The sequence below is a fragment of the Enterobacter sp. ECC-019 genome (genome assembly GCF_043974075.1).
In the GTDB taxonomy this organism is placed as follows: Bacteria; Pseudomonadota; Gammaproteobacteria; order Enterobacterales; family Enterobacteriaceae; genus Enterobacter; species Enterobacter asburiae_D.
This window is the reverse complement of the sequence record NZ_CP143759.1, coordinates 3,838,828-4,300,200: the sequence shown is the minus strand read 5'-3', so window position 1 is coordinate 4,300,200 and position 461,373 is coordinate 3,838,828. Positions and strand designations below refer to the sequence as shown.

Below are 461,373 nucleotides of genomic sequence, written 5' to 3'. Positions count from 1 at the left end.
CCCAGGCATGAATAAACCCTTCTTCGCAGACTTTCTTCTGACCATCGGCATAGCCGCGAAGATATTCGCTACGATCAACGTGTGTGTCGTTAAAACTATCGGCCAGGGCCTGGTTATCTTTAACCGGCAGGCCATTCATGGCGTCTTCTTTACCGGCATCAAACCAGGATGGGCTGGTCCAGTCGGGCTGAAAGGTGTAGGGATTGATCTGACAGCCCGTTAAAAACAGCGACAACAGCACAAGAGCAATTGAACGCATACCATTCTCCTTTTTTCTTCAGCATAGCCTGGCTAAAGAAAATCTGTCTGTAATTTAAAGTTTACGTTTTTATCGGCTGTTTTTTGCAATAAATTGGCTTGTGTAAACTAATGTGTACGTATTTTGGATTGAAATGTTTACTTTTTATGGTATCGTGGTTTCACCTCATTGAGGAAAACAACTATCGCAAACGAGCTTTACAGGATCGCCATCATGCAAAAAGACGCGCTGAACAACGTACATATCACTGACGAACAGATTTTAATCACTCCGGATCAGCTGAAAGCGGAATTTCCGCTGAGCGTCGCGCAGGAGGCTCAGATCGAGCACTCCCGCCAGACCATTTCTGACATTATCGCCGGCCGCGATCCGCGCCTGCTGGTGGTATGCGGTCCGTGCTCCATTCACGATCCTGAAACCGCCATTGAGTACGCTCGTCGATTTAAAGCATTAGCGGAGGAGGTCAGCGATAGCCTCTATCTGGTGATGCGCGTCTATTTTGAGAAGCCACGTACTACCGTCGGCTGGAAAGGGTTGATTAACGATCCGCACATGGATGGCTCGTTTGATGTGGAAGCAGGCCTGAAGATTGCGCGTCGCTTGCTGGTGGAGCTTGTTAGCATGGGGCTGCCGCTGGCAACCGAAGCGCTGGATCCAAACAGCCCGCAGTACCTGGGCGATCTGTTCAGCTGGTCCGCGATTGGTGCGCGTACAACGGAATCGCAAACCCACCGCGAGATGGCGTCTGGCCTGTCGATGCCTGTTGGTTTTAAAAACGGTACCGATGGCAGCCTGGCGACGGCGATCAACGCCATGCGCGCTGCCGCCATGCCGCACCGTTTCGTCGGTATTAACCAGGCGGGCCAGGTTTGCCTCCTGCAAACGCAGGGCAACCCGGACGGTCATGTGATCCTGCGCGGCGGGAAAGCACCTAACTACAGCCCGGCGGACGTGGCGCAGTGTGAAAAAGAGATGGAGCAGGCGGGACTGCGCCCCGCACTGATGGTAGATTGCAGTCATGGTAATTCAAATAAAGATTACCGTCGCCAGCCTGCGGTTGCGGAATCCGTGATCGCACAGATCAAAGATGGCAACCGTTCGATTATCGGTCTGATGATTGAGAGCAACATTCATGAAGGCAATCAGTCATCGGAACAACCGCGTAGCGCAATGAAGCACGGCGTCTCCGTGACGGATGCCTGCATCAGCTGGGAGACGACCGATGCGCTGCTGCGTGAGATCCACAAAGATTTGAACGGCCAGCTGGCGACGCGTCTGGCTTAAGAGGTTTTTTATGGTTGCTGAATTGACCGCACTGCGCGATCAAATTGATGAAGTGGATAAGGCGCTGCTGGACCTGCTGGCGCGCCGCATGGCGCTGGTTGCCGAAGTCGGTGAGGTGAAAAGCAAATACGGCCTGCCGATTTACGTCCCGGAGCGCGAAGCCTCAATGCTGGCCTCCCGTCGTAAAGAGGCCCAGGCGCTGGGCGTTTCGCCGGATTTGATTGAAGATGTTCTGCGTCGCGTGATGCGGGAATCCTACTCCAGCGAAAACGACAAGGGCTTTAAAACCCTCTGTCCGTCCCTGCGTCCGGTAGTGATTGTCGGCGGTGCAGGGCAGATGGGGCGTCTGTTTGAAAAAATGCTGACGCTTTCTGGCTATCAGGTGCGCATTCTGGAAAAAGAGGACTGGGGGCATGCCCCGGAACTCATGAAAGATGCCGGGATGGTTATCGTCAGCGTGCCGATCCACGTGACGGAGCAGATCATCGAAAAGCTGCCTCCTTTACCGAAGGATTGCATCCTGGTGGATCTGGCCTCCATCAAAAATGGTCCGCTGCAGGCCATGCTGGCTGCACATACTGGCCCGGTGCTGGGTCTGCACCCGATGTTTGGCCCGGACAGCGGCAGCCTGGCTAAGCAGGTGGTGGTTTACTGCGACGGTCGTCAGCCGGAAGCCTATCAGTGGTTCCTGGAGCAGATTCAGGTATGGGGTGCGCGACTGCACCGCATCAGCGCGGTCGAGCACGATCAGAACATGGCGTTCATTCAGGCGCTGCGCCACTTTGCGACGTTTGCCTACGGCCTGCATCTGGCGGAAGAGAACGTCCAGCTTGAACAGCTGCTGGCACTCTCTTCACCTATCTATCGTCTTGAGCTGGCGATGGTCGGGCGCCTGTTCGCTCAGGATCCGCAGCTTTACGCGGACATTATTATGTCCTCAGAGAATAACCTGGCGCTCATCAAGCGCTACTATCAGCGATTTGGTGAAGCCATTACGCTGCTGGAGCACGGAGACAAGCAGGCGTTTATTGACAGCTTCCGCAAGGTCGAACACTGGTTTGGCGATTACGCGCAGCGCTTCCAGAGTGAGAGCCGGACGCTGTTGCGCCAGGCAAATGACAGTCGCCAGTAATGCGATGATGTATATACTGAAAGCCAGCAATGCTGGCTTTTTTTATTTTGGGGAACTGTCATGGCCGAACCGCAGCTGCTGTTGAATTACACCGGGCATCTGCCTGAATGCCCGACATGGAGCGCAGAAGAACACGCGCTCTACTGGGCCGATATTCTGGAAGGAGAGATCCACCGCTACCATCTGCCGACGGCAGAACACACCGTGCTCTCTTTCCATGAGGAGGTGGGCTGTTTTGCTCTGCGCGAGCAGGGTGGTTTTATCGTTGCGTTGCGAACGGGTATCTGGCTGACCGATAAACACGGCCTGCTGCGCCGCAAGGTGTGTGATAACCCCTCTAACCCGCAGCTCGCACGTTTTAACGATGGCGGCACCGATTCTCTGGGGCGGTTCTACGCGGGCACGTTTTGGGGGCCGGGAGATTACAACGGCGCGTTGCTGATGCGCATCGACAACGACCTGACGCCGAAAGTGATCCAGTGCGATATTCACGGGCACAACGGTTTAGCGTTTACCCCGGATAAGCAGTGGATGTTTACCTCAGACACGCCAAACGGCGTAATTTACCGCACGCCGCTTGACGAGCAGGGCGAACCCGGCAGGCGTGAGGTGTTTCGTCAGTTTAAAGAGGGCGAAGGGATACCGGACGGCGCGGCCATGGATGTGGAAGGCTGCTACTGGAGCGCGCTGTTTGACGGCTGGCGTATTGCGCGTTTTTCTCCGCAAGGGGAGCAACTGGAAGAATACCGCCTGCCGGTACGTTGCCCGACGATGGTCTGTTTTGGCGGCGATGACATGAAAACGCTGTTTATTACCACCACGCGGGAAAATATGGATGCGGAGGAGGTGGTGAAGTATCCGCTCTCCGGCGCCATCTTCACCCTGCCGGTGAGCGTGGCAGGGATGAAGAAAAGCCGCTTTATCGAACGTTAAGCCGGGTCAACCGGGACCACGTTCTCGCTCGGATAGCAGCCCAGCACCTTCATGGAGCGCGTGATCTCGCCCAGTTCGCGCAGGGCTTTCTGCATGGACGCAGATTCCAGGTTGGCCTGGATATCAAGGTAAAACATCTCTTCCCACGGATTTCCGTGGATCGGACGTGATTCCAGCTTCGTCATGATCAGGTTGTGGTTACGCAGTACCAGCAGGGCTTCAACCAGCGCACCGGCCTGTTGGCCGGTGGCCATGAGCAGAGTGGTTTTAGCCGGAACCTGATCCGAGACATCAATAGCTTTACGCGCCAGCACCACGAAACGGGTGATGTTTTGCGTCTGGTTTGCCAGATTGCGTTCCAGTACCTGTAAACCATACAGCGCGCCGCCCGCTTCGCTGCCGAGCGCGGCGACGGTTGGGGAGTTAGCCTGCGCCACTTTTTCCATCGCCGCCGAGGTGCTTTCGGTGTACTCAATTTTCCAGTTCGGATAGCGGTTCAGGAACTGGCTGCACTGCTGGAACGGCTGTGGATGACTGTAGACCGTTTCGATCTTGCTCAGGTCGGTTGAGCCGGAGACCAGCACGCAGTGATCGATAGGGATCGTCAGCTCGCCAACCAGCGACAGGCTGGTGTGCTGCAGCAGATCGTAAACGTCGTTGATAGCGCCGGAGCTGGTGTTCTCAATCGGCACCACGGCGTAATCCGCCTGGCCGGTCTCAACCTGATTAAATATGTCGGCAAACTTCGCACAGCCGCTCTCGATAAACTCTTCGAAATGGCGTGCGGCATACTGACGCGCGGCCAGGTGAGAATAAGAGCCCTTTGGCCCGAGGAAGGCGATACGCGCAGAGTGCGGATTGGTTTTATTCAGATGCTGCTGGAGTAACGCTTGCTGGGTGAGAACGGAGTCTTCGATGATGAGCTGGAACAGCCGGGTGATGTAGTGGGCATCGAGGTGATGCGCTTTACCGAGCTGGATCAGACGCTCCAGCAGATCGCGCTCGCGGTCGATATCACGTACCGGGCGATGGGAGTCCAGCTTGGCTTTGCCCACTTCGACGGCGAGCGCGCGGCGTTCGGCCAGCAGCGCCAGTAATTTCTCGTCCAGCGCGCTGATTTTTACGCGCAGATCCAGTAACGGGTTTTCCGGTGTCATAGTGTTGCCTGTCTCATTTTATCGTTATCAATAAAAAAGGCCTCCCGCTGTGGGAGGCCTTGTTGTTCGTCTTCGCATTCTTTATCACACGACGAAACGCCTCCCAGTCAGGGGAAGGTAAAAAAGAATGCGAAGAAGAACGGCGTAAGTTTCATAAAGTCATCCTGTGATTGATACCGTTAAAGTACCCGTACTGTTTTCACCCTGTCAATAAAAAACAAAAAACGCGCCCGAAGGCGCGTTGGCGGTACACTCAATTTAAAGGATTACTCTTCTTCAACTTCTTCCGCGAAGCTGGCGTCTTTCACCGATGTTGCGGCGCGACGGGCTTCACCTTTGTGTTGCACTTTATTGAGCTGCCGTTCCAGCTTGTTGATCAAATCGTTAATAGCGGTGTACATATCCTCGTGTTTTGCGCTGGCGACCAGATGGCCGTTTGGAGTATTGATAGTTGCGTCAGCGATGAAACCCTGCGGCTCCTTGGACAGGATGATATGTGGATTAATCAAATGAGTTTGCCATTTATCCAGTTTGGCGAGACGGTCTGCGACGTGCTGGCGGATTGCCGGAGTAATTTCCATTTGTTTACTGGTAATGTTCATTGTCATAAATTTTACCTCTTGTCTTTCCGTCTTGGTGATTCCAGCATACCCGACCTAATGTCAAAATGTGTGATTTAGATCACGTTATTTTGTCGGTTTTTGTCAGGGAATCTTTTTTGTGAGGAAGGGCAGGAAGAGGTGAGATTTACCTTGTCGAAGGCAAAAATTGGGGCCATAGTTGACTGGATGTGTTGAGGCTAACGCGCTTCGGCGACGCTCTAAAATGAATAAAAAAACGGCAGCCTTCGGGCTGCCGTTTTGCATTGAGGCAAGATCAGGTGTTGCTGCTGTTCGCGGCGATGATTTTCGCCACTTTTTCAGCCTGAGCGGTCATCTGCATCTGACGGTAAGCGTTTTCCATCAGCTTCAGGCCGTCGCGCGTTGCCTGAGTATCCGGATAATCACGCAGCATACCTTCTACGCGGTTAACCACGGCAACCCATGCGCCACGGCGGGTATAGTATTCCGCCACGGAGTATTCATATTTCGCCAGACGATCTTTCAGGAACACCAGACGCTTGGTGGCATCGGTCACGTACTGACTGTTCGGATAGCCGCGCACCAGCTTGGAGAAGTCATTGAAGGCATCACGCGCATGCTGCGGGTCACGGTCGGAACGATCCACGCCGAAGAAGCCCTGCAGCGCACTGTCGTCCAGCGCCATGTTGGTGAGGCCGCGCATGTACATCACATAGTCGATGTTAGGATGAGTCGGGTTCAGACGCATGAAACGATCGATGGTTGCCTGAGCCAGCGGCAGATCGGCATTTTTATAGTATGCATAGATGAGATCTAACTGTACCTGCTGCGAATACGGACCAAATGGATAGCGATTATCCAACGCTTCCAGTTGCGTTATCGCCTGTTTCCAGTTACCGTCCTGCAACTTTTGTTGTGCAGTCGCATAGATTTCATTCGGCGGATTGTCAGGGACCTGTTCATTTGAACCGGAGCAGCCCACCAAAGCCAGGCTCAACGTGGCCGCTGCCACCAGATATTTCATGCGCGTCATGACGTTTTGACTTTCCTCAAATGTTTGTCCGGGAGAAACTCTGTTCCTGCTCCCGATTAAGACCAGCTACAATAGCACACTATATTAAACGGCAAAGCCGTAAAACCCAACGTTAAACGAAGAAGCAGTTTATGGCACAACGAGTAGAACTCACCGCAACAGTCTCCGAAAATCAGCTCGGTCAACGCTTAGATCAGGCTTTGGCCGAATTGTTCCCTGATTATTCGCGTTCACGCATAAAAGAATGGATCCTTGACCAGCGCGTGCTGGTAAACGGCAAGATCTGGGACAAACCAAAAGAGAAAGTGTTAGGTGGGGAAGCTGTCGCCATCAATGCTGAAATCGAAGAGGAAATCCGCTTCGAGCCGCAGGATATCCCACTGGACATCGTCTATGAAGATGATGACATTCTGGTGATCAACAAGCCGCGCGACCTGGTTGTTCATCCGGGCGCGGGGAATCCTGACGGTACGGTACTTAACGCACTTCTCCATTACTATCCGCCGATCGTGGATGTCCCGCGCGCGGGCATCGTGCACCGTCTGGATAAAGACACCACCGGTTTGATGGTGGTGGCGAAGACCGTTCCTGCTCAGACCCGTCTGGTGGAATCGCTGCAGCTGCGTGAAATCACCCGCGAGTATGAAGCGGTAGCCATTGGGCATATGACCTCTGGCGGAACGGTGGAAGAGCCAATCAGCCGTCACCCAACCAAACGTACCCATATGTCGGTGCATCCGATGGGTAAACCGGCGGTGACACACTATCGCATTATGGAACACTTCCGTATTCATACGCGCCTGCGTCTGCGTCTGGAAACCGGGCGTACTCACCAGATCCGCGTGCATATGGCCCACATTACCCATCCGCTGGTGGGGGATCAGGTCTACGGCGGTCGTCCGCGTCCGCCTAAAGGCGCGTCGGATGAGTTCATCAGCGTATTGCGTAAATTCGATCGTCAGGCGCTGCACGCGACCATGCTGCGTCTTTATCACCCTATCACCGGTATTCAGATGGAGTGGCACGCGCCTATCCCGCAGGATATGGTGGACCTTATTGACGCCATGCGTGCTGATTTCGAAGAACATAAGGATCAAGTGGACTGGTTATGACCAAACTGATTGTCCCGGAGTGGCCATTGCCTGCAGGCGTGGCTGCCTGTAGTTCAACCCGTATTGGCGGTGTTAGCCAGGGCGCGTGGGAGTCTTTGAACCTCGGTGCGCACTGTGGCGACAACCTGGAACACGTTGAAGAGAACCGCAGGCGTCTGTTTGCTGCGGGGAACTTGCCGTCGAAACCGATCTGGCTGGAACAGGTTCATGGTAACGCGGTGCTGAAGTTGACGGGGGAACCCTATGCTTCTAAACGCGCTGATGCCTCTTACAGTAATACTCCGGGAACCGTTTGTGCCGTGATGACCGCCGATTGTCTGCCGGTTTTGTTCTGTAACCGTGCAGGTACCGAGGTGGCAGCAGCACACGCGGGCTGGCGTGGTCTGTGTGAAGGCGTGCTCGAAGAAACAGTCGCCTGCTTTAAAGATGAGCCTGCCAATATTATGGCCTGGCTTGGCCCGGCCATTGGTCCTCGCGCTTTTGAAGTGGGGCCAGAGGTTCGCGAAGCCTTTATGGAAAAAGATCCGCAAGCGGTGGAAGCCTTCCTGCCTTCGGGGGATAAATATCTGGCCGATATCTACCAGCTCGCCCGCCAGCGACTGAACAACGTTGGCGTGTCGCAGATCTTCGGCGGCGATCGCTGCACATTCACCGAAAAGGGTGATTTTTTCTCCTATCGCCGCGACAAGACCACGGGACGTATGGCAAGTTTCATTTGGCTGATATAACCTAAAGAATCAAGACGATCCGGTACGTGCCGTTTTCTTTTCACATAATTCAGGTCATTAACCTTGAATAATTGAGGGATGACCTCATTTAATCTCCAGTAGCAAATTTGATCTGTTATGGGAGGAGTTATGCGTCTGGATCGTCTTACTAATAAATTCCAGCTTGCTCTCGCCGATGCCCAGTCCCTCGCACTGGGGCACGACAACCAATTTATCGAACCTCTTCATTTAATGAGCGCCTTGCTGAATCAGGAAGGGGGATCGGTACGTCCTTTATTAACGTCCGCTGGCATTAATGCTGGCCAGTTACGCACTGCCATCGATCAGGCGCTGAGCCGTTTGCCGCAGGTAGAAGGTACCGGCGGAGACGTTCAGCCGTCGCAGGATCTGGTACGCGTGCTGAATCTTTGCGACAAGCTGGCGCAAAAACGTGGGGACAACTTTATTTCGTCAGAGCTGTTTGTTCTGGCGGCGCTTGAATCACGCGGCACCTTGACCGACCTGCTGAAATCTGCCGGCGCGACCACCGCCAATGTGACTCAGGCGATTGAGAAAATGCGCGGAGGTGAAAGCGTGAACGATCAGGGAGCCGAAGACCAACGTCAGGCTTTGAAGAAATTTACGGTCGATCTGACCGAGCGTGCTGAGCAGGGCAAACTTGACCCGGTTATCGGCCGTGACGAAGAAATCCGCCGTACGATTCAGGTACTGCAGCGTCGTACCAAGAACAACCCGGTGTTGATTGGTGAACCGGGTGTCGGTAAAACCGCCATTGTTGAAGGGTTGGCGCAGCGTATCGTCAACGGTGAAGTGCCGGAAGGCCTGAAAGGCCGCCGCGTACTGGCGCTGGACATGGGCGCGCTGGTGGCCGGTGCGAAATACCGCGGCGAGTTCGAAGAGCGTCTCAAAGGCGTGCTTAACGACCTGGCGAAACAGGAAGGCAACGTTATCCTGTTTATCGACGAACTGCACACCATGGTCGGTGCGGGTAAAGCGGACGGCGCGATGGATGCCGGGAACATGCTGAAACCTGCGCTGGCGCGCGGTGAACTTCACTGCGTCGGCGCCACTACGCTTGATGAATATCGTCAGTACATTGAGAAAGATGCTGCGCTGGAACGTCGCTTCCAGAAAGTGTTTGTTGCTGAGCCAAGCGTTGAAGATACCATCGCGATCCTGCGTGGTCTGAAAGAGCGCTATGAACTGCACCACCACGTGCAGATCACAGACCCGGCCATCGTTGCGGCGGCGACGCTTTCTCATCGTTATATCGCTGACCGTCAGCTGCCGGATAAAGCGATCGACCTGATTGATGAAGCGGCTTCAAGCATTCGTATGCAGATTGACTCGAAACCAGAAGAACTGGACCGACTCGACCGACGCATCATTCAGCTCAAGCTGGAACAGCAGGCGCTGAAGAAAGAGTCTGATGAAGCCAGTAAGAAACGCCTGGATATGCTCAATGAAGAACTGGACGATAAAGAGCGTCAGTATTCTGAGCTGGAAGAAGAGTGGAAAGCCGAGAAAGCATCCCTTTCCGGCACTCAGACCATCAAAGCTGAACTCGAACAGGCCAAAATTGCCATTGAGCAGGCACGTCGCGTCGGCGATTTGGCGCGGATGTCTGAACTGCAGTACGGCAAAATTCCTGAACTGGAAAAACAGCTTGAGATAGCGACACAGTCAGAAGGAAAAACGATGCGTCTGTTACGTAATAAAGTGACGGATGCAGAAATCGCGGAAGTGCTTGCTCGCTGGACCGGTATTCCGGTGGCGCGCATGCTGGAAGGCGAGCGTGAAAAACTGCTGCGCATGGAGCAAGATCTCCACAATCGGGTGATTGGTCAGAACGAAGCGGTTGAGGCGGTATCGAACGCTATTCGCCGTAGCCGAGCGGGGCTGTCCGATCCAAACCGCCCGATTGGTTCGTTCCTGTTCCTGGGGCCGACGGGGGTCGGTAAAACCGAGCTGTGTAAAGCGCTGGCTAACTTTATGTTCGACAGCGACGATGCGATGGTGCGTATCGATATGTCCGAGTTTATGGAGAAACACTCCGTCTCACGTCTGGTCGGTGCGCCTCCGGGATATGTGGGTTATGAAGAAGGTGGCTATCTAACAGAAGCGGTTCGCCGTCGTCCTTATTCCGTCATCCTGCTGGATGAGGTGGAAAAAGCGCACCCGGATGTGTTCAACATCCTGCTTCAGGTGCTGGACGATGGTCGTCTGACCGACGGGCAGGGGAGAACGGTCGACTTCCGTAATACGGTTGTCATTATGACCTCGAACCTGGGTTCTGATTTGATTCAGGAACGTTTCGGTGAACTGGACTACAGCCATATGAAGGATTTGGTGCTCGGTGTCGTGAGCCATAACTTCCGTCCTGAGTTCATCAACCGTATTGATGAAGTAGTGGTATTCCATCCTCTGGGTGAGAAACACATTGCGTCGATTGCGCAGATCCAGCTGCAGCGTCTGTACAAACGTCTGGAAGAGCGTGGGTATGAAATTCACATCTCCGACGAGGCGTTAAAGCTGCTGAGCGAGAATGGTTACGATCCGGTTTACGGTGCGCGTCCATTGAAACGTGCTATCCAGCAGCAGATCGAAAACCCGCTGGCGCAGCAGATCCTCTCCGGAGAGTTAATTCCAGGCAAAGTTATTCGTCTGGAAGCCAACGACGATCGTATTGTGGCAGTGCAGTAAGTCACAAAACGCAAAAACGAGCCGCTTGCGGCTCGTTTTTGTTTAAAAACCAGGCGAAAATTGAGGTCTGGAGTTAGTTTTGCCTGGAAAGTGAGCAGTCAGTAAATAAATTTCACTTTATCCTTGCAGGTTCGGAATTACTCCCTATAATGCGCCTCCACTGACACGGAACAACGGCACACACGCCGCCGGGTCAGCAGAGAAAAGCGAAAATAAACGCTTGACTCTGAAGCGGGAAAGCGTAATATGCACACCCCGCGCCGCTGCGAAAAGCGAAGCGGCACTGCTCTTTAACAATTTATCAGACAATCTGTGTGGGCACTCAAAGTGACATGGATTCTTAACGTCGCAAGACGAAAAATGAATACCAAGTCTCTGAGTGAACATACGTAATTCATTACGAAGTTTAATTCACGAGCATCAAACTTAAATTGAAGAGTTTGATCATGGCTCAGATTGAACGCTGGCGGCAGGCCTAACACATGCAAGTCGAGCGGTAGCACAGAGAGCTTGCTCTCGGGTGACGAGCGGCGGACGGGTGAGTAATGTCTGGGAAACTGCCTGATGGAGGGGGATAACTACTGGAAACGGTAGCTAATACCGCATAACGTCGCAAGACCAAAGAGGGGGACCTTCGGGCCTCTTGCCATCAGATGTGCCCAGATGGGATTAGCTAGTAGGTGGGGTAACGGCTCACCTAGGCGACGATCCCTAGCTGGTCTGAGAGGATGACCAGCCACACTGGAACTGAGACACGGTCCAGACTCCTACGGGAGGCAGCAGTGGGGAATATTGCACAATGGGCGCAAGCCTGATGCAGCCATGCCGCGTGTATGAAGAAGGCCTTCGGGTTGTAAAGTACTTTCAGCGGGGAGGAAGGCGATAAGGTTAATAACCTTGTCGATTGACGTTACCCGCAGAAGAAGCACCGGCTAACTCCGTGCCAGCAGCCGCGGTAATACGGAGGGTGCAAGCGTTAATCGGAATTACTGGGCGTAAAGCGCACGCAGGCGGTCTGTCAAGTCGGATGTGAAATCCCCGGGCTCAACCTGGGAACTGCATTCGAAACTGGCAGGCTAGAGTCTTGTAGAGGGGGGTAGAATTCCAGGTGTAGCGGTGAAATGCGTAGAGATCTGGAGGAATACCGGTGGCGAAGGCGGCCCCCTGGACAAAGACTGACGCTCAGGTGCGAAAGCGTGGGGAGCAAACAGGATTAGATACCCTGGTAGTCCACGCCGTAAACGATGTCGACTTGGAGGTTGTGCCCTTGAGGCGTGGCTTCCGGAGCTAACGCGTTAAGTCGACCGCCTGGGGAGTACGGCCGCAAGGTTAAAACTCAAATGAATTGACGGGGGCCCGCACAAGCGGTGGAGCATGTGGTTTAATTCGATGCAACGCGAAGAACCTTACCTACTCTTGACATCCAGAGAACTTAGCAGAGATGCTTTGGTGCCTTCGGGAACTCTGAGACAGGTGCTGCATGGCTGTCGTCAGCTCGTGTTGTGAAATGTTGGGTTAAGTCCCGCAACGAGCGCAACCCTTATCCTTTGTTGCCAGCGGTTAGGCCGGGAACTCAAAGGAGACTGCCAGTGATAAACTGGAGGAAGGTGGGGATGACGTCAAGTCATCATGGCCCTTACGAGTAGGGCTACACACGTGCTACAATGGCGCATACAAAGAGAAGCGACCTCGCGAGAGCAAGCGGACCTCATAAAGTGCGTCGTAGTCCGGATTGGAGTCTGCAACTCGACTCCATGAAGTCGGAATCGCTAGTAATCGTAGATCAGAATGCTACGGTGAATACGTTCCCGGGCCTTGTACACACCGCCCGTCACACCATGGGAGTGGGTTGCAAAAGAAGTAGGTAGCTTAACCTTCGGGAGGGCGCTTACCACTTTGTGATTCATGACTGGGGTGAAGTCGTAACAAGGTAACCGTAGGGGAACCTGCGGTTGGATCACCTCCTTACCTTAAAGAACCTGCCTTTGTAGTGCTCACACAGATTGTCTGATGAAAAGTAAATAGCAAGGCGTCTTGCGATTGAGACTTCAGTGTCCCCTTCGTCTAGAGGCCCAGGACACCGCCCTTTCACGGCGGTAACAGGGGTTCGAATCCCCTAGGGGACGCCACTTGCTGGTTCGTGAGTGAAAGTCACCTGCCTTAATATCTCAAAACTCATCTTCGGGTGACGTTTGAGATATTTGCTCTTTAAAAATCTGGATCAAGCTGAAAATTGAAACGACACATCTTTAAGGTGTGTTCGAGTCTCTCAAATTTTCGCAAGTCGGTGATGAATCGAAAGAAACATCTTCGGGTTGTGAGGTTAAGCGACTAAGCGTACACGGTGGATGCCCTGGCAGTCAGAGGCGATGAAGGACGTGCTAATCTGCGAAAAGCGCCGGCGAGGTGATATGAACCTTTGACCCGGCGATGTCCGAATGGGGAAACCCAGTGTGTTCCGACACACTATCGTTAACTGAATACATAGGTTAACGAGGCGAACCGGGGGAACTGAAACATCTAAGTACCCCGAGGAAAAGAAATCAACCGAGATTCCCCCAGTAGCGGCGAGCGAACGGGGAGCAGCCCAGAGTCTGAATCAGCTTGTGTGTTAGTGGAACGGTCTGGAAAGTCCGGCGATACAGGGTGACAGCCCCGTACACGAAAGCACACAGGTTGTGAACTCGAAGAGTAGGGCGGGACACGTGGTATCCTGTCTGAATATGGGGGGACCATCCTCCAAGGCTAAATACTCCTGACTGACCGATAGTGAACCAGTACCGTGAGGGAAAGGCGAAAAGAACCCCGGCGAGGGGAGTGAAAAAGAACCTGAAACCGTGTACGTACAAGCAGTGGGAGCACCTTCGTGGTGTGACTGCGTACCTTTTGTATAATGGGTCAGCGACTTATATTCTGTAGCAAGGTTAACCGTATAGGGGAGCCGAAGGGAAACCGAGTCTTAACTGGGCGTTAAGTTGCAGGGTATAGACCCGAAACCCGGTGATCTAGCCATGGGCAGGTTGAAGGTTGGGTAACACTAACTGGAGGACCGAACCGACTAATGTTGAAAAATTAGCGGATGACTTGTGGCTGGGGGTGAAAGGCCAATCAAACCGGGAGATAGCTGGTTCTCCCCGAAAGCTATTTAGGTAGCGCCTCGTGAACTCATCTTCGGGGGTAGAGCACTGTTTCGGCTAGGGGGCCATCCCGGCTTACCAACCCGATGCAAACTACGAATACCGAAGAATGTTATCACGGGAGACACACGGCGGGTGCTAACGTCCGTCGTGAAGAGGGAAACAACCCAGACCGCCAGCTAAGGTCCCAAAGTCATGGTTAAGTGGGAAACGATGTGGGAAGGCACAGACAGCCAGGATGTTGGCTTAGAAGCAGCCATCATTTAAAGAAAGCGTAATAGCTCACTGGTCGAGTCGGCCTGCGCGGAAGATGTAACGGGGCTAAACCATGCACCGAAGCTGCGGCAGCGACGCGTATGCGTTGTTGGGTAGGGGAGCGTTCTGTAAGCCGTTGAAGGTGTCCTGTGAGGGGTGCTGGAGGTATCAGAAGTGCGAATGCTGACATAAGTAACGATAATGCGGGTGAAAAGCCCGCACGCCGGAAGACCAAGGGTTCCTGTCCAACGTTAATCGGGGCAGGGTGAGTCGACCCCTAAGGCGAGGCCGAAAGGCGTAGTCGATGGGAAACAGGTTAATATTCCTGTACTTGGTGTTACTGCGAAGGGGGGACGGAGAAGGCTATGTTAGCCGGGCGACGGTTGTCCCGGTTTAAGCATGTAGGCGGAGGTTCCAGGTAAATCCGGTACCTTATTAACGCTGAGGTGTGATGACGAGGCACTACGGTGCTGAAGTAACAAATGCCCTGCTTCCAGGAAAAGCCTCTAAGCATCAGGTAACATCAAATCGTACCCCAAACCGACACAGGTGGTCAGGTAGAGAATACCAAGGCGCTTGAGAGAACTCGGGTGAAGGAACTAGGCAAAATGGTGCCGTAACTTCGGGAGAAGGCACGCTGATATGTAGGTGAAGCCCCTGCGGGTGGAGCTGAAATCAGTCGAAGATACCAGCTGGCTGCAACTGTTTATTAAAAACACAGCACTGTGCAAACACGAAAGTGGACGTATACGGTGTGACGCCTGCCCGGTGCCGGAAGGTTAATTGATGGGGTTAGCGGCAACGCGAAGCTCTTGATCGAAGCCCCGGTAAACGGCGGCCGTAACTATAACGGTCCTAAGGTAGCGAAATTCCTTGTCGGGTAAGTTCCGACCTGCACGAATGGCGTAATGATGGCCAGGCTGTCTCCACCCGAGACTCAGTGAAATTGAACTCGCTGTGAAGATGCAGTGTACCCGCGGCAAGACGGAAAGACCCCGTGAACCTTTACTATAGCTTGACACTGAACACTGGTCCTTGATGTGTAGGATAGGTGGGAGGCTTTGAAGCGTGGACGCCAGTCTGCGTGGAGCCGCCCTTGAAATACCACCCTTTAATGGCTGGTGTTCTAACGTAGACCCGTAATCCGGGTTGCGGACAGTGTCTGGTGGGTAGTTTGACTGGGGCGGTCTCCTCCCAAAGAGTAACGGAGGAGCACGAAGGTTAGCTAATCCTGGTCGGACATCAGGAGGTTAGTGCAATGGCATAAGCTAGCTTGACTGCGAGAGTGACGGCTCGAGCAGGTGCGAAAGCAGGTCATAGTGATCCGGTGGTTCTGAATGGAAGGGCCATCGCTCAACGGATAAAAGGTACTCCGGGGATAACAGGCTGATACCGCCCAAGAGTTCATATCGACGGCGGTGTTTGGCACCTCGATGTCGGCTCATCACATCCTGGGGCTGAAGTAGGTCCCAAGGGTATGGCTGTTCGCCATTTAAAGTGGTACGCGAGCTGGGTTTAGAACGTCGTGAGACAGTTCGGTCCCTATCTGCCGTGGGCGCTGGAGAATTGAGGGGGGCTGCTCCTAGTACGAGAGGACCGGAGTGGACGCATCACTGGTGTTCGGGTTGTCATGCCAATGGCATTGCCCGGTAGCTAAATGCGGAAAAGATAAGTGCTGAAAGCATCTAAGCACGAAACTTGCCCCGAGATGAGTTCTCCCTGACCCTTTAAGGGTCCTGAAGGAACGTTGAAGACTACGACGTTGATAGGTCGGGTGTGTAAGCGCAGCGATGCGTTGAGCTAACCGATACTAATGAACCGTGAGGCTTAACCTTACAACGCCGAAGCTGTTTCGGCGACGAGAGACAGACAATCAAATTTCAGCTTTGATACAGATTAACAGAATTTGCCTGGCGGCTTTAGCGCGGTGGTCCCACCTGACCCCATGCCGAACTCAGAAGTGAAACGCCGTAGCGCCGATGGTAGTGTGGGGTCTCCCCATGTGAGAGTAGGGAACTGCCAGGCATCAATTAGAAGAACCCCGTACCGTAAGGTGCGGGGTTTTTTGCTTTGTGCTTTCGCTCTCTGGCCTTTCTCTTAATCCCTTATCCTGCTAATGGAATGTGTGATCGCTGTCTCAATGTTATTTATAACAAAATTATAACATTTCATTTACGAGGTAATTGAGTCTCCTGGCTCAATACGCCGCTGTTTATGGCAGGAGCATAATCACAATGACAGAAAGCATTACATCAAACGGGACGCTGGCCAACAGTGATACCCGAAGAAGGGTATGGGCAATCGTCAGCGCCTCTTCAGGGAATCTGGTTGAATGGTTCGACTTTTACGTCTACTCATTCTGTTCACTTTACTTCGCACATATCTTCTTCCCCTCCGGCAACACCACAACGCAGCTGCTTCAAACTGCAGGGGTATTTGCCGCAGGATTCTTGATGCGACCCATCGGGGGCTGGCTGTTTGGCCGTATTGCGGATCGCCGCGGGCGTAAGGCTTCTATGCTGATCTCGGTGTGTATGATGTGCTTTGGCTCTCTGGTGATTGCCTGCTTACCGGGATATGAATCGATTGGTACCTGGGCACCGGCGCTACTTTTACTGGCCCGCTTATTCCAGGGATTATCAGTGGGCGGTGAGTACGGTACCAGTGCGACCTACATGAGTGAGATTGCACTGGAAGGCCGTAAAGGTTTTTACGCCTCATTCCAGTACGTCACGCTGATTGGTGGTCAACTGCTGGCCATTCTTGTGGTGGTGATCCTGCAGCAGATTCTGACGGACGAACAACTTCATGCCTGGGGATGGCGAATTCCTTTCGCGATGGGCGCTGTACTGGCAGTTGTCGCACTTTGGCTACGCCGTCAGTTAGATGAAACCTCTCAGAAGGAAGTCAGAACGCTGAAGGAGGCGGGAACATTCAAAGGATTATGGCGTAACCGCAAAGCTTTCCTTATGGTGCTGGGCTTTACTGCGGGCGGCTCTCTCAGTTTCTACACGTTCACCACCTATATGCAGAAGTACCTGGTGAACACTACCGGCATGCACGCAAACGTCGCCAGCGTAGTCATGACCGTGGCGCTGTTTGTCTTTATGCTCATACAACCCATTATCGGTGCACTCTCGGATAAAATCGGTCGACGTACGTCGATGCTGATTTTTGGCGGGCTGTCGGCGTTATGTACCGTACCTATTCTGTCTGCCCTTCAGCATGTGACTTCTCCGTATGCCGCGTTTGCGCTGGTGATGCTGGCGATGGTGATTGTCAGTTTCTATACCTCTATCAGCGGGATACTGAAAGCTGAAATGTTCCCGGCGCAGGTCCGTGCTTTAGGGGTAGGGCTCTCTTATGCGGTTGCTAATGCGCTATTTGGCGGATCGGCGGAGTACGTTGCGTTGTCGCTTAAATCATGGGGAAGTGAAACGACATTCTTCTGGTACGTAACGATAATGGGCGCACTGGCCTTTATTGTTTCCCTGATGCTGCATCGCAAAGGGAAAGGCATTCGACTTTAATAGCGCGCCATCTGCCACACGGCATAGCCGGTCGTTGCGCCGGCGACATCCCAGGCGAAATCTTTCCAGCTCCAGCCGCTCCCTGCGGGGCGGCTATCCCACAGTTCTTTTGATGCCCCAAGGCCGACTGAGAACATCAACCCTATCGCCGCGCTACGATCCCGGCTGTATCCCTGATGCTGCGCATATTCATTACCGGCTGCGGACAACATCGCAGAAGCGAGGAAATGCTGTGCTTTATCCTGTCCGGACCAGTTATCGTTGGCCATATGGCTACAGCCACTCAGAAAGAAGACGCTCAATAACAGAGGAATACGCATCAACGGGCCCTATAAAAAAGCCCTGCGAGTGGCAGGGCCTGGACATTACAGAATACGGCTGATAAGTCGGTCGATACGGATACGACGTAAGCGGCGGATAAGCTTGCGGACTTTCACCGGATAATCGGCAATGCTCTGCAGTTCGCGGTAATGATTAACCACAGTGGTATGTGTGCGAATCAGCTCCAGCTCACGTTCACGTTTTGCGGCTAACTCATGCTGCGGGTCATGGATCAGAATAGCGTTTTCCAGATCCAGTCGCCATGCGCGTGGGTTCAGGTTGTTACCGGTCAGCAGCATCCACTCATCGTCGACCCACATTCCTTTCAGATGGTATGTGTTGTCTTCATCTTTCCAGAGACGCACAACCAGCTGGTCAGTGTTGACGTAATACTGTAAACGGCTCAGGAAACGGCGCAGGTTAATCTCATAGAGATAAGGCAGCGCACCGATGATTTTGAACGGCTGATCTTCAGGAATGAAGAAGTCGTTTGCGGTTTTATCACCAACGATGATTTCCACTTTTTTACCGTCGCGCAACAGCTGAATGATATTACGCACCAGCACAGCAGGAAGGTTGAAGTACGGCGTACAGATGGTGAGTTTCTGCTCCGCGCACGGCATCAGATGGAAGATCGTTTTGTTGAGCAGGCTTGATTTGCCGAGCCCTACCAGCGGGGTAACGGATAACTCTTCGTTGTTCGCATCGCCCTGGAAATGATAGACCGCATCACGCAACTCCTGGCGGAAGGCGCGAACATCGTTTTTGATTTCCGGGCTTTTAGGACGTTCGGGATCGTCAAGGCGATTAACACCGCGTCCATGGACCAGGTTTTTATCAACCCAGTTAAACATGATATCGGCCATCTGCGGATTACGGATCAGATGGTAGCGGTCGTAGCGGTATTTATCGAGCTGATGAAGGTAAACATCATTCAGACTTGCGCCGCTGTAAAGCACGCTGTCATCAATGATGAAGCCCTTGAAATGGAGAACGCCGAGCGCTTCACGGGTATTAACCGGGACGCCATAAACAGGCACATCAACGCCAGGATTTTCCTGCGCCGTGCGGCAATACCAGTCGGCATTGGTGTTTGACGCGGCAGCGCCAATACGGCCACGCTGAGCGCGATGCCAGTCTACCAGCACGCGAACATCGAGTTCCGGGCGCTGACGTTTGGCTTCATAGAGCGCGTTCAGGATCGCGCGCCCGCCTTCATCCTGTTCAAGATACAGCGCCACAATGCAAATGCGTCGCGTGGCGCTGGCAATCTTTTCCAGAAGCGTCTCCCGAAAATGAGCGGGAGCGTAAAAGAACTCTACATCATCAACTGACTGAGAAATCTTCGGTAGTTGAGCAAGGTGTTGTTGATGTTTATTACGCTTAAATTTTGACAACATCACAGTGCGTTTCTTCTCTGTTCATTGAAGGGTTGTCTGTACCATGCAAACAACATAAGCGGACAATGATACCACCAGTCCCGTCCAAAGTGGGTAACATTTCCAGTAGCTTACTCGCGTTTCTCTGCTGATGTCAGGCTGAGGGACAAGGCCACAATACCTTCGTCCAGCTGAATATCAACGTCGAACCCAAGTTTTCGCGCCAGGGTCACCATACCGCGATTGTTAGGCATAGTAATGCCATTGAGGCGTAACAATCCGTGATCTCGCGTATAACTGATGAGTTTTTCCAGCAGCCGTCTTCCCAGACCCAGGCCTTTAAGATCGGAGCGCACCAGCACCGCAAACTCCGCATCAACGTTATCCGGGTCAGAAATAGCACGCGTGACGCCGAGGATCTCATCCCCCTTATCGGAGCGACGAACGGCAACAAATGCCATTTCTCGATCGTAGTCGATCTGGGTCATATTGGCTAAATCATCGTGGGTAAATTCGTTGATTTCACTAAAATAGCGATAATAAAGATCCTCTTTCGTGACCTGAGAGATAAAGGTCCGCAGCTGGGGCTCATCTTCCGGCAGAATGGGGCGGAACAAGGCGCGTTCCCCATTCTTCATCTCAACCCACTCCTCCAGTTGCAGGGGATACGGGCGGATTGCCAGACGGCTTTCTCTGTCTCCTTCGAAGGGTGCGATATCCAGGGTCACGTCCAGCGCCGTAAACTCATTACCGGAGGCGAGCAGGGGATGAATGTCCAGCCGTTGGATCTCGGCACAATCCACAATCAGGTTAGACACCTGCACCAGGAACTGGCTTAACCCGGCAATATCAAGCGGACGCAGCGCGCTCCGGCCATGGATCTTTTTACTTTTAATCGCCTGGATGATCAGATAGCGCGCCAGGTTCATGTTCAGCGGCGGTAAAGCGACCACCGCCTGCTCCTCCGGGCGCCACTCAACGCCACCTTCCCCCAGCATGATGAGCGGGCCGAAGACGGGATCGTGTTCGACCACCACCCGTAATTCCTGAGCCCCAGCGCGGTTGGCCATGCTTTGCACCAGCAATCCGTGGATCCTTGCCTGCGGCCAGGCCATTTTGACCCGGTCGAAGATGGCATCAGCTGCCTGCTGCACCTCAGTCGCGGTACGCAGATATAACATAACCCCCTGAACATCAGACTTATGCGGGATATCCGGGGAGCGGAGCTTCAGAGCCACCGGATAGCCAATTTGCTCGGCAATATGCACGGCCTCAGCGCTGTCGCTGGCGATCCAGGTCGGCAGGGTTTGCATCCCGTAGCTACCCAGAATGGGCTGGACCTCATGTGTATCAAGCGACGTCGCGCCTTCATCGATGGCCTGCTGCAACAACCGGTGAACGTCGACGGTGTTCGCCGTCAGATTCCCGGGCAAAGCCGGCGTCTCACGCAGCTGTTTCTGGTTGCGGCGATATTCCACCATATGCATGAACGCGGTAATGGTGCCTTCCGGCGTACGGTAGGTTGGCAGCCCGGCCTCGCTGAACAAGCGCCGCGCCTCCTGAGAGGAAAATTCACCGCACCAGTTGGTGAGCAGGGTGACATATTTGCCTCGCGGATGGTTGCGCACGGCGTCAATGAGCGCGCGCGCGCTTTCGCTGCCCGGCGCGACCGCGCTGGGGGAGTGGATAATCATCAGCGCATCAAAATCCTGGCTATCCAGCAAAATGGAGATCGCCCTGATATAACGGTCGCTGCTGGCGTCATCGCGCAAATCAAGCGGATTGCCGGGCGTCACGCTGGTCGGAAGCGCTTCTTTCAGGCGTTGCAGCGTCTCTTCACTCAGCGTTGCCAGCTTGCCGAAGCGCCGCCACAGCTCATCCAGCGCGAGCGCGGCAGGGGCTGCACCGTTACTGACAATCATTAATTTCTCACCGCGCAACGGGCGCATATGGCTTAACGTCTCAACGGCGGAAAAAAGCTCGTGCGTATCCTGCACCCGCAGCAACCCCGCGCGCTGGATGGCGGCGTCCCAGGCGGGATCCATGCCGGAATGCGAATGCAGCAGACGCTGTGCCGCAGGGCTTCGTCCGCTTTTAATCACCAGGATCGGCTTATTGCGCGAAGCGCTTCGTGAAGCCGAGACAAAACGACGCGCGTCGCTGAGGTGCTCAAGATAAAGCAGGATCGCACTTGTTTTGCTGTCACGCGCCAGAAAATCCAGCAGTTCATCAACATCGATATCCAGGCTGTCGCCCAGGGCAATGAAGTAGGAGAATCCCATTTCACGCTGCTGCGCCCAGTCGAGGATGGTGTTCGATACCGCAGCCGACTGCGAGATAAACGCGAGTTTGCCTTTGCGGATTGGAACCGGGGAGAAACTGGCATTCAGCCCCTGCCAGGGGGCGAGCAGGCCCAGACTGTTTGGCCCAAGAATGCGCATTTGATAGCGGCTGGCGCAGGCCAGGAGCTCGGCTTTCTGTTCAGGGGGGGACGAGAGAATAATGCAGGTTTTACACCCCTTCTTGCCGAGTGATTCCAGCAGTTCCGGGTTACGCTTCGCGTTTGTACAGAGTACGGCAAGATCCGGCACGAAAGGCAGGCTTTGTACGTCAGGCCATGCAAGCACCCCCTGAACGGCCTTATAAGCCGGCGTGACGGGCATGACGGGGCCATTAAACCCACCGGCCAGCAGGTTGCGCATCATCAGATAGCCAGCACGATCCGGTTTCATTGATGCGCCGATGACGGCAATGGATTTAGGACGAAGTAGCGCTTCTAACCCTCGCTGGCTCATGCAGGCCTCCTGTGAATGCAAGCGACCTGATGATTTTAAACGCTTTCTGGCTCGAGTGCTGTGACGCTGCCCTTATGAACGGTTTTTCCCGCCAGATAGCGCTCCCGGAAGCATGAGAAATGGTTGCCAAGAGCCCCAGCCGCAGCGGTGTCTCCCGCTAAATCCAGAAGCGCAATGGCCACTTCGGCGGTGCAGTATTGCCCTTCAGCATGCGCTTCACGCAGGCGGTAGGCGGAGACGCGGGAAAGATCGACAGAAATCACCGGCAGCGCGTCGAGATAGGGGCTTTTGCGAAACATTTTCCGCGCTTCGGTCCAGGTACCGTCCAGCATAATAAACAGCGGTGGTTTACCGGATGGCGGCACCGAAAGCACCTGGCGATCCACGCCTGCATATGAAGCAGGGAAAACGACCATCGGCTGATAGTCCTTGCTTGCCACTAAATCGAGCAGGGCCTGAGGTGGCTCCGTACGGGACCACTGAAACGCGGCCGTATCCGGCAGAATATCGGCGATAAGACGCCCTGTATTGCTGGGTTTCATCGGCTCGGTATCGAACATGACCAGACAAAAACGGCTCTCCGCCGTATTTGGAGCCAGCGTCTCGCACAGACAAACCTTCAGCGGCAGCAGGCAGCGCTGACAGCGGCGAATACGGTTGCCTCGGGCGAGGAACGGTCGGGTGGCGCGCGCAAGGCGTTCGGCGCGTAATTTAAGGACAGCGTTATCAGTCATGGGCGAAATGCAGGAAAAACATTATTTTCGCAGAGGCGGGAGCGGGGCACAAGATGTGCCCCGTGAATGTTACAGCGACTCGTTTAACCAGCTTTCAAAAGGCGCTTTTGGAACCGCACCGTTGAGCATATCGATCACTTCGCCATTTTTGAAAATCATAATGGTCGGGATGCTGCGAATACGAAAACGCGCGCTCAGTTCGGGTTCGGCTTCGGTATTGACCTTAACGAACCGCATTTTTCCGCTGCGTTCTTCGGCCACATCTTCGAAGATCGGCGCGAAGCTACGGCATGGGCCGCACCAGGGCGCCCAGAAATCGATCACGACAGGAAGATCGTCCTTGAGGAGTTTGTCCAGCGTAGCACCCGTCGCGTTAATGACATCGCCATCAAATAATTCATGGCCACAACGTCCGCATTTCGCACCATCTTCCATCCGATCGTCCGGAATGCGATTAAGAGCCTGACAGTTGGCACATACGGTATTCATAACTAACCTCTGATAGAGCCGTGGGACAGCGGCAGAACGCCGATAATGTTTCTAATATGTTACATATTATCAATGAGCCTGTTTGAAACAACAATGCGTTTTATTCAATGAGAACAATAGTCACAGGCTTTTGTACGAAATTATGGCTATGCGCTGGCACATCGGGTAATCTGCGCGCTTCGCGCAGCGCTGGTGGAGAAAAGCATGAACGACGAAATGAAAAACAAAAGCGGCAAGGTCAAAGTGATGTATGTCCGCAGTGATGATGACTCTGATAAACGCACCCAAAATCCGCGTACCGGAAAAGGTGGCGGGCGTCCGGCGTCTTCTCGTGCAGACGGTGGCCGTCGCCCCGCCCGCGATGACAAAAATACCCGCGGTGATGACCGCAAACGTGACGATCGCAAACGCGATGACCGTCCGCGTTCCGACCGCCCACGCAGTGACCGTCCACGCGACGATCGTCCGCGTGATGACTTCTCACGCGATAACGCCTCCCCGTGGCGCACCGTTTCTCGCGCCCCTGGCGATGAGACGCCGGAAAAAGCCGATCACGGCGGTATCAGCGGTAAAAGCTTTATCGACCCGGAAGTGCTGCGCCGTCAGCGTGCGGAAGAGACCCGCGTGTATGGCGAAAACGCCTGCCAGGCGCTGTTCCAGAGCCGTCCTGAGTGTATCGTCCGCGCCTGGTTTATCCAGAGCGTGACCCCGCGATTTAAAGAAGCGCTGCGCTGGATGGCCGCGAACCGTAAAGCCTACCACGTCGTGGATGATGCCGAGCTGACCAAAGCGTCCGGTACTGAACACCACGGCGGCGTCTGCTTCCTGATCAAAAAACGTAATGGCACGACCGTGCAGCAGTGGGTCAGCCAGGCGGATGCCGATGACTGCGTGCTGGCGCTGGAAGATGTGGGTAACCCGCACAACCTGGGCGCAATGATGCGCAGCTGCGCGCACTTTGGCGTGAAAGGCGTGCTGTTGCAGGATGCCGCGCTGCTGGAATCCGGTGCCGCGATCCGTACTGCGGAAGGCGGAGCCGAGCACGTACAGCCGATCACCGGCGACAGCGTTCTGGATGCCCTTGAGCAGTTCCGTAAAGCGGGCTATTCCATCGTGACTACCTCGAGCCATTCCGGTACGCCGCTGTTTAAAGCGACGCTGCCGCGTAAAATGGTGCTGGTATTAGGTCAGGAACGCGATGGTCTGTCTGACGCGGCGCTCTCCAGTGCGGATCTGAGCGTCTCTATCGACGGAACAGGCAATGTGGAAAGTCTGAACGTATCCGTTGCGACCGGCGTACTGCTGGCCGAGTGGTGGCGTCAGAACAAGGCATAAGCCTCTTAATGTGCCGGGCCTGACCCGGCACATTCAAATCCTACTCGCTCTCTGCCGGTAATACAGGCATCCAGTCAATTGGCGTTTCGCCACGTTTTTCCAGCCATTCATTCGCCAGAACAAAATGATTACTGCCAAAGAAACCGCGATGAGCAGACAGCGGTGACGGATGCGGTGCTTTCAACACGTGATGACGCTGACGATCGATAATCGCCCCTTTCTTCTGCGCGTGAGAACCCCAGAGTAAAAACACGACCCCTTCACGATGCTCGTTGATAAGGCTGATGACTTTATCGGTAAAGGTCTCCCACCCAAGGCTGGCGTGCGAGTGCGCCTGGCCCGCTCGTACGGTAAGCACCGTATTCAGTAACAGCACGCCCTGGCGCGCCCAGCTTTCCAGGTAGCCGTGGTTTGGCCGGGTAAAATCGGGCACGGTTCCCTCAAGCTCTTTATACATGTTGAGCAGAGAAGGGGGGATAGCCACGCCCGGACGGACGGAAAACGCCAGCCCATGCGCCTGCCCAGGGCCGTGATAGGGATCCTGGCCCAGAATGACCACTTTCACATCGCTCAGTTCGGTGTAGCGAAAGGCGTTGAACACATCTTTCTGCGGCGGGTAAATCGTCTGTCCGGACTGACGCTCAGCGGCAACGGTGCTGAGCGTATTGATAAAATAAGGCTGCTGCTTTTCTTCTGCCAGCACGTCATGCCAGGTTAAAGGTGTTGTCATCTCGCTCTCCTGCGAATCTCAATCTGTGACTAGCTTACCTGTTTAACCCCGGTGAGCAAAATTACACGCTGAAAAGTGCGCTAAGTGGCTAAATTTATTTTGAAAAGATGCAGGGAAAGTTGAGTTGGTAAGGTTGCGAAATTGATCTAAAACAATAAATTCAAACCACACTCTTTATGTGGTTGGTGTTTTTGTTGATTTAAATCAATAAATCACCGGGGTGTGAATGATATATATACACACAAGAAACAATGGTTTTACCAATTGGCCGCGAGAGGCCGACATCAGTTAATGTAGCCTAGGGAGGCAACACATGATTACAGGTATCCAGATTACTAAAGCTGCAAATGACGATCTGCTCAATTCTTTCTGGCTGCTGGACAGCGAGAAAAACGAAGCGCGCTGTGTCGTTGCGAAAGCGGGTTTTGCTGAAGATGAAATCGTGCCGGTGAGCAAACTGGGCGAAATCGAGTACCGTGAAATTCCAATGGAAGTGAAGCCGGAAGTGCGCGTGGAAGGTGGTCAGCACCTGAACGTAAACGTACTGCGCCGCGAAACGCTGATGGACGCGGTTGAGCACCCTGAAAAATACCCACAGCTAACTATCCGCGTGTCCGGCTATGCGGTTCGCTTTAACTCACTGACTCCAGAACAGCAGCGCGACGTTATCGCCCGTACCTTTACTGAAAGCCTGTAACGGCTTCAGCAGGGGGGAATAAAAAAGCCGGGGAAATCCCCGGCTTTTTTTTACTCTTCAGTTTTCGTCTCTGGTGCGGCAGAGCTTGGCTTACGGCGCTTACCAATATTTTTGGTATCGCGGTGGCGCTGCTTCACGCGCGGTTTCTCTTTTTCTTTCTCTTTTCTCTCAGCACGTTTCGCGAGCGCTTTCTTGGACGGTTTACCCGTCATCTTTTCACTCGGCGCGCGTGTGGTCGGGCGGAGTTCGTCAATGACGCGCGCTTTCAGCGGCTCATCAACATAGCGGCCAATCTTCTGCAGCAGCAGGTAGTCATGCGCTTCGACCAGTGAAATCGCAATCCCTTTGCGGCCCGCGCGGCCGGTACGGCCAATACGGTGCAGGTAGGTATCTCCGCTGCGCGGCATATCGAAGTTAATGACGTGGCTGACGTCCGGGATGTCGATCCCACGCGCGGCAACGTCAGTCGCAACCAGCACGTTAACGCGACCGTCGGTCAGGCGCTTGATGCCTTCGGTACGCTTGATCTGCGCCATCTCGCCTTCAAGATAGCAGTTGTTGATCCCGGCGTTACGCAGCATTTCAGCCAGCTCGTGCACGCGCTCGCGCTTACGCACAAACACGATTGTGCGCAGAGCATCTTCCTGCTTCAGCAGGTGTTTCAGCAATTCGACCTTGTGTTCGAGGTTGTCCGCGCGGTAGTACCACTGGTGGATCTTCTTACGCTCACGGGTGGACGGCGTCGCCGAGACTTCAACCGGATCTTCCAGCAGACGCTCTGCGAAGTCTTTGATCGCTTCCCCTTCGAGGGTGGCAGAGAACAGCATCGTCTGGTTACGCCAGCGCGTTTCCCCGGCAATATGCTCGATATCCTGTGCGAAGCCCATGTCCAGCATGCGGTCGGCTTCGTCGAGGATCAGCGTTTCAACCGCGCGGCAGTCGAAGTTCTCTTCTTTAATGTACTGCAGCAGGCGTCCCGTCGTCGCAACGACGATGTCCTGGTTTTCGCTGAACACTTCGGCGTGGTTCATATACGCAACGCCGCCGGTGATGGTGGCGATATCCAGATGAGTATTTGCCGCGAGTTCACGCGCGTGATCGGCAACCTGCATTGCCAGTTCGCGCGTTGGCGTCAGGATTAAAATACGCGGCGGGCCAGATTTTTTACGTGGAAAATCGAGCAGATGCTGCAACACAGGCAGCAAATAGGCTGCTGTCTTCCCCGTGCCGGTTGGCGCAGAACCGAGCACATCGCGGCCCTCAAGCGCAGGCGGAATGGCCGCTGCCTGAATGGCGGTCGGGCGTGTAAAGCCTTTGCTCTCAAGTGCATTGAGCAGGCTTTCATCGAGTTCAAGTTCGGAAAAAGTCGTTACAGTCATGTTCTACCTCTGTGTGGGGCGCTGATTATAGACGTTACGGCTGTAATCTTCATCTGTTTGTATGGATATCGCTTTTCGGCCACTTCGCTTTCCCCTATGCTACTCCAGTTTCACTTAGAAGGTTGCCCTGACATGTCTCAACTCAAAGCGCAGCTGCGCCGCGATGGTTTTACGTTCAAACAATTTTTTGTCGCCCACGATCGCTGTGCCATGAAAGTCGGTACAGACGGTATTTTACTGGGAGCGTGGGCGCCTGTCGCAGGTGTTAAGCGTATTCTTGATATTGGTACTGGCAGCGGGCTGGTGGCGTTGATGCTGGCGCAGCGTACGGAAGAACATGTCACCATTGATGCCGTCGAACTGGATGCGCAGGCTGCAGAGCAGGCGAGTGACAATGTGGCCGAATCTCCCTGGGCAGCCCGAATGATGGTGGAATGCGCAGATGTGCTCGCCTGGGCGTCTGAACAAACCGCGCGTTACGATCTGATCGTCAGCAACCCTCCCTACTACGAGCCCGGCGTTGAGTGCGGGACACCCGAGCGTGAACAGGCGCGTTATACCGGCTCCCTCGATCATAAAGCGCTGCTCACCAGTGCGGCAGAACTCATCTCCGAAGACGGTTTTTTCTGCGTGGTCCTGCCTGAGAGTACCGGCAACACGTTCATCGGTATCGCGCAGGAGATCGGCTGGACATTACGTCTGCGTACCGATATTTCGGATACGGAAGGACGACTGCCGCACCGCGTGCTGCTGGCGCTCTCGCCAAAAGAGGGTGAATGCTTTAATGACCGAATGGTGATCCGTGGGCCAGACCAGCGTTATTCCGAAGATTACACTGCTCTGACCCAGGCGTTTTATCTGTTTATGTAAACCTGCGGGGCGAGTATCGACGGGCCGGACTCAGCAAGCTGATCCGGGTAGTCCAGGGTATAGTGCAGCCCGCGGCTCTCTTTACGCATCATCGCGCAGCGAACGATCAGCTCGGCAACCTGCACCAGATTGCGCAGCTCCAGCAGGTTATTGGATACGCGGAAATTGGCATAGTACTCATCAATTTCCTGTTGCAGCATGGTGATGCGGCGCAAGGCGCGTTCCAGGCGTTTCGTGGTGCGCACAATCCCCACGTAGTCCCACATAAACAACCGTAGCTCATGCCAGTTGTGCTGGATCACGACCAGCTCGTCCGGGTTATCCACCCGGCTTTCATCCCAGGCTGGCAGGTGCTCTGTCTCGCGGGCGTAAGGCATGCGCCTGGTGATGTCTTCCGCTGCTGACCAGCCGTACACCAGACATTCAAGCAGCGAGTTAGAGGCCATACGGTTCGCGCCGTGAAGTCCGGTATAGCTGACCTCACCGATAGCATACAGACCGTCCACATCGGTACGTCCATGATCGTCAACCATCACGCCACCGCAGGTATAGTGGGCCGCTGGCACAATGGGCACCGGATCGCGCGTTAAATCAATGCCAAGATTGAGCAGCTTTTCGTAAATCATCGGGAAATGCTGGCGAATGAACTCAGCTGGCTTATGGCTGATATCAAGATACATGCAGTCCACGCCAAGACGTTTCATTTCATGATCGATGGCGCGGGCAACGATATCGCGCGGGGCCAGTTCACCCCGGGCGTCAAAGTCGGGCATAAAGCGGGAGCCGTCAGGACGCTTCAGATAAGCACCTTCACCGCGCAGGGCTTCCGTCAGCAGGAAGTTGCGCGCCTGGGGGTGAAACAGGGCGGTTGGGTGAAACTGATTAAACTCGAGGTTAGCCACCCGGCAGCCTGCGCGCCAGGCCATAGCGATACCGTCTCCGGAGGCAATGTCCGGGTTCGTGGTGTACTGATACACCTTGGAGGCGCCGCCCGTAGCCAGTACCACAGCCTTCGCCTGGCAGGTCTCCACCTTCTCTTTATTACGGTTCCAGACCCAGGCGCCCACCACGCGACGCGTGCCGGGCAGGCCAATCTTGTCGGAAATGATCAGGTCAACGGCATTACTTCGCTCGAGAACGCGAATATTAGGATGGCTCAGCGCTTTACTGACCAGCGTAGTTTCCACTTCTTTTCCGGTGGCATCCGCTGCGTGCAGGATGCGGCGGTGGCTATGGCCGCCTTCGCGTGTCAGGTGGTAGCTCTCTTCACCGTTGGGTTGAATCTGAGTATCGAATAAGACGCCCTGGTCGATGAGCCACTGAACGCAGTGACGGGCGTTGCTGGCGACAAACTCTGCGGCGTGCGCATCCACGATCCCGGCCCCGGCAATCAGCGTATCATCGACGTGGGACGCAATGCTGTCTGTCTCATCAAACACGGCGGCAATGCCGCCCTGGGCATAAAACGTGGAACCTTCACTTATCGGTCCTTTACTCAGAACGATAACGTTTTGATGCTCGGCCAGGCGCAGCGCCAGAGAGAGACCGGCAGCGCCGCTGCCGATGATCAGTACATCACAATGGAGTTCAGGTGTTGTGTTCATGATTGTTGTTTAATTTACTAAACAGTGTTGGGTCAGAATAGCACTCGAATGCGATTTATCGCACGTTTTTTTTAGAGGCTGTTGCAATGGCTAAACGCGTAAGCGGAGGTAAACGGAGGGTAAATGAGTGAAATTATTTTGCGAAGCAGATCGTTAGCGTCAGATTTTGTGGTGAAATAAAGCCTGTGTTGCGTTACTCTTCTGGCGGGAAAAAGATGTTTCTTGTCAGAAAGTGGTGTGGATCGTGAACAGACTTATAATGAGAGAAAATGAACAGTCTGCGACGCGATGAACAAAAACAAAGGCGTTACGGAACTTATTGAAGATCAGACACTCTAATTCGGTGCTTGCTCAAAGTGCGGTATTTTAGAGTGGCGTTTCGATAACGCGTGGAATTTAGGTTTGGGGAGACATTACCTCGGATGAGCGAGCAGTTAACGGACCAGGTCCTGGTTGAACGGGTCCAGAAGGGAGATCAGAAAGCCTTTAACCTACTGGTGGTGCGCTACCAGCATAAGGTGGCGAGCCTGGTTTCCCGCTATGTACCGTCAGGCGATGTGCCTGATGTTGTGCAAGAGTCTTTTATTAAGGCCTATCGCGCGCTGGATTCTTTCCGGGGAGATAGTGCTTTTTATACCTGGCTGTACCGTATTGCGGTCAATACGGCAAAGAATTATCTGGTCGCTCAGGGCCGTCGTCCGCCTTCAAGTGATGTGGACGCAATCGACGCCGAAAACTTCGAAAGTGGCGGCGCATTGAAAGAAATTTCGAACCCTGAGAACTTAATGTTGTCAGAAGAACTGAGACAAATCGTTTTTCGCACGATCGAGTCGCTCCCGGAAGATTTACGCATGGCAATTACGTTACGGGAGCTGGATGGTCTGAGCTATGAAGAGATAGCCGCTATCATGGATTGTCCGGTCGGCACGGTACGTTCACGAATTTTCCGTGCGCGAGAAGCTATTGATAATAAAGTTCAACCGCTTATCAGGCGTTGACGATAGCGGGATACTGGAAAAGGTATTAGGCATGCAGAAAGAAAAACTTTCCGCTTTAATGGATGGTGAAACGGTGGATAGCGAGCTGCTCAACGAGCTGTCTCATTCACCCGAAATGCAAGAGACCTGGGAGAGTTACCATCTCATCCGTGACACCCTTCGCGGTGACACCGGCGAGGTTCTCCATTTCGATATCTCAGCCCGCGTCATGGCGGCGATTGAGAATGAGCCTGTTCATCAGACCACTCCGCTGATTCCTGAAGCTCAACCTGCGCCTCACCAGTGGCAGAAAATGCCGTTCTGGCAAAAGGTGCGTCCGTGGGCCAGCCAGCTTACCCAAATGGGTGTGGCTGCATGCGTATCGCTTGCAGTTATTGTTGGCGTCCAGCACTATAATACTCAGTCTGAAACTAATCAGCAGCCAGAAGCGCCAGTGTTTAACACACTGCCGATGATGGGCAAAGCCAGCCCGGTAAGCCTGGGCGTACCGGCTGATGCTTCCGCCAGCGGCGGTCAGCAACAGCAGGTTCAGGAGCAGCGCCGTCGCATTAATGCGATGTTGCAGGATTACGAGTTGCAGCGTCGTCTGCACTCTGAACAGCTTCAGTTTGAGCAGGCCCAGACCCAGCAAGCTGCTGTGCAGGTGCCCGGAAACCAAACTTTAGGAACGCAATCGCAGTAATGAAGCAACTTTGGTTCGCCATGTCTCTGATGGCGGGTAGCCTGTTCTTCTCTGCCAACGCCTCGGCTGATGTTTCATCCGGGGCGTTGTTGCAGCAAATGAATCTGGCTAGCCAGTCACTCAATTACGAGTTGGCATTTATCAGCATCAATAAGCAGGGCGTCGAGTCGTTACGCTATCGTCATGCCCGTCTTGATAACCAGCCACTCGCTCAGCTTCTGCAGATGGATGGCCCGCGTCGGGAAGTTGTCCAGCGTGGCAACGAAATCAGCTATTTCGAGCCAGGCCTGGAACCTTTCACGCTGAATGGCGATTATATCGTTGATTCTCTACCGTCACTCATTTACACCGACTTCAAACGGCTTGCTCCTTACTACGATTTTATTTCGGTAGGGCGTACCCGCATCGCGGACAGACTGTGCGAGGTGATTCGCGTTGTTGCCCGGGACGGAACGCGCTACAGCTATATCGTCTGGATTGACGCCGAAACCAAACTCCCCATGCGTGTTGACCTCCTCGACCGTGACGGCGAAACGCTTGAACAGTTCCGGGTTATCTCCTTCAGCGTGAATAATCAGGTTGGTAACAGCATGCAGAACCTGTCTAAGGCCAGCCTGCCGCCGCTGCTTTCTGTTCCTGCCGGGGATTCCGTTAAGTTCAACTGGGTACCTGCCTGGATCCCGCAAGGGTTTAGCGAAGTGTCCAGCAGCCGTCGTCAGCTGCCAACGATTGAAACGCCGGTGGAATCGCGCCTCTATTCTGACGGATTGTTCAGCTTCTCGGTGAATATTAATCGCGCAACGGCAAACAGCGCCGAACAAATGCTGCGTACCGGGCGCCGTACGGTGAGTACAACGGTCCGCGATAACGCAGAGATCACCATTGTGGGAGAACTTCCTCCGCAAACGGCGAAGCGCATCTCCGACAGCATTAAATTCAGGGCCGCACAATGATCAAAGAGTGGGCGACGGTTGTCTCGTGGCAGAACGGCATCGCGCTGGTGAGCTGCGATGTAAAAGCCTCATGTAATAGCTGCGCATCCCGCGCCGGCTGCGGCAGCCGCGTGCTGAATAAGCTCGGGCCGCAAACATCGCACACGATTTCTGTGCCAAGCGAACAGCCGCTGATGGCGGGGCAAAAGGTAGAGCTGGGCATCGCGGAAGGCAGTCTGCTTAGCTCCGCTATGCTGGTGTATCTCTCTCCGCTGGTCGGGCTGTTTATCATGGGCGGCCTGTTTCAGATGCTTTTTGGTACCGATGTGGCCGCCATGTGCGGTGCCGCATTGGGTGGCGTAGGGGGATTCTGGCTTGCCAAAGGTCTCTCTCCGACGCTCGCCGCGCGCGAGGAGTGGCAGCCTGTCATTCTCAGCGTTGGGCTGGCGCCAGACCAGCTTCGTGTTGAAACGCTCTCTTCTGAGGCCCGGTGATCCATCGGGCTTTATCATTTTTTACACCCTAAAACAGAAAACGTCCTTTCTTCACGCAATACCTGTCTCTAAGTGCATTTCCAGGTAGCGAGGATGTAGTGTAGAATGCTGCGTTTTCGCACTGAAAAACGTCAGGCTAAGAACAGCGGCCTCCAGGAATTCGTAAGGCATAATTATTTAACTATATGAAGAACATACGTAACTTTTCGATCATTGCTCACATTGACCACGGTAAGTCGACGCTGTCTGACCGTATTATCCAGATTTGCGGTGGCCTGTCTGATCGTGAAATGGAAGCCCAGGTTCTGGACTCCATGGACCTGGAACGCGAACGCGGTATCACCATTAAAGCGCAGAGCGTTACGCTTGATTACAAAGCGGCTGATGGTGAAACCTATCAACTGAACTTTATCGACACCCCAGGCCACGTTGACTTCTCCTATGAGGTTTCACGCTCGCTCGCGGCCTGTGAAGGTGCGCTGCTGGTGGTGGATGCCGGGCAGGGCGTTGAAGCCCAGACCCTGGCAAACTGCTACACCGCGATGGAAATGGATCTTGAAGTTGTGCCGGTTTTGAACAAGATCGACCTGCCAGCCGCCGATCCTGAGCGCGTAGCGGAAGAGATTGAAGATATTGTCGGCATTGACGCGACCGATGCCGTGCGCTGCTCCGCGAAAACCGGTGTGGGCGTGACCGACGTACTGGAACGCCTGGTACGTGACATTCCGGCCCCGGAAGGCGATCCTGATGCGCCACTGCAGGCGCTGATTATCGACTCCTGGTTCGATAACTATCTGGGTGTTGTCTCACTGGTGCGTATTAAAAACGGCACCATGCGTAAAGGCGACAAAATCAAGGTAATGAGTACCGGACAGGTCTACAACGCCGACCGTCTGGGCATCTTCACGCCAAAACAGGTTGACCGTACCGAGCTGACGTGCGGCGAGGTAGGCTGGCTGGTCTGCGCCATTAAAGACATCCTCGGCGCGCCGGTGGGCGATACCCTGACCGGTGCGCGTAACCCGGCAGATAAAGCGCTGCCAGGCTTTAAAAAGGTGAAACCGCAGGTTTATGCGGGCCTGTTCCCTGTCAGCTCTGACGACTATGAAAACTTCCGCGACGCGCTCGGTAAACTGAGCCTGAACGATGCTTCCCTGTTCTACGAGCCAGAAAGCTCAACGGCGCTGGGCTTCGGCTTCCGCTGTGGCTTCCTCGGTCTGCTGCATATGGAGATCATTCAGGAGCGTCTGGAGCGTGAATACGATCTGGATCTGATCACCACGGCACCGACCGTAGTCTATGAAGTTGAAACCACCTCGAAAGAAGTGATCTACGTCGACAGCCCGTCCAAGCTGCCGCCGCTGAACAACATTCATGAACTGCGTGAGCCTATTGCAGAGTGTCACATGCTGCTGCCGCAGGAATTCCTGGGTAACGTCATTACGCTGTGTATTGAGAAGCGTGGCGTGCAGACCAACATGGTTTACCACGGTAACCAGGTGGCGCTGACCTATGAAATCCCAATGGCGGAAGTGGTTCTCGACTTCTTTGACCGTCTGAAGTCCACCTCCCGTGGCTATGCGTCTCTGGATTACAACTTCAAACGCTTCCAGGCCTCCAACATGGTGCGTGTGGATGTGCTGATCAACGGCGAGCGTGTGGATGCGCTGGCGCTGATCACCCACAACGACAATGCGCCATACCGTGGCCGCGAGCTGGTTGAGAAGATGAAAGAGCTGATCCCGCGTCAGCAGTTCGATATCGCGATTCAGGCGGCCATTGGCAACCACATTATCGCGCGTTCAACCGTGAAACAGCTGCGTAAAAACGTTCTTGCCAAGTGCTATGGCGGTGACGTCAGCCGTAAGAAAAAGCTGCTGCAGAAGCAGAAAGAAGGTAAGAAGCGTATGAAGCAGGTCGGTAACGTCGAGCTGCCGCAGGAAGCATTCCTTGCCATCCTTCATGTTGGTAAAGACGGCAAATAACCCTAAGGAGTTGGCATGGCGAACATGTTTGCCCTGATCCTGGTCATTGCTACCCTGGTGACAGGTCTGCTGTGGTGTCTGGATAAGTTTATCTTCGCCCCAAAACGTCGTGAGCGTCAGGCTGCCGCACAGGCAGCAACTGGCGATGGGATTGACGCGAAAACCCTGAAGAAAGTCGGCCCGAAACCGGGCTGGCTGGAAACGGGCGCCTCGGTATTTCCGGTGCTGGCGATTGTGCTGGTGGTACGTTCGTTTATTTACGAGCCGTTCCAAATCCCATCAGGTTCAATGATGCCAACGCTGCTGATTGGTGATTTTATTCTGGTAGAGAAGTTTGCCTACGGCATTAAAGATCCTATCTACCAGAAAACGCTGATCGAAACCGGTCATCCGAAACGCGGCGACATCGTGGTGTTCAAATATCCGGAAGATCCGCGCCTGGACTACATCAAGCGTGCGGTAGGTCTGCCGGGTGATAAAGTCACTTACGATCCGGTTGCGAAAGAAGTCACCGTTCAGCCGGGCTGCAGCTCCGGTACCGCATGTGAAAACGCGCTGCCAATCACCTACTCAAACGTTGAGCCAAGTGATTTTGTGCAGACCTTCGCCCGTCGTAACGGCGGCGAAGCGACCAGCGGATTCTTCCAGGTACCGAAAGGTGAAACCAAAGAGGACGGCATCCGTCTGGTTGAGCGCAAAGAGACGCTGGGCGATGTGACGCACCGAATCCTCACCGTGCCAATCGCGCAGGATCAGCTGGGAATGTACTATCGCCAGCCGGGCCAGCAGCTGGCGAGCTGGATTGTACCGCCAGGACATTACTTCATGATGGGTGACAACCGCGATAACTCTGCGGACAGCCGTTACTGGGGCTTTGTGCCGGAAGCGAATCTGGTCGGTAAAGCCACCGCCATCTGGATGAGTTTTGAGAAGCAGGAAGGCGAATGGCCGACCGGAGTACGCCTGAATCGTATCGGCGGAATCCATTAATTCTCAATAAATGAACGCGTAGCCGCTTTAATTAGCGGCTACGTGAATTATTTCCACGATAAATCTCTTCGAACTAACGACATCCCCTGTCGTTGTGTATAGAATATTCCCCCGAAGTTTAAGGTTGGCCCTGCAAGGGTGCCACGGCACACGAAACCGCGTTGGTCTTCTCAGGTCGGTTTCGTGTGCTGCATTTTTGACGCATTCATTTATTGGTATCGCATGAACCCCATCGTAATTAATCGGCTTCAACGGAAGCTGGGCTACACTTTTCATCATCAGGAGTTGTTGCAACAGGCATTAACCCACCGCAGTGCCAGCAGCAAACATAATGAGCGTCTCGAGTTTTTAGGCGACTCTATTTTAAGTTTCGTGATTGCGAATGCGCTTTATCACCGTTTCCCGCGGGTGGATGAAGGTGATATGAGCCGCATGCGTGCCACGCTGGTTCGGGGTAATACCCTTGCGGAAATCGCGCGCGAATTTGAGCTGGGCGAATGTCTGCGTCTTGGTCCGGGTGAACTGAAAAGCGGCGGCTTCCGTCGTGAATCTATTCTTGCCGATACGGTCGAAGCATTAATTGGTGGTGTGTTCCTGGACAGCGATATCCAGACCGTAGAAAAGCTGATCCTGAACTGGTATCAGACCCGTCTGGACGAAATCAGTCCGGGCGATAAACAAAAAGATCCGAAAACGCGTCTGCAGGAATATTTGCAGGGTCGTCATCTGCCGCTGCCATCTTATCTGGTGGTACAGGTACGTGGCGAAGCGCACGATCAGGAATTTACCATCCATTGCCAGGTCAGTGGCCTGAGTGAACCGGTGGTGGGCACAGGTTCAAGCCGTCGTAAGGCTGAACAGGCTGCCGCCGAACAGGCGTTAAAAATGCTGGAGCTGGAATGAGCATCGACAAAACCTATTGCGGATTTATTGCCATCGTCGGACGTCCGAACGTTGGCAAATCCACCCTGCTGAATAATCTGCTCGGGCAGAAGATTTCTATCACCTCGCGTAAGGCGCAGACCACGCGTCACCGCATCGTCGGCATCCATACTGAAGGCGCGTATCAGGCGATCTACGTCGATACCCCAGGCCTGCACATGGAAGAGAAGCGTGCCATCAACCGTCTGATGAACAAGGCGGCGAGCAGCTCGATTGGCGACGTAGAGCTGGTGATTTTCGTTGTTGAAGGCACCCGCTGGACGCCGGATGACGAGATGGTGCTGAACAAGCTGCGTGACGGCAAAACGCCGGTCATCCTCGCGGTCAACAAAGTGGATAACGTGCAGGAAAAGGCCGACCTGCTGCCGCATCTGCAGTGGCTCGGTAGCCAGATGAACTTTCTCGACATCGTGCCGCTGTCTGCTGAGACCGGCCTGAACGTTGATACCATCGCGGGCATCGTGCGTAAGCATCTGCCGGAAGCGATTCATCACTTCCCGGAAGACTACATCACCGATCGCTCTCAGCGCTTTATGGCGTCTGAAATCATCCGTGAAAAGCTGATGCGTTTCCTGGGCGCTGAATTGCCGTACTCTGTGACGGTGGAGATCGAGCGTTTCCAGACCAACGAGCGTGGCGGCTACGACATCAACGGCCTGATCCTCGTTGAGCGCGAAGGGCAGAAGAAGATGGTGATCGGCAACAAAGGGGCCAAGATCAAAACCATCGGTATCGAAGCCCGTAAGGACATGATGGAGATGTTCGAAGCGCCGGTTCACCTCGAACTGTGGGTGAAAGTGAAATCTGGCTGGGCCGATGATGAGCGTGCTCTGCGCAGCCTCGGTTACGGCGAAGATCAGTAACTCAAGACGACGAGTATAATGGAAGGTTGGCAGCGTGCCTTCGTTCTCCATAGTCGTCCCTGGAGCGAAACCAGCCTCATGCTGGACGTCTTCACGGAAGAGTCGGGCCGCGTGCGCCTTGTTGCGAAAGGTGCACGTTCCAAACGTTCTAATTTGAAAGGTGCCCTACAGCCTTTCACGCCGCTGCTGGTTCGCTTTGGCGGGCGAGGGGAAGTCAAAACCCTGCGCAGTGCAGAAGCCGTCTCCCTGGCGCTTCCTCTTTCTGGCATCACGCTCTACAGCGGTCTGTATGTCAACGAACTCATCTCACGGGTTCTTGAGCATGAGACTCGCTTCTCTGAACTTTTCTTCGATTATCTGCACTGTATCCAGGCGCTGGCTGGCGCAACCAGCACGCCCGAACCCGCCTTGCGTCGTTTCGAACTGGCGCTGCTGGGCCACCTCGGGTACGGCGTAGACTTTCTGCACTGTGCGGGCAGTGGGGACGAGGTTGAAGACACCATGACCTACCGCTACCGCGAAGAAAAGGGCTTCATTGCCAGTATCGTGATAGACAATAGCACCTTTACCGGGCGCCAGCTCCGGGCGCTGTATGAGCGCGAGTTTCCCGATCAGGACACCCTGCGCGCAGCAAAACGCTTTACCCGGATTGCCCTCAAGCCGTATCTTGGCGGTAAGCCCTTAAAGAGCCGCGAATTATTCAGGCAGTTTGTGCCGAAACGTTAGACCACAGAATCGAAAAGAAAACCGAGGATTGTCATGGCTGAATTACTGTTAGGCGTCAACATCGATCATATCGCCACGCTGCGTAATGCGCGCGGCACGGCGTATCCCGATCCGGTTCAGGCAGCGTTTATCGCTGAACAGGCTGGCGCTGATGGCATTACCGTTCACCTGCGTGAAGACCGTCGCCACATTACCGACCGCGACGTGCGCATTCTGCGTCAGACGCTGGACACCCGTATGAATCTGGAGATGGCGGTCACCGAAGAGATGCTGACCATTGCCTGCGAGACCCAACCGCATTTCTGCTGCCTGGTGCCGGAAAAACGCCAGGAAGTGACCACCGAAGGCGGTCTGGATGTGGCCGGGCAGCTCGACAAAATGCGCGATGCCTGCAAACGTCTGGCGGATGCCGGTATCCTGGTTTCTCTGTTTATCGACGCCGATTTCGCCCAGATTAAAGCGGCGGCCGACGTGGGCGCACCGTATATCGAAATTCACACCGGCTGCTATGCCGATGCCAAAAATGACGCCGAACAGGCCAAAGAGCTGGAGCGTATCGCCAAAGCGGCCACGTATGCCTCAAGCCTGGGCCTGAAGGTTAATGCCGGTCACGGCCTGACTTACCACAACGTGAAGGCCATTGCCGCCCTGCCGGAAATGCACGAGCTGAACATCGGCCACGCCATCATTGGCCGTGCGGTGATGAGTGGTCTGAAAGAGGCGGTCTCAGAGATGAAACGCCTGATGCAGGAAGCGCGTCAGTAATGGCCATTCTGGGCTTAGGCACTGATATCGTTGAAATAGCCCGCATAGAAGCGGTGATCGCCCGTAGCGGCGATCGCCTCGCAAGACGCGTGCTGAGCGATAACGAGTGGGCCATCTGGGAAGCGCATCAGCAACCGGTGCGCTTTCTGGCAAAGCGCTTTGCGGTAAAAGAGGCGGCGGCCAAAGCCTTCGGGACCGGCATTCGTAACGGCCTGGCGTTTAACCAGTTTGAAGTGTTTAACGATGAGCTGGGCAAACCGAGCCTGCGTCTGTGGGGAGAAGCGCAGAAGCTGGCGGAAAAGCTGGGGGTGAATCACATGCACGTGACGATCGCGGATGAACGCCACTATGCCAGCGCGACGGTGATCATCGAAAGTTAAAGCTTGTCCGCGTGGTGCATCAGGACAAACTTATCCCATAGCTGCTCTTCGCTCTCGACGTGGGCCGGATCCTTCAGGATGGTATTCGGGATCGGGCACACTTTCTGACAGGTCGGCGTTTCATAGTGGCCGATGCATTCCGTGCAGCGGTCGCTGTTAATCTCATAAATGCTGTCGCCCATCGAAATCGCCTGGTTTGGGCATTCGGGCTCGCACATATCGCAATTAATGCATTTTTTGGTAATTAACAGCGCCATCAGGAAATTCTCAGAAACAACACAAACTGGGCGGGCATTATACGCGTCAAACCAGTTTCTTTACCAGTTCTTCGCTGTGACGAATGCGTTCGGGCGCGCGCTCGAGATCCTGCTGCACCAGCGCCATAAACAGCAGGTCCGTCAGCATCATTTGCGCGCTGGTGGACGAGATAGCCGCGCTGCGCGTGGCCTGCTCTTCGGCAATGGTATATAAACAGCGCGTGGCCCGCTGCTGCAGGGCATTCGGGGTAAAACCGGTGATCGCCAGAATTTTACCGCCGACGCGCAGGGCTTCATCGGTGGCCATATTGATTTCACGGCGCTCGCCGGAGTAGGAGATAGCCAGCAGCAGATCGTCAGGATCCATCGCCTGTACGGTCGCCAGCAGGGCGTGCATATCCTGCTCGACGATGGCGTTAAGCCCAATTTTCGTCAGCTTCCAGCCAAAGTTACGCGCCACAAGTCCGGACGCGCCGATACCGGTCAGTATGATGCGCCGCGCGCCGCGCAGCATCGCCACGCTCTCCAGCAGCTTCTCTTCCGTATTCACGTCGAGCGTCGCATGCATGGCCGCCACGTTCTCTTTGATCAGCTTTTCGCCGACCAGCCGCATCGGGTCATCGCCGCGGATCTGATTATGCACCGGCATGGACTGCGGATTGGGGTTGCTCACCAGCGCTTCACTGATCGCCAGCTTGAGGGCGGGGAATCCCTTAAAGCCAATCTTCTGCGCAAATTTCACCACGCTGGACTGGCTCACGCCGGCTTCACTCGCCAGTTGCTGCGAGCTGAGATGGCGCGCGCGATCGGGTTGAGAAAGCAGAAAATCCGCCAGCTTCTTGTCGCTTTGGGCAAAGCCTGCGTAGCGCTGGCGAATGCGAATTAAACAGTTCATACGGTCTCCTGGCGAAAATGTGATTATCTGCGCAAATACGAATTTTGCTCGCCTGAATGAATTTTATATTCCATTATAGTGTGATTATTATGAATTAAAAATTCTTGAGGTACAAAAATGAATCTTGGCTCACTTGTTTCTGAAACGCGTAACCCGCAAACCATGGATCTGGATGCGCTCTCCACCCTGGAGCTGGTTAACCGCTTTAATCAACAGGATACGCTGGTCGCGCAGGCTGTGAAAGAGACATTACCTGAGGTGGCGAAAGCTGTCGATGCGGCGGCGGAAGCCCTCAAGGCTGGCGGCCGTATTATTTACATGGGCGCGGGCACCAGCGGGCGTCTTGGGGTGCTGGATGCGTCAGAATGTCCGCCAACCTTTGGGGTCCCGCATGGTCTGGTGGTCGGGCTGATTGCCGGTGGACCCGGTGCGCTGCTGAAAGCCGTTGAAGGGGCGGAAGATAATAAACAGCTGGGTGAGGATGACCTGAAGGCGCTGAATCTGACCGCGAAGGATCTGGTGGTCGGGCTGGCGGCATCCGGGCGCACGCCGTACGTCATTGGTGGCCTGGAATACGCCAACCAGACCGGCTGCACAACGGTGGCCATCTCCTGTAATCCGGGCTCCCCGATTGCGCAGGTGGCCGCTATCGCTATCTCTCCGGTTGTCGGGCCGGAAGCGCTCACCGGCTCCACGCGCCTGAAATCCGGGACCGCGCAAAAGCTGGTGCTCAATATGATCTCCACCGGCGCGATGGTGAAGTTTGGCAAGGTTTATCAGAACCTGATGGTGGATATGCAGGCCACCAACGTCAAGCTGGTGGACAGAGCTTGCCGCATGGTGATGGAGGCGACTGGCGCAGACCGGGAAGAGGCAGAAGCGGTACTCAAGCAGACCGATCACGATGTGAAACCGGCCATTTTGATGATCTTAAGCGGGCTGGATGCGGCGACCGCGAGAGCCAAACTCGCTGCGCATAACGGCTTCTTACGGGCGGCATTAGAAAACTAACAGAGGCGTCTATGGACAAAACAGCAGCGCTCGCCAGCGATATCCTGCAGGGAATTGGTGGGGAAAAAAATATTCAGCGTCTCGAAAACTGCATGACGCGCGTGCGCGTCGAGGTGCATAACGACGACCAGCTTGATGTGCAGCGCCTGAAGCAACTGTCCGGCGTCAGCGGCTACGTGAAGCAGGGGCAGCAGCATCAGCTGATCGTCGGGCCGGGAAAAGCGGCGCAGGTTGTCGAAGCCATGCGCGCGTTGATGGGCGTTAGCGCGAGCGCGTCGATGGACGATGCGGAGCGCACCAAAGCGCAGGCAAAGGCCAAATACAAAGCCCCCATGAGCGATGCGCTGCGTCAGCTGGCAAACGTCTTTATTCCGCTGATCCCTGCGTTTATTGCCTCAGGTCTGATCACCGGGAGCATCAACATCCTCAAGCGGCCGGATATTGTGGGGGATTTCGCCACGCAGTATCCGAACCTGCTGGGGATTCTGGGGATCTTCGGCAGCGCTGTTTTCGCCATCATGAACATTCTGGTTGGGGTGAATACCGCGAAGGTGTTTGGCGGATCGCTGGCGATGGGCGGGGTAATGGCGGGCATCTTGTCCAGCCCGCAGCTGGCGCAGATAACGCTGTTTGGCGAGGCGCTCCAGCCCGGGCGCGGCGGGGTGATCGCCGTGCTGCTGGTGGTCATCCTGATGAGCTGGATCGAGAAAAGGCTGCGCGCGATCCTGCCTGGCTCGATCGAGCTGATCCTCAACCCGCTGCTGACCACGTTAATTACCGGTAGCGTAGCGATTGTGGCCCTCCAGCCGCTAGGCGGGTGGATCTCTGAAGCCATCGCTCACGGTGCGTCTCTGGCTATTGACCGAGGCGGGCTGCTGGTGGGCGCTGTGCTTTCCGGTACCTTCCTGCCGCTGGTGCTGACCGGCCTGCACCAGGGGCTGGTGCCGATCCACGTCGAGCTGGTGCAGTCGCACGGCTATAACGCGCTGCTGCCTATCCTGTCGATGGCGGGCGTGGGGCAGGTCGGCGCGGCGATTGCCGTACTGATGAAAACCCGCAACGCGCGTCTGAAAAAAATGATTAAAGGCGCACTCCCGGTCGGACTGCTCGGCATCGGTGAGCCGCTGATTTTCGGCGTTACGCTGCCGCTGGGTAAACCGTTCCTCGCCGCCTGTCTGGGCGGCGCGGTGGGCGGGGCGCTCATTAGCTACTGGAAAGTCGCTACCGTTATCACCTTTGGGCTTTCCGGTTTACCGCTGGCATTAACCATCGTGACCGGAAAAGTGATGCTCTATCTGTTAGGCTATTTAGTAGCGGTGATCGCCGGGTTCCTGTTTACCTGGCTGTTAGGTTTCAACGACCCAGAGGAGTAAGGTTTGGCAAATCACGGGCGTCGCGTTGTCTTTTTCGACCTGGATGGAACGCTGCATCAGCAGGATATGTTTGGTACGTTTATGCGTTACCTGCTGCGGCGTCAGCCTTTGAATGCGCTGCTCGTGCTACCGCTCTTACCGGTTATCGGTATCGCGCTGCTGGTGAAAGGCCGGGCGGCGCGATGGCCGATGAGCCTGCTGCTGTGGGGATGTACCTTTGGGCACAGTGAAGCGCGGCTCAAGCAGCTCGAAAAGGATTTTGCGCACTGGTTCCGCGGCCACGTCGCCGCCTTTCCGGTGGTGCAGGCGCGCCTCACCAGCTACCTCGACGCGAACGATGCCGACATCTGGCTGATTACCGGCTCCCCGCAGACGCTGGTGGAGCAGGTCTATTTCGATACTCCCTGGCTTCCGCGCGTGAACCTTATCGCCACGCAAATTGCCCGCGGCTACGGCGGCTGGGTGCTGACCCTGCGCTGCCTGGGGCATGAAAAAGTGGTCCAGCTTGAGAAACGCATCGGTACGCCGCTGCGCCTGTACAGCGGCTACAGCGACAGCAAGCAGGACAACCCGCTGCTCTATTTTTGCCAGCACCGCTGGCGCGTCACGCCATCAGGTGAACTCCAGCAACTCGAATAGTTTTATCCATAACGGGCGTGTATAATGCCGCCCGCTTTTCGACTGGAGTATCAGCCTTTGTCCAACCCTGAATACAATCATGAATACTGGATGCGCCATGCGCTGACGCTGGCTCAACGCGCCTGGGAAGAGGGCGAAGTGCCCGTGGGCGCGGTGCTGGTTCATAACAACCAGGTGATTGGCGAAGGGTGGAACCGTCCTATTGGACGCCACGATCCTACTGCGCATGCCGAAATCATGGCGCTTCGCCAGGGTGGTCTGGTGCTGCAAAACTATCGCCTGCTTGATACCACGCTGTATGTGACGCTGGAGCCGTGCGTGATGTGTTCCGGCGCGATGGTGCACGGCCGGATCGGGACTCTGGTCTTCGGTGCGCGGGATGAAAAAACCGGTGCGGCCGGTTCGCTGATGGACGTGCTGGGTCACCCGGGGATGAACCACCAGGTGAAGACTATCGGTGGGGTACTTGCACCAGAGTGTTCGGGGCTATTAAGCGATTTCTTTCGAATGCGCCGTCAGCAGAAAAAGCAGCAAAAGGCAGAATTGAAGCTGTCGGACGATTAAGCTCGTCCGGCGCTACGACCGGGTAACTTTGAGCCAGCTGTTTGGCCTCCGTCGCCTCTTTCTCTTTCTCCAGCAGATACCCGACCAGGCTAATCTGATATTTACGGATATTTTCCACGTAGGCGTAGGCTTCATGTCCGCGCGCGTAGCCGTACGTCAGCTTGTTATACCATGGCTTCTGGCTCAGCAGCGGCAGCCGCTGTTTTACGTCTGACCAGCTGTCCGGGTTGCCTTTCGTTTTGACCGTCAGCGCTCGCGCATCCAGCATATGCGCATAGCCCATATTGTAGGCCGCCAGCGCAAACCAGATCCGCTCCTCTTCCGGCACCGTTTCCGGTACTTTGGCCATCATATCCTGCAGATAGCGCGCACCGCCGCTGATGCTTTGTTCGGCATCGGTACGGTCATTGACGCCCAGGCTCAGCGCAGTATTTTTGGTTAACATCATCAAACCACGTACGCCAGTCGGAGACGTGGCCTGGGTATCCCAGTGGGATTCCTGATACGAAATAGCCGCCAGCAGCTTCCAGTCAATCTCCTGGGCGTATTTTTCGAACAGCGGCTGCAGATCTGGCAGGACGCTGTCTACCGCGCGCAGGAAGCTGCGGGTGTCAACGTAGTCAAAGTCGTCACCGTGACCGAGGTACTTCTCCTCCAGACGCGCCAGGGTACCGTCTTCATTGATGGTGTTGAAGAAATCAAGCATCGCGGCAGAAAAGGTCTGATCGTCATCAAGCTGGCTAAACCAGGTCACGGGCTGCTCGTCGGTGACGTCCAGCGCCACGGCGATTTCAGGATGAACGCGCTGGAACAGGCTGATCGCGACCGAATCGGCGATGGTGTAGGGCACTTTCTGGTCTTTTACCTGCTCCAGCAGCTCCGTAGTGCCGAGTTTCGGATCCACCGTCCAGCTCAGGTCGGGATATTTCTTCTCCTTGAGCTCCCGCAGATCGTCAATCACCACGTGGCCGGGCGCAATCGTCAGTTGCCGATCGTTAATTGAGGCCAGCGAGCGCGGGCGCAGGCTCCCGACGCGGTAAACCAGCTGCTGCGAAACGGAGTAGTAGGTCGGGCCCGGCTGGTAGTTCTTGCTGCGCTCGCTGTTATACACCAGCCCGGCGGCAAGCATATCGGCATCGTCGTTATCGAGGTCGTCAAACAGCTGGTTGATATTCTGGCGGACGGTGATTTTGAGCTTCACGCCAAGATAATCGGCGAACTGTTGTGCCAGCTCGTAATCCAGGCCAATGATTTTGCCGTTGATGTCGCTGTAAATCAGCGGAGAGTTGAGGGTACTGACGCGCAATTCCCCCCGCTCCTGAATGGCGGCGATACGGTTTTCGGCTTTGCCGAACCAGGGGATGGAAGGCCAGAGGGCCACTGCCAGCAGCAACGTTACAATGCCGATGAGCAGATAATTAATCTTTAATTTTTTCAATTAGTTAATTCTCTGCGACGCCGGTTGCCTCAGTCTGCTGTAGCCATGTTAATCATAAGGTTTGCCATTGAATGAGCGGCATTTTGCGTAAACTTGCGCCACTTGGCAACCAATTAGAGAGACAGGTCACATCTATTGTTAAATCTCTGTGCAAATTTTATTTCGACGCAAACGGTTTCGTCGGCGCTCAGGATTCTCTATAATGACGCCCGTTTTCCCCCCTTGCGCACACTGTAAGCGCCCCGGCGCTTCGAAGACGAGAGACTTATGATGGAAATTCTGCGTGGTTCGCCTGCACTGTCTGCCTTCCGTATCACTAAACTGCTGGCACGTTTTCAGGCGGCCGACCTTCCGGTAAGTAATATTTACGCTGAGTATGTCCATTTTGCTGACCTGAATGCCCCCCTCAATGCAGAGGAGCGCGTACAGCTGGAACGCCTGCTCAAGTATGGTCCAAGCCTGAGCAGCCATACGCCAATCGGCAAACTGATCCTTGCGACGCCTCGTCCGGGCACCATCTCCCCCTGGTCTTCCAAAGCCACCGACATCGCCCACAACTGTGGCCTGAGCCAGATTAACCGTCTGGAACGCGGCGTGGCGTACTACGTGGAAGCCTCAACCCTGAGCGACGCGCAGTGGCAGGCGGTTGCGGCTGAACTGCACGATCGCATGATGGAGAGCGTATTTGCCTCTCTCGATGACGCGCAGAAGCTTTTCTCTCACCATCAGCCTGCGCCGGTACAGAGCGTAGACCTGCTGGGGCAGGGCCGTCAGGCGCTAATTGACGCCAACCTGCGTCTCGGCCTGGCGCTGGCAGAAGACGAAATCGACTACCTGCAGGATGCGTTTGTTAAGCTCAACCGTAACCCGAACGATATCGAACTCTACATGTTCGCGCAGGCTAACTCTGAGCACTGCCGCCACAAGATTTTCAACGCCGACTGGATTATTGACGGCGAACAGCAGCCGAAGTCGCTGTTCAAAATGATCAAAAACACCATGGAGCAAACCCCTGACCACGTGCTGTCTGCCTATAAAGACAACGCCGCGGTAATGGAAGGTTCCGAGGTGGGCCGCTTCTTCGCCGATCGCGAAGCAGGGCGCTATGACTTCCATCAGGAGCCCGCGCATATTCTGATGAAAGTGGAAACCCACAACCACCCGACGGCGATCTCCCCGTGGCCGGGTGCGGCGACCGGCTCCGGCGGTGAAATCCGTGACGAAGGGGCGACCGGTCGTGGTGCAAAACCAAAAGCGGGTCTGGTCGGTTTCTCCGTCTCCAACCTGCGTATTCCGGGCTTTGAACAGCCGTGGGAAGAAGATTTCGGCAAGCCGGAGCGCATTGTAACCGCTCTGGATATCATGACCGAAGGCCCGCTGGGCGGCGCGGCGTTTAACAACGAATTTGGTCGTCCGGCGCTGAACGGTTACTTCCGTACCTATGAAGAGAAAGTGGACAGCCACAACGGCGAAGAGCTGCGCGGCTACCACAAGCCGATCATGCTGGCGGGCGGGATCGGCAATATCCGTGCCGATCACGTGCAGAAAGGCGAGATCGTCGTCGGCGCGAAGCTGATCGTGCTCGGCGGCCCGGCGATGAACATCGGTCTGGGCGGCGGAGCGGCCTCTTCTATGGCCTCCGGCCAGTCTGACGCGGATCTCGACTTCGCCTCCGTGCAGCGTGACAACCCAGAAATGGAGCGCCGCTGCCAGGAAGTGATCGACCGCTGCTGGCAGCTGGGCGATGCCAACCCGATCCTCTTCATCCACGACGTGGGCGCGGGCGGTCTGTCCAACGCCATGCCGGAGCTGGTGAGCGACGGTGGTCGCGGTGGCCGTTTCAACCTGCGCGATATCCTGAGCGATGAGCCGGGCATGAGCCCGCTGGAAATCTGGTGTAACGAATCCCAGGAGCGCTACGTGCTGGCGGTTGCTGCGGATCAGCTGCCGCTGTTTGACGAGCTGTGCCGCCGCGAGCGTGCGCCGTATGCCGTCATCGGTGAAGCGACCGAAGAGCAGCACCTTTCCTTAAGTGACACCCACTTTGACAACCAGCCGATCGATCTGCCGCTCGACGTTCTGCTCGGTAAAACGCCGAAGATGACCCGCGATGTAACAACCCGTAAAGCGGCGGGCAAAGCGCTGGATCGCCAGGGCACCACTGTGGCAGAAGCGGTCAACCGCGTTCTGCACCTGCCTGCTGTGGCAGAGAAAACCTTCCTGGTGACCATCGGCGACCGCACCGTGACCGGTATGGTATCTCGTGACCAGATGGTTGGCCCGTGGCAGATCCCGGTCGCTAACTGCGCCGTGACCACCGCGAGCCTCGACAGCTACTACGGCGAAGCGATGTCCCTGGGCGAACGCACCCCGGTGGCGCTGCTGGACTTCGCTGCCTCTGCCCGTCTGGCGGTCGGTGAAGCGCTGACCAACATCGCCGCGACGCAGATTGGCGATATCAAACGTATCAAGCTTTCCGCAAACTGGATGGCCGCTGCCGGTCACCCGGGCGAAGATGCTGGCCTGTATGAAGCCGTGAAAGCGGTGGGCGAGGAGCTGTGTCCTGCTCTCGGCCTGACCATTCCGGTGGGCAAAGACTCCATGTCGATGAAAACCCGCTGGCAGGAAGGCAGCGAGCAGCGCGAGATGACCTCTCCGCTGTCGCTGGTGATCACCGCGTTTGCCCGCGTGGAAGACGTGCGTCATACCGTTACGCCGCAGCTTGCGACCGAAGACAACGCCCTGCTGCTGATTGACCTGGGTAAAGGCCACAACGCGCTGGGTGCCACCGCGCTGGCGCAGGTTTACCGTCAGCTGGGTGATAAGCCAGCCGACGTGCGCGACGTTGCCCAGTTGAAAGGCTTCTACGACGCGATTCAGGCGCTGGTAGCGCAGCGTAAGCTGCTGGCCTACCACGACCGTTCCGACGGGGGCCTGCTGGTGACGCTGGCAGAGATGGCCTTCACCGGCCATTGCGGTGTGGAAGCGAACATTGCAACGCTTGGTGAAGACCGTCTGGCGGCGCTGTTCAACGAAGAGCTGGGCGCCGTGATTCAGGTACGTGCGGCGGATCGCGACGCGGTTGAAGCGATTCTGGCGCAGCACGGTCTGGTAGACTGCGTGCACTATCTGGGTAAAGCCGTTCAGGGCGACCGCTTCGTCATTGAAGCAGACGGTCACGCCGTGTTCAGCGAAAGCCGCACCACGCTGCGCATGTGGTGGGCGGAAACCACCTGGCAGATGCAGCGCCTGCGTGATAACCCGGAATGTGCTGACCAGGAACACAACGCCAAGGCTAACGACAACGATCCAGGCCTGAACGTGAAGCTCTCCTTCGACATCAACGAAGACATTGCCGCGCCTTACATTGCGACCGGCGCGCGTCCTAAAGTGGCGGTGCTGCGCGAGCAGGGCGTTAACTCCCACGTTGAGATGGCGGCTGCCTTCCACCGTGCGGGCTTTGACGCTATCGACGTCCACATGAGCGACCTGCTGGCGGGCCGTACCGGTCTGGAAGATTTCCAGGCGCTGGTGGCGTGCGGCGGCTTCTCCTATGGCGACGTGCTGGGCGCGGGCGAAGGCTGGGCGAAGTCCATCCTGTTCAACAGCCGCGTGCGTGACGAGTTCGAAACCTTCTTCCACCGTCCGCAGACTCTGGCGCTGGGCGTGTGTAACGGCTGTCAGATGATGTCTAACCTGCGCGAACTGATCCCGGGCAGCGAAGCCTGGCCGCGCTTTGTGCGTAACCAGTCTGACCGCTTCGAAGCGCGCTTCAGCCTGGTGGAAGTGACCCAAAGCCCGTCTCTGCTGCTGCAGGGGATGGTCGGTTCACAGATGCCAATTGCCGTTTCCCACGGTGAAGGTCAGGTAGAAGTGCGTGATGCTGCGCATCTGGCTCAGCTGGAGAGCAAAGGGCTGGTGGCGCTGCGCTTTGTCGATAACTTCGGCAAGGTGACAGAAACCTATCCGGCTAACCCGAACGGCTCAGCCAACGGTATTACGGCGGTGACCAGCGAAAGCGGTCGCGCGACCATCATGATGCCGCACCCGGAACGCGTGTTCCGTACCGTGAGCAACTCCTGGCACCCGGAAAACTGGGGCGAGGACAGCCCGTGGATGCGTATCTTCCGCAACGCGCGTAAGCAGCTGGGTTAAGTTTCAGGCAGTACCTGTAGGCCCGGTAAGCGCGAGCGCTACCGGGCTTTTTTATGCGTGTCGCAAAATTGCGACAAAGAAGGGTTGCGACTGTCTCTAAATGGAGACACTTAACTCATTGATTTATATATGGCAGTAAAGGTTCCCGTTAAGGTGTTGCTTAATGGCGACACTTAGCCTGGAAATCATTCAACCGATAATTAACAGGTTAAACGAGTAAAGATCATATATTTCAATGTGTTAATATTTTGTTTTGTATTCTGGCACGGGCGTTGCATAATATTAACCAGTGGCTCATTCACCTTCTTATGTCAGCCCCTTCGGGACGCGCTACATAAACTTCGAATGACGCACAAAAAGGTGCCTGCCGTCCAACTACTGATCATAGCGATGCTTTATCAGGCCAGGGCGAAACGTCGAGTTAGGCACCGCCTCATTCCATGACAAAGCCGGGTTTTTACCCGGCTTTGTTGTATCTGAAGGGCAGACTCAGTTACGCTCTGCGTAAACCCCCATTAAGAGAGTAATGCGTTGAAACGCTGGCCCGTTTTCCCCCGCTCCCTGCGGCAGCTCGTCATGATGGCCTTCCTGCTGATCCTGCTGCCGCTGCTGATCCTTGCCTGGCAGGCGTGGCAAAGTCTGAACGCGCTGAGCGCGCAGGCGGCTTTGACCAACCGCACGACGCTCATCGACGCCAGACGCAGTGAAGCGATGACCAACGCCGCGCTGGAGATGGAGCGTAGCTATCGTCAGTATTGCGTGCTTGACGATCGGACGCTGGAAAAGGTTTATCAGAGTCAGCGTAAACGCTACAGCGAAATGCTGGACGCTCACGCGGGGGTTTTGCCTGACGACAAGCTCTATCAGGCGTTACGTCAGGATTTGAACGATCTGGCGCAGCTGCAGTGCAGCAACAGCGGCCCGGATGCCGCCGCCGCCGCGCGTCTTGAAGCTTTTGCCAGCGCCAACACCGAGATGGTGCAGTCAACGCGCACGGTAATTTTCTCTCGCGGCCAGCAGCTCCAGCAGGAGATTGCCGAGCGCGGCCAGTTCTTCGGCTGGCAGGCGCTGGTGCTGTTCCTGGTGAGTCTTGGGCTGGTGCTGCTCTTTACCCGCATGATCATCGGCCCGGTGAAGGGCATTCAGCGTATGATCAACCGTCTGGGGGAGGGGAAATCGCTCGGGGATACGGTCGCTTTTAAAGGTCCGCGCGAGCTGCGATCCGTCGGCCAGCGCATTATCTGGCTGTCCGAGCGCCTGGCGTGGCTCGAATCTCAGCGTCATCAGTTTCTGCGCCATATCTCTCATGAGCTTAAAACGCCGCTGGCCAGCATGCGTGAAGGAACGGAGCTGCTGGCGGACAAAGTGGCCGGGCCCCTTACGCCAGAACAGAAAGAAATTGTCGAGATCCTGGATAACAGCAGTCGCAATCTGCAAAAGCTGATTGAGCAACTGCTGGACTACAACCGCAAGCTGGCTGACGGGGCGGTCGTACTGGAAAACGTTGAGATTGAGCCGCTGGTGGATATGGTGATCTCCGCCCATAGCTTGCCAGCAAGAGCTAAAATGATGCATACCGGTGTCGAGCTCAATGCACCTGCATGCCTGGCTGAACCCATGCTGCTGATGAGCGTTCTGGATAATCTTTACTCCAATGCGGTGCACTATGGTACTGAATCCGGTAACATTTATATCCGAAGTAATACGAATGGTTCACGGGTGTTTATTGACGTCGCAAACACCGGCACCCCGATCCCCGATGACGAAAAAACCATGATCTTCGAACCCTTTTTCCAGGGGAGTCATCAGCGGAAAGGCGCGGTTAAAGGAAGCGGACTGGGCTTGAGCATCGCCCGGGACTGCATACGACGCATGCAGGGTGAGTTAAACATTGCCGCGGACGAACGTTCAGATGTTTGCTTCCGTATCGAACTGCCCCTGAGCCGGAAAAATCAATAAAATGAATCTATGTCTGGTGAGTATGTCACACGTCTTTTTCCGCGCCGTACGCGCGGTGTTTTCCTGCAACACGCTTCGCCTGAGCCTGCCCTGTTTATTTCTGGCAGGATGTGTTTCCCATGCGCCACAAAGTGCCATTAGCGATAAACAAGAAGATAAATGGCCCGATAACCAGCTGGCAGATTTCCTCTCCACCCGCTGTGAAGACATCTGGAACCTGTCAGGACATGACGTTGAAAGCAACCCGCTGTTCTGGCTGCGTGGAATAGATTGCGCCCAGCGTCTGGCGCCGGTAGACGCCCGTTCGAAGGCGGCGATGCTGGATGACGACACCTGGCAGGACGCGTTCAAGCGTGGGATTTTACTCGCAGATGCGAAAATCACCCCCGTTGAACGCCGCGTCAATGTGACCCGACTGGACACGTTTGTGGTCAATCTTCCGGTACAGGTACGCCCGGTATACCAGCTCTGGCGAGATGGGCAGACATTACAGCTTCAGCTGTCTGAAGAGCGCTCCCGCTACAGCAAGCTGCAACAGTCAACCGACAGCGAGCTTGATACGCTGCGTCAACAGCAGCAACATTTACGCACGCAGCTGGATACCACGACGCGCAAGCTGGAAAATCTGACCGATATCGAAAGACAGCTCTCGTCGCGTAAATATCAGCCGGGGAGTTCATCCGCGGCACCGGATAGCGATACGCCGAAACAAGAGGATGTGAAGCATGACGAGCCGTAAACCTGCCCATCTGTTACTGGTGGATGACGATCCCGGGCTGTTAAAGCTGCTGGGCATGCGTCTGGTGAGTGAAGGCTACAGCGTCGTGACCGCTGAAAGCGGGCTGGAGGGGCTGAAGATCCTCAGTCGCGAGAAAATCGATCTGGTAATAAGCGACCTGCGGATGGACGAAATGGATGGCCTACAGCTGTTTGCGGAGATCCAGAAGCAGCAGCCGGGTATGCCCGTGATTATCCTGACGGCGCACGGGTCGATCCCGGATGCGGTTGCCGCGACCCAGCAGGGGGTATTCAGCTTCCTGACCAAGCCGGTAGACAAAGACGCGCTCTATAAGGCCATCGACAGCGCGCTGGAACACGCCGCCCCGGCGGGGGATGAAGCGTGGCGGGAGTCTATCGTCACCCGCAGCCCCATTATGCTGCGTCTGCTTGAACAGGCTCGGATGGTGGCGCAGTCTGACGTCAGCGTGCTCATCAACGGCCAGAGCGGAACCGGGAAAGAGATCCTGGCGCAGGCGATCCATAACGCCAGCCCGCGCAGTAAAAACGCCTTTATCGCCATTAACTGCGGCGCGCTTCCGGAACAGCTGCTCGAATCTGAACTGTTTGGTCATGCCCGCGGCGCATTCACCGGCGCGGTGAGCAGCCGGGAAGGGCTGTTCCAGGCCGCAGAAGGTGGCACGCTGTTCCTGGACGAAATTGGCGATATGCCCGCACCGCTGCAGGTCAAACTGCTGCGCGTGCTGCAGGAGCGAAAAGTTCGCCCGCTGGGCAGCAACCGCGATATTGATATTAATGTGCGAATTATTTCCGCCACCCACCGCGATCTGCCAAAAGTGATGGCCCGCAACGAGTTTCGCGAAGATCTCTACTACCGTCTGAACGTGGTGAACCTGAAGATCCCGGCGCTGGCGGAACGTGCGGAAGACATTCCGCTGCTGGCGAACCACCTTTTGCGCCAGGCGGCCGATCGCCATAAACCGTTCGTGCGCGCGTTTTCCACCGATGCGATGAAGCGGCTGATGGCCGCAGGCTGGCCGGGTAACGTGCGTCAGTTGGTGAACGTGATTGAGCAGTGCGTGGCGCTGACCTCCTCACCGGTGATCAGCGACGCGCTGGTAGAGCAGGCGCTGGAAGGGGAAAACACGGCCCTGCCGACGTTTGCCGAAGCGCGGAATCAGTTTGAGCTTAACTATCTGCGCAAGCTATTGCAGATCACCAAAGGCAACGTGACCCACGCGGCGCGCATGGCCGGACGCAACCGCACCGAGTTCTACAAGCTGCTGTCGCGCCACGAGCTGGAAGCAAACGATTTTAAAGAGTAATGCCGTATGGTACTGTGAGCAATCGATTACGAGGCAGCTTACAGGCAAGAGTTTAAGGACCCACCATGAAAAAGATTGATGCGATTATTAAACCTTTCAAACTGGATGATGTGCGTGAAGCGCTGGCGGAAGTCGGCATCACCGGGATGACCGTGACGGAAGTGAAAGGTTTTGGTCGTCAGAAGGGCCACACCGAGCTTTACCGTGGCGCAGAGTACATGGTCGACTTTCTGCCGAAAGTAAAAATTGAAATCGTGGTCAGCGACGATATCGTCGATACCTGCGTGGATACCATTATCCGCACCGCGCAGACGGGCAAAATCGGCGACGGTAAAATCTTCGTCTTTGACGTGGCACGCGTGATCCGTATCCGTACCGGCGAAGAAGACGACGCCGCGATTTAACTATGCCAACGGTTTTGTTGGTCGGGTAAGGTGCAGCCGTCACCCGGCGAAAAAAAGCCCCTCGAACGAGGGGCTTTTTCATTACAGCACTTTATGTGGCCCGAAACATTCGTAATGAATGTTGTCTTTATTCACACCCAGCTCGACCAACTGCTGCGCGGCATACTGCATAAACGCCACCGGCCCACAGACGTAGAACTGCATGTCCGGCGCGCTAAACGCCCCTTCCATCTGGCTTAAATTCATCAGACCTTCGCTGTCAAACCGTGCGGCTGCGCGGTCTGCATCCGTCGGCAGGCGATACCAGGTGCGCGCGGTGAAGCGCGGCAGGGACGCCCCGAGCGTTTTCACTTCATCCGCAAAGGCGTGTACGTCACCGTTTTCCGCAGCGTGGAACCAGTTGACCTGCGCACCGTGGTTTGCTTTCGCCAGCGTATCGAGCATCGCCAGCATTGGCGTTTGGCCGACGCCCGCAGAGATCAGCGTAACCGGGGTATTCGCTTCAACGGCCATAAAGAAATCGCCCGCCGGCGCGGCCAGATGGACCACGTCGCCCACGTTAGCTTCGTTGTGTAGCCAGTTGGATACCTGACCGCCGTCCTCACGCTTAACGGCAATACGGTAGCCTTTGCCGTTTGGCTTGCGGGTAAGAGAATACTGGCGGATTTCCTGATGCGGGAAGCCTTCAGGCTTCAGCCACACTGCCAGATACTGTCCCGGTTGATATTCGGCCACGGGTTGACCGTCCACCGGCTCAAATTCAACGCTGGTAATTAATGCGCTGCGCGGGGTTTTCTCGACGATGCGGAACGCCCGCGTGCCTTCCCAGCCACCGTTCTTGCTGGCGTTTTCGCTGTAGATCTGTGCTTCACGGTTGATAAACACGTTTGCCAGCACGCCGTAGGCTTTACCCCACGCATCCAGCACCTCCTGGCCCGGGCTGAACATCTCGTCCAGCGTCGCCAGCAGGTGGCCACCCACAATGTTGTACTGCTCGGGTTGGATCTGGAAGCTGGTGTGTTTCTGCGCGATTTTTTCCACCGCGGGCAGCAGCGCGGCCAGGTTTTCAATATTGCTGGCGTAGGCCGCGATGGCGTTGAAAAGCGCTTCGCGCTGATCGCCGTTACGCTGGTTGCTCATGTTGAAAATCTCTTTGAGCTCCGGGTTGTGCGTGAACATGCGATCGTAGAAATGGGCGGTGAGTTTAGGTCCGGTTTCCACCAGCAGGGGAATAGTGGCTTTAACGGTAGCGATGGTTTTAGCGTCGAGCATGAGCGCATCCTTCTGATGTGATTTTAATGATGTATTTTAAATGCATCTTATAAAAAATACCCCTGCGTTGTAAATGGTTCTTTGCAAGATGAAAAATATGCATCACAAACCTGAAAAGAAATCCGCTGGAAATGGCGAGAGCTTTATTCCTCAAACCCTTGCGTGGCGCGTAGGAAAACGTTTGCGTAAAATCGTTTGTCAAGACCTGTTATCACAGAACTAATCAGTTATACTGTTGCCCGTCGTCCAACAGGACTGCCTTTTCAGGCCAAAATTTACTTGTTAGCTGAGTCAGGAGATGCGGATGTTAAAGCGTGAAATGAACATTGCCGATTATGATGCCGAACTGTGGCAGGCTATGGAGCAGGAAAAAGTACGTCAGGAAGAGCACATCGAACTGATCGCCTCCGAAAACTACACCAGCCCGCGCGTCATGCAGGCGCAGGGTTCTCAGCTGACTAACAAATATGCTGAAGGTTACCCGGGCAAACGCTATTACGGCGGTTGCGAGTACGTTGATATCGTTGAGCAGCTGGCTATCGACCGTGCGAAAGAACTCTTTGGCGCTGACTACGCGAACGTGCAGCCGCACTCTGGCTCTCAGGCTAACTTCGCGGTCTACACCGCGCTGCTGCATCCGGGCGATACCGTTCTGGGTATGAACCTGGCGCAGGGCGGCCACCTGACTCACGGCTCCCCGGTTAACTTCTCCGGCAAACTGTACAACATCATCCCTTACGGTATTGATGAGTCCGGCAAAATTGACTACGAAGACATGGCGAAGCAGGCTAAAGAGCACAAACCGAAGATGATCATCGGTGGCTTCTCTGCTTACTCCGGTATCGTTGACTGGGCAAAAATGCGTGAAATCGCGGACAGCATCGGTGCTTACCTGTTCGTCGACATGGCGCACGTTGCGGGCCTGATTGCCGCTGGCGTTTACCCGAACCCGGTTCCACACGCTCACGTTGTGACCACCACCACCCACAAAACCCTGGCGGGTCCACGCGGTGGCCTGATCCTGGCGAAAGGCGGTGACGAAGAGCTGTACAAAAAACTGAACTCCGCCGTATTCCCAAGCGCGCAGGGCGGCCCGCTGATGCACGTTATCGCGGCAAAAGCGGTAGCACTGAAAGAAGCGATGGAGCCTGAGTTCAAGGTTTATCAGCAGCAGGTTGCTAAGAACGCCAAAGCAATGGTGGAAGTATTCCTGAACCGTGGCTACAAAGTGGTATCTGGCGGTACTGAAAACCACCTGTTCCTGCTGGATCTGGTTGATAAGAACCTGACCGGTAAAGAAGCTGACGCTGCCCTGGGCCGCGCCAACATCACCGTGAACAAAAACAGCGTGCCAAACGATCCGAAGAGCCCGTTCGTGACCTCCGGTATCCGTATCGGTTCTCCGGCCGTGACTCGCCGCGGCTTTAAAGAAGCGGAAGTGAAAGAGCTGGCTGGCTGGATGTGTGACGTTCTGGACAACATCAATGACGACGCGGTAATCGAGCGCGTCAAAGGTAAAGTTCTGGATATCTGCGCACGCTTCCCGGTATACGCATAATTCCTCTGCTTTGCAGAAATAAAAAAGGCCGCGCATGCGGCCTTTTTTTATGGCTTAACGCCGGTCGAGGGAAATAGCTCCCGGTCCGACAATCGCCAGCAAAATAAAGGCACCAGCAATACTGATATTCTTGTAGAAGTTAATCATATTCGGCACGACCGCATCACCGGTCATATCCCAGTAGTGGTGTCCAATCACCGCGGTTCCGAGGGTATAGAATACAAACAGTACCGCGAGAGGACGGGTGAAAAAGCCCAGGACGATCAGAATAGCGGCAGGCACTTCCATCACCACCGCAATAATGGCCGCCAGCATGGGCATCGGCGTACCCAGCGAGGTCATATATTGTACGGTGCCGCTAAACCCCGTCAGTTTTGGATAGCCAAAGATAATAAACAGCACGACAAGCGCGATGCGGCCAATCAGCAGCAGCAGGTGACGTGACTGACCGAAATCGAAATAACGTAGTGAGTTCATGGCAGAAAAACCTCTGCAAGTGGAGTAATTTAAACGTAATACATATTTTCATTCCCTGCCATAAGCCAGGCGACTGCACAAGATGTTAATTTTTCGTTAATTTATAGCAGGCTATCGACTTGCTTAATTTTTATATTCTCGCCAGACTATGGCCTCCATTTCGGGAGGGATTCATGGTCTTGCATTCCACGCGCTGGCTGGCGCTCAGTTATTTCACCTATTTCTTTAGCTACGGTATTTTTCTGCCTTTCTGGAGCGTCTGGCTCAAGGGTATCGGCCTGACTCCCGAGACCATCGGTGTCCTGCTGGGGGCCGGGCTGGTGGCGCGTTTCCTCGGCAGCCTGCTGATTGCTCCGCGCGTTAGCGATCCCTCCTTACTGATCAAGGCGGTACGCATTCTTGCTCTGCTGACGCTGGTCTTTGTTGCCTGCTTCTGGGTCAGCCACCAGTTTGCCTGGCTGATGGTGGTGATGGTCGGCTTTAACCTGTTTTTCTCACCGCTGGTACCGCTGACGGATGCCCTGGCGAACACCTGGCAAAAGCAGATCACCATGGACTATGGGCGCGTGCGCCTGTGGGGTTCTATTGCCTTTGTGATTGGCTCCGCGCTGGTGGGTAAACTGGTCAGCCTTTACGATTACCGCGCCATTCTCGCCCTGCTGAGTATTGGTATTGCCTCAATGCTGCTGGGCATGCTGCTGCGGCCATCGATAATGCCGCAAGGGGAAAGCCGCCATCAGGAGAGCGCCGGCTGGCCCGCCTGGCGGAGCCTGGTAGCACAAAGCTGGCGTTTTCTGGCGTGTGTCTGTCTGCTTCAGGGGGCGCATGCGGCGTACTATGGGTTCAGCGCCATCTACTGGCAGGGGGCGGGATACTCAGCTTCCGCAGTGGGCTATCTGTGGTCGCTGGGCGTGGTTGCGGAAGTGATCATCTTTGCGCTCAGTAAAAAGCTGTTCCGCCGCTTCGGCGCGCGCGATCTGCTGCTGCTTTCCGCCGTCTGCGGCGTGGCGCGCTGGGGCATTATGGGCTGGACGACCGATCTGCCGTGGCTGATAGTGGCGCAAATTCTTCACTGCGGCACCTTTACCGTGTGTCATCTGGCGGCGATGCGCTATATCGCTGCGCGCGAGGGTGGGGACGTTATTCGCCTGCAGGCCGTCTATTCGGCGGTTGCAATGGGGGGCAGTATCGCGATCATGACGGTCTTTGCGGGGTTCCTCTACCAGCATCTGGGGCATGGCGTCTTCTGGGTGATGGCGCTGGTCGCCTTACCCGCAATCGTTGTTCGCCCTAAAGTGGCCGCTCGCGCGTCGTTATGATTCCAGCATGGCGCGAATATGTTCTTGCTGCTGCGCGTTCAATGTCTCAACGGCATGAATCAGCGGCGGCGAGAACAGCGGCAGGACTGTAGGGTAGGGGGTAATAACCAGCGCGGCCTCGCGCGGTGCCCCCTCTTTCTGGAAAGCCAGCAGCGTCAGATAGCGAATATTGAGCGGCAGCAGCGTCAGCTCGCGAAGCTGCTGTTCAATCAGATCCTCGCTGGCTTTATCGTCCCCCGTCAGCAGGATCACCTGTTTTTCGTGCAGGTCGGTCTCCTGCATCAGCCAGGCACCGAAAATCACCGCGACAAGGCTCATCTCTTCATCAGAAAAACGCAGCCCGAACTCCGCCTCCAGCTCAAACAGCGCTTCCTTCGTGGTGCGTAATAGCCGGGGATAGAGACGATGGATCTCCTCCGGCAGGCTAGTGTCGATGCCAATCTCAAACAGCGAGCGGTCCAGCGCCTGAGCAAGATGGATATACAGCTGATCGGTCAGCCCTTGCTCGTCGCTGAAGTTCATCCCGGTCTGCGAGCGAAAACGGGCGACCATGCGAACGATGGCGCGGCGCAAGCGCTGATCCTGCTGGTGTTTATCGAGCACCGGATCGGGCGTGCGGAGCATCATAAACAGCAGCGCCAGAAACAGCTGTTCATCCCCGTGCGCACCCTGCGGCACGCGCCGTTTCCAGTGACGCACAATCTCCTGGGCCGTAAAATACTCCCCTCTCGACTGGGTCCAACTGCGCTGAACGTGAGAAAACTGCGGCGTATTCCCGAGCTGGTGCTGAATAAGACAGTATTGTAAATAGAGCTGTAAAAACTGGACGTCGCGGCATTCAAACTGGCGCTGCAGCTTGCGTGAGCAGAAGCCGATCAGCGCCCGCAGGTTCGCATCGTCGTAAAGCGGCCGCGCAATGCCGTGTTGTTTAAGCGCGGTTTTTAAAGCGGGGGTAAACTGGTGCGAGACAAATTGCGGGCAAAGCCGCAGCGCCCGACGCAGCCAGTGCAGCAGGCATAAACGCTGATTCAGGGCTGTGCCTTCGATCCGGTAGCTTCCGTCGTGGTGCGTGACGATGTCCAGCCGGTGATAGCGCTGGATTTCATCGCGCGTCTCGGCTATATCTTGCCGTGCCATCGCGTCGTCAACCCCGTTGGCAGCAATTATGCTCTGTGCGGTGACGGCAGCATCGGGCAGGTAAAGCATCAAAAGCACCTGGCAGCGGCGCTGCGAACTGGAAAGCACAGATGGAATTTCAAGCGTCGTCATCATCTGTCGGGTATCCAGTGTGAATGTTTGATAAGAATAGCTAAAGGATGAGCGCTGAAAAGCGCGCCGGCAGGCCTTTCACTCAGGATTGCTGGGGAACATCACAGAATTTTTGACGTGAGGAATTGATGCAAACAGTTAAACAAAGTGCGATGGCGTTATTTTTGACGACTATCAGCTTCACCGCCAGCGCACACCCTCACAGTTTTATTGACCTCCAGACCGAGCTGGTCACCGACGGCACGCAGCTGAGCGGCCTGAAGATGCGCTGGACGATGGATGAAATCACCTCGGCCGATCTGCTCTACGATGCGGGAAACGCGAAGCCTGGCGACGAAATCTGGAAAAAGCTGGCGGCGGAAGTGATGGCCAACGTGCTCGGCCAGCACTATTTCACGGAATTCTGGCACAACGGGCAAAAGGTCAAATTTCTGAACCGGCCAACGGAATACGGTATGACGCGTGACGGGCATCAGGCGGTGCTGACGTTCGTGCTTCCTCTGGCGCATCCGCAGCCGCTGGCGGGGCAAACGTACCGCTTTTCCACCTTTGATCCTACCTACTATGTCGACATGCGCTATGACAAAGACAGCGACGTACGGCTGCCGGATGCTCTGCAAAAAAGCTGCAAAATTGGCGTGCACACCCCGAAACCCAGCGAAGAGACGCTGAATTTTGCCGTTTCTCTCGATAAAGAGGATGCGCCACCAGAGGACATGGAATTGGGTAAGCAGTTCGCGCAGGAGGTGACGTTACAATGTCAGTGATCTCCTCTCCGGTTCGGAAACCGCGCCGCTGGCTTCACCTCTGGCCGCTGGCGATCTTTTTGCTGTTCGCCGTTTGCGGTTCGCTGTGGCTGTGGCAGGCCTGGCCGCAGGTGATGATGAAAAGCATTGTCTGGCAGCGTGAGGTCAACCAGCGGATGAGCGGTCTGCTGAAGGCGGTGGCGGAGAACCCGAGCAAAGCGGGTGGGTCCCTGCTGGCGTTCAGCTTTATCTATGGTGTTCTGCACGCGCTGGGGCCGGGGCACGGCAAAATCGTGATAACGACCTGGCTCGCCACACATCCGTCGAAGCTGAAATCGAGTATCGGCCTGACGCTAGCCTCCTCGCTGCTTCAGGGCAGCGTGGCGATTGCGCTCGTCGTGGTCGTCCTTTCGCTGTTACAGCTTCCCGCACGCCAGCTGCACTTGAGCAGCTTCTGGCTGGAGAAGGGGAGCTACGCGCTGGTTGGCGTGCTGGGGCTGATCCTCTGCTGGCGGGCCCTGAAAAAGCTGCGCGTGCTGCTGCAAAAACCGAAATTCAAAACCTTTACGCCGCACCACGTTCATGATGAAAGCTGCGGCTGCGGACATCAGCATTTGCCCACGCAGGAACAGTTGCAGAACGGTGACGACTGGCGCGCGCGGCTGATGATTGTTCTCTCGATGGGCATGCGCCCGTGTTCGGGGGCAATCATGGTGCTGCTGTTCAGTAAGGTGATAGGCGTGTTTGGCTGGGGAATGCTCTCGGCGCTGGCGATGGCGGCAGGAACGTCTCTCACCATTTCGTCGTTAGCGCTGCTGGTACACAGCTTCCGTCAGCTGGCGGTCAAACTCAGCGGCAATAAAACGCCGGTATTGTGGCGACAGGTCGGGTGGACAACGCTCGCGCTGGCGGGCGGGGTGATTCTGCTGGTGGCGGCGGTGACGATGTGGATGAGCGCGGTGCCGGTGGGTAGGGGGTTGCGGCCTTTCTAGCGTACTGAGGGATTTTGTAGGCCCGGTAAGCGTAGCGCCACCGGGCTTAACAAACTGGATTAACGCTTCAGCGCATCGCTCAGTTCATCACGCATGTTTGCCAGCATGGCTTTAACAACGCGTGGGTTACCCGCAACGATGTTGCCGGTAGACATATAGTTATGGCCGCCGGTGAAATCACACACGATGGCACCTGCTTCACGTGCGATCAGCTCGCCCGCAGCAAAGTCCCAAGGCTTCAGTGACAGCTCGAAGTAACCGTCAACGCGGCCGGTCGCAACGTAGGCCAGATCCAGCGCAGCAGAACCGGTGCGGCGGAAGTCCGCGCATTCGGTGAACAGTTTGCCCAGAATATTCATATAGGTGGTCGCGTGCTGTTTCGCCTTGAACGGGAAACCGGTCGCCAGGATGGTGCCGTCAAGATCGCGTGCGTTGCTGCAGCGCAGACGGTAGCCGTTCAGCTGTGCGCCCTGACCGCGGGTAGCGGTGAACAGTTCGTTACGCATTGGATCGTAAACAACGGCGACTTCAGTACGGCCTTTAATGCGTACTGCGATAGACACAGAGAAGTGTGGCAGGCGTTTAACGAAGTTGGTGGTGCCATCCAGTGGATCGATAACCCATTGAACATCCTGATCGGTACCTTCATGTTCACCGCTTTCTTCGGTGATGATGGTGTGCTGTGGGTAAGATTTGCGGATCGTTTCGATAATAATCGCTTCTGCGGCTTTATCGACGTTAGTCACGAAATCATTGCTGCCTTTCTGGCTGGTTTCTACGGAGTCTGGCGTTTCGTAGTGTTTGGCAATTACATTACCCGCCTTGCGCGCTGCGCGCACGGCGATGGTCAGCATCGGATGCATCGGTCTCTCTCACTGGATGTTAAAGAACAGGAAAATCGGCGCAGAGTATAGCAGTGGGATCGGATTATGTCTCCCGTTTATGATAATATGCCCGAATATTCTTCAGACGCTGAATTCAGACATTAAAAATTATGCTGCAAAACATTCGAATCGTGCTGGTTGAAACATCGCACACCGGCAACATGGGCTCCGTTGCCCGCGCTATGAAAACCATGGGCTTAACAAACCTGTGGCTGGTTAACCCGCTGGTGAAACCCGACTCGCAGGCCATCGCCCTGGCCGCCGGTGCCAGCGACGTGATCGGCAACGCCCAGATCGTCGACACCCTTGACGAAGCGCTGGCCGGCTGCAGCCTCGTTGTCGGCACGAGCGCGCGTTCACGCACGCTGCCGTGGCCGATGCTGGATCCGCGCGAATGCGGCCTGAAAAGCGTCTCAGAAGCGGAGCAGGCCCCGGTTGCGCTGGTGTTTGGCCGCGAGCGCGTTGGCCTGACCAACGACGAGCTGCAGAAGTGTCACTACCACGTCGCCATCGCGGCGAACCCGGAATACAGCTCGCTGAACCTGGCGATGGCGGTGCAGGTTATCGCCTATGAAGTGCGTATGGCGTGGCTGGCGACGCAGGAGAAACAGGTCGAACCGAAAGAAGAGACGGCCTATCCGCTGGTGGACGACCTTGAGCGCTTCTACGGTCACCTGGAGCAGACGCTGCTCTCAACCGGCTTTATCCGTGAAGGCCACCCGGGCCAGGTAATGAACAAGCTGCGCCGTATGTTTACCCGCGCGCGCCCGGAAAGCCAGGAGCTGAACATCCTGCGCGGAATTCTGGCGTCGATTGAGCAGAAGAATAAGGAATAGTGTCGTCCGTTCGCCGGGTGGCGCTTCGCTTACCCGGCCTACAAAACCGTAGGTCGGGTAAGCGAAGCGCCACCCGACAAAAAACGGCACGGAAGGTTAAATACCTGACTAAAACAGTCAAGTAAATAGTTGACCATTTTAGTCAGGAATGTCAGACTTGGCCCTGCTATGCAATACCCCATTTTACTATAAAAAACCCCGGGCAGGGGCGAGTTTGAGGTTAAGTAAGACATGAGACTGACATCTAAAGGGCGTTATGCCGTGACCGCGATGCTGGACGTTGCGCTCAACTCCGAAGCGGGCCCGGTTCCGTTGGCTGATATTTCTGAACGACAAGGGATCTCCCTCTCTTATCTGGAACAGCTGTTCTCCAGACTGCGTAAAAATGGACTGGTTTCCAGCGTTCGTGGCCCAGGCGGCGGTTATCTGCTGGGTAAAGACGCGGGCAGTATTGCAGTTGGTGAAGTGATTAGCGCAGTTGACGAATCCGTTGACGCGACCCGTTGCCAGGGTAAAGGCGGCTGCCAGGGCGGCGACAAATGCCTGACCCACGCGCTGTGGCGCGATCTTAGCGACCGTCTCACCGGCTTCCTGAACAACATCACCCTGGGTGAACTGGTCAATAACCAGGAAGTTCTGGATGTCTCTGGTCGTCAGCACGGTCAGGATTCTCAACGCAGCACCCGCGCGCAGGACGCTATCGACGTCAAACTGCGCGCGTAATAAAACGATAAAGATTTCAGAATCAGGCCGGGGCGGTCACGCCCCGTGTACTCGGTCGTACATCCAGCCGGTTGCCTGATTCCTTGCATTGAAGCGATGTACGGAGTTTAAAGAGCAATGAAATTACCGATTTATCTCGATTACTCCGCAACCACGCCGGTGGACCCGCGTGTTGCCGAGAAAATGATGCAGTGTCTGACCCTGGACGGAAACTTTGGTAACCCAGCTTCCCGTTCACACCGTTTTGGCTGGCATGCTGAAGAGGCGGTTGATATCGCCCGTAATCAGATTGCTGACCTGGTGGGTGCCGACCCGCGTGAGATTGTTTTCACCTCCGGTGCGACCGAATCCGACAACCTGGCGATCAAAGGTGCAGCCAACTTTTATCAGAAAAAAGGCAAGCACATCATCACCAGCAAAACCGAACACAAAGCCGTGCTGGATACCTGCCGCCAGCTGGAGCGTGAAGGGTACGAAGTCACCTATCTCGCCCCACAGAGCAACGGTATTATTGACCTCAAAGAGCTCGAAGCGGCCATGCGTGATGACACCATTCTGGTTTCCATTATGCACGTCAACAACGAAATCGGCGTGGTACAGGACATCGCGACCATCGGTGAAATGTGCCGCGCGCGCGGTATCATCTACCACGTGGACGCGACCCAGAGCGTGGGCAAACTGCCTATCGACCTGAGCCAGCTGAAAGTGGACCTGATGTCCTTCTCCGGCCACAAAATCTATGGCCCGAAAGGGATCGGCGCGCTGTACGTTCGTCGTAAGCCACGTATCCGCATCGAAGCACAGATGCACGGCGGCGGTCACGAGCGCGGCATGCGTTCCGGTACACTGCCTGTTCACCAGATCGTGGGCATGGGCGAAGCGTACCGCATTGCAAAAGAAGAGATGGAAACCGAGATGGCGCGCCTGCGCACGCTGCGTAACCGTCTGTGGGACGGCGTGAAAGATATGGAAGAAGTATATCTGAACGGCGATCTCGAGCAGGGCGCACCCAACATCCTCAACGTCAGCTTCAACTATGTTGAAGGCGAATCGCTGATCATGGCGCTGAAAGACCTGGCCGTTTCTTCCGGTTCTGCCTGTACGTCTGCAAGCCTTGAGCCATCCTACGTGCTGCGCGCGCTGGGTATGACCGACGAGCTGGCACACAGCTCTATCCGTTTCTCTTTAGGTCGTTTCACTACCGAAGAAGAGATTGACTACACCATCAAGCTGGTTCGTAACTCCATCGGCCGTCTACGCGACCTTTCTCCACTGTGGGAAATGTTCAAGCAGGGCGTGGATCTGAACAGCATTGAATGGTCACATCACTAATCGGTACATAAGGAGAATTCAATCATGGCATACAGCGAAAAAGTCATCGATCATTACGAGAACCCGCGCAACGTTGGCTCTTTTGACAACAGCGACGAATCTGTCGGTAGCGGCATGGTTGGCGCACCGGCGTGTGGCGACGTGATGAAGTTGCAGATTAAAGTCAACAATGAAGGTATCATTGAAGACGCGCGCTTCAAGACCTACGGCTGCGGTTCTGCTATCGCGTCCAGCTCCTTGGTTACCGAATGGGTGAAGGGCAAGTCTCTGGACGAAGCACAGGCAATCAAGAACACGGATATTGCTGAAGAACTCGAACTGCCACCGGTGAAAATTCACTGTTCAATTCTGGCAGAAGACGCGATCAAAGCCGCCATTGCGGATTACAAAAGCAAACGTGAAGCAAAATAATTGAGGTTTGAGTATGTCGATTACCCTTAGCGACAGCGCTGCCGCGCGAGTAAGCTCTTTTCTGGCGAACCGTGGTAAAGGCTTTGGCCTGCGACTGGGCGTACGTACCTCCGGCTGTTCTGGTATGGCTTACGTACTGGAGTTTGTTGACGAGCCGGCGTCTGACGACACCGTGTTTGAAGACAAGGGCGTGAAGGTGGTGGTCGATGGCAAAAGCCTGCAATTCCTCAACGGCACTCAGCTGGACTTCGTTAAAGAAGGCCTGAACGAAGGGTTCAAATTCACGAACCCGAACGTCAAAGACGAGTGTGGTTGCGGCGAAAGCTTCCACGTTTAACCGCGCGTCATCCGAAACCCCACCGTGGCGTACCCGCTACGCGTGGGGTTTGTTCTAACAGGCTACCCCTGAGATTGTTATGGATTACTTCACTCTCTTCGGACTACCCGCTCAATACCCGATTGATCTGCAGGCGCTGACGATCCGCTTTCAGGATCTGCAGCGTCAGTATCACCCGGATAAATTCGCCAGTGGTACTCAGTCAGAGCAACTGGCTGCGGTTTCCCAATCTGCGACCATCAACCAGGCCTGGCAGACGCTACGCCATCCGCTGAGCCGTGCCGAGTACCTGCTTTCACTGCACGGTTTCGACCTGGCGAGCGAACAGCATACCGTGCGCGACACCGCGTTTCTGATGGAACAGCTGGAGCTTCGCGAAGAGCTGGATGAGATTGAACAGGCCAAAGACGAAGCGCGTCTGGAAAGCTTCATCACGCGCGTGAAGGGCATGTTCGATACCCGCCATCAGCAGATGGTGGAGCAACTGAACAACGAGACCTGGGACGTGGCGGCAGATACTGTGCGCAAACTCCGTTTTCTCGATAAACTGCGAAGCAGTGCTGAACAACTCGAAGAAAAGCTGCTCGATTTTTAATTTCGGAAGCAATTATGGCCTTATTACAAATTAGTGAGCCTGGCTTAAGTGCCGCACCGCACCAGCGTCGTCTGGCGGTGGGTATTGATCTGGGCACCACCAATTCTCTCGTGGCGACCGTGCGCAGCGGCCAGGCGGAAACGCTGGCCGACGAGCAGGGTCGCCATCTGCTGCCTTCCGTGGTCCACTACCAGCAGCAGGGTCACGCGGTCGGCTATGACGCCCGCGCCAACGCCGCGCGCGATCCGGCCAACACCATCAGCTCCGTAAAACGCATGATGGGCCGCTCGCTGACCGATATTCAGACCCGCTATCCGCATCTGCCGTATCAGCTGCAGGCCAGCGAAAACGGCCTGCCGATGATCGCGACCGCGGCTGGTTTGCTGAACCCGATCCGCGTGTCCTCCGACATCCTCAAAGCGCTGGCGGCGCGCGCGACGGCGACGCTTGGCGGCGATCTGGACGGCGTAGTCATTACCGTTCCGGCCTATTTTGACGATGCACAGCGTCAGGGCACCAAAGACGCCGCGCGTCTGGCGGGCCTGCACGTGCTGCGCCTGCTGAACGAACCGACGGCGGCGGCGATTGCCTACGGCCTCGACTCCGGTCAGGAAGGGGTCATTGCGGTTTACGATCTCGGCGGCGGCACCTTTGATATCTCGATCCTGCGCTTAAGCCGCGGGGTGTTTGAAGTGCTGGCGACCGGCGGGGATTCCGCGCTGGGTGGCGATGACTTCGACCATCTGCTGGCGGATTACATTCGCGAGCAGGCGGGCATCAGCGATCGCAGCGATGCGCGCGTGCAGCGTGAGCTGCTGGATGCGGCTATCGATGCCAAAATCGCCCTGAGCGATGCGCAGACGGTTACCGTAAACGTTGCGGGCTGGCAGGGTGACATCACCCGCGACAAGTTCGACGACCTGATTGCCCCGCTGGTGAAACGCACCCTGCTGGCCTGCCGTCGCGCATTGAAAGATGCGGGCGTTGAGGCGAGCGAGGTGCTGGAAGTGGTCATGGTGGGTGGATCGACCCGCGTGCCGCTGGTGCGCGAGCGCGTGGGCGAATTCTTTGGCCGCACGCCGCTGACCTCCATCGACCCGGATAAAGTGGTTGCCGTGGGCGCTGCAATCCAGGCCGATATCCTGGTCGGCAACAAGCCGGACAGCGAAATGCTGCTGCTGGACGTCATCCCGCTGTCGCTGGGGTTAGAAACCATGGGCGGCCTGGTAGAGAAAGTGATCCCGCGTAATACCACCATTCCGGTGGCGCGCGCGCAGGAGTTCACCACCTTCAAAGACGGCCAGACCGCGATGTCCATCCACGTGATGCAGGGCGAACGCGAGCTGGTGCAGGACTGCCGCTCTCTGGCGCGCTTTGCGCTGCGCGGTATCCCGGCGCTGCCTGCGGGCGGGGCGCATATTCGCGTTACCTTCCAGGTGGATGCGGACGGCCTGCTGAGCGTCACCGCGATGGAAAAATCCACCGGCGTGGAATCGTCCATCCAGGTGAAGCCGTCCTACGGCCTGACCGATGGCGAAATCGCCTCCATGATTCAGGACTCAATGAGCTACGCCGAGCAGGATGTGAAGGCGCGTATGCTTGCTGAACAAAAGGTTGAAGCCGCCCGCGTGCTGGAAAGCCTGAACGGCGCGCTTGCTGCCGATGCCGCGCTGTTAAGCGCCGCTGAGCGCCAGGTGATTGACGAAGCTGCCGCGCACTTAAGCGCTGTCGCTGAAGGCAATGACGCTGACGCAATAGAAGAAGCCATTAAAAACGTTGATAAACAAACCCAGGACTTTGCTGCTCGCCGCATGGACAAATCTGTCCGCGTCGCGCTGAAAGGCCAGTCCGTGGACGAGGTTTAATATGCCAAAGATTGTAATTTTGCCTCATGCGGACCTCTGTCCGGATGGCGCTGTTCTGGAAGCGAAGACCGGTGAAACCATTCTCGATGTTGCCCTGCGTGCAGGTATCGAAGTGGAACACGCCTGTGAAAAATCCTGTGCCTGCACTACCTGCCACTGCATCGTGCGTGAAGGTTTCGACTCTCTCGCCGATAGCACCGAAGACGAAGACGACATGCTGGATAAAGCATGGGGTCTGGAGCCAGACAGCCGCCTGAGCTGCCAGGCTGCGGTGACCGATGAAGATCTGGTCGTGGAATTCCCACGCTACACCATCAACCACGCACGCGAGCATTGATATGGGACTGAAGTGGACAGACAGCCGTGAAATCGGCGAAGCGCTCTACGACGCGAACCCGGATCTCGATCCAAAGACCGTACGATTCACCGACATGCATCAGTGGATCTGCGATTTAGAGGATTTCGACGACGATCCAAACGCATCCAATGAAAAAATTCTGGAGGCGATTCTGTTAGTCTGGTTAGATGAAGCAGAGTAAATCACTTAACGGGCTGCCTTCTGGCGGCCCGTTTGCTAATAAGGATAAATAAAATGACCGAAGCGATGAAGATTACGCTCTCTACGCAGCCAGCCGATGCACGCTGGGGCGAAAAAGCCACCTGGAGCATTAATAACGACGGCATTACCTTGCACCTGACGGGCAACGATGATTTGGGCCTGATCCAGCGCGCCGCGCGTAAAATTGACGGCCTGGGGATTAAACACGTCTCTCTGGAAGGCGAAGGCTGGGACACCGACCGCAGCTGGGCATTCTGGGCAGGCTACAAAGGCCCGAAAGGCACCCGCAAAATCGAGTGGGCAAACCTTGATGAAGCCGGTCAGAAAGAGCTGGAAAGCCGCCTGAACATTATCGACTGGGTGCGCGACACCATCAACGCTCCGGCGGAAGATCTGGGGCCGGAGCAGCTGGCGCAGCGCGCGGTTGACCTGCTGTGCGGCGTGGCGGGGGACAAAATATCCTACCGCATCACCAAAGGTGAAGACCTGCGCGAGCAGAACTACATGGGTATCCACACCGTGGGCCGTGGTTCTGAACGCCCTCCTGTATTGCTGGCGCTGGATTACAACCCAACCGGCGATAAAGCAGCGCCGGTTTTTGCCTGCCTGGTGGGGAAAGGCATTACCTTCGACACCGGCGGCTACAGCCTCAAGCAGAGCGCGTTCATGGACTCCATGAAGTCCGACATGGGCGGCGCGGCAACCATCACCGGCGCGCTGGCGTTTGCGATTACCCGCGGTCTGAACAAGCGCGTGAAGCTCTACCTGTGCTGCGCGGACAACATGGTCAGCGGTAACGCCTTCAAGCTGGGCGACATCATTCGCTACCGCAACGGCAAAAACGTTGAGGTGATGAACACCGACGCCGAAGGCCGCCTGGTGCTGGCTGATGGCCTGATCGACGCCTCTGCGCAGAAGCCAGAGCTGATTATCGACATGGCAACCCTGACCGGTGCGGCAAAAACCGCCCTGGGCAACGACTACCACGCGCTGTTCAGCTTTGACGACAAGCTGGCTGCTCGCCTGCTGGCAAGCGCCGCTGCGGAAAACGAGCCGTTCTGGCGTCTGCCGCTGGCCGAGTTCCACCGCAGCCAGCTGCCGTCCAACTTTGCCGAGCTGAACAACACCGCGAGCGCGGCGTACCCGGCGGGTGCAAGCACGGCGGCAGGCTTCCTGTCCCACTTCGTTGAGAACTACCACGAAGGCTGGCTGCACATCGACTGCTCCGCAACCTACCGTAAAGCGGCGGTTGAGCAGTGGTCCGCGGGCGCGACCGGTCTGGGCGTGCGTACCGTGGCGAACCTGCTGACGGCTGAGTAATCTTTTTTGCCGGGTGGCGCTGCGCTTACCCGGCCTACAAAACCCGTAGGCCCGTGCAAGCGAAGCGCCGCCGGGCAATTGTGAAGTAGCCAAACTATGTCCGAAACCAAAAACGAATTAGAAACTCTGCTGGAGCAGGCGGCGACCGAGCCCGCCCACCGTCCGGCATTTTTCCGCACGCTGCTGGAATCCACCGTCTGGGTGCCGGGCACCGCGGCGGAAGGTGAGCAGGTTGTCGAAGACAGCGCGCTGGATCTGCTGCACTGGGAGAAAGACGACGGCACGTCGGTGATCCCGTTCTTCACCTCACTGGAAGCCCTGCAGGAAGCGGTAGAAGACGAACAGGCGTTCGTGGTGATGCCGGTGCGCACGCTGTTCGAGATGACGCTGGGGCAGACGCTGTTCCTCAACGCTAAATTGCCGACCGGGAAAGAGTTCACGCCGCGTGAAATCAGCCACTTGATTGGCGAAGAGGGCAACCCGCTCAGCACCCAGGAGGTGCTGGAAGGGGGCGAAACGCTGCTGCTGTCAGAAGTGGCGGAGCCGCCCGCGCAGATGATCGATTCCCTGACCACGCTGTTCAAAACGCTCAAGCCCGTCAGGCGCGCGTTTCTCTGCTCCATTAAAGAGCGCGCGGACGAACAGCCGGTGCTGTTGATCGGTATTGAAGCCGATGGAGATTTCGACGAGATCGTTCAGGCCGCGGGAAGCGTGGCGACCGACACGCTGCCGGGGGATGAGCCGATCGATATCTGCCAGGTGAAGAACGGTGAGAAGGGCATCAGCCACTTTATTACCGAGCACATCACCCCGTTCTACGAGCGTCGCTGGGGCGGCTTCCTGCGCGATCTCAAAACTAACCGCATCATCTGATTACGGCGGGGTGAATATCACCCCGTTGCTTCCAGCAGCAGTAAATCCATCAGCAACACCAGATTCGACTCAAACGACGTCACCCCCGCGGCTTCGGCAGCGAAGTGCACCGCTTCGTCATAGAGGGCAAAGTGCACGTCCGCCATCCCTGCCAGCGTATTGGCCGAGGCGCGGGTAAACGCGACGATCGTCATGCCGACGTTTTTGGCAATCCGCGCTTTATCCAGCACCTGTTCCGTTTCGCCGCTGCGCGAGACGGCAATAAACACCTGATAGCGGGCGGCGTTGCTGAGGAAAATATTCCTGCTGTCCCCCGGCCCGGAGATAAACGCCGTTTTGCCCAGCACCTGCAGCTTCTTGGTCAGGTACTCCGCAAACAGATAGGAAAACCCGGCGCCGTAGAGAAAGAAGCTCTCTTTCTGGCGCAGCAGGTCGGCAAACTGCTGGCGCTTCTCCTGCGTGACCCACTGGAAGGTGTGCTGATAGTTGGCGATAAACTGATTAAACAGCGCCGGGAGTTCAGGAAGCGACTGCCCCTGGGCAGCTATGTGCGGCGTGTCGGAGAGCAGCTGCTTGCAGTGCCAGATAAACTCGCTAAAGCCGCTGAACCCCAGCTTCTGACACAGCCGCATGATGGTGGCGGTAGAAACAAATGTCGCCTGAGCCAGCTCTCGCACCGTGATGTTGCCCACCAGCAGCGGATGCTCCGTGAGGTGGGCGAGGACGCGATACTCCGCACGGGTCAGCGATGCCCCGCGCGTTAACAGCGTGGCCAGGCGGTTATCCATTATTTCGCGGGTTCGACAGGCAGATCGTCTCGCGCACCCCATTCGCTCCATGCGCCGTCGTAAAGCGTGACGTCGTTTACGCCGAGCGTGGCGAGCGCCAGGATCGCCACGCAGGCCGTGACGCCGGAGCCGCAGCTGGCAATAATCGGACGATGTAAATCCACGCCTGCACGGTCAAAAATAGCGCGCAGCTCGTCGGTGGTTTTCAGCTCGCCTTCAAACACGAGGTCGCCCCACGGCACGTTCAGCGCGCCCGGAATATGTCCGCGCTTCAGCCCCGGACGCGGTTCATCCGCTTCGGCATTGAAGCGCGGAGCAGGACGGGCATCGACGATTTGCGCTGTTTTTTCATGGCTCACGACCAGTACGTCGGTCAGGCGTTTCACCACGTGCGCGTCGAACGTGGCATCGAATTCGCCTTCCGGCAGCGTCACGTCGCCCTGTTGAAGGGGCTGCTCGTCACGCTTCCAGCCCGCCAGCCCACCCGCCAGAATCGACACTTTTTCCACGCCGAAGTTTTTCAGCATCCACCACGCACGCGGCGCGGAGAAGAGATTACCTTCATCATAGACAACGAGGTGTTTGTCTTTGCTGACGCCCAGCTCGCGCATCGCCACGGAAAATGCTTCCGGGCGCGGCAGCATGTGCGGCAGGGGAGAGTTGTGATCGGAGAGGGCTTCGATATCAAAAAATACCGCGCCAGGCAGATGTCCGGCACGGTATTCCGCGACCATATCGCGAAGGTGTTCCTGCCCGGCCGGGGCCATACGCGCGTCAATTATCTGAACTTCCGGATCGTCACCGTGCTCAATCAGCCAGTCGGCGGCGACAAAATATGAGGTGGACATGGGTTGCCTCCATTCTTTTCCGTAAAAAAGGATTGTCGGTGTTTTTTCTGACACCGACAAGCAAACCACGTTCAACTCGCGAGCAAGCCCCTATTTTTTCACCGTTTCGCCGTCCTGCCAGGCTTTTTGCAGCGCAGGCCAGTAGTCGCGGTTGGCCTCGATCATCTCATCCAGAATCGCTTTCGCATGCTCCATGGTCGGCACGGTTCGGTTGAGGGTGAAAGCCTGCAGGGCTTTCTCATAGCTGCCCTCGATGGTCGCTTCCACCAGCAGCTGTTCAGAGGCGAGCTGCTGTTGCAAAAGGGTCTGATGGAACAGCGGCACCTGACCGACGCGGATCGGTTCCGGGCCTTCGGAGGTGATATACGCGGGCACTTCCACCACGGCATCGTAAGGCAGGTTGGCGATCGCCCCGCGGTTTTCCACCATCACCAGATGGCGGCTCCGCAGGTTAAAGGCCAGCGAGCAGGCAACATCGACAATAAACTCGCCGTGCACGCCAACGTGGAAGGCATCCGGCAGGATCCCGGTGCGCTTGTATTCTTCAGCTGCGGCGAACAGCTTTTTCTCGCGCCCGTCCATTACTTCATTGGCGCGGGTATAGTCCGGGTTCTGATGCTCCACAATCTGGTTCGGCATCAGGTAGTACTGCAGATACGGGTTCGGCAGATACTCCGGGAAGTTGTCCATGATTGGCTTAATATTGCGCCAGGTTTTGACCCACGAAGGATCGGAGTGCTGTGGGTCGGTTTTGGCCGCATCTTCTGTCAGCAGGCCAAACTTCGCGATATGCTTGCGCAGCTCGGGCAGCTTGTCCTCGCCGTCCACCAGCACGCGGGTAAACCAGCCGAAGTGGTTCAGACCGAAGTAGTCCACCTCCAGTTTGCGGCGATCGACGCCCAGAATCGCGCCCATATTGCGCATCGCGGCTACCGGCATATCGCAAATGTTCAGCACCCGCGCATTTGGCCGCAGGCGGCGCACGCCCTCCGCGACGATGGCCGCCGGGTTGGAGTAGTTCACGATCCAGGCTTTTTCATGGGCGTAGCGATCGACCAGATCGATAAGCTCGACCATCGGCAGGATCGTGCGCAGTCCGTAGGCCAGACCGCCGGGTCCGCAGGTTTCCTGGCCGACAACGCCGTGACGCAGCGGGATCTTCTCGTCCTGCTCGCGCATCCTGTACTGGCCGACGCGCATCTGGGCGAAGACGAAATGCGCGCCGCTGAAGGCCACTTCCGGGTCACTGGTGACGGTAAATTTGATGCTCTGACTGTGGTCGCGAATGACCTTCTCTACGACGGGCGCAATGGTGTTCTGACGCGCCTCGTCGATGTCATAAAGGCGGATTTCGGCCAGCGGGAAATCCTGCAGGCGCACCATCAGGCTTTTCACAATACCCGGCGTGTAGGTGCTACCGCCGCCGGCGATCGACAGAATGAATGGGGGTGTAAACATCTTTAGCTCCTTTCAGAGAAACGTCTCAACGGCTTCTCGCATTTTTTTGACGTGCAGCCCGTAGACCACCTGAACGTTGTTACCTTGTTTGATAATCCCTTTCGCGCCGGTCGCCTTCAGCCGCGGCTCGTCGATGATGGCGACGTCCTTCACCGTGACGCGTAAGCGGGTGTAGCAGTTATCCACCACTTCAATGTTTTCTCGACCGCCCAGACCCACCACGATGGACTCGCCCAGCCCGTCGTTATTGCCTTTGGCCTGGTACTCCTGCTTGCTGTACAGGCGCGTCTCCTGGTCCTCATCTTCACGGCCCGGCGTTTTCATGTTGAAGCGCAGGATCAGGAAGCGGAACACCACGAAGTAGAGAGCAAACATGATCAGCCCGACCACGATGTACATCGGCCAGTTGGACTTCTCCGTGCCGAGCGGCAGGTTGTAGAGGATGAAGTCGATAATCCCGTTGGCACCGATGGCGTGAACGCCCAGCAGCGAGAACAGCATCATGCCGATGCCGGTCAGCACCGCGTGCACCACGAACAGCAGCGGGGCGACGAACAGGAAGGAGAACTCAATCGGCTCGGTCACGCCGACCAGCAGCGAGGTCAGCGCCGCCGGGATCAGAATGGCTTGCGCAACGGCTTTACGCTCCGGCCTGGCGGTCATATACATCGCCAGCGCGGCGGCAGGCAGGCCGAACATCTTGCTGATGCCGCGCGCGTCCCACACCACGGTGCTGCTGAGCTGCTTCACGTCCGGGCAGGCCATCTCGGCGAAGTAGATATTGCGCGCGCCCTGATAGGTTGCGCCGCATACCTCCTGCGTGCCGCCCAGCTCGGTATAGAGGAACGGCGTATAAACCAGATGGTGCAGGCCGGTGGGGACCAGAATGCGTTCCAGGAAACCGTAGATTGCCACGCCAAACGGCCCGGAGCCTTTGATGGCCAGCGCCAGGGCGCTAATGCCGTGCTGGGCAAACGGCCACAATTCACTCATCACCACGCCGAGCAGCATGGAGACAGGGAGCATGACGATGGCGACAAAACAGTGGCCGGAGTAAATCGCCATCGCGCCGTTAAACTGTACGCCGGAGTATTTGTTGTACAGATAGCCGGAGAGCGCCCCGGTGAGGATCCCGGCAAAGACCCCCATCTCCAGCACCTGCACGCCCAGCACCATGGTCTGTCCGGCCGCTTTCATCTGGGCTGCTGGCGCCAGCGCGCCCTGCAGCTGCAGCGTGACGTTCATGGCGTTGATGAACACAACAAAGGTCACCAGACCAATCAGCGCGGCATAGCCTTTATCACGCGTCGCCAGACCAATCGGGATCCCGACGGCAAACACCAGCGCCAGGTTCACCAGCACCGACACGGCAGATTTCGCGATAAGCTGACCAGTATGCTGAATCAGAGGGTGGCCCAGAAACGGCAGGTATTCAGCGAGATTACCGTTACCCAGCACGTTACCAAAGGCGATAAACAGACCGACGATCGGTAAGATAAGTACCGGTCCGTACAATGATTTTCCGAAATTTTGTAGGGCGTTCACGGCTCGTTTCATGGCTTTCTCTCTTTTTGAACCGCGCACTCGGGGTGCGTCATGGTCATAAAACTAGCAGTCTTCAGGCGTGCTTATCCAGCTATCTTCTTGTTTTAAAAACAAATGACTTGAAAGGTAACATGTGACGTTATGTGCTGTGATCGCGGTTCCATCACGGCGTAGCGGCGTGATGCCATTCTGCGAGGCGCTTTCCAGATTCTAAAATTGGACTTTTTGAATTAATGAAACTTGCGGATAATACTTATCCGGACGACGACCAACAGGCTCCATGGGCCAGGGACAAAGGATGAAACCGTTTCGCTTAGCCGCGCTCTCTCTTGCGCTGCTTACCACGTTTACGCTTGTCGGCTGTGATAACAGCGACGACAAATCTCAGGCTGCGGCTCCCGCGGCATCCACCGCATCAACACCGAAAGCCGCGGAAAAGCCCAATGCTGAAACGCTGGCTAAGCTGGCCGCCCAAAGTCAGGGAAAAGCGCTGACGCTGCTGGATACCTCAGAAGTCCAGCTCGACGGTGCCGCCACGCTGGTGCTGACCTTTTCTGTTCCGCTGAATCCCGATCAGGATTTCGCGAAAACAGTGCATGTCGTGGATAAGAAAAGCGGCAAGATTGACGGGGCGTGGGAACTTGCACCTAACCTGAAAGAGCTTCGCCTGCGCCATCTGGAGCCCAATCGCAACCTGGTCGTCACCGTTGAACGTGGCCTGCAGGCGCTGAACAAGTCGACGTTTGGCATTGATTATGAAAAAGCCCTGACCACCCGGGATATTGAACCCACCGTTGGTTTTGCCAGCCGCGGCTCGCTGCTGCCGGGCAAAGTGGTGGAAGGTCTGCCGGTGATGGCACTCAACGTCAACAATGTTGATGTCAACTTTTACCGCGTGAAGCCTGAATCGCTAGCCTCCCTTGTCAGCCAGTGGGAGTACCGCAACTCGCTGACCAACTGGGAGTCCGATAACCTGCTGAAGATGGCGGAGCTGGTTTACACCGGTCGCTTCGATCTTAATCCAGCGCGCAATACGCGCGAAAAATTGCTGTTGCCCCTGAAGGATATTAAACCGCTCCAGCAGCCTGGCGTTTATATCGCGGTCATGAACCAGGCAGGGCACTACAACTACAGTAACGCCGCGACGCTCTTTACCTTAAGCGATATTGGGCTGTCCGCTCACCGTTATCACAACCGCCTGGACATCTTCACCCAGAGCCTGGAAAACGGTGCGGCGCAGTCCGGCGTGACCGTTACGCTGCTGAATGACAAAGGCCAGACGCTTGCCGAGGCGAACAGCGATGCCGACGGTCATGCGAAGCTTGAAACCGACAAAGAAGCCGCGCTGATCCTGGCCAGCAAAGACGGCCAGACCACGCTGCTTGACCTCAAGCTGCCTGCGCTCGACCTGGCGGAGTTCGACATCGCGGGGAGCCCTGGCTACAGCAAGCAATTCTTTATGTTTGGCCCACGCGATCTTTATCGCCCGGGCGAAACGGTGATCCTTAACGGTCTGCTGCGCGACAGCGACGGAAAACCGCTTCCCGATCAGCCTGTGAAGCTTGACGTACTGCGTCCGGATGGACAGGTTGCGCGTACGATTGTCGTCAAGCCAGAGAACGGACTCTATCGCTTTAACTATCCGCTGGACAGCGGGGCGCAGACCGGTATGTGGCATATCCGCGCCAACACGGGCGATAACCTGCAGCGCCTGTGGGACTTCCACGTCGAAGACTTCATGCCAGAGCGTATGGCGCTCAACCTGAGTGGACAAAAAACGCCGGTTTCACCGCAGGATAACGTGGACTTTAACGTGGTGGGTTATTACCTGTATGGCGCCCCGGCCAACGGTAATTCTCTGCAGGGCCAGCTTTTCCTGCGTCCGCTGCGTGACGCGGTGGCTGCGCTGCCGGGCTTCCAGTTTGGCGATATCGCCGAGGAGAACCTGAGCCGCAGTCTGGATGAAGTTCAGCTTACGCTTGATGAGCAGGGGCGTGGACAGGTTTCTACCGAAAGCCAGTGGAAAGAGGTGCACTCTCCGCTGCAGTTGATCCTGCAGGCCAGCCTGCTGGAGTCCGGCGGCCGTCCTGTGACACGTCGTGCTGAGCAGGCCATCTGGCCGGCGGCTGAGCTGCCGGGTATTCGCCCTCAGTTCTCCAGTAAAGCCGTTTACGACTACCGCACCGATACCACCGTCAACCAGCCGATTGTTGACGAGAACGGCAACGCCAGCTTCGATATCGTTTACGCTGATGCCAGCGGCGCGAAAAAAGCGGTGTCCGGTTTACAGGTTCGCCTGATCCGCGAGCGCCGTGACTACTTCTGGAACTGGTCTGAGAGCGAAGGCTGGCAGTCTCAGTTCGATCAGAAAGACCTGGTCGAAGGCGAGCAGGAGCTGACCCTCAAGGCCGACGAGACGGGTAAAGTCACCTTCCCGGTGGAGTGGGGTTCATACCGTCTGGAGGTTAAAGCGCCTGATGAGATGGTCAGCAGCGTGCGCTTCTGGGCGGGGTATAGCTGGCAGGATAACAGCGACGGCACCGGGGCTGCGCGCCCTGACCGCGTGACGCTGAAACTGGATAAGCCAGCCTATCAGCCTGGCGATACCATCAACCTGCACATTGCAGCGCCGGCAGCAGGTAAGGGCTATGCGATGATCGAGTCCAGCGAAGGGCCGCTGTGGTGGAAAGAGATCGACGTACCGGCAAACGGGCTTGATCTCGCTATCCCGGTCGACAAAGCCTGGAAACGTCACGATCTCTACCTGAGTACGCTGGTGGTTCGTCCTGGAGATAAATCCAAGTCCGCCACGCCGAAGCGCGCGGTCGGCCTGCTGCATCTGCCGATGGGCGACGAAAATCGCCGCCTGAATATTGCGCTCGATAACCCGCAGAAGATGCGTCCAAACCAGACGCTCTCGGTGAAGGTTAAAGCCAGCGTGAAAGAGGGGGCCGTGCCGCAGAAAGTGAACGTGCTGGTCTCGGCAGTGGATAGCGGCGTGCTGAACATTACCGATTACGTTACGCCCGATCCGTGGCAGGCTTTCTTCGGACAGAAGCGCTACGGCGCGGATATCTACGATATCTACGGCCAGGTCATTGAAGGGCAGGGCCGCCTGGCCGCGCTGCGCTTTGGTGGTGACGGTGATGAGCTGAAGCGCGGCGGCAAACCGCCGGTAAACCACGTCACCATTATTGCCCAGCAGGCACAGCCGGTGACGCTGGATGCCAACGGAGAAGGCACGATTACGTTACCGATTGGTGATTTCAACGGCGAGCTGCGTCTAATGGCGCAGGCCTGGACGGAAGACGATTTCGGCAGCAGTGAAAGCAAGGTTGTGGTGGCCGCACCGGTCATTACCGAGCTTAATACGCCGCGCTTCCTGGCAAGCGGAGACACTTCTCGGTTGACGCTGGATCTCACCAACCTGACCGACAAGCCGCAAACGCTGAACGTTGCCCTGACCGCAACAGGCAAACTGTCGCTGGAAGGCGGGCAGCCGCAGCCGGTTCAGCTGTCTCCTGGCGCGCGCAGCACCCTGTTTATTCCGGTGCGTGCGCTGGAAGGTTATGGTGACGGTGAGGTGACCGCGCAGGTGACCGGTCTGCAGCTTCCGGGCGAGACTTTCGCACCGCAGCAGAAGAGCTGGAAAATCGGCGTGCGTCCGGCGTTCCCGGCGCAGACGGTGAATACCGGTGCCATGCTGAACCCCGGCGAGTCCTGGACCGCATCGGCGCAGCACAGCAACGGTTTCTCTCCTGCCACCCTGCAGGGGCAACTGCTGCTGAGCGGTAAACCACCGCTCAACCTGGCGCGCTATATTCGCGAACTGCAGGCGTATCCATATGGCTGTCTGGAGCAGACCACCAGTGGCCTGTTCCCGTCGCTTTACACCAATGCGGCGCAGCTGTCGGCGCTTGGCATTAAAGGTGACACAGACGATAAACGCCGTGCAGCGATTGATATTGGTATCTCCCGTCTGCTGCAGATGCAGCGCGAAGACGGTGGTTTTGCGCTGTGGGATAAAAACGGTCCGGAAGAGTACTGGCTAACGGCCTACGTGACCGACTTCCTGGTGCGCGCGGGCGAGCAGGGTTACAGCGTACCTGCCGATGCAGTGATTAACGCCAATAACCGCCTGCTGCGCTATCTGCAGGATCCGGGCATGATGTCCATTCGCTATAGCGACGATACTCAGGCCAGCAAGTTTGCCGTGCAGGCCTATGCCGCGCTGGTGCTGGCGCGTCAGCAAAAAGCACCGCTGGGCGCGCTGCGTGAAATCTGGGATCGTCACGGGCAGGCGGCTTCCGGGCTGCCGCTGATGCAGTTGGGCATGGCGCTCAAACTGATGGGCGATGCGCCTCGCAGCCAGCAGGCGCTGGATCTGGCGCTCAAAACGCCGCGTAACGACAGCAAAACCTGGATGGCCGATTACGGCAGCACGCTTCGCGATAACGCGCTGATGCTCTCCCTTCTGGAGGAGTACAAGCTGCTGCCGGATGCGCAGAATAGGCTGCTGAATGCTCTGTCTGAAGAGGCCTTCAGCCAGCGCTGGCTGTCAACGCAGGAGAGCAATGCGCTGTTCCTGGCGGGACGTTCGCTGCAAACCTTGTCCGGTACGTGGCAGGCGAAAACGTCTCTGTCTGAGACCGCATCAGGCGGCGATAAGTCACTGGTACAAAACGTGAGCGGCGACCAGCTCGGCGCGCTGCAGGTCACCAATACCGGAACGACACCGCTGTGGGTGCGCCTGGACAGCACCGGCTATCCGGAATATGCCCCTCAGCCGAGCTCGAACGTGTTGCAGATTGAACGTCATATCCTGGCAACCGACGGCAGCAGTAAATCGCTCTCTTCCCTGAAGAGCGGCGAACTGGTGCTGGTGTGGCTGGACGTTAAAGCCAGCCAGAACGTGCCGGATGCGCTGGTGGTGGATCTCCTCCCTGCGGGTCTGGAGCTGGAAAACCAGAACCTGGCGAGCAGCAGCGCCAGCCTGCAGGACAGCGGCAGTGAGGTACAGAACCTGCTCAGCCAGATGCAGCAGGCGGATATTCAGCACATGGAGTTCCGCGACGACCGCTTTGTGGCTGCCGTGCCGGTAAATGAAGGTCAGCCGGTCACGCTGGTTTATCTGGCCCGTGCCGTGACGCCGGGAACCTACCAGGTGCCGGTGCCGATGGTGGAGTCTATGTACGTTCCGCAGTGGCGGGCAACGGGGGCGGCCAGCGGCCCGCTGATTGTTGTTCCATAATATGCAAATGGCACGTCTGACACGCTCCCGCTGGCTATGGCTGGCGGGAGCGCTTCTCATTTTATGGGGGTTGATTGTCGTCGCCGACCGTCTGTGGCCGTTGCCTCTGAAAGAGGTTAACCCCGCCCGGGTGGTGGTGGATGAGAAGGGCACGCCGCTCTGGCGCTTTGCGGACAGCGACGGGATCTGGCGCTACCCGGTTACGATTGAAGAGGTCTCTCCCCGTTATCTTGAGGCGCTGATCCAGTACGAAGATCGCTGGTTCTGGGACCATCCTGGCGTAAACCCGCTCTCTGTCCTGCGCGCCGCCTGGCAGGATCTCAGTTCCGGCAAAGTCATCTCTGGCGGCAGCACGCTGACCATGCAGGTGGCACGCCTGCTGGACCCGCATCCGCGCACCTTTGGCGGCAAAGTTCGTCAGCTCTGGCGGGCGATGCAGCTGGAGTGGCACCTCTCTAAGCGCGACATCCTGACGCTCTATCTCAACCGTGCCCCCTTTGGCGGCACGCTGCAGGGCGTCGGAGCTGCAAGCTGGACCTATCTCGGCAAACCGCCGTCGCAGCTCAGCTATTCCGAAGCGGCGCTGCTGGCGGTACTGCCGCAGGCACCCAGCCGCTTACGTCCGGACCGCTGGCCTGAACGGGCCGAAGCGGCACGCAATAAAGTGCTCGACCGCATGGTCACGCAGGGCGTCTGGTCCGCAAAGCAGGTCAAGGAATCGCGGGAAGAATCGGTATGGCTGGCGCCCCGACAGATGCCGCAGCTGGCACCGCTCTTTGCGCGCATGATGCTCGGCAAAAGCCGCGACACCAAAATAGTCACCACGCTGGATGCCGGGCTACAGCGGCAGCTGGAAGAGCTGGCGATGAACTGGAAATCTCGCCTGCCGGCACGCAGCTCGCTGGCGATGATCGTCGTGGATCACACCGATATGAAAGTGCGCGGATGGGTCGGATCGGTGGATATTAACGATGAAAGTCGTTTCAGCCACGTGGATATGGTCAATGCGATCCGATCCCCGGGATCGGTGTTAAAGCCCTTTATCTACGGTATGGCGCTGGATGATGGCCTGATCCATCCCGGCTCGCTGCTTCAGGACGTTCCCAGAAAAACCGGTGATTATCGCCCAGGGAATTTTGACAGTGGGTTCCACGGACCGGTCAGTATGAGTGAAGCGCTGGTGCGCTCCCTCAACCTGCCCGCGGTACAGGTACTGGAAGCCTACGGGCCAAAACGGTTTGCCGGGATGCTGAGTAACGCGGGCTTGCCGCTGATCCTGCCCGCGGGGGCGCAGCCGAATCTCTCCCTGATCCTCGGCGGGGCTGGTGCGCGGCTGGCCGATATCGCCGCTGCCTACAGCGCCTTTGCCCGACAGGGTAAGGCGGGAAGGCTGCGGTTACAGCCGGGCGATCCGCTGATTGAACGTCCACTGGTATCGCAAGGCTCAGCGTGGATTATTCGCCGTATTCTGGCGAACGAGGCGCAGCCGCTGCCGGATAATGCGCTGCCGCAAATCGCGCCGCTGGCGTGGAAAACCGGCACCAGCTACGGCTACCGTGATGCCTGGGCCATCGGTCTGAATGCCCGCTACGTGATTGGCATCTGGACCGGACGACCGGACGGCACGCCGGTGGCGGGGCAGTTTGGTTTCGCCAGCGCGGTTCCACTATTAAACCAGGTCAATAACCTGCTTCAGTCGCGCTCAACGGTAGACGAAGCCCGCCTGCCTCGCGACCCGCGTCCGGAGAGCGTCGGGCGGGGCGTGATCTGCTGGCCGGGTGGCCAGTCGCTGCCTGAAGGGAGTGAAAACTGTCGGCGTCGCCTGTCGACCTGGCTGCTGGAAGGGAGTGAGCCGCCCACGCTGCTATTGCCCGAACAGGAAGGCATACGCGGCATTCGTTTCCCGGTCTGGCTGGATAAAACGGGTAAACGTGTGGCAGCAGATTGCCCTGATGCAACGGAAAAAATCCTGGATGTCTGGCCGCTGCCGCTGGAGCCGTGGCTACCTGCAACCGAGCGTCGCGCGGTACGGGTCCCGCCTTCATCTACAACCTGTCCTCCGCTGTCGCAGGACGCACCTGCGCCACTCATCCTGACCGGCGTGCGCGAAGGGGCCGTTATCAAACGTCTCCCGGGTGAATCCCACGTTTCGCTGCCGCTTCAGGCGACCGGCAACAGCGGTGAGCGCTGGTGGTTTTTGAACGGTGAACCGCTGAGTGTGAAGGGAAGGGTTTACACATTACAGCTTGATAAATCGGGCGATTATCAGTTACTCGTTATGGATGAGACCGGGCAGGTCGCGACGGTGAATTTTACGCTGCAGTGATCTGAAAACAGCTTTCGGATGTGAGCTGTTGCTAAAACTCGTCTTATTTTAAAAAAATGTTACCTGAATCCATAGGCAATGGCGCTATTGCTCATTATAATCCGCGCCACACCATACTCAGGTATGCAAAACAACAGAACATTGACAGAGGTTATCATGGCTATTGAACGTACTTTTTCCATCATCAAACCAAACGCGGTGGCAAAAAACGTTATTGGCAGCATCTTCGCTCGCTTTGAATCTGCAGGGTTCAAAATTGTTGGCACCAAAATGCTGCACCTGACCGTTGAGCAGGCTCGCGGCTTCTATGCTGAGCACGAAGGTCGCCCATTCTTTGACGGCCTGGTTGAGTTCATGACCTCCGGTCCAATCGTGGTATCCGTGCTGGAAGGCGAAAACGCAGTTCAGCGTCACCGCGATCTGCTGGGCGCAACCAACCCGGACAACGCGCTGGCAGGTACTCTGCGCGCTGACTATGCGGACAGCTTCACCGAGAACGGCACCCACGGTTCTGACTCTGTTGAATCTGCTGCACGCGAAATCGCCTTCTTCTTCGCAGAAGGCGAAGTGTGTCCACGTACCCGTTAATTTAACGGTTTCGTTTACACATTATTTTCGTAAATGCCGCGTCCAGACGTGGCATCCCTGCGCCAGACTTTGTACAATGCAACGCCCCGGACGAGCAGACTGCTTTCCGGGGCGTTTCTATTCAACCCTCCACGGGCCATAACGTGTAACAACGAGGCCGGAAAATATTATGTCTGAACTAGTGAATACCTCCGAAGTCGCCATTCCTGCGGTTCCCAATAAAAATGGAAAAATCAACCTGCTGGATCTGAACCGTCAGCAGATGCGCGAGTTCTTTAAAGAGATGGGCGAAAAGCCGTTTCGTGCCGATCAGGTCATGAAGTGGATGTACCATTACTGCAGCGATAATTTTGATGACATGACTGACATCAACAAGGTCCTGCGCAACAAGCTCAAGGAAGTGGCTGAAATCCGCGCACCGGAAGTGGTGGAAGAGCAGCGCTCTGCGGATGGCACCATCAAATGGGCGATTGCGGTCGGCGATCAGCGCGTTGAAACCGTCTACATCCCGGAAGAAGACCGCGCCACGCTGTGCGTCTCCTCTCAGGTAGGCTGTGCGCTGGAGTGCAAATTCTGCTCAACCGCACAGCAAGGCTTTAACCGTAACCTGCGCGTGTCAGAAATTATCGGCCAGGTCTGGCGTGCCGCGAAAATCGTGGGTGCGGCAAAAGTAACCGGTACGCGTCCTATCACCAACGTGGTGATGATGGGGATGGGTGAGCCGCTGCTGAACCTGACCAACGTGGTTCCGGCGATGGAAATCATGCTGGATGACTTCGGTTTTGGCCTGTCCAAGCGTCGCGTCACGCTGTCTACCTCAGGCGTCGTGCCTGCGCTGGACAAGCTTGGCGACATGATTGACGTTGCGCTGGCGATCTCCCTGCATGCACCAAACGACGAAATTCGTGACGAAATTGTGCCGATCAACAAAAAGTACAATATCGAAACCTTCCTCGCTGCGGTACGCCGCTATCTGGAGAAATCCAACGCCAACCAGGGCCGCGTGACCATCGAGTACGTGATGCTTGACCACGTCAACGACGGTACCGAACATGCGCATCAGCTGGCTGAACTGCTGAAAGATACGCCATGCAAAATCAACCTGATCCCATGGAACCCGTTCCCGGGCGCGCCGTATGGCCGTAGCTCGAACAGCCGTATCGACCGTTTCTCTAAGGTGCTGATGGAGTATGGTTTCACCACCATCGTGCGTAAAACCCGTGGTGATGACATTGATGCAGCATGCGGACAGCTGGCAGGGGATGTTATTGACCGTACCAAACGTACTCTGCGTAAACGCATGCAGGGCGAGACGATCGCGGTTAAAGCTGTTTGATTATTATGCACTCGCGGCGCATTATCTGCGCCGTGAAGCATAACCTTACTGAATAATCAGTCAGATTCGTGATGACTGATCAATAATTACGGTGCGTTTCATTCGACTTTCGGGCAGTATGTAACGACGTAACAACAGTTTAGCCGTACGGGCAGGGCTGTACTGTCATCTCCGGGCTGACAGTCTTATACTCTCTGTTCAAGGTTAACTGACCAGAAGTTTCGCGGTGCGGGTGGCATTGTGACTCACCGGCACCTGAACCCTTATTTTTCACGTACCAGTAGTTGTAGCGAATGAATACTGAAGCCACTCACGACCAACATGAAGCACTCTCCACTGGCGTTCGTCTTCGCAACGCCCGTGAACAACTCGGACTCAGCCAGCAAGCCGTTGCGGAACGCTTGTGCCTGAAGGTTTCCACGGTTCGCGATATTGAAGAAGATAAGGCTCCCGCCGATCTGGCTTCAACGTTCTTGCGCGGTTATATCCGCTCTTACGCAAAACTGGTGCATATCCCCGAAAACGAATTACTGCCAATGATGGAGAAGCAGGCCCCGGTCCGTGCAGCAAAAGTTGCGCCGATGCAGACCTTCTCCCTGGGGAAACGTCGTAAAAAACGTGATGGCTGGCTGATGAGCTTCACCTGGCTGGTGCTGTTTGTGGTCGTCGGTCTGACCGGTGCATGGTGGTGGCAAAACCACAAGGCGCAGCAGGAAGAGATCACCACCATGGCCGATCAATCCTCCGCTGAACTCAACCAGGCCGGAAATGAGAATGGCCAGAACGTGCCGCTGAATACCGACGGTGCAGCTTCCTCCAGCGAGCCACAGACCGCAGCGCCAGACGCGTCGGCGACCGGTGCAGCACAGGCCCCGGCAGTAACGGCTAACACCGCTGCGCCGCAGGCTCAGGATCAAAACGCGGTTGTTGCCCCTTCTCAGGCGAATGTTGATACTGCGGCGAACGCGCCTGCGGCTACTCAGCCTGCAGACAATAGCGCAGCGACTCTGCCAACCAGCCCGGCGGGTACGGCCACAGCAGCCGATCCCAACGCGCTGGTGATGAACTTCAGCGCCGACTGCTGGCTGGAAGTGACTGACGCGACAGGTAAAAAACTGTTCAGCGGCCTGCAGCGTAAAGATGGCACGTTAAACCTAACGGGTCAGGCTCCCTATAAACTTAAAATCGGCGCTCCGGCAGCGGTACAGATCCAGTATCAAGGAAAACCTGTCGACCTGAGCCGCTTTATCAGAACTAACCAGGTTGCACGTCTTACCGTTAATGCCGAACAATCAGCAGCACAGTAACAGACGGGCAACGCGGGAGATTTTTCATGCATAACCAGGCTCCGATTCAACGTAGAAAATCGAAACGGATTTACGTTGGGAATGTGCCAATCGGCGATGGGGCACCTATCGCCGTTCAGTCGATGACCAACACGCGCACCACCGATGTGGAAGCGACGGTCAATCAAATCAAAGCATTAGAGCGTGTAGGCGCGGACATTGTTCGCGTCTCCGTCCCAACCATGGATGCCGCTGAGGCGTTCAAGCTGATCAAACAGCAGGTCAGCGTTCCGCTGGTGGCTGATATCCACTTCGACTACCGCATCGCACTGAAAGTGGCCGAATACGGCGTCGATTGCCTGCGTATTAACCCGGGCAACATCGGTAACGAAGAGCGTATCCGCATGGTAGTGGACTGCGCCCGCGATAAAAATATTCCTATCCGTATCGGTGTTAACGCCGGTTCTCTGGAAAAAGACCTGCAGGAAAAATACGGCGAGCCGACACCTCAGGCGCTGCTCGAATCCGCGATGCGCCATGTCGATCATCTCGATCGTCTTAACTTCGATCAGTTCAAAGTCAGCGTAAAAGCGTCCGACGTATTTCTCGCGGTTGAATCTTATCGCCTGCTGGCAAAGCAGATCGACCAGCCTCTGCACCTCGGGATCACCGAAGCGGGCGGCCTTCGCAGCGGCTCTGTAAAATCCGCGATCGGTTTGGGGCTGCTGCTCTCTGAAGGGATCGGTGACACCCTGCGCGTCTCGCTGGCGGCCGATCCGGTGGAAGAGATCAAGGTTGGTTTCGATATCCTGAAATCACTGCGTATTCGCGCGCGTGGGATCAACTTCATTGCCTGCCCAACCTGTTCACGTCAGGAGTTTGATGTGATCGGGACGGTGAATGCCCTGGAGCAACGTCTGGAAGACATTATCACCCCGATGGACGTCTCCATCATCGGCTGCGTGGTAAATGGTCCGGGTGAAGCACTGGTGTCAACCCTGGGCGTAACCGGCGGTAACAAGAAAAGTGGTCTCTATGAAGATGGCGTTCGTAAAGATCGTCTGGATAATAGCGACATGATCGACCAGCTTGAAGCCCGCATCCGCGCCAAAGCCGCCATGATGGACGAAACACAGCGTATCAGCGTTCAGCAGGTTGAAAAATAACGTGATGGGAAGCGTGCTGCTTCCCATGTATGATTGAACCCATTCTTTGGGTTTTTTTTGTATATAGAAAGAGAATAAACGTGGCAAAAAACATTCAAGCCATCCGCGGCATGAACGATTATCTGCCTGGCGAAACCGCCATCTGGCAGCGCATTGAAGGCACACTGAAGCAGGTGCTCGGCAGCTACGGTTACAGCGAAATCCGTTTGCCGATTGTAGAGCAGACCCCGTTATTCAAACGCGCGATTGGTGAAGTCACCGACGTGGTTGAAAAAGAGATGTATACCTTTGAGGACCGCAACGGCGACAGCCTTACCCTGCGTCCGGAAGGTACGGCGGGCTGCGTACGCGCCGGCATCGAACATGGTCTTCTGTACAATCAGGAGCAGCGCCTGTGGTATATCGGCCCGATGTTCCGCCACGAACGTCCTCAGAAAGGTCGTTATCGTCAGTTCAATCAGCTGGGTGTGGAAGTCTTTGGCCTGCAGGGCCCGGACATCGACGCTGAACTGATTATGCTGACCGCCCGCTGGTGGCGCGCCCTCGGTATCGCCGATCACGTTTCCCTTGAGCTGAATTCTATTGGTTCTCTGGAAGCTCGCGCTAACTACCGCGATGCGCTGGTTGCGTTCCTGGAACAGCATAAAGAGAAGCTGGACGAAGACTGCAAACGCCGCATGTATAGCAACCCGCTGCGCGTTCTGGATTCCAAAAACGCGGATGTTCAGGCACTGCTGAACGATGCGCCTGCGCTGGGTGACTACCTGGATGAAGAATCTCGCGAACACTTCGCGGGCCTGTGCAAGCTGCTGGAAGCGGCAGGCATCGCCTATACCGTGAACCAGCGCCTGGTGCGCGGTCTGGACTACTACAACCGTACCGTGTTTGAGTGGGTGACCTCCAGCCTCGGCTCTCAGGGCACCGTTTGTGCGGGCGGCCGTTATGACGGTCTGGTTGAGCAGCTTGGCGGTCGCGCAGCGCCTGCTGTTGGCTTCGCGATGGGCCTTGAGCGACTTGTTTTGCTGGTTCAGGCAGTTAATCCGGAATTTAAAGCAGATTCCGTTGTCGATATATACCTGGTGGCCTCAGGCGCGGAAACGCAGTCTGCGGCGATGCAGCTTGCCGAACGCGTGCGCGATGCGCTGCCGGGCGTTAAGCTGATGACCAACCATGGCGGCGGCAACTTCAAAAAACAGTTTGCTCGTGCCGATAAGTGGGGCGCAAGTATTGCACTGGTGCTGGGCGAGTCCGAAGTGGCTAACGGCGAAGTGGTGGTGAAGGACCTGCGCTCTGGTGAGCAGACAACGGTAACGCAGGACGGCGTTGCGGCGCACTTGCGCACTCTATTGGGCTAAGGAGAAGGACTGCGTGGAAATTTACGAGAACGAACACGATCAGGTCGACGCGATTAAACGCTTCTTTGTTGAAAACGGCAAAGCGCTGGTTGTCGGGGTTATTTTAGGTGTCGGTGCGCTGGTGGGCTGGCGTTACTGGAACAGTCATCAGGCGGATTCCGCGCGCGGCGCGTCACTGTCTTATGAAACTACCGTTAGCGCAATTCGTGCCGATCAGCCGCAAACGCTGGCTGCGGCAGAAAAATTTGCGGCTGACAACAAAAACACCTACGGTGCACTGGCTGCGCTGGAAGTGGCTCAGCAGTACGTTGATAAGAACGAACTGGATAAAGCCGCCGCTCAGCTTTCTCAGAGCCTTGCTGCGGCCAGCGATGAGAACCTGAAAGCGGTGATCAATCTGCGCCTGGCACGTATTCAGGTTCAGCAGAAGAAAGTTGACGATGCACTGAAAACGCTCGATACCATCAAAGGCGAAGGTTTTGCTGCCATCGTTGCCGATCTGCGCGGTGAAGCACTGCTGAGCAAAGGTGACAAAGCGGGCGCGCGTAAAGCGTGGCAAGCTGGCGTAGAGAGCAATGCTTCACCTGCGCTGAGCGAAATGATGCAGATGAAAATAAATAATTTGTCCGTCTGAGAGGGACCCGATGCAATTGCGTAAATTACTTCTGCCAGGACTGCTTTCTGTTACGTTATTGAGTGGTTGTTCACTGTTCAGTGGCGAAGAAGACGTTGTGAAAATGTCCCCACTGCCGACGGTTGAAAACCAGTTTACCCCATCCACCGCGTGGGATGTCTCCGTGGGCAATGGGATTGGTGATTTCTATTCCAACCTTCATCCGGCGTATGCAGACAGCGTTGTCTATGCTGCTGACCGCAAAGGTACCGTGAAAGCGGTGAACGCCGATGACGGGAAAGAAGTCTGGTCCGTCAACCTGGCGGAAAAAGACGGCTGGTTCTCTCGTAAACCTGCACTCCTGTCTGGCGGTCTGACCGTTGCGGGTGGTCATGTCTACGTGGGCAGCGAAAAAGCGCAGGTTTATGCGCTGAACAGCAGCGACGGCTCCATTGCCTGGCAAACAACCGTGGCGGGTGAATCCCTGTCTCGTCCGGTGGTGAGCGACGGCCTGGTGCTGATTCATACCAGCAACGGCCAACTGCAGGCGCTGAACGAAGCGGACGGTCTGGTGAAATGGACCGTTAACCTGGATATGCCAGCGCTCTCCCTGCGCGGCGAATCCGCGCCTGCTACCGCATTTGGTGCTGCCATTGTGGGCGGTGACAACGGTCGCGTGAGCGCAGTGCTGATGCAGCAGGGCCAGATGATCTGGCAGCAGCGTATCTCTCAGGCCACTGGTTCAACGGAAATTGACCGTCTGAGCGACGTAGACACAACGCCGGTCATCGTTAACGGTGTGGTTTACGCGCTGGCCTATAACGGCAACCTGACCGCGATGGATCTGCGCAGCGGCCAGATCATGTGGAAACGTGAGCTGGGCTCTGTGAACGATTTCATCGTTGAGGGTAACCGCATCTATATGGTCGATCAGAACGACCGTCTGCTGGCGCTGAGCACCGAAGGCGGCGTGACGCTGTGGACGCAAAGCGACCTGCTGCACCGTCTGCTGACCGCGCCTGCGCTGTACAACGGTAGCCTGGTTGTGGGCGACAGCGAAGGGTATATGCACTGGATCGATCCGGATAACGGCCGCTTTGTTGCACAGCAGAAAGTCGACAGCTCTGGTTTCCTGACCGATCCGGTTGTGGCCGACGGCAAACTGCTGATTCAGGCAAAAGACGGCACGCTGTACGCGATCACGCGTTAATTACCCGGCGGTTGTAGTATACTAAACGGCTCCTGTTCACTCAGGAGCCGTTTTGACATTTTTAAAAACGCCGCGAAAGCGACGTTATTTTGAATTTTATGAGGCTTCAAACATGGTACCTGTGGTCGCGCTTGTCGGGCGCCCTAACGTTGGAAAATCCACTCTTTTTAACCGTTTAACACGCACCCGTGATGCGCTGGTTGCGGATTTCCCGGGGCTGACGCGTGACCGTAAGTACGGTCGTGCAGAGGTGGAAGGACGCGAGTTCATCTGTATTGATACCGGTGGTATTGACGGCACAGAAGACGGCGTTGAAACCCGCATGGCGGAACAGTCGCTGCTGGCGATTGAAGAAGCGGATGTGGTGCTGTTTATGGTGGATGCGCGCGCTGGCCTGATGCCGGCGGACTCCGCTATTGCCAAACACCTGCGTTCACGCGAAAAGCCGACCTTCCTGGTGGCGAACAAAACTGACGGTATTGATGCCGATCAGGCCGTCGCGGATTTCTGGTCTCTGGGCCTGGGTGAAATCTATCCGATTGCGGCATCGCATGGCCGCGGCGTGACCAGCCTTCTGGAAACCGTGCTTCTGCCGTGGGTTGACGAAGTGAACCCGCCGGAAGAGGTGGACGAAGACGCTGAATACTGGGCGCAGTTTGAAGACGGAGAAGAGGGCGAAGAAGAAGAGCCTGAAGACGACTTCAACCCGCAGGATCTGCCGATCAAGCTGGCAATCGTGGGCCGTCCAAACGTAGGTAAGTCTACGCTTACTAACCGTATTCTGGGTGAAGAGCGCGTGGTCGTTTACGACATGCCGGGCACCACCCGTGACAGTATCTACATTCCTATGCAGCGCGATGAGCGCGAGTATGTTCTCATCGACACCGCCGGGGTGCGTAAGCGCGGGAAAATCACCGATGTGGTGGAAAAATTCTCCGTTATCAAAACCCTGCAGGCGATCGAAGATGCCAACGTCGTGCTGCTGGTCATCGACGCGCGTGAAGGTATCTCCGATCAGGACCTCTCTCTGCTCGGCTTTATCCTCAATAGTGGGCGCTCACTGGTTATCGTGGTCAACAAATGGGATGGCCTGAGCAATGAAGTGCGCGAGCAGGTGAAAGAGACCCTCGACTTCCGTCTGGGCTTTATCGACTTTGCCCGCGTGCACTTTATCTCTGCGCTGCACGGCAGCGGCGTGGGTAACCTGTTCGAATCCGTACGTGAAGCGTATGACAGCTCCACCCGTCGTCAGAGCACCGCGATGCTGACGCGCATCATGAATATGGCTGCAGAAGACCATCAGCCGCCGCTGGTGCGCGGCCGTCGCGTGAAGCTGAAATATGCCCACGCCGGTGGTTATAACCCGCCAATCGTAGTAATTCACGGCAACCAGGTGAAAGACCTGCCGGATTCCTACAAGCGCTATCTGATGAACTACTTCCGTAAATCGCTGGACGTAATGGGCACGCCTATCCGTATCCAGTTTAAGGAAGGGGAAAACCCGTTTGCTAACAAGCGTAATACCCTGACGCCAAACCAGATGCGTAAGCGTAAGCGTTTGATTAAGCACATTAAGAAAAGCAAATAAGCTTTGCCTGCTTCACGAAGGCCCGCGTTTATCGCGGGCTTTTTTTTGCCCAAATCATACCGCCAGTTTTCTCTGTGTGATGTCAATCACTATTCACTTTTAACCAAGTTTAAATCTAAGAAAGTAGACAATCGTCGAATTTTCATCTTAAAGTCCAGGTGCCGGTACTAGACAAAACTAGCGCCTGGTTATCAAATGGTTAACTAACTTTTCGCCGCATGTAAAAAATCGGCCAGATACGTAACTGGCCGGCGTACCTGCTGGTGTTTACAAGCACGACGACATACCTTTCGGGAGAATTATGCAATCCACTGTTAATCAAAAAGAGAGCCGAACGTTCTTCGGCCATCCGTATCCGCTAGGTTCCCTGTTCTTCACCGAGATGTGGGAGCGCTTCTCGTTTTACGGCATTCGTCCGTTACTGATCCTGTTTATGGCCGCCACCGTCTATGACGGCGGGATGGGCCTGGCGCGTGAAAACGCCTCGGCGATTGTCGGTATCTTTGCCGGTACCATGTACCTGGCCGCGCTACCGGGCGGCTGGCTGGCGGATAACTGGCTCGGCCAGCAGAGAGCCGTCTGGTACGGTTCAATCCTGATTGCGCTCGGGCACCTGTCGATCGCGCTCTCAGCGGTGATGGGAAACAACCTGTTCTTTATCGGCCTGATGTTCATCGTGCTTGGCTCTGGGCTGTTTAAGACCTGTATCTCGGTGATGGTCGGCACCCTGTATAAAAAAGGCGACGCGCGTCGTGACGGCGGTTTCTCGCTGTTCTATATGGGTATCAACATGGGCTCGTTCATCGCGCCGTTGATTTCCGGCTGGCTGATCAAAACCCACGGCTGGCACTGGGGCTTTGGTATTGGCGGCATCGGGATGCTGGTTGCGCTGATTATCTTCCGCGTGTTTGCCGTTCCGGCGATGAAACGCTATGACGGCGAAGTCGGCCTCGACTCCACCTGGAACAGCCCGGTGGTGAAGCGCAACGGCGTGGGCGTTTGGCTGCTGGCGCTGGCGGCAGGTGTGGCAACGATCGTGACGCTGATTGCGCAGGGCGTGATTGTGATTAACCCGGTCGCGGTAGCCAGCGTGCTGGTGTACGTGATTGCGGCGTCCGTTGCCCTCTACTTCATTTATCTGTTTGTTTTTGCGGGGCTGAACCGTAAAGAGCGCGCCAGGCTGCTGGTCTGCTTTATTCTGCTGATCTCCGCGGCGTTCTTCTGGTCCGCGTTCGAGCAAAAGCCAACCTCGTTCAACCTGTTTGCCAACGACTACACTAACCGCATGATTGGTGATTTTGAAATCCCGGCGGTGTGGTTCCAGTCGATCAACGCCCTGTTCATCATCCTGCTGGCACCGGTGTTTAGCTGGGCATGGCCGAAGCTCGCGAGCAAAAACATTCGTCCGAGCAGCATCACCAAGTTTGTTATTGGTATTCTGTGCGCGGCGGCGGGCTTTGGCCTGATGATGCTGGCGGCTCAGAACGTGCTGAGCAGCGGTGGGGCGGGCGTGTCGCCGTTCTGGCTGGTGGGCAGCATCCTGATGCTGACGCTCGGCGAACTGTGCCTGAGTCCGATTGGCCTGGCGACCATGACGCTGCTTGCGCCGGAAAGAATGCGCGGCCAGATGATGGGGCTGTGGTTCTGCGCCAGCGCGCTGGGTAACCTGGCGGCGGGCCTGATTGGCGGTCACGTGAAGGCCGACCAGCTGGATATGCTGCCGGATCTCTTTGCTCGCTGCTCCGTCGCGCTGCTGATTTGTGCCGCGGTACTGATTGTTCTCATTGTTCCGGTGCGCCGCATGCTGGAAAATGCGCAGACTAAACCGGCAGCTAACGCCTCATAAACCTCGATCTTGCCGGGGCGGCGTTATGCCCCGGCAATTTACTCAACGAGGTAAGAACATGCTGTTAGGGTTTGTTGGTCTTGGCGCAGTCGTTGAAACAGCTTACCTGCCCGCAATACGAAAACGCTTTGATAATCTCCCTCACTGTCTGGGTTTTGATATCCAGCCCGTAAAACAGCCGGAGGGGGTAACGCGCTGTGCCACACTGGCTGAACTCCTCTCCCAGCCGCTTGATACCCTGTTTATTACCACGGCGTCGCTGCACCATCTTGAGGTGCTTGAACACGCTCTCGCCTCATCGGTTTCCCGCATCGTGGTTGAAAAACCGATTGTCGCCACGCTTCCCCAAACAGAAAAGCTCAACACGTTGCTGGTGGACCCCGACGTCGCCTCCCGCGTGCTGGCGCTCGATCACTGGATGGCGCGTATCGAAACGGTGAAGCGGTCGCTGGTTGGCAATATCGCTGACATCGTCAAAATCGACGGTTTTTTGCAGGAGCCGAGCGGATATAACGCTGCTGGGGAACCCATCGCGCTTAATTTTGCCACTGGCGAGCCGGACGCGCGTACGCTTCGCCACCCTGATGGCGTGATTCTGGATATCGGCACGCACGTGCTGGCGATGCTGCGCGAAACGGTGCGCTATCTGGGAGGAAATGATGAGATGACGCTGCGGGTCGTCACGGCTAAAGACCGCCTGGGTCGCGATATTGCAAAAGGCGACCTGACCACGGCGGAAGGCGAGGCGCATCTTCAGGGAAGCATCAGCGGCGTACCGGTGGATATCTGGCTTAACAAATACGCGGGACCCGCGGGCGGGCAAAAAGGCTTACGGCTCTGGTTGCGCGACGGGCGGACCATCAGCTACGACCGGCACGGTGCTGAAGATGTGTTGCTGCTGATAAATGGCGACACGCGTCAACGCTGGAACATTCCCGGCACGATCTACGAACACTGTCTTGCAGAGCATATCCTGGGCGCCAACAGCCTGTTTGAACGGGATCCGCACGAGGTGAGCCGCACGACGCGCCGCAGGATAGAGGAAGTGACGCTACTTCTAACGTTACAGCAGCAGCTGCGTGGCCCGCACTGAACGCAACGTGGTAAAATTATTGCAGACCTGTACGCTTTAAAGGAGTCACCATGACGATTACCTGCCCGGATTGCCAGGCACCGCTTGAGCCTCAGAACGGGGTGGCGCACTGCAAGAGCTGTAACAAGGATATTGCGTTTGAAGCCCGCTGCCCGGAGTGCCATCAGCCACTCCAGGTATTAAAAGCCTGCGGGGCGGTGGACTATTTCTGCCAGAACGGCCACGGTCTTATCTCTAAAAAACGCGTGGAGTTTGTTCGGGCCGAAGGTTAATCGCAGACGCAGCCTTCGCCTTTCTTCCACAGCTCGACCAGCGACTCGGGCGCTTCCTGCTCGGGCACCAGCACGATGATATCGGCGTAGTGCGCCTGATTTTGCCCGGTCCAGATAATCTGGATGCGGAAATAGCGCTGGTCGCCGCTGCCGGCTGAAGAGGCTTGCCCGGGCGGCTGGCCGCGTGGAAAAGCCTGCTCCAGGATGCTCACCAGGCGCTGGCGCTGGGCCTCATTGAGCGAGGAGAGTGCAATGGTGCGCTGTCCGCTCAGCTTGGGAATAAAAGCGACGCCGCCTTCCCGGGCCAGCTCAACCACGGCGTCATCCGTCAGTTCCGGAACCTGCATTTACAACACTCCCACCTGTTCCCAGGCTTGTTTAATGGCTGCACCAGCGTCGCTGCCGGAGCGTTTCTCTCCGTGCGCGATCGTCAGTTTTGCGAAGGCCTCAAAATCCGCATCCTGCGCCAGATTGCGATCGCAAACCGTGTCGTACCAGGCATAACCCGCTTTTTCCCAGGCGTAGCCGCCGATCGCCGTCGCGGCCAGATAAAATGCCCGGTTGGGGATGCCGGAGTTCAGATGCACGCCGCCGTTATCCTCGCGCGTTTTAATGAAATCTTTCATGTGCGCAGGCTGCGGGTCTTTTCCGAGCAGAGGATCGTCATAGGCGGTGCCGGGTTCAGACATCGAGCGCAGCCCTTTGCCGTTGATCCCTTTCGCCAGCAGCCCTTCACCAATGAGCCAGTCAGCTTTATCGGCGGTTTGCTTCAGATGGTACTGTTTAACCAGCGAGCCAAACACGTCAGACAGAGACTCGTTCAGCGCGCCCGACTGTTCAAAATAGATAAGCCCGGCTTCGGTCTCGGTCACGCCGTGGCTCAGCTCGTGCGCCACCACGTCGATGGCGATGGTAAAGCGGTTAAATATTTCTCCGTCGCCGTCGCCGAATACCATTTGCTGACCGTTCCAGAAGGCGTTCTGATATTCCCGACCGTAATGCACGGTGCCGGTCAAAATAAGCCCTTTATTATCGAGCGAATCTCGCTGATATTCTTTCCAGAAGAAATCATGGGTAACACCCAAATAATCGTAGGCTTCATCCACCGCCACATCGCCGTTCGAAGGCTGGCCTTCGTAACGCACCTGCGTACCCGGCAGCTCCTGGGTTTGCTTCGCGTCATAAATATCGCGCTCCAGCTGTCCGGCTTTATTCACGTGCGGCGCGGCGGGTTTGCCGGGCATGTGAGCCATCAGCGTCTGGACATGGGTTAAGGTCTGACGGGCACAGCGCTGCTGCGGCTCGGAACCGCTTTCGATAATACGACGAAGAATATAAGGGGGAATAACGCTATGAAGATGGGGCATGCTGCTCTCCTTATTAAAAAAGGGAATAGCAGCAGTATAGTAAGTAACCGGCGAAGAATTATCCGGTTTTACGCTGACGCGTCTTTTTCACTGGTTTAATTGATTTCACTTCGCTTTCTACCCAGCCGTCTGAAAGTCGCGTCGTCAGCACATCGCCGGTATTTACCTGTTTGGTCTGCTTCAGCACTTTGCCGTCCGTCGCCGTCGTCACGCTATAGCCGCGCGCCAGCGTGGAGAGGGGGCTGACTGCTTCAAGATGGGTCACCGCATTGCCAAAACGTTCGCGGGTGGTGCTCAGTCGGGCGCGGACAGTCTCCGCAAGACGATACTCCAGCTGTTGGATCCGCGTTTGTGCGCGATAAATTTTCGGCTGCGGGTTCTGCTGGTTCAGGCGCTGCGTAGCGCGCTGCTGGCGTGATACCGCGCGCTTAAGCTGCGCATCCACCGCAAAACTCATGCGCTGGCGCAGGCGCTCCAGCACGGTCTGCTGACGCGCCAGACGCAGCTGCGGGTGCTGCTGCTGAAGTCGATGATGAAGCTGGGTAAAGCGGCGGGTACGGTTGGCAAGGAAGTAGTCCATCGCCATCTCAAGACGCTGCTGTCCGTTCTGAATCTGACGCAGCAGCTCCAGCTGGTTGCGGCTGACCACTTCCGCCGCCGCCGATGGCGTAGGCGCGCGCAGATCTGCGACAAAATCGGCTATCGTTACGTCCGTTTCGTGGCCGACGGCGCTCACCACGGGGATAAGGCTTGCAAAGATTGCCCGCGCCACGCGCTCGTCGTTAAAGCTCCATAAATCTTCCAGCGAGCCGCCGCCGCGCCCGACGATGAGCACGTCGCACTCCTGACGGGCGTTTGCCAGCTCAATGGCGCGAACTATCTGCCCTGGCGCATCGTCACCCTGAACGGCGGTCGGGTAGATGATGACGGGCAGGGAAGGGTCGCGACGTTTCAGCACGTGCAAAATATCGTGCAGTGCCGCACCGGTTTTCGAGGTGATGACCCCAACGCAGTGGGCAGGAGAGGGCAGAGGTTTTTTGTACTGCTGGTCGAACAGCCCCTCGGCGGAGAGCCTGGCTTTTAACTGTTCATACTTCTGCTGCAGCAGGCCTTCGCCCGCAGGCTGCATGCTCTCGACGATAATCTGATAGTCGCCGCGCGGCTCATACAGGGTGATATTGGCGCGAACCAGAACCTGCTGGCCGTGCTGAGGGCGGAACGTCACGCGGCGGTTGCTGTTACGGAACATCGCGCAGCGCACCTGGGCGGTGTCGTCTTTTAAGGTAAAATACCAGTGACCGGAGGACGGCTGCGTGAAGTTTGAGATCTCACCGCTGATCCAGACCTGCCCCATTTCCTGCTCAAGCAGCAAACGCACCGTCTGATTAAGGCGGCTGACAGTATAAATTGAGGGGGATTGAGAGGATAACATGTGAGCGGGATCAAATTCTAAATCAGCAAGTTATTCAGTCGATAGTAACCTGCTGAGAGGTGAGCGCAAGCATTTTTTTTAAAAAAGTGTGGATGCAATCGGTTACGCTCTGTATAATGCCACGGCAATATTTAACCACCCAGGTCAGAGATATTGCCCATGCTACGTATCGCTAAAGAAGCACTGACGTTTGACGACGTCCTCCTCGTTCCCGCTCACTCCACCGTTCTGCCGAATACTGCCGATCTCAGCACGCAGTTGACGAAAACCATTCGCCTGAACATTCCTATGCTCTCTGCGGCAATGGACACCGTGACTGAAGCGCGCCTGGCTATCGCCCTGGCACAGGAAGGTGGCATTGGCTTTATTCACAAAAACATGTCTATCGAACGTCAGGCGGAAGAAGTTCGCCTGGTGAAGAAACATGAATCCGGCATCGTGTCTGACCCACAGACCGTTCTGCCAACCACCACGCTGCACGAAGTGAAGGCCCTGACCGAACGTAACGGCTTCGCCGGTTACCCGGTTGTGACCGAAGAGAACGAACTGGTTGGTATCATCACCGGTCGTGACGTGCGTTTCGTGACTGACCTGAACCAGCCTGTCAGCGTGTACATGACGCCAAAAGAGCGTCTGGTTACCGTTCGTGAAGGTGAAACCCGCGACGTGGTGCTGGCAAAAATGCACGAAAAACGCGTTGAAAAAGCGCTGGTTGTCGACAGCAGCTTCCACCTGCGCGGCATGATCACCGTTAAAGATTTCCAGAAAGCAGAACGTAAGCCTAACGCCTGTAAAGACGAGCATGGCCGTCTGCGCGTTGGCGCTGCGGTTGGCGCAGGTGCCGGTAACGAAGAGCGCGTTGACGCGCTGGTTGCTGCGGGCGTTGACGTCCTGCTGATTGACTCCTCTCACGGCCACTCCGAAGGCGTTCTGCAACGTATTCGTGATACCCGTGCTAAATACCCTGACCTGCAGATCATCGGCGGGAACGTGGCCACTGGCGCAGGCGCTCGCGCGCTGGCGGACGCTGGCTGCAGCGCGGTGAAAGTGGGTATCGGTCCTGGCTCTATCTGTACCACGCGTATCGTAACCGGCGTGGGCGTTCCACAGATCACCGCCGTGTCTGACGCGGTTGAAGCGCTGGAAGGCACCGGTATTCCGGTTATCGCCGACGGCGGTATCCGCTTCTCTGGCGACATCGCTAAAGCCATCGCCGCGGGCGCAGCTGCCGTGATGGTAGGCTCCATGCTGGCCGGTACTGAAGAATCCCCGGGTGAAATCGAACTCTACCAGGGCCGTTCTTACAAATCGTACCGCGGTATGGGCTCCCTGGGCGCGATGTCCAAAGGTTCCTCTGACCGTTACTTCCAGACCGATAACGCCGCTGACAAACTGGTACCGGAAGGTATCGAAGGTCGCGTTGCCTATAAAGGCCGTCTGAAGGAGATCATTCACCAGCAGATGGGCGGCCTGCGCTCCTGTATGGGTCTGACCGGCTGTGGTACCATTGACCTGCTGCGTACTAAAGCGGAATTCGTACGCATCAGCGGTGCGGGTATCCAGGAGAGCCACGTTCACGACGTGACGATCACCAAAGAGTCCCCGAACTACCGTCTGGGCTCCTGATAAGTTTCCGCGCCCGGCTTCTGCCGGGCGCTCTGTTTTTGTTTCACTTGCCTCGGAATTAGCGTCAATGACGGAAAACATTCATAAACATCGCATTCTCATCCTGGACTTCGGTTCTCAGTACACTCAGTTGGTGGCGCGTCGCGTACGTGAACTGGGCGTTTACTGTGAGCTGTGGGCGTGGGATGTCACGGAAGCACAGATTCGCGAATTCAATCCAAGCGGCATCATCCTGTCCGGCGGCCCGGAAAGCACCACCGAAGAGAACAGCCCTCGTGCGCCGCAGTACGTGTTCGAAGCTGGCGTGCCGGTATTCGGCGTCTGCTACGGTATGCAGACCATGGCAATGCAGCTGGGCGGCCACGTAGAAGGCTCCAACGAGCGCGAGTTTGGCTACGCACAGGTAGAAGTCGTCACCGACAGCGCGCTGGTGCGCGGTATCGAAGACTCCCTGACCGCAGACGGCAAACCGCTGCTGGACGTGTGGATGAGCCACGGTGACAAAGTTACCGCCATCCCGTCTGACTTCGTGACCGTTGCCAGCACCGAAAGCTGCCCGTTCGCCATCATGGCGAACGAAGAAAAACGCTTCTACGGCGTGCAATTCCACCCGGAAGTGACCCACACCCGTCAGGGTATGCGCATGCTGGAGCGCTTCGTGCGTGACATCTGCCAGTGTGAAGCCCTGTGGACCCCGGCAAAAATCATCGACGATGCCGTTGAGCGTATTCGCCAGCAGGTTGGCAATGACAAAGTGATCCTCGGGCTTTCCGGCGGCGTGGACTCCTCCGTAACCGCGATGCTGCTGCACCGCGCCATCGGCAAAAACCTGACCTGCGTGTTCGTGGACAACGGTCTGCTGCGTCTGAACGAAGCCCAGCAGGTTATGGACATGTTCGGCGACCACTTCGGTCTGAACATCGTTCACGTGGAAGGCGAAAAACGCTTCCTGGACGCGCTGAAAGGCGAGAACGATCCGGAAGCCAAACGTAAGATCATCGGCCGCGTGTTCGTGGAAGTGTTCGACGAAGAAGCGCTGAAGCTGGAAGACGTGAAGTGGCTGGCGCAGGGCACCATCTACCCTGACGTGATCGAGTCTGCGGCTTCCGCAACCGGTAAAGCACACGTCATCAAATCTCACCACAACGTGGGCGGCCTGCCGAAAGAGATGAAGATGGGTCTGGTAGAACCGCTGCGCGAACTGTTCAAAGACGAAGTGCGTAAGATCGGTCTTGAACTGGGTCTGCCGTACGACATGCTCTACCGTCACCCGTTCCCGGGGCCGGGTCTGGGCGTGCGCGTGCTGGGCGAAGTGAAGAAAGAGTACTGCGACCTGCTGCGTCGTGCGGACGCTATCTTCATTGAAGAGCTGCACAAAGCTGACCTGTACAACAAAGTGAGCCAGGCGTTCACCGTGTTCCTGCCGGTTCGCTCCGTCGGCGTCATGGGCGATGGCCGTAAGTACGACTGGGTTGTCTCCCTGCGTGCGGTGGAAACCATCGACTTCATGACCGCGCACTGGGCGCATCTGCCGTATGACTTCCTGGGCCGTGTGTCTAACCGCATCATCAACGAAGTGAACGGTATTTCCCGCGTGGTGTATGACATCAGCGGTAAGCCACCGGCTACGATTGAGTGGGAGTAATCCCGCGTCCGGTACAGACCGACACTAAAAAGCAGTAAAACACCTCCAAGCCCGCGTAACTGCGGGCTTTTTGTTTTTGTTGACTCGTCCTGAATAGCGTTGCCATATTTCATTCATGCACAGAGGAAAATGTATGGAATGACGTGTCAGGTCCTCTCTTGTACCAGGAGATAAGACGTTATCATTCTCGTCGCCTCTCTCTTCACGACAGGCGACATGAGTTCGTTCCGGCGAGAGGCGGAATGAACGATACCCTCCAACGCATCCGCAAGGATGCGGGCCATGATTAAGTGGTCCGAACTCATGTCGTCTGACGGGGCTGCAGCGCGGATGAGGGCTTCGTATCGACCATGATACTCACGCTCAAAAGCGTCATAGAATTCCCTCGGAGCGAGCGGCACCTCATTGATCAGGATGCGATGCAGATTTTGGTTAGTTGCGTGAAGCGCTATAACGCCATCAATCAACCGGCCAATATGGTATTCGAGCGGAACCACTTCCCTCTGCTTCTCGATATCGGGGAGCACTTGCAGGATTTCATCGAGATGGCGTTTCCGAATAGCCTCTGCAATCGCCAGATTGTTTGGGAAATACTGATACAGTGATCCGATGCTGACGCCAGCAGTGCGCGCCACCTCGTTAGTCGTGAAGTTCGCCCAGCCTCTTTGTGCCAAAACGCGAGCACCAGCCTCGACGATGCTCTCTACGGTGCTCTGGGAACGCTGCTGTTTAGGGGCTTTCCGCATCGTATGGCGCCCTGGGGGAATGCGAGTAGCCATATGAGACCTCGGTTAGTAATATGAGTGTATGCTCACATTTTGTGATTTTATCATAAAAGAGCTCAATTAATCTCATGGAGCGCCCGTCATGCCTGTTGGTTCATTACACAACCGCGAAGTCAAACTCATCCGCCATGTACGAGGAGAAATTAACCCTGAGGATTTCGCCATCATGGAAACAGCCATTCCTGTACCTGGACCGTATGAAGTCGTCGTCCGCAATCGTTGGTTCCGCGTCTCCATCTCGACGCGGTTGATGGCGCAGGAGGATGCAAAGGCCGCTGAGGGAATTCCGTTCCCACCTCTCAACCCCGGAGACACTCTGGCGGACGGCGCGATTGGGGAGGTGATCCAGACCGGATCGGCCTGCTGTTTTCCTGTCGGTAGTCTTGTTATGCATCCGTTCGGTTGGCGGGAATATGCCGTGGTCCGCGAACACGACTGCAAGCTTATCGATTGCAGCGAACCTGACCCTGTTGCTTATCTCGGTCATGGCTGGACAGCTTATGCCGCGCTGACCCGAGGCGTTCAGATGAAGGAAGGTGACACCGTGTTCGTTTCAAGCGGAGCGGGGGCCATAGGCTCGATGGCGGGACAGATTGCCCGACTCCTCGGCGCGTCGCGCGTGGTCGGTAGCACGAGCAGTTTCAACAAGGCCCGCTGGATGCAAGACGAACTGGGTTATGACGCTGTCGTCACCCGCGACGGTGGCCCGATGATTGAGCAACTGGCGAAAGCCGCACCCGAAGGCATCGATGTCATTGTAGACATGGTGGGCGGTGAACAGCTCGCGGCGGCCGTCATGATGGCAAGGGAAGGTGCCCGTGGCGTTCTGCTCGGCGCGCTCACCGCAGAGCTGAATGCAGAAAAGGCCTCTTTGCAGGCTCCGGTTATATTGGACACCTTTCATATCATCTTCAAAGGTATGACATTACGGGGCTTCAGCGCGGATCATTCGCCCGATGCGTTTGAGTTCTGGTTGCGTGATCTGAAGACATGGAAGCGTGACGGGCGTATTCATCTTCCGTCCGTGACCTTCAAAGGTATTGAAAACGCGACGTTTGCTTTGCAGGAAGCGTGTGCCGGTCGTCTCAAAGGCGTGGTCCTGGTCGAGCTATAAGATGGTAGTCGTCACATAGCATGGTCGCTTGGATGACTTACCGCCATTTCGAAACGTTATCGGTTAAATAGTCGTGTGATGGCGCAATGGCGTCTACGGAAAGTTCACGTCACACCGGCTGCAAACCACATCTCGCTCATATCGGAGTTAATATGACTAATACATATCATCGCGTGGGGAACGGACCCCACCCCGTCCTCGTTCTTCACGGCTGGTTCGGTGACGCACACTCGTTCGAACCGATTGAACCCTGGCTGAATGGTCACGCGTTTAGTTACGTGTTTATGGATTATCGCGGCTACGGGGGCATGCAGGAGACGCGCGGCGCATATACGATCGATGAGATCGCCTCCGATGCGCTGGCGCTTGCTGACGCTCTCGGATTTCACACCTTCAGCCTGATTGGTCATTCAATGGGGGGCATGGCGATCGAGCGGATTGCAACGCGCGCGCCTGATCGAGTACGGGCTCTCGCTGCTGTTGCGCCAGTTCCTTGTGGCGGTATTTCGTACGATGCAACGACGCGCCGTCTGCTCGAAGGTGCTGCTGAGCACCCGGAAAATCGACGAGCCATCATCAACCGCAGTACCGGTGGACGGTTGCCCTCATCGTGGGTCGAATGGAAAGCAACGTATTCGGCATTGTATTCCTCTCAGGAAGCGTTTGCTGCATATTTCCATGCGTGGGCCGATACCGATTTCAGCGACGAGATTGTCGGATTGCATCCGGTAAAGGTGCTCGTGGGTGAGCACGATCCAACATTCAATGCCGAGTTGATGGCCAAAACCTACCTTCGACGCTATCCCCATGCAACAGTTGAGATCCTGGAGAACGCCGGCCACTATCCGATGAATGAGACACCGCTCGCGCTTGTTAGGGCTATCGAACCTTTCCTTGCCGAAACAGCCACTGTCGGAAATATCCCCTCGTCTGCCCGGTGACGATGGTAGTTCATAGCACATCATATCTATTCAAAATCAACTCTAACCCTCTGTATATACAGAGGGTTTTTTATGCCCATTCATATCGTTCGCTTTACACCTCATTTTTGGACGGTACGGATGAGCATTTTGAAAGAATAGTTATTTAATCCTGAGAGCTGCGGTCAGCATTCAAGTTGTCAGAAAGGGAATTTGAACGTCACCATGGAAGAGGGACATCTTCACTGTTCGCGTTTTCACCATAATACAGCGATGGCAAAAAGCGGGAAAGGAAAGTGAACTCTGTATAGCAATGCCGCATTAGCGCCAGTCCCATGGCTTCACTCGGTGCATTATCCGCATGTTCTTCATCCAGCCCAAGGACAAACCGGCTGCGAAGCACACAACCAAAAGGTGTATCTCTTGCGACATGCAACATTTGTCCGCTCATTGGATCACCATTCTTATCCAGCTTCACCAGATCGCCAAAACCGATCCGGGCTGCAATGATGGCTGACACCTGGTTGCTGGCGAAGGCTTCCTCCACTGTTTTGGGGGTAAAGATATGGCGGGGATTATGGAATTTGAGCTTAGCGGCGACAGGAGGGATTTCCGCCAGGGATTCTACGGCAGAGATGCTGGCGCCATAGTAGCTTCTGCCCTTCTTCCAGTTTGAATCCCATCCCAAATGTTCAACGTGATCTACTGGGTGCCACCATTTGATGTGTTGTGTTGTTTCGAAAAATGTGAACCACCAATCGACCATCTTCCCCTTACAGCCATGGAGATCTGTACGTACTGCTACTAGCAGATTGCCGTTTTCCAGATGTTTCACTCCCATCTCCAGTGCCATGGGAGCGGGATCAAGAAGAGGTGTGTGGTCGAGCCACGGCTTGGCAAATTGAGACATCATTCGGTTCCTTTTGTGAGTAAAGAAGGAAATACAATATAGGAAACGATGAGCGTTTCCTATATAATGTGCTTGATATTTACAACATCGGCGAAAATACCCATGACCCAAACAACAAAAAGACAACGAGGACGACCGCCCCGGGCAGAAGAAGAAACGAGACGAGGGCTTTTGCTAAGTGCAATGAACGTGTTGCTGGAAAGCGGCTATGAAGGTGCAACGATGGAGGCGATAGCTAAACGTGCTGGCGTCGCCAAGAAAACGGCGTACCGCTATGCAGCGAATCGAGAAGAACTGATTGGCCTGGCGGTTCGCCAGTGGACAGATGAATATGCGCCGTCCATGCAGACAGATCCGAAGGACGCTGGCGACGTTGTGCAAGCACTTAGAGCGATCCTGGAAAGTATCTGTACACATGTTTTGTCAGAAACTGCGGTTGCTTTCTTCCGTCTGCTGACAACAGAGTTCCCCGGTAAACGAGAGCTCCTCGAGAGGTATGAACACAACGGTATTGAACGGGGGCGAGTGATGCTATCGGGTTGGCTTGAAAAGCAGTCCCGTAAGGGACTTTTGCATGCCCCGGAGCCAGCTTTGCTGGCCAATGCCATTTTGGCAGTGGCTGTAGCCGAGCCCCTACGCCAGATAGCGATCGGTGTGAGGTGCCCGCAGCCAGAAGGATCCGTCGCCTCTCACCTTGACGATTGCATGAAGGTGTTTTCGCTTCTCGTTGTTGAACCGAGTCGTCCGGCGCTGCAATCGGGTTTGCCCGGAGCCTGAGCAGGTAAATCTTTCTGCGTCCGCCGCGTGGACTGCGCCGATCCGGGAAGTGTATTTTATTATGACTTCCCTTCCCCCAACCGATATGCCAGCGCCACCACCAGCGACTGCACCAGGCACAGCGTCGCCGACTGAGACCGGAACGCATCCACCTGCGCCTCTTTCACCACAAAGCAGAGATCGCTGAACGTCGCCAGCGGGCTTATCTGGCTGTCCGTAATCACGATCTGGCGCGCGCCGACGCTGGCGGCGGTTTCGCTGACCATCACCGTCTCTTCCGCGTACGGCGAGAAGCTGATCGACACCACGATGTCGCGCGCCTTAATGCGGCTAATCTGCTCGCGCAGCATGCCGCCCATGCCGTCGAGCAGGATAGGGCGACACTCCAGGTGGCTCAGGGCATAGGTCAGATACGCGGCGACGCTAAAGGAGCGGCGCAGTCCGGCGATATAGATGGTGTCGGCGTCGGCCAAAAGCTGCACCGCGCGCTCCAGCATCTCTGGTTCGGCGCGGGCGGCCAGCTGCTGCAGCGCCTGGGCGTTCGAGCGGGCGAACTCCTGCAGGATATCGAGCGGCGTTTCCGGCACGGCCTCGCTCTCCATCTCGCGGAACAGCCGGGCGCGGTCGCTGTAGCTGGCGGTCTCCTCCACCAGGTTCATGCGAAACAGCTGTTTCATTTCGTTGAAGCCGGTAAAGTCAAAGGCGTTGGCAAAGCGGATCAGCGTCGAGGGCGGCACGTCGGCGCGCTCGGCAATGACGGCAACCGTATCAAAGGCCACGCTGTTGGTGTTATCCAGCACGTAGCGGGAGACCTGCTGCAGCCTCTTGCTCAGGCTATCGTAGCGATCGCGGATTTGCTGCTGCAGTTCGTTCAGGCTGGTTGCTGTCGTCATCTTATCCCCCAAATACAGTCTTATGATTCTAAACGCAAAACCGCGTCTTTTAAATGTCGGCCATCCATCTGGCAGCAAAAATGAAACAGAAACTTCAGTCATTTCCTCGCCCGAAATTCCTTAATAGCGCACGCTGCGTCAGTGTTGTTGGCTGTTAACATAAAAATCCATCCTTGATCACAATAATCATCATTTGTTTTATTTCAACTTAAAATGGAATATTTGTTTCATATATAGTGTCCAGTACACAGTGTTCAGGTAACAGTCACGTATCAACAGCGAGAGGTTAAGGATGGAGACGGTAGCGAATTTTATTCACGGCGAATGTGTCACCGGTTCAGGCCAGCGCGTTCAGGCGATCTTCAACCCGGCCACCGGCGAGCAGATCCGCCAGGTGGTGATGAGTACGGCGCGGGAAACCGAACAGGCGATTGCCGCCGCGCAGCAGGCGTTTCCGGCCTGGGCGCGCCATGCTCCGTTGAAGCGCGCGCGCGTGATGTTCCGCTTCAAGGCGCTGCTGGAAGAGAACATGGATCGCCTGGCCCGCATCATCAGCGAAGAGCACGGCAAGGTCTTCTCCGACGCGGTGGGCGAGCTGACACGAGGCCTGGAAGTGGTGGAGTTTGCCTGCGGCATCCCGCATCTGCAAAAGGGCGAACACTCGGCGAACGTCGGTACCGGCGTTGACAGCCACTCGCTGATGCAGCCGCTCGGGGTCTGCGTCGGGATCACGCCGTTTAACTTCCCGGCGATGGTGCCGATGTGGATGTTCCCGATTGCGCTGGCGACCGGCAACACCTTCGTGCTGAAACCGTCGGAAAAAGATCCTTCCCTGGCGCTGGCGCTGGCGCAGCTGCTGAAAGAGGCTGGCCTGCCCGACGGCGTCTTCAACGTGGTGCAGGGCGATAAAGAGTCCGTTGACGTGCTCCTGACCGACCCGCGCGTGCAGGCGGTGAGCTTTGTCGGCTCCACGCCGATTGCGGAATACATTTACCAGACCGCGTCCGCCCACGGCAAGCGCTGTCAGGCGCTGGGTGGCGCGAAAAACCACTGCATTCTGATGCCGGATGCCGACATGGAGATGGCGACCAACGCCATCATGGGCGCAGCCTACGGCGCGGCGGGGGAACGCTGCATGGCGCTCTCGGTGGTGCTGGCGGTGGGGGATAAAACCGCCGATGACCTCTGCGCCCGGCTGGAGAAACAGATTGCCGCGCTGCGCGTCGGGCCGGGCCTGGACCAGTCGCCGGAAAACGAAATGGGGCCGCTCATCTCCTCCGCGCACCGCAGCAAGGTGCTGGGCTATATCGATAGCGGGGAAGCGCAGGGAGCGAAACTTCGCGTGGACGGTCGCGGCTTCAGCGTGAAGGGGCACGAGCAGGGCTACTTCGTCGGGCCGACGCTGTTCGATAACGTCACCCCGGAGATGACCATCTATAAAGAAGAGATCTTCGGCCCGGTGCTTTCTGTGGTGCGCGTAGCAGATTACGCCAGCGCGGTGGATCTGATTAACCGCCATGAATATGGTAATGGCTCGGCGATCTTCACCCGCGACGGCGGCTGCGCGCGCCGCTTCTGCGAAGAGGTGCAGGCGGGCATGGTGGGCGTTAACGTGCCGATCCCGGTGCCGATGGCATTCCACAGCTTCGGCGGCTGGAAGCGTTCCATCTTTGGCGCGCTCAACGTCCACGGCAGCGACGGCGTGCGCTTCTACACCCGAATGAAAACCATCACCGCGCGCTGGCCGGAAATGCAGCAGGAGACAGGCGCTGCGTTCTCCATGCCGACGCTGGGCTGACAGGAGGTTTTATGCAAACCGAACGTATGACCATGGCCCAGGCGCTGGTCCGGTTCCTCAATCAACAGTACGTCAGCGTGGACGGCAACGAAACGCCCTTCGTGGAGGGCGTGGCCACCATCTTTGGGCACGGCAACGTGCTGGGTATCGGTCAGGCGCTGGAGCAGGATCCGGGCCATCTGCAGGTGATGCAGGGCTGCAACGAGCAGGGCATCGCCCATATGGCGACGGGATTCGCCAAACAGCATCGCCGTCAGCGTATTTTTGCCGTCACCTCCTCCGTCGGGCCGGGTGCCGCCAATATGGTGACCGCCGCGGCCACCGCCACGGCAAACCGCATCCCGCTGCTGCTGCTGCCGGGCGATATCTACGCCAGCCGCCAGCCGGACCCGGTGCTGCAGCAGATCGAGCAGTATCACGATCTCAGCATCAGCACTAACGACTGCTTCCGTCCGGTCTCCCGCTACTGGGACCGCATCAATCGGCCGGAGCAGCTGATGAGCGCCATGCTAAGCGCGATGCGAACGCTTACTGACCCCGCCAATACCGGCGCGGTGACCATTTGCCTGCCGCAGGACGTGCAGGGAGAGGCCTGGGACTACCCGCTAAGCTTCTTCGCGCGTCGCGTGCACCATATTGAGCGCCGTCCGCCTGACCCGCAGCGTCTGGCGCAGGCGCGGGCGCTGATCGCCCGCAAGCGTCGTCCGCTGGTGGTGTGCGGCGGCGGCGTGCGCTATTCCGGCGCGCATGAGGCGTTTCGCGAATTTGTCGAGACGCTGCGGCTGCCGTTTGCCGAAACCCAGGCCGGAAAGGGGGCGCTGGTAAGTGACCACCCACTTAACCTGGGCGGCGTAGGGGTAACGGGGGGAATGGCCGCCAACCAGCTCGCGCCGCAGGCAGATTTAGTGATCGGCATCGGCACGCGCCTGACCGACTTTACCACCGGCTCCAAGGCGCTCTTTTCCCACCCGGACGTCGAATTCCTGCTGCTGAACGTGGCCGAGTTTGACGCCCTGAAGCTGGACGCGACCGCGCTGATTGCCGATGCCCAAACCGGGCTGACGGCCTTAACCCACGCGCTCGGGGATTATCACAGCGGCTGGGGAGAGGCGATAGCTGATGCGAAGTCCGCCTGGCGCGACGAGTGCCGCCGCCTGTGGGATCGCCAGTGGCGTCCTGACGACGCGCCCGAAGTGGCGGGGCACCTGGACGCGCAGCTGGCGGAATACGGCGAGGCGCTCAACACCCGGCTGACCCAGACGCGGGTGCTGGGGCTGATCAACCAGCATGTGGAGGATAACGCCATCGTGGTGGGCGCGGCCGGTTCGCTGCCAGGGGATTTACAGCGCCTCTGGCAGGTCAAAACGCCGGACAGCTATCACCTGGAGTACGGCTACTCCTGCATGGGCTACGAGATAGCTGCAGCCATTGGCGCGAAGCTCGCCCGACCCGGGCTGCCTGTTTACGCCATGGTGGGGGATGGCTCCTACATGATGCTGCACTCCGAGCTGCAAACCGCGGTGCAGGAGGGCATAAAGATCACCGTTCTGCTGTTTGATAACGCCAGCTTCGGCTGCATTAACAACCTGCAGATGGGGCACGGGATGGGCAGCTTTGGCACGGAAAACCGCCGGCGCAACCCGGAAACCGGGCGGCTTGACGGGCCGCTGGTGAAGGTCGACTTTGCGCAAAACGCGGAAAGCTACGGCTGCCGCGCGTGGCGGGTGAACGACGAGCAAACCCTGCTGGCGGCGCTAGAGGCATCACGGGCGCATCCGGGCCCGACGCTGCTGGACATCAAGGTGCTGCCGAAGACCATGACCCACGATTACGCCTCGTGGTGGCGAACCGGTGATGCGCAGGTGGCAGAGTCTTCTGCCGTGCGTGAGGCTGCGGAGCAAACGCAGGCGCAGGTGAAAAAAGCCCGCCAGTATTAAGTTTTCTCTTCGTAACGAAATTTTCATTTCATTTTTGTTTTCCCCTCACCCTGACCCTCTCCCGGTGGGAGAGGGGACGGATCGGTGCGGTTTTTTCTCCCTCGCCCCTTTGTAATGGCGGGGGCATCTCTCCCGCCATGTTGTGAGATTGATAACAAAATTTATCTCATTCATCTCAAAAGTGTTAACCCACACTCAAAAACATAATTTTCACTATTTATAAAAATGAAATAAATGTTTTATTTATAGGGTCGTTAGTTCACAGCATTCACCAACACCGGGAGCCGTTATGTTTAACATTGCTTTACTGGGCGCTGGCCGAATTGGCCAGGTACATGCAGCTAACATCGCCAGCCACGCCGCGACCACGCTCTGGTCCGTGGTTGACCCGAATCAGGAATTTGCCACCCGTCTCGCCGCGCAGTATCAGGCCCGCCAGCAGAGCCTTATTGATGCGATGACCGACCCTAACGTTCACGCCGTGCTGATCGCCTCCGCCACCGACACCCACGCGGATCTGATTGAAATGGCCGCCCGCCACGGCAAGGCCATCTTCTGCGAAAAGCCGGTACACCTTGACCTCGCCCGCGTGCGCGACTGCCTGAAGGTAGTCAAAGAGTACGACGTGCCGCTGTTTATCGGCTTTAACCGCCGCTTTGACCCGCAGTTCCGCCGCGTGAAAACCGACGTGCAGGCCGGGCGCATCGGCAAACCGGAATCGCTGCTCATCATCTCCCGCGATCCGTCTCCGCCGCCTGCGGAGTACGTGCGCGTCTCCGGCGGCATGTTCCGCGATATGACCATTCATGACTTTGACATGGCCCGGTTCATCATGGGCGAAGAGCCGGTGTCGGTGTATGCCCAGGGCAGCAACCTGGTGGATCCGGCGATTGGCGAGGCGGGGGATATCGATACCGCGTTTATCGTTCTGAAATATGCCTCCGGCGCGATGGCGACCATCGTTAACAGCCGCCGTTCATCTTACGGCTACGACCAGCGCCTGGAGCTGCACGGCTCCGAAGGGCTGCTGTGCGCGGGCAACATCCTTGAAAACCAGGTGCAGCACTACGGCAAACAGGGCTGCACCAGCGCGCTGCCGGAACACTTCTTCCTGCAGCGCTACAAATCCGCTTACGCCGCGGAATGGGAACACTTTGTTGCGATCCTGCGCGGCGAAGCGGTGCCTGACTGCAGCGGCGATGATGGTGAACGTGCGCTGTACCTTGCGGATAAAGCGCTGGAGTCACTGCGCAGCCAGCGCGAGATCGTCCTCTAAACACAACAACCCTACACAGAGAGACATAATAATGAAAAAACTGATCGTAGCCGCCCTCATCGCCATGACGTCCGGGGCCGCCCTCGCCGAAAACGAGCAAATTGTTTTCAGTACGCCAAACCTGGCCATGCCGTTTGAAGTTCACATGCAGCGCACGGCGGTGAAAGCCGCAAAAGAGATGGGCGTGAAGCTTCAGGTGCTGGACGGACAGGGCAGCTCGCCGAAGCAGGTGGCTGACCTGGAAAACGCCATCACCCGCGGGGCGCAGGGCTTTATCGTCTCCCCGAACGACGTGAACGCGGTCTCCAGCGCGGTGGATGAAATTCAGGATGCGAAGCTGCCGATCGTCACCCTTGACCGCTCCGTCGACAGCCAGAAGAAAGTGCCGCACTTCGGCGCCAACAACTACAAGGGTGGCCAGGCGATTGGCGACTTCGTCAAAACCAAATTCCCCAACGGCGCGGACATCATTCTCCTCACCGGCCAGCCGGGCTCTTCCTCCAATATTGAACGCACCAAAGGGATCCGCGACAGCCTGAAGGCGGGCGGGGATAAGTACAAGATCGTCGCCGATCAGACCGGCAACTGGATGCGTTCGGAAGGGATGCGCATTGTTGAAAGCGTTCTGCCTTCGCTGCCGAAACGCCCGCAGGTGATCCTCTCCGCCAACGACGATATGGCGCTGGGCGCGATTGAAGCGCTGCAGAGCCAGGGCGTGAAGCCGGGCGAAATCCTGGTGACCGGGTTTGATGCGGTGCCGGAAGCGCTGGCCCGCGTGCGCGACGGCTGGCTGGCGGTAACGGCGGATCAGCGTCCTGGCTTTGCGGTGCAGACGGCGATGAGCCAGCTGGTAGCCAACGTGCGCGAGAAGAAAGCCATCACCGGGGCCGACTACCCGCCGACGCTGATCACCAAAGAGAACCTGCAGCAGGCTGAGCGTATCGGTGAGGCCGGTAACTAATATGTCCCGAGCCGCCTCTGGCGGCTCATCATGAGGAGGAGCAGACTGATGTCGCAACCCTTACTGAAAGTGACCGACCTGGCAAAAAGCTTTTCCGGCGTCTGGGCGCTGAGCAGCGCTCAATTGACCGTCGGCAGCGGAGAAATTCACGCCCTGCTGGGGGAAAACGGGGCGGGGAAATCCACGCTGCTGAAGGCGCTCGCGGGTGCGCAGCCGCAAACCCGCGGGGACATCTGGTTCAACGGCGAAACGCTGCCGGTGGACGACTCCCCGGTGGAACGCCAGAACAAGGGCATTATCACCATCTATCAGGAATTCAACCTGCTGCCCAACATGACCGTTGCGGAAAACATGTTTCTCGGGCGCGAGCCGCGCAGGCGTAACCTGATCGTCGACGAAAGGGCGGTTAACCAGGAGGCGCAGGTCATTCTCGATTACCTGCAGCTGAACGTTGCGCCGACCACGCCGGTCGCCCGTCTGAGCGTGGCCCAGCAGCAGATGGTGGAGATCGCCCGGGCGCTGACCCTCAACGCCCGGTTAATCATCATGGACGAACCTTCCGCCGCGCTGAGCGACAGCGAGGTGGAAAGCCTGCACCGCGTGGTGCGCGAGCTTAAAAACCGCGGCGTGAGCATTATTTATGTTACCCACCGTCTGCACGAAGTTTTCCAGCTCTGCGATCGCTTCACCGTTTTCCAGGACGGCCGCTTCACCGGCACCGGCGCGGTGGCGGAGACCAACGTCGAACAGCTGATCCGCCTGATGGTCGGGCGCGACGTGGCCTTTAATCGCCGTCCCGCCAGCGAAACCCATCATCAAGACAAACCCGTCCGCCTGGCGGTGAAGGGGCTGAGTCGCGAAAAGCCGCCGCTGGATCCGCACGGCATTGCCCTGCACGACATCAGCTTCCATGTCCACGCCGGGGAAGTATTAGGCATTGCCGGGCTGGTGGGGGCGGGACGTACCGAAGTGGCCCGCTGCCTGTTTGGCGCAGACGCGTTTACCTCCGGGAGCTTTGAGCTGGACGGCGTGCCGTATCAGCCGCGCGACCCGCTGTATGCCCTCGATCAGGGCGTGGCGCTGGTGCCGGAAGATCGCAAAAAAGAGGGGGCGGTGCTGGGGCTGTCGATTCGCGACAACCTGTCGCTCTCCTGCCTCTCCTCGCTGCTGCAGTGGCGCTGGTTCGTGAACACCCGCAAAGAGGACGACCTGATTGAGTCCTACCGCAAGGCGCTGCAGATCAAAATGGTCAACAGCGCGCAGGAGGTGCGCAAGCTCTCCGGCGGCAACCAGCAAAAAGTGATCCTCGCGCGCTGCATGGCGCTCAACCCGCGGGTGCTGATCGTCGATGAGCCGACGCGCGGTATCGACGTGGGGACTAAATCGGAAGTGCACCAGGTGCTGTTTGACATGGCGAAAAAGGGCGTGGCGGTGATCGTGATCTCCTCCGATCTGCCTGAAGTGATGGCGGTGTCTGACCGGATCATCACCCTAAGCGAAGGCCGGGTGACCGGCGAGATCCACGGCGACGACGCTAACGAAGAACGGCTGATGACGATGATGGCCATCAACCACAACGCCCTGAACGCGGCATAACGGAGTTTCTCATGACGCAGATGATTTCTAAAACGCAGGCCCCGGTCAAACGCGCCGGACGCATCGATCCCATCGCCTTCTTCGAGCGCTTCGGGGTGCTGATTTTCATGATCCTGCTGCTGATCTTCTTCCAGTCGCAGAACAGCAACTTTTTCTCTGAACGCAATATTTTCAACATCCTGACCGAAGTCTCCATCTACGGGATCATGGCCGTGGGGATGACCTTCGTCATTCTGACCGCCGGGATCGACCTCTCCGTGGGCTCCATTCTGGCGGTGTGCGCCATGACCGCGGCGTACGTGATCAAAGGCGACAACTTCACCACCGTCGACCCGAACGCCTGGGGCGGCATGAGCTGGCTGATTGGGCTGGGGATTTGTCTGGCCATGGGCACGGCGATTGGCTTCCTGCACGGCCTGGGCGTCACCCGCCTGCGTCTGCCGCCGTTCATCGTCACCCTCGGCGGGATGACCATCTGGCGCGGCCTGACGCTGGTGATTAACGACGGCGCGCCGATTGCCGGTTTCGATCCTGGCTACCGCTGGTGGGGGCGCGGGGAGCTGCTCGGCATCTCTATTCCTATCTGGATCTTCGCCATCGTCGCCGTCGGCGGCTATCTGGCGCTGCATAAAACCCGCTGGGGCCGCTTCGTCTACGCCATCGGCGGCAACCCGGAGGCGGCACGCCTGGCGGGGGTGAACGTCAAGCGCGTGCTGGTCAGCGTCTACGTGCTGATCGGCTGTCTCGCCGGGCTGGCGGGCTTCATCCTGAGCGCGCGTCTGGGGAGCGCCGAGGCGGTCGCCGGGATCTCCTTTGAGCTGCGCGTCATCGCCTCGGTGGTGATCGGCGGCACCTCGCTGATGGGCGGCTACGGGCGCATCGGCGGCACCATTATCGGCTCCATCATTATGGGCATTCTGATTAACGGCCTGGTGCTGATGAACGTCTCGGCCTACTACCAGCAAATTATCACCGGATTAATTATCGTTCTGGCGGTGGCATTTGATACCTATGCCAAAAGCCGTCGCGGCGCACTGTGAGGATCACGATGAAAGAGGTTCGTATTGGATTAATTGGCACCGGGTATATCGGCAAGGCGCACGCTATCGCCTATGCCCAGGCCCCGACGGTGTTCAACCTGCGCGGCAGGCTGGTGCGCGAGATGGTGGCGGAAGTCACGCCGGAGCTGGCGGCAGAGCGCGCACAGGCGTTTGGCTTCAACCGCTCCACCGGGGATTGGCGGGCGCTGGTGGCCGACCCGGCCATTGACGTGGTGGATATTTGTTCACCCAACCACCTGCATAAGGAGATGGCGCTGGAGGCGATCCGCCACGGCAAGCACGTCTACTCGGAGAAGCCGCTGGCGCTGAACGCCCACGACGCGCGCGAGATGGTCGACGCCGCGAAGCGGGCCGGGGTGAAAACGCTGGTGGGGTTCAACTACATGAAGAACCCGACGGCGCAGCTGGCGAAGGAAATTATCGCCCGCGGCGAGATTGGCGAGGTGATCCACTTCTACGGCACCCACAACGAAGACTATATGGCCGACCCGCTGTCGCCCATTCACTGGCACTGCTTTAAAGAGACCGCCGGGCTGGGGGCGCTGGGCGACCTCGCGGCGCACATCGTCAATATGGCCCAGTACCTGGTGGGGGATATCGAGCAGGTCTGCGGCGACCTGAAGATCGTGGTCCCGGCGCGCCCGGCGAAAGCCGGTTCGTCGGAGATGATTGCCGTCGAAAACGAGGATCAGGCCCACGCGATGGTGCGTTTTGCGGGCGGGGCGCAGGGCGTGATTGAAACCTCCCGCGTTGCCTGCGGCCGCAAGATGGGGCTGTCGTACGTCATCACCGGGACGAAAGGCGCCATCAGCTTCACCCAGGAGCGTATGGCGGAGCTGAAGCTCTATCTGCATGACGATCCGGTGAACCGTCAGGGATTCCGCACGCTGCTCGTCGGCCCGGCGCACCCGGACTACGCCGCGTTCTGCATGGGCGCGGGCCACGGGATTGGCTTTAACGATCAAAAAACGGTGGAGGTGCGCGACCTGGTGGACGGGATTGCCGCCGACGCGCCGATGTGGCCGGACTTCGAAGAGGGCTGGAAGGTGTCGCGCGTGCTGGACGCGATTGCGCTCTCGCACCGGGAAGGCCGCTGGCTGAACGTGAACGACATTGTCTGATGAGGTATCAACGTGGAAAAGCAGTTTGATGTGATATGCATGGGCCGCGTGGCGGTAGACCTCTACAGCCAGCAGATTGGTGCCCGTCTGGAAGACGCGTCGAGCTTCGCCAAATATCTCGGCGGGTCGTCCGGCAACGTGGCGTACGGTACCGCGCGTCAGGGTTTACGCTCGTCGATGCTGGCGCGCGTCGGCGATGAACATATGGGCCGCTTCCTGCGGGAAGAGCTCAACCAGGTGGGCTGCGATACCCGCCATCTGATTACCGATAAAGAACGCCTCACGGCGCTGGTGCTACTCGGCATTAAAGACCGGGACACCTTTCCTCTGATTTTTTATCGCGATAACTGCGCGGACATGGCGATTACCGCCAGCGATGTGGACGAAAGCTACATTGCCTCCGCACGTTGTCTTGCCATCACCGGGACCCACCTTTCTCATCCGCAGACCCGCGAGGCGGTGCTGACGGCGCTGGGCTATGCCCGCCGTCACGGCGTGCGCACGGTGCTGGACATAGACTACCGTCCGGTGCTGTGGGGGCTGACCGCCTTAGGCGACGGGGAAACGCGCTTTATCGCCGCTGATAAGGTCACCCGCGAGCTGCAGGAAGTGCTGCACCTCTTCGACGTCATTGTCGGCACCGAAGAGGAGTTTCACATTGCGGGCGGCAGCACGGATACCCTCCAGGCGCTGGGGCAGGTGCGCGCCGTCAGTGACGCTGCGCTGGTCTGCAAACGCGGCGCGCTCGGCTGCTCGGTCTACACCGACGCCATTCCGCCCCGGCTGGACGACGGCCTGACGGTGACCGGCGTGCGCGTGGAGGTGCTGAACGTCCTTGGGGCGGGGGATGCGTTTATGTCCGGCCTGCTGCGCGGCTACCTGAACGACGAGGGCTGGGAGCAGGCGTGCCGCTACGCCAACGCCTGCGGCGCGCTGGTGGTGTCGCGCCACGGCTGCGCCCCGGCGATGCCGAGCAAAATCGAGCTGGATGATTATCTCTCGCGCGCCGCAATGGTGCCGCGCCCGGATCTCGACCCGCGTCTTAACCATCTCCACCGGGTCACCACCCGCCGCCGCGAGTGGCCGGAACTGTGCGTGATGGCCTTCGACCACCGCAGCCAGCTTGAGGATATGGCGATGCAGTGCGGCGCGTCGCTTAAGCGCATTCCGGCGCTGAAGCAGCTGATCCTGCAGGCCAGCCGCGAGGCGGCGAGCCGCGCCGGGCTGGAGGGCAAAGCCGGTCTGCTGTGCGACGGCACCTTTGGTCAGGACGCGCTGAACGCGATCACCGGCGAAGGGTGGTGGATTGGGCGTCCCATCGAGCTGCCGGGTTCGCGGCCGCTGGAGATGGAGCACGGCAACATCGGCACCCAGCTTATCAGCTGGCCGCAGGAGCACGTGGTGAAGTGCCTGGTCTTCTTCCACCCGGAAGATGCCCACGGCCTGCGCCTGGAGCAGGAGCAGAAAATCGCCGAGGTGTACCACGCCTGCTGCCGGTCCGGGCACGAGCTGCTGCTGGAGGTGATCCTGCCCGCCAGCATGCCGCGCAGCGACGAGCTCTACCTGCGCGCCATCTCCCGCTTCTACAACCTGGGCATTTACCCGGACTGGTGGAAGCTGCCGCCGCTCTCGGCCGACGGCTGGACGGCGCTGAGCGAGATTATCGAACGCCGGGACCCGCACTGCCGCGGGGTGGTTATCCTCGGCCTGGACGCTCCGGCGGAACAGCTGCGCGCCGACTTCAGAGCCGCAGCGGGGCAGACGCTGGTGAAAGGCTTCGCCGTGGGGCGCACGCTGTTTGGCGATGCGTCCCGCGCGTGGCTGAAGCACGATATTGACGATGCGCAGCTGGTGGCGCGCATTCGGGACAACTACCTGCAGCTTATCGCCTGGTGGCGCGAGCGCGGACACGCATAATGGAGACGACAATGAGTGTGCAATTAGGCATTAACCCGCTGACGTGGACGAACGACGACCTGCCTTCTCTCGGCGCGGAGACGTCGCTGGAGACCTGTCTGAGTGAAGGGAAAGAGGCCGGTTTTGCCGGCTTCGAGTTGGGCAATAAATTCCCGCGCGAAGCGCGCCTGCTAGGCCCCATCCTGCAGCGCCACGACCTGCAGCTGGTCTCCGGCTGGTACTCCGGTCGCCTGCTGGAGCGCAGCGTGGAGGAAGAGATCGCCGCCGTGCAGTCGCACCTGACGCTGCTGCGCGAGCTGGGGGCGAAGGTGCTGGTCTTTGCGGAAGTGAGCGGCTGCATTCACGGCGAGCAGCAGACCCCGGTGCATCTGCGCCCGCGCTTCCCGCAGGCGCGCTGGAAGGAGTACGGCGAGAAGCTCACCGAATTTGCCCGCTACACCCAGCAGCAGGGCGTGCAGATTGCCTACCATCACCATATGGGCACGGTGATTGAATCTGCCGACGACGTGGACAACCTGATGATCCACACCGGGGAGGCGGTTGGATTGCTGCTGGATACCGGCCATCTGACCTTTGCCGGGGCCGATCCGCTGGCGGTGGCGCAGCGCTGGGCGTCACGCATCAACCACGTTCACTGCAAAGACGTGCGCGCCGACGTGCTGGCGGACGTGAAAAACCGCAAAACCAGCTTCCTCGATGCGGTGCTGAGCGGCGTATTTACCGTGCCGGGCGACGGCTGCGTCGATTACCCGCCGATTATGCGGCTGCTGAAGGCGCAGGATTATCACGGCTGGCTGGTGGTCGAGGCGGAGCAGGATCCGGCGATTGCCCATCCGCTGACCTACGCCCGTCTGGGCTATAACAACCTGAGCCGCCTGGCGCGCGACGCCGGACTGATTTGAGGAGGGGACATGTCACGTCTGTTATCACGCTGGCAACAGCCGAACGCGGAGGGGCGCACCCAGTCCGTCACGCCGGAAAGCGCAGGGTGGGGATACGTCGGCTTTGAGACGTATGAGCTGCAGGAGGGGCAGACGCTGACGCTGCCCGCCGTCAGCGAAGAGCGCTGCCTGGTGCTGGTCGCCGGGCGGGCCTCCATCAGCACGCCTTCCGCGCAGTTTAACGACATCGGCGAACGGATGAGCCCCTTCGAGCGCATCAAGCCGTGGTCGGTGTACGTCACCCCGCAGGAGACGGTGCAGGTGAAGGCGCTGACGAAGCTGGAGCTGGCGGTCTGCGCCGCGCCGGGCAAGGGCACGTATCCGACGCGGCTGATTGCGCCGCAGGATATCGACGGCGAGGCGCGCGGCAAGGGCAACAACCAGCGCTACGTGCATAATATTTTGCCGGAAGACAAGCCTGCCGACAGCCTGCTGGTGGTGGAGGTGTGGACCCGTGAGGGCTGCACCAGCTCGTACCCGAGCCACAAGCACGACGCGGATAACCCGCCCCAGGAAACGTATCTGGAGGAGACCTACTACCATCGCCTCAACCCGGAGCAGGGGTTCTGCATGCAGCGCGTCTACACCGACGACAGAACGCTGGATGAGTGTATGGCGGTCTACAACCGTGACGTGGTGATGGTGCCGAAGGGCTACCACCCTGTGGCGACGATGGCCGGGTATGACAGCTACTACCTCAACGTGATGGCCGGGCCGGTGCGTAAATGGATGTTCACCTGGGAAGAAGACCACGCGTGGATTAATCGGGATTATCCCGCGGATGGCGGTGGCTGAAGCGGGTTAGCCACCAGAACACCAGCGCCAGCAGGCTGACCGAGGCGCCAAGCAGGCAGACGCCCGGCCAGCCGGCAAAGGCATACGTCATCGTCGTGCTGAGTGCCCCCAGCCCGCTGCCGACGGCATAAAACAACATGTAAAGTCCTACCAGTCGGCTGTGCGCCTCGGGACGGGTGCGAAAAATCATACTCTGGTTGGTGACGTGCAGCGCCTGACCGCCCAAATCGAGCAGTATGATGCCGATAAGCATGATCCCGAGTGAACGGTCTATCAGCGACAAAGGCCACCATGCCAACAGCAGAATCACCAGCGCCGCCGCGGTGGTGCGTTGGGCATATCCCCGATCGGCCCAGCGTCCTGCCCGGCCAGCCGCCAGCGCCCCCACCGCGCCTGCCAGCCCAAACGCGCCAATTGCGGTGTGCGAAAAGTTAAAGGGCGGAGCGCTCAGCGGCAGCACCAGCGCGCTCCAGAAAATGTTGAACGACGCAAACATCAGCAGCGCCAGCACGCCGCGTATCTGCAGCACCTTTTCCTGCCGCAGCAGCGTGAGCATTGAGCCAATCAGCCGCGGATAGCTCATCGTGGCTGTGACGGCTGGCAGGGCGGGGAGTCGCCACCACAGAGGTAACGCAATGATGAGCATCAGCGCGGCAGCACAAAGATAGACCCCGCGCCAGCCAGCGATATCGCTGATGCCACCGGCAAAGACGCGAGCGAGCAGCAGACCTATGAACACGCCGCCCTGTGCCGCGCCGACAACGCGCCCCTGTTCATGGGGCGACGCGGCGCTGGCGGCGTAGGCGATTAGCCCCTGCGTCATAGCCGTACCCAGCATTCCGGTCGCTAGCATGCCGGTAAGCAGAGTGGAGGAGGACTGTGCCATGCTGACGAATACCAGCGCGGTGACCAGAGCAACCAGCTGGATGGCCATCAGTCGTCGACGATCCACTTTGTCACCCAGAGGAACCACAAGCAAAAGGGCCAGCGCGCAGCCAATTTGTGTCGCGGTCACCACGCCACCCACGGCCGCATGGCTGATGCCGAAATCGTTCGCCAGCGCGTCAAGCAAAGGCTGGGCGTAATAGACGTTTGCCACGCTTAAGCCGCTGGCAGTGGCGAACAGCCAGACCATGCTGCGCGGCATGTCGGCTGAAGGAAGGGCTGACGTCAGTGACATGTTCAAAATCCTCGCCTGTGATAACCTGGTTTTAAAATAAAACTGGTTGAATGCTAGGTTATGCGGTTTTAAAATGCAACTGGTTTGATCTGGCCTTTGCGAGGAAAATGAGTGATGTCCCAGAAGACGGTAAAAGAGGAATATTGTCCCGTTGCCCGCAGCGTTGATCTGATCGGAGATCGCTGGTCGCTTCTTATTGTGCGTAATGCGTTTGACGGCATGACGCGCTTCGGCGATTTCCAGCGCAGCCTGGGCGTGGCGCGCAACATCCTTTCTGACCGGCTTCGTAAGCTGGTTGAGGCGGACATCCTGACGTTACAGGGGGCATCAGACGGCACGGCTTATCAGGAATATGTCTTGACCGACAAGGGTGAACGTCTTTTCCCGGTGATCGTGGCGCTGCGTCAGTGGGGGGAGCAAAATCTGTTTGCGCAGGGCGAGCGCCACTCGCTGCTGGTCGACAGGCGGACGGGAAGGCCGGTTCCCTTTATGGCGCCAGCAGCGCATGACGGTACTGCGCTGCTGCCGGTAGATACGAAAGTGCAGAAGATAGAATAAGCTGCCGCGGGGGTTACTTGTCCCCGACTGCCTGCTCAATCGTCCGGGCGATAGCCTCCGGCTGGCTCACCATCGACACGTGGCTTGCCGCCACCTCGGCGGTTTTCGCATGGATCGTCTTCGCCATCGCTCGTTCAAGATCGGGGTTGATCATTCGATCATTCTTGCTGACCACATACCAGCTCGGTTTGTCATGCCACGCCGCGTGGGCGACCTTTTCACCAAACGCCTCGGCCTTAATTGGCCCCTGCGTGGCTGCAATCGTGTTTTGAGTGTCTGGCTTCACGTCAGGCGCGAAGTCCTTTCTGACGGCTTCCGTCGGCAGGTATAAATAGCCGTCCGCCGTTTTAGCGATGCCCGCGCTGCCCGGGGGGGCAGGGTAGCTTCCTGCCAGGTCCGCCGTCGACTGGCCGGAGTCCGGCGCGAACGCCGCCACATACACCAGCGATTTTACCCGCGCATCGTTACCCGCCTCGCTAATTACGGTGCCGCCCCAGGAGTGGCCCACCAGAACCACGTCACCCTGCGCACGGGCGATGGCCCGTTTTGTGGCCGCAACGTCATCCTTAAGCGAGGTGAGCGGGAGCTGGACGGCAATGACCTCTGCGTGCTGTTTCTGCAGCAGGGTAATCACCTTATTCCAGCTGCTGCCGTCGGCAAACGCGCCGTGGACCAGCACCACGCTGGTTTTACTCTGTGCAAAGGCGCTGGCGGAAAGCGCCAGCAGGCCTGCCGTCACTACAGACAGTGCTTTCATCTTCAGACTCCTTAAAAGTGATGGACTGCCGCGTGGGGCGGGACGGTGAATTCAACGGTTTTGTGGTCGAGCGGCTTATGCGTCGGGTCGGCCAGAATAAGGGTCACCTTGTGTTTACCGGCGGGCAGCCCCACCAGGATCACCGGCTCTCCGCTGGCGTCAGCCCAGTGCCACGGCGCGTCATCCACCACCACGTGAATGTGCCCGATGCGCGGGGTGACCCTGAGCGCTTCGGGGCCGAATACCGGCTCGATGCGCAGGTTTTCGGCACGGTACTGAATAAACACCGCGCCTTTGCTCAGCGGCCCGGCAAGCGGCGGATCGACGATCAGCTTTGCGGGCGGCTGCGGCTGCGCCAGCGGCGCAACGGCGGCGGGGCCGTTAACGTCCTCGGCGCTCAGGTTGTCCAGCGGTGTGGCCTGGGCATGGGCTACAGATGCCAGGACAAGCAGGGGGAAAAGTGCATAACGACGGATCATTGGTCTCTCTCCTCATCGGTTCTGAATGGCGACAGGGAAAGAAAACCATTTTTATGTATCGGAGATATTTGCCGGAGGCGGCGTTTTGTACCCGTTTGTCAGCGCAGGGTTCTGGATACAGTGCGATACACTTTTCCTGCCGGGACGGCGCACAATCGCTATCGCCAGCCCGGCAATCACCAGCGTCAGCCCCGTTGAAACCCACATTGCACCCGCGATCCCCAGCGTTTTATTCAGCCACGCATAGGCAAACGGTGAGGCTGCCGCCATCAGCTGGCCGGGGATCAGCAGCATGCCGGTGCGGCGGGCATAGCTTTCGGTGCTAAACAGCTCCAGCGGCAGGGTGGCTTTCACGATGGTGACCAGCCCGTTGATGGCGCCATAGCCCAGCACAAACCCGGCCGCAAACCAGACAAACAGGGCGCTGCTTATCCCCAGAAGAAAGCAGAGCGGCATGGCGAGCGCGGTAAAAAGCGTGAGTTTGAAGGGAGTTAAGCGGGCACCCGCCAGCACTTCCAGCGAGCGGGCGCCCGTCTGGCCGATCCCCCACAGCATGCCGATGGCGACTGGCAGGCCGAAGTGGGCAATAAACTCCGGCAGATGGGTGGACGTGCCGTTAGAGACAAAGGTGATGAGGGCAATGAAGGCGGCATAAAGCCAGCCGTTACGCCGCTCGTTGTTCAGCGGCGGCGCGGTGACCTTTGTCGTCACCGTCAGCCGCTGCCGGGGAAGCGTTCTTATCAGCGCCGCGCTCAGCAGGCCGAAGAGAGCATAGACGCGTAGCGCCTCCTGCCAGCCCATCACCTGAAGCAGAGCATCGCCCAGCGGCCAGAAGACGGCGGAGGCCAGCCCGCCCGCCAGCGTGACGCGTGAGATTGTTCTTCGCGCCTGCTGCCCGTAAAGGTTCACCAGCGCGGCGAACAACGCATCGTACAGCGACAGACGCATCCCTGTACCGGTGACCAGCCAGGCGCAGTACCAGCCAAGAAGCGTCTGGGTATACGCCATCCCTGCACAGCTTGCGGCGATCAGCAACGTTCCGCTCATCACCACCGTCTGACCGCCAAAGCGTGCCAGCAGGCGGGCGACAAACGGGGAAACCGCCGCCATCACCAGCATCGCCAGCGTCAGGCCGAGGTAAATCTGCGGAGATGACCATCCCCGGTCAGCTGCAATGGCCAGCGCAAAGGTGCCGGGCATATAAAACGAGATCCCCCAGTTGATGAGTTGATTACATCCCGCCATGAGGGCGAGGCGGCGAGGCAGGGCAGGTGTTTCCATTATTTTTCATTCCGCTATGCAGTTGTCCTGAGCATAACGCGCGCGGTATTGTGCTGGCAGGGCAGCAACCTTATGCGCGGTATAAGAGAAACTTTGAATGACGACGCTTAATCTGGGCTATCTCGCCACGTTCCGTCTGGTCATCCAGCGCGGCAGCTTTTCAGCGGCAGCGGATGTGCTGGGCATTTCCCAGCCCGCCGTCAGCCTGCAAATACGCCAGCTGGAGCAGTTTCTGCAAACGCGGCTGGTGGAGCGGACCGGGCGGGGGATTAAGGCAACGGCTGCCGGGCAGGCTTTGCTGGTGCACGGGGAGCGTATTCAGCAGGCGGTGGATGACGCTATCCGGTCCGTGAGCGCCTTCAGCCACGATGTGAGCGGCACCATTACGCTGGGTACGGGTGCAACGGCCTGCATCCATCTTCTGCCACCGCTGCTGGAGAAGCTGCGCCGCGACTATCCGCTCCTGAGCGTGGGGGTGACGACGGGCAACACCCTCGACATCGTCAGGGCCATCGAAGAGAACCGTCTCGATATGGGGCTGGTGACGCTGCCGGTGAGCGGCAGAGCGCTGGACGTCATGCCGGTGATGGACGAAGAGTTTGTCTTTATCGCGTCGCGGGAGCAGCAGGAGGCTTTCAGGGCGTTCACCCCGGAGGCGCTGCACGCTCAGCCGCTGATTGCCTTTGAATCAGGCAGCGGTACCCGGGCGCTGATCGACGGCTGGTTTGCAGCCAGTGGATTAGCGATCGCGCCGGCGATGCAGCTTGGCAGCATCGAGGCGATCAAACGCATGGTTCGCGCGGGGCTGGGCTACAGTATTGTGCCGCGAATGGCGGTCAAACAGGATGTCGATCGCGAAGGGCTATGCGTGATGTCGCTTACGCCTATGCTGCAGCGGCAGCTGGCGGTGGTGATGCGGCAGGATAAAATCCTCAGCAAAGGGATAGCAGGCATTATTCGGATAGTGCAAAACCATCCGGCGGCCTAGCGGTCAGCGGTATCGATGGTCAGGCTGGACTGCTGCGACTGGGTTTTGTCCTGATGGTGATACCAGGCGCCAATCGAAGAGTAAACGAAGCGGCCAAAGAAAAACAGGAAGCTGATGAGCAGTATGATGCGGGTCATTCGGGTGTTAAATTGATGTCGTTTGCGCATACGCGTGACCTGACTCACTCTGTTTATCCTGGGTAAGCCCTTTTGGACGATAAGGACATTAAGGCACAGCGGGAAGGTGGGGTCAATTCTGCAGTGTGTAAATAACCGTCAATGTTTACATTAAATAATGTTATTAAAATTAATTAATGCATTTACCATATTGATAGTATGAAGAAAATGATTTCAAAAAAACGCCGCCAAAAAGATATTTGCGTAAATTAGTTTGATTTAAGTCAACGGGTTCCCGGCCCTGATATTTAAAATCCTTCCTCCACACTGTTCGCCCCGCACGCCGCCGGGCGGCGCGTACGTCAGGTTGGATGCCTGTCTTTATTTTCCCTCTGGAACGAAAGGGGTTTAACCGGGCATCTATGAACATTCTCGCTTTCCTGAAAAACAATGAAAACCGCTGGTGGGCACTGCCGCTTATTTTGCCTGTGGTTTTACTTCCCGTGCTGAGCATTGCGAATACGTTCACGCAACTGGGCGACGGCATTGTGGCACTCTATTATTTACCCCTCTCATTTTTGCTTTCGCTGATGATGTTCTTTGGGCTGGAAGCGCTGCCCGGGATCGTATTGTCGCTGTTTATCCGCTACTACCCCTCGGTCGGGATGTTTGAAACGGTCGCCGGCGTGCTCCATTTTATCGTCCCTTTAGTGCTCAGCTGGGGCGGCTACCGGGTGTTTGCGCCCAGACGGAATATGACCGCGTACGGCGACATCCGGCTAATGGCGCAGCGCATCTTCTGGCAAGCCTTCTGCCCCGCGACGCTGTTTCTGGTGCTGTTTCAGTTTGCGGTGTATTTAGGCGTGTATGAGAGCCGGCAGAGCCTTGCGGGATTAAACCCCCTCAATATTCGCACGCTCATCAACTATCAAACGCTGCTGGTGAGCGGGCTGACGGGCGTGCCGCTGAGCTATCTGCTGATCCGCCTGATTCGTCATCCGCGCTATCTCAAAAGCCTTATCTCGCAGATCCGTTCCCAGATAGACAAAAAGGTGACGATCGCTGAGTTTCTGATGTGGGCTATCGCGCTTGGCGGGCTGCTTTCGCTGCTGCTGCTCCCGATGAATGAAAACAGCTCCATTTTCACCACCAACTACACCCTGTCGCTGCTGATGCCGGTGATGCTCTGGGGCGCGATGCGCTTTGGCTATAAGCTGGTGTCGCTGATCTGGATACCGGTACTGCTGGTGTCTATTCACTATTTTTACCGCTATATCCCGGTGAACCCGGGGTATGACATTCAGCTGGCGATCACCTCTTCCAGTTACCTGGTCTTCTCGTTTGTGGTGATTTATATGTCGATGCTGGCGACCCGGCAGCGCGCGGTGAACAAACGCTCCCGCAGGCTGGCGCTGCTCGACCCGGTCGTCCATATGCCTAACCTGCGGGCGCTGTCGCGCGAACTGGCGAAAAACCCGTGGTCGGCGCTCTGCCTGCTGCGCATTCCTGAGCTGGAAATTCTGGGCCGAAATTACGGCGTGTTGCTGCGCATTCAGTACAAACAGCAGCTGGCGCAGTGGGTGAATGGCACGCTCCAGCCCAATGAGCAGGTCTATCACCTGACCGGGTACGATATGGCGGTACGGCTCAACGCGGAATCGCACCAGCAGCGGATTGAGGCCCTGGACGAGCACATCAAACAGTTCCGCTTTGTCTGGGACGGCATGCCGCTACAGCCGCAGGTGGGCGTAAGCTATTGCTATGTCCGCTCCCCGGTTAACCATCTTTATCTGGTGCTGGGTGAACTGGGGGTAGTTGCCGATCTGTCGCTCTCCTCCAATCATCCGGAAAATCTTCAGCAGCGTGGGGCGGTCCATTTGCAGCGCAGCCTGAAGGATAAAGTTGTGATGATGAGCCGCCTGCAAAAGGCGCTCGATAACGACGAATTCGCCCTGCTGGTTCAACCCGTTCGCGGCCTGCGTGGCGATCGCTATCACGAAGTTCTGCTGCGGATGCCGGATATCAACGGGCTATTGATCTCTCCCGACCAGTTCCTGCCCGTCGCGCAGGAGTTTGGTCTTTCCTCGCGGGTAGATTTGTGGGTGCTGGAGCATACCCTGCGCTTCCTTGCCGCGCATCGCGAAAGACTGCCCGGCCAGCGCTTTGCCATTAATCTGGCCCCGTCGACCGTGTGTCGGGTGCAGTTCCCGCTTGAAGTCAGTCGCCTGCTGGCGAGATACGCCGTTGAGCCGTGGCAGCTGATTTTTGAGGTGACGGAGTGCAGCACCTTTTGCAATGCGGAGCAGGCGCTACACATCCTCCAGCAGTTGCAGAAGATGGGGGTACGCATCGCGATTGATGATTTTGGTACCGGGTATGCGAGCTATGCGCGGCTGAAAAGCGTGGATGCCGACATTCTCAAGATTGACGGCAGCTTTATCCGCAATATCGTCAACAACAGCCTGGATTATCAGATCGTGGCATCTATCTGCCATCTGGCGCGCATGAAGAAGATGCTGGTGGTGGCTGAGTACGTCGAGACGGAAGAGATACGTAGCGCGGTTCACGCGCTAGGCATCGATTATGTGCAGGGCTATCTGATTGGCAGGCCGGAACCGCTTGAGTCACTGCTGGAAGCTGAGGCGTCCATCGCGGACGCCTGAGCCGTTACGCGGCGACGTCGGCGCTCTCTTCTTCGATTTTGAGCAGCCAGCCGGTGACCGCTTCCCAGTACTGCTGCTCTTTTTCCAGGTCCAGCAGGACCAGCGCGTTCTGGCTGAACCAGTCGTGCGGGAAGCTCAGCGTCCAGTGATGGTCGTCGGTTTTCAGCTTCAGCGTAGGCGGCGTGGTGGTAGCCTGGCGCTGGTTATTGAGCAGCACGCCCAGGCGCAGCAGCTGAATCAGCGGCAGGAACTGCTTTTTCTTAAACAGCGTGAAGCGCGGCAGGTCGTCGAGCTTGATGGCTTTGCGGTGATAGCGCACCAGGGTCGCCATCATGGTTTGCTGTTCCTGGTTGAAGCCGGGCAGATCGCTGTTTTGCAGAATGTAGGCCGAATGGCGATGCATCCCGCTGTGGTTGATGTTCAGCCCCACCTCGTGCAGCATCGCGGCCCATTTCAACAGCGCGGCAAGCTGCGGGTGCGCGAGCTTCGGATTTTGCTCCTCCCACTGTTCGTACATTTGCACCGTGGTTTCCAGCACGCGCTTCGCCTGTTCGCGGTCGATGTTGTACTGGTTGGCCAGGCTTTGCGCGGTGCGGCTGCGGATATCCTGATGGCGGAAGCGGCCTTCCATCTCATACAGCACGCCTTCACGCAGCGCGCCGTCGGAGAGACGCAGCTCCTTAATCGCCAGCGCATCAAACACGCCGCACAGGATCGCAAGCCCCGGTACGAAGACTGATTTTCGCTCATCGGACAGGCCCGGCAGGCTCAGGGCGTCGAAGCTTTTATGCTTCAGCACCTCTTCGGTGAGCAGAGCCAGGCGTTCAGGGGTAATAATCCCGTCTTTTTCACCCATCGCCAGCAGCACTTCATGCGCGGCTTTAATCGAGCCAGATGCGCCCAGCGCCACGTTCCAGCCCTGGATACGGTACTGCCAGGCCAGGTTTTCCAGCTTCTGGACAGCCGCCATACGCGCACGCTGGAAGTTCTCGCGGGTGATGCTGCCGCCCGGGAAATACATCTGCGCGAAGCTGACGCAGCCCATACGGCGGCTTTCCACCAGACGCGGCTCAAAATCTTCGCCGATCACCAGCTCCGTTGAGCCGCCGCCGATATCGATAACCAGCTTGCGTCCTTTTTCCGGCTGGGTGTGCTCAACGCCCATGAAAATCAGACGCGCTTCCTCGTTGCCGGAAATGATCTCAATCGGGTAGGGGATCACTTTTTCGGCCCGCTTGAGGAACTCCGGGGCGTTCAGGGCCTGGCGCAGGGTGTGGGTGCCCACGATGCACACGCTGGAGGGCGAGAAGCCCTGCAGGCGTTCAGCAAACAGCGACAGGCAGTTTAACCCACGCTCCATCGCCTCTTCGCTAAGCATGCTGCGTTCATCAAGACCATCCGCCAGGTGTACGCGTTGCTTCAGACGACCGATGATCTGCAGCGCGCCATCCACCTCACGGGCGATGACCATGTGGAAACTGTTAGAGCCAAGATCGACCGCGGCGAATTCCTGCGGGCGTGGGGTCTTATCATTTATCGGCATAGGTTAATCGGGTTGCTCGAGTGATTTGATATAGTCGTAAATCGCCAGTTGCGACCGCACTTTACGGCGGTTGCCGCGCGGTACGTAGCGGTTACTGAGTTCTTTGTCGATATAGCGTGCTTTCACGGTATCGCTGAACAGAATCTCGATGATGTCGAGGATCTGCTGCTTCAGGCGCGGATCCAGCAGCGGTGCCGCGACTTCAATTCGGTAGTCAATATTGCGCGTCATCCAGTCTGCCGAAGAGAGATAGACCTGTTTATCACCCGCATTATCAAAAATATAGATCCGATCGTGTTCCAGGTAACGGTCAACAATGCTGATCACGCGAATATTGTCGCTGATGCCTTCCAGTTCCGGGATCAGCGAGCACATGCCGCGAATCAGCAGATTAACCGGTACGCCGGAGCTGGAGGCCGCGTACAGCCTGTCCACCAGCCCTTTGTCGACAAGGTTGTTGAGCTTCAGCGTGATGCCGGACGACAGCCCTTTCTGGGCATTGGCGATCTCTTTGTCGATCATATCGTACAGCAGACGGCGCGAGTTCTGCGGCGACACCAGCAGATAATCGAAGCTCACCGGACGGTACGGGTTCTCAATAAAGTTAAACACCCGGCGCACCTCGTTCGTGATGCGGGCATCGGCGGTCAGCAGCGAGTAGTCGGTATAAATTCGCGCCGTTTTCTCGTTAAAGTTTCCGGTACCGATGTGGGCATAACGCACCACCTCATCGCCCTCTTTACGCGAGATCAGGAACAGCTTGGCGTGAATTTTCAGTCCCGGCGCGGAGAAGATGACGTGTACGCCCGCTTCCGTCAGACGGCGCGCCCAGTGAATGTTCGCCTCTTCGTCGAAGCGCGCCTGCAGCTCAACCACCACGGTGACTTTTTTGGCGTTGTGCGCCGCATGGATCATCGCGTCGATGATGCGGGAATCTTTTGCCACGCGGTAGATGTTGATTTTGATCGCCAGAACGTTCGGGTCGAAAGAGGCCTGACGCAGCAGTTCCAGCACGTGCTCGAACGTGTGGTACGGATAGTAGAGCAGGACATCGCGTTCGCGAATGGCGTCGAACCCGTTGCGGAATTTATCGAACCACAGATGGCGCAGGCGCGGCAGCGGCTTGTTCACCAGATTGGCTTTGCCGACGTTCGGGAAGCCAATAAAGTCTTTAAAGTTGTGGTAACGACCACCCGGTACGATGGAGTCATAGCGCGAAATCGTCAGTTTCTCGCGCAGCATCTCCACCATGGCGTCCGGCATATCGCGCTGATAAACAAAGCGCACCGGCTCGGCTGTCAGGCGCTGTTTCAGGCTGGATGACATCAGCTCCATCAGGCTGGCTTCCATCTCATGCACCAGGTCATATTCGGCGTCACGGGTCATCTTCATCGAGTAGGCGTTTAACGCATCGTAATCGAAGAAGCCTTTGAAGATGTCGTCCAGACAGTAGCGCAGGATGTTGTCCAGCAGGATCATCGGCTTGCGTCTGCGCGGGGTTTCCGGCGGCAGGTTCACAAAGCGCGGCACCTTGTCGGACGGGATCTCCAGCAGCGCGTAACGGATGGATTCACCGCGAATAATTTCCACCGCCAGGTAGGTGTAATCATCCTTCAGGAACTGTACCAGATCGGTTTCGCGGTTGATCAGAATCGGGGTAATGTGCTGGCGCAGATAGTGTTTGAAGTAGTGGCGCAGCCAGTTTTGTTGGTTAACGGAAAGCTGGCGTTCGTTAATCAGGAAGATTTGATTGCGCGCCATCTCCAGCAGCAGTTCGTTATACAGGCCGTCAAATTCCTGATCGGCTTTCAGCACGCGGGACTGGATTTTGCCCAGCAGATGCCGCGAGTGCGAGTTTAAGCCCTGTTCTTCGCTGATGATGATGCGTCTTTTCAGCTCGGCAAAGCGAACCTTGTAGAACTCATCCAGGTTGTTGGAATAAATGCCCAAAAAACGCATGCGCTCGATCAGCGGGTTACTTTTGTCTGCCGCTTCCTGGAGTACACGTTCGTTGAATGCTAACCAGCTTAGCTCTTTCTCGATATATAACTTTTCCTGACCCATTACAGCTCACACTCCAGTTCAATCACGGGACGTGGTAAATCCGTCTCGTCCTTATTATGGCGAGCATTTCCACGATATGTCCAACAGTGCCAGAAAAGTATGACAGTTATTTTTTTTGTTGGGGATTTTAGAGGGTTGGAGGAGGGGGGGTCGGGTGGCGCTGCGCTTACCACGACCTACGGGACCGTAGGCCCGTGCAAGCGAAGCGCCGCCGGGCAATTCAAACAGACTACTCTTCGGCAGCATGCCCCTGCGGGGGTAACTTCACGCCGTCCAGCCAGGCTGCGCCGTCGCGCATCTCAAGACGCCCGTCGACAAACCAGCTGACCACCAGTGGGTAAATGGCGTGTTCCTGGGTCTGCACACGTTCGGTCACGTCTTCTTCGCTATCGCCGTCAAAGACCGGGACTTTGGCCTGCAGGATCACCGGACCGCCGTCCAGCTCGTCGGTAACGAAATGCACGGAGGTGCCGTGCTCCTCATCGCCGTTTTCCAGAACCTGACGGTGGGTGTGCAGGCCGGGATATTTCGGCAGAAGAGAAGGGTGAATATTCAGCAGACGTCCGGCGAAGTGTTCGACGAAGGCCGGGCTCAGAATACGCATATAGCCCGCCAGCACGACCACGTCCGGAGCGTAGGCATCAATCTCATGCACCAGCTCGCGGTCAAAGGCTTCACGCCCGGCGAACTGGCTGGCTTCCAGCGCGTGCACAGGAATGTTCGCTTCCCGCGCGCGCTCAAGGCCGAACGCGTCGGCCTTGTTGCTGAAAACTGCCCGAATGGTGCCATTGATTTTCTTCTGTTTGCAGGCGTCTATGATGGCCTGCAAATTGCTTCCGTTGCCGGAAATGAGCACCACGATGTTTTTCATTCAATGACCACACGCTGTTCGGAATCGGAGGCTTTAATCGTACCGATTTTCCACGCGTTTTCACCTTTCTCTGTCAGCAGCTTAACCGCTTTATCCGCTTCGCTTGCCGGCAGGGCGATAACCATGCCCACGCCGCAGTTAAAGGTGCGGTACATTTCGTGAGAGCTCACGTTGCCTGCGGTCTGCAGCCAGTTAAAGACGGCCGGCCACTGCCATGAGGATTCGTCGATCACCGCCTGGGTGTTGTCCGGCAGGACGCGCGGGATGTTTTCCCAGAAGCCGCCGCCGGTCAGGTGAGCGATAGCGTGAACGTCGACGTTCTCGATAAGCTCAAGCACGTTTTTCACGTAGATGCGGGTCGGCGCCAGCAGATGGTCAGCCAGCGGTTTACCGTCGAGTTCGGTCGTCAGCGGGTCACAGCCGCTCACTTCGAGGATTTTACGCACCAGGGAGTAGCCGTTGGAGTGCGGGCCGCTGGAGGCCAGCGCGATCAGCACATCGCCATCGGCCACTTTGCTGCCGTCGATAATTTCTGATTTTTCTACTACGCCGACGCAGAAGCCCGCGACGTCATAATCTTCGCCGTGATACATGCCCGGCATTTCCGCGGTTTCACCACCGACCAGCGCACAGCCGGACTGCAGACACCCTTCGGCGATACCGTTAATCACGCTGGCTGCGGTATCCACGTCCAGTTTGCCGGTTGCGTAGTAATCGAGGAAGAACAGCGGCTCTGCGCCCTGTACCACCAGGTCATTCACGCACATCGCGACCAGATCGATACCGATCGTGTCGTGACGTTTTAAATCCATCGCCAGGCGCAGTTTAGTGCCTACACCGTCAGTTCCCGAGACCAGAACAGGTTCACGATATTTTTGCGGCAGTGCGCACAGTGCGCCGAATCCACCCAGACCACCCATCACTTCCGGGCGGCGGGTTTTTTTCACCACACCTTTGATTCGGTCAACCAGCGCATTACCTGCGTCAATATCAACACCGGCATCTTTGTAGCTGAGAGAAGTTTTGTTGGTCACGGCTTAAATCCCCACGCGATTGCATAGCTAGTAAGAAAAATCGGCGCAATTCTAACAGTCCAGGCAAACGTTTGCGAGCCTATTCTGGACGTGGGGATCTTTTTTTCTGTGTGCCTCGTGAATGCAGCCAAACTTGACTCTGTTCACGAAAATGAAACCGGTTTCTGAGAACTGCTTGCAACGGTTATTCCCTTTGCACATCATCGAACTGAAACCGGTTTCTGTAATTGTTTTTGCAGAAAATAACGCAGAATGAGGGAAAGCGAATGTCAGGATTTAAAGCAGATTTTCTGTGGGGGGGGGCCGTTGCGGCGCATCAGCTGGAAGGCGGCTGGAAAGAGGGCGGCAAGGGCGTGAGCGTGGCCGATGTGATGACCGCAGGCGCCCACGGCGTGCCGCGTGAAATCACCAACGGCGTGCTGGACGGGAAAAATTACCCTAACCACGAAGCCATCGATTTCTACCACCGCTATAAAGAAGACATCAAACTCTTTGCCGAGATGGGGTTCAAATGCTTCCGCACCTCTATTGCCTGGACGCGGATCTTCCCGAAAGGGGACGAGCTTGAGCCTAACGAGGCTGGCCTGAAATTCTATGACGATCTGTTCGACGAGTGCCTGAAGCACGGCATCGAACCGGTTATCACCCTGTCGCACTTCGAAATGCCTTTCCATCTGGTCACGGAATACGGCGGCTGGCGCAACCGTAAGCTGATCGACTTCTTCGTTCGCTTCGCAAAAGTGGTTTTCCAGCGCTACCAGCATAAGGTGAAGTACTGGATGACCTTCAATGAGATCAACAACCAGGCCAACTTCCACGAAGACTTTGCGCCGTTCACGAACTCCGGGCTGAAGTACGCGCCGGGTGAAGACCGTGAGCCGGTGATGTTCCAGGCCGCGCACTATGAGCTGGTAGCCAGCGCCCTGGCGGTGAAAGCGGGGCGCGAGATTAACCCGTCGCTGCAGATTGGCTGCATGATTGCCATGTGTCCTATCTATCCGCTGACCTGCGCGCCGGACGATATGATGATGGCGATGAACGCCATGCACCGCCGCTACTGGTTCACCGACGTGCACGTGCGCGGCAGATACCCGCAGCATCTGCTCAACTACTTCGAGCGTCGCGGCTTCGCGCTGGATATTACCGAAGAAGATAAAGCGGCGCTGACGCAGGGCTGCGTGGACTACATCGGGTTCAGCTACTATATGTCCTTCGCTACCAAAGCGACTGCGGACAACCCGCAGCTGGACTACGACGAAAGTAAGAGCCTGGTCTCTAACCCGTACGTGCAGAAATCCGACTGGGGCTGGCAGATTGACCCGGTGGGGCTTCGCTACTCCCTCAACTGGTTCTGGGATCACTACCAGCTGCCGCTGTTTATCGTTGAGAACGGCTTTGGCGCGATCGACGTGCAGGAGAGCGACGGCACGGTGAACGACCAGTACCGCATTGACTACCTGGCCGCCCACATCCGCGAGATGAAAAAAGCGGTGGTGGAGGACGGCGTTGACCTGATGGGCTATACCCCATGGGGCTGTATCGACCTGGTGTCTGCCGGTACGGGTGAAATGAAAAAACGCTACGGCTTTATCTTTGTGGATAAAGACAATGAAGGGAACGGCACGCTGAACCGCAGTAAGAAGAAATCGTTCGACTGGTATAAGCAGGTCATTGCGAGCAACGGAGAGCAGCTATAATTGCCCGGTGGCGCTGCGCTTACCGGGCCTACGGGACGTATAGGCCGGGTAAGCGTTAGCGCCACCCGGCAGAACCCCGCACCCAAGCCGGAGCCAAGCCTCCGGCTTTTTTGTTTTAGCTTGATGTACATCAAGCAACATGGGTATGGCCTAATCCGAAAAAAGCGGTATAATCCCGCGATTTTTTTTGCGGACGCCACCTCAGAGGAGAAAGAGAATGAAGATTGTGGAAGTGAAACACCCACTCGTTAAACACAAGTTGGGCCTGATGCGTGAGCATGACATCAGCACGAAGCGTTTTCGCGAACTGGCATCTGAAGTCGGCAGCCTGCTGACCTACGAAGCGACCTCTGATCTGGAAACAGAAAAAGTCACCATCGAAGGCTGGAACGGCCCGGTGCAGGTTGAGCAGATCAAAGGTAAGAAAATTACCGTGGTGCCAATCCTGCGTGCCGGTCTCGGCATGATGGAAGGCGTGCTGGAGCACGTGCCAAGCGCGCGTATCAGCGTGGTCGGGATCTACCGTAACGAAGAAACCCTTGAGCCGGTTCCTTACTTCCAGAAGCTGGTGTCTAACATCGACGAGCGCATGGCGCTGGTGGTTGACCCAATGCTCGCGACCGGCGGCTCTATGATCGCTACCATCGACCTGCTGAAAAACGCGGGCTGTAACAGCATTAAGGTGCTGGTACTGGTTGCGGCTCCGGAAGGGATCGCCGCGCTGGAAAAAGCGCACCCGGACGTTGAGCTGTATACCGCCTCTATCGACCAGGGCCTGAACGAGCACGGGTACATCATCCCGGGGCTCGGCGATGCCGGCGATAAGATCTTTGGTACGAAATAATCGAATAACGATAAATAAGCCGACTTTGATAGTCGGCTTTTTTTTGAATAAAACGCCAACAATACTACACAGAGGAAAACACTATGACGCGCCGTGCTATCGGGGTGAGTGAAAGACCGCCGCTTTTACAGACTATCCCGCTTAGTTTGCAGCACCTGTTCGCCATGTTTGGCGCAACCGTGCTGGTGCCAATCTTGTTCCACATTAACCCGGCTACCGTGCTGCTGTTCAACGGCATTGGTACGCTGCTATACCTCTTTATCTGTAAAGGCAAAATCCCGGCGTATCTCGGGTCGAGCTTCGCCTTTATCTCGCCGGTGTTACTGCTGCTGCCGCTGGGTTATGAAGTCGCGCTGGGCGGCTTTATCATGTGTGGCGTCCTGTTCTGCGTGGTGTCCTTCATTGTGAAGAAAGCCGGTACCGGCTGGCTGGACGTGATGTTCCCCCCTGCGGCGATGGGCGCAATTGTTGCCGTCATCGGTCTTGAGCTGGCGGGCGTCGCGGCGAATATGGCCGGCCTGCTGCCTGCTGACGGCCAGTCACCGGATTCCAAAACCATTATCATCTCGCTGGTAACGCTGGGCGTGACGGTATTTGGCTCCGTGCTGTTCCGCGGCTTCATGGCGATTATCCCGATCCTGATCGGCGTGCTGGCGGGCTATGCGCTCTCCTTCGCGATGGGCGTGGTGGACACCACCCCGATCGCTCAGGCGCACTGGTTCGCTCTGCCAACCTTCTATACGCCACGCTTCGAATGGTTTGCTATCTTCACCATTCTGCCTGCGGCGCTGGTAGTGATTGCAGAACACGTCGGCCACCTGGTGGTGACGGCGAACATCGTTAAGCGCGATTTAATCCGCGACCCGGGTCTGCACCGCTCTATGTTTGCGAACGGTTTCTCCACCATCATCTCCGGTTTCTTTGGCTCCACGCCAAACACCACCTACGGCGAGAACATCGGCGTGATGGCGATTACCCGCGTCTACAGCACCTGGGTTATCGGCGGCGCGGCGATCATCGCCATTCTGCTCTCCTGCGTCGGTAAGCTGGCGGCAGCGATTCAGATCATTCCGGTGCCGGTGATGGGCGGTGTTTCTCTGCTGCTGTACGGCGTGATCGGTGCCTCCGGTATTCGCGTGCTGATTGAATCCAAAGTGGATTACAGCAAGGCGCAAAACCTGATCCTGACCTCCGTTATCCTGATCATCGGCGTGAGCGGTGCTAAGGTGCACATTGGTGCGGCCGAGCTGAAGGGCATGGCGCTGGCGACCATCGTCGGCGTGGGCCTGAGCCTGATCTTCAAGCTGATCTCGGTCATCCGCCCGGAAGAAGAAATTCTGGACGCGGACGAAAGCGAAAAAACGTCACATTGATCGTATTAACGGGCGAGGGATCGCCCGGTTCTCTCCTTGCAGGTTCCGTGTTAAACTCCATTCCGATTTTACGTAGGATCTCTGGTTGAGGTATTTCTGAACGGACCGGCACAGCTCTCTCTGCCACTCTATCTCCCTGACGACGAAACTTTCGCGAGTTTCTGGCCGGGTGATAACCCCTCTTTACTGGCTGCACTGCAAAACGTGCTGCGCCAGGATCACAGCGGATACATCTATATCTGGTCACGCGAAGGCGCGGGGCGTAGCCACCTGCTGCATGCCGCCTGCGCGGAGCTTTCGGCGCGCGGTGACGCGGTAGGCTATGTGCCGCTGGATAAACGTACCTGGTTCGTGCCTGAGGTGCTTGAGGGAATGGAACATCTCTCGCTGGTCTGCATCGATAATATCGAATGCGTGGCGGGGGATGAGCCGTGGGAAATGGCGATCTTTAACCTCTATAACCGCATTCTGGAATCGGGTAAAACCCGGCTGCTGATCACCGGCGATCGTCCGCCTCGCCAGCTCAATCTGGGGCTGCCGGATCTGGCGTCTCGTCTGGACTGGGGACAAATCTACAAGCTCCAGCCGCTGTCGGATGAAGATAAGCTTCAGGCGTTACAGCTGCGCGCAAAGCAGCGCGGGTTTGAGCTGCCGGAGGACGTGGGGCGCTTCCTGCTCAAGCGTCTGGACAGGGAAATGCGCACGCTGTTTGACACCCTCGATCAGCTCGATCGCGCCTCTATTACCGCCCAGCGCAAGCTGACCATTCCGTTTGTGAAAGATATTCTCAAGCTTTGAGCTTTTTGCCCGGTGGCGGCTACGCCTTACCGGGCCTACGAAAACCTGCCGCACTTTGTAGGCCGGGTAAGGCGTAGCCGCCACCCGGCTAAAGATCCCCCATTAGATGCTCAACCAGCAGTGGAATCGGTCTTCCCGACGCCACGCTCCTTCCGCTCTCTCGCCACAGCGCCGTACCGCTAATGTCCAGATGCGCCCACGGAATGGCTGGCGGGCAGAAGTGATGCAGCAGCCACGCCGCCGAGGCGCTGATCGCCGCATTGTTGGTCGGTGTGTTGCACAGATCGGCAATGGCGCTGTCGGTCTGCTTTTTCAGCCGGGCGTCCAGCGGGAGGGACCACACTTCATCGCCGCTCTGCTTACCCGCCAGCGTCAGCGCCGCGCGCAGCGGTTCATCCTGCGTCATCAGCCCGCTCAGCTCATACCCCAGCGCCTTTACGACCGCACCGGTTAAGGTCGCCATATCAATAATATATCGCGCCTGCGGATGGCGCTGGCTGGCCCAGGCGATGGCGTCCGCCAGCACCAGTCGGCCTTCGGCATCGGTGTTGTTGATTTCCACCGTGGTGCCGTTGCAGGCCGTTGCCACCGTGCCGGGCTGCATGGCGTCCGGACCGATGGCGTTTTCCGCCAGCGCCAGCACGCCCATGATGCGAACGGGAAGCCCCAGCTCTGCGACGGTCAGCATCAGGCCCAGCACGTTAGCCGCACCGCACATGTCGTATTTCATGGTGTACATGCCCGCGCCTTCCTTCAGCCACAGGCCGCCGGTATCAAAGGTAATGCCTTTACCCACATAGCAGCGCACCGGGCCGTCGTTGACACCGTCATAATGAATCGCCAGCAGGCGCGGCGGACAGGTCGCCCCTTTGCCGACGGCGTGCAGTAGCCCCAGCCCCTGCTCAGCAATAGCCTTTTCATTCAGTACTTCGCAGTGCAGGGCGGGGAAGGCGGTACAGAGCCTTTGCGCCTCTTCCACCACAAACTGCGGCGTGCAGCGGTCGGACGGGATATCCGCCAGACGTCGCACCGCGACCATGCCGTGGGCGATGGCCTGCTGCTGGCGGAAAATAACCGCCAGTCGGTCCTGCTGTTCGGGTAAACAGAGCGCGGTGATGCGCTGAAGACGGACCTCGTCACTGGTTTTCTTCAACTGCAAATCGCTTAGCCTGTGCGCCTGATTAAAGAGAAAACGCAGCACCTGCGCCAGCACCACATCGTCGATATCAGTAACATCAAGTATCACCTCGGGGCTGACGGGCGAGGCCAGCAGCGGACGCAGCGCCGCCAGTAATCCTTCGGTCAGGCTATCCTGCCAGAGCGCATCGGGCAGCAGGGTGATCCGGGCAAAAGGCGCGCAGCCAAAGCGGGTGTCAGCGATGCTGGTAGACTCGCGCATTTCCGCGACAAGCGACGTTTCGGGCAAATGCCTACAGGAGGCGGGGGCAATCAAATGGCTCTGCGGCTTCGCGTCAGAAAGTGCGGTGATAAACTGATACGTAATCATCATTGCTCCTCAATCGGCGCGCGGATCCGCGCGGCATAGGCCTGCATCCATTCCTCATCCACGGCGTGAAAGTGCGTTTTCTCCCGCAGGCGTTCGGTACGAAAAACGGTGAGGGGCTGGCGAGCCGTCGCCACCACGAACGAGAAGGTTTTGATGTTGGTGGCGGCACCAAATTCGCCCCTGTTGTTCATGCACACCACGGAGAGATCGCCCACGCGGCCAAAGCGCGACATCAGCTTGTCCTCCAGTTCGAACACTACCGAATCTGCAGCTTGCTGCGGCGTCATACCCTGCGCCATGCGGCGGACGATTTCGTAGCTGGTGCAGCCTTTCATTAGATCTTCACCGACGCCCGTGGCGGTGGCGGCGCCGGTTTGGCTGTCACAGTAAAAGCCGGAGCCAATAATGGGTGAATCCCCGAGTCGACCGCGCTTTTTCATGAACAGGCCGCTGGTGGAGGTGGCGACGCTCATCGAGCCCTGCTTGTCGAGGCCGATAATGCCGACGGTGTCATGCCCGTCGTAAGGGCTTAAGCCCTTATCCAGCGTTTCGCGGCAGCGTTTGCGGTAGTGCTGCATGGCGCGGTCGGTGAGCATGGTTTTGTCGGCAAAGCCCTGGCTCAGCGCCCATTCCCGCGCGCCCTGGCCGACCAGCAGGCTGTTGTAGCGCTGGCGGCTTAACGCATGCGCCACGCGCACCGGGTTGGCGATATCCACCAGGTTGCCCACGGCGCCAAATGCCAGCGTGTCGCCGTCCATGTAGGCGGCGTCCAGCTCCACCTCGCCATTTTCGGTGGGCAGCCCCCCGTAGCCGACGGATTTATAAAACGGAAAGTCCTCGACGGCGGCGACGGCATCAACTACTGCCGCGGAGACCGGTTTCCCCGCAGCCAGCGCAGACGCAGACTCCGTAACGCCTTCAAGCGCCATTCTCCAGGTCGCGATAATTCCCCACATGCTTTACTCCTGTTTTGCAAGGGTGGTGTCGGTTTGCGTAACGGTGGCCATTTCCGCCGCGCGGTACTGTTTGTCCACGATACGCATAAAAGGCAGATACAGCATGGCGCCAATCAGCAGGTTGATAAGCTGCATCACGCTGCCGCTCAGGTGGCCGGTGACGATAAAACCGCTGATGACCGGCGGCAGCGTCCAGGGAATAAACACCCCGGTGGTGACGGCAACCGCGCCAATCTTCATCGCTACATACTGCACGGTGACCAGCACCAGCGGGACAAGATTGAAGGGGATAAGCATGATCGGGTTCATGATCACCGGCAGGCCAAACAGAATCGGTTCGTTGATGTTAAACACCGACGCCCCGGCGCCGAGGCGCGCCACTTCACGCATGTTTTTGCTGCGGGCGAAAATCAGCATTGCAATGACCAGCGACAGCGTGGCCCCCGCGCCGCCCATCCAGATCATGTCAAAAAACTGCTCGGTGATAATGTGCGGCGGCGTCGTGCCTGCCTGAATCGCGGCGATGTTGTCGGTCTGGTTCTCCATCCACAGCGGGCGAATGATGCCGTTGATCATCGAGCCGGAGTTAATGCCCACTGACCACAGAATGGTGATGCTGAACACCGTCATCAGCGCGCCAAAGTAAGAGGTGCCGTAGTGGCGCACCGGCGTGGCAACCACTTCGTAAATAAACTGGTGGATGGTGTTGTAGTGGGTGTTTTCAAACACGATGCGGATACCCAGCACCAGAATCATCACCAGCAGGGCCGGGATCAGCGCGGCGAACGACTCCTGCACCGCCGGAGGCACGCCGTCCGGCATTTTGATCACCAGTTTTTTGCGCTTGAGCCAGCAGAACAGCTCCGTCCACAGCAGGGAACCAATCATCGCCACGAACAGCCCTTTGCTGCCAATCCACTCCACCGGAATGACGGTGATACCGCCGTTTTCCGCCACTTTGATAAAGGGCGTCAGGATGAGAAAGGCGACCAGCGCCAGGATACCGCAGGAGATGCGATCCTCACCGTAGTGTTCCGCCAGGCGGAAGGCGACCAGGAAGCTGATGAACAGCGACATGGTGGAGAACACCGCGTTGAACGGGATTTCGATAATGGCGCTCCAGCTCTCACCAAAGGCCTGAGACATAAACTGCTGATAGGCTTGATTCGGGAACGACGAGATCACCAGCAGAATAGAGCCGACGATGATAAACGGCATGAAGGAGACATAGGCGCCGCGAATGGCCCCGAGATGACGCTGCTGGGCCGTTTTGGCCGCCAGCGGCATCAGTTTTGCTTCAAGAAATCCCAGAACATTGTTCATTGTGAACTCCGTACAAGATTGAGGGGTGTTGTTTGTGTTATATCTGGGGATTATCAGTGAAGCGTGGCGAGCGAAAGGTGAAATCGGTCACAAAGCAATCGCTTGTGTAGTATAAATCTCATAAGGTTGGTTCTGAGGATCCTGCGATGGAAATTAAACTGCATGCTAATGCCACCACGACGCCGCGCATCCGTCGCTATCTTCAGCAGTCAGATAAAAGCGACAGGGAGTTGGCCACTGAGCTGGGTATTTCGGTCACTACCGTCAGGCGCTGGCGCAACCGCGAGCAGGTTTCAGATAACCATACGACGCCAAAAGTGATACACAAAGCATTGAGACAGGAACAGGTCGCGCTGGTCAATGCCCTGCGGGATATCACGGGCGCCCCGCTGGATGAACTGCTGCAGATGGTCAATAACGGACTCGGGATTGCCGTATCCCGCGCGACCCTGAACCGCTACCTTAAACCGGCTTCGGTAAAGCAGAAGGGCGCGACGTTGCTGGGGAAAAAGGCGCTGAAAGCCGGCATCGTGCCGCAAAAACTCCTGTTACATCATCAGCCTCTGTCTCTGCATATGGACGATGGCGGGGAACAGCATCTGCTCTGGGCGCGTGAACCCGTGAGCGGCTGGTGCTACGCCCGGCTGTACGCGGGCATTTCTCCGCAGCTGCTGGCCCACTGGGCGAACGACGCGCTGGAAGCCTGTCCGGCTGATATTCAATCTGTTGAGACTTTTGGTTTCGAGGTGAAGCTAAAGGAGCGCAATACCACCGTAACAGCGCATCCATGGCAATACCGCGCCGTTCAGGTTGCTCTGCCGCTATGCGAAATCATCCCACGTCTGAACAGTGAACCGGCAGGCGAGCTGTTGATCCAGCTGTGCGAATTCTACAACCGGGGAAAAACGCAGAAAAAGCTGGGAGAGAGTACGCCGCAGGCCTTTCTGGAAGCGCTGCGGCATAAGGACTAGAGGATCTCGAGCACGTCTTCCGGCGGGCGTCCAATGCGCGCCTGGCCGTTCGCCACCACAATCGGGCGCTCAATCAGCTTTGGATTTTCAACCATCGCCTGGATCAGCTCAGCCTCGGTGAGGCGGCTGTCATCAAGGTTAAGCGACTTATACAGATCTTCTTTCTGACGCATCAGCTCTCTTGCACTGCCCATTCCCAGCATGTGCAGCAGCTGGCGGAGGGTTTGCGCGTCAGGTGGGGTGTCAAGGTACAGCACCACCTCCGGCTCAACGCCGTTAGACTTTAGCAGGCTCAGGGTATCGCGGCTCTTGGAGCAGCGAGGGTTATGATAGATTTTTACGGCGTCGGTCATGACGTGAATTCTCCTTTATTACATCTTCTCGTATGGCTTAAAGCGCTGCTGCAGGCCGCGCAGCTGGTCGATACGCGCGTCGTAACGGGCCTGCTGGAGGCTGCCGAGTTTGACCTGCGCGCTGGCGCTGCTGAGCGTGGAAATCGCCTGATCGAGGCGGCCCACCAGGGCAAAACCTTCGGCACGCGCCGCCAGCTCCTGATCGCGGTTGCCGAGCTGGGCTTCCGCCTGAGCGAGCAGATCCCAGCCGTTTTGATCGTCTTTATTATTGAAGGTGTAGCGGTTCAGAATGGTCGCCGCTTCGCCAGGCTGGCCGCCCTGTAAGTAAGCATTGGCCAGGTTAAGCTGCAGCACCGGGTTGGTTCGGACGTCTTTCGCCCCCTTCAGACGGTTAATCGCATCGGCAGGCTTCTTCTGTCCCAGATCGATATCCGTCGACAGATCGAGGTACCACGGGTTATTCGGGTCGGCCGCCAGAAGCGGTTGCAGCGCTTTACGCGCTTCGTCGTATTTGCTGGCTTCCATCGCCTGGAGCGCCTGACCATACTGTGCGGCGTTTTTCTCACGCACGTTGCCCTTCGCCAGGGTGTCCAGCAGGTCGCTGGTGAGCTGGTTACGTCCGGAATTGTACATCCCCAGGGTTCTTACTTTCGCCATGTAGAAATCCTGCGAAGACTGGACCACGACCGGACGCATCTGGTTGGCACGGTTACGCGCGTCCGACAGTCGGCTTTCAGGTAATGGGTGCGTCAGCAGGATTTCCGGCGGCCGGGAAGAGTAACGTGCCTGATCGAGCAGTTTTTCCAGGAAACTCGGCATGGCCTGCGGGTCAAAGCCCGAGCGCTGCAGCACCTGAATCCCGATGCGGTCCGCTTCCTGTTCGTTTTGCTGGGTAAAGCTGATCATCCCCTGGCGCGTTCCCGCCAGCGTACCGGTCAGGGCTGCCATCCCGGCCTGCGGGCTGGCCATCGCCAGCAGAATAGAGCCCAGCGCGCCCACCCAGGTGAGGGGGGCATTACGTTTTTGGTCTTCCATGGCACGCGCCAGGTGGCGCTGCGTGACGTGCGAAATTTCGTGCGCCATCACCGAGGCCAGCTGGCTTTCGTTGTCAGAGTAACGGAATAACGCCGAATGCAGCACCACGTTACCGCCAAAGAAGGCGAAGGCGTTGATTTCGTCATTATTGATTAAATAGAAATGGAAGGGCGTTTTTACCGAGTCGGCGTGCGAAACCAGACGCATTCCCAGCCCGTTAATGTACTGTACCAGCAAAGGGTCGTTAATCAGCGGGGCGCTGCCGCGCAGCTGGCGAACATAGTAATCCCCCATTTGCATCTCTTGCCCAATAGAGAGCGTGCTTCCTGCTGTGGTGCCCATGTCCGGCAATGAATCGGACGAGTCAGCAAAAGCGGGCAACACCTGACCGACCGTCACCACGGCAATCAGCGTTGCAACCAGTGTTTTTCTCAACTGCCTGAACATAACCACTGTCCTGTATGTTGGATGTGCTAATTTGACCGATGAACCGGCATATCGTTCATCTCTGCTGCTCTGCGAGTGTAGCCGTGTTATAGCATGAAGAAAATCCCATTCATCAGGCTTTTGCGGATTGCGTTAGGGATACAAAAAGCGAAAGTCTTTTTTGTGACAGTTAGATACAATTCACCGTCTCACTCCCGCCATTCGATTCAGGGAAGGGTTGTATGCTCGAAATGTTAATGCAGTGGTACCGGCGTCGGTTCAGCGACCCGGAAGCCATTGCTTTGTTGGTTATTCTGGTTGCCGGGTTCGGTATCCTGTTCTTCTTTAGCGGCCTGCTCGCGCCCCTGCTGGTGGCAATCGTGCTGGCGTACCTGCTGGAGTGGCCAACGGTGCGTCTGGAGCACATCGGCTGTTCCCGTCGCTGGGCGACCAGCATCGTCCTGGTGCTGTTTGTCGGCATCCTGCTGTTAATGGCCTTTGTGGTGATGCCGGTGGCCTGGCAGCAGGGGATCTACCTTATCCGCGATATGCCCGGCATGCTGAACAAGCTTTCTGATTTTGCCGCCACGCTGCCGCGCCGTTACCCGGCCCTGATGGACGCCGGGATTATCGACGCGATGGCCGAAAATATGCGCGCTCGCATCATGACGATGGGCGATTCGGTGGTGAAGTACTCTCTGGCCTCGCTGGTCGGACTGCTGACGCTCGCGGTTTACCTTGTGCTCGTGCCGCTGATGGTCTTCTTCCTGGTGAAAGATAAAGACCAGATGCTCAACGCCGTGCGCCGTATTCTGCCGCGCAACCGCGGGCTGGCAGGGCAGGTCTGGGAAGAGATGAACCAGCAGATCACCAACTACATTCGCGGCAAGGTGCTGGAGATGATTGTCGTGGGGGTCGCCACCTGGATTGGCTTCCTGATTTTCGGCCTGAACTACTCGCTGCTGCTGGCGGTGCTGGTGGGGCTGTCGGTCCTGATTCCGTACATCGGCGCGTTTGTGGTGACCATTCCGGTTGTTGGGGTCGCGCTGTTCCAGTTTGGGCTGGGGACCGAGTTCTGGAGTTGCTTCGCGGTGTACCTGATTATTCAGGGGCTGGACGGTAACCTGCTGGTACCGGTGCTGTTCTCCGAAGCGGTGAACCTGCATCCGCTGGTGATTATCTTGTCCGTCGTGATTTTCGGCGGGCTGTGGGGATTCTGGGGCGTGTTCTTTGCGATTCCGCTGGCGACGCTGATTAAAGCCGTGGTCCACGCGTGGCCGGATGTTCCGGCGGTGGAAGAGAAGTAGTTTTGCCGGGTGGCGCAGCGCCACCCGACACTCACTTTCAGGCACTTTCTTTCAGCCAGTTCAACACCACGTCGTGGTGGTTGCTGGTTTTGAAGTCGTCAAACACATGTTCAACTTTACCGTCAGCGTCAACCAGGAAGCTAATGCGGTGAATGCCGTCGTAGGTTTTACCCATAAACGTCTTCTCGCCCCAGACGCCGAACTGCTCGCACACCTGATGATCTTCATCAGAAAGCAGCGTGAAGTTCAGCAGCTCTTTTTCAGCAAATCGTGACAGCTTTTCTGGTTTATCCGTGCTGATACCCAGCACTTCCACGCCAACTTTTTTCAACTCGTCCATGTTGTCGCGTAAGCCGCAGGCCTGTACGGTGCAGCCGGGGGTCATGGCTTTCGGGTAGAAATAGACCAGAACACGCTGTCCCTGGAAGTCGGTCAAATTTACTTGCTCGCCGTCTTGATCCGGTAAGCTAAATTTCGGTGCGATGTCACCGGCTTTCAGTGGGTTCATTACTCAACTCCATCCTGTTCGTGCTGCGAATAATTGACGACGCTTATACTGCCCTGCGCGTTTAATTCTGTACAGAGGGCTTTGAACGCTTGCTCGATATTTGACGCATCCTGTGAGGCAGGGCTGTGCGCCGTGATTTGGATAAACAGCACCGGAAGACCCTGTTCATCGCTTGTCTGAGTACGGGAAACCAGTTCGGCAATATTCATTTGATGACTGTCAAACAGCGCCGTGAAACGCTCAATCAGATGCGGAGAATCAGGGACTTCAACCTGCACCCAGACGGTAGAAGGCAGTGCCGGACGCGGACGCGCGGTGGTGCGCTTCATGACAATCAGCAAATCCAGTTCGGCCCCCTTCAGCGGCAGGGTCGATTCAATCAACGTAATGGCGTTCCATGTCCCGGAAAGCAACATAATAAATGTGAACTCTTCGCCAAGCATAGCCAGACGGCTGTCTTCAATATTACAGCCGCAGCTGCTTACGTGGCGGGTGATGGTGTTCACGATACCCGGCCTGTCGGCACCCAGCGCAGTGATAACCAGGTAATGTTGTGATGAGGTTGTCAAACCTGTTCTTCCTTTGCATGGTTAAGTCTTCCTAAGGAAAGCATAAAAAAAACATGCATACAACCGCCTGAGAGCCTCAGGTCGCTTGCTTTTATTACAGTTCCAAACGTAACATTGAGGCTCTTGTTCGCACAGAGGATGGCTCATGTTCACGGGAAGTATTGTCGCGCTTGTTACACCGATGGATGAAAAAGGTAATGTCTGCCGGTCAAGCATGAAGAAGCTCATTGATTACCATGTCGCCAACGGAACCTCGGCGATCGTTTCGGTAGGGACTACCGGTGAATCCGCAACGCTGAGCCACGACGAGCACGGCGATGTGGTGATGCTGACCCTGGAACTGGCTGACGGACGTATTCCGGTCATCGCGGGGACAGGGGCTAATGCAACCGCAGAAGCTATCAGCCTGACCAAACGTTTTAACGACAGCGGCATCGTTGGCTGTCTGACGGTGACCCCTTATTACAACCGTCCTACTCAGGAAGGTTTGTTCCAGCACTTCAAAGCCATCGCTGAACATACTGACTTGCCACAAATTCTGTATAATGTGCCGTCCCGTACCGGTTGCGATATGCTGCCGGAAACCGTTGGTCGTCTCTCGGAAGTAAAAAATATTATCGGTATTAAAGAGGCGACAGGGAACTTAAGCCGCGTTCATCAGATCAAAGAGCTGGTTTCAGACGACTTTATCCTGTTGAGTGGCGATGATGCGACCGCGCTGGACTTTATGCAGCTCGGTGGTCATGGCGTGATCTCCGTAACGGCAAACGTTGCGGCGCGCGATATGGCAGAAATGTGCAAACTGGCCGCAGCCGGTCACTTTGATGAAGCGCGTGTCATTAATCAGCGTCTGATGCCGCTGCACAATAAATTATTTGTCGAACCCAATCCGATCCCAGTGAAATGGGCATGTAAGGAGTTGGGACTTGTAGCATCCGACACGCTGCGTCTGCCAATGACACCGATTACCGACCACGGTCGTGACATCGTCAGGGCGGCGCTGAAGCATGCCGGTTTGCTGTAGAGTTTAGGGAGATTTGATGGCTTATTCAGTACAGAAGTCGCGCCTGGTGAAGGTTGCGAGTGTTTCGCTTGTTATGCTGCTCGCTGCCTGTAGTTCAGATTCGCGCTACAAGCGCCAGGTGAGCGGTGATGAATCCTATCTGGATGCGACCCCGCTTGCTGAACTTCACGCACCGGCTGGTATGATCCTGCCGATTCAGAACGGCGATTATAATATTCCCGTGACCAACGGCAGCGGCCTGGTCGGTAAAGCGCTTGATATTCGTCCGCCAGCACAGCCTCTGGCGCTGGTCAACGGGGCGCGTACCCAGTTCACCGGTGATACGGCGTCTCTGATGGTTGAGAGCGCGCGCGGTAGCACCCTGTGGCCGCAGGTTGTCAGCGTCATTCAGTCGAAGAACTACACCATCGATAAACGCGATGACGCCAGCCAGACCTTAACCACCGACTGGGTCGAATGGAACCGTCTGGATGAAGACCAGCAGTACCGCGGTCGTTATCAAGTCTCCGTAAAACCACAGGGTTATCAGCAGGCGGTTAACGTTAAGCTGTTGAACCTGGAGCAGGCGGGTAAACCGGTTGCGGATGCCGCGTCCCTGCAGCGTTACAGCACCGAAATGCTGAACGTGATTGCCGCGGGGCTGGATAAAACCGCTACCGATGCCGCCAACGCCGCGCAGAGCCGCAACGGCGCGACCTTCGATGTGCAAAGCGGTGCGGATGATACTGGCCTGCCAATGCTGGTGGTGCGTGCACCGTTTAACCAGACCTGGCAGCGTCTGCCAGCGACGCTGGAAAAAGTGGGCATGAAAGTGACCGACAGCACGCGTTCGACCGGCAGCATGACGGCAACGTATAAGCCGCTCTCCGACAGCGCGTGGCAGGAACTTGGCGCGAAAGATCCTCAGCTTGCCTCCGGTGACTACAAGATTCAGGTAGGCGACCTTGATAACCGCAGTAGTCTGCAGTTTATCGATCCTAAAGGTCACACGCTGACCCAGTCGCAGAACGATGCGCTGGTCGCTGTCTTCCAGGCAGCATTCAGCAAATAAATACGAGGGCTGGTGAATCCAGCCCTTTTTATTTTAGTGCCACGCAAACGTGTGCGTGGCATAATATCCCCAGTTTTGAACACAAATCATCACACCAGGAGTAATGAAGATGCAGAAGCAAGCTGAGTTGTATCGTGGCAAAGCGAAGACCGTATACAGCACGGAAAACCCGGATCTGTTGGTGCTCGAGTTCCGCAATGATACGTCAGCAGGGGATGGCGCACGCATTGAGCAGTTCGATCGTAAAGGCATGGTGAACAACAAGTTCAACCACTTCATTATGACCAAACTGGCCGAAGCGGGTATCCCGACCCAGATGGAAGCGTTGCTGTCCGATACGGAATGTCTGGTGAAAAAACTGGATATGGTTCCGGTTGAGTGCGTTATTCGTAACCGTGCGGCGGGCTCCCTGGTGAAGCGTCTCGGCATTGAAGAAGGTATCGAACTGAATCCACCGCTGTTTGACCTGTTTCTGAAAAACGATGCCATGCACGACCCGATGGTCAACGAATCCTACTGCGAAACCTTCGGCTGGGTGAGCAAAGAGAACCTGGCGCGTATGCAGGAGCTGACCTACAAAGCCAACGACGTGCTGAAAAAACTGTTTGATGACGCGGGCCTGATCCTCGTCGACTTCAAGCTGGAGTTTGGTCTGTTCAAAGGCGAAGTGGTGCTGGGCGATGAGTTCTCACCGGACGGTAGCCGCCTGTGGGATAAAGAAACCCTGGATAAAATGGACAAAGACCGTTTCCGTCAGAGCCTGGGTGGCCTGATTGAAGCGTACGAAGCGGTTGCTCACCGTTTAGGCGTTAAGCTCGACTAACTCCCTCACTTGCCAAAGGATGTTTGCATCCTTTGGCGTCTTACCTTTGTTTCCTATGGTAATCTTGCCGTTAACCGCCTACGATCATAGCTATTATAAATGGAATAGTTCGAGGTGGTTATGCGCTGGCAAGGGCGTCGTGAAAGTGACAATGTAGAAGACAGACGCAGTGATGGTGGCGGCGGTCCTTCAATGGGCGGGCCCGGCTTCCGGTTACCGAGCGGCAAAGGCGGGATAATCCTGCTGATTGTGGTGCTCGTTGCGGGGTATTACGGCGTCGATCTCACCGGTTTAATGACCAGTCAGCCGCTGCAACAGCAGCAATCTCAGCACTCCATCAGTCCAAATGAAGATGAAGCGGCTAAATTTACCTCCGTTATTCTCGCCACAACAGAAGACACCTGGAGTCAGCTGTTCGAGAAGATGGGCCGTACCTACCAGCAACCGAAGCTGGTGATGTACCGGGGGGCAACCCGCACCGGATGCGGTACCGGGCAATCTGTGATGGGCCCGTTCTACTGCCCGGCAGACGGCACCGTCTATATCGATCTCTCTTTTTACGATGACATGAAACGCAAGCTTGGCGCTGACGGTGATTTTGCTCAGGGCTATGTGATCGCGCATGAAGTTGGCCATCACGTGCAAAAGCTGCTGGGGATTGAACCAAAAGTGCGCCAGCTCCAGCAAAATGCGTCTCAGGCGGAAGTGAACCGCCTTTCCGTTAAGATGGAGCTGCAGGCAGACTGCTTCGCGGGCGTCTGGGGCCACAGCATGCGGCAGCAGGGCGTGCTGGAATCCGGCGATCTTGAGGAGGCATTAAATGCCGCACAGGCTATCGGTGACGACCGTCTTCAGCAGCAGAGCCAGGGGCGCGTCGTGCCGGACAGCTTCACTCACGGAACCTCACAGCAGCGCTACAGCTGGTTTAAACGCGGCTTCGACAGCGGCGATCCGGCGCAGTGTAATACCTTCGGCAAAGCGATGTAATGCTTGAGTTTGAACAGCTGATAAGCGAGCTTGAGCGCACCGGCCATCGTCGGCTGGTGGTGCTCAGCGGTGAGTTTCAGTGGACGTTAAGCCAGGCGGTCGCCCTGCGTGACGCCTTGCCCGGAAACTGGGTAAGGCTTGACGAACATCCTTCAAAATCCATCAGCAGCCTGCTGGGACGCGAGTTCCGGCATGCCGTTTTTGACGCCAGCGCCGGGTTTGATGTCGCCGCGTTTGCCGCCCTGAGCGGAACGCTGAGCGCCGGAAGCCTTCTGGTGCTGCGGGTTCCGCCGCTTGACGCGTGGGCCGAGTTGCCAGACAGCGATTCACTGCGCTGGAGCGACGGTGCCGAAGCGATAGCCACACCGCATTTTGTACACCATTTCTGCCGGACGATTGACGCCGATCCCGACGCGATTGTCTGGCATCAGGGTCGCGCGTTATCCCTTCCGCCTTTACCCGACGCGCCAGACTGGGCGCCTGCCAGCGGCGCACCGCAGCGCGAGCAGGCTGAGATCCTGGATGTGCTGCAGAGGATGCCGGAGGGCATCGTGGCCGTCACCGCCGCGCGCGGGCGCGGAAAATCAGCCCTGGCGGGAATGCTGCTGAACCGCATTGCGGGCAGCGCCGTGGTCACCGCCCCGTCGAAGGGGGCGACGGATATCATCGCCCGCTTTGCCGGAGAGCGTTTTCATTTTATGGCCCCGGACGCGCTGCTTGCCTCTTCACACCGGGCTGACTGGCTGATTGTCGATGAAGCCGCTGCGATCCCCGGTCCGCTGCTGGAAAAGTTAGTTGTCCGTTTCCCTCGCGTGCTGTTGACCACCACGGTGCAGGGATATGAAGGGACGGGCCGGGGATTCTTGCTTAAATTCTGCGGTCGGTTTGCCGGGCTGCAGCGTTACAGCTTATCAGCGCCGGTACGCTGGGCGGCGGGCTGCCCGCTTGAGCGGGTTGTCGCCAGCGCGCTGCTGTTTGACGATACGCTGATCGACCGCCGCCCGGAAGGAGAGGTGCGTTTAACTTCCCTCACCCCGGAGGCCTGGGAACGCCGTCCGGTGCTTGCAGCGAGCGTATACGAGCTCCTCTGTGCGGCGCATTATCGCACCTCGCCGCTCGATTTACGCCGCATGATGGACGCGCCCGGGCAGCAGTTTGCCGTTGCCGAGACGAACCCGGATATCGCCGGGGCGCTCTGGCTGGTGGAGGAGGGCGGGCTGTCCCCTGAGCTTAGCCGCGCCGTGTGGGCAGGGTACCGGCGTCCGCGCGGTAACCTGGTGGCGCAGTCTCTGGCGGCGCACGGCGGCTCTCCGCTGGCGGCGACGCTCAGAGGACGACGGGTGACCCGCATTGCCGTACATCCTCACCGTCAGCGGGAAGGGATTGGCCAGGCGCTTGTTCGCAGCGCCAGCGGCGAAGATTATCTGTCGGTGAGCTTTGGTTATACCGATGAGCTTTGGCGTTTCTGGCAGCAATGTGGGTTTGTGCTGGTACGGATGGGCAGCCATCGTGAAGCCAGCAGCGGCTGCTACACCGCGATGGCCTTGCTGCCGCAGAGTCAGGCAGGGCGTCAGCTGTGCGAGCAGGCGCAGCAGCGTCTGAAGCGCGATGCGCGGGTGCTATCGGCCTGGAACGGTGAAAAGATCCCCGTGGAGGATGGCTGGGAAGCTACCCTTAATAATGACGACTGGCTGGAGCTGGCGGGGTTTGCTTTTGCACATCGGGCGTTTTCAACCTCGGTTGCCGCACTGACGCGACTGTTGTTAACCGTGGACATGCCGCTTCCGGCCCTGCGTGGGAAAATGGCAGGAAAAACGGAAGACGTCGGGCGAAAAGCGTTGCTGGCAACGTTGCGGAGTGAAACCGCACAAGCGATTGAAAGTCTTGACTATCTTCGCTGCCAGCAGCTGAAAGAAGATATTTTGCAATGGCAATTTTTTCAATGACTTCTTCAGTAAAGTGGCATGGTCATTCACGTCGGGAGGCGTAGAATCCAGGTCATCTATTAAGGAGACCACCATGAAACACGACCATTTTGTTGTTCAAAGCCCAGACAAACCGGCTAAACAGTTACTGCTTCTGTTTCATGGCGTTGGCGATAATGCCGTCAATATGGGTCAGATTGGCAGCTGGTTTGCGCCTGTATTTCCGGAGGCCTTGATTGTCAGCATCGGTGGCGTCGAGCCATGTGGTCCAAACGGTCGGCAATGGTTCTCTGTTCAGGGCGTGACGGAAGAGAATCGTCAGGCTCGCATCGACGCCATCATGCCCACCTTTATCGATATCGTCCGCTACTGGCAGCAGCAGAGCGGCGTGGGTGCCGACGCAACCGCATTGATTGGCTTCTCGCAGGGGTCAATCATGTCGCTGGAAAGCGTTAAAGCGCAGCCGGGTCTGGTTTCACGCGTCATCGCGTTTAACGGCCGTTTTGCGACGTTACCGACAAGCGCGACCACGCAGACCACGATCCACCTGATCCACGGTGGTGAAGACCGGGTGATTGAGCTCTCGCATGCGGTTGCCGCCCAGGAAGCGCTGATTCGCGAAGGTGGAGACGTGACGCTGGATATCGTTGACGGGCTGGGCCACGCGATTGACGACCGTAGCATGCAGTTCGCGCTCGATCGTTTGCGCTATACCGTACCGAAGCACTACTTTGATGAAGCGCTCAGCGGCGGTAAGCCAGATAACGATGATATTGTAGAGTTTATGTGAGGATTCCCCCTCTCCCGGGGAGAGGGGAAACTAAACGATTACTTCTTCTGGTCCTTATTCGGCCAGTCGTCGTCATCGTCCCACTTGTCGTTAAAATCACGGTGCGGGGGAAGATCCGGTTTGTTAGCGAGAAATTTTTTATGGTCAACGCGCTTAAGATCTTTAATCACGTTAAGCAATACGCCAACCAGAAAAACTAACACCAGAATCCACCAGTACTTTGAAAGCCAGTCCATTCGCTATTCCTCTCAGAGCGTTCGTCAGGCGACGAGTTGCTCCATAATACGTTGATACATACGGGCCAGCAGTTGCAAATCTGCCGCATTGACACACTCATTGATTTTATGAATGGTTGCGTTCACTGGACCCAGTTCGACAACCTGGGCACCCATACGGGCGATAAAGCGTCCGTCTGAGGTGCCACCCGTTGTCAGCAGCTGTGGCTTAATTTCATTATAGTGCTCGATGGCGTTCACCACCGCATCCACCAGTTTACCGCGCTGCGTCAGGAACGGCTGGCCGGAAAGCCACCACTCCACGGTGTAGCGCAGCTGATATTTTTCCAGCAGGGCGACAATGCGCGCCTTGATCATCTCATCGGTCAGTTCAGTGCTGAAGCGGAAGTTAAACTGGACGAAGTAATCGCCCGGGATGACGTTGTTGCTGCCGGTCCCGGCCTTGACGTTCGCAATCTGCATACTGGTTGGCGGGAAGAATTCGTTGCCTTTATCCCATTCGATCCCCACCAGCTCGCTCAGCATTGGCGCAGCGCGATGGACCGGGTTATCGGCCAGATGCGGGTAAGCAACGTGCCCCTGAACGCCGTGAATGGTCAGGTTACAGGTCAGCGAGCCGCGGCGCCCGTTTTTGACGACATCGCCCACCACTTCGGTACTGGATGGCTCCCCGACCAGGCAGTAGTCGAGACGCTCGTTACGCGCCATCAGCGCTTCAACGACCTTCACGGTACCGTTATGGGCGCTGGCTTCTTCGTCGGAGGTTACCAAAAACGCCAGACGGTTTTTGTGGTTCGGATGTTGAGCCACAAAGCGCTCTGCCGCCACGACCATCGCCGCCAGAGAGCCTTTCATGTCTGCCGCGCCGCGACCAAACAGCATGCCATCGCGAATGGTCGGTTCAAACGGCGGGTTAATCCAGCGATCCGCGTCACCAGCGGGAACGACGTCAGTATGCCCGGCAAAGGCCAGCGTTTCACCCTGGCCGCGCCACGCCCAGAAGTTCTGGGTATCGCCAAAATCCATGCGTTCCACGGTAAAACCCATGGCGCGCAGGCGCTCAATCATTAATGCCTGACAACCTGCGTCGTCCGGGCTAAGGGAAGGACGGCGAATAAGCTGCTGAGTCAGCTCAATGACCGGGCATGACATAAACTACACCTCAACGAAAAAAGTCGGAATAAAGGGTTTCACTGAAACCCAGCAGCATAGGCTGCCCAGGCGCGCAGAGCAATGGGCGTTTGATAATTGCCGGCATATCGAGCATCAGTTTTGCCGCGCTGTCGGCGTTGTTGATGCTGGCACGCAGAGATTCGTCGAGTTTACGCCAGGTGGTGCCGCGGGTGTTCAGCAGGGCTTCCCACCCCAGTTCGCCGAACGCGTTATGCAGAAAGTCTGCATCAAGCCCGTCGGCACGGTAATCGTGGAAGCGATACTCCACGCCGTTTGCTTCCAGCCAGCGGCGGGCTTTTTTGATGGTGTCGCAATTTTTAATGCCGTACATCACAACCATGGTGAATCCTTTTGTTCTTATGGTGATTAAATGTTCAGTAAATTCGAAGATATATCCTTAAGTGGAATATAACACATTCAGGAATCGTCTGGATTTACACTTCCTCTTAATTCAACTCACATCTGTACGCTGAATATTCTTTCACCCTTTAAGCATAGATGTCCATAAGGTTTAAATTTCGAATAAACTCAGCGGGTAAAATAAAACTCACCCGTCCGTAGGGTTATTTCAAAATATTGCTAGCCGTCACAAAAAATTGAGGCCTCTCCGTTCATATTTATCATAAATCCCCAGAGGACGTGGGGTACAATCACAGCAATTGGTTAAATAGTCTTCACAATGATCGTCCGTTTTTGTAGAATGCGCATAATAATAAGAGAGGTTGTTATGATTGAACGTGAACTGGGGAACTGGAAAGATTTTATCGAAGGCATGCTTCGTAAATGACATTCAGTAAGAATTGCAAGAGCACTAAAATAAGTAAAATAACCATAGTGTGAATTAATCACACAATAAAAAGGCGGCCGATAAAGCCGCCTTTTTTTATTTCAATCACTTACTCAGCGCGTTCCTTTAACGGGAAGCGGCGACGCACCAGCACAAAGAACAGCGGCACGAAGTAAATGGCCAGAATGGTGGCCGAAATCATGCCGCCCATAACCCCTGTCCCGACGGCATGCTGGCTGCTGGAGCCTGCACCCGTACTGGTTGCCATCGGCAGTACGCCAAAGACAAACGCCAGCGACGTCATCAGGATGGGACGTAAACGCTGACGGCAGGCGTGCAGCGTGGCGGCCATCAGCTCATGGCCTTTAGCATTCATCTCGTTGGCAAATTCAACGATCAGAATGGCGTTTTTCGCCGACAGGCCAATCACGGTGAGCAGACCCACCTGGAAGTAAACATCGTTCTCCAGGCCGCGCATCCAGGTCGCCAGCAGCGCGCCGATCACGCCCAGCGGAACCACCAGCATCACCGAGAACGGCACCGACCAGCTTTCATACAGCGCGGCGAGACACAGGAACACCACCAGCAACGACAGCGCGTACAGGGCAGGCGCCTGCGCGCCGGAGAGGCGCTCCTGGTAAGACATCGCCGTCCACTCCAGGCCAAAACCGGTCGGTAGCTCCTGCACCAGTTTTTCCATGATATCCATTGCCGTACCGGTACTGACGCCCGGTGCGGCTTCACCCACAATTTCCAGCGCGGAATAGCCGTTATAGCGTTCCAGGCGCGGCGATCCGCTTTCCCAGCGCGAGGTGGCAAAGGCGGAGAACGGCACCATGCCGCCCGCGTTGTTACGTACGTACCAGCGGTTGATATCGTCCGGCAGCATGCGGTATTTGGCGGCGGACTGAACGTACACTTTCTTAACGCGGCCGCGATCCATAAAGTCGTTCACGTAGCTGGAGCCCCACGCGGTTTGCAGCGTGTCGTTAATATCATCGATGGAGACGCCAAGCGCCTGCGCCTTACGCTGATCGATATCCACCTGCAGCTGCGGGCTGTCGTCCAGGCCGTTGTGGCGAACGCGGGTCAGCTGGGGATCTTTACCTGCCAGATCGAGCAGCTTGTCTCGGGCGGCCATGAGCGCGTCGTGGCCCGCGCCCGCGTGATCCTGCAGCTCCATATCAAACCCTGCCGAACTGCCGAGGCCGCTGATGGCCGGAGGGCTGCTGGCAAACACCCGAGCCTCTTTAATGTGGCTGAAGGCTTTAGTCGCGCGCTCGATAATGGCAAACGAGGAGCCTGTCTCGCTGTCGCGCTGGTCCCAGTCCTTCAGGCGCACGAACATACGCGCCACGTTCTGCCCGTTACCGCCCGGGCCAGAGCCGACGGTGGAGAAGACCGATACAACGTTATCTTTCTCTTTAGTATGGAAATAGTCCTCAACCTTTTGCACCACCTTCAGCGTCTGCTGCTGCGTTGAGCCGCTCGGCAGCTGAACGGAGGTAATAAACATGCCGCGATCCTCCAGCGGCAGGAAGGAGGTCGGCAGACGCAGGAACAGGAACACCATGCCGCCCAGCAGCAGAACGTAGACCACCATCCAGCGCACGCTGCGGTGCAGGATCTTGCCCACGCCCGCCTCGTAGCGCGCGGCGTTGCGGTTGAACATGCGGTTGAACCAGCCAAAAAAGCCTTTCTGACCGTGATGCTCGCCCTTGTGTAAGGGTTTAAGAAGAGTGGCGCAAAGAGCCGGCGTCAGGATCAGCGCCACCAGCACCGAAAGCACCATCGCAGAGACGATGGTAATCGAAAACTGACGGTAAATCGCGCCGGTGGTGCCGCCAAAGAAGGCCATCGGAATAAACACCGCCGAGAGCACCATCGCGATGCCGACCAGCGCGCCCTGAATTTGCCCCATCGATTTTCGCGTGGCCTCGCGCGGTGATAGCCCTTCCTCGCTCATGATGCGCTCGACGTTTTCAACCACCACGATGGCATCATCCACCAGCAGGCCAATCGCCAGCACCATCGCGAACATCGTCAGGGTGTTGATGCTGTACCCGAACGCGTAAAGCACCGCAAAGGTCCCCAGCAGCACCACCGGAACGGCAATGGTGGGGATCAGCGTCGCGCGGAAGTTTTGCAGGAACAGGTACATAACCAGGAACACCAGTGCGATGGCTTCCAGCAGGGTCTTCACCACGTCCTCAATCGACGCTTTAACGAAGGAGGTGGTTTCGTAGGCGACTTTGTACTCCAGCCCGTGCGGGAAATACTGTGAAAGCTCGTCCAGACGGTCCAGCACCAGTTTGGCCGTGGCCATTTCGTTCGCGCCGGAGGCAAGCTTAATCCCCAGGCCGGAGGCCTGATTACCGTTGAAGCGGCTCAGGTAGTCGTATTTCTCCGCACCCATTTCCACCGTGGCGACGTCGCCCAGACGCACTTCCGACCCGTCCTGATTTACCCTCAGGGTAATATTTCTGAACTGCTCGGGCGTCTGAAGCAGGGACTGCGAGTTGATGGTGGCGTTCAGGGCCTGATTATCAACGGACGGGGTACCGCCGAGCTGGCCCACGGCAATCTGGGCGTTCTGTGATTCGATAGCGTCGGTGACGTCTTTGGCCGTCATCTGCACGCTGTTCAGCTTGTTAGGGTCGAGCCAGATGCGCATGGAATACTGTGAACCGTAGGCGTCGATATCCCCCACGCCGTTAATACGGCTGAGTGGATCCTGAATATTACTCGCCACGTAGTCTGCAATGTCCTGCTTATCCATCGAGCCATCTGTCGAGACAAACGCGATGGTCAAAATGTTGGTATCACCGGTTTTACGCACGGTCACGCCCTGATTCTGCACCGCCTGGGGCAGCTTGCGCATGGCCGACTGCAGCTGGTTTTGTACCTGCTGCACTGCTTCGTTCGGGTCGGTGCCCGCCTTAAAGCTCAGGGTCACCGTCGCCTGACCCGTGGCGCTACTTTGCGAGGACATGTACATCAGGTTATCGAGACCCGTCATGTTCTGCTCAATAACCTGCGTCACGGTGTTTTCCAGCGTTTGCGCGGAAGCGCCGGGGTAGTTTGCGGTGACGCGCACGTTAGGCGGTGCCAGATCGGGGTATTGCTCAACAGGAAGTGAAGTAATCGCCAGGACACCCGTCAGACACAACAGGATGGCAAGCACCCAGGCAAAAATGGGGCGATCGATGAAAAAATTCGCCATGAAAGTGTGACCTCGTTTTGCTGCACGTCATTATTGTTTATTGCCCGCATAACTTTAGCGGTAAGGGCCAGGTCAAACGTGGAGAAATAAAGGAGATAATGTAAATTATCATGCGCTTTTCAATGCGCTTCCCTCTTTACCGTTATTTACCCGTTAACGGCGCGGGTACCGGGAACGTTACGCTGACCAGCGTGCCGCCATTTTGCGGCTGCGAGAAGTGCAGCATTCCTCCGAGCCGTTGCGCGCGTTCGCGCATAATGTTCAGGCCGTAATGTCCCGGCGGCTCGCTGGCTTCGCCGATCCCGATGCCGTTGTCACGAATGCTGACGCTGTGCGTACCGTCCGCTGCGGTCACGCAGCTTACGGTGATCTCGCTGGCCTGCGCGTGCTTAATGGCGTTCAACACGGCCTCACGCACGATCTGCAACAGATGCACCTGCTTTTGCGCGTCCAGCGCCAGCGAGGAGAGGCGGCAATCTAGATGCAGCTTCGCCTGCGTCTGGCTCTGCAGGCCGTCGAGCGACTCCTGCAGCGCCGCGGGTAAATTCGCGTGGTTCAGCGTCAGGCGGAAGGTGGTGAGCAGCTCGCGAAGCTGCTGCCAGGCATTGTTCAGCTCGCGGGAGAAGTCGGAGATGATGGTCTGCGCCGGAGTATTGTCCTGGGGCACGGCGCGTTTGAGCAGCGCCAGCTGAATGCGCAGATAGGACAGCACCTGCGCCAGAGAATCATGCAGCTCGCGAGCGATGGTGGCGCGCTCTTCCATCAGCAGCAACTGCTGGTAATGTTTTTGCGCCTGGTTAAAGTACAGCCCGCGCCCGAGCATGGTCGCCACGCTTCTCATCAGCGGAAGGGGGACGCTGTCCGTCTCGCTTTGCCAGCGCAGCTCGCCGTAAAGGGTGTCCTGCATCAGTACCGGCAGGTTTTGCAGAGGAGCGCCATGTGTCTCTGTCCCTTCACACAGCCGCCAGCCGTCGCTGGTGCGCAGTTCGAGATAATTCATCTGCGTATAGTCATGAACAATCTGCAGGATATGCCGGAAGCAGTGGCTGTCTATCTGGCCGGTATTCAGCGCCTGAGAGCACTTGAACAGCATGTCGAGCTGCTGGTGGGCTTCATGCAAATGCCGCGTCTTTTCCGAGACCGAAGCTTCGAGCGAACGGTAGAGCGTAGCGAGCTCGGCGGACATGTGGTTGAAGGCGCGGGAGAGTTGGCCCAGCTCGTTCGGCAGGGCGGTATCCGGCGCCGGGGTTGCAAATTCCCCGCGCTCAACCCGTTCGCTGGCCGCCACCAGATTGTTCAGCGGCAGCACCACCTGGCGATGGATGCGTCGCAGGGTAAACAGCGTCAGCAGCAGGATCCCGAGAGCGCCCGCCAGAGAGAGCAGGGTCACCGTCTGAATTTTATGTTCGGTGTAGTGCTGAAGGGCGAGCACAAAGGCATCAATGCGGCCAACAAAATCCTCAATGTGGGTTTGATACCACGCGCTGTCGCCGCGGGCGATGTGTGCATCCATCTCCAGCCAGGCCACGTGCAGCTGCTGGTAGCGCGCTTTTACATTGTCCGGGACGTACCAGCGGTTCAGCTTCTGCAGTGCAGGCGCGCTCAGCGTCTGTTGCCAGCTGTCGCGATGCGCCGCAAGGGAAGGGCTGTTGCGCTGCATCTCGTAGCCCAGGCGATAGCTCTGCATGCGCAGTGAGCCCGCGATATTAATAGCTTCGGCGTCACGCTGGCTGCTGGCAAGCGTCAGCAGCGCGACGGTGCTGGTCAGCACGGATAAGACAATGATCGAAAAGAAAGCCCAGGCAAGGCTTCCGGAAACGGGTCGTTTAACGGTCACAGAACGGCTCTCTGAATAAAATTGATCTGCCACAGGTTCACTGTAAATAATTCGGCATTCCGGGCATTTGAACATTGCCCGATCGCGCCGTGATGCGTAAATACCATATTCATACAAAGAATAAGGTTATTGAACCAAAAACAGGTGTGGTTATGAATCGTTTTATTATGGCTAACAGCCAGCAGTGCATCGGGTGTCGCGCCTGCGAAGTGGCCTGCGTGATGGCGCACAACGATGAGCAGCACGTCCTGAGCGAGCGCCATTTTCATCCCCGTATTACGGTCCTGAAATCCGGTGACAAGCGACGCCTCGTCACCTGTCATCACTGTGAAAATGCGCCCTGTGCGCAAAGCTGCCCGAACGGCGCCATCAGTAAATGCGATGACAGCGTACAGGTGAATCAACAAAAATGCATTGGCTGTAAGGCCTGCGTGGTGGCCTGCCCGTTTGGTACGATGGAGATTATCGTCACCCCGCTCGACAGTGGCGGCGTGAAGGCCTCGGCGAACAAATGCGATCTCTGTCTGACGCGGCCACACGGCCCGGCCTGTATCGAAAATTGCCCGGCAGATGTCCTCTCACTGGCGACGCCTGCTGTCCTTGATACTCTGGCGAAATCGCGCCGACAGCGCACGGCCTGCCTGGAGGCGCAGCCCAGGCATGCTGAGGTCGTTAGAGAAGATGCTCCGCGCACCAAACTGCAGCAGATGCAGGCGACGGTGCCGCGCGGCGAGCCCGATAAACTCGCTGCCGCAGAGCGCGTGAGCCATTTTAACGAAATTTACCTGCCGTTTCGGGCCGAGCAGGCCGTCCGCGAGGCGTCGCGCTGCCTGAAATGCGGCGAGCACAGCATTTGCGAATGGACCTGCCCGCTGCATAACCACATCCCACAGTGGATTGAGCGCCTCAACGCGGGGGATATTACCGGCGCGGTCGAGCTTTCACATCAGACCAACTGTTTACCTGAAATTACCGGCCGCGTCTGTCCGCAGGACCGATTATGCGAAGGTGCCTGCACAATACGTGAAGAGGCGGGATCCGTGACCATCGGTAACATCGAGCGCTATATCTCCGATCGGGCGCTGGCGATGGGCTGGCGGCCGGATATGTCCGCCGTCACGCCGTCAGGTAAACGTGTCGCGATCGTCGGTGCGGGGCCCGCCGGGCTGGCGTGCGCCGACGTGCTGGTGCGCAGCGGCGTGAGCGTGACGGTCTATGACCGGCATCCGGAAATTGGCGGATTGCTGACCTTTGGCATCCCGGCATTCAAGCTGGACAAATCGCTGCTCGCACGGCGCAGAGAGATATTTACTGCGATGGGGATCCGCTTCGAGCTGAACTGCGAGGTGGGCCAGGACGTGTCGATGTCGCAGTTACAGAATGATTACGACGCCCTGTTTATTGGCGTGGGAACCTACCGTTCGATGAAGGCAGGCATACCGCATGAAGACGCGCCGGGGGTCTATGACGCGCTGCCTTTCCTGGTGGGCAACACCCGGCATGTTATGGGACTGGAGGCGACGGCCAGCGAACCGTTCATCGACACCCAGGGTTTAAACGTGGTGGTGCTGGGCGGGGGCGATACCGCGATGGACTGCGTCCGCACTGCGTTACGCCACGGCGCGACGAACGTCACCTGCGCCTATCGTCGGGATGAGGCCAATATGCCGGGCTCGAAGAAAGAGGTGAAGAACGCCAGAGAAGAGGGGGCGGCGTTTGAATTTAACGTCCAGCCGGTTGAGCTGACGCTGGATCCGAACGGAAAGGTCAACGGTATCCGGATGCTGCGTACCGAGCTCGGTGAGCCGGATGCGCAGGGGCGGCGTCGGCCCGTTCCGGTGGCGGGCAGCGAGTTTGTGATGGCCGCGGATGCGGTCATCATGGCGTTTGGTTTTAACCCGCACGCGATGCCGTGGCTGCAGGCGCAGGGTGTCGAAACGGATGACTGGGGGCGGATCGTTGCCTCCGTCGAGAGCCGTTACCGTTACCAGACGACCAACCCCCAGATCTTCGCCGGGGGCGATGCGGTACGCGGCGCGGATCTGGTGGTGACCGCAATGGCGGAAGGGCGGCATGCGGCGCAAGGGATACTCGACTGGCTTGGGGTTAATGCACCAAAACATCATTGAACCGGCGGGCGACAAAGCGGGATTCACGGCGTAATATAGGACGACTCATTATGTTGTGGAGCCCGTATGACCCTGAAAATTGACGTTATCAAAGACAAAATTCTCTCTGAAAACTACTTTGTCCTGCGTAACATCACCTATGATCTTACACGTAATAACGGTGAAGTGATCCGCCACAAACGCGAGGTTTACGACCGCGGCAACGGAGCAACTATTCTGCTCTATAACCGTGAAAAGCAGAGCGTGGTGCTGATCCGTCAGTTCAGGGTGGCGACATGGGTCAATGGCAACCTCGACGGACGTCTGATTGAAACCTGCGCGGGCCTGCTCGATGATGATGAGCCGGAAGTTTGTATCCGCAAAGAGGCCGTCGAGGAAACCGGCTTCGAAGTGGGCGAGGTCAAAAAGGTCTTCGAGCTGTTTATGTCGCCCGGCGGCGTGACGGAAATCGTCCATTTCTTCATTGCGGAATATAGCGACGCGCAGCGCACTCACCGGGGCGGTGGCGTAGAGGATGAAGATATCGAAGTGCTGGAGCTTCCTTTTCCCCGGGCGCTGGAGATGGTGCGTTCAGGCGAAATCAGGGATGGTAAAGCGGTGATATTACTGCAGTATTTACAGACTACCGGGCTGATGAATACCACTTTCGAACGGATATAGCCTGTTTTTCGGGTATATCTGACAAATCCGATTGAGCAACCCCGGCGGGAACACGAAGATACTGCCCAGTTAAGCGTTTTCGTTCCGGGATTGTGTCATTCATGCGCTACAGCGTCTTTTTGTTTTACCTGTTTTGTGTGCTCCTCGCGCCGCAGGTGCGGGCTGCACCTGCCCAGCAAGCCTTCTCTGACTGGCAGGTGACCTGCAATAACCAGAACTTTTGCCTGGCGCGCAACACGGGTGAACACCATGGCCTGGTCATGACGCTCACCCGAAGCGCCGGGGCGAAAACGGATGCCACGCTGCGTATCGATCTCGGCGGTTTTGATACGCCCTCGGTCAAAGAGCCAGAGATTGCCCCCCGATTGCTGCTGGATAACGTTCCTCTGACGCTGGACAAACAGCGCTGGCAGTTCACGCCCTGGCATCTGAAAACGGACGATGCGGCCACCATCACCGCCTTTCTGAAAAACATCCAGGAAGGGAAGGCCCTGACCCTGCGCGGCGGTAAGCAGGTTATTTCACTGAGCGGTCTGAAAGCCGCGCTGCTGTTCATTGATGCGCAGCAAAAGCGCGTCGGCAACGAAACCGCGTGGATCAAGAAAGGTGACGATCCGCCGTTAAGCGTTCCGCCTGCACCCGCTTTAAAAAAGGTGACGGTCGTCAATCCGACCCCGACACCACTCTCCCACGCCGAACTGAACGACCTGCTGGACTATGGTACCGGGCGGATGAACAGCAGCCAGTGCTCACTGGATCTTAACCGCCGGGAAGTGCGCGTCACCGCGTTAACCGATGACAAAGCGCTGCTGATCGTCAGCTGCGAGGCGGGGGCCTATAACACGGTCGATCTGGCGTGGCTGGTATCACGAAAGAAACCCTTCTCCGCACGCAGCGTCAGGCTGCGTCTGCCGTTTACGCCGTCAAGCGACGGCAGTGAAATGGAGTTGATGAACGCCAGCTTCGATGAGAAGACGCGCGAGCTGACCACGCTCGCGCTGGGCCGCGGTATGGGCGATTGCGGGATCCAGACGCGCTGGCGTTTTGACGGCCAGCGTTTCCGCCTGGTGCGCTACGCCGAGGAGCCCAGCTGCGATAACTGGAACGGGCCAGATGCCTGGCCCACGCTGTGGATCACGCGGTAGTTTTGCCGGGTGGCGCTGTCGCTTACCCGGCCTACGGTTTGGCGGTTTTGTAGGCCGGGTAAGGCGTAGCCGCCACCCGGCAAAAGCACTACAGCACGCTCAGCGCCTTCTCCACCACGTTCTCAACGGTAAAGCCGAAATACGGGAACAGCTTATCGGCAGGGGCGGACTCACCGTAGCCCCGCATGCCGACAATCGCCCCTTTGAGCCCGACATACTTGTACCAGTAGTCGGCAATACCGGCTTCCACCGCTACGCGCGCCGCGACGCTCGATGGCAGGACCGATTCCCGGTACGCCTCGTCCTGGGCGTCAAAAATATCCGTTGAGGGCAGGGACACCACGCGCACGGCGTGACCTTCGGCGGTCAGTTTCTCCGCTGCTTTCACCGTGATTTCCACCTCGGAGCCGGTCGCAATGAGGATCACGTCCGGCTTGCCGCCGCTGTCTTTCAGGATGTAGCCGCCGCGGGCGATGTTTTTCACCTGCTCCGGGGTACGCTCAATCTGCGCCAGGTTCTGGCGGGACAGAATTAATGCCGTTGGGCCATTGTGGCGTTCCACCGCCAGCTTCCAGCCCACCGCCGCTTCGACCTGATCGCATGGACGCCAGGTGCTGAAGTTGGGCGTCAGGCGCAGGCTCGCCAGCTGTTCAACCGCCTGGTGCGTAGGCCCGTCTTCCCCCAGCCCGATGGAGTCGTGGGTATAGACCATAATCTGCCGCGCCTTCATTAAGGCCGCCATGCGCGCCGCGTTACGGGCGTACTCGACGAACATCAGGAAGGTGGCGGTGTACGGCACAAACCCGCCGTGATGGGCGATACCGTTGGCAATGGCGGTCATCCCGAACTCGCGCACGCCGTAGTGGATATAGTTCCCGGCAATGTCCTCTTTGAGCGATTTCGAGCCGGACCAGATCGTCAGGTTGCTTGGCGCCAGGTCCGCCGAGCCGCCGAGCAGTTCGGGCAGAAGAGGGCCGATTGCGTTCAGGGTATTTTGCGACGCCTTACGGGTGGCGATTTTCGCCGGGTTGGACTGCAGGTTTTCAATCAGCGCCTGGGTTTTATCGTCCCAGTCTTCCGGCAGACCGCCGCTCATGCGGCGGGAAAACTCGGCCGCCAGCTCCGGATGCGCTTTTTTGTAGGCGGCAAATTTATCGTTCCAGGCGTGCTGGGCTTTCTCACCGTCTTCACGGGCATCCCAGGCTCTGTAGATCTCTTTCGGGATCTCAAACGGCGGGTATTTCCAGCCCAGCTTCTGCCGGGTCAGCGCCACTTCCTCGTCACCCAGCGCCGCGCCGTGCGCCTCTTCTTTGCCCGCCTTGTTCGGCGAGCCGAAGCCGATCACCGTGCGGCAGATAATCAGGGACGGTTTGTCCTTCACGCTCTGCGCTTCCTGAATCGCTTTTTTCACCGCCTCAGGGTCGTGACCGTCGATCTCATGCACCACGTGCCAGTGGTAGGCTTCGAAGCGTTTTGCCGTGTCGTCGGTAAACCAGCCTTCGGTCTCCCCGTCGATGGAGATGCCGTTGTGATCGTAGAAGCCGATCAGCTTGCCAAGCCCCAGCGTGCCCGCCAGGGAGCAGACCTCGTGGGAGATCCCCTCCATCAGGCAGCCGTCGCCCATAAACACGTAGGTGTAGTGGTCGACAATCTCGTGGTCCGGCTGGTTAAACTGCGCCGCCAGCGTGCGTTCGGCAATCGCCAGCCCAACCGCATTGGCCAGCCCCTGACCGAGCGGCCCGGTGGTGGTTTCCACCCCGGGCGTATAGCCAATCTCCGGGTGACCCGGCGTTTTGGAGTGCAGCTGGCGGAAGTTTTTCAGCTCCTCGAGCGGCAGATCGTAGCCGGAAAGATGCAGCAGGCTGTAGAGCAGCATTGAGGCGTGACCGTTGGAGAGAATAAAGCGGTCGCGATCGTACCAGGTGGGGTCATTCGGGTTGTGCTTCAGAAAATCGTTCCACAGCACTTCGGCAATATCAGCCATGCCCATCGGCGCGCCGGGGTGGCCGGAATTGGCTTTCTGCACGGCATCCATGCTGAGGGCGCGAATGGCATTGGCTAGCTCTTTACGGGACATAGTTCACTCCGTGGCAAGGTTAAAGTTTGGCGGCGAGAAGGTCTTCAAGTTTGCGCTGGTCGACGGCGAACAGGCGGATACCTTCCGCCAGTTTTTCCACGGCCATGGCGTCCTGGTTGTGCTCCCAGCGGAACTCCGCTTCGGTCATGGTTTTCGGTTTTGGCAGAACGGTGGAGGTCGGCACCAGCTTGCGGATCACCGTTTCTTCTTTGTCCTGTAGTTCCTGGAGCAGGTTAGGGGAGATGGTCAGACGGTCGCAGCCTGCCAGGGCGAGGATCTGCTCGGTACGGCGGAAGCTGGCCCCCATCACGATGGTTTCGTAGCGGTGCTGTTTGTAGTAGTCGTAGATATTACGGACCGATTTCACGCCCGGATCCTCATCCACCACGTACGGATCCATCGGCTGTTTCGCCTGATACCAGTCGTAGATGCGCCCGACAAACGGCGAGACGAGGAACACGCCCGCTTCAGCGCAGGCGCGCGCCTGGGCAAACGAGAACAGCAGCGTCAGGTTGCAGTGGATGCCCTCTTTTTCCAGTACCTCTGCCGCGCGGATGCCTTCCCAGGTAGAGGCGAGCTTGATCAGAATGCGTGATTTATCGATCCCCTGCTCCTGGTAGAGCTCTACCAGGCGGCGAGCTTTATTAATGCTCTTTTCTTTATCGAACGAGAGACGGGCGTCGACTTCGGTCGAGACGCGTCCCGGGATGCTTTTAAGAATTTCCGCACCAAAATTCACCGCCAGCTTGTCGCTGGCTTCGGCGACCTGCTGCTCCTGCGTTTTCCCGCGCTGTTTACCATAGGCAATGGCGTCATCAATCAGATGATTAAAATGGGCAAGCCCGGCCGCTTTGAGCAGCAGCGACGGGTTGGTGGTCGCATCCTCCGGCTGATAGTGGCGAATCGACTCGATATCGCCGCTGTCTGCAACCACGGTGGTGAATTTTTTGATGCCGTCTAGCTGGTTCATAAATGATTACTCCTTGGAAATAAAAGAGTTAGATGAGTGCGTTAGTTCACACTTCTGGAAAAATCATGATGGACTTAACAAAAAAGCATAGCAGACGGGGGAGGCATTGCTTTTGAGACGGGTAACATGGCTGTTATAAATTGATAACAATTTTTAATGTGTGATGGTGAGAGTTTGGCAGCCTTCAAAGTTTATGCGCTATCCTGCGGCGATACTATCTGACCGATACGTAAAAGGAATAACAAGATGGACGATCAGTTAAAACAGAGTGCCCTCGATTTTCACGAGTTTCCGGTTCCGGGGAAAATCCAGGTCTCCCCAACCAAGCCGCTGGCAACCCAGCGCGATCTGGCGCTGGCCTATTCGCCGGGCGTCGCTGCCCCGTGTCTGGAAATCGAAAAAGACCCGCTGGCAGCCTACAAATACACCGCGCGCGGCAACCTTGTCGCCGTGATCTCTAACGGCACGGCGGTGCTGGGGCTGGGCAACATCGGTGCGCTGGCCGGCAAGCCGGTGATGGAAGGGAAGGGGGTACTGTTCAAGAAATTCGCCGGTATCGACGTGTTCGATATCGAGGTGGACGAACTCGATCCTGACAAATTCATCAACGTGGTGGCCGCGCTTGAGCCGACCTTCGGCGGGATTAACCTCGAAGACATCAAAGCGCCGGAATGTTTCTATATCGAGCAGAAGCTGCGCGAGCGTATGAACATTCCCGTGTTCCACGATGACCAGCACGGCACCGCGATTATCAGCACCGCCGCGATTCTGAACGGCCTGCGCGTGGTCGAGAAAAATCTCTCCGACGTGCGCATGGTGGTTTCTGGCGCAGGCGCCGCGGCCATCGCCTGTATGAACCTGCTGGTGGCGCTGGGTATGCAGAAACACAACATTGTGGTCTGCGACTCCAAAGGCGTTATCTATAAAGACCGCGAGCCGAACATGGCGGAAACCAAAGCGGCGTATGCGGTGGACGACGACGGCAAACGCACCCTGGACGACGTGATCGACGGCGCGGATATCTTCCTCGGTTGCTCGGGTCCGAAAGTGTTGACCCAGGAGATGGTGAAGAAGATGGCGCGTGCGCCAATGATCCTGGCCCTGGCGAACCCTGAGCCGGAAATCCTGCCGCCGCTGGCGAAAGCGGTGCGTGAAGATGCCATTATCTGTACCGGCCGTTCGGACTACCCGAACCAGGTCAACAACGTGCTCTGCTTCCCGTTCATCTTCCGCGGCGCGCTGGACGTTGGCGCAACGGCGATCAACGAAGAGATGAAGCTTGCCGCCGTTCACGCCATCGCGGAGCTGGCCCACGCCGAGCAGAGTGAAGTGGTCGCGTCTGCGTACGGCGATCAGGATCTGAGCTTCGGACCGGACTACATCATTCCAAAACCGTTCGACCCGCGTCTGATTGTCAAAATTGCTCCAGCGGTGGCCAAAGCGGCGATGGACTCCGGCGTGGCGACGCGTCCGATTCACGATTTCGACGCTTACGTCGATAAGCTCACCGAGTTTGTCTATAAAACCAACCTGTTCATGAAGCCGATCTTCTCCCAGGCGCGCGCCGACGCGAAGCGCGTCGTGCTGGCGGAAGGGGAAGAGGCGCGCGTGTTGCACGCCACCCAGGAGCTGATCACCTTAGGCCTGGCGAAACCGATCCTGATTGGTCGTCCGAGCGTGATTGAGATGCGTATCCAGAAGCTGGGCCTGCAGATTAAGCCGGGCGTCGACTTCGAGATCGTTAACAACGAATCCGATCCTCGCTTCAAAGAGTACTGGAGCGAATACTACGCGATCATGAAGCGCCGGGGGATCACCCAGGAGCAGGCGCAGAAAGCGGTGATCAGCAACACCACGGTGATCGGCGCGATCATGGTGCATCGAGGCGAGGCTGATGCGCTGATCTGCGGCACCATCGGCGATTACCACGAGCACTTTAGCGTGGTGCAGGAGATCTTCGGCTATCGCGACGGCGTCCATACCGCCGGGGCGATGAACGCGCTGCTGCTGCCGAGCGGCAACACCTTTATTGCTGACACCTACGTTAACGACGATCCGACCCCGGACGAGCTGGCGGAGATCACCGTAATGGCCGCCGAGACCGTGCGTCGCTTTGGTATCGAGCCGAAGGTGGCGCTGCTGTCGCACTCTAACTTTGGTTCGTCTAAATCAGCGGCGGCCTGCAAAATGCGCCAGACGCTGGAGCTGGTGCGCGAGCGTGCGCCGGAGCTGATGATTGACGGGGAGATGCACGGCGACGCCGCGCTGGTGGAGAGCATCCGTAACGAACGTATGCCGGACAGCCCGCTGAAGGGATCGGCGAACATACTGATTATGCCGAACGTGGAAGCGGCGCGTATCAGCTATAACCTGCTGCGCGTTTCCAGCTCTGAAGGGGTAACCGTAGGACCGGTACTGATGGGCGTGGCGAAACCGGTGCATGTGTTAACGCCGATTGCCTCCGTGCGTCGTATCGTGAACATGGTGGCGCTGGCGGTGGTTGAGGCGCAGACGCAGCCGCTGTAAGCGCGTGGTGTCGGGTGGCGCGCTCGCTTACCCGACCTACGGGTTGTGTAGGCCGGATAAGCGCAGCGCCATCCGGCAGTTACACCCAGTCCCGAACCTGAATAAATTCACGCAAGGCAGCCTCCGGGCTGCCTTCTTTTGGTTCGTAGCAGTACTCCCAGCGCACCAGCGGCGGCATCGACATCAGAATCGACTCCGTGCGCCCGCCGGTCTGCAGGCCGAACAGCGTCCCGCGATCCCACACCAGGTTGAACTCCACGTAGCGCCCGCGGCGGTAAAGCTGGAACTCACGCTCGCGCACGCCGTAGTCGGTGTTTTTACGGCGCTCGACGATGGGCAGATACGCGTCGGTATAGCCTTCTCCTACCGTGCGCATAAAGCTGAACGCGGTATCAAAATCTGGCGTGTTGAGATCGTCAAAGAACAGCCCGCCGATGCCGCGCTGCTCGTCGCGGTGCTTCAGATAAAAGTAGTCATCGCACCACTTTTTGAATTTCGGGTAGACCTCTTCGCCAAACGGCAGGCAAAGATCCCGCGCGGTGGTATGCCAGTGCACGGCATCCTCTTCGAAACCGTAGTAGGGCGTTAAATCGAAACCGCCGCCGAACCACCAGACCGGGTCGGCGCCCGGTTTTTCCGCAATGAAAAAGCGCACGTTGGCGTGGCTGGTGGGCACAAACGGGTTGTGCGGATGCACCACCAGCGAGACGCCCATCGCCTCGAAGCTGCGGCCCGCCAGCTCAGGACGATGTGCCGTCGCAGACGCGGGCATGGCGTCGCCGTGAACGTGGGAAAAATTGACGCCCGCCTGTTCGAAGATGCCGCCGTTTCGCAGCACGCGGCTGCGCCCGCCGCCCCCGGCCTCGCGCTGCCAGTTATCTTCCTGAAATTCACCGCCGTCTGCGGCGGTCAGTTTCTGGCAGATCTCATCCTGCAGCTGCAGCAGGAAGGTTTTTACCAGTTGAGCATCGGGTTTCATCAACGTTTCCTGGAGTGCGCTTTTTGGTTATCGAACCAGTTGAAGTAACTGATAATGCCGGAGGCGATGGCGTTGGCGATCTTCTGACGAAACGCCGTGGTGCCGAGGAGTCGCTCTTCTTCCGGGTTAGTAATGAAGGAGGTTTCCACCAGCACGGACGGGATGGACGGTGATTTCAGGACCACGAACGCCGCCTGCTCGGTGCCTTTGCTGTGCAGACGATGCACCGGCTTAATCTTCTTCAGAATATGCGAGCCGAGCGTCAGGCTGTTTTTGATCGTATCCGTCTGCACGAGGTCGAACAGCACCTGCTGTAGCAGATGATCTTTGTCAGTGGCTTTCTTCCCGGCGACTTCATCCGCCCGGTTTTCGCGGTCGGAGAGGTATTTTGCCATGGCGCTACTGGCGCCACGGTTGGAAAGCGCAAACACCGAGGCACCGGCCGCAGAAGGGTTGGTAAAGCCGTCGGCGTGAATCGACATAAACAGATCCGCCCCGTGCTGGTGGGCGATCTCAACGCGGTCATACAGCGGAATGAAGGTATCGCCAGAGCGCGTCAGACGGGCGTCAATGCCGTTACTGCGTAAAATTGCGCGCACATTTTTTGCAATTGCCAGCACGACGTGTTTTTCTTTCGACCCGTTTTTGCCGATGGCGCCGGTATCAATACCGCCGTGGCCCGGGTCGAGCATCACCAGACGCTTCGCGCCCGGCTTTTTGGTTTTCGGTTTGCTGTGTCCGTTACTGGTTTTGAGCGTGCTCTCGTCTTTCGCCTGAGCCTGCTTTGCGATGCCCGTTAACGTTAAGGCCGCCAGCCCCGCTTTGAGAACCTGACGACGCGATGTGAGTGCTTTTAATGGTTTGAATGTGCTCATGCGGCCTGAATACTAAAAAAAGGGGTCCTGGTGTTATATCGTATCGTGTTTCCCGTTACGACAGTCCATATTGAGAATTGTTTTACTTTTCATTTCAATACGTGACAAAGTGACATTATGCCAAATTTTGGCGAGATTTTCCCCGGTTATTGGCTAAAGGCGTGCTTCGCGCCATAATCACTGTTTTTAAACCCGAAAAGGCGGTTAAGACCATGGAGATACGCGTTTTTCGCCAGGAAGATTTCGAAGAGGTGATCACCCTTTGGGAGCGCTGCGATCTGCTGCGTCCGTGGAACGATCCGGAAATGGATATCGAACGTAAGGTGAATCACGACGTCAGTCTGTTTCTGGTCGCGGAAGTCAACGGTGAGGTTGTGGGGACGGTAATGGGCGGTTACGACGGCCACCGCGGCTCGGCCTATTATCTGGGCGTCCACCCGGAATACCGTGGCCGCGGCATTGCCAATGCGCTGCTGAACCGACTCGAGAAGAAGCTGATCGCCCGCGGCTGCCCAAAAATCCAGATCATGGTGCGGGAAGATAACGACGTGGTGCTGGGCATGTATGAGCGTCTGGGCTATGAACACGCTGACGTGCTGAGTTTAGGAAAGCGTCTGATCGAAGATGAAGAGTACTGAGATCCACCCGGCAGACTATGACGCGCAGGGCCGCGTCAGGCTGCCCTTTTTATTCTGGTGCGTTCTGCTGCTGCAGGCCCGGACCTGGGTGCTGTTTGTGATGGCCGCCGCGTCGCGCGGGCAGGGCGACACGCTGCTGACTCTCTTTTATCCCGATCACGACGCCTTCTGGCTCGGCTTGCTGCCGGGCGTACCGGCGGTGGTCGCTTTTTTATGCAGCGGAAGACGGCATGCGATCCCACGTTTTTGGCGCGCGCTTCGCTGGCTGCTGATCCTCGCCCAGGTTGCGCTGCTCTTCTGGCAGCCGGTACTCTGGTGGTACGGTGAATCGCTGACGGGCACCGGCGTTGCGCTGGTGGTTGCCGATATTGTGGCCCTGCTGTGGCTGCTGACCAACCCGCGTCTTCGCGCCTGTTTTGCGCATCAGGATGATTAATCCGGCACTTTTTGCCGATGTCGCACTCCAACAAGCGTTGATTTAACAAGAAAGGACGTTTCAATGAAATCGCTGCGTTTACTTTTATGCGCTCTCCCGCTGGCGTTGACCGGCTGTTCGACGCTCTCCTCCATTAACTGGTCCGCCGCGTATCCGTGGAACTGGTTTGGCTCATCAACGGAAGTGACCGAGCAGGGCGTGGGGAAAATTACCGCCGCGACGGCGCTGGATCAGAATGCTATTCAGGATGCGCTCAGCAGCGATTACCGTCTGCGCAGCGGCATGAAAACGGAGAATGGCAATATCGTTCGCTATTACGAAGCGCTGAAGGGCGACAAGCTGGCGCTGGTGATCAACGGTGACAAAGGCACGGTAAACCGAATTGCCGTGATGGATGAAGATATTCCGACGGCGAGCGGTGTAAAAGTGGGCACGCCGTTTAGCGAACTTTATAAGCAGGCCTTTGGCAACTGCACCAGCGTGCCGTCTGACGACAAGGTCGCGGTGGAATGTAAGGCTGAAGGCAGCCAGCACATCAGCTATATCTTCACCGGAACCTGGAGCGGACCGGAAGGACTGATGCCGTCTGACGACACGCTTAAGAGCTGGAAAGTGAGCAAAATACTCTGGAAGCAGTAATTTGCGCCTGAACAAACCGCCTCGCTGAAATCCGGGTATAATACCCGCCATCAATGCCACGCTGACGTGGCATCTTTATTTCAGGAGGAGCGATGTCTCAGGTTCAGAGTGGCATTTTGCCAGAACATTGCCGCGCGGCGATTTGGATTGAAGCCAATGTTAAAGGGGACGTGGATGCCCTGCGTGCGGCCAGTAAAGCGTTTGTTGATAAGCTGGCCACCTTCCAGGCCAAATTCCCGGAAGCCCACCTCGGCGCCGTTGTTGCCTTTGGCAATAACGTCTGGCGTCAGCTGAGCGGTGGCGAAGGGGCGGAAGAGCTCAAAGACTTCGTCCCTTACGGCAAAGGTCTGGCTCCGGCGACCCAATACGACGTGCTGATCCACATTCTCTCCCTGCGTCACGACGTGAACTTTTCCGTTGCCCAGGCGGCGGTAGCGGCCTTTGGCGACTGCATTGAGGTACAGGAAGAGGTTCACGGCTTCCGCTGGGTGGAAGAGCGCGATCTGAGCGGCTTCGTCGACGGGACGGAAAACCCGGCAGGCGAAGAGACGCGTCGCGACGTGGCGGTGATCAAAGACGGTGTGGACGCGGGCGGCAGCTACGTGTTCGTGCAGCGCTGGGAGCACAACCTCAAGCAGCTTAACCGCATGAGCGTGCACGACCAGGAGATGATGATTGGCCGAACCAAAGAAGCCAACGAAGAGATCGACGGCGACGACCGTCCCGTTACCTCTCACCTGACCCGCGTTGACCTCAAAGAAGACGGCAAAGGGCTGAAGATTGTTCGCCAGAGCCTGCCGTACGGTACCGCCAGCGGCACGCACGGCCTTTACTTCTGCGCCTACTGCGCGCGCCTCTATAACATTGAGCAGCAGCTGCTGAGCATGTTCGGCGATACCGACGGCAAGCGCGACGCCATGCTGCGCTTCACCAAACCGGTGACCGGCGGCTACTACTTTGCGCCGTCCGTTGAGCGTCTGCTGGCGCTTTAATGGCCTTTCTCCCTCTCCCTGTGGGAGAGGGCCGGGGTGAGGGCATCAGGCCGCACCCCTTATTCCCTTTTCTGCTTCTAAATCACCAAACGGTATATAAAACCGTTACTCCTTTCATCCCCGTTATAAATATTATGACTATAAGATAGTCATCACATTTATAAGGGTGCGCAATGGCCGTTACTGTACTGAAAAAAGGAACTCTGGCGCTGGCAGGTTTACTGCTGGTGGCACAGGCGCAGGCGACTGAACTGTTAAACAGTTCGTATGACGTCTCCCGCGAGCTGTTTGCCGCCCTTAACCCACCGTTCGAACAGCAGTGGGCGAAAGACAATAACGGCGACAAGCTGACCATCAAGCAGTCCCACGCCGGGTCGTCCAAGCAGGCGCTGGCGATTTTGCAGGGCCTGAAAGCGGATGTGGTGACCTACAACCAGGTGACTGACGTGCAGATCCTGCACGACAAAGGCAAGCTGCTTCCGGCCGACTGGCAGAGCCGACTGCCAAACAACAGCTCGCCGTTCTATTCCACCATGGGCTTCCTGGTGCGTAAGGGCAACCCGAAGAATATCCACGACTGGAGCGACCTGGTGCGTTCCGACGTGAAGCTGATTTTCCCGAACCCAAAAACCTCCGGTAACGCGCGTTATACCTATTTAGCGGCGTGGGGCGCTGCGGATAAGGCTGACGGTAATGATAAGGCCAAGACCGAGCAGTTCATGACCCAGTTCCTGAAAAACGTCGAAGTGTTTGATACCGGCGGCCGTGGGGCGACCACCACCTTCGCAGAACGCGGTCTCGGCGATGTGCTCATCAGCTTTGAATCGGAAGTGAATAACATCCGTAAACAGTACGAAGCGCAGGGCTTTGAGGTCGTTATCCCGAAAACCAACATCCTGGCCGAGTTCCCGGTGGCGTGGGTGGATAAAAACGTGCAGGCAAACGGTACCGAGAAAGCGGCAAAAGCCTATCTCAACTACCTGTACAGCCCGCAGGCGCAGACCATCATTACTGATTACTACTACCGCGTGAATAACCCGGACGTGATGAACAAACTGAAAGACAAATTCCCGCAGACTGCACTGTTCCGCGTGGAAGATCATTTCGGCTCCTGGCCTGATGTGATGAAAACGCATTTTGCCAGCGGCGGTGAGTTAGACAAATTGCTGGCGGCGGGGCATAAGTAATGTTTGCAGTTTCGACAAAACGCGTGCTGCCGGGCTTTACCTTAAGCCTCGGGACCAGCCTGCTGTTCGTCTGCCTGATCCTGCTGTTGCCGCTCAGCGCGCTGGTGATGCAACTTGCGCAGATGAGCTGGGCGCAGTACTGGGACGTGGTCACCAACCCACAGGTGGTGGCGGCCTATAAGGTGACGCTGTTGTCGGCGTTTGTCGCCTCCATTTTTAACGGCGTGTTTGGCCTGCTGATGGCGTGGATCTTAACTCGCTATCGCTTCCCGGGCCGCACGCTGCTTGACGCCCTGATGGATCTGCCGTTTGCGCTGCCGACGGCGGTGGCGGGCTTAACCCTCGCATCGCTCTTCTCCGTCAACGGGCTGTACGGTGAGTGGCTGGCGAAATTTGACATCAAAGTGACCTACACCTGGCTCGGTATCGCGGTGGCGATGGCCTTTACCAGCATCCCGTTTGTGGTCCGTACCGTGCAGCCGGTGCTGGAAGAGTTGGGTCCGGAATACGAAGAAGCGGCGGAAACGCTGGGCGCTACGCGCTGGCAGAGCTTCCGCAAGGTGGTTCTGCCGGAGCTCTCTCCGGCGCTGATGGCGGGTGTTGCGCTGTCGTTTACCCGCAGCCTCGGTGAGTTCGGCGCGGTGATTTTTATCGCCGGGAACATCGCCTGGAAAACTGAAGTCACCTCGCTGATGATTTTCATCCGTTTGCAGGAGTTTGATTATCCGGCGGCGAGCGCAATTGCCTCGGTGATCCTTGCAGCCTCGCTGCTGCTGCTGTACTCGATTAACACTCTGCAAAGTCGCTTTGGTCGACGTGTGGTAGGTCACTGATGGCGGAAGTTACGCAATTGAAGCGATACGATACACCCCGCATCAACTGGGGTAAGTGGTTTCTGATTGGCGTGGGTGTGCTGGTTTCCGGCCTCATCCTCGTCGTGCCGACGATTTATATCTTCGTTCAGGCGTTCAGCAAGGGCCTGATGCCCGCGCTGGAGAACCTGGCAGATCCGGATATGCTGCATGCCATCTGGCTGACCGTACTGATTGCGTTGATCACCGTGCCGGTGAACCTCGTGTTCGGGACCCTGTTGGCCTGGCTGGTGACCCGCTTCAACTTCCCGGGACGTCAGCTGCTGCTGACCCTGCTGGATATTCCTTTCGCCGTATCGCCGGTGGTGGCGGGTCTGGTGTACCTGCTCTTTTACGGCTCCAACGGCCCATTGGGCGGCTGGCTGGACGAGCATAACCTGCAGATCATGTTCGCCTGGCCGGGCATGGTGCTGGTCACCATTTTCGTGACCTGTCCGTTTGTGGTGCGTGAGCTGGTGCCGGTGATGTTAAGCCAGGGGAGCAACGAAGACGAAGCGGCGGTGCTGCTGGGCGCGTCAGGCTGGCAGATGTTCCGTCGCGTGACGCTGCCAAATATCCGCTGGGCGCTGCTTTACGGCGTGGTGCTGACCAACGCCCGCGCGATTGGCGAGTTCGGTGCCGTTTCCGTCGTCTCCGGCTCCATCCGGGGTGAAACCCTGTCGCTGCCGCTACAGATTGAGCTGCTGCAGCAGGACTACAACACCATCGGCTCGTTTACTGCCGCAGCGTTGCTGACGCTGATGGCCATTTTGACCCTGTTTTTGAAGAGTGTGGTGCAGTGGCGTTTAGAAAATCAGGAAAAACGTCAGCATCAGGAGGGAAATCATGAGCATTGAGATTGCCAATATTAAGAAGTCTTTTGGTCGCACCCAGGTGCTGAATGATATCTCGCTGGATATCCCTTCCGGACAAATGGTGGCGCTACTGGGGCCGTCTGGCTCGGGTAAAACCACGCTGCTGCGTATTATCGCCGGGCTTGAGCATCAGACCAGCGGGCACATCCGCTTTCACGGCACCGACGTTAGCCGCCTGCATGCCCGCGATCGTAAAGTAGGTTTTGTGTTCCAGCATTACGCGCTGTTCCGCCACATGACCGTGTTCGACAACATCGCGTTTGGCCTGACCGTGCTGCCGCGTCGCGAGCGCCCGGATGCGGCAACCATTAAGGCGAAAGTGACCAAACTGCTGGAGATGGTGCAGCTGGCTCACCTGGCGGACCGTTTCCCGGCCCAACTGTCCGGCGGGCAGAAACAGCGTGTGGCGCTGGCGCGCGCGCTGGCCGTTGAGCCGCAAATTCTGCTGCTGGATGAACCCTTCGGCGCGCTGGATGCGCAGGTGCGTAAAGAACTTCGTCGCTGGCTGCGTCAGCTCCATGAAGAGCTGAAATTCACCAGCGTCTTCGTGACCCACGATCAGGAAGAGGCGATGGAAGTCGCGGACCGTGTCGTGGTCATGAGCCAGGGCAACATTGAGCAGGTTGACGAGCCGGAGCAGCTCTGGCGTGAACCGGCGACCCGCTTCGTGCTGGAGTTTATGGGTGAGGTGAACCGTCTGCAGGGCACCATTCGCGGCGGACAATTCCACGTGGGGGCGCACCGCTGGCCGCTGGGCTATACCTCCGCGCACCAGGGGCCGGTCGATCTGTTCCTGCGTCCGTGGGAAGTGGACGTGAGCCGCCGAACCAGCCTGGATTCACCGCTGCCGGTACAGGTGCTGGAAGCTAGCCCTAAAGGTCACTACACCCAATTGGTGGTACAGCCGCTGGGCTGGTATACCGAGCCGCTGACCGTGGTGATGCGTGACGAAGAGCCGCCGCACCGGGGTGAGCGCCTGTTTGTTGGGCTTCAGCATGCCCGCATTTATCACGGGAAGGAGCGCATCGAGACGCGCGAGGATATTGCTCTGGCGGAGTCAGCCTGATAGGTTATTAGGATGTTTATCGCCCGGTGGCGCTGCGCTGACCGGGCCTACAATTATCACTGCGTCTTGTAGGCCGGGATCGCTGCGCGCCACCCGGCTTTTTTATTGAGTAAAAATCGTGAATACACTCGAACATACCATCGGCAACACTCCTCTGGTCAAGCTTCAGCGCATGGGGCCGGACAACGGCAGCGAAATCTGGGTCAAACTCGAAGGCAATAACCCGGCGGGGTCGGTGAAAGACCGCGCGGCGCTGTCGATGATTGTCCAGGCCGAAAAACGCGGAGAAATCAAGCCAGGCGATGTGCTGATTGAGGCCACCAGCGGCAACACCGGTATCGCTCTGGCGATGATCGCCGCGCTGAAAGGCTACCGCATGAAGCTGCTGATGCCGGACAACATGAGCCAGGAGCGGCGCGCCGCGATGCGTGCCTACGGGGCAGAGCTGATTCTGGTGACCAAAGAGCAGGGAATGGAAGGCGCGCGCGACTTAGCGTTAGAAATGGCCGAGCGCGGCGAAGGTAAACTGCTCGATCAGTTCAACAATCCGGACAACCCTTACGCGCACTACACCACCACTGGCCCGGAAATCTGGCAGCAAACCGACGGGCGTATCACCCATTTTGTCTCCAGCATGGGTACCACTGGCACCATTACCGGGGTATCGCGTTTTCTGCGCGAGCAGGAAAAAACCGTCACCATTGTTGGTCTGCAACCGGAAGAGGGGAGCAGCATCCCGGGCATTCGCCGCTGGCCTGCGGAGTATATGCCCGGCATCTTTAATGCACAGCTTGTGGACCAGGTGCTGGATCTTCACCAGCGCGAGGCGGAAAATACCATGCGTGAGCTGGCCGTGCGCGAGGGTATCTTCTGCGGCGTCAGCTCGGGCGGCGCGGTAGCGGGTGCGATTCGGGTGGCGCAGGCAAACCCGGGAGCCGTAGTGGTGGCGATTATTTGCGATCGCGGCGATCGCTATTTGTCTACCGGCGTCTTTGGTGAAGAGAGTTATTCGCAGGGGGCGGGGATTTAAGCGTCATGGAGATGATTCTATTCCGGGATAATACACGGGCGCAGCAAACCGACATTGTCGCCGTGCAGTCGCAGGTGGTTTACGGCAGCGTGGGGAACAGCATTGCGGTACCGAATATTCGTACCCACAGGCTAAACGTTACCGCCGTGCCGACGGTACTGTTTAGCAACACGCCGCACTACGACACGTTTTATGGTGGAGTGATCCCCGACGAGTGGTTCACCGGCTACCTTAAGGCGCTGGAAGAGCGTGAGATCTTGCGCGAGCTTAAGGCGGTCACTACCGGCTATATGGGCAGCGCCAGCCAGATCGTACTGCTGGCGCAGTGGCTGAAGGCGGTCAAAGCGCAGCATCCTGACCTGCTGGTGCTGGTCGACCCGGTTATCGGCGATATCGACAGCGGTATGTACGTGAAGCCCGAGATCCCGCAAGCGTATCGGGAGCACCTGCTGCCGCTGGCGCAGGGGATTACGCCAAACGTCTATGAGCTGGAAGTGTTGAGCGGCAAACCGTGTCGCACGCCGGAAAGCGCCATTGTGGCGGCACAGGGATTGCTCTCCGACACCCTGAAATGGGTGGCAATCACCAGCGCGCCGGTCGCTGACGACCCGGAAAACATCCACGTGGTGCTGGTGACGAATGAGGGCGTGACCGTCAGCGCGCACCCGCGCGTTGAAACCGATCTGAAAGGGACGGGCGACCTGTTCTGTTCAGAGCTGGTGAGCGGAATTGTAGAGGGGAAAACCGTTGCTGATGCCATTCGCATGGCCGGCGATCGGGTGACTGACGTGATGCTTTATACCCAGTCGAAAGGTTACGACGAGCTTATCCTCCCCGCATAAACAAAAATGGCGCCCGAAGGCGCCATTTTTCTGTGCGGCAAGAATTACTTCTTGATGCGGATAACCGGGGTTTCACCCACGGTGACGCTGCCAGACAGTTTGATCAGTTCTTTGATTTCGTCCATGTTGGAGATAACAACCGGTGTCAGGGTAGACTTGGCTTTTTCTTCCAGCAGTGGCAGATCGAATTCAATCACCGGGTCGCCAACTTTAACACGCTGGCCTTCTTCCGCGATACGTTTGAAGCCTTCGCCTTTCAGTTCAACGGTGTCGATACCGAAGTGAACGAACAGTTCGATACCGCTATCAGATTCGATAGAGAACGCATGGTTGGTTTCAAAAATTTTACCGATGGTGCCGTCAACTGGAGCAACCATTTTGTTGCCAGTTGGTTTGATAGCAATGCCATCACCAACGATTTTCTCAGCAAACACTACATCCGGCACGTCTTCGATGTTGACGATCTCGCCGGAGAGCGGAGCAACAATCTCAATAGTTCCGGAGTCTTTTTTATCATCAGAAACCAGAGATTTCAGTTTATCGAACAAACCCATGATCTTCTCCTAAGCAGTAAATTGGGCCGCATCTCGTGGATTAGCAGATTGTTTTTTCTTCAATGAACTTGTTAACCAGCGTCATTAACTCGTCCGTTGTCGGTTGAGCAAGAGCCTGCTCTGCTAATACCTTCGCATCTTCGAAGTTCGTGTTACGGATAATCTTCTTAATGCGCGGGATGGAAATGGCGCTCATAGAGAATTCGTCCAGACCCATACCCAGCAACAGAAGTGTAGCACGTTCGTCGCCTGCAAGCTCACCACACATGCCAGTCCATTTACCTTCTGCATGAGAAGCATCAATAACTTGCTTGATCAAGTTCAGTACGGACGGTGACATTGGCTGGTAGAGATGTGAAATCATATCATTACCACGGTCAACTGCCAGGGTGTACTGCGTTAAATCATTGGTGCCGATACTAAAGAAATCAACTTCTTTGGCTAAATGACGCGCAATGGTCGCCGCCGCAGGTGTTTCCACCATCACGCCGATCTCGATTGACTCGTCAAACGCTTTACCTTCGTCGCGCAGTTCCTGTTTGTAGATTTCAATCTCTTTCTTCAGTGCACGCACTTCTTCAACAGAGATGATCATCGGGAACATGATGCGCAGTTTACCGAAAGCAGAGGCACGCAGGATAGCGCGAACCTGGTCACGCAGGATCTCTTTACGATCCATCGCGATGCGGATTGCACGCCAGCCCAGGAACGGGTTCTCTTCTTTCGGGAAGTTCATGTACGGCAGCTCTTTGTCGCCACCGATGTCCATGGTACGGACGATAACCGCCTGAGAGCCACACGCTTCAGCCACGGCTTTATAAGCAGCAAACTGCTCTTCTTCCGTTGGCAGCGCGTCGCGGTCCATGAACAGGAATTCTGTACGATAGAGACCTACGCCTTCCGCACCGTTGCGCTCAGCGCCATCAACGTCGCGGACGGTACCGATGTTTGCGCACACTTCTACCTGATGGCCGTCCAGGGTGATGGCTGGCAGGTCTTTCAGCTTAGCGAGTTCGGCTTTTTCAGTCGCAACCTGCTCCTGAACCGCGCGCAGTTTGTCGATCTCTTCATTGGTTGGGTTGACGTAAACCAGATTGTTTACGGCATCCAGAATCAGATAGTCGCCGTTTTTCACCTGAGAGGTGACGCTACCGGTACCCACGATGGCAGGCAGTTCCAGAGAGCGCGCCATGATAGAGGTGTGGGAGGTACGGCCACCCGCGTCGGTGATGAAACCGAGGACCTTTTTCAGGTTCAGCTGTGCGGTTTCAGACGGGGTGAGGTCAGCGGCAACCAGGATCACTTCATCCTGAATCGCGCTCAGGTCGATGATGGCCAGACCCAGGATGTTGCGCAGCAGGCGCTTACCGATGTCACGTACGTCAGCCGCACGCTCTTTCAGGTATTCATCATCCAGTTCTTCCAGGGCAGTTGCCTGACCTTCGATAACTTCATGCGCAGCCGCGTCGGCCGTCATGCCTTTATCTTTAATCAGGGCTATGATTTCCTGCTCCAGCTCCTCATCTTCGAGCAGCATGATGTGCCCTTCGAAGATGGCTTCTTTTTCTTCACCGAAAGTTTCGCCAGCTTTAGTTTTGATTGCTTCCAGTTGCGCAGATGCCTTGGCACGACCGCTCAGAAAACGTTCAACTTCCTGATCAACCTTGTCGGCAGAAATTTTTTTCCGGTCGATGACGATCTCGTCTTCTTTCAGCAGCAGTGCTTTGCCGAAAGCGATACCCGGGGATGCTAAAATGCCTGAAATCATAACCCTACCTTACTTGTGACTGATATTTAAAAGAACCCGGAAACTTACTCGAGCTCAGCCATCAGTTTTACCAGATGCTCAACTGCTTTCTGCTCGTCTTCACCTTCTGCAGAGATGGTGACAACGGTGCCCTGAGTCAGGCCCAGAGTCTGCAGTTTGAACAGGCTTTTTGCGCTCGCGCTTTTGCCGTTGGAAGTCACAGTGATTTCAGAAGTGAAGCCTTTTGCTTCTTTAACAAACTGAGCAGCAGGGCGGGTGTGCAGACCGTTCGGAGCGGTAATGGTAACTTCTTGCTGGAACATTGTATTTCCCCAACTTATAGGTTTAGTGTTGTGGAACTAAAGTCTAGCCTGGCGACTGAACTTTAGCCTGTATTGTTAGCGCTGACGTTTCGATCGTCATTAAACATTATGCAGCGAAAGCAAGACTTGAACCAAATCATAAAATCGATTCAGCAAGGCTATTTCGTTTGCCGATTAATTTCACGCATCAAAATAATTGCTGGTTTAAATACCAGACCCTTCGGGGTGAAGCAATGCCAGGAGGGGTAAAAGTTTGAAGCAGGCCACAAAAAAGCACCTAAAAAGGTGCTTTTTTACGCGTTATTAACATGCTGGCACTACTGTTGCAGCTCTTTTTCGGTAAACAGATCGGCAAACAGTGCGGTGCTCAAGTAACGCTCACCCGAGGAAGGAAGGATAACCACAATGTTCTTGTTGGTAAAGGACTCATCTTCCTGAAGTTTGAGCGCTGCCGCAACGGCCGCACCGGAAGAGATACCCGCCAGAATGCCTTCTTCATCCATCAGGCGACGCGCGGTAGAGATGGCTTCTTCGTTAGTGATGGTGACCACTTTATCAATAAGCTTCAGATCCAGGTTGCCTGGAATGAAGCCTGCGCCAATACCCTGGATTTTATGCGGGCCTGGTTTCAGCTCTTCACCCGCCAGTGCCTGGGTGATAACCGGTGAGTCAGTCGGCTCAACGGCAACGGTGATCAGGTCTTTTTTACCCTTTGTGCCTTTAATATAGCGTGACACGCCGGTCAGCGTACCGCCGGTACCCACGCCGGAGATAAAGACGTCAACCTGGCCGTCGGTATCTTCCCAGATTTCCGGACCGGTAGTCTTCTCGTGAATTTCCGGGTTAGCCGGGTTGCTGAACTGCTGCAGCAGCAGATATTTCGCCGGATCGCTGGCCACAATCTCTTCGGCTTTCTGAATGGCACCTTTCATGCCCTTCGCGCCTTCGGTCAGCACCAGGTTCGCGCCCAGCGCTTTGAGCAGTTTACGACGCTCGATACTCATGGTCTCTGGCATGGTCAGCGTCAGCTTGTAGCCACGCGCGGCCGCCACATAGGCCAGAGCGATACCGGTATTGCCGCTGGTCGGTTCCACCAGCTCAACGCCTGGCTTCAGTACGCCACGTTTTTCAGCATCCCAAATCATGTTTGCACCGATACGGCATTTTACGCTGAAGCTCGGGTTACGTGATTCGACCTTCGCCAGAATGCGTCCATTACCGATACGGTTCAGTCGAACCAGGGGCGTATGACCGATAGTCAGCGAGTTGTCTTCATAAATCTTACTCATGGCCTGTCCTTAACTGTATGAAATTGGGATACCGACCCAGCATACCTGCTAAGCAGGTAGGGGGAAGTAAGGAATTCGCATATCTATATACTGCAAGGAAATAATGGGGATCAGTATGGAATAAGGGGCGGCATAAGCCACCCCTGCTTTACACATTTTTGCATTATTTCCATAACGCGTGCTTAGCACGGTAGCAGTCGACCCACATCGCCGTTGCGCCGCAGACGGCGACGGGCATGATGAATAGATTCAGGAAGGGAATCATGGTGAACAGGCTGGTCAGCGCGCCAAACTGCATATTGGCGACCTTCTGGCTGCGCAGGGCGGTGCGCATCGCTTTAAACGGCACCTTGTGGTTATCGAACGGATAGTCGCAGTACTGAATGGCCAGCATCCAGGCGCTGAACAGGAACCACAGCACCGGTGCCACCGTCTGGCCAATGCCTGGCACAAAGTAGAGGATAAGCAGCACGATCGCGCGGGGCAGGTACCAGGCAAACTTTTGCCACTCGCGCTTCATGATGCGTGGCAGGTCTTTCATGATCCCCAGCACGCCCGTGTCCGGCGGCGTTGCCCCGGTAAGCCGCGCTTCCAGCTGTTCCGCCAGTAGGCCGTTAAACGGTGCGGCTATCCAGTTGGCAATCGTCGAAAAGAAGTACCCAAACACCAGCAGCACGGAGATCACCGCCACCGGCCAGAGCAGGTAGTTAAGCCACTGTAGCCAGTCCGGCACATAGCTCATCAGCGACGGGATCCAGCTTTCCAGCTTTGTGAACAGCCACCAGAACGCGCCGCCCATCAGAATAATGTTGATCAACAGCGGGAGAATGACGAAGCGTCGAATCCCCGGCAGGGAGACCAGTTTCCAGCCCTGAGAAAAATACCAGACGCCGCTGCGCGGGGGAGAAGAAGATGTTGAAACCATAGCCAGGCTGTACTCCTTTTTACACAACCAGTGGAATTGCCCGCCTATATTATCCACTTACGGAGCAATGACCAGTTCGGAAATGTTCGAAAAACCAGCAAAAAGCACGATTTCCTTCATCTTTATGCTGTGAATGCTCTGCACACACTTGCACTTGACGTAAACGGCAAATACTCTTAGTGAGTAAATGTTTGCCGTGGTGGCAAGGTGTTAGAACAACAGAGAATATAATGATGCAGGATTTGCGTCTGATATTAATCATTGTTGGCGCGATCGCCATAATCGCTTTACTGGTACATGGTTTCTGGACCAGCCGTAAAGAGCGTTCCTCGATGTTTCGCGATCGCCCACTAAAGCGCATGAAGTCCAGTCGTGACGACGATGACAGCGAAGATGACATCGACGGCAGCGATGACGACGGCGTGGGTGAAGTTCGTGTTCATCGGGTCAATACTGCGCCCGGCGCAGGCCATGGGGAGCATGAAGCGCCTCGTCCTTCGCAGCACCAGTATCAACCGCCGTATGCTTCTGCACAGCCGCGCCAGCCAGCGCCGCAGCCTGTGGAAGAGCCGGTGCGCCAGCCGCCGCAACAGCCTGTCTATCAGCAGCCTGCCCAGCCGGTTCAACAGCAACCGGTACAGCAGCCCGTGCAACAACAGCCTGCTCAGCCGGTACAACAGCCGCAGCAGCCTGTTCACGTACAGCCTGCGCCTCAGCCCGCTCCGGCCCCGCACGTTGAGCCTGAGCCCGTTGTAGAGCCAGAGCCGGTTGTTGAAAAACCGCAGCGTAAAGAAGCGGTGATCATCATGAACGTGGCCGCGCATCACGGTAGCCATCTCAACGGTGACGTGCTGCTTAACAGTATTCAACAGGCAGGCTTCAAGTTTGGCGATATGAACATTTTCCATCGCCACCTGAGCCCTGACGGTAGCGGCCCGGCGCTGTTCAGCCTGGCCAATATGGTTAACCCTGGCACCTTTGATCCGGAAATGACCGGTGATTTCGTGACCCCGGGCGTGACTATCTTTATGCAGGTGCCGTCCTACGGCGACGAACTGCAAAACTTTAAGCTGATGCTGCAGTCTGCCCAGCATATCGCTGACGAAGTCGGTGGCGTGGTGCTCGACGATCAGCGTCGAATGATGACCCCGCAGAAGCTGCGTGAGTATCAGGACCGCATCCGCGAAGTTAAGGAAGCTAACGCGTAATCGTCGCGTTTACTTCAACTCCTCCTCAACCCCCGCCTGTCGGGGGTTTTTTCTCATTGATGGTGCGATATGGACTCAATCGAACAACAACTCACTGAACTGCGAACCACGCTTCGCCATCATGAATATCTCTATCATGTTATGGACGCGCCGGAAGTCCCGGATGCGGAATATGACCGCCTGATGCGCGAGCTGCGCGAATTAGAGTCGCAGCACCCGGAGCTTATCACGCCGGATTCCCCCACCCAGCGCGTCGGCGCTGAGCCGCTGGGGGCTTTCAGCCAGGTGCGCCATGAGGTGCCGATGCTGTCGCTGGATAACGTCTTCGATGAAGAGAGCTTTCTGGCGTTTAACAAGCGCGTGCAGGATCGCCTGAAAAGCAGCGACTCCCTCACCTGGTGCTGCGAGCTCAAGCTGGATGGCCTGGCGGTCAGTCTTCTCTACGAAAACGGCGTGCTGGTGCGCGCCGCGACGCGTGGCGACGGCACGACGGGCGAAGACATCACCACCAACGTGCGTACCATCCGCGCGATCCCGCTGAGACTGCAGGGTGATAACATTCCCGCGCGTCTGGAAGTGCGCGGCGAGGTGTTCCTGCCCCAGGCGGGCTTCGAGAAAATTAACGAAGAGGCGCGTCGCACCGGCGGGAAGGTGTTTGCTAACCCGCGTAATGCGGCGGCTGGCTCTCTGCGCCAGCTTGACCCGCGTATCACCGCGAAGCGACCGCTTACTTTCTTCTGCTACGGTGTGGGTATTCTGGAGGGGGGCGAGCTGCCGGATACGCACCTCGGGCGTCTGTTGCAGTTTAAAGCGTGGGGCCTGCCGGTGAGCAACCGCGTTCAGCTCTGTGACTCGCCGGAAGCGGTACTGGCGTTCTACCATAAAGTGGAAGAGGATCGTCCGACGCTCGGGTTTGATATTGATGGCGTCGTCATCAAGGTGAACTCACTGGCGCTGCAGGAGCAGCTTGGCTTTGTGGCGCGCGCGCCGCGCTGGGCGGTGGCGTTTAAGTTCCCTGCTCAGGAGCAGATGACCTTCGTTCGTGACGTCGAGTTCCAGGTCGGCCGTACGGGCGCCATTACCCCGGTTGCCCGTCTGGAGCCCGTGCAGGTGGCGGGCGTGCTGGTGAGTAATGCCACGCTGCATAACGCTGATGAAATCGAACGCCTGGGCCTGCGCATTGGTGACAAAGTGGTGATTCGCCGCGCGGGCGACGTGATCCCGCAGGTGGTTAACGTCGTGGAGTCAGAACGCCCTGCCGAAACGCGCGAGATCGTCTTCCCGACCCATTGCCCGGTGTGCGGCTCGGACGTTGAGCGTGTTGAAGGTGAAGCGGTGACGCGCTGTACGGGGGGGTTAATCTGTGGCGCGCAGCGTAAAGAGTCGCTAAAGCACTTCGTCTCTCGCCGGGCGATGGACGTCGACGGCATGGGCGATAAAATTATCGATCAGCTGGTTGAGAAAGAGTATGTCCACACGCCAGCAGATCTGTTCAAACTGACGGCAGGTAAACTGACCGGCCTGGATCGCATGGGGCCAAAGTCAGCCCAGAACGTGGTTAACGCGCTGGAAGCCGCCAAAGAGACCACCTTCGCTCGCTTCCTGTACGCGCTGGGCATTCGTGAAGTGGGTGAGGCGACGGCCGCGGGCCTGGCGGCGTACTTTGGTACGCTGGAGGCGCTGGAAAAGGCAAGCATTGACGAACTGCAAAAAGTGCCGGATGTCGGCATCGTGGTCGCCACGCACGTCTTTAACTTCTTCGCCGAAGAGAGCAACCGTGAAGTCATCGGCAAGCTACTGGAAGAAGGCATCAGGTGGCCCGCGCCGGTGGTGGTTAACGCCGAAGAGATTGACAGCCCGTTCGCCGGTAAAACGGTAGTGCTGACCGGTAGCCTGAGCCAGCTTTCACGCGACGATGCGAAAGCGCGTCTGGTGGCGCTGGGGGCCAAAGTAGCGGGCAGCGTGTCGAAGAAAACCGACCTGGTGATCGCCGGGGAAGCGGCGGGTTCGAAGCTGGCAAAAGCCCAGGAACTCGGTATTGCGGTTATCGACGAAGCGGAAATGATGCGTCTGTTAGGAGAGTAACGTGGAGAAAGAACAGCTCGTTGAGATTGCCAATACGGAGATGCCGTTCGGAAAATACAAGGGCCGCAGGCTGATTGATTTGCCGGAAGAGTATCTGCTGTGGTTTGCCCGCAAGGATGAATTCCCGGCAGGGCGGCTGGGCGAGCTGATGGCTATCACGTTACTCATCAAAAGCGAGGGGCTGACCCAGCTGGTTCAGCCCCTGAAACGTCCTTAAGCCTTCGCGGCGCGGGTCTCTTCCTGCGCCAGCTTCTCGGTCTGGCGCTTGTAGCGACGCGCCAGCACTGCGCAGACCATCAGCTGGATCTGATGGAAAATCATCAGCGGCAGCACCATCATCCCAATCACCGAGGTCGGGAACAGAATGTTGGCCATCGGGATACCGTTCGCCAGGCTCTTTTTCGAACCGCAGAACACAATCGTAATTTCATCCGCTTTGTTGAAGCCGCACCTGCGTGCCACAAAAACGTTTACCGCAATCACAATCGCCAGCAGGACGATGCTGACCACCACGATAAACAGCAGCGAGCCTGCACCCACCTTGTGCCAGATCCCGTTCACGACCGCTTCGCTGAAGGCGGAGTAAACCACCAGCAGAATCGAGGTCTGGTCGGTTTTTGAAATCCATTTTTTATGCTTCGCCACAAACGCGCCGGTCCACGGTCGGGAAAGATGCCCCAGCACAAACGGCAGCAGCAGCTGCAGACAGATTTTGCCGACCTGCTCCAGGTTACCTTCCGCACCGTGCATGTTCATAAGCAGGCCCACCAGTAGCGGAGAGACGAAAATCCCTAACAGGCTGGAGGCGGATGCTGAACAAACGGCTGCCGCTACGTTGCCGCCTGCCAGCGAGGTAAAGGCGATGGCAGACTGCACGGTAGCGGGGAGAATGCAGAGATACAGGAACCCGGTATACAGGGCTGGGTCGACATTGACCGGTGCCCACCAGGCAAACAGCACGCCGAGTATCGGGAACAGAATGAATGTGCTGCACATCACCCACAGATGCAGCCGCCAGTGTCCGCCGCCTGCGATAATGGCCTCGCGGGAAAGTTTTGCGCCATGCATAAAGAACAGCAGGGCGATGGCCGCCGTGGTCAGCCCTTCAAAGAATGGGACGAAACCGCCGCGAGCCGGGAAAAACGAGGCCAGTAATACGGTAACTACCAGGGTAAGTGTGAACGGATCAAGAATACGAAATAGTTTCATAATGACTCCTGAAATCAGATATCGCTATTGTGCTTTTTTCCATTTGAGAAATAAAATTGATTTATTGCATCCATTCATGAATGAAACAGATGAATTATTCCTTACGTCAGCTTCGTATTTTCGTCACCGTTGCGCATGCCCGCAGCTTTAGCCGGGCAGGGGAGATGATTGGTCTGAGCCAGTCGGCGGTCAGCCACAGCGTGAAAGAGCTGGAGAATCAGACCGGGGTGAAGTTGCTTGACCGCACCACGCGCGAAGTGGTGTTGACCGAAGCAGGGCAGCAGCTGGCCCTGCGCCTCGAACGGCTGCTGGATGAGCTAAACAGCACGCTCAGAGACGTGGGGAGGCTGGGGCAGCAGCTTTCGGGGACCGTGCGCGTCGCGGCCAGTCAGACGATCTCTGCACACCTTATCCCGCAGTGTATTGCCGAGGGCAGTCATCGCTACCCGGACATTGATTTTGTCCTGCATGACAGGCCGCAGCAGTGGGTGCTGGAGAGCATCCGCCAGGGAGATGTGGATTTTGGTATTGTTATCGATCCCGGTCAGGTGAGCGATCTGGCGTGCGAAAGCATACTTTCTGAGCCCTTTTTGCTGCTCTGCCGTGACGACGATCCGCTGGCCACGTTGCCGGAGGTCAGCTGGCAGTCCCTGCAGGGCGCGAACCTGGTGTTACAGGACTATGCCTCGGGCAGCCGTCCGCTGATTGATTCCGCGCTGGTGAATCAGGGGGTAAAGGCAACTATCGTGCAGGAGATTGGTCACCCGGCGACGCTGTTTCCGATGGTGGAAGCCGGTATTGGCATCAGCGTCTTGCCCGCCCTGGCGCTTCCCCTGCCGCAGGGAAGCCGGCTGGCCGTCAGGCGATTAACGCCCGTTGTCGAGCGAAAGCTGATGCTGGTGCGGCGAAAAAATCGTTCACTCTCGGGGGCGGCGCAGGCTATCTGGGAAGTGGTGCGTATCCAGGCACAACGATTAACCGAAGCCCGCATACGCGACCCACTGTTTAACGCATCAGAAGATTAGATGTAGATATCAATCTGATTAGTGTCTGACGGGCTGTTTACCCCTTCCACTTTGCCCAGCTTTTGATCCTGCTTCTTCTGAGCCTCTTCGGCCTGCTGGCGCTGCAGCGCGGCGAGCTGCGCCTGCAGCACCTTGATCTGGGTCTGAATAAGTTCCTGCTGCTTCTTCTTCTCATCGGTGCTGACGGGACTGTTTGCCAGTTCTTTTAACTGCTGAGTCAGCTTTTTGATCTTGTCGAGAATGCGGGTGATTTGCGCAGAGATATCGTTACTGCTCGAAGTTCCACTCGCGCCGCTGGTTTGAATCTGTTGGGTTGAAGCCTGAATGGTCGTCATACTTTTTCCTCGCGTTATAAAACAGAAGTATCGGCACCGACGGGATTAGCTTGAGCAAAACTGCCATATCTGGCAGGGAGTTGCATCGATACACAATCAGTATTGATGGTGCGGTGAAAGTGTATTGGAGGTCACCGGCAGGCTGCGGATATAAGACGTAAGTCATGCGATCCCCGCTATCGCGATCTTAATCCTTAAGGAGCCTCTATGACCCTCTCGAATAACCCGTGGTACTGCGCCGACATCATTCGCGCCGCTAAGCCGAACTTCACGCCTCGCGTGGCGTTTATTCTCGGCTCTGGCCTGGGCGCGCTCGCCGACCAGATTGATGACGCCGTTTCCCTGAGCTACGAAAAGCTGCCGGGCTTCCCGGTGAGCACCGTGCATGGTCATGCCGGCGAGCTGGTGCTCGGGCATCTGGCCGGGGTGCCTGTGGCCTGTATGAAGGGGCGCGGCCATTTCTATGAAGGGCGCGGGATGACCATCATGACCGATGCGATCCGCACCTTTGCGCTGCTGGGGTGCGAGCTGCTGTTTAGCACCAATGCGGCGGGCTCGCTGCGCCCGGAGGTTCAGCCAGGAAGCCTGGTTGCCCTGAGCGACCATATCAACACCATGCCGGGCACGCCGATGGTGGGGCTGAACGATGAGCGCTTTGGCGATCGTTTCTTCTCTCTGGCCAATGCTTACGACGCGGATTACCGTGCCGTTCTGCAAACCGTGGCAACGAAAGAAGGCTTCCCGCTGCATGAAGGGGTGTTTGTCTCTTATCCCGGCCCGAACTTCGAGACGGTGGCCGAGATCCGCATGATGCAGATTATCGGCGGCGATGTAGTGGGGATGTCCGTAGTGCCTGAAGTGATTTCCGCACGCCACTGCGGCCTGAAGGTCGTGGCCGTTTCTGCAATTACCAATCTCGCCGAAGGTCTGGGTGAGGTCAAACTCTCGCATGAACAAACCCTTGCCGCCGCCGAGCTCTCCCGCCAGAACTTTATCAATCTTATCTGCGGTTTTCTTCGCCATATTGCCTGAATAAAACAATAAAGTGGCCCGCCAGGGCCACACTGCTATAAGGAATGGGTTATGAACATCACGACTCGCTTAAAGATGATGTCCTTTATGCAATATTTTATCTGGGGGAGCTGGCTGGTTACCCTGGGCGCTTACATGATCAACACCCTACACTTTACCGGCTCCGACGTGGGCATGGTTTACAGCTCCAAAGGACTTGCCGCGATCGTTATGCCTTCGCTGGTGGGGATTATTGCCGACAAGTGGCTGCGGGCCGACCGTGCCTACGTGATTTGCCACCTCGTCTGCGCCGTCGCGCTCTGCTATGCCGCGCAGGTCAATGAGCCAGGGCTGATGTTCTGGGTCATGCTGGTGAATGCGATGGCCTTCATGCCCACGATTGCGCTGTCGAACACCATTTCCTACTCCTGTCTTGAACAGGCAGGGCTGGATACGGTGAGCCATTTTCCGCGAGTGCGGGTGTATGGCACCGTGGGCTTTATTGCCGCGATGTGGGTTATTAGCCTGATGGGAGCGGAACTGAGCAACGTGCAGCTCTATATTGCGGCTGCCGCGTCCCTGCTGCTGGCGTTTTATTCTCTGACGCTACCGGCTATTCCGGTTGCGAAGACAAAAACGTCTCCGTCTCTGGCAAGCAAGCTGGGCCTCAATGCGTTTATCCTGTTTAAACAGCCCCGCATGGCGGTGTTCTTTTTATTCGCGATGTTGCTGGGCGCCGTGCTGCAGATAACCAACACGTTTGGCAGCCCCTTCCTGCATGATTTTGCGCGTAATCCGGCGTATGCAGATAGCTTTATCGTCAAATATCCGTCCATCCTGCTCTCCGTTTCGCAAATGTCCGAGGTGTTCTTCATTCTGACCATTCCGTATTTCCTCGGACGATTTGGCATTAAAGCCGTTATGCTGATGAGCATGGTGGCCTGGATGCTGCGGTTCGGGCTATTTGCCTTTGGAGATCCGTCCGCGACGGGCTTTGTGCTGCTCATGCTCTCAATGATTGTCTACGGCTGCGCGTTCGACTTCTTCAATATTTCAGGCTCGGTATTTGTTGAACAGGAGGTCAGCGCCGATATCCGCGCCAGCGCGCAAGGGTTGTTTATGACGACCGTTAACGGTATCGGGGCGTATTTTGGTTCGGTATTGAGCGGTATGGCAGTGGATTATTTCTCGGTGGACGGGGTGAAGGACTGGCAGACGATCTGGCTGGTATTTGCGGCCTATGCCCTGGCGCTCGCGGTGGTCTTTTACTTCAGCTTTAACTACCACCACACCTGTAAAAACAGCGGGATGCGCACAGTTGCGCACTAAATTTTCCCTACGGACGCGGAAAGGCTTTAAGGTAGGCGCATAAGTGTTATCGCCAGGATATGTTTTGATGGAACGCGTCTATCGGACCGATCTCAAGCTGCTGCGCTATTTTCTGGCCGTGGCGGAGGAACTGCATTTTGGACGGGCTGCGGCCCGTCTCAATATGTCTCAGCCGCCATTAAGCCTGCATATTAAAGAACTGGAAAGTCAGTTGGGCACGTTACTGTTTATTCGCCACTCGCGGAGCGTCGCGTTGACGCATGCCGGTAAGGTGTTGATGGAAGAGTCCCGCCGGCTGCTCGCCAGCGCAAACCAGGCTCTGGCTCGCGTCGAGCAAATTGGCCGGGGGGAGGCAGGGCGCATTGAGCTGGGGATTGTCGGCACCGCCATGTGGAGCGAGGTGCGCACGGTGATGCGCGCTTTTTTGAAAGAGCATCCAAATGTTGATGTCGTTTTTCGCGAAAAATCGCCGGTAATGCAGATGGCGCTGCTTGAGCGCCGGGAGCTGGATGTCGGGATCTGGCGAATGGCAACGGAACCTACCGCGGGGTTTACCAGCCTGCGGCTGCGTGAAGCGGCTTTTCTGGTGGCGATGCCGGAAGATCACCGGCTGGTCAGGGAACCTTCCATTGCGCTCGCAGAATTGCAGGACGAGTATTTTGTTACGATGCCGTCGGCCCATTCTGACTGGGCATTTTTACATCGCGTCTGCCAGCAGGCCGGTTTTTCGCCGATGATTGTGCGCGAAGCCGTTGAACCGCAAACGGTACTGGCGATGATCAGCATGGGCATGGGGATTACGCTTGCGGCAGACAGCTACGCGCAAATGCAGTGGCCGGGCGTGGTGTTCCGCCCGCTGAAAGAGCGTATACCGGCAGATTTGTATGTGGTGTATGACGAGAAGCAGGCGACACCTGCGGTGAAGACGTTGATTGCGACGTTGACGGCTGGAAAGTAGACAAAGCGCAGATAGCAAAAAAGCGCCTTTAGGGCGCTTTTTTACATTGGTGGGTCGTGCAGGATGACTCGCTTCGCTCGCCCTTCGGGCCGTCGCCGTAAACGGCTCCGGTGCCTCACTGCGTTCGGCTCGAACCTGCTGCAGGTTCGAATCATCCAGATCGCAGATAGCAAAAAAGCGCCTTTAGGGCGCTTTTTTACATTGGTGGGTCGTGCAGGATTCGAACCTGCGACCAATTGATTAAAAGTCAACTGCTCTACCAACTGAGCTAACGACCCGAAATGGTGGGCGATGACGGGCTCGAACCGCCGACCCCCTCCGTGTAAAGGAGATGCTCTACCAACTGAGCTAATCGCCCATTTCGGAACTACTGCGATAAGGTGAGAATGGTGGGCGATGACGGGCTCGAACCGCCGACCCCCTCCGTGTAAAGGAGATGCTCTACCAACTGAGCTAATCGCCCAATCTCAATTCTTATCTACACTGCGAGTCTACCGAAGTAGATGGTGGGTGATGACGGGCTCGAACCGCCGACCCCCTCCGTGTAAAGGAGATGCTCTACCAACTGAGCTAATCACCCCCGCTGTGTGGAGTCGCATTATAGGGAGAGTTGAAAATGAGTCAACGCATTTTCTAAAGTTTTTATTCGTTCGTCGTAAAATTAAACAAAACGATCGCGAAACGGACTATGGCGCATGATTTCTAAACAAAAATCGCAAACTCGGTCACGATAAAGGGATCAACATTGAGGATTCCCCCCACAGTGATAGAATATTGCCCATTGTTTTTTCCCCAGGATTTGCCGATTGCCGGCATCTTTATAACGTAAGGCCATTTCATGAAAATCAAAACTCGCTTCGCGCCGAGCCCGACAGGCTATCTGCACGTCGGTGGTGCACGTACCGCTCTCTATTCCTGGCTTTTCGCACGCCACAACAAAGGTGAGTTCGTGCTGCGTATTGAAGACACCGATCTTGAGCGCTCCACGCCGGAAGCAATTGAAGCCATTATGGATGGGATGAACTGGCTGAATCTGGAATGGGACGAAGGCCCGTATTTCCAGACCAAACGCTTTGACCGCTATAACGCCGTCATTGATGAGATGCTGGTCGCGGGCACGGCGTATAAATGCTACTGCTCGAAAGAGCGTCTGGATGCGCTGCGTGAAGAGCAGATGGCAAACGGTGAAAAGCCGCGCTATGACGGCCGTTGCCGCCACGACCACAGCGAGCATGCTGCGGATGAACCTTGCGTGGTGCGTTTTGCTAACCCGCAGGATGGCTCGGTGATCTTTGACGACCAGATCCGTGGCCCAATTGAATTCAGTAACCAGGAGCTGGACGATCTGATCATCCGTCGCACCGACGGTTCCCCAACGTATAACTTCTGCGTAGTGGTTGATGACTGGGATATGGAAATTACCCACGTTGTCCGTGGTGAAGACCATATCAACAACACGCCACGTCAGATCAACATCCTGAAGGCGCTGAACGCCCCTGTGCCAGTTTATGCGCACGTCTCCATGATCAACGGCGACGATGGCAAGAAACTGTCTAAACGTCACGGTGCGGTAAGCGTTATGCAGTATCGCGACGACGGTTATCTGCCAGAAGCGCTGCTGAACTATCTGGTGCGCCTGGGCTGGGCCCACGGTGACCAGGAGATCTTCAGCCGTGAAGAGATGATCGAACTGTTCTCTCTGAGCTCTGTGAGCAAATCAGCGAGCGCATTTAATACCGACAAGCTCTTGTGGCTGAACCATCACTACATCAATACCATGCAGCCAGAATATGTGGCGACATATCTGCAGTGGCACATTGAGCAGGCAAATATTGATACCCGCACTGGCCCTGAACTGGCGGATCTGGTGAAACTGCTCGGCGAGCGCTGCAAAACGCTGAAAGAGATTGCCGAAAGCTGCCGCTACTTCTATGAAGAGTTTGATGCGTTCGACGCGGACGCCGCGAAGAAACACCTCCGTCCGGTTGCGCGTCAGCCGCTGGAAGTGGTGCGTGACAAGCTGGCTGCACTCGCCGAGTGGACCGCTGAGAATGTGCATCACGCCATTCAGGCGACGGCAGACGAGCTGGAAGTCGGTATGGGTAAAGTCGGTATGCCACTGCGCGTTGCGGTGACCGGTGCGGGTCAGTCTCCGGCGCTGGATGTGACGGTTCATGCCATCGGCAAGTCACGCAGCGTGGCGCGCATTAACAAGGCGCTGGATTTTATCGCTGAACGTGAAAATCAGCAGTAATTACGCCTCAGATAAAAAACGGCAGGGTAACCTGCCGTTTTTTTATGCCTTTTATTCCGTGATTCCCAGCCGCGTAAGAAAGCCGCGTATGCCTTCGCGTTTCAATAAAGCGTCCAGACGCTTCTGCTCCGGCTGAGTCATACTCTCCAGCGTCTCAATAATACCCGGAGACAGGTTTGAAGAGGGGGCACTGTAGGAAGCGGTGACCTCCGCGAGATGGTAAACCGCCTGACGGTTACGGATTGCCGGAAGGCTCATAATATGTTCCTTCACGCGCGCATCAACATGAATGAGCCGCGCCCGACCGCCCTTCACGCCGTTGAGTCCTTCCGTTTTCCACCCCTGCTGGCGTATCCAGCGATTAACAGTTTGTCTGGCAACGCCCAAACTCTCCGCCAGCTCTTCCGTGGTCATTTTGCTACGTAATTTTTTCATATCAGTTCTGATCGCGAATCCCTAAACGTTGCAACAATCCGGTAATCCCTTCCCGCATTAACAGCGATGTCATCTGCTTCTGCTCTTCCGGCGTCATTTCATTGGCCAGCGTCAGGAGTAGGGTGTGAAGCGAACCGTCATGGCTGGTGCCTTCTGGCAGTTCGGACGTTTCACTTGCCCGACGTGCGCTGCGGATAAAGTCGCGGACTTTTTCATTCACATGTACCAGGCGCGCTTTCCCGCCCTGGACGCCTGGCTTTGGTGACGTAATCCAACCCTCTTTGCGTACCCATTTATTGATGGTCTGGCGGCTATAGCCAGTGAGGAGGGCTAACTCTTCTGGCGTCATTCGTTCCTTGATCATGCAATTTCCTGAATATCTGTGGGGTTAATTAACGGCTCATTTTATAGCACCGTTTTACGTGAAAACGTGACAGGCTTAACTCCTGACTGCGAGCAGGCTCGCAAAGTGATTCATTTGCATGATTTTTCGGCGATCGAATAGCTGGAATTGATTTTGCCGTTGACACTCCGCAGCGGAATTCATATTATGCCGCCCGTCAACATGACAGCTTTACGATGGGGCTATAGCTCAGCTGGGAGAGCGCTTGCATGGCATGCAAGAGGTCAGCGGTTCGATCCCGCTTAGCTCCACCAAACTCTGAACCCAACAGAGTGCGGTTAGTAAAGTAACATGTGGGGCTATAGCTCAGCTGGGAGAGCGCTTGCATGGCATGCAAGAGGTCAGCGGTTCGATCCCGCTTAGCTCCACCAAAATTGTAAACCCTCGTCAAAAGACGAGGGTTTTTTTTATGTGTTTGTAACACCCTCTCCCGTATTTTGTTATCAAAAAGAAGGTATTCTCGTACCTCACCTCAATCGACATCAATAAACCAGTCTATAAATAGACTTGAACTTGATTCGTGCAATTAATAAACCTATTATCCATCCGGTCAATGATTCGAACGGATAATATACTCATCAGCTTAATGAATAGAAAAACGTACAATAATGTAAAGATATTTATAATTGCACTGACACTTTGTCTGATTGCGGTACCTGTCTCCCGTTATCTCTCTCCTCGCGCAATTGTTAATGGTCACGACGTTTATTTAGCATGGTTACCGCTAAGCGTTATGCTGGCGGTGGTTCTGCTATTTGGGCGCAGGGCAATTCTTCCCATTGTGTTGGGTTTTACTGTCACTAATTTATTTTATGTTAATTTAGCACCGCTACAATATTCAGTATTGCTGTTTTGTCAGACCTTTGCGCTGTTCACCGCGTGCGGCCTTCTGCGCATTATGCTGGGTAAGCGTTGGCGCTACGGCATCCCCAACAAGCACATCGGTTTACGTATATTCTGGCTCGGTTTTATCGTGCCAATTGGTATTAAGCTGTCGATGTATATGGCGGGCTATTTGTTTGATTTTCCGGTGACTATTTCGACCTTTTTCGGTGAAGGAACGGTAATTTATAACGTTGTGGATATACTGAGCCTGATATGTGCGGCGTTGATTTTTACCATGATGTTCTATTACCCATTAAGAATGATAATTAATCCTCGCTTTGCGAGGAACTTCTGGCGGCAAAGCGTGAAGCCCGTGTTTTTTCACAAGAATTCATTATATATTTTTGTCTGGCTGATGCTTTTAATTTTCATTCTCGTCATTTTATGTGGTCCTTTTGAATCCCCCGTCATTGCCGGCTATTTGATGCCGCTGATTTTTATTCTTTTTACCTTAGCGATAAGCCGCCTGACCTATGCGCTTATCTCTCTGCTGTGGGCTGCATCTGCACTCCTGCTGTTGACCTACAACTACAACTTCCTTAACGGGGTGGAATCGGGCCATTCGCTCTCTTTTATTCTGTCCGTGCTTATCTCTTTCGCTATCTGTCTGCTTTACATGTCGCGAATTTACCAGCGTAGCGAATGGCTCAAGCGGGGCTGGCAGGACAGGGCACTGACCGATCCGTTGACCGGTTTACCCAATATTCGTGCGCTGGAGGAGTATCTTGAGACTCACCCGGATGCAAAAGTGAGCATTCTGCGTATGGATAACCTGGAGTTTTTGAGCCGCCACTATGGGATCCTCATGCGGGTCCATTGTAAACGTACTGTCGCCACGTCGCTTCAGCCGCTTTTGCAAAAAGATGAGATGCTCTTCCAGTTGCCCGGAAGCGAGCTGGTGCTGGTATTGCTCGGGCCGGAAATTGCTGAACGTCTCCAGCATATGGTTGATCGACTCAACAGCAGTAAGATTTTCTGGAACAACGCCGGGCTCGATATTGAGTTTGGCGCGTCCTGGGGAATGGTTGAAAACGGCGAAATACTGCATCACACGCTGGGGCAACTGAGCTGGCTGGCAGAGCAGGCCAGCGGAGCGCAAAACGTTCTCGCACTCACGAATAGCCTCGAGGCGGCATCAGGGCAAACAACGGAGCGCGTCCTGATGCTGGCGCGGATTAAGCATGCTCTGGAGACGGATCAATTCCATTTATACGCGCAGCCGATCCAGAAGGCGGACGGGAGCGGATATTACGAAATCCTGGCGCGTATGGAGAGCGAGGGCGAGATCTTCACTCCTGACCGCTTTATCCCGTTGATTGCCCAGTTCAACCTCAGCCACCGGTTTGATATGTGCATTATGGAGAAATTACTGCTGTGGCTGCGCGATAACCCTGCCACGCACGCTGGCGCCCGTTTCTCTGTCAATCTGATGCCGCTCACGCTGATGCAAAAAGAGGTGGCGACCGAGATTTGCGCGCTCTTTGAACGCTACGGCGTTGCGCCTCAGGCCGTCGTGATTGAGATCACCGAAGAGCAGGCCTTCTCAAATTCAGGCTGCAGCATGCACAATATTCAGCAGCTGCGGGACTACGGCTTCCGGATTGCCATTGATGATTTTGGTACCGGCTACGCCAACTACGAGCGTCTCAGACGCCTGCAGGCAGATATCATTAAAATTGACGGCTGCTTTGTTAAAGACATTTGTACCGATGATATGGATGCGATGATCGTCCAGTCGATGTGTAATCTGGCGAAGACGAAATCGCTGTGCGTTGTGGCGGAATACGTAGAAACACCGGCCCAGCGCGAGATGCTGCTTCGCTTTGGCGTGGATTATCTGCAGGGCTACCTGATAGGTAAACCCAAGCCGCTGGAAGAGTTGAGGGCATAAAAAAACCGGGAGCCAGGCTCCCGGTTTTTGTTTAACGATAAAGGTTACAGGACCAGTGCCGCGATGGAAGCAGACAGGACGCTCACCAGCGTAGAGCCGTAAACCAGCTTCAGGCCAAAGCGAGAAACCACGTTACCCTGTTCTTCGTTCAGACCTTTAATCGCACCTGCGATAATCCCGATGGACGAGAAGTTCGCGAAGGAGACCAGGAACACGGACAGAATGCCTTCCGCGCGCGGAGAAAGCGTGCTGGCAATTTTCTGCAGATCCATCATCGCAACGAATTCGTTAGAAACCAGTTTGGTTGCCATGATACTCCCTACCTGCAGCGCTTCGTGAGCTGGCACACCCATCACCCATGCAACCGGGTAGAAGATATAGCCCAGAATACCCTGGAAGGAAATACCCAGCACCGCGGCGAACAAGGCGTTCAGCGCAGAAATCAGCGCAATGAAGCCGATCAGCATGGCGGCAACGATGATCGCCACTTTGAAACCGGCCAGAATGTATTCACCCAGCATTTCGAAGAAGCTCTGGCCTTCGTGCAGGTTTGACATCTGGATGTTCTCTTCGCTGGCGTCAACGCGGTACGGGTTGATCAGCGACAGCACGATAAAGGTGCTGAACATGTTCAGAACCAGCGCCGCAACAACATACTTCGGCTCCAGCATGGTCATATATGCGCCCACGATAGACATGGAAACGGTAGACATTGCGGTTGCTGCCATGGTGTACATGCGGTTGCGGGACATTTTGCCAAGAATATCTTTATACGCGATGAAGTTCTCAGACTGACCGAGGATCAGGGAACTCACGGCGTTAAAGGATTCCAGCTTGCCCATACCGTTCACCTTGGATAACAGGAAGCCAATTCCACGAATCACGAACGGCAGAACGCGGATGTGCTGCAGAATACCAATCAGCGCGGAGATAAAGACGATTGGGCAGAGAACTTTCAGGAAGAAGAACGCCAGACCTTCGTCGTTCATTTTACCGAAGACAAAGTTGGTCCCTTCGTTGGCGAATCCGAGCAGTTTTTCGAACATTTCGGAGAAGCCTTTCACGAAGCCGAGGCCTACGTTGGAGTTCAGGAAGAACCACGCAAGTAAAACTTCAATGACCAGCAGTTGGACAACATAACGGATACGGATTTTTTTGCGGTCTGTGCTGACCAGCAATGCAAGTGCAGTAACGACAACAAGTGCCAGGACAAAATGAAGGACGCGGTCCATATTTGCTCCAAATATGAGGCAGGTTTAATTTTCTTGCACATTCTATGTAACAAGTGAAAAGAAAACGAGATCGAGGGCACACTATAGTTACATCCTGTGACGAGTTTCAAAAATAGTGATCCACAATACATTTTTGTTATGTTAGGTAAATTAGTGAAAAGTTAAGTTTGTGTGCTAGTCTTCACGAAAGCGCGCGCGATTTCAGTTTCTGTTAGATCGCCCCACTTACCCGCCCGTCTATCGTTCAAAGCTATCAGAGAAATCACTGTAAACTTCACAAATGATCTTGATAATCATTCTCATTTTGATAGCATTAAACATAGCAAAGGCTATATTTCAGAGGCAGAAATGACAAACAGTCGCGTAGAGGGTAGCAGTGGCAGAGCCGCACGCAAGTTGCGGTTCGCATTAATGGGACCTGCGTTCATCGCTGCCATTGGCTATATCGATCCAGGTAACTTTGCGACCAATATTCAGGCCGGGGCCAGCTTTGGCTATAAGCTGCTGTGGGTGGTTGTCTGGGCTAACCTGATGGCAATGCTGATTCAGATGCTCTCCGCAAAGCTGGGGATTGCCACGGGTAAAAACCTGGCGGAGCAAATTCGCGACCATTATCCGCGTCCGGCCGTCTGGCTCTACTGGGTCCAGGCTGAAATCATCGCCATGGCCACTGACCTCGCTGAATTTATCGGCGCAGCGATCGGCTTTAAGCTGATTCTGGGGGTGTCGCTGTTGCAGGGGGCGGTGCTGACCGGGATTGCCACTTTCCTGATCCTGATGCTGCAGCGTCGGGGCCAAAAACCGCTGGAGAAGGTCATCGGTGGTCTGCTGCTGTTTGTCGCGGCGGCCTATATCGTCGAGCTGATTTTCTCACAGCCGAATCTGGCGCAGCTCGGTAGAGGTATGGTGATCCCAAGCCTGCCAACCTCGGAAGCGGTATTCCTTGCCGCCGGGGTATTGGGGGCGACCATCATGCCGCATGTGATTTACCTCCACTCCTCGCTGACTCAGCATCTCCACGGTGGGACGCGCAAAGAGCGTTACTCCGCTACCAAATGGGACGTGGCGATCGCCATGACCATCGCGGGGTTTGTAAATCTGGCGATGATGGCTACCGCAGCCGCGGCTTTCCACTTCAACGGTCATACCGGTATTGCCGATCTCGACCAGGCCTATCTCACGCTGGAGCCGTTGCTCAGCCATGCTGCCGCCACGATATTTGGTCTCAGCCTGGTGGCTGCCGGTCTTTCTTCTACGGTGGTAGGCACGCTGGCAGGCCAGGTGGTGATGCAGGGGTTTGTTCGGTTCCATATTCCGCTGTGGGTTCGTCGCTCTGTTACCATGCTTCCGTCATTTATCGTGATTCTGATGGGGCTCGACCCAACGCGAATTCTGGTCATGAGCCAGGTGCTGCTGAGTTTTGGTATCGCGCTGGCGCTGGTGCCGCTGCTGATCTTTACCAGCAACAAAACCCTGATGGGCGAACTGGTCAACTCAACGCTGGTGAAACGGACCGGGTGGGCCATCGTGGTGGTGGTGGTGGCGCTGAACCTGTGGTTGTTGATTGGCACAGCGTTGGGGCTATAAAAGAAAAAGGAGCCGGGAGGCTCCTTTTTGCATTAATGATGACCGTGGCCATGGCCGTGACCGCCTCGTCCTCTCCCGCCGTGATCCCAGCCGCCGCGACGGTCGTCACGATCGTTCCAGCCTTCACGGTAGCCGCGTTCATACGCTTTGTCTTTATACCAGCCACGGTGTCTGCCGTTATCATGTTTCCACCAGCGGTCTCCGCGCCACTCATAGTGACGGTTCCAGTAGTCACGGTCGCGCCAGTAGCCACCGTCCCAGTATCTGCCGTAGTCGTCACGATCGCCAATTTGTAATTTTACTGATGGCAACAGGGTGATTTCGCCCGCTGTGGCGATCAGCGGGGCCGAAGCCAGTAATACCGCTGCAAGAATCAGTGACCTGAACATACTCTTTCTCCTTCACGATCGGGGCCTTTGTTGGGCCTGTTAACGCAATATTACGAGTTGGTAAAGCCTCGTTTCATCGCCTCAACTCCGAATTCCTGGATTAGAGCACTTTTTGCTAAAAGTGATTTTATTTTGAGCTGCTCAAAATCTCTTCTATATGAGCCAGTTCTTCCGCAGAGAAATGGCGGTTTTCCAGCATGGCCACGGCGTCATCAATCTGCGCCGCTTTACTTGCCCCAATCAGCACTGACGTCACAATCTCATGGCGTAATACCCAGGCCAGCGCCATCTGGGACAGCTTCTGGCCGCGCTCTTCCGCTATGGCGTTCAGCTTTCTTACCTTATCCAGCTTCTCTTCGGTGATCTGGTCAGGGTTAAGGAACTGACTGCCGCTTGCCGCACGTGAATCTGCCGGAATGCCGTTCAGATAGCGGTTGGTCAGCTGCCCGCCGGCCAGCGGCGAGAAGGGAATACAGCCAACCCCTTTTTCCTGCAGCACGTCCAGCAGTCCCGCTTCAGGCGCACGCTCAAACAGAGAGTATTTCGGCTGGTGGATCAGGCAGGGTGTACCGAGATCGTCAAGAATATCAATCGCCTTGCGGGCCAGAACCGCCGGGTAGTTGGATAACCCGACATACAGGGCTTTTCCCTGGCGGACCACATGGTCAAGCGCTTTCATAGTTTCCAGCAGCGGCGTTTGCGGGTCAGGGCGGTGATGATAGAAAATATCCACATACTCCAGCCCCATGCGCTTCAGGCTTTGATCCAGGCTCGCCAGCAGATATTTGCGTGACCCCCAGTCGCCGTACGGACCTTCCCACATGGTATAGCCCGCTTTGGTGGAGATGATTAGCTCATCGCGCCAGGGCAGGAAGTCCTCCTGCAAAATACGGCCAAAATTACGCTCGGCAGAGCCGGGAGGAGGACCATAGTTGTTGGCAAGGTCGAAATGCGTAATGCCCAGGTCGAATGCGCGCTGTAAAAGTTGACGGCTGTTTTCGATAAGCGTGGTGTCGCCAAAATTATGCCACAGCCCAAGCGAGATGGCGGGCAACCTGAGCCCGCTTTGGCCGCAGCGGCGATACTCCATTGTTCGATAACGATTTTTGTCCGGCTGATACCCCATTCTTGTGACCTCTGGCGATGAAGAAAAAAGTCAGTGTATGCGTTTACATTAACGTGAAAAAAAGCAGCATAGTGCAGCATTTTTTGTAAAGCATTCTTTCCATGCTCTTCTTACCGCCAATTCTGGACAGTCATCACGCTTATTTAATACTCAAGGTGAGGTCAACATTAGAAGGATACCTGTTTATGCGTACCCCATACTGCGTCGCCGATTACCTGCTGGACCGTCTTACAGATTGTGGAGCCGATCATCTGTTTGGCGTGCCGGGCGACTATAACCTGCAGTTTCTCGACCATGTAATAGACAGCCCGGATATCTGTTGGGTGGGCTGTGCCAACGAGTTAAACGCCTCTTATGCCGCGGACGGATATGCCCGGTGCAAGGGCTTCGCCGCGCTGCTGACGACATTTGGCGTAGGGGAGTTAAGTGCGATGAACGGCATTGCAGGCAGCTATGCCGAGCACGTTCCGGTGCTGCATATTGTGGGCGCGCCGGGGACGGCGTCACAGCAAAGAGGGGAACTGCTGCACCATACGCTGGGCGATGGTGAGTTTCGTCATTTTTACCATATGAGCGAACCCATCACCGCTGCACAGGCGATCCTGACCGAACAAAACGCCTGCTATGAGATTGACCGGGTGTTAACTACCATGCTCCGGGAACGTCGCCCCGGCTATCTGATGTTGCCCGCCGACGTGGCTAAAAAGGCCGCCACGCCGCCTGTAAACGCTCTCACTCTCCGGCACGCGCACGCCGATAGCGCCTGTCTGAAAGCCTTCCGGGATGCCGCAGAGAACAGGCTGGCCATGAGCAAGCGTACGGCGCTGCTGGCCGATTTCCTGGTCCTGCGCCATGGCCTGAAGCATGCCCTACAGAAATGGGTCAAGGACGTGCCGATGGCGCACGCCACCATGCTGATGGGGAAAGGCATATTTGACGAACGTCACGCCGGTTTTTACGGCACCTACAGCGGTTCGGCGAGCGCCGGCGCGGTAAAGGAGGCGATTGAAGGGGCTGATACGGTGCTGTGCATCGGCACGCGATTTACCGATACCCTGACCGCCGGCTTCACGCATCAGTTAACCCCCTCACAAACAATTGAAGTTCAGCCTCATGCCTCACGCGTCGGTGATATCTGGTTTACCGGCATCCCCATGCTCCAGGCAATCGAAACGCTGGTGGAGCTGTGTAAACAGCACGTGCGCGATACGCCGGTACCGGCCTCTCAAAGCGCGATGGCCTATCCGCAGCCGGATGGCTCGCTGACGCAGGAGAATTTCTGGAAAACGTTGCAGACGTTTATCCGCCCGGGAGACATCATTCTTGCGGATCAGGGAACCTCTGCCTTCGGCGCGATTGACCTTCGTCTTCCGGCTGACGTGAATTTTATCGTCCAGCCGCTGTGGGGATCGATTGGCTACACGCTGGCGGCGGCATTTGGCGCGCAAACCGCCTGTCCGAACCGGCGTGTGATTGTGCTGACGGGGGATGGCGCGGCGCAGCTCACCATCCAGGAGCTTGGCTCGATGCTGCGGGATAAACAACACCCCATCATTCTGGTCCTTAACAACGAAGGATACACGGTGGAAAGGGCCATCCACGGGCCGGAGCAGCGGTATAACGACATCGCGCTATGGAACTGGACGCAAATTCCGCAGGCCCTGAGCCTTGATCCTCAGGCCCAGAGCTGGCGGGTCAGTGAAGCGGAGGAGCTGGCGGACGTACTGGAAAAAGTCGCGCACCACGAGCGGCTCTCGCTGATTGAAGTGATGCTGCCGAAAGCTGATATTCCACCGCTGCTGGGGGCGCTTACCAAAGCGCTGGAAGCGCGCAATAACGCCTGATCACTTGTCGTTTCGCCAGGCCATCATCATCGGTTTGCCCGCCAGCAGGAGCCAGGCGGGCAACATTACGATACAGAGCAGGGGGAAAAGCGTTGAATCGGGTACCACCACTGCCGCCATAAACAGGCTGAGCCACGCGTCGCGCGTGACCACCAGAACCAGCCCCAGAATAGAGCAGGAGACGGTAATGGCCGCCGGCACCGCATCGACATGTTCGTGCAGCATCAGCCCCAGCGCTACGCCAACAAAGACCGCCGGGAAGATGCGTCCACCGCGGAAACCGCAGGCTGCAGCCACCACCAGCGCGGCCAGCTTAATCACGGCAAACAGCAGATAGTCGGAGACGCTGAACACCTGGCTGAAGGCCAGCTGCTGCATCTCGTCCAGACCTTTGAACAATGTCACCGTCCCGCCGATTGCCCCTAAAATACCAAGAATCAAACCGCCGGCCCCCAGGATTAACACCGGGTGTTTCAGCTTATGCACCAGCCGGTGCAAGCGAGGAAGACACCATACCGCGACCATCCCCAGCGCGATGGCGATGGCGACAACGATGGCGCCGCTGAAAATATCGGCTATCTGCATCTGGCCGTAGTGGGGAAGGGAGAGTGAAAAATGGGGATGGAAAAACAGGCTGGTCGTCAACGCCCCGGCGGCTGCGGCCATCAGCGGCGCAAACAGCTTATCCCACAGCGGGACGTCGTTATTGCTACTGAGCGTCTGCGAAAAGATCAGTGCGGCAGCGACGGGCGTGCCGAAAAGCGCTCCAATGGTGCCTGCGGAGGCGAGAATGGTCCAGTCCAGCGCGCCGACGCGGGGCAAAATGCGTGAACCGAGGAAAACCGCCAGGCCAATATTCACCGCCATAATCGGATGCTCAGGTCCCAGGCTAACGCCGCCCGCCAGACCGATAATCAATGCGATAATCAGACCCGGCAGTGCCGAAGGGGAAACCGGGGCGCCAATCAGAGGTTCCTGTGCCGGGTCTGGTCCAGCATGGCCGGGACTGAAACGGATCACCAGGCCCACCGCAATACCGGTCAACGTCAGCATCATGATGATCCAGGCAGGAGAATCAGCGGTTGCCCCCAGTTTTGCCGGAAGCGCTGTCCATAATATTGTTTGCAGCACCGACGCGACTTTCATCACGACAATGAGCACCAGGCTTGAGGCTACGCCAATGATTAACGCCGGAATGGCCAGCAACAGCATGGTTCTGGCTCGCGGGTGGAGCATGATGATTTCCTTGTACAAAACGGTATTACGTTACTTTGCACATTAAGCTTTATGGCAATAGTGCAAAAGGTGCTGAAACGGTAAAGTTATTCTGTGACGAAGATCGATAATCCATGGGCATTCACCTTACGGCCGTTGTTGTTATCACGCCTTGAATTTACAGTGTCCCAAAGATTTATTCTGACTTTAGCGGAGCAGTAGAAGAATGACAAAGTATGCTTTGGTAGGTGATGTGGGCGGCACGAACGCGCGCCTCGCATTATGCGATGTAAGTAGCGGTGAGATTTCCCGGGCGAAAACCTACTCAGGGCTGGATTATCCCAGCCTTGAGGCCGTTGTCCGCGTCTATCTGGACGAGCATCAGGTAAGCGTTGAAGACGGCTGCATCGCGATTGCCTGCCCGATAACCGGCGACTGGGTCGCAATGACCAACCATACCTGGGCATTCTCCATCGCAGAGATGAAAAAAAACCTCGGGTTTTCGCATCTTGAAATCATCAATGACTTCACCGCGGTGTCCATGGCGATCCCGATGCTGAAGCCTGAGCATCTGATCCAGTTTGGCGGATCTGAACCGGTCGAAGGCAAGCCGATCGCGGTTTACGGGGCCGGTACCGGCCTGGGCGTTTCGCATCTGGTGCATGTTGCCCAGCGCTGGGTGAGCCTGCCGGGTGAAGGCGGCCACGTAGACTTTGCGCCAAACAGCGAAGAAGAGGGCATTATCCTCGAAGAATTACGCGCAGAGATCGGCCACGTCTCAGCCGAGCGCGTTCTTTCAGGTCCGGGGCTGGTGAACCTGTACCGGGCGATTGTGAAATCTGACGGTCGTCTGCCGGAAAACCTGCAGCCGAAAGACGTCACCGAACGCGCGCTGGCGGACAGCTGCATTGACTGCCGTCGTGCCCTGTCGCTGTTCTGCGTGATCATGGGACGTTTTGGCGGCAACCTGGCGCTGACGCTGGGCACCTTCGGTGGGGTCTATATTGCGGGCGGGATCGTACCGCGCTTCCTCGACTTCTTTAAAGCCTCGGGCTTCCGCGGCGGGTTTGAAGATAAAGGGCGTTTCAGAAGCTACGTGCAGGACATTCCGGTTTATCTGATCGTGCATGATAACCCTGGCCTGCTGGGTTCGGGTGCCCATCTGCGTCAGGTTCTGGGCCAAATCCTCTGACGCATAGCCCTCTCCCGCGGGAGAGGGCGCTTTCTTTACAGGTGCATCAGCTGGCGGAACTCTTTCACCTTGCTGCGGCTCACCGGCACCTGAAAATCCAGATCCTTCAGACGCAAAATGTAGGTGTTGTTAAACCAGGGTTCGATCTCGCGGATCTTGTTTAAATTCACGCAGAACGAACGGTGGCAGCGGAAAAAGTGTGCCGTCGGCAGCTTGCTGCAAAACTCGGTGATGTTCATTGCCATCACGTACGATTCCCGCCGCGTGTAGACAAACGTCATCTTTTCATGGGCTTCGGCATAGTAGATATCATTGACCGGCGTCACGATGATGCGCTCGTCTTTGACGAGATTAATGGTGTCGTTTTCCCGTACCGTTGGGGTGGCGCTAGCGGGGGCGGTCTGCTGCTGCCAGGCGGCCTCCAGCTTTTGCAGCATGCTGACAATCCGCGACTCCTGATAAGGCTTAAGAATATAGTCAAACGCCTCCAGCTCGAAGGCCTCTACGGCGTGCTCTTTCCAGGCGGTAACGAAAACGATAAACGGCTTATGGACAAACTGATTGATGTTTTGCGCCAGCAATACGCCATCCAGCGACGGAATATTGATATCCAGAAAAATGGCGTCGACCCGGTTATGCTGCAAAAACTTCAGCACGTCCAGACCATCATCAAACGTACCCACAATCTCCATCTGGCTGTGGGTTTTGATAAGCCAGGTGAGCTCCTGCTGAGCCAGGAATTCATCTTCTACGATGATAACTTTCATAGGCTACTCCACCTGGGGCAACAGTGATGTCGTCGTATGTGCGAGAGAGCGCTCATTCGGGACGTAAAAAGAAATTTCGGTGCCCGGCTCAAGACGGTGAATATGCAGTCCGTCGCCGTAAAGCAGCTTGACCCGGTGATGCACGTTCAGCAGGCCGATTTTATTTCCGGGCATTTCGTTAGACTCCACGCGCTCAATGACTTTTGGATCAATCCCGTGGCCGGTATCGCGCACGGCAATACGCACGCGGTTGCCGCTTTCGGTGACGCTGATGGTGACGACACCTTTGCCTTTACAGGGTTGAATACCGTGAACAATCGCGTTTTCGACCAGCGGCTGGATAAGCAGGCTCGGGATCACGCAGTTGACCTCTTCATCAATATCGTAAATGACCGTGAGCTTGTCGCCAAAGCGCGCCTGCTCAATCGCGATGTAGTCTTTGATCTGATACAGCTCTTTTTTGATGTCGATCTGCTCGTCATCTTTCAGCTCGATGTTGTAGCGAAGATAGCGCGACAGGTTGAAAATCAGCTGGCGCGCGGTGTCCGGATTAAGACGAATGGACGAGGAGATAGCGTTCAGCGCGTTAAACAGGAAATGGGGATTGATTTTACTCTGCAGCGCGCGCAGCTCTGCCTTATTTGCCATCTCACGCAGCTGTTCCGCCCGCGAAACCTCAAGCTGGGTGGAGATAATCTGCGACAGGCCAATCGCCATCTCCTGCAGGGAGGAGGTGATCTGATGCGCGTGACAGTAATAAATTTTCAGGGTGCCCGTCACGACGCCTTTCTCCCACAGCGGGATCACCAGCATCGAGTGAATTTCCGGCGTTCGGTGGGCTTCATCATTGTTTTTAATTATGATTTTACCGTAGTTAATCGCCTGTCTGGTGGTCGGGCTAATGGTGTCATCGTTGTCGCGATAGTTGTGTTCCCCGACGCCAACGTAGGCCAGCACGTGGTCAATATTGGTGATGGCGACGGCGTCAGCATGGATATCGTGGCGGATAATTTCGCAGACCTGACGCAACGATTCCGCGTTAACGTGGCGGAAAAGCGGCAGCGTTTTGTTGGCGATATCCAGCGCCAGCTTAGCCTGACGGGCGGCACTGGCCTCTTTTTCTCCTTCAACGCTTTGCACCAGCAGCACGATAAAACCGATGCACACGCTGCCCAGAATCATTGGGATACCGATTTTCGAGACAATATCCAGCCCCAGCGCGGTGGTGGGGGCCCAGACGACGACCAGGATCATGGTCAGCGTTTCGCACACCATGCCTGCGACGATCCCGGCGCGCCAGCGCTGTTTTTTCGGGATTTTGCGGCTGATCCAGCCGGAAAGCACCCCGGCGATAATGCTGGTGATAAAGCACGGAACCGCCGTTACACCCCCGATATCAATCAGGTAGCGGTGCGTCCCGGCAATCAGACCGGTGATGACGCCTACCCACGGACCAAACAAAATCCCGCCGGACATGACGGCGATTATGCGCACGTTTACCAGCGAACCCTCTACCGGCACGCCGGACCAGGTGCTGAACAGGGCGAACAGCGAAAAGATGGCGGTAACGGCCAGCAGTTCTTTTGGCGAGTGGGCTGATTTGTGCAACAGCTCGCGGAACAGGCGAATGCGAATGAGGAAGAACAGGCAAATCAGCATTAATGCCGCACGGTCAAAAACCGCCAGCAGCATAGTGAATATTTCGTGCACGAGTAGACCTGGGATAACGGGAAAGAACCATGATAAAAAACCTGGCACGTATTGACCAGCTATCCGTCAGGTTTATCAAATGAGGAAAAACCATAATTTGCAAAGGGGATTATCTGGCGGTGACCGATGCGTCCTGTGTTTTCCTTGCCCGCGCATCGTCAGGTAACTGGTTTGATATCATCCTGTTAAATAACAGCTATCAGAAAGCCGATCCCGAAACAGAGGCTTCCGCTTTTAGACGCAGCCGGGTTCCTGTTTTCAGAAGATTGTTTTTTTTTCATTTCCCTCTCGACAGCATGTTTTTTTTCAGGTTATTTTCTAGACATGCCACATCGGTGGCAGCGTCGCTCGGACGGTCCGGGCGCTAACGTTAATCTGAGGAATCTATGGCTGAATTCAGTCCTGAACGCCGTTTTACGCGTATCGATCGTCTCCCCCCTTATGTTTTCAACATCACTGCTGAGCTGAAAATGGCTGCGCGTCGGCGCGGCGAAGATATCATTGACTTCAGCATGGGTAACCCTGACGGCCCAACGCCACCGCATATTGTTGAGAAACTCTGCACGGTTGCCCAGCGCCCGGATACGCACGGCTACTCAACCTCTCGCGGTATTCCCAGATTGCGTCGCGCGATCTCGCGCTGGTATCAGGATCGCTATCAGGTTGATATCGATCCTGAAAGCGAAGCGATTGTCACCATCGGCTCAAAAGAGGGGCTGGCACACCTGATGCTGGCCACGCTGGATCATGGCGATACGGTGCTGGTGCCGAATCCAAGCTACCCGATCCATATCTACGGGGCGGTGATTGCCGGGGCGCAGGTCCGCTCCGTGCCGCTGGTGGAAGGTGTCGATTTCTTTAACGAACTAGAACGTGCGATTCGCGAAAGCTATCCGAAACCCAAGATGATGATCCTCGGTTTTCCGTCGAACCCAACGGCCCAGTGTGTGGAGCTCGATTTCTTCGAGAAAGTTGTCGCGCTGGCCAAGCGTTATGACGTGCTGGTGGTTCACGATTTAGCCTACGCTGACATCGTCTATGACGGCTGGAAAGCCCCGTCGATTATGCAGGTTCCGGGTGCTCGTGACGTGGCGGTAGAGTTCTTTACCCTGTCGAAAAGCTACAACATGGCGGGCTGGCGTATTGGCTTTATGGTGGGTAACAAAACGTTGGTGAGTGCACTGGCGCGCATTAAGAGTTATCACGACTACGGTACCTTCACGCCGCTGCAGGTCGCGGCTATCGCTGCCCTGGAAGGCGATCAGCAGTGCGTTCACGACATTGCCGCCCAATATAAGCGCCGTCGAGACGTGCTGGTCAAAGGGTTGCATGAAGCGGGCTGGATGGTAGAAATGCCGAAAGCGTCCATGTACGTCTGGGCGAAAATTCCGGAACCATACGCGGCGATGGGATCGCTGGAGTTTGCCAAAAAACTGCTGCAGGATGCGAAGGTGTGTGTGTCCCCGGGCATTGGCTTTGGTGATTACGGCGACACCCATGTGCGATTTGCCCTGATTGAAAACAGTGACCGTATTCGTCAGGCGGTGAGGGGCATCAAGAGTATGTTCCGGGCTGACGGTCTTCTCACCTCAAAGAGCGCCGCTGAACACCCCGCGTCGTCATGACATAAAAAAACAGGAGCCGATGGCTCCTGTTTTTTTGACTGCATGTTCTTCACTAGATCATCAGGGCAAAGGTTCCGGCCCAGACTAAAACAATCACCGAAATGCCCATAAAGAAATATTTCACGTTTCATCGCTCCGCGTATCTTGTGGTACGCATTTAAAAACAGAGTCCACCTGATTATAGAGAACTGAAATCCGGTCAAAACGGAAATGAGAATTTTCCCGTTACGCCGTTAACTCCAGCTCAGAATTCTGTGCTTTCCTGTTGCCAGACGGCGCTAATGTACGCCTAAAAATGAGGGGTGACAAGAGGCATTTTTTTAAATAATTTCCGTTACTTACGAGTGTCGTGGAACGGCGACAGTTTGATTTCGCATCGCAATAAATTCACTTTGGGCGACGCAATGAAAGACGGTTTCTCAACGGGATGACAGGTGATTGAAAAGGTTAGTTTCTTAGCGAAACTAACCTTCCTGAAAGACTTAAATATAGAGCGAGGCTTCGCCAAGAGGGCGGGTTTTGAAACGACGATGCATCCACAGATACTGCTCTGGCGCACGCATAATTTCAGTTTCGATAACTTTATTGATAAACGCTGCCGCTTCGCACTCGTTTTCCGGATAGTTAGCCATTTCAGGGGAGATGTGCAGACGATAGCCTGACTTATCTGCTTTTCTCACCATCGTCACGGTCAGCATGGAGGCGCCAGACAGACGCGAAATAACAAAGGTGCCGTTAGTCGTCGCAACGTCTTTCACCGCAAAGAAGGGCGCAAAGCTGCTGCCTTTCCGTCCATAATCCTGATCGGGTGCAAACCAGACGGCTTCACCTTTCTTCAGCGCTCCAACCATGCCGCGCAGGTTGTTACGGCTGATCATCGCCTTATTGGAACGCATGCGGCCTCGCGTCTGCACCCACTCCATCAGCGCACTGTTGTGCGGTCTGTAGGTCGCCATCATTGGCTGACAAAGCCCCATCACGCGGCCACCCAGCTCCAGCGACATAAAGTGAACGCCAACGACCATCACGCCGCGTTTTTGCATCTGCGCGCGTTTAAGGTTATCCAGACCTTCCACGTCAAACCACTTGCGGACACGCTCATCCGGCCAGAACCAGGCCATGCCGGTTTCAAGCAGCGCCATGCCGATAGACTTGAAGTTTTCAGCGATGAGTTTCTCGCGCTCTTCAGCATTGTACTGAGGAAAGCAAAGCTCAAGATTTTTACGCGCGATTGATTCGCGACGTTTCAGGAAAACGCGGGAAGCGCTGCCCAGTTTCGATCCCAGCAAACGCAGAACAGGGTACGGAAGTTGAACCAGCAGCCAGAGTACGCCAAGACCAAACCATGTAAACCAGTAACGCGGGTGTAAAAATGCGCGTTTGAAATTGGATTGAGACAAAATAGAGAAACCTATGTAGAGCCGGTGAAAGTAACGCATAGTGCGATACCACGTGCCTATTAGACCGTAGTACAAGGTCATGGTTGCAGGCTTTACCGATCTTTACGGCGTTACCTGGCCATAGCTGACATTGGGTGGGCGGCATAATGTAACACCGTTATACGATATGTGCTATTACTCGTTTTTGATTAAAAAAGCGGCACATCAGGAGGCGCTTGATTTTACAGATTTTATAGGTAATCGCATGGAAGCGCCTTTCCTGCCTGAGCGGAAGGCAGAAGGGTTAGCGCTCAGAGGGAAGGCGTAACGAAAAATACGGCATTGTTGATTCGCGCCAAATTAAACATTTACGCCTTTATTTATTCCTTCACATAATAAATAAGAAATTTCTTCGTGAAAATTCTTAAGCGTTATTCATACCATCAATGGAATAGTCATCTGCTTTCATCCATTCCTTTCTTCTTTTAATCGTGCGCAATAATATATTGCCGTTCTTTTGCGCTTTTTGACGTAGTGCTGTGATGCAAATCAAAACAAGATGTTTTTATAAACATCTCTCTGGCTGCAACCCCTTCTGCGATACAAATATTCGATTTGTGAGAAAAGAGCAGTTTCTTTTCCTGAGTTAATTAGGCAATTTGCGATAATGTCTTAGTGGAAAATTCTTAAGAAAATTCTTGCATCGGATAAATGATCTGTGTATTTGATTTTGTTCCGATCATTATTCTATTATTGCGCATCAAGAACGATACCGTGAAGTTGGCATAGCAAAACAAAGAGGGATGATTAGATGGCTGAAAGTTTTCAGAATGAGGTGCCTAAGGCACGTATTAACCTGAAGCTTGACCTGCATACTGGCGGAGCAAGCAAGAAAATGGAATTACCCTTGAAATTGCTTGTTACGGGTGATTTCAGCAATGGGCAGGAAACTGCGACAATATCTGAGCGAGAAAAGATTAACATCACCAAAAATAATTTTGACAGCGTTCTTTCCGAATATTCCCCAAAAGTTAACCTGGCCGTTAAAAATACGCTGTCTGACGATGGTGGTGAGGATAACATTCAGCTGACTTTCCAGAGCATGAAAGACTTCACGCCAGAGCAGGTGGCTGCTCAAATTCCACAGCTGAAGGCGATGCTGGCGATGCGCAACTTGCTCCGCGATCTGAAAGCCAACCTGCTGGATAACCAGACTTTCCGAAAAGAGCTGGAGAAAATCGTTCTTGACCAGTCACTTAGTGCTGATCTGCGAAATGAACTATCTGCACTGGCAGCAAAAAAACCTTAACCATCGCGCTGTTTTAACGGATTAATCAAGGAATGCTCATGTCTGTACAAAATAATACTGCTGGTGGTGAAAGCGTTGTGCTGGAACGTCCCGCTGCGGGAGGGGTTTACGCCTCTCTGTTTGAGAAAATCAATCTGAGTCCTGTCTCCGAGTTGAGCGCGCTAGACATCTGGCAGGATGCGCAGGCGATGTCAGATGCGACCGCTGATGAACGTCTGACTGCCGGTATGCAGGTCTTTCTGGAGTGTCTGACCAAAGCGGGCGCGAAGGTCGAAAAACTGGATAAAAGCCTGATTGATCACCATATCGCTGAGCTCGATTATCAAATCAGCCGCCAGTTGGACGCGGTTATGCACCATGACGAGTTTCAGGCGGTTGAAAGCCTGTGGCGCGGTGTGAAGTCGCTGGTTGATAAAACAGATTTTCGCCAGAACGTCAAAATTGAGCTGCTGAGCATGTCCAAAGAAGACCTGCGCCAGGACTTTGAAGACAGCCCGGAAATCATCCAGAGTGGTCTGTATAAACACGCCTACATCGATGAATATGATACTCCTGGCGGCGAGCCAATTGCGGCGCTGATTTCCGCTTACGAGTTTGATGCTTCAGCGCAGGATGTCGCCCTGCTGCGTAACATCTCTAAAGTCTCCGCTGCTGCGCATATGCCGTTTATCGGCTCTGCAGGCCCGAAATTCTTCCTTAAAGAGTCCATGGAAGACGTCGCGGCGATTAAAGATATTGGTAACTACTTTGACCGCGCAGAGTACATCAAGTGGAAATCGTTCCGCGATACCGATGACGCTCGCTATATTGGCCTGGTCATGCCGCGCGTGCTGGGACGTCTACCGTATGGCCCGGATACCGTTCCGGTTCGCAGCTTCAACTATGTCGAAGAAGTCAAAGGTCCGGATCACGACAAATACCTGTGGACCAATGCCTCGTTTGCCTTCGCGTCTAACATGGTGCGCAGCTTTATCAACAATGGCTGGTGTGTACAAATCCGTGGTCCACAGGCAGGTGGTGCGGTTCAGGATCTGCCTATCCATCTGTACGATCTCGGTACCGGCAATCAGGTAAAAATCCCAAGCGAAGTGATGATCCCTGAAACCCGCGAATTCGAATTCGCGAATCTGGGCTTCATTCCTTTGTCCTACTACAAAAATCGCGACTACGCGTGCTTCTTCTCGGCTAACTCCACCCAGAAACCGGCGCTGTATGACACCGCAGATGCGACGGCAAATAGCCGCATCAACGCCCGTCTTCCGTACATCTTCCTGCTGTCGCGTATCGCCCATTACCTGAAGCTGATTCAGCGCGAGAACATCGGTACCACCAAGGATCGCCGACTGCTCGAGCTGGAGCTCAACACATGGGTCCGCAGTCTGGTGACCGAAATGACCGATCCGGGCGACGAACTGCAGGCGTCTCATCCACTGCGTGATGCGAAAGTAGTGGTGGAAGACATTGAGGATAACCCGGGCTTCTTCCGCGTGAAACTGTTCGCCGTGCCGCACTTCCAGGTGGAAGGGATGGACGTCAACCTGTCGCTGGTTTCCCAGATGCCGAAAGCCAAATCGTAAGGCGAGGGGAAATCAGGGATGAAAATTTACCGCCCGCTTTGGGAGGATGGGGCCGCTCTGGCCCCGCAACAGTTCCAGCAGCAGGCCCGCTGGAATGAGCACGTTGCCGACATGATCGCCCGGATGGGGTTTTCTCATCCCTGGGGCGTGGTTGCGGCAGAATTTGATGATGCTGCACTGGCGCTCGCGCGCCTGAATGTTATCCGTCTGGTCGTACGTTTCCAGGATGGCACGATTGTTGATACGGATCTGGCGGATAATATTCCGCCGGTCTGTGATTTGTCTGCCGCAAACGGCTCTGAGGCTGTTGAGGTGGTTGCCGCACTGCCGCTGCTGAGCGCCAGTGGTGGCAACCTCGATAACGGCCAGGACAGTGAGCGCCCGCGTCGCTGGAAAGCGGAGCGTGTGGTGGTGCAGGAACTGGCCGGCCAAGAAAGCGGGGAGCTTGCGATCCTGCGTCATGCGCTGACCCTGCGCCTGTCCAGCCAGGAAAACGCAGCATACCTGACCTGTCCGGTGGCCCGTCTGGTGCGTAATGCACAGGGGCAGTGGAGCCGGGACCCGTCCTTTATCCCGCCAATGCTGTCTGCTGCTGCCAGTCCGTGGCTTGCCACTGAACTGGGTGACCTGCTGGTCCGTCTGCAGGCCCGTCGCCGTCGCCTGATGGCCATGCGCCGGGAAAGCAATGAGCGGATGGCCGACTTTGCGGTCGCGGATGTCTCCCTGTTCTGGTTGCTCAACGCCCTGAACAGCACCGAGCCGGTGCTGACTGAACTGCTTCAGACGCCTGAGCGTCACCCGGAACTACTGTACCGCGAACTGACCCGCCTGGCCGGCAGTCTGCTGACGTTCTCACTGGAGCATGACGCCGGCGATATTCCTGCTTATCAGCATGCTGCACCGGAGCGGGTATTCCCGCCGCTGCTGGCACTGCTCGATAAGCTGCTGGAAGCGAGCCTGCCGTCGCGGGTGGTGAGTATTCATCTGGAGCATCAGGATCAGATCTGGAAAGGTGCCCTGCACGATGCGCGCCTGCGCGAAGGGGCAGACTTCTACCTTTCCGTACGCTCCGCCATGCCGAACCATGAACTTCAGACGAAATTCCCGCAACTGTGTAAAGCGGGCAGCTTTGAAGATGTTTCGGATGTGGTGAATGTGGCCCTGAGCGGGATGGTTATCAAGCCGCTGACCCATGTGCCGGCCGCTATCCCGTTACGCCTTGAGAACCAGTATTTCTCGCTGGATCTGAGTAGTGAGGCAGCGCGGGCGATGCTGGAAGCGGGAAGCTGCACCTTCTATACCCCGCGCTCACTGGGGGATGTGAAACTTGAACTCTTTGCGGTGCTGCGCACATGAATAAATCCGAACTCAGCCAGATAGAACGCATTTTCTACCCGGGCTGGCTGATGGCCAGCCAGCTGCGCGGTGGCCAGGAAGTCCGGGACGGGGAAGGACTCTATCGCCGGGCCTGCCGTCTGGTGCAGGAGGTGAAAGCTGCCCTCACGGAGGCAGGTTACAGCGACATCAGCCGTGACCATATGGTGTATACCCTGTGTGCACTGCTCGATGAGAGCGTGATGAATCGGGGAACCACCGATGACGGCTACCTGACCTGGCGCCGTGACCCGCTGCAGGCACACTTCTTTGGCACCCTCAATGCCGGTGAGGAACTGTGGGAAAGGATCCGAAGCCTGCTGAAAGAAACTGTGCCTGATACCGCTGTCCTGACCTGTATGTATCGGACTTTGCAACTGGGGTTTGTGGGGCAATATCGCGCTCAGGATGATGAGCGTCGGGAAGATATTGTTCGCGCGCTTGCGGAACGGGTACCGGCTTTTACGTTGGCACAGGACGCTCCCATTGTTGCCCGGGCATCACGCCTGCGTAGCGGCCGTCGCGGGTACTGGCTGAGCTGGGTTGTGGCCGCTGTTGCCCTGGTGGCGCTCTGGTTCTTCCTTTCGTCTTCGCTTACCGAACTGGTAAACCAGACCGTCAGGCCGGGGTAAGCGATGCGGGATGCGTACAGAAGTCTGTTAACTGCCCTTGGCGCTGTACTGGCGCTGTGGCTCATTCTGGGATTCTGGCCACTGTCCACGGGCAGCCGTGTGGCACTCAGCCTACTGGTTGTTTTGGTGTCCGGGGTGATGTTCTGGCGTCAGCGTCGGGCCTCGCAGGCGCGGGCGACCGCTGTCCGGGAAATTGTGGATGAAAACCTGCCGCCGGAAGATTTTCAGGGCGCGGTGATCCTCGTCTGTGGCGACAACGCCCCGCTGTTTGTGTCTGGTTCCCGCCACCGGGAAACCCGGCAGGGATGGTATCTGTGGGTGAAGGATGCAGAGCAGCTGTCACTCCTGGCACAGCACATGAGCCTGGTGCGTCCCGCTCTGGTGTCGCAAATCTCCGTCATGCTGGCGGTGATACCTGAACAGCACACATCCGGTGATGACTTTACCCAGAATCTTCGGGGCTGGCAGCGGGCTGTCGTCCGGTGCCGCGCAGCATTTGGCACGATCCCCCCGCTGTGGACCGTGACTTGGGTATCGCCACCTGTGGCCTGCGCGGAGGCAGAGCCCGTCTGGTTTACGACAGTTAGTCAGCGAAGCGGCATTCAGGTGTATCAGCCTGGTCAGGGCAATGTGTCACTGACGGAGTGGACCCGGGAGAGTGGATCTGACGGACGTCTTTCGCGTCTGAGTCAGGGGCTGTGGCTGGACAGCCTGCTTACCTGGCAGAACAGCGCGGTAAATGACCTGCTGTCGGTACGACAGGGCGAACTGCCTGTGATGAAGCCCTGCGTGCAGGGCATGTGCATGGTGCCGGTGAGTGGTATTGCAGGCAATCTCTGGCAACAGCACATCACTGCAGTGACGGCGCTTTCACCGGATACCGTTGTGGCCACCGGGCCACTGCCGCTGCCTGAACTGCTGCTTCCGGCATTACCCCGACGACGTGGCGTCAGTCGCAGAATGGTTTTCTGGCGTTACGCCGGATTACTGGGTGGGGTATTCCTTGCGCTGGCGATGCTGGCGTCCTGGATGAACAACCAGCGCCTCATCCGGAATGTTGGCGATCACCTTGCGCTATATCACCAGCTGACGGGTAAACCTGTTGCCCCGAAACTGCGTGCGCAGCAGCGCCTGCGGGCCGATGGCGCATTGCTGGACGACTGGCAGCGCCGCGGGGAGCCACTGCGTTATCGTCTGGGGTTGTATCAGGGTCTGCGCCTGATTCCGCTCGTTGAGGCTGCTATCAGCGACTGGGCACCTCCGCCACCGCCTCCACCGGTCATTAAGAAAATCATTCAGGGTCCGAAAACACTTCGCCTCGACAGCATGTCGCTGTTCGATTCAGGCAAATATGTACTCAAAGCGGGCTCTACCAGAATGCTGGTGAATTCACTGGTTGGCATCAAAGCGAAACCGGGCTGGTTGATTGTCGTGTCCGGCCATACCGATAACACCGGCAATCCGCAACTGAACCAGACGCTATCTCTGAAACGTGCTGAAGCGGTACGCAACTGGATGCGTGACACCGGCGACGTGCCGGAAAGCTGTTTTGCGGTGCAGGGCTATGGCGAAAGCCGCCCTGTCGCAACTAACGACACTCCGGAAGGGCGTGCGCTTAACCGACGTGTCGAAATCAGTCTGGTACCGCAGGCCAGTGCCTGCCAGATACCGGGCAATCCCAAAGCGTCATCGCAGGATGATGGCGTCACAGAAAATAAAACGGAGTAATTTACATGGCAATTCCTGTTTATCTTTGGCTGAAAGACGACGGCGGCGCGGACATTAAAGGGTCTGTGGACGTTCAGGATCGTGAAGGCAGCATCGAAGTTGTTGCACAGCAGCACAACCTGTACATCCCGACCGACAACAACACCGGCAAGCTGACCGGAACCCGTATCCACACGCCGTTCCTGTTCACTAAGGAAATTGATTCCTCCAGCCCGTACCTGTACAAGGCTGTTACCACCGGTCAGACCCTCAAGTCTGCGGAATTCAAGTGGTACAAAATCAACGACGCGGGCCAGGAAGTGGAGTACTTCAACACCAAACTGGAAAACGTGAAGGTGGTGAAAGTGAATCCTGAAATGTATGACATCAAGGATCCTTCTAAAGAGAAGCATAACCACCTTGAACGCGTTGAACTGCGTTACGAAAAAATTACCTGGACCTACAAAGACGGCAACATCATTCATTCCGATTCCTGGAACGAACGCGCCACCGCGTAATCCTGATGCGGGCAGGTTTTTCCTGTCCGCAGTTTTTTGCTGAGTGCCTGTCTGAAACGGGCGTTGAGCAAAGAAACCCACAATCTGCCAGCCCGACCTCATGCGCTTTGGTCCCCGTCACGGGAAACAGCGATGGGCGGTAGCATGCCCAGGAACCGACAAAGAGAGAGACTCATGGAAAATCCAGCCATCCTGTTGCGACGTCTGAACCCTTACTGCGCCCGTGCGATGGAAGGCGCGGCTTCGCTCTGCCAGACCCGCGCTCACGCGAAAATCCTGCCTGAGCACTGGCTGCTGAAGCTGCTGGAGCAGGGAGAGGGTGACCTGACGGTGCTGGCTCGTCGCTATGAGTGGGATATGGACGCCATCTGGCAGGATTTGCTGGGCTGGCTGGATACACTTCCTCGCTCTGTTCGCAGTCGCCCGCAGCTATCAGACAGTATTGAGACGCTAATGCAGGAAGCCTGGCTGTTCGCCTCCCTTAACGGCGAAGAGCATATCCGCAGTGTGCATCTGCTGATGGCGCTGGTCGATAAACCTAAACTGGCGGGCTGCGATGGTCTGTGGCCGCTGCTGACTCTCGGGCAGAGCCAGCTTGAGCGTCTTCGCCCGTTGCTGGACGCCCAGTCTGATGAGCGCCCGGATGTTCAACAGGAAGCCGAACTGGCACAAAATCACGGTGGTGAAGTGGAGTTTGTTGGCCGTTCGGTCGGCGCTGAGATAAAAGAAGGCGAACTGATTCCGGCGCTGCAGAACGCGCTGGATAAATTTACCCTTGATGTCACCGCTAAAGCGAAAGAGGGCAAGATTGATCCGGTCTTTGGTCGCGATACGGAAATCCGCCAGATGGTGGACATTCTTTCGCGCCGTCGCAAGAACAACCCGATTCTGGTGGGTGAACCAGGCGTCGGCAAAACGGCGCTGGTGGAAGGTCTGGCTTTACGTATCGCAGAAGGTAATGTTCCGGAAAGCCTGAAGCCGGTTATTCTGCGCACCCTCGACCTCGGCCTGTTGCAGGCGGGTGCAGGAGTGAAAGGTGAGTTCGAACAGCGCCTGAAAAACGTCATTGATGCTGTACAACAGTCGCCTACCCCAATTTTGCTGTTTATTGACGAAGCCCACACCATCATCGGCGCGGGTAACCAGGCGGGAGGCGCAGATGCGGCCAACCTGTTGAAACCAGCGCTGGCGCGTGGCGAACTTCGCACCATCGCCGCCACCACATGGTCTGAATACAAACAATATTTTGAGCGCGATGCTGCCCTGGAGCGTCGCTTCCAGATGGTGAAGGTGGACGAGCCGGACGATGAGACGGCGTGCCTGATGCTCAGAGGCCTGAAATCCCGCTATGCCGAACACCACGGCGTGCATATCACCGATGAGGCGGTCAGGGCGGCGGTCACCCTATCCAGACGTTACCTGACAGGTCGCCAGTTGCCGGACAAGGCGGTGGACCTGCTGGACACGGCTTCCGCCCGCGTGCGCATGAGCCTTGACACCGTGCCGGAGCCGCTGACCCGGATGAAGGCGCAGCTCACGGCCCTGGCGATGGAAAAGCAGGCGCTGATGGAGGATATCGCGGTGGGCAACACCGCTCCCGGTGAACGTCTGGCGGCCATTGAGCAGGACGAAGTCCGCATCATCGTGGAACTCGACGCACTGGAAACGCAGTACGGCCAGGAGCTGAAACTCACGGAAGCACTGCTGGCCTGCCGCGCGGACATCTCCCGTCAGGCGGAAATTGCCGTCCTGCAGACAGAGCTTACCGCCGTGCAGCAGAATAACCCGCTGCTGGGGCTGGACGCGGACGTGCGCACCGTCGCCACGGTGATTGCCGACTGGACGGGCGTGCCGCTCTCGTCATTAATGAAAAACGAGCAGACGGAGCTGCTGAGCCTGGAGAATAACCTCGGTAAACGCGTGGTGGGCCAGGATGCGGCGCTGAATGCCATCGCGCAGCACCTGCGCGCGTCAAAAACCGGCCTCGCGCCGGAGAACGGCCCGCAGGGCGTGTTCCTGCTGACTGGTCCGAGCGGCACCGGCAAGACCGAAACCGCGCTGGCTCTGGCGGACGAATTGTTCGGCGGCGAGAAATCCCTGATTACCATCAACCTCTCCGAGTACCAGGAGCCGCACACCGTGTCGCAGCTGAAAGGCTCGCCGCCGGGGTATGTCGGCTACGGCCAGGGCGGCATCCTCACCGAGGCGGTGCGCAAACGTCCGTACAGCGTGGTGCTGTTGGATGAAGTGGAAAAGGCGCACCGGGACGTGATGAACCTGTTTTACCAGGTTTTCGACCGGGGCTTTATGCGCGACGGCGAAGGGCGTGAAATCGACTTCCGTAACACCGTTATCCTGATGACTTCCAACCTCGGCAGCGACCACATCATGCAGATGCTGGATGAACAGTCGGAAGCCATCGAACCGGAACTGCACGAACTGCTGCGCCCGTTGCTGCGTGACCATTTCCAGCCTGCGCTGCTGGCCCGCTTCCAGACCGTGATTTATCGCCCGCTGACGGAAGCGGCTATGCGCACCATCGTGAAAATGAAGTTGTCACAGGTCAGCAGGCGTCTGAACCGCCACTACGGTCTGACCACGCAGATTGATGAGAGCCTGTACGACGCCCTGACCGCCGCCTGCCTGCTGCCGGATACCGGTGCGCGCAACATCGACAGCCTGCTGAACCAGCAAATACTGCCGGTACTGAGTCAGCAACTGCTCAGCCATATGGCAGCGGGGCAGAAGCCACAGCACCTGCGGCTTGCCTGGGATGACGAGGAGAGAATTGGACTTGAGTTTTCAGACGCGGCTGAACGCTAATCCGGAGGCAGGGAATGACCATTCATGATGCCAGTGCAAAGAAAAAGAAGAACGCCAAAAAACAGGACGATGATTCAGTCAGAAAACTGACCTCCGGAGAAATCGCCTTAGCCAGAATGGTATTTGGTAACCGAATCAATTACGAGAAGGTGAAAATCCATCGCGGAAGCTATCTGCCATTTGGGTTGCAGGATGAACATACAGCAATGACGCCTAATGGTGAAATATATTTCCGGTATTGGTATCGCGATGACTTCTCAACAAGCTTACCATTTTTACGGCATTTATTTATTCACGAAATGAGTCATGTTTGGCAGAGAGAGCGGGGAATGAACGTCATGGCCAGAGGACTGATAAGCTGGCTGGTGAGTTATCGGTATACGCTCGATGGACGACTGTTAAGCGAATATCCAATGGAGCAGCAGGCACAAATCATTGCAGATAATTTTGCTTTGCAAAGTGAAGGGTATTATGGCTGGTTAAAATTGAGGATTGACCATAGTATAACTATGGATGGTGATATTTCTGAATCTGTCATTAAACAAGGATATAAAAACGCGTTAAGAGGTTTTCCATGGTAATTCCGAATGTTTTTCGGGTTCTGCGTGCAAGCCTGCTTGCTGTTATATGTTTGCAAACTTTAACAGGATGTCCGGGGCCTGGCGACAGACTGCACCCAGATGAAGAGGGACATATCATTATTAAAGATGGGAGCGTTTGTTTCCCTGTCAATGGTGGCGATGGTTATGTATTGAAGTACATATCTATTAACCCACGGGGAATAAATCCAAAAGATGAAAAAATCGTATTCAGTCCACAGTTACGGATAAGTAATGAATTACTTTGTATTCCACCGTCTTTTTATCAATTCAATAAAGATGGCCAGTATTTCATTCAGGCAAGCTTTGCCTCTTTAAGGCATGCGGACCGTCCTCGACGTATTGTTTCAGCACTTGAGGTGAGTAAAGGCACGGTTCATAACATACGACCAAACGATATGGAGATCTTAAGGCCGTATGATGAAATGATTAAGAATTGATGAGTGGCATTGTCGGGAGTTAAGTAGTTTTCTTTAGCATGAACAATTTTGAAATGACCGAAAAAATGATTAGAGCCCTTGTTGCGCTATCGGGGCTGGAATTGTAATAACTTTTTCGTACTCGCTGAGTACCCCTGATTAAATCTGCTACTTGCCTTTCGGCAAGAGAGTCATGGACAGCAGATTATCCCATGGAGTCGATATCATGAGTCTGACAGATACGCTCAAGAACACCCTGTCAGCCCTAACTGAAGATGGGCTGAATCGTTACCGTCTGGATATACCATCCTGTACTGCCTCACTGGATGTGGAAGAGTTTAACGGTAATGAGTGCATGAGCGAGCTTTATACTTATACCATCATATTTACCAGCAGCGATCAGAATATCAGCTCAGCACAACTGTTGACTAAGCCTGCCACGCTGACCATGGGGACAGGGCCGCTGATGGGGCTGACCGGGCAGAAAGTGGTGCATGGCGTGGTGACGCATTTTAAGCGTATCAGTGGTTCACGTGACCAGGCGACGTACCAGATTATTATTGAGCCGTTCCTGTCTCTGTTGCACAAACAATTCCGTACCCACCGTTTTTTCGTCAATAAGTCGGTACCGGAAGTTGTCGCTGAGGTGCTGCAGGAACATGGCCTGAAAGGCTGGGAGTATGAGTTCACCCTCAAAGCCGACTATCCGAAGCGTGAGCAGATAAACCAGTACAAGGAAAGTGACCTCGCTTTCATAGAGCGTCTGCTGGCCGAAGTGGGGATTTTCTACTTCTTCACCCTGCAGCCCGACACGCAAACCGAAGTGGTGCACTTCGCGGACAAGCAGAGTGCATGGACCTTCGGTAAAACGCTGCCTCTGAACAGCCCGTCAGGGATGAATGACAATAAAGCCGATTCTGTATGGGGCGTAAACGTCCGGCAAAACGTGGTGGAGCGCTCTGTTACCGCCAGTGATTATAATCACCGTGAAGCTCAGAATATCCTGACTTCTGTACCGGCAGACATGACGCGAGGTGATGGTGATGGTGTGACCTACGGTGATGTGTATCACTACCTGCCACGTCATCTTGAACGTGGCGACAAAATCACACCGTCAGCGGAAACCGGCAACTTCTGGGCCCGCCTTGAGCATGAACGTTTTCTGTCCGGGCAGACGATTATCAGCGGCTGCAGTAATGATGCCCTGCTTTCTCCGGCTCAGGTGCTGACCGTTAGTGAAAGGGCGGTACCGCCGACTTTACCCTCTGAAACGGACAACGGCATTATCATTACCCGCACGGGTTATATTGCCAGCCGTAAGAATGCCCTGATCGTGATGTGGGAAGGGATGCCCTACTACGAGAACCGCTGCTGGCGTCCTGCTGCTAAAAAGCGCCCGGTGGTCAGCGGCACGCTGATGGCGCGCGTAACCAGCGCCAAGGATAACGACATCTACGCCTGGCAGGATGCATCCGGCATGTACCGGGTGAAGTTTGATGCCGACCGTGATGACAAAAAACAGGGCATGGAAAGCATGCCAGTGCGCTTTGCCAAGCCTTACGGTGGTGACAAGTACGGCTTCCACTTTCCTCTGATCCAGGGCACTGAAGTCGCCATTGCTTTCCACGAAGGTGATCCAGATCGCCCGTATATCGCCCATGCCCTTCACGACTCCCGCCACGTTGACCATGTCACTGAAGCCAACAGCACCCGAAATGTGGTCAGGACTGCAGGCCTGAACAAACTGCGGATGGAGGATAAGCGCGGCGAAGAGCACATTAAGCTCAGTACCGAATACGGGGGCAAAACCCAACTGAATTTAGGGCACAACGTCAATGCTTCCAGGGTTCTTCGCGGCGAGGGAGCGGAGCTGCGCACTAACGACTGGGTCAGCGTTCGTGGTGGTAGGGGGATTCTACTCACCGCAGATGCTCAGCCTGACGTCGGCAGTAAAATGCTTGAAATGGACAGGGCTGTAGAACAACTGGAACAGGCACTCACGCTGGCAAGAAGCCTCCAGGCTGCTGCGAAAGGGGCTCAGGCAACGGTGTCTGACATCGACAGCCAAAAGACGCTAAACAGCGCACTGAAATATCTGAAAATGCCAGGAATGCTGGCCAGTGCACCTGCTGGTATAGGCATTCTCAGTCCTGAGGCTGTCCGGCTTGCTTCAGGTGGGGCAAGTATTGGCCTCATGTCAGGTAAAAACACAGATATCAGCACCGGGCAATCGTTCACTGTAGCGGCAAGCGAGGCTGTAAGTTTGTTTGCACAGGCTGCAGGAATGAAAATGTATGCCGGGGCAGGGAAGGTTGATATTCAGGCACAAGCTGACGCCATGAATGTCTCAGCATTACAGGACATCACTGTCGCCAGTGGTCAGGGGAGCGTGAAGGTAAATGCCAGCAAGGAACTGATTTTAAGTTGCGGTGGCGCTTATATAAAGCTTAGCGGCGGGAATATTGAACTGGGATGTCCGGGGAATATTTTGCTGAAAGCGGCCAATGTTAATCAGACAGGTCCTGCCAGTTTAGATACACCGCCGGTGACTTTTCCAAAAGGGTACAGTGAAGGGTTTATCACAACATCATCCGCCAGCGGAGCAGTCAAGCCTTTCACCACATATAAAATTACAACGGCTGAAGGGGAGGTTTATGAGGGCATTTCCGGTGCAGAAGGAGAGACTTCTCCAATATTTACGTCTATGCCATCGCAGTTAAAAATCGAATATCCGCGAAATATTGCTGATAGCCAGGAGGGCGAATAACATGACTACCGCTGTATCCTCACTCTGCCGTAAAAACCCCCATGCTCCATGTGAAGAGCAAATGCCCTACTGGGTCGAATTTCAATTGGTAGATGAGCAGGGAGATCCCGTGGTGAATATGCCATGGACTGTGGAAAGCGCTCATCCTGTTTCCGGGCCGGTGGAGGGATTCACTTATTCTGGTCAGAGCGATGCTGACGGGCTAATCAGCGTTGATATGCCGCATGGACTTGAATTGGCTCTGAAATTAGAATCGAATGCTTTAATAAATGAAATGGAGAAGAGAGCGCTTCGCCCAGGTAGAGATGCAGAAACCGATTCTTTAGTTAGACAGCCTGCAGTAGATGCCGATCATATCTGGCATTACGCCGTAGTCGGTGAACTTAGTTCAGGTTATCCTAATATCGAATTGCATAAAGGTGAAACCTTACCATCCTTCCATTTTCCACCTAACAAGTCTTTCAAAGGACTTACCGTCCGGACAAATGAACTTGAAAAGCGGCATGTTATTGAAATTTGCCCTTTTAGAGCATGGGAGTTGGTATTGCATCACCAGGATGAATATTCAATGGCAAACGCTATCAACCTCGGAGCAAGTGCCTCTCTAGCTTATGCCGATGATAAAGCACTCCGGCCGGAATCAATAACACGATTTTATATAAACCAGTGCCAAGATTTATCGCGTTTACCTCAGCTCCATAAAAGCGGTTTTAGTTACAATACACTAGTGCAGGATGTACCATTTAGCGAGCGATATAATCCTCCTGTTTTCATGGATACCTCTAGAGACACCTCGAAGACTGATAATAAAAGTGGCAGCACCTCTGGAGGGGGGAATTTAGCAAAACCAGAAGGCGATACTCAACTGTATTATGTTTACAATACAGATAAAGTCATTGTCGCATGGAGAGGGACAGCAGGGTTGTATGATGTCGGAACGGATCTGTCATTTAGTCCTATTAGCACTGAGGTATGTGATGTAAATAAAAATATGTGCACAAACTTGAGTCCTGCTGGAAAAGTGCATGATGGATTCCTAAGTGGATATAGTAGATCTGAACGGCTTTTTTCTTCTGAGTTTGATGAGCTCTTAACTTTAATTAGAGCACGAAATTTATTTGTTTGCGGCCATAGTTTGGGGGGAGCGCTTGCATTAATTTACTCTGCTGCACTAAAGTCTGAAAAACCTTTGCTCTACACATATGGTATGCCCCGTACCTTTACCAAGGAGGCAGTTCAGCAGTTATCCGAAATCACCCATTTCCGTCATGTAAACGATAATGATCCCGTTCCAGCAGTTCCACCCGAAGCGAGTCTAGATAATGCGTTATATAACCTCTGGGGACCACTTGGGAAAACTTTAGGGATGCTGTGGTCTGTTGGAGAACTTCTGGCTTACCAAGCTATATCTTGGGGGGATTGCTTTTGGCACCATGGTAATCCAGTTGTATTTCTAACTGCGACACAAAGTCGTGAGTGGCAAGAATGTAAAACAAGTTTGCCCGAACCTGCTGGTTGCATAAATTTAAAAAGGCTTCTTCCGATAAAAGCTAAATTATATCTTGTTCCTTCTTTGTCGGACCAAAAGATGCAAACTGCAGGCCGTAAACAAAAGGAGTTCAGAAGGTCACTAACGGCTAGCAAGCTGGAAGAGATTTTTCCTGACGGACAAAACCCCGACCGTGGAGTAGATTTAACATTTGGCGATCATTTCATGACTTCGTATATGCCTTACATGAATAATAAATTATTGGAACTAATAGATAACGAAGGATTGGTTTATAACCGGAATTTTACTGAGCATCTATATAATGTAGATCGTTTTAAAGAGCAAATGTCGGAACATAAAGATGAAACTCCTGAAAAGGAATATGAAAGAAATGAGATATTCCTTGACATAGAAGGGTTGTTGAAGGCATCACTATCTCCCACTCTGTCTGAATCTTATGGGAATGATGCGCTAGTTCGATTCGCCATTTATGGTGACGAGGTGATTGAAAATGCTTGATAAAAATAAATTCATTTTTTTACCGCTTGTCTTTTTTATAGTCGGAGGTTGTAGTCATGCTACAAGCAATGCAATTTCCCCTCCAGCGGATACCAAATGGGTGACTGTTGAGGTTAGTAATCCTTCAAAATACACAAGACCATTTCCTCTTGAAGTTAGATATATTTCACGTGAATGCCAGAAAAAAAGAGTGAACGGATTTGATGGTTCTGTGGAAGCGGAATCAAGCTATAACGTTATTAAAGTACCTTTGCAGCAGCAGAATGGTGATAAATGGAAAGGTACAGTCGCTATGACTGGCAGGGGGGAGTGTGTATGGAGCTTAAGTTCAATCAATGTGGGGGTTGAATATATAGATGCTACACATCTTGGGAATGATTTAGTACCTGGGACTGCGGTTGGTGTAACTATTGCTTTTGATGCTGATGCTGTGCGGAATGGACAATTTGATACAGTGGCGGGGAATGATTTTAATTACACTCCAAAATACTATCCTTTTATAAAAAAATGGAATGATAGCCCACAGTCTACTATGCGGGATAAATTATATCTCTTCGGTAAGGAAGATGCGTTTTGGAAAGTGAAGTTGGACTATAAACCTAACGAAAATGTTTTAATAAATTACACCCCCTCTATAGACGAAAGTAAAAAAGTATTGATGATATTCCCTAATAAGAAGGGGAAAGATGCTATGTACTCTTTTGTCTATCCAGATGGGAGCGTCATTTCATCAAAAAACACAACACCTGATTTTAGTAAAGTCGACAGGACGAGGGGGGAATAATCAGCTAACCAAATTCGGGCATAACGTCAACGCGAGCAGGGGGCTTCGTGGTGAAGGCGCAGAACTGCGGACTAACGACTGGGTCAGCGTTCGTGGTGGTAGGGGGATTCTACTCACCGCAGATGCTCAGCCTGACGTCGGCAGTAAAATGCTTGAAATGGACAGGGCTGTAGAACAACTGGAACAGGCACTCACGCTGGCAAGAAGCCTCCAGGCTGCTGCGAAAGGGGCTCAGGCAACGGTGTCTGACATCGACAGCCAAAAGACGCTAAACAGCGCACTGAAATATCTGAAAATGCCAGGAATGCTGGCCAGTGCACCTGCTGGTATAGGCATTCTCAGTCCTGAGGCTGTCCGGCTTGCTTCAGGTGGGGCAAGTATTGGCCTCATGTCAGGTAAAAACACAGATATCAGCACCGGGCAATCGTTCACTGTAGCGGCAAGCGAGGCTGTAAGTTTGTTTGCACAGGCTGCAGGAATGAAAATGTATGCCGGGGCAGGGAAGGTTGATATTCAGGCACAAGCTGACGCCATGAATGTCTCAGCATTACAGGACATCACTGTCGCCAGTGGTCAGGGGAGCGTGAAGGTAAATGCCAGCAAGGAACTGATTTTAAGTTGCGGTGGCGCTTATATAAAGCTTAGCGGCGGGAATATTGAACTGGGATGTCCGGGGAATATTTTGCTGAAAGCGGCCAATGTTAATCAGACAGGTCCTGCCAGTTTAGATACACCGCCGGTGACTTTTCCAAAAGGGTACAGTGAAGGGTTTATCACAACATCATCCGCCAGCGGAGCAGTCAAGCCTTTCACCACATATAAAATTACAACGGCTGAAGGGGAGGTTTATGAGGGCATTTCCGGTGCAGAAGGAGAGACTTCTCCAATATTTACGTCTATGCCATCGCAGTTAAAAATCGAATATCCGCGAAATATTGCTGATAACCAGGAGGGCGAATAACATGACTACCGCTGTATCCTCACTCTGCCGTAAAAACCCCCATGCTCCATGTGACGAGCAAATGCCCTACTGGGTCGAATTTCAATTGGTAGATGAGCAGGGTGATCCTGTGGCGAATATGCCATGGACTGCTGAAAGCTCTCATCCTGTATCAGGCCAGGTTGAAGATTTCACACATTCAGGCCAAAGCGATGCTAATGGACTTATCCATATTGATATGCCGCATGGTCTTGAGTTGAAACTGACACTTGACAGTAATCAACTGATAAAGGAAATGGAAAATCGCGTTCTTCATGTTGGTAGGGATCCTATAAAAGATTCGATTGTTCGTCCAAAAACCGAGGATACTGGTTATGTATGGCACTATGCCGTCGTGGGCGAATTATGTCATGAAAAGCCTGATTTACAGCTAAGGGATGAGGAAGAGTTACCCTTATTTCATTTTCCAATTAGTAGTTCATTTAAGGGCGTTAAGGTTAGAACAAATGAACTTGAAAAGCGCCATGTGATCGAAATTTGTCCATTCAGAGCCTGGGATCTAGTGCTCCATCACCAGAATGATTACTCTATGGCCAATGCCATCAATTTAGGGTTGGCCTCTGATTTGGCATATGATGATATAGAAATTATTACTAAGTATTTTATTAGTAAATGTCAGGACCTGTCGACGATACCATCCAGAAAGATTGGTCAATCGACTATTAATGCTTTAGTTGTTGATGTGCCGTATTCTGATAGGTATTTTCTTCCAATAGATATTGATTCGACCAAAGCTGATGATCCTGAAGGAGATACGCAGCTTTATTATGTCTACAACAACAATAAAATAGTCATAGCATGGCGTGGGACTGCCAGTCTGACTGATGGGATAACGGATGCTTCTTTCAGACCAGTAGCGCCCGATAGTTGCAATATCAAATCGGAATGTACTTCATTAGTTCCTGTTGGGAAGGTGCATACTGGTTTTTGGGCAGGCTATACCTTAATAGAACGAAAATTTGAAAAGGAACTTACTGAACTAACGAGAATAATACCGGGTAAAGAGTTATTCATTTGTGGGCATAGCTTAGGAGGAGCGCTGGCATTAATTCATTCTGCTAGGTTAAAAAATAGGAACCCACTTCTTTACACATACGGTATGCCAAGGACGTTCACTAAAAATGCTGTAGATGCATTATCAAGTATTATCCACTATCGGCATGTAAATGATCAAGACCCAGTACCATCAGTTCCACCTGAAGCTGATCTGGATAATCAGTTATATAAACTATGGGGGCCATTGGGAACAACGCTTGGTTTTTTATGGTCGGTCGTTGAGCTAACTGCCTGGCAAGTCGTAGAGTGGGGGGACTGCTTTTGGCACCATGGGAATACGGTCGCATTTTTAACCACAACTCAAAGTAGAAAGTGGCAACAATGTAGTATTGAACTTCCTTACCCAAGAAATTGCATGACCATTCAGGCGAGGCTTCCTGAAAAGGTTAAACTTTATCTTGTTCCTTCGCTGGCGCTTCAGGAAGCCAGGCAATCAGGGCAAGATCAAAAGGCATTTAAAGCTTCACTTACTAAGGAAGATCTTCAAGAATTTTTCCCCGAAGGCATGAATCCAAATAGAGGGATGCCTGCGAATGTTGGAAATCATCTTCTGACATCATATATACCCTATATAAATAATAAATTGTTAGGGTTAGCTTATGAAAAAGGGCTAAGCGATGGAAAGATCTTCACTGAGCATGCCGATAAAGTAGCATCCTTTAATTTACAAATGGACCACTATTCAGGTGAAATCCCTAAGAATGAGTTTGACAGGAATAAAAAGTTTCTTTCGCTCGAGGATTTGCTAAAAAATTCGCTTAGCTCAACCATCTCTGCCGCATCCGGTTCCGATGCTCTTAAAAGATTTGGCCATTATGGTGAAGAGGACATAGAAAATGTATAAGAGATTAAATTCATTCGTCTTGATCCAGTTTGCTTTATTGCTAAATGGATGCGCTCAAGCAACTGACAGAACATTATCACCACCACTAAATACTGGCTGGGTTAGTATTGAGATTAAAAATCCTTCTGCGTATACAAAGCCTTTTCCTCTTGAAGTGTTGTATGTATCAACAACGTGCAAGCGTGAGTTGATGAGTATGCGAGATGGTCAACATTATGAGAAAGTGGGACTCAATCCAATAAAAATACCGCTTCAGGAAAAGGACTCATCCGGTGTATGGATTGCAAAAATTGCAAAAGATGGCGGCGGTAAGTGTAACTGGAAACTGAGTGAATTCAATTTGGGTATTGAATATATTGATGCTACTCACCTCGGGAAGGGGTTAGTTCCGGGAACTGCAGTTGGTGCAACAATTGCGTTTGATGACAATGCAACAAAAAATGGTCGATTTAAGGTGTTTACAGGTTCCGAGCTTTTTTTATCTCCCATGTACTACCCTTTGATAGATAGTAATAAAGATATAAGTGTGAATGATACGTTGAATTTATTTGGTCAGGATGATTTTTTACTGAAAAAGATAGTATCTTCAGAAAAAAATGTTCAAATTAAATTCGAACCGACAATTGATGAGTCTAAAGTCGTCAGGATGATTGCTCCAACAGAACAAAAAGTTGGGGTAAACTATAAAATTATCTACCCTGATGGCACGGTTGTGTCTGATGGATCAACTCACCCTGATGTAAACAGGTTGAAGGATTAATCTCAGCAGCATCCGGTTCTGATGCTATTAAAAGATTTGGTCATTATGGTGAAGAGGACATGGAAAATGTATAAGAGATTAAATTCATTCGTCTTGCTCCAGTTTGTTTTATTGCTAAATGGATGCGCTCAGGCAACTGACAGAACATTGTCACCACCATCGAATACTGATTGGGTTAATATTGAAATAAAAAACCCGTCTTCGTATACAAAGCCTTTTCCTCTTGAAGTGTTATACGTATCAACGACGTGCAAGCGTGAGTTGATGAATATGCGAGATGGAAAGCATTATGAGAAGGTAGGGCTTAATCCAATAAAAATACCTCTTCAGGAAAAGAACTCATCCGATGTATGGATTGCAAAAATAGCTAAAGATGGCGGCGGTAAGTGTAACTGGAAACTGAGTGAGTTCAATTTTGGTATTGAATATACTGATGCTACTCATCTCGGGAATGGTTTAGTACCGGGAACTGCTGTTGGTGCAACAATCGCGTTTGATGACAATGCAACAAAAAATGGCCTATTTAAGGTGATTCAAGATTCTGAGCTCGTTTTATCACCTTCGTATTACCCCTTGATACAAAGTAATAAGCGCATCAGCACAAATGATATGTTGAATTTATTTGGTGAGAAAGACTTTATGCAAATAAAGATGATTTCCTCTGCCAAAAGCATTCAGATAAAATTCATGCCAACTCTTGATGAATCTAAGTTGGTTAAAATGATTGCACCAAAAGAGCATAAAGTCGGAGAGTTTTACAAAATTGTCTACCCTGATGGCTCAGTTGTATCTGATGGATCAACTCACCCTGACGTAAGCAGACTGAAGGATTAAACATGACAAAAGGCTTAGTTTTGCTTGGTGACAAAACCTCTCACGGCGGAAAAGTGATCTCCGCCTCTTCCAATATTACTGTCGACGGAAAAAAAGCCGCATTAGTTGGTGATATGGTTAGTTGCCCGGTAGAAGGGCATGGAACTAATCCTATCGTGGAAGGATCACCGCACCGGACATTTAACGATCGCGCTGTTGTCGTCGATGGCTGCAAATGTCAGTGCGGTTGTACTGTAATTTCAAGTGCTCAGAACAGCACAGTAGGATAATCAATGGGCTGGGAAAGGACGAAAGCAACAACAATGGAGTTGCCTCCTGAGCCATCTTTTATGGGATGGCTCTTGGCTGGTGTTGTTGCCGCGGTTGTGGGTATTTTGCTGTTTATCCTGCATGCGTCAGGCATGGTTAAGGCTCTGGCTGAATTCAATATCTGGTGGCTGGCATCCAGCCCTGTTCATGGCTGGTTTTTCCTGTTTTGTTTACGGGGGTGGCTGTGGGGCAGAACAGTCAATGAACATCAGTTTTTGCAGAAGGAAGCTGAATACGGACAGCAACAGTGGGAAGCCTGGGCTGGACGTTATCTGGCCGTACTCGGAAGCAGCATACTGCTACCTTCCGGAGTGACTTCTGACGCCATTGCTAAATCAGATGCTGCTGGTGCGCCGCAATTTCTTTCACTGACCAGCCATTTTGATCCGAAATCGACGACGTCCACCTCCTTGCTTGAACTGGGGCTGGCCGGTGTACAAGACGCAATCGCGATGTTGCCTGCGACGGTACCATTCAACGTCACCATTATAACCGACATGAATTCGCCAGACTTTGAGACCCGGTTTCGCGAATCATGGGGAAGAACTTACCCGGGGCGTGCGCTAACAGGTTCGGTTTCGTTTTGTAAAACCCTCTCTTTTACCTGGATCGAAGATCGCCTTAAAAACCCCGTTCTCGATATCGATCTTATCCTGATTTTGCAGAGTCAGGCTGCTGAACAATATTCCGATGCACTAGCGTCGCTGATACTGACCAGCGATGATGTTGCTGAAAAATATCAGCTTCCTCACTCTGCCCGCATATTGCGACCGATGCCGCTGGACATGGCAAATTTCAGGGTTGATATGGGTTTGTTCCTCGAAACACAAACGATCGCCTGTCAGACGTCAAAGGTGTTTTGTGACTGCGGGCACTGGAATGACGGGTTTGCTGAGTTAATGACCGCGTCTCAATCACATCTGACACCGTGGGTGCCACAGGAAATTGATGTACTGGAAAAATATAACGGTATTCCAGGGGCTGGCAGTGCATGGCTTTTAGCCACATTACTGGCCGACATCGTGTCTGTCAGCAACAAACCTGTTTTAGGGCTGTTTACCTCAGGTACTGATCGTTTTGTCAGTACTGTTACCTCAGGGAGTGGAAATAATGATGCCGGGTAGTACATGGAGCAGAGGGGGGCTTGCCGGCATAATAGCCTGCATCTCAGCGATTATAGTGGCCGTGATCCTTCATTTCGGCCCCTCGCATGGCCTTGATACCCGGCTGAAGCAAGTGCTTGCATTTGTTGCTGTATGGATAGTCTTGCTGATTGTTTTCTATACGCCGTTTATGTTCCGGTTCATGCGGGAAAAGTATCACCGCTGGCGGGAACAAAAGAACAATGCTTTGCCTTCTGATGAATCAAGAGTTGCCCGGACTCCGCCACGCAATGTCACCGTTGATACTATCCGTGACGCCATGCGTAACCTCTACGGTCGGCGTTGGGGCCGCAAAACACGCATTCTGCTGGTCACTGGCATCGCCTCTGAAGTGGAGCAACTGACTCCGGGTCTTACGGTTCAGCTCTGGCAGGAAGACCGAGGCACGCTGTTGCTGTGGGGGGGTGACCTCAATACACCTGCAGACAGCGCCTGGCTGACCGCGCTGCGCAAACTTCGCCGTCGTCCGGTGGATGGCACGGTATGGGTCACCTCGGCCTTTGACCAGCTCTCAGCACCAGGGCTGGAGCAGCCGCTGCCGGTGCCGTCTGAAAGCACCATGGATTCCCTGTCTCACGCCATCAGCGCACGTATGGAAGCGCTTGGCTGGCAGATCCCGCTGTATGTCTGGTCCCTGCACCCGCGAGCTGGTAAGCCGGAAGGACGGGTTGTACAGGCGACCGGCTGTCTGTTGCCTGCCGGTTGTCGTACCAAAGGGCTGGCAGAGCAACTCTCCGCCCTGACGCCAGATCTGACCTCACTGGGCCTGCAGCAGACCTGCGGCGAGGTGAAACACAACTTCCTGCTGACGCTTGCTGACCAGTTGATTCGTGAGCCGGAAAGCGTGACCGCACCGCTGTCGGTGATGCTCAATCCGTATCGCCCGCTGCCGCTGGCCGGTGTGGTGTTCAGTCAGCCTTCAGCCGGTGCAGAACGTGCCGTGCCGCACCACTGGGGCTTGGATAAGCGCTGGGATGTTCTGCCTGAATCAGTCCGGACACTTCCTGCCGGGCTGCGTCCGCGCAAGCCGGGCATTCCATGGCGTAAAGTGTTTGTGTCAGTCGCTGCCCTGGCGATGGTGGGCTGGGCTATGTGGATGAGCATCGCATATGTCACCAACCGCAGCCAGATTGCTGGTGCGAATGCCCAGGCCGCACTTGCCGCCAAACAGAATCAGCCGCTGGAGCAGCGCCTGCACGCGCTGTCTGAACTCCAGAAAACGCTGGCCCGTCTGCAGTACCGCTCTGAGCATGGCGTACCGTGGTACGAAAAGGCCGGGCTGAGTCAGAATAACGCCCTGCTGGCCGCACTCTGGCCACGCTATCAGGACAGCGCGTTACCGCTATTGCGGGATGCGGCTGCAGACCATCTGCAGAAGCAGGTCAGTGCCTTTAACGCGCTGCCTCCGGACAGCCCACTGCGTGAGCAGATGGCAAAAACCACCTGGGAGCAGCTCAAGCTCTACCTGATGCTGGCGCGTCCGGAACACATGGACGCCGCCTGGTTCAGTTCTGCGCTGCTGCACGACTGGCCAAAGCGTGATGGTGTGAAAGACGCCGTCTGGCAGGGTGTGGCTCCGTCACTGCTGACGTTCTATGGCGCGCAGCTGGTCACGCATCCGGAGTGGAAGCTCCGTCCTGATGAGGGCATGGTCAGCCAGGCGCGTTCGCTTCTGGTTCGCCTGATGGGCGTGCGTAACAGTGAATCTACCCTGTACCAGAAGATGCTCTCTCAGGTGGCGCACCTGTATGTCGATATGCGTCTTGAAGATATGACTGGTGATACCGATGCTGCCCGCCTGTTCAGCACCACCGAAATTGTACCAGGCATGTTTACCCGCCAGGCCTGGGAGCAGGCCGTTCAGCCCGCCATCGAGAAGGTGGTGAAGGCCCGCCGGGACGAACTCGACTGGGTGCTCACAGACAGCAAGCGTCGGGTGAATAAACAGGACGAGACCTCGCCGGAAGCGCTGGAAAAGCGTCTGACGGAGCGTTACTTCGCTGACTTTGGAGGATCCTGGCTGGAGTTTCTGAACAGCCTGCGCTGGAACCGGGCGACCACTCTGTCGGATTCCATTGACCAGTTGACCCTGATGGCCGACGTGCGTCAGTCACCTCTGGTGGCGCTGATGAATACCCTGAACGTACAAGGGCGTACCGGACAAACCGGGGAGGCGATTTCGGATTCACTGGTGAAATCAGCGAAAAATCTGCTGGGCGGTGATAACAAGGATGCCATTGACCAGAGTGCCGGCGTTCATGGTCCGCTGGATGCGACCTTTGGCCCGGTGCTGGCGCTGATGGATAAAAGCAACACCGGTGTGCGGGCGCTGAGTCTGCAGTCCTATCTGACCCGCGTGACGCAGGTGCGTCTGCGCCTGCAGCAGGTGACCAATGCTGCTGACCCGCAGGCAATGACTCAGACCATTGCCCAGACCGTATTTCAGGGGAAAGCCGTGGACCTGACCGAAACCCGCGACTACGGCAGCCTGATTGCCGCCGGTTTGGGTCAGGAGTGGAGCGGTTTTGGGCGTACGGTGTTTGTGAATCCGATGGAGCAGGCCTGGCAGCAGGTGCTGACCCCGGCGGCCGACAGCCTCAATGCCCAGTGGCAGCAGGCAGTGGTGGCTGAGTGGAACAGTGCCTTTGGTGGCCGTTATCCGTTCAATAGCTCCAGCAGTGATGTTTCCCTGCCGCTGCTGGCTAAATACCTCAACGCCGATTCCGGGCGTATCGCCCAGTTCCTGCAGACCCGTCTCAAAGGTGTGCTGCACAAAGAGGGTAACCACTGGGTACCGGACAGTATCAACTCGCAGGGGCTTGCGTTTAACCCGGCGTTCCTTAACGCCATCAACACCCTGAGTCATATCTCAGATGTGGCCTTCACCGAAGGCAATGCGGGTATGAACTTCGAACTGCGCCCGGGCACCGCCGATGGCGTGATGCAGACCGACATGATTATCGACAGCCAGAAGCTGACTTATGTGAACCAGTTGCCAGCGTGGAAGCGGTTCACCTGGCCTGCGGATACTGAGGCCCCTGGTGCCAATCTGAGCTGGATTAGCACGCAGGCGGGCACCCGCCAGTACGCCGATATTCCGGGTGCCTGGGGCTGGATACGCCTGCTCGATAAGGCTGCGGTCAGGGCTTATCAGGGCGTGGGCAGCAGCTACAGCCTGAACTGGAAGGCACAGGATGGTCGTTCGCTCAATTATACCCTGCGTACCGAAGCCGGCGAGGGTCCGCTGGCGCTGCTGAAACTGCGTAACTTCCGCCTGCCAGAAACTATCTTCAGCACCACCGGAGTTGCAGCGTCAGACCAGGTCGCCAGTGCGAACAGTGATGCAGAGGAGGTTTACTGATGAGCACGCTCAATGCCTTACTCAGTGCCTGCCAGACAGAGCAGAAACCTCTGCTTGCAGCCACCCGTGAACGTGTGGCGCAGTGGGAAAGTTGGCTGCAGCCGCTGTCCGGGCAATCGTCCGCGGGCGAAGACCCGGGCTATGACGATGACTTCCAGCAGATGCGTGAAGAGGTCAACAAACTCACCGGTGCGGATACAGAACTTATCTGCCGGCTGGCAGAGAAGCTGCTGACCACCACCGCCAAAGATATCCGTGTGGCGACGTACTACTGCTGGGCGAAGCTACACCGCGAAGGTGAGCAGGGGCTGGCCGAAGGACTCGAGTTGCTGGCTGGTCTGCTGGAGCGCTTTGGACCACAGCTGCACCCGCAGCGTGACCGCAGCCGTAAAGCGGCACTGGAATGGCTGGCCGGGTCGCGCATGACTGATTCACTTTCACTGTACCCGGAAGTGGTCAGGATCGATGCGATGCGAACCACTGGTGCGCTGCTGCTGATATCACAGCTTATTGAGAATGAGCTGGATGAAACCCGTCCCGAACTCAATGCGCTGTACAGCGCGCTGGAAAGCCGTTTGCAGAAAGCGGGAGGCGTGGATGCGGTGGTGCCGCAGAACGCCAGTACCAGCGAAACCCCTTCGGCTGCCAGCCACAGTGATGCCCCGTCAATCGGACGCATCACGTCCGGTCAGGATTTGCTGGCCCAGGCCCGCACCCTTACCGAATACCTGCGTGAGCAGCCAAATGGCTGGCTGTCAGCACACCATCTGATGAAGAGTCTGCGTCACGACACCCTGCGGGCTATCCCGGCCCCGGATGCGCAGGGGAAAACCCGTATCGAACCCCCAAGGGCGGATCAACGCGCGTTACTCAAACGCCTCTACCTGCAGCAGAACTGGGCTGAAATGCTGGAAACGGCCGACAGCACATTTTCCCGCGGAGCCAATCACCTGTGGCTGGATTTGCAGTGGTACATCCACCAGGCGTTGACGAAATCCGGCCAGCAGACGCTGGCCGATATTGTCGCGGCTGACCTGAAAGGGCTGCTGTCGCGACTGTCCGGGCTGGAGACACTGGCGTTCAGTGACGGTACCCCGTTTGCGGATGAAGTGACGCTGAACTGGATCCAGCAGAGCGTGCTGGACACCGTCGGTGGGTGGGGGGATGACACACCATCAGCCCCGGTCACCTCTGGTAACAACGATATTCTGGCGCTGGAGCCCGAAGCTGTGGCACTGGCCGACAGTGAAGGGCCGGATGTCGCGCTGGGCTGGTTGCAGACCCGGCCGGGTATGACCACCGATCGTCAGAAGTGGCTGTTGCGTCTGATGATGGGCCGCATTGCCGAGCAGTACGGTAAAAATGACCTGGCGGTACACCTGTTTGCCGAGTTGGGTGAGCGAGCCCGTGAAGTGACCCTCAGTGACTGGGAGCCTGAGCTGTTGTTTGAGGTTCAGGCCCGCCATCTGAAACTCCTGCGCCTGAAAGCCGGTCGCAGTGAGGCTGATAAGGCCCGCCTTACGCCGGTAATGGACCAGTTACTTGCCGGACTGATTGCCGTCGATCCTGCCCGTGCCGCCGTGCTTTGCGGTTAAATCCACAGGAACAGAAATAAATGGAAGATTTGACCCTGCGTTATTACGACGCGGAAATGCGCTACCTCCGTGAAGCCGCAAAAGAGTTCGCGCAGACCCATCCCGATCGTGCAGCGATGCTCGACCTGGATAAAGCCGGGACTCCCGATCCGTATGTTGAACGGCTGTTCGAAGGCTTTGCTTTCTCAATGGGACGGCTACGGGAGAAGATCGACGACGACCTGCCGGAACTCACCGAAGGGCTGGTCAGTATGCTCTGGCCACACTACCTGCGAACCATTCCGTCACTCTCGGTGGTTGCGTTCACGCCTGCGCTTCAGACTGTTAAGATGGCGGAAGTGATGCCCGCGGGTCTGGAAGTATACTCCCGCCCGGTGGGGCCGAAAAACACGACCTGTCGCTACCGCACCACCCGTGATGTAATGCTCAACCCGCTGAATATCTCTGGGGTGACCATGACCACTGAGCCGGACGGGCGCTCGCTGCTGCGGATGCGTTTTGCCTGCAGCACGCAGGCGGACTGGTCCCATGCTGATCTCAGCCACCTCAGTTTGTATCTCGGGGCGGATGCCCCGGTCAGCAGCCAGCTGCATCTGATGCTGACCAAACGACAGGCTGCCCTGTATATGCGTCTGCCCGGGCAGACCGACCGTATTCGCCTCGACGGGTATTTCTCGCCGGGTGGTTTTGCGGAGGAAGACAGCCTGTGGCCTAAGGGCGATACCGCCTTCAGTGGTTACCAGCTGTTGCTGGAGTATTTCACCTTCCGTGACAAGTTTATGTTTGTCCACCTCAACGGCCTGGATGACATTACACCGCCTGCCGGAGCGGAGTATTTCGACATCGAAGTCGTGTTCAGCACACCGTGGCCATCAGAGCTGCCGGTCACCGATGACGCGGTTCGTCTGCACTGTGTGCCGGTGATTAACCTGTTCACACTGGAAGCTGACCCGCTCACCATCACCGGACTGGAAAGTGAGTACCTGCTTCGGCCTAAGCGACTGCAGGACGGGCACACGGAGATTTACTCGGTGGATTCTGTTACCGGCTCCAACCGTACCAGCGATGCGGAGTACGTGCCGTTCAGCAGCTTCCGCCACAAGGGGGGAATGATGCGCCGTCATGCGCCGCCCCGCTATTACCACACCCGCGTTAAGCGCGGTGTCACCGGGCTATATGACACCTGGCTTATCCTCGGCGGGCACCAGTGGGAAGATGACCGCCTGTTTGAGCGCGAAGCCGTGTCACTGCAAATCACCGGTACCAACGGTCAGTTACCGCGCCGGGCATTACAGAGTACGCTGCTGGATCGCTGTGAGCAGGTGGTACAGACGCCGCTGTCGGTAAGAAACCTCTGTAAGCCGACGCTGCCGGTTTACCCGCCTGCGGAAGACCGTTTCCACTGGCGGGTATTAAGCCACCTCGGCTCCGGATTCCTGAACATGATGAGCACCGCCGAAGTGCTGCGCGGGACGCTGGCACTCTATAACTGGCAGGAAGATGAACTGAACACCCGGCGCCTTGAGGCGATTCAGCATGTGGAGCATCATCGTCTTCAGCGCTTTGAGCAGGGCTACCTGCTACGGGGCCTGGATATCGAAGTGACCCTCGACAGCAATGGTTTTACCGGTGAGGGCGATATTCATCTGTTCGGTGAAATGCTTAACCGGTTTTTTGCGTTGTATGCCGATATGAACCAGTTCAACCAGCTTACCCTCATCGTTCAGCCAGAAGGAAAATGCATCCGGTGGAAAGAGAATCACAGTCCGCGCCTGCCTGGCTGATGGAGCGGCTGGGTGACCGGCTGCCATTTATCAACTTTTACCGCTTCTGTCAGTTGCTGGAGCAGAGCCAGCCGGACAAACCGGTTACGGGCAGCACCTGGCAGGTACGTCATGAGCCGGTACGTTTTCGACCGCACCCGGGGATGGGCTTCCCGGCTTCAGAAATCAGGTCATTCGAAGCTGCTGAGTACTCGCATCTTTCGCCGACGGTACGTATCACCTTTATGGGGCTCTACGGCGTGGAGTCCCCGCTGCCGACGCACTATATCGATGACATTACCCAGCGACGGGAAGGGTATGAGGCCACTGCGGATTTCCTCGATATCTTCAACCACCGGCTGATAGCACAGTACTACCGCATCTGGCGTAAATATTCCTACCCGGCAACCTTTGAGGAAGGCGGTAAGGACAACACCTCGCAGTATCTTCTGGGGCTGGCCGGGCTCGGGATTAACGGCTGCACGGACAATATCGCGACCCCGGCTTCGCGCTTTCTGGCACTACTGCCGGTCATGTTGCTGCCGGGGCGTACCGCGGAAGGCATGGCCTCGCTGGTGCGCCTGCTGGCACCCAACACGCAGGCGAAAGTCTGGCACCACGACAAACGCCGTGTGCCGCTGAAGAAGCTCCTGACCATGAGCGTCAGTCAGCCCGTCACCCTGACAAACCGTCCGGTGATGGGCAGCTATGCCACCGACGTAAACAGTCAGGTGCTGATGCATCTCACCACCACTGACCCGGCAGAAGTGCAGGGCTGGTTACCGGGTGGGGAGCTTCGCACGGACCTGATGGCGCTGCTGCATGTGTATCTTGGGGCACGACTCGATGTCCGCCTGCAGCTGTGCGTCGACCGAACTCTGCTGCCTGACGCGACCATGAGCAGTAAACCTAACGCCGGTGCGGTGCAGCTGGGCCGCACTGCCATGATGCGACCGCTGAATGCGGCTAAGACCGCATCAAACCCCAAAACGATCACCATTAATCTGGGCCGCTATGAGCGGGTACAGGAAAATATTCACCGCAGGGAGACCGATGAAGATGGCGATTACCGCTGGTAAATTTCCTCTGATTGCGCTGGCCGCCGGTATCACACTGATGCTGGCTGGCTGTGGGCTGACTCAAAAAGTGACAGACGACACCGTTGCCGTGACTAAATCGATTTTTTACAAACAGGTAAAAACCCTCCACCTTGATATCCGCGCCCGTGAGGCCGTCAACAGCAATGCTGGTGGTGTGGCACTGTCGACGGTGGTACGTATTTACCAGCTTAAAGACCGCAAAACCTTCGACAGCACGGACTATCCGTCACTGTTTAAGGCTGACAGTCAGGCCATTAAAGCAGACCTGGTAGCGGAGAAAGATATCCGCCTGCAGCCGGGCGGGGCGGTACCGGTTGATATGCCGATGGAGGAAAGTGCGCAGTACGTGGCGGTGGCCGGGATGTTTATGTCACCAGATCAGGAAAACAACACCTGGCGTGTCGTACTGAGCCGCGATGACCTTGATCCGGATAGGGCGCGCGTCATCGAAGCGGGCAATAACCGCCTGACCCTGAAGGCGCTGAAAAATGAGTGAGTCATCTCGTCCTTCATTGTATGAAACACTTTATGGCAACTTCACCGGCGGCCTCGACCTGCATCAGGTGAGCGATCAGAATCAGGTCATCCTCTCGGTACTCGATAACATGCAGCGCGTTCTCAACTGTCGCGCCGGCACGCTGGCGCATCTGCCTGACTACGGGCTACCCGATACGACCAAAATTCTGCAGGGCATGCCGGGAACGGCCCATGAGCTTATGGGCACATTGTCTGCCGCCCTGCTCAAATATGAGCCGCGCCTGAAAAAGATAGACGTTGTTCTGCTGGAGCAGAACGTACCCGGCGAGTTGCGCTATGCGATTGACGCCGAACTTAAAGGGATTGGTCTGGTGCGCTACGGCACTGAGTTTATGCCCGAAGGACGGGTTCTGTTGCGGCATCTCAGGCAACAGCAGTATCTCGACACAACAACCCGTATATAAGGTCTGATAACACCATGTCCGTAAAATCACAGTTCCTGAAGAAGCTTCAGGACAGACAACCCGTTCCGGCTTCTCCTGGCAGTAAGAGTCAGGCTGATATTGCAGAGTTTCGCCTGAGAGTGGAGCAACTTCAGACACAGATGGATGAGTGGCTGACAGGTACCGGATTGAATGTAAAGCCACTGACGGTATCCGTTCTGGATCTTCTGGTTGAGGGCGGGGCTTTCGAGATCTCCGGTATCGTTTTGCACTATGACAGCCGGGCGGTCAAATTTATGCCAATCTTTCTGTATGGACAGGGCGTCGCAGGTTGTGTCGAGGTAACTTTCTGCTCCGGAGACAAGGTGATTTCTCAAGGACGCCTGTTCATGCGGGTGGGGAACGTAAATGGCTGGTTCTTTACTCCCCCTGATACCTCATCCCGGTCAGGACAACTATTTGATGAAGGTATTTTTTACGGTCTAATTTTAGCGCTGCTGCCATAGCGATAACATTTATTCCTTTTATGAGTCATTGCATTTTTAATCGCCAAATAGCCTTACAGATCAACTGACGAAATTCACCACACCGATATGCAGGCCCTCCAGGATGACCACACATATAACGCTAAAAACCGGCGGCGACCCGCGCACGCTGCCAGATTACGCCGCCCTCCGCGATGAACTCAGCAAGCTGACGCACCCTGCTCGCCCGGATGTGAACTGGCAATATGTCGAAAGACTCAGTCTCTCTCTATTTGAACAAAACGGTGTGGAGTTGCAGACTGCGGCCTGGTACACCCTTGCCCGTTCGCAGCGGTCTGGATTAGCTGGCATGAATGAAGGGCTGGCGATCCTGGAGGCCTTGATTAGCCGCCAGTGGGATGTTCTCTGGCCGCAGTCGTTACAGGTTCGTATGGAAATCCTGAGCAGCCTGAGCCAGCGTCTGCAGCAGCACATGCGTATGCTTCCATTTAACGACGGTAATCTTAGCGAGCTTTATAGCGCTGAAGAATTGCTAACCGGTCTGGGGGCGGCGCTCCAGCGCCTTGAGCTCAAACACCTCAGCCAGTTCGATACCTTACGAACGTTGATACATTCAAGTGCTGCAAGGCTGGAAAAAAGTAATAGCGCATCAGGTTTGAATGTGGCCATGAAGCCCGTTATCGAATCTTCTCTTGAGAGGGCTGAACCGATCGAAGAGGTGAAATGGGTATATGTTGTGCAGCAGGAAAATGAGCCGAATGTAGAGGAGCGTAGCACCACTGCCGCACTTGTCAGTTACTGGAAACCCTTTGTCGCCGGGATGGGTTCTACGCTGGTGGTATGCGTCGCCGTAGCATGGGGAGGGGGCTTTCTCTCCAGGCCCGATCCCTTAACGACTCAGGCTTTTGCCTCGCTGGCGCCGTTACCTGAAGTGCTTACGCCTGTTCAGCAAGACGCGTTAATACAGCGAGGTGCTTTACCGGCAACGTTTATCTCAGACACACAGCAGCAGCTTGCCCGACTGGATAAACTGCCTCCTGACTGGAATATCTCCTACAGTCTTCAGCTGTTAGCACAACTCCAGACATTGCGGCCGGATGAGGCGAAAACGCTCACCATGCAGTGGCAGCAGAAATTTAACGCGGCTGCGTTGCCTGTCGACGCAATGAACAGCTGGTATCAGGGAATGATGAAGCTGCAGCAACTGAGTAATCGGCTAAGTAGTCTGGATGAGCCAAAAGGAAAATATATAACGGTGAGCGAGCTTAAATCCGTGGTTTTTTCAACTATACAGTCATTTAACCAGGCGATACCGGCTGAAGAGCAGCTCAGACGCCTGTCGCAGTATCCTGCCGGAACTGCGCTTCCTGAAGCTGAGAAGACCCAACTGGAACTGCATCTTAAACAACTGGCAGCACGGTATGTTTTAATAAAACAGGGTTCTTCAATTCTGGCAGTTGACAGGTGAATATGCTGGAAAAAGCTTGGAGGTCGAAGTGTCCCCTGCAGGAATCGAACCTGCAACTAGCCCTTAGGAGGGGCTCGTTATATCCATTTAACTAAGGGGACGAGGCGGCACGAGTATAGCTCTATTTACACTTTGGGTTAAGCGCATTGCCGCCTGACTGCTCAAAGAGTCACCATTCAGGTCGATTTTTTTGTCGATTTATCATCATTTTCCCGAGCCTTAAGCTCAGCTTTGCGTTTGTTCGACATGTCGTTGCGGATTTGGGCATGGCTTAACAGCGCGAAGATAAACGTTCCACCGCAGATGTTTCCCGCCAGCGTCGGAAGGGCGAACGGCCAGAAAAAATCGCTCCAGTGAAGCGTACCGTTAAAGACCAGATAGAGGATTTCCACGCTACCGACCACAATATGCGTGGTGTCCGCCAGCGCAATCAGCCAGGTCATCAATATAATTACCACAATTTTGGCGCTCCCCGCTGAAGGAAACATCCACACCATCGTGGCGATAATCCAGCCGGAGATGATGGCATTTGAGAACATTTCTATCGGCGTGTTTTTCATCACGTCCATGCCAATTTTCACAAACGCATCCCGGGTGGGTTCATCAAAGATCGGCATATATTCAAACGCCCATGCCGCGATGCCCGTGCCGATAATATTACCCAGCAGGACCACGCTCCACAGACGCATCAATAAACCAAAATTACCGAGGGTGGGGTTTTGCATCACCGGCAGCACGGCGGTCACCGTGTTTTCGGTAAACAGCTGCTGGCGGGCCATGATGACAATAATAAAGCCGAAGGTATAGCCGAGGTTCTCCAGTAAAAATCCGCCGGGTACGCCTTCCAGCTGCACATGAAATATCCCTTTTGCGAGTAGTGAAGCGCCCATTGATAGCCCGGCAGCGATGGCTGACCAGAAGAGAGCCATCGCATCGCGCTCCATCTCCTTTTCGCCATCCTGGCGGATATGCTCGTGGATGGCCATCGCGCGGGAGGGGAGGCGATCTTCATCAATTTCTATCTTCTCGCCGCGTGCTTTCTCCTCGCTTTCAATTTCAATATCCTCACTGTTCTCGCCAATTTTTTCTTCGCCCACGTCTTTCATATTTGCTCCCGGAGGTTGAACTTTCTGTTAAGCGTAGCGGCTTTTATCGGGATGCCTGTGGGGATGCTCTTAAATTGGCGGGAATGACAACAAAGGTGATACATCTCTTTCAAAGTCATTATAAAATTGGCAGCGAAACGAATTCCAAAAGCCAGGCTATGCTGAGATCAGAGTCACGGTGGTTACTGCCCGTAATTGTGCTCATAGACATCGGTAAACGTGCTGTTACAATCGCTTGCACGTTTACAGACGGAGCGTCAACGGCTCCGTTACGGATGGCAATCAACGATAGCCATACTGAACAGGGAGATATTTATGAAACTTCGGCTGTCGGCGCTTGCGCTTGGCGCGACGATGCTTGTGGGCTGCGCCAGCTCCGGTGAGCAAACGGGACGCTCCGATCCTCTCGAAGGATTTAACCGCTCAATGTATAGCTTCAACTACAACGTACTGGACCCGTATGTGGTTCGTCCGGTGGCAGTAGCATGGCGCGATTATGTTCCACAACCCGCGCGTAACGGATTAAGCAACTTTACCAGCAACCTTGAAGAACCTGCGGTAATGGTGAACTACTTCCTGCAGGGCGACCCGTATCAGGGGATGGTCCACTTTACCCGCTTCTTCCTGAACTCCATTCTGGGGATGGGGGGCTTTATTGATGTTGCAGGTATGGCTAACCCGAAACTGCAGCGTGAACAGCCGCACCGTTTCGGTAGTACGCTGGGGCATTATGGCGTTGGTTACGGCCCTTACGTTCATCTGCCGTTCTATGGCAGCTTCACCGTGCGTGATGACGGCGGTGATATGGTCGATACGCTGTATCCGGTTCTGTCGTGGCTGACCTGGCCGCTGTCGGTGGGTAAATGGACGGTGGAAGGGATTGAAACCCGCGCGCAACTGCTCGACTCTGATGGTCTGCTGCGCCAGTCTTCTGACCCGTACATTATGGTACGTGAAGCGTACTTCCAGAACCATGACTTTATTGCCAACGGCGGTAAGCTGAAGCCGGAAGATAATCCAAACGCGAAGGCGATCGAAAACGAACTAAAAGACATCGATTCGGAATAAATAAAAAAGGTGAGCAATGCTCACCTTTTTTGATTCTAATGCGATTAGAACGCGTAGTTGAAGTTCGTACCGAACAGCCAGGCTTTACCTTCAGAGGTAAACTCGTACGGACCTTCCTTGAACGTCACTTTCTGACCGTGCATATAAGATACGCCCGCATCGATGGAGGCATTTTCGTTGAGCGCATAGGTCGCACCAGCACTTAACCAGAAGCGGTCCTGATCCGGAATGGAAATGGAACGTTTGTCTGCCGGAACCGGGCTGTCGTCAAATGCGATACCGGAGCGGAAAGTCCAGTTTTTATCGTAGTAGTAGGTGGTACCCAACGCAATACGATAGGCGTCGTGGAAGCTCTCATCCTTATAGAACAGCGTTTGACCATTATTGCCGGTCGCTTTCAGCTCCTGGAACTGGCTCCAGCTGGTATAGGCCAGACTGTAGTGAATAGCCCATTGTGGTGCAACGCGGTTGTAACCGGATACTTCCCACATTTCAGGTAAATGCAGTGACAGTGAACCTGGAACGGTCTGGTTGGACGTTCCCCAAGGAATGGTGGTGCCCGCACCTGGAACCAGATTGTTCACAGGCTTCAGGATGCCGCTCTTGTAATCGCCGTCGAAGTCAATTTTCACTTCGGAACGATAGGTCAGACCCCAGCGGTTGTTTTTGTCCAGCTCGTACAGGATACCGGCGTTCCAGCCATAGCCCCACTCATCGCCTTCAAGACTGGCAATTTTATTGCTGTTTTTTGGCAGGCGAGCAGTCTGTTCCCCGGAATAACGTTCGATTTTGGCATCGGCATAGACGGCATCAAAGCCCAGACCAAAACTCCAGTTATCGTTCAGGCGATACGCACCGCTAAGGTTGAGGTTCAGCGTAGTAAGGTCTGTTTTACCGCCGTATTCGCCTGCCGGGTAGTTGTTATTGAACTCGGTAGCAAGGCCGTAGTTAGACGTTACGGAAGCACCCCAGCCAAACTGTTCATTGATAGGCGCAACGAAGTGCAGGTTCGGGATCCACGCTGTTGGGGCAATATTGTCCGCTTTAAGGCTAGCACCTGAAGGCGACTTGCCGGAAATATTGACATCAGGATCGATATACACCGCACCAGCAGAGAAGGTCGGACGATCAAACATCATGATCAATGCAGGGTTACGACTCGCGTTACCTGCATCATCAGCAATAGCGCCTTCCCCGGAATACGCACGGCCAAGGCCAGAGGAAGAAAATTCGTTTAACTGAAAGCCCGCTGACCATGCGGAAGTGGAGACGAGTGCCACTGCGACTGCCAGCGCAGTCTTGTTGAACAGGGTTTTCTGGCTCATGACCATAACCTCATTGAGTTATTTTTATTCAATAATTGTTACATACCGTAACAGGAGCGCGAAGTGTAGGGTCTGAGGTATGACAGACAAATCAGACCAGTGGCCAGAGTATAGGTCTGACCAGCTGGAATGTTGCAAGTTTGTTTATTAATATTTTCAAACATGTTTCGTGAAACGAGATCTGGTTGGCAAAATTGTGACCATCGCGACTCACCCAAAAGGGCGGTTTTTGTTTTAGATCATTTTTTAGTGTGATATTGGTCACTTATCCGATTTTGCGCCATTAACGGCTGGAGAGAGCCCGCGCCGGGGCGTAAAATAGCAGCATCGTGTTTATCTCGCGCGCTGCGCGAATACAGAGGAAATTGAGCTATGAGTAAATGCAGTGCTGATGAAACCCCGGTTTGCTGCTGTATGGATGTTGGGACCATCATGGACAACACCGATTGCACCGCCTCTTACAGCCGCGTATTCACCAACCGCGCCGAAGCGGAAGAGACCCTGACCGCGCTGAGCAAGCGTGCGCGTGATGTTGAATCCGATCCGTGTGAAATCAAGTCTACCTTTACCGAAGTGGAAGGCGGCGTGAAACTGGACATCGACTTTGTCTTCGCCTGCGAAGCAGAGACGCTGATTTTCCAGTTAGGCCTGCGTTAATCCTTAATTGCCCGGCGGCGCTTCGCTTGCACGGGCCTACGATCGCGTAGGCCGGGTAAGGCAACGCCGCCACTCGGCAAGAAACCGCATAAATGCCTCTGCCATGCAGGGGCATTTTCTTTTTCTTCTCTGTGCCTTAGCTCGCACTTTTTCGTTTCCCCAATTGGCTGAATGTAAAAAAATGGTTAAGACTATTATCAGGTCAGACCACTTTATGTTTGAGAAAATTTTTTACAGGGGAGTGTTATGAGTCAGGCATTACCGCTTATTACCCGTCAGGGCGATCGCATTGCCATAGTCAGTGGATTGCGCACGCCATTTGCGCGTCAGGCAACGGCGTTTCATGGCATACCGGCCGTCGACCTGGGGAAAATGGTAGTGGGGGAGATGCTGGCTCGCAGCGAAATTCCGCCTGAGGTCATCGAACAGCTGGTATTCGGTCAGGTCGTGCAGATGCCTGAAGCGCCCAATATTGCGCGGGAAATCGTCCTCGGTACCGGAATGAACGTGCATACCGATGCCTACAGCGTTAGCCGCGCCTGCGCAACCAGTTTCCAGGCCGTGGCTAACGTCGCCGAAAGCCTGATGGCGGGCACGATTCGCGCCGGGATTGCGGGTGGGGCGGACTCCTCTTCAGTGCTGCCGATTGGGGTCAGTAAAAAGCTGGCGCGCATCCTGGTGGATGCCAATAAAGCCCGCACGATGGGGCAGAAACTCAAACTCTTCTCACGTTTACGCCTGCGCGACCTGATGCCTGTACCACCTGCCGTCGCGGAATACTCCACCGGCCTGCGCATGGGCGATACCGCCGAGCAGATGGCTAAAACGTATGGCATTACACGTGAACAGCAGGATGCCCTGGCGCATCGTTCACACCAGCTCGCTGCGAAGGCCTGGTCGGAAGGCAAACTTGCCGACGAGGTGATGACGGCTTACATCCCGCCTTACCGTGAACCGCTCGCGGAAGATAACAATATTCGCGGCACCTCGACGCTGGCGGATTACGCAAAGCTGCGCCCGGCGTTTGACCGCAAGCACGGCACGGTGACGGCGGCGAACAGCACGCCGCTGACGGATGGCGCAGCCGCCGTGATCCTGATGACCGAATCCCGCGCGAAGGAGCTGGGCATCACTCCCCTGGGGTATTTACGCAGCTATGCCTTCACCGCCATTGATGTCTGGCAGGACATGCTGTTAGGTCCTGCGTGGTCTACGCCGCTGGCGCTGGAGCGCGCGGGGCTAACGCTGGCTGATTTAACCCTGATTGATATGCATGAAGCATTTGCCGCGCAAACCCTGGCAAACGTTCAGCTGCTGGCAAGCGAGCGTTTCGCGCGCGATGTGCTGGGCCGCGCCCACGCCACAGGCGAAGTGGATCAGAGTAAATTCAACGTGCTGGGCGGCTCTATCGCCTACGGTCATCCGTTTGCCGCCACAGGGGCAAGGATGATCACGCAAACATTACATGAACTCCGTCGCCGTGGCGGCGGGTTTGGCCTTGTTACCGCCTGCGCGGCGGGTGGCCTTGGCGCAGCAATGGTTCTGGAGGCTGAATAATGGATATGCCATCTGCATTTAATCTGACGGTTCGCCTCGATAACGTTGCCGTTATCACTATTGATGTGCCTGATGAAAAGATGAATACCCTGAAGGCCGAATTTGGTGGTCAGGTGCGCGCGATGCTAAAGCAGATCCGCGACAACAAAGCCATTCGTGGTCTGGTGTTTATCTCTGCCAAGCCGGATAACTTTATCGCCGGGGCCGATATCAACATGATCGCCCGGGCGCAAAGCGCTCTGGAAGCCGAAGAGCTGGCGCGTCAGGGCCAGCAGGTGATGACGGAGATCAACGGCCTGCCGATCCCGGTCATTGCCGCGATCCACGGCGCCTGTCTGGGCGGCGGGCTTGAGCTGGCGCTGGCATGCCACAGCCGGATTTGTACTGACGATGCGAAAACCATTCTGGGTCTGCCGGAAGTGCAGCTGGGCCTGCTGCCAGGCTCCGGCGGAACGCAACGCCTGCCGCGCCTGGTGGGCGTCAGCACGGCGCTGGAGATGATCTTAACCGGTAAACAGCTGCGCGCCCGCCAGGCGCTGAAGGCCGGTCTGGTCGATGACGTCGTGCCTCACTCCATTTTGCTGGAGGCCGCGGTTGAGCTTGCGCTGAAAGGGCGTCAGGCAAGACGGCCTCTGCCGGTACGTGAGCGCGTGCTGGCCGGTCCGCTGGGGAGAACGCTCCTGTTCAACATGGTGGGCAAAAAGACCGAACAAAAAACCAAAGGCAATTACCCGGCGGCAAAGCGGATCCTGGAAGTGATCGAAACCGGGCTTTCGCAGGGCAGCAGCAGCGGCTATGCCGCGGAGGCCAAAGCCTTTGGCGAACTGGCGATGACGCCGCAGTCACTGGCGCTGCGCAGCATCTTCTTCGCCAGCACGGACGTGAAAAAAGATCCCGGTAGCGAGGCTGAGCCTGCGCCGCTGCGTGCCATTGGCGTACTGGGCGGGGGGCTCATGGGCGGCGGTATCGCTTTTGTTACCGCCAGCAAAGGCAAATTGCCTGTACGAATCAAAGACATTAATCCTAAGGGGATCAACCACGCGCTGCAGTACAGCTGGCAGAACCTTGATCAAAAGGTCAAACGCCGCCATATCAAGGCAAGCGAGCGTGATAAAACCCTGGCGATGATTTCCGGTACGACAGATTACAGCGGTTTTGCACACCGCGATCTGGTGATTGAAGCCGTGTTTGAGGATCTGGCGCTTAAGCAGCAGATGGTGGCAGACGTTGAGCAACATTGCGCCCCGCATACCATTTTTGCCTCCAATACGTCGTCATTACCCATTGGCGATATCGCGGCGAAAGCCGAGCGTCCGGAGCAGGTGATCGGACTGCACTTCTTTAGCCCGGTCGAAAAAATGCCGCTGGTGGAGGTGATTCCGCATGCGACCACCAGTCCGCAAACCATCGCCACGGTAGTCAAGCTTGCGAAGAAGCAGGGGAAAACGCCGATCGTGGTAGCAGATAAAGCCGGCTTCTACGTTAACCGCATTCTGGCTCCCTACATTAATGAAGCAATGCGGTTGCTGACGGAAGGCGAGAAAATCGAGCACGTCGACGAGGCATTGGTAAAGTTTGGTTTCCCCGTTGGCCCAATCCAACTTTTGGATGAGGTGGGAATAGATACCGGCACTAAAATTATACCAGTGCTGGAAGCCGCCTATGGCGATCGTTTTAGCCCACCTGCAAACATTGTTTCTGCGATTTTGAAGGACGATCGCAAAGGCAGAAAAAATGAACGCGGTTTCTATCTTTACGGCGCGAAAGGGCGTAAAAGCAAGAAACAGGTCGACCCTTCGATTTATGGGCTTATTTCGACCACCGGTCAGGGAAAACTGTCCGCCGTTCAGTGCGCTGAGCGCTGCGTGATGATGATGCTCAATGAAGCAGCGCGCTGCTTTGGTGAACAGGTGATCAAGAGCGCTCGCGATGGTGACATCGGCGCGGTATTTGGCATTGGCTTCCCGCCGTTCCTTGGCGGCCCGTTCCGTTACATGGATACGCTCGGCGAGGGTGAAGTGGTTGCTATCCTGCAACGTCTGGCTTCGCAATATGGTCCACGCTTTACACCGTGTGACGAATTATTGCGGATGGCGGAACGCGGCCATACATTTTGGCCTGCAAGGGAAACTGTCCTCGTAAGCTGAGGTCAAAGAAGGGTAAATCCTGAAGTAAATGAACCTGTTCTGGCGATTTTGTAAACAGAGATTGACTATACTTACGCCATTGAGGTAAAAAACAGCGTTTCATTCACCGAATGGATCAGGCACAATGCCCGACCATCGGGTTTTCTACCACGCAGCATTTATCGCGGGTAGTTAACGCCGGTGATTCTGGTTAACAAAAGCGGTGCAATATGCAAGTTTTTATCATGCGTCACGGCGACGCGGCACTCGATGCCGCCAGTGACTCAGTACGTCCTTTGACCGTCTGTGGCTGCGACGAATCTCGTCTGATGGCGACCTGGCTTAACGGTCAAAAAGTGGACATCGAACGCGTTCTGGTGAGTCCGTTCCTGCGTGCAGAACAGACGCTGGATGTGGTAGGGGAGTGTATGAACCTGCCATCCAGTGTGGATGTTCTCCCTGAACTCACCCCATGTGGCGATGTAGGCCTTGTCAGCGCTTATCTTCAGGCGCTGTGCAATGAAGGTGTCGCTTCCGCGCTGGTCATTTCCCACCTGCCACTGGTTGGCTATCTGGTATCTGAGCTGTGCCCTGGCGAGACCCCGCCGATGTTCACGACATCCGCCATTGCCAATGTTTCTCTCGACGAAACGGGCAAAGGTGTCTTCAACTGGCAAATGAGTCCGTGCAACCTGAAGATGGCAAAAGCGATCTGACGTGACGTGCGATATGGCGGGGTGCAATGTGCTTCCCGCCATTCTGTCAGGGCAACTCTGGCGGCTGCCACTCTTCCACTTCAATCAACACCAGCAATGCGGCATCTCCGCCGTACTCTTTGGGTGCCTGATGAAAAGCCATCACGTGTGGATGCTGAGCCAGCCACAGCGGCGTCTGTTGCTTAAGGATATGTTTACCGTGGCCATGCATCACGCAGGCGCAGAAAACATGTTCACGGCGACAGGCAGCGATCAACGCCCCCAGCTCCTGTTTCGCCTGCATCTGCGTTAAACCGTGCAGATCGAGAAACAGCTCCGGCGAATAATCTCCGCGACGTAACTTTTTCAGCTCAAAATGGCTGACGTCTTCGCGTACGTATTTTACAGCCCCCTGCGTATTGAGCAGCGGCTGAAATTCATCTGAAAAATAGTGGCTGTTATCCGCCTGCTCCTGGAGCAGGCGCTTGACCGGTACTTCGCTGATTTTTTTACGCTGCGGGCGATGGACGATGGTGTCCTGCGTGATTTTACGCGTCCCGGTCATTAGCTGTTGGAAGAGCGCCTGATCCTCCTCGCTGAGCGATGTTTTCTTTTTCATTCGTCATTCTCATCTCGTATTTCCGACAGTGTACCCGACTAAACGCATTTTTTAACCTCAAGCGAGACGCGTCATTGCTGATTTATCGCCGTCTTCATGGCAAACTAGCCGCCGAAAATTATGCGAGCATGCCCTGGAGGAAAGAGTGGATAAAATATTTGTCGATGAAGCAGTAAACGAGCTGCATACCATACAGGACATGTTGCGCTGGTCGGTTAGCCGCTTCAGCGCCGCCAATATCTGGTACGGTCACGGTACCGATAACCCGTGGGATGAAGCCGTGCAGCTGGTGCTTCCGTCCCTCTACCTGCCGCTGGATATCCCGGAAGACATGCGCACCGCGCGCCTGACCTCCAGCGAAAAACACCGCATCGTTGAGCGCGTGATCCGCCGCGTGAACGAGCGCATTCCGGTCGCCTATCTGACCAACAAAGCCTGGTTCTGCGGCCACGAGTTCTATGTCGATGAACGCGTGCTGGTACCGCGCTCGCCGATTGGCGAGCTGATTAACAACCACTTTGAAGGCCTGATTGGCCATCAGCCGCAGCACATTCTGGATATGTGTACCGGCAGCGGCTGTATTGCGATTGCCTGCGCGTACGCCTTCCCGGAAGCGGAAGTGGACGCCGTCGATATCTCCACCGACGCGCTGGCCGTGACCGAGCACAACATTGAAGAGCACGGCCTGATCCATCACGTTACGCCAATTCGCTCTGACCTGTTCCGCGATCTGCCGACGCTGCAGTACGATCTGATCGTCACCAACCCGCCGTACGTTGATGCGGAAGACATGTCCGATTTGCCGAACGAATACCGTCACGAGCCGGAGCTGGGTCTGGCGTCGGGTTCTGACGGCCTGAAGCTGACCCGCCGCATTCTGGCCTGCGCGCCGGATTATCTGACCGACGACGGCGTTCTGATTTGTGAAGTGGGGAACAGCATGGTACATCTGATAGAGCAGTACCCGGATGTGCCGTTCACCTGGCTTGAGTTCGACAACGGCGGTGACGGCGTCTTTATGCTGACCAAAGCGCAGCTGCTCGACGCGCGCGAACATTTCAGCATCTATAAAGATTAATCCAGCGGGCTTCGGCCCGTTTCACAACGCTCAAACACAAACAACAACATCGGAGCCGTGATGGCAGGAAACAGTATTGGACAGTTATTCCGTGTGACCACCTTTGGCGAGTCGCACGGGCTGGCGCTGGGCTGTATCGTTGATGGCGTACCGCCAGGCATCGAACTGACCGAAGCCGATTTACAGCACGACCTCGACCGTCGTCGTCCGGGCACTTCTCGCTACACCACGCAGCGTCGCGAGCCGGACCAGGTCAAAATTCTCTCCGGCGTCTTTGAAGGCCGCACCACCGGGACCAGCATTGGTCTGCTGATCGAAAACACCGATCAGCGCTCCCAGGACTACGGCGCCATCAAAGACGTCTTCCGTCCGGGCCACGCCGACTACACCTACGAACAAAAGTACGGCTTCCGCGACTATCGCGGCGGCGGGCGTTCTTCCGCGCGTGAAACCGCGATGCGCGTGGCGGCAGGGGCGATTGCGAAGAAATACCTGCAGCAGAAATTTGGCATCGTCATTCGCGGCTGTCTGACCCAGATGGGCGACATTCCGCTGGCGATCAAAGACTGGGATCAGGTTGAACAAAACCCGTTCTTCTGCGCCGATGCCGACAAGCTTGAAGCGCTGGACGAACTGATGCGCGGCCTGAAAAAAGAGGGCGACTCCATTGGTGCGAAAGTCACCGTGGTGGCGGACGGCGTCCCGGCTGGCTGGGGCGAGCCGGTATTTGACCGTCTCGACGCCGACATTGCCCACGCGCTGATGAGCATCAATGCGGTGAAGGGCGTAGAGATTGGCGACGGCTTTGACGTGGTTCAGCTTCGCGGCAGTCAGAACCGCGACGAAATCACGAAGGCGGGCTTCCAGAGCAACCATGCGGGCGGCATCCTGGGCGGTATCAGCAGCGGGCAGCAGATTGTTGCCAACATCGCGCTGAAGCCGACCTCCAGTATCACCGTGCCGGGCCACACGATTAACCGCGATGGCGAAGAAGTTGAGATGATCACCAAAGGACGTCACGATCCGTGCGTGGGGATCCGCGCGGTGCCGATCGCTGAAGCGATGCTGGCGATCGTGCTGATGGATCACTTCCTGCGCCAGCGCGCGCAGAATGCGGATGTGACGACCACCATTCCACGCTGGTAAACATGAAAAAAACCGCAATTGCTCTGCTGGCGCTGCTCGCCAGTGGAGCCAGTCAGGCCGCGACGCCATGGCAAAAAATCACCCACCCGGTGGCGGGGAGCGCGCAGTCCATTGGCTCCTTTTCCAACGGCTGTATCGTCGGTGCCCAGGAGCTTCCTCTCCAGTCTGATACCTGGCAGGTGATGCGCACCGATCAGCGACGTTATTTCGGCCATCCGGATCTGGTTCTGTTCATCCAGCGTCTGGGAAATCAGGTGCATAACCTGGGGCTGGGCACGATGCTGATTGGCGATATGGGGATGCCTGCCGGCGGTCGCTTTAACGGTGGACACGCCAGTCACCAGACCGGACTGGATGTCGATATCTTCCTGCAGCTGCCGAAAACGCGCTGGACCTCCGCCCAACTGCTGAAACCGCAGGCGCTGGATCTGGTGGCGAGCGACGGTAAGCGCGTTGTGCCGTCCCTGTGGACGCGTGAGGTTTCCAGCATGATCAAGCTGGCAGCAGAAGATAACGACGTCACGCGGATTTTCGTTAACCCGGCCATCAAGCAGCAGCTTTGTCTTGATGCCGGAACCGACCGCGACTGGCTGCGCAAAGTGCGCCCGTGGTTCCAGCATCGTGCGCATATGCACGTTCGTCTGCGCTGCCCGGCAAACAGCCTGGAGTGTGAAGATCAGCCGCTACCGCCGCCAGGCGATGGCTGCGGTGCGGAACTGCAAAGCTGGTTTGAACCGGCAAAACCTGGAACCTCTAAGCCTGAGAAGAAGACACCGCCTCCGTTGCCGCCTTCCTGCCAGGCGCTACTGGATGAGCATGCACTTTAATGGATAATTTCGTCGATTTGTTTATGGTGTCACCGTGGATGCTGGCGGCACTGTTTTTTGTTGCGATGTTAGCCGGTTTTATCGATGCCCTGGCGGGTGGGGGCGGTTTGCTGACCGTTCCGGCACTGCTGGCGGTGGGGATGAGCCCTGCCCAGGCGCTCGCCACGAATAAACTTCAGGCCTGCGGCGGATCGCTCTCCGCGTCGCTCTACTTTATTCGGCGAAAAGTGGTAAACCTTGCCGATCAGAAGCTGAATATTCTGATGACCTTTATCGGCTCGACTTCAGGTGCGCTGCTGGTTCAGCACGTGCAGTCTGATATTTTGCGTCAGATCCTGCCGATTCTGGTTATCTGCATTGGCCTCTACTTTTTGCTGATGCCAAAGCTCGGTGAAGAGGACCGCCAGCGTCGTCTGCACGGCCTGCCGTTTGCCCTGATTGCCGGGGGCTGTGTGGGTTTTTATGACGGATTCTTCGGGCCGGGAGCTGGTTCATTTTATGCGCTGGCGTTTGTGACGCTGGCCGGGTTTAACCTCGCCAAATCCACCGCCCATGCCAAAGTGCTCAACGCGACCTCAAACGTCGGCGGCCTGCTGCTGTTTATCATCGGCGGTAAGGTCATCTGGGCAACCGGATTTGTGATGATGGCAGGGCAGTTCCTGGGCGCGCGCGCGGGATCGCGTCTGGTGTTAAGCAAAGGACAAAAACTGATTCGCCCGATGATTGTCATCGTCTCGGCCGTAATGAGCGCCAAACTTCTTTACGACAGCCATGGACAGGAGATCCTCACCTGGTTGGGGATGCACTAATGAACAGTACGCATAAATACGAACAGCTGATTGAGATTTTCGACGGCTGTTTTGCTGACGATTTTAATACCCGTCTGATTAAAGGCGACGACGAACCGATCTATCTTCCTGCTGATGCAGAGGTTCCGTATAACCGCATCGTCTTTGCCCACGGCTTTTACGCCAGCGGCTTGCACGAGATTTCACACTGGTGCATCGCGGGGAAAGCGCGGCGCGAGCTGGTGGACTTCGGCTACTGGTACTGCCCGGACGGACGTGACGCCGCTACCCAGGGGCAGTTTGAGGATGTGGAAGTGAAGCCGCAGGCGCTGGAATGGCTATTCTGCGTCGCGGCGGGTTTCCCGTTCAACGTGAGCTGTGACAACCTCGAAGGCGACTTCGAGCCAGACCGTATCGTCTTCCAGCGCCGTGTGCATGCGCAGGTGATGGAATATCTTGAGAAAGGCATCCCGGAACGTCCGGCACGCCTGATCGAGGCCTTACAGAATTATTACCACACGCCGGTTATCACGGCGGAATGCTTCCCTTGGCCGGAAGATCTTTAACAGAGGAAAGAAGATGATCGCAGAATTTGAATCACGCATTCTGGCGTTAATTGATGACATGGTGGAACACGCCAGTGATGATGAGCTGTTCGCCAGCGGTTATCTGCGTGGTCACCTGACGCTCGCGGTAGCCGAGCTGGAAGCGGGTGACGATCACTCTGCCGACGCCGTTCACGAAGAAGTGACCCGAAGCCTGGAGAAAGCCATTCTGGCCGGGGAGCTCTCTCCGCGCGACCAGTCGCTGGTGCTGGGCATGTGGGACACTTTGTTCCAGCAGGCTAAACGCTAAGTCATCGTATTTCGCCCGGTGGCGCTGCGCTTACCGGGCCTACGAATATCCCCTCAGCCCTATTGGTGAGGGCACCCTACTTAACCTTCTTCCCCTTCAGCAGTTTCCGTACCCACAAGCGATTCGGATTAAGTCCCGCAAGCGTAACCCTGTCCAGCGGAATCGGCTCGTCGCTCATTTGTGCGGCTAACACTTCTGCCAGCAGCGGTGCGGAACACAGCCCGCGAGAACCCAGCCCGCCCAGCATATACAGCTCCGGATAAACCGGCGCGCTTACCGCGTTATCCCGGTTATCAGCAAGGTCCTGATAGGCCTCAAGCGTCGCTTCGTAGTCCGGCACATTTCCCGCCATTGGCAGATGATCGCGGGTGGCACAGCGCACGCCGCAGCGCGCTTCCCCCTCGCTGACGTCAACCTCTTGCGCCCACGCCGCATCCGGGAAACAGTCAATCAGGCGCTGGCGGTTCTGCGCCTGATCCGCGTCGCTGTAGCGCATATCCGTTTCGCCACGATGGTAGCTGGCACCGATGCAGTGATGGCCGTTAGACGGATTTTGCGGCGTCAGATAGCCGTCATAGCACAGCACCTGACGCAGTTTGCTCAGTTCGGGCGCGGAAGGAATATGGCTTACCTGGCCGCCGACCGGATAAACCGGCAGCGTTTCTGTCTGGATAAACTGGCTGATGTTATGCCCGTTTGCCAGCACAACGCTGGCATGGCTCGCCGCTTTGCCATCGGCAAAACGCAGATTCCAGCGTTCTGTCCGGCTCAGCGATTCAACGGTGTGAGCATAATGCGCCGTCAGCCCGCGCGTCTGCGCCAGGGCAATGATCGCCGCAGTCAGTTCAGCCGGGCATAGCCAGCCGCCGAGCGGATACTGAATGCCTCCACACCCGGTTTCTACGCCAGCGGTGTCTGCCACCTCTTGCGCACTTACCGCCCGGGCAAGCTCGTCAGGCAGGCCCAGCGACAGCATCTGCGTGATTTTTTGCTGGCTCTTTTCATCCCAGCCGAGCTGAGTCACGCCGCACCAGTTATGGTCGAACGCCACCGGCAGGGCGTCGTACAGGCGACGGGCGAAGGTAAACGCCGCCGGGAAAAACCGGAACAGGGCCGGGTCGTGCGCGCTTAAAAGCGGATAGAGCGCCCCCTGGCGGTTGCCGGACGCGCCGTTTGCTGGCGCATCGTCAGCACAGTAGAGCGTGACCTGCCAGCCACGGTGGAGAAGCGCGAGGGACAGCAGGGCGCTGGCAATCCCCCCGCCGACTATCGCCACCTCACGTGATGCGCTGGCGCGGCGTGCAAACCAGGGCGCCTGAGCGGGAACGTCCAGCGTCTGTTCCATCCTGCCGACCAGCATGTCGCGCTTGCGGCCAAAGCCTTTGGTCTTCTGCATGGTAAAGCCCGCCTCCTGCAGCCCGCGGCGGACAAAGCCCGCCGAGGTGAAGGTGGCAAGCGTTGCGCCAGGACGCGCCAGCCGCGCCATCGCGCTAAACAGATGCTGGCTCCACATGTCCGGGTTTTTGGCGGGGGCAAAGCCGTCCAGGAACCACGCGTCCACCGTCTGATTCATCGAATCATCGAGCGTATCGGTCAGGTCATTGATGTCGCCAAGCCATAAATCCAGCGTCACGCGTCCGCCGTCCAGAATCAGACGGTGGCAGCCGCCGATGTGAGGCGGCCACTGCGCCTGAAGCTGCTCCGCCAGAGTGGCAAGCTCTGGCCAGCGCTGATGAGCGAGCCGCAGATCGTGCGCAGTGAGCGGGAATTTTTCGAAACTGATGAAATGTAATCTTTGTAGCGTAGCCTCAGGGTGGGCAGCGTGAAACTGGTCAAACGCCTGCCAGAGGGTCAGAAAATTAAGCCCGGTGCCGAATCCGCTTTCCGCGACCACAAACAGGCTCCGCGGATGCTCCGGGAAGCGGGTGCTGAGCCGGTTTCCGTCGAGGAAAACATAGCGAGTTTCTTCGAGTCCGTTATCATTAGAAAAATAGACGTCATCAAAATCTCGGGAAACAGGTGTACCCTCAGCGTTGAATTCGAGGTTGGCGGGTTGTATAGCGTTTTGTTTCACGTAAGTTACTCGTCTGACAGGCAGTGGCACGATCTTAACGATGTGAGTCCATCGGTGCAAATTTCCGCAGAAAATGTCTGATCGGACTTGTTCGGCGTACAAGTGTACGCTATTGTGCGACTCGAAACTTACTATAGTGCGACTTACAGAGGTATTGAATGAAACGTGCAGTGATTACTGGCCTGGGCATTGTTTCCAGCATCGGTAATAACCAGCAGGAAGTCCTGGCATCTCTGCGTGAAGGACGCTCCGGGATCACTTTCTCTGAAGAGTTTAAAGATTCAGGTATGCGTAGCCACGTATGGGGTAACGTCAAACTGGACACCACCGGTTTGATTGACCGCAAAGTGGTTCGTTTCATGAACGATGCCTCTATTTATGCTTATCTCTCCATGCAGGAAGCGATCAAAGATTCCGGCCTGAGTGAAGAGGTTTATCAGAACAACCCGCGCGTGGGTCTGATCGCCGGTTCCGGCGGCTCATCAAAAGCGCAGGTATTCGGCGCTGACGCAATGCGTAGCCCGCGTGGTCTGAAAGCGGTAGGTCCGTACGTGGTCACCAAAGCCATGGGTTCTGCGGTTTCCGCGTGCCTGGCAACCCCATTCAAAATCCACGGTGTGAACTACTCCATCAGCTCCGCGTGTGCGACTTCCGCGCACTGCATCGGTAATGCTGTTGAGCAGATCCAACTGGGTAAACAGGACATCGTCTTTGCTGGCGGCGGCGAAGAGCTGGGCTGGGAAATGGCCTGTGAATTCGACGCGATGGGCGCACTGTCCACCAAGTACAATGAAACCCCTGATAAAGCCTCCCGTACCTATGATGCGCACCGTGACGGTTTCGTTATCGCTGGCGGCGGCGGTATGGTTGTGGTTGAAGAGCTGGAGCATGCTCTGGCACGTGGCGCACACATCTACGCTGAAATCGTGGGCTACGGTGCAACGTCTGACGGTGCCGACATGGTTGCGCCATCCGGCGAAGGCGCGGTACGCTGCATGAAGATGGCGATGCACGGCGTTGACACCCCAATCGACTACCTGAACTCCCACGGTACCTCTACTCCGGTAGGCGACGTGAAAGAGCTGGGTGCGATCCGTGAAGTCTTCGGCGACAACAGCCCGGCGATCTCCGCGACCAAAGCTATGACCGGTCACTCTCTGGGTGCGGCTGGCGTGCAGGAAGCTATCTACTCCCTGCTGATGCTGGAAAACGGTTTTATCGCTCCAAGCATCAACATTGATGAAATGGACGAGCAGGCTGCTGGCCTGAACATTGTGACCAAACCAATGGACGCAACGCTGACCACCGTCATGTCAAACAGCTTCGGCTTCGGTGGCACCAACGCCACGCTGGTAATGCGTAAGCTGAAAGCATAAGTTTTACGTTTGATTCCGGAAGGGAGCCATAAGGCTCCCTTTTTTTTATGCATTGACAAGCGGCTGATCTCACAGGCAAACTTCACCACTCAACATTATCCTCACGATAATGCGTAAGCGTTTAACGTCAACCAACGCACCTTAATCCTGGTAATCAGGAAGAGGGGGCGTGGCATTTCCTCGCCTTACTCTTCATTTCGGAGTAAAGCATGACTGCAGTAACTCAAACAGAAACAACCCCTTCAGCGAACATCTCGCTGTTCCGTATCGCTTTTGCGGTATTTCTGACCTATATGACCGTTGGCCTGCCGCTGCCGGTGATCCCGCTGTTCGTTCATCAGGAGCTGGGCTATGGCAACACCATGGTCGGCATTGCCGTGGGCATTCAGTTTTTAGCCACGGTATTGACCCGCGGTTACGCCGGACGGCTGGCGGATCAGCACGGTGCAAAACGTTCGGCGTTACAGGGGATGTTTGCCTGTGGGCTGGCGAGCGGCGCATGGCTGCTGGCTGCTCTCCTGCCGGTAGACGCCGCGTATAAATTTGCGCTGCTGGTGCTGGGCCGTTTAATCCTTGGCTTCGGTGAAAGCCAGCTGCTGACCGGCACCCTGACCTGGGGAATGGGTCTGGTGGGGCCTGCACGCTCCGGCAAAGTGATGTCCTGGAACGGTATGGCCATCTATGGTGCGCTGGCCACAGGCGCACCGCTTGGGCTGGTTATCAATAGCCATTTTGGATTTGCGGCGCTGGCCGCTACCACGATGGTTTTACCCCTGCTGGCGTGGGCGTTTAACGGTTCGGTGCGTAAGGTGCCCGCGCACAAAGGCGAGCGGCCTTCCCTGTGGAGCGTGGTTGGTCAGATCTGGCAGCCGGGTCTTGGCCTGGCGCTGCAGGGCGTGGGTTTTGCAGTGATCGGTACCTTCGTCTCGCTCTATTTTATGAGCCGCGGCTGGGCGATGGCCGGTTTTACGCTTACCGCGTTTGGCGGCGCGTTTGTGCTGATGCGCGTGCTTTTTGGCTGGATGCCGGATCGCTTCGGCGGCGTGAAGGTCGCGGTAGCATCGCTGATGATAGAGACCGTGGGTCTGCTGCTATTGTGGAATGCACCCGTGGCATCCGTTGCGCTGCTTGGCGCGGCGCTAACCGGCTGCGGCTGTTCACTGATCTTCCCGGCGCTGGGCGTTGAAGTGGTGAAGCGCGTAGCCCCGCAGGTGCGCGGTACGGCGCTGGGCGGCTATGCGGCGTTTCAGGATATCTCATACGGGGTAACCGGGCCGCTGGCCGGGGTGTTAGCCACCTCGTTTGGCTATCCGTCCGTCTTCCTGGCCGGTGCGGTTTCTGCGGTGGTGGGGATCGTGGTGACGCTGGTGGCGTTTCGCAGGAGTTGAGCCGTTGTTGCCGGGTGGCGGCTGTGCCTTACCCGGCCTACGGTTCGAGCCGTTGTAGACCCGGTAAGCGTCGCGCCACCGGGCAAAACCTCAGGCAACCAGCCAGAAAATCGCCAGCGCAATCAGTAGCGCAATAAACATCAACCCCGGACGCGCAGAGAGCGTTCTGAACGTCTCGACGACTGGCGCAAACAGCGGGCTGTAGATTGGCTGAATGTTTCTCACCTCCGGCACGCCGCCTTCACGCTCGGCGCGACGAACGAAGATTTGATTGAGCAGATCCTGCACCTGCGCGGTGGTCAGTACCGTTTGCGGCGTGGCCTGCCAGTTTTGCTGGGCGTAATCCCGAATCACGTCGAACTCATGCGGCTCAAGCGGCTGTTTGAGTGCCGCCTGGACGGTATGCAGGGTAGGGGCATTCTGGGTGCTGAGCGTCTGGCGCGCCTGGAGCCAGGTCACCAGATGAGTAAACTGTTTGGCCGGGATCAGCTCACCCGCCTTCACGCCGGACAGTTCCAGCATGGATTGCCAGATAAGCTTCGTCGGTTCGCCGGTGGCTGCAGCCAGTTTTGTCACCATCTGCTTGAGCGTGTTGTGCTCGGCGGGCAGCAGCGGACGCTCGGTCGCCGGGCGCACCTGAGGCTGCGGAATCGACAGCTCGTTGTTCTGCAGCAGGGTCAGCACGGTTTTGAGCTGGTCGGGCGTCAGCTGGCCCAGCGCGGTCTGACCATACTGCTGGCGAATAAAATCACTCACCGCCTGGCGGTTATTGCCCTGACCCAGCAGCTCCGTCAGCTGAGCGACAATCTGGCGCGTGGTGTGGTTCTGCTGCGCGGTATTGATACGCTGGTTCAGGTTTTGCTCGGCAGCAGGGAAATGGCGCGACTGCAGCGGTGCGTCATTCCTCACGCCTAGATCATGCTTAACCCCGGCCCAGACTTCCGCGTTTTGCTGTGAAGTCAGCGCAATCAGGCGCGTGATCAGTCGCTCCAGCACGGTGCGCTGTTGCGTGGATAGCGGTTGTTCACCGGCAACGTTTGGCGTGACGGGGCCTTCACCCGGAGGGCGTGGCGGCGTACCTGAAATGGGCTGCATCGTCAAAAATCCTTAAAGTCAAAACTCAGCGTAAACCAGGGATACGTATATGCCTGGCGGCCAGATTATGGCACACTTGGCAGGTTTTCTTCCTCTCAAACAGGTACTCAGACGTGAAAATCCTCGTTGATGAAAATATGCCTTATGCCCGTGAGCTGTTTAGCCGCCTGGGTAACGTTAAGGCTGTCCCTGGTCGCCCGATCCCGGTCAACGAACTGGATGATGCAGACGCGCTGATGGTGCGCTCGGTGACCAAAGTAAATGAGGCATTGCTCGCCGGTAAAGCGATTAAGTTTGTCGGAACCGCAACGGCAGGGACCGATCATGTGGATGATAAATGGCTGAAGCAGGCTGGAATCGGTTTTTCCGCCGCGCCGGGCTGTAACGCCATAGCCGTCGTGGAATACGTTTTCTCCTCGCTGCTGATGCTGGCTGAGCGCGACGGTTTTGCGCTGAAAGACCGCACCGTGGGGATTGTCGGCGTGGGTAACGTCGGCGGACGCCTGCAAAAGCGCTTTGAAGCGTTAGGGATCCGCACGCTGCTGTGCGATCCGCCGCGCAAAGATAACGGTGATGACGGCGATTTCCACCCGCTGGATGAGCTGGTAGAACAGTGTGACGTGCTGACGTTCCACACGCCGCTGTTTAAAGAGGGGCCGTATAAGTCGCTGCATCTTGCTGACGAGGCGCTGATCCGTCGTCTGAAGGCTGGCACTATTCTGATAAATGCCTGCCGTGGTCCGGTCGTAGATAACGCCGCGCTGCTGACATGTCTGAATGAAGGACAAGACCTCAGCGTGGTGCTGGACGTCTGGGAACCGGAGCCGGATCTCAACGTTGAGCTGCTTAACAAGGTGGACGTGGGCACGGCGCATATCGCCGGTTATACCCTCGAGGGGAAAGCGCGCGGCACGACGCAGGTCTTCGAGGCCTACAGCGCTTTTATCGGCCATCCGCAGCAGGTGGCGCTGGATACCTTACTCCCCGCGCCTGAATTTGGCCGCATTACCCTGCACGGCCCGCTCGATCAGGCAACGCTGAAAAGGCTGGTGCATTTGGTGTATGATGTGCGCCGCGATGATGCGCTGCTGCGTAAAGTGGCGGGGATCCCGGGTGAGTTTGATAAGCTGCGCAAGAACTACGTCGAGCGCCGCGAGTGGTCTTCCCTGTATGTGATTTGCGACGACGCGGCGGCGGCGACGCTGCTGCATAAGCTGGGATTTAACGCCGTTCATCACCCGGCACGTTAATGTCTTCTTAATGCTCCCTGTCGGATACTCCGACAGGGACGCTTTTTTATTTCTGGAGTAAACCACCATGTCTGAAGGCTGGAACATTGCCATTTTAGGTGCCACGGGTGCCGTGGGCGAAGCCCTGCTCGAAACTCTTGCTGAGCGTCAGTTCCCGGTGGGCGACATCTATGCGCTAGCGCGTACGGATAGCGCGGGTGAACATCTGCGTTTTAACGGTAAATCCGTGATGGTCCAGGATGCGGCAGCGTTCGACTGGACGCAGACGCAGCTGGCATTTTTCGCCGCGGGCGCTGAAGCCACTGCTGCATACATTGAAGAGGCGACCAACGCAGGCTGTCTGGTGATCGACCTGAGCGGCCTATTCTCAATGGAGCCGGATGTGCCGCTGGTGGTGCCGGACGTGAACCCATTTGTGCTGGCTGACTACCGCAACCGTAACGTCATTGCGGTTCCGAACAGCCTGACCAGCCAGCTGCTGACCGCCCTGAAGCCGCTGATCGACGACGGCGGCCTGTCGCGCATTACTGTCACCAGCCTGCTCTCCGCGTCCGCGAACGGCAAAAAGGCCGTTGACGCGCTGGCCGGGCAGAGCGCTAAGCTGCTGAACGGTATCCCGATTGATGAAGATGATTTCTTTGGCCGCCAGCTGGCGTTCAACATGCTGCCGCTGCTGCCGGACCGCGAGGGCTCCGTGCGCGAAGAGCGCCGTATTGTCGATGAAGTGCGTAAAATTCTGCAGGACGATGGCCTGATGATCTCCGCGAACGTCGTGCAGTCCCCGGTCTTCTACGGCCACGCGCAGATGGTCGGTTTTGAAGCGCTGCGTCCGCTGGCGGCAGAAGAGGCGCGCGATGCGTTTGGCCGCGGTGAAGACATCGTGCTCTCTGAAGAGAGCGAGTTCCCGACCCAGGTTGGCGATGCCACCGGTAGCGCGCATCTTTCCGTTGGCTGCGTGCGTAACGATTACGGCATGCCGGAACAGGTTCAGTTCTGGTCCGTTGCCGACAACGTTCGCTTTGGCGGCGCGCTGATGGCGGTGAAGATCGCTGAAAAACTGGTGCAGGAGTACCTGTACTGATGTCAGACGTGGAACAAAAGCCGGTCCATAGAATTGCCCTCGGCATTGAGTACGATGGCAGTAAATATTATGGCTGGCAGCGTCAGAATGAAGTGCGCAGCGTCCAGGAGAAGCTGGAAAAAGCGCTCTCTCAGGTGGCAAACGAGCCGATTAACGTCCTGTGCGCAGGACGTACGGACGCGGGTGTTCACGGTACGGGGCAGGTGGTTCACTTTGAAACCACCGCCGTGCGTAAGGATGCTGCCTGGACCCTGGGTGTAAATGCGAATTTGCCTGGTGACATTGCGGTGCGTTGGGTAAAAGCTGTGCCGGATGATTTTCACGCGCGCTTTAGCGCCACGGCGCGTCGCTACCGTTATGTCATCTACAACCAGCGCCTGCGTCCGGCGGTGTTAAGCCAGGGCGTGACGCATTTTTATGAACCGCTTGATGCCGAACGTATGCATCGCGCGGCGCAGTGTCTGATTGGTGAAAATGACTTTACGTCGTTTCGTGCGGTGCAGTGTCAGTCCCGCACGCCGTGGCGAAACGTCATGCACATAAACGTCAGCCGTTTTGGCGCGTATGTGGTGGTGGATATCAAAGCCAATGCCTTTGTACATCATATGGTTCGGAATATTGTGGGCAGCCTGATGGAAGTGGGTGCCGGACACCAGCCGGAGAGCTGGATTGCAGACCTGCTGGCAGCGAAGGACAGAACGCTTGCGGCAGCCACGGCGAAAGCGGAAGGATTGTATCTGGTCTCGGTAGACTATCCGGATCGGTTTGACCTGCCGAAACCGCCAATGGGCCCGCTGTTTTTAGCGGACTAAACAAAGGTGCAATTAGGGCTTAGACAATATGGACGTAATACGTTTTCTGATTGATTTCATTCTGCATATTGATGTTCACCTGGCGGAGCTGGTCGCGCAGTATGGCGTCTGGGTTTACGCCATTCTGTTCCTCATTCTGTTTTGTGAAACCGGTCTGGTCGTTACCCCATTCCTGCCGGGGGATTCACTGCTGTTCGTTGCCGGGGCGCTATCGGCGTTACCCACTAACGATCTGAACGTTCATCTTATGGTTGTGCTGATGGTGATTGCCGCCATTGTCGGTGATGCGGTCAACTATACGATTGGACGGGTGTTCGGTGAGCGGCTTTTCAGCAATCCTGATTCGAAAATTTTCCGTCGCAGCTATTTAGATAAAACCCATGCGTTCTATGAACGCCATGGCGGAAAAACCATTATCCTTGCACGCTTTGTGCCTATTGTACGCACATTTGCACCGTTTGTGGCGGGAATGGGGCATATGTCCTATCGTCATTTTGCGGCATACAACGTGGTTGGCGCGCTGCTGTGGGTACTGCTGTTCACCTATGCAGGCTACCTGTTTGGCGATCTTCCGATCGTTCAGGAAAACCTTAAGTTGCTGATTGTAGCGATTATTGTGCTTTCCGTACTGCCGGGCGTTATCGAAATCATTCGTCACAAACGTGCGGCGGCAAAACAAGCGAAGTAAATGCACGCTGGCGGTTCGACCACTTTTTTATCCAAAGTTTCGGGCTGTTATGTTTTAATGTGCAACATTCATGGTCTGTTGGAGGCAAAAATGGCATTATTCGCCTCTTATAGCAAAACTGGCATACGACCAGGTTCAGGCAGAAAGGTTATCAATGAGCTGGATTGAACGAATTAAAAGCAACATTACCCCAACGCGCAAAGCGAGCATTCCTGAAGGGGTATGGACGAAGTGTGATAGCTGCGGTCAGGTTCTGTACCGCGCAGAGCTGGAGCGCAACCTTGAGGTGTGTCCTAAGTGTGACCACCATATGCGTATGTCGGCGCGCAACCGCCTGCATAGCCTGCTGGACGAAGGCTCTCTGGTAGAGCTGGGTAGCGAACTCGAGCCAAAAGACGTGCTGAAGTTCCGCGATTCCAAAAAATACAAAGATCGTCTGGCCTCTGCACAGAAAGAGACCGGCGAGAAAGACGCGCTGATCGTCATGAAAGGCACCCTGCATGAGATGCCGGTTGTTGCCGCTGCGTTTGAGTTCGCTTTTATGGGCGGCTCAATGGGTTCCGTGGTCGGTGCGCGCTTCGTGCGTGCCGTAGAGCAGGCGCTGGAAGACAACTGTCCGCTGATCTGCTTCTCTGCCTCCGGCGGTGCGCGTATGCAGGAAGCGCTGATGTCGCTGATGCAGATGGCGAAAACCTCTGCTGCGCTGGCGAAAATGCAGGAGCGCGGTCTGCCGTACATCTCCGTGCTGACCGACCCAACCATGGGCGGCGTCTCCGCGAGCTTCGCAATGCTGGGCGACCTGAACATCGCTGAGCCAAAAGCGCTGATCGGCTTTGCGGGTCCTCGTGTTATCGAGCAGACCGTTCGTGAAAAACTGCCGCCTGGCTTCCAGCGCAGTGAGTTCCTCATTGAAAAAGGCGCCATCGACATGATTGTCCGCCGTCCGGAAATGCGCCTGAAGCTGGCGAGTGTCCTGGCGAAGCTGATGAATCTGCCAGCGCCGAACCCGGATGAACCGCGCGAAGGCGTGGTGGTACCGGATCAGGAACCCGAGGCCTGATAACTGAAAAGGGCAGGGCCGGTTGGCGCTGCCCTTTTGCTTTCTAATCTGTTAATGACAACCGGGCATTATGGAAAATAAAAGCATTCCCCAAGCCACGTCGCCCCTGGCCGCGTGGCTTTCTTATCTGGAAAACCTGCACAGTAAAACCATCGATATGGGGCTTGAGCGCGTAAGCCAGGTCGCCGCGCGTCTTGATGTGCTCAAACCGGCACCTTTCGTGTTCACCGTCGCGGGCACCAACGGTAAAGGTACGACCTGCCGTACGCTGGAATCTGTCCTGATGGCCGCGGGTTACAAAGTTGGCGTGTACAGCTCTCCACACCTGGTCCGCTACACCGAGCGCGTTCGCGTGCAGAACAGCGAGCTGCCGGAATCGGCGCATACGGCCTCGTTCGCGGAAATTGAAGCCGCACGCGGTGAGATCTCATTAACCTATTTTGAATACGGCACCCTGTCGGCACTGTGGCTGTTCAAACAGGCGCAGCTGGATGTGGTGATCCTTGAGGTCGGCCTCGGCGGACGTCTTGATGCGACCAATATGGTGGATGCGGACGTGGCAGTAGTCACCAGCATCGCGCTGGACCATATCGACTGGCTGGGACCAGATCGTGAAAGCATTGGCCGCGAGAAGGCCGGTATTTTCCGCGCAAATAAGCCCGCCGTGGTCGGCGAGCCGGATATGCCGCATACCATTGCTGATGTGGCAAACGAGAAGGGCGCGCGTCTGCTGCGCCGCGGCGTTGACTGGCAGTATGAGGTTCAGGAAAACGTCTGGCGCTTTAGCGATGCCCAGGGCGCGCTGGACAACCTGCCGCTGCCGCAGGTACCACAGCCGAACGCGGCAACCGCGCTCGCGGCACTGCGCGCCAGCGGCCTCGTGGTCAGCGAGCAGGCGATCCGCGACGGCATTCAGAACGCAATTCTGCCCGGGCGTTTCCAGATTGTCAGCGAGTCGCCGCGCCTGATTCTGGACGTGGCGCATAACCCGCATGCGGCGGCGTATCTCGCGGGACGTCTCAAATCGTTACCAAAAACCGGGCACGTGCTGGCGGTTATCGGTATGCTTCATGATAAAGATATCGGCGGGACGCTGGCCTGCATGGAGAGTGTGGTCGATAGCTGGTATTGTGCTCCTCTGGAGGGGCCGCGCGGCGCGACGGCTGAGCAGCTGATGGAACATCTCGGCAAAGGCGCAATCTACAGTAGCGTGGCTCAGGCCTGGCATGCCGCGATGGCGGATGCTAAACCAGAAGATACCGTGCTGGTGTGTGGGTCATTCCACACGGTGGCACATGTCATGGAAGTGATGGACGCGGGGAGAACCGGTGGCGAGTAAGTTTCAGAACCGTTTAACAGGAACCATTGTGCTGGTCGCGCTCGGGGTGATTATTCTCCCGGGTCTGCTCGACGGGCAGAAAAAGCATTATCAGGATGAGTTTGCCGCTATTCCGCTGGTGCCGAAACCGGGTGACCGCGATGAGCCGGATATGCTGCCCGCGGCGACGCAGGCGCTGCCTGCTCAGCCTCCGGAAGGGGCGGCGGAAGAGGTGCGTGCAGGCGATGCCGCCGCACCGTCGCTCGATCCGTCACGCCTGGCGGCAGCGAGCAACAGCGATATCGATCCGGTGCCGGTAGAGCAGCCTAAACCTGTTGAAAAACCGAAGCCGGTTGAGAAGCCGCAGCCGAAACCGCAGCGGGATAAAGCCGCAGAGCAGCTGGCTGCCGCGTCAGAAACCCCACCGCCGGCAAAACAAGACGCGGCACCGACCGGAAAAGCGTACGTTGTTCAGCTCGGTGCGCTGAAAAACGCCGATAAGGTCAACGAGGTCGTGAGCAAACTGCGCAGTGCGGGATATCGTGTTTACACTTCACCTTCCACGCCGGTGCAGGGTAAAATTACCCGTATCCTCGTGGGGCCTGAAGCGTCCAAAGACAAGCTTAAAGGTTCGCTCGGTGAGCTGAAGCAGATCTCCGGCCTGAGCGGTGTGGTGATGGGCTACAGCGCGAACTAAGTACGACCTGCTCCTTAAAGAGAGAGGCGATAAGCCACGGCGTTGAACATTTTTTCAGCGCCTTTTTTATTTACGCGCGGGAAGGAAATCCCTACGCAAACGTTTTCTTTTTCTGTTAGAATTCGCCCCGAACTGGATGACAGGGCGTTAAATCGTGGGACACATATGGTCTGGATTGATTACGCCATCATTGCGGTGATTGGTTTTTCCTGTCTGGTTAGCCTGATCCGTGGCTTTGTTCGTGAAGCGTTATCGCTGGTGACATGGGGTTGTGCTTTCTTTGTCGCCAGTCATTACTACACTTACCTGTCTGTCTGGTTCACGGGCTTTGAAGATGAACTGGTCCGAAATGGAATCGCTATCGCGGTGCTGTTTATCGCAACGCTGATTGTCGGCGCTATCGTGAATTACGTGATAGGTCAGCTGGTCGAGAAAACCGGTCTGTCAGGAACGGACAGGGTGCTCGGGATCTGTTTCGGGGCGTTACGAGGCGTGCTGATTGTGGCCGCGATCCTGTTCTTCCTGGATACCTTTACCGGGTTCTCCAAAAGCGAAGACTGGCAGAAATCGCAGCTCATTCCAGAGTTCAGCTTCATCATCAGATGGTTCTTTGACTATCTGCAAAGCTCGTCGAGTTTTTTGCCCAGGGCATAAACCCTGAGATGTGGCTTAACGAGGAAAAGACGAATGTGCGGTATTGTCGGTATCGCCGGTTTCATGCCGGTAAACCAGTCGATTTATGACGCGTTAACGGTGCTTCAGCACCGTGGGCAGGATGCTGCGGGTATCATCACCATTGATGCAAACAACTGCTTCCGTTTACGCAAGGCGAATGGCCTGGTAAACGATGTGTTTGAAGCCCGCCATATGCAGCGTCTGCAAGGTAATATGGGGATCGGTCACGTTCGTTATCCTACTGCTGGTAGTTCCAGCGCCTCTGAGGCACAGCCTTTCTACGTCAACTCACCGTATGGCATCACCCTTGCTCATAACGGCAACCTGACCAACGCGCATGAGCTGCGTAAAAAGCTGTTCGAAGAGAAACGTCGCCACATTAACACCACCTCTGATTCTGAAATCCTGCTCAATGTGTTCGCCAGCGAGCTGGATAACTTCCGTCACTACCCGCTGGAAGCAGACAACATCTTTGCTGCGATTGCCGCGACAAACCGCCAGATCCGCGGCGCGTACGCCTGCGTGGCGATGATCATCGGCCACGGCATGGTGGCCTTCCGCGATCCAAACGGCATTCGTCCCCTGGTGCTCGGCAAACGCGACCTCGGCGATGGCCGTACCGAATATATGGTTGCCTCTGAGAGCGTGGCGCTGGATACCCTGGGCTTTGAGTTCCTGCGTGACGTTGCGCCGGGCGAAGCGGTCTATATCACCGAGAAGGGCCAGCTGTTTACCCGCCAGTGTGCCGATAACCCGGTCAGCAACCCGTGCCTGTTTGAATACGTTTACTTCGCCCGTCCGGATTCCTTCATCGACAAGATTTCCGTCTACAGCGCGCGCGTCAACATGGGCACGAAGCTGGGCGAGAAGATTGCCCGCGAGTGGGACGATCTCGACATCGACGTGGTTATTCCTATCCCGGAAACCTCCTGCGATATCGCGCTGGAGATCGCCCGTATTCTGGACAAGCCATACCGTCAGGGCTTCGTGAAGAACCGCTACGTTGGCCGCACCTTTATCATGCCGGGCCAGCACCTGCGCCGTAAGTCCGTGCGCCGCAAGCTGAACGCCAACCGCGCGGAATTCCGCGACAAGAACGTTCTGCTGGTGGATGACTCCATCGTTCGCGGCACCACCTCTGAGCAGATTATTGAGATGGCGCGCGAAGCGGGTGCGAAGAAAGTCTACCTGGCCTCTGCTGCGCCGGAGATTCGCTTCCCGAACGTGTACGGCATCGATATGCCAACCGCCAACGAGCTGATCGCTCACGGCCGTGAAGTGGATGAAATTCGCCAGATCATCGGTGCCGACGGCCTGATTTTCCAGGATCTGAACGATCTCATCGACGCGGTGCGTGCCGAGAACCCGGAAATTCAGCAGTTTGAATGCTCCGTGTTCAACGGTATTTACGTGACCAAAGACGTTGACCAGCAGTACCTCGACTATCTTGATTCTCTGCGCAACGACGATGCGAAAGCCGTTCAGATGCAGAACGATCTTGAAAGCTTAGAGATGCACAACGAAGGTTGATGCTCCGGCAAGTGAGGGCGAATGCCCTCACTTGCAACTCCCCGCAAAATCCTGCACAGTCTGCCCTGAAATCAGTAAGGGCGAAAATCATGAAACGACTCATTGTTGGGCTTAGCGGCGCCAGCGGCGCGATTTACGGCGTACGTCTGTTACAGGTTCTGCGTAACGTGGCGGAAGTTGAGACCCATCTGGTGATGAGCCAGGCGGCACGGCAGACCCTCTCTCTGGAAACCGATCTCTCCCTGCGCGATGTTCAGGCACTGGCGGACGTGGTTCACGATGCCCGTGATATCGCCGCCAGCATCTCCTCAGGCTCGTTTAAAACGGCCGGCATGGTTATCCTGCCCTGTTCAATTAAAACGCTCTCCGGCATTGTGAACAGCTATACCGACACTCTGGTAACGCGCGCGGCGGATGTGGTGCTGAAGGAGCGTCGTCCTCTGGTGCTCTGCGTGCGGGAAACGCCGCTGCACCTTGGCCACCTGCGTTTGATGACCCAGGCCGCTGAGCTTGGCGCCATCATCATGCCGCCGGTACCGGCGTTTTATCATCGCCCGACCTCGCTGGATGACGTGATTAATCAGACCGTTAACCGCGTGCTGGATCAGTTTGACATCGACCTGCCTGAAGATCTCTTCACCCGCTGGCAAGGGGCCTGATTCTGTGCACAAACAGAGTGCATGAAAAGAGACGTTGCCCTGTTTCAGGGCAATTATGCAACGGCGATCATATCCTCGACATTTAATTCGTTTTTTCCCTTTTTCTCTTTCCGGTTCGTTCGGCAGACCTGCTATCTTTCACCATTAAGGCAATATCGCAACGTTTTATTAACATATTTAACGTCGAAGTTTTGACCAGACGGCAATGTGGCATAAGACCTGCAAGATGAAGCCTGCAACACAACACACAACACAATACATAATAAAATCACGGTACTTGAGGGTAAATGTATGAAGAAGACGGTTCTGGCTCTGTCTTTGCTCGTGGGGTTAAGTGCGGCAGCAGGTAGCTACGCAGCGCTTCCACAGACGGTTCGTATCGGTACAGACGCAACCTACGCGCCATTCTCTTCCAAGGATGCGAAAGGCGATTTCGTGGGGTTTGATATCGATCTGGGAAATGAAATGTGCAAACGCATTGCGGTGAAATGCACATGGGTGGGCAGCGACTTTGACGCGTTAATCCCGTCGCTGAAAGCCAAGAAAATCGACGCCATTATCTCTTCTCTCTCCATCACCGAAAAACGCCAGCAGGAGATTGCCTTCTCTGACAAGCTCTACGCCGCGGATTCTCGCCTGATTGCGCCGAAAGGTTCCCCGATTAAGCCAACCATCGACTCGCTGAAAGGCAAGCATGTTGGCGTGCTTCAGGGATCGACTCAGGAAGGTTATGCCAATGCGACCTGGCGTGAGAAGGGTGTAGACGTGGTGGCTTACCAGAACCAGGATCTGATTTACTCTGACCTGGCCGCAGGCCGTCTGGATGCCGCATTCCAGGATGAAGTCGCCGCGAGCGAAGGCTTCCTGAAACAGCCTGCGGGTAAAGACTACGCGTTTGCGGGCCCGTCGGTAAAAGACAAAAAATACTTTGGTGACGGCACCGGTATTGGCCTGCGTAAGGATGATACCGAGCTGAAAGCCGCCTTCGACAAAGCTTTTGCAGAGCTGCGTAAAGACGGTACTTACGACAAACTGGCGAAGAAATACTTCGACTTCAATGTATACGGTGAATAATACCTGGCGCTAACGCACCGCAAAGGTGCGTTACGGGAGTGGTTGACCCAATACGGTGCATTTGTTGCACCGTATTGGATCGCTTTGTGCATACTTACGCATTTATAATGCAAAAATTCCCGCCTTAAGGGCATTAGTCTTTGCCTGACAGAGGGGATTGATGGCACATTAGCACCACCCCGTCGTCGTAAAAATCCCGTATGAAGACAGTTTGTTGAGGACAAATATGAAAAAACTCGTGTTGTCACTATCTCTGGTACTGGCCTTTTCCAGCGCCACCGCGGCATTCGCAGCCATTCCGCAGAAAATTCGGATTGGTACCGATCCAACCTATGCGCCGTTCGAATCGAAGAATTCAAAGGGTGAACTGGTCGGTTTTGACATCGATCTGGCTAACGAGCTGTGCAAACGCATCAAAGCACAGTGTACCTACGTTGAGAACCCGCTGGATGCGCTGATCCCATCCCTGAAAGCGAAAAAAATCGACGTGATTATGTCCTCGCTCTCCATCACCGAAAAACGCCAGCAGGAGATTGCCTTCACCGACAAACTCTACGCGGCCGATTCTCGTCTGGTAGTGGCTAAATCTTCTGACGTTCAGCCAACGCTGGAGTCCCTGAAAGGCAAACGCGTCGGTGTGCTGCAGGGCACCACGCAGGAAACCTACGGCAACGAACACTGGGCGCCGAAGGGGATTGAAATTGTCTCCTACCAGGGCCAGGAAAATATCTACGCTGACCTGACGGCAGGCCGAATTGATGCGGCATTCCAGGATGAAGTCGCGGCAAGCGAAGGCTTCCTGAAAACGCCGGTGGGTAAAGATTACAAGTTTGGCGGCCCATCCATTAAGGACGTGAAGTTGTTTGGTGTGGGCACCGGTATGGGCCTGCGCAAAGAAGACAACGAACTGCGTGAGGCGCTGAACAAAGCGTTTGCTGAAATGCGCGCTGACGGAACTTACGACAAGCTGGCGAAAAAGTACTTTGATTTTAATGTTTACGGCGGCTAATCGCCCCGTCAAATAACGTGCGGCCCCTCCCGCAGTGGGAGGGGAAAAGACACGGTTCCACCACTCACGATACGACAGGGCTCGCGGTATGCTGTACGGATTTTCTGGCGTTATTTTACAGGGCGCGCTTGTCACCCTTGAGCTGGCTATCAGCTCCGTGGTGCTGGCGGTGCTGATAGGTCTGGCAGGCGCAGGGGCGAAGCTTTCGGCTAACAAACCGCTGGCGCTAATTTTTGAAGGCTACACCACGCTTATTCGCGGCGTTCCCGATCTGGTGCTGATGCTGCTTATCTTTTACGGTCTGCAGATTGCGCTGAACAGCGTAACGGACGCGATGGGCATGGGACAAATTGATATCGACCCGATGGTGGCCGGTATTATTACCCTCGGTTTTATCTACGGTGCTTACTTCACCGAAACCTTCCGCGGTGCCTACATGGCCGTGCCGAAGGGCCACATTGAGGCGGCAACCGCATTTGGTTTTACCTCTTCACAAACGTTTCGTCGGATTATGTTCCCGGCCATGATGCGCTACGCGCTCCCGGGCATCGGCAACAACTGGCAGGTTATCCTCAAAGCGACAGCGCTGGTCTCGCTGCTCGGTCTGGAAGACGTTGTGAAAGCGACTCAGCTGGCGGGCAAGAGCACCTGGGAGCCGTTCTACTTTGCGGTGGTCTGCGGCGTGATTTATCTGGTCTTTACTACCGTCTCCAATGGTGTGCTGCTTCTGCTTGAGCGTCGCTACTCCGTGGGTGTGAAGAGGGCTGACCTGTGATTGAGATTATTCAGGAATACTGGAAATCCCTGCTGTGGACGGATGGCTACCGCTTTACCGGCGTGGCGATCACGCTCTGGCTACTGATCTCCTCCGTGGTGATGGGCGGCGTTCTGGCGGTATTTCTTGCCATTGGCCGCGTGTCGAACAATAAATTTATCCAGTTCCCGATCTGGCTGTTTACCTACGTGTTTCGCGGTACGCCGCTGTACGTGCAGCTGCTGGTGTTCTATTCGGGGATGTATACGCTTGAGATCGTAAAAGGCACTGAGATGCTGAATGCGTTCTTCCGCAGCGGTCTGAACTGTACGGTGCTGGCGTTGACGCTCAACACCTGCGCCTACACCACCGAGATTTTCGCGGGGGCAATTCGCTCTGTCCCTTACGGTGAGATTGAAGCGGCGCGCGCCTACGGCTTTTCCTCAGTGAAACTTTATCGCTGCATTATTCTGCCGTCGGCACTGCGTATTGCGTTACCGGCGTACAGCAACGAAGTGATTTTGATGCTGCACTCCACCGCGCTGGCCTTTACCGCGACGGTGCCGGACCTGCTCAAAATCGCGCGCGATATTAACTCCGCAACCTATCAGCCGTTTACCGCGTTTGGCATTGCGGCGGTGCTCTATTTAATTATCTCTTATGTTTTGATTAGCCTGTTCCGTAAGGCTGAAAAACGCTGGTTGCAGCATATAAAACCTTCTTCGACGCACTGAGAAAGATGATGGCTGAGAACAAATTAAACGTTATTGATTTGCACAAACGCTACGGCGAACATGAAGTGCTGAAAGGGGTGTCGCTGCAGGCAAATGCGGGCGACGTGATCAGTATCATCGGCTCATCCGGCTCGGGTAAAAGTACCTTCCTGCGCTGCATTAACTTCCTCGAAAAGCCGAGCGAAGGCTCGATTGTGGTGAGCGGGCAGAATATTAACCTGGTCCGTGACAAAGACGGCCAGTTGAAGGTCGCGGATAAACATCAGCTGCGCCTGCTGCGCACGCGCCTGACGATGGTGTTCCAGCACTTCAACCTCTGGAGCCACATGACGGTGCTGGAGAACGTGATGGAAGCGCCGATTCAGGTGCTGGGCCTGAGCAAGCAGGAAGCCCGCGAGCGTGCGGTGAAATACCTGGCGAAAGTGGGTATCGACGAGCGCCAGCAGATGAAATACCCGGTGCATCTCTCCGGTGGTCAGCAGCAGCGTGTCTCCATCGCGCGCGCGCTGGCGATGGAACCGGAGGTGCTGCTGTTCGACGAACCGACCTCCGCGCTGGACCCGGAACTCGTTGGCGAAGTGCTGCGCATCATGCAGAAGTTGGCCGAAGAGGGCAAAACGATGGTGGTGGTGACGCACGAGATGGGCTTTGCCCGTAACGTCTCGAACCACGTGATTTTCCTGCATCAGGGGAAAATTGAAGAGCAGGGCCACCCGGACGAGGTGCTGGCGAACCCGCAAAGTCCGCGTTTGCAGCAGTTCCTCAAAGGATCTCTGAAGTAAAGAGGGCATCAGCCCGCAGTGCAGCCCAATCGCCCGGTGGCGCTTCGCTTACCGGGCCTACAAAAACCGTAGGCCGGGCAAACGCAGTGCCGCCCGGCATTCAGGCCGCACCGCATTCCAGTCGAAACACCCAGTCGTCATAGCGCACGCCGTCAATTTCATACGCCTTTTCCAGCACCTGCGTACGCACAAACCCGGCTTTCTCCAGCACCCGCACCGAACCGCCGTTATCCGCCAGCACGTACGCGTTAATCGCTTTCACGCTGGTCTGGTTAAACGCGTACTCACACACCGCGCGCAGCGCCTCGCTGGCAATCCCTTTTCCCTGCGCGGCAGGCACGACCGTGTAGCCGATGTCGGCCTCTTCACGATTCTCAGGGCTGATTTGCAGGCCAATATCGCCCAGCGGCGCATCGTCCTCCAGAGAGCGGATCACGAAGACATGCTCCGCCATCAGGCGTGCGGCAAACACGCGTCGGGTCTCTTTTTCCGGCGTGATGGCGGCCATGTAGCGCATGATGCTGCGATCTTCACGCAGCGAGCGGAAGAAGGCCCAGTCAGTGGGTTCGAAAGGAGTGAGGTGAAGCCGGGGAGTGGTGATCGTTGCCATTGTTACGCCATTTCTTCGGAACATGGCCTGTCACTGTAACATATTCACCGCACCACATCCCCCAGCGCCTCTTCTAATTCATACCAGCGGAACGCAAAGCCGGCCGCTTCCAGCCGTTTTGGCAGCGCCCGCTGCCCGCCTAATACCAGCACGGACGCTTCACCCATCATCAGACGAATGACCGTGGCAGGTACGCGTAAAATCGCCGGGCGGTGCAGGGCATGTCCCAGCGCGTGGGCAAACTGTTCATTACGCACCGGATACGGCGCAACCATGTTAAACGGCCCGCGCAGATCGTTATCCAGCAGCCAGAGAATACCGTTGACCATATCGTCGATATGGATCCACGCCAGGTACTGACGACCATTGCCGATGGGGCCGCCGAGTCCGAGCCGGAAAGAGGGAAGCATCTTCGCCAGAATACCGCCTTTCGGCGCAAGCACGACGCCGGTCCGCAGCAGGCAGACACGGGTACGATCGCTCTGCGCCGCACAGGCGATACGCTCCCACTGGGCGCAAAGTTTATGGGTAAACTCGTTATGGGGCGGCTCTTCCTCGGTTACCACCACCTCGCCGAGATCGCCGTAATAGCCCACCGCTGAACCCGAAATCAACACCGAAGGCGGCGTGTGGCTATTGCGGATCAGCTCGACCAGCTTTTCGGTGATGTTCCACCGACTGCTGCATAACAGCTGTTTTTGCTCTTCCGTCCAGCGCTTATCGGCGATGGGTTCACCCGCGAGGTTAATAACGGCGTCGAAGCCGTCCAGATTTTGCTGCTCAGCCAGATTTTTCCAGATATCGATACCCGCCCCCAGCACCTGGCGCGCTTTCTCCGGGCTGCGCGTGACCACGGTAATGTCGTGATGCAAGGCCTGCAGACGCGCAATGAGGTGACGACCAATCAGGCCTGTACCGCCGGTCAGCAAAATCTTCATACAACCTCCAGGTTTACGCCTGGCGTCGCCAGCTTAACGTCATGGAGACGGAATCGGCGTAGCGCAGGGCGTGAAGTTTATCGATCTCAACTTCAGCATAAGTGACCCAGTGATGTTCGCGTGCGATATCGAGCACATCCTGAGTTAATTTTTCCAGCAGAGAGAAGCGGTTATTCTCGACAAACTGGATAATGTTCTTGGTTATTGTGCGGTAGTTCAGCGCGTCGTTGATGTCTTCGCTGGCGCGCGCTTTGTCTGCGGGGTAGTGAATCACCACATTAATGACAATATCCTGACGGTTGGCGATCTCTTCCTCTTTGATACCGATGAAGGTACGCAAGCGTAAATTTTTTATACGAATAACAGCATCTGGCTGTGACATTGCAGGTCTTCTCCGTGTCAGTATTTCCTGCCCATAATACATGAGAGCCTCACAGGCACCCAGCCTCATACGGGGTTAAATTTGCTGGATTTTTTGCATCGCCCGCTCGGTGGCTGGGCGGGTTCGAATGCGCTCAAACCAGTTGTTCACCGCCGGGTAAGAGGCCAGGTCAATGCGGTGCTTTTCATGCGTATTCACCCACGGCCAGCAGGCGATGTCAGCAATACTGTAATGATCGCCCCCGAGCCACGGCGTTTTCTCCAGCCGACGGTTCAGAACGTCATACAGCCGTTGAGTCTCTACCTGATAGCGCTCTATCGCATAAGGAATGGGCCGCGGGGCGTAAGCGGTAAAGTGATGGTTTTGACCCAGCATGGGCCCCAGCCCGCTCGCCTGCCAGAAGAGCCATTGCAGGGTATGGTGACGCTCGCGCAGTTCGCCGCTCAGCAGTTTGCCGGTTTTCTCCGCCAGGTAGAGCAAAATTTCACCGGATTCAAACAGGCTCAGCGGTCTGCCCCCGTCCGCCGGCTGGTTATCAATAATGGCCGGGATTTTATTATTCGGCGAGATAGCCAGAAAGAGAGGGCTGAACTGATCGCCTTTGCTGATATCCACGCGAATGATCCTGTAATCCAGCTCGGCTTCTTCAAGAAAGAGGGTGATCTTATGGCCGTTTGGGGTAGGGGCGTAATAAAGGTCGATCATTCTCAACTCCTGTCCATGCGAAGAGTGGTGCCATGACAAATGAGTATAGGTGGTTGTTGTAAATCGTGAGTTTTCATCAAGTGACAGCGAGGCAAAGAGATTATATGTTGAGTAAAAACCGATCAGCCTATGAGGATGTTATGAACCAGCCCGTAATCACGTTGTGGTCCGATGCGAATTTCTTTTCTCCCTATGTTATGAGCGTATACGTTGCGCTGGCCGAAAAAGGGCTCACTTTTACGCTGAAGACCGTCGATCTCGACGGCGGTGAACACCTCAAACCGCAGTGGCAAGGTTACGACCTGACCCGGCGCGTGCCGGTGCTGGAGATTGACGGTTTTGCCCTGAGCGAATCGTCGGCGATTGATGAATATCTGGAAGATCGGTTTGCGCCGCCTGAGTGGGAGCGCATCTATCCGCACGATCTGCAAAAACGCGCGCGGGCGCGACAGATTCAGGCGTGGCTGCGAAGCGATCTGGTGCCGATTCGCGTGGAACGTTCGACGGACGTCGTGTTTGCCGGAGTGAAAAAGCCAGCGCTCAGCGCAGAAGGCAGCGAAAGCGCACAGAAACTGATTGAAACCGCCACCGCGCTGCTATCCCACGGCAACCCGAACCTGTTCGGCGAGTGGTGCATTGCTGACACCGATCTGGCGTTGATGCTTAACCGCCTGATCCTCAACGGCGATGAGGTGCCCCAGCTGCTGGTGGATTATGCCGCGTTTCAGTGGCAGCGCGCCTCCGTGCAGCGCTATGTGGCACTCTCGGCTAAGCGCGCGGGCTGATAAGCCCTGACGCTTCAGGTATGATGGGGGCAGTCTGTTTTCCCGAGGAGTGACTGATGAAACTGATGTTTGCGTCGGATATCCATGGATCGCTGCCCGCTACCGAGCGTGTCCTCACCCTGTTTGCACAAAGCGGCGCGCAGTGGCTGATTATTCTGGGGGATGTGCTCAATCACGGCCCGCGAAACGCGCTGCCGGAGGGCTACTCCCCTGCACAGGTCGCGGAAAAGCTCAACCCGTTTGCCTCGCGCATTATCGCCGTTCGCGGCAACTGCGACAGCGAAGTGGACCAGATGCTGCTGCATTTTCCCCTTACTGCGCCGTGGCAACAGGTGCTGCTGGAACAAAGCCGACTATTCCTGACCCATGGGCATCTTTTTAGTCCGGATAATCTCCCGGCGCTCGCGGCTGGCGATGTCCTGGTTTACGGTCATACTCATATTCCGGTTGCTGAAAAGCGCGGTGAGATTTATCACTTCAATCCGGGGTCGGTCAGCATACCGAAAGGCGGCTATCCTGCGAGCTATGGCATGCTGGATGAAAATACCCTGAGCGTTATCGCACTTAATGATCAGCAAGTTATTGCGCAGATAGCGATTAATCCGTAAGTTACACCTCAACTGCAAACGCGCCGAAAGAGCGCTTAGAAGAGAAGGTTTCCCGATGGTGGAGCAGAGTCATTTGGCAAGTACAGAGTGGGTTGACATTGTCAGCGAAGAGAATGAAGTGATCGCGCAGGCCAGCCGCGAACAAATGCGTGCGGAGCGTCTGCGCCACCGCGCAACGTACATTGTTGTGCATGACGGGATGGGCAAAATTCTGGTCCAGCGCCGTACGGACACCAAAGATTTTCTCCCGGGTATGCTGGATGCCACCGCAGGTGGGGTTGTGCAGGCAGATGAAGTGCTGCTGGATTCCGCGCGTCGTGAAGCGGAAGAAGAGTTAGGTATTGCCGGCGTGCCGTTTGCCGAGCACGGTCAGTTCTATTTCGAAGACGAAAACTGCCGCGTCTGGGGCGGGCTGTTTAGCTGCGTTTCTCACGGCCCGTTCGCCCTGCAGGAAGAAGAGGTGAGTGAAGTCAGCTGGATGACGCCGGAAGAGATCACCGCGCGCTGCGACGAGTTTACGCCGGATTCGTTAAAAGCGCTGGCGCTGTGGATGACCCGCAACGCCAAAAACGAATCGACCAAATCAGAAAAAGAGGAAGAGGCTGAGTAAGATTCAGCAACTCTCTCTCAGACACAGACTGGACGCGATGGGCTTTTGATCGCGCCAGTCACCGTCATTCAGACGCTCCAGCAGCGCTTTCCCGGCTTCAATTCCAATCTTACGATGCGGCACCGCCATCGTCGTCAGCGGCGGCTGACAGACGCGGCTCACGTCGCTATCGCCAAAGCCTACCACCGCCAGATCGTCCGGCACCTTGATTCGCCTGCGCTGGCACTCGTACAGCGCGCCGCATGCCAGCTCGTCAGAGACGCACACCAGCGCATCCAGCTCCGGCCACGCCAGCAGGAATTCTGGCAGCTGTGCCGCGCCGGTCGAGAAGCTCGGCGGCATCGCCGCGTTAATGACCCGGGTCGGCGACATATGGTGGCGAAGCATGGCTTTGTACCAGCCCTGCAAATGCTGCTGGAAAATCCACTGCTCCTGGTTGGCGCACAGCAGGCCAATATTTTGATAGCCGCGCTTAATCACCATTTCCGTGAGTTCATACATGGCCGCTACGTTATCAATCCCGATATTCATATCAATCGGGTCGGCGCGCATGGCGCCCATCTCCATCACCGGAATAGAGGCGTTTTTCAGCCAGTGGCGAACGGTGTCGGTATGTTCAACGCTGAGCAGGATAGCGGCGGCAATATTCGACGCCAGCAGTGTCTCCAGCAACTTCTCCTCCTGCTCAAGACGATGCTGGGATTCAGCCAGCATGATCTGATACCCGGCAGGTTGTAGCACCTGCTGTAGCCCGGCGAACATCTCCGAGCAGCCGGCTTCTGAGAGATTAGGCACCACCATGGCTATCGTCCATGACGACGCCGAGGCCAGCGCGCTGGCGGCAAGATTAGGCATATAGCCCAGCGCCTGCACGGCAGCTTCAATTTTTTCTCGTAGTTTATCGGAAACTTGTTCGGGCGTGCGGAGTGCACGGGACACGGTCATCGTGCCCACACCGGCAAGCTGTGCGACATCGGCGAGTGTCACTTTACCAGTACTGCGCCGTTTTCGGGTTAGAGACATACACCTTCCTGCTGACCAGACGCGTTCTTCATTTCCTTCGCTTCACGTGACAGGCAGTATACGCCTTAAATCCCTTTTTTTGCTGTGATTTAGCAGCGTGATTGCAATTTGATAGCGCTATCACATTTCTGCATGTTAACCATTGGTAGCGCTATCTTTGTGATCGTGATCGCAGTCATTCAGCGATGTGTTGAATAAAGTTTGCTCATCTTAAGCGTGTCGTGGGAGTGAAAAGTGCTCAAAAAATGGATATATGATACAACCATCACGCTGCAGGATAGCGTGGAAAACTGGCCACAGGCGCTGGAGCTGTGCGCGAAGCCGCTGCTGGATTTGCAGGTGATTGAGCCTGAATATGTCACCGCCATCATCCAGCAGCATCACACGTTAGGACCTTATTATGTGCTGGCACCAGGGCTGGCTATGCCGCATGCGCGGCCGGAGGAAGGCGCCAAAGGACTGGGGTTGTCTTTATTAAAACTAAAACAGGGCGTCTCGTTTGGTGCCGGTGAGTTTGACCCTGTCGATGTCATTATTATGCTCGCGGCACCCGACAAAAATAGCCATATCGAGATGATCTCAGCGCTGGCTGAATTATTTTCCAGCGATGCAGATATGGCTGAACTGCATCAGGCGAATACCCTGGAGGAAATTAAAACGATTATTGACCGCTTCTGATTTAATTCTTTAATCCGATTATTCACAACATTACGCGCCAGCGTGATGGGGCGTGCTCTACTCAAAACAAGGGGACAACAATGAAAATTATGGCTATTTGCGGTTCCGGCCTGGGCAGCAGTTTTATGGTTGAAATGAATATTAAAAAGGTGCTTAAAAAGCTGGAGATTGAGGCTGAGGTTGAACATTCCGATCTCTCCTCGGCTACGGCGGGTGCAGCCGATCTTTTCGTGATGGCAAAAGACATTGCGGCCAGCGCCAGCGTGCCGGAAAGCCAGCTGGTAGTGATTAACAACATCATCGACATCAACGAACTTGAAGCGCAGCTGCGCGCCTGGTTCGACAGACAATAACCCTGATAAGGCGAGGTGGATATGTTTATCCTTGAAACGCTGAATTTCGTTGTTGATATTTTAAAAGTCCCTTCGGTGCTGGTTGGTTTAATTGCGCTAATTGGTCTGGTTGCGCAGAAAAAAGCGTTTTCGGACGTGGTGAAAGGGACAATTAAAACTATCCTGGGTTTCATCGTGCTGGGTGGCGGCGCCACGGTACTGGTGGGGTCGTTAAATCCTTTGGGCGGTATGTTTGAACACGCCTTTACGATCCAGGGCATTATTCCAAACAATGAAGCGATTGTGTCAATCGCGCTGGAAAAATACGGTGCAGCGACCGCGCTGATTATGGCCTTCGGCATGGTGGCGAATATTATCGTCGCGCGCTTTACTCGCCTGAAGTACATCTTCCTGACCGGACACCACACGTTTTATATGGCGTGCATGATTGGCGTGATCCTGACGGTCGCGGGCTTTGAGGGCGTGGGTCTGGTCTTTACCGGCTCGCTAATCCTCGGCCTGATCATGGCCTTCTTCCCGGCGATTGCGCAGCGCTACATGAAGCGCATTACCGGCAATGATGAAATTGCCTTCGGCCACTTCGGCACGCTGGGCTACGTGCTGTCCGGCTGGATTGGCAGCAAGGTCGGCAAAGGCTCCCGCTCAACCGAAGAGATGAACCTGCCGAAGAACCTGAGCTTCCTGCGCGACAGCTCGATCTCCATCTCCCTGACCATGATGATTATCTACCTCATCCTCGCGGTGAGCGCCGGGCGCGAGTACGTGGAGGCCACCTTCAGCGGCGGCCAGAACTACCTGGTCTACGCCATCATCATGGCGATCACCTTTGCGGCGGGCGTGTTCATCATCCTGCAGGGCGTGCGCCTGATTCTGGCGGAGATCGTTCCGGCCTTTACCGGCTTCTCGGAGAAACTGGTCCCTAACGCGCGTCCTGCGCTGGACTGCCCGGTGGTCTATCCGTATGCGCCAAACGCGGTGCTGATTGGCTTCCTGTTCAGCTTCCTTGGCGGAATTGTGGGGTTGTTCATCTGCGGTCAGTTTAGCTGGGTGCTGATCCTCCCGGGCGTGGTGCCGCACTTCTTCACCGGCGCCACGGCGGGCGTGTTCGGTAATGCCACCGGTGGACGTCGCGGGGCAATGATTGGCGCCTTTGCTAACGGCCTGCTGATCACCTTCCTGCCGGTCCTGCTGCTGCCGGTGCTGGGCGCCATTGGCTTTGCCAATACCACCTTCTCGGACGCCGACTTCGGCGCGGTCGGGATTGTCCTCGGCAACCTGGCGCGCTTCCTGTCGCCGCTTGCCATCACCGGACTGGTCGTGGCGTTGTTCGCGCTGCTGGTGGCGTACAACGTCTTCGCGAAAAACAAACCTGCGGGCGGTAACGCGCAGGAAAACACCGGAGCCAAATCATGAATGAGAAAGAGATAACCGAACTCGCGCGTCAGATCCGTCTTGAGACGCTGAAATCCCTGACGCAGCTGGGTTTTGGACACTATGGCGGCAGTATGTCGGTGGTTGAAACCCTGGCCGTGCTGTACGGCGCGGTGATGAAAATCGACCCGGCGGATCCGGACTGGCCGGAGCGAGACTATTTTGTCCTGTCGAAAGGTCATGCGGGTCCGGCGCTCTACAGCACGCTGGCGATCAAGGGCTACTTCCCGGTGGAAGAGCTGAGCACCCTGAACCAGAACGGCACGCGCCTGCCAAGCCACCCGGACCGTCTGAAAACGCGCGGCGTAGACGCCACCACCGGTTCGCTGGGGCAGGGGATCTCCATTGCTGGCGGTATGGCGCTCTCGCACAGGCTGGCGGGGCGACCGAATCGGGTCTTCTGCATCGTCGGTGACGGCGAGCTGAACGAGGGGCAGTGCTGGGAGGCGTTCCAGTTTATCGCCCACCATCGGCTGAACAACCTGACGGTGTTCGTAGACTGGAACAAACAGCAGCTCGACGGCGAGCTGGACGAGATCATCAGCGCGTTCGACCTGGAGGGGAAATTCCGCGCCTTTGGCTTTGACGTAGCGACGGTGAAGGGCGACGACATTCCGGGTCTGCTGGCGGTAACGTCGCGGGTCCCGGCTGCCGATGCACGTCCGTTAGTCGTCATCCTCGACAGCGTCAAAGGGCAGGGGGTGCCGTACCTGGAGCAGCTCAGCAACTCGCACCACCTGCGATTGACCGCGGAGAGCAAAGCGGCCCTCAACGAGACGATTCGCCAACTGGAGGCTTCACATGATTAAGGTTGCACCGGCAGGACAGAAAGACGCCGTTGAGATGCGTAAGGTCTACGCGGGCTTCGTGGCAAAGCAGATTGAGGCAGGAAGCGAGATTATCGCCCTGGAAGCGGATCTGATGAGCTCGATGGCGATGGACGGCGTGGCGCGAGATTATCCGCAGCACGTGATTAACTGCGGCATTATGGAGGCCAACGTCATTGGCACCGCGGCGGGGCTGTCGCTTACCGGGCGTAAACCGTTCGTGCACACCTTCACCGCGTTTGCCAGCCGTCGCTGCTTTGACCAGCTGTTTATGTCCCTGGACTACCAGCGCAACAACGTGAAGGTGATTGCCTCGGATGCGGGCGTGACGGCCTGCCACAACGGCGGGACGCATATGTCATTTGAGGATATGGGCATCGTGCGCGGCCTGGCGCATTCGGTGGTGCTGGAGGTTACCGACGCGGTGATGTTCGGGGACGTGCTGCGCCAGCTTATCGACCTCGAAGGCTTCTACTGGGTGCGGACCATTCGTAAGCAGGCACCGAGCGTGTATGCCCCGGGCTCAACCTTCACCATCGGCAAAGGCAACGTGCTGCGCGAAGGAACCGATATTACCCTGATTGCCAACGGCATCATGGTGGCGGAAGCGCTGGAAGCGGCGCGCCAGCTTGAGCAGGAGGGGGTAAGCGCGGCGGTCATCGACATGTTTACCCTGAAGCCCATCGACCGGATGCTGGTGAAAAACTACGCCGAGAAAACCGGACGCATCGTCACCTGTGAAAACCACAGCATTCACAACGGCCTGGGGTCGGCGGTGGCGGAAGTGCTGGTGGAAACCTGCCCGGTACCGATGCGGCGGGTGGGCGTCAAGGAGCGCTACGGCCAGGTGGGTACGCAGGATTTCCTGCAGAAGGAGTATGGCCTGACGGCACATGACATTGTGTCGGCGGCGAGAGAGTTGCTGTAAATAAAAAAGGCGACCGGTTAGGTGGTCGCCTTTCTTGCCGGATGGCGCTTCGCTTATCCGGCCTACAAAACCGTAGGCCCGGTAAGCGCTAGCGCCACCGGGCTTTTTAACATTACTGCTGCTGCGAAGACTGAATCGCGGTCAGAGCGATGGTGTAGACGATATCGTCAACCAGCGCGCCACGGGACAGGTCGTTCACAGGTTTGCGCATACCCTGCAGCATTGGCCCGATGGAGATCAGGTCTGCAGAACGCTGTACCGCTTTGTAGGTGGTGTTACCGGTGTTCAGATCCGGGAAGATGAACACGGTAGCGCGACCTGCAACCGGCGAGTTCGGCGCTTTGGATTTCGCAACGTCAGCCATTACCGCAGCATCGTACTGCAGCGGGCCGTCGATCATCAGGTCAGGACGTTTTTCCTGCGCCAGACGGGTCGCTTCACGCACTTTCTCTACGTCGCTACCTGCACCAGAAGTACCGGTAGAGTAAGAGAGCATCGCTACGCGCGGTTCGATACCGAAGGCAATCGCAGAGTCCGCGGACTGGATAGCGATTTCGGCCAGCTGTTCTGCGGTTGGATCCGGGTTGATCGCGCAGTCGCCGTAAACGTAAACCTGTTCAGGCAGCAGCATGAAGAACACGGAAGAAACCAGAGAGCTGCCCGGTGCAGTTTTGATCAGCTGCAGCGGTGGACGGATGGTGTTCGCCGTGGTGTGAACCGCACCGGAAACCAGACCGTCAACTTCGTCCTGCTCCAGCATCAGCGTACCCAGCACTACGTTGTCTTCCAGCTGTTCGCGCGCAACGGCTTCGGTCATGCCCTTGCTCTTACGCAGCTCAACCAGACGGGCAACGTAGCTTTCGCGAACCACTTCAGGGTCAACGATTTCGATGCCAGCGCCCAGCTCAACGCCCTGAGACGCCGCAACGCGGGTGATCTCATCCGGGTTACCCAGCAGCACGCAGGTCGCGATGCCGCGCTCTGCACAGATAGCAGCCGCTTTAACGGTACGTGGTTCGTCGCCTTCTGGCAGAACAACGCGTTTGCCCGCTTTACGCGCCAGCTCGGTCAGCTGGTAACGGAATGCTGGAGGAGACAGGCGGCGGCTGCGCTCGGAGGTCGCCGTCAGGGATTCGATCCAGTCTGCGTTGATGTAGCCCGCAACGTATTCCTGAACTTTCTCGATACGCTCGTGGTCATCAACCGGTACTTCCAGGTTGAAGCTCTGCAGGCTCAGGGAGGTCTGCCAGGTGTTGGTGTTCACCATGAAGACCGGCAGGCCCGTCGCAAATGCGCGTTCGCACAGCTTGCTGACGCGTGGATCCATCTCGTAGGCACCGGTCAGCAGGATCGCACCGATTTCCACACCGTTCATCGCGGCCAGGCAGGCTGCTACCAGCACGTCAGGACGGTCTGCTGAGGTCACCAGCAGGGAACCTGCGCGGAAGTGTTCCAGCATGTGCGGAATGCTGCGCGCACAGAAGGTCACGGACTTCACGCGGCGGGTGTTGATGTCGCCTTCGTTAACCACGGTAGCGTTCAGGTGACGCGCCATATCGATTGCACGGGTGGCAATCAGATCGAAGCTCCATGGCACCGCGCCCAGTACTGGCAGCGGGCTGGATTCCTGCAGCTTAGCCGGGTCAACTTTGACAACTTTTGCTTTGGAAGAGTCGTCGAAGATCTCGGACAGGTCAGGGCGAGTACGGCCCTGCTCATCCACCGGTGCGTTCAGTTTGTTCACGATCACGCCGGTGATGCTGGTGTTTTTAGCGCCGCCGAAGCTGCTGCGCGTCAGTTCGATACGCTCGTTCAGCTGCTCTGGGGTGTCGGTGCCCTGAGACATCACGAAAACGATCTCTGCGTTCAGGGTTTTCGCGATTTCAAAGTTCAGAGACTGGGCAAACTGGTGTTTGCGCGTTGGGACCAGGCCTTCAACCAGCACCACTTCCGCGTCTTGCGCGTTAGCATGGTAGTTAGCGATGATCTCTTCCATCAGCACGTCTTTCTGGTTGCTGGACAGCAGAGATTCAACGTGGCTCATCTTCAGCGGTTCAGCCGCTGGCAGATTGGAATTCTTGCGAACGATGGTGGTGGTCTGGTCTGGTGCATCGCCACCGGCACGTGGCTGGGCGATTGGCTTAAAGACGCTCAGACGAACGCCTTTGCGTTCCATAGCACGGATAACGCCAAGGCTGACGCTGGTCAGGCCGACGCTGGTTCCGGTAGGGATCAGCATAATAGTACGGGACACGGTTTATCCTCTTTCGTTACCGCCGCGATTGGGCGGGTTACAAAACAGCACCGCCAGCATTGCTGGCGGTGTGGAATCAGGCAGTCAGGCGGTGCGCGTCTTGCGCAATGACCAGTTCTTCGTTAGTTGGGATAACGAGAGCAGGGCGGGTGCCTTCTTTGTTGATGAAGCCAGACTTGCCGAAGCGGGCAGCCAGGTTACGCTCGTGATCAACGTCGAAGCCCAGAACGCCCAGTTTGCCCAGGGACAGTTCACGAACCATTGCCGCGTTCTCACCGATACCACCGGTGAAGATAACCGCGTCCAGACGGCCTTCCATCAGCGCAGTGTAAGAGCCGATGTACTTCGCCAGACGGTGGCAGTAAACGTCCATTGCACGTTTAGCGTCTTCTTTGTCTGCGTAGTTGTCTTCAACGTAACGGCAGTCGCTGGTGACTTCGGTCAGACCCAGCAGGCCAGACTCTTTGGTCAGCATTTTGTTGATCTGGTCAACGCTCATGCCCAGGGTGTCGTGCAGGTGGAAGATAATCGCCGGGTCGATGTCACCGGAACGGGTCCCCATCACCAGACCTTCCAGCGGGGTCAGACCCATGGAAGTATCAACACATTTACCGTTGCGGATAGCGGAAACAGAACCACCGTTGCCCAGGTGGCAGGTGATGATGTTCAGTTCTTCAACCGGCTTGTTCAGGACTTTTGCGGCTTCCTGAGTCACATAGAAGTGGCTGGTGCCGTGTGCGCCGTAACGACGTACGCCGTGTTCTTTGTACAGGCTGTATGGCAGGGCATAGAGGTAAGACTCTTCCGGCATGGTCTGATGGAACGCGGTGTCGAATACGGCCACGTTTTTGTCTTTCAGATTCGGGAAGGATTTCAGCGCTTCAGCGATACCGATCAGGTGAGCCGGGTTGTGCAGCGGTGCGAAGGACGCAGAGTCTTTGATACCCTGAATCACAGATTCGTCGATGACGACGGAGCTGGTGTATTTTTCGCCGCCGTGGACGATACGGTGACCAATCGCAGTCAGCTGAGCAGACAGTTCTGGTTTTTGTGCCAGAATAGTGTTAACGATAAAGTTCAGCGCTTCACTGTGAGCGGCGCCTGCACCTAAAGCCGCTTCTTGTTTGCTGCCGTCCATCTTCCACTTGATACGTGCTTCAGGCAGATGGAAACATTCGGCCAAACCAGAGAGGTATTCGTCACCGTTGAGCGCATCGATGATGGCGAATTTCAGTGAGGAGCTACCGCAGTTCAGAACCAGTACTAACTTACTCGACATGGAAGTACCTATTATTGATACGTGGCTAAAAAAACGTCAGTGAGTCTAACAGCGTAACGCATGATGACTCAGACATTTATGATTAACATCATGCCAAACGAACATTGTGGCATGATGGAAGAAATAACTATGATTTTATGCCATTTTGCACAATTTTCAGCCAATGGCATAATATGCAATAATTTGACGAGTTAATGATTCTCGTCTATGGCCCTATCAGGCTGGCACAGGATACCCGATACGGGGTAGATATGACAAAATATTTTGAACGTTGTCATAGCTTGTTGTGGTTTTGCACGAAAATTTTAATTTTTATATGTGAAGTTGAGGTACAGCCATGTCGACACCAGAGAACCCGTCCGTAAATTTCTTTAGTCTGTTTCGTCGGGGACAGCATTACGCAAAGACGTGGCCGATGGAAAAGCGCCTTGCGCCTATGTTCATTGAGAATCGCACCATTCGCGCCACGCGCTATGCGATTCGTTTTATGCCGCCTGTCGCTGTCTTTACGCTGTGCTGGCAGATTGCGTTGGGCGGGCAGCTTGGTCCTGCGGTCGCGACGGCGCTCTTCGCGTTAAGCCTGCCGATGCAGGGCCTGTGGTGGTTAGGTAAACGGTCCATCACCCCGCTTCCCCCTTCTATTTTACACTGGTTTTATGAAGTGCGCGGAAAACTGGAGGAGGCCGGACAGGCGCTCGCCCCGGTTGAAGGCAAGCCGGATTACCAGGCGCTGGCGGATACGTTAAAGCGTGCTTTTAAGCAACTGGATAAAACATTCCTCGATGACTTGTGATTGATCATCGAAACGACGACGAAAAGAAGGCACAGTAACAATCAGTTACCGTGTCTTTTTTTTTAAAGTGCAATGCGCTACAGGAGTCGAAAGATGGAAATGACCCATGCTCAACGTCTGATTTTGTCTAACCAGTACAAGATGATGACTATGCTTGATCCCGATAACGCTGCGCGCTACAGCCGCCTGCAAACCATCGTCGAACGCGGTTTTGGTTTGCAAATGCGCGAACTGGACCGTGAGTTTGGCGAGCTGAAAGAAGAAACCTGTCGCATCGTGATCGACATTATGGAGATGTATCACGCCCTGCACGTGTCCTGGACGAATCTCAAAGATCAGCAGTCCATTGACGAGCGCCGCGTGACCTTCTTAGGCTTTGATGCCGCAACGGAAGCGCGTTATCTGAGCTATGTTCGCTTTATGGTGAATACAGAAGGGCGTTATACCCACTTTGATGCGGGCACCCACGGCTTCAACGCGCAGACCCCAATGTGGGAGAAATATCAGCGTATGCTGAGCGCGTGGCACGCCTGTCCGCGTCAGTACCATTTAAGCAGCAACGAAATTCAACAAATCATTAATGCCTGACGGAGGTGCGTGTGCAGTGTAGAGGTTTTCTGTTTGATCTGGACGGTACGCTGGTGGATTCGCTGCCGGTTGTGGAGCGTTCATGGTGCCATTGGGCTGACCGACATGGCATCGACCATCAGGACGTGCTGAATTTTATCCATGGCAAACAGGCCATCACTTCGCTACGGCACTTCCTGGCCGGACGCTCTGAGGACGAAATTCAGGCGGAGTTCAAATACCTGGAACACATTGAAGCCACGGATACGGACGGCATTACAGCGTTACCGGGCGCGCGCGAGCTGCTTGAGCATCTGAACGAAGCGCAGATCCCGTGGGCTATCGTCACCTCAGGCTCCATTCCCGTCGCCCACGCCCGTCATAAGGCGGCAGGTTTACCGAAGCCAGAAGTGTTTATCACTGCGGAGCGCGTTAAGCGTGGCAAACCCGAACCCGATGCATTTTTACTGGGTGCTGAACTGCTGGGCCTCGCCCCCGCTGAGTGTGTGGTAGTAGAAGATGCTGCGGCTGGCGTACTGGCCGGGCTGAACGCCGGAAGCCACGTTATCGCGGTGAATGTTCCGGCGGGATCTCCCCGCCTGGAAGAGGCAGACTTTGTGCTGGATTCACTGACGGCGCTGGCTGTTTCGAAAGCCTCTGACAAGGTTGTAACCGTCTCGCTAAAAATGTAATCACATGATATAGCCCCACATTGCTGGGGCTTTTTTATGGCACAATTCCTCATCTCCCACTGACAAGGACATGTTGTGAACGGTGAACTGATTTGGGTCCTGAGCCTGCTTTTAATCGCCATCCTTCTTTTTGCAACGGGCAAGGTACGCATGGACGCCGTCGCCTTGTTTGTCATCGTCGCATTTGTGCTGAGCGGTACGCTCACGCTGCCGGAAGCCTTCTCCGGATTTAGCGATCCCAACGTTATCCTCATTGCCGCCCTGTTTATTATCGGGGATGGGCTGGTGCGCACCGGCGTGGCAACCATCATGGGATCGTGGCTGGTGAAGGTGGCGGGCAGCAGCGAAACCAAAATGCTGATCTACCTGATGGTGACCGTCGCCGGGCTGGGGGCGTTTATGAGCTCAACGGGCGTGGTCGCCATCTTTATCCCGGTGGTGCTGAGCGTCTCCATGCGGATGCAGATCTCGCCGTCGCGCCTGATGATGCCCCTGAGTTTTGCCGGTTTGATCAGCGGAATGATGACGCTGGTAGCGACGCCGCCGAACCTGGTCGTCAACAGCGAGCTGATCCGGGAAGGATTCCAGGGCTTCAGTTTTTTCAGCGTCACTCCGCTTGGGCTGGTCATTCTGGTGCTGGGTGTGGTCTACATGCTGCTGACCCGGTTTGCCCTGAAAGGTGAAAAACAGGATAAAAATAAAGAAGGGTGGAAGCGACGCACCTTCCGCGATCTGATTAAAGAGTACCGTCTCACCGGGCGGGCGCGCCGTCTGGCTATTCGCCCCGGCTCGCCGATGGTGGGACAGCGCCTTGACGACCTGAAGCTGCGCGAGCGCTATGGCGCAAACGTGATTGGCGTTGAGCGCTGGCGTCGTTTTCGCCGGGTGATCGTCAACGTCAACGGGGTGTCGGAATTCCGCGCGCGGGACGTCCTGCTGATTGATATGTCCACCGCGGACGTGGATCTGCGCGAGTTTTGCAGCGAGCAGTTGCTGGAACCGATGGTGCTGCGCGGGGAGTATTTCTCCGATCAGGCGCTGGATGTCGGCATGGCTGAAGTATCGCTGATCCCGGAATCGGAACTGTTGGGTAAAACCGTGCGGGAAATGGGGTTCCGAACCCGCTATGGCCTGAATGTCGTGGGGCTGAAGCGCGATGGCGTAGCGATGGAAGGGGCGGTGGTGGATGAGCCGATCCTGCTGGGCGATATCTTCCTGGTTGTCGGTAACTGGAAGCTGATTAGCCAGCTCGGGCAAAAAGGGCGCGATTTTGTGGTGCTCAACATGCCTGTCGAGGAGAGCGACGCCTCCCCGGCGCACAGCCAGGCGCCCCACGCGATTTTTTGTCTGGTGCTGATGGTGGCGCTGATGCTGACCGACGAAATCCCCAATCCGGTCGCGGCAATTATCGCCTGCCTGTTGATGGGCAAATTCCGCTGCATTGACGCCGAAAGCGCGTATAAAGCGATTCACTGGCCAAGCATTATTCTCATCGTCGGGATGATGCCCTTCGCGCTGGCGCTGCAAAAGACCGGCGGGGTGGATCTGATCGTTAAAGGCTTAATGGACGTTGGCGGCGGGTATGGGCCGTACATGATGCTGGTCTGTCTGTTTATCATGTGCGCCACCATCGGTCTGTTTATCTCCAACACCGCGACGGCGGTACTGATGGCGCCGATTGCGCTGGCGATGGCCAAATCCATGGGCGTGTCGCCGTATCCCTTTGCGATGATGGTCGCAATGGCGGCCTCCGCGGCGTTTATGACGCCAGTTTCTTCACCGGTGAATACGCTGGTGCTGGGGCCCGGGAATTACAGGTTCAGTGATTTCGTGAAGCTGGGCGTGCCGTTCACCGTGCTGGTGATGCTGGTATGCGTGGTGTTGATACCGGTCCTGTTCCCGTTCTGAGCATTTTGCCGGGTGGCGGCTGCGCCTTACCCGGCCTACAAACTAAAAATTACAACGGTGAATCCTGGCTAATCTCATCCAGCGAAAGATGGAAGCTCGGCACAAACACCTGCATAAAGTAATCCATCTCGTCACTGCGGCGGGAGTCCAGCGTTTTTTCCAGACGCGTTTTCGCCAGTAAAAATTCGTTATTCCCCGCAGACAGCTCTTCCAGGCACTTCAAGTAGGCGCAGAGCGCGTCGGCCTGTTTGACCAGCGACTTTTCATCTTCCGTGTACTGATGCTCATCGATGAGCGGCTCAAAGATGTCGCGCAACTCTTCCGGCACCATGTCAATCAGCTTCTGCTGGGCAATCTTCTCGATGGCCTTGTATTCCTGCGCAATCTGCGAGTTGAAGTATTTCACCGGCGTAGGCAGGTCGCCGGTCAGCACTTCTGACGCATCGTGGTACATCGCCAGCAGAGCAATGCGCTCTGGATTGACCTGACCGTTGAATTTGCGGTTTTTAATGGCGGCCAGCGCGTGAGCGACCATCGCAACCTGCAGGCTGTGCTCTGAGACATTTTCCGTGCGGACATTGCGCATCAGCGGCCAGCGGTTGATGAGTTTCAGGCGGGAGAGGTGGGCAAAGAAATGACTCTGACTCATAGGTTACCTTTTGTCTTTACTGCGACAGGCGTTCATTGTGCGGGGAGGGGAGGGAAGATGCAAATCTGAAGGTGTTGTAGATACTGTTATGCCACGCAAGCATTTTCCTGATGTAATGTGGCATCGAACGGGCGTCCTGATTTCAGGACGCCATACGCCACCTGCGCCAGCTTGCGCATCATCGCTCCGATTATCAGCTTCGCTCCCTTGCCGTTCTTTTCCAGACGCGTCCTGAACGCTTTTCCCCACTCCGTTTTGTACAGCGCCACCATCGCGGGCATATACAGCGCCCTGCGAAGCGAGACATGGCCAGCCTTACTCATCCTGCTTGCCCTGTGTACGCTGCTGCCGGATTCATGCTGCCGCGGTGTCAGTCCTGCGAAAGCCGCGAACTGCCGCGCCTGACCGAACCTGTCCTTCAGCCCCACATACGCCAGCAGCACCGCGGATGTCTTTTCACCGATACCCGGTATGCTGTCCAGCAGTTTTCGCCGGTGCTTCAGGTCCGGGTCGTCATCCGTCAGGTCCTTTATCTGTTTCTCCAGCCGCTTCAGCTCCGCTTCCAGCCACAGAAGGTGCGCATCGATGCTCGGCATCTGCACCTCCCGCGCCGTCTCACGACGGTTCAGCTCCTGCGTGTGCATGTCTGTCAGGGACTGGTGACGCAGCACCAGCGCCCGCAACGCGCGCTCCAGCGGATGAGGTGCCTCCCAGGCTACCGGACGCTTCTGCCGGCAGAACTCTGCCAGCATACGGGCATCAACGGCATCGGTTTTACTGCGCAGGCCTTCACTCTGCGCAAAGGCTTTACCAAGAGCCGGGTTGATGATGGATACGGTGAAACCGGCATCGCTGAGGGATGCTGCTGCGTCTTCCATATAGGTGCTGGTCGCTTCCATGCAGATATGTGCCTGAGCCACATTATGGCTGCGGAGCCAGCTGAGCAGCTCCTCGTGACCTTTAGGTGTGTTAGTAAATTTTTTGCTGCGGTGACGGCCATCAGGTCGCAACACATCGACATCCAGCTTAGCTTTGGAGACATCGATACCAATAAAGTGAAGTTCCTGTTCCATAGTGAAACCAACCTTGTGAATGCGGATTACCGGGAAAACCGGTCCATGATACTGTCCGGTTTGTCACTTGTGGAGAAGGTGCAGTCCACTGCAGGGATCTACAACACAGGCTCGTGGCCTAAGGCCGGGTACGGCATGTGGACTGCATGGCAGAAAGAACAGGCCGGTTCTTTCTGCACGGAAGGATAATACAAGGCCGGGTAAGCGCAGCGCCACCCGGCAGAAAGCCAGCGTTACTGATGATAACCGGACAGGAAGCGCCCGAAGCGGCTGATGGCCATTTCGAGGTCATCTTCGCGCGGTAGCGTCACGATACGCACGTGATCCGGCCACGGCCAGTTAAACGCCGTACCCTGAACCAGCAGCACTTTTTCCTGCAGCAGGAAATCGAGCACCATTTTCTGGTCGTCGTGAATATTAAAGCGCTTCGCGTCAATTTTCGGGAACATATAGAGCGCGCCATTCGGCTTCACGCAGGAGACGCCCGGAATATCGTTGATCAGCTCCCATGCGCGGTTGCGCTGTTCGTACAGGCGACCACCGGGAACGATGAACTCGCTAATGCTCTGATAGCCACCCAGCGCCGTCTGGATCGCGTGCTGCGCCGGAACGTTGGCACACAAACGCATTGAGGCCAGCATCTCCAGCCCTTCAATATAGCCTTTGGCGTGCTTTTTCGGACCGTTTAATACCATCCAGCCCTGGCGGAAACCGGCGACGCGGTAGGTTTTAGACAGGCCGTTAAAGGTGACGGTCAGCAGATCCGGGGCCAGCGCAGCGATTGAGTGGTGCTGTGCCGCGTCGTACAGGATCTTGTCGTAGATTTCGTCGGCAAAGATGATCAGGTTGTGCTGGCGGGCGAGCTCGACGATCTCCATCAGCAGCTCTTTTGAGTATACCGCGCCCGTTGGGTTGTTCGGGTTAATGATCACGATGCCGCGCGTGCGAGGCGTAATTTTCGCGCGAATATCATCGAGGTCCGGGAACCAGTCAGAGGACTCGTCGCACAGATAGTGCACGGCCTTACCGCTGGAAAGAGATACGGCAGCCGTCCACAGCGGATAATCCGGCGCGGGTACCAGCATTTCGTCCCCGCTGTTCAGCAGCGCCTGCATCGCCTGCACAATCAGTTCGGAGACACCGTTGCCGATATAAATATCTTCAACGGTAACATCACGCATACCGCGTGCCTGGTAGTGCTGCATGATGGCTTTACGTGCGGAGTAAAGTCCTTTTGAATCACAATAGCCTTGTGCAGTAGGAAGGTTGCGGATCACATCAACCAGAATTTCATCCGGCGCTTCAAAACCAAATGGCGCAGGGTTACCAATGTTGAGTTTCAGAACCTTGTTGCCTTCTTCTTCAAGGCGTTTTGCCTCTTTCAGAACCGGGCCGCGGATGTCATAACAGACGTTATCTAGCTTGCTGGATTTTTCGATAGGGGACATGAACCTTTAACCTTTTCGCTATTATTGCCACTCCCTGCCGTGGAAGTCAGCACGGAATAATGTACTCCCCCCGCGCTTCGTTTTGAAGGGTGTGCAGTAGAAGATTTTGTGCCGGGAGCAAAATTTTGATAAATCTTTTTCGCTATGTGTGTGCTTTCATACTGACTTAAAGTTGTGCGCACAGTGTCATATTAGGTTAAATGTGCTATTCATTTGTCAAAATTGTGTATATTGTGCTGGTAAAAATAGGTGGGAAGCAGGACAAAGGTGGCAATCACCCAGAGTGACATTTCGTTAAACCTGAATGCTTGATACATGTTCCTGTAATAGCATGCTGTGGCTAAAAGTTACTCATGTGAAATTAATGTTAAGTGCCATTAATGAATGGTCTTAATCTAAATTAAAATTTATTTATTATTAACCTAAAAAATGCAACTTTAGTTAATTCTAATAAAATTAGTTTAGAAGCTTAACATTCTTCTTTAATCCTCAATATTGCAATAAGACTTATAAATAAAGTGGATTTGGGTTAAGATGTCTTTCAGGAAAGCAGAGGGCAGATGCAGGCATTTTGTATATCTGACACTGCTTTTCCGAATTAATTGATTGTTATTGTTGGAGTTATCTCTGGCTGGAATGTGTCGAACATCTCCTGCTACGTTGACAGCGCTGCGATAAAGATGGCAGAAAAGGTGTTACACCTTTAATGTAATTTACATAAACCTGCGAACATCTAAATATCCTGAACGTTTAAGAGAATAAAAATAACGTCATGAAACGTGCTTTCTGACTGTTGATAAAAAGCAGCACAATAACTATCTGTCAGGCAGTCTGCCGGGCCGGGATGCGAGGGAAAATCTTCAGAGGGAATTGCTTAACTGTACACACACAGCTTCAACCCGGGCAGCTCCGCACGAGCAACCTGAAAGTGAATAGATATGATAAATGCAAATCGTCCGATAATGAATCTCGACCTCGATCTGCTGAGAACGTTTGTTGCGGTCGCCGATCTCAACACTTTTGCAGCTGCTGCTGCCGCCGTTTGCCGAACTCAGTCTGCCGTCAGCCAGCAAATGCAGCGGCTGGAGCAACTGGTTGGTAAAGAGCTTTTTGCGCGTCATGGGCGTAATAAGCTCTTAACGGAACACGGTATTCAGCTTCTGGGTTATGCCAGGAAAATTCTTCGCTTTAATGATGAAGCATGTATGTCATTAATGTTTAGCAACCTTCAAGGGGTGCTAACGTTAGGCGCATCTGATGAGTCAGCGGATACTATATTACCGTTTCTTCTCAATCGAATTAGTTCGGTTTATCCGAAGCTTGCGCTGGACGTTAGCGTAAAGCGTAATGCCTTTATGGTTGAGATGTTAAATGAGAATAAAGTCGATCTGGTGGTGACGACGCATCGTCCCGGGCAGTTTGATTGCCTGACGCTGCGCACATCGCCTACGCACTGGTATTGTGCAGCCGAATACGTGCTGCAAAAAGGCGAGCCGGTTCCACTGGTCTTACTGGATGATCCGAGCCCGTTCCGCGACATGGTGCTCACGGCGCTGAATGAGGCCAACATTCCGTGGCGTCTGGCGTATGTGGCTTCCACGCTGCCAGCGGTCCGTGCCGCCGTGAAGGCCGGTCTGGGTGTAACGGCCCGTCCGGTAGAGATGATGAGCCCCGATCTGCGCGTTCTGGGGAAATCCGATGGTCTTCCTGCGCTGCCGGATACGGAGTATCTGCTCTGCCACAATTCGTCAAGCCATAACGAGTTGGCCAAAGTGGTGTTCGAGGCAATGGAAAACTACCATAACCCATGGCAGTTCGAACGCATTACCTCCGAAGGGGGGGACGACTCCCTGATCGTTGAAGGGGATTTTGAGTGACCGATAGCTCAAAATTCTGGTAACAAAATGTAAGTGTAAAAAAAAGCCACTCGTGTGATTTTCACATGCAGTGGCTTTTTTTTAGCAATAATACCCGCTTATGGCGTATGGATTTCCAGGGTATTTTATATTTATCAGTGGGTTATATTGAGTTGCTTAAAACTTGTCCGTTTTCCGTTCTACCTTCATCCACATCCCTCTCATGTTAAAAAAACAGGAAATATGTTGCCGTTTTCCAGGTTGAATTAACAAAAGCGTGTCTCAGATCAAGAAAATACTCCTATTTGGGGGGAGGAATCGTTGGCAAATCCTGTCAAAATAGGAGGGTTATTTTTTTTACTTCCGAAACGGACACGATTCAACAACATACATTTGACGGAAAGTCATGCACCCACCAGGGTTAAAGGGCACCAAATGTTAATGAGAATCGCTCGATGTAATTTAATGTGAAGAAACCTTTGTTAAAGTTGACAATAGGTTATAGAAAGGAGTAAAAAACCCCATCATTTTGCTGTCTACGTCTCATTTCAGACAGTTAGTGTAAGGTTATTTGTTCCTCCCCATGAATCGATGTGATGCCCATCTGCCAGCAAGAGCAGTGTCGTTGGTATCACTTTTGATGAGTAAGCAATGAGTATGTCAACATCCACAGAAGTCATCGCTCATCACTGGGCATTCGCAATCTTTCTTATTGTAGCCATTGGCCTGTGCTGCCTGATGTTAGTCGGCGGCTGGTTCCTGGGCGGTCGCGCCCGTGCAAGGCACAAAAACACACCTTTCGAATCCGGTATTGATTCAGTAGGTTCCGCTCGCTTACGCCTGTCTGCCAAGTTCTATCTGGTAGCCATGTTCTTCGTCATCTTCGACGTGGAAGCGCTTTACCTTTTCGCATGGTCAACGTCCATCCGCGAAAGTGGTTGGGTGGGCTTTGTCGAGGCCGCAATTTTCATTTTAGTGCTACTGGCCGGTCTGGTTTATCTGGTGCGTATTGGCGCGCTTGACTGGACGCCTGCGCGTTCACGTCGTGAACACATCAACCCGGAAAACAGTATCTCTAATCGTCAGCAGTAACAGCGAGGCAATAAGATGGATTATACGCTCACCCGCATAGATCCTAACGGTGAGAATGACCGTTACCCCCTGCAAAAACAGGAGATCGTAACCGACCCCCTGGAGCAAGAAGTCAATAAAAGCGTGTACATGGGCAAGCTCGAGCATGCCATGCACGATATGGTCAACTGGGGTCGTAAGAACTCCATCTGGCCGTACAACTTTGGCCTTTCTTGCTGCTACGTTGAAATGGTGACGTCATTCACTGCGGTGCATGACGTTGCGCGTTTTGGGGCAGAGGTATTGCGTGCTTCCCCACGTCAGGCTGACCTGATGGTGGTAGCCGGTACGTGCTTTACCAAGATGGCACCTGTTATTCAGCGTCTTTATGACCAGATGCTGGAGCCTAAATGGGTTATCTCCATGGGCGCATGTGCAAACTCTGGCGGTATGTACGACATTTATTCCGTCGTGCAGGGCGTAGATAAGTTTATTCCAGTGGATGTGTACATCCCGGGTTGTCCGCCACGTCCGGAAGCTTACATGCAGGCGCTGATGCTGCTGCAGGAGTCTATCGGTAAAGAACGTCGCCCACTGTCGTGGGTTGTTGGCGATCAGGGTGTGTATCGCGCGAACATGCAGTCTGAGCGCGAGCGTAAACGTGGTGAACGTATTGCTGTCACCAATCTGCGTACGCCTGACGAAATTTAATTTGCGCCTGTAGGCCTGGAGAACACCTTCGCATATCACTACTCAAATAGCGCGAAGCCAGGCTCAACAGTCACCACGGACCATTTGCAATGGTGAACAATATGACCGACTTAACCGCGCAAGAAGCCGCCTGGCAGACAAGGGATCATCTGGATGACCCCGTCATTGGCGAACTGCGCAACCGTTTTGGGCCGGATGCCTTTACTGTTCAGGCTACCCGCACCGGGGTACCCGTTGTTTGGGTGAAGCGTGAGCAATTGCTGGAAGTTGTCGATTTCCTCAAGAAATTGCCAAAACCGTACGTCATGCTGTTTGACTTACACGGCATGGATGAACGTCTTCGTACCCACCGCCAGGGTCTCCCTGCTGCGGATTTTTCCGTTTTCTACCACCTGATCTCAATAGACCGTAATACGGATATCATGCTCAAGGTGGCATTGTCTGAAAACGACATGCATCTGCCGACGATCACCAAACTTTTCCCGAACGCCAACTGGTACGAGCGTGAAACCTGGGAAATGTTCGGCATGACCTTCGACGGCCACCCGCACCTGACGCGCATCATGATGCCGCAGACGTGGACCGGCCACCCGCTGCGTAAAGACTACCCGGCACGTGCAACCGAATTCGATCCGTTTGAGCTGACCAAAGCCAAGCAGGATCTGGAGATGGAAGCGCTGACCTTCAAGCCGGAAGACTGGGGCATGAAGCGCGGTACCGAAAACGAGGACTTCATGTTCCTCAACCTCGGTCCAAACCACCCGTCTGCGCACGGTGCATTCCGTATTATTCTTCAGCTTGACGGCGAAGAGATTGTCGACTGCGTGCCTGACATCGGCTACCACCACCGTGGTGCTGAGAAGATGGGTGAGCGTCAGTCCTGGCACAGCTACATTCCGTATACCGACCGTATCGAGTACCTCGGCGGCTGCGTCAACGAGATGCCATACGTGCTGGCCGTTGAGAAACTGGCGGGAATCGTTACGCCGGATCGCGTTAACGTGATTCGCGTCATGCTGTCAGAACTGTTCCGTATCAACAGCCACCTGCTGTACATCTCCACGTTCATTCAGGACGTCGGCGCGATGACCCCGGTCTTCTTCGCCTTTACCGACCGTCAGAAAATCTACGATCTGGTGGAAGCGATTACCGGTTTCCGTATGCACCCGGCCTGGTTCCGTATCGGCGGTGTGGCACACGATCTGCCGCGCGGCTGGGACCGTCTGCTGCGTGAATTCCTCGACTGGATGCCAAAACGTCTGGCGTCTTACGAGAAAGCCGCGCTGCGTAACACCATTCTGAAAGGCCGTTCCCAGGGCGTTGCTGCCTACGGCGCGAAAGAAGCGCTGGAGTGGGGGACGACCGGTGCAGGTCTGCGTGCGACCGGTATTGATTTCGACGTGCGTAAAGCCCGTCCTTACTCTGGCTACGAGAATTTCGACTTTGAAATCCCGGTGGGCGGCGGTGTCTCCGACTGCTACACCCGTGTGATGCTGAAAGTAGAAGAGCTGCGCCAGAGTCTGCGCATCCTTGAGCAGTGCCTCAACAACATGCCGGAAGGCCCGTTCAAGGCGGATCACCCGCTGACGACGCCGCCACCGAAAGAGCGCACGCTGCAACATATCGAAACCCTGATCACCCACTTCCTGCAGGTTTCCTGGGGTCCGGTCATGCCGGCGCAAGAATCCTTCCAGATGATTGAAGCGACCAAGGGTATTAACAGTTACTACCTGACCAGTGACGGCAGCACCATGAGCTACCGTACCCGCGTGCGTACGCCGAGCTTTGCGCACCTGCAGCAGATCCCGTCCGCCATCCGCGGCAGTCTGGTCTCCGACCTGATTGTGTATCTGGGTAGTATCGATTTTGTTATGTCAGATGTGGACCGCTAATTATGCACGAGAATCAACAACCACAAACCGAGGCTTTTGAGCTGAGTGAAGCAGAACGTGCCGCCATTGAGCATGAGATGCACCACTACGAAGACCCGCGTGCGGCGTCCATTGAAGCGCTGAAAATCGTACAGAAACAGCGTGGTTGGGTGCCGGATGGGGCGATCTATGAGATCGCGAAAGTGCTGGGTATTCCGGCAAGCGACGTAGAAGGCGTAGCCACGTTCTACAGCCAGATCTTCCGTCAGCCGGTTGGCCGCCATGTGATCCGCTACTGTGACAGCGTTGTCTGCCACATCACCGGTTATCAGGGCATTCAGGCTGCGATTGAGAAGAAGCTCAATATCAAGCCGGGCCAGACCACGTTCGATGGACGCTTTACTCTGCTGCCAACCTGCTGCCTGGGTAACTGCGACAAGGGGCCGACCATGATGATTGATGAGGACACTCACAGCCATCTGACGCCGGAAGCGATTCCTGACCTGCTGGAGCAGTACAAATGAAAACTGTAATTCGTACTGCTGAGACGCATCCGCTGACCTGGCGTCTGCGCGATGACAAACAGCCGGTATGGCTCGACGAATACCAGAGCAAAAACGGCTATGCCGGTGCGCGTAAAGCTCTCGGCGGCATGGCGCCGGATGACATCGTTAATGCGGTGAAAGAATCCGGCCTGAAAGGGCGCGGCGGTGCGGGCTTCTCCACCGGTCTGAAGTGGAGCCTGATGCCGAAAGACGAATCCATGAACATCCGTTACCTGCTGTGTAACGCCGATGAAATGGAGCCGGGCACCTATAAAGACCGCCTGCTGATGGAACAGCTGCCGCACCTGCTGGTGGAAGGCATGCTGATCTCCGCGTTTGCGCTGAAAGCGTACCGTGGCTACATCTTCCTGCGCGGTGAGTACATCGAAGCGGCGGAAAACCTGCGTCGCGCGATTGCCGAAGCTACCGAAGCGGGACTGCTGGGCAAAAACATCCTGGGTACCGGGTTTGACTTCGAACTGTTCGTGCACACCGGTGCAGGGCGTTATATCTGCGGTGAAGAAACCGCGCTGATTAACTCCCTGGAAGGCCGCCGCGCGAACCCGCGTTCCAAGCCACCGTTCCCGGCAAGCTCCGGCGTATGGGGTAAACCGACCTGCGTAAACAACGTTGAAACCCTGTGTAACGTTCCGGCTATCCTCGCCAACGGCGTGGAGTGGTATCAGGGCATCTCCTCGAGCAAAGATGCCGGTACCAAGCTGATGGGCTTCTCTGGTCGCGTTAAAAATCCTGGCGTCTGGGAACTGCCGTTCGGTACCACCGCACGTGAAATTCTTGAAGACTACGCGGGCGGCATGCGCGATGGCCTGAAATTCAAAGCCTGGCAGCCGGGTGGGGCAGGGACAGACTTCCTGACCGAAGCCCACCTTGACCTGCCGATGGAATTCGAAAGCATTGGTAAAGCAGGCAGCCGTCTGGGTACGGCGCTGGCTATGGCCGTCGACCACGAGATCGGCATGGTCTCGCTGGTGCGTAACCTGGAAGAGTTCTTCGCCCGCGAGTCCTGCGGCTGGTGTACACCGTGCCGTGATGGTCTGCCGTGGAGCGTGAAGATCCTGCGTGCAATCGAACGTGGCGAAGGCCAGCCTGGGGATATCGAGACGCTTGAGCAACTGTGTCGATTCTTAGGCCCGGGTAAAACCTTCTGTGCCCACGCACCGGGTGCCGTCGAACCTCTGCAGAGCGCGATCAAATATTTCCGCGACGAGTTCGAAGCAGGCATCAAGCAGCCGTTCAGCAATACCCATGCGATTAATGGGATTCAGCCGAACCTGCTTAAAGCGCGCTGGTAACGACAAGAATTTTGATTAACGCTCGGTTTCGACCGAGCCAACTGGAAGCATGCTAATGGCTACGATTCATGTAGACGGCAAAGAATACGAAGTCAACGGGGCGGACAACCTGCTGGAAGCTTGTCTGTCTCTTGGCCTCGATATTCCGTACTTTTGCTGGCATCCGGCGCTGGGCAGCGTCGGTGCTTGCCGCCAGTGTGCGGTGAAGCAATATCAAAACGCGGAAGACACGCGTGGTCGCCTGGTGATGTCCTGTATGACGCCAGCCACCGAAGGCACCTTTATTTCGATTGATGACGAAGAAGCGAAACAGTTCCGCGAAAGCGTTGTGGAATGGTTGATGACCAACCACCCGCACGACTGTCCGGTCTGTGAAGAGGGCGGTAACTGCCACCTTCAGGATATGACCGTGATGACCGGCCACAGCTTCCGTCGCTATCGCTTTACCAAGCGTACCCACCGTAACCAGGACCTGGGGCCGTTCATCTCTCACGAAATGAACCGCTGCATCGCCTGCTACCGCTGCGTGCGTTACTACAAAGACTATGCAGACGGTCAGGATCTGGGCGTATATGGCGCGCACGATAACGTCTACTTCGGTCGTCCGGAAGACGGCGTGCTGGAAAGCGAGTTCTCCGGTAACCTGGTAGAAATCTGCCCGACCGGCGTCTTCACCGACAAAACCCACTCCGAGCGTTACAACCGTAAATGGGACATGCAGTTTGCGCCAAGCATCTGCCAGCAGTGTTCCCTCGGCTGTAACACCAGCCCGGGTGAGCGCTACGGCGAACTGCGTCGTATCGAAAACCGTTACAACGGGACCGTTAACCACTACTTCCTGTGCGACCGCGGTCGTTTCGGCTATGGCTATGTGAACCTGAAAGACCGCCCGCGTCAGCCGGTTCAGCGCCGTGGCGACGATTTCATTACCCTGAACGCTGAACAGGCGATGCAGGGCGCGGCAGATATTCTGCGCCAGTCGAAGAAAGTGATCGGTATTGGCTCCCCGCGCGCCAGCATCGAAAGCAACTTCGCGCTGCGCGAGCTGGTTGGAGCGGAAAACTTCTATACCGGTATCGCCCAGGGCGAGCAGGAACGTCTGCAACTGGTACTGAAAGTGCTGCGTGAAGGCGGTGTCCACACCCCTGCGCTGCGCGAAATTGAATCTTATGATGCGGTCCTGGTGCTGGGTGAAGACCTGACGCAGACGGGCGCACGCGCGGCTCTGGCGGTTCGTCAGGCGGTGAAGGGGAAAGCACGTGAAATGGCAGCGGCGCAGAAAGTGGCTGACTGGCAGATTGCGGCGATCCTGAACATCGGCCAGCGCGCGAAGCATCCTCTGTTTGTAACCAACGTCGACAACACCCGTCTGGACGACATCGCCGCGTGGACCTACTGCGCGCCGGTTGAAGATCAGGCGCGCCTTGGCTTTGCGATTGCCCACGCGCTGGACAGCAACTCTCCGGCCGTTGAACTGGATCGCGACCTGCAGAACAAGGTTGACGTGATTGTTCAGGCGCTGGCGGGTGCGAAGAAACCGCTGATTATTTCCGGTACCAACGCCGGCAGCGCGGAGATCATTCAGGCGGCAGCCAACGTTGCCAAAGCCCTGAAAGGCCGCGGTGCGGACGTCGGTGTGACCATGATTGCCCGTGCGGTGAACAGCATCGGTCTGGGTATGATCGGCGGCGGCTCGCTGGAAGCTGCGTTAAGCGAACTGGAATCCGGTGCCGCTGACGCCGTTGTGGTGCTGGAAAACGACCTGCACCGCCACGCCTCTGCCGCTCGCGTTGACGCCGCGCTCTCCAAAGCGCCGCTGGTGATGGTGATTGACCATCAGCGCACCGCGATCATGGACAAAGCGCACCTGGTGCTCTCTGCGGCAAGCTTCGCAGAAAGCGACGGTACCGTTATCAACAACGAAGGCCGCGCACAGCGTTTCTTCCAGGTTTACGACCCGGCGTACTACGACAGCAACACCGTGATGCTGGAAAGCTGGCGCTGGCTGCACTCCCTGCACAGCACCGTGCAGAGCCGTGAAGTGGACTGGACGCAGCTCGACCACGTTATCGACGCGGTAGTCGAAAAACTGCCTCAGCTGGCAGGCATTAAAGATGCCGCACCTGAAGCAAGCTTCCGCATCCGCGGCCAGAAACTGGCGCGTGAACCGCACCGCTATAGCGGCCGTACCGCGATGCGCGCCAATATCAGCGTACACGAACCGCGCCAGCCGCAGGATAAAGACACCATGTTTGCCTTCTCCATGGAAGGGAACAACCAGCCGTCTGCGCCGCGTTCGCAAATCCCATTCGCATGGGCGCCAGGCTGGAACTCCCCTCAGGCATGGAACAAGTTCCAGGCTGAAGTGGGTGGCTCCCTGCGCCACGGGGATCCGGGCGTGCGTCTGATTGAAGCCTCCGAAACCGGTCTGGACTTCTTTACCACCGTACCGGCGATCTTCCAGGCGCAGGATGGCAACTGGCGTATCGCGCCGTACTACCATCTGTTCGGTAGCGACGAGCTGTCCCAGCGTTCACCGGTCTTCCAGACCCGTATGCCGCAGCCGTACATCAAGCTCAACCCGGCGGATGCCGCGAAGCTTGGCGTTAACGCGGGCGCGAACATTGCCTTTAGCTATGACGGCCAGACAATCAGCCTGCCGCTGATTATCTCCGAAGGTCTGACAGCAGGGCAGGTGGGTCTGCCGATGGGTATGCCTGGCATCGCGCCGGTTCTGGCGGGTGCGCGTCTTGATAACCTGCAGGAGGCAAAAGCATGAGTTGGTTAACGCCGGATCTTATCGACATCCTGCTGAGCATTTTGAAAGCGGTTGTTATCCTGCTGGTAGTGGTCACCTGCGGTGCGTTCATGAGCTTTGGTGAACGTCGTCTGCTCGGTCTGTTCCAGAACCGTTACGGACCGAACCGCGTGGGCTGGGGTGGTTCACTCCAGCTGGTCGCGGACATGATCAAGATGTTCTTTAAAGAGGACTGGATCCCGCGCTTCTCTGACCGCGTGATCTTTACTCTGGCACCGATGATCGCTTTCACCTCGCTGCTGCTGGCGTTTGCTATCGTTCCGGTCAGCCCGACCTGGGTGGTCGCAGACCTGAACATCGGCATTCTGTTCTTCCTGATGATGGCAGGCCTCGCGGTTTACGCGGTGCTGTTCGCAGGCTGGTCCAGTAACAACAAATACTCGCTGCTGGGTGCGATGCGTGCTTCCGCGCAGACGCTGAGCTACGAAGTGTTCCTGGGGCTCTCCCTGATGGGCGTGGTGGCGCAGGCCGGTTCATTCAACATGACCGACATCGTCAACAACCAGGCCGACATCTGGAACGTTATTCCGCAGTTCTTTGGGTTTATTACCTTTGCAATCGCGGGCGTGGCCGTGTGTCACCGTCACCCGTTTGACCAGCCAGAAGCCGAACAGGAACTGGCCGATGGTTACCACATCGAATATTCCGGTATGAAATTCGGTTTGTTCTTCGTGGGCGAGTACATCGGTATCGTCACCATTTCCGCGTTGATGGTAACGCTGTTCTTCGGTGGCTGGCATGGCCCGTTCTTACCGCCGTTCATCTGGTTCGCGCTGAAAACCGCGTTCTTCATGATGATGTTCATTTTGATTCGCGCAGCGTTACCGCGTCCGCGTTATGACCAGGTAATGTCCTTCGGCTGGAAAGTGTGCCTGCCGCTGACGCTCGTCAACTTGTTGGTAACGGCGGCTGTCATTCTCTGGCAGCAGCCATAAGGGGCTATAGACCATGACCTTAAAAGAATTACTGGTAGGCTTCGGTACCCAGGTACGCAGTATCTGGATGATCGGCCTGCACGCGTTTGCCAAACGCGAAACCCGGATGTACCCGGAGGAGCCGGTATACCTGCCGCCGCGCTACCGTGGCCGTATCGTGCTGACGCGCGACCCGGACGGTTCCGAGCGCTGCGTTGCCTGTAACCTGTGTGCGGTAGCGTGTCCGGTAGGCTGTATCTCTCTGCAGAAAGCAGAGACGGTAGACGGCCGCTGGTACCCTGAGTTCTTCCGCATCAACTTCTCACGCTGCATCTTCTGCGGTCTGTGTGAAGAAGCGTGCCCAACCACGGCGATTCAGCTGACTCCAGACTTCGAGCTGGGTGAGTACAAGCGTCAGGATCTGGTGTACGAGAAAGAGGATCTGCTGATTTCCGGTCCGGGCAAATACCCGGAATATAACTTCTACCGGATGGCGGGTATGGCAATCGACGGCAAAGATAAGGGCGAAGCAGAGAACGAAGCTAAGCCTATCGACGTCAAGAGCCTGTTACCGTAAGGAGAGGGCAATGGAATTCGCTTTTTATATCTGTGGCCTTATCGCCATCCTGGCTACGCTGCGAGTGATCACGCACACCAATCCGGTGCATGCGCTGCTGTACTTAATCATCTCGCTGCTGGCCATTTCCGGGGTGTTCTTCGCACTGGGCGCGCACTTTGCCGGTGCGCTGGAAATCATCGTCTACGCCGGGGCCATCATGGTGCTGTTCGTGTTCGTGGTGATGATGCTGAACCTGGGCGGCTCTGAAATTGAGCAGGAACGTCAGTGGTTAAAACCGCAGGTGTGGATTGGCCCGGCAATTCTGTCGGCCATCATGCTGGTGGTGATCGTTTACGCCATTCTGGGTGTAAACGATCAGGGCATTGACGGCACGCCGATTGGCGCGAAAGAGGTCGGTATTACGCTCTTTGGCCCATACGTTCTGGCGGTTGAACTGGCCTCAATGCTGCTGCTGGCGGGTCTGGTTGTTGCTTTCCACGTTGGCCGCGAAGAGCGTGCTGGCGAGGTGCTAAGCAACCGCACTGACGACCGCGCGAAAAGAAAAATGGAGGAGCGCGCATGATCCCCTTAACACATGGACTGATCCTCGCTGCGATTTTATTCGTCCTGGGTTTGACCGGTCTGGTTATCCGCCGCAATCTGCTGTTTATGCTGATCGGTCTGGAAATCATGATTAACGCCTCCGCGCTGGCCTTCGTGGTCGCCGGAAGCTACTGGGGCCAGACCGATGGTCAGGTGATGTACATTCTTGCCATCAGCCTTGCGGCTGCCGAAGCGAGTATTGGCCTGGCGCTGTTACTGCAGCTCCATCGTCGCCGCCAGAACCTGAACATCGATTCAGTAAGTGAGTTGCGTGGATGAACATGCTTGCCTTAACCATTATTTTTCCGCTGATTGGCTTCGTGCTGCTGGCGTTTTCTCGCGGCCGCTGGTCTGAGAATCTGTCTGCGACCGTGGGCATTGGCTCCATCGGCCTGGCTGCGCTGGTCACAGCGTATGCGGGTATCGACTTCTTTAACAACGGACGTCAGCCTTTCAGCGTACCGCTGTGGACGTGGATGTCGGTTGGTGATTTCAACATCGGCTTCAACCTGGTGCTGGACGGCCTCTCGCTGACCATGCTCTCCGTGGTCACCGGCGTTGGCTTCCTGATCCACATGTTCGCCTCCTGGTATATGCGCGGTGAAGAGGGTTACTCCCGCTTCTTCGCCTACACCAACCTGTTTATCGCCAGCATGGTGGTATTGGTTCTGGCCGATAACCTGCTGCTGATGTATCTGGGCTGGGAAGGCGTAGGTCTGTGTTCTTACCTGCTGATCGGTTTCTACTATACCGATCCGAAGAATGGCGCAGCGGCCATGAAAGCGTTCATCGTGACCCGCGTGGGTGACGTCTTCCTCGCTTTCGCGCTGTTCATTCTTTACAACGAACTGGGCACGCTGAACTTCCGCGAAATGGTGGAACTGGCGCCAGCGCACTTCGCCGCAGGCAACAACATGCTGTGGTGGGCAACGCTGATGCTGCTGGGTGGTGCCGTGGGTAAATCCGCGCAGCTGCCGTTGCAGACATGGCTGGCCGACGCGATGGCGGGTCCAACCCCTGTCTCCGCGCTGATCCACGCCGCGACCATGGTGACCGCCGGTGTTTACCTGATTGCGCGTACTCATGGCCTGTTCCTGATGACCCCGGAAATTCTGCATCTGGTGGGTATCGTCGGCGCGGTCACGCTGGTGCTGGCAGGCTTTGCCGCGCTGGTGCAGACCGACATCAAACGCGTTCTCGCGTACTCCACCATGAGCCAGATTGGTTACATGTTCCTGGCGCTGGGCGTTCAGGCGTGGGACGCAGCCATTTTCCACCTGATGACGCACGCGTTCTTTAAAGCGCTGCTGTTCCTCTCATCCGGTTCGGTGATCCTGGCCTGCCATCACGAGCAGAACATCTTCAAGATGGGCGGACTGCGTAAGTCCATCCCGCTGGTTTATATCTGCTTCCTGGTAGGCGGCGCGGCGCTGGCGGCACTGCCGCTGATCACCGCGGGCTTCTTCAGTAAGGACGAAATCCTTGCGGGTGCCATGGCGAATGGTCATATCAATCTGATGGTTGCGGGTCTGGTCGGTGCGTTCATGACCTCCCTGTATACCTTCCGTATGATTTTCATCGTATTCCACGGTAAAGAACAAATTCACGCTCACGCAGGGAAGGGGATCACCCACCACCTGCCGCTGATTGTGCTGCTGGTACTGTCCACCTTCGTTGGCGCGATGATTGTGCCGCCGCTGCAGGGCGTACTGCCAGACACCACCGAGCTTGAGCACGGTCGCGTTCTGACGCTTGAAATCACCTCCGGCGTGGTCGCTATTGCGGGCATCCTGATTGCAGCATGGCTGTGGCTGGGTAAACGTACGCTGGTGACTGCCGTTGCCAACAGCGCCCCGGGCCGTCTGCTGGGCACCTGGTGGTACAACGCGTGGGGCTTCGACTGGCTGTACGACATGATCTTTGTTAAGCCGTTCCTGGGCATTGCGTGGCTGGTGAAGCGCGACCCTCTGAACAGCCTGATGAATATCCCGGCGATCCTCTCCCGCTTTGCAGGTAAAGGCCTGCTGTACAGCGAGAACGGTTACCTGCGCTGGTATGTGGCGTCCATGAGCATCGGTGCGGTTGTCGTACTGGCGCTGCTGATGGTGTTGCGATAGTGGTTTTGCCCGGTGGCGCTGCGCTTACCGGGCCTACGAGACCGTAGGTCGGGTAAGCGTGAGCGCCACCCGACACCACAAACCGCACTAACGCGTGAATTTTGTCGAATTTGTTGAAAATCGGTCCCTTAGGGACTTTAACAAGGAATAAAAATCGCCATGTTACTACCCTGGCTAATATTAATTCCCTTCATCGGCGGCTTCCTGTGCTGGCAGACTGAACGCTTTGGCGTGAAGATGCCGCGCTGGATCGCGCTGATCACCATGGGATTGACGCTCGCGCTTGGCCTGCAACTGTGGTTGCAGGGCGGTTACTCACTGACCCAGTCTGCGGGCATTCCGCAGTGGCAGTCTGAGTTCATCCTGCCGTGGATCCCGCGTTTCGGCATTACGATCCACCTGGCGATTGACGGTCTGTCGCTGCTGATGGTGGTGCTGACCGGTCTGCTCGGCGTTCTGGCGGTACTTTGCTCCTGGCGAGAAATCGAAAAATACCAGGGCTTCTTTCACCTGAACCTGATGTGGATCCTGGGCGGCGTGATCGGCGTGTTCCTTGCCATCGACATGTTCCTGTTCTTCTTCTTCTGGGAGATGATGCTGGTGCCGATGTACTTCCTGATCGCGCTGTGGGGCCACAAGGCGTCCGACGGTAAAACGCGTATCACGGCGGCAACCAAGTTCTTCATCTATACCCAGGCGAGTGGTCTGGTGATGTTGATTGCCATTCTGGCGCTGGTGTTTGTTCACCACAACGCGACCGGCACCTGGACCTTCAACTACGAAGATCTGCTGAAGACGCCAATGTCCCACGGCGTCGAATACCTGCTGATGCTGGGCTTCTTCATCGCGTTCGCGGTGAAAATGCCGGTCGTTCCGCTGCACGGCTGGCTGCCAGACGCGCACTCTCAGGCACCAACGGCGGGTTCCGTTGACCTGGCGGGCATCTTGCTGAAAACGGCGGCCTATGGTCTGCTGCGTTTCGCACTGCCGCTGTTCCCGAATGCTTCCGCAGAGTTCGCACCGATTGCCATGTGGCTGGGTGTGATCGGCATCTTCTACGGTGCCTGGATGGCCTTCACGCAGTACGACATCAAGCGTCTGATTGCCTACACCTCCGTTTCCCACATGGGCTTCGTGCTGATTGCTATTTACACCGGCAGCCAGCTGGCGTACCAGGGCGCGGTGATCCAGATGATTGCGCACGGTCTGTCCGCAGCCGGCCTCTTCATCCTGTGTGGCCAGCTGTACGAACGTCTGCATACCCGCGACATGCGCATGATGGGCGGTCTGTGGAGCAAAATTAAGTGGCTGCCAGCGCTGTCCATGTTCTTCGCGGTTGCTACCCTGGGGATGCCAGGTACCGGTAACTTCGTCGGCGAATTTATGATTCTGTTCGGCAGCTTCAAAGTGGTACCGGTGATTACCGTGATCTCCACCTTTGGTCTGGTGTTCGCTTCCGTGTACTCGCTGGCGATGCTGCACCGCGCTTACTTCGGTAAAGCGAAGAGCGAAATTGCTGCACAAGAACTGCCGGGGATGTCGCTGCGTGAGCTGTTCATCATCCTGCTGCTGGTCGTACTGCTGGTGCTGCTGGGCTTCTTCCCGCAGCCGATTCTGGATACCTCGCATAGCGCGATGGGTAACATCCAGCAGTGGTTTGTTAATTCTGCTTCTACTACAAGGCCGTAATTCGCCATGACAATAACTCCACAACAACTGATCGCGCTGCTACCGCTGCTGATCGTCGGATTGACGGTGGTGGTTGTGATGCTCTCCATTGCGTGGCGACGCAATCACTTCCTGAATGCCACGCTGTCGGTCATCGGCCTGAACGCCGCGTTAGTCTCTCTCTGGTTTGTTGGCCAGGGTGGGGCGATGGACGTCACCCCGCTGATGCGCGTTGACGGTTACGCCATGCTGTATACCGGTCTGGTGCTGCTGGCGAGCCTGGCAACCTGTACCTTTGCGTATCCGTGGCTCGAAGGCTACAACGACAATAAAGAAGAGTTTTACCTGCTGGTTCTGATTGCCGCGCTGGGCGGCATTCTGCTGGCGAATGCGAACCATCTGGCCGCGCTGTTCCTCGGCATTGAGCTGATCTCACTGCCGCTGTTCGGTCTGATTGGTTACGCCTTCCGTCAGAAGCGCTCGCTGGAAGCAAGCATCAAGTACACCATTCTGTCTGCTGCTGCGTCCTCGTTCCTGCTGTTTGGCATTGCGCTGCTGTACGCACAGTCCGGTAACCTCTCTTTCATGGCGCTCGGCAAGAGCCTCGGTGACGGCATGCTGCATGAGCCGCTGCTGCTGGCGGGTCTGGGCATGATGATCGTGGGTCTCGGCTTTAAACTCTCTCTGGTGCCGTTCCACCTGTGGACGCCAGACGTCTACCAGGGCGCTCCGGCTCCGGTGTCGACCTTCCTGGCGACGGCGAGCAAAATCGCTATCTTCGGTGTGGTCATGCGTCTGTTCCTGTACGCACCGGTAGGTGACAGCGAGGCGGTTCGCGTGGTGCTGGGCATTATCGCGTTCGTCTCCATCATCTTCGGTAACCTGATGGCGCTGAGCCAGACCAACATCAAGCGTCTGCTGGGCTACTCGTCTATCTCTCATCTGGGCTACCTGATGGTGGCGCTGATTGCGCTGCAGAGCGGTGAGATGTCGATGGAAGCCGTGGGCGTGTATCTGGCCGGTTACCTGTTCAGCAGTCTCGGCGCCTTCGGCGTGGTGAGCCTGATGTCCAGCCCGTACCGTGGTCCGGATGCCGATTCACTGTTCTCCTACCGTGGTCTGTTCTGGCACCGTCCGATCCTGTCCGCAGTGATGACCGTGATGATGCTCTCTCTGGCGGGTATCCCGATGACGCTCGGCTTTATCGGTAAATTCTACGTGCTGGCCGTCGGTGTGCAGGCGCACCTGTGGTGGCTGACTGCGGGCGTGGTTATCGGCTCCGCGATTGGTCTCTACTACTACCTGCGCGTGGCCGTGAGCCTGTACCTGAGCGCGCCTCAGCAGCTCAACCGTGATGCTCCAACCAACTGGCAGTACAGCGCCGGGGGTATCGTCGTGCTTATCTCCGCGCTGCTGGTGCTGATCTTCGGTATCTATCCGCAACCGCTGATTGATATCGTGCAGCGAGCGATGCCGCTGATGTAAAACAAAAACCCGCCTCGGCGGGTTTTTTTATGGTTTGCCCAGCGGCGCTACGCTTGCAGGGCCTACGGGTTTTGTAGGTCGGGTAAGCGTAGCGCCACCCGACTAAGCCAGCTGCTTGCGACTAATCAACGGCCCGTCAATCTTCTTCATCGAGCGGTCCAGCACTTCCTCAATCACCGACGACAGCTCGTTCAGCTCAAACTTCGCCACGTACCCGTCCGCCTTCACCTTGCGAATATGGTCTTCGTTAGCGTTGCCGGAAAGGGAAGAGTGGATCACCACCGGAATATCTTTCAGTACCGGGTCGGTTTTGATTTTGCGCGTCAGCGTAAAACCGTCCATCTCCGGCATTTCGAGGTCGGTCAGCACCAGAGCGATCTTATCGGTGATGGGAACCCCTTCAGCCTGGGCCTGTGCCGCCAGCGCGCCAATTTTTTCCCACGCTTCTTTGCCGGTGATATGCAGCTGTGCCGGGATCTCCATTGCCTGCAGACCTTTCTCCAGCATCGAGCGCGCCACTTTGGAGTCTTCCGCGACGATGGCGACAGCGCCTGGCTTGATATGGAATTTGGTGGTCTTCAGATTCGTGGCGTGCAGATCGTGATTGGCCGGGGTGATGTCATACAGGATCTGCTCAACGTCCAGCACCATCGCCAGATCGTTGGTATCGGTCTTCTCGTCAAGACACGCAATGCTGGTGATGTAGCGACCGCTGACGGCGGTTTCGGCCGTGTGCACCTGCTTCCAGTCCAGACGCATGATGTTCTCAACCGATTCCACGGCAAACGCCTGCACGCTGCGCGCATATTCGGTGATCAGCAGAATGTTCAGCCCGGTGGTGGGCTTACAGCCCGCCACGGCGGCCAGGTCAATCACCGGGATCACCTGATCGCGAATATTCACCATTCCCATCAGCGGTGACTTCATCCCGGCGGGTTTTGTGAACTCCGGCATCGGCACAATTTCACGCAGCTTAAAGACGTTAATGCCAAACAGCTCGGACTTATTTTCGTTCAGAGAGGTGCCAAGACGGAACAGCAACAGTTCAAAACGGTTTGACAGGGTCAGATTCGCCCTGTCATCAATATCTTTCTGGAAATTATCCATTCTACCCTCGAGAGAAATGCTGACCTTTTAATCGTTATCGGCATCCTGAGGGAAAAATGAAGGACTAAACGCTGACCTGAGCGAAATCTTCGGCCAGCTCACATTCCGGGAACAGCGTACGGCACTCTGCCAGCAGGCCTGCGCATCCCCGCGCGTCGTAGCGCGAGCTGACATGGGTGACGATCAGTCTCCCTACACCCGCATCACGGGCAAGCTGCGCCGCCTGACGCGTGGAGCTGTGGCCCCGGCTGTTGGCTTTCTCTTCCATCGCCGTTTCAAGCGTCGCTTCATGCACCATCACGTCCACGCCCTGTGCCAGCGTGAGCGCCGCCGGGCACGGGGCCGTATCGCCAAAAATGGCCAGTTTTTTGCCCGGCTGCGGTGCGGCGAGATAATCCTGCCCGTTGATAACGCGTCCGTCCTCCAGCGTGATGGTCTCTCCGTGCTTCAGACGCTGGAACAGCGGCCCGGGTTTAACGCCGTCTGCCATCAGCGCGGCGGCATCCAGCGCGCCGGGTTTGTCATGCGCCTCAATACGGTAGCCATAGCATTCCACAGGATGATTGAGCGGTTGAGCAGTAACCCGATAATCTCCGTCATCGAATACCAGGCCTTCGGTAATCTCAACGACCTCCAGCGGATAATCGGTCCATGACCCGCTCAGGCGCAGCGTAGCTTCAACAAATTCACGAATACCCGCTGGCCCGTAAATCGTCAGCGGGTTGGCGTTACCGGCCATCGAGCGGCTGCACAGCAGGCCGGGAAGGCCAAACAGATGGTCGCCATGCAGGTGGGTGATAAAGATTTTATCCAGCTTGCCGGGGTGATAAACGGTGTGTAACAGCTGATGCTGCGTCCCTTCACCGCAGTCAAACAGCCACAGCCCGCCACGGGTGGGGTGCTTAAGATCCAGCAGGATCGCCGTCACGTTCCGTGAGCGGGTTGGCACGCCAGCGGACGTACCCAGAAAAATCAGTTCCATAACGCAATCAGCCCTTTGCCGAACGGGGAGGGGTTTAGTATAACGTGATGAACCCCAGGAAGGAGACTGACATGATCCAGTGGCAAGATTTACATCATAGTGACCTCGCCGTAAATGAACTTTACGCCCTGCTGAAGCTGCGCTGCGAAGTGTTTGTTGTGGAACAGACCTGCCCGTATCAGGACATCGATGGCGATGACCTCGTTGGCGAGAACCGCCATATCCTCGGCTGGCGGGATAACGAGCTGGTGGCGTATGCGAGGATTCTGAAAAGCGAAGACGATTTTGAGCCTGTCGTCATTGGCCGCGTCATCATCAGCGGCAAGGCGCGCGGTGAAAAACTGGGCTATCAGCTGATGGAAAAAACGCTGGAAGCGTGCCGGAAACAGTGGCCGGACAAGGCGTTATATCTGGGCGCGCAGGCGCACCTGCAGTCGTTCTATGCCCACTTTGGCTTCACGCCGGTAACGGAAGTGTATGACGAAGATGGCATTCCGCACATCGGCATGGCGCGAGAAGTGAAACAGGCGTAATGGCATCTCGTTGGCTATAGTTAGCGGACTGGTGTACTAACATGGAGAAAAATATGTCATTTCAATCCTGGGATACCCGTATCGACGACGACCTGGCCTTACTGAGCGAAACGCTGGAAGAGGTGTTACGTTCCTCGGGCGACCCTGCCGATCAGAAATATATTGAGCTAAAAGCCCGTGCCGAACAGGCGCTGCATGAAGTGAAAAACCGCGTCAGCCATGCGTCTGATACCTACTACTACCGCGCCAAAAAAGCGGTGTATCGTGCCGATGATTACGTGCATGAAAAACCGTGGCAGGGCATTGGAGTAGGTGCTGCCGTAGGCCTGGTGCTGGGGCTGCTGTTGGCCCGTCGTTAAGCCGCTTAACCACTCCCTATACGTGGGTACTGCTATTTATTGCCAGTACCCCGTATAATACGAGGTTTTAACAGGGAGAGGTTCGCGTGAATTCGATTTTCCTCGCGCTGGAGCAACTGCGTACCCAGCTATCGCAAGCGTTACCTGTAGCACCCGGCATACGTCATTTCGACGTCTCTTTCCCGTTAAACGACGCCTTCGATCCCCTCGCCTGGCTGGGCGAGCAGCAGTGTTATCCGCAGTTTTACTGGCAGCAGCGTAACGGCGATGAAGAGCTGGCCGCGCTGGGGGCAGTCACCCAATTTTCCTCGCTGGCGTTAGCCTCGCAGTTTTTGCGCGAGCAAAACGCGGCAGGTGATACCCGCATCTGCGGCCTGAACGCCTTTAATCCGGAGCAGGGCAGCCTCTTTTTACCGCGGCTGCTCTGGCGACGCACCGCCGGCAACGCCATGCTGCGCCTGCAGCTGTGGAGCGACCGTTCGCTTGAGGAGGATGCCCGCGCCGCGCTGAATTTTTTACAGCAGCTCCGTCCTGCGAGATCTATTCGTCCGCTCTCCGTTCAGGTTGAACACGAAACCCATCAGCCGCAGCAGGCCGAATGGCTGAAGCTTATCCGCTCGGCGACAGAGACCATCGCGCGCGGTGATTTTGAAAAAGTGGTTCTCGCCCGGGCAACCGATCTGCAGTTCACGCAGCGCGTTAACCCCGTCGCGCTGATGGCGGCCAGCCGCGCCCTGAATTTACACTGCTACCATTTCTGCATGGTGTTCGACGCCAGCAACGCGTTTCTTGGCTCTACGCCGGAACGTCTGTGGCGGCGGCGCGGCAGGCTGCTGCGTACCGAAGCGCTGGCGGGCACCGTTGCCAGCCATACCGATGATAGCCAGGCGCAGCGTCTCGGCGAGTGGTTGCTGAACGATGATAAAAACCAGCGCGAGAATATGCTGGTCGTGGAAGATATCTGCCAGCGTCTTCAGCACCATACGCAGACGCTTGAGGTACTGCCCGCCCAGGTGGTGCGCCTGCGTAAGGTGCAGCATTTGCGCCGCTGTATCTGGACCGAGCTTAAACTGGCCGATGACGAGCAGTGTCTGCTCATGTTACAGCCGACCGCGGCCGTTGCCGGATTACCCCGACAGCCCGCGCGCGAGTTTATCCAGAAGGTTGAGCCCTTTAACCGCGAGTGGTACGCCGGTTCGGCCGGGTACTTATCCCCCGAACAGAGTGAGTTCTGCGTGGCATTGCGCTCCGCGCGCGTGCTGGAGGATTCCCTGCGGCTCTACGCCGGCGCCGGTATTGTCAGCGGATCTGACCCGGAGCAGGAGTGGCAGGAGATTGAAAATAAAGCCGCCGGATTGCGCTCTCTGCTCCTAAGGGATTAATACTGAATCGCGCAATCCCGATTCATATCAAAATTCCAATTTTTTCTATTATTTATACTGTGTCGCATTCTTGATACCGGACAATCTCATGTCAGTAAGTTCTTTTAACCGACGCTGGGCGGCGGTGATCCTTGAAGCCCTGACGCGCCATGGCGTCAGGCACGTGTGTATTGCACCGGGTTCTCGCTCAACGCCGCTGACGCTGGCGGCCGCTGAAAACCGGGCGTTGATCCACCACACCCACTTTGATGAACGCGGTCTCGGCCATCTTGCGCTGGGTCTGGCGAAAGTCAGCAAAGAACCTGTGGCGGTGATCGTCACCTCCGGTACCGCCGTGGCGAACCTCTATCCGGCCCTGATTGAAGCCGGGTTAACCGGTGAAAAACTGATCTTACTGACGGCCGATCGCCCCCCTGAGCTTATCGACTGCGGCGCTAATCAGGCCATTCGCCAGCCGGGGCTCTTTTCTTCACATCCTTCGCAGACGATTTCGTTACCGCGTCCCACCCAGGATATTCCGGCAAGCTGGCTGGTCTCCACCGTCGATCACGCCATGGAGACGTTGCGTAGCGGGGCGTTACATATCAACTGCCCGTTTGCCGAGCCGCTGTACGGTGAGCTGGACGATACGGGTCTTGACTGGCAGCAGTCGCTTGGCGACTGGTGGGAGAGTGAAAAACCGTGGCTGCGCGAGCAGACGCATCTTGAGAGCGCGAAACAGCGCGACTGGTTCTTCTGGCGGCAGAAGCGCGGCGTGGTGATTGCCGGGCGCATGAGCGCCGCCGAAGGCAAACTGGTTGCCGAATGGGCGCAAACCCTTGGCTGGCCGCTGATAGGCGACGTGCTTTCCCAGACCGGTCAGCCGCTGCCGTGCGCCGACCTCTGGCTGGGGAATGCCAAAGCGGTCACCGAGCTTGCGCAGGCGCAGATTGTGGTCCAGCTTGGATCGAGTTTGACCGGCAAACGCTTACTGCAGTGGCAGGCCACCTGCACGCCGGAAGAGTACTGGCTGGTGGATTCGCTGGAAGGACGGCTTGACCCGGCGCACCACCGCGGGCGTCGTCTGGTCAGCAGCATCGATACCTGGCTGACGCTTCATCCGGCTGAGAAACGCAAGCCCTGGGCGGTGGCCATTCCGGACCTTTCGCGCCAGGCGTGGGAACTGACCAAAGCGCACTGTGAAGCGTTTAGCGAGGCCGGGCTGGCGCACCGTATTCGCCAGTGCCTGCCTGAACAGGGGCAATTGTTTGTCGGCAACAGCCTGGTCGTGCGGCTGATTGACGCGTTTTCGAAGCTGCCCGCGGGCTACCCGGTGTACAGCAACCGCGGCGCCAGCGGCATCGACGGGCTGATCTCCACGGCGGCGGGCGTGCAGCGCGCCAGCGCGAAATCAACGCTGGCGATCGTGGGCGATCTCTCCGCGCTCTACGATCTCAACGCGCTGGCGCTGCTGCGTCAGGCATCTGCCCCATTTGTGCTGATTGTGGTCAACAACAACGGCGGGCAGATTTTCTCCCTGCTGCCAACGCCGCAGAGCGAGCGCGAGCGCTTCTATTTGATGCCGCAGAACGTGCAGTTCGAACACGCCGCGGCGATGTTTAGCCTGAAATACCATCGCCCGGAAAGCTGGGAACAGCTGGACGCGGCGTTAAGCAGCGCCTGGAAGCAGCCGGGTGCGACGCTGATTGAGCTGGTGGTGAACGATGCTGACGGTGCGCAGGCCCTGCAAAGCCTGCTGGCACAGGTGAGCCAGCTGTGATCCTCTCTGGCGTACAGCAGGCCGGAAAACCCGGCTATCCCTGGCTGGTCTTTTTGCACGGTTTTTCGGGCGACTGCCGCGAGTGGCAGAGGGTCGGTGAAGGGCTCAGCGATTACCCCCGGCTGTACCTGGATTTGCCGGGTCACGGTGGATCCCAGGATCTGGGCGTGACGGGGTTTGACGAGATGAGCAGGTTGCTCACCCGAACCCTTCTTAGTTACAACATACTGAAATTCTGGCTCATCGGGTACTCCCTCGGCGGCCGCATTGCGATGTTCCACGCCTGCCAGCAGGCAAACGGGCTGCTGGGCGTGATGGTGGAGGGCGGTCATCCAGGCCTGCAGGATGCCGATGCGCGAAATGCGCGGCTGGCATCCGACCGCCGCTGGGCAACGCGTTTTCGCACTGAACCGCTGGAGAAGGTGTTCACTGACTGGTATCAACAGCCCGTGTTCGCCTCTCTTACGGACGATCGGCGCGAGGCGCTGATTACCCTGCGCAGCCAGAACAACGGCGCTACGCTGGCGATGATGCTCGAGGCGACTTCGCTGGCCGTGCAGCCGGATTTGCGTGCCGCGCTTAGCGCACGCGATTTCTCTTTTGACTATCTCTATGGCGAACGGGATGAGAAGTTCGCGGCCCTTGCCGCGGAAGTGAACGCCGTTCGCCATGCCATTCCCAATGCCGGACACAACGCCCACCGGGAAAACCCCGATGCGGTTATCGCGAGTCTGGCTCAGATACTGCGTTATCGAATAAAGGACACTCTATGATCTATCCTGATGAAAACATGCTCTACGCCCCGGTTGAATGGCAGGACTGCTCCGAAGGCTACACCGACATTCGTTACCACAAATCCACCGACGGCATTGCCAAAATCACCATCAACCGCCCGCAGGTGCGTAACGCCTTCCGTCCGCTGACCGTGAAAGAGATGATTCAGGCCCTGGCGGATGCGCGCTACGACGATAACGTCGGCGTGATTGTCCTGACCGGCGAAGGCGATAAGGCGTTCTGCTCCGGTGGCGATCAGAAAGTGCGCGGCGACTACGGCGGATACCAGGACGATGCGGGTACGCACCACCTGAACGTCCTCGATTTCCAGCGTCAGATCCGCACCTGTCCAAAACCGGTGGTGGCGATGGTGGCGGGCTACTCCATCGGCGGCGGTCACGTGCTGCACATGATGTGCGATCTGACCATTGCCGCCGAGAACGCCATCTTCGGCCAGACCGGCCCGAAAGTCGGGTCCTTCGACGGCGGCTGGGGCGCCTCGTACATGGCGCGCATCGTCGGGCAGAAAAAAGCCCGCGAAATCTGGTTCCTGTGCCGTCAGTACAACGCTCAGGAAGCGCTGGATATGGGCCTGGTGAATACCGTGGTACCGATTGCCGATCTCGAAAAAGAGACCGTGCGCTGGTGCCGTGAAATGCTGCAAAACAGCCCGATGGCGCTGCGCTGCCTGAAGGCCGCGCTCAACGCCGACTGTGACGGTCAGGCGGGTCTGCAGGAGCTGGCGGGTAACGCCACCATGCTGTTCTACATGACCGAAGAGGGTCAGGAAGGGCGCAACGCGTTTAACGAAAAACGCCAGCCGGACTTCAGCAAATACAAACGGAACCCGTAATGCGTCGCGCGCAGGTTTACCGCTGGCAGATACCGATGGACGCGGGCGTGGTGCTGCGTGAACGGCGGTTAAAAAACCGTGACGGCTTCTTCGTACATCTGCAGCAGGACGAGCGGGAAGGCTGGGGTGAGATTTCGCCTCTGCCTGGCTTTAGCCTGGAGTCGCTGGATGACGCGCAGTCAGCATTGCTGGCGTGGGCTGACGCGTGGCGCGAGGGCGCGGATCCGGCGTTGCCGGACGTGCCTTCCGCGGCTTTTGGTATCAGCTGCGCGCTGGCGGAGCTCGACGGCAGCCTGCCTGAAGAGGCTAACTACCGCGCGGCACCGCTCTGTACGGGCGATCCTGACGAGCTGTTCGCGCTGCTCTCCGCCATGCCTGGCGAGAAAGTGGCGAAAATTAAAGTTGGTCTCTACGAAGCGGTGCGCGACGGCATGGTCGCCAACCTGCTGCTGGAGGCGATCCCCGACCTTCATCTGCGTCTGGACGCTAACCGCGCCTGGACGCCGCTCAAGGCGCAGCAGTTTGCAAAGTACGTCAACCCGGCGTACCGCAGCCGCATTGCCTTCCTCGAAGAACCGTGCAAAACCCGCGACGATTCGCGCGCGTTTGCCCGCGAAACGGGGATAGCCATCGCCTGGGATGAAAGCCTGCGCGAGGACGATTTTGAATTTGTCGCCGAGCCCGGCGTCAGCGCGGTGGTGATTAAACCAACGCTGACCGGCAGCCTGGCGAAAGTGCGCGAGCAGGTCTCGGCGGCGCACGCGCTGGGGCTGACGGCGGTCATCAGCTCGTCGATTGAGTCCAGCCTTGGGCTGACCCAGCTGGCGCGCATTGCCGCCTGGCTAACGCCGGACACGATCCCCGGCCTCGACACGCTGAACCTGATGCAGGCCCAGCTTATCCGCACGTGGCCGGACAGCGCGCTGCCGTGCCTCGACGTCTCGGCGCTGGAGCCGCTGCGATGAGTTTTACCGACTGGCCGTGGCGGCACTGGCGTGCGCAGGTTGCTGATAAACCGGCCCTCAGGCTGAACGACGAGGTGCTCAGCTGGCAGCAGCTGTGCACCCGCATCGACCGCCTGGCGGCAGAGTTTCATCTGCAGGGCGTGGAGGCGGGCGACGGCGTGCTGCTGCTGGCCCATAACCACCCGCAAACCCTTCTGGCGTGGCTGGCGCTGCTCCAGTGCGGAGCGCGTATTCTGCCCGTTAATCCGCAGCTGCCTCGCCCGCTGCTGGACGTGTTGCTCCCGCAGATGACGCTGCGCTTTGCGCTGGCGCTGGACGGTACCTGTGAGTGTCTTCCTGCCCTGCGCATGCGCGAGCGTACGGGTGAATATCGCGTTGCGTGGCAACCGTCGCGGCTGGCGTCCATGACGCTGACCTCCGGCTCCACCGGGCTGCCGAAAGCGGCGGTGCATACCTGTGCCGCCCATCTCGCCAGCGCGCGCGGCGTGCTGGCGCTGATGCCCTACGGTGAAGACGACGACTGGCTGCTTTCGCTGCCGCTGTTTCACGTTTCCGGCCAGGGGATTTTATGGCGCTGGCTGCAGGCCGGGGCGCGGTTAACCGTGCGCGAGAAACAGCCGCTGGCGCAGGCGCTGCTCGGCTGTACGCATGCCTCGCTGGTGCCGACCCAGCTCTGGCGTCTGCTTAATACCCACCAGCCTGTCGCACTGAAAGCGGTGCTTCTGGGCGGGGCCGCCATCCCTGTTGAATTGACGCAGCAGGCGCGCGAGCAGGGGATTCGCACCTTCTGCGGCTACGGCCTGACCGAGTTTGCCTCTACCGTCTGCGCGAAAGCGGCGGACGGCGAGCCGGACGTAGGCTATGCGCTGCCGGGCAGAGAGGTGCAGGTGGTTAACGGTGAGGTCTGGATCCGGGCAGAGAGCATGGCTTCAGGCTACTGGCGGGACGGCGAATTAGTTCCGCTGACCAACGCGCAGGGATGGTTCGCCACCCGGGATCGCGGTGAATGGCATGACGGCCGTCTGACGATCCTGGGCCGCATGGACAACCTCTTTTTTAGCGGCGGAGAAGGGATCCAGCCGGAGAGCCTTGAGCGTGTTATCGCCCGCCATCCGCAGATTAACCAGGTGTTTATCGTCCCGCTGGACGACGCCGAGTTTGGGCAACGTCCGGTGGCGGTAGTGGAGTGCGAGCCGGGAACGGATATCACCTGTTTGCCTGACTGGGTCAGGGATAAGGTGGCGCGTTTTGAGCAACCCGTCCGCTGGCTGCTGTTGCCGAACGAACTCAAAAATGGCGGCATTAAAATCTCGCGCCGCGCGTTGCAGCAGTGGGTGAACGCATCGCTGAAGGGATAATAGCCGTTTCAAATAGTTACAATCTACCGTTCTGCCGCACGCAGAGTGCTTGATCCCCGTGAGACTCCGGTTAAAATCTCGCGGTTTTGGGACTTCTTTATAATAATTGTGCGGGATCACGACAATGAAAAAAGTGGCATTACTGGGCTTCGGCCTGATGGTTGTATCTGCGGCGGCTAACGCCATCAGCATTAACGGCTCGGCGGGTCAGGATTACACCCACCTGGGCTTTGGCATGGGTACCGAGACTTCCGGTCTGGCGATGACCGGCGGCTGGACGCATAACGATGACGACGGCGACGCGGCCAGCCTCGGCCTGGGTCTGAACATTCCTCTTGGCCCGTTCCTGGCCACCGTCGGCGGTAAAGGTATCTATACCAACCCAAATGACGGTGACGAAGGGTACGCGGCGGCAGTGGGCGGCGGCCTGCAGTGGAAAATTGGCGACAGCTTCGGCCTGTTTGGTGAGTACTACTATTCGCCGGACTCCCTCTCAAGCGGTATCGAAAGCTATGAAGAGGCCAACGCCGGCGCGCGCTGGACCATCATGCGTCCAATTACCCTCGAAGCGGGCTATCGCTATCTGAACCTGGCCGGTAAAGACGGCAACCGCGACAACGCGCTGGCCGACGGCCCGTACGTGGGCGTCAGCGCAGGCTTCTAATCACTCCGGCGCGGCATTCTGTCGCGCCAGTTTCTCTCTTCTCCACCCCGCGTTTGCGCTATAGTGTTTTGACCAAATAAGCGGGAGAACATAATGATTAACGTGGAGATGTTATCCACCGGCGACGAAGTGCTGCATGGACAAATTATCGATACCAATGCTGCCTGGCTTGCCGATCTTTTCTTTGAGCAAGGATTACCGTTAACGCGCCGCAATACCGTAGGCGACAATCTTGAGTCGCTGGTCGCTATTCTGCGCGAGCGCAGCGAGCACTGCGACGTGCTGATTGTGAATGGCGGGCTCGGCCCCACTAGCGACGATCTCAGCGCGCTGGCCGCCGCAACCGCAAAAGGCGAAGGGCTGGTGCTGCACGAGGCGTGGCTTTCGCAGATGGAGCGCTTTTTCTCCGAACGTGGCCGCGTCATGGCCCCCAGCAACCGCAAACAGGCGGAAATTCCCGCCAGCGCCGAGCTGGTCGATAACCCGGTGGGTACCGCGTGCGGGTTTGCCATGCAGCTGAACCGCTGCCTGATGTTCTTTACGCCTGGCGTGCCCTCAGAATTTAAAGTGATGGTCGAGCAGCAGATCCTGCCGCGCCTTCGCGATCGTTTTACTCTGCCTGAACCGCCGCTTTGCCTGCGTCTGACCACCTTTGGTCGCTCGGAAAGCGATCTGGCCCAGAGCCTTGACCCCCTCCCGCTGCCGCCGGGCGTGTCCATGGGCTATCGCTCCTCTATGCCAATCATTGAACTGAAGCTGACAGGCCCGGCCGAGCAGAAAGAGGCGATGCTGGCCCTGTGGCCCGAGGTGCAGCGCGTGGCGGGCGAAAGCCTGATCTTTGAAGGGACGGAAGGGTTGCCCGCGCAGATTGCGACGCATCTGCAGTCGCGTCAGCTGAGCGTGACCTTAAGCGAGCAGTTCACCGGTGGCCTGCTGGCGCTGCAGCTGTCGCGCGTCAACGCGCCGCTGCTGGCCAGCGAAGTGGTGCCGTTCCAGCAGGAGACCCTGGCGCAGACCGCACGCTGGGCTTCCGAGAGAAGGGTGAAGCATTTTGCCGGTCTGGCGCTGTTTGTCGGGGGGCTGGATGAGGAATACCTTAACTTCGCGCTGGCGACGCCGGAAGGCACCTGGGCCCTGCGGGTAAAAATGAGCATCACCCGCCATAGCCTGGCGGTGCGTCAGGAGGTTTGCGCCATGATGGCGCTGAACATGCTGCGCCGCTGGCTGAATGGTAAAGAGGTTGCCAGCGAGCACGGCTGGATTAACGTTGTCGAGTCGCTGTTCATCGAGTAAAACCTGTGCCGGGGCCTTTCGCCCCGGCCATGTTCAGCCCAGCGCCTTCGCCAGCAGGGTGATTGGATGTTCGCAGCGCTTGCTGGTGGACATCTCAATCTGCCACTTGCAGGTTTCGCAGTCCGTTACCACGATATCCGCGCCGCTCTCTTCAATCTGACGGAACAGCGGGGCGCCAATCGCCTGTGACGTTTCGTAGTTTTCACGCTTAAAGCCGTAGGTCCCCGCAATCCCGCAGCAGCGCGAATCCAGTACCGTCAGCTCCAGGCCTGGAATAAGCCGCAGCAGCTCAAGCGTATAGAGCGACCAGCCCATTTTCTCCATATGACACGGCGTGTGATAGACCACCTTCAGCGGTAATGTCCCCAGCGGCAACGTCTGCCCGCTATCCAGTTTGCGCCACAGGAAGCGTGTCGCCAGCTCAATGTGCTCGCGCAGGCCGGTATTGTCCACGTCGAGCAGATGCGGGTACTCGTCGCGCAGGGTAAAGGTACAGGTGGACGAGGTCGCCAGCACCGGAATACCTTTATCGACAATCGCTTCGCGCAGGGAGGTGACATTGCTTTGAGCCTGCCTGCGCGCTTTATCGGTAAACCCGTTGGCAATCAGCGGTACGCCGCAGCACTTCTCTTTATTCAGTAGCTGAACGCCCGTTCCCATGGCGTTTAGCACCTTCAGCAGATCTTTACCCAGCTGCGGATGGTTGTAATTCACATAGCAGCCGTGGAAAAAGGCCACCTGGTCGGCATACTTCGCCTGTTCCGCCGCGACGGATTTGTACCAGCGGCGGAAGGTGCCGTGAGAATATTTTGGCAGGCTGCGGTGATGGTCTATCTTCAGCGTCGCATCCAGCAGCTGGCGCACCGGTTTGAGCGAGGTCGCGGCATTCACCAGCGGGGCAAAGGGCGTCGAGACGCTGCCCATCAGATCGGTATGGCTCAGGATCGCGTCCCGCAGCGTCGGCTTTTGCGTGCTGTAGCGCGCCCGGGCGCGCTGGATGATATCGCCGATTTTAACATCCGACGGGCAGGCGACTTCGCAGCGTTTGCAGTTAATGCAGTATTTCAGCGCCTCGTCATACAGCTTGCCGTCCTTCAGACGCAGACGCTCGCCGTCTGGTCCGGCCTGCTTTGGCCCGGGATAGCGTGGGTTCACGCCGCTGACCGGGCAGACGGTGGTACACACCGTGCATTTAATGCAGCTTTCAAAACGGGTGTCGTTCATTGTTCAGCCTCCGTGCGCTGGCTAATCTGCTCTGCCACATACAGCGCCGTGATGGCGCAGACCCCGCCACCGCATCCCTGAGCAATGGGATCGTACCCGCCCAGCAGCGAGCCGATGGCAAAGAGATTACTGACGGGCTTACCGGAAAGTTGCGGATGCAGCTGGTCATCGACAATCACGCCGAACTGCTGCCAGGGCTGCGGCGAGAAGAAATCACTCTGATACCAGTCAGAGCGGGAGGTTCGCTGGCGAACATCCAGCCCCATAATGGCTTCCCGGATGCCCTCCCGGCTGCTCAGCAGCCCGTTGCTGAAGAAGCTGCCGCTTGCCAGCACCGTATAGCGGGCACGAAGCGGAATATCGTCGTGGTTGCGCGTCCAGATTTCGCTCACCGCGCCGTCGATCAGGGTGATTTTTTTCACCTCATCGCCCGCCATCCACACGCCGCCCTGCGCGACAAACTGGCGCTGGAGCTGGGTATGCAGGCGAATGCCGGGTACGGAAGGGGGCAGCGTGGGCAGCAGGCCGAGCGAGCAGGGCAGCCGATCCGAGAGCCAGCGCCAGAGCCGGTTGTCGCGTAAACCAAAGCAGGCGGGCATCAGCAGGGCGTCGCAGCCGTCGCTGAGCGGCCTGAGCGCGTCATACAGCAGCGGCCATTTGTCCTCGTTATCCAGAAAACGGGCGATATTCACCGCGCGAAACTCGCTCGGGTTATCGCGCAGGACATCAAGCTCGGGCAGTTCTATCTCTGCCGTTTCGGCGTTAACGCCCTGGCGACAGAGCGACGCCGCCGCGAGATGGGGCTGAAAATCCAGAAAGCCGCTAATACCCACGACCCGCACGCGCGCGGCATTGAAGGGTGCAACGGGTACCTCCTCCGGGCTGAGCCAGGCAGAGCGCAGGGTGCCGAGCGGCGTGACGCGCTGGTGATTGAGCCGGGCGCTTCCCTTCAGACGCGCGCCGCAGTCCGCCAGCAGCGCTTCGGTTTCCAGTGCAAAGCGGTCAATATGGTGCGCGCCAATCAGGTGATACGGGTGCTCCGGCGGTAGCTTATCGCGGTACGCTTCGTCCACCAGATCCAGCGAGCCCGACGAGAAGTGCAGGGCGCTCTGGCCCCGGGTGATTATGGCGCAGCGAAGCCCCTGCTTCGTGAGTTTGATGCCGCAAAGCAGGCCTGCCAGCCCGCCGCCGACGATGACGGTATCAAATTTCATCGCGTTGCTCCTTCTCAAGACCGCAAAGCCCCTGGTAGACCCAGCGGGTAAATTCGCTTTCGCGCAGGGCATCGCCCCAGGCGACAGGCTGAATGCCTTTCCAGCGCTCGTTTAAAAACGCGCTGAGCTGATCGAGCGACTGTGTGGCGGTGGTGGTGTGAAAACGCTGCAATAACCCGGCGGCACGACAGGCGCACAGCTCGCCCTGACAGGTGCCCATTCCAACGCGGGTGCGGCGGCGAAGATCGAGCAGGCTGTTGACCGTCAGGCTCTCCACCGCGTACTGCACCTCACCGGCGGTGACGGCTTCGCACTCGCACACCAGGCTACGGCTCAACCTTCCTTCACCGAGCCACTGTGGCGTTCTGTCGCCGTGGCGGTAAATAGCGGACCCGCGCAGCGGCGCGGGCAGAGATATAATTTTTTGCAGCGTTTTTTCGGTGGACTGACGCGAGCCGGGCAGGGCTTGTTCTGCCGTCACGCACCGTTCGGTATTGCCCAGCTTGCGGCAGACGGCATCGGTCGCCCACTCGGCCATCAGGCGGTAGGTCATCAGCTTGCCGCCGGTGATGGTGATAAACCCGTCCATGCCGTCGCGCTCGGCGTGATCGAGCAGCACGATGCCCCGGCTGACGTTACGCCCGCTCGGGTCGTTGTCGCTGGCGACCAGCGGGCGCACGCCGGCGTAAGCGCGCAGAATACGCGTCTGGGCCATCACCGGGGCCAGTTTTTCCCCTTCGCGCAGCAGGATGTCGACCTCTTCGGCGGTCACGCGGTTGTAGTCAATCTCGCTGTAGTCCACGTGGGTTGAGGTGGTACCGATTAACGAAATGGTATCGCCCGGGACGAGGATATCGGCATCGGACGGTTTGCGGCAGCGGTTGATCACGTGGTTATTGATGCGGTGGTCGAGGATCAGCAGCGAGCCTTTCGCCGGGAACATGCGCACCGACAGGTCCGCGTATTCCGCGATGCGCTGCCCCCAGATCCCCGCCGCGTTGACCACAACGGCGGCATACAGCTCGCTGTGTTCGTTATATTGCGTATCAAGGATCCGCACGCCGCAGATGCGATGACCTTCGCGGATAAGCCCGGTTACTTCGTGCCCGGTCAGGATGTGCGCGCCATGCTCGCGGGCGTCCAGCATATTGGCGGCGGTCAGGCGGAAGGGATCAACGGTGCCGTCAGGCACTTTCACCGCGCCGATAAGCGCCGGGTTAACCGACGGTTCCAGCCGCCGCGCCAGCGCCGGGTCCATGGCCTCAGCCTGAATGCCTGCTGCAGTGCAGGCGGTAATAAAGATGTCCTGAAAAGCGAGGTCATCTTCGGGAAGGGTAATAAAGAGGCCGTCGGTCGGCTCAATGCAGTGGCGGGCGATACGCTTGAGGATCTGGTTTTCAGCAATACATTCGCGCGCGGATTCAGCGTCGGTGACCGCATACCGGGCGCCGCTGTGCAGCAGGCCGTGGTTACGCCCGGTTGCGCCCGTAGCGATATCATGGCGTTCCAGAAGCGTGACGCTTAAGCCGCGAAGGGCGCAATCGCGTGCGATCCCGGCGCCGGTTGCGCCACCGCCAATGATTATCACATCGCTGTAGCGAGGATCGTGAATGGTCATTGTTTACCCTCTATGTTCGTTTTTTATCATTTAGCCATATCGATCGTGTGGTTTGTTTGATTTCGAACATAAACGCGCGAAATTCGAAAGTGAAACGTGATTTCATGCGCTTTTTTGCGCATTCCGTCATATTTCTGTAACAATCTGTGCGTTGATTCACAGTAACAATCACCGTGATTTCTTAACATCCCCGCCTCTGGAATTCGGGTGCGAGCCACCTGCTCATTCAATTCAAGGCCACGGAGGCTGTTATGCTCAGTATCTTCAAACCTGCGCCGCATCGGGCGCGTCTGCCAGAGGCAGAAATTGATCCGCTATACCGCCGTCTGCGCTGGCAAATTTTCCTGGGGATCTTCTTCGGGTACGCGGCGTACTACCTTGTACGTAAAAACTTTGCGCTCGCCATGCCGTATCTGGTGGAGCAGGGCTTCTCCCGCGGCGATCTGGGGTTCGCGCTGTCGGGGATCTCAATCGCCTACGGTTTTTCCAAATTCATCATGGGTTCCGTGTCGGATCGCTCGAATCCGCGCGTGTTCCTGCCCGCCGGCCTGATCCTGGCGGCCGCGGTCATGCTGTTCATGGGCTTTGTGCCGTGGGCGACGTCCAGTATTGCGATTATGTTCGTGCTGCTGTTCCTCTGCGGCTGGTTCCAGGGGATGGGGTGGCCGCCGTGCGGACGCACCATGGTGCACTGGTGGTCGCAGAAGGAGCGCGGCGGCATCGTGTCGGTGTGGAACTGTGCGCATAACGTGGGTGGCGGTATTCCGCCGCTGCTGTTCCTGCTGGGGATGGCCTGGTTCAACGACTGGCACGCTGCGCTGTATATGCCTGCCTTTGGTGCCATCGTCGTGGCGATTATCGCCTTCGCGCTCATGCGCGACACGCCTCAGTCCTGCGGCCTGCCGCCGATTGAAGAGTACAAAAACGACTATCCGGACGATTACAGCAAGGAGCACGAAGAAGAGCTTACCGCAAAACAGATCTTCATGAAGTACGTCCTGCCGAACAAGCTGCTGTGGTACATCGCGGTGGCGAACGTGTTCGTTTACCTGCTGCGCTACGGCATCCTCGACTGGTCGCCAACCTACCTGAAAGAGGTGAAGCACTTCGCGCTGGATAAATCCTCGTGGGCCTATTTCCTGTATGAATATGCCGGGATCCCGGGCACGCTGCTTTGCGGCTGGATGTCGGACAAGGTGTTTAAAGGTAACCGCGGCGCGACGGGCGTGTTCTTTATGACCCTGGTCACTATCGCGACCGTCGTGTACTGGCTCAACCCGCCGGGTAATCCGGGTGTAGACATGGCCTGCATGATCGTCATCGGCTTCCTGATCTACGGTCCGGTAATGCTGATCGGTCTGCACGCGCTGGAGCTGGCACCGAAAAAAGCGGCAGGCACGGCGGCAGGCTTTACCGGTCTGTTCGGCTATCTGGGTGGTTCGGTCGCGGCGAGCGCCATCGTGGGCTATACCGTTGACTTCTTTGGCTGGGACGGCGGCTTTATGGTGATGATCGGCGGTAGCGTGTTGGCGGTACTGCTGCTGATTGTTGTGATGATCGGTGAGAAACGCCACCACGCGGAAGTGCAGGCGCGTCGTCAATAAGGAGCAATGCCATGAAATTATCTTACGTAACAACCGGCCTGCTGCTGGCGGGCCTGATGACAGGCTCCGCGCTGGCGGCGGATAAAATCGTTATCGCCCACCGCGGCGCCAGCGGCTATCTGCCGGAGCATACGCTGCCGGCAAAAGCGATGGCCTATGCCCAGGGCGCGGATTATCTGGAGCAGGATCTGGTGATGACCAAGGACGACCAGTTGGTCGTCCTGCATGACCACTATCTGGACCGCGTGACGGACGTGGCGGAGCGTTTCCCGGACCGCGCGCGCAAAGATGGCCGCTACTACGCCATTGATTTCACCCTGGCGGAGATCCGTTCCCTGAAGTTTACCGAAGGCTTTGAGATTGAAAACGGCAAGAAGGTGCAGGTCTATCCGGGACGTTTCCCGATGGGCAAATCTGACTTCCGCATTCATACCTTCCAGGAAGAGATTGAGTTTGTTCAGGGGCTGAACCACTCCACCGGTAAGAACATCGGTATCTACCCGGAGATCAAAGCGCCGTGGTTCCACCATCAGGAAGGAAAAGACATTGCCGCGAAGACGCTGGAGGTGCTGAAACAGTACGGCTACACCAGCAAGAAGGACAAAGTCTACCTGCAGTGTTTTGACGCCGCCGAGCTGAAGCGCATCAAAACCGAGCTGGAGCCGAAGATGGGCATGAACCTCAATCTGGTGCAGCTGATCGCCTATACCGACTGGAATGAAACTCAGGAGAAGCAGCCGGACGGGAAGTGGGTTAACTATAACTACGACTGGATGTTTAAGCCGGGCGCGATGAAGCAGATTGCGCAGTACGCCGACGGCATCGGGCCGGATTACCACATGCTGGTGGCGGAAGGCTCAGCGCCGGGCCACGTGAAGCTGACGGCGATGGTGAAAGAGGCGCACGCCAGCAAGATGCAGGTGCATCCATATACCGTGCGTGCGGACCAGCTGCCGCCGTATGCCACGGATGTGAATCAGCTTTATGAGGTGTTGTATAACCAGGCGGGCGTGGACGGGTTGTTTACGGATTTCCCGGATAAAGCGGTGAGCTTTTTGAAGGATTAACGCTGAAATTGCCGGGCGGCGGCTGCGCCTTACCCGGCCTACGAACTGCGGTTTTGTAGGTCGGGTAAGCGAAGCGCCACCCGACACAATCACATCTCGATCTCTATATCGCCTTTTGCCCGGCAGCAGCAGGGCAAAATTTCCCCTTCGTTGATAAAGGCCAGCGGCTCGGTCAGCCAGTCTACCTGGCCGGCGACCAGACGGCAGCGGCAGGAGCCGCAGTAGCCGGAACGACACTGGTACTCTACTTCTACCTGATGCGCCTCAAGCGCCACCAGCAGAGAAGGGTGCTCCTCCCGACACAGTACCTCTGTGCCGGAAAGACTTAACGTGACGCGTGACATCAGAGCTGGAAGTTGCTCAGGTCGTCGGTGTTGACTTCAGAATCAATCTGACCGACCAGATAAGAGCTCACTTCCACTTCCTGCGGCGCAACCTGCACGTTATCGGACACCAGCCAGGTGTTGATCCACGGGATTGGGTTAGAGCGCGTCTGGAACGGCAGGTCGAGACCGACGGCCTGCATGCGGATGTTGGTGATGTACTCAACGTACTGGCACAGGATGTCTTTGTTCAGGCCAATCATGGAGCCGTCGCGGAACAGGTAGTCTGCCCACTCTTTCTCCTGCTGAGCCGCCAGCACGAACAGGTCGTAGCACTCCTGCTTGCACTCTTCGGCAATTTCCGCCATCTCCGGATCGTCCGTACCGCTGCGCAGCAGGTTCAGCATGTGCTGGGTGCCTGTCAGGTGCAGGGCTTCATCGCGGGCAATCAGACGGATGATTTTGGCGTTGCCTTCCATCAGCTTGCGCTCGGCAAAGGCGAAGGAGCAGGCGAAGCTCACGTAGAAGCGGATCGCTTCCAGCGCGTTGACGCTCATCAGGCACAGGTACAGCTGTCTTTTCAGCGCGCGCAGGTTAACGGTAATGGTTTTACCGTTCACGTTGTGGGTGCCTTCGCCCAGCAGATGCCAGTAGCTGGTCATCTGGATCAGCTCGTCGTAGTAGTGCGCAATACCTTCCGCGCGCTTCTGGATCTGCTCGTTGGTAACGATATCGTCAAACACCACCGCCGGATCGTTCACGATGTTGCGGATGATGTGGGTGTAAGAGCGGGAGTGGATCGTCTCGGAGAACGCCCATGTTTCCACCCAGGTTTCCAGCTCAGGAATGGAGATCAGCGGCAACAGCGCCACGTTCGGGCTACGGCCCTGAATGGAGTCCAGCAGCGTCTGGTATTTCAGGTTGCTGATGAAGATATGTTTTTCATGATCCGGCAGCGACTGGTAGTCAATACGGTCGCGGGAGACGTCCACTTCTTCCGGGCGCCAGAAGAAGGAGAGTTGCTTTTCGATCAGCTTTTCGAAGATGTCATATTTTTGCTGATCGTAGCGTGCCACGTTGACCGGCTGGCCGAAGAACATCGGCTCTTTGAGCTGGTCGTTTTTCGTCTGTGAAAAGGTGGTGTATGCCATGAGTGTGTCCTGTGAGAGATTTTGTCAGTCGGGCAAACAAAATCGTAGGCCGGGTAAGCGTAGCGCCACCCGGCATTTACATTAGATCTTACATGCGCCGCTTTCGCAGCCATCGTCCTGAATTGACGGTACCATGTCGTCCTGCGCGTCTTCCGCACCGTCACGGGTGTTGTGATAGTACAGTGTTTTCACGCCAAATTTGTAGGCGGTGAGCAGGTCTTTCAGCAACTGCTGCATCGGAACCTTGCCGGACGGGAAGCGCGTCGGGTCATAGTTGGTATTGGCAGAGATCGACTGGTCGATAAACTTCTGCATGATACCCACCAGCTGCAGGTAGCCGTCGTTGTTTGGCATTTCCCACAGCAGCTCGTAGTTGTTGCCCAGGGTTTCGTAATCCGGTACGACCTGACGCAGCACGCCGTCTTTCGACGCCTTGATGCTGACGTGGCCGCGCGGCGGTTCAATACCGTTGGTGGCGTTAGAGATCTGCGAAGAGGTCTCGGACGGCATCAGAGCAGAGAGCGTGGAGTTACGCAGGCCGTGGGTCTTGATGGACTCACGCAGGCCTTCCCAGTCGAGATGCAGCGGCTCGCTGACAATCGCATCCAGGTCTTTCTTGTAGGTGTCGATTGGCAGAATGCCTTTCGCGTAGGTGGTTTCGTTGAACCACGGGCACGCGCCTTGCTCTTTCGCCAGCTCGTTAGAGGCTTTCATCAGGTAGTACTGAATGGCTTCAAACGTCTGGTGCGTCAGGTTGTTAGCGCTGCCGTCAGAGTAACGCTTGCCGTTTTTCGCCAGCCAGTAGGCGAAGTTGATCACGCCGATACCCAGGGTACGGCGGCCCATTGCACCGCGTTTTGCGGCCGGGATTGGGTAATCCTGGTAGTCCAGCAGGGCGTCGAGCGCGCGAACCGCCAGCACGGCCAGCTCTTCCAGCTCGTCCAGGCTCTTAATCGCACCCAGGTTGAACGCGGAGAGCGTACACAGAGCAATTTCACCGTTTTCGTCGTTCACGTCTTCCAGCGGTTTGGTCGGCAGGGCGATCTCCAGGCACAGGTTGGACTGGCGCACTGGCGCAACCACCGGGTCAAACGGGCTGTGGGTGTTGCAGTGGTCAACGTTCTGGATGTAGATACGACCGGTAGAGGCACGTTCCTGCATCATCAGGGAGAACAGGTCTACCGCCTTCACGCGCTGCTTACGAATGCTGTCGTCTTTTTCGTATTTGGTGTACAGACGCTCGAACTCGTCCTGATCGGCAAAGAACGCGTCATACAGGCCCGGAACGTCGGACGGGCTGAACAGCGTGATGTCTTCGCCTTTCAGCAGACGGGTGTACATCAGCTTGTTAATCTGCACGCCGTAGTCCATGTGACGCACGCGGTTGCCTTCAACGCCGCGGTTGTTTTTCAGGACCAGCAGGCTTTCCACTTCCAGGTGCCACATCGGGTAGAACAGGGTCGCAGCACCGCCGCGCACGCCGCCCTGAGAGCAGGATTTTACTGCCGTCTGGAAGTGTTTATAGAACGGGATACAGCCGGTGTGGAACGCTTCACCGCCGCGAATCGGGCTGCCCAGCGCACGGATGCGACCGGCGTTGATGCCGATACCGGCACGCTGGGAAACGTATTTCACGATGGCGCTGGAGGTGGCGTTGATGGAATCCAGGCTGTCACCACATTCGATCAGTACGCAGGAGCTGAACTGACGGGTTGGGGTACGCACGCCAGACATGATTGGCGTCGGCAGAGAAATCTTGAACGTGGATACCGCATCGTAGAAACGCTTCACGTATTCCAGACGGGTGTCACGCGGGTAGTTAGAGAACAGGCAGGCGGCCACCAGAATATAGAGGAACTGGGCGCTTTCGTAGATCTCACCGGTTACACGGTTCTGAACCAGGTATTTGCCTTCGAGCTGCTTCACCGCCGCGTAGGAGAAGTTCATGTCGCGCCAGTGATCGATAAACTCGTTCATCTGCTCGAACTCTTCTTCCGTATAGTCTTCCAGCAGATGCGTGTCGTATTTGCCCAGCTCAACCATTTTCACCACGTGATCGTAAAGCTTCGGCGGCTCAAACTGGCCGTAGGCTTTTTTACGCAGGTGGAAAATCGCCAGACGTGCAGCGAGGTACTGATAATCAGGTGCTTCGCGGGAGATGAGGTCTGCCGCTGCTTTAATGATCGTTTCGTGGATATCAGACGTTTTGATGCCGTCGTAGAACTGGATGTGGGAACGCAGTTCAACCTGGGAGATAGATACGTTGTTCAGTCCTTCTGCTGCCCAGTCGAGAACTCGATGGATTTTGTCCAGATTGATACGCTCGGTGGTACCGTCGCGCTTTGTCACCAGCAGACTCTGATTCATGTGGGTTTTACCTGTCCGTGAAATAAAAAATATCCCCCGCTTATCCACAGATCCGTCTTGTGACTAACTCTGTGGATAAATACTACATATAGGGGGTTTGCGATAAGAAAAACGCTATATGGTGAGTATTCTAGTATCGAATCTTTTCAGCACAAGGGTTGATTTTGACGTTAAATTGAGGTTGTGAAAGGGTAAAAAAGGCTAAGTCCTCGTACCGTAAGGCCTGGAAGACATGTCAATAATTAAGAAAAAAAATTCAAAATTTGATCGAGTGCTGATTTCTTCAACGGGAGGTCAGAATTGCGCAACATGATGTCGCGCAATCTTTATAAGAATAACGAATGACGTTAGTCGTTTTTGGCGGTTGTGTGCAACATATAGTTAACATCAACGCCCGGTGCGAGTTTGAATTTATCGGTCAGCGGATTGTAGTGCAGGCCGGTGATGTGCTGCTCTTTGAGCCACGTCTGGTCAACCCAGCTTAACAACTCCGCAGGCTTGATGAATTTCTTCACGTCGTGTGTGCCTTTCGGCACCATGCGCAGCACATATTCTGCGCCAACAACGGCCATCAGCCAGGCTTTGCCGTTGCGGTTGATGGTTGAGAAGAAGACCTGGCCGCCCGGCTTCACCAGTTTTGCACAGGCATGCACCACGGACTGCGGATCGGGAACGTGCTCCAGCATCTCCATGCAGGTCACCACATCGTACTGATGGGCGTGTTTCGCCGCGTGCTCTTCCACGGTTTCCTGCACGTATTCCACCTGTATGCCGGACTCCAGCGCATGAAGGCGGGCCACCTGCAGCGGTTCAAAGCCCATATCCAGGCCAGTGACGTTCGCCCCTTCGCGCGCCATGCTCTCAGCCAGGATGCCGCCGCCGCAGCCGACGTCGAGCACTTTCTTACCGAACAGACCGCCGGAACGCTCCGCGATATAGCCCAGACGCAGCGGGTTAATGCGATGCAGCGGTTTGAACTCACCTTCGAGATCCCACCAGCGGGACGCCACCGCTTCAAATTTGGCAATCTCTTCGTGGTCAACGTTGTGAACCACCGGGGATTTTTCGGCATTCATGGGCGCTTTTACTCCTTATTTAGCAAGACAAAGGAGTATATCAGGCAATCCCCGTGAATAAAGCGTATAGGTTTACCTCAATCACCTCGGCTGTGTTATAATTTGCGACCTTTGAATCCGGGATACAGTAGAGGGATAGCGGTTAGATGAGCGACCTTGCGAGAGAAATTACACCGGTTAACATCGAGGAAGAGCTGAAGAGCTCCTATCTGGACTATGCGATGTCGGTCATTGTTGGCCGTGCGCTGCCGGACGTCCGCGATGGCCTTAAGCCGGTACACCGTCGCGTACTATACGCCATGAACGTATTGGGCAATGACTGGAATAAAGCCTATAAAAAATCTGCCCGCGTCGTCGGTGACGTCATCGGTAAATATCACCCGCATGGTGATACCGCCGTTTATGACACCATCGTTCGTATGGCGCAGCCATTCTCCTTGCGTTACATGCTGGTAGATGGTCAGGGTAACTTTGGTTCAGTCGACGGCGACTCCGCTGCGGCGATGCGTTATACGGAAATCCGTATGTCGAAAATCGCTCATGAGCTGATGGCCGACCTGGAAAAAGAGACCGTTGATTTCGTCGATAACTACGACGGCACCGAGCGCATCCCAGATGTGATGCCAACCAAGATCCCGAACCTGCTGGTTAACGGTTCGTCCGGTATCGCGGTCGGTATGGCAACCAACATTCCGCCGCACAATATCACCGAGGTGATCAACGGCTGCCTGGCCTATATCGACGATGAAGACATCAGCATTGAAGGGCTGATGGAACACATCCCGGGTCCGGATTTCCCGACGGCGGCGATCATCAACGGTCGTCGCGGTATTGAAGAAGCGTACCGCACCGGTCGCGGCAAGATTTACATCCGTGCCCGCGCCGAAGTGGAAGCGGACGCCAAAACCGGCCGTGAGACCATCATTGTTCACGAGATCCCGTATCAGGTGAACAAAGCGCGTCTGATTGAAAAAATCGCCGAGCTGGTAAAAGAAAAACGTGTTGAAGGTATCAGCGCGCTGCGTGACGAGTCTGACAAAGACGGTATGCGCATCGTGATTGAGATCAAACGCGACGCGGTGGGTGAGGTTGTGCTGAACAACCTGTACTCCCAGACTCAGCTTCAGGTCTCCTTCGGTATCAACATGGTTGCACTGCACCATGGTCAGCCGAAGATCATGAACCTGAAAGAGATCCTGAGCGCGTTCGTGCGTCACCGCCGTGAAGTGGTGACCCGTCGTACCATCTTCGAACTGCGCAAAGCGCGCGACCGTGCGCACATCCTCGAAGCGCTGGCGGTTGCGCTGGCCAACATCGACCCGATCATTGAACTGATCCGTCGTGCGCCAACCCCGGCGGAAGCGAAAGCCGCCCTGATTTCCCGTCCGTGGGATCTGGGTAATGTCGCCGCGATGCTGGAACGTGCGGGCGATGACGCAGCGCGTCCTGAGTGGCTGGAACCTGAATTCGGCGTGCGTGACGGTCAGTATTACCTGACTGAACAGCAGGCCCAGGCGATTCTGGATCTGCGTCTGCAGAAACTGACCGGCCTTGAGCACGAAAAACTGCTCGACGAATACAAAGAGCTGCTGGAACAGATTGCTGAGCTGTTGCACATTCTGGGCAGCGCAGAGCGTCTGATGGAAGTGATCCGTGAAGAGCTGGAACTGGTCCGCGATCAGTTCGGCGATGCGCGCCGTACCGAAATCACCGCGAACAGCTCTGATATCAACATTGAAGATCTGATCAACCGCGAAGACGTGGTGGTCACCCTGTCTCACCAGGGCTATGTGAAGTATCAGCCGCTGACCGACTACGAAGCACAGCGTCGTGGCGGTAAAGGCAAGTCTGCAGCACGTATTAAAGAAGAAGACTTTATTGACCGCCTGCTGGTGGCCAACACCCATGACACGATCCTCTGCTTCTCCAGCCGCGGTCGTCTGTACTGGATGAAAGTCTATCAGCTGCCGGAAGCAAGCCGTGGCGCGCGTGGTCGTCCAATCGTTAACCTGCTGCCGCTGGAAGCGAACGAACGTATCACCGCCATCCTGCCGGTACGCGAGTACGAAGAGGGCGTGAACGTCTTTATGGCGACCGCCAGCGGTACCGTGAAGAAAACCGCGCTGACCGAGTTCAGCCGCCCACGTTCCGCCGGTATTATCGCGGTGAACCTGAACGAAGGCGACGAGCTGATCGGCGTGGATCTGACCTCCGGTTCCGATGAAGTGATGCTGTTCTCTGCCGCCGGTAAAGTGGTGCGCTTTAAAGAGAATGCCGTCCGCGCGATGGGTCGTACCGCTACGGGCGTTCGTGGTATCAAACTGGCTGGCGAAGACAGCGTTGTTTCTCTGATTATTCCGCGCGGTGAAGGGGCTATCCTGACCGTCACGCAGAACGGTTACGGTAAACGTACGGCGGAAGGGGAATACCCAACCAAGTCTCGCGGCACGCAGGGCGTTATCTCTATCAAAGTGACCGAGCGCAACGGTTCCGTTGTGGGCGCGGTGCAGGTGGACGATGCCGACCAGATCATGATGATCACCGATGCCGGTACGCTGGTGCGTACCCGCGTGTCTGAGATCAGCGTGGTAGGGCGTAACACCCAGGGCGTAATCCTCATCCGTACAGCGGAAGATGAAAACGTGGTGGGCCTGCAACGCGTTGCTGAGCCGGTGGATGACGAAGAACTCGACTCTATCGACGGTAGCGTTGCGGAAGGCGATGATGAGATCGCGCCGGAAGCCGACACTGACGATGACGCAGCGGATGACGCTGACGAGTAATGTCTCCTGATACAAAAAAGGGCCGGATTCCGGCCCTTTTCTTTTGCACAAGCAGATAAGTCAACGTTGCGACCTGGCGCGTTTACCGCTACCTTAACCACATTCTTTTGACCCCGACGGCGGAGCCTCGCCCCCTTGAAATACCTCGTCTCCTTTCGTACTACGCTGAAAGTTTCTCGCTATCTGTTTCGGGCGCTGGCGCTCCTGCTTTGGCTGCTGGTGGCCTTGTTCTCGGTGTTTTACATCGTTAACGCGCTGCACCAGAAAGAAGCGGAGATCCGCCAGGAGTTTAACTTAAGCTCCGACCAGGCCCAGCGCTACATTCAGCGAACGTCTGACGTGATGAAGGAGCTGAAGTATATTGCCGAGAATCGTCTGACGGCGGAAAACGGCATCCTTGCGCTTCGCGGGCGTAATGACAAAACCGAAGTCCCGGACTTCCAGCCGCTTTTCCCTGACTCCGATTGCTCCACCATGAGCAATTCCTGGCGCGGGTCGCTGGAATCCCTTGCCTGGTTTATGCGCTACTGGCGCGACAATTTCTCCGCCGCCTATGACCTGAACCGCGTATTCCTGATTGGCAGTGAAAATCTCTGCATGGCTGACTTTGGCCTGCGCGATGTGCCCGTTGAGCGTGACGATGCGCTGAAAAGCCTGCATGAACGTATTGTGAAATATCGCAATGCGCCGCAGGACGAGCGCGGGAATAACATCTTCTGGGTTAGCCAGGGCCCGCGCCCGGGCGTGGGCTATTTCTACGCCCTGACGCCGGTGTATCTCGGCAATCGCCTGCAGGCGCTGCTGGGGATTGAGCAGACCATCCGCATGGAAAACTTCTTCACCCCGGGCAGCCTGCCCATGGGGGTGACCATTCTGGATGAAAACGGCCATCAGCTGATCTCACTCGCAGGCCCGGATAACCGGTTAAACGTCGAACCGCACTGGATGCAGGAGCGGTCGTGGTTTGGCTATACCTCGGGTTTCCGCGAACTGGTGCTGAAGAAGAGCCTGCCGCCTTCGTCGCTGAGTATTGTCTATTCGCTGCCGGTGGACATGGTGCTTGAGCGGATACGCATTCTCATCATGAATGCCATTCTGCTGAACCTGATCGCGGGTGGGGCGCTGTTCACCCTGGCGCGCATGTATGAGCGGAAAATCTTTATTCCCGCCGAGAGCGACGCCCAGCGGCTGGAGGAACATGAGCAGTTTAACCGCAAGATTGTCGCTTCGGCGCCTGTGGGGATCTGTATTCTGCGTACCCAGGATGGGACCAATATCCTGAGTAACGAACTGGCGCATAACTACCTGAACATGCTGACGCATGAGGACCGGCAGAGGCTGACGCAGATTATCTGCGGCCAGCAGGTAAACTTTGTCGACGTGCTCACCAGTACGCACACCAACCTGCAGATCAGCTTTGTGCATTCCCGCTATCGTAATGAAAACGTGGCGATTTGCGTGCTGGTGGATGTCTCCGCGCGCGTGAAAATGGAAGAGTCGCTGCAGGAGATGGCGCAGGCCGCGGAGCAGGCCAGCCAGTCGAAATCGATGTTCCTTGCCACCGTCAGCCACGAGCTGCGAACGCCGCTGTATGGGATCATCGGTAACCTCGACCTGCTGCAGACGAAAGAGCTGCCGAAAGGGGTCGACAGGCTGGTGACGGCGATGAACAACTCCTCCAGCCTGCTGCTAAAAATCATCAGCGATATTCTCGACTTCTCTAAAATCGAGTCTGAGCAGCTGAAAATCGAACCGCGGGAGTTCTCGCCGCGCGAGGTGATGAACCATATCAGCGCCAACTATCTGCCGCTGGTAGTACGTAAGCAGCTGGGGCTCTACTGCTTTATCGAACCGGACGTGCCGCTGACGCTGCACGGCGATCCGATGCGCCTGCAGCAGGTCATCTCTAACCTGCTCAGCAACGCCATCAAATTCACCGACGTTGGCTGTATCGTGTTGCACGTCTGCCGGGCGGGGGATTACCTGAGCATTCGCGTGCGCGACACGGGCGTCGGCATCCCGGCGAAGGAAGTGGTTCGCCTGTTCGACCCGTTTTTCCAGGTCGGGACCGGCGTGCAGCGTAACTTCCAGGGCACCGGACTGGGGCTGGCGATTTGTGAGAAGCTCGTCAGCATGATGGACGGTGATATCTCGGTGGATACCGAGCCCGGCATGGGCAGCCAGTTCACCATCCGTATTCCGCTCTATTCGGCGCAGTATCCGGCTAAAGCGACGGTTGACGGGCTGAGCGACAAGCGCTGCTGGCTGGCGGTGCATAACGCCTCGCTGAATGACTACCTGACGGCGCTGCTTGCCCACAGCGGCGTGCGGGTGTGCCGCTATGAAGGGCAAACGCCGGATGTGGACGATGTGCTGATCGCCGACGAGATGCCGGAACAGCCGTGGCAGGGGAGAGGGTCAGTGCTCTTCTGTCGTCGCCACATCGGTATTCCTGTCGAGCGTGCGCCTGGAGAATGGGTACACAGCGTCGCAACGCCGCACGAGCTGTTGAGCCTGCTGGCGCGCATCTACAAAGTGGAGCTGGAAGAGCGCGACGGCGAGGGCGGATTGCCGTCGCCGGAGTCTCTGGCGTCGGTGAATGACGATATGATGATTCTGGTGGTGGATGACCATCCGATTAACCGCCGCCTGCTGGCTGACCAGCTTGGCTCGCTGGGCTACCAGTGCAAAACGGCCAATGACGGCGTGGATGCGCTGAATGTGCTGAGTAAAAATCATATTGATATCGTGCTCAGCGACGTCAACATGCCTAACATGGACGGCTACCGTCTGACGCAGCGCATCCGACAGCTTGGCCTGACGCTGCCGGTGGTGGGCGTAACGGCGAACGCGCTGGCGGAAGAGAAGCAGCGCTGTCTGGAGTCAGGCATGGACAGCTGTCTGTCGAAACCGGTGACGCTGGACGTGCTGAAACAGACATTGTCGATTTACGCGGAGCGCGTGAGAAAAACGCGGATATAAAAAAGGCCCGCAAGGGCCTTTTTCATTTGCCCGGCGGCGCTGCGCTTGCGCGGGCCTACGGGTTCTGTAGGCCGGGTAAGCGCGAGCGCCACCCGGCATAAACAGCGGAGATCAATCCTTGTCGGTTGCGCTCAGTGTGACGGAGGAGAGATAGTTCAACAGTGCAATATCGTTGTCCACGCCCAGCTTCATCATCGCTGATTTCTTCTGGCTGCTGATGGTTTTAATACTGCGGTTCAGCTTCTTGGCAATCTCGGTCACCAGGAAACCTTCTGCGAACAGGCGCAGAACTTCACTCTCTTTCGGGGACAGGCGTTTGTCACCGTAGCCACCCGCGCTGATTTTTTCCAGCAGACGAGAGACGCTCTCAGGCGTGAACTTCTTGCCTTTCTGCAGCGCAGCGAGCGCTTTTGGTAGATCGGTCGGTGCGCCCTGTTTCAGCACAATCCCTTCAATGTCGAGATCCAACACCGCGCTCAGGATCGCCGGGTTGTTGTTCATGGTCAGAACAATGATCGAGATATCCGGAAAGTGACGTTTAATGTATTTGATGAGCGTGATCCCATCACCGTACTTGTCCCCAGGCATGGAGAGATCGGTAATGAGCACGTGTGCATCAAGCTTTGGGAGGTTATTGATCAGTGCTGTAGAGTCTTCAAATTCACCGACTACATTCACCCACTCGATCTGTTCAAGTGATTTGCGAATACCGAACAGTACAATCGGATGGTCATCGGCAATAATTACGTTCATATTGTTCATGTATAAGGCTACCTTGCTACAGCAAGCTTTTGACGTAGGCGTCAATGTCGCTGATGTATTTTTCAATGCCAGAGGCATCTTTCTCACGAATTAGATGTTCCAGCGTTTCACATAACTGCTTGCCGGGAACCAGATTAAGCATGGCAAACACCCCTTTAAGCCGGTGTGCTGTCTGTGCCAGCGCTGCAAAATCATTCGCAGCGGACTCAGTATACAACCGCTTAACATCATCTGGTACTGTCTCAACAAAGAGTGAATAGTATCCGCTGGCGTGAAGCTCGGCATTTTCATTGCCGCCTAACGGGGATTCCGCTATCTCTTCCTGCGCCAGCTGCTCTTCTATTAGTTGTAGTACAGCTTCCTGCATCGCATTGCTTATATTAAAGTTGACGCGCAGCTGGCCAGGGCCGATTTTCCGCACGCCTGACTCATCATCGCTTAAAAGCAAGCCGGAGGCAGTAAGATTAGACGGATTATCAGTTAAAAACAGATCAAATTCTTGACTTGCAAGTCTTTCATCCGGCGTGATGCAGGCCGCACCCCAGTTTTCTAACTGACGAACGACAATATTGCGGATCTCATTCGAGGTCACATCGACCATCACCACGACATCATCCAGCAGACGTTCTTCATCTTCTTCCTGCGGATTGGCCGCCATTTTCACGTGCAGAGAATAGCGAGTACCGAGGGATTCACGGGCTTTGATATTCAGATGGCCGCCGAGCTTACGCGCCAGCTGATCGCACAGCCAGAAGGTCAGGGCATTGGCCTTGCCGTAGCGATCGCTTTGTGTGTCATTCAGGAACGGGAAGTGCAGATTATCAATTTCACTCGTTGTGACGCCTTCTCCGGTATCCAGGATGCGGAATGTCAGGCGGTCTTCTGCCGACTCCTCAGTACTGACTTCAAGGGTGATCTTGCCAATCTGCGTGGTGGTCACGGCGTACTGAATGATCATCAGCAGAATGCGGCGCAACGCTTCACGATCGCCGTGGCGTTCGTCATTTGCCGGGAGATTGTTATTGATCAACAGCTGCAACCCTTTGCGCTTAATGACGGGCAGTACGTCCGGCACCACTTCATCGATCAGATCCTGAATGGAGAAGAGGGTTGGCGTTCCCTTCCAGAAATCATTCTCCAGCATGTTCGCCAGCTGGATCTCGTCAACCATTCTGACCAGCGAATCGGCCTGGCAGGCAAGCTGGTGGCTTTCAGAGGTGTTTAACGCCGCCGCCTGGGTCGCCAGCGTTTTTAACGGCTGCTTGAAGGCGTCGCCAATGTTCTGCATGAATGCGGCGCGCCCCTGCTGGTTTTTCTCATACAGCCTTTGCGCTTGCTTGAGCTTTTTATTGACCAGCACTTCGCGATCCTGGTCGCGAATAATGAAGATTTGCGTGCGGGGAGCCACCTGGCTGCGGGACTGACGGATCTCGTACAGTTCATTGTTGATGGTGGCCTGAATCACCCCCTGGTGTTGATCCGCCATGGTGGTGATGTTCTGCAGGTTAAGATGCGGCAGCAGATGGTCGGCAATTTTGTTGCTCATGACCGTACGATTCGCTTCCTGATCGTGAACCAGGACCCCAAGCGGCAGCACGGAAACAATCTCTTCATTCAGTGCACGCAATACGCGCAGCTCATTGCTGGTGCCGGCTGGAACCGCAGAGGCGTCGCTCTGACGACCCTGCTGGAAACGGAAGGTGCTGTAACCAAACAGCGCCAGCGCCAGCAGACCGATATTCAGCAGCAGAGGCAGCAGGATATTTTGCAGGGTGTCGAGCAACAGCGTGCCAAACGGTACCTGCCACACCAGACGCATCCCGGTCGAGTTCAGCGACGAGGCGATTTCGATTTTTGAGCCGTTAAAGGAGATCGATACGCTCTCTGCAGCCTCTTTGTCTGACGCCGCACGCATATTCTGGGTGCTGCTGTCTGGCTCCAGACGGAAGCTGTCGAGCGGCATGTCCGGCGGGATTAAATCATTAATTGGTAAATCGAAGGCCACTACCGTCGCCAGATGTCCTGGCTGGTTGAACGTGGTGCGCAGGGTAAAATAATGACCGTTTTGCCAGGCCAGACGACGCAGGGAAGAGAAGCTCTCACGTTCATCAAGGGCATTCGCCTGCTGCAGCATCTCTGCCCGGCGGGAATCGACGATGCTGCCCACGGTTGTCTCTTTAAACCCGGAAGAGAGATCTTTTAACGGCAGCGTTGAGATCAGGATCATGCTGTTGTCCTGACCGTTCAGATAGTACATCGACCACGGTACCGTTTCAGCGCCCCAGAGGGTATCCAGATAGGTCGAAATACGCTGCGTCATCTCAAGCGTCGCGCTGTCGTGAGAGCCAAAGATGAGGGCCTCGGTTTTACGCTGCGGTTTTTCGAGATAATAGACATCCTGCTTAAGCCGCGTCTCCTGAAGTCCATCCCCGGACGAGGAGGTCGGGGCAGCCGCGATATTGTCGTAAATCTGCCAGGTGGCGTAGCGCCAGGTATCAATACGCTTGTGCACGGCATGGGTGATATCAACGACCTGATAGCTCTTATCCTTCAGCCAGGCGTTAACCGCGCTTTGCACCATCACCCCCATGGTGACTAACAGCACAACGATCAAAAGAAGAAAGAAACGGGTGATGCTCCCGGGAAGGAGGGAAAATTTGCTCGGGGCGGTAGTTTCAGTCTGACTCATTGATATCTTTAACCCGTTATGGTCGTGCTCTGTGGCGATAGGGCAGTATAAAGGGTAATAACTGAATTTCCAGCGCCTCTGTCCGGGAAGAAGCGACTTTTTCACCGGACAATATCGGCGATGAGGCGTGCAGTAAACCTGTACAAACTCGCCATATGCGTACAAATTACAGGCACACGCACCCAAAAATAGCACGAATTAACAAGAAATTAAGTTTGTCCTTAATTTTCTTCCCTCGCAGGATACCCAATGAGAATTTAGTTAATAGTCGTTACAATTACGGTGCGGTAGCACAAAAAAAGGGAGTTAACGTAAAGAAAGGTAAAAAAAAACCGAATGCGAAGCATTCGGTTCAATTAGGGATAAACAGACATTCAAAACTGAATGACGGTAATAAATAAAGTTAATGATGATAGCGAGAGTTATTCTAGAGATTAGGTGCGATCTTGTTTTGTCATTCAGTGCTGTAACGGATTTTATTGTAACTTATTGATATTTATGTGGTGATTTTTCTGTTTGATTATAAGTGCTAATTTTCTAAGCTATTTGTGCTTTGTAAAAGTTCCTTGATATTTACATTTTGAAACATGTTGATAGATAAATGAAACATCTTCAAAGTTTTCGTATCATATTCGCATTGGATTATTCTGTAATTTTGCGGAGAATGAAATTGCCGACTGGTTAATGAGGGTTAACCAGTAAGCAGTGGCAATTATAAGGCATATAACAGAGGGTTAATAAAATGAAAGTTAAAGTACTGTCCCTCCTGGTACCAGCACTCCTGGTAGCAGGCGCAGCAAATGCGGCCGAAATTTATAACAAAGATGGCAACAAATTAGATCTGTACGGTAAAGTCGATGGTCTGCACTATTTCTCTGACGACAAGGGCAACGACGGCGACAAGACCTACATGCGTCTTGGCTTCAAAGGCGAAACTCAGGTTAACGATCAACTGACCGGTTACGGCCAGTGGGAATACCAGATCCAGGGCAACACCACTGAAGGTGACAACCAGTCCTGGACGCGTGTGGCGTTCGCGGGTCTGAAATTCGCTGAGGCGGGTTCTTTCGATTACGGTCGTAACTACGGCGTAATCTACGACGTGACCTCCTGGACTGACGTTCTGCCAGAATTCGGCGGCGATACCTACGGCGCAGACAACTTCCTCCAGCAGCGTGCTAACGGCGTTGCGACCTACCGTAACCAGGACTTCTTTGGTCTGGTTGACGGCCTGAACTTTGCTCTGCAGTATCAGGGCAAAAACGGCAGCGTAAGCGGTGAAAACACCAGCGGTCGCAGCCTGCTGAACCAGAACGGCGACGGCTACGGTGCATCCGTGACCTATAACCTGGGCGAAGGTTTCAGCGTGGGTGGCGCAATGTCCTCCTCCAAACGTACCGCCGATCAGAACGCACCAGGCGTATACGGTAATGGCGATCACGCAGAAGTCTATTCTGGCGGCCTGAAATACGATGCCAACAACATCTATCTGGCAGCGCAGTACTCTCAGACCTACAACGCAACCCGTTTCGGTACCTCTAACGGCAGCAACCCGACTACCGCTTACGGCTTCGCTAACAAAGCGCAGAACTTCGAAGTGGTTGCGCAGTACCAGTTCGACTTCGGCCTGCGTCCATCCGTGGCTTACCTGCAGTCTAAAGGGAAAGACATCGAAGGTTACGGCGATCAGGATCTGCTGAAATATGTTGATGTTGGTGCGACTTACTACTTCAACAAAAACATGTCCACCTACGTGGATTACAAAATCAACCTGGTTGATGAAAATGAATTCACCCGTCAGGCGGGTATCGGTACTGACGATATCGTCGCGCTGGGCCTGGTTTACCAGTTCTAATCGCTTCACCGTGTGACGTAAGGGGCCTGAAGGCCCCTTTTTTGTGCCTCGCAGATTCTCACAACTCACCCGTTTTGGTGTACTCTTGCCGCCCTGGCATGAGGATAATAATGAATGGACATGACTTTTTTACGCGCCAGCTTTCTGGCTATGCTTTTTTTCCTGACCGCGTGTAACGATCCCACTCCCGTGGCGAAAGCCGACGCACCCGCCGCGATGGTGCTTGAAGGCAAAACGATGGGGACCTTCTGGCGCGTCAGCGTGATGAACCTCGATAAAACACGCACTGATGAACTTCGCGGCAAAATACAGTCGCAGCTGGACGCCGACGATCAGCTGCTGTCGACCTATAAAAATGACTCTGCGCTGATGCGCTTTAACCTCTCCACCAGCACCTCCCTGTGGCCGGTGAGCGAGGCGATGGCCGATATCGTGACCGAGGCGATGCGCGTGGGTTATAAAACCAACGGCGCGATGGATGTGACCGTCGGACCGCTGGTAAACCTCTGGGGATTTGGCCCGAACAAACAGCCGTTGACCACGCCCGAACAGGCGGCCATTGATGACGCCCGCGCCAGGACAGGGCTGCAGCATCTGACGGTGATCAATCAGTACGGGCAACAGTACCTGCAAAAGGATATCCCCGATCTGTTTGTCGATCTGTCGACGGTCGGGGAAGGCTATGCGGCGGATCATCTTGCTGCGCTGATGGCCCAGGAAGGTATTTCCCGTTATCTGGTCTCCGTGGGCGGCGCGCTAGTCAGCCGGGGCATGAACGCCAGTGATAAGCCGTGGCGCGTAGCGATTCAAAAGCCGACCGATCGGCAAAATGCCGTGCAGGCGATAGTGGATATCAACGGACATGGGATCAGTACCTCCGGAAGCTACCGTAATTATTACGAGCTTGAGGGGAAGCGTATTTCGCATGTTATCGATCCCCAGACCGGGCGTCCCATTGTGCATAACCTGGTCTCGGTGACGGTCATTGCCCCCACCGCGCTGGAGGCGGATGCCTGGGATACCGGATTAATGGTTCTCGGCCCGGAAAAAGCCAAAGAGGTGGTTCGTCAGGAAGGGCTGGCGGTTTATATGATCACCAAAGAGGGCGACGGTTTCAAAACCTGGCATTCACCGCAGTTCGACAGCTTCCTGGTGCGCGACAAAAATTAAAAAGCAAGGTTACGGGTTTTTTATCAGTGGCACTCAGGCAGGCTCTATGTATGCTTACAAGAGGAGCCGATAATGAGAAACTCAACCTTTATTACCGATGAGGATCGCTGGCAGGCCGTGCTGGCCCGCGATCCGCTCGCTGACGAACAGTTTGTCTTCGCCGTGCAGACCACGGGTATTTTCTGCCGCCCATCATGCCGCGCCCGCCACGCGCTGCGTAAAAATGTCCGCTTTTATCCCGATGCCCACCACGCCGTACAGGCAGGGTTTCGTCCGTGCAAGCGCTGCCTGCCGGACAAACGCGATCCGCAGGCGCAGAAGCTGGCGAAAGTGGAACACGCCTGCCGTCTTCTGGAGCAGGAACCTACGCTAACCCTGGAGGGGCTGGCGCAGCAGGTCGCCATGAGTCCTTTCCATTTCCACCGTCTGTTTAAGTCCGTGACCGGCATGACGCCAAAAGCCTGGCAGCAGGCGGCGCGAGGCCAGCGCCTGCGCACCGCGCTTGCACAGGGAGACAAAGTTACCGACGCCGTGCTGGCTGCGGGGTTTCCCGACAGCAGCAGCTATTATCGTAAAGCCAACGATGCGCTGGGCATGACGGCGAAGCAGTACCGCAAAGGGGATGTGGCAGTGCGTTATGCCATCAGCGACTGTTCGTTAGGACGCTGTCTGGTTGCAGAAAGCGAGCGGGGGATCTGCGCGATCCTGCTGGGTGACAGCGATGCAGAATTAGCCGAAGAGCTTGCCGCGCAATTTCCAAAAGCAGCGCATGCGCCGCTGGAAGAGGATTTTGCACAGCGGATCCAGCAGGTGATTGCCAGTATTGATAACCGCGACGCACCGCTTGCGCTGCCGCTGGATATTCGCGGAACCGCGTTCCAGCAGCGCGTCTGGCAGGCTCTTCGCAACATTCCCTGCGGCGAAACGGCAAGTTACCAGCAGGTGGCGCAGGCGATTGGTCAACCCAATGCGGTACGCGCCGTTGCCGGAGCCTGTGCGGCAAACACGCTGGCGATTGTGATCCCCTGCCATCGCGTGGTTCGTAACGACGGCGCGCTGTCGGGTTACCGTTGGGGGACGGCGCGAAAAGCGCTATTACTGAAACGTGAGGCGAAACGCCAGGAGGGATAATGCTCGATCTTTTTGCGGATGCTGAACCCTGGCAGGAGCCGCTTGCGCCGGGGGCGGTGATCCTGCGCCGTTTTGCACTCTCCCGTGCGGCGGCGCTGCTTGCCGGTATCGACGAGGTGACGGCGGTTTCGCCGTTTCGCCATATGGTGACGCCGGGCGGCTACACCATGTCGGTGGCCATGGCCAACTGCGGCGAACTGGGATGGGCGACGAACGAACGGGGCTATCTGTATGCCCCGAACGATCCCGCCACCGGCCAGCCGTGGCCCCCGATGCCTGCAGTTTTTCAGTCTCTCTGCCACGAGGCCGCTGTGGCAGCGGAGTATCCTGACTTCCGGCCGGATGCCTGCCTGATCAACCGCTACGCCGTTGGCGCGAAACTCTCGCTACATCAGGACAAGGATGAACCCGATCTGCGCGCGCCTATCGTCTCGGTATCGTTAGGTCTGCCCGCCGTCTTTCAGTTTGGCGGATTACGCCGCAACGATCCGCTCAAACGCATCATGCTGGAACATGGCGATGTGGTGGTATGGGGCAGGGCGTCGCGGCTTTATTACCACGGCATTCAGCCGCTGAAACCCGGGGTCCACCCGCTCACGGGCGAATACCGTTATAACCTGACCTTCCGTCAGGCGGGGTACAGTAAACTAAAATAAGAATTATTCTTGATGTACACGCAGGGCAGTTTACACTGCTGGCTGATTTTTATTGTCCGGATTGCCTGCATGCAACTACTTCTCCTTGTCTGGCGTCAGTATCGCTGGCCCTTCGTCGCCGTAATGGCATTAAGCCTTGCCAGCGCCGCGCTGGGTATTGGCCTGATCGCGTTTATTAACGTGCGGTTGATTGAAATGGTCGACACCTCGCTCTCCGTATTGCCGGAGTTTCTCGGCCTGCTGCTTCTGTTGATGGCGGTTACGCTCGGTTCCCAGCTTGCGCTGACCGCGCTCGGGCACCATTTCGTTTTTCGTTTGCGCAGTGAGTTTATCAAGCGGATCCTGGACACCCAGATAGAGCGCGTTGAGCAGCTCGGCAGCGCTTCCCTGCTGGCGGGGCTGACCAGCGACGTGCGCGCCATTACCATCGCGTTCGTTCGTCTGCCGGAGCTGGTTCAGGGGATCATACTTACCTTTGGATCGGCGGCTTATCTCGCCTGGCTCTCCAGCAAAATGCTGGCGGTGACCGCGCTGTGGATTGCCATTACCATCTGGGGCGGCTTTATGCTGGTGTCGCGCGTCTACAAACACATGGCGGTGCTGCGCGAAACCGAAGATAAGCTCTATAACGATTACCAGACGGTACTGGAAGGACGCAAAGAGCTCACCCTGAACCGCGAGCGCGCCGAGCATATCTTTAATAACCTCTATATTCCGGACGCGCGCGAATACCGTCACCATATTATTCGCGCCGATACCTTCCACCTGAGCGCGGTGAACTGGTCAAACATTATGATGCTGGGTGCCATTGGGCTGGTATTCTGGATGGCGAACAGCCTGGGCTGGGCGGATACCAACGTAGCGGCAACCTACTCGCTGACGCTGCTGTTTTTGCGCACGCCGCTGCTCTCGGCGGTCGGTGCGTTGCCCACCCTGCTGAGTGCGCAGGTGGCATTTAATAAGCTCAAAAAATTCGATCTCGCGCCGTTTAAAGCCGAATTCCCGCGCCCGCAGGCCTTCCCGAACTGGCAGACGCTGGAGCTGCGTAACGTCACGTTCCGCTATCAGGACAGCGCCTTCTCCGTGGGGCCGGTCAACCTGACGATCCGCCGCGGTGAACTGCTGTTCCTCATCGGCGGCAACGGCAGCGGTAAATCTACGCTGGCGATGTTGCTGACCGGACTCTATCAGCCTCAGTCGGGCGAGATTTTGCTGGACGGCACGGCGCTGAGCGTGGAGAAGCCTGAGGATTACCGCAAGCTTTTCTCGGCGGTGTTCACCGACGTCTGGCTGTTCGATCGGCTGCTGGGGCCGGAAGGGCAACAGGCCAATCCTGCGCTGGTGGAAAAATGGCTGGCGCAGCTGCAGATGTCGCACAAGCTGGAGTTACAGGACGGGAAGATCCTCAATCTGAAGCTTTCCAAAGGGCAGAAAAAGCGCGTGGCGCTGCTGCTGGCGCTGGCGGAAGAGCGTGACATCATCCTGCTGGATGAGTGGGCAGCGGATCAGGACCCGCATTTCCGCCGCGAGTTTTATCAGGTGCTGCTGCCGCTGATGCAGGAGATGGGCAAAACCATTTTCGCCATCAGCCACGACGATCACTACTTCATACATGCCGACCGCCTGCTGGAGATGCGCGACGGCAAGCTGAGCGAGCTGACCGGTGAAGAGCGCGATGCGGCCTCGCGTGACGCGGTGGCGCGCACGGCCTGATGCCAATGTGCCGGGTGGCGGCTTCGCCTTACCCGGCCTACGATTTTGTAGGCCCGTGTAAGTGTAGCGCCGCCGGGCATGCCGCTTTTTTCTCCACCTCGCCCCGTTGTTTATTCTTATTTACATATCCCCGCGCTATGCTTAACCCCAACTCATTTAATGGATTTATGATTGATGTCGGTATTAAAGAAAAACAGCGCCAGGCAGCGTGATCAGGAGCGCGCGCGACTCATCTGGCTTCTCACGACCGATAAAGCGGTCACTTCTACGCTATTAGGCAAACTCACCCTGGCTGAGCAATATGATGTCGGCACCCTGGCCGACGATATTGCTGAGGTAGGTGCGCTGGTTGCTCACTTACCGCCACCTGACCTGGCGGATACCCTTGAGGCGCTTCCCTCGGAGGAACGCCACGCCCTGTGGCGTCTGGTGCAGGATCACGAGCGCGGGCAGGTGCTGCTTGAGGCCTCTGAAAACGTCTGGGACGACCTGATCGACGAGATGAGCGACAGGGACATTCTCGACGCTCTGCAAACCCTGGATATCGACGAGCAGATTTACCTCGTTCAGCACCTGCCGCGAAACCTGACCGGTCGCCTGCTGGCGTCACTGCCTGCGGAGGAGCGGGCGCGCGTGCGTCAGGTGATGCACTACGAGAAAAACAGCGTCGGCGCGATCATGGAGTTCGGCGTTATCACGGTGCGACCGGACGTGACGCTCGGCACCGTCCAGCGCTATCTGCGTCGCCTGGGCAAGATGCCGGACAACACCGATAAACTGTTCGTCACCTCCCGGGATAAAACCCTGCTTGGCGAACTGGAGCTGAAAACCATCCTGCTCAACAGCACCCAGCGGAAGGTGAGCGAGGTGATGGAAAACGAGCCGATGGTCTTCTCCCCGGAAGACGATGCGGAGAAAGCGGCGCGTACCTTCGAGCGTGATGACCTGGTGAGTGCCGCCGTCGTGGATTCCGTCGGCAAACTGATGGGGCGTCTGACCATCGATGAGATCGTTGATGTGGTCTACGAAGAAACCGACAACGACCTGCGTGCGCTCGGGGGGATCAGCGCCGAAGATGACGTCCATGCCTCCGTCGGCAAGGCGGTGAAAACGCGCTGGGCGTGGCTGGCCATTAACCTGTGTACCGCGTTTATCGCCTCCCGGGTGATTGACGGGTTTGAACACACCATTTCTCAGCTGGTGGCACTGGCCTCGCTGATGCCGATTGTGGCCGGAATCGGCGGCAACACCGGAAACCAGACCATCACCATGATCGTCCGCGCGCTGGCGCTGGAAAACATTCAGCCCGGTAACTTCGCCTTTCTGATCTTCAGGGAGATGGGCGTGGCGCTGATCAACGGCCTGGTGTGGGGCGGCATTATGGGCGGCATCACCTGGTGGCTGTATGACGATATGGCGCTGGGTGGGGTGATGATGCTGGCGATGGTGCTAAATCTGCTGGTGGCATCGATGATGGGGGTCATTATCCCGCTGACGATGACCAAACTGGGGCGCGACCCCGCGGTGGGGTCGAGCGTGATGATCACCGCCATCACCGATACCGGCGGTTTCTTTATTTTTCTTGGGCTGGCGACGATTTTTCTTCTTTAAGCCGACCCTTAATGCGGGCGGGGAGGAGTGCCATAACGATAATCCCGCCCAGCACGCCAATCGCCAGATTACCGGTTGATACCGTGGCGGCTACGGTGACCAGCATGACGACCGTTTCTGCTATCGGGGCCGTTTTCACCGTGGCTGGCTGAAGGCTGTGCCAGCTGAAGGTTTTGACGGCGACAATCGCCATAATACCCGCCAGCACCGCCATCGGGATGTTGGCCATCACGTCGCTGAGCGCCGTCACCAGGATCAGCAGTACAATGCCCGCCGCAATCGTTGAAATGCGGCTTCGACCTTTCCCCATCTCCACGTTGACGATGGTTTGCCCAATCATCGCGCAGCCTGCAATACCGCCATAAAATCCGGCCAGAATATTGCCGACGCCTAATCCAATGCTTTCGCGGCGTTTACCTGACGGTGTCGCGGTCAGCTCATCCACCAGCTTTGCCGTCAGCAGGGATTCCAGCAGGCCGACAAAGGCGATGCTCAACGCGCACGGCCAGATAATGCTCAGTGTCTGTGCATTGAGGGGAACCAGAAGTTCGGTAAGACCCGGCAAACCGCCGCTCATGGAACCTTCATCGCCCACGGTCGGCAGGATTTGACCGGTTGAAACGGTGAACACGGTAAGCACAACAATCGCAATCAGCGGGGAAGGGATGCTTTTGATATAGCGCGGCACCCAAAGCACAATCAGCAGCGTCAGCACGAACAGGCCCACAATCAGCGGGCTTCGGCTCCAGAAATGCGGCACCTGAGCGAAGAAGATCAAAATGCCCAGGGCGTTAACAAACCCGGTCATGACCGACTGGGGAATAAAGCGCATCAGCCTTGCCATGCCCAGCACGCCAAACAGAATCTGAATCACGCCAGCCATCAGCACGGCGGGAAAAATGTACTGTACGCCGTGCTGATGCACCATCGGGCCAATGACCAGCGCCACGGAACCGGCCGCTGCCGTGACCATCGCCGGGCGACCACCGAGTACAGACAGGGCAAGACACAGCACCACGGAGGCGATCAGGCTGACCTTCGGGTCAACGCCCGCCACCACTGAAAATGAGATGACTTCGGGGATCAGCGCCAGGGCGGTAATCACGCCTGCCAGCGTTTCACGCGTCAGCTGCTTAGGGGAACGCAGCACGTTGGCTACGCGGTCTTCGGGGGATACAGCAGAATGGGGTAAGGACATAACAGTTCGCTGGTTAGGGCAGGCTTCCGTGCGCGCGATCACAAAACGCAACATACTAGCCAGTAAAACCGCGCTTTACCAGACGCATCGATAATTCCTCACAAACAATCCATCATTAAATTTCACAATTACAATAATTTCGTAACCTTTAAACAATATTTAAAAGTTGTTACCGTGCCCCCGCAGCTTTTTTCACCTGCAATTTCCACGCATCAAGCACTTTTACACTAAGGCATAAATTATGAAAAAAATGACTGCCATGCTCTTTTCTCTGACCGTGGGGCTTAACACCGTCTCCATGGCGGCGAAAGCTGACGCACCAAAAGAGCAGGAAACGGACGTCCTTTTAATTGGTGGCGGTATCATGAGCGCCACGCTGGGAACCTATCTGCAAGAACTGCAGCCGGACTGGTCTATGACCATGGTCGAGCGCCTTGATGGCGTGGCGCAGGAGAGTTCGAACGGATGGAATAACGCCGGTACCGGACATTCGGCACTCATGGAACTGAACTATACGCCGCAGAAAAAGGACGGTTCCATTAGTATCGAGAAGGCGGTAGAGATTAACGAAGCATTCCAGGTTTCTCGCCAGTTCTGGTCTCATCAGGTTAACAGCGGCGTGATGCACGACCCGCACTCCTTCATCAACACCGTGCCGCACATGAGCTTTGTGTGGGGTGAGCAGAACGTTAACTTCCTGCGCGCGCGCTACGCCGCTCTGCAGCAGAGCACGCTTTTCCGCGGGATGAAATACTCTGAAGACCACGCGCAGATTAAAGAGTGGGCTCCGCTGGTCATGGAAGGTCGTGACCCGAACCAGAAAGTGGCGGCGACCCGTACCGAAATTGGTACCGACGTTAACTACGGTGAAATTACCCGTCAGCTGGTGACGTCTCTGAAGAAAAAAGAGAACTTCAACCTGCAGCTCAGCACCGAAGTGCGCGGTTTCAAGCGCAACGCGGATAACAGCTGGAGCGTGACTGTTGCCGATCTGAAAAACAACGAAGCCGAGCACGTTATCAAGGCGAAGTTTGTCTTTATCGGTGCGGGCGGCGCGGCGCTGAAGCTGCTGCAGGAGTCCGGTATTCCGGAAGCTGACGACTACGCGGGCTTCCCGGTGGGTGGCCAGTTCCTGGTGTCCGATAACCCGGAAGTGGTGAACCGTCATCTGGCAAAAGTGTACGGCCAGGCTTCTGTTGGCGCGCCGCCGATGTCTGTTCCGCACATCGACACTCGTATGCTTGATGGCAAACGCGTGGTGCTGTTTGGGCCGTTCGCGACCTTCTCCACGAAGTTCCTGAAAAATGGCTCCCTGTGGGATCTGCTCAGCGCCACGACCACCTCTAACGTCAAGCCGATGATGGACGTGGGTCTGGATAACTTCGACCTGGTGAAATACCTGATTAGCCAGGTGATGCTCTCTGACGATGACCGTTTCGAGGCGTTGAAAGAGTACTATCCGCAGGCGAAGAAAGAAGACTGGCGTCTGTGGCAGGCGGGTCAGCGCGTACAAATCATCAAGCGCGATCCGAAAGAGGGCGGCGTGCTGCGTCTGGGTACCGAAGTGGTGAGTGATAAGGATGGCACCATCGCCGCGCTGCTGGGTGCATCACCGGGCGCGTCTACCGCTGCGCCAATCATGCTGCACCTGATGGAAAAAGTGTTTAAAGATAAAGTCGCCAGCCCGGAATGGCAGGCGAAGCTGAAAACCATTATTCCATCCTACGGCACGAAGCTGAACGGCAACGTGAGCGCGACGGAGCAGGAGCTGGAATACACCAGCCGCGTACTGCAGCTGCAATACATCAAGCCACAGGCTGCGGATGCTGCGCCAAAAGCGGAGCTGAAGCCTCAGCCGGAAAACAAACCGGTTGCGGATATCGCGCTGTAGTGTAAAAAAGCCGGGTGGCGCTGACGCTTACCCGGCCTACGTTCGGTGTTGTTTTGTAGGTCGGGTAAGGCGAATCCGCCACCCGACTTATTTTTAACGTACTACGGCTTGTCCAATGTTCTCATCAGCCTTCCACACGCGATACTTCACTTCCACGTTTTCAGGCGTATAGACCACGATCGGCAGCTTGCTGTTGTAGCGCAGAAGACTGTTGTCGCCCAGATAAGCCGTCACAAATTTCTTCTCTTTCTTGCCATCCGGGCAGGCCATCATGGTGGAGACCGGAGAGGTCACTTTATCAAAGACGTAATAGTCGTAACCCCAGCCTTCCAGGGTTTTACTTTCCAGCTGACCGCCCAGACGGTGCTGGTTGCAGTCCACTTCCAGCGTCTTGCCAATTAACAGTTCCACTTTGAAGTTCGCTTCATCCTGCTGAACCGGCAGCTGAATCACCTGACGCTTCATCCCTTTGTCCGCTTGCGGGTACGGAGCCACTTTTTCCAGTGGCTGCTCTTTTGGGGTTTCGCTGGCGAAAGCACTGCTGCTGAAGCACGCGGCGGCGATGAGGGCGATGGCAAATTTAGGTGCGTTTTTCATTGTCATTCCTTTATGTCAAAACGATCCTGAGCAGGTTAACATAACAACTATGAATGATTGGTGTTATTTACTTACATTTTCACTATGGATAGCGTTATACGCTTTTAAACATCCTGTTTAGTGGTTGTTTATGCTGGTGTGGAGTCGGGTGCCAGTTCGTGTTATTTTAGACTGTATATAATGTTATTCATCTGTAAAAGGGAAGAGAGATGGTTCGTGCAAAACTGAAAACACCTGAAGGCCGCAAATTCCTCCTGGCGCTGCTGGTCGTGTTTATGATTGCTGCCGCGTGCGTGGGGCGGGCAACCATTGTTGGCGTGATCGAACAGTACAATATCCCCCTCTCTGCCTGGACAACCAGCATGTATGTCCTGCAATCGGCGATGATCTTCGTCTACAGCCTGGTATTCACCGTACTGCTGGCTATCCCGCTGGGCATTTTCTTCCTGGGTGGACGTGAGAAGCACTAAGCATTCACCTCAGAAATGAAGCCAGCCTGCGGGCTGGCTTTTTTTATATCAGATGATTTTTATTCGCATTTCCAGGATATTCTGTTTCGAACGAGGCTGTTCGATATAAAACAGGAGATGCGCAATGTTATCCCGGTTTGCAACGCTCAGCCGGATCCCGAAAGGAGTCTGGGTTGTGGGTGGCGTCAGTATGTTGATGGATATCTCCTCGGAGATCATTCACAGCCTGCTGCCGTTGTTTATGGTCACGACGCTGGGTGCCAGCGTGATTTTCATTGGTTTGATTGAAGGTCTGGCTGAGGCCACTGCGTTGTTTATCAAGGTGTTTTCCGGCGCAATCAGTGACTATCTGGGCAAACGTAAAGGGCTGGCGGTTCTGGGCTACGGTCTTGGCGCGTTGAGTAAACCGCTGTTTGCTATTGCCTCTTCCTCCGGCATGATCCTTGGGGCTCGCTTAATCGACCGGGTAGGGAAGGGGATCCGGGGAGCGCCGCGCGATGCGCTGGTCGCTGACGTTACGCCGCCGGAACTCCGCGGCGCGGCCTTTGGTTTGCGTCAGTCGATGGACACCATTGGCGCCTTTCTCGGGCCGCTGCTGGCCGTAGGCTTAATGCTGCTGTGGAATGATGATTTTCGTACCATTTTCTGGATTGCGGTGATCCCCGGCGTACTCGCCGTTGCCTTGCTTTTCTTCGGCCTGCATGAGCCTAAAACCCCTGTCGAGCATAAACGAACGAATCCTATTAAACGAGAGAACCTCAGGCGCCTCGGGAAAGGCTGCTGGTGGGTCATTGGCCTGGGGGCCATCTTCACGCTCGCACGTTTCAGTGAAGCATTTCTTGTCCTTCGCGCTCAGCAGTCGGGTGTGCCGCTGGCGCTGATCCCGCTGGTGATGGTTGCCATGAATCTGCTCTATTTCCTCTCTGCCTATCCGTTTGGCAAGCTATCCGACGTGATGAGCCACACCCGATTATTGCAGTGGGGGCTGGTGGTGCTGATTGGAGCGGACATTGTGCTGGCGCTGAGCACCCACTGGGCAGGCATTATTTTTGGCGTTGCGCTTTGGGGGATACATATGGGCATGACCCAGGGACTGCTGGCGGCAATGATTGCGAAAACCGCACCCGCGGATCTGCGCGGTACCGCCTACGGTATTTTTAGTCTGGTCAGCGGAGTGGGGTTATTAGTCGCCAGCCTGGGAGCAGGGGTAATCTGGGAGACGTTTGGTGCGCAGTATACTTTCTATGCCGGGGCGGTGATTTGTCTGGCGACGTTGGTTTATCTGCGAAAAACACCTGACGAAATGGAATAAAAAAAGCCATCAGGCTGGTTTTCAGTATGTTTTTGGTCGGTGCGAGAGGAACGAAACCTACTTTGCAGGATCCATTCATCTACAAATGAGCAATGGCGCGCCGACACCGTATGACGGCGCTTGCAAATTTCTCTGGTGTATCTGATTTGGTATGGGTGATTAATAAATAAGTTAAAAGCATGAAGATAATTGTTTTCTTCATGCCTTATTTTAGGTGTTAATTCTTCTTTGCATGTAGCCTGAAGTTAATAATCCATATTATTGAAAAAATCACAGCGATATCAAAAACAAACATTGTTCTTGTTCCTGAGCTAAATACGGTAGGTGAAAGCCCCATGGCAACAACAGATATAGCCCCAATAGTCAATGCAATAGCCACCATGTAACTATTGTCAAAGCATTTAAAGCAAATATAGATCGCAGAGAAGAATGATATTAAATCAATGAGGAGGTACGCATAGGTCTTAATTGATGCAAATATTTCTGGCGTGAATTTAAGCATGTTTGTATCATTTTTGCTATTCATGCAGAACATGACAATAATTTGTAGTGCTACAAAGCAAGACGCAGCTATAACTAAAGGATCTTTTTTGTTAAAAACTAGCGCACATACAAAGCATGCGGCTAATAGTATTAAGTATGGAGTGTTGTTAAAATCAGAAAGATGTGTATGAAGCAGATATACCCCTAAAGATGCTTTCTGAAAAATATTCAATGTTAGGTAGTCAGGGAAAGCAAACCAAGCCTCAGTTTGAGCTCTTTCAGCACTCCCTGGCGATAAGTAACAAACGGCAAAGTTTATTACACTGATGATAATACACATCAAGCTTAGGTTTTTATGGCATTTTTTACTAAAAATGAAAACAACAAAGAGTGCGAGAATGGCGGCAAGGGCTATCTGCTCACTATAAGAGTATATAAATGGAGCCAGAAGCGCGATTGCTCTGGAAATCCCAATGTATCGGTATGGTTTCAGGCACACAGATATTGTAAATATAGCAAGTGATGCGGGTAGTAAATAATTGTAGAATCCTGTCACCCACAGTGCTGCATCATTAATCACAGAAGATTTCATCAAACTGAATAAGAAAACTGTAATGCTCAGGAGTAATGCCGCGTAATTTTTTTCACTTGCAATTACAGTTATTGAGTAACAAGTTAGAAAAATGGAAACCGGTATGGCGATAATCCAAAAATAGCTATATTTAATCGTGTGCAAAAGTACAAACTCTACTCCGATCCTTCCGGACCAGGTAAGGTATCGTGACTTTAATATCTCCCAAATATTATTTGTAGATAGCAGATTAAGAAAATATTGGTCATCCCCATCAATTCTTAAATTTACGCTTCTGGTCAAGTGAAGTATCGCAACCGCTGCCACGAGTATTAGTATATAATTTATTTTATTTACATTCGTAAGTTGCATAGCTCTCATTACCTTGTGAATCAATAGCTTCGATCATGAATTTTCCTGAGTAGTTACTATTTCCAATCACTCTTTTAGCGGCGAAAAAGCCTGGAAGTTCATAAGAAGATAAACCAAGTGACTCGTTAACACCTGGCACGTGGAAGGAGGTCTTGTTTATTTTTTGATATTCGCCATTATCATCTTGAGCATAAATATTGATTTTTACCCTGCCTGAATTTGGCAAGTATGCCCACCCCTTAAGGGAAACATAATCTTTTGATACATCACATCCCTCGATAGCCCACCGCATAGCAGTAGCCTGTTTGCCTTGTGTATCAATAAGCTTTGATTTACTTATGTTCCATGAAGTAAACATCACAGCGGAAATTAATACGCTGGCAATGAGTAACGATACATAAATTAATCTGTCCTTGCTCATTATTTTCTAACTCTCTTCATTATATATTTAGGTCGTTTTTTGGTCTCAATATAGATCCGTCCTATATACTCCCCAAGCACACCAATTCCAATTAGCTGAACACCACCGAGGAAAAGTATTGAAACAATAAGCGAAGGATAACCACGCACAGGATTTCCAAAGGCAAGAGTATCAACGATCATCCATGCACCATACAGAAATGCCATACCAGCTACAAACAGACCAATATATGTCCAGATCCTAAGCGGAAATGTCGAAAAGCTTGTTATACCCTCAAGCGCCAGGTTCCATAATTTCCAGCCATTGAACTTTGTCGTCCCTGCGACCCTTTCAGCCCTGGCATACTCTACGACTTCAATACTTCCGCCCACCCAGCTAAGAACTCCCTTCATAAAGAGATTTCTCTCAGGCATGAGTTTGATGTTTTCAACAACATCACGCGACATTAGACGGAAATCACCAACATTCTCTTCGATCTTAGGATTGCTTATTTTATTGTGGAGCTTATAAAACCACTCAGCAGTTTTGCGTTTCAGGTGGCCATCCGTAGAGCGGTCTGAACGCTTAGCAAGCACCATATCAGCGCCAGCCTGCCATTTATCTATCAGATTAGGAATGACTTCGATGGGGTCCTGTAGGTCCACGTCAATCGGGATGATTGCTTCACCTGTAGCGTGGTCAAGCCCTGCAAACAAAGCAGGCTCTTTGCCAAAGTTACGAGTGAAGGAAAGCGGAACTACAAGTGGGTCGGCAATGGCCAATGCGTTTATGATTGACTCTGTTGCATCTTTGCTTCCGTCGTTAATGAATACTATCTCGACTTCATGCTGCTGAAGATCTTCAAATTCCCGCACAGTTTTGTAGAAGATTGGAATTGCTTCCTCTTCATTAAATACCGGAACTACCAGAGAGATTTTCATTTAGCATTCCTAAAAACAATGAAATTTGAGTATATGAAACCGGCAATAAGGCTGAATCCGGAAAAAGCGATCAGGGTAATTACAGGCGGCGCACCGATGACATCAGCAACAAACCCTGTCAAACCTGCCATAATCCCCATGAAAGCGACGAACGCGATATAGCGGCCGGATGTAGCACGTGCTTTGAACGTCCACTTTGCATTAGCGAAAAAGCTGAATGTGACTGCAATACAAAAAGCGACAACGTTTGCCAGAGCCTGGCTTGTGCTCATGAAATGAAACAGCGCGCCGAAGCACATCCAGTGCAGAGCTGTATTGATTACACCAACTGAGACATAACGACTAAATAGCTTTAACATCATAAAATTCAGTCAATTCTGAAAGGAGAGAAGTGTAGCACTTCAAAGAAACTTGATCGACCCTCAGATTTGACGATTCTGTATATAATTACAGTTGTTAATGAGATAATTATGCCACGCACAGCAGGCATAAGTGCTGCCTTTGGGTAACCAAGTTAAAGACGATAAATTGGCAGTAATGTAGCGTGCAAATGTCGATGGTTATTCCCCAGTGCTCCCACGTACATATTATAAACATAAAAAAACCAGCCATAAGAGGCTGGTTTTAAATATGTTTTTGGTCGGCACGAGAGGATTTGAACCTCCGACCCCCGACACCCCATGACGGTGCGCTACCAGGCTGCGCTACGTGCCGACGCATAAAAAGAATACTACTCGATTCCGTTTTGAATGCAAGGGAATCCGTCGCTAACTGGTTTATTATTAATCAGTTAGCGATAAACCGCTTCTCATCCGTCAGAACCTGCAGCAGCAGGCTCAGCTGCGGTTTCTGGTCTTTCAGCCGTTCACCCTGCAGATTATAGGTCTGATAATTCCCGTTGCTGTTCAGCACCAGCGTCAGCTTCGGCGTGGTCACCACCAGCGTATTATTCCCCGCAGCCGTCACCCAGCTGTGGCGGCGCGCGGCGCTGAAGAGATCCTGCCCCTGCGAATACTCGTTTGCTGGTGTGCTGACATGCAGCAGGCGTTGCATCAGGGTAGTCATCACATCTTTATGCTCGGTGAGCATATTGATGCGCTGCGCCGGCGTGCCTGGCCAGTGGATCACCAGCGGAACCTGCAGATTCGGACGAGACCAGCTCATACTCTTCGTCTCGTCACCTAACGGGATGCCATGACCCGCGGTCACGATCACCACGGTATTGTCCAGCTTGCCTGACTCGCGAAGCGCGTCAAGCACGCGGCCTATCTGTGCATCAACATCGCCAGCCGCGCGGCCGTAACGGCGCGCAAAGTCATTCTTATTGCTGTTGGCAAGCGTTGTGCCATTAAAGGCAACCCATGAGAACCAGCGGTTATCTTCCTGGGCGTAGCGCTGCAGCCAGTTTATCCATTGGCTGGCGGTCTGCGCATCGGACTGATTTTGTGCCGTCGGCAGTGAGAAATCGGACAGCAGCGCCTGGCGGTAGAGCGGGCTGTTAAAGCCATCGGAGGAGAATAACCCTAACTGATAGCCTTGCTGATTCAGCCCGGTAATCAGCGCCGCAGGCGTGCGGGTAGACAGTACGCCGTCCATGTAGCCGGCAGAAATGCCGTAGAAGAGGCCAAAAATGCCCGCATCGGTTGAGTTACCGGAGCTCATGTGCTGAGTAAACGAGACGTTTTTACTGGCGAAATCAGCCAGCGCAGGCATCTGCTTCTCGTAACGGGAATAGTTCAGGCCATCGACGGTGATCAGCAGGACGTTTTGCCCGCGACCCATATCGCGGTACTGCAGGTCGCTCAGAGGATACTGAACGCTGACGGCTTCCGGGTTACCCTGTTCGACCAGGCGGCGCTGGTACTCCTGCGCATCAAGCAGGCCGTGTTTCTCGAGGAAGCGACGGGCCGTCATCGGATATGAGAGCGGCAGGTTAGCGCGCTGCATGGTAATCGGGCGATAGAAGTTCGCATCCGCCCAGATATACATGATGTGCGAACTGATGAAGGAGATGAAGAAGAGCGCGGCGACGGGCTTCGCGTAATGGCGTCGCCGGGTCAGACTGCGCAGTTTTTGCCAGCTCCAGGTGGCAAACAGCATCTCAATCAACAGGATCACCGGGACGCTGATAAACATCAGCTGCCAGTCACGGGCCGTTTCGTTCTGGTCGGGGTTAATCACCAGTTCCCAGACGATGGGGTTGAGGTGCAGGTGGAAGCGGGTGAACACTTCACTGTCGATAAGCAGCAGCGTCATCCCCACCGTCGCAAGGATGGCGGACAAGAACCGCATCAGACGCTGCGACATGACGATAAACGTCAAGGGGAACAGGATCAGCAGATAGGTGGCGAAAACCAAAAAGCTAAAGTGACCGACAACGCTTATCCAGGAGTAGATACGCCCGGTTAGCGTTGTTGGCCAGTCTGCGACAAACAGATAACGACAGCCGATGACCGTCGCCAACAGAATGTTGAACAGGGCAAACCAGTGCCCCCAGCTGACCATCTGGGAGACTTTTTCACGGTAGCGCTGACGATTCGTCACCATAAACTGTTGTTCGTATCCCTTAATGGGCCGGGTCGTTGCTGACGGACGACTGTAAAGCCTGGGCGAACGATTTTGCGATCGCCTGACGCTGAGCCGGAGCAACGCTGGTGTTAATCAGGTTGGTGACCATATTTCCCAAAACCATCAGGGAGAGATCGGTCGGCGTTTTATGTTTTTCCAGTACGTTGACCAGCTCACTGAGCAGTTGTTCAACGTGTTCATCACTGTAGCGGGAATGTTGTGGCATAAATCAAAATCAGTTTGTTGATGAAAGGGCAACATATTACCGTAGCAACAGCTTTTTTTCCCCTTTTTTATCTGTTGTTGCACACATGTCCTGGTGGTGGTTGAATACCGCCCGGTCTAAAAGGAGAGTTTATCATGAGTCTGGAAATCAACCAGATTGCCTTGCACCAGCTTATCAAGCGTGATGAGCAAACCCTTGAAGTGGTGCTGCGCGATTCGTTACTGGAACCCACGGCGACCGTTGTGGAGATGATGGCAGAGCTGCATCGCGTCTACAGTGCCAAAAATAAAGCCTATGGCCTGTTCAGCGAAGAGAGTGAGCTGGCTGATAGTCTGCGCCTGCAGCGTCAGGGCGAAGAGGATTTTCTGGCGTTTAGCCGCGCCGCAACCGGGCGTCTGCGCGACGAGCTGGCGAAATATCCGTTCGCCGACGGCGGGATCGTGCTGTTCTGCCACTACCGCTATCTGGCAGTAGAATATCTGCTGGTTACCGTGCTGAATAACTTAAGCAGCATGCGCGTGAACGAGCAGCTGGATATCAGCTCAACCCATTATCTGGATATCAACCATGCGGATATCGTGGCGCGCATTGATTTGACCGAATGGGAAACCAACCCGGAGTCGACCCGCTACCTGACATTCCTGAAGGGGCGCGTGGGCCGCAAAGTGGCGGATTTCTTTATGGATTTCCTCGGTGCCAGCGAAGGTCTCAACGCCAAAGCGCAGAACAAAGGGCTGCTCCAGGCGGTTGACGACTTCACAGCAGAAGCGCAGCTCGACAAATCTGAGCGCCAGACCGTGCGTCAGCAGGTCTACAGCTACTGCAACGAACAGCTGCAGGCAGGGGAAGAGATTGAGCTGGAGTCCCTGTCAAAAGAGCTGGCGGGCGTCAGCGAAGTCAGCTTCCAGGAATTCACTGCGGAGAAAGGCTATGAGCTTGAAGAGAGCTTCCCGGCGGATCGCAGCACGCTGCGTCAGTTAACCAAGTTTGCCGGCAGCGGCGGTGGGTTAACCATCAACTTTGACGCGATGTTGCTGGGTGAACGCATCTTCTGGGATCCGGCCACCGATACGCTGACGATCAAAGGCACGCCGCCGAACCTGCGCGATCAGCTTCAGCGCCGTACCTCGGGCGGGAAATAACAGCCATAAAAAAACCCCGCAGAAGCGGGGTTTTTTTTCGACGTGTTTGCGATTACGCGCGAACGAAGTCGATGTGAGACAGTTTTGGCTTGTACGGGTGACGCTGAACAGCCTGAACTTTCACTTTTTCTTCTTTACCGCCAACAACGATGGTCAGAACTTCGCTGTAGAATTCAGCTTTGGTCTGCAGGTTCCACAGTTTGTCGTGATCCAGTTCGATTGCAACTGGAGCAGCTTCGCCACCGTAAACGATAGCCGGGAACTTGTTAGCGTTACGCAGGCGGCGGCTCGCACCCTTACCCTGCACGTTACGTACTTCTGCTTCGATAGTGAACATTGATTTCTCTCTGTATTTAAAACCCTGCTACAGGCGACCCAGCAGCAGGTGAGTGTTCTGCCTCACGGATGTGAAGCGGGCGGCATTTTATACTCAAATGCCCCTCACATCAATGAAAAGTCCCGCTAGCCGCGCAATTCGTTGGCGCGACGGAAGCGACCTTCGTAGTCAAAGAGTTTCTCACGTACCTGCCAGAACTGGCCTTTCTTACGGGCGACGACAAAATCCGGATGGCGCAATAACATCTGCTGGCGCACGATATCAGCCACGGTTATCCAGCGCAGGGACACCCCCGGCGTGCGGGTGTGCGGGCGGATAAACAGCTGTTCGAAGGCCATTCGCTGAGCAGGCGTCTGGACCCGGAAGCGCTCGCTGACGTCCGCCCCGTCTTCGTCGTAATAGGTGATTTTCAACCACTCACCTTTTTCATCGGTGCCGGGCTGCAGCGCCATGCCGGAACAGCGCAGTACCAGCGCATCTTTCAGCTTTAGCGCCGCTTTCAGCATGTCGTCCGGGTCAACCAGCACCGTGTCGCATTCCCGACAGCGGCGCGCGGCAATGTCGTTTTCGGCGTTGCACTGCGGGCAGTTTTTGAACCGGAAGCGGAAATCACACTGCTCGCGATGCCCGTCATCATCTTCAAACCAGCCCTGACAGCGGCGGCCAAAGTGTTCGATTAGCGTACCGTCGGCGGTGGTTTTTCCCCAGAAGGTGTTGGCGAAACCGCAGGCTGGGCAAAAGACCTGTACGGGCACATTGTCGCTTTTCCCTTTTGGCGCGCCGACTTCAGGCGTATAGAGATCGTGCGGGTTACCGGCATAATCCAGAATCAGGCAGTCGGTTTTTCCCGGAGCAAGACGCAGACCGCGGCCAACAATTTGCTGATACAGACTGACCGATTCGGTCGGGCGCAAAATGGCGATCAGGTCGACGTGCGGGGCGTCAAAGCCGGTGGTCAATACCGACACGTTAATCAGATAGCGGAACCGCTGGGCCTTAAACGCGTCAATCAGGTTGTCGCGCTCCGGGCCGGGCGTCTCGCCAGTGATTAACGCCGCGTCGCCGGAGGGCAGTAACCCGGTGATTTCTCGCGCGTGCTCAACGGTGGCGGCAAAGATCATCACCCCCTTGCGCGTCGCGGCGAACTCCTCTATCTGGCTGATGATATGCGGCGTAATACGCTTCTGCTTTTTCAGCTCCTGGTTGAGATCCGCCTCGCTGAATAATCCGTTGCTCTGCGCCTGCAGACGGCTGAAATCGTACTGCACCACCGGCATATCCAGCCGTTCAGGGGGCGTCAGGTAGCCATGTTTAATCATATAGCGCAGCGGAAGTTCGTAAATGCAGTCGCTAAACAGGGCCTTGTCATCGCCGCGCACCATGCCGTGATAATGGTAGCGATAGATCCAGCCTTTCCCCAGACGAAATGGGGTCGCCGTCAGGCCCAGCAGGCGCAGGTGAGGGTTCACCGCTTTCAGGTGAGTCAGGATTTGCTGATACTGGCTGTCGTCGTCATCGCTGATGCGGTGGCACTCGTCGATAATCAGCAGCGAAAATTCGCTGCGAAACAGGTCCAGATTGCGCGCCACCGACTGCACGCTGCCAAAGACCACTTTGCCGTGGCTCTCTTTGCGCTTCAGCCCGGCGGCGAAAATATCGGCTTCCAGCCCAAGCGCACAATACTTGGCATGGTTTTGCGCGACGAGCTCTTTGACGTGCGCCAGCACCAGCACGCGACCGCGCGCCAGACGCGCCAGTTCGGCGATGACCAGGCTTTTGCCTGCGCCGGTCGGGAGCACAATCGCCGCTGGCTCGCGGTGTTTACGGAACCAGGCGAGGGTGGCGTCAACGGCTTCCTGCTGATAGGGACGAAGTGTAAAAGTCATAGGGTCTCGGTTTCGTTATTTCGCACATAGTATGCCACGAAACTTTTTCCCTTGAGTGGCGCAACCAGACCATTATACTGAACCGTTCCAGACTGCTTCTTTTTTCGGACCCGTAGTCCGACTTCCAGCATCATTAAGGCTAAAAAGATTTCATGCGACTTGATAAGTTTATCGCTCAGCAACTCGGCGTAAGCCGCGCTATTGCCGGGCGCGAAATTCGCGCCAGCCGCGTTACCGTGGATGGCGACATTGTGAGAGACACCGCTTTCAAACTTCAGCCTGAGCATCAGGTGGAGTATGACGGCAATCCGCTGACCCAGCAGCACGGTCCGCGCTACTTCATGCTCAATAAGCCGGAAGGCTACGTCTGCTCAACGGACGATCCGGATCATCCGACGGTGCTCTATTTCCTCGATGAACCGGTGGCGCACAAGCTGCACGCCGCAGGCCGTCTCGACATCGACACCACGGGCCTGGTGCTGATGACCGACGACGGGCAGTGGTCGCATCGCATTACTTCCCCGCGTCACCACTGCGAGAAAACCTATCTGGTCACGCTGGAGTCGCCGGTGTCGGATGACACGGCAGAGCAATTCACGAAAGGCGTTCAGCTGCATAATGAAAAAGATCTGACCAAACCCGCGGTGCTTGAGGTGATCACGCCGACCGAAGTCCGTCTGACCATCAGCGAAGGGCGCTACCATCAGGTGAAACGTATGTTTGCCGCGGTGGGGAACCGCGTTGTTGGCCTGCATCGTGAGCGGATTGGTGCGATTGAACTCGATCCCGACCTGGCGCCAGGCGAATATCGCCCGTTAACGGAAGAAGAGATCGCCAGCGTCGGTCTGCCTTCGCACTAATTTCAGGAGAGCTCTGTGACCACCAGGCCACACTCGTCGTTCAAAATCGTCTTCATTCTTGGCCTGCTGGCCATGCTGATGCCGCTGTCTATTGATATGTACCTGCCTGCGCTGCCGGTGATTTCTGCACAGTTTGGCGTCCCGGCGGGCAGCGCGCAGATGACGCTCAGCACCTATATTCTCGGCTTTGCCCTCGGCCAGCTGTTTTATGGCCCGATGGCGGACAGCCTTGGACGCAAGCCCGTCATTCTGGGCGGGACGCTGGTCTTTGCGGCCGCAGCGGTGGCCTGTGCGCTGGCGCAGAGTATCGATCATCTGATTGTCATGCGCTTCTTCCACGGTCTGGCGGCAGCAGCGGCAAGCGTGGTGATTAACGCCCTGATGCGCGATATCTACCCGAAGGAAGAGTTCTCCCGGATGATGTCGTTCGTGATGCTGGTGACGACGATTGCGCCGCTGGTGGCACCCATGGCCGGTGGTGCGGTGCTGGTATGGTTTAGCTGGCACGCGATTTTCTGGATCCTGGCCCTGGCCGCGCTGCTGGCCTCGGCGATGATTTTCTTCTTTATAGATGAAACGCTTCCCGTCGAGCGCCGTCAGAAATTCCACATCCGAACCACAATAGGCAACTTTGCCTCGCTGTTTCGCCACAAGCGCGTGCTCAGCTATATGCTGGCAAGCGGGTTCAGCTTCGCCGGGATGTTCTCCTTCCTGAGTGCCGGGCCGTTTGTCTACATCGAGCTGAACCACGTTTCGCCGCAGCACTTTGGCTATTACTTTGCGCTTAACATCGTCTTCCTGTTCATCATGACCATCATCAACAGCCGTTTTGTCCGACGGGTGGGGGCGCTGAACATGTTCCGCGCCGGGCTGTGGATCCAGTTTGTGATGGCTATCTGGCTGGTGGTGAGTGCGTTTCTGGGCGTGGGCTTCTGGGCGCTGGTGGTCGGCGTGGCGGCCTTTGTCGGCTGCGTGTCGATGGTGTCATCTAATGCGATGGCGGTGATCCTGGATGAGTTTCCGCATATGGCGGGCACCGCATCTTCCCTGGCGGGGACGTTCCGCTTCGGCATCGGCGCTATCGTTGGCGCGTTGCTTTCGATGGCCACCTTTACGACGGCATGGCCGATGCTGTGGGCGATGGCTTTTTGCGCAACCAGCTCGATACTCTTCTATCTTTACGCCAGTCGACCGCGAAAAGCGGCCCACTAAAACACAGAGAAGGCCCGGCAGGGCCTTTTTTGTTGATGCATATCAACCAAACCTCCGTTCGTTTATTCCGTGTTTGTTTATTTTATGTAAAATCTATTTATGTAAAAAGTCACATCATTGTATTCAAAAAGGTTGAGTTAGATCGCAGAAACGGGTACATATAGCGCCGACGCAAGCCTGGAAACGGATAAAAAAGCGCTGAATAGTGCAGGCTGGCGATGATGTGTTACTATAAATGTAAATAAATTGTGAAGTAAATTTTGCTTCCGGGGAACGAACGTGAATACATTACAACTCTCCATTGTCCATCGCTTGCCCCAGAGCTATCGCTGGTCGGCGGGTTTTGCAGGTTCGAAAGTTGAACCGATTCCGCAAAGCGTCGCTGGCTGCGAAAACTGCCTGGTAGCACTCAAGCTGTTGAGTCCGAGCGACGAAAATGCGTGGCGGGTGATGGAGCGTCTCAGTCAGGCCCTGACGGATATCGAAGTGGACAGCTCCGTACTGGAGTGCGAAGGTGAGCCATGCCTGTTTGTGAAAAGCCAGGACGAGTTTGCCGCCACCTGCCGTCTGAAGAATTTTGGCGTTGCCATTGCTGAGCCTTTCTCCGGCCAGTACCCGTTCTGACCGCTAGTCTGCCGATAACAGCTGGCGCGTGTAGCGCTGCGTTGGCGCGCTAAATACGCGCTGGCACTCACCTTGCTCGACCACTTCTCCCTGTCGCAACACAATCACCTGATGACATAGCGCCCGCACCACCTGTAGATCGTGGCTGATAAAGATATAGGCCAGCCGGTGCTTTTCCTGAAGCCCTTTCAGCAGGGCCAGGATCTGCGCCTGAACGGTTCTGTCCAGCGACGATGTCGGTTCATCCAGAATAATCAGCTCCGGTTTCAGGATCAGCGCGCGGGCAATGGCGATACGCTGACGCTGTCCGCCGGAGAATTCAGCCGGATAGCGGTGACGCGTCTCGGCATCTAAGCCCACTTCGGCCATCACCCGCATAACTTCCTGCTCTCGCTGCTGAGCGCTCAGGCCGGACTGATGCACGCGCAGACCCTCTTCGATAATCTGTAACACGCTGAGCCGTGGGTTAAGCGAAGAGTTAGGATCCTGAAACACCACCTGCATGCGGGGCCGCACGGGCAGCATCTGACGGCGGTTCCAGCGGTGCAGCGGCATATCGTCAAAGAGGATCTCGCCCTGGGAGGCAATTAAGCGCAGCAGCGCCAGGCCGGTGGTGCTCTTACCCGAACCGGATTCGCCCACCAGCCCCAGGGATTCTCCCGGGCGCAGCGAGAAGCGGATGTTTTTCAGCACCGGATTCTGGTCGACAATGCGCCGCAGAAGACCTTTGCGGATCGGGAACGAGACGGACAGATCCTCAACGCGCAGCAGCGGTGTGCTGTCAGCCGCGAGAGGAACCGGGTCGCCGGAGGGTTCGCTGTCGAGCAAACGCTGCGTATAGGGGTGCTGCGGCGCGCTCAGCAGCGTGGACGCGGTATTCTGTTCAACGCACCGTCCGTTTTGCATCACCGCGACGCTGTCGGCCAGCTTTCTCACAATGCTCAGGTTATGCGTGATAAACAGCAGGCTCATGTTCAGCTCGTCACGCAGTTCCCGCAGCAGCGTCAATATTTGCGCCTGTACCGTCACGTCCAGCGCCGTTGTAGGCTCGTCGGCAATCAACAGCTCGGGGCGCGTGAGCAGGGCCATGGCAATCATCACGCGCTGGCGTTCACCGCCGGAGAGCTGGTGCGGAAAATCATTCAGCCGTTTGGCCGCGTTGCGTATGCCCGTTCGTTCCAGACAGTCCAGAATTTCTCCCCGCGCGGCCTCTTTGCGCATCCCCCGGTGCAGGGAGAGCACTTCATAGAGTTGTTTCTCCAGGCTGTGCAGCGGGTTGAGGGAAACCATGGGCTCCTGGAAGATCATGGCGATTTTGTTGCCGCGAATGCCGCGCAGGGTATGTTCATCGGCATGCAGCAGCGAACTGCCGTGAAACAGAATATCCCCTTGCGGGTAGCTCACCGGCGGAGAAGGCAGCAGCCGCAGGATGGAGAGTGCGGAAACGCTCTTGCCTGAACCCGACTCGCCCACCAGGGCCAGCGTTTCACCGGGCTGGATCTGCAGCGACAGGTCGGTGACCACGGTGCGCGTCTCGCCCTGCGTTGAAAAAGCAATAGACAGGTTATCAATACTCAGAAGAGGCTGGGTCATTTTATACCGCCTTGTTCGGATCGAAGGCATCGCGCACGGCTTCGCCTATAAAAATCAGCAGCGAAAGCAGCACGGCCACGGAAAGAAAGGCGGCGATGCCTAACCACGGCGCCTGCAGATTGTTTTTGCCCTGCAGCAGCAGTTCGCCCAGTGACGGGGAACCCAGCGGTAGCCCGAAACCAAGAAAATCCAGCGAGGTGAGGGTGGTGATGGAGCTGCACAGAATAAACGGCAGGAAGGTAAGCGTTGCTACCACCGCGTTGGGCAGCATATGGCGGAAGATAATCCCGCGATCGCTCACGCCAAGCGCCTGCGCGGCGCGAATATAGTCGAAATTACGGGTGCGCAGAAACTCCGCCCGCACCACGCCCACCAGCGCCATCCAGCCGAACAGGACGGTGATGCCTAACAGCCACCAGAAGCCAGGCTGCACCACGCTGGAAAGCAGGATGATCAGAAACAGCGTTGGCATACCTGACCAGACTTCAATAACCCGCTGGCCCCACAGGTCAATTTTCCCGCCGTAATAACCCTGAACGGCACCCGCCACGACGCCCATCACACTTGAGAAGATCGTCAGCATCAGCCCAAAGAGAAGCGAGATTCGCGTGCCATAAAGGATGCGCGCCAGCACGTCGCCGCCGTTCGCATCGGTTCCCAGCCAGTTTTGCGCGGAGGGCGGGGAAGGGAAGGGGGTGGTGGTGGCAAAGTTAATGCTGTTTGCGCCAAAGCGCACCGGTGCCCAGAGCGCCCAGCCGTGCTTGTCGATTTGATCGCGAAGCCACGGATCCTGATACTCCGCCGGTGTCGCAAACGGGCCGCCAAAGTCGCTTTCGCTGTAGTTGGCGATAACCGGCACGTACCAGCGGTCGTTAAAATGCACCAGCAACGGTTTGTCGTTGGCGATCAGCTCCGAACACATGCTTAAGGCAAACAGCACGGCAAAAATCCACAGCGACCAGTAGCCGCGGCGGTTGTGGCGAAAGCGGGCCCAGCGGGCCTGGTTGACGGGGCTTAAACGCGGCATCAGCGGCCCTCAAAATCGATTCGGGGATCGACCAGCGTATAGCTGATATCGCTGATGATATTCAGCAGCAGGCCAATCAGGGTGAAAATATAGAGTGTGCCAAACATCACCGGATAATCGCGCGACACGGTAGCCTCATAGCCCAGCAGCCCCAGGCCGTTGAGCGAGAACATCACCTCTATCAGCAGCGAGCCGGTAAAAAACATGCCGATGAACGTGGCCGGAAATCCGGCGATCACCAGCAGCATGGCGTTGCGAAACACGTGTTTCCACATGATCTGCTTCTCGCTCACGCCCTTGGCGCGGGCAGTAACGACGTACTGTTTACGTATTTCATCGAGAAAGGCGTTTTTGGTCAACATGGTCAGGGCCGCAAACCCGCCGATGACCGTGGCTAGCACCGGCAGCGTGATATGCCAGAGATAGTCAGTGATTTTCTGATACCACGGCAGGGAACTGAAATCGGCGGAGACCAGCCCCCGCAGCGGGAAGAAGTCGAAATAACTTCCCCCGGCAAAAAAGACAATCAGCAGGACGGCAAACAGAAACGCCGGGATGGCATAGCCGATAATGATGAACGTGCTGCTCCAGATATCGAAGCGGCTGCCGTTATACACCGCTTTGCGGATCCCGAGCGGTATAGAGACCAGATAGATAATCAGCGTTCCCCACAGCCCCAGCGTTATCGACACCGGCAGGCTTTGCTTGATCAACGTTAGCACTGAGGCACTGCGAAACAGGCTATCGCCAAAATCAAAGCGGATGTAATCCCAGAGCATTTTGAAATAGCGCTCGTGAATCGGTTTGTCAAAGCCGTAGCGGTGGGTGATCTCGGCGATCACTTCCGGATCCAGCCCGCGGCCGCCGCGATAATGGCTTTCACTGATATTCCCTACGCCGGTTCGCGCATGGCTCGCGCCCATCCCTTCACCGCCGCCGCCGGGCATGCCGCCGCTGTTGCCAAATTCAATGGCGGCAATCGCCTGATCGACCGGGCCACCGGGGGCGATTTGCACGATAAAAAAGTTAATCGTGATGATGGCCCACAGGGTGGGGATGACCAGCAGGAGACGACGGATAAGATACGCACCCATGATGATTCCTTATCGCCGCTCAGCGGGAAGTCTGGCGGCTTTGTTAACGTCATACCCCCAGGTATCAAAGCCCAGGGAATAGACAGGGCGCACGGCAGGCACGGAGAACTTGTCCCAGCGCGCCAGGCGATCTTCGCCCATATACCACATCGGCAGCATGTAGTAGTTCCAGGTTAAGACCCTGTCGAGGGCGCGCCCGAGCGGCAGGAGCTTTTCTTTATCCCCCTGCGCCGCCACTATTTTCGCAATCAGCGCGTCAATCGCCGGGCTTTTTACCCCTGGCGCATTGTAGGAGGAGTCGATGTAGCTGGAAGCCCAGGAGATTTGCAGGTCCGAGCTGGGCCACGGCTGGGCGGGCCACAGGCGCTGCATCATGTCGTAATCACGGCTGCGCATGCGGCTGGTGATCTGCGCATTATCGACCTGGCGAATGTTCATGGTCACGCCCAGCCGCTCAAGGTTGTGCTTAAACGGCAGTACCCACTGATCGTTGCCCCCGGACGAGAGCAGCAGCTCAAAGCTGAGAGGCTTACCCGTTTTGGCATCCACACGCTTTTGATTTTTCAGGTGCCAGCCCGCGTCATCCAGCAGCTTGCTGGCTTTGAGCAGGTTGTCGCGGTCGTAGCCGTCCCCGTTCGACGCGGGCGGCTGAAACACGGTGGTGAACACCTGCGGCGGAACCTCCGCTTTTAGCGGCGCCAGCAGAACCAGCTCGTCGGCTTTCGGGTAATCACGCGCGGCGTACTCGGTATTCTGGAAATAGCTGCTGGCGCGGCTGTAAGCCCCGTAAAACAGCGCTTTGTTCATCCATTCAAAATCAAAGGCCAGAGATATCGCTTCCCGCACCCGGCGGTCATTAAATACCGGACGCTGAATATTAAACGCCAGCCAGCGGGTGTCCTGGGCCGACTCATTTTTGTGCTCGTCTTTGACGATATAGCCTTTTGCGAAATTTTTGCCGATATAGCGGGTCGCCCAGTTTTTGGCGCTGCTCTCTACGCGTAAATCGAAGGCGCCGGCTTTGAACGCTTCAAACGCCACGTTATCGTCGAGGTAGTAATCATAGCGAAGGGTGTCGAAATTCCAGCGCCCGCGGTTTACCGGCAGGTTCGCCGCCCAGTAATCTTTGACGCGAGAGTAAACGACATATTGCCCCATGCGCCAGTCGGTGATGCGGTATGGGCCGCCTGCCAGCGGCGGCGTGGAAAGCGGGTCGCTTAGCTTATGATTCTTCCAGAACGATTCAGGCATCACCGGCAGCGAGAACAGGCTAAGCATGTTCTCCTTGTTCGGTTCGCTCAGCTCGATGCGCACGGTGAGCGGCGCAATGGCTCTGACGGACGCGCCCTTGTACACGATGCGGAACTGGGGGACGCCTTCGGTCATGAATTTATGGAAGGTGAACGCGACGTCGCTGGCCTTCACCGGCGTACCGTCATGAAAACGTGCTCGTGGGTTCAGCGAGATTTCCGCCCAGGCGAAGTTATCCGCGTAACGGACGTTATCGGCAATCAGCGGATAGTAGCTGCCGGGTTCATCATCAGACGTGACAAAGAGCGTATCGTAAAGCGATTCCGTCCGCGCGGCCGCCACGCCGCGCAGGGCGAAGCGGTTGAAGTTGTCGAATGTCCCCGTGGCGGAAAGCGTGACTTTTCCGCCCTTCGGCGCGGCAGGGTTAACGTAATCGAAGTGCGTAAAATTGACCGCATATTTCGGCTCGCCAATCACCGCGAAGGCGATATTTTCTTTGATGGCCTGCGCCTGGCTGGACAGGCTCGTTAGTGCCAACATCAGCAACATGAAGCGCGTAAGCATCTCGCGGCGGCTCCCTCTTTTACAGACCGGCTCGGTTAAGCTGAATAATAAGTGACGTCACGGGCAATGTGAAATTAATCGCCCTCGGGCGCAATATCAGGCCGCCATTCGCGGAACTGCGCCAGCGGCATCGGGCGGCTAATCCAGTATCCCTGCAGGTAGTTAACGCCGTGTTCGCGTAGCCAGGCGGCCTGTTCCGGCGTTTCCACCCCTTCGGCGACGGTCAGCATACTCAGCCGTCTTGCCAGCGTCAGCACGGCATCCAGTACCGGTGACGTCACCGTCTCAGTCCCTATCGCATTAACAAACCCACGGTCGATTTTGAGGTAGTCCATGGTGAAATGCTCAAGATAAATCAGCGCGCTGTGGCCGGTGCCAAAATCATCAATGGCTATCTCAAACCCTTCGTTATGCAGCCATTCGAAAAGGCTGTTGGCTTCCCGATGATTCAGCATGTCGCGCTCGGTAATTTCCAGCACGATCTGGAAGTAATCCGGCGGCAGCAACGCTTTGAAGGTGCGCATATCGTCTTTGAAGCTTTCCGCATGCAGATGCCCCGGCGCAATGTTAATGCCCACCTTGGCACCCGGGGGTAACAGCGTTTGTAACACGGGTGCATCGTGAATGATAAGGTCAAAGAGATGCAGCGTCAGCGGGACAATCAGCTTCTGCGCTTCGGCAAAGTTGATAAAGGCGTCCGGGGGAATTTCCCCCATTGTCGGGTGCTTCCAGCGCATCAGCACTTCAAGCCCGGTCATTTTGAGCGATTTGGCATCGACGACGGGCTGATAGACCACGTAAAACTGGCCGCGCTTAATGGCGCTTAAAATCTCTTTACCCGGATTGAGCCGAATGCTGAGGATATAGTAGTTGAGCGATCCGGCACAAATGCCGCATACCAGCCCGAAGAACAGGGCGTAGAGAATTTCATCGCTGGTCCATGCGTCCGCATACAGGTTTATGGTCAGGGGGATGCCTTTCAGCGTCGCGGTACGGACCGGGATTTCATGTAGATCGCTCGCGTTGACCAGCGTGCTGGACCGCGTTGACAGCGCATGATCGCCAATGATGATGGCGATGCCCGTGAATTCATCCTGGCGCGCGGTATAGAGCAGGTAAGGCGTCAGATTGATATTCACCGAGGTGAACACGCCGCCGTCCTTCACTAAGGGGTTACGGTACCAGATGGCAATCGCAGGCTTATTGGGCAACATCGGGGTGCCTGGAAGCAATGCCATATCAATCTGCTTATCGATGTGCAGCTCGGGTATCAATTCCTCCATCGGGAAATTCATCGGACCCGTGGCAGAAGAGCAGAACGCCATTTTGTCTCTGACCAGCAGGAATGCGCGAACGTTAATGCTAAAGGCCGCGCGCGAGGTGAGTTCCTGATTGACGTCGTGGCAGCTGTTTAACGTGAGCGGCTGGAGGGTGTCGACAGCGTTTTTTAACTCATCGAAATAGCTCTCCATATAGATGCTCACGTCGCGGATCAGGGTGTCGAATTTGACTTCCCGCTTGTGGTAGCTCCAGAGAAATTGCAACGAACCCAGGAGCAGGGCGGCGATCAGGCCTGTGATAATGCTGAGGATTAATATCTTGCGATTGCTGGAGAAGTAGCGGGTAAACATAGACGTCGTGATTCCTGAAATGCCGCTGGATGTATTCAGTGTAACGGGCAAAAAAAAACACTGCCGAAGCAGTGCTTTTTTTCATCATATCGTTAGCCAAGGGATAACCAACGATACAATAGTCATATTAACTGCGGGTCAGTACGCGGCGTGCTTCGTTGTAGCGCTTCTTCCAGTATGGTTCATTCATGCTGGAAATGGTTACACCGCTGCTGGTGGAGGCATGTACAAACTGGTCATTACCAATGTAGATGCCAACATGTCGACCTGTAGAACCGGCGCGGAACAGGACTAAATCACCGGTGCGCAGTTTGGTACGTGAAATCGACTTGCCCATCTCCTGCTGTTCATAGGTTGAACGCGGAAGATCTAACCCAAATTGCTCACGGAACGTACGCTGTACAAAACCGGAACAATCAATACCTGTTTTTGTGCTGCCGCCAAGGCGATAGCGCACGCCTTTCCAGTCAGCATACTGGTCCATAATACGGGACTTCACGTCCAGATTACGTACCATATTTTCAAATTCATCCTGAGAGGCTTGCAGTGACGAGGAATCTTCCATTCCCACAACACGCGTCTCAGGATGCATATTCTTTGCGGTATTCGATGTACTACATGCAGACAACAGTACCGCGACTGCTATCGCCGGGATCCCCCGTAAGATATATCTCAGAAACGGTTGAGATTTGACCATTTTGTTTATTATCCCTTGAAGTCCTTAACGACAAATATCGTTATAAAAATGCCAAACGTGACGAGACTAATTATCTGTTCACATTGAGACAATTCTTTCTGGTCACATTTGTGGCACAGCGCACAAAATTATTCACCAACGAAATAATTATCTCTATGGGGCAAAACGAGTTCGAGATTAACCGATTGCCAGGGGTATTGCGAGTAAAAAAAGCCTTTTTTTTATAAGAAAATGTGATACGGAAAGTAAAAACATAGAATTGCTCAAAATAGCGACGGATCCGCCGCGCCAGTATGCAATTGCTTCATTTTTATCATGAATATGATGACGAGAATATGACAGAGGGGAAAGATCGCAGCGAGAACGCTATCAGGGATCATGTCGATCCCTGATAACTCATGTTAATTTAAGTTAGTTATTTGTTTAATTGTTGTTGCGCTTTACCGGGAAGATAGCGATCGAACAGCGCTATTATCCTGTCGCTCAGTGGGGTCATTAAACACCACGGCAGCGCAATCAGCACCACGGAGAGCGAACCGACGGCAATATCGGTGAACCAGTGAGCGCCAATCATTACGCGCGGGAAGGCAAAAACCACAAAAATAATCAGGGCTATAGAAAAGGCTTTTTTGCCGAAATAGCGAAGCATAATTGCGGAAAAAATAAGCAGCATCATGCCGTGATCGCCGGGGAAACTGTCCTTCGACGCATCTTTTGTTGGAATATGCAGCAGTTCGCTGACGCGGTAAATATCGGTGAAGAAGAGCGTTGGGCTTGAACGCTTAACCGGAATAATCGCGGTTGCCAGCTGGTTAATGACAACGGCAAACAGCAGCATCACCAGACCGATAATGAGAATACGCCGACGCCCGGCTTTATCCTCTTTCAGCCAGAAAGAAAGCATCAGGCAGCCCATGGCCAGCAGGGAGAAGCCGTCGAAGGCGCGGTTGTTGGTAATTGCCACCAGCCACAGGAACGCGTTGCTCTTCACCAGCTCCTGGTTGAAGAAGTGAAAAATGGCAGAATCCAGCGGGAACCAGAAACCATGATCCGCCGGGATATACCAGGAGAAGAAAAGCGCCAGACCGGCGACATTAAGCAGTAATATCAAGGGAAATCGAGTTGTCATAACGTTCTGCATAGAGTGAAAACTGGGGCAACGTTAGCCGCCCGAACTTAAACGAATCCTCAACAGGCTGGACTGGAGGGCATTCCAGTCGGCGTTAACCGCACTAATTAACTCTATTCGGCTGTCAGGCGGCGCCACATTTTGCGTTTCAATAAAGAAATCCTCGCCCTGACGGTTGATCCGCACCAGCCCGTCCGGCGTGCGCATGATCCCTTTCACGCGATCGACGGGCGCAAGTCGGGCCCACTCCAGGATCCCGATGGTGTCGAAAACGGTTTCAGCATCAAAAATCCATCCGCAGGCCTGATATCCCTGACCGCTGTTCAGGTTACGACGCCAGCGCTGGTGCTCCGGCAGACTCAGGGCTGCCAGACCCTGCTTAACCGGGTGACTGTGCGCATGCTCCGCGCTGGCGGGCAACGCGGTAAGGTTCAGACGAGGCAGGTCAAGCAGGGCGCTATCAATATTCCCCTGGGTGGCCTGCACCCGCGTGCGATTGCCGCCGAATTGTTGCCACCAGGTGTCCAGCGCGGCCTGGCTTTCAGCCGTGGCGCGATCTGCTTTATTCGCGACAATAACGTCAGCCGAGGCGAGCTGATCGCGGAAGTTCTCATTGGCCACCGCCTTGTCATCCAGAAGCTGACGCGGATCGAGCAGGCACAGAGTGGCGCGCAGATCGATCCACGGCTCGTAAACCGGGGCGGTCAGTAAATCGAGGATCTGCTTCGGGTGACCCAGCCCGGTGGGTTCAATCAGCAGGCGGTCAGGTTTGCCCTGACGCAGCAGAGTATTGAGCCCGACCTGCATCGGCAGGCCATTGACGCAGCACATGCATCCGCCGGGGATCTCTTTAATCATCGCGCCGCTGGATGACAGCAACGCGCCGTCAATGCCCACCTCGCCAAATTCATTGACCAGCACGGCCCATTTCTCGGCCGGATCTTTATTTGCCAGCAGGTGGAGAATTGAGGTGGTTTTACCGCTGCCGAGAAAACCGGTGATGAGATTGGTTTTGGTCACGTGCGCTCCAGATGAGAATGGTGATGCTATAACACTATTCTCTCTATCCTGGCGAAAAACGTGACCGGTGAGAAGGGGAAGGGCGAACGGAGGCCTCATCCGGTCGCGTTAAGCGCAATAATCGTTAAATATTTAACGTTTCGATAACAGCCTGACGCGCGCCGTGGCGGGTGATGCGCTGGTATGCCTGATTGACTGCCTCCACAAACACGCTGTTTTGCGCGAGATCGTGACCAAAGACCTCGCTCAGCCCCAGCAGGGCGTTAACGCGGTCGGCGTCGCTGCTGGCATTGACCATCGTGCGAATTTTATCGCTGAGGGGATCGCGAACATCAATCGCGTTGCCGCGGTCGTCGGTACCGCTGACGTAGCGTATCCAGCCGGCCACGCCGAGGGCCAGCAGCGACCACGGTGTTTTTCGCTCAAGATGAACGCGGATCCCGTCCAGCATTCTTTGCGGAAGTTTCTGGCTACCGTCCATCGCTATTTGCCAGGTCCGATGCTGAAGTGCCGGGTTGGCAAAGCGCTCCAGCAGGCTATCGGCGTAGGCGGTGAGGTCGACATCCTTAATGCGTAAGGTGGGTGCCTGCTCGTCCAGCATCAGCCGACGGGCGGCTTCGCGGAACGCAGCGTCCTCCATGCATTCATTAATATGGGCGTAGCCCGCGAGGTATCCCAGATACGCCAGGAAAGAGTGGCTGCCGTTGAGCATGCGCAATTTCATCTGCTCCCAGGGCAGAACATCCTGCACCATCTGAACGCCCGCGACCTCCCACTCCGGACGGCCGGCGACAAAATTATCTTCCACCACCCACTGAATAAACGGCTCACAGCTGATGGCGCACGGATCTTCAACGCCGAGCGCGTCGGTGATTTCCGCCAGTGAGGCGTCCGTCGCGGCGGGAACAATTCTGTCGACCATCGTTCCGGGGAAGCTCACGTGGCTATCTATCCATTCAGACAGCGCCGCGGAACGCTTTTGCGCCATGCCCAGCACCGCGTTTTTCACCACGTGCCCGTTATCAGGGATATTGTCGCAGGAAAGCACGGTAAACGCAGGCAAGCCGCGCTCGCGGCGGCGGTGAAGGGCTTCGACCAGGATCCCGGGAGCGGAATGCGGCGTTGAGGGGTTCTCAAGATCGTGGATTATCCGGGCGTTTTGCAGATCGAGTTTTCCGGTGGCAGGATCGATGCAGTAGCCTTTCTCCGTAATGGTAAGCGACACAATAGCGACCTGAGGCTCGCAAAATTTCTCAATAATGGCGGGCAGGGAGTCCAGCTTTGCGTTCAGGCATTCATGAACGGCGCCGACGATAATCGCCTCATTGCCTTCTGCACCTTTCTCCAGCACGGTGAACAGGTGATCCTGCGCGCGCAGCTGGCTCATCAGCACGTCGCCGCTGAAGAGGCTAATCTCACAAATACCCCAGTCGCCGCCTTTTTCATTCAGCACCCGATTTGTTAACAATGCCTGGTGCGCACGGTGGAACGCGCCAAAGCCAAAATGGACGATGCGGGAGCGTAATTGCGCGCGATCGTAGCGAGGTTGCTGAACCTGGGCAGGAAGGGCGGTGGAGGCAATTGTCTTCATGAGATACACACCTGATTAACCATTAATTAACAATGCCAGTGTAAAGTTATATGACAGCAAATAAAATTGGTGAGCCGTAAATATCCCCGTTTTGTGAGTTTGATCAATCAATGTGTGGTGGTATGTTGACCCTCAGCGGCAAACATGTATGGTAGTCGTCATTGCAGTAACACATATTGGTATAACAACTTAAGAGGGTGAGGCAATGGAACAAACCTGGCGTTGGTACGGGCCGAACGATCCGGTTTCTCTTGATGACGTGCGCCAGGCTGGCGCAACGGGTGTCGTCACGGCGCTGCATCATATTCCAAACGGTCAGGTATGGCCGGTAGAGGAAATTCAACAGCGTCAGGCGCTGCTGGCGGAGAAGGGGTTAACCTGGTCTGTGGTGGAAAGCATCCCGGTTCACGAAGACATCAAAACCCATTCAGGGGAGTACCAGACCTGGATTGCTAACTATCAGCAGAGCATTCGCAACCTGGCAGCCTGCGGCATTGATACGGTCTGCTATAACTTTATGCCCATCCTCGACTGGACGCGTACCGACCTTGAATACCAGATGCCGGACGGCTCGAAAGCGCTGCGTTTCGATCAGATCGCCTTTGCGGCATTCGAACTGCACATTCTGAAACGCCCCGGTGCCGAAGCGGATTACACCGCGGAAGAGCACCAGCAGGCGCTTGCGTGGTTTAACGCCGCCAGTGACGCAGACATCGAAAAGCTGACCCGTAATATCATCGCGGGCCTGCCGGGGGCTGAAGAGGGGTATACCCTGGATCAGTTCCGCGCGCGTCTGGCGGAATACGGCGATATTGATAAGCACCAGTTGCGTGAAAACATGGCGTACTTCCTGCGCGCGATTGTACCGGTTGCTGAAGAGGTAGGGGTACGCCTCGCCGTGCATCCGGACGATCCACCGCGTCCTATCCTCGGCCTGCCGCGTATTGTTTCCACCCTTGAAGATATGCAGTGGCTGAAAGAGACGGTAAACAGCATCTATAACGGCTTTACCATGTGTACCGGCTCATACGGCGTGCGTGCGGATAACGACCTGGTGCGGATGATTGAAACCTTCGGCGATCGTATCCACTTCACGCACCTGCGGGCGACCTGCCGCGAAGAGAATCCAAAAACCTTCCACGAGGCGGCGCACCTGGGCGGCGATGTGAATATGGTGGCGGTGGTAGACGCCATTCTGGCTGAAGAGGCGCGTCGTAAGCAGGCGGGCGATGTGCGTCCTATTCCGTTCCGTCCGGATCACGGTCACCAAATGCTAGACGATCTGCGTAAGAAAACCAACCCGGGCTATTCGGCGATTGGTCGCCTTAAAGGGATGGCGGAGGTGCGCGGCGTTGAGCTGGCGCTGAAGATGACGAAGTATCCGGAGCTTCTGTAACCGGAATTGCCGGGTGGCGGCTTCGCCTTACCCGGCCTACAAAAACACAAAAACCGGCTTCAGGGCCGGTTTTTTCGTAGGTCGGGTAAGCGTAGCGCCACCCGACAAACGCCGCAATCAGTCAGCGCGACCCATATAGCGTTTTTCTTCGATATGGATACGGATTTTCTCTCCAGCGGAGAGGTATTCCGGTACCTGCACAACCAGGCCGGTCGTCAGGGTAGCCGGTTTGTTACGGGCACTTGCGGATGCGCCTTTAATACCTGGTGCGGTTTCAACGATTTCCAGATCGACGGTCTGAGGCAGCTCCAGCGCCAGCAGCACGCCGTCCCAGGTCAGGACCTGCATGTCAGGCATGCCGCCTTCAGGGATGAACAGCAGCTCTTCTTCAATCTGATCTTTGGTGAAGATGTACGGGGTGTAATCTTCTTTGTCCATGAACACGTATTCGTTGCCGTCGATGTAGGAGAAATCAACATAGCGACGGGTCAGGGTCACGGTATCGACGATATCGTCACCTTTAAAGCGCTCTTCCACCTTCAGACCGGTACGCACATCGGCGAAACGCATTTTGTACAGCGTTGCTGCACCACGGGCGCTCGGGGCCTGAATGTCGATATCTTTCACAATCAGCAGTTTGCCGTTGTAATTCAGCACCATACCTTTCTTAATTTCGTTCGCTCTTGGCATTGCAGTAATCCTGTTTACGGGAGGTAAAAAATATCGCGCCAAATTACTCGCGCGCGGCCTTTCAGGCAAGAGGAATTCGTGGCTTTTGCTATCAATACGCAAAAGGTGTTACTGTGCGCGCGATGCCCGATTGCGCGGGCGATCGTCAGCGAAAGAGAGCATTTATGGATTGCCGTCCCGATTGTGGCGCGTGCTGTACTGCACCGTCCATTTCAAGCCCCATTCCAGGAATGCCGGAGGGCAAGCCTGCCAATACCCGCTGCGTCCAGCTCTCGGAAACGAATCTGTGCATGATCTTTGGCTCGCCGCTGCGCCCGAAAGTCTGCTCCGGGCTTCAGCCCGCTGCCGAAATGTGTGGCAGCACGCGAGGGCAGGCGATGACGTACCTTCTTGAGCTGGAAGCCCTCACCGCGCCTTAAACGTCTTTAATCCTCGCCAGGCAGCCGATCGTCAGCGTACACATCACCAGCGCAATCCAGAACACCGTGTGATAGTTCCAGATTTCGGCAACGACGCCGGCCATTGAGCCCGCGATAATCCAGCCCACGCGGGTGGTATTAGTATAAAGGGTGGTGGCAGAGCCTGCCTGACCTGGCATCAGATCCTGGAAATAGAGCATGCCTATCCCGGCGAGAATGCCAATATAGATGGCGTTCAGCAGCTGTAAAGCCAGCAACAGCCCCGGCGTATGTACCGTCAGCATACCAATATAGAACAGCAGACCGGCGATGGCGGCAATGCGCATTAAAAAACGCTTTCCGAAGCGCTTTGCGTAATATCCCGCGATAAGCATCGTTGGGATCTCAAGCCCGGCTGCGGTGCCCATCATAATGCCCGCCAGCTTCTCCGACAGGTGCAGTTCATCAACAATAAACAGCGGCATATTGATGATATACAGGCTGTTGGTGCCCCACATCAGCGTGCAGACAACAAACAGGAGCAGGGCATCGCGGCGGTTGCGGCGCGGCGCTTCCAGTACACCCGTTGCCACTTTCGGCTCTTTGCGCATTGACGGCAGGAAGAACCACACCAGCGCGCCGCACACCACAAACGCGACGGCCGCGCTCAGGTACATCACCGTAAAGCCAAAACCCATCGCCAGCGCGTAAGCCAGCGGCGGGCCAATCACCCATGCCAGCGACACCTGAGCACGCAGGACAGAGCTGAACATCACCGCTTCACGTCCGGTATGGTCCGCGTGCTCGCGAGCAAGGGCGAACAGCTGTGGGTTCGCCGTTGAGCCAAAGCTGCTCAGGAATACCCCGACGAAGAGCAGAATGAAATAGTTGCGGTTCCAGGCAAACAGAACGCAGGCCATGACCCCCAGCAGACAGCAGAAAACGATGAGGCTTTTACGATCGCCTTTTCTGTCGGATCGTCCCGCCAGAAACTGGCTGACCAGGATGCCGATGATGGCGCTTCCGGTAAAAAAGAAGCCCACCATCGCTGGACGGACGTGAACCTCATTTGTCAGGAATAAGCTCAATGTCGGCGTCTGTAACGCACCGGCAATGCCCGTAAAGAAGGCAACAACCAGGAATGCCGCGGAGGTCAAATCAAAGGGCTTCGGCGAGACGGCCGCAGGGGTGTTATGCATGTTTTATAATTAGCGAGTAGCAGAGAGGGCCGGAGTTTACGCCGTCAGCTGAAAAATAAACAGTGGGTGCGGTCAATGATGCCACGAAAAATCAAAATGGCATTTCAACTTACATCTTACTCAGCTGACCTTAGCTGAAACTGTCTTGCTGAACTTCAGCAAAATTCAGCTGAACGAAGAAGAAATGTGCTGTATCTCTAAATTCTGAGATCGGAAATACGAGTTTACTTGCAAGGCATTGCAGAAAGCGCAAGACTTTTTGAAACGTTTCAGCGCTATCTTGTTTTAACAAACGGAGCAGGCTAGCGCATTTTTTCTCATTAAAGCTGAAACGATTCAAGTTCAGCAGGAGTGGAGAACCATGTTCCAGTTATCTGTTCAGGATATCCACCCGGGCGCTCAGGCCGGGGATAAAGAAGAGGCTATTCGCCAGGTTGCCGCTGCGCTCGTGCAGGCGGGTAACGTCGCGGACGGCTATGTCAACGGCATGCTGGCCCGCGAGCAGCAGACCTCAACCTTCCTCGGCAATGGCATTGCCATTCCGCACGGCACAACCGACACCCGCGATCAGGTGTTGAAAACCGGCGTTCAGGTTTATCAGTTCCCGCAGGGCGTGCTCTGGGGCGACGGTCAGGTGGCCTACGTGGCTATTGGTATCGCGGCCAGCAGCGACGAACATTTAGGCCTGCTGCGTCAGCTGACGCATGTCCTGAGCGATGACGATGTGGCTGAACAGCTTAAATCCGCCACCACAGCTGAAGAGCTGCGCGCCCTGCTGATGGGCGAAAAACAGAGCGAAGCGCTGAAACTGGATAATGAAACGCTGACGCTGGATGTGGCTGCCTCCGATCTGGTGACGCTACAGGCGCTGAACGCGGGTCGTCTGAAAGAAGCCGGCGCGGCGGATGCCACGTTTGTGACGCGCGTAATTAACGATAAGCCGTTGAATCTGGGTCAGGGTATCTGGCTGAACGACAGTGCTGAAGGCAACCTGCGCAGCGCTATCGCCGTGAGCCGCGCGGCAAATGCGTTTGACGTGGAAGGCGAGCGCGCGGCCATGCTGGTGACCGTGGCGATGAACGATGAACAGCCGGTTTCCGTGCTGAAGCGTCTGGGCGATCTGCTGCTGAACAACAAAGCTGAAAAACTGCTGAACGCTGATGCCTCCACCGTGCTGGCACTGCTGACCAGTGATGATGCGCCAACTGAAGATGTGCAGACCGCTGAGTTCGTGGTACGTAACGAGCACGGCCTGCATGCCCGTCCGGGCACCATGCTGGTGAATACCATTAAACAATTCGAGAGTGAGATCACCGTGGCGAATCTTGATGGCACGGGTAAACCGGCCAATGGCCGTAGTCTGATGAAAGTTGTCGCGCTGGGCGTGAAGAAAGGCCACCGTCTGCGTTTCACCGCGCAGGGTGCCGATGCTGAACAGGCGCTGAAAGCGATTGGCGATGCCATCGCGGCAGGTCTGGGGGAGGGCGCATAATGAGCAGACGTGTTGCGACTATTACGCTGAACCCGGCTTATGACCTGGTAGGATTTTGCCCGGAAATTGAGCGCGGCGAAGTCAACCTCGTGCGTACCACTGGCCTGCATGCTGCGGGTAAAGGGATTAACGTCGCGAAAGTGCTCAAGGATCTCGGTATCGATGTCACCGTGGGCGGATTCCTCGGTAAAGATAACCAGGATGGTTTCCAGCTGCTGTTCAGCGAGCTGGGTATTGCCAACCGTTTTCAGATTGTTCAGGGCCGTACCCGCATCAACGTTAAGCTGACGGAGAAAGACGGTGAAGTGACCGATCTGAACTTCTCTGGCTTCGAAGTGACGCCGTCAGACTGGGAGCGTTTTGTTAACGACTCTCTGACCTGGCTCGGTCAGTTCGACATGGTCTGCGTCAGCGGCAGCCTGCCGTCCGGCGTCAGCCCGGAAGCGTTTACCGACTGGATGACGCGCCTGCGCAGCCAGTGCCCGTGCATTATTTTTGACAGCAGCCGCGACGCGCTGGTTGCCGGTCTGAAAGCCTCGCCGTGGCTGGTGAAGCCGAATCGCCGCGAGCTGGAGATCTGGGCGGGTCGTAAGCTGCCAGAATTAAAAGATGTGATTGACGCTGCCCATGCGCTGCGCGAGCAGGGTATCGCTCACGTGGTGATCTCTCTTGGTGCAGAAGGCGCGCTGTGGGTTAACGCGTCTGGCGAATGGATCGCCAAACCGCCGTCAATGGAAGTTGTGAGCACCGTTGGCGCAGGGGATTCCATGGTTGGCGGCCTGATTTACGGCCTGCTGATGCGTGAATCCAGTGAACATACTTTACGTCTTGCCACCGCCGTTGCTGCCCTGGCCGTAAGCCAGAGCAATGTCGGCATTACCGATCGTACCCAGTTAGCCGCGATGATGGCGCGCGTTGACTTAAAACCTTTTAACTAACAGCAGGAGAGGAATAATGAAAACGCTGCTGATCATTGACTCCGGTCTCGGACAGGCCCGCGCCTATATGGCGAAGACCTTGCTGGGCGCGGCGGCACAAAAAGCACATCTGGACATTATCGATAATCCAGGCGATGCAGAACTGGCCATTGTACTGGGCGACAAAATCCCGGCTGACAGTGCGCTGAACGGCAAAAAAGTGTGGCTGGGCGATATTAATCGCGCGGTGGCACACCCGGAACTGTTCCTGAGCGAAGCGAAAGGTCACGCGTCTGTCTACAGCGCGCCTGTCGCGACGGCACCGGCTGCGGGTCCGAAACGCATTGTTGCGGTGACGGCCTGCCCGACGGGCGTGGCTCACACCTTTATGGCAGCTGAAGCCATTGAAACCGAAGCGAAAAAACGCGGCTGGTGGGTAAAAGTTGAAACGCGTGGCTCCGTCGGTGCCGGCAACGCTATTACCCCAGAAGAAGTGGCTGAGGCCGATCTGGTGATCGTGGCGGCGGATATCGAAGTGGACCTGGCGAAATTTGCCGGTAAGCCAATGTACCGTACGTCTACCGGCCTGGCGCTGAAAAAGACCGCGCAGGAGTTTGATAAAGCGCTGGTGGAAGCGAAGCCGTATCAGGCAACCGGCGCGCGTCAAACCGCGACGGAAGGTAAGAAAGAGTCTGCAGGCGCATATCGCCATCTGTTGACCGGTGTGTCTTACATGCTGCCGATGGTGGTTGCGGGCGGTCTGTGTATTGCCCTCTCGTTCGCATTTGGTATTACCGCGTTTAAAGAGCAAGGCACGCTGGCCGCTGCGTTAATGCAGATTGGCGGCGGATCCGCGTTCGCACTGATGGTCCCCGTTCTGGCCGGCTTTATTGCCTTCTCCATCGCTGACCGTCCTGGCCTGACGCCGGGTCTTATCGGCGGTATGCTGGCCGTGAGCACCGGTTCTGGCTTTATCGGCGGTATTATCGCGGGCTTCCTGGCCGGTTACGTCGCGAAGCTCATCAGCTCGAAGCTCAAGCTGCCGCAGAGTATGGAAGCGCTGAAGCCGATTCTGATCATCCCGCTGATTTCCAGCCTGGTGGTCGGTCTGGCGATGATTTACCTGATTGGTAAGCCGGTTGCGGGCATCCTGGCGGGTCTGACCCACTGGCTGCAAACCATGGGTACCGCGAACGCGGTTCTGCTGGGTGCAATCCTCGGTGGCATGATGTGTACCGACATGGGTGGTCCGGTGAACAAAGCGGCGTACGCCTTTGGTGTTGGCCTGCTGAGTACCCAGACCTACGCACCAATGGCAGCCATCATGGCGGCAGGCATGGTGCCTCCTCTGGCGCTCGGCCTGGCGACGATTATTGCCCGTCGTAAGTTCGATAAAGCACAGCAGGAAGGCGGCAAAGCGGCGCTGGTTCTGGGCTTGTGCTTCATTACCGAAGGCGCGATTCCGTTCGCAGCTCGTGACCCAATGCGCGTTCTGCCGTGCTGTATCGCGGGTGGTGCGGTAACGGGTGCAATCTCCATGGCGATTGGCGCGAAGCTGATGGCACCACACGGCGGTCTGTTCGTGCTGCTGATCCCTGGCGCCATCACCCCGGTCCTGGGCTATCTGCTGGCCATCGTTGCCGGTACGCTGGTGGCGGGTCTCTCTTACGCGGTGCTGAAACGTCCGGAAGCGGAAGTTGTGGCAAAAGCAGCGTAAGCGATAAACAACAAAAAAGCCGGGTCGCATTACGCACCCGGCTTTTTTTATGCCGCCTGTTCAGCGGTTTGCTGTGCCTTCAGCCAGGCAATCTCTTCTGCCCAGATGTCCGGATTAATGGTTTCCAGCACCATCGGAATACCGTCGAAGCGGGCATCCTGCATAATGAAACGGAACGCATCGTGGCCAATGTTGCCTTCGCCCAGGCTGTGGTGACGGTCAACGCGGCTGCCAAAAGCGCTTTTCGCATCGTTCAGGTGCATGCCGCGCAGGTACTTAAAGCCCACAATGCGCTCGAACTCATCAAACGTGTTTTTCGTTGCCTCGGTGGTGCGCAGGTCATAACCGGCGGCAAACGCGTGGCAGGTATCAATGCACACGCCAACGCGGGATTTATCCTCCACGCCGTCGATAATCGCCGCCAGATGTTCGAACCTGAAGCCGAGGTTGCTGCCCTGACCGGCGGTATTCTCAATCACCGCGGTGACGCCTTTGGTCTTGTCCAGCGTGATGTTGATGGACTCGGCAATGCGCGCCAGGCAGGCATCTTCATCGATTTGCATCAGATGGCTACCCGGATGGAAGTTCAGCAGCGTCAGCCCCAGCTGTTCGCAGCGCTGTACTTCATCAAGAAACGCCTCGCGTGATTTTTCCAGCGCCTCTTCAACCGGGTGACCGAGGTTGATCAGGTAGCTGTCGTGGGGAAGGATTTGGCCTGGTCCGTAGTGGTACTTCTCACAGGCGGCCTTGAAATCATCAATCACCTCAGCGGTGAGCGCTGCGGCGCGCCACTGGCGCTGGTTTTTGGTGAACAGGGCGAAAGCGGTCGCCTCGATTTCGGCGGCGCGAATGGCGGCATTCGCAAGGCCACCTGCAGCGCTGACGTGCGCTCCAACATATTTCATAAAAAAACTCCTGCTAACCCGAAACGCTTATGATAGCGGGTTAGCAGGAGAAGGACGAGATGGTTTATGCCATCAGGCTGTGCACCGCGAGGTTAATGGCACCGCCGCCGACAATCAGCCAGATGAAGAGCACCAGCGCCATCAGCAGCGGTTTGGCACCGGCTTTTTTCAGCGCGCTGACGTGTGTGGTGACCCCCAGAGCCGCCATGGCCATTGCCAGCAGCACGGTATCCAGGGTCACCAGCATATCCACCACCGCTTTCGGCAGCAGGTGGAAGGAGTTGAAAATCGCCACCACGATAAACAGGATCGCAAACCACGGAATGGTGATTTTGCTTTTCTCGCTGCCGCCAGCTAGTGCCAGCTGCTTAACCCGCGCCGCAAGGAAAATCAGGAAGGGTGCCAGCATCATCACGCGCAGCATTTTGGCAATCACCGCCGCATTTTCAGTTTCCGGGTTAATGGCATGTCCTGCCGCCACCACCTGGGCCACTTCGTGCATGGTCGAACCGATATAGATGCCGTAGGTTTCCGGGCTAAACCAGTGGGCAACCAGCGGATACATAGCCGGGTAGAGGAAGATCGCCAGCGTACCGAAGATCACCACCGTCGCCACCGCCACCGTCACCTTGCTGGCTTCGGCTTTAACGACGGGCTCTGTTGCCAGCACCGCCGCGGCCCCACAGATACTGCTCCCGGCACCGATCAGCCAGCTGGTTTGCTTATCCAGGCCAAAGACTTTCTGGCCGATAAAGCAGGCCAGCAAAAAGGTGCTGGTCAGGGTCAGGACGTCGATGGCAATTCCGCTGACACCCACGTCCGCAATCTGCGAAAAGGTGAGACGGAAGCCGTAAAGGATGATCCCGAGACGCAGCAGGTGCTGTTTGGCAAAGATCACGCCGCCGTCGCAGGTTTTCCAGATATGTGGGTAAACGGTATTTCCCACGACCATGCCCAGCAAAATGGCCAGCGTCAACGCGCTAAAACCCGCGCCTGCGATAGCCGGGATGCTGCCGCCCCATAATGCTACGGCGGTCACTGCTGCGCTAAGCGCGAGGCCCGGCACGAAGTGCCACACTGTACGATGATGTTGTAAGGTGATTTCTGACATAACCTTCTCCTTTGTCTGGCTAAAGGTTACGGCGCCCTGGCTTAAAAATAAAATTGATTATATACTTATAATCAATCTATATAAGTGGTAAGCAACCATGCACATTACATTGCGTCAGCTGGAAGTGTTTGCCGAGGTGCTGAAAAGCGGCTCGACGACCCAGGCGTCACAAATGCTGGCGCTCTCGCAGTCTGCGGTCAGCGCGGCGTTGACCGATCTTGAAGGACAGCTGGGCGTGCAGTTGTTCGACAGGGTAGGGAAGCGTCTGGTGGTCAACGAGCACGGTCGTCTTCTTTATCCACGCGCGCTGGCGCTGCTGGAGCAGGCTATCGAAATCGAACAGCTGTTCCGCGAGGACAACGGCGCGATCCGCGTCTACGCCAGCAGCACCATTGGGAACTACATCCTGCCGGAAGTGATTGCCCGCTACCGCCGGGATTTTCCCACCCTGCCGCTGGAGATGAGCGTGGGCAATAGCCAGGACGTTATCAACGCGGTGATCGATTTCCGCGTGGATATCGGCCTCATCGAAGGGCCTTGCCATAATGTCGATATCATTGCCGAGCCCTGGCTGGAAGATGAGCTGGTGGTGTTTGCGTCCCCGGCCTCGTCTTTACTGCAGGGGGAAGTAACGCTGGAACGCCTGGCGCAGGCGCAGTGGATCCTGCGAGAACAGGGCTCCGGCACGCGTGAAATTGTCGATTACCTGCTGCTTTCCCATCTGCCGCAATTCCAGTTAGGGATGGAGCTGGGGAACTCTGAGGCCATCAAGCACGCGGTGCGTCATGGCCTGGGGATCAGCTGTCTTTCCCGGCGGGTCATTGCCGAACAGCTTGAGACGGGGTCGCTGGTTGAAATCCCGGTTCCATTGCCGAAGCTGGTGCGTACGCTATGGTGCATTCATCACCGCCAGAAACACCTTTCCAGCTCTCTGCAGCGTTTTCTGCGCTACTGCGCCATTTAACCTTCCCCGGCGGCGCTTCGCTTGCCGGGGCTACGCGCGCCTGTCACCCCACATTTTTATGCTTTACTTATAATCCTGGCCGAGTCATGAAGCTCTCTTATAACTGAGTATTTCTGCCGGAAGGAATGCGGATCGTCTGCTACAATCGCGCCTCATTTATTAAATGGACAGCATTTTCATATGGTTTCAGAAATTAAAACCACAGAAGCGCCCACGCTACGTCGTGAACTCAAGGCGCGTCACCTGACGATGATCGCCATTGGCGGCTCAATCGGTACAGGTCTTTTCGTTGCCTCTGGCGCAACGATTTCGGCAGCAGGCCCGGGTGGGGCACTCTTCTCTTATATCCTGATTGGCCTGATGGTGTACTTCCTGATGACCAGTCTCGGCGAACTGGCCGCGTATATGCCGGTATCCGGTTCGTTCTCGACCTACGGTCAAAAATACGTTGAAGAAGGCTTTGGCTTCGCGCTGGGCTGGAACTACTGGTACAACTGGGCGGTCACTATCGCCGTTGACCTTGTCGCCGCACAGCTGGTGATGAACTGGTGGTTCCCGGATACCCCGGGCTGGATCTGGAGCGCCCTGTTCCTGGCCGTCATCTTCCTGCTGAACTACATCTCCGTGCGCGGTTTCGGCGAAGCGGAATACTGGTTCTCTTTGATCAAAGTGGCAACCGTCATCATCTTTATCGTCGTCGGTGTGGCGATGATCGTTGGTATTTTCAAAGGTGCAGAACCTGTGGGCTGGAGTAACTGGACGATAGGCGATGCGCCGTTTGCCGGTGGACTGTCAGCGATGATTGGCGTGGCGATGATTGTCGGCTTCTCCTTCCAGGGGACAGAGCTGATTGGTATCGCCGCCGGTGAGTCAGAGAACCCGGAGAAAAATATTCCGCGTGCGGTCCGTCAGGTCTTCTGGCGTATCCTGCTGTTCTATGTGTTCGCTATCCTGATTATCAGCCTGATCATCCCGTACACCGATCCGAGCCTGCTGCGTAATGACGTAAAAGACATTAGCGTCAGTCCGTTCACGCTGGTCTTCCAGCATGCCGGCCTGCTTTCAGCCGCGGCAGTGATGAACGCCGTTATCCTGACCGCTGTACTGTCAGCCGGTAACTCAGGGATGTACGCGTCCACCCGTATGCTCTACACGCTGGCATGCGACGGTAAAGCCCCGCGTATCTTCGCGAAGCTGTCCCGTGGCGGCGTTCCGCGTAACGCGCTGTACGCCACCACGGTGATTGCCGGTCTGTGCTTCCTGACCTCCATGTTTGGCAACCAGACGGTGTACCTGTGGCTGCTTAACACGTCCGGGATGACGGGCTTTATTGCCTGGCTGGGGATTGCCATTAGCCACTATCGTTTCCGCCGCGGCTTCGTCAAGCAGGGTCACGATATTAACTCGCTGCCGTATCGCTCCGGCTTCTTCCCGCTGGGTCCCATTTTCGCCTTCATTCTGTGCCTGATCATTACGCTTGGACAGAACTATGAAGCGTTCCTGGCGGAGACCATTGACTGGGGTGCCGTCACGGCGACCTACATTGGTATTCCGCTGTTCCTCGTCATCTGGTTTGGCTACAAGCTGACGAAAGGAACAAAATTCGTTCGCTACAGTGAAATGGAATTCCCGGAACGATTTAAACAATAACCGCACTTCCTCTCTTTTAACCCGCTCATTTGAGCGGGTTTTTTTATCCCCGCACGCTGAAACAAAGATATATTTCTTAACAATTTAATTGATAATAATTATCGTTTGCTTTATCGTTATCAAAAATAAGCGTATTACCGACCCACCGCAGATGTGGGCGGCAAGGAAGACGCTGTGAGCAATGATGATTTGATTTAGTTGTATTTACCTCATGGAGATATGGAATGTTTAGGTTGAATCCCTTCGTCAGGGGAGGACTTTGTGCGTCCGCAATGTCCCTGGCCCTGCCTGTTATCGCAGCGGAATCCGGCGACACAATGGTTGTAACGGCCTCCGCGACCGAGCAAAACCTGAAAGACGCACCGGCAAGCATCAGCGTGATTACCCAGGAAGATTTGCAGCGCAAACCCGTTCAGAATCTGAAAGATGTATTACGGGAGGTGCCGGGCGTTCAGCTCACGAGCGAAGGGGACAACCGTAAAGGGGTAAGTATTCGTGGACTGGACAGCAGCTATACGCTGATCCTGATCGACGGCAAGCGCGTTAACTCGCGTAACGCGGTATTCCGCCATAATGATTTCGACCTCAACTGGGTGCCGGTTGACGCCATCGAACGCATCGAAGTGGTGCGCGGGCCGATGTCTTCTCTGTACGGTTCCGATGCGCTGGGCGGCGTGGTGAACATTATCACTAAAAAAATCGGCCAGAAATGGACGGGCACCCTGAGTGCCGATTCCACGGTTCAGGAACACCGCGACCGTGGAGACACGTACAACGGCCAGTTCTATACCAGCGGTCCGCTGGTGGACGGCCTGCTGGGGCTGAAAGCCTACGGTAGCCTCGCGAAGCGTGAGAAAGACGGTCAGCAGAAATCCTCTACCACGGCGAGCGGTGAAACGCCGCGCATTGAAGGCTTTACCAGCCGCGATGCGAATGTGGAGTTCGCCTGGACACCGTCTGAAAATCACGACTTTACGGCGGGCTACGGTTTCGACCGTCAGGATCGCGACTCGGATTCCCTCGACAAAAACCGCCTTGAGCGTCAGAACTACTCTCTCAGCCACAACGGTCGATGGGGCGTCGGCAACAGCGAGCTGAAGGTTTACGGCGAAAAGGTGGATAACAAAAACCCGGGCAACAGCAATCCGATCACCTCCGAGAGCAACGCGGTGGACGGAAAATACGTGCTGCCGCTGGGCGGAATCAACCAGCTACTGACCTTCGGCGGCGAATGGCGTCACGATAAGCTGAAAGATCCGGTCAACCTGACGGGCGGTTCCAGCAGCAGTACGTCAACAAGCCAGTATGCTCTGTTCCTTGAAGATGAGTGGCGTCTCTTTGAACCTCTGGCACTGACCACCGGTATCCGTATGGACGACCATGATACCTACGGCGATCACTGGAGTCCGCGAGCCTATCTGGTCTATAACGCGACCGATACCGTAACGGTGAAAGGGGGCTGGGCCACCGCGTTTAAAGCGCCGTCGCTGCTGCAGCTGAGTCCGGACTGGGTTACCGGCTCCTGTCGCGGAGCCTGTGAGATTGTCGGTAACCCCGATCTGAAACCGGAAACCAGCGAGAGCTTCGAATTTGGTCTCTACTACAGCGGTGAAGAGGGCTGGTTAGAGGGCGTGCAGGCCAGCGTCACCACCTTTCAGAATAATGTGGATGACCGCATCAGCATCAGCCGTACGGCCAACGCAAAACAGGCCCAGGGCTACCCTAACTACGTTGGCCTGAATGCGGACGGTGAACCGATTTTCCGCTACTACAACGTTAACAAGGCGCGCATCCGCGGTGTGGAAACCGAGGTTAAGTTCCCGGTTGCCGAAGACTGGAAGGTGACCCTGAACTACACCTACAACGACGGTCGTGATATCAGCAACGGCGGCAACAAGCCGCTGTCCGATCTGCCGTTCCATACCGCCAACGGTACCGTTGACTGGAAGGCAACGCAGGACTGGTCGTTCTACGTTCAGGGCAACTACACCGGTGAGAAACGCGCGCTGACCAGCAGCGACCCAACGCCGGGTGGCTATGTTATCTGGAATACCGGCGCCGCGTGGCAGGCTACGAAAAGCGTGAAGCTGCGCGCGGGCGTGCAGAACCTGCTGGATAAAGATCTGAGCCGTGACGATTACAGCTACACGGAAGATGGCCGTCGCTACTTTGTCGGTGTGGATTATAAGTTCTGATCCAGCCATGTGCCGGGTGGCGGCTGCGCCTTACCCGGCCTACATAAGGGCACAGTCCCGTAGGCCCGGTAAGCGAAGCGCCACCGGGCAAAACAGGCCGCACTTACCCAAACAAATGCTCCGCATGGAAGCGGAGATGATCCTCAATAAAGGACCCGATAAAGTAATAGCTGTGGTCGTATCCCGGCTGAATGCGCAGCGTCAGCGGCCAGTCCTTCTGGCGCGCGGCTTCGGCAAACACCGCAGGCTGCAGCTGTCCGGCGAGGAACTGATCCGCATCGCCCTGATCGATAAGCATCGGGATCGCATTTGCCGAGCTGCTGGCCAGCATCAGCGCGCAGCTGTCCCATGCCTGCCATTTTTCCGCATCCTCACCCAGATAGTGTGTGAAGGCTTTCTGCCCCCACGGCACCTGCGTAGGGTTCACAATTGGCGCAAATGCCGACACGCTGACGTATTTTCCCGGATTTTTTAGCGCCATGATTAGCGCCCCGTGTCCACCCATGGAGTGTCCGCTGATGGCGCAGCGGTCGCTTACCGCAAACCCGGACTGAATCAGCGCGGGCAGCTCGTCGCGAATGTAATCATACATGCGGTAGTGGCGCGCCCAGGGCTGCTCGGTTGCATTCAGATAAAACCCGGCGCCTTTGCCCAGGTCGTATCCTGCATCGTCGGCCACATCATCGCCACGCGGGCTGGTGTCTGGCATCACCAGCGCAATGCCCAGCTCGGCGGCAAGTCGCTGCGCGCCCGCTTTGGTGGTGAAGTTTTCGTCGTTGCAGGTCAGGCCTGAAAGCCAGAACAGAACCGGCGGATTTTCCGTCGGCGGCAGGAAAATGCTGAACGTCATCGCACAGTTCAGGACGGTGGAGTCATGCCGCCAGCGCTGCTGTCGACCTTCAAAACAACGGTGCTCTTCGAGCAGTTCCATGCAGGGCTCCTTAATGAGAATGCGTATTCATAAAAACCATAATACAGCCTTTTCATTGACCTGTGAGTAACTTTCACTTTCGCCAGGCGGCGAGATGCTGCATCATAAATTTACTTTTCTTTAACATTTGGAGCGGTCATGGCGCTGCGTATTGCGCTCAGTGGGTTTATCGTTCTGGTGGTGGCGATGGGGATAGGGCGCTTTGCCTTTACGCCTCAGGTGCCGCTCATGATTGCTGCCGGGCAGCTTACGCTGACCAGCGCGGGTCTGGTCGCGGCGATGAATTATCTGGGCTATCTGGTGGGCGCATGGGATGCCATGCGCGCGCACCGCTTTGTGGAAACGCGCCTCTGGCTTGGCATCACCGGTGCGGTTGCGCTGACGCTGCTCTCTGCGGCGGCGGATAACGCCGTCGTGCACGGCCTGCTGCGCTTTGTGATTGGCTGCATGAGCGGCTGGTCGATGGTGCTCATTGCCGCCTGGACCAATGAACGTCTGGGGCAGTTGGGTAAACCGGGCCTGAGCGCTGCGGTGTTTGCCGGACCAGGGGCGGGCATTGCCCTGAGCGGGCTGCTCGCCGTCTATATCCAGGCAAAATCCCTTTCGGCCGGAGCGGCATGGCAAATCTACGGCGTGTTGGCGCTGGTGCTGATTGCGCTGGTGGCGCGCTACCTTCCGCGATCCGGGCAGCTCCATCGCCCCGGCACCGCGCCGGAGCCGCTGGTGCTGACGGCGGATTTAAAGCGCCTGGTCTGGAGCTACAGCCTGGCCGGGTTTGGCTATATCCTCCCGGCGACCTTCCTGTCGCAAATGGCGGCGGTGCGTTTTCCCGGCAGCCTGTTTGCCCAGTTTGTCTGGCCGATTTTTGGTATCGCCGCCGTGGTGGGCATTGCGCTCAGTATTCTTTTACGCCACACCTCAACGGCTAACCGCAGGCTGGCTATCGTGCTGTGGTTACAGGGAGCTGGCGTGCTGGCGGCCTGGCTGCTGCCGGGGATTGGCGGTTTGCTGACGGGCGGGCTGCTGGTGGGAGGCGGTTTTTTGTGTGCCGTGCAGCTCTCTCTTTTATATGGTCGCGAGCTGGCGCCAAACCACACGCGCTATATGGCAGGCCTGCTCACCACCGGGTATGCAATTGGGCAGTTGATTGGCCCGATGACCTCGGCGTTATCAACCTGGCTTACCCACCGGCTGGAGCCCGCGCTGGGGCTGGCGGGCGTTGCGCTGTTCGTCGGGGGAGCCCTGGTCTGGAATCGTCACGCTGAAAGGCAACAGCAATTGCAATAATTATCGTCGTGAATACTGGATTATGTGCGCCGCCTCACGCACAATGAGCGCATACTTTTGCCACAACGAGGGCAAAAGACGCCACACCTGCAGGAGAACAAAATGTCATCACTCAGTAAAGAAGCTGCCCTGGTCCACGAAGCCCTGGTTGCGCGCGGTCTTGAAACGCCACTGCGTCCGCCCGTACAGGATTTGGACAATGAAACCCGCAAGCGTCTGATTGCCGGTCATATGACCGATATCATGGAGCTGCTGAATCTCGATCTGAGTGACGACAGTCTGATGGAGACGCCGCACCGTATCGCGAAAATGTACGTCGACGAAATTTTCTCCGGTCTGGATTACGCCAACTTCCCGAAAATCACCGTCATTGAAAACAAGATGAAAGTGGATGAAATGGTGACGGTACGCGATATCACGCTGACCAGCACCTGCGAACACCATTTCGTCACCATCGACGGTAAAGCGACCGTGGCGTATATCCCAAAAGATACGGTGATTGGCCTGTCGAAGATCAACCGCATCGTGCAGTTCTTTGCTCAGCGTCCGCAGGTGCAGGAGCGTCTGACGCAGCAGATCCTGACCGCGCTGCAAACGTTGCTGGGCACCAATAACGTGGCCGTCTCTATCGACGCGGTTCATTACTGCGTGAAGGCGCGCGGCGTGCGTGATGCAACCAGCGCGACCACAACAACCTCGCTGGGCGGCCTGTTTAAATCGAGCCAGAATACCCGCCAGGAGTTCCTGCGCGCGGTACGTCACCACAACTAAGTCTTACAGGGCAGGAACCATGGAGCGAAACGTCACGCTCGATTTTGTTCGCGGCGTCGCCATTCTCGGTATCCTGCTGCTTAATATCAGCGCCTTCGGTCTGCCGAAGGCGGCTTATCTCAATCCTGCCTGGTATGGCGACATCACGCGCAGTGATGCCTGGACCTGGGCTGTCCTCGATCTCTTCGCGCAGGTTAAATTCCTCACGCTGTTTGCCCTGCTGTTTGGCGCTGGTCTGCAACTGCTCCTCAAACGCGGTACGCGCTGGATCCAGTCGCGCCTGACGCTGCTGGTTCTCCTCGGCTTTATCCACGGCCTGTTCTTCTGGGATGGCGATATTCTTCTTGCGTATGGGTTAGTCGGGCTTATCTGCTGGCGTCTCATTCGCGATGCGCACAGCGTAAAAAGCCTGTTTAACACCGGCGTGATGCTCTATGTCATGGGGCTTGCAGTATTGCTGCTGCTGGGGATGATCTCCGGCGAGGCGACAAACCGTTCCTGGATCCCGGATGCCGCTAACCTGCAGTACGAACAGTACTGGAAGCTGAAAGGCGGTACGGAAGCGATAAGCAACCGCGCGGATATGCTGGGGGATAACCTCCTTGCGCTGGGGGCGCAATACGGCTGGCAGCTTGCAGGCATGATGCTGATGGGTGCGTCATTGATGCGCACCGGCTGGCTGAAAGGGGAGTTTAGCCTGCGTCACTATCGGCGAACGGGTGTCGGGCTGGTGCTGCTCGGCGTGCTGATTAACCTCCCGGCGGTCATTACGCAGTGGCACATCCACTGGGATTACCGCTGGTGCGCATTCCTGCTCCAGGTGCCGCGTGAACTGAGCGCACCGTTCCAGACCATCGGCTACGCGGCGCTGATCTATGGCTTCTGGCCAACGCTTTCCCGCCTGTGGATCGTCAGCGCCATCGCCTGCGTGGGCCGCATGGCGTTGAGCAACTACCTCCTGCAAACGCTTCTCTGCACCACGCTTTTCTATCGCTTTGGCCTGTTTATGAAATTCGACCGCCTCGCGCTGTTGGCGTTTGTTATCCCGGTCTGGGTGATTAACCTGGCGTTTTCTGTTCTCTGGCTACGCTATTTCCGCCAGGGACCGCTGGAGTGGGTGTGGCGTCAGTTAACCGCACATGCTTCAGGGGTATCATTGAAGAACACATCCAGATAACGATCTGGATCACAATCATTAACAAAACGGATGTAAGCGTTTTCATGAGTGTGAGCTTCTTCACGTAGTCCCCTTCCTCTCGCTGCCAAAATAGCCACCTTGCTAAACACAGGGGGTGTCTGTGAGTTGCTGCAATCCTTTGAAGGATGGTGAATATGATCACCATTCGTGACGTCGCCCGTCAGGCGGGCGTTTCTGTGGCTACCGTCTCGCGCGTGCTGAACAACAGCGCGCTGGTCAGCCCTGAAACCCGTGAAACCGTAATGAAAGCCGTGACCCAGCTCGGGTACCGGCCAAATGCCAATGCGCAGGCGCTTGCGACGCAGGTCAGCGACACCATCGGCGTGGTGGTGATGGATGTATCAGATGCCTTTTTCGGCGCGCTGGTGAAAGCGGTCGACGTGGTCGCCCAGCAGCATCAGAAATATGTCCTGATCGGCAATAGCTATCATGAGGCGGAAAAAGAGCGCCATGCCATCGAAGTGCTGATTCGCCAGCGCTGTAACGCCTTGATTGTCCACTCAAAAGCCTTGAGTGATGAAGAGCTAACCGGCTTTATGGATCAGATCCCGGGCATGGTGCTGATCAACCGCATCGTTCCCGGCTATGCCCATCGCTGCGTCGGGCTGGATAACGTCAGCGGCGCCATGATGGCCACGAAAATGCTCCTCAACAACGGGCATCAGCGGATCGGTTATCTGGCCTCCAGCCACCATATTGAAGATGACGACCTGCGGCGCGAGGGGTGGCAAAATGCCCTGAAAGAGCACGGCATTATGCCGTCAGAAAGCTGGACGGGCACCGGTACGCCGGACATGCAGGGCGGTGAGGCGGCAATGGTGGAACTGCTGGGACGCAACCTGCAGCTTTCCGCGGTGTTTGCCTATAACGACAGCATGGCGGCAGGGGCCCTGACGGCGCTGAAAGATAACGGCATTGCGGTGCCACAGCATTTATCACTCATTGGCTTTGATGATATTCCGATTGCCCGTTACACCGACCCGCAGCTGACCACGGTGCGCTACCCCATTGCCTCTATGGCGAAACTGGCCACTGAGCTGGCGTTACAGGGGGCGGCAGGACTGCTGGATCCGGGCGCAACGCACTGTTTCATGCCGACTTTAGTGCGTCGTCACTCCGTCGCGGCCCGGCAAATTGTGGCTCCGATCACTAACTGATTACATCAGGTGATGTAACCGTTTTCAATCTGTGAGTAAATTCACAGTATCTTAACAAGGCGCTGACTATGATGGCAGCGTTTTAGGAGCTGAAACGCTATGTAACGGTGATTATTCATTTTCACTATAGCCAACGTGCCGCAAACAACGAATAAAACGCATTTCTGGAGCGTTACCGAACACGGAAGATAGAAATTTTATAAGTGAACTTCGGCTGTCAGTAACGTTTTATTAACATCTGCCTGCCGATCGTTATTCACAAGAACTACCCTGCATAAAAAAACCGGAGATACCATGAATAAGAAGGTGTTGACCCTGTCTGCTGTAATGGCAAGCATGCTTTTTGGTGCAGCAGCGCACGCTGCGGATACCCGTATTGGTGTGACCATCTATAAATACGACGACAACTTCATGTCTGTTGTGCGTAAAGCGATTGAGAAAGATGCGAAAGCAGCGCCAGACGTTCAGCTGCTGATGAATGACTCCCAGAACGACCAGTCCAAACAGAACGACCAGATCGACGTTCTGCTGGCGAAAGGCGTGAAAGCCCTGGCCATCAACCTGGTTGACCCGGCTGCAGCAGGCACGGTGATTGAAAAAGCGCGCGGCCAGAATGTGCCAATCGTCTTCTTCAACAAAGAACCTTCCCGTAAGGCGCTGGATAGCTATGACAAAGCGTTTTACGTCGGTACCGACTCCAAAGAGTCCGGTATTATTCAGGGCGATCTGATCGCCAAACACTGGGCGGCGAACCCGAACTGGGACCTGAACAAAGACGGTCAAATTCAGTTCGTGCTGCTGAAAGGCGAACCCGGCCACCCGGATGCTGAAGCTCGTACCACTTACGTTATCAAAGAGCTGAACGACAAGGGTCTGAAAACCCAGCAGCTGGCGTTAGATACCGCGATGTGGGATACCGCCCAGGCGAAAGATAAGATGGACGCGTGGCTGTCCGGCCCTAACGCGAACAAAATCGAAGTGGTTATCGCCAACAACGATGCGATGGCAATGGGTGCGGTAGAAGCGCTGAAAGCGCACAACAAATCCTCCATTCCTGTGTTCGGCGTCGATGCGCTGCCGGAAGCACTGGCGCTGGTTAAATCGGGTGCAATGGCCGGTACCGTTCTGAACGATGCCAACAACCAGGCGAAAGCGACCTTCGATCTGGCGAAAAACCTCGCCGATGGTAAAGGTGCGGCTGATGGCACCAACTGGAAAATTGAAAACAAAATCGTTCGCGTACCTTACGTGGGCGTAGACCAGTCCAACCTGGCTGAGTTCATCGGTAAATAAGTTAGTTGTTATGTCTTCACTGGGCGCAATTCGTTGCGCCCATTTATAACGCGATATGCGAGGCCAACAAGGTATAATTATGGTCAGCACAAATACTCAGTCGTCCGGTGAATACTTGTTGGAAATGAGCGGGATCAACAAGTCCTTTCCCGGTGTTAAGGCACTCGATAATGTTAATTTAAAAGTTCGTCCTCACTCTATTCATGCCCTGATGGGGGAGAACGGTGCGGGTAAATCAACATTATTAAAATGTCTTTTTGGGATCTATCAAAAAGATTCTGGCAGCATTCTTTTTCAGGGGAAAGAGATCGATTTCCATTCAGCGAAAGAAGCACTGGAAAACGGTATCTCGATGGTTCACCAGGAATTAAACCTGGTGCTGCAGCGTTCAGTCATGGATAACATGTGGTTGGGGCGTTATCCAACCAAGGGTGTCTTTGTCGATCAGGACAAAATGTATCGCGACACCAAAGCGATTTTCGATGAGCTGGATATTGATATCGATCCGCGCGCCCGCGTGGGAACATTATCCGTCTCCCAGATGCAGATGATCGAAATCGCCAAAGCGTTCTCCTATGATGCGAAAATCGTCATCATGGACGAACCGACATCGTCATTAACGGAAAAAGAGGTTAATCACCTTTTTACCATTATTCGTAAGCTAAAAGATCGCGGCTGCGGCATTGTGTATATCTCCCACAAAATGGAAGAGATCTTCCAGCTGTGCGATGAGATCACCATCCTGCGCGACGGTCAGTGGATTGCCACGCAGCCGCTGGAAGGGCTGGACATGGACAAGATCATCGCCATGATGGTCGGCCGTTCCCTGAACCAGCGCTTCCCGGACAAAGAAAACAAGCCGGGCGAAGTGATCCTGGAAGTGCGCAACCTGACCTCGTTACGCCAGCCTTCCATCCGCGATGTCTCCTTCGACCTGCACAAGGGTGAAATCCTGGGGATTGCCGGTCTGGTCGGTGCAAAACGCACCGATATCGTGGAAACCCTGTTTGGCATCCGTGAGAAAGCTCAGGGCACCATTACGCTTCACGGAAAGAAAATCAATAACCATAACGCCAACGAAGCCATTAATAATGGTTTTGCGCTGGTGACGGAAGAGCGTCGTTCGACCGGTATTTATGCCTATCTGGATATTAACTTTAACTCGTTAATTTCTAATATTCGCAATTACAAAAACAAAGTCGGACTGCTGGATAACTCCCGCATGAAGAGCGATACCCAATGGGTTATTGACTCCATGCGCGTGAAAACGCCAGGACACCGCACCCAAATTGGTTCGCTGTCAGGCGGTAACCAGCAGAAAGTCATTATCGGTCGTTGGTTATTAACCCAGCCAGAAATTCTGATGCTGGATGAACCGACCCGCGGTATTGACGTCGGCGCGAAGTTTGAAATTTATCAGCTGATTGCCGAGCTGGCGAAAAAGAATAAAGGGATCATTATTATTTCTTCCGAAATGCCGGAATTGTTAGGGATCACAGATCGTATTCTGGTTATGAGCAATGGTCTCGTTGCCGGTATTGTTGACACCAAAACGACAACGCAAAACGAAATTTTGCGTCTTGCGTCTTTGCACCTTTAAGATCAGGGGCTCCTCATGAGTGCGTTAAATAAAAAAAGTTTTCTCACTTACCTGAAAGAAGGCGGTATTTACGTTGTTCTTTTAGTACTGCTGGCTATCATTATTTTCCAGGACCCTACGTTCTTAAGCCTGCTGAACCTGAGTAACATTCTGACCCAGTCCTCCGTGCGTATTATCATTGCGCTGGGCGTGGCGGGCCTGATCGTGACCCAGGGGACGGACCTTTCTGCCGGTCGCCAGGTGGGTCTGGCGGCGGTTATCGCGGCAACCCTGCTTCAGTCGATGGAAAACGCCAACAAGGTCTTCCCGGAAATGGCCACCATGCCGATTTTCGTGGTGATCCTGATTGTCTGCGCCATCGGTGCGGTGATTGGTCTGATCAACGGTATTATCATCGCTTACCTGAACGTGACGCCGTTTATCACCACGCTGGGTACGATGATCATCGTTTACGGTATCAACTCCCTGTACTACGACTTTGTCGGTGCTTCACCTATCTCGGGTTTTGACAGCGGCTTCTCGACCTTTACGCAAGGGTTTATCGCGCTGGGCAGCTTCCGCCTGTCGTATATCACCTTCTATGCGCTGATCGCGGTGGCCTTCGTCTGGATCCTGTGGAACAAAACGCGCTTTGGTAAAAACATCTTCGCAATCGGCGGTAACCCGGAAGCGGCGAAAGTCTCCGGCGTAAACGTTGCCCTGAACCTGCTCTTCATCTATGCGCTGTCCGGCGTGTTCTACGCCTTCGGCGGGATGCTGGAAGCGGGCCGTATCGGCTCTGCAACCAACAACCTTGGCTTCATGTACGAGCTGGATGCAATCGCAGCCTGCGTGGTGGGCGGCGTCTCCTTCAGCGGCGGCGTGGGTACCGTACTGGGCGTGGTGACCGGTGTGATCATCTTCACCGTCATCAACTACGGGTTGACCTATATCGGCGTGAACCCGTACTGGCAGTACATCATCAAAGGCGCCATCATTATCTTCGCGGTCGCGCTGGATTCACTGAAGTACGCGCGTAAGAAGTAATTGCTCCTCGCGTTATCCGGCCCGCTCACCGAGCGGGCTTTTTTTATGCCTTATGCCAGCTGTGACTCCTCTCGGGTCACGATGCGTTCAAACCAGTCGAGTTCAGAGAGCTTGCAGGCGACCCACTGTTCGGAAAAGGCGTCGCCCAGGCTGTCGGTGAGGTACTGACAGCGGGCAAAGATCTCAATCGCCTCCTGCTGAAACAGCGGCAGTTCGGGCCGATCGAGCTGCGGTTCGGGCAACTCCTCCTCGTCGATGTTTTCCAGCCCGTACAGCATGCCGGTGAGGATAGTGGCTGCCACCAGGTACGGATTGGCATCAGCCCCGGCCAGCCGGTATTCGATACGACGGTTGTGGTCATCCGAGCAGGGAATACGTAAAGCGGCAGAGCGGGTGTTATAGCCCCAGGAGTTAAATACGGGTTCCGTCAGGTTTTTACGCAGGCGACGAAACGCGTTGACGCCCGGCGCAAGAATGGCGATTGAGGCGGGCATCAGCGCCAGCTGACCCGCGATGCACAAGCGCATCATGCTGTTAAGCGCGTTCACCGGGGAAGCAAAGACGTTTTCGCCGTGACGATTGTTCAGGCTGAAATGGAAGTGCAGGCCGCTGCCGGACAGCTGGCTGAAAGGCTTAGCCATAAAGTTGGCCTGCAGGCCGTGCTTTTCGGCAACGTATCGGGTCAGGCGACGAAGCGCCAGCACGTTATCGCAGACTTCAACGACGCGATGGCCGTGCTTCAGGTTTAATTCGTACTGACCGGGCTCGGCTTCCGCCACGATCCCGGACAGCGGGATGCGCTGCAGGTGCGCCAGCTGTTCCAGCTCGTCAAACAGCGCCGCGTGGGCTGTCGTAGTATCCATGTGAAAACAGCCCTGATTTTGCGGATCCCGATCGTCATGCCCCGTCAGATAGAACTCGATTTCCGGGGCAACCACCGGGAAGAGACCGTGCTGGTGGAAGCGGGCCAGCACGTTCTGCAGTATCACGCGCGGTTCAAGCGGGCAGGGGTTGTTGTCGCTGTCTTTCATCGTCAGCAGGATCTGCGCGTTGTGCTGCGGATCCTGTGGAGAGGGGCGCAGGGAGCCGGCGACCGGAACGCAGAGTCGGTCCGGCTCATCATGAAGCGGGGCGGCGATTTTTCCTTTCTGATCCATCGAGTAGACCGAAAGGGGAAAATAGCAGCCTTTTTCCAGATTCAGCATGTTCTCCACCGACAGACGCTTGCCGCGCATCGTGCCGTTGATATCGTTCAGGTAAACGTCTACATGTTTCGTCTGCGGGTAACGTTCCAGATAATCTGCCACTTCTACTGAAATGTTGTGCTGCAGGGCGTCAATTTTTTCATCAAGCCAGAGACCGGAATTGAGTGCGCCAGGAAGTGATAAACCGGGAAAGTTAAAATACGGACGGAGACTTTTGAGGAAAAACGCATTCATTATTGAGTTCATAGTCATTCTTCAATGAAGCCGTAGCGGCAGTGAACTCAGCTTAAAGGGGGCGGCGTAAAGGGGGGATAAAAAGCGTCAGGCCCGGCGTAAAGAAAGTATAAAGGCGGTCCTGTTATTTCTCTTTTTTCTGCATATCAAGCAGCTGTTCGGGCGTGACGGCCGGGTAACCCTGCGCATCTTCCGGCACTTCGTGCATCGCCGGAATGGGCACCAGCGGGCCTAAAAAGCGCGGTTCGCGTTTGAAAATATACAGGTCTGCCAGAGCGCCAAAACGGGCGCCGAACTCGCGGACGCGCACGCTCAGCATATCTTTTGGCGACGGCACCGCGTAACACTGCGCCTGAATGCCCATATGCAGCGCGATAAACAGCGCGCGTTCGCAGTGGAAGCGCTGGCTGATGATGATGAAGTCGTTGGTGTCGAAGACTTTGCGCGTGCGCACGATGGAGTCCAGGGTGCGGAACCCGGCGTAGTCGAGCACGATATCGGCAGGGTCCACGCCCCCGGCAATCAGGTCCTTACGCATCGTCACCGGTTCGTTATAGCTTTGCAGAGCGTTATCCCCGCTCAACAGCAGGTAGTTAACCTTGCCGCTGTTGTAGGCGTTCAGCGCGCCCTGAATGCGGTAACGGTAATACTGGTTAATGACGCCGGTGCGGTAATACTTGGCGGTGCCGAGGACCACGCCAACCTGACGATAGGGCAGGTCCTGCAGGTCATCAAAGATGTAGGGGGCGGTTTTCCAGCTCATCCAGCGGTCGAGACCCAGCACGATCAACAGCAGTATGCCGACCAGGACAGACAGGCTGTAAAAAACGCGCTTTAACATGGAGATGGCTCGTTCGTGGATGAAATTTAACTCAGGCTACTTTACCCGCCTGGTTAGCGCAAGAAACAGCGACTCAACTGAGGGGTTTTTCAGCAAACGGGCGGGCATTTCTGCCCGCCGGAAGGATTACACCAGCAGTACGCGGTCAATCGTCGTACAGCCCAGCGCTTTAAGCGTTGCGGCAGTGGCATCCCACTGAATCAGCGGCGCATCGGCAATCTCGGCCAGAACGGCGCGCTGAATGTCCGGATAGTCATAGCCGTTCAGGCTCAGCAGGTTAAGTGCGCCCTGCAGCGGCGGCAGCGTTGGGTTAAACGCGGCGTTTTCCGCATAGCTGCCGGTGAAGATCCGGCCATCACGGCACTGCAGCGCCACGCCACTCGGGGACTTGCTGTACGGCGTGTGGCTCTTGTTGGCGGCGGCAATCGCCGCCTGGCTCAGGTCATCGCCGGACAGGGCGTAACCATGGTTCTGCTCGTCCATCAGCAGCGTTTTGATCTCCAGATCTTTCGGGCCAAACGCGTCTGGCAGATAATCCCCCAGCGTGTGCGGCGCGCGGCCTGGCAGGTTGATGCGCAGCTGCAGCCCGCTGTTCAGCTCGTTCATAAACTGACGGCAGTGGCCGCAGGGGGTGTAGTTAACGGTAATGGCGCTCAGGGCTTTTTCACCGCGCAGCCAGGCGTGGCTGATGGCGCTCTGCTCGGCGTGAACCGTTTGCTGCATGGTCGCGCCCAGGAACTCCATATTGCCGCCGAAGTACCAGGTACCGCTAACGCCGCGCGCAATGGCCCCGACGTTAAAGTGGGAGAGATCGGCCCGCGCGCAGGCGGCGGCCAGAGGGAGCAGTGCGAAAGCCAGCGCGTCTTCGTCCAGTCCCGTTGCCTGTTTCAGCATCGTGACCTGCTCCGCGGTCAGCAGAGCAGGGAAGTGTGCATCTGCCAGAACGGGAGCAAGGGCTGACTGCAAATTCTCAGCAAGCTGGGCGAAAGCAGCTTGAAAACGTGGGTGCATGGCGTTTGCCTCATAAAGGTTAATGGATCGGTAGTTTACGGAGCCGTCAGGGCTTTATATGTGATCCACTTCTCATTATGTATGCAACTTATGAAATCAAAATGAAATTTGCGCGACGCATCGCAAATTTTAGCCCATCACCGCCAGAATCAGCGGGAAAATGAACGGGGCCAGCAGGGAGGTGATAATCCCGCAGATCACCAGCGCCAGCGAGCTAAACGCCCCTTCCTGATAGTCCAGCTCCGCACAGCGGGCAGTGCCCAGGGCGTGGGAGGCGGTTCCCATCGACAGCCCACGTGCTGCTTTAGTATGAATACGCATACCGTTCAGCAGGGTGTGACCAAACACCGCGCCGAGAATACCGACGAAAATCACGCACATCGCGCTGATGGCCGGAATACCGCCGAGGCTGCCACCGACCGCCATCGCGATAGGCGTGGTCACCGATTTTGGCAGAATAGAGGCGGCAATCTGCGGGGATGCCCCCATCAATAGCGCCACCGACGTTCCGGTGATCATCGCCACCAGGCTGCCCACAAAACAGATGGTAATGATGGATTTCCAGCGGGCGCGGATCTGGTGGAGCTGCTCATATAACGGAAAAGCGAGCGCCACAACGGCAGGCTGTAGCAGGTCGTTTAAAATTTTGCTGCCGGCAAAGTAACGTTCGTAAGGAATGCCGGTAAGCAGCAGGAACGGAATGATCACTACCATTGCCACCAGCAGCGGGTTCAGCAACGGCATTTTGAAACGTGCGGCAAGCTTGCGCGCGGCGAAGAACACCACCAGGGTTAACGGCAGCGACCACCAGATATTGGCCATCATTTTTTTGTTTTCTCCCCGACCACGTTACGTTCGCCATGCACCAGATGCGAACTCCAGCTCACCACCAGGAAAACCACCAGCGTACTGACCGCGCAGGAGACCACAATCGGGCCGAACTGGGCCTTGAGCAAATCAAAATACTGCATGACCCCGACGCCGATAGGCACGAAAAGCAGCGCCATATAGCGAATGAGGACGAAGCAGCCGGGATTGACCCATTTTGCGGGCAGGATTTGCAGCGCCAGCAAAACGAAGAGGATCAGCATGCCGATAATGCTGCCGGGAATGACGATCGGCAGCAGCGACGCGATGAAAATTCCGGCATACAGGCAGGCGTAAATCAGGATGAATGCGCGCAGATATTGCCAGATAATGTTCAATGATTTGCTCATGGTGATAGTCCTTGCTGAAACGCATTCATCATACAATTAAACCTAAAAATGTGCCACGGATCACATCATGAATTTTGAGCATACCAGACATTCCAGAATGGAACGTCCGGTATCGCCTTACAGGGGCAGGCTACAGTTTAGAGGAAAGGGCGTGCGGTGGCGAAGTGACGAGCCAGTGAAATGTCTCTGAGTCAGGCATCGTGTTGGGCGATGAGTTTATCCAGAAAAGAAAACAGCACCTGGTTCATTTCGCGATAATCATGCGAGCGAAGTTTTTCTGCCGTTTCGACAAAACGGAATTCACCTGCGCGGCGGAGATCGTTCTGCGAATGTTCAATCAGCAACTCAACGACCTCCGGCGTCAGTTCCATATGGCACTGAAAACCGTATACCCGTTCGCCATATTGCACGATCTGACGGGGACAGCCCTCGCTGTAAGCGAGCACCTTAGCCTGCGGCGTCAACCCTGGCATGTCGTTATGCCAGTGACCGACGTTCAGCACGCTGCCAAAATCCTTAAACAGCGGGTTGGCCTTGCCTGCCTCAGTGAGCCTGACGGGAAATTTGCCGATCTCTTTTTCCGGGCTATGGCAAAACGCTGCGCCCAGCGCTTCACCGATAAGCTGCGAGCCCAGACAAACGCCAATCACCGTTTTACCGGCCTCTATTGCGCGGCTGATGAGTGCCTTTTCTGCCTGCGCATCAAACCAGGGGCACTCCTTAAGCGTGGTGGCAGGTGACTGCGGGCCTCCCATGATGATGAGCAAGTCTGTGCTCTCCAGGTCTTGGGGTAACGGATCGCCCTGATAAACTCTGGAGTAGCTCAGGCTACAGCCGCGATTTTTCCCCCAGATTTCATAAGCGCCTGGCGCTTCGAAATGTTCATGAATGATAAAATGAATGTGCATTGCGTCTCTCTCCGGTTACGTGTACAAGCAGCATCATAAGAGGAAGGGAGGAATCTGAAATGCCAACCATTATCGATAAAACGCCAATTCACGACGATGCTATCGGATGGTCAAGAGGGGCAATTAGCTATACGCGCGGCGAAGTGGATCCGCCTCACCGACATTCGCAGGGGCAACTTTTGTTTGCCATCAAAGGGGTGATGCTGGTCGAAACCGGCAATAAGCGTTGGGTCATACCGCCTCAGCGCGCGCTGTGGATCCCTCCCTTTCAGGAACACACCTACAGCGTGTTATCCACAACGGAGCTCCGCGCGGTCTGGTTTAGCCCGGCGCTGATATCGCAATGTGAACCTTTTAAGCGGAAAGAAGAGGTTCACGTGATTATGGCGACAGCGTTGTTCAAAGAGCTGATTGCCGGGCTGTTCAGCGCGGAATACCGGCCGGCAAGCCAGCGCAGCATGGCCGTTTTGCTGCTCGACATCCTCAGTGAGACGCAGCAGATTTCGGCCGAATTACCGATGCCCGTTGATGAGCGGTTACATCGCGTTGCCTGTGACATCATTGCCAACAATCTCTGGGATGTTTCTATGGAAAGGCTGGCGGAACAGGCCGCGATGTCTGAACGCACATTCTCACGCGCGTATATCAAAGATACCGGCTTCAGCTTCCGGGCCTGGCGACAGCGCGCAAGGATTTGTGCCTCGCTGGACCTGCTCGCCAACGGATACCCGGTTAAACAGGTGGCCTGGATGCTGGGGTTTTCCGGGCAGGCGGCATTTGCGGCGGCGTTTCGCGCCATTGTCGGGGCAACGCCGGCTGACTTTATCCCTGAACAGAAGCGCTTCCCAGCGATATAGAGAGCGGCTACTATAGCGCGTCTTTTTTTACAGGTACTGCTATGCGTGTTTTACTGGCCCCAATGGAAGGCGTGCTCGACTCCCTCGTGCGCGAGCTTCTGACCGAGGTGAACGATTACGATCTCTGCGTGACGGAGTTTCTGCGCGTGGTTGATATGTTGTTGCCGGTAAAATCCTTCTTCCGCCTGTGTCCCGAGTTGCACAACCAGAGCCGGACCTCTTCCGGCACGCTGGTGCGTATTCAGCTGCTCGGCCAGTATCCTGAATGGCTGGCGGAAAACGCCGCCCGCGCGGTTGAGTTGGGCTCTTACGGGGTGGATCTCAACTGCGGCTGCCCGTCGAAGCTGGTTAACGGCAGCGGCGGCGGGGCGACCTTGCTGAAAGATCCTGAGCTGATTTATCGCGGCGCGAAGGCGATGCGTGAGGCCGTGCCTTCGCATTTGCCGGTGACGGTGAAGGTGCGCCTGGGATGGGACAGCGACGCGCGGCAGTTTGAAATCGCCGATGCGGTGCAGCAGGCCGGGGCCACCGAGCTGGTGGTGCATGGCCGCACCAAAGAGGATGGCTACAAAGCCGAGCGCATTAACTGGCAGGCGATCGGTGAGATCCGCAAACGCCTCACCATTCCGGTGATCGCCAACGGCGAAATCTGGGATTACGAGAGCGCGAAGGCCTGTCTGAACGCCACCGGCTGCGATGCGGTAATGATCGGTCGCGGCGCGCTGAATGTGCCCAACCTCAGCCGGGTGGTAAAATATAACGAGCCGCGTATGCCGTGGGCAGACGTCGTTACGCTGCTGCAAAAATACAGCCGTCTGGAAAAGCAGGGCGACACCGGTTTGTATCACGTCGCGCGAATTAAACAGTGGCTGAGCTATTTACGCAAAGAGTATTCCGAGGCAACTTCTCTCTTTATGGAAATTCGAACATTAAGCAATTCTGCCGACATTTGTTTTGCTATTAATAATTATCGTCAATAATATTATTGTTTTAATGTTTTTAAATAACGCAGTGGAGTTCCAACTTATCGAATGAATTGAGAAACACTGTAATCAAAAAAAGTAACAGGGGGCTTTTGCCCCCTGTTACTTTTATATTAACTTCTCACCATTTTCCTTCCATCTTTTTCTAACTAAAGACTCAAACTTAATATCTTTTAGATCTAGTTTATCTGCATGTTCTAATATTATGACTTGAGGCATAAAACCAGATTTTTCTTTGATGTAATTTAAAATTGTAACAATGGTGTTAAATATATTTTCCACTTGTTTTAGATCTGAATCCTTCTCTTTTTGATTATTAAATCCGGAAGGGAAATAAACTTGACTTGGTTGGTCTAAAAAAAGGAAGGTTGGAATACATGATTTTTCCTCTGTAGCCAGTAAATATAAAATAGATAAAAATAAAGACAAATGACAAGCTAACCAGTTCGCACCACTTCCCATTTCATGTAGCCTAATCTCTTGGTCTCCCAATTTATGATAAAAATCGAAAGACTGAAGAGAAAAATGAAGGTTTGCTGGTTTTAACTCTTCTTCAAAATCGAGTTGATTACAAATTTGAGTCATTATAGAATTTAATCTTTTCTCATATGTAAGGTATTTTTCTTCAAGATTGTATGTTGCAATTTCCTTTTCTAGTCTTTCTATTCTAGATCTTAATTCTTTTGTTGAGTCATCTGAATTTATTATTTCATTGTTATTTAAATAAACAGAAATTAGAGTGCTAACTTGTCCGCGCATAAAGTTCGCTTTCTCGCGAAAACTTTTTGATTTGGCTAATTCTAATTTATTTCTCTCGAATGCCTTAATTTTACCATTTAATATCCGTAAGTTTCTCTTTATTTCGTCACGTCGTTTAATAAGATTTTCCATTTCAGTGGTAATATCTTCGTGGAAAATTTGTAGTTTTGAAAGATCTTGTACTAAAACTGTTTGATGTTGAATTAGAGACTCTAATTCCTGAGATAATGCAGATTGCTTGCTTTCACAAAGAGGACATTTCAATATGTCTGGAGAAGAAATATCAAAAGTTTTTTTTATTTTATTCAGCTCTGTTGCATGCTCAACGGAGATTGAATTGCATAGCTCTAATTTAGATATTTTTTCATTAATACTTGCTAGTTCAAGGTTGCAGTTATCTTGATCTTTTATATAATCTTTGTACAAACTTTCTGTTTGCCCTGAGCCATATGCCATATCTGGGACTGAGGGAAGATCAGTTGCAATCTTCAATATTTGGTTATAGTTTAAGTCTTCAGTTAATTTATAATCAATAAATGCTAAGTAATTTTCAATTAGATCTTTTAAGGTTTTTTTCTTTTGATCATACGTGGCTTTATAATTTCGTTCTAATTTCTCTTGAGTCCTGAGCTTTTTATATGTATCATCAAGCTCACGAATTAATCTATAATAATTCCCATCTACCCAACCAAGAAATATTGGTAATTCCTTGATGGTTCTATCTCGCTTGATAAAATCATGGAAGCGATAAAATAGAGCATGTTTATTGGCAATTAAATTCTGATGCTGAAATAATAAAGAAACAGCGTTTCTAATAGAGGCCTTTCCATGATGGAAACTATTTTCATCGTCTCTTAAATTAGATACTGATAATCCGAGATAGCTTTCAAATTTTTTCTGAGCTTCTTTGATTGATGCCGGAGCTATTTTTTCAAAATAGCTTAAGCTTAATGGTGATATTTTTGTTATATCAACTTCTTGTCTAATGTATGCTTTGGAACTCATTCCTGTCTTAAATGCAGGTCTACCGATAACAATGAAGCTCTTGCCTAATTGAAATACGATTGAATAGAAATCCGAAAAGGAGGTTATTATTCCTTTTGGTATACTGGAAGTTTTAGCAAATAAACAGTAATCAACTATTTCTAATAATGCACTTTTACCAGTTTTAGAATCGCCAGTTATAACATTCACACCATCCGTGAATTCAACAAATCTATGTTCACCATTATTATTGAATATATTTATAGATTTAATAATTGCTTTCATTTAGATTGCTCCAAATTTTATAATGATATCTAATGAGTCTTCTTTTGCTAACATTGCGCCGAGATTATATGCAGCCTTATAATGTTTCTTTTTATACTCATCATTTTCTGTAATGGATTTTATTGGTTCATGAAGGGTAATGTGACTGTTTATAGATAATTTACCTAATGATGATAATATAATAATGGCTTTTTTAGTAACTGGTTTATAATGTTCAATATTCCATTTTGATTTAAAATATGAGCTTTGCAAGTTACTATTAGTTAATAGTTTACTCATGTTTGATTTAATGTTGCCTTTCGATAGATGTTCTAAAGCATTCTCATCGAGCAAAATAGGAATTGCAAGGAAGATTAATTCAAATTCTAATCCATCTTTTTTTATTCTTTGCGCACCACTTAAAAAACTTTCGAGTAAAGAAGCGATCCATAAAGGAGAGTGTAATAGTGCAATAAAATCAATCGGTTTCATTGTTCTTTACCTCAAAATGCCATGAGAAATTTTTCTGCTCAACATGAGAATGAATTCTTCCCTTCTGATAGTATTTTTCCATGGAATGTACATTCCGTATTTGTTTCGTTTCTAACAGCAAACAGTCTGAGTACATAATTTTTGATTGATTTGTTACGTTAATCGGGGTGCTCATTAATTGCAAAGTATTGATATGTTTTAATTTTAATAAATCGAGATCTTGTAATAAATCATCTTCAAAATCTTCAAGATGATTTACCAAAGTTGAATGCAACCTAAGAAGTTTTAGTAAGCTTTTTTCTGAGCGAAGATAATCTATTACTGCATCAGTTATCATCTTTTCGCCAATCTCTATAGATTCTAGTTCCTTAACGAAATAGTAATTATTTGATTTTTCCTCTATGACATCTGTTTTAGACACTACTGGAAATGGATAATCTTTCTGAACATAAGGCATCGAAAAACCTATCATTTCTCTTATGAACTCATTATATTCTATATGCCACGTATCTGAGTTTTTTATTGCTTTTAATGATATAAAGCCCAACATTCTTTCTATGAATGATTCCTTGTGAATGTCAGGGATTAATTTAAAAGCATCATGTGATTTAAGTTCCTCAAGCTTATCCATTATGTTTGGCTGCGATGATATTATATTTATTTTATCAAGAAGAGATAAAATCTCTTCATCACTTCGTAGTAATAATTCATTATGATATTTCTGTATTGTTTGGGTAGGTATGACTTTCTTTAATCGTTCTTTTTTTATCTTTGATGATAAATTATTCCAATCGAAAAATATTGACTCTTCTTTAATGTCTGAAGTTGTTAATAATTCAAATCGTGTAAAGCCTGAATAAACTGCATGCTCAGACATTAAGTTGTATAATGTCTTCCAAAAGTCTCTGTGTGTATCATTAAGAAATGTATCAGACATATGATGTTTAACTTCAGTACTAGTTCCATTATGAGCTACATCACCAAAGCATTCGATCCAAATAATATCATTCTCTTTTCCACTCAAGCATCTTTCTAACGCTATAAATTTCTGGTATTCGAAACCCAATATGTTTGAGGTGGCATTATTAGATACTCCTGACATGATTACCTCCCTGATATATAAACGAAGTCTACTATAACTCCTATATAGAGTAACTTGTAAACAAAAATTTTAATACTGTGTGAATATACAGGTAAGTGTTGTTTCGATATGTTTTTTTTAAGAAAAGACATTACTGGATATTCATTTTATTTGAAATGGTTAACTTTGTTAATTAATTGTTGATTTGACTTATCATCTTTATGCAGCGCTTTTTCCGCGACAACGGCATTCAGCTTGAAGTCACGGATGCCGACCGCGAGGCGCTGAAATCGACCGTCGATTTTATCTCGTTCAGCTACTACATGACGGGCTGCGTCACCGCGGATGAGGCCCTCAACCAGCAGGCGCGGGGCAACATCCTGAGCATGGTGCCAAACCCGCATCTGGCCAGTTCCGAATGGGGCTGGCAGATTGACCCCATAGGTCTGCGTACCCTGTTAAACGTGCTCTGGGATCGCTATCAGAAGCCGTTGTTTATCGTGGAAAATGGCCTCGGCGCGAAGGATAAACCGGGGGCGGACGGCGTGGTGCAGGATGACTATCGCATCAGCTACCTTAACGACCATCTGGTACAGGTGCGAGAAGCGATTGAAGACGGCGTTGAGGTGATGGGCTATACCAGCTGGGGGCCAATCGATCTGGTGAGCGCGTCTAAAGCTGAGCTTTCTAAGCGCTACGGCTTTATTTACGTGGACCGTGACGACAGCGGTAAAGGCACCCTGGCGCGCAGCCGTAAAAAGAGTTTCTACTGGTATAAAGAGGTGATTGCCACGAAGGGGGGATCGCTGAAAGCCTGAGATGAATAACCTCGCCCGGCGCAGTGCCGGGCAAATAGATCAGAAAATCATTTTGAATACGCCGGTAACCACTAACAGCCCTATCAAAAATATAATTAAAATAACCCACAGTAATATTTTCATTCCCTTCTCCTGCCCGTGTATGACACTGAATAAGTGTAGCAGCTAATTCATAATTCGCATGAATATATTGAATTTACTCATTGTGGTTGGAAATAAATTGCCGAATATGAAAATGTATGACAATTTGCGGATTGCCACGCGTTACTAAAAAACAGAGCGGCATCAAGCGTAATTTGCGCCTTTAATTTTTTGAGTTATGGCGTAATGAAACGTTCTCTTATTTTATCTCTGAGTGCTCCTCTTGTCTTAATGCTGGCTGCCTGCGCGCCGGAACATGCCAGCGTGTCGCCGATTAAAACGCAAGCCGCTGCGGCGTCGGTGAATACACGGCTAAGTCAAACCAGCTGGCCGAAAAACGAATGGTGGAAAGACTATAACGATCCGCAGCTTAATTCGCTGATTGCGAAGGCGCTAAATGATGCGCCGGATATGCAAATCGCCCGTCAGCGCATTACGCTTGCCGAAGCCCAGGCCAAAGCCGTAGTGGCTGCTGACGGTCCGCAGATTGATTTTTCCGCCGATGCGGAACGCCAGAAAATGTCCGCCGAAGGGCTGATGGGGCCCTTTGCCTTCACCGACCCGGCTGCAGGCACCACCGGGCCGTGGTACACCAACGGCACCTTCGGACTGACCGCAGGCTGGGATCTCGATCTGTGGGGGAAAAATCGCGCCCGGGTCGAGGCCCGGATTGGCAAAGTGAATGCGCAAAAAGCGGAGCTGGAGCAGACCCGACAGCTGCTGGCCGGCAGCGTGGCGCGGCTCTACTGGGAGTGGCAAACCCAGGCCGCCGCGGGTGAGGTTCTCGCGCAGATCAAACATGAACAGGACAACATTATTGGTGCGGACCGCCAGCTGTATCAGCACGGGATCACCTCCTCCGTGGAGGGTGTGGAAACAGATATCAACGCCAACAAAACCGAAGAGCAGCTGGCAGAAGTCAACGGGAAGATGAAAGCCGTCGAGGCGCGTCTGGTCGCGCTGACGAATTCCTCCTCCGTAACGCTTACTCGCCAAGCGCTGCCGACGGCAGACGCTTCGTTACCATCGACGCTCGGTTATGAACTGCTGGCACGCCGTCCGGATCTTCAGGAGGCGCACTGGTATATCGAAGCCTCCATGAGCGAGGTGGAGGCTGCCAGAGCGGCGTTCTATCCTGACGTGAACCTGATTGCGTTCTTACAGCAGGATGCCCTGCATCTGAGCGATCTATTTCGCGCTTCAGCGCAGCAGATGGGCGTGACCGCCGGATTGACGCTGCCGATTTTTGACAGCGGCAGGCTGAACGCCAGCCTGGATATCGCCCAGGCGCAGAACAATCTCTCGGTTGCGAACTACAACAAAGCGGTGGTCGAAGCGGTCAATCAGGTGGCGCGCACGGCCAGCGAAGTCGAAGCGCTGACGGCGAAGAACCGCCATCAGCAGCAGGTCGAAAAAGATGCGGCGCGGGTTGTGGCGCTGGCGCAGGCGCGTTTCAGCGCGGGGATCGTTGCTGGCTCCCGGGTCAGTGAAGCCAGAATACCGGCCCTCAGGGAACAGCTCGCTGGAGTGCTGCTGAAAGGCCAGTATGTTGACGCCACGCTGCAGCTGACGTCGGCGCTGGGCGGTGGCTATCACCACGGCTAAAAAAGGTCATTATCTATACTTACCTCTTTGCAGTTTTTCAGGAGGTGAGTATGACCAGAGTAGCGATTGTGACCGCATCGGATTCCGGCATTGGTAAAACTACGGCCCTGATGCTCGCCGGGCGCGGGTTTGACATTGGCGTCACCTGGCACTCGGATGAAAAAGGGGCGCTGGAAACCTGCCGCGAGGTCGAAGCGCAGGGGCAGCGCGCGGAGGCTATCCATCTTGATTTGAGCACACTGCCGGAAGGCGCAGAGGCCATTGAAACGCTGATTGCGCGTTTTGGTCGACTGGACGTGCTGGTCAACAATGCGGGCGCGATGACCAAAGCGCCGTTTCTTGATATGCCGTTTGACGACTGGCGGACGATTTTCACCGTCGACGTGGACGGCGCATTTCTCTGTTCACAAATTGCCGCCCGGCAGATGGTGAAGCAGGGGGAAGGGGGGCGAATTGTGAACATTACCTCGGTGCATGAGCACACGCCGCTGCCGGAGGCGAGCGCCTACACCGCGGCAAAACATGCGCTCGGCGGGTTAACCAAATCCATGGCGATGGAACTGGTTAAGCACAATATTCTGGTGAACGCCGTCGCGCCGGGAGCCATTGCCACACCGATGAACGACATGGACGACAGCGAAGTGAAGGAAGGCTCAATGCCGGAAATCCCGCTGGCAAGGCCGGGCCACACCAAAGAGATTGCCAGCCTGGTGGCGTGGTTGTGCGACAGCGACGCCAGCTATACAACAGGGCAATCGTTTATCGTCGACGGGGGCTTTATGCTGGCGAACCCGCAGTTTAAGCCGGAGGGGTAGATACCTTATTCCCTCTCCTCGTGGGAGAGGGCATCACGCCGCACCCCGCTACTCCTCATCCCGCGTCTTTTCCCGATGCTTCAGCCACAGCCTGACCCCAATCACCGCCACCACCACCAGAATCAGCCACGCCCAGTGCTTCAGGTGCTGGTCGAGATTATGCAGCCATGGCGCAATCACTTCGCCCCCGACGTAGCCGAGCGTCGTAAAGATCAGCGCCCAGGCAATCGCCCCCACAATATTGAGTGGCAGGAAAATTTTTGGCGGCAGATGGCTGGCGCCAATCAGTATCGGCCCGATGATGCGAAAGCCATACATAAAGCGCGTGCCGATGACGAACAGATAGGGATGACGCTGAATGAGCCGTTGAGCGCGGCGGATTTTTTTCTGATGCTTTGCGAAACGCTTAAGCAGCGTGGGCCCGAAGCGCAGCCCGAGAAAGTAGAGCAGCTGATCGCCAATCATCCCGCCCAGCGCGACTGCGGCAACGACCAGCGGGAATTTCAGCAATCCCTGATGCGCGGCGACGCCGCCTAACAGCGTGATGGTTTCACCTTCCGCCACGCTACCGATGACCAGCGCGGCATAGCCATATTGTTCAATGAGTGCGTTAATATCCATTACGTAAATGTTATCTCCCTCTTCGTGCCTCGTTTAATCATATACCCCATGAATCAACAGCGGGGAAATCAACGGAAATTTCCCACTGTACAGAAAATAATCTAAAGCCTGCATTATACTTAAGGTATCGCTGACGGGCCGACAACAAGGGGGCGCTATGAACCATGTCTGGGGACTTTTCTCCCATCCCGATCGTGAAATGCATGTCATTAAAAGTGAGAACGAAACGGTCTCGCATCATTACACGCACCATGTGCTGCTGATGGCGGCGGTGCCGGTAATATGCGCTTTTATCGGAACAACACAAATCGGCTGGAACTTCGGTGACGGCACCGTGGTTCAGCTTTCCTGGTTTACCGGGCTCTATCTGGCCATTGTTTTTTATGGCCTGATGCTGGCGGGTGTGGCGATAATGGGGCGTGTCATTCACTGGATGGCGCGTAACTACCCGCAACGTCCATCGCTGGCGCACTGTATGGTCTTTGCCGGATATGTCGCGACCCCGCTGTTCTTAAGCGGTATTGTTGCGCTCTATCCACTGGTCTGGCTGTGCGCGCTGATCGGTACCATTGCCCTCTTTTACACCGGGTATCTGCTGTATCTGGGGGTTCCAACCTTCCTGAATATCAATAAAGAAGAGGGCCTGAGCTTCTCCAGCTCTACGCTCGCCATCGGCGTGCTGGTCCTGGAGGCGCTACTGGCGCTGACGGTCATCCTTTGGGGTTATGGATACCGTCTCTTCTAAGCTCACTGCATTGCTGGCGTAAATGCCAGCAATGCAGCATCTGTTCACGATTATCCGCTGGCGACAACGTCCGGTGACCGCTATGATGCCGAAGCCAGCCTGTGTTTATCCGTTGATACAGGCGGTGTACGTCATGACGTGCGTGAATAATTATCAGAAGTCTCACCATGCTGAAATTCCGAGTCTCTTTACTTAGCCTGGCGCTGTTGCTGGGCGCGTCCGCTGCCGTGCCGGCCGCCGCTAAAACGCCCGCGATGACCGCCGCCGCTGCCCAACCGCAAATTGCTTCCGGCAGCGCGATGATTGTCGATCTCAACACCAATAAGGTGATTTACGCCAGCCATCCGGACCTGGTGCGCCCGATCGCCTCGATTACCAAATTAATGACCGCGATGGTGGTGCTTGATGCCCATCTGCCGCTGGACGAAAAGCTTAAAGTGGATATCAGCCACACGCCGGAAATGAAAGGGATCTACTCTCGCGTGCGTCTGAACAGTGAAATCAGCCGTAAAAATATGCTGCTGCTGGCGCTGATGTCGTCTGAAAACCGTGCGGCGGCGAGCCTGGCGCACCACTATCCGGGCGGCTATGACGCGTTTATCCGCGCGATGAATGCGAAAGCCAAAGCGCTGGGGATGACCAATACGCATTATGTTGAACCGACGGGTCTGTCGATCAATAACGTCTCCACGGCCCGCGATCTGACGAAACTGCTGATTGCCAGCAAACAGTATCCGCTGATTGGTCAGCTCAGTACCACCCGTGAAGAGATGGCGACCTTTGCGAACCCGGCCTATTCGCTGCCGTTCCGCAATACTAACCACCTGGTATACCGTGATAACTGGAATATTCAGTTAACGAAAACCGGCTTTACCAACGCGGCAGGACACTGTCTGGTGATGCGCACAGTGTTTAACGGTAAGCCGGTGGCGCTGGTGGTGATGGATGCCTTCGGCAAATATACGCACTTTGCGGACGCGAGCCGCCTGCGTACCTGGATTGAGACCGGGAAAGTGCAGCCCGTTCCGGCCGCAGCATTGACGTATAAAAAGCAGAAAGCGGAACAGATGGCGACGGCGCAGAACGACTGAGCCGTTTGTCAGCGCCGGGTGGCGGCTTCGCCTTACCCGGCCTACAAAGACCTCGACACGTAGGCCTGGTAAGCGAAGCGCCACCGGGCGAAAGCGCCTACTCCGGCAGCGTCCAGTCTCCATCGTTGAGCGGGCGCTGCATAATCACCGTATCCCGCCAGTCGCCTTTCTTATACCCGACGCTGCGCAGCTGACCGACAATCTCGAAGCCGTGCTTTTTATGCAGCCGCAGCGAGCCTGAATTATTGTTGCCATCCCCCACAACGGCAATCATCTGGCGCCACGGGCCTTCCTCGCAGCGGGCGATCAGCGCATCCATTAATGCCGAGCCAAAACCGCGCCCGGTAATGCTGGCATCCACGTAAATCGACTCTTCCAGGGTATAGCGGTAGGCGTGTCGCGGACGATAAGGCGTGGCGTAGCAGTAACCCACCACGATGCCGCGATACAGCGCGATAAGCCACGGTAAACCGCTCTCAGCCACGCTTTTCATACGATGACGCATTTCATCAACGGTGGGGGGGACTTCTTCAAATGACGCGCGCCCGTGAAGCACATGCCAGGCATAGATGGCGGCGATGGCATGCACATCATCGGGAAGGGCATCGCGCACTTCCAGTTCGGTCTCGGATAAAACATCAACAGCCGACATGATGTGCCTGCTCCTCGTAATAGAATGCCGGAGAAACGTTACTCCGGCGTCAGAGAGTCACTCTATTACGATTAAGGCGCGCTAAACAATCTCTCAAATTTGGCTGTAGGAATTAATCAGACGCTTGCGTTATGCGCTGCTCCGCATCTGCGCTCTCTTTCCAGTATTTCTTCCGTGTTGTTTTACCAATGCCGGGATTCATGCTATTTGTAGGGTCATTCTCGCGATAAAACTGCTTAAGTGCATCAGGGGCTTTATAAAGATGCCCGACGTTATGTTCCGCAGGATATTGTGCGCCACGTTCACGCAGGAGGGCGAGCATCTGCTCCTTCAGTTCGTGTGCATCGACCCCTTTTTTGACGATGTAATCCTGATGGAAGACATAACACATAAAGTGGCCGTAATAGAGCTTGTGCACCAGCTTGCTGTCGATTTCCGGTGGGAGGTGCTCAAACCACTCGGTGTCGTTACGGCGCAGGGCGATATCCAGCGCCAGAATATCTTCCACCTCTTCGGAATGCACCGCCTGATAACGGATGGCGGCTCCTGCGGCAGCAAAACGGTGCAGGAAGGCTTTGCTGCCTTCTTCCGGCGTGCAGGCAAAGAAATCGCCTTCAGCGGTTTTGAAAAATTCAGTCAGCCAGGTCTGCGCTTCGGCGATCCCGTCCCCGGCCATTTTCAGCAGCAGGTGGTGTTCGTACTTATCGCGCCAGGTTTTCATTCTCTCCGGTAAATGCGCCGGGAAAACGTTGCCCAGCTTCTGCATAAAGCGGTCAGTGAAGTGGGGTTTGAACAGCGACACTTTCTCCAGCATCGCGTCGGTGCGGCCCTTCATAGTGAAGAAGAACGGCATTTTGTCGGTGCCGAGCTTGTCGATCATCAGGAACGTATCTTTGCCGTAACGCTCGGCGATGTCGTAAATGTCCCGGTGCATGTACTCGCCCGCCACCGGCAGATGGCTGAATTCGCCCAGAATATGACGGCGAATTTCGGTCAAAACCTCAGGCTGATTGGTACCGATGTAAAACACCTGCTGCTTTTTCTCTGCCGGGAAGGTATCCAGGCGCACGGCAAAAACGGCAAGCTTCCCGGCGCAGCCGGAGGATTCAAACAGGCGGTCCGGGTCGGCGTTGTAGCGCGCTGGCGTAGCGGCGTCGATATCCCGCACGCGGGTCACGTAGTCGTGATCGTGCGCATGACGGCCATCGTGCTGCACGTCTTCGTCCTTCACGCGATCGTCGTCGAGCTTGCTGAGGATCTGCTCCGGCGTTACGCCGAGATCAATCCCCAGATGGTTCACCAGCGTCAGCTTGCCGTTTTCGTCAATACGGGCAAACAGCGACATCTCGGTGTAGGCCGGGCCGCGCTGCACCAGCGAGCCGCCGGAGTTGTTGCAGATCCCACCGACCACCGAGGCGCCAATACAGGAGGAACCAATCACCGAGTGCGGTTCACGACCCAGCGGTTTAAGCGCTTTTTCCAGGGAGTAAAGCGTCGTGCCGGGGAACGCGAGCACCTGCTCGCCTTTATCCAGCAGGTGAAGCTTGTCGAGGCGCAGGGTGCTGATAATCACGATCTCACGATCGTAATCGTTGCCGTTCGGCGTGGAGCCTTCTGTCAGGCCGGTATTGGCGGCCTGCATTAAAATAATCTTGTCGGCGGCGACGCAGGCACTCAGGACGCGCCACAGCTCCAGCAGCGTGCCGGGGAAGACCACCGCCAGCGCCTCGCCCTGACCGGAGCGGAAACCTTTACGGTAGCGGGCGGTTTTGGCCGGGTCGGTAAGCAGGTGAGAGGAGCCAACCAGGCGCGACAGTTCGTTAATAAAAGCGGTGTTATCGTTTGTTCGAACAGAAGTCATCTTCCACTCCTTGTGGTGGGGCAAAATTCTCGCTGTAAAGCATAGCGCGATTAACTGTTAAGCGGTCGAGTATTCACGAGAAAAATCAGAGAATAACCCTGCAACGTTCTGAGGGTTTGTGGCACACTGCGCTTTTCGCACGGTATGGCCGAGATCGTCCGGCGGTTATTGATGAGAGAGTAAAACGACATGAAATGGCTATGTTCTGTAGGTGTCGCCGTCAGCCTGGCGCTGCAACCTGCGCTGGCAGAGGATTTGTTTGGCAATCACCCGCTCACGCCTGAAGCACGGGACGCGTTTGTCACGGAATTGCTCAAGAAAATGACGGTCGATGAGAAAATCGGCCAGCTGCGTCTTATCAGCGTCGGCCCGGATAACCCGAAAGAGGCCATCCGCGAGATGATCAAAGACGGGCAGGTCGGGGCGATCTTTAATACCGTCACCCGCGAGGATATCCGCAAGATGCAGGATCAGGTGATGGGTCTCAGCCGCCTGAAAATTCCGCTCTTCTTCGCCTATGATGTGGTGCACGGCCAGCGTACCGTCTTCCCCATCAGCCTCGGCTTAGCCTCCTCCTTTAACCTCGATGCGGTGAAAACCGTCGGGCGCGTGTCCGCCTATGAAGCGGCGGACGACGGCCTGAACATGACCTGGGCGCCAATGGTGGACGTCTCGCGCGATCCGCGCTGGGGCCGCGGCTCGGAAGGTTTTGGTGAAGATACGTATTTAACCTCCACGATGGGTAAAACCATGGTGGAAGCGATGCAGGGTAAAAGCCCGGCGGACCGCTACTCGGTGATGACCAGCGTCAAACACTTCGCGGCCTATGGCGCAGTCGAAGGCGGTAAAGAGTACAACACCGTCGACATGAGCCCGCAGCGCCTGTTCAACGACTATATGCCGCCGTACAAGGCAGGGCTGGATGCGGGCAGCGGCGCGGTGATGGTCGCGCTGAATTCGCTGAACGGCACGCCTGCGACCTCTGACTCCTGGCTGCTGAAAGACGTGCTGCGCGACCAGTGGGGCTTTAAAGGCATCACCGTTTCTGACCACGGCGCGATTAAAGAGCTGATTAAACACGGCACGGCGTCCGATCCGGAAGATGCGGTGCGCGTGGCGCTCAAGTCTGGCATCAACATGAGCATGAGCGACGAGTACTACAGCAAATACCTGCCGGGGCTAGTGAAGAGCGGCAAGGTCACGATGGCGGAGCTGGACGATGCCGCGCGCCACGTGCTGAACGTGAAATACGACATGGGGCTGTTTAACGATCCGTACAGCCACCTGGGTCCGAAAGATTCTGACCCGGCAGATACCAATGCAGAAAGCCGTCTGCACCGCAAAGACGCGCGTGAAGTGGCGCGCGAAAGTCTGGTGCTGCTGAAAAACCGCCTCGACACGCTGCCGCTGAAAAAATCCGGCACCATTGCCGTGGTGGGCCCGCTGGCCGACAGCAAGCGCGACGTGATGGGCAGCTGGTCTGCCGCGGGCGTGGCCGATCAGTCCGTGACCGTGCTGACCGGGATCAAGAGTGCCGTCGGTGAAAACGCGAAAGTGGTGTACGCCAAAGGGGCGAACGTCACCAACGATAAAGACATCGTCACCTTCCTCAACCAGTACGAGGAAGCGGTGAAGGTCGATCCGCGCACGCCGAAGGAGATGATCGACGAGGCGGTGAATACCGCGAAGCAGTCTGACGTGGTGGTCGCGGTCGTGGGCGAAGCGCAGGGTATGGCGCACGAGGCCTCCAGCCGGACCGATATCACCATTCCGCAGAGCCAGCGCGATCTGATCGCCGCCCTGAAAGCCACCGGCAAGCCGCTGGTGCTGGTACTGATGAACGGGCGTCCGCTGGCGCTGGTGAAAGAGGATCAGCAGGCTGACGCTATTCTGGAAACGTGGTTCGCCGGTACCGAAGGCGGTAACGCCATCGCCGACGTGCTGTTTGGTGATTACAACCCGTCGGGCAAGCTGCCGATGTCTTTCCCGCGTTCCGTCGGGCAGATCCCGGTGTACTACAGCCACCTGAACACCGGTCGTCCGTACAACGCCGACAAGCCGAACAAGTACACGTCTCGTTACTTCGACGAAGCTAACGGCCCGCTGTATCCGTTTGGTTACGGCCTGAGCTACACCACCTTCAAGGTTTCTGACGTGAAAATGTCGGCACCAAGCCTGAAGCGTGACGGCAAAGTTACCGCCAGCGTTGAGGTGACCAACACCGGCAAGCGCGAAGGGGCAACGGTGATTCAGATGTACGTTCAGGATGTCACCGCGTCGATGAGCCGTCCCGTGAAGCAGCTGCGCGGCTTCGAGAAGGTCAACCTGAAGCCTGGCGAAACCCAAACTATCAGCTTCCCGATTGACGTGGATGCGCTGAAGTTCTGGAACCAGCAGATGAAATACGATGCGGAACCCGGCAAGTTTAACGTCTTTATCGGCGTGGACTCCGCCCGCGTGAATAAAGGCGAGTTCGAGCTGCTGTAACCTTTCTCTCCTTTGCATCCCCCGTCCTGCGGGGGATGCGTCTTACCTTATGCTAAAAAGGCATTTTGACGGTTAATTCGGCCGTTTTAAGCTACGCTTTTCTCTCAAGCCTCTGAAAAAGGCAGCAAAATAAATGAGGATAGTAGAATGACGATTGCAAAGGGGATGTTGGGATCTGCGGTGCTGCTGGCGGCGCTGAGTCTGCCGCTACAAGCAGCGGAGCCGGTAAAAGTGGGCTCAAAGATCGATACCGAAGGGGCGCTGCTCGGCAATATTATTTTGCAGGTACTGGACAGCCACGGCGTGAAAACCGTCAATAAAGTCCAGCTCGGCACCACGCCCGTCGTGCGCGGCGCGATCACCTCCGGCGAGCTGGATATCTATCCGGAATACACCGGCAACGGCGCGTTCTTCTTCAAACAGGAAAACGATCCGGCATGGAAAAATGCCAAAGCCGGATATGAGAAAGTCAAAAAGCTGGACGCGGAACAGAACAAACTGGTCTGGCTGACCCCGGCCCCGGCCAACAATACCTGGACTATCGCGGTGCGCAAGGACGTGGCGGAGAAAGGTAAGCTGACCTCGCTTGCGGATCTCAGCCGCTATCTGAAAGAGAAGGGCGACTTTAAGCTCGCGGCGTCCGCGGAGTTTATCGAGCGTCCTGACGCGCTGCCCGCGTTTGAAAAAGCCTACGGCTTCAAGCTCGACCAGGCGCAGCTGCTCTCTCTGGCGGGCGGGGATACCGCGGTGACCATCAAAGCGGCGGCGCAGCAAACCTCTGGCGTTAACGCGGCCATGGCCTACGGTACTGACGGCCCGGTGGCGGCGCTCGGTCTGCAAACCCTGACCGATCCTAAAGGCGTACAGCCGATTTACGCCCCGACCCCCGTCGTGCGTGAGGCGGTGCTGAAAGCCTATCCGGAAATTGCCGACTGGCTGAAACCGGTCTTCGAAAAGCTGGATGAAAAAACGCTGCAGCAGCTGAATGCCAGCATTGCCGTCGAGGGGCTGGATGCCAAAAAAGTGGCCGCCGACTTCCTGAAACAACAAGGGCTTGTGAAGTAACGGGACAAGGCTGTGCCAATAAAATGTCATAACCGCGTACTGCTGCTGTTGGCCTGCGTGGCCATCGCGGCAGTCGCGCTGCCCTTTGTGAATGTCGCCCCTAACCGCCTGATGTCAGGGGAGGGGCGCTATCTCTGGGATGTGTGGGCGTTCACGCCGTGGTGGCTGGCGGCGGCGCTGGGCGCGTGGGTTGCGCTATCGCTCTGGCAAGGGCGCACGGCGCAGTGGCTGACGCTGCTCCTTGCTGAAGGGCTGTTTATCCTCCTCTTCTGGGGAGCCGGGCAGGCGGCGACGCATATGGCGTCAGCGGAAAGTCCGCTGGCGAGAACCACGGTGGGCAACGGCCTCTGGCTGTGGCTGGCTCTGTGTCTGCTGGCCAGCAGCGATGCCATTCGTCGACTCATTTCCAGCGCCGTCTGGCGCTGGGTGCTCAACGCGCAGATATGGTGCATTCCCTTGTTCCTGCTGTTCAGCGGGGAGCTGAACAATCTCTCGCTGCTGAAAGAGTACGCCAACCGTCAGGAGGTGTTTGATGATGCCCTGGCGCAACACCTGACGATCCTCTTCGGCACGCTCTTTCCGGCGCTTCTGCTCGGGATACCCCTTGGCATGTGGTGCTATCGTCATCCTTCACGCCAGGGCGGGGTCTTTGCCGTACTCAACGTGATCCAGACCATTCCTTCCGTCGCGCTGTTTGGCCTGCTGATTGCCCCGCTGGCCGGGCTGGTGAAGTCATTCCCGGTGCTGGGAACGCTCGGCATAGCCGGAACGGGGTTAACGCCCGCGCTCATCGCGCTGGTGCTGTATGCGCTGTTGCCGCTGGTGCGCGGCGTGGTCGCGGGGCTGGGCCAGGTCGCGCCGGATGTGCTGGAAAGCGCCCATGCGATGGGGATGAGCGCACGGCAGTGTTTCTGGAGAATTCAGCTCCCGCTGGCGCTGCCCCTGCTGCTGCGCAGCCTGCGGGTGGTGGCGGTACAAACCGTCGGCATGGCGGTGATTGCGGCGCTGATTGGCGCGGGCGGCTTTGGCGCGCTGGTGTTCCAGGGGCTGCTGAGCAGTGCGCTCGATCTGGTGTTACTGGGCGTAGTGCCCACGATTGCACTGGCGGTTGTCGTCGACGCGCTGTTTGCCTTATGGCTCGCGCTGCTCAGGAGAAGAGCCAATGATTGAATTTCACGATGTCAGTAAAACCTTTGCCGGTCGCCCGGCGGCGAGCCACCTGAACCTGAACTTTGCCGAGGGCGCGTTTTCCGTGCTGATTGGCACCTCCGGGTCGGGAAAATCCACCACCCTGAAGATGATCAACCGGCTGGTGGAGCATGACAGCGGGCTGATCCGCTTTGCCGGAGAAGAGATCCGCAGCCTGCCGGTGCTGGAGCTGCGCCGTCGGATGGGCTATGCCATTCAGTCTATCGGCCTGTTTCCCCACTGGACGGTGGCGCAGAACATCGCCACCGTGCTGCAGCTGGAGAAATGGTCGCGGGCAAAAATTGCTGGTCGGGTGGATGAGCTGATGTCGCTGCTGGGGTTAGAGCCCGCGCTGCGCGATCGCTATCCTCACCAGCTTTCCGGAGGCCAGCAGCAGCGCGTGGGCGTGGCGCGCGCGCTGGCGGCCAACCCGCAGGTGCTGCTGATGGATGAACCCTTCGGCGCGCTGGATCCGGTCACGCGCGGGGCGCTGCAGGCGGAGATGACCCGCATTCACCGCATTCTCGGACGCACGATCGTTCTCGTGACGCACGATATTGATGAAGCCCTGCGCCTGGCCGACCATCTGGTGCTGATGGATCATGGCGAAGTGGTGCAGCAGGGCTCGCCGCTTGAGCTATTAACATGGCCGAAGAACGACTTTGTGCGCGAGTTTTTTGGCCGCAGCGAGCTGGGCGTGAGGCTGCTCTCCCTGCGGACGGTCAGCGACTATATGCGTCGGGAGGAGCCCCCGGTGAGCGGCGAACCGCTGCAGGCGCAGATGAGCCTGCGGGATGCCCTCTCGGCGTTTGTCGCGCGACAGTGCGAGGTATTGCCTGTTTCGGACGCACGCGGGACGCCGTGCGGAACCTTACATTTTCGCGATCTGCTGGCCGGGGAGGTGACGCGTGAAGGCACTGCGTGATCCGCTCCTCTGGCTGGTAGCGCTCTTTGTTGCCTTACTGTTTCTGATGCCTCACAGCGCGGCGCTGTTTAACGCCCTTTTTCCCGGGCTGCCGCGGCCGGTCTATCAGCAGGAGAGCTTTATTAATCTCGCCCTGGCGCATCTCTGGCTGGTGGCGCTCTCAAGCGCCATTGCGGTTGTGCTGGGGGTAGGGGCAGGCATCGCGGTCACGCGGCCTCAGGGCCGGGAGTTTCGTCCGCTGGTAGAGACAATAGCGGCGATTGGTCAGACGTTTCCCCCGGTGGCGGTGCTGGCGATAGCGGTTCCGGTGATGGGGTTTGGCCAGCAGCCCGCCATTATTGCGCTGATTTTATACGGCGTATTGCCGGTTCTGCAGGGCACGCTGGCGGGCCTCGCGGCGGTACCGGCGTCGGTGCTAAGCGTGGCTGAAGGGATGGGAATGAGTCGCGGCCAGCGGCTGCGCAAGGTTGAACTGCCGCTTGCGGCACCGGTGATCATTGCCGGGATCCGCACGTCGGTGATTATTAACATCGGGACGGCGACCATTGCGTCTACGGTCGGTGCCAATACCCTGGGAACGCCGATTATTATCGGCCTGAGCGGGTTTAATACGGCTTACATTGTGCAGGGGGCGGTGCTGGTCGCGCTGGCGGCAATCGTCGTCGATCGCCTTTTTGAGCGGCTGGCAAAGTACCTCAGCCGACACCGCCGCGAACAATAAACGAGTATCCTGCCAGCATCACGCCGCCGATACCGCTCACGGCCATCAGGACAAAAAGGGTAATAATGGCCAGTTTGGTTGCCTTCATCATGTGCTCCTGTTGTTAACGGAACAATTATACGGTGAAGCGCAGCTGTTAATGAACCATTAAATGCCGTTATGGCTCATCCGGGCCAAGGGAATAAACCGGGTAACCATTCTCTCGCCATTCCGTCAGCAGCTGTTGCTGCGTGGCGGACGGCACTTCGCCACACCAGACCAGCAGGGTCTGGCCGTCGAAAAATTCGGGCTTAAGCTGCGCCAGCGAGTGCGCCAGAACATCCACGCGCCAGCCCTTCTGGGTCGCAATCCACGCTTCCAGCCACAGGCGGGTGGTATCGTGCACGTTCCAGCCGACCACCAGCGCATCTTTTCCGGCCTTGTTCTTCGCCGAGGCAAGGCAGACAGCGATGTAGTTGATCAGCACCCCGTCGAGCATGCTGAGCAGCGCCTGCAGGGTGGACTGCTGGCACTGCAGGCGTCGACGGAGCGGAATGAAGAGATGGTTGATCAGCGTCTGTGCCGGATAATCGCGGCCTTGCTCTTTGATCCATGCGCGCAGGCGCTGGAGGTTGCCGGCCTGCAGGAGTCGCAGCAGGGTTTCCTGCTGTTCGCGCCAGAGGTGCTGCGTGTCCGGATCGTCGTGGCTCAGCAGGGACTTCACCTTGCCGACCTGCACCCCGTTGTCGATCCAGCTTTTAATTTCGCGGATGCGGTCGATGTCGGCCTCATTGAAAAGGCGATGCCCACCGTCGGTCCTCTGCGGTTTGAGTAATCCATACCGTCGCTGCCACGCCCGTAGGGTAACGGGATTGATATCACAAAGGAGTGCCACTTCACCTATTGTGTAAAGCGCCATATTCGCCCCCTGGCTTACGCGTCCCCAGCTTAACTGTAGACTCACTTTGGCGAACCAGGAAGGATTGATTGATTTTTGAACAAACAATGCGAAGCATGCGCGATATTCAGAAAAAGGTGTGATAACGGACACGATTTTGCGCTTTTTTGGGATGCTTCAAAGAAAGTAAACCCGCATCCGTGTATGTTACGCGTTTTTAGCGTGTGCGGTTTTGAGTATGTACGAGTTCAATCTGGTGCTGCTGTTGCTTCAGCAGATGTGTGTGTTTCTTGTCATTGCCTGGCTGATGAGTAAAACGCGCCTGTTTATCCCGCTGATGCAGGTCACCGTACGTCTGCCGCATAAGCTGCTCTGTTACGTCACCTTCTCTATTTTCTGCATCATGGGGACCTATTTTGGCCTCCATATCGAAGACTCTATTGCCAATACGCGCGCGATTGGCGCGGTGATGGGCGGGCTGCTGGGCGGTCCCGTCGTCGGTGGCCTTGTCGGTTTAACCGGGGGGCTGCATCGCTATTCCATGGGCGGGATGACGGCGCTTAGCTGTATGATCTCGACGATCGTGGAAGGGCTGCTCGGCGGGCTGGTCCACAGCTACATGATTAAACGCGGTCGGCCAGATAAAGTCTTTAGTCCGCTTACCGCCGGGGCGATCACCTTTGTGGCCGAAATGGCGCAGATGGCGATCATTCTGCTGATTGCCCGTCCTTTTGAAGATGCGCTGCACCTGGTCAGCAGCATTGCCGCCCCGATGATGGTAACCAACACCGTGGGCGCGGCACTGTTTATGCGCATTCTGCTCGACAAGCGCGCCATGTTTGAGAAGTACACCTCGGCGTTTTCCGCCACGGCGCTGAAGGTCGCCGCCTCGACTGAAGGGATCCTGCGCCAGGGGTTTAACGAAGAAAACAGCATGAAGGTCGCGCAGGTGCTCTACAAGGAGCTGGATATCGGCGCGGTGGCCATAACCGACCGCGAGCGGCTGCTGGCCTTTACCGGCACCGGGGACGATCACCATCTGCCGGGTAAACCCATCTCTTCAGCCTATACGCTGCGCGCCATTGAAACCGGCGAGGTGGTGTATGCCGACGGTAACGAAGTGCCTTACCGCTGTTCGCTGCATCCGCAGTGCAGGCTGGGCTCGACGCTGGTGATTCCGCTGCGCGGGGAAAATCAGCGGGTGATGGGGACTATCAAGCTGTACGAGGCGAAAAACCGTCTGTTCAGTTCGATCAACCGCACCCTGGGAGAGGGGATTGCCCAGCTGCTGTCCGCGCAAATTCTGGCCGGGCAGTATGAACGGCAGAAAGCGCTGCTGACGCAGTCTGAGATTAAACTGCTGCATGCCCAGGTCAACCCGCATTTCCTGTTTAATGCCCTCAATACGCTCAAAGCGGTGATCCGCCGCGACAGCGATCAGGCCGCGCAACTGGTGCAGTTTCTGTCGACCTTTTTCCGCAAGAACCTGAAACGACCGTCCGAGATCGTGACCCTCGCCGATGAGATTGAGCACGTGAATGCCTATCTGCAGATCGAGCAGGCGCGTTTCCAGTCGCGCCTGCAGGTGTCGCTCTCCGTTCCGGACGAGCTGGCGTATCAGCATCTCCCGGCCTTTACCCTGCAGCCTATTGTCGAAAACGCCATTAAACACGGCACGTCGCAGCTTCTGGGGACAGGGGAGATAACCATTGCCGCCAGCCGTTTCAACCACCATCTGGTGCTGGATATTGAAGATAATGCCGGGCTTTATCAGCCTTCCGCCTCCGGCGGTTTAGGGATGAGCCTGGTGGATAAACGCCTGCGCGCCCATTTTGGCGACGACTGCGGTATTACCGTCGCCTGTGAGCCAGACCGATTTACCCGTATTACCGTACGACTGCCGCTGGAGGAAAACGCATGTTAAGAGTGCTGATTGTGGATGACGAGCCGCTGGCACGGGAAAACCTGCGCGTTCTGCTGCAGGAGCAGCCTGATATAGAGATTGTGGGGGAGTGCGCGAACGCCATTGAGGCCATCGGTGCGGTGCACAAACTGCGCCCTGACGTGCTGTTCCTGGATATTCAGATGCCCCGCATCAGCGGGCTGGAGATGGTCGGCATGCTCGACCCGGCGCATCGCCCCTACATTGTGTTTTTGACGGCGTTTGATGAGTATGCCGTTAAGGCCTTTGAGGAGCACGCGTTTGACTATTTACTCAAGCCGATTGAAGAGAAGCGTCTGGAAAAAACGCTCAGCCGTTTACGCCAGGAGCGAACCGTACAGGACGTCACGCTGCTGCCGGAAAACCAGCAGCCGCTGAAGTTTATCCCCTGCACCGGGCACAGCCGAATCTACCTTCTGCAGATGGATGATGTGGCGTTCGTCAGCAGCCGCCTGAGCGGGGTGTTTGTCACCAGCGCGGAAGGGAGCGAAGGGTTTACCGAGCTGACCCTGCGCACGCTGGAGAGCCGCACGCCGCTGATCCGCTGCCATCGCCAGTATCTGGTGAACATGGCGCACCTGAAGGAGATCCGCCTGGAAGATAACGGCCAGGCCGAGCTGGTGCTGCGTGCCGGGCAAACGGTACCCGTCAGCCGTCGCTATCTGAAGAGTTTGAAAGAGGCGATTGGCCTGTAAAACTGGTACACTGCGCGCCATTGCATCATCGACATTCGAAGGCTCTATGCTAAGTAACGATATTCTTCGTAGCCTGCGCTACACCCTGAAAGCAAACAATAACGACATGGTGCGCATTCTTGCGCTGTCCGATATGGAAGCCACGTCTGCCGGTTTCGACACCTGGATGACCAAAGAAGACGAAGAGGGCTTTGTTCGCTGCCCGGACATTATTCTGTCGGGTTTCCTGAACGGCCTGATTTACGACAAGCGTGGCAAAGATGAGTCCGCGCCGGAGCTGGCGCTGGAGCGTCGGGTGAACAACAACACGGTGCTGAAAAAGCTGCGTATCGCGTTCTCGCTGAAAACGGACGATATTGTGGCGATCATGACGGAGCAAAAATACCGCGTATCAGTGCCGGAAGTGACCGCCATGATGCGCGCGCCGGATCATAAAAACTACCGCGAGTGCGGCGACCAGTTTCTGCGCAATTTCCTGCGCGGGCTGACCCACCGGGTGCATCACCCGAAGGCGTGATTTTTAGCCGGGTGGCGGCTTCGCCTTACCCGGCCTACAAAACCCGTAGGCCCGTGCAAGCGTAGCGCCGCCGGGCAAAAAAAAGCCGGAGATTATCTCCGGCTTTTTTGTTATTTCACCTGCTGACCCGGCTTCGCGCCTTCATCAGGGCTTAACAGGAAGATATCTTTCCCGCCAGGGCCGGCGGCCATCACCATTCCCTCGGAGATGCCGAAGCGCATTTTGCGCGGCGCCAGGTTTGCCACCATCACGGTCTGACGACCAATCAATACCTGCGGGTCCGGGTAGGCAGAACGGATGCCGGAGAAGACGTTGCGCTTCTCACCGCCCAGATCCAGCGTCAGGCGCAGCAGCTTGTCAGAACCTTCCACGAACTCCGCGTTTTCAATCAGCGCCACGCGCAGGTCGACTTTGGCAAAATCGTCAAAGGTGATGGTTTCCTGAATCGGATCGTCCGCCAGCGGGCCGGTGACCGGTGCTGCAGCCGCCTTCACCTCTTCTTTAGACGCTTCCACCAGGGCTTCAACCTGCTTCATCTCGATGCGGTTGTACAGCGCCTTGAAGGTGTTCACCTTGTGGCCGAGCAGCGGCTGTGCTATTGCATCCCAGGTCAGTTCAGTGTTCAGGAACGTTTCAGCACGGGCTGCCAGCTGCGGCAGAACCGGCTTCAGGTAGGTCATCAGCACGCGGAACAGGTTGATGCCCATGGAGCAGATGGCCTGCAGGTCGGCATCGCGGCCTTCCTGTTTTGCCACCACCCACGGGGCCTGCTCGTCGACATAGCGGTTCGCCAGGTCAGCCAGGGACATGATTTCACGCACCGCTTTACCGAATTCACGGCTTTCCCAGGCTTCGCCAATGGTCGCCGCCGCGTCGGTAAAGGTTTGGTACAGGGCTGGGTCAGCCAGTTCAGCCGCCATCACGCCGTCAAAACGCTTAGCGATAAAGCCCGCGTTACGGGAGGCCAGGTTCACCACCTTGTTGACGATGTCCGCGTTCACGCGCTGCACGAAATCTTCCAGGTTCAGGTCGATATCGTCGATGCGGGAAGAGAGCTTCGCGGTGTAGTAGTAGCGCAGGCTGTCCGCGTCGAAGTGGTTCAGCCAGGTGCTGGCCTTAATGAACGTCCCGCGAGACTTGGACATCTTCGCGCCGTTCACCGTCACGTAGCCGTGTACAAACAGGTTGGTTGGCTTGCGGAAGTTGCTGCCTTCCAGCATCGCTGGCCAGAACAGGCTGTGGAAGTAAACGATATCTTTACCGATGAAGTGATACAGCTCGGCAGTGGAGTCTTTCTTCCAGTATTCGTCGAAGCTGACCGTATCGCCACGCTTGTCGCACAGGTTCTTGAAGGAGCCCATGTAGCCGATTGGCGCGTCCAGCCAGACGTAGAAGTATTTGCCCGGCGCGTTCGGGATTTCGAAGCCGAAGTACGGCGCATCGCGGGAGATATCCCACTGCTGCAGGCCGGATTCGAACCACTCCTGCATCTTGTTCGCTACCTGCTCCTGCAGCGCGCCGCTGCGGGTCCACGCCTGCAGCATTTCGCTGAAGGACGGCAGGTCGAAGAAGAAATGCTCGGAGTCACGCATCACCGGCGTGGCGCCGGATACCACGGATTTCGGTTCGATAAGCTCGGTCGGGCTGTAGGTCGCGCCGCACACTTCGCAGTTATCGCCGTACTGGTCCGGGGATTTACATTTCGGACAGGTGCCTTTGACAAAACGGTCCGGCAGGAACATACCTTTTTCCGGATCGTACAGCTGAGAGATGGTGCGGTTTTTGATAAAACCGTTCTCTTTCAGACGGGTGTAGATCAGCTCCGACAGCTCGCGGTTTTCGTCGCTGTGCGTGGAGTGATAGTTGTCATAGCTGATGTCAAAGCCAGCAAAATCAGTTTGATGCTCCTGACTCATTTCGGCAATCATCTGCTCCGGGGAAATCCCCAGCTGCTGCGCTTTCAGCATGATCGGCGTGCCGTGAGCATCGTCCGCACAGATGAAGTTAACCTCGTGGCCGCGCATTCGCTGGTAACGGACCCAGACATCAGCCTGGATATGCTCCAGCATGTGGCCGAGGTGGATTGAGCCGTTGGCGTACGGCAGTGCGCACGTTACCAGAATTTTCTTCGCGACTTGAGTCATAGTAGGCATTACTTCTTTTAACTGTGAAAAGGGTTTTTGATATTACCAAAAGGGGCATTATTAAGTAAGCACAAACCACGGCCTTTCAGGTAAACTTGTCCATCTAAGGTCTTATTCACAAGAACAAAGGAGTCGGGATGAGTTCTCAATCCCAGGCCAAATCACCGGAAGCCTTACGAGCAATGGTCGCCGGGACGCTGGCTAACTTTCAGCATCCAACCCTGAAGCACAATCTCACTACGCTGAAAGCGTTACACCATGTCGCATGGCTGGACGACACGCTGCACATTGAGCTGCAGATGCCGTTCGTCTGGACCAGCGCCTTTGACGCGCTGAAAGAGCAGACCAGCTCTGAGCTGCTGCGTATTACCGGTGCAAAAGCCATTGACTGGAAGCTGAGCCACAGCATCGCCACGCTGAAACGCGTGAAAAACCAGCCTGGTGTGAACGGCGTGAAAAATATTATTGCCGTCAGCTCGGGCAAAGGCGGGGTGGGGAAATCCTCTACCGCCGTAAACCTGGCGCTGGCGCTGGCGGCGGAAGGGGCAAAGGTCGGTATTCTGGATGCGGATATCTACGGCCCGTCTATTCCGAACATGCTGGGCGCGGAAAATCAGCGTCCAACCTCGCCGGACGGCACCCACATGGCGCCAATCATGGCGCACGGTCTGGCGACCAACTCCATCGGTTATCTGGTAACCGACGATAACGCCATGGTCTGGCGCGGTCCGATGGCCAGCAAGGCGCTGCTGCAGATGCTGCAGGAGACGATGTGGCCGGATCTGGATTATCTGGTGCTGGACATGCCGCCCGGCACCGGTGACATTCAGCTGACTCTGGCGCAGAACATTCCGGTCACGGGCGCGGTTGTCGTGACTACGCCGCAGGATATTGCGCTTATCGACGCCAAAAAAGGCATCGTGATGTTCGAGAAGGTAGAAGTGCCGGTGCTCGGTATCGTCGAGAACATGAGCATGCACATCTGCAGCAACTGCGGTCACCACGAACCTATCTTCGGTACGGGGGGCGCAGAAAAACTGGCCGCGAAGTATCATACCCAACTGCTGGGACAGATGCCGCTGCACATTACCCTGCGTGAAGATCTGGACAGCGGAAAGCCGACGGTGGTCAGCCGTCCGGACAGCGAATTTGCAGAAATGTATCGCCAGCTGGCGGGACGCGTTGCGGCGCAGCTCTACTGGCAGGGCGAAATCATCCCAGGGGAAATCGCGTTCCGCGCGGTGTAATTCCTCTTCGCTTAGTGTCGGGTGACGGCTTCGCCTTACCCGGCCTACGAAATACGGTTTGGTAGGTCAGGTAAGCGAAGCGCCACCTGACTTTACCCAAGCCGATAATGCATCAGATAGTACTCTCCGTCCGGAGAATTACCCGTCGCCTCAATGTGCCAGCCGTGTCGCTGGTAAAACGCGATAGCCCGCGCATTCTTCACCAGACACTTAAGCGAACCCGTACTGGTAAACGTCTTCTGAACCTGCTCCAGGAGCAACTTCCCGACCCCGAGGCTTTGATACTGCGGGTCAATAAACAGGTTGTGCAGAAAATTATCGTTCGTCCAGACGGAGGCAAAACCCAGGCGATGCCCGTTCTGAACAGCAACCCAAATCACTTCGTCACGGGTTGCCGCGTCAAAGTCTTCAAGCTGCCAGTCTGCACTGTCCAGCCATGGCCAGGCTTCACGCCGGGCGTGGAGGTAGAGCGTGCGCAGGAAAGGGCGGTCGCTTTCCTGCCAGGGACGAATCAGAATTGCATTAGCGGTGATAGAAAATATCTCCATTGTAGGCTTTGTAGATCTTGCCATCAGCATCGCCAATCAGCACGTAGTTCTCACCCATGTAGGTCCAGTGGGTTCCGGCATCTGGCGCCGGCAGGTTACGCAACTGGTACTGTTTGATGGTGTACTCCGGCGTTTGATACTGCGCCGGTGCCGTGTCGCCAATCTTGAATTTCGTAAAGTCAGCGATGAACTCTTGTTCTTCATAGGCCTTGATGCCAGATGCCGCTTGTGGTGCTGCATTTGCCGCGCTCGCCAGAGACATCGCGACACCCAGTAGCAGCCATTTACACTTAGCCATTTTTTCTCCAGTTGTACGGTTTTTAAGTTTGTTTTGCCTGTCAACAATACGGCAACCTGCCTATTTTAAGTATCAGACTATGGCTTGTTCGAAGAAAAATGTAACAAAAATGAACCTCACCTGATAATCGTTTTCCGTCTGATATGTCGTCATTGATGACGTAACCTTATACCAGCGCCGCAGGCGCGACACTTCTTTACAGCGTGATGGCGTATTGCCCGTTAAGATGACCTTCGTTAAAACATGAGGTCACAATGGATAACCGCAAAATCAGTCGACTGCGCCGCTGGGCGCGGGAAGGGATCATACTCGTTCTGCTGACGTTGGGCGTTATGTGGGGTGTGGATCAATACCGAAAACCGACCCTTCCCGCCAGTTTTAGCGCAACACCGATGCAGAGCATCGACGGCAACATTCACGATATCGCGGCGCTCAGCCAGGAGCGTCCTCTGCTGATTTACGTCTGGGCTACCTGGTGCAGCATATGCCGTTACACGACGCCTTCCGTTAATCAGCTGGCAGAAGAGGGCGGGAACGTGTTGAGTATTGCCATGCGTTCCGGTGATAACGTAAAGCTTGCGCGCTGGGTTGAAAAGAAACAGCTGAAAATGCCGGTGATTAACGATGCAAACGGTGCTTTGTCGCAGCAGTGGCAGGTGAGCGTCACGCCGACGCTGGTGGTTGTGTCGAAGGGGAACGTGGTCAGTACCACGACGGGCTGGACGAGCTACTGGGGATTAAAATTAAGGATGTGGTGGGCAGGCGTATAAAAATAACCCCTCTCCCGGCGGAAGAGGGGTGTTGTATTACTTAGCCAGAACTTCCTGCGCGGTGCGCTCAACCAGAGACAGCAGGATTTTAATATCTTCCAGCGTCACGGTTGGGTTCAGCAGCGTCAGCTTCAGGCAGGTGACGCCGTTATGCTCGGTCACACCGACGTTCGCACGGCCGGATTCCAGCAGCGCATCACCAATTTTCTGGTTCAGCAGGGCGATGCCCGCGTCATCCGTCTGCACCTGTCCGCGGAAGCGGAACAGAACGCTTGCCAGCTGTGGCTGCATAACCAGTTCCAGAGCAGGCTGCTCTTTCACGTAGGCCGCAACCTGCTGCGCCAGCGTGACGCCGTGATCGATGATCGCCGCGTATTGCTCCTGGCCCAGCGCTTCCAGGCTCATCCACAGCTTCAGCGCGTCAAAACGACGGGTGGTCTGCAGAGATTTGGACACCAGGTTAGGCACGCCCGCTTCTTCGTCGAACTCAGAGTTCAGATAGGCCGCCTGGTAGCGCATCAGCTCATAGTGACGCGCTTCTTTCAGCAGGAACGCGCCGCAGCTGATGGTCTGGAAGAACTGCTTGTGGAAGTCCAGGGTGACGGAATCCACCAGCTCGATGCCGTCCAGGTAGTGACGATACTGCTCAGACATCAGCAGCGCGCCGCCCCAGGCCGCATCAACGTGTACCCAGATGTTCTGCTTCGCGGCCAGCTCTGCAATCGCACGCAGCGGGTCGATAGCACCGGCATCGGTGGTACCTGCCGTCGCGACGATCGCCAGAATCTGCTCGCCGTTCGCATTGCACTGTTCAATTTTCGCCGCCAGATCGGTGAGATCCATGCGGGAGAATTCGTCCGTTTTCACCTGCACCACGGACTGGTAGCCCAGACCCATCAGCGCCATGTTTTTCTGCACGGAGAAGTGTGCGTTTTCGGAGCACAGTACGCGGATCTTACGCAGATCGCCCACCAGACCGTCCTGCTGAACGGAGTGACCCTGACGCGCGAAGAACGCATCGCGAGCCAGCATCAGGCCCATCAGGTTGCTCTGGGTGCCGCCGCTGGTGAAGACGCCTGCGTCGCCGGCCTGATAACCCACGCGGGTACGCAGCCACTCGATCAGTTTGATCTCGATAATGGTTGCGGACGGGCTTTGATCCCAGGAGTCCATACTCTGGTTAGTGGCGTTGATCAACACTTCCGCCGCCTGGCTTACCACCAGGCTTGGGCAGTGCAGGTGCGCCACACACTGCGGGTGATGAACGGACAAGCTGTCTTTCAGGAAGAACTCCACGGCTCGTTCAATCGCCGCTTCGTTGCCCAGCCCCTTCGGGTTGAAATCCAGCTTAATACGGTCGCGCAGTTCCGCGACCGTTTTGCCCTGGTACATCTCAGGCTGTTTCAGCCACTGCATCACAGCCTGAGTGCTTTGTTCAATCGCCTGCTGGTAAGCTTCAATGCTCTGCGCAGAGGAGAACAAAATTGGGTTTGAATCAGACATCGTAATCAATAACTCCGGTTACGCCGGGCGAACGCCCGCAGCAAGCAGTGCCTGCTCAAATTTATCCAGGAAGATTTTCAGCTCTTCGTCGCTGATCAGCAGAGACGGCAGCAGACGCAGAACGATACCGTTACGGCCACCGCGCTCCAGAATCAGACCGGCTTCGAAGCACTTCTTCTGAATCAGCGCAGACAGCTCGCCGTCGCCCGGGAAGCAGCCCATGTGGTCAGCGGCTTCGTGTGGCTTAACGATCTCAATACCGATCATCATGCCCAGACCGCGCACGTGGCCGATGACCGGATAGCGCTTCGCCATCTCTTTCAGCTGGCCTTTCAGCCATTCGCCCTGTGCAGCCACTTTGCCTGCGATGTTCTGGTCTTTCAGGATTTTCAGCGTCGTCAGACCGGTTGCCATCGCCAGCTGGTTGCCGCGGAAGGTACCGGTGTGGTGACCTGGCGCCCACGCATCGAACTGCTTTTTGATACCGAGCACGGCCAGCGGCAGACCGCCACCCACTGCTTTAGACATCACGATGATGTCTGGCTCAATGCCAGCGTGTTCGAAGGCGAAGAATTTACCGGTACGGGCAAAGCCAGCCTGAACTTCGTCGAGGATCAGCAGAATGCCGTGTTCCTGAGTCACTTTACGGATGCGCTGCAGCCACTCAGCCGGAGCCGGGTTCACGCCGCCTTCGCCCTGAACGGCTTCCAGAATCACCGCTGCAGGTTTACGCACGCCGCTTTCAACGTCGTTAATCAGGTTATCGAAGTAGTAAGTCAGCGCTTTCACGCCCGCTTCACCACCGATACCCAGCGGGCAACGGTACTCGTGCGGGTAAGGCATGAACTGGACTTCTGGCATCATACCGTCAACCGCTTCTTTCGGAGACAGGTTGCCGGTCACGGACAGCGCGCCGTGGGTCATCCCGTGGTAGCCACCAGAGAAGCTGATGATACCGCTACGACCGGTCACTTTTTTCGCCAGCTTCAGCGCCGCTTCAACGGCGTCAGCACCGGATGGACCGGTGAACTGCAGGCAGTACTCTTTGCCCTGACCAGGCAGCAGAGAGAGCAGGTATTCAGAAAACGCGTCTTTCAGAGGCGTAGTCAGATCCAGGGTATGTAACGGCAAGCCGCTGGTAATGACATTTTGGATGCTTTTCAGCACATCAGGATGGTTATGGCCAAGCGCAAGGGTCCCCGCGCCTGCTAAACAGTCAAGGTATTCTTTATTGTCTGCATCGGTGATCCACACGCCTTCTGCTTTAGTGATGGCTAAAGGCAGTTTGCGCGGATAACTCCTGACGTTAGATTCAAACTCGGCCTGACGGGCCAGATAGGTTTCGTTGCTTTTGTGGGCATCTACGGTGTCAATACGGACTTTATCCGTCATCATATCACTCCTACAACCGCCGCTTCGTTATGAGCCACGATTGAATAAAAAGTTAAAAAACAGATGGGGGCCTGAAAAAAACGCCGCCAATATAGAGCCTTTTGCCACGGGGCTCAATGGTTAATTTGCTTACTGTTTTGTGACACGGGGCTGTGGGGAGAAAATATCCCCATTTTTAAAATGAAAATTGCATTTTATGCCAAATAAAAACAGCCCGTTACAGGCTATTTGTCCGGCGTGTAAAGTCGCAGAAAAGAGTGTGACAAAACGTGCCATCGAATGGCAAAAAAGGAGGCTGGCTCTCTCTATTCCTGTGTCATGTGCAAAAAGCGGTGCTTATGATGCATGCACAACGGAATCACGCATTAAAAAAGGACTTTCAACGCGCGTGGTGTTCTGGTGCTCTTCACCGTTAATAATATGCAAGGCGCTCAGGCGACCAATTTCATAGTGTGGCAGTTGAACCGTAGTGAGAGGAGGCAGGAACAACTCCCCAATACCCACCATATTGTCATAGCCGATAACGGCGACATCTTCCGGTATGCGAAGCCCTTGCGCCAGCAGCGTCTGGTACACCATAAACGCGATACGGTCGTTGCCGCAGATAACGGAGTCGAACCGGGGAATGCCATTCTGCATGTGCGCCAGCAATACTGACGGAATGTCACGATAGTGCTCATCGCCGAGCGCCATATAGCTGTGCGCCAGGCTGTGCGGGTCGAGCCCCGCTTCACGGCATGCACGTTCCAGCCCCTGACGACGTCGGGTTGTGGCCAGATGCCCCTCAGGTAAATGCAGGCAGAGAGGGCGTCGATAACCCTCCGCGAGTAACGCCCGCACGGCGGTATACTGCCCCTCTTCATCATCAGGAATATAGCTGGCGACCTTTTCGCCGTCACTTTCGCAATTGGCCAGCACGCAGGGGAGGGTGAGGAGTTTGGCCGGAAGAGGAACCTGGCGTAACCCCATGGTGGTGTAGATAATCCCGTCAGGCCGATGAGAGAGGAGAAGGTCGACAATAGCGTCCGGGTTGTCATCGGTAAACATATTCATCACGAAGCTGTTCCAGCCGTGCATTCTGGCCGTTTCTTCAATAGACAGCGTGATGTCCACCGAGAAAGGTGTCGTCACCGTATCGAGCGCCAGTACGCCTATGGTTTTCGGTGAGGCATGCGCGCCGCGTATTTTCTTGGCGGACAGGTCAGGAACGTAGCTGGTCTGCTCGATAGCCAACTGCACGCGCGCCAGCGTTTCCGGTTTAAGGCGCTCCGGGCTGTTAAGCGCGCGGGAAACTGTCATCAGCGATACGTTAGCCAGCTTTGCGACGTCCTTCAGGGAAGCCATTTTGTTACTCCGTTAATGCTCTGTGTGAAAGGGTATACAACTAAGTCGCTGATGTAAAAGGAAGGCTGATGCCCTGGTTAGGTCATGCTGACCTCAGTGATGAATTTTTGATCGCGATCTCATTCTCTCAATGTTAACGTTAACTTTCGTGATTAACATCTTAAATTTTAGCCAAACAGCATGAGAAAGAGACAATGTTAACGTTACCATTGCGTCATTACTCCAACATGAGAATGTCATGATGAAAACGCATCGCTCTCACAGCTACCCTTTACTGAGCGCATTACTGTTTTTCTTTTTTGTCACCTGGTCATCTTCCGGCTCGTTACTTTCCATCTGGCTTCATCAGGAAGTGGGCTTAAAAGCGGGGGATACCGGCGTTATCTATGCCGTGCTTTCCGTCTCCGCGCTTTTTGCACAAATCTGCTACGGGTTTATTCAGGACAAACTCGGCCTGCGCAAAAACCTGCTCTGGTTTCTGACCAGCCTGCTCGTTCTTTCTGGTCCGGCTTTTTTGCTGTTTGGCTATCTGCTGAAGATTAACGTGTTGCTCGGCAGCATTTTCGGTGGGATTTTTATCGGCCTGACGTTTAACGGCGGGATAGGGGTACTGGAGTCCTATACCGAGCGCGTGGCCCGCCAGAGCCAGTTTGAGTTCGGCAAGGCGAGGATGTGGGGATCGCTTGGCTGGGCGGCGGCAACCTTTTTCGCGGGGCTGCTGTTTAACATTAATCCGAAGCTGAACTTTGCCGTCGCGAGCTGCGCAGGGCTGGTGTTTTTTGTTTTGCTTGCGCGTCTCAGGGTCTCTTCCGCCCCGCACGCCATGCAGGAAGCGGTGTCCGGCGGTAAGGTCACACTGGAAGATGCCTTGCGCCTGCTGACGCTGCCGCGTTTCTGGGCGCTGGTGTTTTTCGTTATCGGCACCTGTATTTATGGCGTTTATGACCAGCAGTTCCCGGTCTATTTCTCCTCCCAGTTCCCGACGTTACAGGAAGGAAACGCCATGTACGGCTATCTCAACTCCTTCCAGGTATTCCTTGAGGCGGCCGGTATGTTTTGCGCCCCGTGGCTGGTGAATCGCCTCGGTGCGAAAAATGGCCTGATTTTCGCCGGAATGGTGATGGCGATGCGTATGGTGGCATCGGGTCTGGTTGAGGGGCCGATACTGATCTCCATTACCAAGCTATTGCACGCGGTTGAGCTGCCCGTTTTGCTGGTCTCCATCTTTAAATACAACAGCCTGCATTTTGATAAGCGACTCTCTTCCACCCTCTATCTGGTGGGCTTTGCCTGTACAAGCTCGGTGATTGCCTCGGTTCTGTCGCCGCTGGCTGGTTACAGCTATGAGAAATACGGCTTTGCCCAGTCCTATCTCATTATGGGGGTGTTAGTTTTCAGCACCACACTCATCTCCATCTTCCTGTTGCGCTCGGGTAAGTCCTCTTCTGACCCGTTAATGCCGCAACCTTCCACTATCTGACTGAAAAGAGTAGACACATGACGTATTCCATTGCCAAAGCTGAACAGGAATTGCAGGCCAGAGAAGGCAGTCTTAACCTGCGCTGGTATCCGCGCTACCACCTCGCCGCGCGTGCCGGCTGGATGAACGACCCGAATGGCCTGGTGTGGTTTGACGGCTGGTATCACGCGTTTTACCAGCATCATCCATACTCGACCCAGTGGGGGCCGATGCACTGGGGCCATGCGCGCAGCAAAGATTTAGTTCACTGGGAGCACCTCCCGGTAGCACTGGCACCGGAAGGACCAGAAGACAAGGACGGCTGTTTTTCCGGCTCGGCGGTAGTCGATGGCGATACGCTGGCGCTGATTTACACCGGACATAAATTCCACGGTGACCCTGATGAGGCTAATCTCTACCAGGTGCAGTGTCTGGCGACCAGTCGTGACGGCGTTCATTTTGCCCGGCAGGGAATGATTGTTGACACGCCGCCTGGGCTGCATCACTTCCGCGATCCGAAAGTGTGGCGTGAAGGGGAGAGCTGGTACATGGTTGTCGGCGCGCGGGACGGTGAGACGGGCCATGTGCGCCTATACCGTTCTGCCGATCTGCGCGAGTGGCTGGATATGGGCGTGCTTGCGGTGGCTGAAAAAGAGATGGGCTATATGTGGGAATGCCCGGGTTTTTTCACCCTCAATGGCAAACGCGTGCTGGTGTTTTCGCCTCAGGGGCTGGCGGCAGACGGATTCAAAAATCGTAATCTTTTCCAGAGCGGCTACCTGCTGGGCGAGTGGCAGCCCGGTCAGCCTTTCGTGCGTGAAGGGGAATTTGTGGAGATGGATCGCGGGCACGATTTCTATGCGCCACAAAGCTTCCTGACTCCCGACGGCCGCCGCATCGTCATCGGCTGGCTGGACATGTGGGAATCGCCCCTGCCGGAACAGCAGGATGGCTGGGCGGGTATGCTCTCTTTACCGCGCGAGCTGACGCTGAGTGCGGATGATCATCTGCAAATGCGTCCAGCCAGAGAAGTCGAAAGCTTGCGCAGAGCATGGTTCCCCTGGCCGGTGAGCGCGCTTAACAATCAGCAAATCGCTCAGGTGGAAAGCTGCGACGCTATGGAAGTCATTCTGCGTTGGGATTGCGCCAACAGCAGCGCGGAGCAGTACGGTATTCGTCTCGGAGACGGGTTACGTATTTATGTCGATGCGCAGATGCAGCGCCTGGTGCTGGAGCGTCACTATCCGCAGTATGGCTTGTGTGGTACCCGAAGCGTCGCGATAAACCTGAACGACACGCTAAACCTGCGCCTGTTCTTTGACAACTCGTCTGTGGAGGTGTTTGTCAATGAGGGGGAAGCGTGCCTCAGCAGCCGCATTTATCCCGAAGCGGAGGCTCGCGAGCTGGCGTTGTTTGCCTGGACGGGAAGTGCGTCGCTTATTGATGCCGGGGCGTGGCAATTAGAGTAAATGGGTTACATCAGAAAAATTCAGTAGGATCCGCAAATAATAAAGGCGACTGATGTCGCCTTTATTATTATTTAATTTTTCTGGCGTAGCCCTGAAACTGGCCTTCTTTATTTACCGCTAGTTTGCCTTTAGCAGGATAGTAAATGAAGGTGTATAACCCTTGCGAATAAACCTTTGCCTGAGGCTCGTTTTCATCCAGCGCGCCTAATACGCCATCAACATCCAATATCTCACCTTTAATCGTGATCTTCATCCCTTCCCATTTAAAGGCGTGCGTTGTTTTAGCAGCCTGAGCATGTTGTTTCGCGTCTTTCTTAGACCAGATACCCGTACCCGCAGCGGCATCACGCGCGTTGGCCCATGCTGCATTTTGTGCGGCTTCATTGTAGGCATTCTGGCGATTTTGCTCAGCCAGGTAGCAGGTATCTTTGCTAATCCCCTGGCGTTCACATTCAGCCATGCGCTGCTGTGCTTGTTGAGCGGGGCTAACACATCCAGCCAATATGGCAGAAACAATAACAGCCATAATTAATTTTTTCATTGACCTAATACCTTAAATTCTGTGAAAGCGACAATTAATAGCCTGCAGAGACCAGATAAGCGATAAATTTTTCATTCATTTTTATAATCCACAATGGAAGTATGATTGATACATAACTCCCATCCATGCACCTGTCATTAAAAAAATAATGTACAGAATAACAGAGATAAAAATGTACTTTGTCATAGTGGCTATCACCAGTATATTTTTTGAAGCCAGAGGGCTAAATTGATAAGGTGCATTTTTACTTAACAGTGGCTAACTGGTTTCTTATTTTCAAAAAAGTTAATCAAAGCTTTCAATTAGAATGGCGAGAATTAACGATTTTATTTAGAAACCTACTCCTAAACCAGCCCCAAGAGCGAAATCATTATTAGAGCTTGATGAAACACCTGCTTTCACTGTAGCGGCTCCTGCATGGAATGAAGCCCCCACGCTCACAGCACTTTCGTTTTTAAATGACCCTACGCCAGCAGAAAACATTACTTTTTGACCGGCTTCAACCTGCGGCATAGAAGCTATAGCAATGGCGCTAGCAGCGCCAGAACGGGCTTCTTTCTTGTTCCCGTCTACTTCATCCCGCAAGGATTTAAATTGTGCATTAGTGCTGGCTTGTTGCTGGCTAAACACTTTCTTAGCGTCTTGCAGATCTTGAGCTACGCCAGCAGCCTGGGTAGAGGTGGAAGCAATAGCAGCAGTGTTAGCCGCTACTTTAGTTTGTGTAGCGGTATCTACTTGTGTGATGGTAGTTGTAACCCCGTTAGAACCATCTTTACCATCCTTACCATCCTTACCATCAGCCCCTGTATCACCTTTAGCACCATCTTTACCATCTACTCCGTTAGTTGGTTTTGGCGCATTCTCAAGAGCTAACAGACGGCTATCTTGCACCGTGTTAACAGTTTCAATATGAGTAATTGCGGTTCCATTAGTAAGAACGCCCTGTAATGCCGCATCACCCTTTTTATTAGCGGTATCAGCAAGGGCGCCAGCTAATTTCGCTTCCTGATCGACGTTAGAAACATTAGTTTGAAGAGAGGAAATAGCCGCGGTGTTAGTGCTGATATTACCTTTACTTACGTCAATCTCGTCTTGCAAACGATCGCGATCGCCTTGCAAGTTATAGATCTGCCCGTCCTGCGTGACGTTTTCAGCTTTCATATTATCCAGATTATAAGCGGTGTTATTTGTACCCTGAATCTGAATAAAATTACCAGGATTGTTAACATTATCATTAAGATTTACGTCTACATTAGCTGCTTTAGCTACATTCATTGAATCAGAGAAAATCACACTCAACACAAAAACAGTAATTTTAGTAACTCTCATTTAAAAGCTCTCATCACTCAAAAAATGAATAAAAGTAAGGGTGCTATCCTGGCATGACAACATAACTTCTTGTTATGCTTCAATTAAATCATATTTTTTCACTGCGATTTTGGTTTAATCGCTTATTTCGTAACGTGTAGCAACTATCTAATATTGTGTACCTATTAATATTGATCTAAATCATAAACGGCATGAATGGTTAAAGTGGTTGGATGTGGTGCAGCATGGATTATTTCAATGTTTACATTAACTTATAAGATGTGTGGTTAATGCTTGTTTTGTTGGTAAGCCGTTGATAGGAGGATCAATATTTAATAGGAATGGATGTTTATACTATGCACTTATTGTTTCAAGCGAAGCAAGTGGAGATGAAAAATGAAAGATAAACCGAAAGGGCTGCAAACTAAATTTTTTTTGTTTTTGGAGATGACTATCTTAGCGGTAAATAAGAGAGTGTTTTTAGGAGGTAATGAAAATGTTATAAGGGATAACGTTATATTAAATAGATTAGCATCATGCCTCTGAAAATATCAGGCTTGTTCTCCTTACTCCAGTTATCATAACGCAGAACCTGTAGCCGTGGGCGAAGAATCGATACCCAAAAGTGCACGCTTGCGTCAGCAAGCAACTTACCCTAATCTGGCAAAATGTAAGCTAAAACTTACCATATGACTCGGGGTGCCCTTCTTTGTGAAGGCTGAGAAATACCCGTATTACCTGATCTGGATAATGCCAGCGTAGGGAAGTCAGATGCCTCCCCGGTCATCGCTTCTTCACGCAAGGCAGGAGCGAACCCATGCAGCCTGACCTGCTCGATTTACACGTTTTACATCACTTCCGAACCCGTTCTCCGCTGACCCATTGTATGACCAACGATGTCGTACAGACCTTTACGGCCAACGTTTTGCTGGCGCTTGGCGCATCACCCGCGATGGTGATTGAGGCCGAAGAGGCTGAACAGTTTGCCGCGATCGCTGATGCGCTGCTGATTAACGTTGGCACGCTGACCTCTGCGCGTGCTCAGGCGATGCGTCGGGCAATAGAAGGCGCGGTGGCGGCAGGCAAGCCCTGGACGCTGGACCCGGTCGCTGCGGGCGCCCTGACGTTCCGCACCCGCTTTTGCCATCAAATTCTTGCTCTGAAACCGGCCGCCATTCGCGGCAATGCCTCTGAAATTCTTGCCCTTGCCGGAATGAGCGCGGGCGGGCGCGGCGTTGATACCACCGATACCGCCGCCAGCGCGGTGCCTGCCGCGCAGGCTTTGGCGCGTCAGACAAATGCAATTGTCGTGGTTACGGGAGAAGTGGATTACATCACTGACGGGCAACGTACCCGCACGGTAACGGGCGGCGATCCGTTGATGACGCGCGTGGTGGGCACAGGGTGCGCGCTCTCGGCCGTTGTGGCGGCGAGCTGTTCGCTGCCGGGCGACCGGCTGGATAACGTCACTGCCGCCTGCGGATGGATGAAGCGAGCCGGAACGGTGGCCGTTGCGCAGTCACGTGGGCCAGGCAGTTTTGCCAGCGTGTTCCTGGATGCGCTCTATACGCTGGAGGAGCAGGCATGAAGCGGATTAACGCCCTGACCATTGCCGGCACCGATCCCAGCGGCGGCGCGGGTATCCAGGCTGACCTGAAAACCTTCTCGGCCCTTGGCGCGTACGGCTGCTCGGTCATTACCGCGCTGGTGGCGCAAAACACGCGCGGCGTGCAGTCGGTCTACCGTATTGAGCCGGATTTTGTTGCCGCGCAGCTGGATTCGGTGTTCAGCGACGTCCGCATCGACACCACCAAGATCGGCATGCTGGCGGAGACGGACATTGTGGAAGCGGTGGCCGAGCGGCTTAAGCGCTATCAGGTGCAAAACGTGGTGCTGGATACCGTCATGCTGGCAAAAAGCGGCGATCCGCTGCTCTCCGCCTCCGCCGTCGAGACGCTGCGCAATAAGCTGTTGCCGCAGGTGGCGCTCATTACGCCCAACCTGCCGGAAGCCGCCGCGCTGCTGGGCACATCGCATGCGCAAACTGAACGTGAGATGAAAGCGCAAGGGAATGCGCTGCTGGCAATGGGCTGCGGCGCGGTGCTGATGAAAGGCGGGCACCTGGATGATGCCGAAAGTCCGGACTGGCTCTTTACCCGCGACGGCGAAGTGCGCTTTACCGCGCCGCGCGTGCAGACCAAAAACACCCACGGTACGGGCTGTACGCTCTCTGCCGCGCTGGCGGCGCTGCGTCCACGGCATGACGGCTGGGCCGATACGGTGCGCGAAGCGAAAATCTGGCTCTCCGCGGCGCTGGCAAAAGCCGATACTCTGGAAGTGGGTCACGGTATTGGGCCGGTTCATCATTTTCATGCGTGGTGGTAACCCAGTATACTGGCAGAAAACACCACGCCTGAGAAAACAGAGATGGAACAAGCGCATACCCGGTTAATCGCTCAACTAAATGAACGGATCGCCGCGCCTGACAACACGCCGCTGTACCTGAAATTTGCCGAAACGGTAAAAAATGCGGTGCGAAGCGGCATGCTGGAGCACGGGAATATTTTGCCCGGCGAGCGCGA

The 461,373-nt window shown here is 55.8% G+C and carries 404 protein-coding genes, 9 tRNA genes, 3 rRNA genes, 1 other RNA gene, 1 pseudogene, 1 riboswitch and 1 other annotated feature (2 of these 420 cut by a window edge); of the genes and pseudogenes, 267 read left to right on the top strand and 151 right to left on the bottom strand.

Annotation, left to right across the window (positions count from 1 at the left end; all coding sequences use genetic code 11):
- On the bottom strand, positions 1-259 hold the 5' portion of the coding sequence (locus tag V1566_RS20280) for a DUF2799 domain-containing protein (RefSeq protein ID WP_395304454.1). Its footprint begins 116 nt before the window's first position; the window shows 259 of its 375 coding nt (coding positions 1-259); it begins with the start codon at positions 257-259; the stop codon falls past the left edge of the window.
- Between the two features lie 213 nt (positions 260-472).
- On the opposite strand from V1566_RS20280, the gene aroF reads away from it, so the two are divergent.
- Genes aroF through V1566_RS20265 form a run of 3 tightly spaced genes read left to right on the top strand, consistent with a single transcriptional unit; the run spans position 473 to position 3,608 of the window.
- Positions 473-1,543 (top strand): 3-deoxy-7-phosphoheptulonate synthase AroF, encoded by a 1,071-nt coding sequence (aroF, locus tag V1566_RS20275; protein WP_395304453.1) that lies wholly within the window; start codon positions 473-475, stop codon positions 1,541-1,543.
- A 10-nt stretch (positions 1,544-1,553) separates the two neighbouring features.
- Positions 1,554-2,675: a bifunctional chorismate mutase/prephenate dehydrogenase gene (gene tyrA / locus V1566_RS20270; protein ID WP_395304452.1), complete on the top strand. Its 1,122-nt coding sequence runs from the start codon at positions 1,554-1,556 to the stop codon at positions 2,673-2,675.
- A 60-nt stretch (positions 2,676-2,735) separates the two neighbouring features.
- Complete coding sequence (locus V1566_RS20265) at positions 2,736-3,608, top strand: SMP-30/gluconolactonase/LRE family protein (protein ID WP_395304451.1); 873 nt, start codon at positions 2,736-2,738, stop codon at positions 3,606-3,608.
- On the opposite strand, the gene pheA is transcribed toward V1566_RS20265, so the two are convergent.
- From pheA to bamD, 4 genes are all read right to left on the bottom strand, one after another.
- The gene (gene pheA, locus V1566_RS20260; RefSeq protein ID WP_063144128.1) at positions 3,605-4,765 is read right to left on the bottom strand and encodes a bifunctional chorismate mutase/prephenate dehydratase; all 1,161 of its coding nucleotides are present in this window, start codon (positions 4,763-4,765) and stop codon (positions 3,605-3,607) included. The genes V1566_RS20265 and pheA overlap by 4 nt on opposite strands.
- Positions 4,766-4,795: 30 nt before the next feature.
- Positions 4,796-4,921, bottom strand: a sequence feature (Phe leader region).
- Entirely contained in the window at positions 4,873-4,920 is a 48-nt protein-coding gene (gene pheL / locus V1566_RS20255; RefSeq protein ID WP_100249759.1) for a pheA operon leader peptide PheL, read from the bottom strand. Its footprint overlaps the feature before it by 48 nt.
- 110 nt (positions 4,922-5,031) lie before the next feature.
- Positions 5,032-5,373 carry a ribosome-associated translation inhibitor RaiA gene (raiA, locus tag V1566_RS20250; protein WP_003863162.1) on the bottom strand — a complete coding sequence of 114 codons (342 nt, stop codon included), beginning with the start codon at positions 5,371-5,373 and terminating at the stop codon, positions 5,032-5,034.
- A gap of 268 nt (positions 5,374-5,641) precedes the next feature.
- Complete coding sequence (bamD, locus tag V1566_RS20245) at positions 5,642-6,379, bottom strand: outer membrane protein assembly factor BamD (protein WP_023308867.1); 738 nt, start codon at positions 6,377-6,379, stop codon at positions 5,642-5,644.
- 131 nt (positions 6,380-6,510) lie between these two features.
- Here bamD and rluD point away from each other — a divergent pair, with 131 nt between their 5' ends.
- The 8 genes from rluD (at position 6,511) to V1566_RS20205 (ending at position 17,844) form a co-directional block, all read left to right on the top strand.
- Positions 6,511-7,491, top strand: coding sequence for a 23S rRNA pseudouridine(1911/1915/1917) synthase RluD (rluD, locus tag V1566_RS20240; RefSeq protein ID WP_023333072.1), 981 nt, complete (start codon positions 6,511-6,513; stop codon positions 7,489-7,491).
- Positions 7,488-8,219: a purine nucleoside phosphorylase YfiH gene (gene yfiH / locus V1566_RS20235; RefSeq protein WP_395304450.1), complete on the top strand. Its 732-nt coding sequence runs from the start codon at positions 7,488-7,490 to the stop codon at positions 8,217-8,219. The genes rluD and yfiH overlap by 4 nt, the downstream gene beginning before the upstream one ends.
- Positions 8,220-8,348: 129 nt before the next feature.
- Positions 8,349-10,922 (top strand): ATP-dependent chaperone ClpB, encoded by a 2,574-nt coding sequence (gene clpB / locus V1566_RS20230; RefSeq protein WP_023308864.1) that lies wholly within the window; start codon positions 8,349-8,351, stop codon positions 10,920-10,922.
- 428 nt (positions 10,923-11,350) lie between these two features.
- Positions 11,351-12,890 (top strand): 16S ribosomal RNA (locus V1566_RS20225).
- 85 nt (positions 12,891-12,975) lie between these two features.
- A tRNA-Glu gene (locus V1566_RS20220) sits at positions 12,976-13,051 on the top strand.
- 192 nt (positions 13,052-13,243) lie between these two features.
- Positions 13,244-16,149 (top strand): 23S ribosomal RNA (locus V1566_RS20215).
- Positions 16,150-16,223: 74 nt separating this feature from the next.
- Positions 16,224-16,339: ribosomal RNA gene (gene rrf, locus V1566_RS20210) — 5S ribosomal RNA — on the top strand.
- The 16S, 23S and 5S rRNA genes sit together here with 1 tRNA gene alongside, the layout of an rRNA operon.
- Before the next feature lie 209 nt (positions 16,340-16,548).
- Positions 16,549-17,844, top strand: coding sequence for an MFS transporter (locus V1566_RS20205; RefSeq protein WP_029741120.1), 1,296 nt, complete (start codon positions 16,549-16,551; stop codon positions 17,842-17,844).
- Here V1566_RS20205 and V1566_RS20200 read toward each other — a convergent pair.
- The 5 genes from V1566_RS20200 to trxC all read right to left on the bottom strand — a co-directional run bounded on the left by V1566_RS20200 (position 17,841) and on the right by trxC (position 23,562).
- On the bottom strand, positions 17,841-18,164 hold the full coding sequence (locus V1566_RS20200; RefSeq protein ID WP_024908611.1) for a YfiM family lipoprotein: 324 nt from the start codon (positions 18,162-18,164) through the stop codon (positions 17,841-17,843). The two genes, V1566_RS20205 and V1566_RS20200, sit on opposite strands and share 4 nt — an antisense overlap.
- A gap of 45 nt (positions 18,165-18,209) precedes the next feature.
- Positions 18,210-19,565 carry a CDP-diacylglycerol--serine O-phosphatidyltransferase gene (pssA, locus tag V1566_RS20195; RefSeq protein WP_023333068.1) on the bottom strand — a complete coding sequence of 452 codons (1,356 nt, stop codon included), beginning with the start codon at positions 19,563-19,565 and terminating at the stop codon, positions 18,210-18,212.
- A gap of 110 nt (positions 19,566-19,675) precedes the next feature.
- Entirely contained in the window at positions 19,676-22,339 is a 2,664-nt protein-coding gene (pat, locus tag V1566_RS20190; RefSeq protein ID WP_395304449.1) for a protein lysine acetyltransferase, read from the bottom strand.
- 35 nt (positions 22,340-22,374) lie between these two features.
- Positions 22,375-23,073 carry a tRNA-uridine aminocarboxypropyltransferase gene (locus V1566_RS20185; protein WP_395304448.1) on the bottom strand — a complete coding sequence of 233 codons (699 nt, stop codon included), beginning with the start codon at positions 23,071-23,073 and terminating at the stop codon, positions 22,375-22,377.
- A 69-nt stretch (positions 23,074-23,142) separates the two neighbouring features.
- On the bottom strand, positions 23,143-23,562 hold the full coding sequence (gene trxC / locus V1566_RS20180) for a thioredoxin TrxC (RefSeq protein WP_023308858.1): 420 nt from the start codon (positions 23,560-23,562) through the stop codon (positions 23,143-23,145).
- 204 nt (positions 23,563-23,766) lie between these two features.
- On the opposite strand from trxC, the gene V1566_RS20175 reads away from it, so the two are divergent.
- On the top strand, positions 23,767-24,897 hold the full coding sequence (locus V1566_RS20175; RefSeq protein ID WP_395304447.1) for a tRNA/rRNA methyltransferase: 1,131 nt from the start codon (positions 23,767-23,769) through the stop codon (positions 24,895-24,897).
- 40 nt (positions 24,898-24,937) lie between these two features.
- On the opposite strand, the gene ung is transcribed toward V1566_RS20175, so the two are convergent.
- Positions 24,938-25,627: a uracil-DNA glycosylase gene (ung, locus tag V1566_RS20170; RefSeq protein ID WP_395304446.1), complete on the bottom strand. Its 690-nt coding sequence runs from the start codon at positions 25,625-25,627 to the stop codon at positions 24,938-24,940.
- 313 nt (positions 25,628-25,940) lie between these two features.
- Here ung and grcA point away from each other — a divergent pair, with 313 nt between their 5' ends.
- The gene (gene grcA / locus V1566_RS20165; protein ID WP_008502190.1) at positions 25,941-26,324 is read left to right on the top strand and encodes an autonomous glycyl radical cofactor GrcA; all 384 of its coding nucleotides are present in this window, start codon (positions 25,941-25,943) and stop codon (positions 26,322-26,324) included.
- Between the two features lie 50 nt (positions 26,325-26,374).
- Here the strand turns inward: grcA and srmB are convergent, their stop codons facing one another.
- The gene (srmB, locus tag V1566_RS20160; protein WP_023308854.1) at positions 26,375-27,703 is read right to left on the bottom strand and encodes an ATP-dependent RNA helicase SrmB; all 1,329 of its coding nucleotides are present in this window, start codon (positions 27,701-27,703) and stop codon (positions 26,375-26,377) included.
- A 132-nt stretch (positions 27,704-27,835) separates the two neighbouring features.
- Here srmB and V1566_RS20155 point away from each other — a divergent pair, with 132 nt between their 5' ends.
- Complete coding sequence (locus tag V1566_RS20155) at positions 27,836-28,573, top strand: tRNA1(Val) (adenine(37)-N6)-methyltransferase (protein ID WP_395304445.1); 738 nt, start codon at positions 27,836-27,838, stop codon at positions 28,571-28,573.
- Here the strand turns inward: V1566_RS20155 and nadB are convergent.
- Positions 28,558-30,177, bottom strand: a complete 1,620-nt coding sequence (nadB, locus tag V1566_RS20150) for an L-aspartate oxidase (protein WP_395304444.1) — start codon at positions 30,175-30,177, stop codon at positions 28,558-28,560. The genes V1566_RS20155 and nadB overlap by 16 nt on opposite strands.
- A 363-nt stretch (positions 30,178-30,540) precedes the next feature.
- Here nadB and rseD point away from each other — a divergent pair, with 363 nt between their 5' ends.
- From rseD to acpS, 12 genes are all read left to right on the top strand, one after another.
- On the top strand, positions 30,541-30,603 hold the full coding sequence (rseD, locus tag V1566_RS20145; protein WP_229255512.1) for a rpoE leader peptide RseD: 63 nt from the start codon (positions 30,541-30,543) through the stop codon (positions 30,601-30,603).
- Positions 30,600-31,175: an RNA polymerase sigma factor RpoE gene (gene rpoE / locus V1566_RS20140; protein WP_006176728.1), complete on the top strand. Its 576-nt coding sequence runs from the start codon at positions 30,600-30,602 to the stop codon at positions 31,173-31,175. The genes rseD and rpoE overlap by 4 nt, the downstream gene beginning before the upstream one ends.
- A gap of 31 nt (positions 31,176-31,206) precedes the next feature.
- Positions 31,207-31,857, top strand: a complete 651-nt coding sequence (rseA, locus tag V1566_RS20135) for an anti-sigma-E factor RseA (RefSeq protein WP_008502186.1) — start codon at positions 31,207-31,209, stop codon at positions 31,855-31,857.
- On the top strand, positions 31,857-32,810 hold the full coding sequence (gene rseB / locus V1566_RS20130) for a sigma-E factor regulatory protein RseB (RefSeq protein ID WP_395304443.1): 954 nt from the start codon (positions 31,857-31,859) through the stop codon (positions 32,808-32,810). Before rseA ends, rseB begins: the two co-directional genes overlap by 1 nt.
- Positions 32,807-33,283: a SoxR-reducing system protein RseC gene (rseC, locus tag V1566_RS20125; RefSeq protein WP_023308850.1), complete on the top strand. Its 477-nt coding sequence runs from the start codon at positions 32,807-32,809 to the stop codon at positions 33,281-33,283. Before rseB ends, rseC begins: the two co-directional genes overlap by 4 nt.
- 185 nt (positions 33,284-33,468) lie before the next feature.
- Positions 33,469-35,268, top strand: coding sequence for a translation elongation factor 4 (gene lepA, locus V1566_RS20120; protein WP_395304442.1), 1,800 nt, complete (start codon positions 33,469-33,471; stop codon positions 35,266-35,268).
- Between the two features lie 15 nt (positions 35,269-35,283).
- The gene (lepB, locus tag V1566_RS20115) at positions 35,284-36,258 is read left to right on the top strand and encodes a signal peptidase I (RefSeq protein WP_023308848.1); all 975 of its coding nucleotides are present in this window, start codon (positions 35,284-35,286) and stop codon (positions 36,256-36,258) included.
- 222 nt (positions 36,259-36,480) lie between these two features.
- A complete protein-coding gene (gene rnc, locus V1566_RS20110; protein WP_003860711.1) occupies positions 36,481-37,161 on the top strand; it encodes a ribonuclease III in 681 nt (226 codons plus the stop codon).
- Complete coding sequence (era, locus tag V1566_RS20105; RefSeq protein WP_042715851.1) at positions 37,158-38,063, top strand: GTPase Era; 906 nt, start codon at positions 37,158-37,160, stop codon at positions 38,061-38,063. Before rnc ends, era begins: the two co-directional genes overlap by 4 nt.
- An 18-nt stretch (positions 38,064-38,081) precedes the next feature.
- The gene (gene recO / locus V1566_RS20100) at positions 38,082-38,789 is read left to right on the top strand and encodes a DNA repair protein RecO (protein ID WP_395304441.1); all 708 of its coding nucleotides are present in this window, start codon (positions 38,082-38,084) and stop codon (positions 38,787-38,789) included.
- A gap of 33 nt (positions 38,790-38,822) precedes the next feature.
- Entirely contained in the window at positions 38,823-39,554 is a 732-nt protein-coding gene (gene pdxJ, locus V1566_RS20095; RefSeq protein WP_159514706.1) for a pyridoxine 5'-phosphate synthase, read from the top strand.
- Positions 39,554-39,934 carry a holo-ACP synthase gene (gene acpS / locus V1566_RS20090; protein ID WP_023294331.1) on the top strand — a complete coding sequence of 127 codons (381 nt, stop codon included), beginning with the start codon at positions 39,554-39,556 and terminating at the stop codon, positions 39,932-39,934. The genes pdxJ and acpS overlap by 1 nt, the downstream gene beginning before the upstream one ends.
- Here acpS and V1566_RS20085 read toward each other — a convergent pair.
- Together V1566_RS20085 and V1566_RS20080 are read right to left on the bottom strand one after the other, a co-directional pair.
- Entirely contained in the window at positions 39,931-40,191 is a 261-nt protein-coding gene (locus V1566_RS20085) for a YfhL family 4Fe-4S dicluster ferredoxin (protein WP_008502177.1), read from the bottom strand. The two genes, acpS and V1566_RS20085, sit on opposite strands and share 4 nt — an antisense overlap.
- Positions 40,192-40,237: 46 nt before the next feature.
- Positions 40,238-41,086: a MurR/RpiR family transcriptional regulator gene (locus V1566_RS20080; RefSeq protein ID WP_023333056.1), complete on the bottom strand. Its 849-nt coding sequence runs from the start codon at positions 41,084-41,086 to the stop codon at positions 40,238-40,240.
- 117 nt (positions 41,087-41,203) lie between these two features.
- Between V1566_RS20080 and murQ the strand changes: the two genes are divergently transcribed.
- Genes murQ through tadA form a run of 4 tightly spaced genes read left to right on the top strand, consistent with a single transcriptional unit; the run spans position 41,204 to position 44,673 of the window.
- Positions 41,204-42,097 carry an N-acetylmuramic acid 6-phosphate etherase gene (gene murQ / locus V1566_RS20075; RefSeq protein WP_395304440.1) on the top strand — a complete coding sequence of 298 codons (894 nt, stop codon included), beginning with the start codon at positions 41,204-41,206 and terminating at the stop codon, positions 42,095-42,097.
- Between the two features lie 11 nt (positions 42,098-42,108).
- Entirely contained in the window at positions 42,109-43,470 is a 1,362-nt protein-coding gene (locus V1566_RS20070) for a PTS transporter subunit EIIC (protein ID WP_395304439.1), read from the top strand.
- A 3-nt stretch (positions 43,471-43,473) separates the two neighbouring features.
- Positions 43,474-44,109 carry a phosphatidylglycerophosphatase C gene (gene yfhb / locus V1566_RS20065; RefSeq protein WP_121425131.1) on the top strand — a complete coding sequence of 212 codons (636 nt, stop codon included), beginning with the start codon at positions 43,474-43,476 and terminating at the stop codon, positions 44,107-44,109.
- A 24-nt stretch (positions 44,110-44,133) separates the two neighbouring features.
- The gene (gene tadA, locus V1566_RS20060; RefSeq protein WP_395304438.1) at positions 44,134-44,673 is read left to right on the top strand and encodes a tRNA adenosine(34) deaminase TadA; all 540 of its coding nucleotides are present in this window, start codon (positions 44,134-44,136) and stop codon (positions 44,671-44,673) included.
- Here the strand turns inward: tadA and mltF are convergent.
- Complete coding sequence (mltF, locus tag V1566_RS20055) at positions 44,561-46,111, bottom strand: membrane-bound lytic murein transglycosylase MltF (protein ID WP_395304437.1); 1,551 nt, start codon at positions 46,109-46,111, stop codon at positions 44,561-44,563. The two genes, tadA and mltF, sit on opposite strands and share 113 nt — an antisense overlap.
- Before the next feature lie 267 nt (positions 46,112-46,378).
- Between mltF and purL the strand changes: the two genes are divergently transcribed.
- From purL to glnB, 5 genes are all read left to right on the top strand, one after another.
- Positions 46,379-50,266: a phosphoribosylformylglycinamidine synthase gene (gene purL / locus V1566_RS20050; protein WP_395304436.1), complete on the top strand. Its 3,888-nt coding sequence runs from the start codon at positions 46,379-46,381 to the stop codon at positions 50,264-50,266.
- A 531-nt stretch (positions 50,267-50,797) separates the two neighbouring features.
- Positions 50,798-52,225, top strand: coding sequence for a two component system sensor histidine kinase QseE/GlrK (gene qseE, locus V1566_RS20045; protein WP_395304435.1), 1,428 nt, complete (start codon positions 50,798-50,800; stop codon positions 52,223-52,225).
- A 1-nt stretch (position 52,226) separates the two neighbouring features.
- Positions 52,227-52,964 (top strand): two-component system QseEF-associated lipoprotein QseG, encoded by a 738-nt coding sequence (gene qseG, locus V1566_RS20040; RefSeq protein WP_159514703.1) that lies wholly within the window; start codon positions 52,227-52,229, stop codon positions 52,962-52,964.
- Positions 52,951-54,288, top strand: a complete 1,338-nt coding sequence (glrR, locus tag V1566_RS20035) for a two-component system response regulator GlrR (RefSeq protein ID WP_023308835.1) — start codon at positions 52,951-52,953, stop codon at positions 54,286-54,288. The genes qseG and glrR overlap by 14 nt, the downstream gene beginning before the upstream one ends.
- Before the next feature lie 65 nt (positions 54,289-54,353).
- Positions 54,354-54,692 carry a nitrogen regulatory protein P-II gene (glnB, locus tag V1566_RS20030; RefSeq protein WP_003860685.1) on the top strand — a complete coding sequence of 113 codons (339 nt, stop codon included), beginning with the start codon at positions 54,354-54,356 and terminating at the stop codon, positions 54,690-54,692.
- Positions 54,693-54,773: 81 nt separating this feature from the next.
- On the opposite strand, the gene hmpA is transcribed toward glnB, so the two are convergent.
- A complete protein-coding gene (gene hmpA / locus V1566_RS20025; RefSeq protein ID WP_395304434.1) occupies positions 54,774-55,964 on the bottom strand; it encodes an NO-inducible flavohemoprotein in 1,191 nt (396 codons plus the stop codon).
- A 304-nt stretch (positions 55,965-56,268) separates the two neighbouring features.
- Between hmpA and glyA the strand changes: the two genes are divergently transcribed.
- Positions 56,269-57,522, top strand: coding sequence for a serine hydroxymethyltransferase (gene glyA, locus V1566_RS20020; RefSeq protein ID WP_395304433.1), 1,254 nt, complete (start codon positions 56,269-56,271; stop codon positions 57,520-57,522).
- A gap of 54 nt (positions 57,523-57,576) precedes the next feature.
- Here glyA and V1566_RS20015 read toward each other — a convergent pair whose 3' ends face one another.
- Complete coding sequence (locus tag V1566_RS20015; RefSeq protein ID WP_023333046.1) at positions 57,577-57,999, bottom strand: DoxX family protein; 423 nt, start codon at positions 57,997-57,999, stop codon at positions 57,577-57,579.
- 173 nt (positions 58,000-58,172) lie between these two features.
- Between V1566_RS20015 and V1566_RS20010 the strand changes: the two genes are divergently transcribed.
- Complete coding sequence (locus V1566_RS20010; protein ID WP_121425138.1) at positions 58,173-59,318, top strand: 3-phenylpropionate MFS transporter; 1,146 nt, start codon at positions 58,173-58,175, stop codon at positions 59,316-59,318.
- Here the strand turns inward: V1566_RS20010 and csiE are convergent.
- On the bottom strand, positions 59,313-60,590 hold the full coding sequence (csiE, locus tag V1566_RS20005) for a stationary phase inducible protein CsiE (protein WP_395304432.1): 1,278 nt from the start codon (positions 60,588-60,590) through the stop codon (positions 59,313-59,315). The genes V1566_RS20010 and csiE overlap by 6 nt on opposite strands.
- A gap of 125 nt (positions 60,591-60,715) precedes the next feature.
- Here csiE and V1566_RS20000 point away from each other — a divergent pair, with 125 nt between their 5' ends.
- Both V1566_RS20000 and V1566_RS19995 read left to right on the top strand, forming a co-directional pair.
- Entirely contained in the window at positions 60,716-61,354 is a 639-nt protein-coding gene (locus tag V1566_RS20000) for a DUF1007 family protein (RefSeq protein ID WP_395304431.1), read from the top strand.
- Positions 61,345-62,325 (top strand): nickel/cobalt transporter, encoded by a 981-nt coding sequence (locus V1566_RS19995; RefSeq protein ID WP_395304430.1) that lies wholly within the window; start codon positions 61,345-61,347, stop codon positions 62,323-62,325. Before V1566_RS20000 ends, V1566_RS19995 begins: the two co-directional genes overlap by 10 nt.
- A gap of 59 nt (positions 62,326-62,384) precedes the next feature.
- Here the strand turns inward: V1566_RS19995 and suhB are convergent, their stop codons facing one another.
- The gene (gene suhB / locus V1566_RS19990) at positions 62,385-63,188 is read right to left on the bottom strand and encodes an inositol-1-monophosphatase (protein WP_003860668.1); all 804 of its coding nucleotides are present in this window, start codon (positions 63,186-63,188) and stop codon (positions 62,385-62,387) included.
- 131 nt (positions 63,189-63,319) lie between these two features.
- Between suhB and trmJ the strand changes: the two genes are divergently transcribed.
- The 11 genes from trmJ (at position 63,320) to sseB (ending at position 72,060) form a co-directional block, all read left to right on the top strand.
- Entirely contained in the window at positions 63,320-64,045 is a 726-nt protein-coding gene (gene trmJ / locus V1566_RS19985; protein WP_033146224.1) for a tRNA (cytosine(32)/uridine(32)-2'-O)-methyltransferase TrmJ, read from the top strand.
- A 231-nt stretch (positions 64,046-64,276) separates the two neighbouring features.
- Entirely contained in the window at positions 64,277-64,768 is a 492-nt protein-coding gene (gene iscR / locus V1566_RS19980; protein ID WP_023308826.1) for a Fe-S cluster assembly transcriptional regulator IscR, read from the top strand.
- Positions 64,769-64,885: 117 nt separating this feature from the next.
- On the top strand, positions 64,886-66,100 hold the full coding sequence (gene iscS / locus V1566_RS19975; RefSeq protein ID WP_008502157.1) for a cysteine desulfurase: 1,215 nt from the start codon (positions 64,886-64,888) through the stop codon (positions 66,098-66,100).
- A 24-nt stretch (positions 66,101-66,124) separates the two neighbouring features.
- Positions 66,125-66,511 carry a Fe-S cluster assembly scaffold IscU gene (gene iscU / locus V1566_RS19970; RefSeq protein ID WP_003860661.1) on the top strand — a complete coding sequence of 129 codons (387 nt, stop codon included), beginning with the start codon at positions 66,125-66,127 and terminating at the stop codon, positions 66,509-66,511.
- 13 nt (positions 66,512-66,524) lie between these two features.
- Positions 66,525-66,848: an iron-sulfur cluster assembly protein IscA gene (gene iscA, locus V1566_RS19965; protein WP_003860659.1), complete on the top strand. Its 324-nt coding sequence runs from the start codon at positions 66,525-66,527 to the stop codon at positions 66,846-66,848.
- 79 nt (positions 66,849-66,927) lie between these two features.
- Positions 66,928-67,443 carry a co-chaperone HscB gene (gene hscB / locus V1566_RS19960; RefSeq protein ID WP_010433997.1) on the top strand — a complete coding sequence of 172 codons (516 nt, stop codon included), beginning with the start codon at positions 66,928-66,930 and terminating at the stop codon, positions 67,441-67,443.
- Between the two features lie 14 nt (positions 67,444-67,457).
- Positions 67,458-69,308 (top strand): Fe-S protein assembly chaperone HscA, encoded by a 1,851-nt coding sequence (hscA, locus tag V1566_RS19955; RefSeq protein WP_395304429.1) that lies wholly within the window; start codon positions 67,458-67,460, stop codon positions 69,306-69,308.
- Position 69,309: 1 nt separating this feature from the next.
- Complete coding sequence (gene fdx, locus V1566_RS19950) at positions 69,310-69,645, top strand: ISC system 2Fe-2S type ferredoxin (protein ID WP_395304428.1); 336 nt, start codon at positions 69,310-69,312, stop codon at positions 69,643-69,645.
- A 1-nt stretch (position 69,646) separates the two neighbouring features.
- Positions 69,647-69,847, top strand: coding sequence for a Fe-S cluster assembly protein IscX (iscX, locus tag V1566_RS19945; RefSeq protein ID WP_003860650.1), 201 nt, complete (start codon positions 69,647-69,649; stop codon positions 69,845-69,847).
- A gap of 53 nt (positions 69,848-69,900) precedes the next feature.
- Positions 69,901-71,187, top strand: coding sequence for an aminopeptidase PepB (gene pepB, locus V1566_RS19940; protein WP_395304427.1), 1,287 nt, complete (start codon positions 69,901-69,903; stop codon positions 71,185-71,187).
- A gap of 96 nt (positions 71,188-71,283) precedes the next feature.
- A complete protein-coding gene (gene sseB / locus V1566_RS19935) occupies positions 71,284-72,060 on the top strand; it encodes an enhanced serine sensitivity protein SseB (protein WP_221551023.1) in 777 nt (258 codons plus the stop codon).
- 17 nt (positions 72,061-72,077) lie between these two features.
- On the opposite strand, the gene V1566_RS19930 is transcribed toward sseB, so the two are convergent.
- The 4 genes from V1566_RS19930 to V1566_RS19915 form a co-directional block, all read right to left on the bottom strand.
- The gene (locus V1566_RS19930) at positions 72,078-72,848 is read right to left on the bottom strand and encodes a MurR/RpiR family transcriptional regulator (RefSeq protein ID WP_047652683.1); all 771 of its coding nucleotides are present in this window, start codon (positions 72,846-72,848) and stop codon (positions 72,078-72,080) included.
- Entirely contained in the window at positions 72,848-73,696 is an 849-nt protein-coding gene (gene sseA, locus V1566_RS19925; RefSeq protein WP_395304426.1) for a 3-mercaptopyruvate sulfurtransferase, read from the bottom strand. The genes V1566_RS19930 and sseA overlap by 1 nt, the downstream gene beginning before the upstream one ends.
- Positions 73,697-73,786: 90 nt before the next feature.
- Complete coding sequence (locus V1566_RS19920) at positions 73,787-75,154, bottom strand: 6-phospho-alpha-glucosidase (protein ID WP_395304425.1); 1,368 nt, start codon at positions 75,152-75,154, stop codon at positions 73,787-73,789.
- Positions 75,155-75,166: 12 nt separating this feature from the next.
- On the bottom strand, positions 75,167-76,711 hold the full coding sequence (locus V1566_RS19915) for a PTS transporter subunit EIIC (protein WP_395304424.1): 1,545 nt from the start codon (positions 76,709-76,711) through the stop codon (positions 75,167-75,169).
- A gap of 286 nt (positions 76,712-76,997) precedes the next feature.
- On the opposite strand from V1566_RS19915, the gene V1566_RS19910 reads away from it, so the two are divergent.
- The 13 genes from V1566_RS19910 to V1566_RS19850 all read left to right on the top strand — a co-directional run bounded on the left by V1566_RS19910 (position 76,998) and on the right by V1566_RS19850 (position 96,629).
- A complete protein-coding gene (locus V1566_RS19910; protein WP_395304423.1) occupies positions 76,998-81,950 on the top strand; it encodes an alpha-2-macroglobulin family protein in 4,953 nt (1,650 codons plus the stop codon).
- Position 81,951: 1 nt separating this feature from the next.
- Positions 81,952-84,276 carry a peptidoglycan glycosyltransferase PbpC gene (pbpC, locus tag V1566_RS19905; protein ID WP_395304422.1) on the top strand — a complete coding sequence of 775 codons (2,325 nt, stop codon included), beginning with the start codon at positions 81,952-81,954 and terminating at the stop codon, positions 84,274-84,276.
- 156 nt (positions 84,277-84,432) lie between these two features.
- Complete coding sequence (gene ndk / locus V1566_RS19900) at positions 84,433-84,864, top strand: nucleoside-diphosphate kinase (protein WP_003860625.1); 432 nt, start codon at positions 84,433-84,435, stop codon at positions 84,862-84,864.
- A 169-nt stretch (positions 84,865-85,033) separates the two neighbouring features.
- Positions 85,034-86,200 (top strand): bifunctional tRNA (adenosine(37)-C2)-methyltransferase TrmG/ribosomal RNA large subunit methyltransferase RlmN, encoded by a 1,167-nt coding sequence (locus V1566_RS19895; RefSeq protein WP_014171168.1) that lies wholly within the window; start codon positions 85,034-85,036, stop codon positions 86,198-86,200.
- Between the two features lie 293 nt (positions 86,201-86,493).
- The gene (gene rodZ, locus V1566_RS19890; RefSeq protein WP_395304421.1) at positions 86,494-87,507 is read left to right on the top strand and encodes a cytoskeleton protein RodZ; all 1,014 of its coding nucleotides are present in this window, start codon (positions 86,494-86,496) and stop codon (positions 87,505-87,507) included.
- Positions 87,508-87,533: 26 nt separating this feature from the next.
- Positions 87,534-88,652, top strand: coding sequence for a flavodoxin-dependent (E)-4-hydroxy-3-methylbut-2-enyl-diphosphate synthase (gene ispG, locus V1566_RS19885; protein WP_023308814.1), 1,119 nt, complete (start codon positions 87,534-87,536; stop codon positions 88,650-88,652).
- A gap of 80 nt (positions 88,653-88,732) precedes the next feature.
- Positions 88,733-90,007 carry a histidine--tRNA ligase gene (gene hisS / locus V1566_RS19880; protein WP_182383879.1) on the top strand — a complete coding sequence of 425 codons (1,275 nt, stop codon included), beginning with the start codon at positions 88,733-88,735 and terminating at the stop codon, positions 90,005-90,007.
- Between the two features lie 13 nt (positions 90,008-90,020).
- Positions 90,021-90,641, top strand: a complete 621-nt coding sequence (locus V1566_RS19875) for a YfgM family protein (protein ID WP_219323401.1) — start codon at positions 90,021-90,023, stop codon at positions 90,639-90,641.
- A 10-nt stretch (positions 90,642-90,651) separates the two neighbouring features.
- Positions 90,652-91,830: an outer membrane protein assembly factor BamB gene (bamB, locus tag V1566_RS19870; protein ID WP_032659420.1), complete on the top strand. Its 1,179-nt coding sequence runs from the start codon at positions 90,652-90,654 to the stop codon at positions 91,828-91,830.
- Positions 91,831-91,942: 112 nt separating this feature from the next.
- A complete protein-coding gene (gene der / locus V1566_RS19865; RefSeq protein WP_045399786.1) occupies positions 91,943-93,418 on the top strand; it encodes a ribosome biogenesis GTPase Der in 1,476 nt (491 codons plus the stop codon).
- Positions 93,419-93,719: 301 nt separating this feature from the next.
- A complete protein-coding gene (locus V1566_RS19860; protein WP_032659418.1) occupies positions 93,720-95,264 on the top strand; it encodes a peptide MFS transporter in 1,545 nt (514 codons plus the stop codon).
- A gap of 58 nt (positions 95,265-95,322) precedes the next feature.
- Complete coding sequence (locus V1566_RS19855; protein WP_395304420.1) at positions 95,323-96,357, top strand: Gfo/Idh/MocA family oxidoreductase; 1,035 nt, start codon at positions 95,323-95,325, stop codon at positions 96,355-96,357.
- A 50-nt stretch (positions 96,358-96,407) separates the two neighbouring features.
- Positions 96,408-96,629, top strand: a complete 222-nt coding sequence (locus tag V1566_RS19850; protein WP_395304419.1) for a zinc ribbon domain-containing protein — start codon at positions 96,408-96,410, stop codon at positions 96,627-96,629.
- Here the strand turns inward: V1566_RS19850 and V1566_RS19845 are convergent.
- The 3 genes from V1566_RS19845 to xseA are packed head-to-tail and all read right to left on the bottom strand — an operon-like array spanning position 96,626 to position 99,428.
- Complete coding sequence (locus V1566_RS19845) at positions 96,626-96,976, bottom strand: protealysin inhibitor emfourin (protein ID WP_395304418.1); 351 nt, start codon at positions 96,974-96,976, stop codon at positions 96,626-96,628. The genes V1566_RS19850 and V1566_RS19845 overlap by 4 nt on opposite strands.
- Positions 96,977-97,996 (bottom strand): M4 family metallopeptidase, encoded by a 1,020-nt coding sequence (locus V1566_RS19840; RefSeq protein WP_259386993.1) that lies wholly within the window; start codon positions 97,994-97,996, stop codon positions 96,977-96,979.
- Between the two features lie 58 nt (positions 97,997-98,054).
- Positions 98,055-99,428 carry an exodeoxyribonuclease VII large subunit gene (gene xseA, locus V1566_RS19835; protein WP_395304417.1) on the bottom strand — a complete coding sequence of 458 codons (1,374 nt, stop codon included), beginning with the start codon at positions 99,426-99,428 and terminating at the stop codon, positions 98,055-98,057.
- Positions 99,429-99,587: 159 nt separating this feature from the next.
- Here xseA and guaB point away from each other — a divergent pair, with 159 nt between their 5' ends.
- Both guaB and guaA read left to right on the top strand, forming a co-directional pair.
- On the top strand, positions 99,588-101,054 hold the full coding sequence (guaB, locus tag V1566_RS19830) for an IMP dehydrogenase (RefSeq protein ID WP_029741666.1): 1,467 nt from the start codon (positions 99,588-99,590) through the stop codon (positions 101,052-101,054).
- Positions 101,055-101,121: 67 nt separating this feature from the next.
- Positions 101,122-102,699, top strand: coding sequence for a glutamine-hydrolyzing GMP synthase (gene guaA, locus V1566_RS19825; RefSeq protein WP_148242436.1), 1,578 nt, complete (start codon positions 101,122-101,124; stop codon positions 102,697-102,699).
- Between the two features lie 146 nt (positions 102,700-102,845).
- On the opposite strand, the gene V1566_RS19820 is transcribed toward guaA, so the two are convergent.
- The gene (locus V1566_RS19820; RefSeq protein ID WP_395304416.1) at positions 102,846-103,478 is read right to left on the bottom strand and encodes a TetR/AcrR family transcriptional regulator; all 633 of its coding nucleotides are present in this window, start codon (positions 103,476-103,478) and stop codon (positions 102,846-102,848) included.
- An 88-nt stretch (positions 103,479-103,566) separates the two neighbouring features.
- Here V1566_RS19820 and V1566_RS19815 point away from each other — a divergent pair, with 88 nt between their 5' ends.
- Together V1566_RS19815 and V1566_RS19810 are read left to right on the top strand one after the other, a co-directional pair.
- Positions 103,567-104,598, top strand: coding sequence for an MDR family NADP-dependent oxidoreductase (locus V1566_RS19815; protein WP_395304415.1), 1,032 nt, complete (start codon positions 103,567-103,569; stop codon positions 104,596-104,598).
- A 152-nt stretch (positions 104,599-104,750) separates the two neighbouring features.
- Positions 104,751-105,539 carry an alpha/beta fold hydrolase gene (locus tag V1566_RS19810; RefSeq protein WP_395304414.1) on the top strand — a complete coding sequence of 263 codons (789 nt, stop codon included), beginning with the start codon at positions 104,751-104,753 and terminating at the stop codon, positions 105,537-105,539.
- 199 nt (positions 105,540-105,738) lie between these two features.
- Here V1566_RS19810 and V1566_RS19805 read toward each other — a convergent pair whose 3' ends face one another.
- Positions 105,739-106,431: a DAPG hydrolase family protein gene (locus tag V1566_RS19805; RefSeq protein WP_395304413.1), complete on the bottom strand. Its 693-nt coding sequence runs from the start codon at positions 106,429-106,431 to the stop codon at positions 105,739-105,741.
- 99 nt (positions 106,432-106,530) lie between these two features.
- Between V1566_RS19805 and V1566_RS19800 the strand changes: the two genes are divergently transcribed.
- Positions 106,531-107,205, top strand: coding sequence for a TetR/AcrR family transcriptional regulator (locus V1566_RS19800; RefSeq protein WP_395304412.1), 675 nt, complete (start codon positions 106,531-106,533; stop codon positions 107,203-107,205).
- Positions 107,206-107,264: 59 nt separating this feature from the next.
- Here the strand turns inward: V1566_RS19800 and V1566_RS19795 are convergent, their stop codons facing one another.
- A complete protein-coding gene (locus V1566_RS19795; RefSeq protein ID WP_395304411.1) occupies positions 107,265-108,098 on the bottom strand; it encodes a MurR/RpiR family transcriptional regulator in 834 nt (277 codons plus the stop codon).
- A gap of 292 nt (positions 108,099-108,390) precedes the next feature.
- Here V1566_RS19795 and V1566_RS19790 point away from each other — a divergent pair, with 292 nt between their 5' ends.
- The 10 genes from V1566_RS19790 to iolB all read left to right on the top strand — a co-directional run bounded on the left by V1566_RS19790 (position 108,391) and on the right by iolB (position 121,501).
- Entirely contained in the window at positions 108,391-109,896 is a 1,506-nt protein-coding gene (locus tag V1566_RS19790) for a CoA-acylating methylmalonate-semialdehyde dehydrogenase (protein ID WP_395304410.1), read from the top strand.
- Between the two features lie 11 nt (positions 109,897-109,907).
- Entirely contained in the window at positions 109,908-111,833 is a 1,926-nt protein-coding gene (gene iolD / locus V1566_RS19785) for a 3D-(3,5/4)-trihydroxycyclohexane-1,2-dione acylhydrolase (decyclizing) (RefSeq protein WP_395304409.1), read from the top strand.
- 289 nt (positions 111,834-112,122) lie between these two features.
- On the top strand, positions 112,123-113,109 hold the full coding sequence (gene iolG / locus V1566_RS19780; protein WP_395304408.1) for an inositol 2-dehydrogenase: 987 nt from the start codon (positions 112,123-112,125) through the stop codon (positions 113,107-113,109).
- A 31-nt stretch (positions 113,110-113,140) separates the two neighbouring features.
- The gene (locus tag V1566_RS19775; RefSeq protein ID WP_064673752.1) at positions 113,141-114,070 is read left to right on the top strand and encodes a sugar ABC transporter substrate-binding protein; all 930 of its coding nucleotides are present in this window, start codon (positions 113,141-113,143) and stop codon (positions 114,068-114,070) included.
- 48 nt (positions 114,071-114,118) lie between these two features.
- A complete protein-coding gene (locus V1566_RS19770) occupies positions 114,119-115,666 on the top strand; it encodes a sugar ABC transporter ATP-binding protein (RefSeq protein ID WP_395304407.1) in 1,548 nt (515 codons plus the stop codon).
- Positions 115,667-115,677: 11 nt separating this feature from the next.
- A complete protein-coding gene (locus V1566_RS19765) occupies positions 115,678-116,706 on the top strand; it encodes an ABC transporter permease (RefSeq protein ID WP_028014045.1) in 1,029 nt (342 codons plus the stop codon).
- A gap of 8 nt (positions 116,707-116,714) precedes the next feature.
- Positions 116,715-117,848, top strand: a complete 1,134-nt coding sequence (locus tag V1566_RS19760) for a Gfo/Idh/MocA family protein (protein WP_088204557.1) — start codon at positions 116,715-116,717, stop codon at positions 117,846-117,848.
- A gap of 12 nt (positions 117,849-117,860) precedes the next feature.
- Positions 117,861-119,765 (top strand): 5-dehydro-2-deoxygluconokinase, encoded by a 1,905-nt coding sequence (gene iolC / locus V1566_RS19755; protein ID WP_395304406.1) that lies wholly within the window; start codon positions 117,861-117,863, stop codon positions 119,763-119,765.
- A gap of 11 nt (positions 119,766-119,776) precedes the next feature.
- Positions 119,777-120,667 (top strand): myo-inosose-2 dehydratase, encoded by an 891-nt coding sequence (gene iolE, locus V1566_RS19750; protein ID WP_121425164.1) that lies wholly within the window; start codon positions 119,777-119,779, stop codon positions 120,665-120,667.
- 9 nt (positions 120,668-120,676) lie between these two features.
- Positions 120,677-121,501, top strand: coding sequence for a 5-deoxy-glucuronate isomerase (iolB, locus tag V1566_RS19745; protein WP_395304405.1), 825 nt, complete (start codon positions 120,677-120,679; stop codon positions 121,499-121,501).
- Here iolB and V1566_RS19740 read toward each other — a convergent pair.
- Complete coding sequence (locus V1566_RS19740) at positions 121,467-122,681, bottom strand: MFS transporter (RefSeq protein WP_395304404.1); 1,215 nt, start codon at positions 122,679-122,681, stop codon at positions 121,467-121,469. The genes iolB and V1566_RS19740 overlap by 35 nt on opposite strands.
- 114 nt (positions 122,682-122,795) lie before the next feature.
- Between V1566_RS19740 and V1566_RS19735 the strand changes: the two genes are divergently transcribed.
- Complete coding sequence (locus tag V1566_RS19735; protein ID WP_395304403.1) at positions 122,796-123,239, top strand: winged helix-turn-helix transcriptional regulator; 444 nt, start codon at positions 122,796-122,798, stop codon at positions 123,237-123,239.
- 13 nt (positions 123,240-123,252) lie between these two features.
- Here the strand turns inward: V1566_RS19735 and V1566_RS19730 are convergent, their stop codons facing one another.
- The 3 genes from V1566_RS19730 to V1566_RS19720 are packed head-to-tail and all read right to left on the bottom strand — an operon-like array spanning position 123,253 to position 125,756.
- Positions 123,253-123,996: an alpha/beta fold hydrolase gene (locus V1566_RS19730; protein ID WP_395304402.1), complete on the bottom strand. Its 744-nt coding sequence runs from the start codon at positions 123,994-123,996 to the stop codon at positions 123,253-123,255.
- 11 nt (positions 123,997-124,007) lie between these two features.
- Positions 124,008-124,475: a DUF6130 family protein gene (locus V1566_RS19725; RefSeq protein WP_395304401.1), complete on the bottom strand. Its 468-nt coding sequence runs from the start codon at positions 124,473-124,475 to the stop codon at positions 124,008-124,010.
- Between the two features lie 51 nt (positions 124,476-124,526).
- Entirely contained in the window at positions 124,527-125,756 is a 1,230-nt protein-coding gene (locus tag V1566_RS19720; RefSeq protein ID WP_395304400.1) for an MFS transporter, read from the bottom strand.
- Between the two features lie 97 nt (positions 125,757-125,853).
- Between V1566_RS19720 and V1566_RS19715 the strand changes: the two genes are divergently transcribed.
- Positions 125,854-126,744 carry a LysR family transcriptional regulator gene (locus V1566_RS19715; RefSeq protein ID WP_395304399.1) on the top strand — a complete coding sequence of 297 codons (891 nt, stop codon included), beginning with the start codon at positions 125,854-125,856 and terminating at the stop codon, positions 126,742-126,744.
- On the opposite strand, the gene V1566_RS19710 is transcribed toward V1566_RS19715, so the two are convergent.
- Entirely contained in the window at positions 126,741-126,929 is a 189-nt protein-coding gene (locus V1566_RS19710; RefSeq protein WP_395304398.1) for a YfgG family protein, read from the bottom strand. The genes V1566_RS19715 and V1566_RS19710 overlap by 4 nt on opposite strands.
- A 353-nt stretch (positions 126,930-127,282) precedes the next feature.
- Between V1566_RS19710 and V1566_RS19705 the strand changes: the two genes are divergently transcribed.
- A complete protein-coding gene (locus V1566_RS19705; RefSeq protein WP_395304397.1) occupies positions 127,283-129,523 on the top strand; it encodes an EAL domain-containing protein in 2,241 nt (746 codons plus the stop codon).
- 4 nt (positions 129,524-129,527) lie between these two features.
- Here the strand turns inward: V1566_RS19705 and ppx are convergent, their stop codons facing one another.
- The 4 genes from ppx to purM form a co-directional block, all read right to left on the bottom strand.
- Positions 129,528-131,066 carry an exopolyphosphatase gene (ppx, locus tag V1566_RS19700; RefSeq protein ID WP_395304396.1) on the bottom strand — a complete coding sequence of 513 codons (1,539 nt, stop codon included), beginning with the start codon at positions 131,064-131,066 and terminating at the stop codon, positions 129,528-129,530.
- A gap of 3 nt (positions 131,067-131,069) precedes the next feature.
- Positions 131,070-133,130 (bottom strand): polyphosphate kinase 1, encoded by a 2,061-nt coding sequence (ppk1, locus tag V1566_RS19695; RefSeq protein WP_395304395.1) that lies wholly within the window; start codon positions 133,128-133,130, stop codon positions 131,070-131,072.
- Between the two features lie 229 nt (positions 133,131-133,359).
- Positions 133,360-134,001 (bottom strand): phosphoribosylglycinamide formyltransferase, encoded by a 642-nt coding sequence (purN, locus tag V1566_RS19690; protein ID WP_395304394.1) that lies wholly within the window; start codon positions 133,999-134,001, stop codon positions 133,360-133,362.
- Positions 133,998-135,035 (bottom strand): phosphoribosylformylglycinamidine cyclo-ligase, encoded by a 1,038-nt coding sequence (gene purM, locus V1566_RS19685; protein ID WP_008501643.1) that lies wholly within the window; start codon positions 135,033-135,035, stop codon positions 133,998-134,000. The genes purN and purM overlap by 4 nt, the downstream gene beginning before the upstream one ends.
- A gap of 266 nt (positions 135,036-135,301) precedes the next feature.
- Between purM and V1566_RS19680 the strand changes: the two genes are divergently transcribed.
- The 4 genes from V1566_RS19680 (at position 135,302) to V1566_RS19665 (ending at position 139,747) form a co-directional block, all read left to right on the top strand.
- Positions 135,302-136,732 (top strand): 6-phospho-beta-glucosidase, encoded by a 1,431-nt coding sequence (locus tag V1566_RS19680; protein ID WP_193939336.1) that lies wholly within the window; start codon positions 135,302-135,304, stop codon positions 136,730-136,732.
- Positions 136,733-136,949: 217 nt separating this feature from the next.
- Complete coding sequence (upp, locus tag V1566_RS19675; protein WP_023308769.1) at positions 136,950-137,576, top strand: uracil phosphoribosyltransferase; 627 nt, start codon at positions 136,950-136,952, stop codon at positions 137,574-137,576.
- Between the two features lie 83 nt (positions 137,577-137,659).
- Entirely contained in the window at positions 137,660-138,949 is a 1,290-nt protein-coding gene (uraA, locus tag V1566_RS19670) for a uracil permease (protein ID WP_395304393.1), read from the top strand.
- A 96-nt stretch (positions 138,950-139,045) separates the two neighbouring features.
- Positions 139,046-139,747: a DnaA inactivator Hda gene (locus V1566_RS19665; protein ID WP_211438414.1), complete on the top strand. Its 702-nt coding sequence runs from the start codon at positions 139,046-139,048 to the stop codon at positions 139,745-139,747.
- Between the two features lie 88 nt (positions 139,748-139,835).
- Here the strand turns inward: V1566_RS19665 and V1566_RS19660 are convergent, their stop codons facing one another.
- From V1566_RS19660 to celB, 3 genes are read right to left on the bottom strand one after another with little or no spacing between them, the layout of a single operon-like run.
- Positions 139,836-141,254 (bottom strand): leucyl aminopeptidase family protein, encoded by a 1,419-nt coding sequence (locus tag V1566_RS19660; protein WP_395306020.1) that lies wholly within the window; start codon positions 141,252-141,254, stop codon positions 139,836-139,838.
- The gene (locus tag V1566_RS19655) at positions 141,254-142,210 is read right to left on the bottom strand and encodes a N(4)-(beta-N-acetylglucosaminyl)-L-asparaginase (RefSeq protein WP_395304392.1); all 957 of its coding nucleotides are present in this window, start codon (positions 142,208-142,210) and stop codon (positions 141,254-141,256) included. Before V1566_RS19655 ends, V1566_RS19660 begins: the two co-directional genes overlap by 1 nt.
- A gap of 3 nt (positions 142,211-142,213) precedes the next feature.
- Entirely contained in the window at positions 142,214-143,533 is a 1,320-nt protein-coding gene (celB, locus tag V1566_RS19650) for a PTS cellobiose transporter subunit IIC (protein ID WP_219940073.1), read from the bottom strand.
- 146 nt (positions 143,534-143,679) lie between these two features.
- On the opposite strand from celB, the gene V1566_RS19645 reads away from it, so the two are divergent.
- On the top strand, positions 143,680-144,504 hold the full coding sequence (locus V1566_RS19645) for an XRE family transcriptional regulator (protein WP_395304391.1): 825 nt from the start codon (positions 143,680-143,682) through the stop codon (positions 144,502-144,504).
- Here V1566_RS19645 and arsC read toward each other — a convergent pair.
- Both arsC and bepA read right to left on the bottom strand, forming a co-directional pair.
- Positions 144,501-144,857, bottom strand: coding sequence for an arsenate reductase (glutaredoxin) (gene arsC / locus V1566_RS19640; protein ID WP_023308762.1), 357 nt, complete (start codon positions 144,855-144,857; stop codon positions 144,501-144,503). The two genes, V1566_RS19645 and arsC, sit on opposite strands and share 4 nt — an antisense overlap.
- Before the next feature lie 18 nt (positions 144,858-144,875).
- On the bottom strand, positions 144,876-146,339 hold the full coding sequence (gene bepA, locus V1566_RS19635; protein ID WP_395304390.1) for a beta-barrel assembly-enhancing protease: 1,464 nt from the start codon (positions 146,337-146,339) through the stop codon (positions 144,876-144,878).
- A 221-nt stretch (positions 146,340-146,560) separates the two neighbouring features.
- On the opposite strand from bepA, the gene V1566_RS19630 reads away from it, so the two are divergent.
- Positions 146,561-147,625: an AI-2E family transporter gene (locus tag V1566_RS19630; RefSeq protein ID WP_061714661.1), complete on the top strand. Its 1,065-nt coding sequence runs from the start codon at positions 146,561-146,563 to the stop codon at positions 147,623-147,625.
- A gap of 37 nt (positions 147,626-147,662) precedes the next feature.
- Here V1566_RS19630 and bcp read toward each other — a convergent pair whose 3' ends face one another.
- Both bcp and V1566_RS19620 read right to left on the bottom strand, forming a co-directional pair.
- Positions 147,663-148,133 (bottom strand): thioredoxin-dependent thiol peroxidase, encoded by a 471-nt coding sequence (gene bcp, locus V1566_RS19625; protein WP_395304389.1) that lies wholly within the window; start codon positions 148,131-148,133, stop codon positions 147,663-147,665.
- The gene (locus V1566_RS19620; protein WP_032643538.1) at positions 148,133-148,702 is read right to left on the bottom strand and encodes a glycine cleavage system transcriptional repressor; all 570 of its coding nucleotides are present in this window, start codon (positions 148,700-148,702) and stop codon (positions 148,133-148,135) included. The genes bcp and V1566_RS19620 overlap by 1 nt, the downstream gene beginning before the upstream one ends.
- A gap of 145 nt (positions 148,703-148,847) precedes the next feature.
- On the opposite strand from V1566_RS19620, the gene dapA reads away from it, so the two are divergent.
- The 6 genes from dapA (at position 148,848) to ypfH (ending at position 155,302) form a co-directional block, all read left to right on the top strand.
- Positions 148,848-149,726 (top strand): 4-hydroxy-tetrahydrodipicolinate synthase, encoded by an 879-nt coding sequence (gene dapA / locus V1566_RS19615; protein ID WP_023308757.1) that lies wholly within the window; start codon positions 148,848-148,850, stop codon positions 149,724-149,726.
- A 16-nt stretch (positions 149,727-149,742) separates the two neighbouring features.
- Positions 149,743-150,777: an outer membrane protein assembly factor BamC gene (bamC, locus tag V1566_RS19610; protein ID WP_148242409.1), complete on the top strand. Its 1,035-nt coding sequence runs from the start codon at positions 149,743-149,745 to the stop codon at positions 150,775-150,777.
- A gap of 109 nt (positions 150,778-150,886) precedes the next feature.
- Positions 150,887-151,600, top strand: a complete 714-nt coding sequence (gene purC / locus V1566_RS19605) for a phosphoribosylaminoimidazolesuccinocarboxamide synthase (protein WP_023332985.1) — start codon at positions 150,887-150,889, stop codon at positions 151,598-151,600.
- 120 nt (positions 151,601-151,720) lie between these two features.
- Positions 151,721-152,587 (top strand): neutral zinc metallopeptidase, encoded by an 867-nt coding sequence (locus V1566_RS19600; RefSeq protein ID WP_395304388.1) that lies wholly within the window; start codon positions 151,721-151,723, stop codon positions 152,585-152,587.
- The gene (locus tag V1566_RS19595; RefSeq protein WP_395304387.1) at positions 152,587-154,533 is read left to right on the top strand and encodes a tRNA(Met) cytidine acetyltransferase TmcA; all 1,947 of its coding nucleotides are present in this window, start codon (positions 152,587-152,589) and stop codon (positions 154,531-154,533) included. Before V1566_RS19600 ends, V1566_RS19595 begins: the two co-directional genes overlap by 1 nt.
- Positions 154,534-154,606: 73 nt before the next feature.
- Positions 154,607-155,302, top strand: coding sequence for an esterase (ypfH, locus tag V1566_RS19590; protein WP_395304386.1), 696 nt, complete (start codon positions 154,607-154,609; stop codon positions 155,300-155,302).
- 38 nt (positions 155,303-155,340) lie between these two features.
- Here ypfH and V1566_RS19585 read toward each other — a convergent pair whose 3' ends face one another.
- From V1566_RS19585 to V1566_RS19575, 3 genes are read right to left on the bottom strand one after another with little or no spacing between them, the layout of a single operon-like run.
- Entirely contained in the window at positions 155,341-155,538 is a 198-nt protein-coding gene (locus tag V1566_RS19585; RefSeq protein WP_023308751.1) for a hypothetical protein, read from the bottom strand.
- Positions 155,539-155,562: 24 nt separating this feature from the next.
- The gene (gene dapE / locus V1566_RS19580; RefSeq protein WP_395304385.1) at positions 155,563-156,690 is read right to left on the bottom strand and encodes a succinyl-diaminopimelate desuccinylase; all 1,128 of its coding nucleotides are present in this window, start codon (positions 156,688-156,690) and stop codon (positions 155,563-155,565) included.
- Between the two features lie 10 nt (positions 156,691-156,700).
- A complete protein-coding gene (locus V1566_RS19575; protein WP_395304384.1) occupies positions 156,701-157,051 on the bottom strand; it encodes an ArsC family reductase in 351 nt (116 codons plus the stop codon).
- 387 nt (positions 157,052-157,438) lie between these two features.
- Here V1566_RS19575 and ypfM point away from each other — a divergent pair, with 387 nt between their 5' ends.
- The gene (gene ypfM, locus V1566_RS19570; protein ID WP_015572204.1) at positions 157,439-157,498 is read left to right on the top strand and encodes a protein YpfM; all 60 of its coding nucleotides are present in this window, start codon (positions 157,439-157,441) and stop codon (positions 157,496-157,498) included.
- 109 nt (positions 157,499-157,607) lie between these two features.
- On the opposite strand, the gene acrD is transcribed toward ypfM, so the two are convergent.
- Positions 157,608-160,721 (bottom strand): multidrug efflux RND transporter permease AcrD, encoded by a 3,114-nt coding sequence (acrD, locus tag V1566_RS19565; RefSeq protein WP_395304383.1) that lies wholly within the window; start codon positions 160,719-160,721, stop codon positions 157,608-157,610.
- Positions 160,722-160,863: 142 nt separating this feature from the next.
- Complete coding sequence (narQ, locus tag V1566_RS19560) at positions 160,864-162,558, bottom strand: nitrate/nitrite two-component system sensor histidine kinase NarQ (RefSeq protein WP_395304382.1); 1,695 nt, start codon at positions 162,556-162,558, stop codon at positions 160,864-160,866.
- Positions 162,559-162,710: 152 nt separating this feature from the next.
- Here narQ and aegA point away from each other — a divergent pair, with 152 nt between their 5' ends.
- The 3 genes from aegA to V1566_RS19545 all read left to right on the top strand — a co-directional run bounded on the left by aegA (position 162,711) and on the right by V1566_RS19545 (position 166,492).
- Positions 162,711-164,687, top strand: a complete 1,977-nt coding sequence (gene aegA / locus V1566_RS19555; RefSeq protein WP_395304381.1) for a formate-dependent uric acid utilization protein AegA — start codon at positions 162,711-162,713, stop codon at positions 164,685-164,687.
- Positions 164,688-164,753: 66 nt separating this feature from the next.
- Entirely contained in the window at positions 164,754-165,347 is a 594-nt protein-coding gene (gene nudK / locus V1566_RS19550; protein WP_395304380.1) for a GDP-mannose pyrophosphatase NudK, read from the top strand.
- 101 nt (positions 165,348-165,448) lie between these two features.
- Positions 165,449-166,492, top strand: a complete 1,044-nt coding sequence (locus V1566_RS19545) for a DUF1176 domain-containing protein (RefSeq protein ID WP_395304379.1) — start codon at positions 165,449-165,451, stop codon at positions 166,490-166,492.
- Positions 166,493-166,580: 88 nt separating this feature from the next.
- Here the strand turns inward: V1566_RS19545 and tkt are convergent, their stop codons facing one another.
- Together tkt and tal are read right to left on the bottom strand one after the other, a co-directional pair.
- The gene (gene tkt / locus V1566_RS19540) at positions 166,581-168,569 is read right to left on the bottom strand and encodes a transketolase (protein WP_395304378.1); all 1,989 of its coding nucleotides are present in this window, start codon (positions 168,567-168,569) and stop codon (positions 166,581-166,583) included.
- 19 nt (positions 168,570-168,588) lie between these two features.
- Complete coding sequence (gene tal, locus V1566_RS19535) at positions 168,589-169,539, bottom strand: transaldolase (protein ID WP_395304377.1); 951 nt, start codon at positions 169,537-169,539, stop codon at positions 168,589-168,591.
- Between the two features lie 246 nt (positions 169,540-169,785).
- Here tal and maeB point away from each other — a divergent pair, with 246 nt between their 5' ends.
- Positions 169,786-172,065: an NADP-dependent oxaloacetate-decarboxylating malate dehydrogenase gene (gene maeB / locus V1566_RS19530; protein WP_126329918.1), complete on the top strand. Its 2,280-nt coding sequence runs from the start codon at positions 169,786-169,788 to the stop codon at positions 172,063-172,065.
- A 79-nt stretch (positions 172,066-172,144) separates the two neighbouring features.
- On the opposite strand, the gene hemF is transcribed toward maeB, so the two are convergent.
- On the bottom strand, positions 172,145-173,044 hold the full coding sequence (gene hemF / locus V1566_RS19525) for an oxygen-dependent coproporphyrinogen oxidase (RefSeq protein WP_395304376.1): 900 nt from the start codon (positions 173,042-173,044) through the stop codon (positions 172,145-172,147).
- Complete coding sequence (gene amiA / locus V1566_RS19520; protein WP_023308739.1) at positions 173,044-173,919, bottom strand: N-acetylmuramoyl-L-alanine amidase AmiA; 876 nt, start codon at positions 173,917-173,919, stop codon at positions 173,044-173,046. The genes hemF and amiA overlap by 1 nt, the downstream gene beginning before the upstream one ends.
- 212 nt (positions 173,920-174,131) lie before the next feature.
- On the opposite strand from amiA, the gene V1566_RS19515 reads away from it, so the two are divergent.
- The 10 genes from V1566_RS19515 (at position 174,132) to pdxK (ending at position 182,475) form a co-directional block, all read left to right on the top strand.
- Positions 174,132-174,557 (top strand): GNAT family acetyltransferase, encoded by a 426-nt coding sequence (locus V1566_RS19515; RefSeq protein WP_032643505.1) that lies wholly within the window; start codon positions 174,132-174,134, stop codon positions 174,555-174,557.
- Positions 174,544-174,993 (top strand): DUF2919 domain-containing protein, encoded by a 450-nt coding sequence (locus V1566_RS19510; RefSeq protein ID WP_395304375.1) that lies wholly within the window; start codon positions 174,544-174,546, stop codon positions 174,991-174,993. Before V1566_RS19515 ends, V1566_RS19510 begins: the two co-directional genes overlap by 14 nt.
- Before the next feature lie 63 nt (positions 174,994-175,056).
- Positions 175,057-175,632: an RpoE-regulated lipoprotein gene (locus V1566_RS19505; protein WP_395304374.1), complete on the top strand. Its 576-nt coding sequence runs from the start codon at positions 175,057-175,059 to the stop codon at positions 175,630-175,632.
- 92 nt (positions 175,633-175,724) lie between these two features.
- Positions 175,725-176,624: a Dyp-type peroxidase gene (locus V1566_RS19500; RefSeq protein ID WP_395304373.1), complete on the top strand. Its 900-nt coding sequence runs from the start codon at positions 175,725-175,727 to the stop codon at positions 176,622-176,624.
- Positions 176,625-176,797: 173 nt separating this feature from the next.
- Positions 176,798-177,811: a sulfate ABC transporter substrate-binding protein gene (locus V1566_RS19495; protein WP_032646709.1), complete on the top strand. Its 1,014-nt coding sequence runs from the start codon at positions 176,798-176,800 to the stop codon at positions 177,809-177,811.
- A complete protein-coding gene (cysT, locus tag V1566_RS19490; RefSeq protein ID WP_004123378.1) occupies positions 177,811-178,644 on the top strand; it encodes a sulfate/thiosulfate ABC transporter permease CysT in 834 nt (277 codons plus the stop codon). Before V1566_RS19495 ends, cysT begins: the two co-directional genes overlap by 1 nt.
- On the top strand, positions 178,644-179,519 hold the full coding sequence (gene cysW, locus V1566_RS19485; protein ID WP_395304372.1) for a sulfate/thiosulfate ABC transporter permease CysW: 876 nt from the start codon (positions 178,644-178,646) through the stop codon (positions 179,517-179,519). Before cysT ends, cysW begins: the two co-directional genes overlap by 1 nt.
- On the top strand, positions 179,509-180,603 hold the full coding sequence (gene cysA / locus V1566_RS19480) for a sulfate/thiosulfate ABC transporter ATP-binding protein CysA (protein ID WP_028016164.1): 1,095 nt from the start codon (positions 179,509-179,511) through the stop codon (positions 180,601-180,603). The genes cysW and cysA overlap by 11 nt, the downstream gene beginning before the upstream one ends.
- Before the next feature lie 118 nt (positions 180,604-180,721).
- Positions 180,722-181,633, top strand: coding sequence for a cysteine synthase CysM (gene cysM / locus V1566_RS19475; protein WP_335245328.1), 912 nt, complete (start codon positions 180,722-180,724; stop codon positions 181,631-181,633).
- Positions 181,634-181,638: 5 nt separating this feature from the next.
- Positions 181,639-182,475 carry a pyridoxine/pyridoxal/pyridoxamine kinase gene (pdxK, locus tag V1566_RS19470; protein ID WP_395304371.1) on the top strand — a complete coding sequence of 279 codons (837 nt, stop codon included), beginning with the start codon at positions 181,639-181,641 and terminating at the stop codon, positions 182,473-182,475.
- A 44-nt stretch (positions 182,476-182,519) separates the two neighbouring features.
- Here the strand turns inward: pdxK and crr are convergent, their stop codons facing one another.
- From crr to cysZ, 5 genes are all read right to left on the bottom strand, one after another.
- Positions 182,520-183,029, bottom strand: coding sequence for a PTS glucose transporter subunit IIA (gene crr, locus V1566_RS19465; protein WP_003861316.1), 510 nt, complete (start codon positions 183,027-183,029; stop codon positions 182,520-182,522).
- Between the two features lie 40 nt (positions 183,030-183,069).
- Positions 183,070-184,797 (bottom strand): phosphoenolpyruvate-protein phosphotransferase PtsI, encoded by a 1,728-nt coding sequence (gene ptsI / locus V1566_RS19460; protein ID WP_023332954.1) that lies wholly within the window; start codon positions 184,795-184,797, stop codon positions 183,070-183,072.
- Between the two features lie 44 nt (positions 184,798-184,841).
- Positions 184,842-185,099: a phosphocarrier protein Hpr gene (gene ptsH / locus V1566_RS19455; RefSeq protein WP_000487600.1), complete on the bottom strand. Its 258-nt coding sequence runs from the start codon at positions 185,097-185,099 to the stop codon at positions 184,842-184,844.
- A 317-nt stretch (positions 185,100-185,416) separates the two neighbouring features.
- Positions 185,417-186,388 carry a cysteine synthase A gene (cysK, locus tag V1566_RS19450; protein WP_013098198.1) on the bottom strand — a complete coding sequence of 324 codons (972 nt, stop codon included), beginning with the start codon at positions 186,386-186,388 and terminating at the stop codon, positions 185,417-185,419.
- 163 nt (positions 186,389-186,551) lie between these two features.
- Entirely contained in the window at positions 186,552-187,313 is a 762-nt protein-coding gene (gene cysZ, locus V1566_RS19445) for a sulfate transporter CysZ (RefSeq protein ID WP_029739991.1), read from the bottom strand.
- A 230-nt stretch (positions 187,314-187,543) separates the two neighbouring features.
- On the opposite strand from cysZ, the gene zipA reads away from it, so the two are divergent.
- From zipA to V1566_RS19430, 3 genes are all read left to right on the top strand, one after another.
- Positions 187,544-188,521: a cell division protein ZipA gene (gene zipA / locus V1566_RS19440; protein ID WP_023332952.1), complete on the top strand. Its 978-nt coding sequence runs from the start codon at positions 187,544-187,546 to the stop codon at positions 188,519-188,521.
- A 69-nt stretch (positions 188,522-188,590) separates the two neighbouring features.
- Positions 188,591-190,606: an NAD-dependent DNA ligase LigA gene (ligA, locus tag V1566_RS19435; protein WP_395304370.1), complete on the top strand. Its 2,016-nt coding sequence runs from the start codon at positions 188,591-188,593 to the stop codon at positions 190,604-190,606.
- Position 190,607: 1 nt separating this feature from the next.
- Positions 190,608-190,823 (top strand): putative quorum-sensing-regulated virulence factor, encoded by a 216-nt coding sequence (locus tag V1566_RS19430; protein ID WP_343645817.1) that lies wholly within the window; start codon positions 190,608-190,610, stop codon positions 190,821-190,823.
- Here the strand turns inward: V1566_RS19430 and V1566_RS19425 are convergent.
- Positions 190,820-191,815, bottom strand: coding sequence for a bile acid:sodium symporter family protein (locus V1566_RS19425; RefSeq protein WP_023332950.1), 996 nt, complete (start codon positions 191,813-191,815; stop codon positions 190,820-190,822). The two genes, V1566_RS19430 and V1566_RS19425, sit on opposite strands and share 4 nt — an antisense overlap.
- An 89-nt stretch (positions 191,816-191,904) precedes the next feature.
- Between V1566_RS19425 and V1566_RS19420 the strand changes: the two genes are divergently transcribed.
- A complete protein-coding gene (locus tag V1566_RS19420; RefSeq protein WP_121425216.1) occupies positions 191,905-192,840 on the top strand; it encodes a LysR family transcriptional regulator in 936 nt (311 codons plus the stop codon).
- Here the strand turns inward: V1566_RS19420 and V1566_RS19415 are convergent.
- Positions 192,837-193,175: a FlxA-like family protein gene (locus V1566_RS19415; protein WP_029740388.1), complete on the bottom strand. Its 339-nt coding sequence runs from the start codon at positions 193,173-193,175 to the stop codon at positions 192,837-192,839. The genes V1566_RS19420 and V1566_RS19415 overlap by 4 nt on opposite strands.
- A gap of 207 nt (positions 193,176-193,382) precedes the next feature.
- On the opposite strand from V1566_RS19415, the gene xapA reads away from it, so the two are divergent.
- The 3 genes from xapA to V1566_RS19400 all read left to right on the top strand — a co-directional run bounded on the left by xapA (position 193,383) and on the right by V1566_RS19400 (position 196,473).
- Positions 193,383-194,207: a xanthosine phosphorylase gene (gene xapA / locus V1566_RS19410; protein WP_332984659.1), complete on the top strand. Its 825-nt coding sequence runs from the start codon at positions 193,383-193,385 to the stop codon at positions 194,205-194,207.
- A 51-nt stretch (positions 194,208-194,258) separates the two neighbouring features.
- Positions 194,259-195,515, top strand: coding sequence for a nucleoside permease (locus tag V1566_RS19405; RefSeq protein WP_395304369.1), 1,257 nt, complete (start codon positions 194,259-194,261; stop codon positions 195,513-195,515).
- 67 nt (positions 195,516-195,582) lie between these two features.
- Positions 195,583-196,473 carry a LysR family transcriptional regulator gene (locus V1566_RS19400; protein ID WP_157189532.1) on the top strand — a complete coding sequence of 297 codons (891 nt, stop codon included), beginning with the start codon at positions 195,583-195,585 and terminating at the stop codon, positions 196,471-196,473.
- A 47-nt stretch (positions 196,474-196,520) separates the two neighbouring features.
- Here the strand turns inward: V1566_RS19400 and V1566_RS19395 are convergent.
- The 5 genes from V1566_RS19395 to V1566_RS19375 all read right to left on the bottom strand — a co-directional run bounded on the left by V1566_RS19395 (position 196,521) and on the right by V1566_RS19375 (position 197,053).
- Positions 196,521-196,649, bottom strand: a non-coding RNA gene (locus tag V1566_RS19395) — RtT sRNA.
- Positions 196,650-196,675: 26 nt separating this feature from the next.
- Positions 196,676-196,751: transfer RNA gene (locus V1566_RS19390), tRNA-Lys, on the bottom strand.
- A gap of 4 nt (positions 196,752-196,755) precedes the next feature.
- Positions 196,756-196,831: transfer RNA gene (locus V1566_RS19385), tRNA-Val, on the bottom strand.
- 29 nt (positions 196,832-196,860) lie between these two features.
- A tRNA-Val gene (locus V1566_RS19380) sits at positions 196,861-196,936 on the bottom strand.
- A 41-nt stretch (positions 196,937-196,977) separates the two neighbouring features.
- Positions 196,978-197,053, bottom strand: a tRNA-Val gene (locus V1566_RS19375).
- 258 nt (positions 197,054-197,311) lie between these two features.
- On the opposite strand from V1566_RS19375, the gene gltX reads away from it, so the two are divergent.
- On the top strand, positions 197,312-198,727 hold the full coding sequence (gene gltX, locus V1566_RS19370; RefSeq protein ID WP_395304368.1) for a glutamate--tRNA ligase: 1,416 nt from the start codon (positions 197,312-197,314) through the stop codon (positions 198,725-198,727).
- Between the two features lie 51 nt (positions 198,728-198,778).
- On the opposite strand, the gene V1566_RS19365 is transcribed toward gltX, so the two are convergent.
- Entirely contained in the window at positions 198,779-199,162 is a 384-nt protein-coding gene (locus tag V1566_RS19365) for a YfeC-like transcriptional regulator (protein ID WP_395304367.1), read from the bottom strand.
- Position 199,163: 1 nt separating this feature from the next.
- Entirely contained in the window at positions 199,164-199,526 is a 363-nt protein-coding gene (locus tag V1566_RS19360; protein ID WP_048992413.1) for a YfeC-like transcriptional regulator, read from the bottom strand.
- Positions 199,527-199,743: 217 nt separating this feature from the next.
- On the opposite strand from V1566_RS19360, the gene V1566_RS19355 reads away from it, so the two are divergent.
- The 3 genes from V1566_RS19355 (at position 199,744) to V1566_RS19345 (ending at position 202,341) form a co-directional block, all read left to right on the top strand.
- Positions 199,744-199,819, top strand: a tRNA-Ala gene (locus tag V1566_RS19355).
- Between the two features lie 41 nt (positions 199,820-199,860).
- Positions 199,861-199,936: transfer RNA gene (locus V1566_RS19350), tRNA-Ala, on the top strand.
- A gap of 215 nt (positions 199,937-200,151) precedes the next feature.
- Complete coding sequence (locus V1566_RS19345; protein WP_395304366.1) at positions 200,152-202,341, top strand: EAL domain-containing protein; 2,190 nt, start codon at positions 200,152-200,154, stop codon at positions 202,339-202,341.
- Positions 202,342-202,385: 44 nt separating this feature from the next.
- Here V1566_RS19345 and V1566_RS19340 read toward each other — a convergent pair whose 3' ends face one another.
- Entirely contained in the window at positions 202,386-203,573 is a 1,188-nt protein-coding gene (locus V1566_RS19340) for a NupC/NupG family nucleoside CNT transporter (protein WP_008501591.1), read from the bottom strand.
- Between the two features lie 348 nt (positions 203,574-203,921).
- Between V1566_RS19340 and V1566_RS19335 the strand changes: the two genes are divergently transcribed.
- Positions 203,922-205,160, top strand: coding sequence for an Nramp family divalent metal transporter (locus V1566_RS19335; protein WP_395304365.1), 1,239 nt, complete (start codon positions 203,922-203,924; stop codon positions 205,158-205,160).
- A 32-nt stretch (positions 205,161-205,192) separates the two neighbouring features.
- On the opposite strand, the gene V1566_RS19330 is transcribed toward V1566_RS19335, so the two are convergent.
- Positions 205,193-205,549, bottom strand: a complete 357-nt coding sequence (locus V1566_RS19330) for a DUF2502 domain-containing protein (protein WP_395304364.1) — start codon at positions 205,547-205,549, stop codon at positions 205,193-205,195.
- A gap of 127 nt (positions 205,550-205,676) precedes the next feature.
- Positions 205,677-206,675 (bottom strand): L-glyceraldehyde 3-phosphate reductase, encoded by a 999-nt coding sequence (gene mgrA / locus V1566_RS19325; protein WP_395304363.1) that lies wholly within the window; start codon positions 206,673-206,675, stop codon positions 205,677-205,679.
- 185 nt (positions 206,676-206,860) lie between these two features.
- Between mgrA and ipdC the strand changes: the two genes are divergently transcribed.
- Entirely contained in the window at positions 206,861-208,519 is a 1,659-nt protein-coding gene (gene ipdC, locus V1566_RS19320; protein ID WP_395304362.1) for an indolepyruvate decarboxylase, read from the top strand.
- Here the strand turns inward: ipdC and V1566_RS19315 are convergent, their stop codons facing one another.
- Positions 208,520-209,755, bottom strand: a complete 1,236-nt coding sequence (locus tag V1566_RS19315) for an ion channel protein (protein WP_213820427.1) — start codon at positions 209,753-209,755, stop codon at positions 208,520-208,522.
- A 205-nt stretch (positions 209,756-209,960) separates the two neighbouring features.
- Here V1566_RS19315 and glk point away from each other — a divergent pair, with 205 nt between their 5' ends.
- On the top strand, positions 209,961-210,926 hold the full coding sequence (gene glk, locus V1566_RS19310) for a glucokinase (protein WP_252032614.1): 966 nt from the start codon (positions 209,961-209,963) through the stop codon (positions 210,924-210,926).
- A gap of 35 nt (positions 210,927-210,961) precedes the next feature.
- On the opposite strand, the gene V1566_RS19305 is transcribed toward glk, so the two are convergent.
- Entirely contained in the window at positions 210,962-211,693 is a 732-nt protein-coding gene (locus tag V1566_RS19305) for a LytR/AlgR family response regulator transcription factor (RefSeq protein WP_395304361.1), read from the bottom strand.
- 3 nt (positions 211,694-211,696) lie between these two features.
- Positions 211,697-213,403 (bottom strand): sensor histidine kinase, encoded by a 1,707-nt coding sequence (locus V1566_RS19300; protein WP_121425231.1) that lies wholly within the window; start codon positions 213,401-213,403, stop codon positions 211,697-211,699.
- A 386-nt stretch (positions 213,404-213,789) separates the two neighbouring features.
- Here V1566_RS19300 and alaC point away from each other — a divergent pair, with 386 nt between their 5' ends.
- On the top strand, positions 213,790-215,028 hold the full coding sequence (alaC, locus tag V1566_RS19295; protein ID WP_395304360.1) for an alanine transaminase: 1,239 nt from the start codon (positions 213,790-213,792) through the stop codon (positions 215,026-215,028).
- A gap of 52 nt (positions 215,029-215,080) precedes the next feature.
- Here the strand turns inward: alaC and ypdK are convergent, their stop codons facing one another.
- Together ypdK and lpxP are read right to left on the bottom strand one after the other, a co-directional pair.
- Positions 215,081-215,152, bottom strand: coding sequence for a membrane protein YpdK (ypdK, locus tag V1566_RS19290; protein WP_099458937.1), 72 nt, complete (start codon positions 215,150-215,152; stop codon positions 215,081-215,083).
- A 358-nt stretch (positions 215,153-215,510) separates the two neighbouring features.
- Positions 215,511-216,467, bottom strand: coding sequence for a kdo(2)-lipid IV(A) palmitoleoyltransferase (gene lpxP, locus V1566_RS19285; RefSeq protein WP_213328124.1), 957 nt, complete (start codon positions 216,465-216,467; stop codon positions 215,511-215,513).
- Positions 216,468-217,218: 751 nt separating this feature from the next.
- Here lpxP and tssB point away from each other — a divergent pair.
- From tssB to V1566_RS19155, 26 genes are all read left to right on the top strand, one after another.
- On the top strand, positions 217,219-217,716 hold the full coding sequence (gene tssB / locus V1566_RS19280) for a type VI secretion system contractile sheath small subunit (RefSeq protein WP_395304359.1): 498 nt from the start codon (positions 217,219-217,221) through the stop codon (positions 217,714-217,716).
- A 32-nt stretch (positions 217,717-217,748) separates the two neighbouring features.
- Positions 217,749-219,293 carry a type VI secretion system contractile sheath large subunit gene (gene tssC / locus V1566_RS19275; protein WP_395304358.1) on the top strand — a complete coding sequence of 515 codons (1,545 nt, stop codon included), beginning with the start codon at positions 217,749-217,751 and terminating at the stop codon, positions 219,291-219,293.
- 18 nt (positions 219,294-219,311) lie between these two features.
- Positions 219,312-220,649, top strand: a complete 1,338-nt coding sequence (tssK, locus tag V1566_RS19270) for a type VI secretion system baseplate subunit TssK (RefSeq protein WP_395304357.1) — start codon at positions 219,312-219,314, stop codon at positions 220,647-220,649.
- Positions 220,646-221,299 carry a type VI secretion system protein TssL, short form gene (tssL, locus tag V1566_RS19265; protein ID WP_395304356.1) on the top strand — a complete coding sequence of 218 codons (654 nt, stop codon included), beginning with the start codon at positions 220,646-220,648 and terminating at the stop codon, positions 221,297-221,299. Before tssK ends, tssL begins: the two co-directional genes overlap by 4 nt.
- Positions 221,300-221,302: 3 nt before the next feature.
- Positions 221,303-223,027, top strand: coding sequence for an OmpA family protein (locus V1566_RS19260; RefSeq protein ID WP_395304355.1), 1,725 nt, complete (start codon positions 221,303-221,305; stop codon positions 223,025-223,027).
- Between the two features lie 5 nt (positions 223,028-223,032).
- Positions 223,033-223,524 carry a type VI secretion system effector Hcp gene (hcp, locus tag V1566_RS19255; protein ID WP_041908841.1) on the top strand — a complete coding sequence of 164 codons (492 nt, stop codon included), beginning with the start codon at positions 223,033-223,035 and terminating at the stop codon, positions 223,522-223,524.
- 174 nt (positions 223,525-223,698) lie between these two features.
- Positions 223,699-226,347, top strand: a complete 2,649-nt coding sequence (tssH, locus tag V1566_RS19250; RefSeq protein WP_395304354.1) for a type VI secretion system ATPase TssH — start codon at positions 223,699-223,701, stop codon at positions 226,345-226,347.
- A 14-nt stretch (positions 226,348-226,361) separates the two neighbouring features.
- Entirely contained in the window at positions 226,362-226,928 is a 567-nt protein-coding gene (locus V1566_RS19245) for a type IV secretion protein Rhs (RefSeq protein ID WP_395304353.1), read from the top strand.
- Complete coding sequence (locus tag V1566_RS19240) at positions 226,922-227,386, top strand: putative T6SS immunity periplasmic lipoprotein (RefSeq protein WP_395304352.1); 465 nt, start codon at positions 226,922-226,924, stop codon at positions 227,384-227,386. Before V1566_RS19245 ends, V1566_RS19240 begins: the two co-directional genes overlap by 7 nt.
- 205 nt (positions 227,387-227,591) lie before the next feature.
- Positions 227,592-230,132: a type VI secretion system Vgr family protein gene (locus tag V1566_RS19235; protein WP_395304351.1), complete on the top strand. Its 2,541-nt coding sequence runs from the start codon at positions 227,592-227,594 to the stop codon at positions 230,130-230,132.
- A gap of 1 nt (position 230,133) precedes the next feature.
- Positions 230,134-232,140 (top strand): lipase family protein, encoded by a 2,007-nt coding sequence (locus V1566_RS19230; RefSeq protein WP_395304350.1) that lies wholly within the window; start codon positions 230,134-230,136, stop codon positions 232,138-232,140.
- A complete protein-coding gene (locus V1566_RS19225) occupies positions 232,133-232,924 on the top strand; it encodes a hypothetical protein (protein ID WP_395304349.1) in 792 nt (263 codons plus the stop codon). Before V1566_RS19230 ends, V1566_RS19225 begins: the two co-directional genes overlap by 8 nt.
- Positions 232,827-233,885, top strand: coding sequence for a DUF2345 domain-containing protein (locus tag V1566_RS19220; protein WP_395304348.1), 1,059 nt, complete (start codon positions 232,827-232,829; stop codon positions 233,883-233,885). Before V1566_RS19225 ends, V1566_RS19220 begins: the two co-directional genes overlap by 98 nt.
- Before the next feature lies 1 nt (position 233,886).
- The gene (locus tag V1566_RS19215) at positions 233,887-235,824 is read left to right on the top strand and encodes a lipase family protein (protein ID WP_395304347.1); all 1,938 of its coding nucleotides are present in this window, start codon (positions 233,887-233,889) and stop codon (positions 235,822-235,824) included.
- Positions 235,817-236,584, top strand: coding sequence for a hypothetical protein (locus V1566_RS19210; RefSeq protein ID WP_395304346.1), 768 nt, complete (start codon positions 235,817-235,819; stop codon positions 236,582-236,584). The genes V1566_RS19215 and V1566_RS19210 overlap by 8 nt, the downstream gene beginning before the upstream one ends.
- A gap of 66 nt (positions 236,585-236,650) precedes the next feature.
- Positions 236,651-237,418: a hypothetical protein gene (locus V1566_RS19205; RefSeq protein ID WP_395304345.1), complete on the top strand. Its 768-nt coding sequence runs from the start codon at positions 236,651-236,653 to the stop codon at positions 237,416-237,418.
- A 2-nt stretch (positions 237,419-237,420) separates the two neighbouring features.
- Complete coding sequence (locus V1566_RS19200) at positions 237,421-237,687, top strand: PAAR domain-containing protein (RefSeq protein WP_143346648.1); 267 nt, start codon at positions 237,421-237,423, stop codon at positions 237,685-237,687.
- A gap of 3 nt (positions 237,688-237,690) precedes the next feature.
- Positions 237,691-238,851 (top strand): hypothetical protein, encoded by a 1,161-nt coding sequence (locus V1566_RS19195; RefSeq protein ID WP_395304344.1) that lies wholly within the window; start codon positions 237,691-237,693, stop codon positions 238,849-238,851.
- Positions 238,838-242,251 (top strand): ImcF-related family protein, encoded by a 3,414-nt coding sequence (locus V1566_RS19190; protein ID WP_395304343.1) that lies wholly within the window; start codon positions 238,838-238,840, stop codon positions 242,249-242,251. Before V1566_RS19195 ends, V1566_RS19190 begins: the two co-directional genes overlap by 14 nt.
- Positions 242,251-243,846 (top strand): type VI secretion system protein TssA, encoded by a 1,596-nt coding sequence (gene tssA / locus V1566_RS19185; protein ID WP_395304342.1) that lies wholly within the window; start codon positions 242,251-242,253, stop codon positions 243,844-243,846. The genes V1566_RS19190 and tssA overlap by 1 nt, the downstream gene beginning before the upstream one ends.
- Positions 243,847-243,866: 20 nt before the next feature.
- Positions 243,867-245,630, top strand: coding sequence for a type VI secretion system baseplate subunit TssF (gene tssF, locus V1566_RS19180; protein WP_395304341.1), 1,764 nt, complete (start codon positions 243,867-243,869; stop codon positions 245,628-245,630).
- Positions 245,585-246,688: a type VI secretion system baseplate subunit TssG gene (gene tssG / locus V1566_RS19175; RefSeq protein ID WP_395304340.1), complete on the top strand. Its 1,104-nt coding sequence runs from the start codon at positions 245,585-245,587 to the stop codon at positions 246,686-246,688. The genes tssF and tssG overlap by 46 nt, the downstream gene beginning before the upstream one ends.
- On the top strand, positions 246,669-247,205 hold the full coding sequence (gene tssJ, locus V1566_RS19170; RefSeq protein WP_395304339.1) for a type VI secretion system lipoprotein TssJ: 537 nt from the start codon (positions 246,669-246,671) through the stop codon (positions 247,203-247,205). Before tssG ends, tssJ begins: the two co-directional genes overlap by 20 nt.
- Positions 247,198-247,650, top strand: coding sequence for a type VI secretion system baseplate subunit TssE (gene tssE, locus V1566_RS19165; protein ID WP_395304338.1), 453 nt, complete (start codon positions 247,198-247,200; stop codon positions 247,648-247,650). Before tssJ ends, tssE begins: the two co-directional genes overlap by 8 nt.
- Before the next feature lie 14 nt (positions 247,651-247,664).
- Positions 247,665-248,135, top strand: coding sequence for a hypothetical protein (locus V1566_RS19160; protein WP_395304337.1), 471 nt, complete (start codon positions 247,665-247,667; stop codon positions 248,133-248,135).
- A 103-nt stretch (positions 248,136-248,238) separates the two neighbouring features.
- Entirely contained in the window at positions 248,239-249,582 is a 1,344-nt protein-coding gene (locus tag V1566_RS19155; RefSeq protein WP_395304336.1) for a VasL domain-containing protein, read from the top strand.
- Positions 249,583-249,611: 29 nt separating this feature from the next.
- Here V1566_RS19155 and V1566_RS19150 read toward each other — a convergent pair.
- Positions 249,612-249,683: transfer RNA gene (locus V1566_RS19150), tRNA-Arg, on the bottom strand.
- A gap of 75 nt (positions 249,684-249,758) precedes the next feature.
- Positions 249,759-250,688, bottom strand: a complete 930-nt coding sequence (locus tag V1566_RS19145; RefSeq protein WP_395304335.1) for a formate/nitrite transporter family protein — start codon at positions 250,686-250,688, stop codon at positions 249,759-249,761.
- 315 nt (positions 250,689-251,003) lie between these two features.
- Between V1566_RS19145 and mlaA the strand changes: the two genes are divergently transcribed.
- Positions 251,004-251,756, top strand: a complete 753-nt coding sequence (mlaA, locus tag V1566_RS19140; protein WP_028013975.1) for a phospholipid-binding lipoprotein MlaA — start codon at positions 251,004-251,006, stop codon at positions 251,754-251,756.
- Positions 251,757-251,800: 44 nt separating this feature from the next.
- Here the strand turns inward: mlaA and fadL are convergent, their stop codons facing one another.
- Positions 251,801-253,081 carry a long-chain fatty acid transporter FadL gene (gene fadL / locus V1566_RS19135; protein ID WP_148242359.1) on the bottom strand — a complete coding sequence of 427 codons (1,281 nt, stop codon included), beginning with the start codon at positions 253,079-253,081 and terminating at the stop codon, positions 251,801-251,803.
- Between the two features lie 372 nt (positions 253,082-253,453).
- Here fadL and V1566_RS19130 point away from each other — a divergent pair, with 372 nt between their 5' ends.
- The 4 genes from V1566_RS19130 (at position 253,454) to sixA (ending at position 258,137) form a co-directional block, all read left to right on the top strand.
- Complete coding sequence (locus V1566_RS19130) at positions 253,454-253,738, top strand: YfcZ/YiiS family protein (protein WP_024907659.1); 285 nt, start codon at positions 253,454-253,456, stop codon at positions 253,736-253,738.
- 246 nt (positions 253,739-253,984) lie between these two features.
- Positions 253,985-255,295, top strand: a complete 1,311-nt coding sequence (gene fadI, locus V1566_RS19125; RefSeq protein WP_063145391.1) for an acetyl-CoA C-acyltransferase FadI — start codon at positions 253,985-253,987, stop codon at positions 255,293-255,295.
- Positions 255,295-257,442, top strand: a complete 2,148-nt coding sequence (fadJ, locus tag V1566_RS19120) for a fatty acid oxidation complex subunit alpha FadJ (RefSeq protein WP_395304334.1) — start codon at positions 255,295-255,297, stop codon at positions 257,440-257,442. Before fadI ends, fadJ begins: the two co-directional genes overlap by 1 nt.
- Before the next feature lie 209 nt (positions 257,443-257,651).
- On the top strand, positions 257,652-258,137 hold the full coding sequence (sixA, locus tag V1566_RS19115; protein ID WP_045330962.1) for a phosphohistidine phosphatase SixA: 486 nt from the start codon (positions 257,652-257,654) through the stop codon (positions 258,135-258,137).
- Positions 258,138-258,183: 46 nt separating this feature from the next.
- Here sixA and smrB read toward each other — a convergent pair whose 3' ends face one another.
- A complete protein-coding gene (smrB, locus tag V1566_RS19110) occupies positions 258,184-258,735 on the bottom strand; it encodes an endonuclease SmrB (RefSeq protein ID WP_032643455.1) in 552 nt (183 codons plus the stop codon).
- Positions 258,736-258,880: 145 nt separating this feature from the next.
- On the opposite strand from smrB, the gene prmB reads away from it, so the two are divergent.
- The 6 genes from prmB to V1566_RS19080 are packed head-to-tail and all read left to right on the top strand — an operon-like array spanning position 258,881 to position 263,429.
- Complete coding sequence (gene prmB, locus V1566_RS19105; protein ID WP_008502612.1) at positions 258,881-259,813, top strand: 50S ribosomal protein L3 N(5)-glutamine methyltransferase; 933 nt, start codon at positions 258,881-258,883, stop codon at positions 259,811-259,813.
- 60 nt (positions 259,814-259,873) lie between these two features.
- A complete protein-coding gene (gene aroC, locus V1566_RS19100) occupies positions 259,874-260,959 on the top strand; it encodes a chorismate synthase (protein WP_029742149.1) in 1,086 nt (361 codons plus the stop codon).
- A gap of 2 nt (positions 260,960-260,961) precedes the next feature.
- Positions 260,962-261,786 carry a penicillin-insensitive murein endopeptidase gene (mepA, locus tag V1566_RS19095; RefSeq protein ID WP_395304333.1) on the top strand — a complete coding sequence of 275 codons (825 nt, stop codon included), beginning with the start codon at positions 260,962-260,964 and terminating at the stop codon, positions 261,784-261,786.
- Positions 261,786-262,595 carry a sulfite exporter TauE/SafE family protein gene (locus tag V1566_RS19090; protein ID WP_121425240.1) on the top strand — a complete coding sequence of 270 codons (810 nt, stop codon included), beginning with the start codon at positions 261,786-261,788 and terminating at the stop codon, positions 262,593-262,595. Before mepA ends, V1566_RS19090 begins: the two co-directional genes overlap by 1 nt.
- Positions 262,595-263,140 (top strand): elongation factor P hydroxylase, encoded by a 546-nt coding sequence (locus tag V1566_RS19085; protein WP_033146101.1) that lies wholly within the window; start codon positions 262,595-262,597, stop codon positions 263,138-263,140. Before V1566_RS19090 ends, V1566_RS19085 begins: the two co-directional genes overlap by 1 nt.
- A gap of 13 nt (positions 263,141-263,153) precedes the next feature.
- The gene (locus V1566_RS19080; protein ID WP_395304332.1) at positions 263,154-263,429 is read left to right on the top strand and encodes a YfcL family protein; all 276 of its coding nucleotides are present in this window, start codon (positions 263,154-263,156) and stop codon (positions 263,427-263,429) included.
- A 76-nt stretch (positions 263,430-263,505) separates the two neighbouring features.
- On the opposite strand, the gene mnmC is transcribed toward V1566_RS19080, so the two are convergent.
- The gene (gene mnmC / locus V1566_RS19075; RefSeq protein ID WP_395304331.1) at positions 263,506-265,503 is read right to left on the bottom strand and encodes a bifunctional tRNA (5-methylaminomethyl-2-thiouridine)(34)-methyltransferase MnmD/FAD-dependent 5-carboxymethylaminomethyl-2-thiouridine(34) oxidoreductase MnmC; all 1,998 of its coding nucleotides are present in this window, start codon (positions 265,501-265,503) and stop codon (positions 263,506-263,508) included.
- 158 nt (positions 265,504-265,661) lie between these two features.
- On the opposite strand from mnmC, the gene fabB reads away from it, so the two are divergent.
- Together fabB and V1566_RS19065 are read left to right on the top strand one after the other, a co-directional pair.
- Positions 265,662-266,879, top strand: a complete 1,218-nt coding sequence (gene fabB, locus V1566_RS19070; RefSeq protein WP_023312571.1) for a beta-ketoacyl-ACP synthase I — start codon at positions 265,662-265,664, stop codon at positions 266,877-266,879.
- 209 nt (positions 266,880-267,088) lie between these two features.
- Positions 267,089-268,267, top strand: coding sequence for an MFS transporter (locus V1566_RS19065; protein ID WP_395304330.1), 1,179 nt, complete (start codon positions 267,089-267,091; stop codon positions 268,265-268,267).
- Positions 268,268-268,357: 90 nt separating this feature from the next.
- Here the strand turns inward: V1566_RS19065 and flk are convergent, their stop codons facing one another.
- Positions 268,358-269,362 (bottom strand): flagella biosynthesis regulator Flk, encoded by a 1,005-nt coding sequence (gene flk / locus V1566_RS19060; RefSeq protein ID WP_335245281.1) that lies wholly within the window; start codon positions 269,360-269,362, stop codon positions 268,358-268,360.
- A 113-nt stretch (positions 269,363-269,475) separates the two neighbouring features.
- Here flk and pdxB point away from each other — a divergent pair, with 113 nt between their 5' ends.
- The 15 genes from pdxB (at position 269,476) to hisP (ending at position 283,485) form a co-directional block, all read left to right on the top strand.
- Positions 269,476-270,612, top strand: coding sequence for a 4-phosphoerythronate dehydrogenase PdxB (pdxB, locus tag V1566_RS19055; protein WP_395304329.1), 1,137 nt, complete (start codon positions 269,476-269,478; stop codon positions 270,610-270,612).
- A gap of 67 nt (positions 270,613-270,679) precedes the next feature.
- On the top strand, positions 270,680-271,693 hold the full coding sequence (locus V1566_RS19050; protein ID WP_395304328.1) for an aspartate-semialdehyde dehydrogenase: 1,014 nt from the start codon (positions 270,680-270,682) through the stop codon (positions 271,691-271,693).
- The gene (gene truA / locus V1566_RS19045) at positions 271,693-272,505 is read left to right on the top strand and encodes a tRNA pseudouridine(38-40) synthase TruA (RefSeq protein ID WP_023312566.1); all 813 of its coding nucleotides are present in this window, start codon (positions 271,693-271,695) and stop codon (positions 272,503-272,505) included. The genes V1566_RS19050 and truA overlap by 1 nt, the downstream gene beginning before the upstream one ends.
- A gap of 28 nt (positions 272,506-272,533) precedes the next feature.
- Complete coding sequence (locus V1566_RS19040) at positions 272,534-273,193, top strand: DedA family protein (protein ID WP_029740198.1); 660 nt, start codon at positions 272,534-272,536, stop codon at positions 273,191-273,193.
- A gap of 154 nt (positions 273,194-273,347) precedes the next feature.
- A complete protein-coding gene (accD, locus tag V1566_RS19035; protein WP_063145400.1) occupies positions 273,348-274,253 on the top strand; it encodes an acetyl-CoA carboxylase, carboxyltransferase subunit beta in 906 nt (301 codons plus the stop codon).
- 70 nt (positions 274,254-274,323) lie between these two features.
- Positions 274,324-275,592, top strand: coding sequence for a bifunctional tetrahydrofolate synthase/dihydrofolate synthase (folC, locus tag V1566_RS19030; protein ID WP_395304327.1), 1,269 nt, complete (start codon positions 274,324-274,326; stop codon positions 275,590-275,592).
- Entirely contained in the window at positions 275,582-276,268 is a 687-nt protein-coding gene (dedD, locus tag V1566_RS19025; RefSeq protein WP_063145402.1) for a cell division protein DedD, read from the top strand. The genes folC and dedD overlap by 11 nt, the downstream gene beginning before the upstream one ends.
- Before the next feature lie 165 nt (positions 276,269-276,433).
- On the top strand, positions 276,434-276,922 hold the full coding sequence (gene cvpA / locus V1566_RS19020; protein ID WP_000262116.1) for a colicin V production protein: 489 nt from the start codon (positions 276,434-276,436) through the stop codon (positions 276,920-276,922).
- A 33-nt stretch (positions 276,923-276,955) separates the two neighbouring features.
- The gene (purF, locus tag V1566_RS19015) at positions 276,956-278,473 is read left to right on the top strand and encodes an amidophosphoribosyltransferase (RefSeq protein ID WP_024908947.1); all 1,518 of its coding nucleotides are present in this window, start codon (positions 276,956-276,958) and stop codon (positions 278,471-278,473) included.
- An 89-nt stretch (positions 278,474-278,562) separates the two neighbouring features.
- Positions 278,563-279,132 carry a UbiX family flavin prenyltransferase gene (locus tag V1566_RS19010; protein WP_029740194.1) on the top strand — a complete coding sequence of 190 codons (570 nt, stop codon included), beginning with the start codon at positions 278,563-278,565 and terminating at the stop codon, positions 279,130-279,132.
- Positions 279,133-279,423: 291 nt separating this feature from the next.
- Positions 279,424-280,206: a lysine/arginine/ornithine ABC transporter substrate-binding protein ArgT gene (gene argT, locus V1566_RS19005; protein ID WP_023312560.1), complete on the top strand. Its 783-nt coding sequence runs from the start codon at positions 279,424-279,426 to the stop codon at positions 280,204-280,206.
- Positions 280,207-280,432: 226 nt separating this feature from the next.
- Positions 280,433-281,215, top strand: a complete 783-nt coding sequence (gene hisJ / locus V1566_RS19000; RefSeq protein WP_024908950.1) for a histidine ABC transporter substrate-binding protein HisJ — start codon at positions 280,433-280,435, stop codon at positions 281,213-281,215.
- An 88-nt stretch (positions 281,216-281,303) separates the two neighbouring features.
- Positions 281,304-281,990 (top strand): histidine ABC transporter permease HisQ, encoded by a 687-nt coding sequence (locus V1566_RS18995; RefSeq protein WP_014832782.1) that lies wholly within the window; start codon positions 281,304-281,306, stop codon positions 281,988-281,990.
- A complete protein-coding gene (locus V1566_RS18990; protein WP_014071132.1) occupies positions 281,987-282,703 on the top strand; it encodes an ABC transporter permease in 717 nt (238 codons plus the stop codon). The genes V1566_RS18995 and V1566_RS18990 overlap by 4 nt, the downstream gene beginning before the upstream one ends.
- An 8-nt stretch (positions 282,704-282,711) precedes the next feature.
- Entirely contained in the window at positions 282,712-283,485 is a 774-nt protein-coding gene (gene hisP / locus V1566_RS18985) for a histidine ABC transporter ATP-binding protein HisP (RefSeq protein WP_023312558.1), read from the top strand.
- Positions 283,486-283,585: 100 nt separating this feature from the next.
- On the opposite strand, the gene V1566_RS18980 is transcribed toward hisP, so the two are convergent.
- The 4 genes from V1566_RS18980 to yfcG form a co-directional block, all read right to left on the bottom strand.
- Positions 283,586-284,095, bottom strand: coding sequence for a GNAT family N-acetyltransferase (locus tag V1566_RS18980; RefSeq protein WP_395304326.1), 510 nt, complete (start codon positions 284,093-284,095; stop codon positions 283,586-283,588).
- 44 nt (positions 284,096-284,139) lie between these two features.
- Positions 284,140-285,033: a TIGR01777 family oxidoreductase gene (locus tag V1566_RS18975; protein ID WP_395304325.1), complete on the bottom strand. Its 894-nt coding sequence runs from the start codon at positions 285,031-285,033 to the stop codon at positions 284,140-284,142.
- A 13-nt stretch (positions 285,034-285,046) separates the two neighbouring features.
- Positions 285,047-285,415, bottom strand: a complete 369-nt coding sequence (gene folX, locus V1566_RS18970; RefSeq protein WP_395304324.1) for a dihydroneopterin triphosphate 2'-epimerase — start codon at positions 285,413-285,415, stop codon at positions 285,047-285,049.
- 75 nt (positions 285,416-285,490) lie between these two features.
- Positions 285,491-286,120 carry a GSH-dependent disulfide bond oxidoreductase gene (yfcG, locus tag V1566_RS18965; RefSeq protein ID WP_395304323.1) on the bottom strand — a complete coding sequence of 210 codons (630 nt, stop codon included), beginning with the start codon at positions 286,118-286,120 and terminating at the stop codon, positions 285,491-285,493.
- 140 nt (positions 286,121-286,260) lie between these two features.
- Here yfcG and yfcF point away from each other — a divergent pair, with 140 nt between their 5' ends.
- From yfcF to yfcD, 3 genes are read left to right on the top strand one after another with little or no spacing between them, the layout of a single operon-like run.
- Positions 286,261-286,905, top strand: coding sequence for a glutathione transferase (gene yfcF, locus V1566_RS18960; protein ID WP_395304322.1), 645 nt, complete (start codon positions 286,261-286,263; stop codon positions 286,903-286,905).
- A 56-nt stretch (positions 286,906-286,961) separates the two neighbouring features.
- Positions 286,962-287,513, top strand: coding sequence for a phosphodiesterase (gene yfcE, locus V1566_RS18955; protein ID WP_395304321.1), 552 nt, complete (start codon positions 286,962-286,964; stop codon positions 287,511-287,513).
- Positions 287,514-287,568: 55 nt separating this feature from the next.
- Entirely contained in the window at positions 287,569-288,123 is a 555-nt protein-coding gene (yfcD, locus tag V1566_RS18950; RefSeq protein WP_023312551.1) for an NUDIX hydrolase YfcD, read from the top strand.
- 3 nt (positions 288,124-288,126) lie between these two features.
- Here the strand turns inward: yfcD and V1566_RS18945 are convergent, their stop codons facing one another.
- Entirely contained in the window at positions 288,127-289,146 is a 1,020-nt protein-coding gene (locus tag V1566_RS18945) for a LacI family DNA-binding transcriptional regulator (protein WP_395304320.1), read from the bottom strand.
- A gap of 234 nt (positions 289,147-289,380) precedes the next feature.
- Between V1566_RS18945 and V1566_RS18940 the strand changes: the two genes are divergently transcribed.
- The 5 genes from V1566_RS18940 to V1566_RS18920 all read left to right on the top strand — a co-directional run bounded on the left by V1566_RS18940 (position 289,381) and on the right by V1566_RS18920 (position 293,363).
- Positions 289,381-289,824, top strand: a complete 444-nt coding sequence (locus tag V1566_RS18940) for a PTS sugar transporter subunit IIA (RefSeq protein WP_395304319.1) — start codon at positions 289,381-289,383, stop codon at positions 289,822-289,824.
- Between the two features lie 80 nt (positions 289,825-289,904).
- Positions 289,905-290,177 (top strand): PTS sugar transporter subunit IIB, encoded by a 273-nt coding sequence (locus tag V1566_RS18935; RefSeq protein WP_395304318.1) that lies wholly within the window; start codon positions 289,905-289,907, stop codon positions 290,175-290,177.
- Positions 290,178-290,198: 21 nt separating this feature from the next.
- On the top strand, positions 290,199-291,590 hold the full coding sequence (locus tag V1566_RS18930) for a PTS ascorbate transporter subunit IIC (protein ID WP_023336412.1): 1,392 nt from the start codon (positions 290,199-290,201) through the stop codon (positions 291,588-291,590).
- Positions 291,587-292,417: a transketolase gene (locus V1566_RS18925; RefSeq protein ID WP_213820409.1), complete on the top strand. Its 831-nt coding sequence runs from the start codon at positions 291,587-291,589 to the stop codon at positions 292,415-292,417. The genes V1566_RS18930 and V1566_RS18925 overlap by 4 nt, the downstream gene beginning before the upstream one ends.
- Complete coding sequence (locus V1566_RS18920; protein WP_395304317.1) at positions 292,410-293,363, top strand: transketolase family protein; 954 nt, start codon at positions 292,410-292,412, stop codon at positions 293,361-293,363. Before V1566_RS18925 ends, V1566_RS18920 begins: the two co-directional genes overlap by 8 nt.
- Positions 293,364-293,475: 112 nt before the next feature.
- Here V1566_RS18920 and pta read toward each other — a convergent pair whose 3' ends face one another.
- Positions 293,476-295,617 (bottom strand): phosphate acetyltransferase, encoded by a 2,142-nt coding sequence (gene pta, locus V1566_RS18915; protein ID WP_395304316.1) that lies wholly within the window; start codon positions 295,615-295,617, stop codon positions 293,476-293,478.
- 76 nt (positions 295,618-295,693) lie between these two features.
- Positions 295,694-296,896 carry an acetate kinase gene (gene ackA, locus V1566_RS18910; RefSeq protein ID WP_395304315.1) on the bottom strand — a complete coding sequence of 401 codons (1,203 nt, stop codon included), beginning with the start codon at positions 296,894-296,896 and terminating at the stop codon, positions 295,694-295,696.
- Between the two features lie 337 nt (positions 296,897-297,233).
- Between ackA and yfbV the strand changes: the two genes are divergently transcribed.
- The 4 genes from yfbV to V1566_RS18890 all read left to right on the top strand — a co-directional run bounded on the left by yfbV (position 297,234) and on the right by V1566_RS18890 (position 300,856).
- Positions 297,234-297,689: a terminus macrodomain insulation protein YfbV gene (gene yfbV, locus V1566_RS18905; protein ID WP_023312543.1), complete on the top strand. Its 456-nt coding sequence runs from the start codon at positions 297,234-297,236 to the stop codon at positions 297,687-297,689.
- A 93-nt stretch (positions 297,690-297,782) separates the two neighbouring features.
- Positions 297,783-298,277, top strand: coding sequence for a YfbU family protein (locus V1566_RS18900; protein WP_023312542.1), 495 nt, complete (start codon positions 297,783-297,785; stop codon positions 298,275-298,277).
- 11 nt (positions 298,278-298,288) lie between these two features.
- On the top strand, positions 298,289-298,948 hold the full coding sequence (locus V1566_RS18895; RefSeq protein ID WP_395304314.1) for a sugar phosphatase: 660 nt from the start codon (positions 298,289-298,291) through the stop codon (positions 298,946-298,948).
- 75 nt (positions 298,949-299,023) lie between these two features.
- The gene (locus tag V1566_RS18890) at positions 299,024-300,856 is read left to right on the top strand and encodes an SLC13 family permease (protein WP_063145417.1); all 1,833 of its coding nucleotides are present in this window, start codon (positions 299,024-299,026) and stop codon (positions 300,854-300,856) included.
- A 49-nt stretch (positions 300,857-300,905) separates the two neighbouring features.
- Here the strand turns inward: V1566_RS18890 and yfbR are convergent, their stop codons facing one another.
- The 3 genes from yfbR to alaA form a co-directional block, all read right to left on the bottom strand.
- Positions 300,906-301,505: a 5'-deoxynucleotidase gene (gene yfbR / locus V1566_RS18885; RefSeq protein WP_395304313.1), complete on the bottom strand. Its 600-nt coding sequence runs from the start codon at positions 301,503-301,505 to the stop codon at positions 300,906-300,908.
- Positions 301,506-301,591: 86 nt separating this feature from the next.
- Positions 301,592-302,578: an IS110 family transposase gene (locus V1566_RS18880; RefSeq protein WP_395303481.1), complete on the bottom strand. Its 987-nt coding sequence runs from the start codon at positions 302,576-302,578 to the stop codon at positions 301,592-301,594.
- Between the two features lie 233 nt (positions 302,579-302,811).
- On the bottom strand, positions 302,812-304,026 hold the full coding sequence (gene alaA / locus V1566_RS18875; protein WP_008500204.1) for an alanine transaminase AlaA: 1,215 nt from the start codon (positions 304,024-304,026) through the stop codon (positions 302,812-302,814).
- Between the two features lie 938 nt (positions 304,027-304,964).
- Between alaA and lrhA the strand changes: the two genes are divergently transcribed.
- The 14 genes from lrhA to nuoN all read left to right on the top strand — a co-directional run bounded on the left by lrhA (position 304,965) and on the right by nuoN (position 321,557).
- Complete coding sequence (lrhA, locus tag V1566_RS18870; RefSeq protein WP_395304312.1) at positions 304,965-305,903, top strand: transcriptional regulator LrhA; 939 nt, start codon at positions 304,965-304,967, stop codon at positions 305,901-305,903.
- A gap of 630 nt (positions 305,904-306,533) precedes the next feature.
- On the top strand, positions 306,534-306,974 hold the full coding sequence (gene nuoA / locus V1566_RS18865) for an NADH-quinone oxidoreductase subunit NuoA (RefSeq protein ID WP_014171000.1): 441 nt from the start codon (positions 306,534-306,536) through the stop codon (positions 306,972-306,974).
- Positions 306,975-306,989: 15 nt separating this feature from the next.
- Positions 306,990-307,664 carry an NADH-quinone oxidoreductase subunit NuoB gene (gene nuoB / locus V1566_RS18860; RefSeq protein WP_003861482.1) on the top strand — a complete coding sequence of 225 codons (675 nt, stop codon included), beginning with the start codon at positions 306,990-306,992 and terminating at the stop codon, positions 307,662-307,664.
- A gap of 89 nt (positions 307,665-307,753) precedes the next feature.
- Positions 307,754-309,556: an NADH-quinone oxidoreductase subunit C/D gene (gene nuoC, locus V1566_RS18855; RefSeq protein WP_395304311.1), complete on the top strand. Its 1,803-nt coding sequence runs from the start codon at positions 307,754-307,756 to the stop codon at positions 309,554-309,556.
- A 2-nt stretch (positions 309,557-309,558) separates the two neighbouring features.
- Positions 309,559-310,059: an NADH-quinone oxidoreductase subunit NuoE gene (gene nuoE, locus V1566_RS18850; RefSeq protein WP_006176513.1), complete on the top strand. Its 501-nt coding sequence runs from the start codon at positions 309,559-309,561 to the stop codon at positions 310,057-310,059.
- Positions 310,056-311,393: an NADH-quinone oxidoreductase subunit NuoF gene (gene nuoF / locus V1566_RS18845; protein WP_008500209.1), complete on the top strand. Its 1,338-nt coding sequence runs from the start codon at positions 310,056-310,058 to the stop codon at positions 311,391-311,393. The genes nuoE and nuoF overlap by 4 nt, the downstream gene beginning before the upstream one ends.
- Before the next feature lie 55 nt (positions 311,394-311,448).
- The gene (nuoG, locus tag V1566_RS18840; protein ID WP_395304310.1) at positions 311,449-314,172 is read left to right on the top strand and encodes an NADH-quinone oxidoreductase subunit NuoG; all 2,724 of its coding nucleotides are present in this window, start codon (positions 311,449-311,451) and stop codon (positions 314,170-314,172) included.
- On the top strand, positions 314,169-315,146 hold the full coding sequence (gene nuoH, locus V1566_RS18835; RefSeq protein WP_047346615.1) for an NADH-quinone oxidoreductase subunit NuoH: 978 nt from the start codon (positions 314,169-314,171) through the stop codon (positions 315,144-315,146). Before nuoG ends, nuoH begins: the two co-directional genes overlap by 4 nt.
- 13 nt (positions 315,147-315,159) lie before the next feature.
- Complete coding sequence (gene nuoI / locus V1566_RS18830) at positions 315,160-315,702, top strand: NADH-quinone oxidoreductase subunit NuoI (RefSeq protein ID WP_003861491.1); 543 nt, start codon at positions 315,160-315,162, stop codon at positions 315,700-315,702.
- A 10-nt stretch (positions 315,703-315,712) separates the two neighbouring features.
- Positions 315,713-316,267, top strand: coding sequence for an NADH-quinone oxidoreductase subunit J (nuoJ, locus tag V1566_RS18825; protein WP_023336404.1), 555 nt, complete (start codon positions 315,713-315,715; stop codon positions 316,265-316,267).
- Positions 316,264-316,566, top strand: coding sequence for an NADH-quinone oxidoreductase subunit NuoK (gene nuoK / locus V1566_RS18820; protein ID WP_003861496.1), 303 nt, complete (start codon positions 316,264-316,266; stop codon positions 316,564-316,566). Before nuoJ ends, nuoK begins: the two co-directional genes overlap by 4 nt.
- Positions 316,563-318,404: an NADH-quinone oxidoreductase subunit L gene (nuoL, locus tag V1566_RS18815; RefSeq protein WP_395304309.1), complete on the top strand. Its 1,842-nt coding sequence runs from the start codon at positions 316,563-316,565 to the stop codon at positions 318,402-318,404. The genes nuoK and nuoL overlap by 4 nt, the downstream gene beginning before the upstream one ends.
- Positions 318,405-318,563: 159 nt before the next feature.
- On the top strand, positions 318,564-320,093 hold the full coding sequence (gene nuoM, locus V1566_RS18810; protein ID WP_023312532.1) for an NADH-quinone oxidoreductase subunit M: 1,530 nt from the start codon (positions 318,564-318,566) through the stop codon (positions 320,091-320,093).
- Between the two features lie 6 nt (positions 320,094-320,099).
- The gene (gene nuoN, locus V1566_RS18805) at positions 320,100-321,557 is read left to right on the top strand and encodes an NADH-quinone oxidoreductase subunit NuoN (protein WP_029740937.1); all 1,458 of its coding nucleotides are present in this window, start codon (positions 320,100-320,102) and stop codon (positions 321,555-321,557) included.
- 102 nt (positions 321,558-321,659) lie between these two features.
- On the opposite strand, the gene V1566_RS18800 is transcribed toward nuoN, so the two are convergent.
- Positions 321,660-322,664 carry a chemotaxis protein gene (locus V1566_RS18800; protein WP_395304308.1) on the bottom strand — a complete coding sequence of 335 codons (1,005 nt, stop codon included), beginning with the start codon at positions 322,662-322,664 and terminating at the stop codon, positions 321,660-321,662.
- Positions 322,665-322,728: 64 nt separating this feature from the next.
- Entirely contained in the window at positions 322,729-323,646 is a 918-nt protein-coding gene (rbn, locus tag V1566_RS18795; protein WP_395304307.1) for a ribonuclease BN, read from the bottom strand.
- A 71-nt stretch (positions 323,647-323,717) separates the two neighbouring features.
- Here rbn and V1566_RS18790 point away from each other — a divergent pair, with 71 nt between their 5' ends.
- From V1566_RS18790 to V1566_RS18745, 10 genes are all read left to right on the top strand, one after another.
- Entirely contained in the window at positions 323,718-324,179 is a 462-nt protein-coding gene (locus V1566_RS18790; protein WP_395304306.1) for a GNAT family N-acetyltransferase, read from the top strand.
- A 53-nt stretch (positions 324,180-324,232) separates the two neighbouring features.
- Complete coding sequence (gene elaB, locus V1566_RS18785) at positions 324,233-324,538, top strand: stress response protein ElaB (RefSeq protein WP_008500219.1); 306 nt, start codon at positions 324,233-324,235, stop codon at positions 324,536-324,538.
- 86 nt (positions 324,539-324,624) lie between these two features.
- The gene (menF, locus tag V1566_RS18780) at positions 324,625-325,920 is read left to right on the top strand and encodes an isochorismate synthase MenF (RefSeq protein ID WP_395304305.1); all 1,296 of its coding nucleotides are present in this window, start codon (positions 324,625-324,627) and stop codon (positions 325,918-325,920) included.
- 88 nt (positions 325,921-326,008) lie between these two features.
- Complete coding sequence (gene menD, locus V1566_RS18775) at positions 326,009-327,679, top strand: 2-succinyl-5-enolpyruvyl-6-hydroxy-3-cyclohexene-1-carboxylic-acid synthase (protein ID WP_395304304.1); 1,671 nt, start codon at positions 326,009-326,011, stop codon at positions 327,677-327,679.
- Positions 327,676-328,452 (top strand): 2-succinyl-6-hydroxy-2,4-cyclohexadiene-1-carboxylate synthase, encoded by a 777-nt coding sequence (gene menH, locus V1566_RS18770; RefSeq protein ID WP_395304303.1) that lies wholly within the window; start codon positions 327,676-327,678, stop codon positions 328,450-328,452. The genes menD and menH overlap by 4 nt, the downstream gene beginning before the upstream one ends.
- Positions 328,449-329,306, top strand: coding sequence for a 1,4-dihydroxy-2-naphthoyl-CoA synthase (gene menB, locus V1566_RS18765; protein WP_032659145.1), 858 nt, complete (start codon positions 328,449-328,451; stop codon positions 329,304-329,306). The genes menH and menB overlap by 4 nt, the downstream gene beginning before the upstream one ends.
- Positions 329,306-330,271 (top strand): o-succinylbenzoate synthase, encoded by a 966-nt coding sequence (gene menC, locus V1566_RS18760; protein ID WP_395304302.1) that lies wholly within the window; start codon positions 329,306-329,308, stop codon positions 330,269-330,271. Before menB ends, menC begins: the two co-directional genes overlap by 1 nt.
- A complete protein-coding gene (gene menE, locus V1566_RS18755; protein WP_395304301.1) occupies positions 330,268-331,629 on the top strand; it encodes an o-succinylbenzoate--CoA ligase in 1,362 nt (453 codons plus the stop codon). Before menC ends, menE begins: the two co-directional genes overlap by 4 nt.
- Positions 331,630-331,753: 124 nt before the next feature.
- A complete protein-coding gene (locus tag V1566_RS18750; RefSeq protein ID WP_395304300.1) occupies positions 331,754-332,293 on the top strand; it encodes a YfaZ family outer membrane protein in 540 nt (179 codons plus the stop codon).
- Between the two features lie 93 nt (positions 332,294-332,386).
- Entirely contained in the window at positions 332,387-333,586 is a 1,200-nt protein-coding gene (locus V1566_RS18745) for a nicotinamide mononucleotide deamidase-related protein YfaY (RefSeq protein WP_168979795.1), read from the top strand.
- Between the two features lie 33 nt (positions 333,587-333,619).
- On the opposite strand, the gene glpC is transcribed toward V1566_RS18745, so the two are convergent.
- Genes glpC through glpA form a run of 3 tightly spaced genes read right to left on the bottom strand, consistent with a single transcriptional unit; the run spans position 333,620 to position 337,642 of the window.
- Positions 333,620-334,810: an anaerobic glycerol-3-phosphate dehydrogenase subunit GlpC gene (gene glpC / locus V1566_RS18740; RefSeq protein ID WP_370732935.1), complete on the bottom strand. Its 1,191-nt coding sequence runs from the start codon at positions 334,808-334,810 to the stop codon at positions 333,620-333,622.
- Positions 334,807-336,024 (bottom strand): glycerol-3-phosphate dehydrogenase subunit GlpB, encoded by a 1,218-nt coding sequence (gene glpB / locus V1566_RS18735; RefSeq protein WP_395304299.1) that lies wholly within the window; start codon positions 336,022-336,024, stop codon positions 334,807-334,809. Before glpB ends, glpC begins: the two co-directional genes overlap by 4 nt.
- Positions 336,014-337,642, bottom strand: a complete 1,629-nt coding sequence (gene glpA / locus V1566_RS18730) for an anaerobic glycerol-3-phosphate dehydrogenase subunit A (protein ID WP_395304298.1) — start codon at positions 337,640-337,642, stop codon at positions 336,014-336,016. The genes glpB and glpA overlap by 11 nt, the downstream gene beginning before the upstream one ends.
- 251 nt (positions 337,643-337,893) lie before the next feature.
- Between glpA and glpT the strand changes: the two genes are divergently transcribed.
- Together glpT and glpQ are read left to right on the top strand one after the other, a co-directional pair.
- Complete coding sequence (glpT, locus tag V1566_RS18725; protein ID WP_133549656.1) at positions 337,894-339,246, top strand: glycerol-3-phosphate transporter; 1,353 nt, start codon at positions 337,894-337,896, stop codon at positions 339,244-339,246.
- Between the two features lie 11 nt (positions 339,247-339,257).
- Positions 339,258-340,313 carry a glycerophosphodiester phosphodiesterase gene (gene glpQ, locus V1566_RS18720; protein WP_213328156.1) on the top strand — a complete coding sequence of 352 codons (1,056 nt, stop codon included), beginning with the start codon at positions 339,258-339,260 and terminating at the stop codon, positions 340,311-340,313.
- 89 nt (positions 340,314-340,402) lie between these two features.
- On the opposite strand, the gene yfaE is transcribed toward glpQ, so the two are convergent.
- From yfaE to ubiG, 4 genes are all read right to left on the bottom strand, one after another.
- Positions 340,403-340,657 (bottom strand): class I ribonucleotide reductase maintenance protein YfaE, encoded by a 255-nt coding sequence (gene yfaE, locus V1566_RS18715; RefSeq protein ID WP_008500234.1) that lies wholly within the window; start codon positions 340,655-340,657, stop codon positions 340,403-340,405.
- Positions 340,657-341,787, bottom strand: a complete 1,131-nt coding sequence (gene nrdB / locus V1566_RS18710) for a class Ia ribonucleoside-diphosphate reductase subunit beta (protein WP_395304297.1) — start codon at positions 341,785-341,787, stop codon at positions 340,657-340,659. The genes yfaE and nrdB overlap by 1 nt, the downstream gene beginning before the upstream one ends.
- Positions 341,788-341,868: 81 nt before the next feature.
- On the bottom strand, positions 341,869-344,154 hold the full coding sequence (nrdA, locus tag V1566_RS18705) for a class 1a ribonucleoside-diphosphate reductase subunit alpha (protein ID WP_395304296.1): 2,286 nt from the start codon (positions 344,152-344,154) through the stop codon (positions 341,869-341,871).
- Between the two features lie 347 nt (positions 344,155-344,501).
- Complete coding sequence (gene ubiG, locus V1566_RS18700; protein ID WP_058841537.1) at positions 344,502-345,230, bottom strand: bifunctional 2-polyprenyl-6-hydroxyphenol methylase/3-demethylubiquinol 3-O-methyltransferase UbiG; 729 nt, start codon at positions 345,228-345,230, stop codon at positions 344,502-344,504.
- A gap of 146 nt (positions 345,231-345,376) precedes the next feature.
- On the opposite strand from ubiG, the gene gyrA reads away from it, so the two are divergent.
- Positions 345,377-348,013: a DNA topoisomerase (ATP-hydrolyzing) subunit A gene (gyrA, locus tag V1566_RS18695; protein ID WP_395304295.1), complete on the top strand. Its 2,637-nt coding sequence runs from the start codon at positions 345,377-345,379 to the stop codon at positions 348,011-348,013.
- A 135-nt stretch (positions 348,014-348,148) separates the two neighbouring features.
- On the top strand, positions 348,149-350,995 hold the full coding sequence (gene rcsC / locus V1566_RS18690; protein WP_395304294.1) for a two-component system sensor histidine kinase RcsC: 2,847 nt from the start codon (positions 348,149-348,151) through the stop codon (positions 350,993-350,995).
- A gap of 111 nt (positions 350,996-351,106) precedes the next feature.
- Here rcsC and rcsB read toward each other — a convergent pair whose 3' ends face one another.
- Entirely contained in the window at positions 351,107-351,757 is a 651-nt protein-coding gene (gene rcsB, locus V1566_RS18685) for a response regulator transcription factor RcsB (protein WP_003859405.1), read from the bottom strand.
- 16 nt (positions 351,758-351,773) lie between these two features.
- Positions 351,774-354,446 carry a phosphotransferase RcsD gene (gene rcsD / locus V1566_RS18680; RefSeq protein ID WP_395304293.1) on the bottom strand — a complete coding sequence of 891 codons (2,673 nt, stop codon included), beginning with the start codon at positions 354,444-354,446 and terminating at the stop codon, positions 351,774-351,776.
- Positions 354,447-355,188: 742 nt separating this feature from the next.
- Between rcsD and V1566_RS18675 the strand changes: the two genes are divergently transcribed.
- The 6 genes from V1566_RS18675 to mgtE all read left to right on the top strand — a co-directional run bounded on the left by V1566_RS18675 (position 355,189) and on the right by mgtE (position 362,582).
- On the top strand, positions 355,189-356,301 hold the full coding sequence (locus V1566_RS18675) for a porin OmpC (protein ID WP_395304292.1): 1,113 nt from the start codon (positions 355,189-355,191) through the stop codon (positions 356,299-356,301).
- Positions 356,302-356,415: 114 nt separating this feature from the next.
- Positions 356,416-357,471 (top strand): FAD:protein FMN transferase ApbE, encoded by a 1,056-nt coding sequence (gene apbE, locus V1566_RS18670; RefSeq protein ID WP_395304291.1) that lies wholly within the window; start codon positions 356,416-356,418, stop codon positions 357,469-357,471.
- 72 nt (positions 357,472-357,543) lie between these two features.
- Entirely contained in the window at positions 357,544-358,602 is a 1,059-nt protein-coding gene (gene ada / locus V1566_RS18665; RefSeq protein WP_395304290.1) for a bifunctional DNA-binding transcriptional regulator/O6-methylguanine-DNA methyltransferase Ada, read from the top strand.
- Complete coding sequence (gene alkB, locus V1566_RS18660) at positions 358,602-359,258, top strand: DNA oxidative demethylase AlkB (RefSeq protein WP_395304289.1); 657 nt, start codon at positions 358,602-358,604, stop codon at positions 359,256-359,258. The genes ada and alkB overlap by 1 nt, the downstream gene beginning before the upstream one ends.
- Positions 359,259-359,327: 69 nt before the next feature.
- Positions 359,328-360,971, top strand: a complete 1,644-nt coding sequence (locus V1566_RS18655; RefSeq protein WP_395304288.1) for a multidrug ABC transporter permease/ATP-binding protein — start codon at positions 359,328-359,330, stop codon at positions 360,969-360,971.
- 174 nt (positions 360,972-361,145) lie between these two features.
- A complete protein-coding gene (mgtE, locus tag V1566_RS18650) occupies positions 361,146-362,582 on the top strand; it encodes a magnesium transporter (protein ID WP_069303099.1) in 1,437 nt (478 codons plus the stop codon).
- Here mgtE and V1566_RS18645 read toward each other — a convergent pair.
- Positions 362,545-363,834: a SulP family inorganic anion transporter gene (locus V1566_RS18645; protein WP_395304287.1), complete on the bottom strand. Its 1,290-nt coding sequence runs from the start codon at positions 363,832-363,834 to the stop codon at positions 362,545-362,547. The two genes, mgtE and V1566_RS18645, sit on opposite strands and share 38 nt — an antisense overlap.
- Before the next feature lie 187 nt (positions 363,835-364,021).
- Between V1566_RS18645 and mqo the strand changes: the two genes are divergently transcribed.
- A complete protein-coding gene (gene mqo / locus V1566_RS18640; protein ID WP_395304286.1) occupies positions 364,022-365,671 on the top strand; it encodes a malate dehydrogenase (quinone) in 1,650 nt (549 codons plus the stop codon).
- 93 nt (positions 365,672-365,764) lie between these two features.
- Here mqo and eco read toward each other — a convergent pair whose 3' ends face one another.
- A complete protein-coding gene (eco, locus tag V1566_RS18635; protein WP_395304285.1) occupies positions 365,765-366,268 on the bottom strand; it encodes a serine protease inhibitor ecotin in 504 nt (167 codons plus the stop codon).
- A gap of 209 nt (positions 366,269-366,477) precedes the next feature.
- On the opposite strand from eco, the gene V1566_RS18630 reads away from it, so the two are divergent.
- Positions 366,478-366,738, top strand: coding sequence for a DUF2534 family protein (locus tag V1566_RS18630; protein WP_008500962.1), 261 nt, complete (start codon positions 366,478-366,480; stop codon positions 366,736-366,738).
- Between the two features lie 124 nt (positions 366,739-366,862).
- Complete coding sequence (locus V1566_RS18625; protein ID WP_395304284.1) at positions 366,863-368,050, top strand: MFS transporter; 1,188 nt, start codon at positions 366,863-366,865, stop codon at positions 368,048-368,050.
- Positions 368,051-368,267: 217 nt separating this feature from the next.
- Here V1566_RS18625 and V1566_RS18620 read toward each other — a convergent pair whose 3' ends face one another.
- From V1566_RS18620 to V1566_RS18590, 7 genes are all read right to left on the bottom strand, one after another.
- Complete coding sequence (locus V1566_RS18620) at positions 368,268-369,476, bottom strand: DUF6056 family protein (protein ID WP_395304283.1); 1,209 nt, start codon at positions 369,474-369,476, stop codon at positions 368,268-368,270.
- Positions 369,454-369,897: a hypothetical protein gene (locus V1566_RS18615; protein WP_395304282.1), complete on the bottom strand. Its 444-nt coding sequence runs from the start codon at positions 369,895-369,897 to the stop codon at positions 369,454-369,456. Before V1566_RS18615 ends, V1566_RS18620 begins: the two co-directional genes overlap by 23 nt.
- Positions 369,897-370,817, bottom strand: a complete 921-nt coding sequence (locus V1566_RS18610) for a glycosyltransferase family 2 protein (protein WP_395304281.1) — start codon at positions 370,815-370,817, stop codon at positions 369,897-369,899. The genes V1566_RS18615 and V1566_RS18610 overlap by 1 nt, the downstream gene beginning before the upstream one ends.
- Positions 370,814-371,176, bottom strand: coding sequence for a GtrA family protein (locus V1566_RS18605; RefSeq protein ID WP_395306019.1), 363 nt, complete (start codon positions 371,174-371,176; stop codon positions 370,814-370,816). Before V1566_RS18605 ends, V1566_RS18610 begins: the two co-directional genes overlap by 4 nt.
- Positions 371,177-371,454: 278 nt before the next feature.
- A tRNA-Pro gene (locus V1566_RS18600) sits at positions 371,455-371,531 on the bottom strand.
- Between the two features lie 72 nt (positions 371,532-371,603).
- The gene (gene yejM, locus V1566_RS18595; RefSeq protein ID WP_395304280.1) at positions 371,604-373,364 is read right to left on the bottom strand and encodes an LPS biosynthesis-modulating metalloenzyme YejM; all 1,761 of its coding nucleotides are present in this window, start codon (positions 373,362-373,364) and stop codon (positions 371,604-371,606) included.
- A 19-nt stretch (positions 373,365-373,383) separates the two neighbouring features.
- Positions 373,384-373,611, bottom strand: coding sequence for a YejL family protein (locus V1566_RS18590; RefSeq protein ID WP_008500958.1), 228 nt, complete (start codon positions 373,609-373,611; stop codon positions 373,384-373,386).
- A 134-nt stretch (positions 373,612-373,745) separates the two neighbouring features.
- On the opposite strand from V1566_RS18590, the gene yejK reads away from it, so the two are divergent.
- Positions 373,746-374,753: a nucleoid-associated protein YejK gene (gene yejK / locus V1566_RS18585; RefSeq protein WP_008500957.1), complete on the top strand. Its 1,008-nt coding sequence runs from the start codon at positions 373,746-373,748 to the stop codon at positions 374,751-374,753.
- 52 nt (positions 374,754-374,805) lie between these two features.
- Here yejK and rplY read toward each other — a convergent pair whose 3' ends face one another.
- Both rplY and V1566_RS18575 read right to left on the bottom strand, forming a co-directional pair.
- Entirely contained in the window at positions 374,806-375,090 is a 285-nt protein-coding gene (gene rplY, locus V1566_RS18580) for a 50S ribosomal protein L25 (RefSeq protein WP_395304279.1), read from the bottom strand.
- A 125-nt stretch (positions 375,091-375,215) separates the two neighbouring features.
- Positions 375,216-376,976, bottom strand: coding sequence for a DEAD/DEAH box helicase (locus tag V1566_RS18575; protein WP_395304278.1), 1,761 nt, complete (start codon positions 376,974-376,976; stop codon positions 375,216-375,218).
- A gap of 152 nt (positions 376,977-377,128) precedes the next feature.
- Between V1566_RS18575 and rsuA the strand changes: the two genes are divergently transcribed.
- The 3 genes from rsuA to V1566_RS18560 all read left to right on the top strand — a co-directional run bounded on the left by rsuA (position 377,129) and on the right by V1566_RS18560 (position 379,672).
- Positions 377,129-377,836 (top strand): 16S rRNA pseudouridine(516) synthase RsuA, encoded by a 708-nt coding sequence (rsuA, locus tag V1566_RS18570; RefSeq protein ID WP_032659004.1) that lies wholly within the window; start codon positions 377,129-377,131, stop codon positions 377,834-377,836.
- Positions 377,837-377,851: 15 nt separating this feature from the next.
- Positions 377,852-379,048, top strand: a complete 1,197-nt coding sequence (locus tag V1566_RS18565) for a Bcr/CflA family multidrug efflux MFS transporter (protein ID WP_395304277.1) — start codon at positions 377,852-377,854, stop codon at positions 379,046-379,048.
- A gap of 279 nt (positions 379,049-379,327) precedes the next feature.
- Positions 379,328-379,672, top strand: coding sequence for a YejG family protein (locus tag V1566_RS18560; RefSeq protein WP_028013883.1), 345 nt, complete (start codon positions 379,328-379,330; stop codon positions 379,670-379,672).
- Positions 379,673-379,675: 3 nt separating this feature from the next.
- Here the strand turns inward: V1566_RS18560 and yejF are convergent, their stop codons facing one another.
- From yejF to V1566_RS18515, 9 genes are all read right to left on the bottom strand, one after another.
- Complete coding sequence (yejF, locus tag V1566_RS18555; RefSeq protein ID WP_395304276.1) at positions 379,676-381,265, bottom strand: microcin C ABC transporter ATP-binding protein YejF; 1,590 nt, start codon at positions 381,263-381,265, stop codon at positions 379,676-379,678.
- A 1-nt stretch (position 381,266) separates the two neighbouring features.
- Positions 381,267-382,292 (bottom strand): ABC transporter permease, encoded by a 1,026-nt coding sequence (locus V1566_RS18550; RefSeq protein ID WP_395304275.1) that lies wholly within the window; start codon positions 382,290-382,292, stop codon positions 381,267-381,269.
- Positions 382,292-383,386, bottom strand: a complete 1,095-nt coding sequence (locus V1566_RS18545) for a microcin C ABC transporter permease YejB (RefSeq protein WP_395304274.1) — start codon at positions 383,384-383,386, stop codon at positions 382,292-382,294. Before V1566_RS18545 ends, V1566_RS18550 begins: the two co-directional genes overlap by 1 nt.
- Before the next feature lie 9 nt (positions 383,387-383,395).
- The gene (locus V1566_RS18540; RefSeq protein WP_395304273.1) at positions 383,396-385,201 is read right to left on the bottom strand and encodes an extracellular solute-binding protein; all 1,806 of its coding nucleotides are present in this window, start codon (positions 385,199-385,201) and stop codon (positions 383,396-383,398) included.
- Positions 385,202-385,275: 74 nt separating this feature from the next.
- Positions 385,276-386,832 (bottom strand): cyclic di-GMP phosphodiesterase, encoded by a 1,557-nt coding sequence (locus V1566_RS18535; protein WP_395304272.1) that lies wholly within the window; start codon positions 386,830-386,832, stop codon positions 385,276-385,278.
- Between the two features lie 127 nt (positions 386,833-386,959).
- Complete coding sequence (mepS, locus tag V1566_RS18530) at positions 386,960-387,529, bottom strand: bifunctional murein DD-endopeptidase/murein LD-carboxypeptidase (RefSeq protein ID WP_008500946.1); 570 nt, start codon at positions 387,527-387,529, stop codon at positions 386,960-386,962.
- Between the two features lie 415 nt (positions 387,530-387,944).
- On the bottom strand, positions 387,945-388,658 hold the full coding sequence (locus V1566_RS18525) for a phosphatase PAP2 family protein (protein WP_395304271.1): 714 nt from the start codon (positions 388,656-388,658) through the stop codon (positions 387,945-387,947).
- A gap of 33 nt (positions 388,659-388,691) precedes the next feature.
- Positions 388,692-389,678, bottom strand: coding sequence for a CobW family GTP-binding protein (locus V1566_RS18520; RefSeq protein ID WP_395304270.1), 987 nt, complete (start codon positions 389,676-389,678; stop codon positions 388,692-388,694).
- Between the two features lie 124 nt (positions 389,679-389,802).
- On the bottom strand, positions 389,803-391,269 hold the full coding sequence (locus tag V1566_RS18515) for a mannitol dehydrogenase family protein (RefSeq protein WP_395304269.1): 1,467 nt from the start codon (positions 391,267-391,269) through the stop codon (positions 389,803-389,805).
- A gap of 205 nt (positions 391,270-391,474) precedes the next feature.
- On the opposite strand from V1566_RS18515, the gene uxuA reads away from it, so the two are divergent.
- On the top strand, positions 391,475-392,665 hold the full coding sequence (gene uxuA / locus V1566_RS18510; protein WP_395304268.1) for a mannonate dehydratase: 1,191 nt from the start codon (positions 391,475-391,477) through the stop codon (positions 392,663-392,665).
- A gap of 117 nt (positions 392,666-392,782) precedes the next feature.
- Here the strand turns inward: uxuA and yeiP are convergent, their stop codons facing one another.
- On the bottom strand, positions 392,783-393,355 hold the full coding sequence (gene yeiP, locus V1566_RS18505) for an elongation factor P-like protein YeiP (protein WP_008500940.1): 573 nt from the start codon (positions 393,353-393,355) through the stop codon (positions 392,783-392,785).
- A gap of 164 nt (positions 393,356-393,519) precedes the next feature.
- Between yeiP and V1566_RS18500 the strand changes: the two genes are divergently transcribed.
- Positions 393,520-393,774: a YkgJ family cysteine cluster protein gene (locus V1566_RS18500; protein ID WP_063143815.1), complete on the top strand. Its 255-nt coding sequence runs from the start codon at positions 393,520-393,522 to the stop codon at positions 393,772-393,774.
- On the opposite strand, the gene setB is transcribed toward V1566_RS18500, so the two are convergent.
- Complete coding sequence (gene setB / locus V1566_RS18495) at positions 393,771-394,952, bottom strand: sugar efflux transporter SetB (protein ID WP_395304267.1); 1,182 nt, start codon at positions 394,950-394,952, stop codon at positions 393,771-393,773. The two genes, V1566_RS18500 and setB, sit on opposite strands and share 4 nt — an antisense overlap.
- Before the next feature lie 361 nt (positions 394,953-395,313).
- Here setB and fruB point away from each other — a divergent pair, with 361 nt between their 5' ends.
- From fruB to fruA, 3 genes are read left to right on the top strand one after another with little or no spacing between them, the layout of a single operon-like run.
- Positions 395,314-396,444, top strand: a complete 1,131-nt coding sequence (fruB, locus tag V1566_RS18490; protein ID WP_368525147.1) for a fused PTS fructose transporter subunit IIA/HPr protein — start codon at positions 395,314-395,316, stop codon at positions 396,442-396,444.
- Positions 396,444-397,382 carry a 1-phosphofructokinase gene (fruK, locus tag V1566_RS18485; RefSeq protein ID WP_395304266.1) on the top strand — a complete coding sequence of 313 codons (939 nt, stop codon included), beginning with the start codon at positions 396,444-396,446 and terminating at the stop codon, positions 397,380-397,382. Before fruB ends, fruK begins: the two co-directional genes overlap by 1 nt.
- Positions 397,383-397,398: 16 nt before the next feature.
- Positions 397,399-399,078, top strand: a complete 1,680-nt coding sequence (fruA, locus tag V1566_RS18480) for a PTS fructose transporter subunit IIBC (RefSeq protein WP_395304265.1) — start codon at positions 397,399-397,401, stop codon at positions 399,076-399,078.
- Positions 399,079-399,125: 47 nt separating this feature from the next.
- Here the strand turns inward: fruA and nfo are convergent, their stop codons facing one another.
- Both nfo and V1566_RS18470 read right to left on the bottom strand, forming a co-directional pair.
- Positions 399,126-399,983, bottom strand: coding sequence for a deoxyribonuclease IV (gene nfo / locus V1566_RS18475; RefSeq protein WP_024908173.1), 858 nt, complete (start codon positions 399,981-399,983; stop codon positions 399,126-399,128).
- Positions 399,984-400,047: 64 nt separating this feature from the next.
- Complete coding sequence (locus tag V1566_RS18470) at positions 400,048-401,094, bottom strand: YeiH family protein (protein ID WP_395304264.1); 1,047 nt, start codon at positions 401,092-401,094, stop codon at positions 400,048-400,050.
- Positions 401,095-401,191: 97 nt separating this feature from the next.
- Here V1566_RS18470 and yieE point away from each other — a divergent pair, with 97 nt between their 5' ends.
- The 3 genes from yieE (at position 401,192) to cirA (ending at position 405,903) form a co-directional block, all read left to right on the top strand.
- Positions 401,192-402,058, top strand: a complete 867-nt coding sequence (gene yieE / locus V1566_RS18465) for a DNA-binding transcriptional regulator YeiE (protein WP_395304263.1) — start codon at positions 401,192-401,194, stop codon at positions 402,056-402,058.
- 180 nt (positions 402,059-402,238) lie between these two features.
- Positions 402,239-403,708, top strand: coding sequence for an amino acid permease (locus V1566_RS18460; RefSeq protein WP_395304262.1), 1,470 nt, complete (start codon positions 402,239-402,241; stop codon positions 403,706-403,708).
- Between the two features lie 224 nt (positions 403,709-403,932).
- Positions 403,933-405,903: a catecholate siderophore receptor CirA gene (gene cirA / locus V1566_RS18455; protein WP_395304261.1), complete on the top strand. Its 1,971-nt coding sequence runs from the start codon at positions 403,933-403,935 to the stop codon at positions 405,901-405,903.
- Positions 405,904-406,006: 103 nt separating this feature from the next.
- Here cirA and fghA read toward each other — a convergent pair whose 3' ends face one another.
- On the bottom strand, positions 406,007-406,834 hold the full coding sequence (gene fghA / locus V1566_RS18450) for an S-formylglutathione hydrolase (RefSeq protein ID WP_395304260.1): 828 nt from the start codon (positions 406,832-406,834) through the stop codon (positions 406,007-406,009).
- Positions 406,835-406,972: 138 nt separating this feature from the next.
- Between fghA and V1566_RS18445 the strand changes: the two genes are divergently transcribed.
- The 7 genes from V1566_RS18445 to mglC all read left to right on the top strand — a co-directional run bounded on the left by V1566_RS18445 (position 406,973) and on the right by mglC (position 415,166).
- Entirely contained in the window at positions 406,973-408,121 is a 1,149-nt protein-coding gene (locus tag V1566_RS18445) for a YbfB/YjiJ family MFS transporter (RefSeq protein WP_395304259.1), read from the top strand.
- Positions 408,122-408,223: 102 nt separating this feature from the next.
- The gene (folE, locus tag V1566_RS18440) at positions 408,224-408,892 is read left to right on the top strand and encodes a GTP cyclohydrolase I FolE (RefSeq protein WP_008500927.1); all 669 of its coding nucleotides are present in this window, start codon (positions 408,224-408,226) and stop codon (positions 408,890-408,892) included.
- 19 nt (positions 408,893-408,911) lie between these two features.
- Positions 408,912-410,069 carry a DUF418 domain-containing protein YeiB gene (gene yeiB, locus V1566_RS18435; protein ID WP_395304258.1) on the top strand — a complete coding sequence of 386 codons (1,158 nt, stop codon included), beginning with the start codon at positions 408,912-408,914 and terminating at the stop codon, positions 410,067-410,069.
- Between the two features lie 155 nt (positions 410,070-410,224).
- Positions 410,225-411,247, top strand: a complete 1,023-nt coding sequence (gene galS, locus V1566_RS18430) for an HTH-type transcriptional regulator GalS (RefSeq protein ID WP_395304257.1) — start codon at positions 410,225-410,227, stop codon at positions 411,245-411,247.
- A gap of 294 nt (positions 411,248-411,541) precedes the next feature.
- Positions 411,542-412,540: a galactose/glucose ABC transporter substrate-binding protein MglB gene (gene mglB, locus V1566_RS18425; RefSeq protein WP_063143782.1), complete on the top strand. Its 999-nt coding sequence runs from the start codon at positions 411,542-411,544 to the stop codon at positions 412,538-412,540.
- A gap of 79 nt (positions 412,541-412,619) precedes the next feature.
- On the top strand, positions 412,620-414,140 hold the full coding sequence (mglA, locus tag V1566_RS18420; protein WP_029740402.1) for a galactose/methyl galactoside ABC transporter ATP-binding protein MglA: 1,521 nt from the start codon (positions 412,620-412,622) through the stop codon (positions 414,138-414,140).
- Between the two features lie 15 nt (positions 414,141-414,155).
- Entirely contained in the window at positions 414,156-415,166 is a 1,011-nt protein-coding gene (mglC, locus tag V1566_RS18415) for a galactose/methyl galactoside ABC transporter permease MglC (protein ID WP_029740401.1), read from the top strand.
- A gap of 50 nt (positions 415,167-415,216) precedes the next feature.
- On the opposite strand, the gene V1566_RS18410 is transcribed toward mglC, so the two are convergent.
- The 6 genes from V1566_RS18410 to V1566_RS18385 form a co-directional block, all read right to left on the bottom strand.
- The gene (locus V1566_RS18410) at positions 415,217-416,605 is read right to left on the bottom strand and encodes a glutamine synthetase family protein (RefSeq protein ID WP_395306018.1); all 1,389 of its coding nucleotides are present in this window, start codon (positions 416,603-416,605) and stop codon (positions 415,217-415,219) included.
- Between the two features lie 124 nt (positions 416,606-416,729).
- A complete protein-coding gene (gene sanA, locus V1566_RS18405; protein ID WP_395304256.1) occupies positions 416,730-417,446 on the bottom strand; it encodes an outer membrane permeability protein SanA in 717 nt (238 codons plus the stop codon).
- Between the two features lie 126 nt (positions 417,447-417,572).
- Positions 417,573-418,457, bottom strand: a complete 885-nt coding sequence (gene cdd / locus V1566_RS18400) for a cytidine deaminase (protein ID WP_395304255.1) — start codon at positions 418,455-418,457, stop codon at positions 417,573-417,575.
- A gap of 129 nt (positions 418,458-418,586) precedes the next feature.
- Positions 418,587-419,282: a CidB/LrgB family autolysis modulator gene (locus tag V1566_RS18395; RefSeq protein ID WP_063143785.1), complete on the bottom strand. Its 696-nt coding sequence runs from the start codon at positions 419,280-419,282 to the stop codon at positions 418,587-418,589.
- Positions 419,279-419,674 carry a CidA/LrgA family protein gene (locus tag V1566_RS18390; protein WP_121425322.1) on the bottom strand — a complete coding sequence of 132 codons (396 nt, stop codon included), beginning with the start codon at positions 419,672-419,674 and terminating at the stop codon, positions 419,279-419,281. The genes V1566_RS18395 and V1566_RS18390 overlap by 4 nt, the downstream gene beginning before the upstream one ends.
- A 191-nt stretch (positions 419,675-419,865) precedes the next feature.
- A complete protein-coding gene (locus V1566_RS18385; protein WP_395304254.1) occupies positions 419,866-420,582 on the bottom strand; it encodes a type 1 glutamine amidotransferase in 717 nt (238 codons plus the stop codon).
- Positions 420,583-420,641: 59 nt separating this feature from the next.
- On the opposite strand from V1566_RS18385, the gene V1566_RS18380 reads away from it, so the two are divergent.
- Both V1566_RS18380 and dusC read left to right on the top strand, forming a co-directional pair.
- A complete protein-coding gene (locus V1566_RS18380; protein ID WP_395304253.1) occupies positions 420,642-421,439 on the top strand; it encodes an AraC family transcriptional regulator in 798 nt (265 codons plus the stop codon).
- A gap of 41 nt (positions 421,440-421,480) precedes the next feature.
- Positions 421,481-422,419: a tRNA dihydrouridine(16) synthase DusC gene (dusC, locus tag V1566_RS18375; RefSeq protein WP_395304252.1), complete on the top strand. Its 939-nt coding sequence runs from the start codon at positions 421,481-421,483 to the stop codon at positions 422,417-422,419.
- Positions 422,420-422,530: 111 nt separating this feature from the next.
- On the opposite strand, the gene V1566_RS18370 is transcribed toward dusC, so the two are convergent.
- From V1566_RS18370 to V1566_RS18360, 3 genes are read right to left on the bottom strand one after another with little or no spacing between them, the layout of a single operon-like run.
- Positions 422,531-424,450 (bottom strand): DUF3732 domain-containing protein, encoded by a 1,920-nt coding sequence (locus V1566_RS18370; protein WP_395304251.1) that lies wholly within the window; start codon positions 424,448-424,450, stop codon positions 422,531-422,533.
- Complete coding sequence (locus tag V1566_RS18365) at positions 424,451-424,921, bottom strand: three component ABC system middle component (RefSeq protein ID WP_257260685.1); 471 nt, start codon at positions 424,919-424,921, stop codon at positions 424,451-424,453. It lies immediately after the preceding gene.
- Positions 424,908-426,023, bottom strand: a complete 1,116-nt coding sequence (locus V1566_RS18360) for an ABC-three component system protein (RefSeq protein ID WP_257260686.1) — start codon at positions 426,021-426,023, stop codon at positions 424,908-424,910. The genes V1566_RS18365 and V1566_RS18360 overlap by 14 nt, the downstream gene beginning before the upstream one ends.
- A 197-nt stretch (positions 426,024-426,220) precedes the next feature.
- On the opposite strand from V1566_RS18360, the pseudogene V1566_RS18355 reads away from it, so the two are divergent.
- From V1566_RS18355 to V1566_RS18345, 3 genes and pseudogenes are all read left to right on the top strand, one after another.
- Positions 426,221-426,820: pseudogene (locus tag V1566_RS18355) on the top strand (family 1 glycosylhydrolase); the annotation flags it as partial.
- A gap of 327 nt (positions 426,821-427,147) precedes the next feature.
- The gene (gene mdtQ, locus V1566_RS18350) at positions 427,148-428,566 is read left to right on the top strand and encodes a multidrug resistance outer membrane protein MdtQ (RefSeq protein ID WP_395304250.1); all 1,419 of its coding nucleotides are present in this window, start codon (positions 427,148-427,150) and stop codon (positions 428,564-428,566) included.
- Between the two features lie 50 nt (positions 428,567-428,616).
- Positions 428,617-429,381: an SDR family oxidoreductase gene (locus V1566_RS18345; RefSeq protein ID WP_148242262.1), complete on the top strand. Its 765-nt coding sequence runs from the start codon at positions 428,617-428,619 to the stop codon at positions 429,379-429,381.
- A 48-nt stretch (positions 429,382-429,429) separates the two neighbouring features.
- Here V1566_RS18345 and V1566_RS18340 read toward each other — a convergent pair whose 3' ends face one another.
- Complete coding sequence (locus V1566_RS18340) at positions 429,430-430,002, bottom strand: DedA family protein (protein WP_023615866.1); 573 nt, start codon at positions 430,000-430,002, stop codon at positions 429,430-429,432.
- A 157-nt stretch (positions 430,003-430,159) separates the two neighbouring features.
- On the opposite strand from V1566_RS18340, the gene V1566_RS18335 reads away from it, so the two are divergent.
- Both V1566_RS18335 and pbpG read left to right on the top strand, forming a co-directional pair.
- On the top strand, positions 430,160-430,747 hold the full coding sequence (locus V1566_RS18335; RefSeq protein WP_033146018.1) for a Yip1 family protein: 588 nt from the start codon (positions 430,160-430,162) through the stop codon (positions 430,745-430,747).
- Positions 430,748-430,914: 167 nt separating this feature from the next.
- Positions 430,915-431,838 carry a D-alanyl-D-alanine endopeptidase gene (gene pbpG, locus V1566_RS18330; protein ID WP_395304249.1) on the top strand — a complete coding sequence of 308 codons (924 nt, stop codon included), beginning with the start codon at positions 430,915-430,917 and terminating at the stop codon, positions 431,836-431,838.
- Positions 431,839-431,935: 97 nt separating this feature from the next.
- Here pbpG and V1566_RS18325 read toward each other — a convergent pair whose 3' ends face one another.
- Together V1566_RS18325 and dld are read right to left on the bottom strand one after the other, a co-directional pair.
- Positions 431,936-432,490 carry a GNAT family N-acetyltransferase gene (locus V1566_RS18325; RefSeq protein WP_395304248.1) on the bottom strand — a complete coding sequence of 185 codons (555 nt, stop codon included), beginning with the start codon at positions 432,488-432,490 and terminating at the stop codon, positions 431,936-431,938.
- A 112-nt stretch (positions 432,491-432,602) separates the two neighbouring features.
- On the bottom strand, positions 432,603-434,351 hold the full coding sequence (gene dld / locus V1566_RS18320; RefSeq protein WP_395304247.1) for a D-lactate dehydrogenase: 1,749 nt from the start codon (positions 434,349-434,351) through the stop codon (positions 432,603-432,605).
- Between the two features lie 189 nt (positions 434,352-434,540).
- On the opposite strand from dld, the gene bglX reads away from it, so the two are divergent.
- The 5 genes from bglX (at position 434,541) to V1566_RS18295 (ending at position 440,737) form a co-directional block, all read left to right on the top strand.
- The gene (bglX, locus tag V1566_RS18315) at positions 434,541-436,838 is read left to right on the top strand and encodes a beta-glucosidase BglX (protein WP_395304246.1); all 2,298 of its coding nucleotides are present in this window, start codon (positions 434,541-434,543) and stop codon (positions 436,836-436,838) included.
- A 147-nt stretch (positions 436,839-436,985) separates the two neighbouring features.
- Positions 436,986-437,903: an ABC transporter substrate-binding protein gene (locus V1566_RS18310; protein WP_395304245.1), complete on the top strand. Its 918-nt coding sequence runs from the start codon at positions 436,986-436,988 to the stop codon at positions 437,901-437,903.
- A 12-nt stretch (positions 437,904-437,915) separates the two neighbouring features.
- Positions 437,916-439,073: an ABC transporter permease gene (locus V1566_RS18305; RefSeq protein ID WP_395304244.1), complete on the top strand. Its 1,158-nt coding sequence runs from the start codon at positions 437,916-437,918 to the stop codon at positions 439,071-439,073.
- The gene (locus tag V1566_RS18300) at positions 439,066-440,016 is read left to right on the top strand and encodes an ABC transporter ATP-binding protein (protein WP_395304243.1); all 951 of its coding nucleotides are present in this window, start codon (positions 439,066-439,068) and stop codon (positions 440,014-440,016) included. Before V1566_RS18305 ends, V1566_RS18300 begins: the two co-directional genes overlap by 8 nt.
- The gene (locus V1566_RS18295) at positions 440,000-440,737 is read left to right on the top strand and encodes an ABC transporter permease (RefSeq protein ID WP_395304242.1); all 738 of its coding nucleotides are present in this window, start codon (positions 440,000-440,002) and stop codon (positions 440,735-440,737) included. The genes V1566_RS18300 and V1566_RS18295 overlap by 17 nt, the downstream gene beginning before the upstream one ends.
- Here the strand turns inward: V1566_RS18295 and V1566_RS18290 are convergent.
- Both V1566_RS18290 and mlrA read right to left on the bottom strand, forming a co-directional pair.
- Entirely contained in the window at positions 440,712-440,825 is a 114-nt protein-coding gene (locus tag V1566_RS18290) for a protein YohO (protein ID WP_008500895.1), read from the bottom strand. The genes V1566_RS18295 and V1566_RS18290 overlap by 26 nt on opposite strands.
- A 69-nt stretch (positions 440,826-440,894) precedes the next feature.
- The gene (gene mlrA, locus V1566_RS18285; protein WP_159515655.1) at positions 440,895-441,635 is read right to left on the bottom strand and encodes an HTH-type transcriptional regulator MlrA; all 741 of its coding nucleotides are present in this window, start codon (positions 441,633-441,635) and stop codon (positions 440,895-440,897) included.
- A 217-nt stretch (positions 441,636-441,852) separates the two neighbouring features.
- Between mlrA and V1566_RS18280 the strand changes: the two genes are divergently transcribed.
- Genes V1566_RS18280 through V1566_RS18270 form a run of 3 tightly spaced genes read left to right on the top strand, consistent with a single transcriptional unit; the run spans position 441,853 to position 444,768 of the window.
- Positions 441,853-443,538, top strand: coding sequence for a LytS/YhcK type 5TM receptor domain-containing protein (locus tag V1566_RS18280; RefSeq protein ID WP_395304241.1), 1,686 nt, complete (start codon positions 441,853-441,855; stop codon positions 443,536-443,538).
- Positions 443,532-444,251 carry a two-component system response regulator BtsR gene (gene btsR, locus V1566_RS18275; RefSeq protein ID WP_395304240.1) on the top strand — a complete coding sequence of 240 codons (720 nt, stop codon included), beginning with the start codon at positions 443,532-443,534 and terminating at the stop codon, positions 444,249-444,251. Before V1566_RS18280 ends, btsR begins: the two co-directional genes overlap by 7 nt.
- Before the next feature lie 46 nt (positions 444,252-444,297).
- Positions 444,298-444,768, top strand: coding sequence for a DUF1456 family protein (locus tag V1566_RS18270; protein ID WP_395304239.1), 471 nt, complete (start codon positions 444,298-444,300; stop codon positions 444,766-444,768).
- Positions 444,769-444,878: 110 nt separating this feature from the next.
- On the opposite strand, the gene metG is transcribed toward V1566_RS18270, so the two are convergent.
- The gene (gene metG, locus V1566_RS18265) at positions 444,879-446,912 is read right to left on the bottom strand and encodes a methionine--tRNA ligase (RefSeq protein ID WP_395304238.1); all 2,034 of its coding nucleotides are present in this window, start codon (positions 446,910-446,912) and stop codon (positions 444,879-444,881) included.
- Between the two features lie 137 nt (positions 446,913-447,049).
- Here metG and apbC point away from each other — a divergent pair, with 137 nt between their 5' ends.
- Positions 447,050-448,159 (top strand): iron-sulfur cluster carrier protein ApbC, encoded by a 1,110-nt coding sequence (apbC, locus tag V1566_RS18260; protein WP_029740176.1) that lies wholly within the window; start codon positions 447,050-447,052, stop codon positions 448,157-448,159.
- A 92-nt stretch (positions 448,160-448,251) separates the two neighbouring features.
- Here apbC and V1566_RS18255 read toward each other — a convergent pair whose 3' ends face one another.
- Together V1566_RS18255 and V1566_RS18250 are read right to left on the bottom strand one after the other, a co-directional pair.
- A complete protein-coding gene (locus tag V1566_RS18255; protein ID WP_395304237.1) occupies positions 448,252-448,707 on the bottom strand; it encodes a GNAT family N-acetyltransferase in 456 nt (151 codons plus the stop codon).
- Positions 448,682-449,005, bottom strand: coding sequence for an RcnB family protein (locus V1566_RS18250; RefSeq protein WP_335245186.1), 324 nt, complete (start codon positions 449,003-449,005; stop codon positions 448,682-448,684). Before V1566_RS18250 ends, V1566_RS18255 begins: the two co-directional genes overlap by 26 nt.
- Before the next feature lie 254 nt (positions 449,006-449,259).
- On the opposite strand from V1566_RS18250, the gene V1566_RS18245 reads away from it, so the two are divergent.
- Complete coding sequence (locus V1566_RS18245) at positions 449,260-449,775, top strand: protein disulfide oxidoreductase (RefSeq protein ID WP_395304236.1); 516 nt, start codon at positions 449,260-449,262, stop codon at positions 449,773-449,775.
- A 36-nt stretch (positions 449,776-449,811) separates the two neighbouring features.
- Here the strand turns inward: V1566_RS18245 and V1566_RS18240 are convergent, their stop codons facing one another.
- The 3 genes from V1566_RS18240 to V1566_RS18230 all read right to left on the bottom strand — a co-directional run bounded on the left by V1566_RS18240 (position 449,812) and on the right by V1566_RS18230 (position 454,014).
- Positions 449,812-451,278, bottom strand: a complete 1,467-nt coding sequence (locus V1566_RS18240) for a pyridoxal phosphate-dependent decarboxylase family protein (protein WP_395304235.1) — start codon at positions 451,276-451,278, stop codon at positions 449,812-449,814.
- Between the two features lie 18 nt (positions 451,279-451,296).
- Entirely contained in the window at positions 451,297-452,673 is a 1,377-nt protein-coding gene (locus V1566_RS18235; RefSeq protein WP_014884533.1) for a diaminobutyrate--2-oxoglutarate transaminase, read from the bottom strand.
- Between the two features lie 333 nt (positions 452,674-453,006).
- Entirely contained in the window at positions 453,007-454,014 is a 1,008-nt protein-coding gene (locus V1566_RS18230) for a LacI family DNA-binding transcriptional regulator (protein WP_395304234.1), read from the bottom strand.
- Between the two features lie 238 nt (positions 454,015-454,252).
- Here V1566_RS18230 and V1566_RS18225 point away from each other — a divergent pair, with 238 nt between their 5' ends.
- Both V1566_RS18225 and V1566_RS18220 read left to right on the top strand, forming a co-directional pair.
- On the top strand, positions 454,253-455,494 hold the full coding sequence (locus tag V1566_RS18225; protein ID WP_395304233.1) for an MFS transporter: 1,242 nt from the start codon (positions 454,253-454,255) through the stop codon (positions 455,492-455,494).
- Between the two features lie 17 nt (positions 455,495-455,511).
- Positions 455,512-456,942, top strand: coding sequence for a glycoside hydrolase family 32 protein (locus tag V1566_RS18220; RefSeq protein WP_395304232.1), 1,431 nt, complete (start codon positions 455,512-455,514; stop codon positions 456,940-456,942).
- Positions 456,943-457,009: 67 nt separating this feature from the next.
- Here V1566_RS18220 and V1566_RS18215 read toward each other — a convergent pair whose 3' ends face one another.
- Positions 457,010-457,483 (bottom strand): hypothetical protein, encoded by a 474-nt coding sequence (locus tag V1566_RS18215; RefSeq protein WP_395304231.1) that lies wholly within the window; start codon positions 457,481-457,483, stop codon positions 457,010-457,012.
- Between the two features lie 330 nt (positions 457,484-457,813).
- The gene (locus V1566_RS18210; RefSeq protein WP_395304230.1) at positions 457,814-458,812 is read right to left on the bottom strand and encodes a YadA C-terminal domain-containing protein; all 999 of its coding nucleotides are present in this window, start codon (positions 458,810-458,812) and stop codon (positions 457,814-457,816) included.
- A gap of 664 nt (positions 458,813-459,476) precedes the next feature.
- Positions 459,477-459,573: riboswitch (TPP riboswitch) on the top strand.
- A 35-nt stretch (positions 459,574-459,608) separates the two neighbouring features.
- Here V1566_RS18210 and thiM point away from each other — a divergent pair.
- The 3 genes in view from thiM to V1566_RS18195 are tightly spaced (at most 42 nt apart) and all read left to right on the top strand, a layout consistent with a single transcriptional unit that may run on beyond the window.
- Positions 459,609-460,379: a hydroxyethylthiazole kinase gene (thiM, locus tag V1566_RS18205; protein WP_395304229.1), complete on the top strand. Its 771-nt coding sequence runs from the start codon at positions 459,609-459,611 to the stop codon at positions 460,377-460,379.
- Complete coding sequence (thiD, locus tag V1566_RS18200; protein WP_213328225.1) at positions 460,376-461,176, top strand: bifunctional hydroxymethylpyrimidine kinase/phosphomethylpyrimidine kinase; 801 nt, start codon at positions 460,376-460,378, stop codon at positions 461,174-461,176. Before thiM ends, thiD begins: the two co-directional genes overlap by 4 nt.
- 42 nt (positions 461,177-461,218) lie before the next feature.
- On the top strand, positions 461,219-461,373 hold the 5' portion of the coding sequence (locus V1566_RS18195; RefSeq protein WP_109845299.1) for a GntR family transcriptional regulator. 592 nt of this gene lie beyond the right edge of the window; 155 of the gene's 747 nt are visible here — the first part of the coding sequence; the start codon lies at positions 461,219-461,221; the stop codon falls past the right edge of the window.

Bases quoted from the DNA above. Each gene is read 5' to 3' on its own strand.
- aroF (WP_395304453.1), top strand. From the start codon at position 473: ATGCAAAAAGACGCGCTGAACAACGTACATATCACTGACGAACAGATT.
- tyrA (WP_395304452.1), top strand. From the start codon at position 1,554: ATGGTTGCTGAATTGACCGCACTGCGCGATCAAATTGATGAAGTGGAT.
- V1566_RS20265 (WP_395304451.1), top strand. From the start codon at position 2,736: ATGGCCGAACCGCAGCTGCTGTTGAATTACACCGGGCATCTGCCTGAA.
- pheA (WP_063144128.1), bottom strand. From the start codon at position 4,765: ATGACACCGGAAAACCCGTTACTGGATCTGCGCGTAAAAATCAGCGCG.
- raiA (WP_003863162.1), bottom strand. From the start codon at position 5,373: ATGACAATGAACATTACCAGTAAACAAATGGAAATTACTCCGGCAATC.
- bamD (WP_023308867.1), bottom strand. From the start codon at position 6,379: ATGACGCGCATGAAATATCTGGTGGCAGCGGCCACGTTGAGCCTGGCT.
- rluD (WP_023333072.1), top strand. From the start codon at position 6,511: ATGGCACAACGAGTAGAACTCACCGCAACAGTCTCCGAAAATCAGCTC.
- yfiH (WP_395304450.1), top strand. From the start codon at position 7,488: ATGACCAAACTGATTGTCCCGGAGTGGCCATTGCCTGCAGGCGTGGCT.
- clpB (WP_023308864.1), top strand. From the start codon at position 8,349: ATGCGTCTGGATCGTCTTACTAATAAATTCCAGCTTGCTCTCGCCGAT.
- V1566_RS20205 (WP_029741120.1), top strand. From the start codon at position 16,549: ATGACAGAAAGCATTACATCAAACGGGACGCTGGCCAACAGTGATACC.
- V1566_RS20200 (WP_024908611.1), bottom strand. From the start codon at position 18,164: ATGCGTATTCCTCTGTTATTGAGCGTCTTCTTTCTGAGTGGCTGTAGC.
- pssA (WP_023333068.1), bottom strand. From the start codon at position 19,565: ATGTTGTCAAAATTTAAGCGTAATAAACATCAACAACACCTTGCTCAA.
- pat (WP_395304449.1), bottom strand. From the start codon at position 22,339: ATGAGCCAGCGAGGGTTAGAAGCGCTACTTCGTCCTAAATCCATTGCC.
- V1566_RS20185 (WP_395304448.1), bottom strand. From the start codon at position 23,073: ATGACTGATAACGCTGTCCTTAAATTACGCGCCGAACGCCTTGCGCGC.
- trxC (WP_023308858.1), bottom strand. From the start codon at position 23,562: ATGAATACCGTATGTGCCAACTGTCAGGCTCTTAATCGCATTCCGGAC.
- V1566_RS20175 (WP_395304447.1), top strand. From the start codon at position 23,767: ATGAACGACGAAATGAAAAACAAAAGCGGCAAGGTCAAAGTGATGTAT.
- ung (WP_395304446.1), bottom strand. From the start codon at position 25,627: ATGACAACACCTTTAACCTGGCATGACGTGCTGGCAGAAGAAAAGCAG.
- grcA (WP_008502190.1), top strand. From the start codon at position 25,941: ATGATTACAGGTATCCAGATTACTAAAGCTGCAAATGACGATCTGCTC.
- srmB (WP_023308854.1), bottom strand. From the start codon at position 27,703: ATGACTGTAACGACTTTTTCCGAACTTGAACTCGATGAAAGCCTGCTC.
- V1566_RS20155 (WP_395304445.1), top strand. From the start codon at position 27,836: ATGTCTCAACTCAAAGCGCAGCTGCGCCGCGATGGTTTTACGTTCAAA.
- nadB (WP_395304444.1), bottom strand. From the start codon at position 30,177: ATGAACACAACACCTGAACTCCATTGTGATGTACTGATCATCGGCAGC.
- rpoE (WP_006176728.1), top strand. From the start codon at position 30,600: ATGAGCGAGCAGTTAACGGACCAGGTCCTGGTTGAACGGGTCCAGAAG.
- rseA (WP_008502186.1), top strand. From the start codon at position 31,207: ATGCAGAAAGAAAAACTTTCCGCTTTAATGGATGGTGAAACGGTGGAT.
- rseB (WP_395304443.1), top strand. From the start codon at position 31,857: ATGAAGCAACTTTGGTTCGCCATGTCTCTGATGGCGGGTAGCCTGTTC.
- rseC (WP_023308850.1), top strand. From the start codon at position 32,807: ATGATCAAAGAGTGGGCGACGGTTGTCTCGTGGCAGAACGGCATCGCG.
- lepA (WP_395304442.1), top strand. From the start codon at position 33,469: ATGAAGAACATACGTAACTTTTCGATCATTGCTCACATTGACCACGGT.
- lepB (WP_023308848.1), top strand. From the start codon at position 35,284: ATGGCGAACATGTTTGCCCTGATCCTGGTCATTGCTACCCTGGTGACA.
- rnc (WP_003860711.1), top strand. From the start codon at position 36,481: ATGAACCCCATCGTAATTAATCGGCTTCAACGGAAGCTGGGCTACACT.
- era (WP_042715851.1), top strand. From the start codon at position 37,158: ATGAGCATCGACAAAACCTATTGCGGATTTATTGCCATCGTCGGACGT.
- recO (WP_395304441.1), top strand. From the start codon at position 38,082: ATGGAAGGTTGGCAGCGTGCCTTCGTTCTCCATAGTCGTCCCTGGAGC.
- pdxJ (WP_159514706.1), top strand. From the start codon at position 38,823: ATGGCTGAATTACTGTTAGGCGTCAACATCGATCATATCGCCACGCTG.
- acpS (WP_023294331.1), top strand. From the start codon at position 39,554: ATGGCCATTCTGGGCTTAGGCACTGATATCGTTGAAATAGCCCGCATA.
- V1566_RS20085 (WP_008502177.1), bottom strand. From the start codon at position 40,191: ATGGCGCTGTTAATTACCAAAAAATGCATTAATTGCGATATGTGCGAG.
- V1566_RS20080 (WP_023333056.1), bottom strand. From the start codon at position 41,086: ATGAACTGTTTAATTCGCATTCGCCAGCGCTACGCAGGCTTTGCCCAA.
- murQ (WP_395304440.1), top strand. From the start codon at position 41,204: ATGAATCTTGGCTCACTTGTTTCTGAAACGCGTAACCCGCAAACCATG.
- V1566_RS20070 (WP_395304439.1), top strand. From the start codon at position 42,109: ATGGACAAAACAGCAGCGCTCGCCAGCGATATCCTGCAGGGAATTGGT.
- tadA (WP_395304438.1), top strand. From the start codon at position 44,134: ATGCCGCCCGCTTTTCGACTGGAGTATCAGCCTTTGTCCAACCCTGAA.
- purL (WP_395304436.1), top strand. From the start codon at position 46,379: ATGATGGAAATTCTGCGTGGTTCGCCTGCACTGTCTGCCTTCCGTATC.
- qseG (WP_159514703.1), top strand. From the start codon at position 52,227: ATGAATCTATGTCTGGTGAGTATGTCACACGTCTTTTTCCGCGCCGTA.
- glrR (WP_023308835.1), top strand. From the start codon at position 52,951: ATGACGAGCCGTAAACCTGCCCATCTGTTACTGGTGGATGACGATCCC.
- glnB (WP_003860685.1), top strand. From the start codon at position 54,354: ATGAAAAAGATTGATGCGATTATTAAACCTTTCAAACTGGATGATGTG.
- hmpA (WP_395304434.1), bottom strand. From the start codon at position 55,964: ATGCTCGACGCTAAAACCATCGCTACCGTTAAAGCCACTATTCCCCTG.
- glyA (WP_395304433.1), top strand. From the start codon at position 56,269: ATGTTAAAGCGTGAAATGAACATTGCCGATTATGATGCCGAACTGTGG.
- V1566_RS20015 (WP_023333046.1), bottom strand. From the start codon at position 57,999: ATGAACTCACTACGTTATTTCGATTTCGGTCAGTCACGTCACCTGCTG.
- V1566_RS20010 (WP_121425138.1), top strand. From the start codon at position 58,173: ATGGTCTTGCATTCCACGCGCTGGCTGGCGCTCAGTTATTTCACCTAT.
- csiE (WP_395304432.1), bottom strand. From the start codon at position 60,590: ATGATGACGACGCTTGAAATTCCATCTGTGCTTTCCAGTTCGCAGCGC.
- V1566_RS20000 (WP_395304431.1), top strand. From the start codon at position 60,716: ATGCAAACAGTTAAACAAAGTGCGATGGCGTTATTTTTGACGACTATC.
- V1566_RS19995 (WP_395304430.1), top strand. From the start codon at position 61,345: ATGTCAGTGATCTCCTCTCCGGTTCGGAAACCGCGCCGCTGGCTTCAC.
- suhB (WP_003860668.1), bottom strand. From the start codon at position 63,188: ATGCATCCGATGCTGACCATCGCCGTGCGCGCAGCGCGCAAGGCGGGT.
- trmJ (WP_033146224.1), top strand. From the start codon at position 63,320: ATGCTGCAAAACATTCGAATCGTGCTGGTTGAAACATCGCACACCGGC.
- iscR (WP_023308826.1), top strand. From the start codon at position 64,277: ATGAGACTGACATCTAAAGGGCGTTATGCCGTGACCGCGATGCTGGAC.
- iscS (WP_008502157.1), top strand. From the start codon at position 64,886: ATGAAATTACCGATTTATCTCGATTACTCCGCAACCACGCCGGTGGAC.
- iscU (WP_003860661.1), top strand. From the start codon at position 66,125: ATGGCATACAGCGAAAAAGTCATCGATCATTACGAGAACCCGCGCAAC.
- iscA (WP_003860659.1), top strand. From the start codon at position 66,525: ATGTCGATTACCCTTAGCGACAGCGCTGCCGCGCGAGTAAGCTCTTTT.
- hscB (WP_010433997.1), top strand. From the start codon at position 66,928: ATGGATTACTTCACTCTCTTCGGACTACCCGCTCAATACCCGATTGAT.
- hscA (WP_395304429.1), top strand. From the start codon at position 67,458: ATGGCCTTATTACAAATTAGTGAGCCTGGCTTAAGTGCCGCACCGCAC.
- fdx (WP_395304428.1), top strand. From the start codon at position 69,310: ATGCCAAAGATTGTAATTTTGCCTCATGCGGACCTCTGTCCGGATGGC.
- iscX (WP_003860650.1), top strand. From the start codon at position 69,647: ATGGGACTGAAGTGGACAGACAGCCGTGAAATCGGCGAAGCGCTCTAC.
- pepB (WP_395304427.1), top strand. From the start codon at position 69,901: ATGACCGAAGCGATGAAGATTACGCTCTCTACGCAGCCAGCCGATGCA.
- sseB (WP_221551023.1), top strand. From the start codon at position 71,284: ATGTCCGAAACCAAAAACGAATTAGAAACTCTGCTGGAGCAGGCGGCG.
- V1566_RS19930 (WP_047652683.1), bottom strand. From the start codon at position 72,848: ATGGATAACCGCCTGGCCACGCTGTTAACGCGCGGGGCATCGCTGACC.
- sseA (WP_395304426.1), bottom strand. From the start codon at position 73,696: ATGTCCACCTCATATTTTGTCGCCGCCGACTGGCTGATTGAGCACGGT.
- V1566_RS19920 (WP_395304425.1), bottom strand. From the start codon at position 75,154: ATGTTTACACCCCCATTCATTCTGTCGATCGCCGGCGGCGGTAGCACC.
- V1566_RS19915 (WP_395304424.1), bottom strand. From the start codon at position 76,711: ATGAAACGAGCCGTGAACGCCCTACAAAATTTCGGAAAATCATTGTAC.
- V1566_RS19910 (WP_395304423.1), top strand. From the start codon at position 76,998: ATGAAACCGTTTCGCTTAGCCGCGCTCTCTCTTGCGCTGCTTACCACG.
- pbpC (WP_395304422.1), top strand. From the start codon at position 81,952: ATGCAAATGGCACGTCTGACACGCTCCCGCTGGCTATGGCTGGCGGGA.
- ndk (WP_003860625.1), top strand. From the start codon at position 84,433: ATGGCTATTGAACGTACTTTTTCCATCATCAAACCAAACGCGGTGGCA.
- V1566_RS19895 (WP_014171168.1), top strand. From the start codon at position 85,034: ATGTCTGAACTAGTGAATACCTCCGAAGTCGCCATTCCTGCGGTTCCC.
- rodZ (WP_395304421.1), top strand. From the start codon at position 86,494: ATGAATACTGAAGCCACTCACGACCAACATGAAGCACTCTCCACTGGC.
- ispG (WP_023308814.1), top strand. From the start codon at position 87,534: ATGCATAACCAGGCTCCGATTCAACGTAGAAAATCGAAACGGATTTAC.
- bamB (WP_032659420.1), top strand. From the start codon at position 90,652: ATGCAATTGCGTAAATTACTTCTGCCAGGACTGCTTTCTGTTACGTTA.
- der (WP_045399786.1), top strand. From the start codon at position 91,943: ATGGTACCTGTGGTCGCGCTTGTCGGGCGCCCTAACGTTGGAAAATCC.
- V1566_RS19860 (WP_032659418.1), top strand. From the start codon at position 93,720: ATGCAATCCACTGTTAATCAAAAAGAGAGCCGAACGTTCTTCGGCCAT.
- V1566_RS19855 (WP_395304420.1), top strand. From the start codon at position 95,323: ATGCTGTTAGGGTTTGTTGGTCTTGGCGCAGTCGTTGAAACAGCTTAC.
- V1566_RS19850 (WP_395304419.1), top strand. From the start codon at position 96,408: ATGACGATTACCTGCCCGGATTGCCAGGCACCGCTTGAGCCTCAGAAC.
- V1566_RS19845 (WP_395304418.1), bottom strand. From the start codon at position 96,976: ATGCAGGTTCCGGAACTGACGGATGACGCCGTGGTTGAGCTGGCCCGG.
- V1566_RS19840 (WP_259386993.1), bottom strand. From the start codon at position 97,996: ATGCCCCATCTTCATAGCGTTATTCCCCCTTATATTCTTCGTCGTATT.
- xseA (WP_395304417.1), bottom strand. From the start codon at position 99,428: ATGTTATCCTCTCAATCCCCCTCAATTTATACTGTCAGCCGCCTTAAT.
- guaB (WP_029741666.1), top strand. From the start codon at position 99,588: ATGCTACGTATCGCTAAAGAAGCACTGACGTTTGACGACGTCCTCCTC.
- guaA (WP_148242436.1), top strand. From the start codon at position 101,122: ATGACGGAAAACATTCATAAACATCGCATTCTCATCCTGGACTTCGGT.
- V1566_RS19820 (WP_395304416.1), bottom strand. From the start codon at position 103,478: ATGGCTACTCGCATTCCCCCAGGGCGCCATACGATGCGGAAAGCCCCT.
- V1566_RS19815 (WP_395304415.1), top strand. From the start codon at position 103,567: ATGCCTGTTGGTTCATTACACAACCGCGAAGTCAAACTCATCCGCCAT.
- V1566_RS19810 (WP_395304414.1), top strand. From the start codon at position 104,751: ATGACTAATACATATCATCGCGTGGGGAACGGACCCCACCCCGTCCTC.
- V1566_RS19805 (WP_395304413.1), bottom strand. From the start codon at position 106,431: ATGATGTCTCAATTTGCCAAGCCGTGGCTCGACCACACACCTCTTCTT.
- V1566_RS19800 (WP_395304412.1), top strand. From the start codon at position 106,531: ATGACCCAAACAACAAAAAGACAACGAGGACGACCGCCCCGGGCAGAA.
- V1566_RS19795 (WP_395304411.1), bottom strand. From the start codon at position 108,098: ATGACGACAGCAACCAGCCTGAACGAACTGCAGCAGCAAATCCGCGAT.
- V1566_RS19790 (WP_395304410.1), top strand. From the start codon at position 108,391: ATGGAGACGGTAGCGAATTTTATTCACGGCGAATGTGTCACCGGTTCA.
- iolD (WP_395304409.1), top strand. From the start codon at position 109,908: ATGCAAACCGAACGTATGACCATGGCCCAGGCGCTGGTCCGGTTCCTC.
- iolG (WP_395304408.1), top strand. From the start codon at position 112,123: ATGTTTAACATTGCTTTACTGGGCGCTGGCCGAATTGGCCAGGTACAT.
- V1566_RS19775 (WP_064673752.1), top strand. From the start codon at position 113,141: ATGAAAAAACTGATCGTAGCCGCCCTCATCGCCATGACGTCCGGGGCC.
- V1566_RS19770 (WP_395304407.1), top strand. From the start codon at position 114,119: ATGTCGCAACCCTTACTGAAAGTGACCGACCTGGCAAAAAGCTTTTCC.
- V1566_RS19765 (WP_028014045.1), top strand. From the start codon at position 115,678: ATGACGCAGATGATTTCTAAAACGCAGGCCCCGGTCAAACGCGCCGGA.
- V1566_RS19760 (WP_088204557.1), top strand. From the start codon at position 116,715: ATGAAAGAGGTTCGTATTGGATTAATTGGCACCGGGTATATCGGCAAG.
- iolE (WP_121425164.1), top strand. From the start codon at position 119,777: ATGAGTGTGCAATTAGGCATTAACCCGCTGACGTGGACGAACGACGAC.
- iolB (WP_395304405.1), top strand. From the start codon at position 120,677: ATGTCACGTCTGTTATCACGCTGGCAACAGCCGAACGCGGAGGGGCGC.
- V1566_RS19740 (WP_395304404.1), bottom strand. From the start codon at position 122,681: ATGTCACTGACGTCAGCCCTTCCTTCAGCCGACATGCCGCGCAGCATG.
- V1566_RS19735 (WP_395304403.1), top strand. From the start codon at position 122,796: ATGTCCCAGAAGACGGTAAAAGAGGAATATTGTCCCGTTGCCCGCAGC.
- V1566_RS19730 (WP_395304402.1), bottom strand. From the start codon at position 123,996: ATGAAAGCACTGTCTGTAGTGACGGCAGGCCTGCTGGCGCTTTCCGCC.
- V1566_RS19725 (WP_395304401.1), bottom strand. From the start codon at position 124,475: ATGATCCGTCGTTATGCACTTTTCCCCCTGCTTGTCCTGGCATCTGTA.
- V1566_RS19720 (WP_395304400.1), bottom strand. From the start codon at position 125,756: ATGGAAACACCTGCCCTGCCTCGCCGCCTCGCCCTCATGGCGGGATGT.
- V1566_RS19715 (WP_395304399.1), top strand. From the start codon at position 125,854: ATGACGACGCTTAATCTGGGCTATCTCGCCACGTTCCGTCTGGTCATC.
- V1566_RS19705 (WP_395304397.1), top strand. From the start codon at position 127,283: ATGAACATTCTCGCTTTCCTGAAAAACAATGAAAACCGCTGGTGGGCA.
- ppx (WP_395304396.1), bottom strand. From the start codon at position 131,066: ATGCCGATAAATGATAAGACCCCACGCCCGCAGGAATTCGCCGCGGTC.
- ppk1 (WP_395304395.1), bottom strand. From the start codon at position 133,130: ATGGGTCAGGAAAAGTTATATATCGAGAAAGAGCTAAGCTGGTTAGCA.
- purN (WP_395304394.1), bottom strand. From the start codon at position 134,001: ATGAAAAACATCGTGGTGCTCATTTCCGGCAACGGAAGCAATTTGCAG.
- V1566_RS19680 (WP_193939336.1), top strand. From the start codon at position 135,302: ATGTCAGGATTTAAAGCAGATTTTCTGTGGGGGGGGGCCGTTGCGGCG.
- upp (WP_023308769.1), top strand. From the start codon at position 136,950: ATGAAGATTGTGGAAGTGAAACACCCACTCGTTAAACACAAGTTGGGC.
- uraA (WP_395304393.1), top strand. From the start codon at position 137,660: ATGACGCGCCGTGCTATCGGGGTGAGTGAAAGACCGCCGCTTTTACAG.
- V1566_RS19660 (WP_395306020.1), bottom strand. From the start codon at position 141,254: ATGATTACGTATCAGTTTATCACCGCACTTTCTGACGCGAAGCCGCAG.
- V1566_RS19655 (WP_395304392.1), bottom strand. From the start codon at position 142,210: ATGTGGGGAATTATCGCGACCTGGAGAATGGCGCTTGAAGGCGTTACG.
- celB (WP_219940073.1), bottom strand. From the start codon at position 143,533: ATGAACAATGTTCTGGGATTTCTTGAAGCAAAACTGATGCCGCTGGCG.
- V1566_RS19645 (WP_395304391.1), top strand. From the start codon at position 143,680: ATGGAAATTAAACTGCATGCTAATGCCACCACGACGCCGCGCATCCGT.
- arsC (WP_023308762.1), bottom strand. From the start codon at position 144,857: ATGACCGACGCCGTAAAAATCTATCATAACCCTCGCTGCTCCAAGAGC.
- bepA (WP_395304390.1), bottom strand. From the start codon at position 146,339: ATGTTCAGGCAGTTGAGAAAAACACTGGTTGCAACGCTGATTGCCGTG.
- V1566_RS19630 (WP_061714661.1), top strand. From the start codon at position 146,561: ATGCTCGAAATGTTAATGCAGTGGTACCGGCGTCGGTTCAGCGACCCG.
- bcp (WP_395304389.1), bottom strand. From the start codon at position 148,133: ATGAACCCACTGAAAGCCGGTGACATCGCACCGAAATTTAGCTTACCG.
- dapA (WP_023308757.1), top strand. From the start codon at position 148,848: ATGTTCACGGGAAGTATTGTCGCGCTTGTTACACCGATGGATGAAAAA.
- bamC (WP_148242409.1), top strand. From the start codon at position 149,743: ATGGCTTATTCAGTACAGAAGTCGCGCCTGGTGAAGGTTGCGAGTGTT.
- purC (WP_023332985.1), top strand. From the start codon at position 150,887: ATGCAGAAGCAAGCTGAGTTGTATCGTGGCAAAGCGAAGACCGTATAC.
- V1566_RS19600 (WP_395304388.1), top strand. From the start codon at position 151,721: ATGCGCTGGCAAGGGCGTCGTGAAAGTGACAATGTAGAAGACAGACGC.
- V1566_RS19595 (WP_395304387.1), top strand. From the start codon at position 152,587: ATGCTTGAGTTTGAACAGCTGATAAGCGAGCTTGAGCGCACCGGCCAT.
- ypfH (WP_395304386.1), top strand. From the start codon at position 154,607: ATGAAACACGACCATTTTGTTGTTCAAAGCCCAGACAAACCGGCTAAA.
- V1566_RS19585 (WP_023308751.1), bottom strand. From the start codon at position 155,538: ATGGACTGGCTTTCAAAGTACTGGTGGATTCTGGTGTTAGTTTTTCTG.
- dapE (WP_395304385.1), bottom strand. From the start codon at position 156,690: ATGTCATGCCCGGTCATTGAGCTGACTCAGCAGCTTATTCGCCGTCCT.
- V1566_RS19575 (WP_395304384.1), bottom strand. From the start codon at position 157,051: ATGGTTGTGATGTACGGCATTAAAAATTGCGACACCATCAAAAAAGCC.
- acrD (WP_395304383.1), bottom strand. From the start codon at position 160,721: ATGGCGAATTTTTTCATCGATCGCCCCATTTTTGCCTGGGTGCTTGCC.
- aegA (WP_395304381.1), top strand. From the start codon at position 162,711: ATGAATCGTTTTATTATGGCTAACAGCCAGCAGTGCATCGGGTGTCGC.
- nudK (WP_395304380.1), top strand. From the start codon at position 164,754: ATGACCCTGAAAATTGACGTTATCAAAGACAAAATTCTCTCTGAAAAC.
- V1566_RS19545 (WP_395304379.1), top strand. From the start codon at position 165,449: ATGCGCTACAGCGTCTTTTTGTTTTACCTGTTTTGTGTGCTCCTCGCG.
- tkt (WP_395304378.1), bottom strand. From the start codon at position 168,569: ATGTCCCGTAAAGAGCTAGCCAATGCCATTCGCGCCCTCAGCATGGAT.
- tal (WP_395304377.1), bottom strand. From the start codon at position 169,539: ATGAACCAGCTAGACGGCATCAAAAAATTCACCACCGTGGTTGCAGAC.
- maeB (WP_126329918.1), top strand. From the start codon at position 169,786: ATGGACGATCAGTTAAAACAGAGTGCCCTCGATTTTCACGAGTTTCCG.
- hemF (WP_395304376.1), bottom strand. From the start codon at position 173,044: ATGAAACCCGATGCTCAACTGGTAAAAACCTTCCTGCTGCAGCTGCAG.
- amiA (WP_023308739.1), bottom strand. From the start codon at position 173,919: ATGAGCACATTCAAACCATTAAAAGCACTCACATCGCGTCGTCAGGTT.
- V1566_RS19515 (WP_032643505.1), top strand. From the start codon at position 174,132: ATGGAGATACGCGTTTTTCGCCAGGAAGATTTCGAAGAGGTGATCACC.
- V1566_RS19510 (WP_395304375.1), top strand. From the start codon at position 174,544: ATGAAGAGTACTGAGATCCACCCGGCAGACTATGACGCGCAGGGCCGC.
- V1566_RS19505 (WP_395304374.1), top strand. From the start codon at position 175,057: ATGAAATCGCTGCGTTTACTTTTATGCGCTCTCCCGCTGGCGTTGACC.
- V1566_RS19500 (WP_395304373.1), top strand. From the start codon at position 175,725: ATGTCTCAGGTTCAGAGTGGCATTTTGCCAGAACATTGCCGCGCGGCG.
- V1566_RS19495 (WP_032646709.1), top strand. From the start codon at position 176,798: ATGGCCGTTACTGTACTGAAAAAAGGAACTCTGGCGCTGGCAGGTTTA.
- cysT (WP_004123378.1), top strand. From the start codon at position 177,811: ATGTTTGCAGTTTCGACAAAACGCGTGCTGCCGGGCTTTACCTTAAGC.
- cysW (WP_395304372.1), top strand. From the start codon at position 178,644: ATGGCGGAAGTTACGCAATTGAAGCGATACGATACACCCCGCATCAAC.
- cysA (WP_028016164.1), top strand. From the start codon at position 179,509: ATGAGCATTGAGATTGCCAATATTAAGAAGTCTTTTGGTCGCACCCAG.
- pdxK (WP_395304371.1), top strand. From the start codon at position 181,639: ATGGAGATGATTCTATTCCGGGATAATACACGGGCGCAGCAAACCGAC.
- crr (WP_003861316.1), bottom strand. From the start codon at position 183,029: ATGGGTTTGTTCGATAAACTGAAATCTCTGGTTTCTGATGATAAAAAA.
- ptsI (WP_023332954.1), bottom strand. From the start codon at position 184,797: ATGATTTCAGGCATTTTAGCATCCCCGGGTATCGCTTTCGGCAAAGCA.
- ptsH (WP_000487600.1), bottom strand. From the start codon at position 185,099: ATGTTCCAGCAAGAAGTTACCATTACCGCTCCGAACGGTCTGCACACC.
- cysK (WP_013098198.1), bottom strand. From the start codon at position 186,388: ATGAGTAAGATTTATGAAGACAACTCGCTGACTATCGGTCATACGCCC.
- cysZ (WP_029739991.1), bottom strand. From the start codon at position 187,313: ATGGTTTCAACATCTTCTTCTCCCCCGCGCAGCGGCGTCTGGTATTTT.
- zipA (WP_023332952.1), top strand. From the start codon at position 187,544: ATGATGCAGGATTTGCGTCTGATATTAATCATTGTTGGCGCGATCGCC.
- ligA (WP_395304370.1), top strand. From the start codon at position 188,591: ATGGACTCAATCGAACAACAACTCACTGAACTGCGAACCACGCTTCGC.
- V1566_RS19425 (WP_023332950.1), bottom strand. From the start codon at position 191,815: ATGAAACTATTTCGTATTCTTGATCCGTTCACACTTACCCTGGTAGTT.
- V1566_RS19420 (WP_121425216.1), top strand. From the start codon at position 191,905: ATGAATTATTCCTTACGTCAGCTTCGTATTTTCGTCACCGTTGCGCAT.
- V1566_RS19415 (WP_029740388.1), bottom strand. From the start codon at position 193,175: ATGACGACCATTCAGGCTTCAACCCAACAGATTCAAACCAGCGGCGCG.
- xapA (WP_332984659.1), top strand. From the start codon at position 193,383: ATGACCCTCTCGAATAACCCGTGGTACTGCGCCGACATCATTCGCGCC.
- V1566_RS19405 (WP_395304369.1), top strand. From the start codon at position 194,259: ATGAACATCACGACTCGCTTAAAGATGATGTCCTTTATGCAATATTTT.
- V1566_RS19400 (WP_157189532.1), top strand. From the start codon at position 195,583: ATGGAACGCGTCTATCGGACCGATCTCAAGCTGCTGCGCTATTTTCTG.
- gltX (WP_395304368.1), top strand. From the start codon at position 197,312: ATGAAAATCAAAACTCGCTTCGCGCCGAGCCCGACAGGCTATCTGCAC.
- V1566_RS19365 (WP_395304367.1), bottom strand. From the start codon at position 199,162: ATGAAAAAATTACGTAGCAAAATGACCACGGAAGAGCTGGCGGAGAGT.
- V1566_RS19360 (WP_048992413.1), bottom strand. From the start codon at position 199,526: ATGATCAAGGAACGAATGACGCCAGAAGAGTTAGCCCTCCTCACTGGC.
- V1566_RS19345 (WP_395304366.1), top strand. From the start codon at position 200,152: ATGAATAGAAAAACGTACAATAATGTAAAGATATTTATAATTGCACTG.
- V1566_RS19340 (WP_008501591.1), bottom strand. From the start codon at position 203,573: ATGGACCGCGTCCTTCATTTTGTCCTGGCACTTGTTGTCGTTACTGCA.
- V1566_RS19335 (WP_395304365.1), top strand. From the start codon at position 203,922: ATGACAAACAGTCGCGTAGAGGGTAGCAGTGGCAGAGCCGCACGCAAG.
- V1566_RS19330 (WP_395304364.1), bottom strand. From the start codon at position 205,549: ATGTTCAGGTCACTGATTCTTGCAGCGGTATTACTGGCTTCGGCCCCG.
- mgrA (WP_395304363.1), bottom strand. From the start codon at position 206,675: ATGGGGTATCAGCCGGACAAAAATCGTTATCGAACAATGGAGTATCGC.
- ipdC (WP_395304362.1), top strand. From the start codon at position 206,861: ATGCGTACCCCATACTGCGTCGCCGATTACCTGCTGGACCGTCTTACA.
- V1566_RS19315 (WP_213820427.1), bottom strand. From the start codon at position 209,755: ATGCTCCACCCGCGAGCCAGAACCATGCTGTTGCTGGCCATTCCGGCG.
- glk (WP_252032614.1), top strand. From the start codon at position 209,961: ATGACAAAGTATGCTTTGGTAGGTGATGTGGGCGGCACGAACGCGCGC.
- V1566_RS19305 (WP_395304361.1), bottom strand. From the start codon at position 211,693: ATGAAAGTTATCATCGTAGAAGATGAATTCCTGGCTCAGCAGGAGCTC.
- alaC (WP_395304360.1), top strand. From the start codon at position 213,790: ATGGCTGAATTCAGTCCTGAACGCCGTTTTACGCGTATCGATCGTCTC.
- lpxP (WP_213328124.1), bottom strand. From the start codon at position 216,467: ATGCGTTACTTTCACCGGCTCTACATAGGTTTCTCTATTTTGTCTCAA.
- tssB (WP_395304359.1), top strand. From the start codon at position 217,219: ATGGCTGAAAGTTTTCAGAATGAGGTGCCTAAGGCACGTATTAACCTG.
- tssC (WP_395304358.1), top strand. From the start codon at position 217,749: ATGCTCATGTCTGTACAAAATAATACTGCTGGTGGTGAAAGCGTTGTG.
- tssK (WP_395304357.1), top strand. From the start codon at position 219,312: ATGAAAATTTACCGCCCGCTTTGGGAGGATGGGGCCGCTCTGGCCCCG.
- tssL (WP_395304356.1), top strand. From the start codon at position 220,646: ATGAATAAATCCGAACTCAGCCAGATAGAACGCATTTTCTACCCGGGC.
- V1566_RS19260 (WP_395304355.1), top strand. From the start codon at position 221,303: ATGCGGGATGCGTACAGAAGTCTGTTAACTGCCCTTGGCGCTGTACTG.
- hcp (WP_041908841.1), top strand. From the start codon at position 223,033: ATGGCAATTCCTGTTTATCTTTGGCTGAAAGACGACGGCGGCGCGGAC.
- tssH (WP_395304354.1), top strand. From the start codon at position 223,699: ATGGAAAATCCAGCCATCCTGTTGCGACGTCTGAACCCTTACTGCGCC.
- V1566_RS19245 (WP_395304353.1), top strand. From the start codon at position 226,362: ATGACCATTCATGATGCCAGTGCAAAGAAAAAGAAGAACGCCAAAAAA.
- V1566_RS19240 (WP_395304352.1), top strand. From the start codon at position 226,922: ATGGTAATTCCGAATGTTTTTCGGGTTCTGCGTGCAAGCCTGCTTGCT.
- V1566_RS19235 (WP_395304351.1), top strand. From the start codon at position 227,592: ATGAGTCTGACAGATACGCTCAAGAACACCCTGTCAGCCCTAACTGAA.
- V1566_RS19230 (WP_395304350.1), top strand. From the start codon at position 230,134: ATGACTACCGCTGTATCCTCACTCTGCCGTAAAAACCCCCATGCTCCA.
- V1566_RS19225 (WP_395304349.1), top strand. From the start codon at position 232,133: ATGCTTGATAAAAATAAATTCATTTTTTTACCGCTTGTCTTTTTTATA.
- V1566_RS19220 (WP_395304348.1), top strand. From the start codon at position 232,827: ATGCTATGTACTCTTTTGTCTATCCAGATGGGAGCGTCATTTCATCAA.
- V1566_RS19215 (WP_395304347.1), top strand. From the start codon at position 233,887: ATGACTACCGCTGTATCCTCACTCTGCCGTAAAAACCCCCATGCTCCA.
- V1566_RS19210 (WP_395304346.1), top strand. From the start codon at position 235,817: ATGTATAAGAGATTAAATTCATTCGTCTTGATCCAGTTTGCTTTATTG.
- V1566_RS19205 (WP_395304345.1), top strand. From the start codon at position 236,651: ATGTATAAGAGATTAAATTCATTCGTCTTGCTCCAGTTTGTTTTATTG.
- V1566_RS19200 (WP_143346648.1), top strand. From the start codon at position 237,421: ATGACAAAAGGCTTAGTTTTGCTTGGTGACAAAACCTCTCACGGCGGA.
- V1566_RS19195 (WP_395304344.1), top strand. From the start codon at position 237,691: ATGGGCTGGGAAAGGACGAAAGCAACAACAATGGAGTTGCCTCCTGAG.
- V1566_RS19190 (WP_395304343.1), top strand. From the start codon at position 238,838: ATGATGCCGGGTAGTACATGGAGCAGAGGGGGGCTTGCCGGCATAATA.
- tssA (WP_395304342.1), top strand. From the start codon at position 242,251: ATGAGCACGCTCAATGCCTTACTCAGTGCCTGCCAGACAGAGCAGAAA.
- tssF (WP_395304341.1), top strand. From the start codon at position 243,867: ATGGAAGATTTGACCCTGCGTTATTACGACGCGGAAATGCGCTACCTC.
- tssG (WP_395304340.1), top strand. From the start codon at position 245,585: ATGCATCCGGTGGAAAGAGAATCACAGTCCGCGCCTGCCTGGCTGATG.
- tssJ (WP_395304339.1), top strand. From the start codon at position 246,669: ATGGCGATTACCGCTGGTAAATTTCCTCTGATTGCGCTGGCCGCCGGT.
- tssE (WP_395304338.1), top strand. From the start codon at position 247,198: ATGAGTGAGTCATCTCGTCCTTCATTGTATGAAACACTTTATGGCAAC.
- V1566_RS19160 (WP_395304337.1), top strand. From the start codon at position 247,665: ATGTCCGTAAAATCACAGTTCCTGAAGAAGCTTCAGGACAGACAACCC.
- V1566_RS19155 (WP_395304336.1), top strand. From the start codon at position 248,239: ATGACCACACATATAACGCTAAAAACCGGCGGCGACCCGCGCACGCTG.
- V1566_RS19145 (WP_395304335.1), bottom strand. From the start codon at position 250,688: ATGAAAGACGTGGGCGAAGAAAAAATTGGCGAGAACAGTGAGGATATT.
- mlaA (WP_028013975.1), top strand. From the start codon at position 251,004: ATGAAACTTCGGCTGTCGGCGCTTGCGCTTGGCGCGACGATGCTTGTG.
- fadL (WP_148242359.1), bottom strand. From the start codon at position 253,081: ATGAGCCAGAAAACCCTGTTCAACAAGACTGCGCTGGCAGTCGCAGTG.
- V1566_RS19130 (WP_024907659.1), top strand. From the start codon at position 253,454: ATGAGTAAATGCAGTGCTGATGAAACCCCGGTTTGCTGCTGTATGGAT.
- fadI (WP_063145391.1), top strand. From the start codon at position 253,985: ATGAGTCAGGCATTACCGCTTATTACCCGTCAGGGCGATCGCATTGCC.
- fadJ (WP_395304334.1), top strand. From the start codon at position 255,295: ATGGATATGCCATCTGCATTTAATCTGACGGTTCGCCTCGATAACGTT.
- sixA (WP_045330962.1), top strand. From the start codon at position 257,652: ATGCAAGTTTTTATCATGCGTCACGGCGACGCGGCACTCGATGCCGCC.
- smrB (WP_032643455.1), bottom strand. From the start codon at position 258,735: ATGAAAAAGAAAACATCGCTCAGCGAGGAGGATCAGGCGCTCTTCCAA.
- aroC (WP_029742149.1), top strand. From the start codon at position 259,874: ATGGCAGGAAACAGTATTGGACAGTTATTCCGTGTGACCACCTTTGGC.
- mepA (WP_395304333.1), top strand. From the start codon at position 260,962: ATGAAAAAAACCGCAATTGCTCTGCTGGCGCTGCTCGCCAGTGGAGCC.
- V1566_RS19090 (WP_121425240.1), top strand. From the start codon at position 261,786: ATGGATAATTTCGTCGATTTGTTTATGGTGTCACCGTGGATGCTGGCG.
- V1566_RS19085 (WP_033146101.1), top strand. From the start codon at position 262,595: ATGAACAGTACGCATAAATACGAACAGCTGATTGAGATTTTCGACGGC.
- V1566_RS19080 (WP_395304332.1), top strand. From the start codon at position 263,154: ATGATCGCAGAATTTGAATCACGCATTCTGGCGTTAATTGATGACATG.
- fabB (WP_023312571.1), top strand. From the start codon at position 265,662: ATGAAACGTGCAGTGATTACTGGCCTGGGCATTGTTTCCAGCATCGGT.
- V1566_RS19065 (WP_395304330.1), top strand. From the start codon at position 267,089: ATGACTGCAGTAACTCAAACAGAAACAACCCCTTCAGCGAACATCTCG.
- flk (WP_335245281.1), bottom strand. From the start codon at position 269,362: ATGCAGCCCATTTCAGGTACGCCGCCACGCCCTCCGGGTGAAGGCCCC.
- V1566_RS19050 (WP_395304328.1), top strand. From the start codon at position 270,680: ATGTCTGAAGGCTGGAACATTGCCATTTTAGGTGCCACGGGTGCCGTG.
- truA (WP_023312566.1), top strand. From the start codon at position 271,693: ATGTCAGACGTGGAACAAAAGCCGGTCCATAGAATTGCCCTCGGCATT.
- V1566_RS19040 (WP_029740198.1), top strand. From the start codon at position 272,534: ATGGACGTAATACGTTTTCTGATTGATTTCATTCTGCATATTGATGTT.
- accD (WP_063145400.1), top strand. From the start codon at position 273,348: ATGAGCTGGATTGAACGAATTAAAAGCAACATTACCCCAACGCGCAAA.
- folC (WP_395304327.1), top strand. From the start codon at position 274,324: ATGGAAAATAAAAGCATTCCCCAAGCCACGTCGCCCCTGGCCGCGTGG.
- cvpA (WP_000262116.1), top strand. From the start codon at position 276,434: ATGGTCTGGATTGATTACGCCATCATTGCGGTGATTGGTTTTTCCTGT.
- purF (WP_024908947.1), top strand. From the start codon at position 276,956: ATGTGCGGTATTGTCGGTATCGCCGGTTTCATGCCGGTAAACCAGTCG.
- V1566_RS19010 (WP_029740194.1), top strand. From the start codon at position 278,563: ATGAAACGACTCATTGTTGGGCTTAGCGGCGCCAGCGGCGCGATTTAC.
- argT (WP_023312560.1), top strand. From the start codon at position 279,424: ATGAAGAAGACGGTTCTGGCTCTGTCTTTGCTCGTGGGGTTAAGTGCG.
- hisJ (WP_024908950.1), top strand. From the start codon at position 280,433: ATGAAAAAACTCGTGTTGTCACTATCTCTGGTACTGGCCTTTTCCAGC.
- V1566_RS18995 (WP_014832782.1), top strand. From the start codon at position 281,304: ATGCTGTACGGATTTTCTGGCGTTATTTTACAGGGCGCGCTTGTCACC.
- hisP (WP_023312558.1), top strand. From the start codon at position 282,712: ATGGCTGAGAACAAATTAAACGTTATTGATTTGCACAAACGCTACGGC.
- V1566_RS18980 (WP_395304326.1), bottom strand. From the start codon at position 284,095: ATGGCAACGATCACCACTCCCCGGCTTCACCTCACTCCTTTCGAACCC.
- V1566_RS18975 (WP_395304325.1), bottom strand. From the start codon at position 285,033: ATGAAGATTTTGCTGACCGGCGGTACAGGCCTGATTGGTCGTCACCTC.
- folX (WP_395304324.1), bottom strand. From the start codon at position 285,415: ATGTCACAGCCAGATGCTGTTATTCGTATAAAAAATTTACGCTTGCGT.
- yfcG (WP_395304323.1), bottom strand. From the start codon at position 286,120: ATGATCGACCTTTATTACGCCCCTACCCCAAACGGCCATAAGATCACC.
- yfcF (WP_395304322.1), top strand. From the start codon at position 286,261: ATGAACCAGCCCGTAATCACGTTGTGGTCCGATGCGAATTTCTTTTCT.
- yfcE (WP_395304321.1), top strand. From the start codon at position 286,962: ATGAAACTGATGTTTGCGTCGGATATCCATGGATCGCTGCCCGCTACC.
- yfcD (WP_023312551.1), top strand. From the start codon at position 287,569: ATGGTGGAGCAGAGTCATTTGGCAAGTACAGAGTGGGTTGACATTGTC.
- V1566_RS18945 (WP_395304320.1), bottom strand. From the start codon at position 289,146: ATGTCTCTAACCCGAAAACGGCGCAGTACTGGTAAAGTGACACTCGCC.
- V1566_RS18935 (WP_395304318.1), top strand. From the start codon at position 289,905: ATGAAAATTATGGCTATTTGCGGTTCCGGCCTGGGCAGCAGTTTTATG.
- V1566_RS18930 (WP_023336412.1), top strand. From the start codon at position 290,199: ATGTTTATCCTTGAAACGCTGAATTTCGTTGTTGATATTTTAAAAGTC.
- V1566_RS18925 (WP_213820409.1), top strand. From the start codon at position 291,587: ATGAATGAGAAAGAGATAACCGAACTCGCGCGTCAGATCCGTCTTGAG.
- V1566_RS18920 (WP_395304317.1), top strand. From the start codon at position 292,410: ATGATTAAGGTTGCACCGGCAGGACAGAAAGACGCCGTTGAGATGCGT.
- ackA (WP_395304315.1), bottom strand. From the start codon at position 296,896: ATGTCGAGTAAGTTAGTACTGGTTCTGAACTGCGGTAGCTCCTCACTG.
- yfbV (WP_023312543.1), top strand. From the start codon at position 297,234: ATGTCGACACCAGAGAACCCGTCCGTAAATTTCTTTAGTCTGTTTCGT.
- V1566_RS18900 (WP_023312542.1), top strand. From the start codon at position 297,783: ATGGAAATGACCCATGCTCAACGTCTGATTTTGTCTAACCAGTACAAG.
- yfbR (WP_395304313.1), bottom strand. From the start codon at position 301,505: ATGAGTCAGAGTCATTTCTTTGCCCACCTCTCCCGCCTGAAACTCATC.
- V1566_RS18880 (WP_395303481.1), bottom strand. From the start codon at position 302,578: ATGGAACAGGAACTTCACTTTATTGGTATCGATGTCTCCAAAGCTAAG.
- alaA (WP_008500204.1), bottom strand. From the start codon at position 304,026: ATGTCCCCTATCGAAAAATCCAGCAAGCTAGATAACGTCTGTTATGAC.
- lrhA (WP_395304312.1), top strand. From the start codon at position 304,965: ATGATAAATGCAAATCGTCCGATAATGAATCTCGACCTCGATCTGCTG.
- nuoA (WP_014171000.1), top strand. From the start codon at position 306,534: ATGAGTATGTCAACATCCACAGAAGTCATCGCTCATCACTGGGCATTC.
- nuoB (WP_003861482.1), top strand. From the start codon at position 306,990: ATGGATTATACGCTCACCCGCATAGATCCTAACGGTGAGAATGACCGT.
- nuoC (WP_395304311.1), top strand. From the start codon at position 307,754: ATGGTGAACAATATGACCGACTTAACCGCGCAAGAAGCCGCCTGGCAG.
- nuoE (WP_006176513.1), top strand. From the start codon at position 309,559: ATGCACGAGAATCAACAACCACAAACCGAGGCTTTTGAGCTGAGTGAA.
- nuoF (WP_008500209.1), top strand. From the start codon at position 310,056: ATGAAAACTGTAATTCGTACTGCTGAGACGCATCCGCTGACCTGGCGT.
- nuoG (WP_395304310.1), top strand. From the start codon at position 311,449: ATGGCTACGATTCATGTAGACGGCAAAGAATACGAAGTCAACGGGGCG.
- nuoH (WP_047346615.1), top strand. From the start codon at position 314,169: ATGAGTTGGTTAACGCCGGATCTTATCGACATCCTGCTGAGCATTTTG.
- nuoI (WP_003861491.1), top strand. From the start codon at position 315,160: ATGACCTTAAAAGAATTACTGGTAGGCTTCGGTACCCAGGTACGCAGT.
- nuoJ (WP_023336404.1), top strand. From the start codon at position 315,713: ATGGAATTCGCTTTTTATATCTGTGGCCTTATCGCCATCCTGGCTACG.
- nuoK (WP_003861496.1), top strand. From the start codon at position 316,264: ATGATCCCCTTAACACATGGACTGATCCTCGCTGCGATTTTATTCGTC.
- nuoL (WP_395304309.1), top strand. From the start codon at position 316,563: ATGAACATGCTTGCCTTAACCATTATTTTTCCGCTGATTGGCTTCGTG.
- nuoM (WP_023312532.1), top strand. From the start codon at position 318,564: ATGTTACTACCCTGGCTAATATTAATTCCCTTCATCGGCGGCTTCCTG.
- nuoN (WP_029740937.1), top strand. From the start codon at position 320,100: ATGACAATAACTCCACAACAACTGATCGCGCTGCTACCGCTGCTGATC.
- V1566_RS18800 (WP_395304308.1), bottom strand. From the start codon at position 322,664: ATGGATAATTTCCAGAAAGATATTGATGACAGGGCGAATCTGACCCTG.
- rbn (WP_395304307.1), bottom strand. From the start codon at position 323,646: ATGGAACTGATTTTTCTGGGTACGTCCGCTGGCGTGCCAACCCGCTCA.
- V1566_RS18790 (WP_395304306.1), top strand. From the start codon at position 323,718: ATGATCCAGTGGCAAGATTTACATCATAGTGACCTCGCCGTAAATGAA.
- elaB (WP_008500219.1), top strand. From the start codon at position 324,233: ATGTCATTTCAATCCTGGGATACCCGTATCGACGACGACCTGGCCTTA.
- menD (WP_395304304.1), top strand. From the start codon at position 326,009: ATGTCAGTAAGTTCTTTTAACCGACGCTGGGCGGCGGTGATCCTTGAA.
- menB (WP_032659145.1), top strand. From the start codon at position 328,449: ATGATCTATCCTGATGAAAACATGCTCTACGCCCCGGTTGAATGGCAG.
- menC (WP_395304302.1), top strand. From the start codon at position 329,306: ATGCGTCGCGCGCAGGTTTACCGCTGGCAGATACCGATGGACGCGGGC.
- menE (WP_395304301.1), top strand. From the start codon at position 330,268: ATGAGTTTTACCGACTGGCCGTGGCGGCACTGGCGTGCGCAGGTTGCT.
- V1566_RS18750 (WP_395304300.1), top strand. From the start codon at position 331,754: ATGAAAAAAGTGGCATTACTGGGCTTCGGCCTGATGGTTGTATCTGCG.
- V1566_RS18745 (WP_168979795.1), top strand. From the start codon at position 332,387: ATGATTAACGTGGAGATGTTATCCACCGGCGACGAAGTGCTGCATGGA.
- glpC (WP_370732935.1), bottom strand. From the start codon at position 334,810: ATGAACGACACCCGTTTTGAAAGCTGCATTAAATGCACGGTGTGTACC.
- glpB (WP_395304299.1), bottom strand. From the start codon at position 336,024: ATGAAATTTGATACCGTCATCGTCGGCGGCGGGCTGGCAGGCCTGCTT.
- glpA (WP_395304298.1), bottom strand. From the start codon at position 337,642: ATGACCATTCACGATCCTCGCTACAGCGATGTGATAATCATTGGCGGT.
- glpT (WP_133549656.1), top strand. From the start codon at position 337,894: ATGCTCAGTATCTTCAAACCTGCGCCGCATCGGGCGCGTCTGCCAGAG.
- glpQ (WP_213328156.1), top strand. From the start codon at position 339,258: ATGAAATTATCTTACGTAACAACCGGCCTGCTGCTGGCGGGCCTGATG.
- yfaE (WP_008500234.1), bottom strand. From the start codon at position 340,657: ATGTCACGCGTCACGTTAAGTCTTTCCGGCACAGAGGTACTGTGTCGG.
- nrdB (WP_395304297.1), bottom strand. From the start codon at position 341,787: ATGGCATACACCACCTTTTCACAGACGAAAAACGACCAGCTCAAAGAG.
- nrdA (WP_395304296.1), bottom strand. From the start codon at position 344,154: ATGAATCAGAGTCTGCTGGTGACAAAGCGCGACGGTACCACCGAGCGT.
- ubiG (WP_058841537.1), bottom strand. From the start codon at position 345,230: ATGAATGCCGAAAAATCCCCGGTGGTTCACAACGTTGACCACGAAGAG.
- gyrA (WP_395304295.1), top strand. From the start codon at position 345,377: ATGAGCGACCTTGCGAGAGAAATTACACCGGTTAACATCGAGGAAGAG.
- rcsB (WP_003859405.1), bottom strand. From the start codon at position 351,757: ATGAACAATATGAACGTAATTATTGCCGATGACCATCCGATTGTACTG.
- rcsD (WP_395304293.1), bottom strand. From the start codon at position 354,446: ATGAGTCAGACTGAAACTACCGCCCCGAGCAAATTTTCCCTCCTTCCC.
- V1566_RS18675 (WP_395304292.1), top strand. From the start codon at position 355,189: ATGAAAGTTAAAGTACTGTCCCTCCTGGTACCAGCACTCCTGGTAGCA.
- apbE (WP_395304291.1), top strand. From the start codon at position 356,416: ATGGACATGACTTTTTTACGCGCCAGCTTTCTGGCTATGCTTTTTTTC.
- ada (WP_395304290.1), top strand. From the start codon at position 357,544: ATGAGAAACTCAACCTTTATTACCGATGAGGATCGCTGGCAGGCCGTG.
- alkB (WP_395304289.1), top strand. From the start codon at position 358,602: ATGCTCGATCTTTTTGCGGATGCTGAACCCTGGCAGGAGCCGCTTGCG.
- V1566_RS18655 (WP_395304288.1), top strand. From the start codon at position 359,328: ATGCAACTACTTCTCCTTGTCTGGCGTCAGTATCGCTGGCCCTTCGTC.
- mgtE (WP_069303099.1), top strand. From the start codon at position 361,146: ATGTCGGTATTAAAGAAAAACAGCGCCAGGCAGCGTGATCAGGAGCGC.
- V1566_RS18645 (WP_395304287.1), bottom strand. From the start codon at position 363,834: ATGTTGCGTTTTGTGATCGCGCGCACGGAAGCCTGCCCTAACCAGCGA.
- mqo (WP_395304286.1), top strand. From the start codon at position 364,022: ATGAAAAAAATGACTGCCATGCTCTTTTCTCTGACCGTGGGGCTTAAC.
- eco (WP_395304285.1), bottom strand. From the start codon at position 366,268: ATGAAAAACGCACCTAAATTTGCCATCGCCCTCATCGCCGCCGCGTGC.
- V1566_RS18630 (WP_008500962.1), top strand. From the start codon at position 366,478: ATGGTTCGTGCAAAACTGAAAACACCTGAAGGCCGCAAATTCCTCCTG.
- V1566_RS18625 (WP_395304284.1), top strand. From the start codon at position 366,863: ATGTTATCCCGGTTTGCAACGCTCAGCCGGATCCCGAAAGGAGTCTGG.
- V1566_RS18620 (WP_395304283.1), bottom strand. From the start codon at position 369,476: ATGCAACTTACGAATGTAAATAAAATAAATTATATACTAATACTCGTG.
- V1566_RS18615 (WP_395304282.1), bottom strand. From the start codon at position 369,897: ATGAGCAAGGACAGATTAATTTATGTATCGTTACTCATTGCCAGCGTA.
- V1566_RS18610 (WP_395304281.1), bottom strand. From the start codon at position 370,817: ATGAAAATCTCTCTGGTAGTTCCGGTATTTAATGAAGAGGAAGCAATT.
- V1566_RS18605 (WP_395306019.1), bottom strand. From the start codon at position 371,176: ATGTTAAAGCTATTTAGTCGTTATGTCTCAGTTGGTGTAATCAATACA.
- yejM (WP_395304280.1), bottom strand. From the start codon at position 373,364: ATGGTGACGAATCGTCAGCGCTACCGTGAAAAAGTCTCCCAGATGGTC.
- V1566_RS18590 (WP_008500958.1), bottom strand. From the start codon at position 373,611: ATGCCACAACATTCCCGCTACAGTGATGAACACGTTGAACAACTGCTC.
- yejK (WP_008500957.1), top strand. From the start codon at position 373,746: ATGAGTCTGGAAATCAACCAGATTGCCTTGCACCAGCTTATCAAGCGT.
- rplY (WP_395304279.1), bottom strand. From the start codon at position 375,090: ATGTTCACTATCGAAGCAGAAGTACGTAACGTGCAGGGTAAGGGTGCG.
- V1566_RS18575 (WP_395304278.1), bottom strand. From the start codon at position 376,976: ATGACTTTTACACTTCGTCCCTATCAGCAGGAAGCCGTTGACGCCACC.
- rsuA (WP_032659004.1), top strand. From the start codon at position 377,129: ATGCGACTTGATAAGTTTATCGCTCAGCAACTCGGCGTAAGCCGCGCT.
- yejF (WP_395304276.1), bottom strand. From the start codon at position 381,265: ATGACCCAGCCTCTTCTGAGTATTGATAACCTGTCTATTGCTTTTTCA.
- V1566_RS18550 (WP_395304275.1), bottom strand. From the start codon at position 382,292: ATGCCGCGTTTAAGCCCCGTCAACCAGGCCCGCTGGGCCCGCTTTCGC.
- V1566_RS18545 (WP_395304274.1), bottom strand. From the start codon at position 383,386: ATGGGTGCGTATCTTATCCGTCGTCTCCTGCTGGTCATCCCCACCCTG.
- V1566_RS18540 (WP_395304273.1), bottom strand. From the start codon at position 385,201: ATGCTTACGCGCTTCATGTTGCTGATGTTGGCACTAACGAGCCTGTCC.
- V1566_RS18535 (WP_395304272.1), bottom strand. From the start codon at position 386,832: ATGTTTACCCGCTACTTCTCCAGCAATCGCAAGATATTAATCCTCAGC.
- mepS (WP_008500946.1), bottom strand. From the start codon at position 387,529: ATGGTCAAATCTCAACCGTTTCTGAGATATATCTTACGGGGGATCCCG.
- V1566_RS18525 (WP_395304271.1), bottom strand. From the start codon at position 388,658: ATGACAACTCGATTTCCCTTGATATTACTGCTTAATGTCGCCGGTCTG.
- V1566_RS18515 (WP_395304269.1), bottom strand. From the start codon at position 391,269: ATGAAGACAATTGCCTCCACCGCCCTTCCTGCCCAGGTTCAGCAACCT.
- uxuA (WP_395304268.1), top strand. From the start codon at position 391,475: ATGGAACAAACCTGGCGTTGGTACGGGCCGAACGATCCGGTTTCTCTT.
- yeiP (WP_008500940.1), bottom strand. From the start codon at position 393,355: ATGCCAAGAGCGAACGAAATTAAGAAAGGTATGGTGCTGAATTACAAC.
- V1566_RS18500 (WP_063143815.1), top strand. From the start codon at position 393,520: ATGGATTGCCGTCCCGATTGTGGCGCGTGCTGTACTGCACCGTCCATT.
- setB (WP_395304267.1), bottom strand. From the start codon at position 394,952: ATGCATAACACCCCTGCGGCCGTCTCGCCGAAGCCCTTTGATTTGACC.
- fruB (WP_368525147.1), top strand. From the start codon at position 395,314: ATGTTCCAGTTATCTGTTCAGGATATCCACCCGGGCGCTCAGGCCGGG.
- fruK (WP_395304266.1), top strand. From the start codon at position 396,444: ATGAGCAGACGTGTTGCGACTATTACGCTGAACCCGGCTTATGACCTG.
- fruA (WP_395304265.1), top strand. From the start codon at position 397,399: ATGAAAACGCTGCTGATCATTGACTCCGGTCTCGGACAGGCCCGCGCC.
- nfo (WP_024908173.1), bottom strand. From the start codon at position 399,983: ATGAAATATGTTGGAGCGCACGTCAGCGCTGCAGGTGGCCTTGCGAAT.
- V1566_RS18470 (WP_395304264.1), bottom strand. From the start codon at position 401,094: ATGTCAGAAATCACCTTACAACATCATCGTACAGTGTGGCACTTCGTG.
- yieE (WP_395304263.1), top strand. From the start codon at position 401,192: ATGCACATTACATTGCGTCAGCTGGAAGTGTTTGCCGAGGTGCTGAAA.
- V1566_RS18460 (WP_395304262.1), top strand. From the start codon at position 402,239: ATGGTTTCAGAAATTAAAACCACAGAAGCGCCCACGCTACGTCGTGAA.
- cirA (WP_395304261.1), top strand. From the start codon at position 403,933: ATGTTTAGGTTGAATCCCTTCGTCAGGGGAGGACTTTGTGCGTCCGCA.
- fghA (WP_395304260.1), bottom strand. From the start codon at position 406,834: ATGGAACTGCTCGAAGAGCACCGTTGTTTTGAAGGTCGACAGCAGCGC.
- V1566_RS18445 (WP_395304259.1), top strand. From the start codon at position 406,973: ATGGCGCTGCGTATTGCGCTCAGTGGGTTTATCGTTCTGGTGGTGGCG.
- folE (WP_008500927.1), top strand. From the start codon at position 408,224: ATGTCATCACTCAGTAAAGAAGCTGCCCTGGTCCACGAAGCCCTGGTT.
- yeiB (WP_395304258.1), top strand. From the start codon at position 408,912: ATGGAGCGAAACGTCACGCTCGATTTTGTTCGCGGCGTCGCCATTCTC.
- galS (WP_395304257.1), top strand. From the start codon at position 410,225: ATGATCACCATTCGTGACGTCGCCCGTCAGGCGGGCGTTTCTGTGGCT.
- mglB (WP_063143782.1), top strand. From the start codon at position 411,542: ATGAATAAGAAGGTGTTGACCCTGTCTGCTGTAATGGCAAGCATGCTT.
- mglA (WP_029740402.1), top strand. From the start codon at position 412,620: ATGGTCAGCACAAATACTCAGTCGTCCGGTGAATACTTGTTGGAAATG.
- mglC (WP_029740401.1), top strand. From the start codon at position 414,156: ATGAGTGCGTTAAATAAAAAAAGTTTTCTCACTTACCTGAAAGAAGGC.
- V1566_RS18410 (WP_395306018.1), bottom strand. From the start codon at position 416,605: ATGAATGCGTTTTTCCTCAAAAGTCTCCGTCCGTATTTTAACTTTCCC.
- sanA (WP_395304256.1), bottom strand. From the start codon at position 417,446: ATGTTAAAGCGCGTTTTTTACAGCCTGTCTGTCCTGGTCGGCATACTG.
- cdd (WP_395304255.1), bottom strand. From the start codon at position 418,457: ATGCACCCACGTTTTCAAGCTGCTTTCGCCCAGCTTGCTGAGAATTTG.
- V1566_RS18395 (WP_063143785.1), bottom strand. From the start codon at position 419,282: ATGATGGCCAATATCTGGTGGTCGCTGCCGTTAACCCTGGTGGTGTTC.
- V1566_RS18390 (WP_121425322.1), bottom strand. From the start codon at position 419,674: ATGAGCAAATCATTGAACATTATCTGGCAATATCTGCGCGCATTCATC.
- V1566_RS18385 (WP_395304254.1), bottom strand. From the start codon at position 420,582: ATGCACATTCATTTTATCATTCATGAACATTTCGAAGCGCCAGGCGCT.
- V1566_RS18380 (WP_395304253.1), top strand. From the start codon at position 420,642: ATGCCAACCATTATCGATAAAACGCCAATTCACGACGATGCTATCGGA.
- dusC (WP_395304252.1), top strand. From the start codon at position 421,481: ATGCGTGTTTTACTGGCCCCAATGGAAGGCGTGCTCGACTCCCTCGTG.
- V1566_RS18370 (WP_395304251.1), bottom strand. From the start codon at position 424,450: ATGAAAGCAATTATTAAATCTATAAATATATTCAATAATAATGGTGAA.
- V1566_RS18365 (WP_257260685.1), bottom strand. From the start codon at position 424,921: ATGAAACCGATTGATTTTATTGCACTATTACACTCTCCTTTATGGATC.
- V1566_RS18360 (WP_257260686.1), bottom strand. From the start codon at position 426,023: ATGTCAGGAGTATCTAATAATGCCACCTCAAACATATTGGGTTTCGAA.
- mdtQ (WP_395304250.1), top strand. From the start codon at position 427,148: ATGAAACGTTCTCTTATTTTATCTCTGAGTGCTCCTCTTGTCTTAATG.
- V1566_RS18345 (WP_148242262.1), top strand. From the start codon at position 428,617: ATGACCAGAGTAGCGATTGTGACCGCATCGGATTCCGGCATTGGTAAA.
- V1566_RS18340 (WP_023615866.1), bottom strand. From the start codon at position 430,002: ATGGATATTAACGCACTCATTGAACAATATGGCTATGCCGCGCTGGTC.
- V1566_RS18335 (WP_033146018.1), top strand. From the start codon at position 430,160: ATGAACCATGTCTGGGGACTTTTCTCCCATCCCGATCGTGAAATGCAT.
- pbpG (WP_395304249.1), top strand. From the start codon at position 430,915: ATGCTGAAATTCCGAGTCTCTTTACTTAGCCTGGCGCTGTTGCTGGGC.
- V1566_RS18325 (WP_395304248.1), bottom strand. From the start codon at position 432,490: ATGTCGGCTGTTGATGTTTTATCCGAGACCGAACTGGAAGTGCGCGAT.
- dld (WP_395304247.1), bottom strand. From the start codon at position 434,351: ATGACTTCTGTTCGAACAAACGATAACACCGCTTTTATTAACGAACTG.
- bglX (WP_395304246.1), top strand. From the start codon at position 434,541: ATGAAATGGCTATGTTCTGTAGGTGTCGCCGTCAGCCTGGCGCTGCAA.
- V1566_RS18310 (WP_395304245.1), top strand. From the start codon at position 436,986: ATGACGATTGCAAAGGGGATGTTGGGATCTGCGGTGCTGCTGGCGGCG.
- V1566_RS18300 (WP_395304243.1), top strand. From the start codon at position 439,066: ATGATTGAATTTCACGATGTCAGTAAAACCTTTGCCGGTCGCCCGGCG.
- V1566_RS18290 (WP_008500895.1), bottom strand. From the start codon at position 440,825: ATGAAGGCAACCAAACTGGCCATTATTACCCTTTTTGTCCTGATGGCC.
- mlrA (WP_159515655.1), bottom strand. From the start codon at position 441,635: ATGGCGCTTTACACAATAGGTGAAGTGGCACTCCTTTGTGATATCAAT.
- V1566_RS18280 (WP_395304241.1), top strand. From the start codon at position 441,853: ATGTACGAGTTCAATCTGGTGCTGCTGTTGCTTCAGCAGATGTGTGTG.
- btsR (WP_395304240.1), top strand. From the start codon at position 443,532: ATGTTAAGAGTGCTGATTGTGGATGACGAGCCGCTGGCACGGGAAAAC.
- V1566_RS18270 (WP_395304239.1), top strand. From the start codon at position 444,298: ATGCTAAGTAACGATATTCTTCGTAGCCTGCGCTACACCCTGAAAGCA.
- metG (WP_395304238.1), bottom strand. From the start codon at position 446,912: ATGACTCAAGTCGCGAAGAAAATTCTGGTAACGTGCGCACTGCCGTAC.
- apbC (WP_029740176.1), top strand. From the start codon at position 447,050: ATGAGTTCTCAATCCCAGGCCAAATCACCGGAAGCCTTACGAGCAATG.
- V1566_RS18255 (WP_395304237.1), bottom strand. From the start codon at position 448,707: ATGGAGATATTTTCTATCACCGCTAATGCAATTCTGATTCGTCCCTGG.
- V1566_RS18250 (WP_335245186.1), bottom strand. From the start codon at position 449,005: ATGGCTAAGTGTAAATGGCTGCTACTGGGTGTCGCGATGTCTCTGGCG.
- V1566_RS18245 (WP_395304236.1), top strand. From the start codon at position 449,260: ATGGATAACCGCAAAATCAGTCGACTGCGCCGCTGGGCGCGGGAAGGG.
- V1566_RS18240 (WP_395304235.1), bottom strand. From the start codon at position 451,278: ATGTCTGATTCAAACCCAATTTTGTTCTCCTCTGCGCAGAGCATTGAA.
- V1566_RS18235 (WP_014884533.1), bottom strand. From the start codon at position 452,673: ATGATGACGGATAAAGTCCGTATTGACACCGTAGATGCCCACAAAAGC.
- V1566_RS18230 (WP_395304234.1), bottom strand. From the start codon at position 454,014: ATGGCTTCCCTGAAGGACGTCGCAAAGCTGGCTAACGTATCGCTGATG.
- V1566_RS18225 (WP_395304233.1), top strand. From the start codon at position 454,253: ATGATGAAAACGCATCGCTCTCACAGCTACCCTTTACTGAGCGCATTA.
- V1566_RS18220 (WP_395304232.1), top strand. From the start codon at position 455,512: ATGACGTATTCCATTGCCAAAGCTGAACAGGAATTGCAGGCCAGAGAA.
- V1566_RS18215 (WP_395304231.1), bottom strand. From the start codon at position 457,483: ATGAAAAAATTAATTATGGCTGTTATTGTTTCTGCCATATTGGCTGGA.
- V1566_RS18210 (WP_395304230.1), bottom strand. From the start codon at position 458,812: ATGAGAGTTACTAAAATTACTGTTTTTGTGTTGAGTGTGATTTTCTCT.
- thiM (WP_395304229.1), top strand. From the start codon at position 459,609: ATGCAGCCTGACCTGCTCGATTTACACGTTTTACATCACTTCCGAACC.
- thiD (WP_213328225.1), top strand. From the start codon at position 460,376: ATGAAGCGGATTAACGCCCTGACCATTGCCGGCACCGATCCCAGCGGC.